Annotated in this window: 283 protein-coding genes, 1 tRNA gene and 1 riboswitch; of the genes, 105 read left to right on the top strand and 179 right to left on the bottom strand. The window is 72.0% G+C overall.

Features of this window, described 5'->3' with window-relative positions; all coding sequences use genetic code 11:
• Window positions 1-442: 442 nt before the first annotated feature.
• Window positions 443-1,093, bottom strand: a complete 651-nt coding sequence (locus ACIGXO_RS30655; RefSeq protein ID WP_399793282.1) for a DNA-3-methyladenine glycosylase — start codon at window positions 1,091-1,093, stop codon at window positions 443-445.
• Between the two features lie 214 nt (window positions 1,094-1,307).
• Between ACIGXO_RS30655 and ACIGXO_RS30650 the strand changes: the two genes are divergently transcribed.
• From ACIGXO_RS30650 to ACIGXO_RS30640, 3 genes are all read left to right on the top strand, one after another.
• Window positions 1,308-2,090 carry a sporulation protein gene (locus ACIGXO_RS30650; RefSeq protein WP_399793280.1) on the top strand — a complete coding sequence of 261 codons (783 nt, stop codon included), beginning with the start codon at window positions 1,308-1,310 and terminating at the stop codon, window positions 2,088-2,090.
• A 124-nt stretch (window positions 2,091-2,214) separates the two neighbouring features.
• Window positions 2,215-2,754 (top strand): YbhB/YbcL family Raf kinase inhibitor-like protein, encoded by a 540-nt coding sequence (locus tag ACIGXO_RS30645; protein ID WP_399793278.1) that lies wholly within the window; start codon window positions 2,215-2,217, stop codon window positions 2,752-2,754.
• Between the two features lie 411 nt (window positions 2,755-3,165).
• Entirely contained in the window at window positions 3,166-3,669 is a 504-nt protein-coding gene (locus tag ACIGXO_RS30640; RefSeq protein ID WP_399793275.1) for an HNH endonuclease, read from the top strand.
• An 81-nt stretch (window positions 3,670-3,750) separates the two neighbouring features.
• Here ACIGXO_RS30640 and ACIGXO_RS30635 read toward each other — a convergent pair whose 3' ends face one another.
• The 4 genes from ACIGXO_RS30635 to ACIGXO_RS30620 form a co-directional block, all read right to left on the bottom strand.
• Window positions 3,751-4,518 (bottom strand): sulfite exporter TauE/SafE family protein, encoded by a 768-nt coding sequence (locus tag ACIGXO_RS30635; protein ID WP_399793273.1) that lies wholly within the window; start codon window positions 4,516-4,518, stop codon window positions 3,751-3,753.
• A gap of 102 nt (window positions 4,519-4,620) precedes the next feature.
• Entirely contained in the window at window positions 4,621-5,556 is a 936-nt protein-coding gene (locus tag ACIGXO_RS30630; protein ID WP_399793271.1) for an SPFH domain-containing protein, read from the bottom strand.
• 130 nt (window positions 5,557-5,686) lie between these two features.
• Complete coding sequence (locus ACIGXO_RS30625) at window positions 5,687-6,100, bottom strand: NfeD family protein (RefSeq protein ID WP_399793326.1); 414 nt, start codon at window positions 6,098-6,100, stop codon at window positions 5,687-5,689.
• Between the two features lie 126 nt (window positions 6,101-6,226).
• Complete coding sequence (locus ACIGXO_RS30620; protein WP_399793269.1) at window positions 6,227-7,036, bottom strand: ABC transporter ATP-binding protein; 810 nt, start codon at window positions 7,034-7,036, stop codon at window positions 6,227-6,229.
• An 87-nt stretch (window positions 7,037-7,123) separates the two neighbouring features.
• On the opposite strand from ACIGXO_RS30620, the gene ACIGXO_RS30615 reads away from it, so the two are divergent.
• Entirely contained in the window at window positions 7,124-7,927 is an 804-nt protein-coding gene (locus ACIGXO_RS30615) for a hypothetical protein (RefSeq protein WP_399793267.1), read from the top strand.
• A gap of 135 nt (window positions 7,928-8,062) precedes the next feature.
• On the opposite strand, the gene ACIGXO_RS30610 is transcribed toward ACIGXO_RS30615, so the two are convergent.
• Both ACIGXO_RS30610 and ACIGXO_RS30605 read right to left on the bottom strand, forming a co-directional pair.
• Window positions 8,063-8,731, bottom strand: a complete 669-nt coding sequence (locus ACIGXO_RS30610; protein WP_399793264.1) for a response regulator — start codon at window positions 8,729-8,731, stop codon at window positions 8,063-8,065.
• Window positions 8,724-9,881 (bottom strand): GAF domain-containing sensor histidine kinase, encoded by a 1,158-nt coding sequence (locus ACIGXO_RS30605; protein WP_399793262.1) that lies wholly within the window; start codon window positions 9,879-9,881, stop codon window positions 8,724-8,726. Before ACIGXO_RS30605 ends, ACIGXO_RS30610 begins: the two co-directional genes overlap by 8 nt.
• A 586-nt stretch (window positions 9,882-10,467) precedes the next feature.
• On the opposite strand from ACIGXO_RS30605, the gene ACIGXO_RS30600 reads away from it, so the two are divergent.
• A complete protein-coding gene (locus tag ACIGXO_RS30600; protein WP_399793259.1) occupies window positions 10,468-11,250 on the top strand; it encodes a transglycosylase SLT domain-containing protein in 783 nt (260 codons plus the stop codon).
• 111 nt (window positions 11,251-11,361) lie between these two features.
• On the opposite strand, the gene ACIGXO_RS30595 is transcribed toward ACIGXO_RS30600, so the two are convergent.
• Window positions 11,362-13,911 carry an FHA domain-containing protein gene (locus tag ACIGXO_RS30595; protein WP_399793257.1) on the bottom strand — a complete coding sequence of 850 codons (2,550 nt, stop codon included), beginning with the start codon at window positions 13,909-13,911 and terminating at the stop codon, window positions 11,362-11,364.
• A gap of 306 nt (window positions 13,912-14,217) precedes the next feature.
• Between ACIGXO_RS30595 and ACIGXO_RS30590 the strand changes: the two genes are divergently transcribed.
• Both ACIGXO_RS30590 and serB read left to right on the top strand, forming a co-directional pair.
• Window positions 14,218-16,002 (top strand): streptophobe family protein, encoded by a 1,785-nt coding sequence (locus ACIGXO_RS30590; RefSeq protein ID WP_399793255.1) that lies wholly within the window; start codon window positions 14,218-14,220, stop codon window positions 16,000-16,002.
• Window positions 16,003-16,147: 145 nt separating this feature from the next.
• Entirely contained in the window at window positions 16,148-17,392 is a 1,245-nt protein-coding gene (gene serB / locus ACIGXO_RS30585) for a phosphoserine phosphatase SerB (protein ID WP_399793253.1), read from the top strand.
• A gap of 74 nt (window positions 17,393-17,466) precedes the next feature.
• On the opposite strand, the gene ACIGXO_RS30580 is transcribed toward serB, so the two are convergent.
• From ACIGXO_RS30580 to ACIGXO_RS30565, 4 genes are all read right to left on the bottom strand, one after another.
• A complete protein-coding gene (locus ACIGXO_RS30580) occupies window positions 17,467-17,985 on the bottom strand; it encodes a SixA phosphatase family protein (RefSeq protein ID WP_399793250.1) in 519 nt (172 codons plus the stop codon).
• Window positions 17,986-18,068: 83 nt separating this feature from the next.
• On the bottom strand, window positions 18,069-18,272 hold the full coding sequence (locus ACIGXO_RS30575) for a hypothetical protein (protein WP_399793247.1): 204 nt from the start codon (window positions 18,270-18,272) through the stop codon (window positions 18,069-18,071).
• Between the two features lie 222 nt (window positions 18,273-18,494).
• Complete coding sequence (locus ACIGXO_RS30570) at window positions 18,495-18,611, bottom strand: SGM_5486 family transporter-associated protein (RefSeq protein WP_281179396.1); 117 nt, start codon at window positions 18,609-18,611, stop codon at window positions 18,495-18,497.
• Between the two features lie 37 nt (window positions 18,612-18,648).
• Window positions 18,649-19,944, bottom strand: coding sequence for a CynX/NimT family MFS transporter (locus tag ACIGXO_RS30565; RefSeq protein WP_399793245.1), 1,296 nt, complete (start codon window positions 19,942-19,944; stop codon window positions 18,649-18,651).
• Window positions 19,945-20,002: 58 nt separating this feature from the next.
• Here ACIGXO_RS30565 and ACIGXO_RS30560 point away from each other — a divergent pair, with 58 nt between their 5' ends.
• The gene (locus ACIGXO_RS30560; protein WP_399793243.1) at window positions 20,003-20,689 is read left to right on the top strand and encodes a FadR/GntR family transcriptional regulator; all 687 of its coding nucleotides are present in this window, start codon (window positions 20,003-20,005) and stop codon (window positions 20,687-20,689) included.
• A gap of 406 nt (window positions 20,690-21,095) precedes the next feature.
• On the opposite strand, the gene fabI is transcribed toward ACIGXO_RS30560, so the two are convergent.
• Together fabI and fabG are read right to left on the bottom strand one after the other, a co-directional pair.
• Window positions 21,096-21,863 carry an enoyl-ACP reductase FabI gene (gene fabI, locus ACIGXO_RS30555; protein WP_399793240.1) on the bottom strand — a complete coding sequence of 256 codons (768 nt, stop codon included), beginning with the start codon at window positions 21,861-21,863 and terminating at the stop codon, window positions 21,096-21,098.
• A gap of 5 nt (window positions 21,864-21,868) precedes the next feature.
• Window positions 21,869-22,573 (bottom strand): 3-oxoacyl-[acyl-carrier-protein] reductase, encoded by a 705-nt coding sequence (gene fabG / locus ACIGXO_RS30550; RefSeq protein WP_030264741.1) that lies wholly within the window; start codon window positions 22,571-22,573, stop codon window positions 21,869-21,871.
• Between the two features lie 231 nt (window positions 22,574-22,804).
• Between fabG and ACIGXO_RS30545 the strand changes: the two genes are divergently transcribed.
• The 3 genes from ACIGXO_RS30545 (at window position 22,805) to tyrS (ending at window position 27,395) form a co-directional block, all read left to right on the top strand.
• Window positions 22,805-24,355, top strand: a complete 1,551-nt coding sequence (locus ACIGXO_RS30545) for a TldD/PmbA family protein (protein WP_399793237.1) — start codon at window positions 22,805-22,807, stop codon at window positions 24,353-24,355.
• Between the two features lie 31 nt (window positions 24,356-24,386).
• Window positions 24,387-25,814 carry a metallopeptidase TldD-related protein gene (locus tag ACIGXO_RS30540; protein WP_399793235.1) on the top strand — a complete coding sequence of 476 codons (1,428 nt, stop codon included), beginning with the start codon at window positions 24,387-24,389 and terminating at the stop codon, window positions 25,812-25,814.
• A 177-nt stretch (window positions 25,815-25,991) separates the two neighbouring features.
• The gene (gene tyrS, locus ACIGXO_RS30535) at window positions 25,992-27,395 is read left to right on the top strand and encodes a tyrosine--tRNA ligase (RefSeq protein ID WP_399793233.1); all 1,404 of its coding nucleotides are present in this window, start codon (window positions 25,992-25,994) and stop codon (window positions 27,393-27,395) included.
• A gap of 155 nt (window positions 27,396-27,550) precedes the next feature.
• Here the strand turns inward: tyrS and ACIGXO_RS30530 are convergent, their stop codons facing one another.
• Window positions 27,551-27,835: a GlsB/YeaQ/YmgE family stress response membrane protein gene (locus tag ACIGXO_RS30530; protein ID WP_399793230.1), complete on the bottom strand. Its 285-nt coding sequence runs from the start codon at window positions 27,833-27,835 to the stop codon at window positions 27,551-27,553.
• A 218-nt stretch (window positions 27,836-28,053) separates the two neighbouring features.
• Here ACIGXO_RS30530 and ACIGXO_RS30525 point away from each other — a divergent pair, with 218 nt between their 5' ends.
• Together ACIGXO_RS30525 and ACIGXO_RS30520 are read left to right on the top strand one after the other, a co-directional pair.
• On the top strand, window positions 28,054-28,440 hold the full coding sequence (locus ACIGXO_RS30525; RefSeq protein WP_399793322.1) for a DUF3099 domain-containing protein: 387 nt from the start codon (window positions 28,054-28,056) through the stop codon (window positions 28,438-28,440).
• Window positions 28,441-28,639: 199 nt separating this feature from the next.
• Entirely contained in the window at window positions 28,640-28,876 is a 237-nt protein-coding gene (locus ACIGXO_RS30520) for a hypothetical protein (protein WP_399793228.1), read from the top strand.
• Between the two features lie 87 nt (window positions 28,877-28,963).
• Here the strand turns inward: ACIGXO_RS30520 and moaA are convergent, their stop codons facing one another.
• The 3 genes from moaA to ACIGXO_RS30505 form a co-directional block, all read right to left on the bottom strand.
• A complete protein-coding gene (gene moaA, locus ACIGXO_RS30515) occupies window positions 28,964-29,953 on the bottom strand; it encodes a GTP 3',8-cyclase MoaA (RefSeq protein WP_399793226.1) in 990 nt (329 codons plus the stop codon).
• A gap of 148 nt (window positions 29,954-30,101) precedes the next feature.
• Window positions 30,102-31,727 carry a cation acetate symporter gene (locus ACIGXO_RS30510; RefSeq protein ID WP_399793224.1) on the bottom strand — a complete coding sequence of 542 codons (1,626 nt, stop codon included), beginning with the start codon at window positions 31,725-31,727 and terminating at the stop codon, window positions 30,102-30,104.
• Window positions 31,724-32,128: a DUF485 domain-containing protein gene (locus ACIGXO_RS30505; protein WP_399793222.1), complete on the bottom strand. Its 405-nt coding sequence runs from the start codon at window positions 32,126-32,128 to the stop codon at window positions 31,724-31,726. The genes ACIGXO_RS30510 and ACIGXO_RS30505 overlap by 4 nt, the downstream gene beginning before the upstream one ends.
• A gap of 601 nt (window positions 32,129-32,729) precedes the next feature.
• On the opposite strand from ACIGXO_RS30505, the gene ACIGXO_RS30500 reads away from it, so the two are divergent.
• Window positions 32,730-34,235 (top strand): S8 family serine peptidase, encoded by a 1,506-nt coding sequence (locus ACIGXO_RS30500; RefSeq protein WP_399793219.1) that lies wholly within the window; start codon window positions 32,730-32,732, stop codon window positions 34,233-34,235.
• On the opposite strand, the gene ACIGXO_RS30495 is transcribed toward ACIGXO_RS30500, so the two are convergent.
• From ACIGXO_RS30495 to ACIGXO_RS30485, 3 genes are all read right to left on the bottom strand, one after another.
• The gene (locus ACIGXO_RS30495; protein WP_399793216.1) at window positions 34,196-34,900 is read right to left on the bottom strand and encodes a lysoplasmalogenase; all 705 of its coding nucleotides are present in this window, start codon (window positions 34,898-34,900) and stop codon (window positions 34,196-34,198) included. The genes ACIGXO_RS30500 and ACIGXO_RS30495 overlap by 40 nt on opposite strands.
• On the bottom strand, window positions 34,897-35,784 hold the full coding sequence (locus tag ACIGXO_RS30490; RefSeq protein ID WP_399793214.1) for a sterol desaturase family protein: 888 nt from the start codon (window positions 35,782-35,784) through the stop codon (window positions 34,897-34,899). Before ACIGXO_RS30490 ends, ACIGXO_RS30495 begins: the two co-directional genes overlap by 4 nt.
• 101 nt (window positions 35,785-35,885) lie before the next feature.
• Entirely contained in the window at window positions 35,886-37,172 is a 1,287-nt protein-coding gene (locus ACIGXO_RS30485) for an amidohydrolase family protein (protein WP_399793211.1), read from the bottom strand.
• 278 nt (window positions 37,173-37,450) lie between these two features.
• Here ACIGXO_RS30485 and ACIGXO_RS30480 point away from each other — a divergent pair, with 278 nt between their 5' ends.
• From ACIGXO_RS30480 to ACIGXO_RS30460, 5 genes are all read left to right on the top strand, one after another.
• Window positions 37,451-38,479, top strand: coding sequence for a DEDDh family exonuclease (locus ACIGXO_RS30480; RefSeq protein ID WP_399793209.1), 1,029 nt, complete (start codon window positions 37,451-37,453; stop codon window positions 38,477-38,479).
• A 161-nt stretch (window positions 38,480-38,640) separates the two neighbouring features.
• On the top strand, window positions 38,641-38,874 hold the full coding sequence (locus ACIGXO_RS30475) for a hypothetical protein (protein WP_223736325.1): 234 nt from the start codon (window positions 38,641-38,643) through the stop codon (window positions 38,872-38,874).
• Between the two features lie 45 nt (window positions 38,875-38,919).
• Window positions 38,920-39,768, top strand: coding sequence for an SURF1 family protein (locus ACIGXO_RS30470; RefSeq protein ID WP_399793206.1), 849 nt, complete (start codon window positions 38,920-38,922; stop codon window positions 39,766-39,768).
• A 40-nt stretch (window positions 39,769-39,808) separates the two neighbouring features.
• Window positions 39,809-41,608 (top strand): glycoside hydrolase family 15 protein, encoded by a 1,800-nt coding sequence (locus ACIGXO_RS30465; protein ID WP_399793203.1) that lies wholly within the window; start codon window positions 39,809-39,811, stop codon window positions 41,606-41,608.
• 4 nt (window positions 41,609-41,612) lie between these two features.
• Window positions 41,613-42,368: an SDR family oxidoreductase gene (locus tag ACIGXO_RS30460; RefSeq protein WP_399793200.1), complete on the top strand. Its 756-nt coding sequence runs from the start codon at window positions 41,613-41,615 to the stop codon at window positions 42,366-42,368.
• Window positions 42,369-42,397: 29 nt separating this feature from the next.
• Here the strand turns inward: ACIGXO_RS30460 and amaP are convergent, their stop codons facing one another.
• From amaP to abc-f, 8 genes are all read right to left on the bottom strand, one after another.
• Window positions 42,398-43,000 carry an alkaline shock response membrane anchor protein AmaP gene (amaP, locus tag ACIGXO_RS30455; protein WP_399793198.1) on the bottom strand — a complete coding sequence of 201 codons (603 nt, stop codon included), beginning with the start codon at window positions 42,998-43,000 and terminating at the stop codon, window positions 42,398-42,400.
• 8 nt (window positions 43,001-43,008) lie between these two features.
• On the bottom strand, window positions 43,009-43,674 hold the full coding sequence (locus ACIGXO_RS30450) for a DUF6286 domain-containing protein (RefSeq protein ID WP_399793195.1): 666 nt from the start codon (window positions 43,672-43,674) through the stop codon (window positions 43,009-43,011).
• A gap of 34 nt (window positions 43,675-43,708) precedes the next feature.
• Window positions 43,709-44,239, bottom strand: a complete 531-nt coding sequence (locus ACIGXO_RS30445; RefSeq protein ID WP_399793192.1) for a hypothetical protein — start codon at window positions 44,237-44,239, stop codon at window positions 43,709-43,711.
• A gap of 3 nt (window positions 44,240-44,242) precedes the next feature.
• Complete coding sequence (locus tag ACIGXO_RS30440) at window positions 44,243-44,443, bottom strand: hypothetical protein (protein ID WP_363256148.1); 201 nt, start codon at window positions 44,441-44,443, stop codon at window positions 44,243-44,245.
• 48 nt (window positions 44,444-44,491) lie between these two features.
• The gene (locus ACIGXO_RS30435) at window positions 44,492-44,962 is read right to left on the bottom strand and encodes an Asp23/Gls24 family envelope stress response protein (protein ID WP_399793189.1); all 471 of its coding nucleotides are present in this window, start codon (window positions 44,960-44,962) and stop codon (window positions 44,492-44,494) included.
• Between the two features lie 231 nt (window positions 44,963-45,193).
• A complete protein-coding gene (locus ACIGXO_RS30430) occupies window positions 45,194-45,982 on the bottom strand; it encodes an enoyl-CoA hydratase/isomerase family protein (RefSeq protein ID WP_399793187.1) in 789 nt (262 codons plus the stop codon).
• Window positions 45,983-46,114: 132 nt separating this feature from the next.
• On the bottom strand, window positions 46,115-46,336 hold the full coding sequence (locus tag ACIGXO_RS30425) for a helix-turn-helix domain-containing protein (RefSeq protein ID WP_006606369.1): 222 nt from the start codon (window positions 46,334-46,336) through the stop codon (window positions 46,115-46,117).
• A 407-nt stretch (window positions 46,337-46,743) separates the two neighbouring features.
• Window positions 46,744-48,342 (bottom strand): ribosomal protection-like ABC-F family protein, encoded by a 1,599-nt coding sequence (abc-f, locus tag ACIGXO_RS30420; RefSeq protein ID WP_363256151.1) that lies wholly within the window; start codon window positions 48,340-48,342, stop codon window positions 46,744-46,746.
• Between the two features lie 295 nt (window positions 48,343-48,637).
• Here abc-f and ACIGXO_RS30415 point away from each other — a divergent pair, with 295 nt between their 5' ends.
• Window positions 48,638-49,054, top strand: a complete 417-nt coding sequence (locus tag ACIGXO_RS30415) for a VOC family protein (RefSeq protein ID WP_399793185.1) — start codon at window positions 48,638-48,640, stop codon at window positions 49,052-49,054.
• A 78-nt stretch (window positions 49,055-49,132) separates the two neighbouring features.
• On the opposite strand, the gene ACIGXO_RS30410 is transcribed toward ACIGXO_RS30415, so the two are convergent.
• The 3 genes from ACIGXO_RS30410 to ACIGXO_RS30400 form a co-directional block, all read right to left on the bottom strand.
• On the bottom strand, window positions 49,133-50,833 hold the full coding sequence (locus tag ACIGXO_RS30410) for a hypothetical protein (RefSeq protein ID WP_399793183.1): 1,701 nt from the start codon (window positions 50,831-50,833) through the stop codon (window positions 49,133-49,135).
• Between the two features lie 214 nt (window positions 50,834-51,047).
• Window positions 51,048-52,175 carry an alpha/beta hydrolase gene (locus tag ACIGXO_RS30405; protein WP_399793181.1) on the bottom strand — a complete coding sequence of 376 codons (1,128 nt, stop codon included), beginning with the start codon at window positions 52,173-52,175 and terminating at the stop codon, window positions 51,048-51,050.
• A gap of 139 nt (window positions 52,176-52,314) precedes the next feature.
• On the bottom strand, window positions 52,315-52,983 hold the full coding sequence (locus tag ACIGXO_RS30400) for a class II aldolase/adducin family protein (RefSeq protein WP_399793179.1): 669 nt from the start codon (window positions 52,981-52,983) through the stop codon (window positions 52,315-52,317).
• 215 nt (window positions 52,984-53,198) lie between these two features.
• Here ACIGXO_RS30400 and ACIGXO_RS30395 point away from each other — a divergent pair, with 215 nt between their 5' ends.
• From ACIGXO_RS30395 to ACIGXO_RS30385, 3 genes are all read left to right on the top strand, one after another.
• Complete coding sequence (locus ACIGXO_RS30395; RefSeq protein ID WP_399793176.1) at window positions 53,199-53,975, top strand: lysozyme; 777 nt, start codon at window positions 53,199-53,201, stop codon at window positions 53,973-53,975.
• A gap of 170 nt (window positions 53,976-54,145) precedes the next feature.
• The gene (locus ACIGXO_RS30390) at window positions 54,146-55,399 is read left to right on the top strand and encodes an anion permease (RefSeq protein ID WP_399793174.1); all 1,254 of its coding nucleotides are present in this window, start codon (window positions 54,146-54,148) and stop codon (window positions 55,397-55,399) included.
• 31 nt (window positions 55,400-55,430) lie between these two features.
• Window positions 55,431-55,679 carry a hypothetical protein gene (locus tag ACIGXO_RS30385; protein WP_399793171.1) on the top strand — a complete coding sequence of 83 codons (249 nt, stop codon included), beginning with the start codon at window positions 55,431-55,433 and terminating at the stop codon, window positions 55,677-55,679.
• 26 nt (window positions 55,680-55,705) lie between these two features.
• Here the strand turns inward: ACIGXO_RS30385 and ACIGXO_RS30380 are convergent, their stop codons facing one another.
• The 3 genes from ACIGXO_RS30380 to ACIGXO_RS30370 are packed head-to-tail and all read right to left on the bottom strand — an operon-like array spanning window position 55,706 to window position 60,198.
• A complete protein-coding gene (locus ACIGXO_RS30380) occupies window positions 55,706-57,052 on the bottom strand; it encodes an extracellular solute-binding protein (RefSeq protein ID WP_399793169.1) in 1,347 nt (448 codons plus the stop codon).
• Window positions 57,049-59,760: a caspase family protein gene (locus tag ACIGXO_RS30375; RefSeq protein WP_399793167.1), complete on the bottom strand. Its 2,712-nt coding sequence runs from the start codon at window positions 59,758-59,760 to the stop codon at window positions 57,049-57,051. The genes ACIGXO_RS30380 and ACIGXO_RS30375 overlap by 4 nt, the downstream gene beginning before the upstream one ends.
• Before the next feature lie 6 nt (window positions 59,761-59,766).
• Entirely contained in the window at window positions 59,767-60,198 is a 432-nt protein-coding gene (locus ACIGXO_RS30370; RefSeq protein WP_399793164.1) for a hypothetical protein, read from the bottom strand.
• Window positions 60,199-60,398: 200 nt separating this feature from the next.
• Window positions 60,399-60,533: riboswitch (cobalamin riboswitch) on the top strand.
• A gap of 156 nt (window positions 60,534-60,689) precedes the next feature.
• Between ACIGXO_RS30370 and ACIGXO_RS30365 the strand changes: the two genes are divergently transcribed.
• The 5 genes from ACIGXO_RS30365 to ACIGXO_RS30345 are packed head-to-tail and all read left to right on the top strand — an operon-like array spanning window position 60,690 to window position 67,335.
• On the top strand, window positions 60,690-61,658 hold the full coding sequence (locus ACIGXO_RS30365) for a cobalamin biosynthesis protein (RefSeq protein WP_399793161.1): 969 nt from the start codon (window positions 60,690-60,692) through the stop codon (window positions 61,656-61,658).
• Window positions 61,655-63,184: a cobyric acid synthase gene (locus ACIGXO_RS30360; RefSeq protein ID WP_399793159.1), complete on the top strand. Its 1,530-nt coding sequence runs from the start codon at window positions 61,655-61,657 to the stop codon at window positions 63,182-63,184. Before ACIGXO_RS30365 ends, ACIGXO_RS30360 begins: the two co-directional genes overlap by 4 nt.
• A 50-nt stretch (window positions 63,185-63,234) precedes the next feature.
• Window positions 63,235-65,343: a putative cobaltochelatase gene (locus tag ACIGXO_RS30355; RefSeq protein WP_399793157.1), complete on the top strand. Its 2,109-nt coding sequence runs from the start codon at window positions 63,235-63,237 to the stop codon at window positions 65,341-65,343.
• Entirely contained in the window at window positions 65,343-65,939 is a 597-nt protein-coding gene (gene cobO / locus ACIGXO_RS30350) for a cob(I)yrinic acid a,c-diamide adenosyltransferase (RefSeq protein ID WP_030264627.1), read from the top strand. Before ACIGXO_RS30355 ends, cobO begins: the two co-directional genes overlap by 1 nt.
• A gap of 31 nt (window positions 65,940-65,970) precedes the next feature.
• Window positions 65,971-67,335 carry a cobyrinate a,c-diamide synthase gene (locus ACIGXO_RS30345; RefSeq protein WP_399793156.1) on the top strand — a complete coding sequence of 455 codons (1,365 nt, stop codon included), beginning with the start codon at window positions 65,971-65,973 and terminating at the stop codon, window positions 67,333-67,335.
• A 5-nt stretch (window positions 67,336-67,340) separates the two neighbouring features.
• On the opposite strand, the gene ACIGXO_RS30340 is transcribed toward ACIGXO_RS30345, so the two are convergent.
• Window positions 67,341-68,033, bottom strand: coding sequence for a ZIP family metal transporter (locus tag ACIGXO_RS30340; RefSeq protein WP_399793320.1), 693 nt, complete (start codon window positions 68,031-68,033; stop codon window positions 67,341-67,343).
• A gap of 152 nt (window positions 68,034-68,185) precedes the next feature.
• Here ACIGXO_RS30340 and ACIGXO_RS30335 point away from each other — a divergent pair, with 152 nt between their 5' ends.
• The 3 genes from ACIGXO_RS30335 to ACIGXO_RS30325 all read left to right on the top strand — a co-directional run bounded on the left by ACIGXO_RS30335 (window position 68,186) and on the right by ACIGXO_RS30325 (window position 70,858).
• Window positions 68,186-68,707: a cobalamin biosynthesis protein gene (locus tag ACIGXO_RS30335; protein WP_399793154.1), complete on the top strand. Its 522-nt coding sequence runs from the start codon at window positions 68,186-68,188 to the stop codon at window positions 68,705-68,707.
• Complete coding sequence (gene cobC, locus ACIGXO_RS30330; RefSeq protein WP_399793152.1) at window positions 68,704-69,741, top strand: Rv2231c family pyridoxal phosphate-dependent protein CobC; 1,038 nt, start codon at window positions 68,704-68,706, stop codon at window positions 69,739-69,741. The genes ACIGXO_RS30335 and cobC overlap by 4 nt, the downstream gene beginning before the upstream one ends.
• Window positions 69,742-69,847: 106 nt before the next feature.
• Entirely contained in the window at window positions 69,848-70,858 is a 1,011-nt protein-coding gene (locus ACIGXO_RS30325; protein ID WP_399793149.1) for a bile acid:sodium symporter family protein, read from the top strand.
• 72 nt (window positions 70,859-70,930) lie between these two features.
• On the opposite strand, the gene ACIGXO_RS30320 is transcribed toward ACIGXO_RS30325, so the two are convergent.
• Window positions 70,931-72,022 (bottom strand): amidohydrolase family protein, encoded by a 1,092-nt coding sequence (locus ACIGXO_RS30320; protein ID WP_399793147.1) that lies wholly within the window; start codon window positions 72,020-72,022, stop codon window positions 70,931-70,933.
• 410 nt (window positions 72,023-72,432) lie between these two features.
• On the opposite strand from ACIGXO_RS30320, the gene ectA reads away from it, so the two are divergent.
• The 4 genes from ectA to thpD all read left to right on the top strand — a co-directional run bounded on the left by ectA (window position 72,433) and on the right by thpD (window position 75,804).
• Entirely contained in the window at window positions 72,433-72,999 is a 567-nt protein-coding gene (gene ectA, locus ACIGXO_RS30315; protein ID WP_399793145.1) for a diaminobutyrate acetyltransferase, read from the top strand.
• Window positions 73,000-73,069: 70 nt separating this feature from the next.
• The gene (gene ectB / locus ACIGXO_RS30310; protein WP_030264602.1) at window positions 73,070-74,338 is read left to right on the top strand and encodes a diaminobutyrate--2-oxoglutarate transaminase; all 1,269 of its coding nucleotides are present in this window, start codon (window positions 73,070-73,072) and stop codon (window positions 74,336-74,338) included.
• A gap of 87 nt (window positions 74,339-74,425) precedes the next feature.
• Window positions 74,426-74,830, top strand: a complete 405-nt coding sequence (locus tag ACIGXO_RS30305) for an ectoine synthase (protein WP_399793142.1) — start codon at window positions 74,426-74,428, stop codon at window positions 74,828-74,830.
• A gap of 74 nt (window positions 74,831-74,904) precedes the next feature.
• A complete protein-coding gene (gene thpD, locus ACIGXO_RS30300) occupies window positions 74,905-75,804 on the top strand; it encodes an ectoine hydroxylase (protein ID WP_399793140.1) in 900 nt (299 codons plus the stop codon).
• Between the two features lie 87 nt (window positions 75,805-75,891).
• On the opposite strand, the gene ACIGXO_RS30295 is transcribed toward thpD, so the two are convergent.
• From ACIGXO_RS30295 to ACIGXO_RS30280, 4 genes are all read right to left on the bottom strand, one after another.
• A complete protein-coding gene (locus tag ACIGXO_RS30295) occupies window positions 75,892-76,947 on the bottom strand; it encodes a maleylpyruvate isomerase family mycothiol-dependent enzyme (protein ID WP_399793138.1) in 1,056 nt (351 codons plus the stop codon).
• Complete coding sequence (locus ACIGXO_RS30290) at window positions 76,947-77,513, bottom strand: sigma factor (protein WP_399793135.1); 567 nt, start codon at window positions 77,511-77,513, stop codon at window positions 76,947-76,949. The genes ACIGXO_RS30295 and ACIGXO_RS30290 overlap by 1 nt, the downstream gene beginning before the upstream one ends.
• A 190-nt stretch (window positions 77,514-77,703) precedes the next feature.
• On the bottom strand, window positions 77,704-78,771 hold the full coding sequence (locus tag ACIGXO_RS30285) for an alkene reductase (RefSeq protein WP_399793133.1): 1,068 nt from the start codon (window positions 78,769-78,771) through the stop codon (window positions 77,704-77,706).
• Window positions 78,772-78,880: 109 nt separating this feature from the next.
• A complete protein-coding gene (locus tag ACIGXO_RS30280; protein ID WP_399793131.1) occupies window positions 78,881-79,966 on the bottom strand; it encodes an aminotransferase class V-fold PLP-dependent enzyme in 1,086 nt (361 codons plus the stop codon).
• Window positions 79,967-80,159: 193 nt separating this feature from the next.
• Between ACIGXO_RS30280 and ACIGXO_RS30275 the strand changes: the two genes are divergently transcribed.
• A complete protein-coding gene (locus ACIGXO_RS30275; RefSeq protein ID WP_399793129.1) occupies window positions 80,160-80,813 on the top strand; it encodes a class I SAM-dependent methyltransferase in 654 nt (217 codons plus the stop codon).
• Here the strand turns inward: ACIGXO_RS30275 and ACIGXO_RS30270 are convergent.
• Together ACIGXO_RS30270 and ACIGXO_RS30265 are read right to left on the bottom strand one after the other, a co-directional pair.
• Window positions 80,788-81,324 carry a GNAT family N-acetyltransferase gene (locus tag ACIGXO_RS30270; protein ID WP_399793127.1) on the bottom strand — a complete coding sequence of 179 codons (537 nt, stop codon included), beginning with the start codon at window positions 81,322-81,324 and terminating at the stop codon, window positions 80,788-80,790. The genes ACIGXO_RS30275 and ACIGXO_RS30270 overlap by 26 nt on opposite strands.
• Window positions 81,321-82,847 (bottom strand): aldehyde dehydrogenase (NADP(+)), encoded by a 1,527-nt coding sequence (locus tag ACIGXO_RS30265; protein ID WP_399793125.1) that lies wholly within the window; start codon window positions 82,845-82,847, stop codon window positions 81,321-81,323. Before ACIGXO_RS30265 ends, ACIGXO_RS30270 begins: the two co-directional genes overlap by 4 nt.
• Before the next feature lie 121 nt (window positions 82,848-82,968).
• On the opposite strand from ACIGXO_RS30265, the gene ACIGXO_RS30260 reads away from it, so the two are divergent.
• On the top strand, window positions 82,969-83,739 hold the full coding sequence (locus ACIGXO_RS30260; RefSeq protein WP_399793122.1) for an IclR family transcriptional regulator: 771 nt from the start codon (window positions 82,969-82,971) through the stop codon (window positions 83,737-83,739).
• A gap of 40 nt (window positions 83,740-83,779) precedes the next feature.
• Here the strand turns inward: ACIGXO_RS30260 and ACIGXO_RS30255 are convergent, their stop codons facing one another.
• Window positions 83,780-84,979: a hypothetical protein gene (locus tag ACIGXO_RS30255; RefSeq protein ID WP_399793120.1), complete on the bottom strand. Its 1,200-nt coding sequence runs from the start codon at window positions 84,977-84,979 to the stop codon at window positions 83,780-83,782.
• 168 nt (window positions 84,980-85,147) lie between these two features.
• On the opposite strand from ACIGXO_RS30255, the gene ACIGXO_RS30250 reads away from it, so the two are divergent.
• The 3 genes from ACIGXO_RS30250 to ACIGXO_RS30240 all read left to right on the top strand — a co-directional run bounded on the left by ACIGXO_RS30250 (window position 85,148) and on the right by ACIGXO_RS30240 (window position 87,733).
• A complete protein-coding gene (locus tag ACIGXO_RS30250) occupies window positions 85,148-85,957 on the top strand; it encodes an NAD-dependent epimerase/dehydratase family protein (RefSeq protein ID WP_399793118.1) in 810 nt (269 codons plus the stop codon).
• A 130-nt stretch (window positions 85,958-86,087) separates the two neighbouring features.
• Entirely contained in the window at window positions 86,088-86,360 is a 273-nt protein-coding gene (locus ACIGXO_RS30245) for a GlsB/YeaQ/YmgE family stress response membrane protein (protein ID WP_399793116.1), read from the top strand.
• A gap of 83 nt (window positions 86,361-86,443) precedes the next feature.
• Complete coding sequence (locus tag ACIGXO_RS30240; RefSeq protein ID WP_399793317.1) at window positions 86,444-87,733, top strand: TerD family protein; 1,290 nt, start codon at window positions 86,444-86,446, stop codon at window positions 87,731-87,733.
• Here ACIGXO_RS30240 and ACIGXO_RS30235 read toward each other — a convergent pair.
• Entirely contained in the window at window positions 87,708-88,754 is a 1,047-nt protein-coding gene (locus tag ACIGXO_RS30235; protein WP_399793114.1) for an MsnO8 family LLM class oxidoreductase, read from the bottom strand. The genes ACIGXO_RS30240 and ACIGXO_RS30235 overlap by 26 nt on opposite strands.
• Before the next feature lie 35 nt (window positions 88,755-88,789).
• On the bottom strand, window positions 88,790-89,002 hold the full coding sequence (locus ACIGXO_RS30230; RefSeq protein WP_399793112.1) for a hypothetical protein: 213 nt from the start codon (window positions 89,000-89,002) through the stop codon (window positions 88,790-88,792).
• 248 nt (window positions 89,003-89,250) lie between these two features.
• Here ACIGXO_RS30230 and ACIGXO_RS30225 point away from each other — a divergent pair, with 248 nt between their 5' ends.
• On the top strand, window positions 89,251-89,493 hold the full coding sequence (locus tag ACIGXO_RS30225; RefSeq protein WP_399793110.1) for a winged helix-turn-helix domain-containing protein: 243 nt from the start codon (window positions 89,251-89,253) through the stop codon (window positions 89,491-89,493).
• 58 nt (window positions 89,494-89,551) lie between these two features.
• Window positions 89,552-90,400 carry a class I SAM-dependent methyltransferase gene (locus tag ACIGXO_RS30220; protein WP_399793108.1) on the top strand — a complete coding sequence of 283 codons (849 nt, stop codon included), beginning with the start codon at window positions 89,552-89,554 and terminating at the stop codon, window positions 90,398-90,400.
• A gap of 72 nt (window positions 90,401-90,472) precedes the next feature.
• On the opposite strand, the gene ACIGXO_RS30215 is transcribed toward ACIGXO_RS30220, so the two are convergent.
• Entirely contained in the window at window positions 90,473-91,903 is a 1,431-nt protein-coding gene (locus ACIGXO_RS30215) for an alkaline phosphatase PhoX (RefSeq protein ID WP_399793315.1), read from the bottom strand.
• A gap of 472 nt (window positions 91,904-92,375) precedes the next feature.
• Between ACIGXO_RS30215 and ACIGXO_RS30210 the strand changes: the two genes are divergently transcribed.
• Both ACIGXO_RS30210 and ACIGXO_RS30205 read left to right on the top strand, forming a co-directional pair.
• A complete protein-coding gene (locus ACIGXO_RS30210; RefSeq protein ID WP_399793106.1) occupies window positions 92,376-93,530 on the top strand; it encodes a hypothetical protein in 1,155 nt (384 codons plus the stop codon).
• 17 nt (window positions 93,531-93,547) lie between these two features.
• Window positions 93,548-93,991, top strand: a complete 444-nt coding sequence (locus tag ACIGXO_RS30205) for a hypothetical protein (protein ID WP_399793104.1) — start codon at window positions 93,548-93,550, stop codon at window positions 93,989-93,991.
• 163 nt (window positions 93,992-94,154) lie between these two features.
• On the opposite strand, the gene ACIGXO_RS30200 is transcribed toward ACIGXO_RS30205, so the two are convergent.
• Complete coding sequence (locus tag ACIGXO_RS30200; RefSeq protein ID WP_399793102.1) at window positions 94,155-95,636, bottom strand: hypothetical protein; 1,482 nt, start codon at window positions 95,634-95,636, stop codon at window positions 94,155-94,157.
• 325 nt (window positions 95,637-95,961) lie between these two features.
• Here ACIGXO_RS30200 and ACIGXO_RS30195 point away from each other — a divergent pair, with 325 nt between their 5' ends.
• Window positions 95,962-97,791 (top strand): endonuclease/exonuclease/phosphatase family protein, encoded by a 1,830-nt coding sequence (locus ACIGXO_RS30195; RefSeq protein ID WP_399793100.1) that lies wholly within the window; start codon window positions 95,962-95,964, stop codon window positions 97,789-97,791.
• A 108-nt stretch (window positions 97,792-97,899) separates the two neighbouring features.
• Here the strand turns inward: ACIGXO_RS30195 and ACIGXO_RS30190 are convergent, their stop codons facing one another.
• The 15 genes from ACIGXO_RS30190 to ACIGXO_RS30120 all read right to left on the bottom strand — a co-directional run bounded on the left by ACIGXO_RS30190 (window position 97,900) and on the right by ACIGXO_RS30120 (window position 111,655).
• Window positions 97,900-98,682, bottom strand: coding sequence for an EI24 domain-containing protein (locus ACIGXO_RS30190; protein WP_399793097.1), 783 nt, complete (start codon window positions 98,680-98,682; stop codon window positions 97,900-97,902).
• Window positions 98,683-98,780: 98 nt separating this feature from the next.
• Window positions 98,781-99,770, bottom strand: coding sequence for a 2,3,4,5-tetrahydropyridine-2,6-dicarboxylate N-succinyltransferase (dapD, locus tag ACIGXO_RS30185; RefSeq protein ID WP_399793095.1), 990 nt, complete (start codon window positions 99,768-99,770; stop codon window positions 98,781-98,783).
• 43 nt (window positions 99,771-99,813) lie between these two features.
• Window positions 99,814-100,458, bottom strand: a complete 645-nt coding sequence (locus ACIGXO_RS30180) for a TetR/AcrR family transcriptional regulator (RefSeq protein ID WP_399793093.1) — start codon at window positions 100,456-100,458, stop codon at window positions 99,814-99,816.
• On the bottom strand, window positions 100,458-100,778 hold the full coding sequence (locus ACIGXO_RS30175; protein ID WP_399793091.1) for a DMT family transporter: 321 nt from the start codon (window positions 100,776-100,778) through the stop codon (window positions 100,458-100,460). The genes ACIGXO_RS30180 and ACIGXO_RS30175 overlap by 1 nt, the downstream gene beginning before the upstream one ends.
• A 64-nt stretch (window positions 100,779-100,842) precedes the next feature.
• Window positions 100,843-101,238 carry a hypothetical protein gene (locus ACIGXO_RS30170; RefSeq protein ID WP_399793089.1) on the bottom strand — a complete coding sequence of 132 codons (396 nt, stop codon included), beginning with the start codon at window positions 101,236-101,238 and terminating at the stop codon, window positions 100,843-100,845.
• A complete protein-coding gene (locus tag ACIGXO_RS30165; RefSeq protein WP_399793087.1) occupies window positions 101,238-101,654 on the bottom strand; it encodes a hypothetical protein in 417 nt (138 codons plus the stop codon). The genes ACIGXO_RS30170 and ACIGXO_RS30165 overlap by 1 nt, the downstream gene beginning before the upstream one ends.
• Before the next feature lie 283 nt (window positions 101,655-101,937).
• Window positions 101,938-104,802: an ATP-binding protein gene (locus ACIGXO_RS30160; RefSeq protein ID WP_399793085.1), complete on the bottom strand. Its 2,865-nt coding sequence runs from the start codon at window positions 104,800-104,802 to the stop codon at window positions 101,938-101,940.
• Between the two features lie 111 nt (window positions 104,803-104,913).
• Window positions 104,914-105,279, bottom strand: a complete 366-nt coding sequence (locus ACIGXO_RS30155; protein ID WP_031065217.1) for a metal-sulfur cluster assembly factor — start codon at window positions 105,277-105,279, stop codon at window positions 104,914-104,916.
• The gene (sufU, locus tag ACIGXO_RS30150) at window positions 105,276-105,734 is read right to left on the bottom strand and encodes a Fe-S cluster assembly sulfur transfer protein SufU (RefSeq protein WP_030264518.1); all 459 of its coding nucleotides are present in this window, start codon (window positions 105,732-105,734) and stop codon (window positions 105,276-105,278) included. Before sufU ends, ACIGXO_RS30155 begins: the two co-directional genes overlap by 4 nt.
• A 20-nt stretch (window positions 105,735-105,754) precedes the next feature.
• Window positions 105,755-107,011, bottom strand: coding sequence for a cysteine desulfurase (locus ACIGXO_RS30145; protein WP_399793081.1), 1,257 nt, complete (start codon window positions 107,009-107,011; stop codon window positions 105,755-105,757).
• The gene (sufC, locus tag ACIGXO_RS30140; protein WP_399793079.1) at window positions 107,008-107,772 is read right to left on the bottom strand and encodes a Fe-S cluster assembly ATPase SufC; all 765 of its coding nucleotides are present in this window, start codon (window positions 107,770-107,772) and stop codon (window positions 107,008-107,010) included. The genes ACIGXO_RS30145 and sufC overlap by 4 nt, the downstream gene beginning before the upstream one ends.
• 7 nt (window positions 107,773-107,779) lie before the next feature.
• Window positions 107,780-108,103, bottom strand: coding sequence for a bifunctional 3-phenylpropionate/cinnamic acid dioxygenase ferredoxin subunit (locus tag ACIGXO_RS30135; RefSeq protein ID WP_399793077.1), 324 nt, complete (start codon window positions 108,101-108,103; stop codon window positions 107,780-107,782).
• Window positions 108,100-109,281, bottom strand: a complete 1,182-nt coding sequence (gene sufD, locus ACIGXO_RS30130) for a Fe-S cluster assembly protein SufD (RefSeq protein ID WP_399793074.1) — start codon at window positions 109,279-109,281, stop codon at window positions 108,100-108,102. Before sufD ends, ACIGXO_RS30135 begins: the two co-directional genes overlap by 4 nt.
• A gap of 89 nt (window positions 109,282-109,370) precedes the next feature.
• A complete protein-coding gene (sufB, locus tag ACIGXO_RS30125; RefSeq protein WP_399793072.1) occupies window positions 109,371-110,792 on the bottom strand; it encodes a Fe-S cluster assembly protein SufB in 1,422 nt (473 codons plus the stop codon).
• Window positions 110,789-111,655 (bottom strand): helix-turn-helix transcriptional regulator, encoded by an 867-nt coding sequence (locus tag ACIGXO_RS30120; RefSeq protein WP_399793069.1) that lies wholly within the window; start codon window positions 111,653-111,655, stop codon window positions 110,789-110,791. The genes sufB and ACIGXO_RS30120 overlap by 4 nt, the downstream gene beginning before the upstream one ends.
• Before the next feature lie 206 nt (window positions 111,656-111,861).
• On the opposite strand from ACIGXO_RS30120, the gene ACIGXO_RS30115 reads away from it, so the two are divergent.
• From ACIGXO_RS30115 to ACIGXO_RS30105, 3 genes are all read left to right on the top strand, one after another.
• The gene (locus ACIGXO_RS30115; RefSeq protein ID WP_399793067.1) at window positions 111,862-112,824 is read left to right on the top strand and encodes an ABC transporter ATP-binding protein; all 963 of its coding nucleotides are present in this window, start codon (window positions 111,862-111,864) and stop codon (window positions 112,822-112,824) included.
• Window positions 112,821-113,612: an ABC transporter permease gene (locus ACIGXO_RS30110; protein ID WP_399793065.1), complete on the top strand. Its 792-nt coding sequence runs from the start codon at window positions 112,821-112,823 to the stop codon at window positions 113,610-113,612. The genes ACIGXO_RS30115 and ACIGXO_RS30110 overlap by 4 nt, the downstream gene beginning before the upstream one ends.
• A 103-nt stretch (window positions 113,613-113,715) precedes the next feature.
• Window positions 113,716-114,705: a heme A synthase gene (locus ACIGXO_RS30105; RefSeq protein ID WP_399793062.1), complete on the top strand. Its 990-nt coding sequence runs from the start codon at window positions 113,716-113,718 to the stop codon at window positions 114,703-114,705.
• Window positions 114,706-114,791: 86 nt separating this feature from the next.
• Here the strand turns inward: ACIGXO_RS30105 and ACIGXO_RS30100 are convergent, their stop codons facing one another.
• On the bottom strand, window positions 114,792-115,139 hold the full coding sequence (locus tag ACIGXO_RS30100; protein ID WP_030264484.1) for a hypothetical protein: 348 nt from the start codon (window positions 115,137-115,139) through the stop codon (window positions 114,792-114,794).
• 114 nt (window positions 115,140-115,253) lie between these two features.
• Entirely contained in the window at window positions 115,254-116,249 is a 996-nt protein-coding gene (locus tag ACIGXO_RS30095) for a heme o synthase (protein WP_399793313.1), read from the bottom strand.
• 438 nt (window positions 116,250-116,687) lie between these two features.
• On the opposite strand from ACIGXO_RS30095, the gene tkt reads away from it, so the two are divergent.
• From tkt to pgl, 5 genes are read left to right on the top strand one after another with little or no spacing between them, the layout of a single operon-like run.
• On the top strand, window positions 116,688-118,778 hold the full coding sequence (gene tkt / locus ACIGXO_RS30090) for a transketolase (protein WP_399793060.1): 2,091 nt from the start codon (window positions 116,688-116,690) through the stop codon (window positions 118,776-118,778).
• 34 nt (window positions 118,779-118,812) lie between these two features.
• A complete protein-coding gene (gene tal, locus ACIGXO_RS30085) occupies window positions 118,813-119,931 on the top strand; it encodes a transaldolase (RefSeq protein WP_399793058.1) in 1,119 nt (372 codons plus the stop codon).
• A gap of 5 nt (window positions 119,932-119,936) precedes the next feature.
• Window positions 119,937-121,460: a glucose-6-phosphate dehydrogenase gene (gene zwf, locus ACIGXO_RS30080; RefSeq protein ID WP_399793056.1), complete on the top strand. Its 1,524-nt coding sequence runs from the start codon at window positions 119,937-119,939 to the stop codon at window positions 121,458-121,460.
• Window positions 121,457-122,527, top strand: a complete 1,071-nt coding sequence (opcA, locus tag ACIGXO_RS30075; protein ID WP_399793054.1) for a glucose-6-phosphate dehydrogenase assembly protein OpcA — start codon at window positions 121,457-121,459, stop codon at window positions 122,525-122,527. The genes zwf and opcA overlap by 4 nt, the downstream gene beginning before the upstream one ends.
• Window positions 122,524-123,306 (top strand): 6-phosphogluconolactonase, encoded by a 783-nt coding sequence (pgl, locus tag ACIGXO_RS30070; RefSeq protein ID WP_399793052.1) that lies wholly within the window; start codon window positions 122,524-122,526, stop codon window positions 123,304-123,306. The genes opcA and pgl overlap by 4 nt, the downstream gene beginning before the upstream one ends.
• 98 nt (window positions 123,307-123,404) lie before the next feature.
• Here pgl and ACIGXO_RS30065 read toward each other — a convergent pair whose 3' ends face one another.
• From ACIGXO_RS30065 to ACIGXO_RS30005, 13 genes are all read right to left on the bottom strand, one after another.
• Window positions 123,405-123,644 (bottom strand): hypothetical protein, encoded by a 240-nt coding sequence (locus tag ACIGXO_RS30065; RefSeq protein WP_399793050.1) that lies wholly within the window; start codon window positions 123,642-123,644, stop codon window positions 123,405-123,407.
• A gap of 23 nt (window positions 123,645-123,667) precedes the next feature.
• Window positions 123,668-125,320, bottom strand: coding sequence for a glucose-6-phosphate isomerase (gene pgi / locus ACIGXO_RS30060; RefSeq protein WP_399793311.1), 1,653 nt, complete (start codon window positions 125,318-125,320; stop codon window positions 123,668-123,670).
• A gap of 244 nt (window positions 125,321-125,564) precedes the next feature.
• Window positions 125,565-125,900: an RNA polymerase-binding protein RbpA gene (locus ACIGXO_RS30055; protein WP_078600932.1), complete on the bottom strand. Its 336-nt coding sequence runs from the start codon at window positions 125,898-125,900 to the stop codon at window positions 125,565-125,567.
• A gap of 422 nt (window positions 125,901-126,322) precedes the next feature.
• Entirely contained in the window at window positions 126,323-126,553 is a 231-nt protein-coding gene (secG, locus tag ACIGXO_RS30050; RefSeq protein WP_037801115.1) for a preprotein translocase subunit SecG, read from the bottom strand.
• Window positions 126,554-126,723: 170 nt separating this feature from the next.
• Window positions 126,724-127,500, bottom strand: a complete 777-nt coding sequence (gene tpiA / locus ACIGXO_RS30045; protein ID WP_399793048.1) for a triose-phosphate isomerase — start codon at window positions 127,498-127,500, stop codon at window positions 126,724-126,726.
• Window positions 127,501-127,506: 6 nt separating this feature from the next.
• The gene (locus ACIGXO_RS30040) at window positions 127,507-128,709 is read right to left on the bottom strand and encodes a phosphoglycerate kinase (RefSeq protein ID WP_399793046.1); all 1,203 of its coding nucleotides are present in this window, start codon (window positions 128,707-128,709) and stop codon (window positions 127,507-127,509) included.
• 113 nt (window positions 128,710-128,822) lie between these two features.
• On the bottom strand, window positions 128,823-129,827 hold the full coding sequence (gene gap, locus ACIGXO_RS30035) for a type I glyceraldehyde-3-phosphate dehydrogenase (protein WP_399793044.1): 1,005 nt from the start codon (window positions 129,825-129,827) through the stop codon (window positions 128,823-128,825).
• A gap of 247 nt (window positions 129,828-130,074) precedes the next feature.
• Complete coding sequence (whiA, locus tag ACIGXO_RS30030; RefSeq protein ID WP_030264446.1) at window positions 130,075-131,064, bottom strand: DNA-binding protein WhiA; 990 nt, start codon at window positions 131,062-131,064, stop codon at window positions 130,075-130,077.
• Entirely contained in the window at window positions 131,055-132,086 is a 1,032-nt protein-coding gene (gene yvcK / locus ACIGXO_RS30025) for a uridine diphosphate-N-acetylglucosamine-binding protein YvcK (protein ID WP_399793042.1), read from the bottom strand. Before yvcK ends, whiA begins: the two co-directional genes overlap by 10 nt.
• Window positions 132,083-133,033 (bottom strand): RNase adapter RapZ, encoded by a 951-nt coding sequence (gene rapZ, locus ACIGXO_RS30020; RefSeq protein ID WP_399793040.1) that lies wholly within the window; start codon window positions 133,031-133,033, stop codon window positions 132,083-132,085. Before rapZ ends, yvcK begins: the two co-directional genes overlap by 4 nt.
• Window positions 133,030-135,099, bottom strand: a complete 2,070-nt coding sequence (gene uvrC / locus ACIGXO_RS30015) for an excinuclease ABC subunit UvrC (RefSeq protein ID WP_399793038.1) — start codon at window positions 135,097-135,099, stop codon at window positions 133,030-133,032. Before uvrC ends, rapZ begins: the two co-directional genes overlap by 4 nt.
• Window positions 135,100-135,178: 79 nt before the next feature.
• On the bottom strand, window positions 135,179-136,018 hold the full coding sequence (locus ACIGXO_RS30010) for a hypothetical protein (RefSeq protein ID WP_399793036.1): 840 nt from the start codon (window positions 136,016-136,018) through the stop codon (window positions 135,179-135,181).
• A gap of 4 nt (window positions 136,019-136,022) precedes the next feature.
• On the bottom strand, window positions 136,023-136,640 hold the full coding sequence (locus tag ACIGXO_RS30005; protein WP_399793034.1) for a papain-like cysteine protease family protein: 618 nt from the start codon (window positions 136,638-136,640) through the stop codon (window positions 136,023-136,025).
• Between the two features lie 238 nt (window positions 136,641-136,878).
• Here ACIGXO_RS30005 and ACIGXO_RS30000 point away from each other — a divergent pair, with 238 nt between their 5' ends.
• Window positions 136,879-137,817 (top strand): hypothetical protein, encoded by a 939-nt coding sequence (locus tag ACIGXO_RS30000; RefSeq protein ID WP_399793032.1) that lies wholly within the window; start codon window positions 136,879-136,881, stop codon window positions 137,815-137,817.
• A gap of 60 nt (window positions 137,818-137,877) precedes the next feature.
• Here ACIGXO_RS30000 and ACIGXO_RS29995 read toward each other — a convergent pair whose 3' ends face one another.
• The 3 genes from ACIGXO_RS29995 to ACIGXO_RS29985 form a co-directional block, all read right to left on the bottom strand.
• Complete coding sequence (locus ACIGXO_RS29995; RefSeq protein WP_399793030.1) at window positions 137,878-138,297, bottom strand: Rieske (2Fe-2S) protein; 420 nt, start codon at window positions 138,295-138,297, stop codon at window positions 137,878-137,880.
• A gap of 62 nt (window positions 138,298-138,359) precedes the next feature.
• Window positions 138,360-139,805 (bottom strand): sugar porter family MFS transporter, encoded by a 1,446-nt coding sequence (locus tag ACIGXO_RS29990; RefSeq protein WP_399793028.1) that lies wholly within the window; start codon window positions 139,803-139,805, stop codon window positions 138,360-138,362.
• 5 nt (window positions 139,806-139,810) lie between these two features.
• Window positions 139,811-140,824, bottom strand: a complete 1,014-nt coding sequence (locus ACIGXO_RS29985; RefSeq protein ID WP_399793026.1) for a zinc-dependent alcohol dehydrogenase family protein — start codon at window positions 140,822-140,824, stop codon at window positions 139,811-139,813.
• Between the two features lie 240 nt (window positions 140,825-141,064).
• On the opposite strand from ACIGXO_RS29985, the gene ACIGXO_RS29980 reads away from it, so the two are divergent.
• Both ACIGXO_RS29980 and ACIGXO_RS29975 read left to right on the top strand, forming a co-directional pair.
• Entirely contained in the window at window positions 141,065-142,081 is a 1,017-nt protein-coding gene (locus tag ACIGXO_RS29980; RefSeq protein WP_399793024.1) for a LacI family DNA-binding transcriptional regulator, read from the top strand.
• Window positions 142,082-142,196: 115 nt separating this feature from the next.
• On the top strand, window positions 142,197-143,192 hold the full coding sequence (locus ACIGXO_RS29975) for a carbohydrate kinase (protein ID WP_399793022.1): 996 nt from the start codon (window positions 142,197-142,199) through the stop codon (window positions 143,190-143,192).
• A 210-nt stretch (window positions 143,193-143,402) separates the two neighbouring features.
• Here the strand turns inward: ACIGXO_RS29975 and ACIGXO_RS29970 are convergent, their stop codons facing one another.
• Window positions 143,403-143,684: a metal-sensitive transcriptional regulator gene (locus ACIGXO_RS29970; protein WP_399793020.1), complete on the bottom strand. Its 282-nt coding sequence runs from the start codon at window positions 143,682-143,684 to the stop codon at window positions 143,403-143,405.
• An 87-nt stretch (window positions 143,685-143,771) separates the two neighbouring features.
• Here ACIGXO_RS29970 and ACIGXO_RS29965 point away from each other — a divergent pair, with 87 nt between their 5' ends.
• Window positions 143,772-144,347 (top strand): rhodanese-like domain-containing protein, encoded by a 576-nt coding sequence (locus ACIGXO_RS29965; protein WP_399793018.1) that lies wholly within the window; start codon window positions 143,772-143,774, stop codon window positions 144,345-144,347.
• A 59-nt stretch (window positions 144,348-144,406) separates the two neighbouring features.
• Here ACIGXO_RS29965 and uvrA read toward each other — a convergent pair whose 3' ends face one another.
• On the bottom strand, window positions 144,407-147,472 hold the full coding sequence (gene uvrA, locus ACIGXO_RS29960) for an excinuclease ABC subunit UvrA (RefSeq protein ID WP_399793016.1): 3,066 nt from the start codon (window positions 147,470-147,472) through the stop codon (window positions 144,407-144,409).
• 567 nt (window positions 147,473-148,039) lie between these two features.
• Between uvrA and ACIGXO_RS29955 the strand changes: the two genes are divergently transcribed.
• Together ACIGXO_RS29955 and ACIGXO_RS29950 are read left to right on the top strand one after the other, a co-directional pair.
• Entirely contained in the window at window positions 148,040-148,768 is a 729-nt protein-coding gene (locus tag ACIGXO_RS29955; protein WP_399793014.1) for a maleylpyruvate isomerase family mycothiol-dependent enzyme, read from the top strand.
• 74 nt (window positions 148,769-148,842) lie between these two features.
• Entirely contained in the window at window positions 148,843-149,499 is a 657-nt protein-coding gene (locus tag ACIGXO_RS29950) for an MBL fold metallo-hydrolase (protein WP_399793012.1), read from the top strand.
• A 114-nt stretch (window positions 149,500-149,613) separates the two neighbouring features.
• On the opposite strand, the gene ACIGXO_RS29945 is transcribed toward ACIGXO_RS29950, so the two are convergent.
• Both ACIGXO_RS29945 and uvrB read right to left on the bottom strand, forming a co-directional pair.
• Entirely contained in the window at window positions 149,614-150,618 is a 1,005-nt protein-coding gene (locus ACIGXO_RS29945) for a TerC family protein (RefSeq protein WP_399793010.1), read from the bottom strand.
• 318 nt (window positions 150,619-150,936) lie between these two features.
• Complete coding sequence (gene uvrB / locus ACIGXO_RS29940) at window positions 150,937-153,087, bottom strand: excinuclease ABC subunit UvrB (RefSeq protein ID WP_399793008.1); 2,151 nt, start codon at window positions 153,085-153,087, stop codon at window positions 150,937-150,939.
• Between the two features lie 489 nt (window positions 153,088-153,576).
• On the opposite strand from uvrB, the gene ACIGXO_RS29935 reads away from it, so the two are divergent.
• From ACIGXO_RS29935 to ACIGXO_RS29925, 3 genes are all read left to right on the top strand, one after another.
• Window positions 153,577-154,473 carry a glycerophosphodiester phosphodiesterase gene (locus ACIGXO_RS29935; protein ID WP_399793006.1) on the top strand — a complete coding sequence of 299 codons (897 nt, stop codon included), beginning with the start codon at window positions 153,577-153,579 and terminating at the stop codon, window positions 154,471-154,473.
• Window positions 154,474-154,622: 149 nt separating this feature from the next.
• On the top strand, window positions 154,623-155,129 hold the full coding sequence (locus tag ACIGXO_RS29930) for a methylated-DNA--[protein]-cysteine S-methyltransferase (protein ID WP_399793308.1): 507 nt from the start codon (window positions 154,623-154,625) through the stop codon (window positions 155,127-155,129).
• 64 nt (window positions 155,130-155,193) lie between these two features.
• Complete coding sequence (locus tag ACIGXO_RS29925; RefSeq protein WP_399793004.1) at window positions 155,194-155,745, top strand: DUF1697 domain-containing protein; 552 nt, start codon at window positions 155,194-155,196, stop codon at window positions 155,743-155,745.
• A 25-nt stretch (window positions 155,746-155,770) separates the two neighbouring features.
• On the opposite strand, the gene ACIGXO_RS29920 is transcribed toward ACIGXO_RS29925, so the two are convergent.
• The 5 genes from ACIGXO_RS29920 to ACIGXO_RS29900 all read right to left on the bottom strand — a co-directional run bounded on the left by ACIGXO_RS29920 (window position 155,771) and on the right by ACIGXO_RS29900 (window position 164,478).
• Window positions 155,771-156,226 carry a type II toxin-antitoxin system PemK/MazF family toxin gene (locus ACIGXO_RS29920; protein WP_399793002.1) on the bottom strand — a complete coding sequence of 152 codons (456 nt, stop codon included), beginning with the start codon at window positions 156,224-156,226 and terminating at the stop codon, window positions 155,771-155,773.
• Between the two features lie 95 nt (window positions 156,227-156,321).
• Window positions 156,322-156,969, bottom strand: coding sequence for a uridine kinase (locus ACIGXO_RS29915; protein ID WP_399792999.1), 648 nt, complete (start codon window positions 156,967-156,969; stop codon window positions 156,322-156,324).
• Window positions 156,970-157,216: 247 nt separating this feature from the next.
• Window positions 157,217-159,088 carry a helicase-associated domain-containing protein gene (locus tag ACIGXO_RS29910; protein WP_399792997.1) on the bottom strand — a complete coding sequence of 624 codons (1,872 nt, stop codon included), beginning with the start codon at window positions 159,086-159,088 and terminating at the stop codon, window positions 157,217-157,219.
• Window positions 159,089-159,247: 159 nt separating this feature from the next.
• Entirely contained in the window at window positions 159,248-161,524 is a 2,277-nt protein-coding gene (locus ACIGXO_RS29905) for an SWIM zinc finger family protein (protein WP_399792995.1), read from the bottom strand.
• Window positions 161,521-164,478 (bottom strand): DEAD/DEAH box helicase, encoded by a 2,958-nt coding sequence (locus ACIGXO_RS29900; RefSeq protein WP_399792993.1) that lies wholly within the window; start codon window positions 164,476-164,478, stop codon window positions 161,521-161,523. The genes ACIGXO_RS29905 and ACIGXO_RS29900 overlap by 4 nt, the downstream gene beginning before the upstream one ends.
• Before the next feature lie 297 nt (window positions 164,479-164,775).
• On the opposite strand from ACIGXO_RS29900, the gene ACIGXO_RS29895 reads away from it, so the two are divergent.
• Both ACIGXO_RS29895 and ACIGXO_RS29890 read left to right on the top strand, forming a co-directional pair.
• Window positions 164,776-166,494, top strand: a complete 1,719-nt coding sequence (locus tag ACIGXO_RS29895; RefSeq protein WP_399792991.1) for a UvrD-helicase domain-containing protein — start codon at window positions 164,776-164,778, stop codon at window positions 166,492-166,494.
• A gap of 268 nt (window positions 166,495-166,762) precedes the next feature.
• Window positions 166,763-167,119, top strand: a complete 357-nt coding sequence (locus tag ACIGXO_RS29890; RefSeq protein WP_399793306.1) for a DUF6343 family protein — start codon at window positions 166,763-166,765, stop codon at window positions 167,117-167,119.
• A gap of 239 nt (window positions 167,120-167,358) precedes the next feature.
• On the opposite strand, the gene ACIGXO_RS29885 is transcribed toward ACIGXO_RS29890, so the two are convergent.
• The 5 genes from ACIGXO_RS29885 to rpsA form a co-directional block, all read right to left on the bottom strand.
• Entirely contained in the window at window positions 167,359-167,745 is a 387-nt protein-coding gene (locus ACIGXO_RS29885) for a tetratricopeptide repeat protein (RefSeq protein WP_399792989.1), read from the bottom strand.
• A 423-nt stretch (window positions 167,746-168,168) separates the two neighbouring features.
• Entirely contained in the window at window positions 168,169-168,540 is a 372-nt protein-coding gene (locus ACIGXO_RS29880; RefSeq protein WP_399792987.1) for a cupin domain-containing protein, read from the bottom strand.
• A 22-nt stretch (window positions 168,541-168,562) separates the two neighbouring features.
• Window positions 168,563-169,153, bottom strand: coding sequence for a dephospho-CoA kinase (gene coaE / locus ACIGXO_RS29875; RefSeq protein WP_399792985.1), 591 nt, complete (start codon window positions 169,151-169,153; stop codon window positions 168,563-168,565).
• A gap of 87 nt (window positions 169,154-169,240) precedes the next feature.
• Entirely contained in the window at window positions 169,241-170,194 is a 954-nt protein-coding gene (locus ACIGXO_RS29870) for a PAC2 family protein (RefSeq protein ID WP_399792983.1), read from the bottom strand.
• Window positions 170,195-170,468: 274 nt separating this feature from the next.
• Window positions 170,469-171,980 carry a 30S ribosomal protein S1 gene (gene rpsA / locus ACIGXO_RS29865; RefSeq protein ID WP_399792981.1) on the bottom strand — a complete coding sequence of 504 codons (1,512 nt, stop codon included), beginning with the start codon at window positions 171,978-171,980 and terminating at the stop codon, window positions 170,469-170,471.
• Between the two features lie 420 nt (window positions 171,981-172,400).
• On the opposite strand from rpsA, the gene ACIGXO_RS29860 reads away from it, so the two are divergent.
• A complete protein-coding gene (locus ACIGXO_RS29860) occupies window positions 172,401-173,291 on the top strand; it encodes a class I SAM-dependent methyltransferase (RefSeq protein WP_399792979.1) in 891 nt (296 codons plus the stop codon).
• A gap of 144 nt (window positions 173,292-173,435) precedes the next feature.
• Window positions 173,436-176,030 (top strand): ATP-dependent helicase HrpB, encoded by a 2,595-nt coding sequence (hrpB, locus tag ACIGXO_RS29855; protein ID WP_399792977.1) that lies wholly within the window; start codon window positions 173,436-173,438, stop codon window positions 176,028-176,030.
• A gap of 37 nt (window positions 176,031-176,067) precedes the next feature.
• On the opposite strand, the gene ACIGXO_RS29850 is transcribed toward hrpB, so the two are convergent.
• From ACIGXO_RS29850 to ACIGXO_RS29840, 3 genes are all read right to left on the bottom strand, one after another.
• Window positions 176,068-177,042 (bottom strand): DUF3068 domain-containing protein, encoded by a 975-nt coding sequence (locus ACIGXO_RS29850; protein ID WP_399792975.1) that lies wholly within the window; start codon window positions 177,040-177,042, stop codon window positions 176,068-176,070.
• Window positions 177,043-177,055: 13 nt separating this feature from the next.
• Window positions 177,056-177,190, bottom strand: coding sequence for an SPW_0924 family protein (locus tag ACIGXO_RS29845; RefSeq protein WP_399792973.1), 135 nt, complete (start codon window positions 177,188-177,190; stop codon window positions 177,056-177,058).
• 214 nt (window positions 177,191-177,404) lie between these two features.
• Entirely contained in the window at window positions 177,405-179,219 is a 1,815-nt protein-coding gene (locus tag ACIGXO_RS29840; RefSeq protein ID WP_399792971.1) for a lytic murein transglycosylase, read from the bottom strand.
• Between the two features lie 206 nt (window positions 179,220-179,425).
• Between ACIGXO_RS29840 and ACIGXO_RS29835 the strand changes: the two genes are divergently transcribed.
• Window positions 179,426-180,283 carry a DUF4184 family protein gene (locus tag ACIGXO_RS29835; protein WP_399792969.1) on the top strand — a complete coding sequence of 286 codons (858 nt, stop codon included), beginning with the start codon at window positions 179,426-179,428 and terminating at the stop codon, window positions 180,281-180,283.
• Window positions 180,284-180,327: 44 nt separating this feature from the next.
• On the opposite strand, the gene polA is transcribed toward ACIGXO_RS29835, so the two are convergent.
• On the bottom strand, window positions 180,328-182,991 hold the full coding sequence (polA, locus tag ACIGXO_RS29830; protein WP_399793304.1) for a DNA polymerase I: 2,664 nt from the start codon (window positions 182,989-182,991) through the stop codon (window positions 180,328-180,330).
• A gap of 348 nt (window positions 182,992-183,339) precedes the next feature.
• Between polA and ACIGXO_RS29825 the strand changes: the two genes are divergently transcribed.
• From ACIGXO_RS29825 to ACIGXO_RS29795, 7 genes are all read left to right on the top strand, one after another.
• Window positions 183,340-185,622, top strand: coding sequence for an FdhF/YdeP family oxidoreductase (locus ACIGXO_RS29825; protein ID WP_399792967.1), 2,283 nt, complete (start codon window positions 183,340-183,342; stop codon window positions 185,620-185,622).
• A 255-nt stretch (window positions 185,623-185,877) separates the two neighbouring features.
• Window positions 185,878-186,351 carry a PaaI family thioesterase gene (locus ACIGXO_RS29820; protein ID WP_399792965.1) on the top strand — a complete coding sequence of 158 codons (474 nt, stop codon included), beginning with the start codon at window positions 185,878-185,880 and terminating at the stop codon, window positions 186,349-186,351.
• 607 nt (window positions 186,352-186,958) lie between these two features.
• A complete protein-coding gene (locus ACIGXO_RS29815) occupies window positions 186,959-188,179 on the top strand; it encodes a branched-chain amino acid ABC transporter substrate-binding protein (RefSeq protein WP_399793302.1) in 1,221 nt (406 codons plus the stop codon).
• 126 nt (window positions 188,180-188,305) lie between these two features.
• Entirely contained in the window at window positions 188,306-189,235 is a 930-nt protein-coding gene (locus ACIGXO_RS29810; protein WP_399792963.1) for a branched-chain amino acid ABC transporter permease, read from the top strand.
• 5 nt (window positions 189,236-189,240) lie between these two features.
• Window positions 189,241-191,055, top strand: coding sequence for a branched-chain amino acid ABC transporter permease (locus tag ACIGXO_RS29805; RefSeq protein ID WP_399792961.1), 1,815 nt, complete (start codon window positions 189,241-189,243; stop codon window positions 191,053-191,055).
• A gap of 10 nt (window positions 191,056-191,065) precedes the next feature.
• On the top strand, window positions 191,066-192,103 hold the full coding sequence (locus ACIGXO_RS29800) for an ABC transporter ATP-binding protein (protein WP_399792959.1): 1,038 nt from the start codon (window positions 191,066-191,068) through the stop codon (window positions 192,101-192,103).
• A complete protein-coding gene (locus ACIGXO_RS29795) occupies window positions 192,100-192,816 on the top strand; it encodes an ABC transporter ATP-binding protein (RefSeq protein ID WP_399792957.1) in 717 nt (238 codons plus the stop codon). The genes ACIGXO_RS29800 and ACIGXO_RS29795 overlap by 4 nt, the downstream gene beginning before the upstream one ends.
• Before the next feature lie 179 nt (window positions 192,817-192,995).
• Here the strand turns inward: ACIGXO_RS29795 and ACIGXO_RS29790 are convergent, their stop codons facing one another.
• Window positions 192,996-193,667 (bottom strand): ANTAR domain-containing response regulator, encoded by a 672-nt coding sequence (locus ACIGXO_RS29790; protein WP_399792955.1) that lies wholly within the window; start codon window positions 193,665-193,667, stop codon window positions 192,996-192,998.
• A gap of 95 nt (window positions 193,668-193,762) precedes the next feature.
• Here ACIGXO_RS29790 and ACIGXO_RS29785 point away from each other — a divergent pair.
• Window positions 193,763-193,837, top strand: a tRNA-Leu gene (locus ACIGXO_RS29785).
• A gap of 110 nt (window positions 193,838-193,947) precedes the next feature.
• Entirely contained in the window at window positions 193,948-194,697 is a 750-nt protein-coding gene (locus tag ACIGXO_RS29780) for a hypothetical protein (protein ID WP_399792953.1), read from the top strand.
• Window positions 194,698-194,715: 18 nt separating this feature from the next.
• Here the strand turns inward: ACIGXO_RS29780 and pyk are convergent, their stop codons facing one another.
• Window positions 194,716-196,152: a pyruvate kinase gene (gene pyk / locus ACIGXO_RS29775; RefSeq protein WP_399792951.1), complete on the bottom strand. Its 1,437-nt coding sequence runs from the start codon at window positions 196,150-196,152 to the stop codon at window positions 194,716-194,718.
• A gap of 255 nt (window positions 196,153-196,407) precedes the next feature.
• Window positions 196,408-197,145 (bottom strand): SIMPL domain-containing protein, encoded by a 738-nt coding sequence (locus ACIGXO_RS29770; RefSeq protein ID WP_399792948.1) that lies wholly within the window; start codon window positions 197,143-197,145, stop codon window positions 196,408-196,410.
• A gap of 346 nt (window positions 197,146-197,491) precedes the next feature.
• On the opposite strand from ACIGXO_RS29770, the gene ACIGXO_RS29765 reads away from it, so the two are divergent.
• Complete coding sequence (locus ACIGXO_RS29765) at window positions 197,492-199,318, top strand: bifunctional metallophosphatase/5'-nucleotidase (RefSeq protein ID WP_399792946.1); 1,827 nt, start codon at window positions 197,492-197,494, stop codon at window positions 199,316-199,318.
• Here ACIGXO_RS29765 and ACIGXO_RS29760 read toward each other — a convergent pair.
• The 3 genes from ACIGXO_RS29760 to pepN all read right to left on the bottom strand — a co-directional run bounded on the left by ACIGXO_RS29760 (window position 199,274) and on the right by pepN (window position 205,605).
• Window positions 199,274-200,737 carry a lysine N(6)-hydroxylase/L-ornithine N(5)-oxygenase family protein gene (locus ACIGXO_RS29760; protein ID WP_399792944.1) on the bottom strand — a complete coding sequence of 488 codons (1,464 nt, stop codon included), beginning with the start codon at window positions 200,735-200,737 and terminating at the stop codon, window positions 199,274-199,276. The two genes, ACIGXO_RS29765 and ACIGXO_RS29760, sit on opposite strands and share 45 nt — an antisense overlap.
• Window positions 200,734-202,452, bottom strand: coding sequence for a pyridoxal phosphate-dependent decarboxylase family protein (locus ACIGXO_RS29755; RefSeq protein WP_399792942.1), 1,719 nt, complete (start codon window positions 202,450-202,452; stop codon window positions 200,734-200,736). Before ACIGXO_RS29755 ends, ACIGXO_RS29760 begins: the two co-directional genes overlap by 4 nt.
• Window positions 202,453-203,088: 636 nt before the next feature.
• Window positions 203,089-205,605 carry an aminopeptidase N gene (gene pepN, locus ACIGXO_RS29750; protein ID WP_399792941.1) on the bottom strand — a complete coding sequence of 839 codons (2,517 nt, stop codon included), beginning with the start codon at window positions 205,603-205,605 and terminating at the stop codon, window positions 203,089-203,091.
• A gap of 273 nt (window positions 205,606-205,878) precedes the next feature.
• Between pepN and ACIGXO_RS29745 the strand changes: the two genes are divergently transcribed.
• A complete protein-coding gene (locus ACIGXO_RS29745) occupies window positions 205,879-206,421 on the top strand; it encodes a MarR family winged helix-turn-helix transcriptional regulator (protein WP_399792938.1) in 543 nt (180 codons plus the stop codon).
• Here ACIGXO_RS29745 and ACIGXO_RS29740 read toward each other — a convergent pair.
• The 12 genes from ACIGXO_RS29740 to ACIGXO_RS29685 form a co-directional block, all read right to left on the bottom strand.
• On the bottom strand, window positions 206,375-207,706 hold the full coding sequence (locus ACIGXO_RS29740; protein WP_399792936.1) for an MFS transporter: 1,332 nt from the start codon (window positions 207,704-207,706) through the stop codon (window positions 206,375-206,377). The genes ACIGXO_RS29745 and ACIGXO_RS29740 overlap by 47 nt on opposite strands.
• A 4-nt stretch (window positions 207,707-207,710) precedes the next feature.
• A complete protein-coding gene (locus tag ACIGXO_RS29735; RefSeq protein ID WP_399792934.1) occupies window positions 207,711-208,778 on the bottom strand; it encodes a Rieske 2Fe-2S domain-containing protein in 1,068 nt (355 codons plus the stop codon).
• Between the two features lies 1 nt (window position 208,779).
• Window positions 208,780-209,001, bottom strand: coding sequence for a recombinase-like helix-turn-helix domain-containing protein (locus ACIGXO_RS29730; RefSeq protein WP_399792932.1), 222 nt, complete (start codon window positions 208,999-209,001; stop codon window positions 208,780-208,782).
• A 36-nt stretch (window positions 209,002-209,037) separates the two neighbouring features.
• The gene (locus tag ACIGXO_RS29725; protein WP_399792930.1) at window positions 209,038-210,030 is read right to left on the bottom strand and encodes a PDR/VanB family oxidoreductase; all 993 of its coding nucleotides are present in this window, start codon (window positions 210,028-210,030) and stop codon (window positions 209,038-209,040) included.
• Window positions 210,031-210,043: 13 nt separating this feature from the next.
• Window positions 210,044-211,711: a thiamine pyrophosphate-binding protein gene (locus ACIGXO_RS29720; protein WP_399792928.1), complete on the bottom strand. Its 1,668-nt coding sequence runs from the start codon at window positions 211,709-211,711 to the stop codon at window positions 210,044-210,046.
• A gap of 9 nt (window positions 211,712-211,720) precedes the next feature.
• A complete protein-coding gene (locus tag ACIGXO_RS29715; protein ID WP_399792926.1) occupies window positions 211,721-212,509 on the bottom strand; it encodes an SDR family oxidoreductase in 789 nt (262 codons plus the stop codon).
• A 91-nt stretch (window positions 212,510-212,600) separates the two neighbouring features.
• On the bottom strand, window positions 212,601-213,338 hold the full coding sequence (locus ACIGXO_RS29710) for an SDR family oxidoreductase (protein ID WP_399792924.1): 738 nt from the start codon (window positions 213,336-213,338) through the stop codon (window positions 212,601-212,603).
• Window positions 213,338-213,859: a cupin domain-containing protein gene (locus ACIGXO_RS29705; RefSeq protein ID WP_399792922.1), complete on the bottom strand. Its 522-nt coding sequence runs from the start codon at window positions 213,857-213,859 to the stop codon at window positions 213,338-213,340. The genes ACIGXO_RS29710 and ACIGXO_RS29705 overlap by 1 nt, the downstream gene beginning before the upstream one ends.
• A 48-nt stretch (window positions 213,860-213,907) precedes the next feature.
• Window positions 213,908-214,714, bottom strand: coding sequence for an alpha/beta fold hydrolase (locus ACIGXO_RS29700; RefSeq protein ID WP_399792920.1), 807 nt, complete (start codon window positions 214,712-214,714; stop codon window positions 213,908-213,910).
• A gap of 110 nt (window positions 214,715-214,824) precedes the next feature.
• Entirely contained in the window at window positions 214,825-215,754 is a 930-nt protein-coding gene (locus ACIGXO_RS29695; protein WP_399792918.1) for an aspartate dehydrogenase domain-containing protein, read from the bottom strand.
• Entirely contained in the window at window positions 215,751-216,710 is a 960-nt protein-coding gene (locus ACIGXO_RS29690; protein ID WP_399792916.1) for a VOC family protein, read from the bottom strand. The genes ACIGXO_RS29695 and ACIGXO_RS29690 overlap by 4 nt, the downstream gene beginning before the upstream one ends.
• 235 nt (window positions 216,711-216,945) lie before the next feature.
• Window positions 216,946-218,433 carry an aldehyde dehydrogenase gene (locus ACIGXO_RS29685; RefSeq protein WP_399793300.1) on the bottom strand — a complete coding sequence of 496 codons (1,488 nt, stop codon included), beginning with the start codon at window positions 218,431-218,433 and terminating at the stop codon, window positions 216,946-216,948.
• Window positions 218,434-219,283: 850 nt separating this feature from the next.
• Between ACIGXO_RS29685 and ACIGXO_RS29680 the strand changes: the two genes are divergently transcribed.
• Entirely contained in the window at window positions 219,284-220,774 is a 1,491-nt protein-coding gene (locus ACIGXO_RS29680) for an MFS transporter (protein WP_399792914.1), read from the top strand.
• 31 nt (window positions 220,775-220,805) lie between these two features.
• Here ACIGXO_RS29680 and ACIGXO_RS29675 read toward each other — a convergent pair whose 3' ends face one another.
• Together ACIGXO_RS29675 and ACIGXO_RS29670 are read right to left on the bottom strand one after the other, a co-directional pair.
• Entirely contained in the window at window positions 220,806-221,774 is a 969-nt protein-coding gene (locus tag ACIGXO_RS29675; protein WP_399792912.1) for a phosphotransferase, read from the bottom strand.
• A gap of 141 nt (window positions 221,775-221,915) precedes the next feature.
• Window positions 221,916-222,806 (bottom strand): helix-turn-helix domain-containing protein, encoded by an 891-nt coding sequence (locus ACIGXO_RS29670; protein ID WP_399792910.1) that lies wholly within the window; start codon window positions 222,804-222,806, stop codon window positions 221,916-221,918.
• A gap of 227 nt (window positions 222,807-223,033) precedes the next feature.
• Between ACIGXO_RS29670 and ACIGXO_RS29665 the strand changes: the two genes are divergently transcribed.
• Complete coding sequence (locus ACIGXO_RS29665; protein WP_399792908.1) at window positions 223,034-224,791, top strand: beta-galactosidase family protein; 1,758 nt, start codon at window positions 223,034-223,036, stop codon at window positions 224,789-224,791.
• 25 nt (window positions 224,792-224,816) lie between these two features.
• Here ACIGXO_RS29665 and ACIGXO_RS29660 read toward each other — a convergent pair whose 3' ends face one another.
• Together ACIGXO_RS29660 and ACIGXO_RS29655 are read right to left on the bottom strand one after the other, a co-directional pair.
• Window positions 224,817-227,909 carry an endo-alpha-N-acetylgalactosaminidase family protein gene (locus ACIGXO_RS29660; protein ID WP_399792907.1) on the bottom strand — a complete coding sequence of 1,031 codons (3,093 nt, stop codon included), beginning with the start codon at window positions 227,907-227,909 and terminating at the stop codon, window positions 224,817-224,819.
• Window positions 227,910-228,073: 164 nt separating this feature from the next.
• On the bottom strand, window positions 228,074-228,880 hold the full coding sequence (locus ACIGXO_RS29655) for a S1 family peptidase (RefSeq protein WP_399792905.1): 807 nt from the start codon (window positions 228,878-228,880) through the stop codon (window positions 228,074-228,076).
• A 280-nt stretch (window positions 228,881-229,160) separates the two neighbouring features.
• Here ACIGXO_RS29655 and ACIGXO_RS29650 point away from each other — a divergent pair, with 280 nt between their 5' ends.
• Window positions 229,161-230,069, top strand: a complete 909-nt coding sequence (locus ACIGXO_RS29650) for a hypothetical protein (protein ID WP_399792903.1) — start codon at window positions 229,161-229,163, stop codon at window positions 230,067-230,069.
• Between the two features lie 16 nt (window positions 230,070-230,085).
• Here the strand turns inward: ACIGXO_RS29650 and ACIGXO_RS29645 are convergent, their stop codons facing one another.
• Window positions 230,086-230,829: an MBL fold metallo-hydrolase gene (locus tag ACIGXO_RS29645; protein WP_399792901.1), complete on the bottom strand. Its 744-nt coding sequence runs from the start codon at window positions 230,827-230,829 to the stop codon at window positions 230,086-230,088.
• A 129-nt stretch (window positions 230,830-230,958) separates the two neighbouring features.
• Between ACIGXO_RS29645 and ACIGXO_RS29640 the strand changes: the two genes are divergently transcribed.
• Window positions 230,959-231,432, top strand: coding sequence for a PPOX class F420-dependent oxidoreductase (locus tag ACIGXO_RS29640; protein ID WP_399792899.1), 474 nt, complete (start codon window positions 230,959-230,961; stop codon window positions 231,430-231,432).
• 128 nt (window positions 231,433-231,560) lie between these two features.
• Here the strand turns inward: ACIGXO_RS29640 and ACIGXO_RS29635 are convergent, their stop codons facing one another.
• The 3 genes from ACIGXO_RS29635 to ACIGXO_RS29625 all read right to left on the bottom strand — a co-directional run bounded on the left by ACIGXO_RS29635 (window position 231,561) and on the right by ACIGXO_RS29625 (window position 238,668).
• The gene (locus ACIGXO_RS29635; protein ID WP_399792897.1) at window positions 231,561-233,021 is read right to left on the bottom strand and encodes a glutamate synthase subunit beta; all 1,461 of its coding nucleotides are present in this window, start codon (window positions 233,019-233,021) and stop codon (window positions 231,561-231,563) included.
• Complete coding sequence (gene gltB / locus ACIGXO_RS29630; protein WP_399792895.1) at window positions 233,014-237,627, bottom strand: glutamate synthase large subunit; 4,614 nt, start codon at window positions 237,625-237,627, stop codon at window positions 233,014-233,016. The genes ACIGXO_RS29635 and gltB overlap by 8 nt, the downstream gene beginning before the upstream one ends.
• A 300-nt stretch (window positions 237,628-237,927) precedes the next feature.
• Entirely contained in the window at window positions 237,928-238,668 is a 741-nt protein-coding gene (locus ACIGXO_RS29625; protein WP_399792893.1) for a VIT1/CCC1 transporter family protein, read from the bottom strand.
• Window positions 238,669-238,972: 304 nt separating this feature from the next.
• Between ACIGXO_RS29625 and ACIGXO_RS29620 the strand changes: the two genes are divergently transcribed.
• The 4 genes from ACIGXO_RS29620 to ACIGXO_RS29605 are packed head-to-tail and all read left to right on the top strand — an operon-like array spanning window position 238,973 to window position 244,180.
• The gene (locus tag ACIGXO_RS29620; protein ID WP_399792891.1) at window positions 238,973-240,022 is read left to right on the top strand and encodes an ADP-ribosylglycohydrolase family protein; all 1,050 of its coding nucleotides are present in this window, start codon (window positions 238,973-238,975) and stop codon (window positions 240,020-240,022) included.
• Window positions 240,019-241,554: an ADP-ribosylglycohydrolase family protein gene (locus ACIGXO_RS29615; protein ID WP_399792889.1), complete on the top strand. Its 1,536-nt coding sequence runs from the start codon at window positions 240,019-240,021 to the stop codon at window positions 241,552-241,554. Before ACIGXO_RS29620 ends, ACIGXO_RS29615 begins: the two co-directional genes overlap by 4 nt.
• Entirely contained in the window at window positions 241,551-242,732 is a 1,182-nt protein-coding gene (locus tag ACIGXO_RS29610; protein WP_399792887.1) for an ADP-ribosylglycohydrolase family protein, read from the top strand. The genes ACIGXO_RS29615 and ACIGXO_RS29610 overlap by 4 nt, the downstream gene beginning before the upstream one ends.
• Window positions 242,729-244,180, top strand: coding sequence for an ADP-ribosylglycohydrolase family protein (locus ACIGXO_RS29605; protein ID WP_399792885.1), 1,452 nt, complete (start codon window positions 242,729-242,731; stop codon window positions 244,178-244,180). The genes ACIGXO_RS29610 and ACIGXO_RS29605 overlap by 4 nt, the downstream gene beginning before the upstream one ends.
• 15 nt (window positions 244,181-244,195) lie before the next feature.
• Here the strand turns inward: ACIGXO_RS29605 and lgt are convergent, their stop codons facing one another.
• The 11 genes from lgt to hisI all read right to left on the bottom strand — a co-directional run bounded on the left by lgt (window position 244,196) and on the right by hisI (window position 253,338).
• Window positions 244,196-245,185: a prolipoprotein diacylglyceryl transferase gene (gene lgt / locus ACIGXO_RS29600; RefSeq protein WP_399792883.1), complete on the bottom strand. Its 990-nt coding sequence runs from the start codon at window positions 245,183-245,185 to the stop codon at window positions 244,196-244,198.
• Between the two features lie 117 nt (window positions 245,186-245,302).
• On the bottom strand, window positions 245,303-246,073 hold the full coding sequence (locus tag ACIGXO_RS29595) for a DsbA family protein (RefSeq protein WP_399792881.1): 771 nt from the start codon (window positions 246,071-246,073) through the stop codon (window positions 245,303-245,305).
• Between the two features lie 107 nt (window positions 246,074-246,180).
• The gene (gene trpA, locus ACIGXO_RS29590) at window positions 246,181-247,008 is read right to left on the bottom strand and encodes a tryptophan synthase subunit alpha (RefSeq protein WP_399792879.1); all 828 of its coding nucleotides are present in this window, start codon (window positions 247,006-247,008) and stop codon (window positions 246,181-246,183) included.
• A complete protein-coding gene (gene trpB, locus ACIGXO_RS29585) occupies window positions 247,008-248,312 on the bottom strand; it encodes a tryptophan synthase subunit beta (RefSeq protein ID WP_399792877.1) in 1,305 nt (434 codons plus the stop codon). Before trpB ends, trpA begins: the two co-directional genes overlap by 1 nt.
• A 136-nt stretch (window positions 248,313-248,448) precedes the next feature.
• The gene (gene trpM, locus ACIGXO_RS29580) at window positions 248,449-248,682 is read right to left on the bottom strand and encodes a tryptophan biosynthesis modulator TrpM (RefSeq protein ID WP_399792875.1); all 234 of its coding nucleotides are present in this window, start codon (window positions 248,680-248,682) and stop codon (window positions 248,449-248,451) included.
• Between the two features lie 6 nt (window positions 248,683-248,688).
• Window positions 248,689-249,498, bottom strand: a complete 810-nt coding sequence (gene trpC / locus ACIGXO_RS29575) for an indole-3-glycerol phosphate synthase TrpC (protein WP_399792873.1) — start codon at window positions 249,496-249,498, stop codon at window positions 248,689-248,691.
• A gap of 187 nt (window positions 249,499-249,685) precedes the next feature.
• Window positions 249,686-250,144 carry a DUF2752 domain-containing protein gene (locus ACIGXO_RS29570; protein WP_399792871.1) on the bottom strand — a complete coding sequence of 153 codons (459 nt, stop codon included), beginning with the start codon at window positions 250,142-250,144 and terminating at the stop codon, window positions 249,686-249,688.
• 140 nt (window positions 250,145-250,284) lie between these two features.
• On the bottom strand, window positions 250,285-250,521 hold the full coding sequence (locus ACIGXO_RS29565) for an HGxxPAAW family protein (RefSeq protein WP_399792869.1): 237 nt from the start codon (window positions 250,519-250,521) through the stop codon (window positions 250,285-250,287).
• 130 nt (window positions 250,522-250,651) lie between these two features.
• Complete coding sequence (locus ACIGXO_RS29560; RefSeq protein ID WP_399792867.1) at window positions 250,652-251,305, bottom strand: TIGR02234 family membrane protein; 654 nt, start codon at window positions 251,303-251,305, stop codon at window positions 250,652-250,654.
• Between the two features lie 55 nt (window positions 251,306-251,360).
• Window positions 251,361-252,884 carry an anthranilate synthase component I gene (locus ACIGXO_RS29555; RefSeq protein ID WP_399792865.1) on the bottom strand — a complete coding sequence of 508 codons (1,524 nt, stop codon included), beginning with the start codon at window positions 252,882-252,884 and terminating at the stop codon, window positions 251,361-251,363.
• A gap of 64 nt (window positions 252,885-252,948) precedes the next feature.
• On the bottom strand, window positions 252,949-253,338 hold the full coding sequence (hisI, locus tag ACIGXO_RS29550) for a phosphoribosyl-AMP cyclohydrolase (RefSeq protein ID WP_399793297.1): 390 nt from the start codon (window positions 253,336-253,338) through the stop codon (window positions 252,949-252,951).
• A 211-nt stretch (window positions 253,339-253,549) separates the two neighbouring features.
• Between hisI and ACIGXO_RS29545 the strand changes: the two genes are divergently transcribed.
• Window positions 253,550-254,182 (top strand): TIGR03085 family metal-binding protein, encoded by a 633-nt coding sequence (locus tag ACIGXO_RS29545; protein ID WP_399792863.1) that lies wholly within the window; start codon window positions 253,550-253,552, stop codon window positions 254,180-254,182.
• Between the two features lie 26 nt (window positions 254,183-254,208).
• On the opposite strand, the gene ACIGXO_RS29540 is transcribed toward ACIGXO_RS29545, so the two are convergent.
• The 6 genes from ACIGXO_RS29540 to ACIGXO_RS29515 all read right to left on the bottom strand — a co-directional run bounded on the left by ACIGXO_RS29540 (window position 254,209) and on the right by ACIGXO_RS29515 (window position 260,106).
• Window positions 254,209-255,504 carry an ATP-grasp domain-containing protein gene (locus ACIGXO_RS29540; protein WP_399792861.1) on the bottom strand — a complete coding sequence of 432 codons (1,296 nt, stop codon included), beginning with the start codon at window positions 255,502-255,504 and terminating at the stop codon, window positions 254,209-254,211.
• A complete protein-coding gene (locus ACIGXO_RS29535; RefSeq protein WP_399792859.1) occupies window positions 255,485-256,423 on the bottom strand; it encodes an EamA family transporter in 939 nt (312 codons plus the stop codon). The genes ACIGXO_RS29540 and ACIGXO_RS29535 overlap by 20 nt, the downstream gene beginning before the upstream one ends.
• An 8-nt stretch (window positions 256,424-256,431) precedes the next feature.
• Window positions 256,432-257,286, bottom strand: a complete 855-nt coding sequence (locus ACIGXO_RS29530) for a YggS family pyridoxal phosphate-dependent enzyme (protein ID WP_399792857.1) — start codon at window positions 257,284-257,286, stop codon at window positions 256,432-256,434.
• A 5-nt stretch (window positions 257,287-257,291) separates the two neighbouring features.
• The gene (locus ACIGXO_RS29525) at window positions 257,292-258,281 is read right to left on the bottom strand and encodes a cysteine synthase family protein (protein ID WP_399792855.1); all 990 of its coding nucleotides are present in this window, start codon (window positions 258,279-258,281) and stop codon (window positions 257,292-257,294) included.
• A 92-nt stretch (window positions 258,282-258,373) separates the two neighbouring features.
• Window positions 258,374-258,940: a phosphoribosyltransferase family protein gene (locus ACIGXO_RS29520; protein WP_399792853.1), complete on the bottom strand. Its 567-nt coding sequence runs from the start codon at window positions 258,938-258,940 to the stop codon at window positions 258,374-258,376.
• A 266-nt stretch (window positions 258,941-259,206) separates the two neighbouring features.
• Window positions 259,207-260,106: a LysR family transcriptional regulator gene (locus ACIGXO_RS29515; RefSeq protein ID WP_399792851.1), complete on the bottom strand. Its 900-nt coding sequence runs from the start codon at window positions 260,104-260,106 to the stop codon at window positions 259,207-259,209.
• 94 nt (window positions 260,107-260,200) lie between these two features.
• Here ACIGXO_RS29515 and ACIGXO_RS29510 point away from each other — a divergent pair, with 94 nt between their 5' ends.
• From ACIGXO_RS29510 to ACIGXO_RS29500, 3 genes are read left to right on the top strand one after another with little or no spacing between them, the layout of a single operon-like run.
• Window positions 260,201-260,908 carry a succinate dehydrogenase gene (locus ACIGXO_RS29510; RefSeq protein WP_399792849.1) on the top strand — a complete coding sequence of 236 codons (708 nt, stop codon included), beginning with the start codon at window positions 260,201-260,203 and terminating at the stop codon, window positions 260,906-260,908.
• 1 nt (window position 260,909) lies between these two features.
• Window positions 260,910-262,856 carry a fumarate reductase/succinate dehydrogenase flavoprotein subunit gene (locus ACIGXO_RS29505; RefSeq protein ID WP_399792847.1) on the top strand — a complete coding sequence of 649 codons (1,947 nt, stop codon included), beginning with the start codon at window positions 260,910-260,912 and terminating at the stop codon, window positions 262,854-262,856.
• A complete protein-coding gene (locus tag ACIGXO_RS29500) occupies window positions 262,853-263,593 on the top strand; it encodes a succinate dehydrogenase/fumarate reductase iron-sulfur subunit (RefSeq protein WP_399792845.1) in 741 nt (246 codons plus the stop codon). The genes ACIGXO_RS29505 and ACIGXO_RS29500 overlap by 4 nt, the downstream gene beginning before the upstream one ends.
• An 80-nt stretch (window positions 263,594-263,673) precedes the next feature.
• Here ACIGXO_RS29500 and ACIGXO_RS29495 read toward each other — a convergent pair whose 3' ends face one another.
• From ACIGXO_RS29495 to hisD, 11 genes are read right to left on the bottom strand one after another with little or no spacing between them, the layout of a single operon-like run.
• Window positions 263,674-264,264, bottom strand: a complete 591-nt coding sequence (locus ACIGXO_RS29495) for a nitrile hydratase subunit alpha (protein WP_399792842.1) — start codon at window positions 264,262-264,264, stop codon at window positions 263,674-263,676.
• Window positions 264,261-264,545, bottom strand: coding sequence for an SH3-like domain-containing protein (locus ACIGXO_RS29490; protein WP_399792840.1), 285 nt, complete (start codon window positions 264,543-264,545; stop codon window positions 264,261-264,263). The genes ACIGXO_RS29495 and ACIGXO_RS29490 overlap by 4 nt, the downstream gene beginning before the upstream one ends.
• Complete coding sequence (locus ACIGXO_RS29485; protein ID WP_399792838.1) at window positions 264,538-264,807, bottom strand: hypothetical protein; 270 nt, start codon at window positions 264,805-264,807, stop codon at window positions 264,538-264,540. The genes ACIGXO_RS29490 and ACIGXO_RS29485 overlap by 8 nt, the downstream gene beginning before the upstream one ends.
• 53 nt (window positions 264,808-264,860) lie before the next feature.
• Window positions 264,861-265,631 carry an imidazole glycerol phosphate synthase subunit HisF gene (gene hisF / locus ACIGXO_RS29480; RefSeq protein WP_399792836.1) on the bottom strand — a complete coding sequence of 257 codons (771 nt, stop codon included), beginning with the start codon at window positions 265,629-265,631 and terminating at the stop codon, window positions 264,861-264,863.
• Window positions 265,632-265,637: 6 nt separating this feature from the next.
• Complete coding sequence (locus ACIGXO_RS29475) at window positions 265,638-266,027, bottom strand: Rid family hydrolase (RefSeq protein WP_399792833.1); 390 nt, start codon at window positions 266,025-266,027, stop codon at window positions 265,638-265,640.
• A 15-nt stretch (window positions 266,028-266,042) separates the two neighbouring features.
• Complete coding sequence (gene priA / locus ACIGXO_RS29470; protein WP_399792831.1) at window positions 266,043-266,765, bottom strand: bifunctional 1-(5-phosphoribosyl)-5-((5-phosphoribosylamino)methylideneamino)imidazole-4-carboxamide isomerase/phosphoribosylanthranilate isomerase PriA; 723 nt, start codon at window positions 266,763-266,765, stop codon at window positions 266,043-266,045.
• A gap of 14 nt (window positions 266,766-266,779) precedes the next feature.
• Window positions 266,780-267,430, bottom strand: coding sequence for an imidazole glycerol phosphate synthase subunit HisH (gene hisH / locus ACIGXO_RS29465; protein WP_399793293.1), 651 nt, complete (start codon window positions 267,428-267,430; stop codon window positions 266,780-266,782).
• Window positions 267,421-267,585 (bottom strand): hypothetical protein, encoded by a 165-nt coding sequence (locus tag ACIGXO_RS29460; protein WP_399792829.1) that lies wholly within the window; start codon window positions 267,583-267,585, stop codon window positions 267,421-267,423. Before ACIGXO_RS29460 ends, hisH begins: the two co-directional genes overlap by 10 nt.
• Complete coding sequence (hisB, locus tag ACIGXO_RS29455; RefSeq protein WP_031057003.1) at window positions 267,582-268,184, bottom strand: imidazoleglycerol-phosphate dehydratase HisB; 603 nt, start codon at window positions 268,182-268,184, stop codon at window positions 267,582-267,584. Before hisB ends, ACIGXO_RS29460 begins: the two co-directional genes overlap by 4 nt.
• A complete protein-coding gene (locus ACIGXO_RS29450; RefSeq protein ID WP_399792827.1) occupies window positions 268,181-269,299 on the bottom strand; it encodes a histidinol-phosphate transaminase in 1,119 nt (372 codons plus the stop codon). The genes hisB and ACIGXO_RS29450 overlap by 4 nt, the downstream gene beginning before the upstream one ends.
• Window positions 269,296-270,621 (bottom strand): histidinol dehydrogenase, encoded by a 1,326-nt coding sequence (gene hisD, locus ACIGXO_RS29445; RefSeq protein ID WP_399792825.1) that lies wholly within the window; start codon window positions 270,619-270,621, stop codon window positions 269,296-269,298. Before hisD ends, ACIGXO_RS29450 begins: the two co-directional genes overlap by 4 nt.
• Before the next feature lie 215 nt (window positions 270,622-270,836).
• Between hisD and ACIGXO_RS29440 the strand changes: the two genes are divergently transcribed.
• The 3 genes from ACIGXO_RS29440 (at window position 270,837) to ybaK (ending at window position 273,801) form a co-directional block, all read left to right on the top strand.
• On the top strand, window positions 270,837-272,435 hold the full coding sequence (locus ACIGXO_RS29440) for an oxidoreductase (protein WP_399792823.1): 1,599 nt from the start codon (window positions 270,837-270,839) through the stop codon (window positions 272,433-272,435).
• A 76-nt stretch (window positions 272,436-272,511) separates the two neighbouring features.
• Window positions 272,512-273,285, top strand: a complete 774-nt coding sequence (locus tag ACIGXO_RS29435) for an LON peptidase substrate-binding domain-containing protein (protein WP_399792821.1) — start codon at window positions 272,512-272,514, stop codon at window positions 273,283-273,285.
• A gap of 15 nt (window positions 273,286-273,300) precedes the next feature.
• Window positions 273,301-273,801 (top strand): Cys-tRNA(Pro) deacylase, encoded by a 501-nt coding sequence (ybaK, locus tag ACIGXO_RS29430; RefSeq protein ID WP_399792819.1) that lies wholly within the window; start codon window positions 273,301-273,303, stop codon window positions 273,799-273,801.
• A gap of 186 nt (window positions 273,802-273,987) precedes the next feature.
• On the opposite strand, the gene ACIGXO_RS29425 is transcribed toward ybaK, so the two are convergent.
• The 4 genes from ACIGXO_RS29425 to ACIGXO_RS29410 form a co-directional block, all read right to left on the bottom strand.
• A complete protein-coding gene (locus ACIGXO_RS29425) occupies window positions 273,988-274,683 on the bottom strand; it encodes a hypothetical protein (protein WP_399792817.1) in 696 nt (231 codons plus the stop codon).
• Window positions 274,684-274,760: 77 nt separating this feature from the next.
• A complete protein-coding gene (locus ACIGXO_RS29420) occupies window positions 274,761-275,585 on the bottom strand; it encodes an ABC transporter permease (RefSeq protein WP_399792815.1) in 825 nt (274 codons plus the stop codon).
• A gap of 37 nt (window positions 275,586-275,622) precedes the next feature.
• Window positions 275,623-276,648, bottom strand: coding sequence for an ABC transporter ATP-binding protein (locus ACIGXO_RS29415; RefSeq protein ID WP_399792813.1), 1,026 nt, complete (start codon window positions 276,646-276,648; stop codon window positions 275,623-275,625).
• A gap of 63 nt (window positions 276,649-276,711) precedes the next feature.
• Window positions 276,712-278,040, bottom strand: a complete 1,329-nt coding sequence (locus ACIGXO_RS29410; protein ID WP_399792811.1) for an NYN domain-containing protein — start codon at window positions 278,038-278,040, stop codon at window positions 276,712-276,714.
• Window positions 278,041-278,345: 305 nt separating this feature from the next.
• On the opposite strand from ACIGXO_RS29410, the gene ACIGXO_RS29405 reads away from it, so the two are divergent.
• Window positions 278,346-278,519, top strand: coding sequence for a hypothetical protein (locus tag ACIGXO_RS29405; RefSeq protein WP_399792808.1), 174 nt, complete (start codon window positions 278,346-278,348; stop codon window positions 278,517-278,519).
• Window positions 278,520-278,616: 97 nt separating this feature from the next.
• On the opposite strand, the gene dnaE is transcribed toward ACIGXO_RS29405, so the two are convergent.
• Complete coding sequence (gene dnaE, locus ACIGXO_RS29400; protein WP_399792806.1) at window positions 278,617-282,159, bottom strand: DNA polymerase III subunit alpha; 3,543 nt, start codon at window positions 282,157-282,159, stop codon at window positions 278,617-278,619.
• 180 nt (window positions 282,160-282,339) lie between these two features.
• Here dnaE and ACIGXO_RS29395 point away from each other — a divergent pair, with 180 nt between their 5' ends.
• From ACIGXO_RS29395 to ACIGXO_RS29375, 5 genes are all read left to right on the top strand, one after another.
• Entirely contained in the window at window positions 282,340-283,674 is a 1,335-nt protein-coding gene (locus ACIGXO_RS29395) for a DUF2252 domain-containing protein (RefSeq protein ID WP_399792804.1), read from the top strand.
• 92 nt (window positions 283,675-283,766) lie between these two features.
• A complete protein-coding gene (locus ACIGXO_RS29390; protein ID WP_399793291.1) occupies window positions 283,767-284,429 on the top strand; it encodes a hypothetical protein in 663 nt (220 codons plus the stop codon).
• Between the two features lie 94 nt (window positions 284,430-284,523).
• Window positions 284,524-285,354, top strand: coding sequence for a thioredoxin domain-containing protein (locus tag ACIGXO_RS29385; RefSeq protein WP_399792802.1), 831 nt, complete (start codon window positions 284,524-284,526; stop codon window positions 285,352-285,354).
• A 128-nt stretch (window positions 285,355-285,482) separates the two neighbouring features.
• Entirely contained in the window at window positions 285,483-286,328 is an 846-nt protein-coding gene (locus ACIGXO_RS29380) for a thioredoxin domain-containing protein (RefSeq protein WP_399792800.1), read from the top strand.
• A 114-nt stretch (window positions 286,329-286,442) separates the two neighbouring features.
• Window positions 286,443-288,083, top strand: coding sequence for an alkaline phosphatase D family protein (locus ACIGXO_RS29375; RefSeq protein ID WP_399792798.1), 1,641 nt, complete (start codon window positions 286,443-286,445; stop codon window positions 288,081-288,083).
• A gap of 54 nt (window positions 288,084-288,137) precedes the next feature.
• Here the strand turns inward: ACIGXO_RS29375 and ACIGXO_RS29370 are convergent, their stop codons facing one another.
• The gene (locus tag ACIGXO_RS29370) at window positions 288,138-288,728 is read right to left on the bottom strand and encodes a dienelactone hydrolase family protein (RefSeq protein WP_399792796.1); all 591 of its coding nucleotides are present in this window, start codon (window positions 288,726-288,728) and stop codon (window positions 288,138-288,140) included.
• A gap of 94 nt (window positions 288,729-288,822) precedes the next feature.
• On the opposite strand from ACIGXO_RS29370, the gene ACIGXO_RS29365 reads away from it, so the two are divergent.
• Window positions 288,823-289,899 carry a mechanosensitive ion channel family protein gene (locus ACIGXO_RS29365; protein ID WP_399793289.1) on the top strand — a complete coding sequence of 359 codons (1,077 nt, stop codon included), beginning with the start codon at window positions 288,823-288,825 and terminating at the stop codon, window positions 289,897-289,899.
• A gap of 33 nt (window positions 289,900-289,932) precedes the next feature.
• On the opposite strand, the gene ACIGXO_RS29360 is transcribed toward ACIGXO_RS29365, so the two are convergent.
• From ACIGXO_RS29360 to ACIGXO_RS29345, 4 genes are all read right to left on the bottom strand, one after another.
• Window positions 289,933-291,510: a Na+/H+ antiporter gene (locus ACIGXO_RS29360; protein ID WP_399793286.1), complete on the bottom strand. Its 1,578-nt coding sequence runs from the start codon at window positions 291,508-291,510 to the stop codon at window positions 289,933-289,935.
• A 157-nt stretch (window positions 291,511-291,667) separates the two neighbouring features.
• Window positions 291,668-292,609, bottom strand: a complete 942-nt coding sequence (locus tag ACIGXO_RS29355) for an RluA family pseudouridine synthase (RefSeq protein ID WP_399792794.1) — start codon at window positions 292,607-292,609, stop codon at window positions 291,668-291,670.
• A gap of 101 nt (window positions 292,610-292,710) precedes the next feature.
• Window positions 292,711-293,316, bottom strand: a complete 606-nt coding sequence (lspA, locus tag ACIGXO_RS29350) for a signal peptidase II (RefSeq protein ID WP_399792792.1) — start codon at window positions 293,314-293,316, stop codon at window positions 292,711-292,713.
• A 145-nt stretch (window positions 293,317-293,461) separates the two neighbouring features.
• Window positions 293,462-294,472, bottom strand: coding sequence for a TraR/DksA C4-type zinc finger protein (locus tag ACIGXO_RS29345; RefSeq protein WP_399792790.1), 1,011 nt, complete (start codon window positions 294,470-294,472; stop codon window positions 293,462-293,464).
• A 631-nt stretch (window positions 294,473-295,103) separates the two neighbouring features.
• Here ACIGXO_RS29345 and ileS point away from each other — a divergent pair.
• Window positions 295,104-298,247: an isoleucine--tRNA ligase gene (gene ileS, locus ACIGXO_RS29340; RefSeq protein ID WP_399792788.1), complete on the top strand. Its 3,144-nt coding sequence runs from the start codon at window positions 295,104-295,106 to the stop codon at window positions 298,245-298,247.
• Between the two features lie 321 nt (window positions 298,248-298,568).
• Here ileS and ACIGXO_RS29335 read toward each other — a convergent pair whose 3' ends face one another.
• The 16 genes from ACIGXO_RS29335 to rsmH all read right to left on the bottom strand — a co-directional run bounded on the left by ACIGXO_RS29335 (window position 298,569) and on the right by rsmH (window position 316,661).
• Window positions 298,569-299,684, bottom strand: a complete 1,116-nt coding sequence (locus ACIGXO_RS29335; protein ID WP_399792786.1) for a DivIVA domain-containing protein — start codon at window positions 299,682-299,684, stop codon at window positions 298,569-298,571.
• A 49-nt stretch (window positions 299,685-299,733) separates the two neighbouring features.
• A complete protein-coding gene (locus tag ACIGXO_RS29330; RefSeq protein WP_052865840.1) occupies window positions 299,734-300,030 on the bottom strand; it encodes a YggT family protein in 297 nt (98 codons plus the stop codon).
• Window positions 300,031-300,094: 64 nt separating this feature from the next.
• A complete protein-coding gene (locus ACIGXO_RS29325; protein ID WP_399792783.1) occupies window positions 300,095-300,715 on the bottom strand; it encodes a cell division protein SepF in 621 nt (206 codons plus the stop codon).
• A gap of 124 nt (window positions 300,716-300,839) precedes the next feature.
• A complete protein-coding gene (locus ACIGXO_RS29320) occupies window positions 300,840-301,559 on the bottom strand; it encodes a YggS family pyridoxal phosphate-dependent enzyme (protein WP_399792781.1) in 720 nt (239 codons plus the stop codon).
• Between the two features lie 3 nt (window positions 301,560-301,562).
• A complete protein-coding gene (pgeF, locus tag ACIGXO_RS29315; RefSeq protein WP_399792779.1) occupies window positions 301,563-302,312 on the bottom strand; it encodes a peptidoglycan editing factor PgeF in 750 nt (249 codons plus the stop codon).
• Between the two features lie 14 nt (window positions 302,313-302,326).
• Window positions 302,327-303,553 carry a cell division protein FtsZ gene (gene ftsZ, locus ACIGXO_RS29310; protein WP_399792777.1) on the bottom strand — a complete coding sequence of 409 codons (1,227 nt, stop codon included), beginning with the start codon at window positions 303,551-303,553 and terminating at the stop codon, window positions 302,327-302,329.
• A 275-nt stretch (window positions 303,554-303,828) separates the two neighbouring features.
• Window positions 303,829-304,674, bottom strand: coding sequence for a cell division protein FtsQ/DivIB (locus ACIGXO_RS29305; protein ID WP_399792775.1), 846 nt, complete (start codon window positions 304,672-304,674; stop codon window positions 303,829-303,831).
• Between the two features lie 26 nt (window positions 304,675-304,700).
• Entirely contained in the window at window positions 304,701-305,792 is a 1,092-nt protein-coding gene (murG, locus tag ACIGXO_RS29300) for an undecaprenyldiphospho-muramoylpentapeptide beta-N-acetylglucosaminyltransferase (RefSeq protein WP_031056921.1), read from the bottom strand.
• A 6-nt stretch (window positions 305,793-305,798) separates the two neighbouring features.
• Entirely contained in the window at window positions 305,799-307,157 is a 1,359-nt protein-coding gene (gene ftsW, locus ACIGXO_RS29295; RefSeq protein WP_399792772.1) for a putative lipid II flippase FtsW, read from the bottom strand.
• A 65-nt stretch (window positions 307,158-307,222) separates the two neighbouring features.
• Entirely contained in the window at window positions 307,223-308,644 is a 1,422-nt protein-coding gene (gene murD / locus ACIGXO_RS29290) for a UDP-N-acetylmuramoyl-L-alanine--D-glutamate ligase (RefSeq protein WP_399792770.1), read from the bottom strand.
• Window positions 308,641-309,705: a phospho-N-acetylmuramoyl-pentapeptide-transferase gene (mraY, locus tag ACIGXO_RS29285; protein ID WP_031056914.1), complete on the bottom strand. Its 1,065-nt coding sequence runs from the start codon at window positions 309,703-309,705 to the stop codon at window positions 308,641-308,643. Before mraY ends, murD begins: the two co-directional genes overlap by 4 nt.
• Before the next feature lie 5 nt (window positions 309,706-309,710).
• Window positions 309,711-311,138: a UDP-N-acetylmuramoyl-tripeptide--D-alanyl-D-alanine ligase gene (murF, locus tag ACIGXO_RS29280; protein WP_399792768.1), complete on the bottom strand. Its 1,428-nt coding sequence runs from the start codon at window positions 311,136-311,138 to the stop codon at window positions 309,711-309,713.
• Window positions 311,139-311,200: 62 nt separating this feature from the next.
• Window positions 311,201-312,904, bottom strand: a complete 1,704-nt coding sequence (locus ACIGXO_RS29275; protein ID WP_399792766.1) for a UDP-N-acetylmuramoyl-L-alanyl-D-glutamate--2,6-diaminopimelate ligase — start codon at window positions 312,902-312,904, stop codon at window positions 311,201-311,203.
• Between the two features lie 8 nt (window positions 312,905-312,912).
• Complete coding sequence (locus tag ACIGXO_RS29270; RefSeq protein WP_399792764.1) at window positions 312,913-315,129, bottom strand: penicillin-binding transpeptidase domain-containing protein; 2,217 nt, start codon at window positions 315,127-315,129, stop codon at window positions 312,913-312,915.
• Between the two features lie 69 nt (window positions 315,130-315,198).
• Complete coding sequence (locus ACIGXO_RS29265; RefSeq protein ID WP_399792762.1) at window positions 315,199-315,702, bottom strand: hypothetical protein; 504 nt, start codon at window positions 315,700-315,702, stop codon at window positions 315,199-315,201.
• Window positions 315,699-316,661, bottom strand: a complete 963-nt coding sequence (gene rsmH / locus ACIGXO_RS29260) for a 16S rRNA (cytosine(1402)-N(4))-methyltransferase RsmH (protein WP_399792760.1) — start codon at window positions 316,659-316,661, stop codon at window positions 315,699-315,701. The genes ACIGXO_RS29265 and rsmH overlap by 4 nt, the downstream gene beginning before the upstream one ends.
• Before the next feature lie 469 nt (window positions 316,662-317,130).
• Between rsmH and ACIGXO_RS29255 the strand changes: the two genes are divergently transcribed.
• The 4 genes from ACIGXO_RS29255 (at window position 317,131) to ACIGXO_RS29240 (ending at window position 322,866) form a co-directional block, all read left to right on the top strand.
• Entirely contained in the window at window positions 317,131-317,691 is a 561-nt protein-coding gene (locus tag ACIGXO_RS29255; protein ID WP_399792758.1) for a beta-class carbonic anhydrase, read from the top strand.
• 308 nt (window positions 317,692-317,999) lie between these two features.
• The gene (locus ACIGXO_RS29250) at window positions 318,000-318,998 is read left to right on the top strand and encodes an AAA family ATPase (RefSeq protein ID WP_399792756.1); all 999 of its coding nucleotides are present in this window, start codon (window positions 318,000-318,002) and stop codon (window positions 318,996-318,998) included.
• A complete protein-coding gene (locus ACIGXO_RS29245) occupies window positions 318,998-320,470 on the top strand; it encodes a DUF58 domain-containing protein (RefSeq protein ID WP_399792754.1) in 1,473 nt (490 codons plus the stop codon). The genes ACIGXO_RS29250 and ACIGXO_RS29245 overlap by 1 nt, the downstream gene beginning before the upstream one ends.
• Window positions 320,467-322,866: a DUF3488 and DUF4129 domain-containing transglutaminase family protein gene (locus ACIGXO_RS29240; RefSeq protein WP_399792753.1), complete on the top strand. Its 2,400-nt coding sequence runs from the start codon at window positions 320,467-320,469 to the stop codon at window positions 322,864-322,866. The genes ACIGXO_RS29245 and ACIGXO_RS29240 overlap by 4 nt, the downstream gene beginning before the upstream one ends.
• Window positions 322,867-323,078: the final 212 nt, after the last annotated feature.

Below are 323,078 nucleotides of genomic sequence, written 5' to 3'. Positions count from 1 at the left end.
TTCTCAAGGAACGGACGCTTCCTTTGTACTCACCCGAGAGACTCTCTCAGGCTTTCCTCCGGGCGCTTCCCTTCGGTCTTGCGTTTCCGACTCTACCAGATCCTTTTCGGTGATCCGGCCCCCGGTCGGAGCGGGGCAGCTTTCCAGTTTCACCCTTTCGGGCTTCCCTTTCCGGCGGTTCCGACTCTATCAGATCCGTTTCCGTTCCTGATTCCCGGTCGGCGGGATTTCCTGCGTTTTCGCGCTTTTCGGCGTGGCCCTCACTTTAGCGGATTCCCCCGGTCACTCATAATCGAGTCGCACGAATCGAATTTCGGCAACGCGAAAGAGAACCCGGTTAAGGGAGTCGTTCGAAGTGATGGTTGTGCCGTTTGCGGCGTGCGCCCATAGCGCTGCCCGTCTCAAGCGGCTCGGGCTACGTTACGGCTCTGCCCGGGCAGAGTCAAGCAGCCCTGGTCCGGCGCTTCCGGGGGACGTGTGCCCGGTACGGGCTGACCGTCGGGTCGCCGTCGATCCAGAAGCGCCACGGGTGGGTCGCGCCCTCGCCGCCAACACCGGTGCGCGGTCCGCTGCGTACCAGGTCGGGGGCTGCCGGCGTGCCCTCGAGGACGGAGAGCGGCGCACCGGGGCCCGCGCACACGTCCGTGCCGTTCAGCTGCCGGTCGATGGCGAGGCCGGTGGCCAGCCGGGCCGGGCCCTGGGCGAGTTCACTCGGGCGGCGGGACTTCGGGCGGCGCGCGGCCACCTGCTCCGTACCGCTGAGCACCTCGCCTGCGCGCAGCAGGACACCGCTGGCGTAGCCGTCGGGGCCGCAGACGAGGTTGAGGCTGAACCACATGCCGTAGATGAAATAGACGTACGCGTGTCCGGGCGGGCCGAACATCGAGGCGTTGCGCTCCGTGCGGCCCCGGTAGGCGTGCGAGCCGGGGTCGTTCTCGCCGTCGTACGCCTCGACCTCCGTAAGGCGCAGTTCGATGGGGCCCTCCGGTGTGCTGCGCACGAGGGTGCGGCCGAGCAGGTCGGGGGCGACTTCGAGGACGGGGCGGTCGAAGAATGTCCGCGGGAGCGGCATACGGGTGGGTTCGGAGATCATGCGTTCCCAGGGTAGTGGACCTCGGCTGCTCTCTTCGGGGGCCGCGGAGTGGCCTGGAAGTACCGCGTCTTGGCAGGCTGTGGGCGCGCGGCGGCCGGCCGCCGGGGGAACCGCCGTACGCCGTTTCGCGTTCGTAGGGAGCGGACCCGGACCGGGCAGCGTGCCGCGGCCGGACATCACCGAAGAACAGGCACGTGCCTGGGGAGGACGATCAATGGGGTTCAAGAAGCTGCTGGCGAGTCTGGGGGCCGGGGGCGCGTCGGTGGAGACGGTGCTCTTCGAGGAGAACGTCGTGCCCGGCGGTGTCGTGCATGGTGAGGTGCGGATCCAGGGCGGTTCCGTGGACCAGGAGATACAGGGGCTGTCGGTCGGGCTCCAGGCCGTCGTGGAGGTCGAGACCAGCGACGGGGAGCACAAGCAGAACATCGAGTTCGCCAGGCAGAAGCTGGGCGGGGAGTTCGCGCTGCAGGCCGGCGCGGCGCACACCGTGCCGTTCGGCCTGGAGATCCCGTGGGAGACCCCGATCACGTACTTCCTCAACACGCGCCTGAGGGGCATGCAGGTCGGCGTGACGACCGAGCTGGCGATCGCCCGCGCGGTGGACTCCGGTGACCTCGATCCGGTGAACGTGCACCCGCTGCCGGCACAGCAGGCGATCCTGGACGCGTTCGGGCACCTGGGCTTCCGTTTCAAGAACGCGGACCTGGAGCGCGGGCACATCCGGGGTACGCGCCAGACGCTGCCCTTCTACCAGGAGATCGAGCTGTACGCGCCGCAGCAGTACCGCGGTCTGAACCAGGTCGAGGTGTCGTTCGTGGCGGACGGCAGCGCGATGGACGTCGTGCTGGAGATGGACAAGAAGCCCGGGCTGTTCACGGAGGGCAGCGACACGTACCGCGCGTTCCAGGTGGGGCTGCACGACTTCCAGAACACGGACTGGGTGGCGTACCTGAACCACTGGCTGGCCGAGGTCGGCGGCAAGCGCAACTGGTTCTGAGCCCCGGGCGCGGTGCCTTCTGACGCGCGGTGACATGAGTTCCGGCCGGGCCGGGCACCGGTTCTGCCACGAGCAGGTTCTAACCTGGCCGGACGGTCTCCGAATGCGATCAGGAGGTGTCGAAGTGTCCGAGCAGAAGCGCCGGCCGCTCCCGCACGATTTTCATCCGCAGGTGCCCTCGTTCACGGTGGTGAGCGACGATCTGCAGGAGGGCGGGACGCTGGCGGACGCCCAGGTGTTCAGCGCGGGGAACACCTCGCCCCACCTGCGGTGGGAGGGTGCTCCGGAGGGCACCAGGAGCTACGCCGTCACCTGTTTCGACCCGGACGCGCCGACCGGCAGCGGTTTCTGGCACTGGTCCGTGTTCGACATTCCGGCGTCGGTGACGGAGCTGCCGGCCGGTGCGGGCTCCGGTGACATGAAGGACCTGCCCGAGGGCGCGGTGCACGTACGGAACGACTACGGGACGCGTGACTTCGGTGGCGCGGCGCCGCCCCCCGGGGACGGCCCGCACCGGTACGTCTTCACCGTGTACGCGGTGGACCAGGAGAAGCTCGGCCCGGACGCGGACGCCTCGCCTGCCGTGGTGGGCTTCAATCTGCGGTTCCACACGCTGGGCCGTGCCCAGCTGATCGGCGAGTACGAGATCCCCGCCGAGGGGTGACGCGGGCTCGCCCGTAATTCCGTTGCGCCCCGGCGCCCCGGATCGCACAGTGGTGCTTGGCCGACGGTTGCCACATGGCCGTCGGGCAGTCGGCACCGCAGTGGCGGGGGCGGCGGGGCGCAGGTGTGTCCCCTGCCGTCTGCCGGAGTCCGCCTCGTGTCGGACGTCCGCGCCGGCTGCCGTGACGCTCCGGGTCCCTTGTTCACGGGGGCGGGGCCCGGAGCGTTCCCCCGCTTTCTTTCCTCCGCTCTTTCCCTTCCCCTCCCCCTTTCCGGTTCGTCATTCGTTCGCTCGTTGCTCACCTGCCATCTCCCTTGCGGCAGACGGAAATTGCGTTGTCCGGGGGATCACTGGAACTGCACAGTGGAGCCACTTCGCCGAGCGGCGGACGGAATGCGGGAGGTGGTCGGGATGCGCGAGACGCTGGTCCTCAACGCGAGCTTCGAGCCGCTGTCGACGGTGTCGCTGCGACGGGCGGTCGTGCTGGTCATGCAGGACAAGGCCGTGGTCGAGCAGGCGCACCCCGGGCTGCGCATCCGCGGCGCCGCGGTGGATCTCCCGGTACCGCTGGTGATCAGGCTCTGCAGGTACGTACGGGTGCCGTTCCGAAGACAGGCGCCGTGGTCGCGGCGGGGCGTACTGGTGCGGGACCAGCACCGGTGCGCGTACTGCGGGCGGCGGGCGACGACCGTGGACCACGTGGTGCCGCGGGCGCACGGGGGCGGTGACACATGGCTGAATACGGTCGCCTCGTGTGCCGAGGACAATCACCGCAAGGCGGACCGGACGCCGGAGCAGGCGGGGATGGAGCTGCTGCGGCGGCCGTTCGTGCCGACGCCCGCCGACACGATGCTGGCGGCGTTGGGGGTGTCGGTACGGGAGGAGCTGCCGGACTGGCTGGTGCAGTCGGCGTAAGACTGGCGCACGGGTGTGCGTGAAGGGGCGCGGGGAGATACCCGCGCCCCTTCGTCGTGCGACGCCCCGTGCGTGTACCGCTCAGCGCAGCAGCAGCTGAGCGATGGCGACGACGCCGACCGCGACGATGACGCCGCGCAGGACGGCGGGCGGCAGCCGGCGGCCGATCTTCGCGCCGAGCTGGCCGCCGAGCGCGGAGCCGACGGCGATCAGCACGACGGCCGTCCAGTCGAAGTCGGCGACGAAGAGGAAGAAGACCGCGGCGATGCCGTTGACGACGAGCGCGAGCACGTTCTTGAGGGCGTTGACGCGCTGCAGCTCCTCGTCGAGCAGCAGGCCCATCAGGGAGATGTACAGAACGCCCTGGGCGGCGCCGAAGTAGCCGCCGTACGCGCTGGAGAACAGCAGGCCGGTCAGGAGCGCGATGCCGCCGTCGCGGTGCGGGACGGTGCCGTTGCGGGCGCGGCGGGCCTTCACGGCGGCGGACAGCCGGGGCTGCAGGACGACGAGGACGAGAGCGATGGCGACGAGCGCGGGGACGATCGCGTCGAAGGCGTCGGAGGGCAGCGCGAGCAGCAGGACGGCGCCCGCCAGTCCGCCGGCGAGGGCTGTGGCGCCGAAGCGGAGCATGCGGCGGCGCTGGCCGCGCAGTTCGCGGCGGTAGCCGATGGCGCCGCTGATGGCGCCCGGTACGAGGCCGAGGTTGTTGGAGACGTTGGCGGTGACGGGCGGCAGGCCGATGCCGAGCAGGACGGGGAAGGTGATGAGCGTCCCGGAGCCGACGACGACATTGATGGCGCCGGCGCCCAGACCTGCGGCGAAGACGGCGAGCGCTTCCCAGAAGGTCATACGGAGCCCCTGGCGCGTGATCGGTGCGTCATGAACCGATCATGCACCAGGGGTCCGGTGGGTGCGCCGCGGGACCACGGTCCGAGACGCCGTGGCGCGCCGTCAGTCGATGGACGGCTTCTCGAGGTGGGTGGTCGTGGGAGGTGCGGACGGGGCGCCGCCGGTGGGCGAGAAGTTCCCGAGGGCGCCGCCGAGGCCCTTGAGCGCGTCGCCGATCTCGCTGGGCACGATCCAGAGCTTGTTGGCGTCGCCCTCGGCGATCTTCGGGAGCATCTGGAGGTACTGGTACGAGAGCAGCTTCTGGTCCGGGTCACCGGCGTGGATGGACTCGAAGACCGTACGGATCGCCTGCGCCTCACCCTCGGCGCGCAGGGCCGCGGCCTTGGCCTCACCTTCGGCGCGGAGGATCGCGGACTGCTTCTCGCCCTCGGCGCGCAGGATCTCGGACTGCCGGACACCCTCGGCCTGGAGGATCGCGGCGCGCTTGTCACGGTCGGCGCGCATCTGCTTCTCCATCGAGTCCTGGATGGAGGTCGGCGGCTCGATGGCCTTGAGCTCGACGCGGTTGACGCGGATGCCCCACTTGCCCGTGGCCTCGTCCAGGACGCCGCGCAGCGCGGCGTTGATCTCCTCGCGGGAGGTGAGGGTGCGCTCCAGGTCCATGCCGCCGATGATGTTCCGGAGCGTCGTGACCGTGAGCTGCTCGATCGCCTGGATGTAGCTGGCGACCTCGTACGTCGCGGCGCGGGCGTCCGTCACCTGGTAATAGATGACGGTGTCGATGTTGACGACGAGGTTGTCCTGCGTGATGACCGGCTGGGGCGGGAAGGGCACGACCTGTTCGCGCAGGTCGATGCGGTTGCGGATGGAGTCGATGAACGGCACGACGATGTTCAGGCCCGCGTTCAGCGTGCGGGTGTAGCGGCCGAAGCGCTCGACGATGGCGGCGCTGGCCTGCGGAATGACCTGGATCGTCTTGATGAGTGCGATGAACACCAGCACCACCAGGATGATCAGGACGATGATGATCGGTTCCACAGTGGCTCCTCGTGTCCTTCCATAGCTGTCGGCCGGTCCCGCCCGGCGAGTCGGTGATCGAGTCTTTCAGAGACTCGCCCCCTCGTGCAGGCCGTTCTCCGGTCCCGCGGGGGCCAGTTGATCAAGTTCGTCACATGACGACGGCGGTTGCTCCCTCGATGTCCACGACGTCCACTTTCTGCCCCGGCTCGTACACCTGGCCCTCGTCCAGCGCACGCGCGGACCAGACCTCGCCGTTGAGCTTGATGCGGCCGCCGCCGGAGTCGTCGATCCGTTCCAGCACCGTGGCCTGCTTGCCTTTCAGGGCGTCAACACCGGAGGCCATGCCCGGCCTTCCGGTACGGGCGCGCTTGGCGATCGGGCGCACGACGGCGACGAGTGCGACCGATACGGCGGCGAAGACGATGACCTGCGTGACGATGCCACCGCCCAGCGCGGCCACCACGGCACCGGCGACAGCGCCGACCGCGAACATCCCGAACTCGGGCATCGCGGTGACGACGAGAGGAATTCCCAGTCCTACGGCAGCGATGAGCCACCACACCCATGCATCCACGGTGTCATGGTAGATCGGCGAGCGGCGTCGCGGACAGGGTGCGATCGATCGCGGCCGGATCGGGCCGGGGCTTTTCGGCCCCGGCCCCGGTCAGCGATCGTTCCACGCCAACTGTCAGGTGAGCGGCAGACCTTGGGCGGTCCAGCGGTCGCCGTTGCGCTCGACGATGAGCGGCAGACCGAAGCAGCGGGAGAGGTTGCTGGAGGTCAGCTCCAGGTCGATGGGGCCGGCCGCGAGCACCTTGCCCTGACGGATCATCAGGACGTGGGTGAAGCCGGGCGCGATCTCCTCGACGTGGTGGGTGACCATGATCATCGACGGTGCAAACGGGTCGCGGGCGAGTCTGCCGAGGCGGCGTACGAGGTCCTCGCGGCCGCCGAGGTCCAGCCCCGCGGCCGGCTCGTCCAGGAGGAGCAGCTCCGGGTCGGTCATCATCGCGCGGGCGATGAGGGTGCGCTTGCGCTCGCCCTCGGAGAGCGTGCCGAACTTCCGGTCGAGGTACTTGGTCATGCCCAGCCGGTCGAGGAAGGCGCGGGCGCGCTGCTCGTCGACGGGGTCGTAGTGCTCCTGCCAGGTGGCGGTCATGCCGTACGCGGCGGTGAGCACGGTCTGCAGGACGGTCTGGCGGCGCGGCAGCTTGTCAGCGAGCGCGATGCCGGCCATACCGATGCGCGGGCGGAGGTCGAAGACGTCGACCTTGCCGAGCGTCTCGCCGAGGATCGTGCTGGTGCCCGTGGTCGGGAAGACATAGCTGGAGGCGACATTGAGGAGGGTGGTCTTGCCGGCGCCGTTCGGGCCCAGGATCACCCAGCGCTCTCCCTCCTTCACCGACCAGGAGACCTGGTCCACCAGAGCCCGGCCCTCGCGGACCACGGATACGTCCACCAGCTCCAGAACATCGCTCATGAGCGCGTTGTCTCCCATTGCATCTCGGTCGTCGGTGCGCCTGTGGGCGCAGCCCTCTGCAAACCTACGCCACCCATTGTCAGTGCCTGTCCTTAGGCTGGGTCCATGCTCGATGAACCTCGATCAGGACGGCTGGCCGCGTGGGGAAACGCCCTGTTGGCCGGGCTTGTCCCACCTGATGACGCTGCGGAGCGGATCGCGGAGGGTGACGCGGTGCACCGTGTCACCGGGCTGCCCGGCGAGCCGGGGCCGGTGGGGCTGACGCTCGCGCTCGGCCGGCTGCGGGCGCTGGGCGCGACCGGACTGCGGGTGGCGCTGCCGGTGCCGGGGCACCCGCTGGGGCTGAGCGGCCCGCCGGAGTTCAACGCGCGCGCGATAGAGGCCGAGGAGGCGGTCACCGCCTGCGGGGTGGCGCTGGGGCTGGTGCCGGAGGTGCACGAGGCCGGACCCGAGGGCGATGTGCACGTCGAGGTCGTATGGCACTGCATGGCGGTACGGGACGCACCGCCGGCGGACGTGCCCTCGCTCGGCGAGGCGGAGCGGGAGCTGGCGCAGGCGCTGCGGGAGGCGACGGAGCTGCTGGCGAAGCTGGACGTGGCCGGCTCGGGCCCGGTCGCCGACGCGGCGCTGGCGGCGTACCGCGCGCGGGCCGAGGCCGGGCGGCAGCTGCTGGCGCCGGGATATCCGCCGCGCTCGGTGCGGGTGCTGGAGCTGGCGCAGAAGGTGGGGGCGCTGATCGCCATCGCGGAGGGGCCCGGCGGGGACGGCCGGGAGCACGGGGCGGCCGTGAGCTCGTCCCAGATCGCCGCGCGGCGGGACGCGTTGCGCCCGGTGGAGCGGACTGCTCGGCGGGCGCAGGTGGCGGCGTACAACGCGGCTGTGGAGGAGCGGGAGCGCAAGGCCCCGTAGGGGTTCTGTGCGTCGGCGGGCGCGGCGCCGTTGTGGCCGGTCGCGCAGTTCCCCGCGCCTCTCAGCGCCGTGGGCGTTTCCGTACGCGGACGAGTGCTCCACCGTCGTGGTTGCCCGCGCAGTTCCCCGCGCCCCTTACGGGGCGCTCACTCCGTGGCGGACCGCCCACAGGGCCGCCTGGGTGCGGTCCGAGAGGTCCAGTTTCATGAGGATGTTCGAGACGTGGGTCTTGACCGTCTTCTCGGAGAGGACAAGGGCGCGGGCGATCTCGCGGTTGGAGCGGCCGTCCGCTATCAGGGCCAGCACCTCGCGCTCCCGGTCGGTGAGGGAGCCGCCGCGGCCCTGGCCGCCGCCCGTGTCCTCCTGGCTGAGCAGCGCGTCGGCCACCTCGGGCTGGAGCAGGACGTGCCCGGCGTGCACGGACCGGATGGCGCCGGCCAGCGCGTCGGGGTCGATGTCCTTGTAGACGTAGCCCGCGGCGCCCGCACGCAGCGCCGGGATGACGGTCCGCTGCTCGGTGAAGCTCGTCACGATCAGCACCCGGGCGGGGTTGTGCTGCCCCCGCAGCAGCCGCAGCGCCTCGACGCCGTCCATGCCGGGCATCTTGATGTCCATCAGCACGACGTCGGGGTGCAGCCGCTCCGCCGCGGCGACGCCCGCCTCGCCGTCGGCGGCCTCCCCCACGACCTCGATGTCGTCCTGTACCTCCAGGAACGTGCGCAGTCCGCGCCGTACGACCTGGTGGTCGTCGACCAGCAGCACCTTGATGGGGCCGCCGAGCGGGCCCCTGCCTCCGTCAGCCACCGGGGACCTCCATCTCGACAGCGGTGCCCTTGCCGGGCGCCGATTCCACCGTGAGCGTGCCGCCGACGCCGTTGGTCCGGTCGCGCATCGACACCAGGCCGAGGTGGCGCCCGGCCCGGCGGACGGCGCCGGGGTCGAAGCCGCGGCCGTCGTCGGCGATCCGGAGCACCGCGCCCTGCCCGCGGCGCACGAGAGTCACGTCGACACGCTGCGCGTCGGCGTGCCGCAGCGCGTTGTGCAGGGCTTCCTGCGCCACCCGCAGCACCGCCTCCTCCTGCGCGGCGGGCAGCGCCCGCAGCCCGTGGGCGGCGAAGGTGACCTTGGCGCTGTGGGCGCGGTCGAGCACCTGGATCTGGGTACGCAGCGTGGCTATCAGGCCGTCCTCGTCCAGGGCGGCGGGGCGCAGCTCCACCACGGCGGCCCGCAGCTCGTCGGCGGCCTCCGCGGCGAGCCGGGTGACCTGCTGGAGCTCGTCCTTGGCGCGGGCCGGGTCGCGGTCGACCAGCGCGGTGGCGGCCTGCGCGGTGAGCCGCAGCGAGAAGAGCTTCTGGGAGACCGCGTCGTGCAGCTCGTGCGCCAGCCGGGCGCGCTCCCCCGCGATGGTCAGCTCGCGGCTGCGCTCGTACAGCCGGGCGTTGGTCAGGGCGATGGCGGCGTGCTGGGCGAGCATGCCGAGCAGCGCCTCGTCCTCCTCGGTGAAGCCGCAGCCGCCGGCCGGCTTCGGGCATCTCTTGTTGGCGAGGAAGAGCGCGCCGAGGATCTCGTCGCCGTCGGCGACGGGCATGCCCAGGAAGTCGGACATATCGGGGTGGGCGCCGGGCCAGCCCTCGAAGCGGGGGTCCTGGCGGACGTCGCCGAGGCGCTGCGGGGTGGCCTCCTGGAGCATCGCGGCGAGGATGCCGTGCTGGCGGGGCAGCGGGCCGATGGCCTTCCACTGCTCCTCGCTGACCCCGTCCACGACGAACTGCGCGAAGCCGCCGTGGTCGTCCGGCACGCCGAGCGCGGCGTACTCCGCGTCCAGCAGCTCGCGGGCGGACGCGACGATCGTCTTGAGCACGTCGCGCACCTCCAGGTGGCGGCTCATGGCGAGGATGGCGCCGCTCACCGCGGAGAGCCCGGCCCCCCGCTCCGCCCCTGGTCCCTTGGTCATGCACTCACCGTACCGGCGGCCCGCACGGCACGTATCCGCCTGCGGCGGGGCGCCGCCTACGTCCCCGGGCGTAGGCCGGAAGACCGGGCGGGCCCTTGCCGCTGCCGGTTCTCGGTGCGCGGGACCATCGGCCCCTTCGGGCCGGGGACTTTCTGCCCCCTATATATAGGGGAAAGGAAAGGCGGCCTTTCGCGGCCCACCGGCCCGGAGCCACGCTCGCGCGCAGGCCACTTCCGGCGCTCACTTTCCGTACCGAGTCAATGACATAACGGCAGCCGGCGCCTCTAAACATGTGAGCCCGGGCATAGGGCGTACATCACTTACGACCGGGCTTAGTGGGGTTTACCGGTGTGTGAATACGGGCAGCCGCAGGAGTTGATCCGAGCCACCCCTTGGACTGAGCCCTGCCGGACGCAATTCGGCGGCCTCAGGTTCCACTATCCAGCTTCGTACGTCACATGATTGCAGGGTCAAATTCCGGCCGCTAACAATGGCTGACGTCGCCCGGCGCCGTGGAAAAGGATCTCGGCGTTCTCGCGCCAATCCGGCCCACGCGACGTCCCCCATTGGAAGAGGTTCTTTCCGCATGCCCCTGCACGCCATTCCTGGCTACAGCCGCCTGAACCGGAATCACAAGCTCTCCGCCGCTGCCGTGGCCGCGGGCGGTGCCGCCGCCGTGGTCTTCGCCGTCGTCCCGGGTTCCGCCAACGCCGAACCGACCCACTCCACGACGGCCCAGAACGTGAAGCCCGTCGCCTACCACGTGGTCGACGACTCCTCCGCGTACAGCCTGGTCGACAACGCCGCCGCCAAGGCCCAGAACGCGGAGCTGACCCAGAACAGCACCCGCGCCGCCGAGCAGGCCAGCGCCTCCGCCTTCGCCGCGAAGAAGCAGGCCGAGGGCGACGCCAAGGCCGCTGCGCAGGCCAAGGCCAAGGCTGCCGCCGACGCGGCCGCCCGGGCCAAGGAGGCCGCCAAGAACAAGGCCGACCAGCAGCGCACGACGCAGGCCGCGAGCCGGTCCGCCGAGCGCCGGCCGGTCACCTACCCCAACAACCTCGACGGCTGGATCCGCGAATCCCTCTCGATCATGAAGAAGCACGGGATTCCCGGCTCCTACGAGGGCATCAAGCGCAACATCATCCGTGAGTCCGGCGGTAACCCGCGGGCGATCAACAACTGGGACGTGAATGCCCAGATGGGTATCCCGTCCAAGGGCCTGCTGCAGGTCATTCAGCCCACCTTCGACCAGTACCACGTCGAGGGCACGGCGAACGACCTGTACGACCCGGTCGCCAACATCGTCGCCGCCTGTAACTACGCGGCCGACAAGTACGGCTCGATGGACAACGTCGACTCGGCGTACTGAGCCACTGCGGCGCGCCGGAGAAACGGCGCCGGACGATGAATACCGCGAGGGGCGGCACCCGGAAATCGGGTGCCGCCCCTCGCGGCTTTTTCGTCATACGGCAGGCGCGGATTACTTGCGCATGACCTCGGGCTCGTGGCGGCGCAGCAGGCGCGCCACCGCGAAGGCGAGGAGCACGCCGAGCGCCAGCAGGAAGACCATGTCCATCACGTAGACGCCGGTCTGGTGCTGCCACAGCGGGTCGGGGTCGGTCTTGTCCCACGGCAGGAGCGTGTTCAGGTCGGCGGTGGCGCCCAGCGCCGCGACCGCCCAGCGCGAGGGCATCAGCCAGGAGATCTGCGCGACGCCCGGGGTGTTGTACAGCTGGAAGAGCACGCCGGTGAAGACGACCTGCACGATGGCGAACATGACCAGCAGCGGCATGGTCTTCTCGGCGGTCTTGACCAGCGAGGAGATCAGCAGGCCGAACATCATCGAGGTGAAGCCGAGCGCGATGATCGCGAGCGTCATCTCGATGGCCGGCAGGTCCTTCACGATCAGGCCCTCGGCGGGCATGTTCCGCGTCGAGAAGCCGATCACCGCGATGATGACGCCCTGTACGGCGGTGACCACGCCGAGCACGAACACCTTCGACATCAGGTACGCCGAGCGGGACAGGCCGGTGGCCCGTTCGCGCTCGTAGATGACGCGTTCCTTGATCAGTTCTCGTACGGAGTTGGCCGCGCCGGAGAAGCACATGCCGACGACGAGAATCAGCATGATCGTCGTGGCGTCGCGGTTGGTGCGGGCCCGGTTCAGCGGGCCGTATCCCAGGCCGAAATCGCTGGGAATCAGCATGGAGACCACGCCGAGCACGGCGGGCAGGACCAGCATCAGGCCCAGGAAACCGCGGTCGGAGGCGATCACGGAGACGTACCGCCGCATCAGGGTCCACAGCTGGGAGCCCCAGCTCTGGGACTTCTGCATCCGGGCCGGCGGCGCCTGGACGCTGACCGACTGCGGCGCGACGGCGTCGATGTCGGCCGCGTACATCTGGTAGTGCGGGGAGCCGCGCCAGCGGCCCATCCAGTCGTAGTCCCGGTAGTTCTCGAACGCCGAGAAGACGTCCGCCCAGGTCTCGTACTGGAAGAAGTTCAGCGCCTCCTCGGGCGGGCCGAAGTAGGCGACGCCGCCGCCCGGCGCCATGACCAGAAGCTTGTCGCAGAGCGCGAGCTCGGCGACGGAGTGCGTGACCACCAGGACCGTGCGGCCGTCGTCGGCGAGGTCGCGCAGCAGCTTCATGACGTCGCGGTCCATGCCCGGGTCGAGGCCGGAGGTCGGCTCGTCCAGGAAGATCAGCGACGGCTTGGTCAGCAGCTCCAGGGCGACCGAGACGCGCTTGCGCTGGCCGCCGGAGAGCGAGGTGACCTTCTTCTCCCTGTGCACGTGCAGCTTCAGCTCGTGCAGCACCTCGTCGATGCGGGCCTCGCGCTCGGCCTCGGCGGTGTCACCGGGGAAGCGGAGCTTGGCCGCGTACCGCAGCGCCTTCTGGACGGTCAGCTCCTTGTGCAGGATGTCGTCCTGCGGGACCAGACCGATGCGCTGCCGCAGCTCGGCGAACTGCTTGTAGAGGTTCCGGTTGTCGTAGAGGACGTCGCCCTGGTTGGCGGGGCGGTAACCGGTCAGCGCCTTGAGCAGCGTGGACTTGCCGGAGCCGGACGGGCCGATGACCGCGACCAGCGACTTCTCGGGCACGCCGAAGGAGACGTCCTTCAGGATCTGCTTGCCGCCCTCGACCGTGACGGTCAGGTGGCGCGCGGAGAAGGAGACCTCACCGGTGTCGACGAACTCTTCCAGCCGGTCGCCGACCAGCCGGAACGTCGAGTGACCGACGCCGACGGTGTCCTGCGGCCCGATGAGCGCCGAGCCGCCCTTGGGGACCGGCTGGCCGTTGACGTACGTACCGTTGTGGCTGCCCAGGTCGTGGATCTCGAAGCGGCCGTCGGGCGTGGCCCGGAACTCCGCATGGTGCCGCGAGACCTGCAGGTCGGAGACGACCAGCTCGTTCTCCAGGGCACGGCCGATGCGCATGACGCGGCCGGTGTCCAGCTGGTGGAAGGTGGTCGGGCTGCGGTCGCCCGACGCCTGCGGTGCCGCGCCGCCCTGTGCCGGGGGCTGCTGCGGCCCGCCCTGCGGCGGGAGGCCGGCGCCGTACGAGGACGGGCCCTGCGGCGGGACGCCCGCGCCGTGCGACGGCGGTCCCTGCGGCGGCGCGCTCTGCTGCGGCGCACTCTGCTGTGGCGCCGCCCAGCCGGGGGCACCCTGCTGGGCGGGGGCCGGGGCGGCCGGCTGCGCGGCGTACGCGTCATGAGCCGGCGCCGCGGGCTGCGCGGCGTACGCGTCCGCCGCGGGGGCCGCCGCCGTACCGCTGAGGGTCAGCCGGGGACCGTCGGTGGCGTTACCGAGATGCACGGCCGAGCCGGGGCCGATCTCCATCTGGTGGATCCGCTGCCCCTGCACATACGTGCCGTTGGTACTGCCCTGGTCCTCGATGACCCAACTGCGCCCTCCCCAGCGCACCGTCGCGTGCCGCCAGGACACCCGCGCGTCGTCCAGCACCACATCGCCCTGGGGATCGCGCCCCAGGCTGTACACCCGGGACGGATCGAGCGCCCAGGTCATTCCATTGATTTCGAGTACGAGTTCAGGCACTCCATGCCCCACTAGTTGTCCCCCGAGTGACCCCCTGCACGGGAAGTCTAGGGATGGTGAACATCGTGAGGAACTATTCCAGGCAGCGGGCCATGACCGGAAGCCGGGCCGTGGTCGGGCCGTGGCAAGGGCGCGAAGCGGACAGTGCGGCCGTCCGTTGACGCCGGCGAAAGGCCCCCGGAGAGTGGGAGACACCCACGGATCCGTACGGATGCCACGCGATGCGGGCAGCACGGAAAACTCCGCATCGATCGGCTTCACGATCGGGGGCCCGCGATGAGCGCGACCGCAACTCCGCACACAGGGCCGGGTGCTGTGCTGCTCTCCGCCGTCGTCGCGGTCTGCTGCGCTTTCCTGGCGATGGCCGGCGTCGCGGCGCTCGGGCTGCATCTGCTGGGGGCCGATGCGTACGGTTCGCTGGGCCCGATGACGGCGGCCGTCATGGTGCTGGCGGTAGGCGGATCGGTGACCCCGCGGGGTGATGTCTCGGCCTTCGGGGTGTCCGGCGTGACGGCCGAAACCGCCATTGACATCGTGCCGTTGGGCGTGGGACTGACCGGCGCACTGGTGCTGGGGATGTTGTTCTTGCGGTCGCTGCGCGCGGTGCCGGACGGGGGCACGCCGGGCGGGCTCGCGGCGCGCGCCGCGACGGTGGCCGGGCTGTTCACCGCGCTGGTCGGCGGCCTCGCCTGGGCCGGACACGACTCCGTAACGATCCCGGGGCGCGCGCTGATACCCGGCTCGGCCGGCGGGGGCGGCGGGCCGCTCGACCGGCTGCCGGACCTGCCGGGCCTCGGTGACCTGCCCGGTCTCGGCGACTTACCCGGCCTCGGTGACTTACCGGACCTGGGGCGGGAGCTGCCCGGCCTGCGGCTGCCGGACGGGCTCGCGGACCTCGCGGACGCCCGGCTCCGCATCGACTTCGAGGTGGCCGCCTGGCCCTCCCTCGTGGCCGGCGCGGTGTGGGTACTGGCCGTCCTGCTGATCGCGCTGGCGGCCTCACGGCGCACCCCGCTCCCCCGCACGCTGGCCGGGGCGGGCCGCGCCGTCCGCCCCGCCGCCTCCGCGCTCACCCAGGTGCTGGGCCTCGCGGTACTGCTGGGCCTGGCGGCCGGGGTGTACGGGGTGACCAGCGGCGATCAGCCGCGGCGGGCGCTGGGGGCCGCGCTGCTGGGCGCGCCCAACGGGGTGTGGCTCGCGATCCCGCTGGGCCTGTTCGTGCCCTGGCACGGCTCGGCGAGCGGAGCGCTGCTGCCGGTCCTGCCGGCGCCGCTGCGGGAGCTGCTGGGCGGCGGGGGCGTGCGCCCCCTCACCCTGCAGCGGCTGGCCGAGCAGACCGGGTGGGCGTGGCTCGCGGCGCTGGTGGCGGTGGCGCTGATGCTGCTGGCGGGGGTCCTGACGGCCGCCCGTACGGCGCGCGCGGGATCCGGTGTCCCGGCGTACGCGGGCGGCTGTGCGCTGCGGCTGGGGGCGCTGACCGCACTGGCCGTACCGCTGCTGGTGTGGCTGACGGAGGTCACGGCGGACGTCCGGCTGCTCTTCATGGACATCGGCGTCCACGGGGCGGGCCTCGACCTGCGCGGGAACCCCGGAGCCGGGCTGCTGCTGGGGGCGCTGTGGGGCGCGGCGGCCGGGCTCGTGGGGGCGCTGCTGGCGGTCGGGGCGGGGATCGCGGGCCGGAGCGCCGCCGATCCGCCGGCACCGGTGCACGGGCCGGTGACGCATGGGCCGGCGGCGTACGGGCCTGGTCACGGGGTCCCGGAGCGCCCGGGACCGTACACGCCGTCGCCCCCGTACCGGCGGCCGAACCCGGACACCAATCCGTACCTGCGTCCCCTGCCGCCCCGACAGGCCCCGCCCCACGGAGAGCCGCCGGAGCCGCCGGAGCCGCCGGAGCCGCCCCGGAAGCCGCCGCCCCACGGCAGCGACACCGCCTCGGCGCCCACCGTGAGCGGCACACCGCTCTCCCGTCCCGCCCGGCCGCGCCCCCGCCCGCGGCGGGGCTGGGACGAGCCGCCGCCCGAGCCGCCGCCACCCGGACGGCCGGGCGCGGGCCGCTGAGGACGGGCCCCACGCGCCGCGGGCCGGACCCCGCTCTGTACGGACATGTACGGACTCGCGTTCCACTCGGCCGCGTGGTGGCAGACGTCCACTCGGCGGGACACCTGTACGGCTGCGTCGCGGGGCCGGATACCGTAAGAGCACCATGAGCGCATCGCAGACACCGCCTGCCACCGCCGTACCGGGCGACGACGTACCGACCCTTCTCGTCAAGATCTTCGGAAAGGACCGGCCCGGCATCACGGCCGGTCTCTTCGACACCCTCGCTGCCTACTCCGTCGACGTCGTCGACATCGAGCAGGTCGTGACCCGGGGCCGCATCGTGCTGTGCGCCCTGGTGACCACGCCCACGGGGAGCGCGTCGAACGGTGCCACCGAAGGCGACCTGCGCGCGACCGTGCACAGCTGGGCCGAGTCGCTGCACCTCCAGGCCGAGATCATCTCCGGTACCGGTGACAACCGTCCGCGCGGCACCGGCCGTTCGCACGTCACCGTCCTCGGGCACCCGCTCACCGCCGAGTCCACCTCCGCCATCGCCGCCGCCATAACGGCCACCGGCGGCAACATCGACCGTATCTTCCGGCTCGCCAAGTACCCCGTGACGGCGGTCGAGTTCAATGTCTCCGGCACGCCCACCGACACGCTGCGCACCGCGCTCGCGACCGAGGCGTCGGTCCTGGGCGTGGACATCGCGGTGGTGGACTCCGGACTGGCCCGCCGCGCCCAGCGGCTGGTCGTGATGGACGTGGACTCGACCCTGATCCAGGACGAGGTCATCGAGCTGTTCGCGGCGCACGCGGGCTGTGAGGCCGAGGTCGCCGAGGTGACCGCCGCCGCGATGCGCGGCGAGCTGGACTTCGAGCAGTCGCTGCACGCCCGCGTGGCGCTGCTGAAGGGCCTGGACGCCTCGGTCGTGGAGCAGGTGCGCAAGGAGGTGCGGCTGACGCCCGGCGCGCGGACGCTGGTCCGCACCCTGAAGCGGCTGGGTTACCAGGTCGGCGTGGTCTCCGGCGGCTTCACGCAGGTCACCGACGCGCTCAAGGAGGACCTGGGGCTGGACTTCGCCTCGGCGAACACCCTGGAGATCGTGGACGGCAGGTTCACCGGCAAGGTCACCGGCGACATCGTGGACCGGGCGGGCAAGGCCCGGCTGCTGCGCTCCTTCGCCCAGCAGGCCGGGGTGCCGCTGGCGCAGACGGTCGCGATCGGCGACGGCGCCAACGACCTGGACATGCTGAACACCGCGGGCCTGGGCGTCGCCTTCAACGCCAAGCCGGTCGTACGGGAGGCCGCGCACACCGCCGTGAACGTGCCGTTCCTGGACACCGTGCTGTACCTGCTCGGCGTCACCCGCGAAGAGGTCGAGGCCGCCGACACGCTCGCGGACTGAGCCGCGCCGGCACACGCGAGGGCCCCGGCACGTGCGTGCCGGGGCCCTCGCGTACGCGGTCGAGCGGCGGTCGGTCAGCTCCGGGGCGTCCAGTAGGCGTCGAGGCGGCCGACGCCGTGCTCGACGGACTTCCAGGAGCCGTTGAAGGTCACCACCGCGATGGAGGCGGTCGGGAAACCGCTGCGGTTCATCCGCGTCAGCAGTTCGCCTTCCGCCTCGCCGGAGAGCGCGTCGGCGAGCGCGTGCATGCCGGGGTTGTGGCCGACCAGCAGCAGGTCGTTCACCTCGTCCGGGACCTCGTTGACCACCGCGATCAGCTCGCCGAGCGAGGCTTCGTACAGCCGGTCCTCGTAGACGGTCTTGGGGCGCTGGGGCAGTTCGTGGACGGAGAGCTTCCACGTCTCGCGGGTGCGGAGGGCCGTGGAGCAGAGGGTCAGATCAGGAGTGATGCCCGCGCCCGCGAGCCATCGTCCGGCGGCGGGGGCGTCCCGGCGGCCGCGCTCGGCGAGCGGCCGCTCGTGATCGCTCTCCTGGGACCACTCGGCCTTGGCATGTCGGAGAAGAACAATCCGGCGAGGAGAATCGACGCTCATGTGTCCCAGCTTCGCATGAAACGCGGCGCGGGGCGCGGGGTGTTGACAGCCTCATCCCACAAAGCGGGACCCGGAACCGGCGGCTACACTCCGGCGCCGAGCAGCCGCGCGAGGAAGTGGATCACGGACGCCATGGCGGGCGGCACACCCGCCGCTTCGGCCTCCGCGGCGGGGCTGATCACGAAGAGCAGCGCCACGAACGAGACCACCGCCAGGGCCACGGCCCACCACGGCAGCCGCACGGGCCGGGCGCCGTTCTCGGCGGGCCGGGTGTGAGCGGCGGACATGGGATCGCCTCCGTGCGGTCGAGGGACGGCGCGGCCCTGGTGCGGCCGCGCCCACCGCGGCGGCGCGGTGTCCTTCGATCCGCGGTGTCCTTCGAACCTACGGCCCCGGGACCGCGCGTCCCATCAGGTGCGCCACCCACTTACCCCTGACCCTGGCCCCCTAGGGGACGCTGGGGACAGCCCCACCGAGGCAGTCCCCCGAGGCGGCCCGCGGGCGCCGGGTCAGGGTGAGGCGATGCTGGCGATGATCCCCACCACGACGGTCACGGCGAGCATCGCGCCCAGGACGAGGAGCAGCTTCTTCTGTCCGCCCTGCGGATTCGGTTCGAGCACTGGCATGTCCCCAGTGTCGCACCCGCCCGTGAGCGGGCTTCCGTCAGCCCTCGTCCTCGATCCGGCGATCGCGGCCGGCCAGCACGCCCACCGCGATCTGCGGCACCATCAGCCCCGCCATCAGCGCGATGGGCAGGCCCCAGCCGCCGCTGTGCTGGTACAGCGTGCCCACCAGGAGCGGCCCGGGGATGGAGATCAGGTAACCGATGCACTGGGCGAAGGCGGAGAGCTTGACGACGCCGGCGGCGCTGCGGGCACGCATGCCGATCATGGTGAGGGCGAGCGGGAAGGCGCAGTTGGAGATGCCCATCAGCAGCGCCCAGCCCCAGGCCCCGGCGGCGGGCGCCAGCCACAGGCCCGCGTAGCCGGCGAGGCCGCAGGCGCCCAGCCCGACGGCCAGGACGCCCTGGTGGCGCATCCGGGCGGCCAGCCGCGGCAGCACGAAGGACAGCGGTATGCCCATCGCCATCGTGACGGCGAGCAGCACGCCCGCGGTCCCGGCGGGCACCCCGGCGTCGCGGAAGATCTGCGGCAGCCAGCCCATCGTGATGTACGCGGCGGTGGCCTGGAGGCCGAAGAAGACCGCCAGCGCCCAGGCGGTGGGCGAGCGGCTGATCCGTACGGCGGGGGCGTCCTCGCGGGCGGCCCCGGCCCCGGGCGCGGGCGCCTCCTGGGGCGGGCGGCGGCGCAGCACGGCGAGCCAGGGCACCACGGCGAGCGCGGCGAGCACCGCCCACACCGCGAGCCCGGCCTGCCAGCCGCCGCCGAGCGCGCCGGTGACCGGCACGGTGAGGGCGGCGGCGAGCGAGGTGCCCATCGCGAGCGCCATCGAGTACAGCCCGGTCATCGAGCCGACCCGGTCGGGGAAGAAGGTCTTGATCACCACGGGCAGCAGGATGTTGCTGACCGCGATGCCGGCGAGCGCGAGGGCGCTGGCGGCGAGGAAGCCGGCCGTGCCGCCCGCGAAGGGGCGCACCAGGACGCCGAGCGCGATCGCGGCCATGCCGGCGCACACGATGGTGCCGGCGCCGAACCGGCGGGCCAGTCGCGGCGCCGCGATGCCGAAGACGGCGAAGCAGAGGGCCGGTACGGAGGTGAGCAGGCCCGCGACGGTGCCGCTCATGCCGAGTCCGTCCCGCACCTCCTCCATGAGGGCGCCCAGGCTGGTGATAGCCGGGCGGAGGTTGAGCGCGGCGAGAACGAGACCGGCGGTCAGGACCGCGCCGACCCAGCGTGGTACGGGCGCGGGGGCGGGGTCCAGGGGGCCGGTTCCCGGGTGCGCGGTGGTCTGGGGTGCCTCGGTGCCGGTGCCGAGGGTCGCGAGGTCGTCGTCTGCCATAGGACTCATCATAGAATCATGGGATGAATGGCTGTCCAATCGTCCCGGGAGCTCGTCCATGCCACTGACCCCCTCGCCCCGGCGGTCCGCCCTCGCCGACCAGGTGATCGCTCAGCTGCGCGCCCAGATCACCTCGGGCGAGTGGCCGGTCGGCGAGCGCATCCCGACCGAGCCCGAGCTGGTCGAACAGCTCGGGGTGGCCCGTAACACCGTCCGCGAGGCGGTCCGCGCGCTGGCCCACAACGGCCTGCTGGACATCCGCCAGGGCTCCGGCACGTACGTCGTCGCCACCAGCGAGCTGGCCGGGGTGATGAACCGCCGCTTCGCCGACGCCGACCCCCGGCACGTCGCCGAGCTGCGCAGCGCCCTGGAGGCGGAGGCCGCCCGGCGGGCCGCGGAGCGCCGTACGGAGGCGGACCTCAAGCAGCTGGACGCAGCGCTCGTGCGGCGCGAGCAGGCGTGGGAGTCGGGCGCCGCGGCCGCGTTCGTGGAGGCCGACGCCACGCTGCACATGGTGATCGTGGCGGCCTCGCACAACGAGGTACTGGCGGAGCTGTACGCGGACCTCGGCGGCGTACTGCGCGAGTTCCTCCGCGCCGACGTGGGCGAGGAGCTGCGCCCCGAGTGGCACATGGACCACTCGCGGCTGGTGGACGCGATCCGCGAGGGCGACGGCGACCGCGCGGCGGCGGAGGCGAGCTCCCACCCGTACGGCTGCCGCCCGGGGCGGCTGCGACGGGGCTGAGGGCGCGGGCCGAGGGCGCGGGCCGAGGGCGCGGGCTGAGGGCGCGGGCCGAGGGCGCGGGCCGAGGGCGCGGGCCGAGGGCGCGGGCCGAGGGCGCCGGACGCGCTTCCGCCCCGCCCTCCTTGGGTAATCCCCCGGTGGGGGCACGATCTCGTTCGATTCGCCACGAAGGCGCGCGTCCCGACTGGGCTGACCACGCCGGACGCGGTTCCGCTCCGCCCCCCTTGGGTAATCCCCCGGTGGGGGACGATCTCGTTCGATTCGCCACGAAGGCGCGCGAGCCCCGGACGCACGAGGGCCGCGGCCCGTACGTCTCCGTACGGCCCGCGGCCCTCATCGCGTCAAGCGGCCCTCAGCGCGTCACAGAGGACGGGTCAGGCGCCCTCAGCGCGTCAAGACGGACGGGTCAGGCGCCCATCATGTGCACGCCGCCGTCGACGTGGACGATCTCGCCCGTCGTCTTCGGGAAGAAGTCCGACAGCAGGGCGACGACGCCGCGGCCCGCGGGCTCCGGGTCGGCCATGTCCCACTTCAGCGGGGAGCGGGTGTTCCAGACGTCCGCCAGCTCGCTGAAGCCCGGGATGGACTTGGCGGCCATCGAGCCGATCGGTCCGGCCGAGATCAGGTTGCAGCGGATGCCCTCGGGGCCCAGGTCACGCGCGAGGTAGCGCGAGGTGGCCTCCAGGGCGGCCTTGGCCGGGCCCATCCAGTCGTACTGCGGCCACGCGTACTGCGCGTCGAAGGTGAGACCGACGACGGCGCTGCCCTCGCTGAGCAGCGGGCGGCAGGCCATGGTGAGCGACTTCAGCGAGAACGCCGAGACGTGCATCGCGGTCGAGACGGACTCGAAGGGGGTGTTGAGGAAGTTGCCGCCCAGCGCGTCCTGCGGCGCGAACCCGATGGAGTGCACGACGCCGTCGAGGCCGCCGAGCTCCTCACGGACGACGCCCTCCAGGCGGGCCAGGTGCTCGTCGTTGGTCACGTCCAGCTCGATGACCTTGGCGGGCTTGGGCAGCTTCTTGGCGATGCGCTCGGTGAGGGTCGGCCGCGGGAACGCGGTGAGGATGACCTCGGCGCCGTGCTCCTGCGCGACCTTGGCCGCGTGGAAGGCGATGGAGGACTCCATCAGCACACCCGTGATCAGAATGCGCTTGCCGGCGAGGATTCCGCTCATATCGATCAGTGACCCATGCCCAATCCGCCGTCGACGGGAATGACGGCTCCAGTGATGTACGCGGCCTCGTCGGAGGCCAGGAAGCGGACCGAGGCGGCGATCTCCTCGGGCTGCGCGTAACGCGCGAGCGGCACCTGCTTCACGATGTTCTCGCGCTGCTCATCGGTGAGCGCGCGGGTCATGTCCGTGTCGACGAAGCCGGGGGCCACGACGTTCACGGTGATGTTGCGGGAGCCCAGCTCGCGGGCGAGCGAGCGGGCGAAGCCGACCAGGCCCGCCTTGGAGGCCGCGTAGTTCGCCTGCCCCGCGGAGCCCAGCAGCCCCACGACGGACGAGATCAGCACGACCCGGCCCTTGCGCGCCCGCAGCATGGCCCGGTTGGCCCGCTTGACCACGCGGAACGTACCGGTGAGGTTGGTCTCCAGGACCGAGGCGAAGTCGTCCTCCGACATCCGCATCAGCAGCTGGTCACGGGTGACGCCGGCGTTGGCCACCAGCACCTCGACCGCGCCCTGCTTCTCCTCGATCTCCTTGTACGCCTGCTCGACCTGCTCCGTGTCGGTGATGTCGCACTTCACGGCCAAGAACCCCTCCGGGGGCTCGCCGGAGCGGTAGGTGATGGCGACCTTGTCGCCTGCCTCGGCGAAGGCCCGGGCGATGGCGAGGCCGATGCCGCGGTTGCCTCCGGTGACCAGAACCGAGCGGCTCAAGAGATCACCCTTTCCGTGTCCTGTCCGACGTGTGTTCCCTACGAAACTAGCGGTCACGACCCCCATACGGAGAATCCAGCTCGCACAGGGGCACCTGCCGGTCACTGTGGGGTCCCTACAGAAGCGACCGCTCCGCGACCCGGCGAATCGCCGCGACGAACCCGCCGGGCCTGGTGCGCACCGGGGGTCCGGCACGGCATGATGCGTGGCGCCGAACCCGGGAGGGATGCCGTGCCCGCTACACCTCGTTCCGTTGACGAGAGTCGTTCCGTTGACGAGAGCTTCCTCGCGCTGCCCCTGCACGCGCTGGCCGATGCCGCGCTCGCGCGGGCGCGGGCGCTGGGGGCCGACCATGCCGACTTCCGGCTGGAACGCATCCGGTACGCGTCCTGGCGGCTGCGGGACGCGAAGACCGCCGGGTCCTCGGACAGTACCGACCTGGGGTACGCGGTGCGCGTCGTGCACGGCGGGGCCTGGGGGTTCGCGTCCGGTGTGGACCTGACCATGGACGCGGCGGCGCGGGTGGCGGCGCAGGCGGTGGCGATGGCCAAGCTGTCGGCGAAGGTGATCGACGCGGCCGGGTCGCAGGAGAAGGTGGAACTGGCCGACGAGCCGGCGTATCCGGACCGGACGTGGATCTCCTCGTACGAGATCGATCCGTTCGACGTGCCGGACGCGGAGAAGACCGGGCTGCTGGCGGAGTGGAGCGGGCGGCTGCTGGCCGCGCCGGGCGTCACGCACGCGGACGCCTCGCTCCTCACGATCCGGGAGAACAAGTTCTACGCCGACACGGCGGGGACGAGCACCACCCAGCAGCGAGTCCGGCTGCACCCGGAGCTGACGGCCGTCGCGGTGGACGACCGCAGCGGGGAGTTCGACTCGATGCGGACCATCGCGCCGCCGGTCGGCCGCGGCTGGGAGTACCTGACCGACGGGCGGTACGACTGGGACGCCGAGCTGGCGGAGATGCCGGCGCTGCTCGCGGAGAAGATGCGCGCGCCGAGCGTCCGGGCCGGGCGGTACGACCTGGTGGTGGACCCCTCCAACCTGTGGCTGACGATCCACGAGTCGATCGGGCACGCGACCGAGCTGGACCGGGCGCTGGGGTACGAGGCGGCGTACGCGGGCACCTCGTTCGCCACCTTCGACCAGCTGGGCACCTTGAAGTACGGCTCGGAACTGATGCACGTGACGGGCGACCGGACGGCCGAGCACGGGCTGGCGACGATCGGGTACGACGACGAAGGCGTGGCGGCGCAGTCCTGGGACCTGGTCAAGGACGGCGTCCTGGCCGGCTACCAGCTGGACCGCAGGATCGCGCGGCTGACCGGCTTCGAGCGGTCCAACGGGTGCGCGTACGCGGACTCGCCGTCCCACGTCCCCGTGCAGCGGATGGCGAACGTGTCGCTGCAGCCGGCGCCCGGGGGGCCGTCCACCGAGGAGCTGATCGCGGGCGTGGAGCACGGGATCTACGTGGTCGGCGACCGGTCCTGGTCCATCGACATGCAGCGGTACAACTTCCAGTTCACCGGGCAGCGGTTCTTCCGGATCGAGAACGGGCGGCTGGCGGGCCAGCTGCGGGACGTGGCGTACCAGGCGACCACCACCGACTTCTGGGGCTCGATGGCCGCGGTCGGCGGCCCGCAGACGTACGTACTGGGCGGCGCCTTCAACTGCGGCAAGGCGCAGCCGGGCCAGGTCGCCTCCGTCTCGCACGGCTGCCCCTCCGCCCTCTTCACGGGCGTCAACATCCTGAACACGACCCAGGAGGCCGGTCGGTGAACAGTCTGGACACGACGCAGGAGGCCGGTCGATGAGCACACGCCGTACGACGTCTCGTACCTCTCGTACTTCTCGTACGAGCGCGCCGCACGAGGTGGTCGAGCGGGCGCTGGCGCTGTCGCGCGCCGACGGCTGCGTGGTCATCGCCGACGAGTCCGCCACCGCCAACCTGCGCTGGGCGGGCAACGCGCTGACCACCAACGGGGTCACCCGCGGCCGCACCCTCACCGTCATCGCCACCGTGGACGGCAAGGAGGGCACCGCGTCCGGTGTCGTCTCGCGCGCCGCGGTCACCGCGGACGACCTGGAGGGGCTGGTGCGGGCCGCGGAGGCGGCCGCCCGGGGCGCGGGCCCCGCCGAGGACGCGCAGCCGCTCGTCCCGGGCGGCGTGCCCTCCCCCGGCTTCACCGAGCCACCCGCCGAGACCTCCTCCGAGGTGTTCGCCGACTTCGCGCCGGCGCTGGGCGAAGCCTTCCGGCGGGCCCGGGACGGCGGCCGCGAGCTGTACGGATTCGCCCACCACGAGGTCGTGTCCTCGTACGTGGGCTCCTCCACGGGGCTGCGGCTCCGGCACGATCAGCCGACCGGCACCCTGGAGCTGAACGCCAAGTCGCCCGACCGCACCCGCTCGGCCTGGGCGGGCCGGGCCACCCGGGACTTCCGGGACGTCGACCCGCTGGCCATGGACGCCGACCTGGCGCGGCGGCTGGCCTGGGCCGAGCGGCGGACCGAGCTGCCCGCCGGGCGGTACGAGACGCTGCTGCCGCCCACCGCCGTCGCCGACCTGCTCGTGTACCAGATGTGGTCTTCCGGAGGCCGGGACGCGGCCGAGGGCCGCACGGTCTTCGCGTCGCCCGGGGGCGGCACCCGGGTCGGCGAGAAGCTCTCCGGGCTGCCGCTGACGCTGCGCAGCGACCCGGGGGCCGCGGGCCTGGAGTGCGCGCCCTTCGTGCTGGCGCACAGCTCCGGGGACGACGCCTCGGTCTTCGACAACGGGCTGCCGCTGGAGCCCACCGAGTGGCTGCGGGACGGCGCGCTGAACCGGCTGGTCACCACGCGGCACAGCGCGGACCTGACCGGCCTGCCGGTGGCCCCCGCGGTCGACAACCTGCTGCTGGACGCGGGTGGCACGAAGTCCCTGGACGAGATGGTGGCCGGCACCGAGCGCGGGCTGCTGCTGACCTGCCTGTGGTACATCCGCGAGGTCGACCCGGCGACGCTGCTGCTCACGGGGCTGACCAGGGACGGCGTGTACCTCGTGGAGGGCGGCGAGGTGGTCGGTGAGGTGAACAACTTCCGGTTCAACGAGTCGCCGGTGGATCTGCTGGGGCGGGCGAGCGAGGCGGGCCGTACGGAGCGCACGCTGCCGCGCGAGTGGAGCGACTACTTCACGCGGGCCGCGATGCCCGCGCTGCGCATCCCGGACTTCAACATGAGCTCGGTGAGCCGGGGGGTGTGAGGCCGCCCAGCCGCTGCGCGCCGCGCCGGACCCTTGGCCGGAGCGCGCGTCCCTGAAGGCGCGCGCACTAGTCGTACCGCGTGGCCGGCCTGTGGATACTCGGTCGGCCACGCTTCGCACGGCTAATAGAATCGGTTCCGTCCTCCCGTTTGGGATCAACGACCGATCAGGAACGCCATGACACGCCTCGGCGAATCCGTCGCCCGCGCCAGCACGCTGCTCTCCGCAGACCTCTCCGTCGACGCCACCGTCGAGGAGCTGCTGAAGGAGACGGGCGCGCGGCGCTATCTCGACCTGACGGACCTGCCGGCCAAGGAGCAGGCCGCGCTGATCGCCGCGCGGACGGTCGAGGTGCTGCCGGGCGTGGACCAGCTCGCCGAGCGCATCGAGGAGCGCAAGGCCGCCGGCAAGGGCCTGCACATCAAGCTGGGCATCGACCCGACGGCGACCGATGTGCACCTGGGGCACGCGGTCCCGCTGATCATCCTCAGCCGGTTCCAGCGCCTCGGCCATGACGTCACGCTGATCATCGGTGACTTCACGGCCAAGATCGGCGACCCGTCGGGCCGCAGCACCGAGCGCCCGCCGCTGACCGACGAGGACATCGCGCACAACCTCGCCAGCTACCGCGACCAGGTCCGGCCGTTCTTCGACTTCGAGAAGGTCAGCTTCCGGCAGAACAGCGAGTGGCTGGCGCCGTACACCTTCCCCGAGTTGCTGAGCCTGCTGGCCAAGGTGCCCGCCTCCCAGCTGCTGCAGCGCGAGGACTTCCGTACGCGCCTCGCGGACGGCTCCGGGCTGACCATGACGGAGATGCTGTACCCGATCGCGCAGGGCCTGGACTCGGTGGCGCTGGAGTGCGACGTCGAGCTGGGCGGCGCCGACCAGCTGCTCAACCTCCAGATGGGCCGCAAGCTCATGGAGCTCAAGGGCCAGCAGCCGCAGCTGGTCGTCACGATGCCGCTGATCGAGGGTACGGACGGCACGGGCGCGAAGATGTCCAAGTCCAAGGGCAACTACGTCGGTCTGAACGCCCCGGCCGAGGACGTCTTCGGCAAGATCATGTCGGTCCCGGACCGGCTGATGGAGCCGTACCTCAAGGCGTGGACGGAGTGGACGGACGAGGAGATCGCCCAGGTCCTGGCCCGTATCGAGGCGAAGTCGCTGCACCCGATGGATCTGAAGAAGATCCTCGCGGGTGAGGTCGTGACCGCGCTGTACGGCATCGAGGCGGCGATGGCGGCCCGCGCCGGGTTCGTCGCGCAGTTCTCCAAGAAGTCGTTCGCCGACGTCTCCACGCTGCCCTCGGTGGACCTCGCCGAGCACGGCACGGAGACGGTGGCCACGGTGCTGACCAAGGTGCTGGAGTTCACCGCCAGCGCCTCGGCGGCCCGCCGGCTGGCGAAGCAGAACGCGCTGCGGCTGGTCATCGAGGCCGAGTCGGGCCAGGAGACGGTGGTACTGGCCGAGGCGGACGCGATCCGTCCGCTGGCCGAGGTGCTGGCGGAGAAGCTGGCCGCGACGCCGGGCACCCCGTACCTCAAGGCGGGCCGCAAGCTGGCCCAGATCCAGGGCGCGTAAGCCGGGCGCCGGGCCGGTCTCAAGCCGGCTCGGGGCGAGGTGGCTCGGGGCGAGGTCGCGCGGTCCTGTGCGGGGCCGTCGCGGCGGCCCCGCACAGGACCGCTCCCGCGGGCGCTGGTGCGCAGGGCCCGCGGGAGCGGTGTGCGGCGGCGTGGTCACGCCTGCTGGTGCCGGTGTTTCCTCCCGCGCATCGTGGCCCAGAGCCGGCTGCCCACGCCGACGACGATCACCGCGCCGATCAGCTGCAGCAGATGCCGGGTCCAGTCGATGCCCTTGGTGTCCGCGACGCCGATGCCGGTCGCCGCCCAGTTGCCCAGCACGCTGCCGAGCATGCCGAAGATCACCGTCAGCCAGAGCGGGATCGCCTGCTTCCCCGGGATGAGCGCCCTAGCGATCACACCCAGAACCAGACCCACAATGATGGCCCACAACCAATCCATTTCGCCTCCTAGTGGGGCGCGGTGTACAAGGCCGTGCATCGTTCAGTTTCGTACCGCCACCCGTACGGCGCACGTCGGAGCCGCCTGTACGTATGACGCCGGTATGTACCCCGCCGCGCGTATCGCGCCCCGGTCTCGAAGGCTGCGCAGGCCCGGCGTAACGTGGAACAGGTCCGGCATTGGCGTGTGCCCGGTATGACAACAGGTGGTGGAACGTGATGCGGAAGCAGAGCAGTGCCCAGTCCTTCCGGATCACGGGAGCCCGCCAGGGGCTGACCGAGGACGTCCGTGGGCGGCAGCGACGCTATGTGATCTCGATGTCCGTGCGGACAGTGGCGGTGGTCCTCACCGCCGTGCTCTGGAACGTCGAGCGCCACGTCGCCATTATCACCCTGATCGCGGGTCTGGTGCTGCCGTACATTGCGGTCGTCATCGCCAACGCGGGCCGGGAGAACGTCACTTCGCTCCCGTCGACCTTCATAGCGGCCCCGACCCGGCCGATGCTGACCGCGTCGGCGGACGAGTCACCGCGGGAATCCGGCGCGGAAGACGGGCCGGAAGCGGCACGTACGGACTCCGCCGAGCAGCGCGGCGAACGCGGCTGATCTCCCGACGATCCGCAAAGCTCAAGAAAAGCTCAGATCAATCATGTGGTTCCGGTGCACCCGGCACGGTCCCCCGTGACATACTTCGTACGCGCTCCGCATCCCCCGTCGGAGCGACGGACCGACGCCGGGCGGCTCCCCCCGTGGCTGCCCGGCGTCGCCATGTCCGCACCCAGGGGCGCGACGTAGGGTTGAGGGCGTGAACTCCCCGAACGTCTCCGAGAACGCCACCATCTGTTCCGCCAAGGGCTGCCGAGCCGACGCGGTATGGGTCCTGGCGTGGAACAACCCGAAGCTGCACACGCCGGACCGCCGCAAGACCTGGCTCGCGTGCGAGGAGCACCGCGAGCATCTCTCCCAATTCCTGGGCGTACGCGGCTTCTTGAAGGACGTGGTGAAGCTGGCGGAGTGGGAGGCGACGCACCCGGAGGGCTGAGCCGGGGCCCCGGGCCCACTCGCGGCCCCCGGCCCAGCGAAAGCTCCGGGCCCACGAAGGCCCCGAACCCACGCAGGGTCCGGACCGTCAGCCGCCGATCGCCGACATCGGCCGCTCCGGCTGCAGGAAGCTCGGGTCGTCCAGGCCCGAGCCCGCCTTCTTCCCCCACATCGCGAGCTTCCATATGCGGGCGACCTCCGCGTCCCCCGCGTCCGAGCGCAGCGCGGCCCGCAGATCCGTCTCCTCCGTGGCGAACAGGCACGTCCGCACCTGGCCGTCGGCGGTCAGCCGGGTCCGGTCGCAGGCGCGGCAGAAGGGGCGGGTGACCGAGGCGATCACGCCGACGCGATGCGGCCCGCCGTCCACTATCCAGCGCTCGGCGGGCGCGGAGCCGCGCTCCTCCTGGCCCTCGGGGGTCAGCTCGAAGCGCGTACGCAGCGCGGCGAGGATGTCGCCGGCGGTGATCATGCCCTCGCGCTTCCAGCCGTGCTGCGCGTCCAGCGGCATCTGCTCGATGAAGCGGAGCTCGTAGTCGTTCTCCACGGCCCAGGCGAGGAGGTCCGGGGCCTCGTCGTCGTTCAGCCCGGGCATCAGGACGCTGTTGACCTTGACGGGGGTGAGGCCCGCGGCGCGGGCGGCTTCCAGGCCCCGCAGCACGTCGGCGTGGCGCTTGCGGCGGGTCAGGGTCTGGAAGACGTCCGGGCGCAGCGTGTCCAGCGAGACGTTGACCCGGTCCAGGCCGGCGTCGCGCAGCGCGGCGGCGGTGCGCTCCAGGCCGATGCCGTTGGTGGTCAGCGACATCTTGGGGCGCTTCTCCAGCGCCGCGACGCGCTCGACGATGCCGACGAGGCCGGGGCGGAGCAGCGGCTCGCCGCCGGTGAAGCGGACCTCTTCGATGCCGAGGTCGGTGACGGCGATGCGGATGAGGCGGACGATTTCGTCGTCCGTGAGCAGGTCGGGCTTGGCGAGCCACTGCAGGCCCTCTTCGGGCATGCAGTACGTGCACCGCAGGTTGCACCGGTCGGTCAGCGAAACCCGCAGGTCGGTGGCTACTCGCCCGTATGTGTCGATGAGCACGAGGCCCCCTCCCCCGGTGGCGGATCAGTTGTTGTCGAGCCTACGCGATGGGTCCGACAACGAGCACGGATCCGATGTCACGATGCGGGACGGGCCGCGTCGTAGGGATCTACGGCGCGGCCCGTGCACGCCTGCGGGAACCGGGCGGTCAGTGCGCTCCGGTGCCGGTCAGGGACCGGACCTCCAGCTCGGCGTACTTGTCGGCGTCCGGCTTCTCCTTGGAGAGCAGGGACCCGAGGAAGCCGAGCAGGAAGCCCAGCGGGATGGAAATCAGGCCGGGGTTCTCCAGCGGGAAGAAGTGGAAGTCCACGCCGGGGAACATCGAGGTCTCCTTGCCGGAGACGACCGGCGAGAAGAGCACCAGGAGCACCGAGGAGGCCAGGCCGCCGTAGATCGACCACAGCGCCCCGGAGGTGGTGAAGCGCTTCCAGAAGAGGCTGTAGAGGATCGTGGGCAGGTTGGCGGAGGCGGCGACCGCGAAGGCCAGGGCGACCAGGCCCGCGACGTTCAGGCCGCGCGCGAAGACGCCGAGGACGATCGCGACGGCGCCGATGCCGACGGTGGCCCAGCGCGCGGCGCGCACCTCGTCCTTCTCCGACGCCTTGCCCTTCTTGATCACGTTGACGTACAGGTCGTGCGCGAAGGACGACGACGAGGCGAGGGTGAGCCCCGCGACCACGGCGAGGATGGTGGCGAAGGCGACCGCCGAGATCACGGCGAGCAGGATGGCGCCGCCGGTGGAGTCGGCGCCGCCGCCGATCTCCTGGGCGAGCAGCGGGGCCGCGGTGTTGCCCGCCGGGTTGGACGCGATGATCGTCTCGGGCTTGATGAGGGCCGCGGCGCCGAAGCCCAGCGCGATGGTCATCAGGTAGAAGACGCCGATGATGCCGATGGCCCAGTTCACGGACTTACGGGCGGCCTTGGCCGTGGGCACGGTGTAGAAGCGGATGAGGATGTGCGGCAGGCCCGCGGTGCCCAGGACCAGGGCGATGCCCAGCGAGATGAAGTCGATCTTCGAGGTGGCGGTGGCGCCGTACTTCAGGCCGGGCTCCAGGAAGGCCGCGCCCTTGCCGCTCTCCTTGGCGGCCTCGCCGAGCAGCGTGGAGATGTTGAAGTCGAACTTGAGCATCACCAGGAACGTGATCAGCAGGGTGCCCGCGATCAGCAGGATGGCCTTGACCATCTGCACCCAGGTGGTGCCCTTCATGCCGCCGATGGAGACGTACAGGATCATCACGACGCCGACGAGGACGACCACGAGGATCTTGCCGGTCTCGCTGGTGATCCCGAGGAGCAGCGTGACGAGCGCGCCCGCGCCCGCCATCTGGGCCAGCAGGTAGAAGATCGAGACGACGATGGTGGAGACGCCCGCCGCGGTGCGCACCGGGCGCTGCCGCATGCGGTACACGAGGACGTCGCCCATCGTGAAGCGGCCGGAGTTCCGCAGCGGCTCGGCGACCAGCAGCAGCGCGACCAGCCAGGCGACGAGGAAGCCGATGGAGTACAGGAAGCCGTCGTACCCGAAGAGGGCGATGGCGCCGGCGATGCCGAGGAAGGACGCGGCGGACATGTAGTCGCCGGAGATCGCCAGGCCGTTCTGGAAGCCGGAGAACTGGCGGCCGCCGGCGTAGAAGTCCTCGGCGCCCTTGGTCTGCCGCCCCGCCCATACGGTGATGCCGAGGGTGGCGGCGACGAAGACCGCGAAGAGCGTGATGATCAGCGGCCGGTGCTGGGACGCGCCCTCGGCGGCGAGCTGGAACGTCAGGTGGCTCATGCGTCGCCCTCCACACGCGGGTTGCCGCCCTCGAGGCGGTTCTTGATCGCCTCGGCCTTGGGGTCGAGCTTCGCGGCGGCGTGCCGCGAGTACCACCAGGCGATGAGGAAGGTCGTCACGAACTGGGCGAGGCCGAGGACGAACGCGACGTTGATGTTGCCGAGGACCTTGGTGCCCATGAAGCCGCCCGCGTAGTTGCTGAGCAGCACGTACAGCAGGTACCAGAGGACGAAGGCGACGGTCAGCGGGAAGGCGAACGAGCGGTAGGAGCGGCGCAGTTCGGTGAACTCCGCGCCGGACTGCACCTCGGTGAAGGGCGGTGCCTCATGGGGCGCGCCGTGCTGCGCCTGATGCTCCTCGTGCGGCCCGGGGTCTTCGGGCGGCTGGGCGGCGGTGCTCACGCGGTCTCCTGATTTCTCACGGTGCTGGCAATTCCTGGTGGGTTCTGTCGCGCGCTCGGCAATTTCTGTCGCGCGCTCAGCAGGGGCGTTCCGTCGAGCGATATAAAGTTCAGATCAGTGATCCGGATCACGCATGCTAGAGGGGCGCGACCGCCTTACGACAGGGGCAGGGCCCGAAATCCCCAGGAAATCGGGGGGTACGGCCGCCACCGCCGGCGCGCCGGATCGTTGTCCGGGTGTGACGCCTTTGCCGCCCCGGCAGCCACCAGGACCGGGCCGACTCCCGTACGGCGCCGTGCGGTTGTCCTCCCCCGTCGCCCTCGCCCCTCCCGCGCCACCCCGCCCGACCTGCGCCGTTGCCCGCCGCTGGGACGGCCGGCGGGTCACGCTGCCGCTGCTGAGCTTCGGGACGCTGCGCCGCCCCCGGTGTGGTTGACGGACCCCGCTCCTGCGGCAGTTGACGGGTTTTCCCCCGCCGACGGGCGGGTTTTCTTTGCCGACCATTGAACTGTCCGAGTGATCACGGTTAGCTTCACTCGTCACGGAACCGGCTCGCGCGCGACCTGCCCGCGAGCGGTCAGAGATGATGTGGAGTACCCCCATGGCACATCTGAGATCCAGACGGGTGCGCGCGCTCGGCGTACCGGTCGGACTGGCCCTCGTCGCCTCCCTCGGCTTCCTCCCGCAGGCGGCCACCGCCGCCCCCCAGGAGGCCCCGGCCGCGGTCACCACCGACGGCCCGCTGCTCTCGTACGTCGTCAACGCCACGCCGGGCAAGGCGTCGGTGACCGAGGTCGGCAAGGCGATCCGCGCGGCCGGCGGCAAGGTGATCGTCGCCCACGAGAAGATAGGCGTGATCGTCGTCCACTCCGCGAACCCGAAGTTCGCCGAGACGATACGCGCGGTGCGCGGCGTCCAGTCGGCCGGCGCCACCCGCACCGCCCCCCTGAAGCCCTCCGGCACCACCGACATCGGGAAGCCGCAGAAGGCCGATCTGAGCAAGGCCGCGCAGCTGGCCGGCGCCAAGGCCAAGGCGGCCGGCGAGGAGCCCCTGGAGTCCCTCCAGTGGGACCTGCCCGCCATCAAGGCCGACCAGGCCGCGAAGGTGAACCCGGGCAGCCGGAAGGTCACCGTCGCCGTCATCGACACCGGCGTGGACGACACCCACCCGGACCTGAAGCCCAACTTCGCAGCCAAGCAGTCCGCCAACTGCGTGGGCGGCGTGGCCGACACCACCGCCGGTTCCTGGCGCCCGTGGAACCCCGCGGAGGACTACCACGGTACGCACGTCGCGGGCACGATCGCGGCCGCGCGCAACGGGGTCGGCGTGGCCGGTGTCGCGCCGAACGTGAAGATCTCCGCCATCAAGGTCAGCGAGCCCGAGACGAGCCTCTTCTACGCCGAGAGCGTGGTCTGTGCCTTCGTCTTCGCGGCCGACCACGGCGTCGAGGTCACCAACAACAGCTACTACGTCGACCCGTGGATGTTCAACTGCAAGGATGACGCCGACCAGGGCGCCATCGTTGACGCGGTGGGCCGGGCGGCCAAGTACGCCGAGCGCAAGGGCGCGATCAACGTCGCCGCGGCCGGCAACTCCAACCTCGACCTGGCGGCGAAGGAACTCACCGACAAGTCGAGCCCGAACGACACGACCCCGGTGGAGCGGAAGATCGACCCGGCCAAGTGCTGGGACGTGCCCACCCAGCTCCCGGGCACCGTCACGGTCGCCGCGACCGGCGTGAAGAAGCTCAAGTCGTACTACTCCAACTACGGCAACGGCGTGATCGACGTGGCCGCGCCGGGCGGCGACAGCCGGCAGGTCCCCGAACTCCCCGCCAAGAACGGCAACATCCTCTCCACCATGCCGGGCGGCGACTGGGCCTACCTGGCGGGCACCTCGATGGCCTCGCCCCACGTGGCGGGCGTCGCGGCGCTGGTGAAGAGCGCGCACCCGGAGAGCAGCCCGCAGGAGATCCAGTGGCTGCTGAAGAAGGACGCCGACAACCCGGGCTGCCCGCAGGGTGACGCGACGTGCACCGGTACTCCGCACGTCAACGGCCACTACGGCTACGGGATCGTGGACGCGCTGGACGCGGTCAAGGAGTGAGGTGAGCTGCGCCGGGCCGCGGTGGCGGTCCGGCGCAGCGCCCCGTCGGCGAGCAGCCACTGGGCCGCGAGGTAGGTCAGCATGATGCAGAACTGCGGCGCGGGCGGCTGCGGCCAGTGCGCGATGCCGGTCGCGATGAGCGTGTCGGAGGCCAGGAAGAGCAGGCCGCCGGCCGCGGCCCCGGTCCCGGCCCGCAGCGCCCCGTACGCCATCGCGGTGAGCAGGAGGCTGTACCCGGCGACCGGGACGCGCAGATCGGCCACGAGGTCCGGCCACAGCAGCGCCACGGTGCCGAGCCAGGCGACGGCGTACGCGGCGGCCACCGTGGCGAGGGCCCACCGGCGGCCCCACTCCGGGGCGGCGCCCCGCCGTACGAACAGCACCAGGTAGCAGACGTGCCCGGCCGCGAAGGACGCCATCCCCGCCAGGAAGGCGGTGTCGCCGCCCACCTGGAGCAGCGTGTCGCCGCCGCACCCGAAGAGCAGCGCCGCGGCGAGCAGTACGGGGCCGCCGCGGGCGAGCACGTAGGCGGCGAGGACCGGCATCAGCGCCGGCTTGGTCACCACCTCCACCGTCCCGGCCCCGGCGAGCAGCGCCCCGAGGTGGACGGCGGTCAGCAGGCCGAAGGCGGCGAGGAGGGCGCGGGCGGTCCGCTCGCGCGTCACGCGGCCGACGCCTCAGTGCCGGCGCCCGTGCCCGGCTCCCGGCGGCCACCGGGCGTCGCGGGCTGCCAGCCCGGCCCCCGGAAGATGCGCCCCGCGCGCTCGCTCCAGCTGCCCGCGGCCCGTACGTCGCGCGCGATGGCCGCGTACTCGTGCGTGGCGACCCGCAGCGGGTTGAAGGTGTCGATGTTCTTCGTCAGCCCGAAGACGGGCCGCTCCGTCTCGGGGACGAAGGAGCCGAACAGCCGGTCCCAGATGATCAGGATGCCTCCGAAGTTCCGGTCCAGGTAGCCGCCTTGGGAGGCGTGGTGGACGCGGTGGTGCGAGGGCGTGTTCAGCACGTACTCGAACGGGCGGGGCAGCTTGCCGACCCGCTCGGTGTGCACCCAGAACTGGTACACGAGGTTCACCGAGGAGCAGAAGGCGACCGCGGCCGGGTGCACGCCGAGCGCGATCATCGGTACGTAGAACGGCCAGACCGTCCAGGTGGTCCAGGGCTGGCGGAGCGCGGTGGTGAGGTTGAACTTCCGGCTGGAGTGGTGCACCACGTGGCAGGCCCACAGGATGCGGATCACGTGGTGGCCGCGGTGCGACCAGTAGTAGAAGAAGTCCTGCGCGAGCAGCATCAGGAGGAGCGTCCACCACAGCACAGGGATGCGCAGCGGCGTCAGCTCGTAGACCGCCGCGTAGATCGCGACGATCGGGATCTTCCACAGCGCGTCGAAGACCAGGCTGCCGAGCCCCATGCCGATGCTGGTGGCGGCGTCCTTCGTCTCGTATCCGGCGGCGTCCTCGTCCGGGTGCAGCCGGTAGCTCACCATCTCCAGGACGGTGAGCAGGACGAAGGCCGGTATCGACCACAACACGACATCGGGCAGGTGCGGCATGCGGGCACCATAGAACGGCGTACAGGGGCTCGGCCAGAGGTTGTTACCAACGAGTACCGATAAATGTTACCCGCGGTACGCTCACGGGGTCCTGGCCCGCGTCACTCCCCCACCCCCACGAACGGGAAGTCGAAGCCGGTCAGCCAGTGCCGGCCGGTCTCCCGGGCCCGCCGCCAGGACGCCTCGACGGGCGCCTGATTGCGCGGCTGCCCCAGGTCCTCCGGCGTCGGCCCGATGCGGCGCGCGAGCGGCGCGAGCCGCCGCTTGTCGAAGCCGAAGACCTCGGCGGCCGACTCGCCCAGCATCCGGCGGGTCTCCCCCACCGGGATGTCGTGGAACGCCCGGCGCAGCCACTCCCCCGTATGCGGCCAAGTGCCCTCCGGACGCGGGAAGTCGGAGCCCCACAGGATGTTGTCCACGCCGATCTCGTACCGCTGCGCCAGCTCGCGGCGCTGCGGCGCGGCGGCGCACACGAAGACCTGGCGGTCGAGGTACTCGTGCGGGGACCGCTTCAGCGCGGCGAACGGGGAGCGCTTCTTGCCGCCGTGCGCGCCGAGGTAGAGCCGGTCCATGTGCCACAGCAGGTTCGGCAGCCACCAGCAGCCGGCCCCGGCGACCCCGAAGCGCAGCCCCGGGTGGCGCTCGAAGACCCCGGACCACAGCAGGAACCACAGCGGGCGGGCCGGCCACCAGGCGGCCTCGGACAGCTCGATGCCGAGGTGGCCGCCGTACTCGTGGCGGGGCGCGGCGTCCGCGTGCGTGAGGACGGGCATCGCGGTCTCGGCGGCGGCCGCCCAGACGGGGTCGTACCGGCGGTCGTGGAACGGCGCCCCGTCGCCCCACGTCGCCGGGATCAGCAGCGCGCCGAGCCCGGACTCCCTGGCCCGGTGGGCCTCCGCGACCACCTCGTCCACTTCCCCGGCAAGCGGCAGTACGGCGACACCGCAGTGCCGCTCCGGATCGGTGGCGCAGAACTCCGCGAGCCAGCGGTTGTACGCCCGCGCGCCCGCCAGGCCCAGTTCGGGGTCCTGCCCCTCGGGGGCGTCCAGGCCGGCCCCGAAGGGCGCCGCGACGCCGCCGTCCACGGGGTCCGCACCGGGCAGCACGACCTCGGCGGCCACTCCGTCACCGTCGAGCTCCTTGGTGCGCTGCGCGGCGTCCCAGCCGCCGCGCAGGCCCTCCTCGTTGTCCTCGTGCCACTTCATGGCGGAGGTCTCGTTCCGTATGCCGCGCCGGGCCGTACGGGCGCGCCGGGCGTCCCGCCGCCCGAGGAAGTCGTCGAAGGCCCGGTGGTGCCCGGCCTCCAGATAGGGCCGGTACCGCTCGGCCGGCAGCCCGGCGTGGCAGGCGGCGGAGATGATCAGGTACGGGTCGGTCGGGTCCGTCATCGCGGCTCCTCGGTCGGTCCGGAAGGAAGCGTTCGAGGTGGTGCGCGTACGTGTCGTGCCCGTGCTGGAACTGCTGGAACTGCTGGAACAGGGTTACAGCGCGACCCCGCAAGAGGTAAAGACACGTGCACCGGCCAGGACACGCAGACGCACGGAACTGATGGCTCGTCACCAGGTCATGGGCATGGGGGCGCACGATGTCCGAATCATCCCCAAGCGCGCATCCATCCGCCCCCACAGGGCACCGCTGTCAGTGCCGGCCCGTATCCTCATGGACCATGCTCGAAGACCGCACGGCAGCCGACCGCACGCTCACCCCGATCGTGCGGCAGCCGGCCCCGCAGGAGGACCCGCAGGCTCCCTGGCCCACCGCCTATCCCGAGGGATACGCGGTGGTCGACGTGGAGACCACGGGCCTGGCCCGCGACGACCGGATCATCTCCGCCGCCGTGTATCAACTGGACGCGCGCGGCGACGTCCAGGACCGCTGGTACACCCTCGTCAACCCCGAGCGCGACCCCGGCCCGGTCTGGATCCACGGCCTCACGACCGAGGTGCTGGCGGGCGCCCCGCTCTTCCCGGAGATCGTCCCCGAGCTGTCCCGGCGCCTGGAGGGCCGCGTCCTCGTCGCGCACAACGCGATGTTCGACTGGTCGATGATCGCCCGCGAGTACGCCCGCGCCGAGGCCAAGGCCCCCGTCCGCCAGCGCCTGTGCACGATCGCCCTCTCCAAGGAGCTCAGGCTCCCCCTCCCCAACCACAAGCTGGAGACCCTCGCCGCGCACTACGGCGTCGTGCAGGAGCGGGCGCACCACGCGCTGGACGACGCCCGCGTCCTCGCCGAGGCGTTCCGGCCGAGCCTCCGGCTGGCCGCCAGGGAGAACCTCCGGCTGCCGCTGCTGGCCTGCCAGCCGCTGACCGAGTGGACCGACGCCCCGCGCCCGCCCGCGCAGCGCTCCGGATACGGCGCGGGGTACCGCGCAACGACCTGGCGCCCCTCCCGCAAGCGCCCGGCCTGCCCGTATCCGAACCCCGGCCGGTACGAAGCGGGCGGCCGGCTCATGCAGGGCATGCGGGTCGCCTTCTCCGGCGACACCTCCGTCGACCGCGAGCTGCTGGAGGACCGCGCCGTCGAGGCCGGCCTGCACGTCGCGACCAGCGTCTCCCGCCTGACCAGCCTCCTGGTCACCAACGACCCCGACTCCCCCACCTCCAAAACCACCAAGGCCCGCACCTTCGGCACCCCCGTCATCGACGAGCCCGCCTTCATGCAACTCCTCCAGGACGTCCTCCCGGCGAAGCCCTAGGGGCGCGGGGAACTGCGCGAGCAGCCACCGCGGCGCGTCCGCCGGGAGACGGCAGCAGCCCCGCGGCGGGCAGCCGCCCCCGCCCCGCCATCCGGGTGAAGCCGACCAACACACCCCCGCCCGGGCCGGGCCCGTCGGAAATCCGCGCCCATCCTGGGCGCATGGCACGTTGCGAGGTCTGCGGAAACGACTACGGCATGACGTTCGAGGTGCACGCGCAGGGCGCGGTGCACGTCTTCGACTGCTTCTCCTGCGCCATCCACCGCATGGCGCCCATCTGCGAGCACTGCCGGTGCCAGGTCATCGGCCACGGCGTCGAGGCCGACGGCCACTGGTACTGCTGCGCCCACTGCGCCCGCGCGGAGGGGAACGTGGGCATCGTCGACCGGGTCTGAGACCCGGGCGCAGGCGCCCAAAGCCTGACAGGTACCGTCAATACCGTGTACCGCTTCCTGTTGTCCCGGCAGTGGGTGATCCTCACCCTCGTGGGCCTCGTCCTGATCCCCGTCATGGTCAGGCTGGGCTTCTGGCAGCTGCACCGCCACGAGCACAAGGTCGCGCAGAACGCCCAGATCGCCGCGGCGCTGCACGCGAAGCCGGTACCGGTCACCGACCTGGCGAAGCCGGGGCGCGACCTGCCGGAGGCGGACCGCTGGCATCCGGTGAAGGCCACGGGCCGGTACGACACCAAGGGCGAGGTCGTGGTGCGCAACCGCACCGCCGCCGACGAGCAGACCATCGGCTACTACGTCCTCACCCCGCTGCGACTGACCGACGGCTCCACCGTCCTCGTCAACCGCGGCTGGATCGCGCCCAGCGGCGGCGCGCTCACCACCTTCCCCGACGTGCCGCCGGCACCGAAGGGCACGGTCACCGTCACGGGCCGGGCGATCCCCGACGAGACCACCGCCGAGAGCGGGATCAAGGACACCAAGGGCCTGCCCGACCGCCAGGTCATGCTGATCAACAGCAAGCAGGCGGCCGAGCGGCTGCACCGCCCGGTGCTCGGCGGCTACATCGAGCAGACCGCGCCGGAGCCCGCGCACGGCAAGCCCGAGCTGGTGCCGGACCCGGACCACGACAGCATCGGCCCGCACATGGCGTACGCCATCCAGTGGTGGCTGTTCGCCGCCGCCGTGCCGGTCGGCTGGGTGGTCCTCGTACGCCGCGAGCGCCGGGACCGCGCCGCTGCCGCCGCCACGGCCGACGACTCCGCCGCCCCGGGCGAACCGGAGCGGCCGCAGGAGACGGCCGGCTCCGCGACCAAGGCGGCCGCGGCCCGGGACTGACCCGGCATAGCTCCCGCCCCCACCGGGCAGTCGTGACAGCGTGCACCCACCTATCGAGGACTACGCGCTCATCGGGGACCTGCAGACCGCCGGGCTCGTCGGCCGCGACGGCTCCATCGACTGGCTGTGCCTGCCCCGCTTCGACTCCGCCGCCTGCTTCGCCGCCCTGCTGGGCAACCGCGACAACGGTCACTGGCGGCTCGCGCCCGCCGACCACCGCGCCCGCAGCGAGCGGTCCTACCGGGGCGACTCGCTCGTCCTGGACACCGTCTGGACGACCGACACCGGCCGCGTCCGCGTCACGGACTTCATGCCGCAGCGCGACCGCGCCCCCGACGTCGTCCGCCTCGTCGAGGGCCTGGAGGGCAGCGTCGAGATGCGCGGCGTCCTGCGGCTGCGCTTCGACTACGGACGCGTCGTGCCCTGGGTACGGCACGTCGGGGACTGCCGGGTCGCCGTCGCCGGGCCCGACTCGGTCTGGCTGCACTCCACGCCCGAGGTGACGACGTACGGCCAGGGCTTCAGCACCCGCTCCGACTTCACCGTCGAGGCCGGCGAGCAGGTCGCGTTCGTCCTCACCTGGCACCCCTCCCACGAGCCGCGCCCCGCCCGCATCGACCCGTACGAGGCGCTGCAGTGCACGCTGGAGGACTGGGAGGAGTGGGCCGCACGCTGTACGTACGAGGGTCCGCACCGCGACGCCGTCGTGCGCTCCCTGATCACGCTGAAGGCGCTGACGTACGCGCCCACCGGCGGCATCGTCGCGGCCCCCACCACCTCGCTGCCCGAGGAGATCGGCGGCGTACGCAACTGGGACTACCGCTACTGCTGGCTGCGCGACGCCACCCTCACCCTGAACGCGCTGCTCTCCGCCGGGTACACCGAGGAGGCCGTGGCCTGGCGCGACTGGCTGCTGCGCGCGGTGGCCGGCTCCCCCGCCGACCTGCAGATCATGTACGGGCTGTCGGGCGAGCGGCGGCTCCCCGAGGCCGAGCTGCCCTGGCTGGAGGGATACTCCGGCTCCCTGCCCGTCCGGATCGGCAACGCCGCCGTCGAACAGCTCCAGCTCGACGTCTACGGCGAGGTCCTGGACTCCCTGCACCTCGCCAGGGCCGCCGGCATGCCGAACAAGCCGCACGCCTGGAACATCCAGCGCGCGCTGCTCGCCTTCCTCCGGAAGAACTGGCAGGAGCCGGACGAGGGCCTGTGGGAGGTGCGCGGCCCGCGCCGGCACTTCGTGCACTCCAAGGTCATGGCCTGGGTCGCCGCCGACCGCGCCATCCGCACCGCCGAGGCGCACCCGGAACTGAAGGCGGACCTCGACGCCTGGCGGGCGATGCGGGACGAGGTGCACCGCGAGGTGTGCGAGAAGGGGTACGACCCCGAGCGCGGGACCTTCACCCAGTACTACGGCTCGGAGGAGCTGGACGCGGCGACGCTCCTCATCCCGCGCGTCGGCTTCCTGCCGGGCGACGACCCGCGCGTCATCGGCACGGTCGACGCGGTACGCAGGGAACTGACCCACAACGGCCTCGTGCGCCGCTACAGCACGAGCCGGGCCGACGGGGACGAGCACGCGACCGACGGGCTGCCGGGCGAGGAGGGCACCTTCCTGGTGTGCTCCTTCTGGCTCGCCGACGCGCTGCACCTCACCGGACGGCAGAAGGAGGCCCGCGAGCTCTTCGACCGCCTCCTCGAACTCCGCACCGACCTCGGGCTGCTGGCCGAGGAGTACGACCCGGCGACCGGCTGCCAGCTCGGCAACTACCCGCAGGCGTTCAGCCACGTCGGCCTGATCGGCACCGCCTTCACCCTGGCCGGGATGCTCAAGGCAGACTGATCCCATGGACCTTGGACTCACCGACCGGACGTACATCGTCACCGGCGCGACCCGCGGACTGGGCCACGCCACCGCCAGTGCGCTCGTCGCCGACGGCGCGAACGTCGTACTCACCGGGCGTACGCAGGAAGCGGCCGATGACGCCGCGAAGCAGCTCGGCCCGCGCGCCCACGGCGTCGGCGCGGACAACGCCGACCCGGCCGCGGCCCAGCGCCTGGTGGACGCCGCCCGCGACCGCTTCGGCGGCCTGGACGGCATCCTGATCAGCGTCGGCGGCCCGCCCCCGGGCAGCGCGGCCTCCAACACCGACGAGCAGTGGCAGGCCGCGTTCGACTCCGTCTTCCTCGGCGCGGTCCGGCTGGCCCGCACGGCCGCCGAGGCGCTCGGCGAGGGCGGCGTGATCGGCTTCGTCCTCTCCGGCTCCGTCCACGAGCCGATCCCCGGCCTGACCATCTCCAACGGGCTCCGCCCGGGCCTCGCCGGCTTCGCCAAGTCACTCTCCGTCGAGCTGGGCCCGCAGGGCATCCGCGTCCTCGGCCTGCTCCCCGGCCGCATCGCCACCGACCGGATGCGGCAGCTGGACGAGCTGTCGGGCGACGCGGAGGGCTCCCGCGCCCGCAACGCCGCGACGATCCCGCTGCGCCGCTACGGCACCCCGGAGGAGTTCGGCCGCACCGCCGCCTTCCTGCTCTCCCCCGCGGCGTCGTACGTCAACGGCGTCATGCTGCCCGTCGACGGCGGGTCCCGGCACGGCTTCTGAGCGCCGGTACGTGAGCTCCCGCGCGGGCGTCAGGTGACGCGTTCGGCCCGGTGCCGTACGGCCCGCAGCCTGACCTCCGCCGGGAGCTCCGGCAGGCCCGCCGACTCGCGGGCGTGTGCCACCGCCCGCGTGCCGAGGAGATCCACCGCGCCGGCCGGGTCCGCGTGCGGCTCCAGCAGGAGCCGGACCCGTACGCGGGGCTCGCGGCGCCGTCCCGTCAGGTGCGCGACGGCCCTGTGCACCCCGTCCGCACTGGCCGCCTCGGCCGCGAGGACGTCTTCCAGGGCGCGCCCGCGCAGCAGTGCGCCCTCGCCGTCCCCGGTGTCGACCAGGACCTCGCGCAGCCGGCGGCCGCGGAACTGGGTCAGCAGCCACCAGAGGGCGAGCAGCGCCAGTACGGCCAGTACGGCGATCACCACCGGCCACCACCAGCCCGTGCCCGTCCAGCGCGTACGGTCCGCGGCGGGCAGCAGGACGTCACCGGGCGCGTCCCACGGCCACCCGTCCGGCAGCCCGTCGCGCCACGTCTGCGGACCGAGGCCGGCGAACAGCACCAGCCCGCCGGCGCCCAGCAGCACCAGTCCCGTCAGCCCGAGCAGCACACGGTTGACCGCCCGCCGTACCTGACGCATCGGGCCGCTCACCTCTTCCCCGGACGGCGTACGTGGACGGTCAGGGCGAGCGGCCGGACCAGGCCGAGCCGCTCCAGGCCCTCGGCGAGCGCGGCGTCCACGTCGCCGCGCACCTCGTCCAGCTCACGGAAGTGCGCGATCGCGCGCGCCCGCACCCGGCGGCGCGAGACCGTGATCCGTACGGACTGCACGCCCGCCACCTCCATGACACGGTCGCGCAGCACCAGCGCGGCGGCCGGGCGGTCCAGCCCGGCCCGTATCCCGGGCGTCGCGGGCCGCATCGGCAGGATGCCGCGCAGCCCGGGCGTCACCGCGAGCACGATCAGCCAGAGGCCCAGGGCCGCGGCGAGCGCCGCGGCTGCCAACACCCAGGTGTTTTCCAGGGGGCGGGAGGCCAGCTCGTCGGCGAGCGACCGGCGCCAGGCCATGGCCCGCTGCCCGGCCCGCACCGCCGCCACGTCGTACAGGAAGAGCCCGGCCACCGCGAGCAGTACCAGCGCCACCAGCGCGGCCGGCACCCGCCGGGCCGACCAGAAGCGTCCGGCCCGGCCGCCGCCGGTGCCGGAGGTGTACGCGGCGGCGGAGGCGGACTGCTCGGGGCCTTCCGGGCCGCCGGGTCCGCGCGGGGTCTTCTCCAGCGTCGGGAGCCGACGCGTCGTCTCCGGCTCGCTCATGTCCCGCGTCCCGTCGCACAGGTCGCCGTACGCCTCATCGCACTCTCCCCTGCCCGGTCCGCTCGAGCTGCGGCGAGTGCAGGCGCGTGACCCGCACCGCCACTTCGGGCACCGTCATGCCCGCCAACGCCCATACCCGTTCGGTCACCTGCCGACGCACCGCGCCGCACTCCGCGCCGATGTCGCAGGGGTAACCGAGCTCGACGAAGACCTGGACGCGTGCCTCGCCGAGGGTGTCCAGGCTGTTGTGCCGCCGCACGGAGACGGTGGCGCGGGCGTCGTCGGGCCGGACGTCGCGGGGGCGGGCCCCGCTCTGCGGGGCGTCGTTCTGCGGTGTGCCCTGGTCCGGGGCGGCATCACGGGCGGTGTCGTCGGCGTACGGGGTGCCGGCGACGTGCGCGCCGCTGCCGTCCCGCGGCACCGCGTCCGGGCCGCGCCGCAGCGCCTCCCGTGCCGCCTGGGCCGCGATCTTCGCGACCACCCGGTCGGCGACCCGTGTCGCGCCGCGCTGTCCCGGCGGGACGGCGGGCTCCGGGGGGACGGGCTGCGGGGTCTGTCCGGCCACGCCTCACCGCCGCCGGGCGTCGCGTTCGCGGCCGCCCGCGCGGCGGAAGAAGTCGCCGGGCTCCAGGTCTCCGTCCAGGAACCGCCCGGCCACGAAGCCGACCGCGCCCAGCGCCGCCACCAGCAAGAAGGCACCGAATCCGCCGAAGTACCCGGCGAAGCCCAGCGCCATGCCGGCCAACAGACCGGCCACGGCCATGCTCATCGTGCACTCCCTCGCTGCCACCCCGCCGGGATGGCGGTCGGACCGGACCTACTGGAGCCGGGGCTCCTCTTCTTCCTCGTCCACTTCGTCCGGCAGCTTGACGTCGCTGACCGCGATGTTGACCTCGACGACCTCCAGGCCCGCCATCCGCTCGACCGCCGCGATGACGTTCTCCCGTACCGCCCTGGCCACTTCGGCGATCGCCACGCCGTACTCGACGACGATCTCCAGGTCCAGCGCCGTCTGCACCTCGCCGACCTCGGCCTTCACGCCACGCGTGACGGACCGGCCGCCGGGCACCCGGTCCCGTACCGCGCCGAAGGTGCGGGCGAAGCCGCTGCCCATCGCGTGGACGCCCATGACGTCGCGGGCGGCCATGCCCGCGATCTTCTCGACCACGCCGTCCGCGATGGTCGTGCGGCCCCGGGTCGCCGGATCGCCGCCGCCGCGCTTGGTGCCGAGGGTCTTCCGGGCGGCGCCCTCGCCGTGCGGCTGGCCGCCCTGTGCGGTGTCGCTCATCGCTTCGTCCCTTTCCGCGGAAGGAGCGGACGGAGCGGCAGAGTCGATGCCCGCTCCGTGGCCCACATTAGGCGGGACCGGGCCACCGCGCTGCTGGGATGCGCCGAGTGGGCGAGGAACGACGCGGACTCGCCCCTCGTACGCCCCGGCATACGGCGGCAGGGCTGCTCCCCTGTCACGCGCCCCGGCGCGCGGCGCAGGCGTTACTGGCCCGGCGCACCACGGCAGGCGTTACTCGCCCGCGCCCGCGAGGTCGCGGAGCCGGCGGCCCTGCGCCGCCCGTTCCGCCGCGCGCTGCTCGTCGAGCGAGCGCGTCGCGGCGCCGGCCAGCAGGGCCTTGGTCTCGATGACGGCGTCCCTGGGCGCGGCGAGCAGCGCCGCCGCGAGGTCCGTGACGGCGCCGTCGAGCTGGTCAGCGGGCACCACGAGATTGGCGAGGCCCGTGCGCTCGGCCTCCTCCGCGTGGACGTACCGCCCGGTGGCGCAGATCTCCAGCGCCCGGGCGTAGCCCACGAGATGGACGAGCGGCTTGGTGCCGGTGAGGTCCGGCACCAGGCCAAGGCTCGTCTCACGCATGGCGAACTGCACGTCCTCCGCGCACACCCGCAGGTCGCAGGCGAGCGCGAGCTGGAACCCGGCGCCGATGGCGTGCCCCTGGACGGCGGCGACCGACACGATGTCGTTCCGCCGCCACCACGTGAACGCCTCCTGGTACTCGGCGATCAGCGCGTCCATCTCGTGCTCCGGGCCGCGCCCCATCTCCAGGAAGGACGGCTCGCCCGCAAAGCCCTCGGGAGTGAATGCCTGCCGGTCCAGGCCGGCGGAGAAGGACTTGCCCTCGCCGCGCAGCACCACGACCCGCACGCTCCCGGGCAGCTGCTGTCCCGCCTCGACCAGGGCCCGCCACAGGGCGGGCGACTGTGCGTTGCGCTTCGCGGGGTTGGTGAGGGTCACCGTGGCGACGGCGTCGTCAACGGTGAGCCGGACACCGTCCTTGTCGAGCAGGGTCAGGGAACTCATCGCGCGCCTCCGAGTCGGCCGTCGGCCACTGGACAGTAACCAGTGAGTCTACTGAACAGTAACCACCCGGTCGATCACTTCTTCGACCGGGTGGCACCGTCGGCTCTTCGGAGTCGCGGGCCGCCTCTCAAGTCACGCCGAGGCGGCCTTCTTGCCCCTCGTGGCCCCACCGCGACCGCGCAGGACCACACCGGATTCGCTGAGCATCCGGTGCACGAATCCGTAGGAGCGGCCGGTTTCCTCGGCCAGCGCCCGGATGCTCGCTCCGGAGTCGTACTTCTTCTTCAGGTCTGCCGCGAGCTTCTCGCGCGCGGCGCCGGTCACCCGGCTGCCCTTCTTCAGAGTCTCGGCCACCCGTGCCTCCTCATGGGAAGTGCGCTCTGGACTCTCATGATCACCCCTCCCGCCCGTCCTGGCCACCCATTCGGCAAGGTCCGTAGGACATCGTTTGGCGCGCGCGGCGGCGCGCGGCCGCTCGGAATCAAGGATTCCAAGGGGCTTACGTGGCCGCCTGCGCCGAGGCACGCGAAGAAGGGCCAGGTCAGGGCGTACGGGGCGAAGCGCCGCGGAATCCGTAGCCGTCCGGCCCGGCCCGTGAAGCACGGCGCGCCGGGTACGAGCCGTTCTCACTCAGATGATGGATCACCCGTCGGCCGAATGATCCATACCGCGTTGATCAAGATGCCCTACGGCCCGTGCCGCGCGGTGCCGGGCGCCGCGAGCGGCCGGGCGAGCGCGGCGCCGGGCGGTATGGCGGGCGGTCAGGCGAGCGCCACCAGATCCGCGTAATCCGGGCCCCAGAGGTCCTCCACGCCGTCCGGCAGCATGATGATCCGCTCCGGCTCCAGGGCGTCCACGGCGCCCTCGTCGTGGGTCACCAGGACCACCGCGCCCTCGTACGTGCGCAGCGCCCCGAGGATCTCCTCGCGGCTGGCCGGGTCGAGGTTGTTGGTGGGCTCGTCCAGAAGGAGGACGTTGGCGGAGGAGACGACCAGGGTGGCGAGCGCCAGCCGGGTCTTCTCGCCGCCGGAGAGCACGCCGGCGGGCTTGTCCACGTCGTCGCCGGAGAACAGGAAGGAGCCGAGGGTCTTGCGGACCTCCACGAGGTCCAGGTCCGGCGCCGCCGAGCGCATGTTCTCCAGGACCGTGCGGTCCGGGTCGAGCGTCTCGTGCTCCTGCGCGTAATAGCCGAGCTTGAGGCCGTGACCGGGGGTGACCTGGCCGGTGTCGGGCTTCTCGGCCCCGGCGAGCAGCCGCAGCAGGGTCGTCTTGCCGGCGCCGTTCAGGCCGAGGATGACCACCCGGGAGCCCTTGTCGATGGCCAGGTCGACGTCGGTGAAGATCTCCAGCGAGCCGTACGACTTGGACAGGCCCTCCGCGGTGAGCGGGGTCTTGCCGCACGGGGCGGGCTTCGGGAAGCGCAGCTTGGCGACCTTGTCGGACTGCCGCACCTCCTCCAGGCCGGAGAGCAGCTTCTCGGCGCGGCGGGCCATGTTCTGCGCGGCGACGGTCTTCGTCGCCTTCGCGCGCATCTTGTCCGCCTGGGAGTTCAGCGCGGCGGCCTTCTTCTCGGCGTTGGCGCGCTCGCGCTTGCGGCGCTTCTCGTCGGCCTCGCGCTGCTGCTGGTACAGCTTCCAGCCCATGTTGTAGACGTCGATCTGGGACCGGTTGGCGTCCAGGTAGAACACCTTGTTGACGACGGTCTCGACGAGGTCCACGTCGTGGGAGATGACGATGAAGCCGCCGCGGTAGGTCTTGAGGTAGTCCCGCAGCCAGACGATCGAGTCGGCGTCGAGGTGGTTGGTCGGCTCGTCCAGGAGGAGCGTGTCGGAGTCCGAGAAGAGGATCCGGGCCAGCTCGACGCGGCGGCGCTGACCACCGGAGAGGGTGTGCAGCGGCTGGGCGAGGACGCGGTCGGGCAGGCCGAGGCTGGCGCAGATGGTCGCGGCCTCCGCCTCGGCGGCGTACCCGCCCTTGGTGAGGAACTCCGTCTCCAGGCGCTCGTACTTCTTCATCGCGCGCTCACGGGTGGCGCCCTTGCCGCCCGCCATCCGGTCCTCGTTCTCGCGCATCTTGCGCAGGACCTCGTCCAGGCCGCGCGCGGAGAGCACGCGGTCGCGGGCCAGTACGTCCAGGTCGCCGGTGCGCGGGTCCTGCGGGAGGTAGCCGACCTCGCCGGAGCGGGTGACCGTGCCGGCGGCGGGGATGCCCTCGCCCGCCAGGACCTTGGTCAGGGTGGTCTTGCCCGCGCCGTTGCGGCCGACCAGGCCGATGCGGTCGCCCTTGGCGACACGGAAAGAGGCGGACTCGATGAGGACTCGGGCGCCGGCGCGCAGCTCGAGACCGGAGGCGGTGATCACGGGAAAGACTCCAGGGCAGGGTGGACGGCGGGACGGACGGGCGCGGAGAAGCCGCAACGCGGCGCGCTCGAAGAGGAGCGCGGACGGGCCGGCGCCGTCTAATGCACAAGGAGAATTGCCATAGGGCCAGTCTAACGGTGGTGTGCAAGCAGATTTCCCGGCCACCGCCGCCCCGCGCGATCCCCGCGACGAGACCCGCCGGAAGGGCCGAACTCCCAGGTCACATGGCGTTGTCAGACCCCACTGGCAGACTTGTGTGAGTCAGGCCACACCGGCTCGCGAAGGGACCGAGACCATGCCCGCCACCCCGCCTCCCTCCATCTGCCCGACCCTGCTCTACGGCGACCCCAAGGCCGCGATCGAGCTCCTGACGACCGCCTTCGGCTTCACCAGGGGCGCGCTGTACGAGGACGAGTCCGGCACCGTGCTGCACGCCGAGCTGTCGTACGGCAACGGCACGGTCATGATCGGCGCGAAGGGCCGCGGCGGCGTCTTCGCCGAGGCGATGGCCGACGCCGGGCCGACCGGCGTCTATGTCGCCGTCGCCGATGTCGACGCGCATCACGAGCAGGCCGCGGCGGCCGGCGCGGAGATCCTCATGCCGCCCACCGACCAGGACTACGGCTCCCGTGACTACATGGCCCGCGACAAGGAGGGAAACGTCTGGAGCTTCGGCACGTACGCCCCGTCGACCAAGGACGCGGACGCCTGAGCCGCGCCCCCGGCCGGGCGGCCGCGCCCTGACCGACCACCGGGCCCGGGGCCGGGCGCGGGGCCGGGGCCGGGTGCGTCAGGCGCCGCCCGTGTGGACCTGGAAGGCCGCGCGGCGGACGGCCTTGGCGAGCGCGGGGTCGGGGTGCGCGGCGGCCAGCGCCACGAGGACCTGGACGGTGCGCGGGTGCCCGACGGCGCGTACTTCCTCCAGCAGGCGCGGCACGGAGCCCTGCACGGCGGAGTCCAGGTGCCGTACGAGCAGCCGGCTCTCGCCGTGGTCGGCGACGGCCGCCGCGGTGTCCACCCAGAGCCAGGTGGACTCCTCGCGGGTGAGCACGTCCGGCGCGGTCTCGGGGTCGCCGCCCTCGTGCTCGACCAGCCACAACAGGGCGTAGGGCCGCAGGGCCGGCTCGTCGGCCGCGGCGCGGACGGCGGGTTCGGCCGGTGCGCCGACCGCGCGCAGCGCCTCGAAGGCGAGGCCGCGCAGCAACGCGTCGTCGCCGCGGGCGACCGCCAGCAGCTCCTCGACCGCGCTGCCGGCCGAGCGCGCGGCCAGCCACGCCCGGTACTCGGCGCGGGCGGGTCCCGGGGTGAGCCGCGCGCAGCCGCGCAGCATCGCCTCGGCGGACTGCTCGATGTTGCCGGCGGGGCTCTGCGCGGCCACGCAGATCTGCTCCAGCTTGACCCACACGGCCCAGCTGCCGAGCGGGGTGAGCCGGGCCTGCCGCTCGCCGGACGGTTCGCCGCCCCGCAGCAGGGTGGCGGCGTCGCCGGTCCCGCGCGCCCGGGAAGCGCCGTTCCCGCCGCGTACGACGAGCGCGCCGACCGCGGCGAGCGCGTCCAGCGCCCAGTCCAGCAGCTCGGCGGACGACACCTCGGTTTCGGCGTCACCGGCGGCCGGGTCCGCGTCCGCGTCCGCCGGACCGGGCGCGTCCGCCGAGGCGGCGGGCTGCCCGTCGGGGGCGTGTTCAGTGGCCTGGCCATTGGGATCCGGGACGGTGCCGGTGGCTTCCCTTCCGCCGGGCTCCGCATCCGGTTCGCCGGGTCCCGCGTCCGGTTCGCCGGGTCCCGCGTCCGGTTCGCCGGGTCCCGCGTCCGGTTCGCCGGGCTCCGTGTCCCGGGCGGGGGTGTCCGGCGCCGGGCCCTCGTACGGCACCTCGCAGCGTTCCGTGCGGAGTTCGGCGATGCGCTGGTCGAGGAGCTCCAGGAGGTCGGCCACCTGGACCGGGCCCGAGGAGAGGTACAGCAGCGACAGCACCTGCGGCAGCGCCTCGATCACCTCGGCGACCGCTCCGGGGCGCGCGGCCTTCGGGGCGGGGCGCGCCAGTGACCAGGCGTCGAAGAGCGCCACCCAGCCGCGCAGCGCCGCCGAGTCGTCGCGGTCCCAGGCGCGCAGCCGCCAGCCCGGCCGGGCCTCCCCGCCGTGCAGCTCGATGAGTCCGGCCAGCCGGGCGCGGTCCCAGTCGGCCCGCACCTGCTGCGGCGTCAGGTCCAGTACGGCGGCGGCCTCCTCGGCCGCGGCGTCCGGGAGCGAGCCGTCGGGGCCCGCGCACGCGCCCACGCCCTCGCCCCGCGCGCGGTCGGCCCAGCGGGCCACGCGGACGGCGCCCGCCAGTCCATTGCGCGCCATCCGGGCCAGCTCGGCGGGCGGCGGAGTGCCCTCGGGCGGCCGCGTCGCGGGCCTGGCGGTCCGGGTGGTCACCGCGCGGCGGGCGGCGGCGATCGGTTGTCTGGGGACGAGGCGGAGCCGGGAGTCGCGCGGAGTACGGGACGTCACAGGAGCAGTCTTGCTCTTGTGGGCCCGAAAACCCAATCGGAATGCGGATTGCGTTCTTCGGAAGGTCCGCTCGTGCCCGTTCCGCCCATGATCGCCCCCCTCACCGCGGCACCCCGTGCCAGGCCCGCGGCCCCTCCGTGCCAGGTCGGCGCACCGGCGCGGCCCGCCTCGTCAGCGATCACCTCAGCGACCGCCCCAGCGACTGCGGCAGCGGTTACATCAACGGCGTCAGGAACCGCCGCAGCGACTCCTCGTACGCGTCCGGCTCGGCGTTCCACATGGCGCCGTGCGGGGCGTCGCTGACGGTGTGCAGGCTGACCAGGTCGGGCCGGGCCGACTTCAGGCGGCGGGAGGCCGTCCAGGGGGCGATGGTGTCGCCGGGGCCGTGGAAGATCAGCGTCGGTACGGAGAGCAGCGCCGGGTCGCGCGCCTCGGCCAGCCGGTCGGAGTGCAGGCCGGTGCTTCCCTCGGCGGCCCGCACGGCCAGCGGCAGTACGGGGCGCGGCACCCGGTGCGCCGCCGCCAGCGCCCGTACCGTCGCGCGCCAGTCCAGTACCGGCGAGTCCAGCACCAGCCCGGCGATCCGGTCGCGCAGCGCGGAGTGCGCCGCGGCGTGCAGCGCCATCGTCGCGCCCGTGGACCAGCCGTGCAGCACGACCCGCTGCGCGCCGTACCGCAGCGCGTACCGGATCACCGCGTCCACGTCGCGCCACTCGGTGTCCCCGAGGTGCCCGATGCCGTCCACGGTGCGCGGCGCGCCGAGGTCGTTGCGGTACGCCGGGGCCAGCACCGGGAAGTGATGGCGTCGCAGGAACGGCATCACGACCATCGGGTGCTCCCGCGTCGTGCCGAGGCCGTGCACGGCGATGACCCAGGTGTCCCGCTCGCCCGGCACGAACCACGTGGGCAGCGCGCCCAGTTCGCCGGGCACGTCCACGTCCGCGCACTCCATGCCGAGCGCGTCGGCGGGGCTGCCGAGGTACACCTGCGGGGTCAGCCGCAGGCGCGTGCCGCGTGCGAGGGTCCCGTGGGTGATCCGCTCCAGGCGCCGGACGACGGTGTCGGCCGCGTGCGGCTCGCCGTCGCACACCGGGCCGATGACCGCGTGGCAGCCGCGGCCCGTCAGGCCGTACCGGCCGGGCCGCAGCGCGGACAGGCTGCGGGTGAGCGTGACGCGGTCCGCTGTAGTGGCGTGCACCGTCAGCCGCCCGTCGCCGGGAAACGGCCGGTCGGGCGCGGGTTTCAGCGCGACGTCGCTGGCATACCGGCCGGCCGCCAACGCGGCCGCTCCGGTACCGATCACGGTGGTGGCGGCCACGGCCGCCGCGGTACCCAGGCGCACCCTCCCCAGTCTGGGGAGCCGGGCGGCGCCTGGCCAGTGGGCCGCTCCGGCCGGGTGACGGACCCGGCCACCCGCGGCCCGCCCCACTGCCCGTATCACCGCGGCCCGCATCACGCCGCCCGCGTCACCGCCGTCCGCGTCACCGCTGCCCGTACCCCCGCAGCCGCTCGCTCACCTCGGCGAGCTGGTCCTCGGAGAGCAGCGACGGGGTGTGGCCGGGGACGGACGCGGCGGTCAGCCACAGCCGGCACATCCACTCCAGCTGCGCCGTGCGGTCGTACGCCTGGTCGAGGGTGTCGCCGTAGGTGAGGGTGCCGTGGTTCTGCAGCAGCACGCCCGTGCGGCCGCGCAGCGCGTGCAGCATGTTGTCGGCCAACTCCTGGCTGCCGTACGTCGCATATGAGGCAACCTGGACGGTACCTCCGAGGGCCGCGGTCATGTAGTGCACCGGCGGGAGTTCGGGGACCAGTGTGGAGACTGCGGTGGCGTGCACCGCGTGGGTGTGGACGATGGCGGCGGCACTGGTGTGGCGGTACACCGCGAGGTGCATCGGCAGCTCGCTCGTCGGCTTCAGCTCACCGGCCACCTGCCGCCCGTCCGCCGGGTCCACCGCCACCAGGTCGCCGGGGCCGAGCCGGTCGTAGGGGACGCCGCTGGGCGTGACGAGCACCAGCCCGCCGGCGCGCACCGAGACGTTCCCCGACGTGCCGACCACCAGCCCGTCGGCCACCGTGCGCCGTGCCGCGGCCACCAGCGCGTCCCACGCCTCCGCCACCTCTCGTACCGGTCCGGACTCCCGCTCCGTCATCCCGCCCCACTCCCTCCTGACGCACCTGGGCTCCGCACCGTACCGGCCGTCCCCCGCGCAGCCGCGGCACTGTAAGGCGGACCATTCCCCTCCGGTATCCCACAAACCGGTACATCTCAGTGATTACCGGTGATTGGCCGGAGGTCGCCGTCATCTCGGGATCATCCAATAACCTCTGGGTGATTTGTCATGCACGTCGCCATCCGGGGGGAACCATGGCTCGTGACCATAAAGGTGACCACTTACCGGCCTTACTGCCCCGCCTGACCTCCGCCGCCACCGGAGCCGCCCTGGCCCTGGCCGTACTGGCCGGCGCCGCGCTCACCGATCTCGCCGCCGCGAGCCCCTCGGCGGCGGCCGGTGCGCCGCACGGCCACGACGTCTCCTCGCACCAGAAGAACGTCGACTGGCCCGAAGCACGGGCGAACGGCGCGCGGTTCGTCTACGTCAAGGCCACCGAATCGACCTCCTACACCAACCCCTACTTCGGCCGGCAGTTCCGCGGCGCCCGCCAGGCCGGCCTGCTCCACGGCACGTACCACTTCGCGGTGCCGAACGAGTCCTCCGGCGCCGCGCAGGCCCGGTACTTCCTCCGCCACGGCGGCCAGTGGAAGGCGGACGGCTGGACGCTGCCGCCGGCCCTGGACATCGAGCACAACCCGTACAGCAAGAAGCACAAGTGCTACGGCGTGAGCAAGAAGAAGATGGTCTCCTGGATCTGGTCCTTCAGCGACGAGATCAAACGGCAGACCGGCCGCCGGCCGGTCATCTACACGACCACCCGCTGGTGGAACACCTGCACCGGCGGCAGCGGCGCCTTCGCGCAGAGCCACCCGCTGTGGCTGGCATCGTGGCACGGGAAGCCCGGCAAGCTGCCGAAGGGCTGGGATTTCCTCAGCATCTGGCAGTACGCCAACAAGGGCAGGTTCCCGGGCGACCAGAACGCCTGGAACGGTTCGTTCGGCCAGCTCCGCAGGTTCGCGGCGGGCTAGCCGGAAGCACGTCCGGGACACCTCCGGGTGAACCTCAAGTGACCGGTGAGGCGCCTCCGCACGAAATCGGCGGGGGCGTCACCACCAGGCCCGTTGTCGTTCATCTTCCGTTCACCCATCCTCCCTACGGTCGTTCGCGTCACTGACCATCGAACTGATTGCCTGGGTGAATGGAACACATCACGCTTCTCATCGGGATCGTGATCGTCACGGCCTTGGTGTTCGACTTCACGAACGGCTTCCACGACACGGCCAACGCCATGGCCACCACCATTTCCACGGGGGCACTCAAGCCCAAGACCGCGGTGGCGATGTCGGCGGCGCTGAACCTCGTCGGCGCCTTCCTCTCCGTCGAGGTGGCCAAGACCATCTCCGGGGGCATCATCGACGAAGGCGCCGGTATCCGACCTGAAGTGATCTTCGCCGGTCTGGTCGGCGCGATCGTCTGGAACCTGCTGACCTGGCTCGCCGGCCTCCCCTCCAGCTCCTCCCACGCCCTCTTCGGCGGCCTGATCGGCGCGACCCTGGTGTCCGTCGGCGTCGGCGGCGTCAACGCCGACGCGGTCGTCATGAAGGTCCTCATCCCGGCCGTGGCCGCGCCGATCGTCGCGGGCCTCGCCGCGACGGCCGCCACCCGGCTCACGTACCGGCTGGCCCGCGACCGCGCCGACGAGGACACCGCCAAGGGCTACCGCGCCGGGCAGATCGCCTCGGCAGCGCTGGTCTCCCTCGCGCACGGCACCAACGACGCGCAGAAGACGATGGGCGTCATCACCCTCGCGCTGATCACCGGCGGCGTGCTCGCGCCGCAGGCCGACCCGCCCCTGTGGGTCATCGCCTCGGCCGGCATCGCCATCGCCCTCGGCACGTACCTGGGCGGCTGGCGGATCATCCGCACGATGGGCAAGGGCATCACCGACATCCAGCCGCCGCAGGGCTTCGCCGCCCAGACCGGCGCCGCGGTGACCATCCTCGCCTCCTCGCACCTCGGCTTCGCGCTCTCCACCACCCAGGTCTGCTCCGGCGCGGTCATGGGCTCCGGCCTCGGCCGCAAGGGCGGCGTGGTCCGCTGGTCCACGGCGGGCCGGATGGTCATCGCCTGGGGCCTGACGCTGCCGGCCGCCGCGCTGGTGGCCGCCGGTGCGGCCTTCCTGGCCGGCCAGGGCACCTGGGGCGTCACGGCCGTCGCCGTGCTCGGTGTCGGGGTCTGCGGCGCCATCTGGGCCGCTTCCCGCCGCAAGCCGGTGGACCACAGCAACGTCAACGACGTCGAGCCCGTCGAGCCTGCCGGTGTCGTCACCGCCGCGCTGCAGACCGTCGCCCCGCCGCCCGCGGGTTCGACCACGGCCGGTGCCGGGACCATAGAGGGCATCCCGGCGCAGTCCACCACCCGCTCCCCCGCCGCCACGTCGGCCGTCCGCTGACGCCGGGCGCTCGCCTTAAGGAACTCACGCCATGAACATCGACTGGGCCGCACTCGGCCAGGTCTTCGGCACCACCCTCGTGGTGACCGTCGCGATGGTGGGCCTGTTCACCCTGGGCATCGTGGGCACGTCCCGCAAGCCCCGCCAGGAGGGCGAGGCGGGCGCCGCGGCGGCCGCCGGCGGCGGCACCTCCGCCGTGGCCCGCACCGGCGGCTACGCCTGCTTCGCGCTCTGCCTCGCGGCCGTCGGCTACGGCATCTTCCTGATCGTCGCCGGCTGACCCGCTCCGCACCGCACTGAAGGCGCTCAGCGTCCGCGTTCCCCGCGGCCGCTGAGCGCCTTCGTCGCTTCCTCGGCGAGCTCGTCGGCGATGGACGCGTCGTCCTTGCCGGTGAGGTAGTCGGAGACGTACAGCTGGACGACCTTGCTGTACGTGGCGTAGTGGGCGCTGCGCGGCCGGGGCGCCGCGTCCTTGAGCGCGCGGTGCAGCAGGTCGGTGTACGGCGGCACCCTGCCCGGCGGCGCGGTGCTGTGCCGGGCGCCGTCGCCCTCCTCCCGCCGGGCGTCGTCGGGCGGCAGGTCGCACGCGGGCGCCGTGCCGTCGTACGCCGAGGCACGGGTGGCCGCGAAGCCGCGCTGCAGCAGGCAGTGCTCGCTGCGCGCCGAGGTGAGGGCGGTGATCAGGGAGCGGGCCTCGTCCGGGTGCGCGGCGTCGGCCGCGATGGCGAGGTTCTGGCCGCCCAGGACCGTACGGTGCCGGCCTTCCGACGAGCCCGCGGGCAGCTGGGCCACGTCGAACTCCCGCCCGGGTTCGAGCTTCTCGGCGACCGAGCCGTACTCCACCGGCCAGTTCCGCATGAACAGCGCCCGCCCCTCGGCGAACCACTGCCGGCTGGCGGTCTCGTCCATCGCCGTCGCTTCCTGCGGCATGATCGTGCGCAGCCGCTCCTTGAGCGCGTACACGCCCTGCTGCAGCGCCCCGGCGAGGTGCGCTGTCCGCTCCGGGTCACCGCCGGACGCCCAGACCGACTCCAGGGTGTTGACCGTGAGGCCCTCGTAGGGCCGCAGCTGGGCGACCATGCCGTAGAGCTTCTCGTCCGCCGGGCGGTGGGCGTTCTCCTTGGCCATGATCTCCTGCGACCAGGTCCGCAGCTGCTCCCAGGTGTCCGGCGGCACGTCGTACCCGTACTTCTTCAGCAGGTCGCTGCGGTAGTACAGGAGCCCGGCGTCCGTGTTGAAGGGGACGGCCCAGACGGTGCCGTCGGAGCCGGTGGTGACCGTCTTCTTGACGCTGGCGAGGAAGTCGCCGCCCAGCTCCCTGCCCCAGGGCCGGATGATGCCGGCCGCGGCGAACTCGGCGGTCCAGGCCACGTCGATGTTGAGCACGTCGTTCCCGCTGTTGCCGGACTGGCCTGCCGCCAGCAGCTGGCTGCGCTGCACGTCGGCGGTGTCCGGCAGCTTGACGATGCGGACCGTCCTGCCGGTCCGCCGCTCCCACTGGCGGATCAGCTCCCGGCGCACCCCGGTGCTGCTGAGGTCGCTGCCGGTGGCCAGGACGATGTCACCGTCGGCGGCGGGCGCGGGGCCCGGGTCCGTACAGCCCGCCGCGAGCAGGCAGAGGACGGCGGCGACCGCCGCGGCCACGCGCTTCACCGGCCCGCCTCCTGTCCGCCCGTGCCGAAGGAGGCCACCAGTCCGGCCAGGGTGTCCGCGGCGCCCGGGCCGCCTGCCACGCAGTTCCCTCCCGAGCCCTCGACGACGTGCCGGACCGGGGCCGCGTCGCAGCCGCCCCTGCCGGTGGCCAGTACCACCACGGGGATCCTGGGACGCGCGGCGAGCGCGTCGGTGAGCGCCTCGCGCGCCGCCGCCGACCGCTTCCCCGCGCCGTCGTCCTCGTCGAGGACGAGCACCACGGCCTTGGTCCGCTCGGCCGGGCTGTCGCGCAGCCGGTCCAGCGCGGCGGTGAGCGCCTCCTGCATCCACGCCCCCTGGTCGACGAGGCCGCCGTCGTCCCGCCGGAGGCGCTCCAGCAGCTTGCGCCCCGCGGCCGGGCCGGCGCTGCCGGCCCTGATGCGCTCGACGGGGCGCCCGCGGTCCCGGGCGGCGGTGCCGGGCCGGGGATACGTCCACAGTCCGTACGTGTCCTTCGGCCCGAGGACCTCCAGGGCGCGGCCGACCGCGTCCGCCGCCTCCGCGATCCGGCCCCCGTCCGCCATGGAGGTGGAGGTGTCGAGGAGGAAGAGGAGCTGCCCGGGGCGGTGCGCCGTGTCGTACGCGGCCAGCACCTGGGCGACCCGCTGCTGCCCCGCGGTGTACTGCTCCACGCCGACGTCCGGCAGGACGCCCGCGCGGCTGTCGCGGAGCGGGGAGCCGGTGGGCGGCGGGGCGGCGCGGCCGTCCGCGTTCACCCCGCGGTACCCGGCCGCCGTGATCACCTTCTGGCCGCCGTCCGGCCGCCGCAGCCAGTCGGCGAACCGCTCCGAGGCGGCCCGCCGGCGGTCGGCGTCGGCGGCCCCCTGCCAGGCCACCCTGATCAGCGGGTGGTCCAGGCCCGGCACGCCGGCCGGGTAGTACGCCTCGTAGCGGTCGTCCTTCTCGGGGACGGTGGCGAGGGCCGGGCAGTTGCCGACCGCGTGGCCGAGGTTGGCGTCGGCGAGGGACTTCTCCGTGACCAGCGGCGCCGCGGTGGCGCGTGCCCCCACGCCGTCCGGCTCCGCACCGGACGACGCCGCGTCGGCCGCCGAAGCGCCCGGCCGCAGCGAGCACAGCAGCTCGGCGCTGCCGGCGTACTGGCTGCCCGGCGCCCGCAGCCGGCTCTCGGCGCGCTCGGCCACCTCCGTCCGGGGCGCGCCGCTGTCCGGGCCGACGGGCGCGCCGTCGTCGGCCAGGTAGAGGCCGATGGTGTGCATCAGGCCGATGCCGGACAGCGCGGGGCTGGGGCGGAGCAGCCGCAGCTTCCGGTCCGCCGCGTCGTCCAGGATCGCGTGCCAGCTGCTGCCGGCCTGCTCCACCTCGGACAGGCCGCGCGCCGCGGGGACGCCCACGACGAGCGGGGTGAAGGCGACCGGGCCGGTGCGGTGCAGGGTGGCGGGCGCGTGCGCGGCCATGCCCTGGCGGACCTGGAGGTAGTCGACGGTCGATTCGGGCACCCACAGGTCGGGCTGGGGGCCCGGCCGGTAGAGCGGCTCGGTGGCCTCGCCGCCGCTGCCTCCGGGCGGGGCCTCGTCGGCGCCCTCGGCCTCGCCCTGCCAGCGGTCCGCCGCGGCGAAGCCCTGCGCGACCTGGTCCTTGGCGGCGGAGTAGACGGTGATCTGGGTGCGCCGGCAGCCGTCGGGGACGTCGTCCTCGCCGGGCACGGGCTCGGTGTTGAGGTCGGACATCTCGTACGCGAGGGCGGCGGCGCGCAGCGTCGGCTCGGTCTCGGGGGCGGTGAGCAGCCGCAGCTCCTGGGCGGGCGGGCAGCTCCCGGGCGGCCGCAGCCGGTCGACGAGGACCAGGGCGGTGGCGCCGAGGGCCAGTGCGACGGCGGCGGCGGTCAGCACGCGTAACCGGCGCCGCGGGCGGGAGCGCCACCAGCGCCGGGCCCGGACGGCGAACGGCGTGGCGGGCCGCAGCTCCCGGGTGGCGAAGGAGACCACCACGTCGTCGACGGTGTTCTGCTTGGAGGCGCGCGGCACCCAGGCGCCTCCCTGCGGGGTGGTGTGCCCGGCGAGCCGCCGGCGCAGCTCACCGGCGAGGTCCTCGAAGGTGACGCACTCCTTGCCCTCGATGCCGTGTTCGAGAATGTCGAGCACGGCGCGGGTGAAGACGGTGCCGCCGCCGGGCTCGGTGCCGCTGAAGATGCGGCGGTTCGGCTGGGCGGCCATCAGCAGCGAGACCGGCTTCTCGTGGGTGCGGAAGCTGTCGTCGGCGTTGCCCGCGAAGCAGCATTCGAGCACGACGACCACGCGGTCGGCCCGGGACCGCTCCAGGCGCGGCAGCACGTCCTTGGCCCACGAGACCGCTTCGTGCGAGGCCACCCGGCGCTCGTCCTGCGCCACCCGCGAGGAGCCGACCAGCAGATGCAGGTCGCTGCCGTCGCGCCGGACCCGGCCGTGCCCGGAGAAGTAGACGAGCAGCAGCCCGCGCGCCTCGTGGGCCGCGGTGCGCAGCGCGGCGGTCAGCTCCTCGGGGGTGTCCGGGCGCAGCGGTGTCACTTCCTGGGGCAGGAAGAGGTCGGTGGCCGGGGCGCACAGCACCCGGCCCAGTTCGTCGGGGTTGGCGAAGACGGCGTCGAGGTCGTGCAGCCGGGGGTCCTGGTACCGGCTGACGCCGATGATCAGCGCGCGGTTCCGCTTGCCCCGCGCGTCGTAGAGAGGCATCGCCGGTTACTCCGTGCCGACGCGGCCGCCCTGGTCGTCGCGTTCGGTGCGCGGATCGGGGTCGTCGAGGCGGCGGTGTCCGGAGGCGTCGGTGATGTCCACTCCCGGGGTCTCGCCCCTGGCGGCGGTCTCCCGGCGGTGGGCGAGCCACTCCCGCAGGGCGATGAGGAGCTGCTCGGTCATCGGCGCCGCGACCGCGCCGATGAGGACCAGGACGAGGTCGTCGACACCGACGGCCATCTCGGGGCCCTGGCCCGCCGCGTCCGCGTCCGTGCGCGGGGCGGTCTCCGCCCCCGGCGCCCGGCGCCAGTCGTGGTTGCCGGGCGTCAGCCAGGACTCTCGCTGGAGCCAGCGCTGGAGGTCCTCCAGATCCTGGCCCCCGTCGTGGGTCCCGGTGACTCTGATGCGTACCTCGTGGTGCTCCCGGCTCTCCGTCATCCCGTCCCCCTCCTGCGGCACCTTTGCCATAGGTGCCCCGATGGTGTCGTGCCGGAGGTACGGCAGGCAACAGGTCGTCAACTGTCGTCCGCGCTGTGTCCTTGGCCACAGGGCCTGCCATACGTCGGCGTCGCAGGTCAAGGGTGAGTTGACGGGCATTCGCGGCACGTGGTGGACTGCCCGGTGCCATTCGGCGACAGATGAGGAAGTCCGGTGAGAATCCGGCGCGGTCCCGCCACTGTCACCGGGGAGCGCTCCTCCAGAAGAGGCCACGGCCCGCCGCAGACACGGGCTGGAAGGCCGGGGACAGCGCCGATCCGGGAGCCAGGAGACTCTCGTCGCCCGTCACGTCGAGCCAGGGCGCGGACCCTGAGTGAGGACACACGCCATGCCGGGCCCCGAGCCGAGACCCCTGCCTTCCGCCGCTGTTCGCCCGGTACGCGACCGCGTGCGGCCGTCGCTCCGAGGCACGACGGCGGGCTGATCCGACGATGCGTGCCGAACACGCCACCTATGCGTGCGGCGCGGCTCTGGGCTTTCTCGGCGACCTGGCCGTGGGCGATCCCCGCCGCGGCCACCCGGTGGCCGCCTTCGGGCGGGCCGCGGGAGCCGTGGAGCGCGGGCTGTGGCGCGATCACCGTGGATACGGAGCGGCGCACACCGCGCTGTGCGCCGGCGGGGCCGCGGTGGGCGCGGCCCTGCTCTCCCGTGCCGTACGCCGCTGCGCCCCCGCACACGTAGCGCTGACCGCCGCCGCCACCTGGGCCGTGCTGGGCGGGACGACGCTGGGCCGGGAGGCGCGCGCCATCGGCGGCGCGCTGGAGGCCGGCGACCTGGACGTGGCGCGCGAGCGGCTGCCGCACCTGTGCGGCCGCGACCCGCAGGCGCTGGACGGGCAGCAGATGGCCCGCGCGGTCGTGGAGTCCGTCGCCGAGAACACCTCCGACGCGGTCGTGGGCGCGCTGGTCTGGGGCGCCGTGGGCGGCGTACCGGGGCTGGTCGCCTTCCGCGCGGTCAACACGCTGGACGCGATGGTGGGTCACAAGTCGGACCGCTACCGCCGGTACGGCTGGGCCTCGGCCCGGCTGGACGACGTGGCGGGCTGGCCCGGCGCGCGGCTGACCGCCCTGCTGGCCACCGTCGCCGGGCCCGACCCGCGCGGCGCGTGGCGCGCCTGGCGGGCCGACGGCAAGCAGCACCCGAGCCCCAACGCGGGCCCGGTGGAGGCGTCGTTCGCGGGCGCGCTCGGCGTACGGCTGGGCGGCACGCTCGCGTACGCGGGGCGGGTCGAGCACCGTCCGGTGCTCAACGACGGCGCACGCGCCGTCGAGGGCGCGGACATCGCCCGCGCGGTGCGGCTCTCGCGCCGGGTGAGCGCGCTGGCGCTGGCGACGACGGTCGGGGCGCGGATCGCCGTGGGCGCGGTCCGTACGGCCCGGAAGGCGAGGAGATCCCGGTGAGCGGTACGGACAGGACTCTCGGTGGCGGCCTGCTGGTCGCCGGGACGACGTCGGACGCGGGCAAGAGCGTGGTCACGGCGGGCATCTGCCGCTGGCTGGCGCGCAAGGGCGTCAAGGTCGCGCCCTTCAAGGCGCAGAACATGTCACTCAATTCGTATGTGACGCGCGAGGGCGCGGAGATCGGGCGGGCGCAGGCCATGCAGGCCGCGGCGGCCCGCGTCGAGCCGACCGCGCTGATGAACCCGGTCCTGCTCAAGCCCGGCAGCGACCGCAGCAGCCAGGTCGTGCTGCTGGGCAAGCCGGTGGGCGAGCTGAGCGCCCGCGGGTACCACGCGGGCCGTCAGGAGCAGCTGCTCGGCACGGTCACCGACTGCCTCCAGGAGCTGCGCCGTACGCACGACGCGGTGATCTGCGAGGGCGCCGGCAGCCCGGCCGAGATCAACCTCCGCCGCACGGACATCGTGAACATGGGCATCGCGCGCGCCGCGAACCTGCCCGTGGTCGTCGTCGGCGACATCGACCGCGGCGGCGTCTTCGCGTCCTTCTTCGGCACCACCGCGCTGCTGTCCGAGGCCGACCAGGCGCACATCGCGGGTTACCTGGTGAACAAGTTCCGCGGCGACGTGACGCTGCTGGAGCCGGGCCTGGACATGCTCAAGGAGCTGAGCGGGCGGCCGACGCTGGGCGTCCTGCCGTTCCGGCACGGGCTCGGCATCGACGAGGAGGACGGCCTGCACGTCTCGCTGCGCGGCGCGGTGCGCGAGAGCACGGTCGCGCCGCCGCACGGCAAGGACATCCTCCGGGTCGCGGTCGCCGCCGTCCCCCTGATGTCGAACTTCACGGACGTGGACGCGCTCGCCGCCGAACCGGGCGTCGTGGTGCGCTTCGTGGACCGCCCCGAGGAGCTGGCCGACGCCGACCTGGTCGTGCTGCCCGGCACCCGCGGCACCGTACGGGCCCTGCAGTGGCTGCGCGAGCGCGGCCTCGCCGACGCGATCGCCCGCCGGGCCGCCGAGGGCCGCCCGGTGCTCGGCATCTGCGGCGGCTTCCAGATGCTCGCCGAGCACATCGAGGACGAGGTGGAGTCGCGGGCCGGCGCGGTCGACGGGCTCGGACTGCTGCCCGTACGGGTGCGGTTCGCGCCGGAGAAGACCCTCGCCCGGCCGACGGGCGAGGCGCTGTCCGAGCCGGTGGCGGGGTACGAGATCCACCACGGCGTGGCCGACGTCCGGGAGGGCGACGAGCCGTTCCTGGACGGCTGCCGCGTCGGCTCCGTATGGGGCACCCACTGGCACGGCTCCCTGGAGAGCGACGGCTTCCGGCGTGCCTTCCTGCGCCGGGTGGCCGCCGCCGCGGGGCGCGCGTTCGTGTCCGCGCCGGACACCTGCTTCGACGCGCTGCGCGAGGAACAGCTCGACGCGCTGGGCGACCTGATCGAGGAACACGCCGACACCGCGGCCCTGCTGCGGCTGATCGAGGACGGAGTACCGAAGGGTCTGCCGTTCGTACCGCCGGGGGCGCCGTGAGCACGCCCGGCGAGAAGCCAACGAAAGCCACTCGGAGGAGTGATCCGTACGTGAGCACCCGGTATCCGTTCACCGCCGTCGTCGGCATGGACGACCTGCGGCTGGCGCTGCTGCTGAACGCCGTCAGCCCTGCGGTGGGCGGCGTCCTGGTCCGCGGCGAGAAGGGCACGGCCAAGTCGACCGCGGTCCGTGCGCTGGCCGACCTGCTGCCCGACGTTCCGGTGGTCGCCGGCTGCCGCTTCAGCTGCGACCCCGCCGCTCCCGACCCGGAGTGCCCGGACGGGCCGCACGAGGTGGGCCCCGGCGAATCGCGTGCGGCGCGCATGGTCGAGCTCCCCGTGGGCGCCTCCGAGGACCGCCTGGCGGGCGCGCTCGACATCGAGCGCGCCCTGTCCGAGGGGGTCAAGGCGTTCGAGCCGGGCCTGCTCGCGCACGCCCACCGCGGCATCCTGTACGTCGACGAGGTCAACCTGCTGCACGATCACCTGATCGACCTCCTCCTGGACGCCGCCGCCATGGGCGCCTCCTACGTCGAGCGTGAGGGCGTCTCCGTACGGCACGCGGCGCGGTTCCTCCTCGTGGGCACGATGAACCCCGAAGAGGGCGAGCTGCGGCCGCAGTTGCTGGACCGCTTCGGGCTGACCGTGGAGGTCGCCGCCTCCCGCGAGCCGGACCAGCGCGTGGAGGTCGTCAAGCGGCGCCTCGCGTACGACGCCGACCCGGCAGGCTTCGCGGCGCGCTGGGCCGCGGAGGAGGAGGCGCTGCGGCAGCGGATCGCCACCGCCCGCGCGCTGCTCCCCGACGTGACGCTCGGCGACGCGGCGCTCCGCCAGATCGCCGCCACGTGCGCGGCCTTCGAGGTGGACGGCATGCGCGCGGACATCGTGATGGCGCGCACCGCCACCGCGCTGGCCGCGTGGGCGGGCCGCGACAAGGTGCTGGAAGAGGACGTACGGCAGGCCGCGCTGCTCGCGCTGCCGCACCGGCGCCGCCGCAATCCCTTCGACGCCCCCGGCCTCGACGAGGACAAGCTCGACCAGGCCCTGGACGAGTTCGGGCCCCAGGAGGACTCGCAGGACGACGAGCCCGACCCCGAGCCGCAGGGCCCGGACGACGGTCCGGACGGGCCGGACGGCGGGGGTCCGGACGGAGGCGGCGGGCTGCCGCCTCAGGACGGCCCGGACGACGCGCCGCAGCCGTCCGGCGCGGACCAGGGCCCCGAGCAGCCCTCCGTACCGGACCAGCGCTCGGAGGGCGCTCCGGAGCAGCAGCCCGCCCAGCCCAGGAACGAGGCCGCCGAGAGCGGCGCTGCTCCCGAGAAGGCCGCGGTCGGCGCCACCGAGCCGTTCAAGACCCGGCGGCTGGACGTGCCGGGGCTCGGCGAGGGCGCCGACGGCCGCCGCTCGCGGGCCCGTACCGCGCACGGCCGCACCACCGGTTCCCGCCGCCCCCAGGGCGCGCTGAGCAAGCTGCACCTGGCCGCCACCGTGCAGGCCGCCGCGCCGCACCAGAAGGCGCGCGGGCGCAGCGGCCGCGGGCTGCTGATCCGCCGCGACGATCTGCGTGAGGCCGTACGCGAGGGCCGCGAGGGCAATCTGGTCCTCTTCGTCGTGGACGCGTCCGGCTCGATGGCGGCGCGCAAACGGATGACCGCGGTCAAGGGCGCGGTCCTCTCGCTGCTGCTGGACGCGTACCAGCGGCGCGACAAGGTCGGCATGATCACCTTCCGGGGCGCGGACGCCGAGCTCGCGCTGCCGCCGACCTCCTCCGTGGAGGCGGGCGCGGCCCGGCTGGAGCAGCTGCCGACCGGCGGCCGCACCCCGCTGGCCGCGGGCCTGCTGAAGGCCCATGAGGTGCTGCGCGTGGAGCGGATGCGGGACGCCTCGCGCCGCCCGCTGGTCGTGGTCGTCACGGACGGCCGGGCCACCGGCGGCGTCGAGCCGCGCCCGCGCGCTTCGAAGGCCGCCCAGCTGCTGGCCTCCGAGGGCGTCGCCTCGGTCGTCGTGGACTGCGAGGCCGGTCCCGTCCGCCTCGGCCTGGCCGGCGAGCTGGCCCGCGATCTGCAGGGCACCGCCGTCACCCTCGACGAACTCCGCGCGGACAGCGTCTCCGCGCTCGTCCGCACCGTCACCGACACCACTCACCGGAGGGCCGCCTGATGCCGCAGGGACAGCCGACCGTCGTACCGAACGACGGCCTCACCACCCGTCAGCGCCGCAACCGCCCGCTCGTCTTCGTCCACACCGGCACCGGCAAGGGCAAGTCCACCGCCGCCTTCGGGCTGGCGCTGCGCGCCTGGAACCAGGGCTGGCCGGTGGGGGTTTTCCAGTTCGTGAAGTCCGCGAAGTGGAAGGTCGGCGAGGAGCGGGCGCTGAAGGTCCTCGGCGAGACCGGCGAGGGCGGCACGGTCGCGTGGCACAAGATGGGCGAGGGCTGGTCCTGGGTCCAGCGCGACATCGAGTCCAGCGAGGAGGCCGCGCGCGAGGGCTGGGAGCAGGTCAAGCGGGACCTGGCGGCGGAGTCGTACAAGCTGTACGTGCTGGACGAGTTCGCGTACCCGATGCACTGGGGCTGGATCGACACCGACGAGGTCATCGAGGTGCTGCGGAACCGCCCCGGCACCCAGCACGTCGTGATCACGGGCCGTAACGCGCCCGAGAAGCTCGTGGACTTCGCCGACCTGGTCACCGACATGACCAAGGTCAAGCACCCCATGGACGCGGGCCAGAAGGGCCAGCGGGGCATCGAGTGGTGACGACCGCAGCGATGACCGAAGTGATGATCCAGTGGTGAACGTTCCGCGCCTGGTGATCGCCGCGCCCTCCTCGGGCAGCGGCAAGACCACCGTCGCCACGGGCCTGATGGCGGCCTTCCGCGAGGCGGGCCTCGCGGTGTCCCCGCACAAGGTCGGCCCCGACTACATCGACCCGGGCTACCACGCGCTCGCGACCGGGCGTCCGGGCCGCAACCTCGACGCGTACCTGTGCGGTCCGGAGCGGATCGAGCCGCTGTTCCTGCACGGCGCGACGGGCGCCGACCTGGCGCTCGTCGAGGGCGTCATGGGCATGTTCGACGGCGCGTCCGGGATGGGCGAGCTGGGCTCGACGGCGCAGGTCGCGAAGTTGCTGCGGGCGCCGGTCGTCCTGGTCGTGGACGCGTCCTCGCAGTCCCGCTCGGTGGCCGCGCTGGTGCACGGCTTCGCGTCCTGGGACCCGGAGGTGCGGCTCGCCGGGGTGATCCTGAACAAGGTCGGCTCCGACCGGCACGAGGCGCTGCTGCGCGAGGCGCTGGGCGGCGCGGGCGTGCCGGTACTGGGCTGTCTGCGGCGCGCGCCGAAGGTCAACACGCCCGCCCGGCACCTGGGCCTGGTCCCGGTGGCCGAGCGGGCCCCGGAGGCGGTGGACTCGGTGGCGGCGCTCGCCGAGCAGATCCGTACCGGCTGCGACCTGGAGGGGCTGCTGGCGCTGGCGCGCAGCGCGCCGGAGCTGACCGGGCCGGCGTGGGCGCCCGCGGCCCCGGAGACGCCCGCTGCGGGCCGCCCGGTGATCGCGGTCGCGGGCGGCGCCGCCTTCACGTTCTCGTACGCGGAGCACGCCGAGCTGCTGACGGCGGCCGGCGCCGAGGTCGTCACCTTCGACCCGCTGCGGGACGAGAAGCTGCCGCCGGGGACGGCCGGTCTGGTGATCGGCGGCGGCTTCCCGGAGGTGTACGCGCCGGAGCTGTCGGCGAACGAGCCGCTGCGCGCGGAGGTCGCCCGGCTGGCGGCCGCGGGGGCGCCCGTCGCCGCGGAGTGCGCGGGCCTGCTGTACCTGTCCCGTTCGCTGGACGGCAGGCCCATGTGCGGCGTGCTGCCCGCCGACGGGCGGATGTCGGAGCGGCTGACGCTGGGCTACCGGGAGGCGGTGGCCATCGGCGACAGCGCGCTGGCGGCGGCCGGGACGCGGGTGCGCGGCCACGAGTTCCACCGCACGGTCCTGGAGCCCGGCACGGGCGACGGTCCGGCGTGGGGCTTCGTACGCCCCGAGCGCCGTACCGAGGGCTTCGTCCAGGACGGCGTGCACGCCTCGTACCTGCACGTGCACTGGGCCGCCGAGCCGTCGCTCGCGCACCGGCTGGCGGCGCGCGCCGCGGCGTGGGCCGGGAGCGCCTGATGGCCTCAGCCCGACAGGCCCACCACCAGCCACATGAAGCCCACGCCCGCTGCCGTACAGCCCAGCGTCGACAGCGCGGGGTGCTCGTGGTGGGCCTCCGGCAGGATGTCGGAGGTCGCGAGGTAGAGCAGGACGCCGCCGAAGAAGCCCAGGTAAAACCCGAGCGGCTGCTCCGGCAGGGTGAGCAGGAGCGTGGCCGCCGCGCCCACGAGGGGCGCCACCGCGTCCGCGCCGAGCAGCAGCAGCGCCTTGCGCCGGGCGTTCCCGTAGAGGCTGGCGACGGTGTACGTGTTGAAGCCGTCGGCGAAGTCGTGGGCGATCACGGCGAGCGCCACGGCCACCGCCATCTCGCTGCCGACCTGGTAGGCCGCGCCGATCGCGAAGCCGTCCATCAGGCTGTGCACGACCATCGCGGCCGCGGCCGTCAGCCCCACCTGCGGGACGCGTTCCTCCGGGTCCATGCCGTGCGCGGCCTTGCGTACGGCCAGCAGCCGTTCCGCGGCGTGCGCGGCCAGGAAGCCCAGCACGAAGCAGAGCAGCGCCGCGGGGACGCCGAGGAGCCGTACACCGGCCGCCTCCAGGGCCTCCGGCAGCAGGTCGAGGCCGACGACGCCCAGCATCAGGCCGCCGGCGAGGCCGAGCACGAGGTGACGGCGGTCGGTGACCCGATGGGCGACCCAGCCGCCGACGAGGGTCATCAGGAACGCCCCGACCGCGATGACCACAGGCACTGTCTCGCCCCTTCCGCCGCCGTGCCCACACGTGTACCGATGCCGGTACCCGTGTCACCTGCTTACTGATCCCCCGCCGGTCCCGCATGTCCGGCTCCGCCCCTCCGAAAGGACCCGCCGTGCCCGCCGTGCCTTCCGAGCATGCCGCGCGTGGACCGGAGCGGGACCTGGTGGTGGGGATCGGCGCACGGCCCGGAGTACCGGCCGAGGAGCTGACGGGGCTGGTCAGGGCCGTGCTCGCGGAGGCCGGGCTGCCGCTCGCCGCGGTGCGCGCGCTGGCCACCGTGGACGCCAGGGCCCGGGAGCCGGGGCTGCGGGCGGCCGCCGCGCTCCTCGGGGTGGAGCTGCTGGCGTACCCGCCCGCCGTGCTGGCCACCGTGCCGGTGCCGCACCCCTCGGGCGCGGTGCTGGCCGCCACCGGGACGCCGTCCGTCGCCGAGGCCGCCGCGCTGGCGGCAGCGGGCCCCGGCGGGACGCTGGCCGTGCCCAAGCGGAAGTCCGCGGACGGTGGCCCGGCCCGGGCCACCTGCGCGGTCGCCCGCCGCGCCGCACCCCACGACAGCAGCACGCAGCCGACCGTACGAACACAGCGGACCGTACGCACGCACCCGACCGTACGCACGCACGAGGAGACGCCGTGACCACCCTGCCCGACCTTCGCCACCACGGGGACGCCGAGGTACGCGGCGCCGCGGCCGGCCTGACCGACCTGGCCGTCAACGTCCGGACGGGCACCCCGCCGGCCTGGCTCAAGGCCCGGATCGCCGCGTCGCTGGACGGGCTGGCAGCGTACCCGGACGGCACGGCGGCGCGCGCGGCGGTCGCGGCGCGGCACGGGCTGCCGCCCTCCCGGGTGCTGCTGACGGCCGGTGCCGCCGAGGCGTTCGTGCTGCTCGCGCGGGCCGTGCGCGCCACGCGCCCGGTCGTGGTGCACCCGCAGTTCACCGAGCCGGAGGCGGCCCTGCGGGACGCCGGGCACGAGGTGCACCGGGTGCTGCTGTCCGAGGAGGACGGCTTCCGGCTGGCTCCGGAGGCGGTACCGGAGGACGCGGACCTGGTGGTGATCGGCAACCCGACCAACCCCACCTCCGCGCTGCACCCCGCGGAGACCGTGGCGGCGCTGGCGCGGCCGGGCCGCACGCTGGTCGTCGACGAGGCGTTCATGGACGCGGTGCCGGGCGAGGCGGAGTCGCTGGCCTCCCGTACGGACCTGCCGGGCCTGGTGGTGCTGCGCAGCCTCACCAAGACCTGGGGGCTGGCCGGGCTGCGCATCGGGTACGTACTGGCGGGCCCGGAGCTCATCGAGGCGCTGGAGCGGGTCCAGCCGCTGTGGCCGGTCTCCTCCCCCGCGCTCACCGCGGCCGAGGCGTGCTGCGAGCCGGCGGCGCTCGCGGAGGCCGAGGCAGCAGCTGCGCGGACAGCCGCCGACCGGGCGCACCTGATCGCGCGGCTGGGCGAGTTCCCGCAGGTCACGGTGGTACAGCCGGCCGAGGGCCCGTTCGTACTGATCCGGCTGCCGGACGCGGCGGGCGTACGGGAGCGGCTGCGGCAGCTGGGCTTCGCGGCCCGGCGCGGCGACACGTTCCCGGGCCTGGGCGCCGACTGGCTGCGCCTGGCGGTCCGGGACCGGGACACCACCGACCGCTTCGTGACGGCCCTGGCAAAGGCGTTCTGAGGGCCCCCTGAGGGCTGTCTGAGGGCCGTTCCGAGGCGGCCTGAGGGCCGTCCACCATGCGGAACCCCGTTGCCCTGGGCACCCAAGATCGCCGTAGGGTGCCGCCGTGACGAACGAGCAGACGAATCAGAAGCCCGCGGCAGCCCCTCCCGAGGGGACCGGCGACCTCCCCGCGTCCGACCGCGCCGCGCGGCGCGCCGTCACGCTCTTCCCGCTGCTCGTGGTCGTGGCCGGGCTGATCGGCCTGTTCTGGCCGTCGCACTTCACCGGCTGGGCCCCGGCCGTGCCCTGGCTGCTCGGCGTCGTGATGTTCTCGATGGGCCTCACGCTCACCGTCCCGGACTTCGCCGCGGTCGCCAAGCGGCCGTGGGCGGTCGGGCTGGGCCTGGTCGCGCACTACGTGATCATGCCGGGCCTCGGCTGGCTGGTGGCCACCGTGCTGGACCTGCCGCCCGCGCTGGCGGCGGGCGTGATCCTGGTCGGCTGTGCCCCGAGCGGTACGGCCTCCAACGTCGTGACCTACCTGGCGCGCGGCGATGTGGCCCTGTCCGTCTCGGTCGCGACGGTCTCCACCGTGGTCGCTCCCTTCGTGACCCCGGCGCTGACCTACCTGCTGGCCGGCCAGTTCATGCATGTGGACGCCGGGGTGATGGTGACCGACATCCTCAAGACCGTCCTGCTGCCGGTCTTCGCCGGGCTGCTGGTCCGGCTGGCCGCCGGGCGCTTCGTCGACCGGCTCCTGAAGGCCCTCCCCTGGGTGTCCGCGCTGACCATCGCGGTGATCGTGCTGGTCGTGGTGGCGGGCAGCGCGGCACAGATCAAGGACGCGGCGGCCCTGGTACTGCTCGCGGTGGTCCTCCACAACGGCCTCGGCCTGGCCCTCGGCTACGGCGCGGGCAAGCTGGCCCGCCTGGGCCGCCCCGCCTCGAAGGCCATGGCCTTCGAGGTCGGGATGCAGAACTCCGGCCTGGCGGCCTCCCTGGCCACGGCCCACTTCAGCCCAGCGGCCGCCCTCCCGGCCGCGGTCTTCTCGGTCTGGCACAACATCTCGGGCGCGGTGGTCGCGGCGTGGATGGCCCGCAGCAGCCGCACACCCTCCAGCCCGTCCGGCGTTTGAGGACGGCCCGGTACCGGCCACCGGCCCGCAGCCGCCCACCGGCCGTGGGCCGGAACCCCGGCGTCGCAAGCGTCAGCTCACCACCCGCCCCCGCAGCACCACCCGCCGCGGCGTACCGAGCACCCGTACGTCTTCCCGCGGATCCGCCTCATACACGACGAGGTCGGCCGGAGCGCCTTCCTCCAGGCCCGGGCGTCCGAGCCACGCCCGCGCGCCCCAGGCCGTCGCCGACAGCGCCTCCAGGGCCGGTATCCCGGCCTTGACCAGCTCCCCCACCTCCTGGGCGACCAGCCCATGCGCGAGCGAGCCCCCCGCGTCGGTACCGACGTACACCGGCACCCCGGCGTCGTACGCCGCCCGTACCGTGTCGTAGCGCCGCTCGTGCAGCCGCCGCATGTGGTCGGCCCATCGCGGGTACTTCGCGTCGCCCCCGGCCGCCAGCTGCGGGAAGGTCGCGATGTTCACCAGCGTGGGGACGATCGCGACGCCGCGCTCGGCGAAGAGCGGAATCGTCTCCTCGGTCAGCCCCGTGGCGTGCTCGACGCAGTCGATACCGGCGGAGACCAGCGGCTCCAGGGACTCCTCGGCGAAGCAGTGGGCGGTGACGCGGGCGCCGAGCCGGTGCGCCTCCGCGATCGCCGCCTCCACCGCCCCGCGAGGCCAGCAGACTCCCAGGTCACCCGTCTCCCGGTCGATCCAGTCGCCGACCAGCTTGACCCAGCCGTCCCCCCGCTTCGCCTCCTGCGCGACGTACGCCACCAGGTCCTCGGGCTCGATCTCGTGCGCGAAGTTACGGATGTAGCGGCGGGTGCGCGCGATGTGCCGGCCGGCGCGGATGATCCGCGGCAGGTCCTCCCGGTCGTCGATCCAGCGGGTGTCGGCGGGCGAGCCGGCGTCGCGGATCAGCAGCGTGCCCGCCTCGCGGTCGGTGAGCGCCTGCTTCTCGCTGGTCGCCTCGTCGACCGCGCCGTGTGCGTCCAGGCCCACGTGACAGTGGGCGTCGACCAGGCCGGGCAGCGCCCAGCCCTCGATGGTGGTGACGTCCCGCGCCCCGGCAGGCCGCTCGTAGCTGACGCGTCCGCCGACGACCCACAGGCCGTCCCGTACGTCGTCCGGCCCGGCCAGGACCCTCCCCTTGATGTGCAGCACCGCGCTATCGCTCATGCACGCACTGTACGAGCCGCGCGGCAAGCGCTGGACGGGGCGGTCGCCGGGGAGGAATCCCGGAAACCCCATGGCGCTCCGGGCTTTCCTTGCTGTACACCTGTTACCAGCGAATTGCCAATTCTTCAGGTGCGCAGCTTCCCGTATTCTTCTGCCCGCTTTTCCGCAGCTCAAACGCGTCGATTCGGGTGACCCGCAAGTCCCGTAATTCGGACGGATCTCGCGGTCGTTACGCACATGTGACCGACCACACAGCCAGACTGATTTGCCCCCTATTTTCCGGGCAAACCAAGACATCCCAAGGGTCTTCCGTGCGCCCGTGCGTCCCCGCGCGATAACACAGAACCCCCCGTCTCCGTAACCCCAGCCCGCGATGCAATTTCGAATTTCCCTCGGTAAATTTAATTCCCATGACCGCCGCACAAGCAGACCTTGCACGTGCCCGAAGCGAATTCAGAGAAATGCCGGAGGGCTTCAAGCTCGATGCCCCGCGAGTGGAGGACGGGGCCGCCATCTGGCGCATAGCCCGGGACTCCCGCACGCTGGACCTGAACTCCTCCTACAGCTACCTGCTGTGGTGTCGTGACTTCGCCGCCACCTCCGTCGTCGCCCGCGACGCGAAGGGCGAGACGGCAGCCTTCATCACCGGCTACATCCGGCCCGCCCGCCCCGAGACCCTCGTCGTCTGGCAGGTCGCCGTCGACGACGCGCACCGTGGCCGCGGGCTGGCCGCAGCTCTCCTGGACGGCCTCGCCGGCCGCGTCGCGCAGGAGCAGGGCATCACTCGCCTCGAGACCACGATCTCGCCCGACAACACCGCGTCGAACCGGCTCTTCGCCTCCTTCGCCGAGCGCCACGGCGCCTCGGTGGAGCGCGAGGTCCTCTTCGACGCCGGGCTGTTCCCCGAGGAGGGCCACGAGCCGGAGGTGCTGCACGACATCGGCCCCTTCGCCGCCCCTGCACAGCCGTCGCGCTGAGCCCCGTGCGCCAAAGCGCACCCCAAGACTTCCCCCCTCTGTCACACCCCACATCTCCCAGGAGCTTGCTGTGACCATCACCCAGCCGGATCTGAGCGTCTTCGAAACCGTCGAATCCGAGGTGCGGAGCTACTGCCGCGGCTGGCCCACCGTCTTCGACCGGGCGCAGGGCAGCCGCATGTACGACGAGGACGGCCATGCCTACCTCGACTTCTTCGCCGGCGCCGGGTCGCTGAACTACGGCCACAACAACCCGGTGCTCAAACGCGCGCTGATCGACTACATCGAGCGCGACGGCGTCACCCACGGCCTGGACATGTCCACCACGGCCAAGCGGGCGTTCCTGGAGTCCTTCCAGAACGTCATCCTGCGCCCGCGTGACCTGCCGTACAAGGTCATGTTCCCGGGCCCGACGGGCACCAACGCGGTCGAGGCCGCGCTGAAACTGGCCCGTAAGGTCAAGGGCCGCGAGTCGATCGTGTCCTTCACCAACGCCTTCCACGGCATGTCGCTGGGCTCGCTCGCGGTGACCGGCAACGCGTTCAAGCGGGCCGGCGCGGGCATCCCGCTGGTCCACGGCACCCCGATGCCGTTCGACCACTACCTCGACGGCCGCTACCCGGACTTCCTCTGGTTCGAGCGGCTGCTGGAGGACCAGGGCTCCGGCCTGAACCAGCCCGCCGCCGTGATCGTCGAGACGGTCCAGGGCGAGGGCGGCATCAACGTGGCCCGTCCCGAGTGGCTGCGCGCCCTCGCGGATCTGTGCCACCGCCGTGACATGCTGCTCATCGTGGACGACATCCAGATGGGCTGTGGCCGCACCGGTGCCTTCTTCTCCTTCGAGGAGGCGGGCATCGTGCCGGACATCGTCACGGTCTCCAAGTCCATCAGCGGATACGGCCTGCCGCTCGCGCTCACGCTCTTCAAGCCGGAGCTGGACGTCTGGGAGCCGGGCGAGCACAACGGCACCTTCCGCGGCAACAACCCCGCCTTCGTCACCGCCGCCGCGACCCTGGACACGTACTGGGCCGACGGCCAGATGGAGAAGCAGACCATCGCCCGCGGTGAGATCATCGAATCGCACCTGCGTGCCATCGCCGAGGAGCACCCGCGGGCCGGTGTGGACTACCGCGGCCGCGGCATGGTCTGGGGGATGGAGTTCGCCGACAAGAGCCTGGCGAACAAGATCTCCAAGCGGGCCTTCGAGCTGGGCCTGCTGATCGAGACTTCGGGGCCGGAGAGTGAGGTCGTCAAGCTGCTGCCGGCGCTCACCACCACCCCCGAGGAGCTGGACGAGGGGCTGCGCACCCTCGCCCGCGCGGTCCGCGACTGCGTCTGACACCGACGCGCACGGGGCCGGCCGGCGGCAACGCCGGCCGGCCCCGGCGGATCTCACCACCCGCAGAACAGAAAGGTTTTGAACCACGTGATCGTTCGCTCGTTGAAGGACATCGAGGGCACCGACCGCCACGTCAAGTCCGCTTCCGGGACGTGGGAGAGCAAGCGCATCGTGCTCGCCAAGGAGGGTGTCGGTTTCTCGCTGCACGAGACCACCCTTTACGCGGGCACGGAGACCGACATGTGGTACGCGAACCACATCGAGGCCGTACTGTGCGTAGAGGGCGAGGCAGAGCTCGAGAACCGGGAGACCGGTGAGAAGCACTGGATCGAGCCCGGCACGATGTACCTGCTCAACGGCCACGAGAAGCACACCCTGCGGCCGAAGACGGACTTCCGTTGCGTGTGCGTCTTCAACCCGCCGGTCACCGGTCGCGAGGACCACGACGAGAACGGCGTGTACCCGCTGCTCACCGAGCCCGAGGCGAGCTGACGCCGCTGGATCAGGCCCGCTGCCCCGTCCGGCAGTTGAGGAAGGCACGTACGAGAGGAGAGGAAGGCAACACCATGACCACCGCACCCGAGCGCACCGCCGACCTGTACCCGACCCGTGGGGCCACCGAGGTGATCACCCCGCGGCAGGACCCGGTGGTGTGGTCGCAGCCCGGCACGGCAGGCCCGTTCCAGCCGTCCGAGCTGAGCGACTTCGAACGCGACGGCTTCTTCGCCATCGAGGAACTGATCACGGCGGACGAGGTCGCGGTGTACCGCGCCGAACTGGACCGGCTCACCCATGACCCGGAGATCAAGGCCGACCCGCGCTCGATCGTCGAGCCGAAGTCGGACAAGGTCCGGTCCGTGTTCGAGGTGCACAAGATCAGCGAGGTCTTCGCCAAGCTGGTCGCCGACCCGCGCGTGGTAGGGCGCGCCCGTCAGATTCTCGGCTCGGACGTCTACGTCCACCAGTCGCGGATCAACGTCAAGCCGGGCTTCGGTGCGTCCGGGTTCTACTGGCACTCGGACTTCGAGACCTGGCACGCCGAGGACGGCCTGCCGAACATGCGCACGGTGTCCGTCTCGATCGCGCTGACCGAGAACTACGACACCAACGGCGGCCTGATGATCATGCCCGGCTCGCACAAGTACTTCCTGGGCTGTGCGGGTGAGACGCCGAAGGACAACTACAAGCGGTCCCTGCAGATGCAGGACGCGGGTATTCCGACGGACGAGGCGCTGACCAAGCTGGCCGACCGGCACGGCATCCGCCTGTTCACCGGCAAGGCCGGTTCGGCGACGTGGTTCGACTGCAACGCCATGCACGGCTCCGGCGACAACATCACGCCGTACCCGCGGAGCAACGTCTTCATCGTGTTCAACAGCGTGGAGAACGCCGCGGTGGAGCCCTTCGCTGCCCCGGTGCGGCGCCCGGAGTACATCGGTGCCCGGGACTTCACCCCGGTCAAGTGAGCCATCCCGTGGTGTCTTCTTCCTCGTGACGAGGACGGAGTCCGGTTTGGGGCCGGGGGGCCTTGGGTCCGCCCAGGGGTCTCCGGCTCACAACCAGGCGAGTGACGCGGCCGTCGCCAGCACATGCTGAGCGGCGGCCGCGTCGCCTGCCTGGCCCCGGCTCACTTCCTGCGGGGTGAGCCGGCCGCCCACCAGCAGGCAGAGGTCGGCCGCGTCCAGGACCAGCTCGGCGGCGACCGGCTCGGCGGCCGGGCCCAGTACCCAGTCGCCGCCCGCCTCGCCCTCCACCGCCAGCAGGACGGGCCGGGCCCCGTCCCCCAGTGCCAGGTCCAGGATCCGGACCGCGAGCGCCACCAGCCGCCGCAGGTGCGCAGGCGGCGGCGCGGGCACGCCCAGGCCGAGCGCCCGGCCGATGTCCCGGGTGTGGATCCAGGTCTCGAACGCCCTGATCCCGTAGTGGTCCGCGACCGGCAGCCGGCGGCCCATCAGCGCGGTGGACAGCGCGGCCGGCTCCGCCTCCCGCGCCTCGGGCAGGTCCAGCAGCCCGTGCGCCTGGGTCCGCCACGCCTCGGCCGTCTCGGCGGGCGGGCGGGTGTGCTCGTACGCCACCACTTCCTCCGTACGCGCCGCCCAGCGCACCTCCCACGGCGCCGCGTCCCCCGCGCCGCCCTGCTCGGCGCGCGTCACCGGCAGCAGCCCCAGCCGCTCGGCCAGCGGCTCGTCCGCCGCGATCAGATGCGCGACCGTGCCCTGTACGTCCCAGTCGTGCACCACCGGCGTCCCCCAGCGCGCCGGCGTACCGTCCAGCTCGCGCAGCAGCGCCTCCAGGCTCGCGACCGCGGCGGCGTACGGAGCGGCGTGCGGGGCGGGCGCGTCGTGCCCGGTGCGCGCCGCGCGGGCCGCCGCCATCAGCCGGCCCCGGGCGACCTTGTCCGTGCCCCGGCGGCCGCCCTTGGCCGGCTCGGCGGGCGGCCCGTCCAGCCGGTGCACGGCCTCCCGCAGCCGCGCCAGTTCCTCCGCGCACTCGACGCAGTCCTCGACGTGCGCGCGGATGCGTTCCTCGTCCCCCGCCATCACCGCGTCCAGCGCCCAGGCGGCGAGCAGCGCGTCGATCTCGGGGTGCTCCTCCGGGTCCCAGCCCATCAGATGCCTCTCTCGACGGCCGGATCCGGCGGGTCGGCCAGCCGGTCGGCCAGGCTGCGCAGCGCCGCGCGCAGCCGGGTCTTGGCGGTGTCCTCGGGAATGCCCAGCTCCACCGCGACCTGCCGGTAGGTGCGCCCCGCGAAGTACGCCAGGTGGAGCACCTGGCGCTGGGCCAGGGGGAGCTCGGTGAGCGCGGCGTGCAGCAGCGCGGCGTCGGCGAGCGCGGGCCCGGGCTCGCGCGCCTCGTCGCGCACCCGGTCGACGGCCCGCCGGTGGGCGAGCATGCTGAGCCAGGCGCGCAGCGAGCCGCGGGCCGGGTCGAAGGCGTAGGGGCGGGCCCACAGGTGGGTGAGCACCGCCTGGACGACGTCCTCGGCGGCGTTGGTGCTGCGGGTGACGCTGCGGGCGACGGCGTGCACCAGCCCGCCGAAGGCGTCGTACACCTCGCCGAGGGCGGACTCGTCGCCGTACACCAGTCGCCGGTGCAGGTCCTCGTCGCGCGGCGGAGTCGACGAATGAGCAGTTCTCCGGTCCACCGGCACCACCTCGTGAGGTCGTGCTGCCATTCCTAGCCGTCCGCGCCGCCGCGCGGTAGCCGTCCGCCCGGCCGAATTGCCCGGCGCCCGGGCGAGGCTAGTGCGTTCTGGCACCGTCCCGGCAGGGAACAAGCGGACACACCTCGGCGGCTCGAACGCCGGCGGGCCCGGGCGGATGACCGTAGGGCGCGGCCATCCGCCCGGGGTCCGGGGGCGGGATTCAGCCGGTGAGGGCCGGGTAGTCCACGTAGCCGCTGTCGTCGCCGCCGTAGAAGCTCTCCCGTACCGGCTCGTTGAACGGGCCGCCGGCCGCGAGGCGCGCGGGCAGGTCCGGGTTGGCGAGGAACAGCCGGCCGTACGCCAGCAGGTCGGCCTCGCCCTCCTCGACCAGGGACAGCTCCTCGGGCCCGGCGGGGCGGCCGTCGACGGCCGGGTTCAGCACGAAGGTGCCGCCGAAGCGCTTCCGCAGCCGCGCCAGCAGCCCGCTGTCCCGCACGTCGCAGGCGTGCAGGTAGGCCAGGCCCAGCGGGGCGATCGCCTCGACCAGGGCGGTGTAGGTCGCCTCGGGCTCGGGCGCCGACATGCCGTTGAAGGGGTTGCCGGGCGAGATCCGCAGGGCGGTGCGGTACGCGCCGATCTCCGCGGCGACGGCCTTGGTGACCTCGACGGCGAAGCGGGCGCGGGCCTCGTCGGAGCCGCCCCACTCGTCGGTGCGCAGGTTGCTCGCGGGCGAGAGGAACTGGTGGATCAGGTAGCCGTTGGCGCCGTGGATCTCCACGCCGTCGAAGCCGGCCTCGATCGCGTTGCGCGCCGCGACCGCGAAGTCCGCGATGGTCTCGCGTACCTCGTCGCCGGACAGCTCGCGCGGCACGACGCAGTCCTTCATGCCGTCCTGGGTGAAGACCTGCTGGTCGGCGGCGACCGCGGACGGCCCGACCGGTATCAGGCCGTCCGGCAGCAGGACGGGGTGGCCGATGCGGCCGCCGTGCCACAGCTGCGCGAAGATCCTGCCGCCCGCCGCGTGCACGGAGTCGGTGACCGTACGCCAGCCCGCGATCTGCTCGGCGGTGTGCAGCCCGGGGGTGAGCGGGTAGCCGCGGCCCACCACGTTCGGCTGGGTGGCTTCGGTGATGATGAGACCGGCCGAGGCCCGCTGGGTGTAGTAGCGGACCATGGACGGGGTGGGCACGCCGTCGGCGGTGGCGCGGTTGCGCGTCATCGGGGCCATGACGAGGCGGTTGGCGAGCGTCAGCCCGGCCAGCTCGACGGGGTCGAAGGCAGTGGTCAAGGCGTTCCTTTCACGAAGCCGGTGCGGTCACCGGTCCCCAACACGGCCTGCCGCCGGCACATTCCCGGCAATGTCAACTCCCCTGCACCGCCTGCCACTTGACACCCGTTTACTTGAGCAGCTCCAGCAGCCGGTCCACGTCGTCCGGCGTGTTGTACAGGTGGAAGCCCACCCGCAGCTTCCCCGCCCGTACGGCCGCCACGACGCCCGCCTCGGCCAGCCGCGCGTGCGCGTCCGCGAGGCCGGGGACGGTGACGATCGCGGAGCCGGGCGCGGGCAGCGGCTCGTGCCCCAGCTCGGCGAGGCCGGCGCGGTACCGCTCCGCCAGCGCGGTGTTGTGCTTGTGCACCGCCGCCACGCCGATCTCTTCGAGGAGCGCGAGGGAGTGCTGGGCTCCGGTGTACGGGAGGAGGCCGTGCGGCTCGTCGTAGCGGCGGGCGTCCTCGGCGAGCCGCTCGATCGGGCCGTAGTTGGACTGCATCGGGTCGGCGCCGGCCACCCAGCCCGCGTGCAGCGCGGCCGGCTGCGCCGCGTCCGCGCCGACCACCAGGAACGACGCGCCCCGCGGGGACAGCAGCCACTTGTAGGCGCCGCACACGACGTAGTCGTACTCGCGGGCGTCCAGCGGCAGCCAGCCCGCGGCCTGCGTCGCGTCCAGCAGCGTCCGGGCGCCGTGCGCGCGGGCCGCCTCCCGGACGGCCGCGAGATCGGCGATCCGGCCGTCCAGCGCCTGCACCGCGGCGAAGGCGACCAGCGCGGTGCCCGGCCACACCGCGTCGGCCAGCCCCTCCAGCGGCGCGGTGCGCACCCGCAGCCCCGGCCGCATCGAGAAGGGATTGACCACCGAGCTGAACTCACCCTCGGGAAGCAGCACTTCGGCGCCCTCGGGCAGCGAGCCGGCGATCAGCGCGCTGGAGACGGCGACCGAGCCGCCGATGGCCACTCGGTCCGGGGTGGTGTGCAGCAGCCGCGCGAAGGAAGCCCGCGCGGCGTCCGCCGGGCCGAAGTAGTCGTGGCCCATAGTGCCGTACGAGGTGGCGACGTCGAGCTCGTCGCGCAGCGCCGCGCGGGTCCTGGCGGGCAGCAGGCCGCTGGCAGCGGTGTTCAGATACGTCGTCTCGGGCGCGAACTCGGCGCCGCCCAGTCGCTGTTGCGTCATTGCACCACTGTGATCGTTCCGTGCCCCGGCGTCCATCCCGAATCTTCTTGGGCACGCCCAAAGGAGAGCTTGGAGAAGGACCGCGAAGGGCCCCGGAGGGCGTCTCCGCGGGGGTGGAGGGACCAGTTTTACGCATCCATGGGCGGTTTTGCGCTGTCCTGCGGCGCTCGGTGATGCACTTGCCGTGCATCGGGCCTTCGGCGCCGCCCCGCGCAGGTACGGTCCCGGCATGACTACGCCTCAAGAACGTCTCGGCTCCTGGGAGAGCGCCGGGACCGACCCCGCCGTCGGCCACCCCTTCGACCCCGCCGCGCTCCGGTCGCAGCTGACGCCCGGCGCGCGGGTGCTGGATCTCGGCTGCGGCAGCGGCCGGCGGACGGCCGTCCTCGCGGCACTGGGGTATGCGGCCGAGGGCGTGGACGGGTCGCGGGCGCTGGTCGAGCGCGGGCGGCGGGAGCACCCCGGACTGCCGCTCACGTACTGCCCCGGGCTGCCGCTGCCCTACCAGGACGGGCGCCACGACGCGGCGCTGCTCTTCGGTGTGCTCACCCGCGTGGCGCACGATGCCGGGCAGCGCGCCGTCCTCGGGGAGCTGGCGCGCGTGGTGCGCTCCGGCGGGCTGCTGCACCTCAGCGACGTACCGCTGCAGACCGACCCGCGCTCGCGTGCCCGGTACGCCGCGTACGAGGACGAGTTCGGCGCGTACGGGGTCTTCCGCACCGAGGACGGGGCGGTGGTCCGGCACCACGAGCCGGAGTACCTGCGGCGACTGCTGCGGATGCACGGCTTCGCCGTGACGGAGGAGCGCACCGACGCCGTCGGCACGCTGCACGGTCACTCCGTGAGCCGGCTCCAGCTCATCGCGCGCCGGGCGCCAGCGTGAGCGTCAGGCTGAGGTGGGTGTCGTCGGGGGCCGGGCGGCGGCCCTCGTCCGGCCGCCAGCCGTGCCGGGCGTAGAAGTCGCGGGCCCGGCGGTTGTGCCAGTACACCTGGAGCCGGGCGCGGGGGTGGCCCGCCGCGTGCCAGGCGGCGACGCAGGCGTCGTGCAGGGCAGTGCCGACGCCGGTGCGCCAGTGGGCGGGGTCGACGTGCAGCTGGTGCAGCACGACGGCGTCCGCGGGGGCGCCGTCCTCGCGGCGGAAGGACGCGACACCCACGGTCGTACCGGCGCGTTCCGCGCACAGCACGGTGGTGTCCGGCCGCTCGACGGCCCCGGCCCAGCCCGTGCGCCGGCGGGCCGTGCCGGCCGGGTCGGCCAGGAGCGCGTCGGGCAGCCGTCCGCGGTAGTAGGTCGCGCGGGCCCGGGCGTGCAGCGCGACGATCGCGTCCAGGTCGCCCGGTACGGCGGCCCGGACCGTGATGTCCGGGCCGCTCGCGGGGCGGGGCACCGTCACGCCTCGCGGACCCCGTCGACCCGGCGGGGCAGTCCCAGCGGGTTCTCGTCGCGCAGCTCGGGCGGGAGCAGCGCGGGCGGGGTGTCCTGGTAGGCGACCGGGCGCAGCCAGCGCTCGATGGCCGTGCCGCCGACGGAGGTGGAGGTCGAGGTGGTCGCCGGGTAGGGGCCGCCGTGGTGCTGCGCGGGGGACACGGCGACGCCGGTGGGCCAGCCGTTGACCACGACGCGGCCGGCGAGCGCGGTGACCTCGGCGAGCAGCGCGCCGCCCCGGCCCTCGCCCGCGCACTCGGCGGTGGAGAGCTGGAGGGTCGCGGAGAGGTTGCCGGGCAGCCGGCTCAGGACGGCGGTCGCCTCGGCGTCGTCGGCGTACCGCGCGACCACCGTCACCGGGCCGAAGCACTCCTCCAGGAGCAGGTCGTGCGGGCCCTCGGCGGCCAGCCGGGCGGCGGGCAGCGTGAGGAAGCCGGCGGACACGGTGTGCTCGCCGCCCGCGCCGGGCGTCACCGGGGCCTCCACATCGGGGAGTTCGGCGCGGGCCTGGACGCCCGCGATGAAGGCGTCCCGCATCCGGTGGTCGAGCAGGACGCCCGCCTCGGTGTCGCTGACCTTGGCGGTGAGCTCCTTGACGAGCCCGTCACCGGCCGCGCCCTCGGGCACCAGCACCAGGCCCGGCTTGACGCAGAACTGGCCGACGCCGAGCGTCATCGCGCCGGCCAGGCCCGCGCCGATCTGCTCGGCGCGCTCCTCGACGGCGTCCTGGGTGACCACGACGGGGTTGAGGCTGCCCAGCTCGCCGTGGAAGGGGATCGGCTGCGGGCGGGCCGCCGCCGCGTCGTACAGGGCGCGGCCGCCGCGTACCGAACCGGTGAAGCCGGCGGCGGTGATCAGCGGGTGGCGGACCAGCTCCACGCCCGCGTCGAAGCCGTGCACCAGGCCGACGACGGCCTCGGGGAGGCCGGACTCGGCGGCGGCGCGGCGCAGCAGGGCCGCGCACAGCTCGGAGGTGGCGGGGTGGTCCGGGTGCGCCTTGACGACGACCGGGCAGCCGGCGGCCAGGGCGCTGGCGGTGTCGCCGCCGGGCACCGAGAAGGCCAGCGGGAAGTTGGAGGCGGAGTAGACCGCGACCACGCCGAGCGGGATCTTGTAGCGCCGCAGGTCGGGGCGGGGCGGGGTGAGCTGCGGGTTCGCGTGGTCGATGTGCACGTCGAGGAAGGCGCCCTCGTCGACGATGTCCGCGAACGCGCGCAACTGGTACGTCGTCCGGGCCAGTTCACCGGTGAGCCGGCCGGGGCCGAGCGCGGTCTCGGCGTCGGCGGCCTCGATCACCGCATCGCCCGCCTGGTCGAGCAGATCGGCGGCGCGGCGCAGGAAGGCGGCGCGCACGGTCCGGTCGGCGAGGGAGCCGCGGGCTTCGTGCGCGGCCCGTACGGTCGCGTCGACCTCCTCGGCTGTGGCCTCGGCCGCAACCTCTTCGCGCTGCTTCCCGCTGCGGGGGTCGACGCTCCAGACTGGTGCTGCCACCGTGCATTCCTCCCGGGCCGAGTACTTCTGCAGTCCGGACGCGTTCGATATACTGAACCGCGTCCCGGAGTGTGAATACTCCTGGGACTCTATGACTGTCCGAACTGAGGGGTCAAGGGCGATGCCGGCTGCCGAGACCGGGGGATCACAGGTCAAGTCCGCGGTGCGGACGGTCGAACTGCTGGAGTACTTCGCGGGCCGCCCCGGGATGCACAGCCTCGCCTCCGTCCAGGAGGCCGTCGGCTACCCGAAGTCCAGTCTCTACATGCTGCTGCGCACGCTCGTCGATCTGGGCTGGGTGGAGACGGACGCCACCGGCACGCGGTACGGCATCGGGGTGCGCGCCCTGCTCGTCGGCACGTCCTACATCGACGGCGACGAGGTCGTGGCCGCGGCGCGGCCCACCCTGGACCGGCTCTCCGACGACACCACCGAGACCATCCACCTCGCCCGCCTGGACGGCACGAACGTCGTCTATCTGGCGACCCGTCAGTCGCAGCACTACCTGCGCCCCTTCACCCGAGTCGGCCGCCGGCTGCCCGCGCACTCCACGTCCCTGGGCAAGGCCCTGCTCGCGACGCACACGGACGAGCAGGTGCGCAAGATGCTCCCGGAGACGCTGCCCTCGCTCACCGAGCACACCACGACCGACCGCGAGAAGCTCATCGAGGAGCTGCACGCGGTACGGGAGCAGGGGTACGCCGTCGACCGCGAGGAGAACACCCTCGGGCTGCGCTGCTTCGGGGTGGCGATCCCGTACCGCACGCCGGCCCGCGACGCCATCAGCTGCTCGGTCCCGGTCGCCCGGCTCACCCCGACCCACGAGCAGATGATCAAGGACGCGCTCTTCGACGCCCGGGACCGGCTGACGCTGGCGACGCGGCGCCTCTAGGGCACAGCGCCCGCCTTTCAGGCGCCCTTTCAGACGCCCTTCAGGCGCCCGAACCGCTCAGCTCCGTGAGGGCCGTACGGACCTCCTCCAGGTCCACGTCGGACGCCAGGCCCGCGTGGTACAGCCGCAGCTCGTCGGCGCCGGACGCGGCCGCGTGGGCCGCGTCCGCCGCGAGCGTGTGCGGGCTGCCGCCCATGCCCCGGACGACCGTGAAGTTCGCGGCGCGGACGCCGCGTCCCGTGAACGCCGCCAGCGCCGCGGCCCGGTCCTCCGCACTCCCCGTGCACGGCACGACCACGCCGTCCGCGTGGTCCATGACCTGCCGCGGGTCGACGCCGGCGTTGGCGCCGCAGCGGTGCGGGGCGGGGTCGGCGTGCAGCAGGACGCGGAAGTCCGTCCCGGCGGCGGCCCGTACGGCGGCCACGGCGGCGCGCCGCAGCTCCTCCGCGGCCCGGTTGCGCCAGCCGGCGACGACCCGCGCGTACGGCTCTCCGAGGGCCTCGACGACCTCGGCCCACTCCCCCGCCCGGTCGCCCGCTCCCTCCGTACCGCCGCCCGCCCACACCGGGGCCAGCGCGCGCAGCACTGAGCGGCGCAGCTCCTCGGGGTCGGCGCCCAGCGCCGCGTACCCCTGGCGGCACTCCGTACAGAAGCACAGCGACATCAGGTACTGCGCCGCGCCGCTCAAGGGGACGCCGCCCGTCTTGTCGTGCGCGTGCAGGTGCGCGAGGCCGTACCAGCCGCACGACTCCAGTTCGGTGCCGCGCGTGTACGGCCGTACGGCGGCCTCGGCGGCCAGCGTCACGAGGTACTCGTGCACTTCGGGGCGGGCGATGCAGGGCGCCCAGGGGTAGGCGTCCCCGTAGGCGTTGCGGACGACGGACCCCGGGTGCTCGGCGCCCAGCCGGGAGTTGTGCGCGAGCACCACCCAGGAGTGCACCTCCAGGCCCGCGTCGGTGAGCGTGCGGGCGGCCTCCTCGTACGGGTCGGGCCCCGGGAGCCAGTCCTGCGCATACGGGCGCAGCGCGCGGCCGGCCCACCGCTCCGGGGACGGCGGGTAGAGGACGGCGGAGTGCCGGGCGGTGACGACGCGGTGCTCCGGGTGGCGCGGGGTGAGGGCGCGGGTGGAGTGGTAGGCGGCGGCGAGGGTGACCTGAGCGACGCCGAGCCCGGCGATCCGCCGCGCGGCATCGGGGTCCCCGACGACGTCCCACGGGTAGAGAAAAGCGGCGGCACGCATCGGGATCCCTTCGGAGAACCACATACGCCGAGTCGCACTCAGACGTATTCGTGTCCAGCATCCATCCACATGAACGCGATGACGCTAAAACAGCGCACACACCGGGTCAAGAGCCCTTCGTCGTCCACCATCTTGACCGGAGCACGCCCCTTCTTTACGTTGACGCCCATGACCGCACCCCGCACCGTCCTGCTCACGGGGGCCGCCGGCGGCCTCGGCACCCTGATGCGCGAACTGCTGCCCTCGTACGGCTACCGGCTGCGGCTCTTCGACCGCCTGCCCATCGAGGGCGAGCCGGACGCGATCGTCGCCGACCTCGGCGACAAGGAGGCGCTGCGCAAGGCGGTGCACGGGGTCGACGCGGTCGTCCACCTGGCGGGCATCTCCCTGGAGTCGACGTTCGAGAAGATCCTCCAGGCCAACATCGAGGGGACGTACAACCTCTACGAAGCGGCGCGCGAGGAAGGCGTGCGGCGGATCGTCTTCGCCTCCTCCAACCACGCCGTCGGCTTCACGCCCCGCCCCCGGGACGGTTCCGGCGCGATACCCGTGAACACCCCGCGCCGCCCCGACACCTTCTACGGGCTCTCCAAGGGCTTCGGCGAGGATCTCGCCTCGCTCTACTGGGACCTGCACGGCATCGAGACCGTCTCCGTCCGCATCGGGTCCTGCTTCCCCAAGCCCACGTCCGTCCGCATGCTGTCGATCTGGATGAGCCCCGCCGACTGCGCCCGGCTGCTGCACGCGGCGCTCACCGCCGAGGACGTCGGCCACACCGTCGTCTACGGCTCCTCCGCCAACACCCGGCTGTGGTGGGACCTGAGCACCGCCCGCGCCCTCGGGTACGAGCCGCAGGACGACTCCGAGGAGTACGCCGCCGAACTCATCGCCGCGCAGGGCGAGCTGGACCCGGAGAACCCCGAACACGCGCATCTGGGCGGTGCCTTCTGCACGGACCCGCCGATCTGGCCGCACTGAGATCACCTGGCCGCGCGGGGCGGGCGGTTGCCCGTCGGCGGCCGATCGTGGCATAGCGCACGGAACTCCGGGCGGTGTCCTCGCGTCCTTGAAGGCGTAACAACCCCTTGCAGGAACGAGGAACACCATCATGGGCATCGTCAGCTGGCTCGTACTGGGGCTGGTCGCCGGCGTCATCGCCAAGGTCCTGCTGCCCGGACGGGACCCGGGCGGCCTGGTCGGCACCACCCTGACCGGCATCGTGGGCTCGTTCGTGGGCGGCTGGCTCTCCACGAAGTTCCTCGACCGTCCGATACCGAAGGACTTCTTCGACCCGGCCATGTGGGTCGCCTCCATCGCCGGCGCCCTGGTCCTGCTGATCGCGTACCGGCTGCTCTTCGGTAACTCCCGCGCCCGGGACTGACGCCCGCGGCGGGCGGTGCGAGGCGATCGAGCGGGTAATGGAACCGTAAAGCGGTGCCGGTCGTTACTGGGGACATGACCGCTATGACTCCTGGCTCGAATCTCCCGCTCTCCGCGGCGCGGGTCGCGGTGGACGTCACCGCTCCCGTGCGGCTGGACGTGTCGGGCCTGCTGCTGACCGCCGACGGCAAGGTCCGCTCCGACGACGACTTCGTTTTCTACAACCAACCGAGCGGTCCGGGCGTGACCCACACCGCGGGCACGAGCGGCGGCGGCGACACGATCACGGTCGACACCGCCGCCGTGCCGCCCGGCATCGACAAGATCGTCGTCACGGCGAGCCTGGACGCGCCGGGCGCCACCTTCGCCGGCACGGAGCCGACGGCGACGGTCCGCAGCGCCGACGACGGCAGCGTGATCGCCACGTTCACCCCGCCCCAGCTGGGCTCCGAGACCGCCCTCGTGGTGGTCGAGGTCTACCGCCGCGGCGACGCGTGGAAGGTCCGCGCGGTCGGCCAGGGCTATGCGAACGGCCTGGCGGGCATCGCCACGGACTTCGGCGTCAGCGTCGAGGAGCCCGCGGCGCCGGTCGCGGCGCCCGTCGCGCCACAGCAGCCCGCCACGCCGCCCGCGCCGCCGCACCCGGGTGCGCCGAGCGCCGGCCAGTGGGGCCCGCCCACCGGCGCCGCCGCCCCGCTCGCCCCGCCGACCGCCGTGCCCGGCGCACCGGGCTCCATGGGCACCCCCGCGCCGCCGCCCGCGGCACCGCCGGCCCCGGCCCCCGCCCCCGGCGCCGGGAAGATCAATCTCGACAAGGGCCGGGTCAGCCTCCAGAAGAACCAGACCGTTTCCCTGGTCAAGGGCGGCCGCCCGCTGCTGACCTCGGTCCGGATGGGCCTCGGCTGGGAGCCCGCGTTCCGCAGCAAGGACATCGACCTCGACGCGTCCGTGATCGCGTACGGCCCGGACCGCAAGAAGATCGACAACTGCTTCTTCGGCAAGCTCGCGATCCTCAACGGCGCCATCCAGCACTCCGGGGACAACCTCACGGGTGAGGGCGCGGGCGACGACGAGGCGATCACGGTCCACCTCGGCGGCCTCCCCCCGGAGGTCACGGGCCTGGTCTTCACGGTGAACAGCTTCTCCGGCCAGAAGTTCACCGACGTCGCCAAGGCGTACTGCCGCCTGCTGGACGCGCAGTCCGGCGAGGAGCTGGTCCGCTTCGACCTGACCGGCTCGGAGAAGCGGACGGGCGTGCTGATGGCCAAGCTGATCCGGCAGTACAGCGGCGAGTGGGAGATGACGGCCCTCGGCGAGTTCGTCGACTCCCGCACGGTCCGCGGCATGGTCAAGCCGGCCGCGCAGGCGCTGTGACCGGCGCGCCGCCCAGCTCCGCCACCGCCGCGAGCCGGCGGTAGGAGTCGAGCTGGGCGGCGCGGTCGTAGGTGCTCGTGGTGACCAGCAGTTCGTCGGCGCCGGTCGCGCCGAGCAGGTCCGCCATGCCCGCGCGGACCTCGTCCGCCGTGCCGTGGATGTGGCCGCGCTGCGCCGCCTCGTAGAACTCCCGCTCCTTCGCGGTCATCGACGCCTCCCGCGCGAGCACGTCCGCCACGGGCTCCAGCGGAGGAAAGACCCCGCGCGTACGGGAGTACGCCATCGCCCAGGCTTCCGGGAGCAGCAGCCGGCGGGCGTCCTCGGTCGTGGCGGCCACGGCGACGGTCGCGGACACGACGACGTACGGCCGCTCCCACATCACCGACGGCCGGAAACCGGCCCGGTAGCGCTCGACGGCCCGCAGCAGCGCCTCCCGCCCCCGCACGTCGCCGATCACCAGCGCGAGCCCCGCCTCGGCGGCGATCTCCGCCCCGGCCCCGGTGGCCAGCACGAACGCCGGCACGCTCAGCCCCTCGGCGGGCCGGGCATGCACCTGCGGATGAACGGTCTGCGTCCCCGCGAAGTAACCGATCAACTCAGCAAGCTGCGCGCCAAAGCCGTCCGCCGCGCCCTTGTCCGTCCCCAACGCCCGCCGAATCCCGTCCGTGAACCCGACCGACCGCCCCAGCCCCATATCGATCCGCCCGGGAAAGAGCGATTCCAGCACGCCGAACTGCTCGGCGACGACCAGCGGCCGGTGATTGGGCAGCATGACCCCGCCGGTACCGACCCGGATACGACGGGTGGCCGCGGCAACAGCAGCCGCGAGCACGGTGGGCGCGGACCCCGCCACCCCCGGCACACTGTGGTGCTCCGACACCCAGAACCGGTGGTACCCGAGCCCCTCCACCTCCCGCGCAAAGCGCACCGTCTCCTGCAACGCTTCCGCCTGCGGCCGTCCCGCTCGCGTGCGGGACCGGTCCAGAACCGAGAATCGCGGGGCCACTGTCGTCGAATCCACGATCAGTACAACGTCCTGGGGCGCGCGGGATTCCGCTACGCCTCCACGCCGGCCGCGCCAGGCAGCCGCTCCCCCCGAAGGTCAGCCACCAAGGCGGCGTCCTCGACCGCCTGAGCCAGGTACCGGACGGCCCGCCGCAGCTCCGCCCCGGACGCCTCCGGGTCCCCGGCCATGGCGCGCCCCCGCGCGACGTCGGCCCTCGCCATGACGAGCATCTCGCCCTCCATGACATCGGCCAGATGATTCACCAGCCCGTCCCCCAACGGAACGTAAGCGGTCCGCCCACCATCGCTCCACGGCAACCGTCGTAGGCTCTCCATGTCGGCACTCCTCCACAGTGTCGGCCAACGCCCCGGGGCCGGGCCCAATCCGGCCGCCGGGGTCTCTTCATGTCTGACGGTACCCCAACTGCGTCCCCCTGATACCCACCGCGTCCCACCGCGTCGGGACGCGGTCCGGAGCTGCGGGGTGCTCTGCGGCGCGGCAGGCTCAAGACATGACCGAGATGCCGCGCTACCGCTACGAAGAGCTGGCCGACCAGATCCAGGAAGAGGTCCGGTCAGGAAAGCTGGCGAAGGGCGCCGCCCTGCCCGCCGAACGCCGCATGACGGAGGTCTACGGGGTCAGCATCGGCACCGTGCGCCGCGCCGTCGCGCTGCTCCGGCTCCGGGGCGTGGTGGCCACACTCCCCGCGAAGGGCACCTTCATCCTGGGCGCCGGAGCGGACGACGGGGCGTAGACCCGGTACTGTCCCCGGTGTCCGCAGAGCCGCGCACAGCGAGCCGCGAGGAGGCCGGATGTCCGCCGATCAGCCGCAGCCGCCCACCGTTCCCTCCCTGGAGGAGATTTACGGGGAGTTCGACCTCAGCCACGTGCCCGCGTTCGCCGGGGGGTTCATCAACTTCGGGTACTGGGCGGATGTGCCGGACGACCGGCCGGTGAGCGAGGCCGATCGGATCGGTACGGAGAAGGAGCTGTACCGGCTGGTCCTGCGCGGCTTTGAGCGTACGGAGGGGCGGGACGCCGTCGAGGTCGGGTGCGGGCTGGGGCTCGGCTCGGCCCTCGCGCTGTGCGAGTACGGGTTCGGGTCCGTCGTCGGGCTGGACATCCACCCCGACCAGGTCCGGCGGGCCGAGGCGCGGAACGCCGCCGTGCGCGAGGCGCACCCGGGGCGGCTGGAGTACCGGCGCGGCGCGGCCGAGCGGCTGCCGCTGCCGGACGCCTCCGTGGACTGCCTGTTCTCCGTCGAGGCGGCCCAGCACTTCCCCGACATCCCGGGCTTCGCCCGAGAGGCGGCGCGGGTGCTGCGCGCGGGCGGCCGGCTGGTGCTGACGACGTTCTTCGCCACCGGCCAGGAGGCCGCCCGCGCGCTGCCCGGACTGCTGCCCACCTACGCCGACGGCCTGGACCTCCCCCATGTCGCGGACGGGGTCGCCGCCGCGCTGGAGGAGGCCGGGCTGTCGGACGTGCGGATCCGGGCGATCGGGGAATCGGTGTGGGCCGCGTACGACCGGTACCTCGGTCAGCTCCCCGAGCTGCGCGACCTGTGGCCGCGCCGGTTCCTGACCGCGTACGAGAAGGGGCTGCTGGACTACTACGTGATCACCGCGGACCGACCGCAGACCGGCCGACCGCAGACCGGCTGACCGGCCGCCCGGACACCCACCGCCCCGGCCGCCCGGATTCCCCCCGGATCCGGTCGGCCCCGGCGCCCGGCGTCAGCCCTGCCGCCGCCAGGGCCCCGTGATCGCGAGCATGATGCCCGGCTCCTGGATGTTGGCGAAGAGCGTCGAGCCGTCGGGCGAGAAGACCGGGCCGGTGAACTCGCTGTACTCCGGCTCCTCCGCGGTGCCGATGTTGATCTCGTTGCGCGCGACCGGGTACGTACGGCCGTCCTCGGTGGCGCCGAAGAGGTGCTGCACGCCCTCGCCGTCCTCGGCGATGATCAGCCCGCCGTAGGGCGAGACGCTGATGTTGTCGGGGCCGTCGAAGGCGCCGTCCTTGGCCGGGTCGGGGTTGACGCCGAAGCGGACCTTCAGGGTCAGCGTGCGGCGCGCGGGGTTGTAGAACCAGACCTGGCCGTCGTGCTGGACCGGGCTCTCCTCGCGGGCGTAGGAGGAGACGACGTACGCGCCGCCGTCCGCCCACCACATGCCCTCCAGCTTGCGGGCGCGGGTGACCTCGCCGTCCTTGAACTGCTTGCGGACGGAGGTCGTACGGGCGTCGCGGTCGGGGACCTCGACCCAGTCCACGCCGTACACCGTGCCGGGCTCGGTGGCCCGGGACAGGTCGTCGACGAAGCGGCCGCCGGAGTCGAAGCACTTGAACGCGGCGAGCGTGCCCGCGTCGTCGGCCAGTCCGGCCAGCTTGCCGCGGCCGTGCTGGAAGCCCGCCGGCGGGGTCCAGCGGTAGAGCAGGCCGTTCGGCCCCGAGGCGTCCTCGGTGAGGAAGACGTGGCCGCGCTTGGGGTCGACGACGACCGCCTCGTGCGGGTACCGGCCGAACGCCTTGATGGGCTTCGGGTCCCGGTTGGCCTTCTGGTCGTACGGGTCGACCTCGAAGACGTAACCGTGGTCCTTGGTCATGCCGTGGTCGCCGGCCTTGTCCTCGGTCTCCTCGCCGGACAGCCAGGTGCCCCAAGGGGTGCGGCCGCCCGCGCAGTTGGTGGAGGTACCGGCGATGCCCACCCACTCGCTCACGTGCGAGCCGTCGTGCGCGACCTCGATGACCGTGCAGCCGCCGGACGCGGCCGGGTCGTAGACGTGGCCCTCGGCGAGCGGCACCGGGTGCGGCCAGTCGGCGCGCGGGCCCTTGAGCTCGTGGTTGTTGACGAGCAGGGTCGCGCCGCGCTGGCCCTCGAAGGTGGCGGTGCCGTCGTGGTGGGAGGGCGTGTACTCGCCGCTCTCCAGCTTGGTGACGCCGGTACGGGTGATGATCTTGTAGCTGAAGCCGGCGGGCAGCGCGAGGATGCCCTTCGGATCGTCGATCAGCGGTCCGTAACCGAGCTGCGTCCCGTCGCCGGCGGCCTTCCCGGCCTCCTCGCCGATGGCCCCGGGGGCCGTGGCCAGCACGCCGACGCTGCCGGCGAGCGCCACTCCGGCGCCGGTGTACGCGGAGCGCTTGGCGAAGTCCCTGCGGGTGAGGGCCATGGTGATCTCCAAGATGGCTGGTTCCGATTCCCCCTGCGTTTGCGCGGCACACGTTCCCGTGCGTCGCCGAACTCCAGTTGAACGGGGCACAACGTCCAGGAACCGTTTCTCCGCACGACGGTGGACCATGCCAAACATGGTCATCCGCGGCATCCCGCCGCCAACTGCAAGATTTCTGGCTTTCCGCCTTGACCGCCGTCCGGCCCGGCAATAGACAGTGCCTACCTGCATCACCCGTTACGAGGAGCGCGGGGCCCTGCGGCGGGACGGACGGACGGTCCGTACGCGGCCGTACGGACGGTGTACACGCGCCGGGCCGTACTCGGGCCCCGCGTCCTCCCGCGAGAGCCGCCCGCCGCGGCGGACCGGCCTCGACACGCACAAGTGGTCCCGCCCCGGCGTCGTCGCCCGCCTGCCCGGCGCGCGCACGGCCGGACGCGCGGGACGCCCACCGGGGAAGAGGTGGTCTGGTGTGAATCAGCCCGAGATGATGCGCGGTCCCACCGGCGGCCAGGTCAGTGACGCCTCCCGCCAGCAGGCGCTGTCGGACTTCATGAACCCGCAGCACCCGCTCGCCAACGTCGTCGGCTTCGGCCACGGCGTGAAGTGGACGGGCGGCGAGCCGACGGGCGAGGAAGCGGTCCTGGTCTTCGTGACCCAGAAGGTCCCCGAGTCGGTCCTGTCCGAACAGGACGTGGTGCCGCGCGAGATGGACGACGGCACGCCGACGGACGTGGTGGCCGTCGGCCATGTCGCGGCCCAGCGCACCACCGCACCGGGCGGCGGCACGGAGGAGCAGTCCGCCTTCGGTCCCGACGGCAGTACGGTCATGCGCTCCCGGCCGCTGCTGGAGGAGCTGACCCAGGAGCTCGGCCGGCTCCGCACGACAGCCGAGCCGCAGCGGCTCACCCGCAGGATGCGCCCGTGCCCGGCCGGCTTCTCGGTCGGCAGCGTGCGGATCACCGCGGGCACGCTCGGCAGCGTGGTCTACGACCTGCTGCCCGGCGCGCAGATCAACCCGCCGGAGCCCGGCATCGGCGTCCCGGCCACGTACTACATCCTGAGCAACAACCACGTGCTCGCCGACTCCAACCGGGCGCCGCTGGGCACCCCCGTGGTGCAGCCCGGCCCCGCGGACGGCGGCCTCGACCCGGCCGACCGGATCGGCACGCTGTCCCGCTTCGTCGCGATCCAGTTCGCGCCGCAGGTCGCGCTCGGGCAGCACAACAACATCGTGGACGCGGCGCTGGCGAAGGTGGAGTTCCACGACGCCACCCGCCAGCAGTACTTCAACGGGCCGCCGCGGGCCTGGCGGCGCAAGGCGCAGGTGGCGGTGGGCGACCGGGTGAAGAAGGTCGGCCGGACCACCAACCTGACCATCGGCCGGATCATGTCCACCGACGCGACCATCGACGTCTCGTACGGCACGGCCGGCACCGCGCGCTTCAAGGACCAGATCATCACCACGAACATGTCGGCGGGCGGTGACTCCGGTTCCCTGATCACCTCGCTCGACAACGTCGCCGTCGGCCTGCTCTTCGCGGGGTCGCAGCAGGTCACGATCGCGAACCACATCGAGAACGTCCGCGCGCTGCTGCGCGTCGAGATCGCCGAGCAACTGGCCTGACCCGGGGAGCGAAAGCCATGACGAGCGCAGCCAGCAAGAAGGGCCAGGGGCAGGAGCACCGGTTCATCAACGCCCAGGGCTCCGAGGTCAAGACGCGCGACGAGGCGTTCGCCGCGCAGCGTGACGTATCAGCCGAGGCGCTGCGGGTCACCGCGAAGATGCGGCTCAACAACGGCGCGCTCACCTTCGACATGGAGGTGAGCTACAACCCCAACACGTATCCGCACGTCATCACCGGCGGCCGGATCACCTCCGGCATCTGCGGCGCCCCGTGGGACATCACCGGCGGCGAGATCGGTCCCCGGCTGGTGCTGCGGGCCACCCGCCCCGGCGGGTCGGGCAACTGCGCCCGGACCATGACGGTCGTCGGCCAGTTCCAGGTACCGCTGTCCTACCGCGGTACGTACGGCTTCAACGGCCAGTCCGCGTCCTTCCCGCACACGACGCAGTACATGTGCTGACGCGGTGCCTGTGCCGACGCAGTGCTCGTACTGACGCAGTGCTTGGGCTGACGCGGTGCTCGTACTGACGCAGTGGTCGTGCTGACTCGGTTCTTGTGCTGAGGAGCCCGGCGGGCTGATGGCCCGCCGGGCTTCCGCCGTACCCGTGAGGGCCGGCGGGTCGTCAGCTCTCCTTCTTGGAGCGGGCCTTGAAGGCCGCCTTGCGGGCCTCCTTGGCCGCCTTCTTGTCCGGGTGGAGCCGGCCCATCGCCTCCAGGACATCGGCGGTGGCCGGGTGGTCCACCCGCCAGACCGCGTCGAAGAAGCCGGTGTGCTGACCGACCAGCCCCTCGACCAGATCCCGCAGCTCTGCCGCGTCCTCGTCGGCGGTGCCCAGCTGCGCCGCGAGGGTGTCCACGGTCAGCCAGAAGATCATGTCCTGGGAGGGCTCGGGGATGCCGGTGGCGCCGTGCTCGGCCAGCCAGACCCGGGCCAGCCCGCCCAGCTGCCGGTCGTCGAGGACCTCGCGGAGCGCGGGCTCGGCCTCCGGGCCGACCAGCGACAGGGTCTGCTGGCAGGCGAGGCGGCGCTGCGGGGCCCGGTCGTCGTCGCCGCGCGCGGCGGAGAGCAGGTCACGGGCCGCGGTGAGGGCGTCGCGGGCCGCGAGCCACTGCTCGGACTCGGCCTGCGCCAGGGTCTCGGGGTAGTCGGGCAGCGCGCCGAGCAGGACGTCGGCACCCTTGTCGGCGAGGTCGCCGACGGCCGGGGCCTCGACGCCCGCGTCCAGCATCCGCGCGCGGACCGCGTACATGCCGAGCGGGGTGAGCCGGACCATGCCGTACCGGCTGACGTCCTCCTCCTCGAGCGGCTCGGAGGCCCGGACCGTCTCGCCGTCCTCGTCCAGCTCCTCGATGAGCGCCTCGTCCACCGGCTGGTACGCCACCAGGCCGATCGGCTCCAGCACCCGGAACTGGTCGTCCAGGCGCATCATCGCCTCGGAGACCTCTTCGAGGATGTCGTCGGTGGGCTCGTCCATGTCGGCCGGGACGATCATGGAGGCGGCGAGCGCGGGCAGCGGGACGCTCTGCTCCGGGTCCTCGGCCAGCGCGCAGAGCATGTAGAGGTTGCCGAGGATGCCGTCCAGCAGCTCGGCCTCGTCCTCCGGATTCCAGTCGATGGAGTCCAGGTCCAGCTCGCCGCCCTCGGCGATCTGCTCCACGAGGTCGCCGAGGTCGGGCGCCGCGGCGTCGGCCAGTACGGTCTCCATGCCGCCGAGCCAGATGGCCAGCACGTCCTGGGGGCTGCCGGCGGTCAGCAGGCGCAGCTCCTCGCCGGGCGTGGCCGTACCGGACGGGGCGCCGTCGGGCAGGTCCTCGTCCTCGCCGGCCTGCTCCTCGATCTCGACCAGGCCGGTGTCCACGGCCAGCTGCCACGCCTCGGCGGCGTAGCCGGTGCCGTCCTCGTCGACGGCGAGGCCCAGGTGGGCCGCGGCCTCGGCGAGCTGCTCTTCGAGGAGGTCGCCGCCGACGCCGACCGGTACCTCCCGCTCGGCCCAGCGGGCGAGCTTCGCCGCCCGGGCGAAGAGGGGGGCGCTCAGTGCGTCCCTGGCCAGCTCCGCTTCGGGGTGCAGCCGCACCGGGGGAAGGGTGGGGCGCTCGTCGGACATCTAAGGTTCAGCTCCTCGGGCGGACTACTGCTGGTGCGTCGCCCAAGCGTAGACGGAATCGTGATGATCCCGGGCGGTTCACCGGCCCGTCCGGGATGCCCGGCGGACGGTTCACCGGCCTGCCCAGGGTGCCCGGCCGTCGGTTCACCAGCCTGTCCGGGGTGCCCCGCGGCCAGTGGTTCACCGGCCCGTCCCCCGCCGTGCACCGGACGAGTATTGACAACTGACGGCGCCACACAAGAGATTGACGCGCGTAGCGGACCGTCCTCCGATACGCGGCCCGTCCGTTCTCCTCCCTTGTTTCCCCACGCTTCCGGAGGCCACCATGCCGTCCCGCCGTACGTTCAGCAGACCGCTCGCGCTCGCCTCGGCGGCCGCCGCGGCCCTCGCCGCGGGGTTACTCGCCGTCCCGCAGTCCGCCGCGGCGGCCGACGCCAGGATCCATGACATCCAGGGCGGTACCCGAATATCCCCGCTGGCCGGGAAGCAGGTCACCGGCGTGCCGGGCGTCGTCACCGCGGTACGGGCCTTCGGGTCCGCGCGCGGCTTCTGGTTCCAGGACCCGAACCCGGACCGCGACCCGGCCACCAGCGAGGCCGTCTTCGTCTTCACCGGGAAGCAGACCCCCGAGGTCGCCGTGGGGGACGCGGTGGAGGTGACCGGCACGGTCAGTGAGTACTACCCCGGCGGCAAGGACGCCGGGCTGCAGTCCGTCACCGAGATCACTGGCGCGAAATGGACGGTGAACTCGGCGAAGAATCGTCTCCCCGCGGCCTTCACGCTGGCCCCCGGGTCCGTGCCGAATCGATACGCCCCGGACAACGGCGGCCAGGACATCGAGCCGCTGAAGCTGCGCCCGCGCAGCTACGCGCTGGACCGTTACGAGTCGCTGGAGGGGATGCGGGTCGCGGTCTCCGACGCGCCGGTCGTCGGCCCGACCAACACCCACAACGAGCTGTGGGTGACGGCCGAGCCCGGCCACCACCGCACCGCCCGCGGCGGCACGCTCTACAGCTCGTACGCCGACCCGAACGCGGGCCGCGTCAAGGTCACCTCGCTGATCCCCTTCGCCGAGCGGCCCTTCCCGGTCGCCGACGTGGGCGACGCGCTGACCGGCACCACCGCCGGGCCGCTGGACTACGACAACTTCGGCGGCTACACGATCGAGGCGACGGACCTGGGCGAGCTCGACGACCGCGGGCCGGCCCGCGAGAGCACCCGCAAGCAGTCCGAGGATGAGCTGTCGGTGGCCACGTACAACGTGGAGAACCTCTCGCCGAAGACCGCGCAGGCCAAGTTCGACCGGCTGGCCGAGGCGCTGGTGAAGAACCTCGCCTCGCCCGACATCGTCGCCCTGGAGGAGGTGCAGGACGACAACGGGGCCACCAACGACTCGGTGGTGACCGCGGGCGCCACACTCAAGAAGCTCACCGACGCCGTCAAGAAGGCGGGCGGCCCCGCCTACGAGTGGCGCCAGATCGACCCGGCCGACGACCAGGACGGCGGCCAGCCCGGCGGCAACATCCGCGTCGCCTTCCTCTACAACCCCGAGCGGGTCTCCTTCACCGACGCGCCCGGCGGCGACGCGACGACGCCCGTGCGGGTCCTGGAGAAGGGCGGCCGCGCGGCGCTCTCCGCCTCCCCCGGCCGCATCGACCCGGCCAACGCGGCCTGGAAGGACAGCCGCAAGCCGCTCGCGGGGCAGTTCTCCTTCCGCGGCAAGCCGGTCTTCGTGGTCGCCAACCACTTCAACTCCAAGGGCGGCGACCAGGGCCTGGACAGCCGTTTCCAGCCGCCGGCCCGCACCTCGGAGACCCAGCGCACCGCGCAGGCCGAGGCCGTGCACGGCTTCGTCGAGGACGTACTCGCCGTCGACCCGAAGGCCGCCGTGATCGTCGCGGGCGACCTGAACGACTACCAGTTCTCCCCCGCGCTGAAGAAGCTCACCGCGGGCGGCGTACTCACCGACCAGGTGAACCGGCTCCCGCAGGCCGAGCGCTACGGCTATGTCTACAACGGCAACTCCCAGGCGCTGGACCACATGCTCACCAGCCGCGCCCTGACCCGCACCGACTACGACATCGTCCACCTCAACGCCGAGTTCGCCGATCAGGCGAGCGATCACGACCCGCAGGTACTGCGCGTAGCGCCGTAGGCGCCTGACATCCGGCGGGGTCGCGTCCCGGGCGGTTCGGAAGTCCGCCCCGGCGCGGCACCGTCGTGGTTGCTCGCGCAGTTCCCCGCGCCCCTGACGGGGCGCGGTCTACGCCGGCTCGGCAGCGGCCTCACCCGGGGCGGGTGCCTGCTCCGGCTCCGCCACCAGGTCCCGTACCAGCAGCGTCGCGCCCGCGACCGCCCCCGGCATCAGGACCACCGCGATGAACGGGACCAGGAAGAGCAGCACGAGCGGGGTGCCGAAGCCGACGGCGAGCGCCTTGCGGCCGCGCAGCAGACGCATCCGCTCGCGCACCGGTATCCCGCGGCGCTGCATGGCCACGGAGGTCAGCTCGACGGCGAGGAAGAAGCCGGAGACACAGAAGCCGATCGCGGGGATCACGGTCTGGCCGATGACCGGCACGAATCCCAGCAGGAAGAAGAGCAGGCCGAAGCCGGCGGCGCGCAGCAGGACGTACACGCTGTCCTTGAGCGCGATCCATATCTCCGCCCAGAGCGAGCGGTCCGGCCCCTCCGGGCAGTCGCCCTCCGACTGCTCGACCTGCTCCGACAGCGATTCGTAGAAGGGGTCGCCGATCAGCAGCGTCACGGCGGTGAAGGTGAGCACGGCCAGCAGCAGCCCGCCGCCGAAGAGCAGGGCGACGAAGATCCCGCGCAGCAGCCCCTGCCAGGGCGAGCCCCAGTCATCGGCGAAGGGTGTCGCCCAGGCCGCGATGTCGTCCGTCCAGAAGGCGAAGACCGTCAGCACCGCGGCGTACAGCACCAGCGCGATGAGCGCGGGAATCAACCCGAACCCCCACCATCTGCCGTGCTGTGCGACCCAGCGCTGCCCCTTCCCCAAGTACCGCATCCCCGCTACCAGATCACGCATGGGGCAACCCTAGCCGGTGCCACTGACAGTGACGGGCGGCCCGTACGGACCGCCCGTCATCTGCCGTCACACGGCTCAGTTGTCTGCCGTCACACCGCTCAGTTGTGGTGCAGCACGTCGTTCAGGCCGCCCCACTCCGCGTTGTTCGGGCGGGCCTCCACCACACCGGTGGTGGAGTTGCGGCGGAAGAGGATGTTGTCGGCGCCGGACAGCTCGGCGGCCTTGACGATCTGGCCGTCGGGCAGCGTCACGCGGGTACCGGCGGTGATGTACAGCCCCGCCTCGACGACGCACTCGTTGCCGAGCGCGATGCCGACGCCGGCCTCGGCGCCGACCAGGCTGCGCTCGCCGATGCGGATGCGCTCCTTGCCGCCGCCGGAGAGGGTGCCCATGGTGGAGGCGCCGCCGCCGATGTCGGAGCCGTTGCCGACCACGACGCCCTGGCTGATCCGGCCCTCGACCATGGAGGTGCCGAGCGTGCCGGCGTTGAAGTTGACGAAGCCCTCGTGCATGACGGTGGTGCCGGCCGCGAGGTGCGCGCCCAGGCGGACCCGGTCGGCGTCGGCGATGCGGACGCCCGCCGGGGCGACGTAGTCCGTCATCCGCGGGAACTTGTCGACGCCGTACACGGCGAGGTGCAGGCCCTCGGCGCGGGCGTTCAGCCGTACGGTCTCCAGCTGGTCCACGGCGACCGGGCCGAGCGAGGTCCAGGCGACGTTCGCCAGCAGCCCGAAGAGGCCGTCGAGGTTCTGGCCGTTCGGCTGCACCAGGCGGTGGCTGAGCAGGTGCAGACGCAGGTAGCCGTCGTGCGCGTCCAGCGGCTTGTCGTCCAGGGAGGAGATGACCGTGCGCACGGCCACGATCTCCACGCCGCGGCGGGCGTCGGGGCCGAGCGCCTTGGGCGCGGCCTCGCCGAGGAGCTCGGCGGCGCGCTCGGCGGTCAGCCGCTCGGTGCCGGCCGGGCCGGGCTCGGCGACGAGCTCGGGCGTCGGGAACCAGGTGTCAAGAACAGTACCGTCGGCGGTGACGGTGGCGAGCCCGGCGGCGACGGCGCCGGTCGTACGGGAGGAGGCTGCAGCTTCGGTCATGCGGAAAACCTAACCGGCACGCCCCCGGCCTGGCGAACCGGTCTCAGCGGTCAGACGCACGACCGCCCGCCACGGGCTCCTCGCCGACCACCCGACCGCCCGGTACAGGCTCCTCGCCGGCCACCCGACCGCCCGCCACGGTCTCCCCGCCGACGACGCGCGCCACCTCGGCCCGCACTTCGTCCCGGTCGAACGGCCGGCCGGTGAGCAACGACTGCAGCAGCATTCCGTCGATCAGCGCGGAGAGCGTGCGGGCGGTGCCGGGCGAGTCGGTGTACCGGCCGAGCACGTCCAGCGTGCTGTCCAGCCACTCGGCGGCCACCGGGCTCAGCGCGGGCCGCCGCAGCGCCGCGAGGTACAGCTCGTACTCCATCCGCACGCGGCCGCTGCGGCTCTCGTCCATGTACGCGGCCAGCAGGTCGGCGATCCGGTCGGCGAGCGGCGCGTCCCGCTCCAGGTACTCCGTCCAGCCCTCCACCGTGGTGCCCGCCTCGCCGCACACCTGCCGCAACGCGGCCACCAGCAGATCGTCCAGCGACGCGAAGTGGTACGTGGTGGACCCCAGCGGCACATCCGCCTCGGCCGCCACCACCCGGTGGCTGAGCGCCCCGATGCCCCGCTCCTCCGCGACCCGGATCGCCGCGTCGATGATCCGCTGCCGCCGCTCGGGATCGTACCGCCGCGCCATCAGTGCGCACCTCCCAGGTTCAGGACCACCACGCCGACGATGATCAGCGCGATCCCGATGAGCCGCGCCGCGTTCGCCGCCTCCCCGAGGAACAGCATCCCAATGGCCGCGATCACGGCGGTCCCGGCGCCCGACCAGATGGCGTACGTGGTCCCCACGCTCATCGTCTTCAGCGTCTGCGCGAGCAGCACGAAGGCCACCAGATACCCCACCGCGGTCCCGACCGAGGGCCACAGCTTCGTGAACCCGTCGCTGTACTTCATCGCGGTGGTGGCCAGCACCTCCACCAGTATCGCCGCCCCAAGCGTCACATAGGCCATACGTACGAGCGTACACAACGTTGCGTACGGGCGTACACAACGTGCCGCCACGGCCGCCGGCAGCTCAGTCCCAGATCTGGACCAGGACCACCACCGCCTCCGGGACCTCGACCAGCGGCCGCACCAGCGCGGTCCGCCCGCGGCGCGTCGTCACGGCGAGCCAGCGCTCCAAGGGGTGCACGGGCACCAGGCGCGGCGCGCCCAGGAAACCCGCGGACAGTGCCTTCCTGGCCACGGCCGCCTCCGGAGCCGCCGCTCCGGCCCCCAGGTCCACACAGCGGCCCGAGGCCACCCGGATCCAGCACCGGTGCACGCGTAGATCGTCGTCGACCGCGCTCACCGTCGGCACGGGATCCAGGGCGTACCCGTGCCAGCCGCCGCCCTCGGCCGTCGGCAGCCATATCTCGCCCCGCCAGCGCACCCGCGGACCACCACGGGTGACCGCCGTCCTCAGCAGCATCACTTCCTCCCCTCCGCCGTCGCCCCGTTCGGTCGGCCGGCCACACCGGCCGGCTCGCCCGGTGGCAGGGCCCGGCGTCGCGGCCCCGGCAACGACCGGACGTCGATGCCGCAGTTCTCCGCCAGATCGGCGGCGACGGTACGGGCGTAGTCACGGAACTCCATGAGGAGGGCGGACAGTTCACGGTCGCCGTCCCGCTCGGCCCGGCACCGCGCGCCCTCCAGCGCCTCGGCGCTCGCGGCGTAGCCGGACCGCGCCGTGAGCAGCAGTCCCTCGGCCGCGTCCAGCCCCGCGAGCACGTACATCGCCCGCGCCACGGTGGCGGAACAGGACGCGGGCGAGGTGCGGGCCTCGCGCAGCAGCCGTTCCAGATGCCTGCGGGCCGCGGTCGCGTCGTTGCGCCGCACGGCCTCCACAGCCCGTCGGTACGTCTCTTCCTCCCACCCCGTCCGCTCGTCGCCCGCCGCTGACCGCCGCCATAAGTACCGCATGCCGACAACCTCTTCCCCCGGCCGTCCCACCGGGTACGCTCCGCCGATGCCGGTCCGGACCCGCGCGGCAAGCCGGAGGCCGCGCGTCGCCCCTGGTCACCGCGGGGTGACCAGGGATGCCCGACCGGTCTCTGCAGCATGCGGAATATCCGGCCCCGCGTCGATTACCGACCCCCCTCTACCCTTAAGCGGACGCCGGCCGACGCCCCTATGCCAGGCCCGGGTCCGGCCAGGGCAGGTCGGCCAGAGCGGCGCGGGTGACGCCGAGCCGTTTGTAGATCTTCGTGAGGTGCTTGCTGACGACGGCCGAGGAGACGACCAGCCGGTCGGCGATCTGCTGGTTGGTCAGGCCCGCCGCGGCCAGCGCGCCCACCTCGCACTGCCGCTCGGTCAGCCCCTCCAGGCCGGGGACGATCGGTGTGCGGTCCCGGCCTCCGGCCAGCCTCCGCGCCGTCTGCGCGCGCTCGGCGAGCTTCTCCGCACCGGCCCGGCATGCCGCTACCCATGCCTCCCGCAGCACCTCGCGGGCCTCGGCCTTCCGCCCGGCCCGGCGCAGCGCGTCCCCGTACTCGGTCAGCGCCCGTGCGTGACGGTAGATGTCGCCCGTGCCGTCCAGCAGTTCCACCGCCTCCGCCAGGAGCGGCAGCCCGGCCTCACCTCCGTACGCGATCCCGGCCCGGGTCAGTGCCTCCCCGGTCGCCGCGGGCACGCCGAAAGCACGGGCCCGCCGCACCCCCTCGTCGGCGTGCTCCCGTGCCGCCTCCCGGTCGCGGCCCGCCAGGACCTGGGCGAGCAGCGGCTGCCACGCGCACACCGCGGGGTTGTTCGCCAGCCGGGCGCGCTGGTGCGCTCCCGCGGCGGTCAGCAGCTTCACGGCCTCCGCTGTCCGGCCCTGTGCGAAGCGCACCTCCGCCAGCACGCACCGCGGCGAGGGCAGGACGACGACGGCGGGGAAGGGCTCGGCGAAGTGCTCGCGCTCGCTCAGCTCCGCCGCCTCTTCCGCCTTCCCTCGGGCGAGCAGCACGCAGAGCTCGGTGCTCAGCGCGTACCACCGGGCGTGGCTCATGGGCCGCAGTCCGGTGGCGATCCGCAGGGCGCGTTCGCTCTCGCCCTGCGCGGCGGCGAGCCGTCCGGTGTGCAGCAGGACCAGGGCACGCAGCGCTAGCGCAAGAGCCAGGTGGCCGCCGCACCAGCGCCGGGCGCGGAGCTCGGCGATGCCGGCGTCCAGGATCTGCTCGGCGCGCCGGGCACGGCCGCAGTAGAAGTACACCAGCGCCGCCAGGACGCCGCAGTCGAAGTCCCCTTCGTCGCCGGTCCACACCAGCCCCTCGCAGGTGCCCAGCCCCACCGCCCGGAGCGCGGTGGCCACCGGGCAGCCCCGGATGGTGGCGTACCAGGCGCGCAGGACCAGCAGCCGGCGGTTTTCCACGGTGTTCCCGGTGAACCGGTCGGTGATCCGCTCCAGCAGCTTGTGCTCTTTGGCGGCGTTCGGCTCGTCCTCCCAGTAGGCGCTCCACAGGAACCGCTCGGCGAGCAGCCGCAGTTGGCTGTCCTTACGGGTGGCCCGGTGGCACTCCTGGTGCAGGATGCCGGCCGCCTCGGGCAGCCGGTTCTCGTGGGCGAGGGCCTTGGCCAGCAGCCGTACCGCGGCCTCGCGGGGCCGGCCGCCGGCAAGCGCGGCCTGCAGGTGCCCGGCCGACCGCTGCGGGTCGACGGGGAAGGTCGCCACACCGCGTTCATAGTGCAGGTCGGCGCGGAGCGCGGGCGGTGGCGGCTCGGCCTGGGCGCGGGCCAGCAGCCGGTCGGCGTCCTCGGGGGCGCCCGCGGCCAGACTCAGCGCGGCCGCGGCCCGCAGCTGCTCGACGGCCCACTCCGATCCCTCCGGCGGGGCGGCCAGCAGGTGGACGGCTGTCACTTCGGGGCCGTGCCCGGCATCGGCGAGCAATCGGGCGGCCTTGGCGTGCAACAGGCCGCGCTCGCCGTGCGGGATGGCGTCGTACACGGCGTCCGCGAACGGCGGGTGGACGAACGCCGGCTGCCCGGGCACCAGCAGCAGAGCTTCGCGCAGCCGGTCCAGGGCGGCGGCGGCCCGGTCCGGGGTGAGTCCGGCCAGCCGTCCGGCCAGGGCGGTGGTGGCGTGCGGGCCGAGGACCGCGAGAGCGCGGGCGGCGCAGACCTGCGCGGCACCGAGCCGGTCGAGCAGCGGCAGCAGCCCCTGCCCGATCGCGGGCAGCGCATACCCGTCGATCTGGTCGGCGTCCCGCGCGAGCGGCCGTACCCCGTCCGCCGCGGCCCGGCGGAGGGTGTCGACGACGTGGAACGGCACTCCGCCGGTGGCCCGGTACAGCATGCTGCTGAATGTGGCGTCGGGCGACTCCCGCAGCAGCGCACCGGCCAGCGAGCGGACCTCGGGGAGTCGCAGCGGGCCCAGGGTCATGCGCACGGCGCCGGAGAGTCCGGCCAGCTCGGTAAGCGGGCGGTGGGTACGCGAGGGCTCCCCCGTGCGGCGCGCGAGGACGGCGAGCAGCGGCCGCGCCGGCTGCTGCCGGATGAGCCGGTGCAGCCAGTCCAGGGTGTACGGATCGGCCCAGTGCGCGTCGTCCAGCAGCAGGACCAGGGCGCCCCGCAGGTGTACGACGCGGGCGGCGATGGCGTCCCAGGCATCCAGGACGACGGACCGTTCCAGCGGGGCGAAGACGCTGTTCACCGCGCGGTCGACGAGCCTCCCTTGCGGTTCCAGGCCGAGGAGCCTGCGCTCCAGCGGCCCCAGCGGCAGGGTCTGCGCGTCGTGGAGGAACCACTGCCGGGCCATGAGATAGGCCCGGTCGCTGTGCGGGAAGCCCACGGCATCGAGCGTGGTGAGGCCGAGCTGCCGGGCCTGCCGCCGCACCACGTCCAGCAGGGTCGTCTTGCCCATCCCGGACATGCCTTCCAGCAGCAGCGGGCCGTGCCGTGCACTGGGGTCGGCCATGAATGCCCCGAGCGTGTTCCCGATCAGTCGTTGTTCGGCCTGGCGGTCCAGCAGCGGGATCCGGGCGCCGGAGTCACGCAGGCCGGCGTCGTCAGCCGTCATCGGCCCGCCGTCCTCGTCCCCGGAAAAAGCCAGTGGGACACTACTGAGCGTAGTATCCCACTGGCTACTCGTATGCGACCAGGCCGCCGGAAAACGGCCCGCCGGGAAACGTCAGACGTTGAACCCCAGCGCCCGCAGCTGTTCGCGGCCGTCGTCGGTGATCTTGTCGGGGCCCCACGGGGGCATCCAGACCCAGTTGATCCGGAGCTCGTTGACGATGCCGTCCGTGGCGGACTTCGCCTGGTCCTCGATGACGTCGGTCAGCGGGCAGGCCGCCGAGGTGAGCGTCATGTCGATGGTGGCGATGTTGGCGTCGTCGATGTGGATGCCGTAGATCAGGCCGAGGTTGACGACGTCGATGCCCAGCTCGGGGTCGACGACGTCGTACAGGGCCTCGCGGACCTCTTCCTCGGTGGCCGGCTTGAGGGCCGCGGCGGGCGCCTCAGCGGTCTCCGCGGCGCTTGCGTTCTCGGTCATGCGGTCTTCGCCTCCTCGGAGAGGGCTTTGGCGGTCGCGTCCTTCCACGCCATCCAGCTCAGGAGGGCGCACTTGACGCGGGCGGGGTACTTGGAGACGCCGGCGAACGCGACGGCGTCCTCCAGCACCTCCTCCATGGCGTCGTCGGGCTCGATCTGGCCCTTGGACTGCATCAGCTCCAGGAAGGTCTCCTGGATCTGCTGCGCCTCGCCGAGCTCCTTGCCGACCAGGAGTTCATTGAGGACGGACGCGCTGGCCTGGCTGATGGAGCAGCCCTGGCCCTCGTACGACACGTCTTCAATGGTCGCGCCGTCCAGGCGGACGCGCAGGGTGATCTCGTCGCCACAGGTCGGGTTGACGTGATGCACCTCGGCGTCGCCGTCCCGCAAGCCCCGGCCGTGCGGGTGCTTGTAGTGGTCCAGGATGACGTCCTGGTACATGGAATCCAGCTTCACGGGTCAGTCAGTCCTCGTCCTCATCCGAAGAAATTACGGACGTGCTCCAGGCCCTCGACCAGAGCGTCGACCTCGGCCGGCGTGGAGTACAGATAGAACGACGCTCGTGTCGTCGCAGGAATTCCGTACCGCAGGCAGACCGGTCGGGCGCAGTGGTGGCCGACCCGGACCGCGATGCCCTGCTCGTCGAGCACCTGTCCCACGTCGTGCGGGTGGATGTCACCGAGCGTGAAGGAGATCGCGGCGCCGCGGTCCTCGGCCGTGGTGGGGCCGATGATCCGCAGGTCGGGGACCTCCAGCAGCCGCTTGACCGCGTACTCGGTGAGCGCGTGCTCGTGCGCGGCGATGTTCTCCATGCCGATGGAGTTGAGGTAGTCCACCGCCGCGCCGAGGCCGACGGCCTGGGCGATCGGGGGCGTACCGGCCTCGAACTTGTGCGGCGCCGGGGCGTAGGTGGAGGAGCTCATCGAGACGGTCTCGATCATCTCGCCGCCACCGAGGAACGGCGGCAGGTCCTCCAGCAGCTCCTGGCGGCCCCACAGGACGCCGATGCCGGTCGGGCCGCACATCTTGTGGCCGGTGAAGGCCACGAAGTCGGCCTGGAGCGCCTGGACGTCCAGCGGCATGTGCGGCGCGGCCTGCGAGGCGTCGAACACGACGAGCGCGCCGACGTCCTGCGCCTTGCGGACGATCGCCTCGACCGGGTTGACCGTGCCCATGAGGTTGGAGACCAGGGTCAGGGAGACGACCTTGGTCTTCTCCGTGATGATCTCGTCGATGTTGGAGAGGTCGAGCCGGCCGTCCTCGGTCAGCCCGAACCACTTCAGCTTCGCGCCCGTGCGCTGCGAGAGCAGCTGCCACGGCACGATGTTGGAGTGGTGCTCCATCTCCGTGATGACGATCTCGGTCTCGTGGTCCACGCGGTAGGGCTCGTCGGCCCAGCCCAGCATGTTCGCGACGAGGTTGAGCGACTCCGAGGCGTTCTTGGTGAAGATCACCTCGTCGCGGCTCGGTGCGTTGATGAACTCGGCGACCTTGTCGCGAGCACCTTCGTACAGCGCCGTGGCCTCCTCGGCGAGCACGTGCACGCCGCGGTGGACATTGGCGTTGTAACGCTCGTAGTACTCGCTCAGCACGTCGATGACCTGGCTGGGCGTCTGCGAGGTCGCGGCGCTGTCCAGGTAGACGAGCTTCTTCCCTTCGTGGACCTCGCGGCCCAGGATCGGGAAGTCCTTACGGATCGCCTCTGTGTCGAGGAGGCCCGGCAGCTGTGTCACGCGGTTGCGCCACCCTTCACGTATGCCTCGTAGCCCTCGGCCTCCAGCTTGTCCGCCAGCTCCGGGCCGCCGGACTCGGCGATCCGGCCGTTGGCGAAGACGTGGACGTGGTCGGGCTTGATGTAGCGGAGGATCCGCGTGTAGTGCGTGATCAGCAGGGTGCCGACCTCGCCGGACTCGCGGACCCGGTTGACGCCCTCGGAGACGATGCGCAGCGCGTCGACGTCCAGGCCGGAGTCGGTCTCGTCGAGGATCGCGATCTTCGGCTTGAGCAGCTCCAGCTGGAGGATCTCGTGGCGCTTCTTCTCACCGCCGGAGAAGCCCTCGTTGACGTTGCGCTCGGCGAACGCCGGGTCCATGTTGAGGCGCTCCATGGCCTCCTTGACCTCCTTGACCCACAGCCGCAGCTTGGGGGCCTCGCCGCGGATCGCGGTGGCGGAGGTGCGCAGGAAGTTGGAGACGGAGACGCCGGGGACCTCGACCGGGTACTGCATGGCGAGGAAGACGCCGGCGCGGGCGCGCTCGTCGACGGACATCTCCAGGACGTCCTCGCCGTCGAGGGTGACGGTGCCGCCGGTGATCGTGTACTTGGGGTGACCCGCGAGGGAGTACGCGAGGGTGGACTTGCCGGAGCCGTTGGGGCCCATGATGGCGTGCGTCTCGCCCTGCTTCACGGTCAGGTCGACGCCCTTCAGGATCTCGCGCGGGCCGTTCTCGGCCTCGACGGAGACGTGCAGGTCGTGGATCTCAAGCGTTGCCATGGGGAACTCAGGACTCCTGGGATACGGAGACGAGCACGTCGTCCCCTTCGATCTTTACGGGGTATACGGGGACGGGCTGCGTCGCGGGAAGGCCGGACGGCTTGCCGGTACGGAGGTCGAAGCTGGAGCCGTGCAGCCAGCACTCGATGGAGCAGTCCTCCACCTCGCCCTCCGAGAGGGAGACGTTCGCGTGCGAGCAGATGTCGTTGATCGCGTACACCTCGCCCTCGGTACGGACGACCGAGACCGGGGTGCCGTCGAGCTCGACCCGCTTGGGGGTGTCTTCCTCGAGCTCGCTCAGCCCACAGGCTCGTACGAAGGTGGCGGTCATGCTACGGACGCCTCCAGCTCGGCATCGATCTTGGTGAGGAGGCGCTCCTCGACGTCCGGCAGGCCGATCTGCTGGACCAGCTCGGCGAAGAAGCCGCGGACCACCAGGCGACGGGCCTCGTCGGCGGGGATGCCGCGGGCCATCAGGTAGAACAGCTGCTCGTCGTCGAAGCGGCCGGTCGCCGAGGCGTGGCCGGCGCCGACGATCTCGCCGGTCTCGATCTCCAGGTTCGGCACCGAGTCGACCCGCGCGCCGTCCGTGAGGACGAGGTTGCGGTTGAGCTCGTAGGTGTCCGTACCGGTGGCCGCCGCCCGGATGAGGACGTCGCCGATCCAGACCGCGTGCGCGTCCTGGCCCTGGAGGGCGCCCTTGTAGACGACGTTGGAGCGGCAGTTGGTCGCCTCGTGGTCGACGAAGAGACGGTGCTCCTGGTGCTGGCCGTTGTCGGTGAAGTACAGGCCGTAGAACTCGGCCTCGCCACCGGGGCCGGCGTAGGTCACGCGCGGGTTCAGCCGGACCAGGTCGCCGCCGAAGGTGACGATCACGGACTTGAAGGACGCGTCCCGGCCGACCAGGGCGTTGTGCTGGCCGGCGTGGACCGCGCTGTCGTCCCAGTCCTGGACCGAGACGACGGTCAGCTTGGCGCCGTCGCCGAGGAGGTAGTCGACGTTGGCGGCGAGCGTGGCGTCACCGGTGTGGTCGATGACGACGACGGCCTCGGCGAAGGCTCCCAGCTCGATGACCTGGTGGCCGTAGGCGACCCCGCCCTCGCCGTGCACGGCGATGCGGATCGGCTCGTCGAGCACGGTCTCCTTGGGCACGGAGACCACGGACGCCTTCTCGAAGGAGCTGTACGCCTGCGCCGCGACCCGGTCGATGGGCGTGCCGGCCTTGCCGACGCGCGCGTCGTCGCGGCCCGCGGTCTCGACCGTCACGCCCTCGGGCGCGGTGATCTCGACCGAGACGCCGCCGGTGGCGGTGGCGGTGCCGTCGTGGAGGCCCTTCAGGCGCTCCAGCGGCGTGAAGCGCCACTCCTCCTCGCGGCCGTGGGGCACGGGGAAGTCCGCCACGTCGTAGGACGGCGGGGCGCTCATCCGGGTGGCGACGGTGGACTCCGCGGCCACCGCGATCGAGCCGGCGGTGGTGGAGCCCGCCGGGATGTTCTGAGCCTCAGCCATGGCTGTCGTAGTGCTCGCTTTCTCAGTCAAGAAGGGTGCTGCGGACGGGGGCGGGCCGGTCCGGCGGACCGGCCCGGGGACGGCTCGGGTCAGCCGACCGCGCCCTCCATCTGCAGCTCGATCAGCCGGTTGAGCTCCAGCGCGTACTCCATGGGCAGCTCACGGGCGATGGGCTCGACGAAGCCGCGGACGATCATCGCCATGGCCTCGTCCTCGGAGAGACCGCGCGCCATCAGGTAGAAGAGCTGGTCCTCGCTGACCTTGGAGACGGTCGCCTCGTGGCCCATGGACACGTCGTCCTCGCGGACGTCCACGTAGGGGTAGGTGTCCGAGCGGGAGATCGTGTCCACCAGCAGGGCGTCACAGAGCACGTTGGACTTGGCGCCCTCGGCACCCTCGCCGATCTCGATCAGGCCGCGGTACGAGGTCCGGCCGCCGCCTCGCGCCACCGACTTGGAGACGATGTTCGAGGAGGTGTTCGGAGCCATGTGGACCATCTTGGCGCCGGCGTCCTGGTGCTGGCCCTCGCCCGCGAAGGCAATGGACAGGGTCTCGCCCTTGGCGTGCTCGCCCATCAGGTAGACGGCCGGGTACTTCATCGTGACCTTGGAGCCGAGGTTGCCGTCGACCCACTCCATGGTCGCGCCCTCGTAGGCCACGGCACGCTTGGTGACCAGGTTGTAGACGTTGTTCGACCAGTTCTGGATCGTCGTGTAGCGGCAGCGGCCGCCCTTCTTCACGATGATCTCCACGACGGCCGAGTGCAGCGAGTCCGACTTGTAGATCGGCGCCGTGCAGCCCTCGACGTAGTGGACGTAGGCGTCCTCGTCGACGATGATCAGCGTCCGCTCGAACTGGCCCATGTTCTCGGTGTTGATCCGGAAGTAAGCCTGCAGCGGGATGTCGACGTGCACGCCCGGGGGCACGTAGATGAACGAGCCGCCGGACCACACCGCGGTGTTCAGCGAGGCGAACTTGTTGTCACCCGCCGGGATCACCGTGCCGAAGTACTCCTTGAAGAGCTCCGGGTGCTCCTTGAGCGCGGTGTCGGTGTCCAGGAACAGGACGCCCTGCTCCTCCAGGTCCTCGCGGATCTGGTGGTAGACGACCTCGGACTCGTACTGGGCGGCGACGCCGGCGACGAGGCGCTGCTTCTCCGCCTCCGGGATGCCGAGCTTGTCGTAGGTGTTCTTGATGTCCTCCGGCAGCTCTTCCCAGCTGGCAGCCTGCTGCTCGGTGGAGCGGACGAAGTACTTGATGTTGTCGAAGTCGATGCCGGAGAGGTCCGAGCCCCAGTTCGGCATGGGCTTCTTGCCGAAGAGCTTCAGGCCCTTCAGGCGGAGCTTGAGCATCCACTCCGGCTCGTTCTTCTTCGCCGAGATGTCGCGGACGACCTCCTCGGAGAGGCCGCGCTTCGCGGAAGCGCCGGCGACGTCGGAGTCGGCCCAGCCGTATTCGTACTTGCCCAGACCCTCGAGCTCGGGGTGAGCAGTCTCCGTGGGGAGCGTCATGCGGGGTTCCTCCCGGCCGTGCTTGCAGATGCTGTGGTGGTCTTTGTGGTGCGGTGGTCGGCCTTGCCGGTGGCCTTCGCGGCCCGGGGAGGGCCCTGGGCCTTGGGGGTGCCCTGGGCTGTCGCCTTGGGTACGAAGGTCGTGCAGACACCGTCGCCGTGGGCGATGGTGGCAAGACGCTGCACATGGGTCCCGAGCAGGCGCGAGAAGACCTCGGTCTCCGCCTCGCACAGCTGAGGGAACTGCTCGGCCACATGGGCGACCGGGCAGTGGTGCTGGCAGAGCTGTTCACCTTGCTGCAGATGGGGGGCGCTGCGCGCCGTAGCAGCGTACCCGTCCGCGGTCAATGCCTTCGCAAGGGCCGCCGTGCGCTCCTCGGGGGACGCGGCCTCGACCGCCGAACGGTACTCCGCCGCCTGGGCCTCCAGCCGGGCGCGGGCGAACTCCGCGACCGCGGCCTCGCCGCGCTCGCCGCCGCCCGCAGCCTGCGCAATCCAGCGCAGCGCGTCGGAGGCCAGGCTGTCGTATGCCTGGTCGAAGGCGTCCCGGCCGCAGTCGGTCAGCGCGAACGCCTTCGCGGGACGGCCCCTGGAGCGTGTGCCGTACACCCGCTTCTCGCGGGGCTCCACGACACCCTCGGCCACGAGGGCGTCGAGATGACGGCGGACGGCAGCCTGGGTCAGCTCCAGCCGGACCGCCAGCTCGGCGGCGGTGGAGGGGCCGTGGTCCAGAATGGAGCGCGCCACGCGGTTCCGCGTGCCGTGCGCCTCGTCCTGGGCGGTGACCTGCGCAGAGGCGGAGGTCACCGGCCCGGCGGCCGGAACGGCCGCGGGAACCTGTCGATCCTCGCTCGCGTATTTCACAACGACATTGTTGCGTAATTCTTCAGACCAGGACAAGCCTCGCCGGGACGCGGCCGTGGTGGCCTCTATCACTTAGGGGAACCTAAGTGCAAGGCCGCGGCGCGTCGAGTACGGGGCGGCCGGGCGCCGAGTGCGGGGCCGCCGCGCGCCGGGTGCGCGGGAGCCCCCGTGGGAGCCGGGGGGCGCGCCTTCGTAGACTGCGGGGCATGCGCAGCACCTCCCCGGGGGACGTTCCCCGGACCCCCGGGCGCGAGCCCGCCGTCGAGGTCACGGGCCTGGTCAAGCGGTACGGCAGCAAGACCGCCGTGGACGGCCTGGACCTCACCGTCACCCGCGGCACCGTCACCGCCGTCCTCGGCCCGAACGGCGCCGGCAAGACCACCACCGTCGAGACCTGCGAGGGCTACCGCCGCGCCGACGCCGGTACCGTCCGCGTCCTCGGCCTGGACCCCGTCGCCGACGCCGCCGCGCTGCGCCCCCGTATCGGCGTGATGCTCCAATCGGGTGGCGTGTACGCGGGCGCCCGCGCCGAGGAGATGCTGCGGCACACCGCGTCCCTGCACGCCCACCCCGTCGACGTCGACGTCCTGATCGAGCGGCTGGGCCTGGGCTCCTGCGGCCGGACGACCTACCGGCGGCTCTCCGGCGGCCAGCAGCAGCGCCTGGCGCTCGCCATGGCCGTCGTCGGCCGCCCCGAGCTGGTCTTCCTGGACGAGCCGACCGCGGGCCTGGACCCGCAGGCCCGCCGCGCCACCTGGGACCTCGTGCGCGAGCTGCGCACGGACGGCGTCAGCGTGGTGCTGACCACGCACTTCATGGACGAAGCCGAGCAGCTCGCCGACGATGTCGCGATCATCGACGGCGGCCGGGTCATCGCCCAGGGGAGCCCCGAGTCGCTGTGCAAGGGGGGCGCGGAGAACACCCTGCGCTTCACCGGGCGGCCCGGTCTGGACCTCGCCTCGCTCCTGAAGGCGCTGCCGGCCGACTGCGCGGCGGCCGAGCTGACGCCCGGCGCGTACCGGGTCAACGGCACGATCGACCCGCAGCTGCTGGCCACCGTCACCTCCTGGTGCGCGCAGAACGGCGTGCTGCCGGACCGCATAGCGGTCGAGCGGCACACCCTGGAGGATGTTTTTCTGGAGCTCACGGGCAAGGAGCTGCGCGCATGAGTGCGACCACGGGTGTGTTCACCCCGAAGCCGGGCGCGGCGCCGCTCTCCCGGATGATCCGCGCGCAGGCCCTCCTCGAGACGAAGATGCTGCTGCGCAACGGGGAGCAGCTGCTGCTGACGGTCGTCATCCCGACACTGCTGCTCGTGCTGTTCTCCGCCGTCGACATCGTCGCTGTGCCTACTGGAACAGCGGGCGGGAAGGGGAAGTCGGTGGACTTCCTGGCCCCCGGCATCCTCGCGCTCGCCGTGATGTCCACCGCCTTCACCGGGCAGGCCATCGCCACCGGGTTCGAACGGCGGTACGGCGTGCTCAAGCGGCTCGGCGCCTCGCCGCTCCCCCGCTGGGCGCTGATGACCGCCAAGACCTGCTCCGTGCTGGTCACGGAGGTCCTGCAGATCGTCCTGCTGACCGTGGTCGCCTTCGCGCTCGGCTGGTCGCCGCACGGCAACCCCGTATGGGTCGTGCTGCTGCTGATCCTCGGTACCGCGGCCTTCTCCGGGCTCGGCCTCCTGATGGCCGGCACGCTCAAGGCCGAGGCCACGCTCGCCGCGGCCAACCTGGTCTTCCTGCTCCTGCTGGTCGGCGGCGGCGTCATCGTGCCGCTGGAGAAGTTCCCCGGCGCCCTGCAGTCCGTACTGCAGCTGCTGCCGATCTCGGCGCTCTCGGACGGGCTGCGGGACGTCCTCCAGCACGGCGCCGGGCTCCCCCTGGCGGACCTCGGCATCCTCGCGGTCTGGACGGTGCTGGGGCTGGGCGCGGCGGCGCGGTTCTTCCGCTGGGAGTGAGCGCGGGGCCGCCCCGGACACGTGGCGTGCCACAGGGGTCACGGTACGCACCGTTTCGCACCCCTCGTGAAAAGACGCACAAGCCGCGTCCTACGATGACCCCGTGCCGAATTCGCTGAATCCCCTGGAGCAGATCGCCCGTCGCTGGCAGCCCTCGGCTGCCTTCGTGCGACGTGCCGCGCTCGCCACGGTCGTCATGGCCGTCGTCATCGTCGTGACCGGCGGCGCGGTCCGGCTCACCCAGTCGGGGCTGGGCTGCTCCACGTGGCCGCAGTGCACCCCCGGCAGCCTCACGCCGACCCACGAGATGGGCATCAACGGGCTCATCGAGTTCGGCAACCGCATGCTCACCTACGTGCTGTGCGCGGTCGTCGGCCTCTTCATCATCGCCGCCCGCGCCCGGCACCCCCGGCGCCGCTCGCTCACCCGGCTCGGCTGGGCGCAGTTCTGGGTGGTCATGGGCAACGCCGTGGTCGGCGGCATCACCGTGCTGACCGGCCTGAACCCGTACATCGTCAGCGCGCACTTCCTGGTGTCGACGGCGCTGCTCACGGTGGCGGTGGTCTCCTGGCGGCGCGCCTCCGAGGGCGACGCGGAGCCGCGGGACCTGGTCGCCCGGCCGGTCCGCCAGCTCTCCTGGCTGCTCGTACTGGCCACCGCCGCGCTCACCCTGATCGGCACGGTCGTCACCGGCGCCGGCCCGCACGCGGGTGACGCGCGCAAGGTCCACCGCATCCCGCTGGACTGGCAGGAGATCACCCAGCTGCACGTGGACTTCGTGTACATCGTGGTCGGCCTGAGCGTCGCCCTGTGGTTCACACTGCGTGCGGTCAAGGCACCGGCAGCGCCGCGCCGGACGCTCCTGGAGCTCTTCGGCTGCCTCGCCTTCCAGGGCGTCATCGGCTACGTCCAGTACTTCACCCACCTGCCCGAGCTGGTCGTGGGCATCCACATGTTCGGCTCGACGCTGGTGTGGATCTGCGTGCTGCGGGTCTTCCTCTCGCTGCGCGAGCGTGGCCCGCTGGCGGCCGTTCCGGCCCCCGCCGGGGCCCAGGAGCCCACCGGCGCTCCCAAGACCGTCACGACGGCCTGAGGCCCCGCGAAAGCCCGTAAAAGCCCGCCGGCCACGGTCCGAGGACCGTGGCCGGCGGGCTTTCGCGTACGCGGAACGCGCGGAGGTCAGTCGTTGGACGGTCCGCCCAGCTGAAGGCCCGCCATCCGCGACCACTCGTAGCGGCCGGTGCGCACCTTGGCGGCCAGCTCGCCGTCGAAGTCGTCGTGCAGGGTGATGCCGGCCTTCTCGGCGCCCTTCTTGGCGGCTTCGTACGAGCGGGCGACGAGGTTGCCCCACTCACCGTTGGCGCCGACCAGGGCGACCCGGGTGCGGCCCCGCCCTATGTGGGCCAGCTGGCCCTCGGCGCTGCCGCCGTGGCTCCTGGCGAAAGCCTGCATCTCCCGGGCGAGCTTGGCGGCCTGCTTCTCGGAGCGCTTGTCCAGCCGCTCGTCCGCCTGCGTGGTCTCTGACATGGCCGCATGCTACCGAGCGGTAAACCTCGCATGGAAGAAGGCCGCCGTGACCTCCCGTATGGGATCGGTCACGACGGCCTTCAGAAGTGCGGCGGCCTGCGCCCGTATGCGGGCTCAGCGCAGGAAGGGGTCCACGGCGACGGCCACGAAGAGCAGCGACACGTAGGTGATCGACCAGTGGAAGAGCCGCATCTCCTTGAGCTTGGCGCCCGTGACCTCGGCCTTGGCGCGGGCCTGCAGGCCGTGCGCCTCCTTCAGCCAGAAGGCACCGCACAGGACCGCGACCACCGTGTAGAACCAGCCGGTGTAGCCCAGCGGCTGCAGCAGCAGCGACACGCCGACCATCACCCAGCTGTAGAGCACGATCTGCCGCGCGACCACCTTGTTCGAGGCGAGGACGGGGAGCATCGGCACGCCGACGCGCGCGTAGTCCTCCTTCACCTTCATGGACAGCGGCCAGTAGTGCGGCGGCGTCCAGAAGAACATCACCAGGAAGAGGATGACCGGCGCCCACGACATCGAGTTGGTGACGGAGGACCAGCCGATGAGGACCGGCAGACAGCCCGCGATGCCGCCCCAGACGATGTTCTGGGAGGTGCGGCGCTTCAGGATCATCGTGTAGACGACCACGTAGAACAGCAGCGCGCCCAGCGAGAGCCATGCGGACAGCCAGTTGACGGTCAGTCCGAAGAGCAGCGTGGAGATCACCGCGAGCGAGACGCCGAAGACCAGGCATTCGCGCGGGCTGACCATGCCGGTGACGAGCGGCCGCTGCGACGTACGGTCCATCAGCGCGTCGATGTCGCGGTCGATGTACATGTTGAGCGCGTTGGCACCGCCGGCCGAGAGGTAGCCGCCGACGCAGGTGAGCAGCACCAGCATCAGGTCGGGCACGCCCTGTTCGGCGAGGAACATCACCGGAACGGTGGTGATGAGGAGCAGCTCAATGATCCGCGGCTTGGTCAGCGCCACGAATGCCATGACCCGGGCTCCGAACGGCCGGTCGCCAGGACCGGAGCTCCCCGCGCTTACAGGAAGCTCCCCCAAGGCTTTAAGAGCTTGGGAGGTGCCCCCACCCGCAGGACGGGATTCGACGGCCGTCACGCACACCCCTGGAAGTAACTTCTGCGGCTGGCGCCGCGGAGATAAGGCCAGCAAGCACATTCGGGCAGTGAAGGCCCGGTGAAGACTTGCGCGTACCACGCCACTCTAGACGTTGGGCATAGCGCGATCTTCGCGGGGGTGGGTTCGTGTTGGCGCAGCGGGGGCCGGAAGGAATCACACCCGAGTGCCCGGACACGCGGACGTTCAGCGGGCGAAAGGGGGCACCGGACGGCAGTCTGAACCCAGCGCCGACACCCGGTGTCTCCTGGGCGTTCACCTGCTCATTCGGGCGCTCGTTCGGGGCCCTGAAAACTCATGTGTTGCAGGTGACGGCGAGCGGGGTTCCGGCGGAAAAATGCGGCTCCCGCGAAGGTAGGCTCGACAGCGTCCGAGGGCATTTCCGACCCCCGGCATTCGACATGTGGAGAGGAGCCCTGACCCAGGGTGAGCACCAAGCCGACCACCACAGGTCTTGAGTGGACCGATCTGGACCAGCGGGCCGTCGATACCGTCCGCGTTCTGGCCATGGATTCCGTGCAGAAGGTCGGTAACGGCCACCCGGGCACGGCCATGAGCCTCGCTCCTGCCGCCTACACCCTTTTCCAGAAGGTCATGCGGCACGACCCCGCCGACCCGGACTGGACCGGCCGTGACCGGTTCGTGCTGTCCGCCGGCCACTCGTCCCTGACCCTCTACATCCAGCTCTACCTCGCCGGTTTCGGCCTGGAGCTGGAGGACTTGATGGCCTTCCGCACCTGGGGTTCCAAGACCCCGGGCCACCCGGAGTACGGCCACACCGTGGGTGTCGAGACCACCACCGGCCCGCTGGGCCAGGGCGTGGCCAACGCAGTGGGCATGGCGATGGCTGCCCGGTACGAGCGCGGCCTGTTCGACCCGGACGCCGCTCCCGGCACCTCGCCGTTCGACCACCACATCTACGCCATCGCCGGTGACGGCTGCCTCCAGGAGGGCATCTCCGCCGAGGCGTCGTCCATGGCCGGGCACCAGAAGCTCGGCAACCTGATCATGCTGTGGGACGACAACCACATCTCGATCGAGGGCGACACCGAGACGGCCATCTCCGAGGACACCGTCAAGCGGTACGAGGCGTACGGCTGGCACGTCCAGCGCGTGGAGCCGAAGGAGAACGGCGACCTCGACCCCGAGGCGCTGTACGCGGCGATCGAGGCGGCCAAGGCCGAGACCGAGCGCCCCTCCTTCATCGCGATGCGCTCGATCATCGCCTGGCCGGCCCCCAACGCCCAGAACACCGAGGCCGCGCACGGCTCGGCGCTCGGCGGCGAGGAAGTCGCGGCCACCAAGCGCGTCCTCGGCTTCGACCCCGAGAAGGACTTCGAGGTCTCCGACGAGGTCCTGGCGCACACCCGTGCGCTGGGTGACCGCGCCGGTGACGCCAAGGCCGAGTGGGAGAAGTCCTTCGGCGAGTGGCGGACCGCCAACCCCGAGCGTGCGGCCGAGTTCGACCGCATCCGCGCCGGCGAGCTGCCGGCCGGCTGGGAGGAGCAGCTGCCCTGCTTCGAGACCGGCAAGGCGGTCGCCACCCGCGCGGCCTCCGGCAAGGTCCTGCAGGCGCTGGGCGGCGTGATCCCCGAGCTGTGGGGCGGCTCCGCCGACCTCGCCGGCTCGAACAACACCACCATCGACAAGAACTCCTCGTTCCTGCCGGTGGGCAACCCGCTGCCGGAGGCGGACCCGTACGGCCGTACGATCCACTACGGCATCCGCGAGCACTCCATGGCCGCGGAGATGAACGGCATCGCGCTGCACGGCAACACCCGCATCTACGGCGGCACCTTCCTGGTGTTCTCCGACTACATGCGCAACGCCGTACGCCTGTCGGCCCTGATGCACCTGCCGGTCACGTACGTGTGGACGCACGACTCGATCGGCCTCGGCGAGGACGGCCCGACCCACCAGCCGGTGGAGCACCTGGCCTCGCTGCGCGCCATCCCCGGCCTCAACGTCGTCCGCCCGGCGGACGCCAACGAGACCGCGCTGGCCTGGGGCGAGATCCAGAAGCGCTGGACCAAGGAGTTCGGCAAGGGCGCCCCGCACGGCCTGGCGCTGACCCGGCAGGGCGTGCCGACGTACGAGCCCAACGCCGAGGGTGTCGCCAAGGGCGGTTACGTCCTGTTCGACGCCGAGGGCGGCGAGCCGCAGGTCGTGCTGATCGCCACCGGCTCCGAGGTGCACCTCGCGGTCGAGGCTCGTGAGCAGCTGCAGGCCGCGGGCGTCCCGACGCGCGTCGTCTCGATGCCGTGCGTGGAGTGGTTCGAGGAGCAGGACCAGGCGTACAAGGACAGCGTCCTGCCGCCGGCCGTCAAGGCACGCGTCGCCGTCGAGGCGGGCATCGGCCTGACCTGGCACAAGTACGTGGGCGACGCGGGCCGCATCGTCTCGCTGGAGCACTTCGGTGCCTCCGCGGACGGCAAGGTCCTCTTCCGCGAGTTCGGCTTCACGCCCGAGAACGTGGCCGCCGCCGCGCGGGAATCGATCGACGCCGCCGCGCGCTGACGACCGTAGACGACAAGTAGGAGATGCAATTCCCATGACAGACGCACTCAAGCGCCTTTCCGACGAAGGCGTTGCGATCTGGCTGGACGACCTGTCGCGCAAGCGCATCACGTCCGGCAACCTCGCCGAGCTGATCGACCAGAGCCACGTGGTGGGTGTCACCACCAACCCGTCGATCTTCCAGAAGGCGATCTCCTCGGGTGACGGCTACGAGCAGCAGGTCTCCGACCTCGCGGCCCGCAAGGTCACCGTCGAGGAGGCCATCCGCATGATCACCACTGCGGACGTGCGCGACGCGGCCGACATCCTGCGGCCGGTCTTCGACGCCACCGACGGCCAGGACGGCCGGGTCTCCATCGAGGTCGACCCGCGCCTGGCGCACAACACCAAGGCGACCGTCGCCGAGGCCAAGCAGCTGGCCTGGCTGGTGGACCGCCCGAACACGCTCATCAAGATCCCGGCGACCAAGGCGGGCCTGCCCGCGATCACCGAGGTCATCGGCAAGGGCATCAGCGTCAACGTCACGCTGATCTTCTCGCTGGAGCGCTACCGCGAGGTCATGGACGCCTACCTGGCCGGCCTGGAGAAGGCCAAGTCGCTGGGTCTGGAGCTGGACAAGATCCACTCCGTCGCGTCCTTCTTCGTGTCCCGCGTGGACACCGAGATCGACAAGCGCCTGGACGGCATCGGCACCGACGAGGCCAAGGCCCTCAAGGGCAAGTCGGCCCTCGCCAACGCCCGCCTGGCCTACCAGGCGTACGAGGAGGTCTTCTCCTCGGACCGCTGGGCCGCCCTGGAGAAGGCCGGCGCCAACAAGCAGCGTCCGCTGTGGGCCTCCACCGGCGTGAAGGACCCGGAGCTCAAGGACACGCTGTACGTCGAGCAGCTGGTCGCGCCGAACACGGTCAACACCATGCCGGAGGCCACCCTGGAGGCCACCGCGGACCACGGCGAGATCACGGGTGACACCGTGAGCGGCGGGTACCAGGAGGCTCAGGCCGACATCGACGCGCTCGCGAAGCTGGGCGTCTCGTACGACGAGGTCGTCCAGCTCCTGGAGGACGAGGGTGTCGACAAGTTCGAGACGGCCTGGAACGACCTGCTCAAGTCGACCGAGGCGGAGCTGAAGCGCCTCGCTCCTTCGGAGGGCTGAGACTCTTGTCAAGCAGCAATCCGCTGCGTGACGCCGCGGACCGACGGCTCCCGCGTATCGCGGGGCCGTCGGGCCTCGTCATCTTCGGCGTCACGGGCGATTTGTCACGTAAAAAGCTGATGCCCGCCGTTTACGACCTCGCCAACCGCGGTCTCCTCCCGCCGGGCTTCTCGCTCATCGGCTTCGCCCGCCGCGACTGGGAGAACGAGGACTTCGCCCAGGTCGTGCACGACGCGGTCAAGGAACACTCGCGCACCCCCTTCCGCGAGGAGGTCTGGCAGCAGCTCAGCCAGGGCATGCGCTTCGTCCAGGGCAACTTCGACGACGATGCGGCCTTCGAGCAGCTCAAGTCCACGATCCAGGACCTGGACAAGGCGCAGGGCACCGGCGGCAACTTCGCCTTCTACCTGTCCGTGCCGCCCAAGTTCTTCCCCACGGTCGTCCAGCAGCTCAAGAACCACGGGCTGGCCGACCAGAAGGACGGCTCCTGGCGCCGCGCGGTCATCGAGAAGCCCTTCGGCCACGACCTGGAGAGCGCGAAGGAGCTCAACGAGGTCGTCCACGAGGTCTTCCCGCCCGAGTCGGTCTTCCGGATCGACCACTACCTCGGCAAGGAGACGGTCCAGAACATCCTGGCGCTGCGCTTCGCCAACACGATGTTCGAGCCCCTGTGGAACCGCTCCTACGTGGACCACGTGCAGATCACGATGGCCGAGGACATCGGCATCGGCGGCCGGGCCGGGTACTACGACGGCATCGGCGCCGCGCGTGACGTGATCCAGAACCACCTCCTCCAGCTGCTCGCGCTGACCGCCATGGAGGAGCCCGCCTCGTTCGACGCGGACGCGCTGGTCGCGGAGAAGGCCAAGGTCCTCGGCGCCGTCCGGCTGCCCAAGGACCTGGGCAAGGAGACGGTGCGCGCGCAGTACGCGGAAGGCTGGCAGGGCGGCGAGAAGGCCGTCGGCTACCTCCAGGAAGAGGGCATCGACCCCCAGTCGAAGACCGACACCTACGCCGCGATCAAGCTGGGCATCGACAACCGCCGCTGGGCGGGCGTCCCCTTCTACCTGCGCACCGGCAAGCGCCTGGGCCGCCGCGTCACCGAGATCGCGGTCGTCTTCCAGCGCGCCCCGCACTCCCCCTTCGACCACACGGCCACCGAGGAGCTGGGGCAGAACGCCCTGGTCATCCGGGTGCAGCCGGACGAGGGCGTGACGGTGCGGTTCGGCTCGAAGGTCCCGGGTACCTCGATGGAGGTGCGGGACGTGTCGATGGACTTCGCGTACGGCGAGTCCTTCACGGAGTCCAGCCCCGAGGCGTACGAGCGCCTGATCCTGGACGTCCTCCTCGGCGACGCCAACCTCTTCCCGCGCACGGAGGAGGTCGAGCTGTCCTGGAAGATCCTCGACCCGATCGAGCAGTACTGGGACAAGCACGGCAAGCCCGCACAGTACCCGGCGGGTACCTGGGGCCCCGTCGAGGCGGACGAAATGCTCGCACGAGACGGACGGAGCTGGCGTCGGCCATGAAGATCGATCTCACCGAAACCACGGCCAGCAAGATCAACAAGGCGCTGGTCCAGGGCCGCCGTGCCATCGGCACGCCGGCCGTCGGCATGGTGCTCACCCTCGTCATCGTCACCGACGAGGAGAACGCCTACGACGCGGTCAGGGCCGCCAACAACGCCTCGCGCGAGCACCCCTCGCGCACCCTGGTCGTCATCAAGCGCGTCAGCCGCTCCCCGCGGGACCGCGCCAAGCCGCGCCTCGACGCCGAGGTCCGGGTCGGCGCGGACGCCGGTACGGGCGAGACGGTCGTACTGCGGCTGCACGGCGAGGCCATCAACCACGCCCAGTCCGTCGTACTGCCGCTGCTGCTGCCGGACGCCCCCGTGGTGGTCTGGTGGCCGGTCGGCGGCCCGACCGACCCGGCCAACGACCCGCTCGGGTCGCTCGCCCAGCGGCGCGTCACCGACACCTACGCCACCGAGCAGCCGGTGCAGGAGCTGGCCCGGCGCGCCGCGGCGTACACCCCCGGCGACACCGACCTGGCCTGGACCCGCATCACGCCCTGGCGTTCGATGCTGGCCGCCGCGCTCGACCAGCAGCCGAGCGAGGTCACCTCGGTCACGGTCGAGGGCGAGGAATACAACCCGAGCTGCGAGCTGCTGGCCATGTGGCTCGCGGACCGGCTGCACGTTCCCGTCGAGCGGACGCTCTCCGCGGGCCCCGGCCTCACGGCCGTCCGTATGGAAACCAAGAACGGCCCGATCGTGCTGGACCGTCCGGACGGCGCGATGGCCACGCTGTGCATGACCGGCCAGCCGGACCGCGCGGTGGCGCTGCAGCGGCGGGAGACCGCGGAGCTGCTCGCCGAGGAGCTGCGCCGGCTGGACCCGGACGACACCTACGCGTCCGCGCTGAAGTACGGCGTGGAGCGGCTGGGTGCGTACAAGGACGGTCAGCCCGGCGTCTCGGCGAAGAGCGTCGAGGCCGCCGAGCAGGAGGCCGAGGCCGAGCCGCAGTCCGCCGAGGACGCCCCCAAGGGGAAGGCCGCGGCCAAGAAGGCGCCCGCGAAGAAGGCGGCCGCCAAGTGAGCGCGCCGCAGGTCGTCGTCCACCGCGACAAGGAACTGATGGCCAAGGCCGCCGCGGCCCGGCTGATCACGAAGATCGTGGACGCCCAGACGGCGCGCGGCTCCGCCTCCGTCGTCCTGACCGGCGGCCGCAACGGCAACGGGCTGCTCGCGGCCCTCGCCGAGGCGCCGGCGCGGGACGCGGTGGACTGGTCCCGGCTGGACCTGTGGTGGGGCGACGAGCGGTTCCTGCCCGAGGGCGACCCGGAGCGCAACCACACCCAGGCCCGCGAGGCGCTGCTGGACAGCGTCCCGGTGGACCCGGCGCGGGTGCACGTGATGGCGCCGTCCGACGGCGCGTACGGCAACGACGCGGACGCCGCGGCGGAGGCGTACGCCGCCGCCCTGGCCGCCGCCGCGGGCCCGGAGGACCACGGCCCCGTGCCGTCCTTCGACGTCCTCCTGCTGGGCGTCGGCCCGGACACCCACGTCGCCTCGCTCTTCCCCGAGCACCCGGCCGCGCGGGAGACCGAGCGGACGGTGGTCGGCGTGCACGGCGCGCCCAAGCCGCCGCCCACCCGGATCTCGCTGACCCTGCCCGCCATCCGCGCGGCGCGGGAGGTCTGGCTGCTCGCGGCGGGCGAGGACAAGGCGAACGCGGCCGCGATGGCCCTCTCCGGCGCGGGCGAGATACAGGCGCCCGCGGCGGGCGCGTACGGCCGCAGCCGTACGCTCTGGCTGCTGGACGAGGCGGCCGCCTCCCAGCTGCCGCGCGGGCTCTACCCGCCGGCCTCGGCCTGACGGGTCCGCCGCACGACGAACGGCCCGGCTCCCACGGTGTCATCACCATGGGAGCCGGGCCGTCGTCGTGTCCGGGCCGGACGCGGGCGCTCAGCCGCTCACGCCTGCCGCTCCCGCTCCTGGCGCACCATGGCGTTGGCCATCCGCGCCGGGTCCTGGAGGTCGCCCACCGCGACGCCGTCGACGTCCTCGTCGAGGGTGTTGTACGGGCCGAGGGCGGCCTCCTTGTCGCCCTGCTCCGCTTCGAGGTGCCGGGCGGCCACCTCCTGCTGCTTGGCCGCGGGCTGGTCCACCAGCCACTGGCGGTTCTCCGGGGTCAGCAGGTTCAGAAAGCTCAAGAGCGCGTCTTCGTGCACCGGGATCAACGCCCCCGCATCGTGCGGTAGGTGGCGACCAGCGACTTCGTCGAGGCGTCCAGGCCCTCGACCTCGGCGCCCTCGGTCAGCGCGGGCTCCACGCGCTTGGCGAGGACCTTGCCGAGCTCCACGCCCCACTGGTCGAAGGAGTCGATGTTCCAGATGGCGCCCTGGACGAACACCTTGTGCTCGTAGAGGGCGATCAGCTGGCCCAGCACGGACGGGCTGAGCTCCTTGGCCAGGATGGTCGTGGAGGGGCGGTTGCCCTTGAAGGTCTTGTGCGTCACCAGCTCCTCGGGCACGCCCTCGGCGCGCACCTCCTCCGGCGTCTTGCCGAAGGCCAGCGCCTGGCCCTGGGCGAAGAGGTTGGCCATCAGCAGGTCGTGCTGGGCGACCAGACCGGGCTGGAGGTCCTCGACCGGCTGCGCGAAGCCGATGAAGTCGGCCGGGATCATCTTCGTGCCCTGGTGCAGCAGCTGGTAGTACGCGTGCTGGCCGTTCGTGCCGGGCGTGCCCCAGACCACCGGACCGGTCTGCCAGGAGACCTCCTGGCCGTCCCGGCCCACGTACTTGCCGTTGGACTCCATGTCCAGCTGCTGGAGGTACGCGGTGAACTTGGAGAGGTAGTGGCTGTACGGCAGGACCGCGTGCGACTGCGCGTCCCAGAAGTTGCCGTACCAGACGCCGAGCAGGCCGAGCAGCAGCGGCGCGTTCTCCTCGGGCGGCGCGCAGCGGAAGTGCTCGTCGACGAGGTGGAAGCCGGCCAGCATCTCGCGGAAGTGCTCCGGGCCGATCGCGATCATCAGCGACAGGCCGATGGCCGAGTCGTAGGAGTAACGGCCGCCGACCCAGTCCCAGAACTCGAACATGTTCGTGGTGTCGATGCCGAACTCCGACACCTTCTCGGCGTTGGTCGACAGCGCCACGAAGTGCTTGGCGATCGCCTCGTCCCCGGCCCGCAGGCCGGTCAGCAGCCAGTCGCGGGCCGACTTCGCGTTGGTGATCGTCTCGATGGTGGTGAACGTCTTCGAGGCGATGATGAAGAGCGTCTCGGCCGGGTCCAGGTCCCGCACGGCCTCGTGCAGGTCGGCGCCGTCGACGTTGGAGACGAACCGGAACTGCATGTCGCGGTCGGAGTAGGCGCGCAGCGCCTCGTACGCCATCGCCGGGCCCAGGTCCGAGCCGCCGATGCCGACGTTGACGACGGTCTTGATGCGCTTGCCGGTGTGGCCCTTCCAGTCGCCGGAGCGGACCCGGTCGGCGAACGTGGACATCTTGGTAAGGACGTGCTGCACGGCCGGGACGACGTTCTCGCCGTCGACCTCGATGTCGGACGAGCCGGGCGCGCGCAGCGCGGTGTGCAGCACCGCGCGGTTCTCGGTGATATTGATCTTCTCGCCGCGGAACATGGCGTCCCGCAGCTCGGTGACCTTCGTCGCGGCGGCGAGCTCGCGCAGCAGCTGCAGCGTCTCGTCGGTCACCAGGTGCTTGGAGTAGTCCAGGTGCAGGTCACCGACCTGGAGCGTGTAGCGCTCCGCACGGCCGGGGTCCTGCTCGAACAGCTCTCGCAGATGCGTGCTCGCGAGCTGTTCGCGGTGCTTCCCCAGGGCCGCCCACTCGGACGTCTGGTCGAGCCTGCTGCGGCCATCTGCGTTCATCTCGGACATCAGCCTTCTTTGGTCTCGTATCGGCCCCGCCATCCCCCAACCTAATTGATCAGGCGACGAGATGAGATGTCCGCCCGCCGACGAACGGCTGACGCGCGGATGTCCGTACCGCATTCACCTGCGAGGCCACTCGAACAGCGGAACGCGAGCGGCCCGGCAGGAAGGCCGAAACCCTCCGGCCGGGCCGGTGCACACTCTTCTCCTCCGCCGGAAGCGGGCGTTCGGCGCCGCCTCCTCAGATCTCGCCGCGGAGCTTGGCGAGCGCCTCCGCGAGAATCGCCTCGCCGTCCGCGTCCGTCCGGCGCTCCCGTACGTACGCCAGGTGCGTCTTGTACGGCTCGGTGCGCGGCGGGTCCGGCGGGTTGTCCCGGTCCTTGCCTGCGGGGAAGCCACAGCGCGGGCAGTCCCAGGTGTCAGGAATCTGCGCGTCGCCGGCGAAGCTGGGCTGTGTCTCGTGCCCGTTGGAGCACCAGAAGGAGATGCGGATGCGCGGCGCGGACTCGCCCCGCTCGGCCTCCCCCATCGGCCCCGCCCCGACCCGACTTCCTCGGATCGCGTTGCCACTTGCCACGGTCGTAACTCCCTGCGTCATGGTGCTGCGAAGCCTCGATGGGAGCCTCCGCTGCGGGCGCCCAGTCTACGTAAGGCCCAACGCGCGTCCAGTGACAGGAGTTACCCGGCCACGGAAGGACGCCGCACTCATGATAAGCCGCGTCCCCGACAGAGTGTCAGCTCTTGGGTGACAGACCCGATGTCGTCAGAGCCTGTGTCATAACCCTGGTCGGATCAGCGAACGTCGTCTGGTGCGTGCTATCGCAAGGCGCCGGAAGGTCCTCGATGGGGGTACCCCCTGGCCTTTATGGCCTTGGGGGAGGAGCTACTAGGGCCTTTTGGCAACGCCGCGAGAGTTGGGGCCTCCCCTGCTCGAGCGAAGCCGAGAGCTTGGGGAAGTGCCAGGCGGCGGGCGCCCGGCCGGGGTTATGACACAGGCTCTCAGCTGTCCAGCTTCATCAGGATTCCCAGGACGACGATGCAGGCGAACCAGAGCAGGCCGACGACGATGGTGATGCGGTCGAGGTTCCGCTCGGCGACGGAGGAACCGCCGACCGAGGACTGCATACCGCCACCGAACATGTCGGACAGGCCGCCGCCCTTCCCCTTGTGCATGAGAACCAGCATCATCAGCAGCGCGCTGAAGACGATGAGGGCGATCGAGAATCCCATGACCACTGGTGGACCAACTCTCTAGGACTGCGGACGGAAGGACGGGCGGATCTGACGCTGTGGGGCCGGGACGGCGTCGTGTGACACCGGGCCCGGCCCCGACAGCCTACGACGGGCCGGGCCCGTCGTCATAGCTGCTGCTCACGGTGGTACGGAGCGCAGCGTGACCGCTACTGGTCGCGGAATCGAACGATCTTGACGAACTCGTCGGCGTCCAGCGCGGCGCCGCCGATCAGCGCGCCGTCGACGTCCGGCTGCGCCATGATCGCCGCGACGTTCCCGGACTTCACCGAGCCGCCGTACTGGATGCGCACCTTGTCGGCGAGCTCCTGGCTGTACAGCTCCGCGAGGCGGCGGCGGATCGCTCCGCAGACCTCCTGCGCGTCCTCGGGGGTGGCGACCTCGCCGGTGCCGATGGCCCACACCGGCTCGTACGCGATCACGATGGTCTCGGCCTGCTCGGCCGGGACGTCCTTCAGCGCGCCGTCGACCTGGGCGAGGGTGTGCGCGACCTGGTTGCCCGCCTTGCGGACGTCCAGGCCCTCACCGACGCACAGGATCGGCGTGATGCCGTGCTTGAAGGCGGCCTTGACCTTGGCGTTGCAGACCTCCTCGTCCTCGCCGTGGTACTGGCGGCGCTCGCTGTGGCCGATGGCCACGTACGCGCACTTCAGCTTGGCGAGCATCGGGCCGGAGACCTCACCGGTGAAGGCACCGGAGTCGTGCGCCGAGATGTCCTGGGCGCCGTACTTGATCTTCAGCTTGTCGCCGTCGACCAGGGTCTGCACCGAGCGGATGTCGGTGAAGGGCGGCAGGACCGCGACCTCGACGGCCTCGTAGTCCTTGTCGGTGAGCGCGAAGGCGAGCTTCTGGACGTGGGCGATGGCCTCGAGGTGGTTGAGGTTCATCTTCCAGTTGCCCGCCATCAGCGGGGTACGGCTACTCACGTTTGTTCAGTCCTCCAGAGCGGCGAGGCCGGGGAGCGTCTTGCCTTCGAGGTATTCGAGGCTGGCGCCGCCACCGGTCGAGATGTGGCCGAAAGCATTCTCGTCGAAACCGAGCAGACGTACGGCAGCGGCCGAGTCGCCGCCGCCGACGACGGTGAAGGCTTCCGAGTCGAGCAGGCCCTGCGCGACGGCCTTGGTGCCGTTCGCGTAGTCCGGGTGCTCGAAGACACCCATCGGGCCGTTCCAGAAGATGGTGGCCGCGTCCTTGAGCTTGGCGGCGTACAGCTCCCGGGTCTTCGGACCGATGTCCAGGCCCTCCTGGTCGGCCGGGATGGCGTCCGCGGCGACCGTACCCGGGTTCGCCGGGGCCTTGGTCTTCAGGTCCGGGAAGTCGGTCGAAACCATGACGTCGACGGGCAGGACGAACTCCACGCCCTTCTTCTCGGCGCGCGCCAGGTACTCCAGGACCGCCGGGACCTGGTCCTCCTGCAGCAGCGACTTGCCGACCTCGTGGCCCTTGGCCTTGAGGAAGGTGTACGCCATGCCGCCGCCGATCAGGATGCGGTCGGCCTTCTCCAGGAGGTGGTCGATGACGCCGAGCTTGTCGGAGACCTTGGCACCGCCGAGCACGACCGCGTACGGGCGCTTGACGTCCTCGGTGAGCTTCTTCAGGACCGTGACCTCGGCGGCGATCAGGTCGCCGGCGGCGTGCGGGAGGCGGGCCGGCAGGTCGTACACCGAGGCGTGCTTGCGGTGCACGGCGCCGAAGCCGTCGCCGACGTACAGGTCGGCCAGCTGCGCCAGCTGGTCGGCGAACGCGCCGCGCTCGGTGTCGTCCTTGCTGGTCTCGCCCGCGTTGAAGCGGAGGTTCTCCAGGACCGCCACCTGGCCGTCGGCGAGGCCCGCCACGGTCGCCTGAGCGGACTCGCCGACCGTGTCGGTGGCGAAGGCGACGTCCTGGCCGAGCAGCTCACCCAGTCGGCGCGCCGCGGGGCCGAGCGAGAAGGCCGGGTCCGGGGCGCCCTTGGGGCGGCCCAGGTGCGAGGCGACGACCACGCGGGCGCCCGCGGCGGCGAGCTTGGCGATGGTCGGCTGCACGGCGCGGATGCGGCCGTCGTCGGTGATGGTGGTGCCGTCCAGCGGCACATTCAGGTCGGCGCGGACGAAAACCCGCTTCCCCGCTACCTGAAGGTCGTCGATCGTCTTCATGGTGACTCCGTTCGAACGTCAGTCATGGGACGGGGCCCGTACGACGCGTCGTCGCGTCCTACGAGCCCCGTCCTCACATCTCGGTGCCTAGTGCTGCGTCAGGCAGAGATTATTCAGAGCTGGCCGCCGACGAAGACAGTCAGGTCGACCAGGCGGTTCGAGTAGCCCCACTCGTTGTCGTACCAGCCGACGACCTTGACCTGCTTGCCCTGGGCCATGGTGAGGCCCGAGTCGAAGGTGCAGGAGGCGGGGGTGTTCACGATGTCCGAGGAGACGATCGGGTCCTCGGTGAACTCCAGGTAGCCCTTGAGCTGACCCTCGGCGGCCTTCTGGAAGGCGGCGTTGATCTCGTCGGCGGTGACCTCGCGGTCCAGCTCCAGGACGAGGTCGGTGACCGAGCCGGTGGGGACGGGCACGCGCATGGCGATGCCGTCCAGCTTGCCCTTGAGCTGCGGGAGGACCAGCGCGGTGGCCTTGGCGGCACCGGTGGAGGTCGGGATGATGTTCTCCGCGGCGGCGCGGGCGCGGCGCAGGTCCTTGTGCGGGAAGTCCAGGATGCGCTGGTCGTTGGTGTACGCGTGGACCGTGGTCATCATGCCCTTGACGATGCCGAAGTTCTCGTCGAGAACCTTGGCCATCGGCGCCACGCAGTTGGTGGTGCAGGAGGCGTTCGAGATGACGTGGTGCTTGTCGGCCTCGTACTTGTCCTGGTTGACACCCATCACGATGGTGATGTCCTCGTCCTTGGCCGGAGCCGAGATGAGGACCTTCTTCGCGCCACCGGCGAGGTGCTTGGCGGCGTCCTCGCGCTTGGTGAAGATGCCGGTCGACTCGATCACGATGTCGACGCCCAGCTCGCCCCACGGGATGTCGGCGGGGTTGCGCTCGGAGAGCACCTTGATCGTGCGCTCGCCGACGGTGATGGTGTCGGCGGTGTGCGACACGTCCTGCTTCAGACGGCCCAGGATGGTGTCGTACTTGAGCAGGTGGGCGGTGGTCGCGGTGTCACCCAGGTCGTTGACAGCCACGATCTCGATGTCCGCACCCTGCTCCAGCAGCGCGCGGAAGTAGTTACGACCGATGCGGCCAAAGCCGTTGATGCCTACGCGGATCGTCACGAAACCGATCTCCTCGTTGGTACGGCGGTTTGTGCACCGCCGAGCTGTATGGGATGTCCCCGACCGCCTCCGACCCTACCCCCTGTACGAGACGTACGTGACATTGACATGGGGCTCTCCTTCTGCTCAGGTGAGCGCCCTTGAGCCCCTCTGACGCCCTTGCGCACCGAGCCCCCCGTCAGTACGCACGCGCCCCCGGCACCCAGTGCGGGTGCCGGGGGCGCGTACTGACAAGTAGCGATCCGGTTCAGCCGACCATGCCCTCCGCGAGGTCGTCGGCGAGGTTGGATTCCGTACCCGGAATACCGAGGTCCTGTGCGCGCTTGTCGGCCATCGCGAGGAGGCGGCGGATGCGCCCCGCGACCGCGTCCTTGGTGAGCGGCGGGTCGGCGAGCGCGCCCAGCTCCTCCAGGGACGCCTGCTTGTGCTCCATGCGCAGCCGGCCCGCGGCCGCGAGGTGCTCCGGCACCTCCTCGCCGAGGATCTCCAGCGCGCGCTGCACACGGGCGCCGGCCGCGACCGCGGCCCGCGCCGAGCGGCGGAGGTTGGCGTCGTCGAAGTTCGCGAGGCGGTTGGCCGTGGCCCGCACCTCGCGGCGCATTCTGCGCTCCTCCCAGGCGAGCACCGACTCATGGGCGCCCAGCCGCGTCAACAGCGCGCCGATCGCGTCACCGTCCCGGACCACCACCCGGTCCACGCCGCGCACCTCGCGGGCCTTGGCCGCGATGCCGAGCCGGCGGGCCGCGCCGACCAGCGCGAGCGCCGCCTCGGGGCCCGGGCAGGTCACCTCCAGGGAGGAGGAGCGGCCGGGCTCGGTGAGCGAGCCGTGCGCCAGGAAAGCGCCGCGCCAGGCCGCCTCCGCGTCACAGGTGGCCCCCGAGACCACCTGCGGGGGCAGCCCCCGGATGGGGCGGCCGCGGCCGTCGACGAGGCCGGTCTGGCGCGCGAGCTGGTCGCCGCCGGCCACGACACGGACGACGTACCGGCTGCCGCGCCGCAGTCCGCCGGGCGCCATCACCACCAGGTCCGAGGAGTGCCCGAAGATCTCCAGAATGTCCTTGCGGAGCCGCCGGGCCGCGATGCCCGTGTCCAGCTCCGCCTCGATCACGATGCGCCCGCTGACCAGGTGCAGCCCGCCGGCGAACCGCAGGATCGACGAGACCTCCGACTTCCGGCAGCAGGTCCGGGTGACGGGGAGCCGGGAGATTTCATCCTTCACCGCTGCCGTCATCGCCATGGGCCGATCCTTCCATGCATCCGAAAAATACGGTCGTACGCGGCGGCCAACAGCTCCGGGTCGTGCCGCGGAAGACCGTCGGGCGCGGCCACCGCCGCCAGCTCGACCTCGCCTCCGAACAGCCGCTTGGCTGTCCCGGTCAGGCTTTCCCGGTCGGGCACGGCGGCCTCGTCGGCCAGCACCACGTCGAAGGCGAGTTTAGGGGCGTGTCGGGCCAAAACCTCCAAATGACGCTGCGGGGAAAACCCGTCCGTCTCCCCCGGCTGGGGTGCGAGGTTCAACGAGAGAACCTTACGGGCCTTGGTCTCCTCCAGCGCCTCGCGCAGCTGCGGCACCAGAAGATGCGGGATCACGGAGGAGAACCAGGACCCGGGGCCGAGCACCACCCAGTCGGCGTCCCGGACCGCCTCGACGGCCTCCGGGACGGCGGGCGGGTCCTCCGGGACGACGTGCACGGACTGCACCTCGCCGCGGGTGAGCGCGACCGTGGCCTGGCCGCGGACGGTGGAGATCTCGTCCGGGCGGTCCTCCTCATGGCCCCTGACCAGGGCCTGGAGCTCCAGCGGCACGGCGGACATCGGGAGCACCCGGCCCTGCGCGCCCAGCAGCTTGCCGACCAGGTCCAGCGCCTGGACGTGGTCGCCCAGCTGTTCCCACAGGGCGACGATCAGGAGATTTCCCACGGCGTGGTCGTGCAGCTCGCCGCCGCTGATGAAGCGGTGCTGGATGACCCGGGCCCAGGTCTGTCCCCAGTCGTCGTCGCCGCACAGTGCCGCCAGGGCCTTGCGCAGATCGCCCGGCGGCAGCACGCCCAGCTCGTCGCGGAGCCGGCCGCTGGAACCGCCGTCGTCGGCGACGGTGACCACGGCGGTCAGATCGCGCGTGATGCGGCGCAGCGCGGCGAGCGAGGCGGACAGGCCCATGCCGCCGCCGAGGGCGACGACCTTCGGGGTGGCGCCCCGCTGCGTGCTGCCCCGTACGAGCCGGCGGACCCGGCGCATGCGGGGCGTACGGCTGGTCATTCGCGCCCCATGTCCCGGTGGACGACGACCGTCTCGACCCCTTCGGAGACCAGCCGGCGGGCGAGCTTCTCCGACATGGCGACGCTGCGGTGCTTGCCACCCGTACAGCCCACCGCGATCGTGACGTACCGCTTGCCCTCGCGGCGGTACCCCTCGGCGACGATGCGCAGCAGCTCGGCGTAGCCGTCCAGGAACTCCTTGGCGCCGGGCTGGCTGAAGACGTAGTTCGACACCTCTTCGTTCAGGCCCGTGTACGGCCGCAGCTCCGGGACCCAGTGCGGGTTCGGGATGAAGCGGCAGTCCACGACGAGGTCGGCGTCGACCGGCAGGCCGTACTTGAAGCCGAAGGACATCACCGTCGCGCGCAACTCGGGGACCTCCTCGCCGGCGAACTGGGCGTCCATCTTGGCGCGCAGCTCGTGGACGTTCAGGCTGGAGGTGTCGATCACCAGGTCGGCGTCGCCGCGCAGCTCGCGCAGCAGGTCGCGCTCGGCGGCGATGCCGTCGACGATGCGGCCGTCGCCCTGCAGCGGATGCGGGCGGCGGACCGACTCGAAGCGGCGGACCAGCGCCTCGTCGGAGGACTCCAGGAAGACGATGCGGCGCTTGACCTGCGCGGCGTCCAGCGCGGCCAGGGACTCCTTGAGGTTGTCGAAGAAGCGCCGGCCGCGGACGTCGACGACCACCGCGATGCGGGCGACGTTGCCCTGGGAACGGGCACCGAGGTCGACCATCGGGGGGATGAGCTCGGGCGGGATGTTGTCGACCACGAACCAGCCCAGGTCCTCCAGGCACTTCGCGGCCGTGCTCCGCCCCGCGCCCGACATCCCGGAGATGATCACCAGCTCGGGGATCGCGGGGCTGCGGTCCTGGTCGTCGCGGCTCGGCGCCGCACTCGCCTGTTCGCCGTCTCTGCCGGTCTGCTGCTCGGGGCTGCTGTCGCTCATCGTTCCTGTCCCTGTTCTGAAGGCAACGCGGCCTGCGGTGCCTCCTCATCTTCAATGATCTCTCCGGTGGCGGTGTTCACCGCCGGGGCGGCCGGAGCGGCCTGGGCCAGGGTCGCCGCGACGGTTTCGGCGGTCTTGCGGCCGACGCCGGGCACCTCGCAGATCTCCTCGATCGTGGCCCCCTTGAGTTTCTTCAGGGAACCGAAGTGCTTCAGGAGGGCCTGGCGGCGACTCTCGCCGAGGCCCGGCACGCTGTCCAGAGGGCTCGCTGTGAGCCGCTTGCCGCGCTTGTTGCGCTGGTAGGCGATGGCGAAGCGGTGTGCCTCGTCACGGACGCGCTGGAGGATGTACAGGCCCTCGCTCGTCCGGGGCAGCACGACCGGGTCCTCCTCGCCGGGCACCCAGACCTCCTCCAGGCGCTTGGCCAGCCCGCAGACCGCGACGTCGTCGATGCCCAGCTCGTCCAGGGCCCGCTGGGCGGCGGCGACCTGCGGCCGGCCGCCGTCGACGACGACCAGCTGCGGCGGGTACGCGAAGCGCTTGGGGCGGCCCTCCTCGTCCTTCGGGCCCGGCGCGGCCCCGGAGAGGTCCGCGGGCCCCGGCACGGCCCCGGAGACCAGGTCGGCGGCGTCCGGCCCGCTCTCCTCCTCCCACTCGCCGGTCTTCTGCTTCTCCTGCAGATACCGCTTGAAGCGGCGGGAGATCACCTCGTGCATGGACCGGACGTCGTCCTGGCCTTCGAAGGACCTGATCTGGAAGCGCCGGTACTCGCTCTTTCTCGCCAGCCCGTCCTCGAAGACGACCATCGACGCCACCACGTCCTCGCCCTGGAGGTGGGAGATGTCGAAGCACTCGATGCGCAGCGGCACCGAGTCCAGCTCCAGCGCCTCCGCGATCTCCTCCAGCGCCCGGGAGCGGGTGGTCAGGTCCGAGGCGCGCTTGGTCTTGTGCAGGGCGAGGGCCTGCTGGGCGTTGCGCTGGACCGTGGCCATCAGGTCCTTCTTGTCGCCGCGCTGCGGGATGCGCAGCGAGACGTTCGACCCACGGCGCTCGGTCAGCCACTGCTGGACCGGCTCGACGGGGTCCGGCAGCGCCGGTACCAGCACTTCCTTGGGCACGGCGTCGCCGCGCTCCTCGCCGTACAGCTGCTGAAGGGCATGCTCGACCAGAGCCGCGGTGTCGACGTTCTCGACCTTGTCGGTGACCCAGCCGCGCTGGCCGCGGATCCGGCCGCCGCGGACGTGGAAGATCTGGACGGCGGCCTCCAGCTCGTCCTCGGCGAGCGCGATGAGGTCGGCGTCGGTGGCGTCGGCGAGCACCACGGCGCTCTTCTCCATGGCCCGCTTCAGCGCCTCTATGTCGTCCCGCAGCCGGGCCGCGCGCTCGTACTCCATCTCCTCGGCGGCCTCCGCCATCAGCCGCTCCAGGCGGCGGATGTACGCGCCCGTGCGGCCGGCCATGAAGTCACAGAACTCCTCGGCCAGTTCGCGGTGCTCCTCGGCGGAGACGCGGCCGACGCAGGGGGCCGAGCACTTGCCGATGTACCCGAGCAGACACGGGCGGCCGATCTGGGCGGAGCGCTTGAAGACGCCCGCGGAGCAGGTCCGCACGGGGAAGACCCGCAGCATCAGGTCGACGGTCTCGCGGATCGCCCACGCGTGGCCGTACGGACCGAAGTACCGCACGCCCTTCTTCTTGGCGCCGCGCATGACCTGGACCCGCGGGAACTCCTCGTTGAGCGTGACGGCCAGGTACGGATAGCTCTTGTCGTCGCGGTACTTGACGTTGAACCGGGGGTCGAACTCCTTGATCCAGGTGTACTCCAGCTGGAGCGCCTCGACCTCGGTGGAGACGACGGTCCACTCCACGGACGCGGCGGTGGTGACCATCGTGCGCGTGCGCGGGTGGAGATTGGCCAGGTCCTGGAAGTAGTTCGACAGGCGCTGGCGCAGGCTCTTGGCCTTGCCGACGTAGATCACCCGTCGGTGCTCGTCCCGGAATTTGTAGACCCCCGGCGAGTCGGGGATCTGTCCCGGCTTGGGTCGATAGCTGCTGGGGTCCGCCATGTCCGCCACCCTACTGGTGACCACTGACAGGACGGGCACGGATCGGGGGCCGCGCCCCTGTCCGTGCCCGTGCTCTCCCTCAGCGCCGCCGCAGCCCGCGGGCCATGACCGTGCCGCCGAGCGCCAGGGCGGCGAGGGTGCCGAGCGCGGTCAGCACGGCGACGAGCGGGCCGCTGCCGCCGGCGGACGCGGCGGCCGGAGCCGGCACCGGCGCGTCCTTCCGTACGGCGGGCCCCGCCGCCGCGCGCTCCCCGTAACCGCCCGCCTCGCCCCGCCGGTCGTACGCGGAGCCCGGCAGCTTGTCGCCATAGGCCGCGTGCACCCGCTTCTGGTACGCGGCGACCGTGGTCCCGGCCGCGCCGACCGCCCGCTTCGCGTCGGCGTCCAGCGGCAGCACGCGGTCGCCGCGCTGGACGTACCAGGCGTCGATCTGCGGCTCGCGGAAGAGCGTGCCGCCCGCCGCCCCGGCCCGGGCCGCGTACCGGGTCTCGTCGGCGCCCGTCGCGATGTTCACCACCCGCCAGGAATCCGCGCCCTCGGCCCGTACGGTCCACACGGACGCCTCCTGGCCGTCGGCCGAGACCGCCTTGCTGGCGAGGAAGCCGAGCTTCGCGACCGGGGCGCCGGAGCGGCCGCGCACGAAGTCCGGCGCGAGCACGTACACGGGCACGGTGGCGCCCTCGATGCGCGGCGCCGCGCCCCGGACGCTCACCTTGCCGTCGCGGGCGAAGAAGCGGGCGAGGGTCTTCAGGGTCGACGGGGCGGTCGCCGCTTCGTGGGCGGCGGCCACGCTCGCCGCGGCCGGCGCCTTGGGCGGCGCCGGGGTGTCGGCGGCCTGCGCGGCCTGCGGGGCGAGCCCGGCGAGGGCGGTGGCCAGCGCCGCGGTGACGGCGGCGCGCCTGTGGTTCCGGTTCGTCATCGCCTCAGGCTCCGATCCGGTAGAGGGAGTGCGTCCAGGAGAACTCGCTGCCGTTGACGTAGTAGCGGTAATCGCCCCAGTTGTAGCGGTTGTTGCTCGGCCAGGGATCGCCCCAGTACACCCAGTTGTTCGCGGTGTCGAAGCCGTACAGGACGTGCATGTGGCCGCCGCCGGAGGACCACTGGATGCGGGTCTCCACGGGCCTGTTGGCGTTGATCTCGTTCTGCACGGTGCTGTAGTAGAGGTAGCCGCTGACGTAGCTGCCGGGGCTGATGCCCGCCCAGTCCAGGCCGTTCTGCACATCGCCGAGCGTGGCCTGGCTGTTGGGGCAGGTGGTGCCCTGCTGGCGCCCGAAGGCGGCGTTGCAGAACTGGTTCTGGCTGTAATTGCGGCCGAACCAGGTGGCGATGGTGTTGCCGGAGGCCGCCCAGCACCAATTGCTGTTCTGCTGGGCCTGCATGGTGATGTTCAGCCTGTTACTGGCGAGCGCGGTGTCGGGGGCGGCCGTCGCCGTCGCGGCGGGGAAGCCGGTGAGGACGGCGGCGACGGCCGCGATCAGGGGCCATCTGCGGCGCGTGGAGCGGGGACGGGATATGCGTGTGCGGCGGGACGGGCGGTGCATGGCGGTCCTCCCGAGGGGGGTGGGAAGAGGGAGAGGAGCGCATCCGGATGATGCTGAGGAGCATCGGGTGTTGTCCGAGGCAGGTCAACACGCTTCAATGCGGGGTGACGCAGGGGTGTGGACGGACGGACCCTGATGTGAACGTCCCCTGCCCGGCGATCTGCGAGGAACGGACAGCGCCGGCGGGACGTGTGAACTCCGGTTGTGAACGTTCACCCCGCGCACCGGAGGGTTGGCAATGGCACAGGACACCGCCGCATCGGCCGGACTGGCGCAGGTGCTGCGCACCGGCCCGTTCCACCTGGCGCTGCGCGCCGCGCTGGCCGAACGCGGCCTCGCCCTGCACCGCGTGCAGTACAAGCTCGCGCAGCGCGGCATCAAGGTCGGCGTCACCAGCCTCAGTTACTGGCAGCAGGGCGCCCGCCGCCCGCAGCGCCCCGAGTCGCTGCGCGCGGTGACGGCGCTGGAAGAGGTACTGGAGCTGCCGGCCGGCGCGCTCACCAGGCTGCTGGAGTCGCAGACCCCGGTGTACCCGGACGTCGAGCGCCCCACGGGCCGGTCGTACCGCACCCTGACCGAGGACTCCGACGTCGTACGGAAGCTCCTCGCCGACCTCGGCGCCCCCACGGACGGCGGGCTGCACACCGTGGGGCAGTCCGAGCGCGTCCGCATAGGGGCGCGGCGCGAGCTGCTGGACCGTGAGTCGCAGCAGGTGGTGCGCGCGCACCGGGACGGCGTCGACCGGTACCTCGCCATCCACTGCGGCGACGAGGGCGCCGATCCGGCGCGGATGACGGTCCGGGCGACGGAGAACTGCCGGCTGGGCCGGGTGCGGCACGTCCCCGAAGCGCCGCTCGTGGTCGCCGAACTGCTCTTCGACACCCGGCTGCGGGCCGGCGACACGTACGTCTTCTCCTACGGGTTCCGCGACGGCACCGCGGGCGAGAGCACCGAGTACTTCCGCGGCTTCCCGTTTCCCGGCGGGCAGTACGTCCTGCAGGTGCGGTTCGACGAGGCGGCGCTCCCGGTGCGCTGCGGCCGCTTCGCCCAGGCGACGACGGCCTCACCGCGCACCGCCCGCCAGGAGCTGACGCTGAGCGGCCAGCACCGCGCCGTCCACCTGGTGGACCAGTCGGTACGGCCCGGGCTGCTCGGGATCGAGTGGGACTGGGGATGAGCCTTCGGGGCGCGCGGAAGGACGGCCCCGTCAGCCGCCCGCGAGCGGAAGGGCGCCCCGTCAGCCGCCCGCGATCAGCTTGCCGCCCTTGACCTTGACCGGGATCTCCTCCAGCGGCGAGGTCGCCGGGCCGTGCACGGGCTTGCCGGTCGCCACATCGAACCGGCTGCCGTGCAGCGGGCAGGTCGCCACTTCCTTGTCGAGCTTGTTCAGGACCGCGCCCGCGTGCGTGCACACCGAGCTGAAGCACTTGAACTCGCCCTTGGCGGGCTGCGAGACGACCAGCTTCTCCTCGGGGTAGAGCTTGGCGCCGCCCACCGGTATCGCGTCGGCCGCGCCCAGCTCCGTCTCCTGGGTGGGCGCCTTCGGGACCGAGCCCGACCCCGAGCCGCCCGTGGAGCACGCGGCGGCGCCGGCGCAGGCGATCCCCGCGAGCGCGGCCCCTCGCAGCACGGTACGGCGGTGGAGGGGCTCGCTCATGGTCATGACTCCTGCGGGTCCGGGGAGGGCGGGACGCCTGCCCCGGATGCGGTCACGGGGACTCAGGGGGCGGCGCTGCTTCCCGACGATACCGGGGCGGAATCCGCGGCCACGGCCGGGTCCGCGCTGCTCCGGAGCAGGTCCTGTTCGATCTCCTCCAGGCTGCGCCCCTTGGTCTCCGGGAGCAGCTTCCGCACGAACACGAAGGCGAGGAAGGTCATCACCGCGAAGAAGAGGAAGTTGGCGCCCGCCCCGAAGGTGTCCAGGAGCGAGGGGAACACCAGCGCGACCGCCATGTTGAACAGCCAGTTGAAGATCACGCACAGGCCGACCGCCGCGGCCCGCAGCCGCATCGGGAACAGCTCCGGCAGCATCACCCACTGCACCGGCCCCCAGGAGACGGCGAACGACGCGATGTACAGCCCGATCCCGAGGAGCGTCAGCGTGGACAGCAGCGCGCCGTAGCCCAGCCCGGAGAGGTTGGTGACCGCCAGCACCACCATCGCCACGCACATGCCCAGCGCGCCCCACAGGAGCAGCGGCTTGCGCCCCTTGCGGTCGATCAGCCGCATCGCGGGCAGCGTCATCAGCATGTTCAGCGCGCCGACCCCCATGGTGGCGATGATCGCGCCGCTGTCCCCGAAGCCGACGTTGGTCAGCAGCCGGGGCGCGTAGTAGATGATCGTGTTGATGCCGACGAAGTTCTGGAAGAACACCAGCAGCATCCCGACCACGAAGACCGGCCGCAGCTTCGGCGACAGCAGGTGCCGGAAGGTCAGGCTCTCGGTCTGCGCGCGCTCGGCCCGTACGGTCTCCTCGATCTCCGCCAGTTCGGCGCCGGCCGCCGCACCGTCCCCGCGCAGCTGCAGGAGCACCCGCCGCGCCTCGTCGCCGCGCCCCTTGCCGACCAGCCAGCGCGGGCTCTCGGGCTGCGTGATGATGCCGATCGCGAGGACGGCGGCCGGGACCACGCCGAGCCCGATCATCCAGCGCCAGGCGCCGGAGTCGTGGAAGAGGTAGTCGGTGACGTACGCGAGGAAGATGCCGACCGTGACCAGCAGCTGCATCAGCGAGGCCAGCCCGCCGCGCACGTGCTTGGGCGCCAGCTCCGTCAGGTACAGCGGGACGACGACGGACGCGATGCCGACGCCGATGCCGAGGACGAAGCGGAAGACGATCAGCGCCCAGACGTGCGTGGCGAGCGCGGCGCCGAGCGTGCCGAGGATGAAGACCCCGGAGGCGGCGAGGATCAGCCGGCGGCGGCCCCAGGAGTCCGACAGCCGCCCGGACAGGCCGGCGCCGAGCATCGCGCCGACCAGCAGCCCGGAGACGACCATGCCCTCCAGCAGCGGGCTCATCGGGAGGTCCCGCTTGATGTAGAGCAGCGCGCCGGAGATGACGCCGGTGTCGTAGCCCCACAGGATGCCGCCGAGGGCGCCGAAGACCCAGATCAGCGCGTTCTTGAGGCGCGAGGCGCCGGTGGGCGCGGTCGCGGTGCTCGCGGACATGCCCGTCACCCCTTGCTCGCCTGGTTCGGCGCGATGTGGATCTTGCGGCCGGTGCCGGCCTTGAAGCGGGCCACGGCCTCGTCGAAGTCCTCCAGCCCGAAGACGTCGCTGACCAGCGGGTCCAGGTCGAGCCCCGAAGCGAGCACGTCGATGGCGGGCTGGAAGCTGTTGTGCACGGCCATCGACCCGATGATGTCGATCTCGCTGTTGTATACGAGGTACGGCGAGAAGGCGGCCTTGCGGGACGGGTCCGTGACGCCGAACTGCAGGAACGTACCGCCCTTGCGGACGCGCCCCAGCCCGTCCTCGATGGCGGGCACGGCGCCGGTCGCGTCCACGACCACCTCGAAGCCCGGGCCCTTGCCCCGCGCGAGCTTGTCCGCGCTGGTCACGGCCGCGTCCAGGCCGAACGACTCGGCGAACTTCAGCCGCTCCTCGTTCAGGTCCACCACCGATACGGAGGCGGCGCCCGCGGTCCGCACGAGCGCGGCCATCATCAGGCCCATCGTGCCCGCGCCGTAGATCAGGTAGTGCTCGCCGGGGCGGCGCGGCAGCCGGTTCAGCCCGTGCACCGCGCAGGACAGCGGCTCGATCAGGCCGGCCGACGCCTCGGAGAAGGACGCCGGGATCACGTAACAGCAGCGCGCCGGAACGGCCACCCGCTCGGCGAAGCCGCCCGCCTGCGTGACGCCGATCGCGCGGTAGTCCTCGCAGAGGTTGCCGCGGCCGATCCGGCAGTAATGACAGGCGCCGCACGGCATGTTGGGGTCCACGGCGACCCGGTCGCCGACGGCCGGCGCGGCGACGCCCTCGCCCACCGCGATCACCTCGCCCGTCAGCTCGTGCCCGGGGATCACCGGGTACGTCACGGGCGGCAGCTCGCCGCCGAGGATGTGCATGTCCGTCCCGCACAGCCCGCACGAGGAGACGCGGACGACGACCTCGCCGGGTTCAGGCCGGGGGTCCGGCACGTCGGCCGGGGCGGCTCGGCCCGGCTCGGTGACCACGACAGCGCGCATATCGCGCCTCCACTTCGTTGTGCTGGTGCTGCGACTCGGTACCGCATCGCCGGTCCGGGACCCCGCGGCGGATCGACTGCGGGTCGGCTGCGAGTCCTGCGGCGGATGGGTTCCGGGGAGGCTAGCCCCGACGTAAACGCTTACGCAAGCGTTTACGCGAGGCTTCTCATGGGTTACGGTTTCCTCCGGAATCACGCACGCCGTCGGACACGTCGGCCACGTCGGGGAGGACGGCACCGGATGGCGACGATGGTGGATGTCGCGCGTCGCGCGGGGGTTTCCGTGGCGACGGTCTCGCACGTCCTGAACGAGACCCGCCCCGTGCGCCCCGACACCCGCAAGTCCGTCCTGGACGCGATCGACGAGCTGGGGTACACCCACAACACGCTCGCGCGCTCCCTGGTCACCTCGCGCACCCGCTCCATCGGCCTCGCGGTCTCCGCGATCAGCAACCCGTACTTCACCGAGATCCTGCAGGGCGTCGAGGCGGGCGCGCTGGAGGCGGGATACAGCCTGCTGATCGCCGACCCGCACGACGACCCGGTCCACGAGCGCAAGGTCGTCCAGCTGCTGCACGAGCGCCGGGTGGACGGCATGATCGTCGCGCCCTCCGCCGAACCCGCCGCGCTCGTCGAGTACGTCACCAAGCGCGCGGTCCCCACCGTCTACCTCGACCGCCTCGTCGGCGACGCGCACGACCAGGTCTGCGCCGAGAGCACCGCGCCGATACGGCAGCTCGTCGAGCATCTCGCCGACCTCGGGCACACCCGGATCGGCCTGATCGCGGGCCTGCCGGGGCTGAGCACGACCACCGAGCGGGTCGCCGGCTACCGCGAAGGGCTGCGGTCCCGCGGGCTGCCGTTCGCGCCGGAGCTGCTGGCGGGCGGCAACTCCGAGGCGGAGGGCGCCGGGGACGCCACCCGCCATCTGCTCGCCGCACCCGAACCGCCCACCGCCGTGATCACCGCCAACAACGCCATGACCATCGGCGCCCTGAAGGCCCTGGGCGAGATGGGCCTGCGCGTGCCGCGCGACATCGCGCTCGCCTGCTTCGACGACTTCTCCTGGGCGGACCTCTTCTCGCCCCGCCTCACCGCGATCTCCCAGCCCAGCCGGGAGATCGGCGCGGCCGCGGTCCGGCTTCTCCTGGACCGCCTGGACGACCCGGCCCGGCCACCGCGCACCATTCGCCTGCCGTGCACGTTCGTACACCGGACGTCGTGCGGATGCCGGGAGGGGGATACGGATGGGGCGTGAGCGTGCGGTGGCCGCGCCCCCTGTCACCTGATCCGCCGTCCGCCCCGCCCGTCGCGCGGTGGCGCCGCATGACACACCCGTACTCCCCCGGACCGGCCCCGGAAAGGACCCCCTCGTGATCGTCGTCGCCGGCGAAGCCCTCATCGACCTCGTCCCCGCGAGCACACCCGCCCCCGCGAGCGCGGCGGACGGCGGGCGCGCGCCCGCGGACGGCGCCGCGCTGCCCGCGCTGTCGCCGCAGCGGGGCGGCGGTCCGTACAACACCGCGATCGCGCTGGGCCGGCTCGGCTCCCCCGCCGCCTTCTGCTCGCGGGTCTCGACGGACGCCTTCGGCGTCTCGCTGCTGGCCGGCCTGCGGGCGGCCGGCGTGGACACCTCGCTGGTCCAGCGGGGCGCCGAGCCCACCACGCTCGCGCTCGCCGACATCAGCCCGGACGGCTCGGCCGGCTACGGCTTCTACGTCGAGGGCACCGCCGACCGCCTCTTCACCCTGCCGCCCGCCCTCCCCGACGGCGTGCGCGCCCTCTCCCTGGGCACCTGCTCGCTGGTGCTGGAACCGGGCGCGAGCGCGTACGAAGCGCTGCTGCGGCGCGAGGCGGCCCGCGGCGTGTTCACCGCGCTGGACCCGAACATCCGCGCCGGCCTGATCCCCGACGCGGACGCCTACCGCGCCCGCTTCCGCTCCTGGCTCCCGCACACCGCCCTGCTGAAGCTCTCCGAGGAGGACGCGCGGTGGCTGGCCGGCGCGGAGGACCTGCCGGCGTCGGCGGCCGCCGACGCGGTGGCCGGGGCGGTCAAGGAGTGGCTGGCCGCGGGCCCGGCGGCCGTGGTGCTCACCCGGGGCGGCGACGGCCTGACCGCCGCGACCCCGGCCGGCGAGGTGACCGTACCGGGCGTACGCGTCGACGTCGTGGACACGATCGGCGCAGGCGACACGGTCAACGCGGCGCTGCTGCACCGCCTGGACGCGCACGACGCGCTCTCCCCCGCCGCGCTGTCCCGCCTGGACGCGGACGCCTGGCGGGACATCCTCGGCTTCGCCGCCCGCGCCGCCGCCCTCACCTGCTCCCGCCCGGGCGCGGAACCGCCTTACGCGTCGGACCTGAGCTGATGGCTGATGACGGCTTACGTGTTGGGGCTGGGCTGACATCGTCCGTCTCGGGCCTGGCTGATGACGGCGTACGCGTTGGGCTTGGCCCGACGGTGTACGCGGCGGGCCTGGTCCGTCCCGGGCGGGGCCGGGGCGGCGGTGCCGGGGCGGCGGGGCGGCGGGGCGGGGACGCGCCGCCCGCCCCCGTTCATCGCCGCCGACGGCGGCTGATCACGCCAGCGACAGGAAGAGCTTCTCCAGCTTGGCGCGCATCTCATCGCGCTCCATCTGCGGAGTCCCACCCTCGGCCTCGTCCGTCAGGCAGTGCTCCAGGCCCGTGGCGATGATCGCGAAACCGGCCCGGTCCAGCGCCCGGGAGGCCGCGGCCAGCTGCGTGACGACCTCTTCGCAGGACCGGCCCTGCTCGATCATCCCTATGACCCCGGAGATCTGCCCCTGGGCCCGGCGCAGCCGGTTGACGGCGCCTTTCAGTTCCTCTGCTGGCAGCTCCACGGCCTTTCCTTTCCACGAATACCCCGGTGGGTATGGTAGCGCTGGACCTTGCACCCGCATTCCCGGTACGTCCGCGAGAGGACCCGCATGGCCACCCCCGCCGCACCCCTGTCGGTCGAAGATCTCCGCCCCCGTCTGCACGAGCTGACGCTCATCGACGTCCGTACTCCCGGGGAGTACGCCTCCGGCCACATCCCCGGCGCCCTCAACGTGCCCCTCGACCAGCTCGACCGCGCCGTGGCGACCCTGCGCTCGGTCACCGCGCGCGGACCGCTCGCCGTGGTCTGCGCGGGCGGCAACCGTTCCGCCATCGCCTGCGACCTGCTCGCCGACGCCGGGGTCACCGCCGCTTCGGTGACCGGCGGCACCAGCGCCTGGGCCGCCGGCGGTCACCCGCTGGACCACCCCGCCGACGGCCGCGCCGTCTGGCCCATGGAGCGCCAGGTCCGGCTGGCCGCCGGGTCGCTCGTGCTGGCCGGGGTACTGGCCGACCGCGTCCTGCCGGGCGCGAAGTACCTGTCCGCCGCCCTCGGCGCCGGTCTGGTCTTCTCCGCCGTGACCGACACCTGCGGCATGGCCAAGGTCCTCGGCAGACTCCCGCACAACCGCCGCCCCGCCGCGCTCCCGTCCCTCACGGCCACCCTCCGCACCCTGGAGAGCTGACAAGCTCAGGGGCTGGGCCCTGTCCGGCCCCTGAGCCTCGGTTCAGCCTCTTTCGCCCCTCATCGCTCCCCCTTCTTCACCGCCTTCGTCACCTTCTTCGTCACCGTCTTCTTCTTCGCCGGCGTCTCCGCGGCCACGGTCTTCTTGGCCGCGGTCCGCTTCGTCGCCGTCTTCTTGGCCGCCGTCTTCGCCGCAGCCGAGGTGGTCTTCTTCGCTGCCGCCGTGGTCTTCTTCGCCGCCGGGCGCTTCGCCGGCGCGCCCTTCGAGGAGGCCGCGTCGCTGACCCGGTCGCCGAGGATGTCCCGCAGGAACTTGCCGGTGTGGCTGGCCGGGACCCCGGCGACCTGCTCGGGCGTGCCCTCGGCGACGACGAGACCGCCGCCGCTGCCGCCCTCCGGGCCCATGTCCACGACCCAGTCCGCCGTCTTGATCACATCGAGGTTGTGCTCGATGACGATCACGGAGTTGCCCTTGTCGACCAGGCCGGACAGCACGCGGATCAGCTTGTTGATGTCCTCGAAGTGCAGACCGGTCGTCGGCTCGTCCAGAACGTAGACCGTGCGGCCCGTGGACCGCTTCTGCAGCTCCGACGCCAGCTTCACGCGCTGCGCCTCACCGCCGGAGAGCGTCGGCGCGGACTGCCCGAGCCGGACGTAGCCGAGGCCGACCTCGTTGAGCGTCTTCAGGTGCCGGGAGATCGTCGGCACCGCCTCGAAGAACTCCAGCGCCTCCTCGATCGGCATGTCCAGCACCTCGGCGATGGACTTGCCCTTGTAATGCACCTCCAGCGTCTCGCGGTTGTACCGCGCCCCGTGGCACACCTCGCACGGCACGTACACGTCCGGCAGGAAGTTCATCTCGATCTTGATCGTGCCGTCGCCCGAGCAGTTCTCGCAGCGGCCGCCCTTGACGTTGAAGGAGAAGCGGCCCGGCAGATAGCCGCGGACCTTCGCCTCCATCGTCTCCGCGAACAGCTTGCGCACGTGGTCGAAGACGCCGGTGTACGTCGCCGGGTTCGACCGCGGCGTGCGGCCGATGGGCGACTGGTCGACGTGCACGACCTTGTCGACCAGGTCGTCGCCCTCGACCCGGGTGTGCCGCCCCGGCACCGACTTGGCGCCGTTCAACTCCCGCGCCAGGTGGGTGTAGAGGATGTCGTTGACCAGCGTCGACTTGCCCGATCCGGAGACGCCCGTGACGGCGGTCAGCACGCCCAGCGGGAAGGACACGTCGATGTCGCGGAGGTTGTTCTCCTTCGCGCCGTGCACGGTGAGGCGGCGGTCGAAGTCCACGGGGCGGCGCACGCCCGGCGTCGGGATGGCCTTCTTTCCCGACAGGTACTGCCCGGTCACGGACTCCTCGTTGGCCAGCAGCTCCTTCAACGGGCCGCTGTGCACGACCTTGCCGCCGTGCTCACCGGCGCCGGGGCCGATGTCCACCACCCAGTCCGAGGTCTTGATGGTGTCCTCGTCGTGCTCCACGACGATCAGGGTGTTGCCGAGGTCGCGGAGCCGGACCAGGGTCTCGATCAGCCGGTGGTTGTCGCGCTGGTGCAGGCCGATGGAGGGCTCGTCGAGCACGTACAGCACGCCGACCAGCCCGGAGCCGATCTGGGTGGCGAGCCGGATGCGCTGGGCCTCGCCGCCGGAGAGGGTGCCGGCCGCGCGGTTCAGCGAGAGGTAGTCCAGGCCGACGTCGACCAGGAACCGCAGCCGCTCGTTGACCTCCTTCAGCACCCGCTCGGCGATCTTCTTCTGCCGGGCGTCCAGCGTCATGTCCCGCAGGAAGTCGGCACACTCGCTGATCGACATGGCGGCGACGTCGGCGATGGACTTGTCCTGCACCGTGACAGCCAGCACGATCGGCTTCAGGCGCGTGCCCTCACAGGCCGGGCAGGGCACCTCGCGCATATAGCCCTCGAAGCGCTCGCGGCTGGAGTCGCTCTCCGCCTCGGAGTGCCGCCGCCGGACGAAGGGCAGGGCGCCCTCGAACGGAGTGGTGTACCGCCGCTCCCGGCCGTAGCGGTTCCGGTAGCGCACCTCGATCTGTGTGCGGTGGCCGTTGAGCAGGGCCTTCTTGGCACGCTGCGGCAGGCCGGCCCAGGGGATGTCGGTACGGAAGCCGAGCGCGTCGGCGAGCGCGCCGATCAGCCGGCCGAAGTACTCCCGGTTGTGGCCGTGCGACCAGGGGTGGATGGCGCCCTCGTCGAGCGACTTCTCCTCGTCCGGGACGATCAGCTCGGGGTCGACCTCCATGCGCGTACCGATGCCCGTGCACTCCGGGCAGGCGCCGAACGGCGAGTTGAAGGAGAAGGAGCGCGGCTCCAGCTCCTCGAACGACAGGTCGTCGTACGGGCAGTAGAGGTGCTCCGAGTACATCCGCTCGCGCTGCGGATCGTCGGCGTCCAGGTCGACGAAGTCGAGGATGACCATGCCGCCGGAGAGGCCGAGCGCGGTCTCGACGGAGTCGGTCAGCCGGCGCTTGGCGGTCTCCTTCACCGTGAGACGGTCCACGACCACCTCGATCGTGTGCTTCTCCTGCTTCTTCAGCTTCGGCGGCTCGGAGAGCTGGATCGTCTCGCCGTCGACCCGGGCCCGGCTGTATCCCTTGGTCTGCAGGTCGGAGAAGAGGTCGACGAACTCGCCCTTGCGCTCGCGGACCAGCGGCGAGAGCACCTGGAACCGGCTGCCCTCGGGCAGCTCCAGCACCTTGTCCACGATGGCCTGCGGCGACTGGCGGGCGATCGGCCGGCGGCACTCGGGGCAGTGCGGCTTGCCGATGCGGGCGAAGAGCAGGCGGAGGTAGTCGTAGACCTCGGTGATCGTGCCGACCGTGGAGCGCGGGTTGCGCGAGGTCGACTTCTGGTCGATGGAGACCGCCGGGGACAGGCCCTCGATGAAGTCCACATCGGGCTTGTCCATCTGCCCGAGGAACTGCCGGGCGTACGAGGACAGCGACTCGACGTAGCGCCGCTGGCCCTCGGCGAAGATCGTGTCGAACGCGAGCGAGGACTTGCCCGACCCGGAGAGGCCCGTGAACACGATGAGCGAGTCGCGGGGGAGGTCGAGCGAGACGTTGCGGAGATTGTGCTCGCGAGCGCCACGGACGATGAGACGGTCTGTCACGCCGGTCGGCACCTTTCGTGAGAGGAGCGGGGTGCCGCGCACCCCCGCCCCAGGGTATGGGGGCCGCCGCGGCAATGTCTGTCGATGTCGTTTCGATGCCACACACGAGCCTATAGCACGTGCATTCGATTTACGGTCTCCGCCGAACGGCTTCACCCGAAGGTGTGGCCGAACGGCGTCCCGCTGACGCGAAGGCGCCGGTGCCCCGGCGCACGACCGCGGAGCGGGCCTGCTGCACGGCGGAACCGGACGCCTGGTCCCGCCGCGCCGAACGCCTTGCGCACGACGGCGCCGGACGCCGGATCCCACCGCGTCCTTCACGGTAACGCCGGGGTCTGACAACGCCGGTTCCCGAACCGATCACAGCCCCACTGAGCTGCGCATATACGCCCGAGGACCGACGAGCGCGCAGCCGCGGACACCTCGTCGGCCCGGCCTGCCGCACCCCTCCCGCAACACCGGAAGCGGCCCGGCCCTTCCCCTGCCGCGTGCCCGGACCCCCGCGCGCTCCCGGCTGGCGACGTGCGCCGACTCCCGCCGTGACGGTGCTGGCGCTAGCTTCGGACCATGACCGACACCGCACAGGAATTCGCGTACGACGCGGCAGCCGTCCACGCCGCCACCGACCGCCTGCTGGTCTCCGTGGCCAAGCTCGACGACGAAGCCGTCGGGGAGCCGTCCCTGCTGCCCGGCTGGTCCCGCGGCCATGTGCTCGCCCACCTCGCCCGTAACGCCGACGCGCTCGCCAACCTCTTCGCGTGGGCGCGTACGGGCGTCCGCACGCCCATGTACGCCACCCCCGAAGCCCGCGACGCCGACATCGAGCGGGACGCCGACCGGCCGCTGGCAGCCCACCTGGAAGACCTGCGGGCCAGCGCCGAGCGCTGGGAGACGGCCTGCTCGGCCCTGGGGCCCGAGCGCCTGTCGTACGAGGTGGAGATGCGCAACGGCGTCGTCGAGCGTGCCGGGCGGCTGCCCTTCCGCCGGCTCGCCGAGGTCGAGCTGCACCACGTGGACCTCGGCGTCGGTTACACGGTCGAGCACCTGGCGACGGAGTACGTGGACGCCGAGCTGGCCTTCCTCGCGGAGCAGCGGCTGAAGGGGAACCCGGACGTCGCCGCACTGGAGCTGCGTACCGACGACGGACGGAGCTGGCGGACGGGCCGCGCCGACGGCACCCCGCTCACCGTCAGCGGCTCCCCGGCGGCGCTCGTCGGCTGGCTCACCGGCCGCTCCAGGGGCACCGGTCTCACCACCGCCGGCGGCGCCGCCCTGCCCGAGCTGCCGGACCGCTGACCGGGCGTCGGCCGGTACCGCGGTAGGCCCCCCGGAGGCGATGCTTCCAGGGCCCCGGCCAGTAGGCTGCGGGCATGGCGTACACCGGAGCAGTCAAGGTCGGCGGACCGGCCGACGTACACGAGCTGACCGATCTGATGATCTCCAAGGTCGCGGTCGGTCCGATGAACAACAACGCCTACCTGCTGCGCTGCCGCGCGACCGACACGCAGGTGCTGATCGACGCCGCCGCGGAGCCGGACACGCTCCTCGGGCTGATCGGCCGGAGCGGTATCACCTCGGTCATCACGACGCACCAGCACGGCGACCACTGGCAAGCACTCGGCGAGGTCGTCGAGCGGACCGGCGCCCGCACCTTCGCCGGCCGCTACGACGCCGAGGGCATTCCCGTACCGACGGACGTCCTGGTCGACGACGGCGACACCATCAGCGTCGGACGGGTCACGCTCACCGCCCGCCACCTGGTCGGCCACACCCCCGGCAGCATCGCCCTGGTCTACGACGACCCGCACGGCCACCCGCACCTCTTCACGGGCGACTGCCTCTTCCCCGGCGGGGTCGGCAACACCCGCGGCAACGCGAAGGACTTCGCCAGCCTGATCGACGACGTCGAGAACAAGCTCTTTGCGCAGCTGCCGGACGAGACCTGGGTGTACCCGGGCCACGGCGCGGACACCACGCTCGGCGCCGAGCGCCCGCACCTCGCGGAGTGGCGCGAGCGGGGCTGGTAACAGCCGGCAGCGGCCGGCAACGGCCACCGGAAAACGACGAGCGCGCGGTGTACGGGCGAGGGCCCGCACACCGCGCGCTGTCTGTCCGCCGACCTGCGCGCCGGCGTCTCGGGCTCAGGCGCCTATCGAGTCCTTGTCCTTGTCCGTCGGCCCGCCGGCGGCCGCCTCGGCCCGCGCCTGCTTCTTCGACGCGCGCAGGCTGGTGATCGTCGTGATGATCAGCACGGCGCAGATGACGCCCAGCGAGACCGGGATGCTGATCTCCGGGACGTGCACCCCGGACTCGTGCAGCGCGTGCAGCACCAGCTTCACGCCGATGAAGCCGAGGATCACCGACAGACCGTACGAGAGGTGGACCAGCTTCTTCAGCAGTCCGCCGATGAGGAAGTACAGCTGCCGCAGACCCATCAGGGCGAAGGCGTTGGCCGTGAAGACGATGTACGGGTCCTGGGTGAGGCCGAAGATCGCGGGGATCGAGTCCAGCGCGAAGAGGACGTCGGTGGTGCCGATCGCCAGCATGACGATCAGCATCGGCGTCATCAGGCGCTTGCCGTTCTCCACGATGAACAGCTTCGTGCCGTGGTACTTGTCGGTCGACGGGAAGCGCCGCTCGACCATCTTCAGGAAGCGGTTCTCCTCGAACTCCTCGTCCTCCTCCTCGGCGCGCGCCTCCTGGATGAGCTTCCAGGCCGTCCAGATGAGGAAGGCGCCGAAGATGTAGAAGACCCAGGAGAAGTTGGCGATGATCGCCGCGCCGGCGCCGATGAACACGGCCCGCAGCACGAGCGCTATCAGCACGCCGACCATCAGCACCCGCTGCTGGTATATCGACGGCACCGCGAACTTCGCCATGATCAGGACGAAGACGAAGAGGTTGTCGACGCTCAGCGACTTCTCGGTGATGAAGCCGGCGAAGAACTCACCGGCCGGCTGTCCGCCGCCGAACAGCAAGAGCCCGAGCCCGAAGAGGGCGGCGAGCGCGATCCAGACGCCGGTCCAGATACCGGCTTCCTTGATGCTCACGTCGTGCGGCTTGCGGCCGCCGATGAAGAAATCGGCGGCGATGAGGGCGCACAGACCAAGAATGGTCAGCACCCACAGGGTCAGGGAAACGTCCACTGCTCCTCCGGCAGGTCGTAACAACACAAACAGCGTCGTCGCTGCCGGAGGTCTCTTCCGCCCCGAAGGGCCGGCGCCCCGGGATCTCCAACCGATCCGTGATGACGGGTACGCCGCAGGCGGGAATACTCCCCTCCGCACAAAAGAGCGTAAAGGAACGCCATGGAAAAGTAAAGAGTTAGGCAAAACGCCAGGTCAAGGGCTATGTGCCGGGGGACGTCGGCGGAGTGGTGCGGCCTCTCCGCAGACGCGCCGGTGGGCGTACGCGCTCAGCCCGTACGCCCACCGGATCCCCGCTGCCCCGCTCCCCCGTTCTCGTTACTTCAGCCCGGCCTCCCGCATCTGGCGCAGCTCCTTCTTCAGCTCGCTCACCTCGTCGCGCAGCCGGGCGGCGACCTCGAACTGGAGCTCCGCGGCGGCCGCCCGCATGCGGTCCGTCATCTCCTCGATCATCTCGGCCAGCTCGGCGGCGGGCCGGTCCGTCGGCACGTCGTCCGCGGCCTTGCCCTTCGCGCCCTTCTTGGCGCCCTTGCCGGCCTTCTCCGCGGCGCCGCCCAGCGCCGGCACCGGGGCCTTGGCGCCCTTGCCGTCGGCCGCCTTGCGGTACCCCGTGCCCAGCAGCTCCTGCGTGTCGACGTCCTCGCGCGCGATCGTCGCGACGATGTCGTTGATCTTCTTGCGGAGCGGCTGCGGGTCGATGCCGTTCGCCTTGTTGTACGCGAGCTGCTTCTCGCGGCGCCGGTTGGTCTCGTCGATGGCCTTCGCCATCGCCGGGGTGACCTTGTCCGCGTACATATGGACCTGGCCCGAGACGTTGCGCGCCGCACGGCCGATCGTCTGGATCAGGGACGTGCCGGACCGGAGGAAGCCCTCCTTGTCGGCGTCGAGGATCGCCACCAGGGAGACCTCGGGCAGGTCCAGGCCCTCCCGGAGGAGGTTGATGCCGACCAGGACGTCGTACTCGCCGGCCCGCAGCTCACGGAGCAGCTCCACCCGGCGCAGCGTGTCCACGTCGCTGTGCAGATAGCGCACCTGGATGCCGAGCTCCAGGAAGTAGTCCGTGAGGTCCTCGGCCATCTTCTTGGTGAGGGTCGTGACCAGGACGCGCTCGTCCTTCTCGGTGCGCGTGCGGATCTCGTGGACCAGGTCGTCGATCTGCCCGTCGGTGGGCTTGACGACCACCTCCGGGTCGACGAGGCCGGTCGGGCGGATGATCTGCTCCACGTGGCCGTCGCCGCGCGAGAGCTCGTACGGCCCGGGGGTCGCGGAGAGGTAGACGGCCTGCCCGATGCGCTCCTGGAACTCCTCCCACTTCAGCGGGCGGTTGTCCAGCGCGGACGGCAGCCGGAAGCCGTGGTCGACCAGGGTCCGCTTCCGGGAGGCGTCGCCCTCGTACATCGCGCCGATCTGCGGCACCGTGACGTGCGACTCGTCGATGACCAGGAGGAAGTCCTCCGGGAAGTAGTCGAGGAGGGTGTTCGGCGCGGAGCCCCGCTCGCGGCCGTCGATGTGCAGCGAGTAGTTCTCGATGCCGGAGCACGTGCCGATCTGGCGCATCATCTCGATGTCGTACGTGGTCCGCATCCGCAGCCGCTGCGCCTCCAGCAGCTTGCCCTGCTTCTCCATCAGGGCGAGCTGCTCGGCGAGCTCGGCCTCGATGCCGGCGATCGCCTTCTCCATGCGCTCGGGGCCCGCCACATAGTGGCTCGCGGGGAAGACGTACAGCTGCTGGTCGTCGCTGATGACCTCGCCGGTCAGCGGGTGCAGGGTCGACAGCGCCTCGATCTCGTCGCCGAACATCTCGATGCGGACGGCCAGCTCTTCGTAGACCGGGAAGATCTCGATGGTGTCGCCGCGCACCCGGAAGGTGCCGCGGGTGAACGCCACGTCGTTGCGCGTGTACTGGATGTCGACGAAGCGGCGCAGCAGCTGGTCGCGGTCGATCTCCTCGCCGACCTTCAGGGGCACCATCCGGTCGACGTACTCCTGGGGCGTGCCCAGGCCGTAGATGCAGGACACGGAGGAGACCACGATCACGTCCCGCCGGGTGAGCAGCGAATTGGTCGCGGAGTGGCGCAGCCGCTCGACCTCTTCGTTGATCGAGGAGTCCTTCTCGATGTACGTGTCGGACTGCGGGACGTACGCCTCGGGCTGGTAGTAGTCGTAGTACGAGACGAAGTACTCGACGGCGTTGTTCGGCAGCAGCTCGCGGAATTCGTTGGCGAGCTGGGCCGCGAGGGTCTTGTTCGGCGCCATGACGAGGGTCGGGCGCTGCAGCTTCTCGATCATCCACGCGGTCGTCGCCGACTTGCCGGTGCCGGTCGCGCCCAGCAGGACGACGTCCTTCTCACCACCGCGGATGCGCTGCTCGAGCTCGGCGATGGCCGCCGGCTGGTCACCGCTGGGCTGGTACGGGCTGACGACCTCGAAAGGCGCCACCGTGCGTTCGATCTGGGAAACGGGCCGCATGGAACCCACCGTACGACCCACCACTGACAACCGGCGTCCATAACGCCGGCGCCGACGCCGCGGAAGCGTCCGCACACCCGCCGTCACGAGGCACTTCTCGCTTCACCACACTGTTTCTGCCCGCGGCGGCCCTGCCGGTCACCGGCTCCCCGGGGCTCCCTCCGGCCTCCCTGGCCGCCCCTCCGGCGCTCACTCGGGGTGGCGCGACCGCACGCAAGAGGTGAACCGGCCAAAGCCGCCCGTTACCCAAAAGGCGACGATCTGCCACCAGGCGCCCCGGAACAGCGGTCAAGCGCTGGTTTCCCCGGCCTTGGCCAGAAACTCCGTTGCGTGATCATGCCGTCCAAATCGTCCCCGTACGGTCCCAAACCCGGGACACACGACACTTCTCGTTCAATTTATGTCCATCCCTGACCTATCTTCCAGTACACCGCCGCTGGGAACCTGCCGCCGACCGCCCCCCACAGACGTCGAATCCGAGGAGTCCGTATGCACATTCGGCCTGCCGCCGCCGCTGCCGGCGCGCTCGTGGGGCTGACGTCGCTCTGCCTCCCCGCTGCCACCGCCCAGGCCGCGGACCACCCGCACAGACCGGTCACCGTCGCGCACAGAGGAGCCTCGGCCTACGCCCCCGAGAACACCGTCGCCGCCATCGACGCCGCGCACCGTATGGGCGTCGCCTGGGTGGAGAACGACGTCCAGCGCACCAAGGACGGCAAGTTGATCGTCATGCACGACACGACGCTCAACCGCACGACCAACGTCGAGGAGCTGTACCCCGACCGGGCTCCGTGGAAGATCTCCGACTTCACCCTCGGCGAGATCGAGAAGCTGGACGCGGGCAGCTGGTTCGACGCGAAGTTCAAGGGCGAGCGGGTCCCCACGCTCGAGCGCTACATGGACGCGGTCAGCCACAACGACCAGAAGCTGCTGATGGAGCTGAAGTCGCCCGAGCTCTACCCGGGCATCGAGGCGCAGGTCCTGCGGCAGCTGCGGGAGGAGGGCTGGCTGGACCGCCAGCACGTGAAGCACCGGCTGATCATCCAGAGCTTCAACGCCGACTCGGTCAAGAAGGTGCACGAACTCCGCCCGGCCCTCAAGACGGGCTTCCTCGGTACGCCGGCCATCGCCGACCTGCCCAAGTACGCCGAGTTCACCGACCAGATCAACCCCAGCTACAAGACGATCAACATGGCCTACGTGTCGGCCGTGCACGCGTTCCAGGGCGCGCACGGGCGCCCGCTGGAGGTCTACACCTGGACCGTCAACGACGCGGACACGGCCAAGAAGGTCGCGAGCTGGGGCGTCGACGGCATCATCACCAACACCCCGGACGTCGTGCGGAACGCTCTGAAGAACTCCGGGTTCCTGGTCCCGGCCGCGTAAGCCGCCGCACCCCGGAGGTGCTCACGGCTTCACCGGCTTCTCCACGGCGATTGTCAGTGGGGGGGTTCTAGGCTGAAGCCGTGACCATTTCCGAGGATCAGACGATTTCCGGGGAGCGCGAGAGGCCGCCGCGCGACTGGGCCTGGCGCATGCTGGAGACTCCCATCGGCCCGCTCCTGCTCGCGGGCACCGACGCCGGCCTGGCCCTGGTCGTCTTCCACGCCGACGACAGGGCCAGGACCAGGTCGCTCGCCCGGCTGCGCGGCGCGTTCGGCGCCGAGCCGGTCGCCGCGATACCGGCGGTGGAGACGGCCGCCGCGGAGCTCGTCGCGTACTTCGCCGGTGAGCTGCGGGACTTCACGGTGCCGCTGGACTGGTCGCTCTCCTCGGGATTCAACGAGCGGGTGCTGCGCGAGCTGGCCGCCCGCGTGCCGTACGGCACGGTCGTCGGCTACCAGGACCTGGCCGACCGGGTCGGCGAGCCGGGCGCCGCCCGCGCGGTCGGCGCGGCCATGGGCTCCAATCCGCTGCCGGTCGTCGTGCCGTGCCACCGCGTCGTGGAGAGCGGCGGCGGGCTCGGCGGCTTCGGCGGCGGCCTGGAGACCAAGCGGCAGCTCCTGGCCCTGGAAGGAGTGCTGCCGCAGCCGCTCTTCTGAACGGAGGGGCCGCTCTGAACCGGAGGGGCCGCTCTTGCCTGCCTCCCTGTGAAAGGTCCCGCTCATGTCCCGTCAGGTCGCCCTGCTCCGCGGCATCAACGTCGGAGGGCACCACAAGTTCCCCGTGGCGCAGCAGCGCGCACTGATGGCGGAGCTGGGCTACGACGACGTCACCGTCCTCCTCCAGACCGGCAACATCGTCTTCGCCGACCCCGGCGTCCCTCCGGAGGAGACCGCGCGTGCCCTGGAGGCCGGTTTCGCGGCCGCGCTGGGCTTCTCCGTACCGGTCATGGTCCGCACCCGCGACGACATCGCCGCCGCCGTCGCGGCCAACCCGTTCCCGGAGGCGGTGGCGGAGCCCAAGACGCTGCACGTCACCTTCCTGTCGGAGCCGCCCGCCGACACGGCCCCGCTGGACGCCCTGGACCCGGCCGGGTACGCGCCCGACACCTTCCGGCTGCTCGGCCGCGAGCTGTACCTCTGGTGCCCGGAGGGCATCGGGCGTTCGAGGCTGGCCGCGGCCGTCACCGCGGCGAGCCTCAAGCTGGGCGTCACGGCCACCGCCCGCAACTGGAACACCGTCAACAAGATCCTGGCCGTGGCCGACGGCGGGTGACGCCCCGGCACGCGCACGGTTCAGCTCAGCGCCAGCCGTAACGCTCCCGCAGCCGGTTCACGACCAGGTTGAAGCGGCCCCGGTCCAGCGCGCAGGCTTCCCGCCGCATCCCCTCCGGATGCACCCTCAGCACCCGGTCGAGGGCGATCCACGAGGGGCGCCCGGCGCGGTCCCAGGGCCCGGAGCCGATCGCCACCCACTCCCGGTCGTCGTGCCGCTTGCTGGACAGCTGCACGGCGAGCAGGGTGCCCGCCCGCTCGCGGGCGACGACCAGCACGGGCCGGTCCTTGCCGCGCCCGTCGTTCTCCTCGTACGGGACCCAGGTCCACACGATCTCGCCGGGGTCCGGGTCGCCGTCGGGGTCCGGCGCGTACACCGTCCGGACCGCACCGACCGTCCGCGGCCGCGCCTCCACGGTCGCCGTCGCTCCGGTGCTGCCCGGCAGCGCCGCCACCCGTTCGCCCACTTCATCGATTGTCATGGCCTCACGGTAACGGGCTGTGGATCAAGGCCGGTGAGGCCCCGTCAGCGCCCCGACCGGTTCAGTTGCCGCCCTACCGCCTCGCCCTGCCCGTCCTACCGTCGCGGGCCGATACCGCTCCACGCCGGGCGGCGCGGATCATCGGCCCGTACGACGACGTCGGCGGCCTCCCTGGGGTCCACCTCCGCCTCGTACCGCGCGAACGCCGGCAACGTCCACCGCTCGCCCGCCTCCGTGCGCCGCTCCAGCGCGCCCGGCGACAGCCCGAGGTGCACGGTCAGGTCGAACGGGAACCACTGCCCGAGCAGCAGCGGCCCGTGCAGGATCAGCACGCCGCCGGGCGGCAGCCCTACGTACGCGCTGCGCGTCGCCCGGTCCCGCTCCGGGTCCCACAGGTCCGGGAGCACCCGGCCGCTGCCCCCGGCCTCCAGCGGGTTGAACACCTCCCGCCACAGCGCCTGCCGGTCGAACCACTCGTCGTAGTACGCGTCCGGATCATGCCGCCCGTACTCCAGACGCAGCGACGCCGGCCGCAGGAACCCGTACGCACCGCTCTTCTGTACGAAACGGCCGCGCAGCCGCAGCGCTTCGGCGAGCCGTCCGGCCAGCTCCCCGGGGCGCGCCGCGGGGGCCGCGTCGATACCCACCCGCAGCCAGGGACTGCCATCCCGTGCTGTCAGGCCCGCCACCTCCTCGGCGAGCGCGTCGGTCAGCCGTTCCCAGGTGATCGCTTCGAGCCGCACGCCGTCATTCTGCCGCCGCTCCGCCTCGTACGTCACTGATCTGCGCGTCACTGACCTGCACGTCGTTGACCTGCACGTCGTTGACCTCCGGCGCCGTGTCGTTGATCATGAAGCGGGAGGCTCTCCGGCCGCACGGACAGCCGGCCGGCGGGCTTCCTCCCTTCAGAGCGCTCCACGAGACATCTTCAGCCGTCCAAGAGGCGCCGCCAGCCCTCCAGGAGACGCCGTCAGCCGTCCAGGAGGCCCGTCAGCCGTCCAAGAGACGCCGGGCCAGGGCAAGGTGATCGGTGGGCTTCCGGAGCGGCGCCTGGCTGCGGTGCGCAGCCGTGCGTTCGACGACGGTCGTACCGGTCTCGGCTTCGAGGGCCGGGGCGTAACCGGCCGCACGCAGGGCCTCCAGGGTGGGGCCCGGCTCCTGCGCGCTGACGAGCACGGTCGGCGCGATCGCCCGCAGCCCGAGGTCACGCAGCGCCCGGTGGGCGGCCAGCTCCTGGACGAGCGCGGCGTCGTCGGAACGGATGCAGCAGCCGGCGCGTACGACCCGTATGCGCCCGTGCGTGCGCGCCGTGTCCTTGATCAGGTACGTCAGCGGGTGCGGCAGCGGTCCCGTGGCGGACGCCGCGGTGAGGTCGTCGATCAGCGCGTCGGCGGTGCGGCCCGCGTCCAGTGCCCGGCGGATGGAGGCGCCGCTGAACCGCCAGGCAGTGGCGCTGTCGTCGGACTCGCGGTCGGCGGCGAGCGCGAGCAGCGCGGACAGCTCGGCGGAGGGCGGCCCCGGCACGATGGCCGTCAGATCGCCCTGGAACAGGGCCTGTTCGAGCGGCGGAGGAAGCAGCGTACACAGCGCCGCGCGCAACGGGGCGGGGTCGGCTGCCGTCTCCGCACGGAGGAGCGCCCGGCCGACGGGCGTGAGCGTCCCGTAGGCGACGAGGCCCAGGAAGGCGGCCTCGTCGAGCGTGTGGGCGGCGCGCTCGAGGATCATCGGCTCGTCGGCGACGGCCAGCGGGCGGTGCCAGCCGGCGACCGCCACCAGAGGCCGCAGCGCCTCCAGTGACGAGGCGTCCGGGGCCGGGATCGGGACGCCGGGGCCGGACGCGGCCCGGCCACCGGTGGCCCTGTCCGTGCTGGTGGCGAGGGCGGCGAGCAAACCGTGGCGCAGGGCGGGCGCGCGGCGGTCGTCCCCGCGCTCCAGAGCGGTCGGGGTCTCCCCGAACGGCGTCCACGTGGCGATCGCCCAGTGCCGGGCCCAAGCCGTGAGGACCGGCAGCAGCCGCTCACCCGGCGGCAGCGCGAGCCAGTCGTCGTACCCGCTGGTGGGCAGCGCGACGGTACCGGTGGGCGTACGGCTCAGCGCGATCAGGTCGGCCGCCAGCGTGAGGTCGAGCAGGAGCCGGGTACGGGGCTCGGAGGTGCCGGCCGCCTTCGCCAGCCGCCGGATCTCGCGTACGGCGGGTCCGCCGGACCTGCGCAGCGCCGCGGGCTGCACCGCCAGCGCGGCGAGCAGCCGCTCCAGGGCCCCGGCCAGCGCGGTGGCCGCGGCCTGCGACTCGGCCGCCAGGGCCCGCTCCTCGACCGGTGCCGACGTGGCCGCCGGGGAAGCCGGCGAGGGCTCGGGCTCGAACACACCGAAGTCATGACCGCCGATCAGCTGCGCCGTGCGCGGCGGTACGACGACCCGGCCGTCCTCCGTCGGCGCGGCGAGCCCCGCCTCGTACAGCGTCTCCAACGCCGCCCCGACGGCCTCCCGGTCCTCACCGAACGCCGCGTACACGTCCGCCACCGGCACCGGCTCCGTCGCCAGATCCGGAAAGGCCAGGCTGTGGGCCATGAGGGACTGATAGCCGGCGCCCGGATCGGGGGCGGCCGGCCCGTGCGCGGCCTCCCGGGCGCGCCCCTGGCTGATCCGGGCGGTCGCGGCCAGCACCTGGAGGCTCGGCCGGTCGAGCCCCAGCACTACTTGGTGCAGCGTTTCGTACGACCACAAGGAGGCGGCGAGCTCGCGGAGCCGGGTCGGCGCGGGGCGGCGCGAGAGGGGCTCGGCGTGCCGGGCGAGGAGCGCGGCGAGCTGTTCGGGCGTGCGCCGCGCCAGAGCGTGGGTGAGTGTGTCGAGACCTTCCACGGGGTGACTCTCTTCGGTCGTCTCTTCGTCGTCTCTTCGTCGTCGCTTCGTCGGGTCTTCGTTGGGTCTTTGTCGGGTCTTCAGTCGCGTCTTCAGTCGCGTCAGTCGTCTGCTCGGCCGGCTGCTCGGCCGTCCAGTCTGTTCAGTCCTCTTGGTCCTCTACTCCGTGGCGAGGAGCGGGGTGAGAGCGCCCACGGGGTCGGCGTCGGGGCGTCCGGTGGGCCACCAGTCCTCGGCCCCGGGGTCGGATTCGTACGGATACCAGCGGCCATCGTGGCCGAAGCGCAGCTGTATGCCGCGGCCTGCGTCCGTGAGGTGGTTGTGCCGGGGCCGCAGCGAGGGGAGGTCGGCGACCGACAGGGCACTGCGGGCACGGTCGAAGTCACCGGCGGGCGGGTCCCACGTCGTCTCCAGGAGGCGGAGACCTTCCGGCCCGCCCTGCCGCCAGGCGGCCACGGCCCGCGCGACGTCGCTCACCGGGCGGTCGGTGGCCTCGGCGACGCCGCGGTAGATCTCCCTCGTGCTGGCGGTCAGCCCCGAGGTCGGGTGCGCCGCGGCGACCAGCCGGATCGCGTCCTCCCAGAGGGTACGGGCGGGGAACGGCGAGGCCGTGGCCCCGGCGGACGCATCACCGGGCGGGATGGGCGTTCCCTGGGCGGCGGTCAGGCAGGCCCGGGCCCTGGCGGCGGCATCGGCGGCCAACAGTTCGATGGCGGCCGGGCCGATGGCCGGGTCCTCGGCCGTCGGCAGGACCAGGGGCCGTCCCGGGTGGGCCGGGAGGGGCAGCGGTGGTGGCAGCGGCGGAAGGTCCCGCACTTGCAGGGCCGCACGGGCCGGTACTCCAGGGAGCGCCGCACGCGCCGCCCGTTCGGTGTGCGCGCTGTGCGTGGCGTTGCGCCGCGAGAGGTCGTCGAGCAGCTCCCGCTCGCCGCGTCCGCGCAGGAGGAGCAGTACGAAGGGGTCGGCGTCCAGAAGGCGCGCGGCCTGGAAGCAGAGCGCCGCGGCATGCTTGCACGGATGCCCGCGGTCGGGACACGAACAGTGCGGTACGAGATCCCCGGGGCCCGGCAGCAGCCGCACGCCCACCTCGTCCTGCCGCTCGGCCAGGGCCCGCGGCACCGTCCTGCCCAGCAGGGCCGCCAGGTGGGCGGGCCGGGCGGCGACGCCGTCGAGGAAGGCTTCCCACGCCGCGTCCGTGAAGGGCCGCAACCGGAGCTCGGCCCGGTACGGATACGGCCGGCTGCCCGTCACCGGAGCGGAGATACGGCCCGGCGCCACGGTGATCCGGCCGACGTGCCCGCCGCTCGCATAGTCCCGGCCGCGCGCGAGCCGCGCCGTGTCGAGCGCCGTGCTCTCCAGCGCGTCGAGCCATGCCCGGCCCCACCAGGTCTCGGCGAACTCCGCAGCGTCCCCGCCGCCGGCGGCCACCGCGGGGAACACCCGGGCCCGCCCTGCCGTACGAGTCGCCGCCTCGGGTCCGCCGCCCTGTGCGCTCCCGGTACTCCCGGTACTCCCCTCGCCGGGGCGATGCGCGCCCTTCAGCGCGTCCCCCAGGCTCCGAAGCCCCTGCCCCGACCGCTCCGTCGAGGTGAGCCGCTCGTCGGCTTCCGCCCGGCCGCTGGCGCGCGCCTCACCAACGCACTTCGTACCGACGGGCTTCCTGCCGGCGGACTTCCTGCCGACAGGCTTCCCGCCAGTGGGCTTCTCGGCTTCCCGCACCTCACCGGGGCGCGCCTTCTCCTGCCCCGCGCGTGCCACCGCTTGGCGAGCCCGCTCCGCAGCCGCGCTCCGGCGCACGGCCCCCTGCTCCGCGCCCTCGCTGGCCGCCCCCACGCCCTCCTCCGTCACCGGGGAGCCCTGCGTCGGCGACACCTGCGCCGCAGACGCCTCCCCGCGGGGCGCCCGCTTCTGGATCGACTGCTTCTGCTTCTGGACCGGCTGCTTCTGGGATGCCCGCACCCGGGCGCGCCTCGCTTCCCCGGCCGCCCGCTTCAGCGCCTGCCGGGCCAGCTCCGCCCCCTGGCTCCGGCTGTCCTCCCCGTCACCGGCCGCGCCCGCCGACGGGCCGTTGTCCGGCGCCGCGTCAGCCGGCTGCGGGGCCGGCTGTCCCGGCTCTTCCGCATCGCGAACGGCGCGCCCGGGCCCCTGCCCCGTACGCCGTACCGCCTGCCGCGCACGTTCGGCCGCCTCGCTCCGCCGCCCGGCCCCGGAGGCGGACCCGCCCCCCGGCCCGGGTTCCGCAGCCTCGTCAGCCCGCTGCGCACCGTCCCGTGTGTCCGCATCCCCCGACGCGTCCTCGGCGTCCCCGTCCCGGCTCGCCTCCGCGGCGGCCTCACGCGCCCGCGCGATGGCCCGGCCGCGCTCCAGCTCCCGGCGGACCCGCTCCAGCCCCTCACCCGCGGCCGCCGCCCCCTCGTGCTGCTCACCGCTGCTCATGCCGACCTCCTCAGCGTGACGAGGTCGGACAGTTCCGCGTCCGTGAGTTCGGTGAGGGCGGCCTCGCCCCCGGTGAGTACGGCCTCGGCCAAGGAACGCTTGGCGGCGAGCAGTTCGGCGATCCGGTCCTCCACCGTCCCCTCCGTGACGAGTCGGTGCACCTGGACGGGCTGTGTCTGCCCGATCCGGTAGGCCCGGTCGGTCGCCTGCTCCTCCACGGCCGGATTCCACCAGCGGTCGTAATGGATCACATGACCGGCGCGGGTGAGGTTCAGCCCCGTCCCCGCCGCCTTCAACGACAGCAGGAATACCGGGACTTCACCCGCCTGGAAACGGTCGACCATCGCCTCCCGCTGCGCGATCGGCGTCCCGCCGTGCAGCAGCTGAGTGGGCACGCCGCGGGCCCTGAGATGCTCCTCGAGAAGGCGCGCCATCTCCACGTACTGCGTGAAGACCAGCGCCGCGCCGTCCTCCGCGAGGATCGTGTCCAGCAGTTCGTCGAGCAGTTCGAGCTTCCCGGAGCGCGCTGTGAGGCCGGGCGCGGCCTCCTTGAGGTACTGCGCCGGGTGGTTGCAGATCTGTTTGAGCACCGTGAGCAGCTTCATCACCAAGCCGCGCCGCGCCATGCCGTCAGCGGCCTCGATACGGGCGAGCGTCTCGCGGACGGCCGCTTCGTACAGCGCCACCTGCTCGCGGCCGAGCGGCACCGGGTGGTCGGTCTCCGTCTTCGGGGGCAGCTCGGGGGCGATACCGGGGTCGGACTTCTTCCGCCGCAGGATGAAGGGCCGTACGAGCCGCGCGAGACGTTCCGCGGCGCCCGGCACCTCACCGCCTTCGATGTCGCGGGCGTGCAGCGCCCGGAAGGTCTTGAGCGGCCCGAGCAGCCCGGGTGTCGTCCAGTCGAGCAGGGCCCACAGCTCGGAGAGGTTGTTCTCCACGGGTGTGCCGGTGAGGGCGACCCGCGCGGGTGCCTTGATCGTGCGCAGCGCCTTGGCCGTGGTGGACTGCGGATTCTTCACATGCTGCGCCTCATCGGCGACGACCAGCCCCCAGGAACACTCGGCCAGCCTCTTGGCGCTGCTGCGCATCGTGCCGTACGTGGTGAGGACGAAGCCGCCCTTCAGATCGTCCAGGCTGCGGCCGGTGCCGTGGAAGCGCCGCACGGGGACGCCGGGGGCGAACCGCTCGATCTCCCGCTGCCAGTTCCCGAGCAGCGAGGCCGGACAGACCACGAGGGTGGGGTCGGGGTGGTCGCGGTGGAGGTGCAGCGCGATGGTGGTGACGGTCTTGCCCAGGCCCATATCGTCGGCGAGACAGCCGCCGAGCCCGAGTGCGGTCATTCGGTCCAGCCAGGCCAGACCACGGAGCTGGTAGTCCCGGAGGGTGGCGTGGAGACCGGGAGGCTTCTCCAGAGGCGCGGCGTCGGCAGTGAGGCGCGTACGGAGGTGGGCGAGCGCACCGAGCGGTACGACTTCGACGCGCTCCCCTTCGACCTCGGTCTCACCGGCCAACGTCACGGCGAGCGCCTCTGTGGGATCGAGGTATCCCAGCTCTCTCTTGCGTGCCTTGCGTACGAGGGCGGGGTCCACGAGCACCCACTGGTCGCGCAGCCGCACGAGGGGACGGTGCGCCTCTGCCAGTACGCTCATCTCCGCGTCGCTCAACGGGGAACCGCCGAGCGCCAGCTGCCATTCGAAGCGCAGCAGTCGCTCGGCATCGAAGAAGCCGAACCCGTCCGCCGCGGAACCGGGCGCCGGCCGCACGACAGCGGTGCTGGTCAGGCCCCGGGCCAGCTCCTTGGGCCAGTGGACCGCGACGCCCGCTGCCTTCAGGCGCGGCGCGGCATCACCCAGCAGCTCGTACAGCTCCTCCTCGTCGAGCGGCAGGACATCGGGGACGGGGCGGTCCAGCAGCCGGCCGAGCGGCGGCCAGACACGGGCCGCCCTGCGCAACGCGAGCAGCGCGTCCACCTGCGCGCGCGGCCCGAAGCCGTCGGGCGCCTCCCCCTCCCACAGCTGCCGCGCGTCCGCGACCAGCGTCGGGTCGGTGAGATGGCTGACCTGCAGAACCGCCGCCGCGGCCCCTGCCCTGCCCTCTTGTGTCTCCCTCCCCGTCTCCTCCGCTGCCTCTGGCTCCGTCTTCGTATCCCCCTCCGCCGAGATGTCGAACAGCTCCTGTGCCGACAGGTCCAGCCGCAGCGAGATCCGTACACCGCTGTCCACGCCCGCCGCGACCTCTGCCGCCCACTCCCGCGCGCCGGGCAACCGCTGTGGAACGGCCGCGGCGAACGGTGCGCCTGCCACATGCACCGCGGCCGGCGTACGTGGCAGGACATCGACGACCGCGTCGATGAAGGCACGCACCAGGGCGTTCGGTGCGTGCAGTTGGAGGGGCTTGCTGCCGGGCACGGGGACGGCATGGGCCTCGGCGGGCATGGCGGCGGCGATCGCCCGCAGCTGCGCGGCGTCCTCGGCGTCCAGCGGCCCGGCGCGCCAGGCGTCCACGTCATCAGCGGTGAGGCCCGGGAGCATGCGGCCGCGCGCCACCAGATGGAGCGCCTGCAAGGCGGCCGCTCCCCAGCATGCGGTCGCCGGATGCGCCGTCGGATCATGACGGGCGCGGACAAGCAGCGGGACGGCCTCACCGACGGTCAGTTCGAGCGCGGGAACCGTACGGCTGCGGACGGAGTTCCCGTGCCGCCGCACGACCTTCAGCTCCGTGGCTTCCGCCGCTCCCGAGGGCTCGGCCAGCGGCTCGCCGTCCGGACTCCAGAAGGCGATCTTCCCGGCTCGCGGCAGCTCGGCCGGCAGAAACACCGCCGCGTGCCGGATCACATCGTGCGACGCCGCGGCCGGGCTCGCGCCACGGTCGGGGAACGGCCCGGACGGCGCGGCGCCGGTCGGCCGGGCCTGCCCGGTCGCCTCCCGCGCGCTCATCTCCCGCCGTCCCGCCATGCCGTTCCGTTCGTGTCGTACTCCGACTCGTGAGTCTACGGTCGCCTCCATCACTCCCCCTCCCGCCTGCGGCGCGGCCGCTGCCGCGGAGCCGCGACCCTGCGTGAAAACCATGGAAGCAGACGGCACTGACAATCCCGCCAGAACGATCACCAAGCCAGTTATCCACAGGCAAAGCAGCTGGTCAAAAACTTCTTGCCCGCCGAGCCCAGCGATCCGCTACGGTTCAACCACCAGTCACTCACCGTAACTTCCGGTGTGTGCTCAGCGAGCAAGGCAGTCCCCCAGGAGACCCCCATGACCGACCACCTCCCCTCAGTCACCACCACGCCGGCAACATCCACGGCCCCCACCGCGCACAGGCGCACCCCCTGCACACCCCACGCCCGAAGCCGCCCACCGGACACGCACCACCGCGACGGCCCGGACGGCCCCACGCCTCGTACTCGACACTCCCCCACCTCCGAGCAACTGGCCGCCGCCGACGCCTTCCATGCGGGCGACCACCTCGTGCTCCAGGCCGGCGCGGGCACGGGCAAGACGACGACCTTGGCAATACTGGCCCGCAGCACGCGCCGCCCCGGCCGCTACCTCGCGTTCAACAAGGCCATCGCGCAGGACGCCGCCCGGCGCTTCCCCGCACACGTGACGTGCAGTACGGCCCATTCCCTGGCGTACGCGGCCGTGGGCCACCGGTTCCAGCGGCGGATGAACGCACCGCGGCAGGCAGGCTGGCGGACCGGCTCCGCCCTGGGCATCGACACCGACTTCCGGCTCCGTATCGGTACGCGAACGGTGAGCAGCAAGGCTCTCTCGTACACAGTCCTGCGCACCGTCACCGAGTTCTGCCGCTCGGCCGACCCGGTACTGAACCCTGCCCATGTCCCTCGCCTGCGCGGCGCCGAGTCCGACGCGTTGCACAGGCAGCTTGCGCACGCCGTCCTCCCGTACGCCCACAAGGCATGGGCCGACCTTCAGGACCCGGACCGGGGTGCCGTCCGCTTCGAGCACGATCACTACCTCAAGATGTGGGCACTGAGCGCACCGGTCATCGAGACCGATTTCCTGCTCCTCGACGAAGCCCAGGACACCAATCCCGTGGTCGAACAGGTCTTCAGCGCCCAACGTGCGCACGCTCAACTGGTACTCGTCGGCGACTCGGCGCAGGCGATCTACGGCTGGCGGGGCGCACGCGACGTGATGACCGGCTTCCGCGGCAGACAGCTCACGCTCTCCCAGTCGTTCCGGTTCGGGCCTGCGCTCGCGGCGGCGGCGAACCGATGGCTGGCGATCGTCGACGCCCCTGTCCGGCTCATCGGCTCGCCACTGATCGACAGCGAGCTGGGGCCCGTTCCCCGCCCCGACGCCGTGCTCTGCCGGTCGAATACGGGCGCGATGACAGAAGTCATAAGGCTGCTGTCGGACGGGCGCCGGGTGGCCCTGGCGGGTGGCGGCGACTCCCTGACAGCCCTGGCCCGGGCCGCGTACGAGCTCCAGCGCGGCAGCAGGACCGCTCACCCCGAGCTGGCTCTCTTCGAATCCTGGGAGGAGCTGAGGGAGTACGCCACCGCCGACCCGTCCGGCCGCGACCTCCTGCCGCTCGTCGAACTCCTCCACGAACACAGCGCGGAGAGCGTCCTCCGCGCACTGGGTTGCCTTTCGAGCGAGGACAGAGCCGAAATCACGGTGTCGACCGCCCATCGGGCGAAGGGCCGTGAGTGGCCGAGCGTACGCATCGCAGCCGACTTCACGGAGCCGGACGAGCTGGAGGAAACCGGCGAGGACGGAGAACCGCTGCCGGGCCCGGTCGACCTCGACGAGGCGCGGCTGGCGTATGTGGCGATCACCAGGGCGAGGAAGCGACTCGATCTGGGCGGACTGTCGTGGATCAACAGCCACCCGGCCGGGGATGCGCTCACACATGCTCATGCACCACGGACGGTAACGACACAGCCGTCGGGTACCGCGTCCCCGCGAGCCATCCAAAGTTATCCACAGGCTGGCCGGGAGGCGTGACGGACGGCCCGAACCGGAGGATCCTTAAGGCAGAGAAAGCCGCTCAGGTCGACGAAAAACCCAGGTCAGCCCGCAATGCCGTAACGCACCTGGCGGCCTCGTCGCCAGGTGCGCCCGGCCCAGCACCCCATCAACATCGAAGCGACCGGAGGCCAACAGGAGACAGACACGAAACGACCAAAGATGAGAGACAGAGAGTGACTGACCCGCCGGCGACGGCGAGCCCAGACGTCCGACGAACCAAGGCGGGGATGCGTGGTGAGTGGTGATGCGTACGGGCAATGAGCCCTTGGAGGCACGGAGCCTGCTGAAAACACGGCGCGCTCTGGCCCTGTGGGGGCTGATATGGGCGGCGTTCGGCGTGGCCGTCTTCGTGGTGGTCGGTCGTCCCGGCTGGGCCGCCGGCTGTGCGGTCGTGGCGGCCCTGGCTGCGACGGACCTTGCGATCGTGTGCCGCCACATACGCCAGGGGCCGCACTACCAGCCCGGCAAGGACGTGCCACCGTACGAGCCGGACCGCGGTCGCAACGAGTTCACCGGCAGGCGACGCGGTGGAACGAAGCCTGGGATGGGGTCTGATGTGTGGCCTGACCGGGGGCGAGAGGGGCGCAAAGGGCCTTGGTGAGTAGCCCCTCGTGGGCAAGCGGCCTCAGCGAGCAGGTCCCTGTGTGAGCAAGCGACCTTGGTGAGCCGAGACCCCTCGGTGAGCCAGAGACCTCAGAGAACTCGGTGAGGGACAAGTGAAGACAAGGAATCGGGGGAGGAGGGGGTGGGGGGCGGGGGGGCGGCCCCCCGGAGGCGGAGGGGAAAAAACGGCCCCCGCCCCGTCCCCGCCCCCACTCCCCCGCCCCCACTCCCCCGCCCTCATTCCTCCCCCGCACCCTCCCCCTGCACCGGAAACCGTGCCGCCTCGATGAAGTCCGGACGCGGATCGAGCGCGGCGGCGAGTCGGAAGTGGCGCAGCGCCTCGTCCGGGCGGTTGGCGCGTTCAAGGGTGCGACCCAGGGCGAAGTGGGCGAACGCGTTGTCGGGCTCCCGTTCCAGGACGACCTGGAACTCCAGCTCGGCAGGGCGCAGTTGAGCGGCCAGGAAGAAGGCGCGGGCGCGTAGCAGTCGGGCGGCGGTGTTCTCCGGATGGGCGGCGATGACCGGGTCCAGGAGTTGTACCGCGCCCCGTGGATCGCGCGCGGACAGCAGTTGTTCGGCTGCCCGGAAGTCGATGACATGCGTCTCGGGGGTGCGCTCGGTCACGGCCGTCTCCTCTCCGACACGTACGGACTCACCGCGTACCGTTGGGGTACCGGTGGCTTGTGCACCGGCGACTCGCCACGAGCAGGTGGTTCATCGCCGACGGGCAGCCCGTATCGACGACCGCCCGGTCGCTACGTGGGGCACAACAAGCCCTGCCGTCACCGCATTCCCGACGCCCGCCACAGCAGGGCTGCGCGCGCCGCGCACCGCGCGCCCTACCAGCGCAACGCTCGCTCGTCACACAGCGAACTGAACTTCCCCACCACACCCACAAAAAGCCGAAGCCCAGACAGCCCCTCAAAGGCCGAGAGACCACGACCAGCCAGCCTCAACCCCAACTCCAGCCCAGCCAGCCCCAGCCCCAGCCCCAACTCCACCCCAGCCAGCCCCAGTCCCAAGCCGCCAGCCCCAAGCCCCAAGCCCCTACAAACTCACCTGATAAGCCTTCCGCAGCGTCTCGTGCACCGTCCACCGAGTCCGGTCGCCCTCGCGCAGGAAGCACGCGTCGCCGGGGCCCACCTCGAGTACCGGGCCGCCCTCGACCTCGATGGTGGCGCGGCCGGAGACCACCACGAACAGTTCGTTGGCCTCGATGTCGGTCACGACGCCCGGCGTGATCTGCCAGACACCGCGGACCTGCTTTCCGTCCGGCGACTCCCAGAGCACCTTCCCGGTGACGACCGGATCGCCGGAGATGATCTGGTCCGGATCCAGCGCTTCCGGATCCAGTTCGGCATCCGCGATGCCGGGGATGTTGACGACGAACGATGCGGGGACGAGCTCGGAAGCAGTCATGGCGTGAGGCTACCGCTGAGTCTCAACGGGCCCGCAGCCGCTCCCAGATCTCACGTACCTGGGGCTCCAGGGCCTCCAGCGGGCCGTCGTTGTCGATGACGAAGTCGGCGATCGCGAGGCGCTGTTCCCGGGTGGCCTGGGCGCTCATGCGGGCCTTCGCCTCGTCCTCGGTCATACCGCGCAGCGCGACCAGCCGCCGCAGCTGGGTTTCGGGGGCGGCGTCGACCACGACGACCGTGTCGTACAGGGGCGCGAGGCCGTTCTCGGTCAGCAGGGGCACGTCGTGGACGACCACCGCGTCCTGGCCGGCCGCGGCCTCCAGTTCGGCGGAGCGGGCGCCGACGAGGGGGTGCACGATGGCGTTCAGCGCCTTGAGCCTGTCGGGGTCGGCGAAGACGAGGGCGCCCAGCTTGGGCCGGTCCAAGGTGCCGTCCGGCGTCAGTACGTCCGTACCGAACGCCTCGACGACGGCGGCGAGACCGGGCGTACCCGGTTCCACGACCTCCCGCGCGATCTTGTCCGCGTCCACGATCACCGCACCGTACGACGCGAGCAGCCGCGATACCTCGCTCTTGCCTGCGCCGATGCCGCCTGTAAGCCCCACCTTCACCATGGGCCCCACGCTATACGGCGCCCCGGCCCCCGCCCAGAGCCGGACCCGCCCCGCCCCCGGAGTCAGGCTGCGCCGGGCAACTCCCCCTCACATGCCCCCGTCCCCCATGTCCCGCTCCCGGTCGGCCAGGAACGCTTCCAGTTCGCGGCCGATTTCCTCGGCGGACGGGAGTTCGGCGGGCTCGGCCACGAGGTTGCCGCGGGTTTCGGCGCCGGCCGCCGCGTCGTACTGGTGCTCAAGGCCGCTGACCAGCGCAACCAGCTCCTCGTCACCCTCCGAGAGCTGCCGCTCGATCTCCTCCTGGGTGCGCAGCGCTTCGGTACGCAGGGTGTGCGCGGCGCTCGGCAGGACCAGGCCCGTCGCCGCGGTGACCGCCTCCAGCGCGGTGAGCGCGGCGTCCGGGTAGGCGGAGCGCGCGACGTAGTGCGGTACGTGGGCGGCGACGCCCAGTACGTCGTGTCCGGCCTCCGCGAGGCGGTACTCGATCAGCGCTTCGACGCTGCCGGGGACCTGCGCCTGTTCGAAGAGGTCGCGGTGGCCCGGAGTCAGGTCGGTGCGGTTGCCGTGCGGGGTGATTCCGACGGGGCGGGTGTGCGGGACGCCCATCGGGATGCCATGGAAGCTGACCGAGAGGCGTACGTTCAGCCGCTCGACGGTCTCTCGTACAGCCGCCGTGAAGCGTTCCCATTCCACGTCCGGCTCAGGGCCGGAGAGCAGCAGGAAGGGCGCGCCCGTGGCGTCATGGACGAGACGCAGCTCGATGCTGGGCGTCTCGTACGAGGACCACTGGCCGCGGTCGAAGGTGAGCATCGGGCGGCGGGCCCGGTAGTCCACCAGCCGGTCGTGGTCGAAGCGGGCGACGACCTGGTGCGGCAGCCCCTCCAGGAGGGTTTCGACAATCTGGTCACCGGCTTCACCGGCGTCGATGTAGCCGTCGAAGTGGTACAGGAGCACCAGCCCGGCGGAGTCGCGGGAGGCTATCGCGTCGACCGCCGCGAGCCCGCTCGGCTCCCATTCGTACAAATCCTGGGGATCCAACACAGTGACCGCTCCTCCTCGATGTCCGCCCCGCACAACGCGGTACGGGGCTCGGGCATTCCCGGTACTTACGTCATCACCCGCTCGTGCGGCGCCGTCACCACTTTTCGCGCCGAGGAGAACGCGCCGTGCCGTGGCGGCCGGTGAGGGAGTACCAGCCGAACCGCCGGCCGGCAGCCGGACGGCAACCGCGCAGCATGCAGACAGCACGAAGGCCCGCCCCCAAAGGGAGCGGGCCTTCGTGTCGCTATCGGCTAGCGCCTAGCGGTGAGCGTGCTCAGCTCTGGCCGCCGGCCAGCTTCTCGCGGAGCGCGGCAAGGGCCTCGTCCGACGCCAGGGCGCCGGAGTTGTCCGTCGACTCCGAGGAGTACGAGCCGCCGGAGACGTTGCCGCCGCCGCCCTGGCCACCGGTCGCCGGCACCGCAGCACCCTCGGCCGCGGCCTGCTCGTCGGCCTCGCGCGACTTGATGACCTGGGCCTGGTGCTGCTCGAAGCGCTGCTGCGCCTCGGCGTACTGGTTCTCCCACGCCTCGCGCTGCGCCTCGTAGCCCTCGAGCCAGTCGTTGGTCTCGGGGTCGAAGCCCTCGGGGTAGATGTAGTTGCCCTGGTCGTCGTAGGACGCGGCCATGCCGTACAGGGTCGGGTCGAACTCGACCGCCGACGGGTCGGCACCGAAGGACTCGTTGGCCTGCTTCAGCGAGAGGCTGATGCGGCGGCGCTCGAGGTCGATGTCGATGACCTTGACGAAGATCTCGTCGTTGACCTGGACGACCTGCTCCGGGATCTCCACGTGGCGCTCGGCCAGCTCGGAGATGTGGACCAGGCCCTCGATGCCCTCGTCGACGCGGACGAACGCACCGAACGGAACGAGCTTGGTGACCTTACCCGGGACGACCTGACCGATCTGGTGGGTCCGGGCGAACTGCTGCCACGGGTCTTCCTGGGTCGCCTTGAGCGACAGGGACACGCGCTCGCGGTCCATGTCGACGTCCAGGACCTCGACCGTGACCTCCTGGCCGACCTCGACGACCTCGGAGGGGTGGTCGATGTGCTTCCAGGACAGCTCGGAGACGTGGACCAGACCGTCGACGCCACCCAGGTCCACGAAGGCACCGAAGTTGACGATCGAGGAGACGACGCCGGAGCGCACCTGACCCTTCTGGAGGGTGGTGAGGAAGGTCTGGCGGACCTCGCTCTGGGTCTGCTCGAGCCAGGCACGGCGGGACAGGACCACGTTGTTGCGGTTCTTGTCCAGCTCGATGATCTTGGCCTCGAGCTCCTTGCCCACGTAGGGCTGAAGGTCGCGGACGCGGCGCATCTCGACCAGGGAGGCGGGGAGGAAGCCGCGGAGGCCGATGTCGAGGATGAGACCACCCTTGACGACCTCGATGACGGTACCGGTGACGATCCCGTCCTCTTCCTTGATCTTCTCGATGGTGCCCCAGGCGCGCTCGTACTGGGCACGCTTCTTCGAGAGGATCAGGCGGCCTTCCTTGTCCTCCTTCTGGAGAACCAGGGCCTCGATCTCGTCACCGACGGCGACGACCTCGTTCGGGTCGACGTCGTGCTTGATGGAGAGCTCGCGGCTGGGGATGACGCCTTCGGTCTTGTAACCGATGTCGAGCAGGACCTCGTCCCGGTCGACCTTCACGATGACGCCGTCGACGATGTCGCCGTCGTTGAAGTACTTGATCGTCTCGTCGATCGCGGCGAGGAAGGCTTCCTCGTTACCGATGTCGTTGACCGCAACCTGCGGGGTGGTGGCGGTGGTCTCGGTGCTGCTCGTCATGTGGGAAAGGGCTCCGGTACGGACATTGAAGTCGTAGGTACTGCTACGCCGAGAGCCTTTATCGCTTCTGCAGAAGTCGACAGCAATGAGGCGCGCTCCCGGAATTCCGTAAAATCCGGTCAGCGCCTCGAAACCGAGGGGACATGCAACAGATGCGAGCGCGACCTGCTCCGTCTGAGGCGCGCAGGCCCGCAGCGCAACTTGTAGCATACGGGGGCAGCCGGACACGGTCAATGCGCGAAGGCCCACACCGCGGGCGGATCGCCTCATAACCGGCACGCACCGAACGTGAGAAGAGTTGCTCGGCCCTGCCGTCGCAGGCCACAGGGGCCTGACGAAGATCCTCACGGGGCTGCGAACAGCCGGCCCCGTGCACCTCAGAAACTACAAGCTTCAACGAAGAATACGACGACGGGCGCGATGAACCAACACGACGACTCCACGGCCCCCGGCGACGCGGAAGCCGGGACCGGCCCCGCGGCCTGGGACGACGCCGAGGCCGTACGGCGCACCACCGGGGAGGCGGAGAGCAGCCGGGCCAGCCGCGGCTGGTGGGACCGCAACGCCGACGAGTACCAGAGCGAGCACGGCGCGTTCCTGGGGGACGACCGCTTCGTATGGGGGCCGGAGGGGCTGGACGAGGCCGAGGCATCTCTCCTGGGCCCGGCCGCCGGCCTCAAGGGCCTGCGTGTCCTGGAGATCGGTGCGGGCGCGGCGCAGTGTTCGCGCTGGCTGGCGGCGCAGGGGGCGCATCCGGTGGCGCTGGATCTCTCGCACCGGCAGCTGCAGCACGCCCTCCGGATCGGCGGGGACCTCCCGGCGGACGGTACGGAGGGGCCGGGTGTGGCTCTCGTGCAGGCCGACGCGGGGGTGCTTCCCTTCGCGGACGGCAGTTTCGATCTCGCGTGCTCGGCGTACGGGGCTGTGCCGTTCGTGGCCGATCCGGTACGGGTCTTCCGGGAGGTGCACCGGGTGCTGCGGCCGGGCGGCCGGTGGGTCTTCTCGGTGACGCACCCGATCCGCTGGGCCTTCCCCGATGAGCCCGGCCCCGAGGGGCTGTCCGTCGCGGCGTCCTACTTCGACCGCGTGCCTTACGTGGAGCAGGACGCGCAGGGCAACGCGGTGTACGTGGAGCACCACCGCACCCTGGGCGACCGGGTGCGTGACGTGGTGGCCGCGGGCTTCCGCCTGGAGGACCTGGTCGAGCCGGAGTGGCCGGCGTGGAACACCCAGGAGTGGGGTGGCTGGTCGCCTCTTCGGGGCGGGCTGATCCCGGGTACGGCCATCTTCGTGTGCCGTCGGGACCCGTAAGGCGGGCGGCCGTCGGGACCCGTGGGCGGGCGGCTGTCCTTGCAGGCCGTCGCGCAGCTCTCCCCGGTACGCAGCGTCCCAGCGCCTCCAGGAGAGCGCCGCGGCCCCTCCAGTAGGGCGTCGGCCCCGCGAGACACTGGGCGGGTGATCCGCCGCGATGAACTCGATGCTCTGCCCGTACGGTCCGCGCTGCCCGCCCTTCAGGAGGCGCTGGAGGGTGCCGGGACCGCCGTCCTGTGCGCGCCTCCGGGGACCGGCAAGACCACTCTGGTGCCGCTGGCGCTGGCGGGTCTGACGGAGGACGGCGCACCCGTTCGCAAGGTGATCGTCGCGGAGCCGCGGCGGATCGCGGCGCGTGCCGCGGCGCGGCGGATGGCGTGGCTGCTCGGGGAGCGCGTGGGTGAGCGCGTGGGCTTCACTGTGCGCGGGGAGCGTGCGGTGGGGGCGCGCACTGTCGTGGAGGTGGTGACGACGGGCGTCCTGCTCCAGCGGCTCCAGCGTGATCAGGAACTCCCGGGCGTGGACGTCGTTGTACTGGACGAGTGCCACGAGCGACATCTCGACGCGGACACGGCGGCGGCGTTCCTGCTGGACGTGCGGGAGGCGTTGCGGCCGGAGCTGCGGCTGGTGGCGGCCTCGGCGACCACGGACGCCGAGGGCTGGTCGCGGCTGATGGGGGACGCGCCGGTGGTGGCGGCGCAGGGGGTGTCGCATCCGGTGGAGACGGTGTGGGCGCCGCCGGAGCGGCCGGTGCGTCCGGCGCACGGCATGCGGGTGGACCCGGCGCTGCTGACGCATGTGGCGTCGGTGGTGCGGCGGGCGGTGCGCGAGCGGGCGGGGGATGTGCTGTGTTTCCTGCCGGGCGTGGGCGAGATCGCGCGGGTGGCGGGGCAGCTGGCGGATCTGGGCGCTGCCGGGGTGGAGGTGCTGCAGGTGCACGGCCGGGCGCCGGCGGCCGTGCAGGACGCGGTGCTGGCCGGTTCGGGTGACCGGCGGCGGGTGGTGCTGGCCACGTCGGTGGCGGAGTCGAGCCTGACGGTGCCCGGGGTGCGCGTGGTGGTCGACTGCGGTCTGACGCGCGAGCCGCGGATGGATCACGCGCGGGGGCTGAGCGCGCTGACGACGGTACGGGCGTCCCAGGCGGCGGCGCGGCAGCGGGCCGGCCGTGCGGGGCGCGAGGCGCCCGGTGCGGTGTACCGCTGCTGGTCGGAGGGTGAGGACGGGCGGCTGCCGCGCTTCCCGTCCCCGGAGATCAAGGTCGCGGACCTGACGGCGTTCGCGCTGCAGGCCGCGTGCTGGGGCGATCCGGGCGCCGCGGACCTTGCGCTGCTGGACGCGCCGCCGGCGGGGGCGATGGCGGCGGCGCGGGAGGTCCTGACCGCGGTGGGCGCGGTGGACGCGGCGGGGCGGGCGACGGAGCGTGGCGTACGGATGGCCCGGCTCGGCCTGCATCCGCGGCTGGCGCGGGCGCTGCTGGACGGCGCGGCGCAGGTCGGCGTGCGGCGGGCCGCCGAGGTCGTCGCGCTGCTGAGCGAGGAGCCGCCGCGCGAGTACGGCGATGATCTCGCCGACGCCTGGCGTACGGCCCGCCGCGGGCGGGACGCGTACGCCGGCCGGTGGCGGCAGGAGTCCAAGCGGCTGGCCTCGGCGCTGGCCGGCGCGTCGGGTTCCGGGAGCGCCCCGGACGGCGGCGCGCACGCCCCCGACGGCCGTGCGCAGGCGCCCGGTACGGCCGCCGCGGTGGCCCGCGGCGAGAGCGATGACGCCGTGGCCGGGATCGTGGCGGCGCTGGCCTTCCCCGAGCGGGTGGCCCGTAGGCGCGGCGAGGGGTCGTACGTGATGGCTTCGGGTACGGGGGCCGAGGTCGGGGAAGGGTCGCGGCTGCGGAGCGCCGAGTGGCTGGCGGTGGCGGTCGCGGACCGGCCCGTGACGGCGGCGTCCGCGCGGGTGCGGCTCGCTGCCGTGATCGACGAGGAGACCGCGCGGGCGGCCGCGGGGGCGTTGTACGCCTCGGCCGAGGAGGTCGGCTGGGCGGACGGCGACGTGGTCGCGCGGAGCGTGGCGCGGCTCGGCGCGATCGAGCTGGTGTCGCGGCCGCTGCGGGACGCGGACCCGGCGCTCGTACGGGAAGCGCTGGTGGACGGATTGCGCAGCGAAGGACTCGGGCTGCTGCGCTGGTCGGAGGGGGCGCGCTCGCTCCGCGAGCGCATGGCGTTCCTGCACCGGGAGCTGGGCGCTCCGTGGCCGGATGTCGCGGACGAGGCGCTGCTGGCGCGCCGGGACGAGTGGCTGGAGCCGGAGCTGAGGCGGGCGCGGCGGCGCGCCGATCTGGCGCGGATCGACGCGGGCCAGGCGCTGTCTCGGCTGCTGCCGTGGGCGAGTGGCGATTCGGCGCGCTTCGACGAGCTGGCGCCGGAGCGCATCGAGGTGCCCAGCGGTTCGCGGGTCCGGGTGGAGTACGGCGGCGATCAGCCGGTGCTGGCGGTGAAGCTGCAGGAGATGTTCGGGCTGCGGGAGTCGCCGCGGGTGGCGGGCGGCCGGGTGCCGGTACTGGTGCATCTGCTGTCGCCCGCGGGGCGCCCGGCGGCCGTCACCGCCGACCTCGCCTCCTTCTGGCACGACGGGTACCGCTCCGTGCGGGCGGAGCTGCGCGGCCGCTATCCGAAGCATCCGTGGCCCGAGGATCCGGCGACGGCCGAGCCGACGCGGCACACGAAGGCCCGGATGCAACGGCGCTGACGGCGCGCGCCAGGGCTGACAGCAGCGCTGCGGGCGCTCAGGCGGCCATGGCGTGCCCTCCCGGGCGCCGATCGCGCCGTCCGCGCGCCTCCAGGTACAGGCTCATGGCCAGCAGCGCGGCGCCCGTGGCGAGCAGGCCCCAGGGCAGGTAGCCGGTGAGGAGCAGGACGAGGGTGCGCTGGGAGGAGACCAGGTCGACCGTGGCCTTCAGGTAGTCGGGGCGCATCTTCACGTGTCCGGCGAACGCGGTGACCTTGCCGCCGCCGGGCAGCAGGTCGCCGCCGCGCAGTTCCTCCTTGTGGATCTCCTCGCCGTTGACGGGCGCGCCGGTGACCGGCTCCACCCAGAACATCCGCTTGGTGGTGTACCAGCGCGTGGTGCCCATCTTCTCGACGGCTTCCGGGGTGACGCCCTTGACCGGCATCTTCTTGGGGAGCGGGACCTTGGTCCAGGGGATGGTCTGTTCGAAGTAGTAGACGTCGAGGCCCTGGAAGCGGCGGGTGCCCTTGTAGTGGATGGGCGCCGAGGTGCGGGTCTGGGCGTCGAAGTAGCTGTAGTCGCGCTTCTCGGTGAGGAAGGGCCACTTGTACTCGATGCCATCGCGGCGCACCGGCTCGCCGTCGACCGACTCGCCCTTCGCGTGCACCGGTTCCTGGGTGTGCGCGTCGAAGATGTAGCGCTCGGGGATCTCGGAGACCATCTTGCCGTCGGGGCCGGCCACGTAGGACAGCGCGTCCCAGACGACGACGTCGCGGCCGGCCGTGCGTTCGACCTTTTCGGAGGCTTCGACGTTGCCCTTCAGCGTCTGCACGATGCTGATCTTCGGGACCTTCTCGGCCTTCATGGTGCCGTAGTCGATGAGGGTGGCGGGCTTGGCCTCCAGGACCATCTCCTGGTACTGGCTCGGCGGGATCTTGGCGAGCCGGGGGAAGGCGTACCAGCGCATCAGCGGGGCCAGGGCGGTACAGAAGACGGCGAGGGCGAGCAGTACGAGGCTGGCCTTGCGGCGCATGACGGCGGCCCCCTCAGGGGTGCTCGGGGACGGTGGTCCGCAGCGGTTCGGGGGACGTCCGACCTTCGGGGGCGCCGACGGCCGTCATGGTGAAGACCAGGGCGAGGGCGGCGGCCAGCCCGATCGCGGCTGCTGTGAGGGCACGCATACGGAGCCTCCCGTTCGACTGCGGAGCTCCCCACCGGACCTGACGCAGCGTCAGGTGGTCAGGGCTGGGGCACCGTAGCAACGGGCGGCGGAGATGAGAACACCCGGACAGGAAAGACGGGAACGGCGACGCGACGCGGAGGGGGCGCGACGCCTGAGCGCCGCGCCCCTCACTTCGTACCGTGCGAACTGCGCACCGTGCGGACGTGCGGGCGTCAGCCGACCTTGAGGTCCACCAGGAGCACCGCTCCGCCGGCCGTGGTGAGCCGGAGCTTGTACGTGCCGGAGTGGCTGTCGGTGAAGATCTCCGGCAGCTTCAGCAGGCCGTCGGCGTCGGTCTTCAGGCCGGTGAGCGTGCGTATCGGCGCGCCCTCGGCGTCCTTGAAGTACGGGCCTTCGGTGTTCTGTTCCGCCTTCGCGGGGTCGGCGGCGTCCCCGGCGATCATCGTGGCGGTGACAGCCACGCCGGCGGCGGCCTTGCCCTGGTAGGTCGCCTTCACCTCGAGGGGATCGGCGTAGGAGGCGCCCTCCGCGGCCTGCATCTCCTGGTCGGAGGTGCGGGTCAGGGCGTCGGCCTGCGGCCTGGCCTTGACGGTCGCGGTGAAGTCGGTGGCCGGCACGGCTCGGCCCACCGCCGTCGCGCGGACGGTGTAGGTCCCGGCCTTCTCGCCCGCGACCAGGGCCGGAGCGGTGGCGATGCCGTCCTTGTCCGTGGTCACGGTGATCTTTGCGGCGCCGCCCTTGAAGCGGGTGTCGCCGTCGCCGCGTATCTCGTACTGGACCTGCACGCCGGAGACCGTGCGGTCCTCGGTGTTCTTCGCGCGCACCTGGAGCCGGTCGGCGAAGGTGTCGCCGGCGGTGGCGCTCACCTCCTTGTCCCCCATGCGCTCGAGGGAGGCGAGGGGCGCGGGCCGGCTGGGCGGGGGCGTCGGGGTGGGCGACTCGTTGCTGCCGCCCGGGGTCGTACCGGGCGACGAGCCGTCCCCGGAGTCCGAGCCGTCCCCGGAATTCGTCCCGTCGCCGGGCGCGGGGCTCGGCTCGGGCTTCGTCCCGCCGTCGGTGCCGCTGCCGGACTCCGTGCCGTCGCCGCCCTTCCCCGAGGTGCCGCCGGTGTCCTTGCCGCCCTCGGTGTCCTTCCGGGAGTCCTGGTCCTTGCCGCCCTTCGACGCGCCGCCGGAGCCGGCCTTGTGCGAGCCGTTGCCTCCGGTGCCGGAGCCGCCGGTGCGCGGTCCGGTCGGCAGGACGCCCGTGCCGTCGGGCACTTCGTGCGTGCCCTTGCGGTAGTACTCGTACCAGGACAGCACCGTGCGCAGGTATTCCTCGGAGTGGTTGTAGCCGAGGATCGCGCGGTTCATGTCCGCCTGGACCGACAGGTCGCGGCCGGCCGCGCACAGGTAGCGGCCGGCAGACAGGGCGGCGTCGTAGATGTTGTTGGGGTCGCTCGCGCCGTCGCCGTTGGCGTCCGTGCCCCACCTCGCCCAGGTGGCGGGGATGAACTGCATGGGGCCGACGGCGCGGTCGTGGGTGGTGTCGTTGTCGAGACGGCCGCGGTCGGTGTCGGTGATCCGGGCGAAGCCGTTGCCGTTGAGCTGGGGGCCGAGGATGGGCCGCAGCGTCGTGCCGTTCTCGTCCACCGCGCCGCCGCGGGCCTGTCCGGACTCGACCTTGCCGATCGCGGCGAGCAGCTCCCAGGGGAGGTTGCAGCCGGGGTGGGACCGGGCGAGGGACGCCTCGGCCTCCTTGTACGCGGCGAGCACGGTCGCCGGTATGCCGGCCGCCGCGGGGCCGGTGGCTATGGGCCCGTCTTCGCCCTGCTCCTTGCCGGGCTGCGGGCTGACGAGCGGGGGCAGGTCGGTGAAGTACGAGGAGTCGCCGTCGATGGGGGTGTCGCCCCGGGGCGCTTCGCGGGAACTCCCGGCGGCGTCGGCCGAGTCGGGCGCCTGGGAGGCGGTCAGCGCGGCGAGGGCCAGCGCCACCACCACACTGGAGGCCGCTCCTTTGCGGAGCCGTCGGCCGAACTTGGCTGCCATCTGTCCTACTCCCCCTCCGCGTTGACCCACCGCGCTGGATGCACGGTGTCGCGCTCTCGGCGCTCCAACGCACGCGACACTACGACAACTCCCCGCGCCCAGCTACCGTTCCCGACTCGCCATCACTGTCTGCTCACATCCGGCATACTGCCTCGAATCGATCACTCGATCATGTGCAACGGTCGGGTCCGGTCAGGAGGGGGATCATGCCGTTCACACTCAGTCATGCCGCGGCGGTGCTGCCTGTCGTACGCCGCAACGGTACGGCGCGCGGGCCGCTGCTGGTGTCTGCGCTCGTCGCCGGGTCCTTCGCGCCGGATCTGACGTACTTCGCGGACACGGCCGTGCCGGGTGCGATGGCCTTCGGAGAATTCACGCACGCGCCGGCGGGTGTTCTCACCGTGGACACGCTGTGCGCGGCGCTGCTGGTCGGGGGCTGGCTGCTGCTGCGCGATCCGCTGCTCGCGCTGCTGCCGGCAGCGTGGCGGGGCAGGGTGGGCGCGCTGGTCACCGGCCAAGGGCAGCGGCGGCTGTCCCGTGGACGGTTCGCGCTGCGCTTCTGGTACTCCGCGGTGCTCGGCGCGCTCACGCACATCGTGTGGGACGCGTTCACCCACCCCGGGCGCTGGGGTGTCCGGCTGCTGCCCGTACTGCAGGAGCCGGTCGCCGGGTGGCCGGTGTACGCGTACGTGCAGTACGGCACCTCGGCGGTCGCGCTCGCGGCCCTCGGATGGTTCGTGTGCTCCGCGCTCCATCGGGCACCGAACGGCGCCGCCCCCGAAGGGCTGCCCGTGCTCGGCAATCGGGCGCGGCTGCTGTGCTGCGCGCTGCTGACGCTGTGCCTACTGCTGGGGGCCTGGCACCGGGTGCTGCGCGCGCAAGCGGTGTACGGCGGGGCGGCGACATGGTTCGACTATCTGCCGACGGCGCTCTTCGGTGCGGGCGCCGGGCTGGGCGTGGCGCTCCCGGTGTGGGCGGCTGCGGTCCGCCTGCACGACCGCCGGCGGCGCCGTGGGCGGGGCACTGCCGCCCCGGCGCAAGAGACAGCGGCCGGGGGCCGGTGAGGGCAGCTGCGCCCCTCACCGGCCCCCGGCCGCCTCTTAGCGCGTCAGTGCGCGGCGGACTCCCAGTCCCCGCCCGAGCCGACGGAGACGTCCAGCGGGGCGCGCAGCTCGACGGCGCCGGCCATCTCGCGCCGCACCAGCTCCTCGACCTGCTTCTGCTCGCCGGGCGCCACCTCGACCACGATTTCGTCGTGGACCTGGAGCAGCATCCGGGAGGTGAGCCCGGCGGCGGTCAGCGCCTCGCCGACCCGCAGCATCGCGATCTTGACGATGTCCGCCGCGGTGCCCTGGATCGGGGCGTTCAGCGCCATCCGCTCGGCCATCTCGCGGCGCTGGCGGTTGTCGCTGTTGAGGTCGGGCAGATAGCGGCGGCGGCCGAGCATGGTCTCGGTGTAGCCCGTGGCGCGGGCCCGGTCGACGACGTCCTGGAGGTAGTCGCGCACGCCGCCGAAGCGCTCGAAGAAGTTGTCCATGAGCTTGCGGGCCTCGTCCGGGGAGATGCCCAGCTGCTGGGACAGGCCGAACGCCGAGAGGCCGTACGCCAGCCCGTACGACATCGCCTTGATCTTGCGGCGCATCTCGGGGTCGACCTCGGTTTTGGGCACCGAGAAGACGTGCGAGGCCACCGTGGTGTGCAGGTCCTCACCGGAGGTGAACGCCTCGATGAGGCCCTCGTCCTCGGAGAGGTGCGCCATCACGCGCAGCTCGATCTGGCTGTAGTCCGCGGTCAGCAGCGTCTGATAGCCCTCGCCGACCACGAAGCCGCGGCGGATGGCGCGGCCCTCGTCCGTCCGTACGGGGATGTTCTGCAGGTTGGGGTCGGTGGAGGAGAGCCGGCCGGTCGCGGCCACCGTCTGGTTGAAGGTGGTGTGGATGCGGCCGTCCGCGGCGATGGTCTTGATCAGGCCCTCGACCGTCGTGCGCAGCTTGGCCTGCTCACGGTGGCGCAGCATGATCACGGGCAGTTCGTTGTCGGTCTGTGCCGCGAGCCAGGCGAGGGCGTCCGCGTCGGTGGTGAAGCCGGTCTTGGTCTTCTTGGTCTTGGGCAGGCCCAGTTCGTTGAAGAGGACTTCCTGGAGCTGCTTGGGCGAGCCGAGGTTGAACTCGTGTCCGGCGGCGGCGTGCGCCTCGGTGACGGCCTGCTGGACGGCGGCCGCGAACTGCTGCTCGATGCGCTCCAGCCAGCCGCGGTCGGCGGCGATGCCGGCGCGCTCCATGCGGGCCAGCAGCGCGCTGGTGGGCAGCTCGATGTCGCGCAGCAGGTCGGCGGCGCCGACCTCCTCCAGGCGCGTCTCGAAGGCGGCCCCGAGGTCCAGGACCGTACGGGCCTTGGCCATCAGGGCCTCGGCAGCCTCGGCCTGGTCGTCGGCACCGAAGGCCAGCTGGCCGTCGCCGGCCGCCGCGGGGGCCAGGTCGCGGCCGAGGTACTCCACGGAGAGCGCGTCCAGCGCGAAGGAGCGCCGGCCGGGCTTGACCAGGTACGCGGCGAGCGCGGTGTCCATGGTGACGCCGTCGATCTCCCAGCCGTGCTCGGGGAAGATCCGCATCAGGCCCTTGGCGTTGTGCATCACCTTCGGGCGCTCGGGGTCCGCGATCCAGGCGGCGAACGCCCGGTCGTCGGCCTCGTCCAGCTGCGTCGGGTCGAACCAGACGGCGGGTCCGGCGGCGGTGGCCAGGGCGACCTCGGCGACCGAGCCGCTGCCCAGCTTCCAGGAGTCGACCGTGGCGACGCCGAGCTGCTCGCCGCCGTGCTCGGCGAGCCAGGGGGCGAGCTCGCCTGCGCCCGCGACAAGCCCGTCGATCTCCACTCCGGGCACGGGCTCGGTGGTGTCCTCGGCTTCCTCGGCTCCGGGGTCGACGGCCAGCAGGCGGTCGCGCAGGCCCTGGTTACGGATCTCCAGCGCCTCCAGGAACACCGTGAGGGCCTGCCGGTCGTACCCCGCGCGGACCAGTTCGGCGGGGCCGCAGGGCAGCTCCACGTCGCGGACCATCTCGGTCAGCCGGCGGTTGAGCTTCACGGCCTCCAGGTGGTCGCGGAAGTTCTGTCCGGCCTTGCCCTTGACCTCTTCGGCCCGCTCGCACAGCTCCTGGAACGAACCGAACTGGTTGATCCACTTCGCGGCGGTCTTCTCGCCGACGCCGGGGATGCCCGGCAGGTTGTCCGACGGGTCGCCGCGCAGGGCGGCGTAGTCCGGGTACTGGGCGGGGGTCAGGCCGTACTTCTCGAACACCTTCTCCGGGGTGAAGCGGGTCAGCTCCGAGACGCCCTTGGTGGGGTAGAGCACCGTGACGTCGTCGCTGACCAGCTGGAAGGCGTCACGGTCGCCCGTGACGATGGACACCTCGAAGCCCTGCTCGGTGGCCTGCGTGGCGAGCGTGGCGATGATGTCGTCCGCCTCGAAGCCGTCCGTGGCGAACCGCTTCACGTGCATGGCGTCCAGCATCTCGCCGATCAGCTCCACCTGCCCCTTGAACTCGTCCGGGGTCTTGGAGCGATTGGCCTTGTAGTCGGGGAACTCCTCCGAGCGCCAGGTCTTGCGCGAGACGTCGAAGGCCACCGCGAAGTGGGTGGGCGCCTCGTCGCGCAGGGTGTTCGCCAGCATCGAGGCGAAGCCGTACACGGCATTCGTCGGTTGCCCCGTGGCGGTGGTGAAATTCTCCGCGGGCAGGGCGAAGAACGCCCGGTACGCCATGGAGTGCCCGTCCATCAGGAGCAGCCGGGGACGCCCTCCCTCCGCCGTCTCGCTGCCGGTCGTTTCGCTCTTCTTCGCTGCCTTTGCTGCCACGCCCCCGATCCTGCCACGCCCCACTGACAATCCCTGCCGCGACGGCCGCCCCGGCCGCTCCCGGCGGGTACCTGTGGACAACGTCGTCACCCTCGTCATCACGTCCTGTGGACAACCGGCCGACGGTCGGTGGCGCGTGGCAGGATCGATCACAGGCGGAAGGACGTACGGAGACTTGTTCCATACATGATCCAGATGCCTGAATGGTGATATACAGAACGGCTGCTCGCCCACGGCAGCCCAGCATCATCGGCACCCAGGGAGAACGCCATGGCAGGCAAAGCACCCGAGTCGGACCCGGTACAGGACGCACCCGAGGTCAGCGGCCCGAAGCACTCGGCCGTCGGCCTGCCCGCCATCACCCACGCGCTGCGCGTCTCCCGGCAGCAGATGGGCGTGAAGCGCACGGCCCTGACGCTGCTGCGCGTGAACCAGAAGGAAGGCTTCGACTGCCCCGGCTGCGCCTGGCCCGACCCCGACCACCGGCACGCGGCGGAGTTCTGCGAGAACGGCGCCAAGGCCGTCGCCGAGGAAGCCACCCTGCGCCGCGTCACGCCCGACTTCTTCGCCACCCACTCCGTCGCCGACCTCGCGGGCCGCAGCGGCTACTGGCTCGGCCAGCAGGGCCGCCTCACCCAGCCCATGTACCTCGCCGAGGGCGCGACGCATTACGCCCCCGTGCCCTGGGAGCGCGCGTTCGACATCATCGCCGAGGAGCTGACCGGCCTCTCCTCCCCCGACGAGGCCGTCTTCTACACCTCCGGGCGCACGAGCAATGAGGCCGCGTTCCTGTACCAGCTCTTCGCCCGCGAGTACGGCACGAACAACCTCCCCGACTGCTCGAACATGTGCCACGAATCCTCCGGCTCGGCCCTCACCGAGACCATCGGCATCGGCAAGGGCAGCGTCTCCCTGGAGGACCTCTACAAGGCCGACCTGATCATCGTCGCCGGTCAGAACCCGGGCACGAACCACCCCCGCCAGCTCAGCGCCCTGGAGAAGGCCAAGGCCAACGGCGCGAAGATCATCTCCGTCAATCCGCTGCCCGAGGCCGGCCTGGAACGCTTCAAGAACCCGCAGACCCCGCGCGGCCTGGCCGGCGGCGGCACGTCCCTCACCGACCTCTTCCTGCAGATCCGGCTCGGCGGCGACCAGGCCCTCTTCCGGGCGCTCAACCATCTCCTCCTGCAGACCGACGGCGCGCTCGACGAGGACTTCATCCGGGAGCACACCCACGGCTTCGAGGAGTTCGCCGCCGCCGCGGGCGACGGTCTGGACTGGGACGAGACCCTGCGGGCCACGGGCCTGACCCGCGCCGAGATCGACGAAGCGCTGCGCATGGTCCTCGCCTCCCAGCGCACGATCGTGTGCTGGGCCATGGGCCTCACCCAGCACAAGCACTCCGTCCCCACCATCCGGGAAGTCGTCAACTTCCTGCTGCTGCGCGGCAACATCGGCCGCCCCGGCGCCGGCGTCTGCCCCGTACGCGGCCACAGCAACGTCCAGGGCGACCGCACGATGGGCATCTTCGAACGCCCCGCGCCCGCCTTCCTGGACGCCCTGGAGAAGGAGTTCGGCTTCGCTCCGCCCCGCGAGCACGGTTACGACGTCGTACGCGCCATCCGGGCGCTGCGCGACGGACAGGCCAAGGTCTTCTTCGCCATGGGCGGCAACTTCGTCTCCGCCACCCCCGACACCGAGGTCACCGAAGCCGCCGTGCGCCGGGCGAACCTCACCGTCCACGTCTCCACGAAGCTCAACCGCTCGCACGCCGTCACCGGCGCCCGCGCGCTGATCCTGCCCACCCTCGGCCGCACGGAGAAGGACCTCCAGGGCAGCGGCGAGCAGTTCGTCACCGTCGAGGACTCCATGGGCATGGTGCACGCCTCCCGCGGCCGCCTGGAGCCCGCGAGCCCGCACCTGCTGTCCGAGCCGGCCATCGTCTGCCGCCTCGCCCGCCGGGTCCTCGGCGAGGAGAGCCGCATACCGTGGGAGGAGTTCGAGAAGGACTACGCCACGATCCGCGACCGCATCGCACGCGTCGTCCCCGGCTTCGAGGACTTCAACGCCCGCGTCGCGAGCCCGGACGGCTTCGCCCTGCCGCACGCCCCGCGCGATGACCGCAGGTTCCCCACCGCCACCGGCAAGGCCAACTTCACCGCGGCCCCGGTGGAGTTCCCCGCCGCCCCCGAAGGCCGGCTGCTCCTGCAGACGCTGCGCTCGCACGACCAGTACAACACCACGATCTACGGCCTGGACGACCGCTACCGCGGCATCAAGAACGGCCGCCGCGTGGTCCTGGTCCACCCCGAGGACGCCCGTGCCCTCGGCCTCGCCGACGGCGCCTACACCGACCTCGTCAGCGAGTGGACCGACGGCAGCGAGCGCCGAGCCCCCGGCTTCCGGGTCGTCCACTACCCGACGGCGCGCGGCTGCGCCGCCGCGTACTACCCGGAGACCAATGTGCTGATCCCCCTGGACCACACCGCGGACACCAGTAACACCCCCGCCTCGAAGTCCGTGGTCGTCAGGCTGGAGCCGACGGGGCTCTGACACCCGCGACACCCGCCGCACACCCGGGAGGGGCCGGGCCGCCGCCGGCCCCTCCCGCGGCGGGCCGTGCCAGTGACGAGCCGCACAGTCCTCGCACCCCCGAACTGAGCGCGCGCTCAGTAGCCTGAGGGCGGCACGACGCCCCACCCGGCCGGCTCACGGGCCGGGCCGGCCCCGTACGCGTACGGCCACACCATCCGGACACCGACGAACAGCGACCACGACGAGCAGCGCAAGCGAACGGAGCCGTACGCCATGGGCGAGCAGACCACGACCGCGTTCCCCCAGGAAGTCCTCGACCAGTGGGCCGGGCAGGGCCTGGACCTGCCCGCCCTGTTCTCCGCCGGCCACCTCGGCACGCGGATGAGCGTCCAGGTCGTGGAAGCAGCGCCGGAGCGGGTCGTCGGCACCATGCCCGTCGAAGGCAACACCCAGCCCTACGGCCTGCTGCACGGCGGCGCCTCCGCCGTCCTCGCCGAGACCCTCGGCTCGGTCGGCGCCATGCTCCACGGCGGCCCCGGCAAGCTCGCCGTCGGCGTCGACCTGAACTGCACCCACCACCGCGGCGTACGCACCGGCCTGGTCACCGGCGTCGCCACCCCCGTGCACCGCGGCCGCTCCACCGCGACGTACGAGATCGCCATCACCGACGAGCAGGGCAAGCGCGTCTGCAGCGCCCGCCTGACCTGCCTGCTGCGCGACGCGGAGTCCCCTTCCCAGCCCTCCTGACCTGGCGATTCCGCCCCTGACGGCCTCGCGGCGGCCCCGCTCCGGAAAGCACCCGGAGCGGGGCCGCAGCGCTTTCCCCGCTGCCCGGGCACACCGCCGTCCGGGCACGCCGCCGCCCCGGCCGCCGTCCGGCCGACGCCCGCACCGGAGGCCACCGCCGCCCCGGCTCACGCCCGCAAGGGCGACCACCGCCTCCCACCGCCCTAACGCTGCGTAACCCACGCAATGTGCCCCCGCCGCACGGCTCCCGCTCCGCAGCGGCGGCGCTCCCGTACCGGGCCCCGCACCGCATTCCGGACGCCCCGGCGGCGTCGCACGGCAAATCCCCTCGTAGAAGTGCAAGTTCACGCTCCGCCTGGCGCACACGCCCCATCGGTAAGGACCATCAGTACGAAACGCTCATCGCAGGTCATAACAAGAGCGTCACATCCTCGTCGGCGCCGATGCCCCGGCCAACGGGACCGCCTTACCATCACCGCCAGTCACCGCGCCGCCGGGCGCGCTGTACCAAGCACGGCCTGTACCACCCCTTACAGCCCGGCGCGCGAACGGTCGCGCCACAGCGTGACCACGCCAGGGGAAAGGACTGATCGTGCGTCACCGTTCCTTGCTGATTCTCACCACCGCGGTAGCCGCCGGCGCCCTCACGCTCTCCGCGTGCGGCTCCCGCGGCGAAGACAAGAGCGGCGACGGCTCCAAGGCCACCGTCGTCATCGGCCTCGACGCCCCGCTCACCGGCGAACTCTCCGCCCTGGGCCAGGGCATCAAGAACTCCGCCGACCTCGCCGTCAAGAACGCCAACAAACAGAACGAGGTCGACGGCGTCACCTTCGAACTGCGCCCCCTCGACGACAAGGCACTGCCCAACGCCGGCCAGCAGAACGCCACCAAACTCGCCGGCGACAAGGAAGTACTCGGCATCGTCGGCCCGCTGAACTCCGGCGTCGCCCAGTCCATGCAGCAGGTCGCGCAGTCCAACGGCGTCACCCTCATCTCCCCGGCCAACACCACGCCCGACCTCACCCAGGGCAAGAACTGGAAGAAGAACGACCGCAAACGACAGTTCAGCACCTACTTCCGGACCGCCACCACCGATGAGGTCCAGGGCGCGTTCGACGGCCAGTACGCCTACGAGAAGATGAAGGCCAAGACCGCCTACGTCATCGACGACCAGAAGACCTACGGCGTCGGCCTGGCCTCCTCCTTCAAGGACCAGTTCACCAAGCTCGGCGGCAAGATCGTCGGCACCGAGCACGTCAGCCCCGACGACCGCGACTTCAAGGCCGTCGTCGCCAAGGCCAAGGGCGCCAATCCCGACCTGGTCTTCTACGGCGGCGAATACCCCGCCTCCGGCCCGCTCAGCCAGCAGCTCAAGGACGGCGGCCTCGACGCCCCCCTCATGGGCGGCGACGGCATGTACAGCGCCGACTACATCGAACTGAACAAGAAGGCACAGGGCGACTACGCCTCCTCCGTCGGCAAGCCCGTCGAGCAGCTGCCCTCCGCCAAGAAGTTCATCGCCGACTACAAGGCCGCCGGCTACAAGGACCGCTACGAGGCATACGGCGGCTCCACCTACGACGCCACCTGGGCCATCATCCAGGCCGTCAAGCAGGTCGTCGCCGACAACAACGGCAAGCTCCCCGACGACGCCCGCAAGAAGGTCGTCGACGCCATGAACAAGGTCTCCTTCGACGGCGTCACCGGCAAGGTCGCCTTCGACAAGTACGGCGACACCACCAACACCATGATCACGGCCTACCAGGTCGACGACAAGCAGTGGAAGGCGCGCTTCAGCGCCGAGTTCAAGAAGTTCGACAAGAGCTGACCGGCACCGCCCCTGCCCCCCTCACCGGGCCGCGCCAGCAGGACACCCCAGCCCCTGGCGCGGCCCGCGGCACACCCCCCGCATGCACGGCCCACCGGCACCTTCCCACCCCACGGAGGCCCTGCGGTGAACGAACTGCCGCAACAGCTGGCCAACGGACTCATCCTCGGCGCGATGTACGGACTCATCGCGATCGGCTACACGATGGTCTACGGCATCGTCCAGCTCATCAACTTCGCCCACGGCGAGATCTTCATGGTCGGCGGCTTCGGCGCGCTCACCGTCTACCTCGCCCTCCCGCCCGGCATGTCCCTCATGGCGGCCCTCCCCCTCATGCTCATCGGCGGCATCGCCGTCTCCGTACTCGTCGGTGTGGCCGCCGAACGCTTCGCCTACCGCCCCCTGCGCGGCGCACCCCGCCTCGCCCCCCTCATCACCGCCATCGGCCTGTCCATCGCACTCCAGCAGGCCGTCTGGAAGTGGTACCCCGACGCCAAGAAGGCCCGGGTCTTCCCCCAGTTCAAGGGCGACGCCTTCGACGTCCTCGGCGCCACCGTCCAGCGCGGCGACCTCTTCGTCCTCATCGCCGCCCCGCTCTGCATGATCGCCCTCGGCTTCTTCGTCTCCAAGACCCGCAGCGGCCGCGCCATGCAGGCCACCGCCCAGGACCGCGACACCGCCGCCCTCATGGGCATCGACACCAACCGCATCATCGTCCTCGCCTTCGCCATCGGCGCCGCCTTCGCCGGCGTCGCCGCCGTCGCCTACGGGCTGCGCACCGGCGAGGTCCAATTCCGCATGGGCTTCATCATGGGCCTCAAAGCCTTCACCGCGGCCGTACTCGGCGGCATCGGCAACATCTACGGCGCCATGCTCGGCGGCGTCGTCCTCGGCATCGCCGAAGCCCTCGCCACCGCCTACGTCGAAGACATCCCCGGCATGACCCAGTTCGGCGGCGGAGCCTGGAAAGACGTCTGGGCCTTCGTCCTCCTCATCCTCGTACTCCTCCTGCGACCACAGGGCCTCCTGGGCGAACGCGTCGCGGATCGGGCGTGATAGCGATGACCACCGCACCCACCACGAACCCGGCCGCCGCGGACACCCCCGCACCCACCCCCGGCCTCCTTCCCCTCCCCGCACGCGCCGCCCGCCTCGTCACCGCCGCCGGCGCCCTGGCCACCACCGCCTCCACCAGCATGTCCTGGACCTGGAGCAGCGAATTCCCCGGCGACCTCACCTACTACGGCTCCCCCGCCGGACTCCAGCTCATCACCCTCACCGGAGCCCTCCTCACCCTCGCCTTCGCCCTGGCCGGCCTCGGCGTCCGCGGCCTGGCCCTCCTCACGCCCGGCGGCCGCAACGCGCCCGCCCTCCTCGCCGCCCTCGGCACCTTCGCCGCCACCTGGTTCACCCTCGCCGCCATCGCCGTACAACTCGGCGGCCTGGTCAACCTCGAACCCGGCGGCTTCCTCGCCGGCATCACCGCACTGATCACCCTCGCCGGCGCCCTCGGCCTCCCCGCCGACCACACCCCCGGCACACCCCCGCACGGCCCGTGGCAGCGCTTCACCAACAGCTGCGCGGCCGTCCCCACACCCCGGCCCGCCAAACAGCTCCCCGCCTGGGCCGAGATCCTCCTCATCGCCGTCGCCTTCGGCATCGCCCTCTTCACCTTCACCTACGGCATCGACGCCGAGGACGGGCCCCCCTTCGTCGGCTACCTCCTCTTCGTCGCACTCGCCATCCCCGCCGTCCACCGCGCCGGCCTGATCAACCGCCTCACCGCACTCACCCACCGGCACCGCGGCATCTCACTCGTCGCCGCCTTCCTCGCCGCGGCCGCCTTCCCCTTCACCCAGGACACCGACGAGTACACGATCATCGGCGCCAACATCCTGATCTTCGCCACCGTCGCCCTGGGCCTCAACGTCGTCGTCGGCCTCGCCGGCCTCCTCGACCTCGGATACGTCGCCTTCCTCGGCGTCGGCGCCTACGCCGCCGCACTCGTCTCCGGCTCGCCCGACTCCGCCCTCGGCGTCCAATTCCCCTTCTGGGCCGCCCTGCTCACCGGAGCCGCCGCCGCCCTCGTCTTCGGCGTCCTCATCGGCGCCCCCACCCTGCGACTGCGCGGCGACTACCTCGCCATCGTCACCCTCGGCTTCGGTGAGATCTTCCGCATCGCCATGCTCAACCTCAACGGCACCACCGGACCCGACGTCACCAACGGCGCCATGGGCATCCCCAACATCCCCAACCTGGAGATCGCAGGCTTCAACTTCGGCGAACCCCACGACATCCTCGGGGTCACCATCGCCACCTACGGCAACTACTACCTCCTCATGATCCTCGTGACGGCCTTCGTCGTCCTCGTCTTCCGCCGCGCCGCCGCCTCCCGCATCGGCCGCGCCTGGATCGCCATCCGCGAGGACGAAACCGCCGCCGTCGCCATGGGCATCAACTCCTTCCGCCTGCGCCTCCTCGCCTTCGCCCTCGGCGCCGCCCTCGCGGGACTCGCCGGAACCGTCCATGCACACGTAGTAACGACCGTCACACCCGAGCAGTTCCAGTTCGCCGGACCCCAGCCGCCCAACTCCGCCTTCCTCCTCGCCGCCGTCATCCTCGGCGGTATGGGCACCCTCAGCGGACCCCTCGTCGGCGCGGCACTCCTCTTCCTCATCCCCGCCAAGCTGGACTTCCTCCAGGACTACCAGCTCTTCCTCTTCGGCCTCGCCCTCGTCCTCCTCATGCGCTTCCGCCCCGAAGGACTCATCCCCGACCGCCGCAAGCAGCTCGAATTCCACGAGACCGGCCAGCTCGACGTGCCCGAACAGCGGCTGAGCGACGACACGACCGGCGTCACCAAGGCAGGGGCGTGAGGAGGACACCATGACCACACCCACCACCGTCACGAAGAACGACGGCGCCGTCCTCGAAGCCGCCGGCGTCACCATGCGCTTCGGCGGACTCACCGCCGTACGCGCCGTCGACCTCACCGTCGCCCCCGGCGAGATCGTCGGCCCCAACGGTGCCGGCAAAACCACCTTCTTCAACTGCCTCACCGGCCTCTACACCCCCACCGAAGGCACCGTCAGCTACAAAGGCACGCGCCTCTCCCCCAAACCCCACCTCGTCACCCAGGCCGGAGTCGCCCGCACCTTCCAGAACATCCGCCTCTTCGCCAACATGACCGTCCTGGAAAACGTCCTCGTCGGCCGCCACACCCGCACCAAAGAGGGCCTCTGGTCCGCCCTCCTCCGCGGCCCCGGCTTCAAAAAAGCCGAACGCGGCAGCGAAGCCCGCGCCATGGAACTCCTGGAATTCACCGGCCTGGCCGCCAAACGCGACCACCTCGCCCGCAACCTCCCCTACGGCGAACAACGCAAGCTCGAAATCGCCCGCGCCCTCGCCAGCGAACCCGGCCTCCTCCTCCTGGACGAACCCACCGCCGGCATGAACCCCCAGGAAACCCGCGCCACCCAGAACCTCGTCCTCGCCATCCGCGACCAGGGCACCGCCGTCCTCGTCATCGAGCACGACATGCGCTTCATCTTCAACCTCTGCGACCGCGTCGCCGTCCTCGTCCAAGGCGAAAAACTCATCGAAGGCACCGCGGACGTCGTCCAGGCCGACGAACGCGTGATCGCCGCGTACCTCGGTACGCCCTTCGAAGGCGCACCCGGCGACGAGGAAGCCGCCGAAGTGGACGCGGCGGAAACGCACGCGGCGGAGACCCAGGCCGCCGAACCCAGGGCGGCACAACCGGACGACGACGGTACGGACCCCGGTACGAGCGCTGCGTCCGATGGGAGCGCTGCACCCGGTACGAGCGCCGGGCCCGGTAGCGCCGCTGCGCCCGGTACGAGCGGCGCACCCGGTACAAACACCGCGCCCGACGAGAACCCCCCGAACGGAGACGCGCGATGACCGCCCTGCTCGAAGTCGAGGACCTCCGCGTCGCCTACGGCAAGATCGAAGCCGTCAAAGGCATCTCCTTCACCGTCAAAGCCGGCCAGGTCGTCACCCTCATCGGCACCAACGGCGCCGGCAAGACCACCACCCTGCGCACCCTCTCCGGCCTCCTCAAACCACTCGCCGGAAAGATCACCTTCGACGGCGACGTACTCAACGGCGTCGCCCCCCACAAGATCGTCGAACGCGGCCTCGCCCACTCCCCCGAAGGCCGCCGCCTCTTCCCCCGCCTCACCATCGCCGAAAACCTCCAGCTCGGCGCCTTCCTCCGCAAAGACAGCAACGGCATAGAACGCGACATCCAGCGAATCTACGAGCTCTTCCCCATCCTCGGAGAACGCCGCAAACAAGCCTCCGGCACACTCTCCGGCGGCGAACAGCAAATGCTCGCCATGGGCCGCGCCCTGATGTCCCGCCCCAAGCTGCTCATGCTCGACGAACCCTCCATGGGCCTCTCCCCGATCATGATGCAGAAGATCATGGAGACCATCCGCGAACTGCGCTCCCAGGGCACGACGATCCTCCTCGTCGAACAGAACGCCCAGGCCGCCCTCTCCCTCGCCGACCACGGCCACGTCATGGAAATCGGCCGCATCGTCCTCTCCGGCACCGGCCAGGACCTCCTCCACGACGAGTCGGTCCGCAAGGCGTACCTGGGAGAGGACTGACGCGGTACGCACACGGCCACCGCACGCACACGGCCACCGCCACCCCGCCGCGCGTCCGGACAACACCGAGGGCCGCACCGTGATCACGGTGCGGCCCTCGGCACAGAACGGGAGCGCTGCCCTACTCGGAGGGCTGCCCCTCCACTCAGAGGACTGCCCTCTACTCGGAGGGCTGCCCTCTACTCGGAGGACTGCTCCTTCTGCTCCTTCTCCTTCTGCTTCTTCTCCTCGGCGTCCTCGATGACCGCCTCGGCGACCTGCTGCATCGAGAGCCGGCGGTCCATCGACGTCTTCTGGATCCAGCGGAAGGCGGCGGGCTCGGTCAGCCCGTACTGCGTCTGCAGAATGCTCTTCGCGCGGTCGACCAGCTTCCGCGTCTCCAGGCGCTGCGTGAGGTCCGCGACCTCCTTCTCCAGCGTCCGCAGCTCCGTGAACCGGCTCACGGCCATCTCGATCGCCGGCACGACGTCGCTCTTGGAGAACGGCTTGACGAGGTACGCCATCGCGCCGGCGTCCCGCGCCCGCTCGACCAGCTCACGCTGGGAGAACGCGGTCAGCATCAGCACGGGCGCGATGCTCTCCTCGGCGATCTGCTCCGCAGCGGAGATGCCGTCCAGGACGGGCATCTTCACATCGAGGATCACCAGGTCGGGGCGGTGCTCGCGGGCCAGCTCCACGGCCTTCGCGCCGTCACCGGCCTCGCCGACGACCGTGTAGCCCTCCTCCTCCAGCATCTCTTTGAGATCCAGGCGGATGAGCGCCTCGTCCTCGGCGATGACGACGCGGGTGGTCTGCGGCGGGACGTGCGACTGCTCGTCGGCGACGGGCTGCTCGGGCTCGGCGGCGCTCACGTGACTCCTCGTTCCAGGCAGGTGGTGCCCCACGAGCCTACCTATCTCCTGTATGTTTGATGCACGGAGGGCCTCGGCCCACCTTCCTTTGCAAGGCCCCGGTAGCCCAATTGGCAGCAGGCAATGGATTCAAAACCCATACAGTGTCGGTTCGAGTCCGACCCGGGGCACTTTACCTTCGAATCGAAGATGCGACACCGGTCAGCGATCTTCACTCGGTTTGGTGAACACTCCTTCGAATCGACCCGCTGAGGGTAAAAGTCCCGCCAAACTCGGCCCCGTGTACGACCTTGAAACGCGTAAGCGTGCGCTCGCGCTCGTCTCCCACGGCCGCAGTCTCAACTCCGTCAGCAAGCAGACCGGCATATCCCGCGCCGCGATCCGCCAGTGGCAGGTACGGATCGAGCCGATCTCCCGCCCCGGTGAGTGTTCTCGGCCCGACGATCTCCCCGCCTACTCGTACCTGCTGGGTCTCTACCTCGGCGACGGCTGCCTCAGCAGACAGCCACGGGGTGGCTACGCCTTACGCATCGCCTGCGCCGACGCATGGCCCGGACTCATCTCCGCATGCCGCGATGCCATCTTGCGCGTGCGCCCCGCGAACAGCGTCTGTCTCGTCCGCAAGCAGGGCTGCGTCATGGTGACCAGCTACAGCCGCCACTGGCCGTGCCTCTTCCCGCAGCACGGCCCCGGCAGGAAGCACGAGCGCCGCATCGCCCTCGAACCCTGGCAGCAAGAAATCGTCGACGCGTATCCCTGGGAGCTCATACGCGGGCTGATCCACTCCGACGGGTGCCGGATCACCAACTGGACGACCCGGATGGTCGGCGGCGAGCGGAAGCGCTACGAGTATCCGCGGTACTTCTTCACGAATACCTCCGACGACATCGTGCGGCTCTACACCGACACCCTGGACTCGCTCGGCGTGGAGTGGAAGCCCGCCCGGCAGGCGCGCCAAGCCGAGAACATCTCCGTCGCCCGACGGGCGTCCGTCGCGCTCATGGACGCCCACGTCGGGCCGAAGTACTAGGCGCGCGGCCCGCCGCCGCTACCTCGGGGAGTCGTCCTCGCCGATGTGGTGGACGCGGACCAGGTTGGTCGAGCCGGGGACGCTCGGAGGGGAGCCGGCCGTGATGATCACGACGTCGCCACGCTGGCAGCGGCCGATGCGCAGGAGTTGCTCGTCGACCTGGGCGACCATCTCGTCCGTGGAGTCGACGGTCGGGCCGAGGAACGTTTCGACGCCCCAGGTGAGGTTCAGCTGGGAGCGCGTGGCCGGCTCCGGCGTGAAGGCGAGGAGGGGGATCGGCGAGCGGTAGCGGGAGAGGCGGCGGACCGTGTCGCCGGACTGCGTGAAGGCGACGAGGAACTTCGCGCCGAGGAAGTCGCCCATCTCGGCGGCGGCGCGCGCCACCGCCCCGCCCTGCGTGCGCGGCTTGCTGGTCTCGGTGAGCGGCGGCAGCCCCTTGGCGAGGATGTCTTCCTCGGCGGCCTCGACGATGCGGCTCATCGTGCGGACGGTCTCGGTGGGGTACTTGCCGACGGACGTCTCGCCGGAGAGCATCACCGCGTCCGTGCCGTCGATGACGGCGTTGGCGACGTCGGAGGCTTCGGCGCGCGTCGGCCGGGAGTTGTCGATCATCGAGTCGAGCATCTGCGTGGCGACGATGACCGGCTTGGCGTTGCGCTTGGCGAGCTTGACCGCGCGCTTCTGAACGATCGGGACCGTTTCGAGCGGCATTTCGACGCCGAGGTCACCGCGGGCGACCATGATGCCGTCGAACGCGGCGACGATGTCGTCGATGTTGTCGACCGCCTGCGGCTTCTCGACCTTGGCGATGACGGGGAGGAAGCGCCCTTCCTCGCGCATGATGCGGTGGACGTCTTCGATGTCGCGGCCGCTGCGTACGAAGGAGAGCGCGATGACGTCGGCGCCGGTGCGCAGTGCCCAGCGGAGGTCGTCCTGGTCCTTCTCGGAGAGGGCGGGGACGGAGACGGCGACGCCGGGCAGGTTGAGGCCCTTGTGGTCGGAGACCATGCCGCCTTCGATGACGCGGGTGCGGACCTTGGGGCCGTCGACGCCGATGACTTCGAGGGTGACCTTGCCGTCGTCGACGAGGATGCGTTCGCCGGTGGTGACGTCGGCGGCGAGTCCCTCGTACGTGGTGCCGCAGACGTGGCGGTCGCCTTGGGTTTCCGGTTCGACGGTAATGGTGAATTCGTCGTCGCGTTCGAGAAGGACGGGGCCTTCCCGGAATCGGCCGAGGCGGATCTTCGGACCTTGAAGGTCGGCGAGTACGCCAACGCTGCGGCCGGTCTCGTCGGATGCCTTGCGGACCCGCTCGTAACGCGCCTCGTGGTCGGCGTAGGTGCCGTGGCTGAGGTTGAAGCGGGCCACGTCCATTCCGGCTTCGACGAGTGCCTTGATCTGCTCGTACGAATCTGTGGCGGGTCCCAGGGTGCAGACGATCTTTGCTCGGCGCATGCCGTCGACCCTATGACTTACCGGTGGGTAGAGAACTGTGGAGAGGTGACTGCCCAACGGCGGTGAGGTGAAAGGCTCTTGACAAGTATTGGAATGTGCGAGTGGCCGCTCCTATGAGCAGCTTTCGAGGCTTGCACGTGCGCTCGTACGCGCTTCCGCACGCCCCCTGCGTGTTCGCACGCCGGGGATAGCTCTTGCTACGCGCGCTCCGGACGGCTCCGTACGCGCCCCCGGCGGGCGGAGCGCGTCACGTCGTCACAGCACCGGGCGGGTCATCGTGAAGCGCGCGTTGACGTGTGCGTACACGGTCTGCTGCTGGGGTTCGAGGTCGAGTGCGGGGGCGGTCTCCTCGTGGGCGGCGCCTCCGTAGGCGGCGCGGGAGCGGAGCATCGGGCTGCCGGGGGGTGCGGCGTTCTCGGCGCCGATGTCGGCGAGTTCGACGAGCGCGTCGAGTCGCGCGCCGAGCGCTTCGGCGTACTCGCGGGCGCGCTGTACGGCTTCGCGCACCGCCTGCTGGCGGGCTTCGCGGTGGGCGGGTGAGTCGGGGCGCAGGTCCCACCAGGGGCCGGCGACGCGGGTGAGTTCCAGGTCGGCGAGGCGGGTGGCGAGTTCGCCGAGTGCGGTGAAGTCGGTGAGGGTGGCGGTGAGGTGGACGTTGCCGTGGTAGGCGCGTACGCGTTCGCCGCGCCCCTTGTGGGTGAGTTGGGGTGTGACGGTGAAGGCGCCGGTGGCGAGCTTTTCCACCGCCTCGCCGTAGCTCTTGAGCAGGTCGAGCACTTCGGCGTTGCGGCGGGTGAGGTCTTGGAGCGCGGTGGCGCGGTCGGTGCCGCGGGCCTGGACGGTGATGCCGATGCGAGCGATCTCGGGGGCGACGTCGAGGCGGGCTTCGCCGCGTACGGCGACGCGCGGGACGTCCGGGGTGCCGTAGGGGACGGCGTCGCCGGGGGTTCCGGCGGGGGCGGTGTCAGTGCTGGTGGTGGGCGCGTCGGTCATGGGGGTGGGGCTCCTTCTCGCGGCGCGGCACGGCCTCGCTCCGGACGGCGTCCTGTTGCGCAGAGCCTCGCACGGCGGCGGGGGTTTGTCAGGCGAGTGCGGGAGCGGCCGGCGGCGTGGCGGTCATCCGATCGCAACCTGTGAGGGGTGTTGCGGGAGGGGCGTCTGCGCCAGAATCTACGCGCGTTGTTCATCCGAACGTGGCGTCTTTCTACGCGCGTTGCTCCGTTGCGCGCCAGTCATACGCGATGTTGCACGCCCCGCTGTACGCACAGCCGTACGCCCAGTTGTACATCCAGTTGTTCGCTCAACGGTTCGCAGGGATGCGGACGGTCAAGGAGAGGTCATGCCGCTCGATCGCAGAACGTTTGTGGGAAGTTCCGTCGCCGCCGGTGCCGGGGTGGCGCTGACGTGCGCCGGTGCGCCGGCCGCCCTGGCGAGCGAGCCGGCCGGCACGCCGGTCCCCGCGGGCCACGGCCACGGGCGCGGCGGCAAGCGTTACGCGTTCACCGTGATGGGCACCACCGACCTGCACGGCAATGTCTTCAACTGGGATTACGCGACGGACGCGGAATTCGACGACCCGGCCCACAACGACGTCGGCCTGGCGAAGATCTCGACCCTGGTGAATGAGGTACGCGCCGAAAAGGGCCGCGGCAACACCCTCCTCATCGACGCGGGCGACACCATCCAGGGCACGCAACTGGCGTACTACTACGCCAAGGTGGATCCGATCACCGGCGCGAACGGCCCGGTGCACCCGATGGCCCGGGCCATGAACGCCATCGGGTACGACGCCGCGGCGCTCGGCAATCACGAGTTCAATTACGGCATTCCGGTGCTGCGCAAGTTCGAGGAGAACTGCGATTTCCCCTTGCTGGGCGCGAACGCGGTGGACGCGAAGTCGCTGCGTCCGGCGTTCCCTCCGTACGTCATCAAGCGGCTCCGCACCCCGCACGGGCGGGACGTGCGGGTCGGAATTCTGGGGCTGACAAATCCGGGTATCGCGATCTGGGACAAGGCGAACGTCCAGGGGAAGATGGCTTTTCCGGGGCTGGAGGAGCAGGCCGCGAAGTGGGTGCCCAAGTTGCGGGCGCTGGGCGCGGACGTGGTGATCATAGCGGCGCATTCCGGGTCGAGCGGCACGTCCTCGTACGGGGATCAATTGCCGTACGTGGAGAACGCGGCGGCGTTGGTCGCGAAGCAGGTGCCGGGTGTCGACGCGATTCTGGTGGGGCACGCGCATACGGAGATTCCGGAATACCGGGTGAAGAATGAGCGGACGGGCCATGAGGTGGTGCTGTCGGAGCCGCTGAAGTGGGGGCAGCGGCTGACGTTGTTCGACTTCGAGCTGGCGTGGGACCGGGGCCGCTGGTCGGTGGACTCGGTGGCGGCGCGGGTGCTGAACTCGAATACGGCGGTGGAGGACGAGCGTATTTCCGGACTGCTGCGTGACGCGCACGCGAAGGTGGTGCGTTATGTGAACCAGGTGATCGGGCGGTCGACCGCACGTCTGTCGGCGGCGGAGGCTCCGTACAAGGACACTCCGGTGCTGGATTTCATCGCGTTCGTGCAGGCGGAGGTGGTGCGGAAGGCGTTGGCCGGGGGCGCGTTCGCGGATCTGCCGGTGGTGTCGCAGGCGTCGTGTTTCTCGCGTACGGCTGAGGTGCCGGCGGGAGATGTGACGATCCGGTCGATGGCGGCGTTGTATCCGTTCGACAATACGCTGGAGGCGCGGGTGCTGACCGGCGCGCAGCTGAAGGATTACCTGGAGTTCTCGGCGCGGTATTACGTGCGGACGCCGGCGGGTGGTGAGGTGGATCCGTCGAAGCTGACGAATGCGGACGGCATTCCGGATTACAACTATGACGCGGTGAGCGGGGTGTCGTACGAGATCGATATCGCGAAGCCGGCGGGGCAGCGGATCGGGAAGCTGCTGCGGGACGGGAAGCCGGTGGGTGCGACAGAACGTTTCGTGCTGGCGGTGAACAATTACCGGGCGAGCGGCGGGGGGAATTTCCCGCATGTGGCCAAGGCGGAGCAGGCGTGGGTGACGTCGGACGAGATCCGGAATCTGATCATTGAGTGGGTGAAGCAGTCGGGGTCGATCGACGTGTCGCGTTTTGCGTCAGTGGACTGGAAGTTGACGCGGGACGGGGTTCCGGTCTTCTGACGGGTGTGTGGTGGCGGGCGGTTGGTACTGGAGCCGCCGCCCGCCGGGGGCCTGCTGTTGCCCGCCCGGTTGCGGTGTCAGGCCGAAGGTGGTGAAGGCGGTGCGGTCGGGGAGGGGGTAAGGCGTGGTGCTGGTGAGGTGGTTGAGGATGACGGCGCTGCGCCAGGCGGCGAGGCCGAGATCGGGGGTGCCGACGCCGTGGGTGTGGCGTTCGGCGTTCTGTACGTAGACGGAGCCGGTGACGCGGGTGTCGAGGTTCAGCCGGTAGTGGGTGTCGATGCGGGGGCGGCCGGCGTTGTCGCGGCGGAGGTAGGGGTCGAGGGCGCTGGTGAGAGCGTCGAGGCTGCGTTCGCGGTAGCCGGTGGCGAGGACGACGGCGTCGGTGCTGAGGCGGCTGCGGGTGTGCTGGTGGGCGTGTTCCAGGTGGAGTTCGATGGTGCGGGTGCCGATGCGGCCCGCAGTGCGGACGGTGACGCCGGGGGTGAGGACGGCGTCGGGCCAGCCGCCGTCGATGGTGCGTTCGTAGAGCTCTTGGTGGATGGCGGCGAGGGTGTCGTGGTCGATGCCTTTGTAGAGCTGCCACTGCTGGGGGATGAGGGCGTCGCGGGTGGCTTCGGGGAGGCCGTGGAAGTACCGCGTGTGGTCGGGGGTGAATTGCTCCAGGCCGAGCTTGCTGTACTCCATGGGCGCGAAGGCGGGCGTGCGCGCCAGCCAGTGCAACCGTTCGTGGCCTGTGGGGCGGTTGCGGAGCAGGTCGAGGAAGATTTCGGCACCGGACTGGCCGGAGCCGATGACGGTGATGTGGTCGGCGGCGAGCAGGCGTTCGCGGTGGTCGAGGTAGTCGGCGGAGTGGATGACGGGGACGGCAGGGGCGTCGGCGAGGGGCTGGAGCGGTTCGGGGATGTGGGGTGCGGTGCCGATGCCGAGGACGACGTTGCGGGCGTAGGTCCTGCCGAGTGCTTCGGTTTCGCCTTCTGCGTCGAGTCGGGTGTGGTCGATCTCGAAGACGGCGTGTTCGGCGTTCCAGCGGAGGGTGTCGATCTGGTGGCGGAAGTGCAGGCCGGGGAGGTTTTCGCTGACCCAGCGGCAGTAGGCGTCGTATTCGGCGCGGGGGGCGTGGAAGCGTTCGGCGAAGTAGAAGGGGAAGAGCCGGTCGCGGTGTTTGAGGTAGTTGAGGAAGCTCCAGGGACTGGTGGGGTCGGCGAGGGTGACGAGGTCGGCGAGGAAGGGGACTTGGAGCGTGGCGCCTTCGATCATGAGGCCGGGGTGCCAGTGGAAGGCGGGCTGTTGGTCGTAGAAGGCGCAGGTCAGTTCGGTGAGGGGGGCGGCGAGGGCGGCGAGTGAGAGGTTGAAGGGGCCGATGCCGACGCCGACGAGGTCGAGGGGGGTGTGGGGGTCGGGGGCGGTGGCGGTGGTCATCGGGGGGTGTGGCCTTCCACTAGGTCGATGAGGGCGCGCAGGTCGTCGGGGTGCGCGTGGGGGTTGAGGAGGGTGGCTTTCAGCCAGAGGCCGGTGGGGGTGGTGGCGCGGCCCAGTACGGCGTGGCCGTCGTGCAGGAGGCGGCGGCGGATGGTGGCGACGGTGGTGTCGTCGGCGCCGGTGGGGCGGAAGAGGACGGTGGTGAGGGTGGGCGGTGAGTGGAGTTCGAGGGTGGGGCGTGCCGCGATGAGGTCGGCGAGGGTGCGGGCGGCGGTGACGGTGCGGTCGACGAGGTCGGCGATGCCGCGGCGGCCGAGTGCCTTGAGGGTGACGGCGATCTTGAGGATGTCGGGGCGGCGGGTGGTGCGTAGCGAACGGCCGAGCAGGTCGGGGAGGCCGGCTTCGGTGTCGTCGTCGGCGTTGAGGTAGTCCGCGCGGTGGTCGAGGGGGGTGAGGTCGCGCGCGTCGGGGACGGCAAGGAAGCCGGCGGCGACCGGCTGCCAGCCGAGTTTGTGCAGGTCGAGAGTGACGGTGTGGGCGCGGTGCAGGCCGGTGAGCAGGTGCCGGTGAGTGTCACTGAAGAGGACCGGCCCGCCGTATGCGGCGTCGACGTGGAACCGGGCGTGGTGTGCGGCGGCGATGTCGGCGAGGGCGGGCAGTGGGTCGATGGCGCCGGAGTCGGTGGTGCCGGCGGTGGCGACGACGAGGAGGGGTCCGCTGAGGCGGTCGAGTGCTGCCGCCAGGTCGGCGGGGTGGAGTGTGCCGTCGGGTGTGGGGACGGTGACGGGCGCGGGCAGTCCGAGCAGCCATGCCGCCCGGTGGATGCTGTGGTGTGCGTTGGCTCCGCAGACGACTTGCAGGGGCGGCCCGGGGGGTGCGGCGGGGCCGGGCTGTGTCGGGTGGGGCGTGTGGGGGTGAGCGGTGGTGTGGGGGTGGGTGCAGTTGTGCGGTCGGGCGGAGTGCTCGGGGCCGTGGGCGGCCCGGTCCCCGACACGATGCCCGTCCGTGTGCGCGCTGCCCTGGCACGAGCCGTGCGCGGGGCCGTGGCAGGGGCCGTACGGGTGCGTGTACGGAGCCGTGTGCGGCGGCGGGTGAGCGGTCGCCCCGTGTGAGGCGGGGGTGCGGTGTTCGCGGGCGGCGCGCTCCGGGTCGGCCTCGTGCCCCCGTAGCGGGTGCTCTCCGGCCGCGTGCTCGGCGGTGTGCTCCCGGGTGGCGTACTCCTGGGCCGCTCGTTCCCTGGCCAGCAGTACGGCGAGCTGGTTCGACTCGGTACCGCCCGTGGTCACCAGGGCTTCGGGGTCGGGCCCCTGGGGGTGCACGAGCTCGGCGAGTGCGCGGGTGGTCAGGGCTTCCAGCTCGGACGCGGCGGGGGCCTGGTCCCAGGAGTCCATGGAGGGGTTGAGGGCAGAGGCGGCGAGGTCGGCTGCGGTGGCCAGGGCGAGCGGTGGGCAGTGCAGGTGGGCGGCGCAGTGCGGGTCGGCGGGGTCGGCGGCTCCCGCGGCGAGCGTGCGGACGACCGCGTGCAGGGCGGCGTGCGGTCCGGCGCCGGTGTCCTGGAGGAGCGGCGCACATGCCTCGCGTACGGCGTCCGCGACGCTCTCGGGGCCGCCCGCCGGCAGTGGCCCGCCGCGTTCGGCGGCCCCGGCGGCCAGGGCGTCGAGCACGGTGTCCAGCAGCGGCCGCAGCGCCTTGGCCCCTTGCGGACCGCCCGCCAACTCCGGTGTTGCGGGGGCGGGTTCGGCGGGTGCGGCGGCGGTGGGCGTGCCGGGGAGCGTGGGCGGAGGGCTGGGAGCGGGGGCCGGTACGTGAGTCGGTACTTGAGCCGGCACTTGAGCCGGTGCGGGGTCCGCCACCGTGTGCGGGGCGGGCTCTCGGGCGGGACTTGGGTGGCTTGGTGGACTCGCGGGGCTCGATGGACTCGTGGGGCTTGCGGGGGTGTTGTCGCCTGGGGCCGGGGCGCCTGGGGCGGGCACAGGCATGGGTGTGCCCTTCTTGTTGGGGAATCGATTGGTTTAGGGCGACCTAAGTTACTTCCGGTGTCGAGTACTTCGCCGAGATGCGGGTGGAGTCCACTCGCACGAGGGACACGCGTGGGGGTTGCGGCGAACGGATCTGGTATGGGCCCGCCCCACACCGGTTCGGCCCCGGTCCGCACCGTTCGGCCCCGGCCCGCACCTTCGACCCCGGTCTGCACCGTTCAGCTCCGGTCCGCACCGTTCGGCCCCGGTCCGCACCCCGGCAAAGCACTCGAGGTGCGGACCGGTCCGACTCCCCCGGTTCTCAGGCCAGGGACCTCAGGCCAGGGACCTCAACCCTGGGACCTCAACCCTGGGATCTCAGTTCCTGGGATCTCAGCCCTGGGCGCCCCGTACGGCCAGCGCGCGGCGGAGGTCGTCGAGCTGGTCGGCGAGCTTGCGCCGGAGGGCGGGGGTGGGCTCGGCGTCGCTCAGGCACGCCTCGCCGAGCCGGAGGGTCGCCGCCTCGACGAGCGGTGCGGGGAACGCGTACCGGCCGGCGGCCTCGGCCAGGGCCGGGCCCCGGCGTTCGGCGAGGGTGACGGCGTCGGTGAAGTACCGCTCGACGTAGGGGCGTACGAGGTCGGCCTGCTCGGGGGCCCAGAAGCCGGTGGCGGTGGCGGTGAAGAGGTAGGTGGACAGGTCGTCGGCGGTGTCGGTGGTGAACATGGCGTCCCAGGCGGTCTTCTTGGCGGCCGGGTCGGGGAGGGCGGCGTGGCAGCGGGCGGCGCCTTCCTTGCCGCTGGCGCTGGGGTCCCGGGTCAGTTCGGCGTCGATGGCGGTGGGTGTGGTGGCGCCGAGGACGGCGAGGCGGCCGAGGATGCGCCAGCGCAGTTCAGGGTCGAGGGCGGGGCCGCCGGGGACGCTGTCGCCGTCGAGCCAGTCCTGGATGCCTTCGGGTGTGGTGGCGCTGTCGATGAAGGTACGGACGGCTGCGAGGCGGAGACCCTGCCCGTCGCCGTTCTCGCTGCCTTCGGTGCGGCGGAGGATGTCGCGGCAGAGGTCGCCGAGGGTGGTGAGGGCGGCGGGGCGGTCGGCCGCGGGGAGGTAGCGGTCGGCGATCTGGGTGCGGGCGAAGGCCAGTACGCCCTGGACGAGGGCGGTGTCGGTCTCGTGCGGGAGGTGGGTGCGGACGGCTTCGAGGTAGGCGGCGGGGGGCAGTTCGCCGTCGCGGACCATGTCGCGCGCCGCGTTCCAGACCACGGCGCGGGTGAGGGGGTCGGGGAGGCCGGAGAGGGCGGTCTGTGCGGTGGTCCAGGAGGTGGGATCGAGGCGGACCTTGGCGTAGGTGAGGTCGCCGTCGTTGAGGAGGATCAGGTCGGGGCGGCGGCCCTGGATGGTGTGTGTGCGGTCTCCGGGCAGGTCGTGGGTGAGGGGTGTGCGGGGGACGAGGCGGCCGGGGGTGGTGGGGTCCTGGTCGTAGAGGCCGATGGTGAGGTGGTGCGGGCGGTCACCCTCGTGGGTGACGGTGAGGGTCCAGGAGCCCTCGGTGGTCTCGTCGATGGCGGGGGTGAGGGTGTCGACTCCGGTGGTGCGCAGCCACTTGTCGGCCCAGGCGTGGACATCGCGGTCGGTGGCGCGGGCGAGGGAGTCGGTGAAGTCGGCGAGGGTGGCGTTGCCGAAGCGGTGCCGGGCGAAGTGGTCGTTGATGCCGGCGAGGAAGTCCTTTTCACCCATCCAGGCGACGAGTTGGCGCAGTGCGGAGGCGCCCTTGGCGTAGGAGATGCCGTCGAAGTTGAGGAAGGCGGAGGCGGTGTCGGGGACGGCGTCGGGGGCGGGGGCGACGGGGTGGGTGGAGGGGCGCTGGTCGGCGTCGTATCCCCAGCTCTTACGGGCGACGCCGAAGTCGGTCCAGGTGTCGGTGAAGTGGGTGGCTTCGCTGAGGACCTGGTATCCCATGTACTCGGCGAAGGACTCGTTGAGCCAGATGTCGTCCCACCACGCGAGGGTGACGAGGTCGCCGAACCACATGTGGGCCATTTCGTGGGCGATGACCATGCCGCGGGTCTGGCGCTCGGTGTCGGTGACGGCGGAGCGGTAGACGAATTCGTCGCGGAAGGTGACGAGTCCGGGGTTCTCCATGGCGCCGGCGTTGAATTCGGGGACGAATGCCTGGTCGTAGGAGTCGAAGGGGTAGGGCTCGTCGAAGAGCTGGTGGTAGCGGTCGTAGCAGCGGCGGGTGATGTCGAGGATTTCGTCGGCGTCGGCGTTGAGGTAGGGCGCGAGGGAGCGGCGGCAGTGGATGCCGAAGGGGAGGCCGGCGTGCTCGGTGCGGACGGAGTGCCAGGGGCCGGCGGCGACGGCGACGAGGTAGGTGCTGATGGGCGGGGTGGGGGCGAGGGTCCAGTGGCCTTCGGGGGTGCGGGTGGCGAGGGAGTTGCCGAGGACGGTCCATCCGTCGGGGGCGGTGACGGTGAGGGCGAAGACGGCTTTGAGGTCGGGCTGGTCGAAGGCGGGGAAGACGCGCTGGACGTCTTCCATGAACAGCTGGGTGTAGAGGTAGGTCTCGCCGTCGGCGGGGTCGGTGAAGCGGTGCATGCCTTCGCCGGTGCGGGAGTAGCGCATGGTGGCTTCGATGCGCAGCTCGTGCTCGCCGGGGGTGAGGCCGGTGAGCGGGAAGTGGTTGTCCGCCAGGTCGGCCGGGTCGAGGGGGCGGCCGTCGAGGGTGATGCTGTGCAGCTGGTCGGGCTTGAGGTCGAGGAAGGTGTCGCCCGGAGTGCGCGCGCTGAAGCTGATGGCCGTGCGGGTGGTGAAGTGCTCCTCGCCGGTGGTGAGGTCGAGGTCGATGTCGTAGCGGTGGACGTCGAGGATGCGGGCTCGGGTGTGCGCTTCGTCGCGCGTCAATGCGGGCATGGCGTCATGCTGCCGCAGGTCGGCGGATTCGCGCACCCATGCCTCCGAGCCTGTGGATAACTCGCCGGGCGGGGGCTGTGGCGGGGCTTTGCGGCGGCTGGTGGCCTGGCCGGAAGCGGTCGGCGGCGGGGTGGTGACGGTGGGGCCTCGCCGTGGCCGGAATCGCGCGCGGCGGCCGGAACCGTTAAGTGGGAGGGCTTCTCAGTACTAAGATTTCCGGAAGATCATGGCCGGGTGCCCGGCCCGATGGGCGAGCCCGGGGAGGGTGCCGAGATGGCGAGGAAGACGGCGGCGCGGGACGCGGTGGCCGGCATCATCGAGGACTGGCGGCGGGAGCGGCCGGAGCTGGACACCTCGCCGCTGGAGGTGCTGGCGCGGCTGCACCGTACGTTCCTGCGGTACAGCGCGAAGCTGACGGCTTCGGTGGAGTCGCACGGCCTGTCGGTGGCCGGTTTCGATGTGCTGACGGCGCTGCGCAGGGCGGGGAAGCCGTACCGGCGCACGGCGGGCCAGCTGGCCGATTCGGGGCTGATCTCGTCGGCGGGCGTGACGCTGCGGATCGACCGGCTGGAGAAGGACGGTCTGATCGTGCGGGAGCGGGATCCGGAGGACCGGCGGGTGGTGCGGTCGCGGCTGACGGAGGAGGGCCTGGCCAAGATCGACGCGTTGTTCGCCGAGCATCTGGAGAACGAGCGGCGGATGCTGGCCGGCCTCTCCCCCGCCGAGTGCCGTCAGCTGGCGCGGCTGCTGTCGAAGCTGGAGCGGTCCATCACGGAGTCGGGTGCGGTGGAGCCGGACGCGTCGCCCGAGGCGTGAGGGGCGGGTCCTCGGCGCCGGGCGGGCCGGGCCGGAGCAGGAGCCAGGCTCCGCAGACCAGCGTGATGGCCTGGGCGCCGATGAGCAGTGCGTATCCGGCGGCGAAGCCGTGGCCGCCGCCGAGGGCGATGGCCGCGCCCATGGCGGTGGGCATGAAGGCGGAGACGAGGTTGCCGACGCCGTTGACCACTCCGTAGGCGCTGCCGACCGTACCTGCCGGTGCGTGCCGCTGTACGAGGGTGGGGATGGCCGGGCCCTGGAGGCCCCAGAAGCCGCCTGCCAGGACGAGTCCGGTGGCGGCGAGCCAGGCGGCGTCCGCGGTGATGACGAGCAGGACGCAGCTCCCGGTGCCGAGCGCGCCGGCGACGAACAGCAGGGGCAGCCTGCGGGCGGGCAGTTTGTCGATGAGGTAACCGCCGAGGAAGCCGGCGGCCAGGCCCATCAGGAAGGGCAGCGCGGAGACGGCGCCCATCTGGGCGAGGGAGAAGTGGCGTTCCTGCAGGAGGTACGCCGGCAGCCAGGAGCTGCTCCCCCACAGGTAGGCCAGGGTGGCGATCTCGATGAGCAGGATGCAGCCGAGGCGTGGGGTGCGCAGGGCTTCGCGCAGGGTGGCCGCCACACCGCGCCGCGGTCCCGTGGGCGCGCTCTCCTGACCGGTACGGCCCTCCCCGGTGCGTCCCCGTCCCCGTATGAAGAGCGCGATCAGCGGCAGCCCGAGCGCGGCGTTGAGGAGCGCGAGGAGCACGAAGGACGTGTGCCAGTCGTAGCGGTGGACGAGGTAGGTGATCAGGGGCAGTCCGAGGGCGGTGCCCAGGGAGACGCCCATGGAGCTGACCGCGTTGGGCCTGCCGACCTCGTGCGGGGCGAAGTGCTCCTTGACGTACATCGTCTTGAGCGAGAACAGCGGCCCTTCGGACACGCCCAGCAGGAAGCGGAGGGCGACGAACATCAGGGCGCCGAGCGCGTACGGGGAGAGCAGGGTGAGCGCCGCCCAGAGGCCGACGCTCACCAGGAGGCCGCGCCGCGCTCCCAGGGCGGATTCGTACAGCGGGGTGAGGAAGAAGGCGGCGAGTCCGTACCCGATGAGGAAGACGGTCATCAGGGCGCCTTGGAGGACGCGGTCGCCGGTCATGCCGAAGTGGTCGGTGAAGGCCCGGTCGGTGATCAGTACGGAGACGTTGACGCGGTCGATGTAGGAGATCAGGACGACGGCGAGCAGGCTGAGGACGCCCGCCCACCGCCGCGGGGAGGCCGTGGCGGTGGGCGGTGCTGCGGTCGGCGCCACGGTGTCAGCCGCCGGCGGGGGCGGGCGCCGCGGCGGGCTCCGGGGAGGCCAGCGCGGCGGCCTGCTGTTCGGCGGCGGTCCGGTAGAGGCGGCGCAGCCGTACGACACCGAGGTCGTGCTGGTAGAGGTTCTCGGCCTGATCGGCGTCGTGCGGCATGGCCTCCAGCATGACGCGGTCCTGTTCGAGAACTTCCCAGTGGCGCTTCTCGATGAGGGTGCGGTACAGGAAGCGCCAGGTGTCGCGCTGCCAGCCCGTGACCTTGCGGTAGCGCCAGAAGAAGACGCCGCTGCGGTGCTCGTCCACGGGGCAGATCATGCCGACGATCCCGAAGGGGCCGCCGGGGCCCGCGGACGGCGGGTACGGGATGGACAGGTCGACCCAGTCGACCCCGGTGCGGCACAGTTCGACCCAGTCGAAGTTGACGCCGCGCTGGTCGGTCTTCTCGAAGAAGTAACCGCGGTCGGTCTCCCGGATGCGGAACTTGGCGGTGGTGTCACCGTCGAACATCGTGTGCGACTCGTGGTGCAGGAACTGTCCGTGCATCGGGTCGAGGAGGTTCTCCATGCCGAACCGCCACGGCACATTCCACTCGGCGTAACAGAGGATGGCCTCGGTACCGGGGTCGGTGAGCGGTTCGGGGAGGGTCAGTTCGCACGGCTCCGGATGCTGCTCGTCGCCGAAGTAGGCGAGGATCGCGCCGCCGACCTCGCGTACGGGGAGGCTGGTGACGAGCTTCTTGCCCTCCAGGTTGCAGCCGGGCAGGCCCGGTACGGAGGAGACCGTGCCCTCGCCCTCGACCTCGACGCCGTGGTACCAGCAGGCCACGCGGTCGCCGAGGTGCTTGCCGAGGGAGAGCCGCGCGCCCCGGTGGGGGCAGCGGTCGGCGAGCATGTGGAGGGTGCCGTCGGCGCGGCGGAAGAGCAGCCAGTCCTCTCCGAGGGCGGTGACCTTGCGCATGCCTCCGGGGGTGACGAAGTGGGACGGCACTACGGGGTGCCACTGGTTACGCAGCCCGGTGGCGTAGATGTGCTCAGCGGTGGCGGCGGTGCCGGCCTTCGTGGTGAGGGTCATGTCAGGCTCCCAGGCGGTGCATCTCGGCGCGGAAGGTGTCCTCGGTCCAGGGGGCGCCGTCGGGGGCGTGCACCTGCCGGGAGTTGAGGCCGCGGACGACATCGGCGAGCTCGTGGCCTTCGTGGGTGAAGACCTCTTCGAGGGTCGCGGCGAGCTTGTACTCGTACGGGGTGGGCTCGTGCGTACGGGACTGGTGGACGTCCAGGTACGGCCAGGGGGTCATCGGTGCCTCCGGTGTCTACAAGGCGAGCGGGGTGGCTTACAGGTCGAGGACGAGGCGTTCGGAGGCACAGCGCGAGACGCAGATCATCATGGTCGCGTTCGCCGCGTGCTCGGCCTCGCTGAGGAGGAAGTCGCGGTGGTCGGGGACGCCTTCGAGGACGCGGGTCTCGCAGCTTCCGCAGATGCCGTCGCGGCAGGAGCTCTCGGCCTGGAGGCCGGCGGCCTCGGCGGCTTCGAGGACGGAGGTGTCGGCACCGACGGTGAGCGTCACTCCGGAGCGGCGGCACTCGACTTCAAAGGCGCTGTCGTCGCCGCTGCGCTCCACGGTGGGCGCGGCAAAGCGCTCCACCCGGAGCTGTGCGGCGGGGCAGCGGTCCTCGACGGCGGCGAGCAGCGGCTCGGGCCCGCAGCAGTACACGAGGGTGCGGTCGTCGAGGCCGGTCAGAGCCGCGTCGAGGTCGATGTGGCCGTGTTCGTCCTGGGGGTGGAGGACGAGTTCGCCGCCTCCTCGGGTGGCGAGGTCGGCGAGTTCGCTGCCGAAGGCCATCGAGGCGCGGCTGCGCCCTCCGTGGACGAGCCGCCAGGGCACGCCCTTACGGGTGGCCTCGCGGGCCATGGCCAGCAGCGGGGTGATGCCGATGCCGCCGGCGATGAACAGGTACGCGGGCGCGTCGGTGAGTGCGAAGTGGTTGCGGGGGCCGACGGCGGTGACGGTCTGTCCGGGGCGCAGCTGGGTGTGGACGAAGCGGGAACCTCCGCGGGAGGCCGGTTCGTTGAGGACTCCGAGGCGGTAGCGCGTGGTGTCGAGGGGCTCGCCGCACAGGGAGTACTGCCGGGTGTGGCCGCCGACGTGCAGGTCGAGGTGGGCGCCGGGCTGCCAGGCGGGCAGTGGCTTGCTGTCGGGGTGGACGAGGTCGACGGAGAGAACGCCATCGGCTTCCCAGGTCATGCGGTGGACGAGCAGGTCGAGGCGGGGCTCGGCGGCCGTGTCCTGGTCTGGGGTGCCCGGCTGGGGCTCGTTGCTGGTCATGGCGTCGGCCTCCTCACGCGGTGGGGATCTTGACGGGCGGGGTGAACGGGTTCTTCATCGGGCCGAGCGCTTCGAGGTCGACCTCGACGAGGGTGGGGCCGCCGGAGGCGACGGCCTCGGCGAGGACGGGCGCCGCGTCGGCCTCGGCGGCGATCCGGGCGTAGGGCAGGCCGCAGGCGCGGGCCAGGAGGGAGAAGTCGGGGGTGGTGAGGTCGACTCCGGAGCGGCGCTCGCTGTAGCGGTCCTGCATGTTGCGGAGCACGCCGTAACCGCCGTCGTTGAAGACGAGGAGGGTGAGGGCGGGCCGTTCCTGGGCGAGCGTGAGGAGCTCCCCCAGGTGCACGGCGAGGCCGCCGTCGCCGGCCATGACGACGGTCGGTGCGTCCGGCCGTGCCAGTGCGGCGCCGAGGCCCATGCCCAGGCCCTGGCCGATGCCGCCGCCGCGCGGGAAGACGTTGTCGCGCGGGTCGTAGATCTCCAGCAGGCGGTTGCCCCAGCTGCTGGAGGGGATGGTGACGTCGCGGGCGATGACGGCGCGGCGCGGCAGGGCGTCGCGCAGCGCGTCGCAGACGGCGGCCTGCGGCCCGATGGCGTCGTGCAGAGCGGCGCGTACCTCCTCGCGTACGGAGGCGACGCGGGCGGTCCAGCCGGGCTCGGCGCTGCCGGTCGCGGGGCCGTCGCCGGGAGCCTGCAGTCCCTCGGGCAGACGGGCGAGCAGGGCGCCGAGTACGGCGTGCGCGTCGCCGTGCAGCGCGTGCTGCGCCGGGTAGACGCGCCCCAGGGCGGCGGCGTCGACGTCGATCTGGAGGTGCGCCTCGGGCAGGCCGAGCGAGTAGTCGCCGGTCTCGTTGGAGCGGAAGTGAGTGCCGATGCTGAGCAGGACGTCGGCCTCGGCGAGCAGGGCGCGGCCCGCCGGTGTGGTGGCGAAGTTGCCGATGACCTGCGGGTGGTCCTCGGGGACGGCGCCGCGGCCGGAGTTGGAGGTGAACAGTCCGGCGCCGGTGCGTGCCAGCAGCTCGGCGAGCCGCTCCCCGGCCCCGCACGCGCCGCCTCCCGCCCAGATCAGGGGCTTGCGGGCGCCGGCCAGCAGCCGTGCGGCGGCGTCGAGTGCGGCCGCTTCCGGGTGGGCCGTCTCCGGGGGCGTCACGGTGACGTGCTCGTCCTGCTGCGGCGCGTACTGCAGGTCGATCGGCCACTCCACGCTCGCCGGGCCGCCCGGCGCGCGCAGGGCGGCACACGCCGCCTCACGGAGGATGCGCCCCGCGTCCTCCGTGGAGGGCACGGTCGCCGCGTACGTGGAGACCGCGCCCAACATGGCGAGCTGGTCCTTGGTCTCGTGGATGAAGCCGCGGCCGCTGCCGAGGTACTGGCTCTCGATCTGGCCGGTGACGTGCAGGACGGCGGTGCCGGCGCTCAGCGCTTCGATGAGCGAGCCAGCGGCGTTGCCCGCACCGGTACCGGTGGAGGTGAGGGCGCAGCCTATGGAGCCGCGGGCGCGTCCGTAGGCGTCGGCGGCGTTCACCGCGGTGGCTTCGTGGCGTACGGGCACGAAGCGCAGCTCACGGTTGACGGCTTCGACGAGCGGCAGGTTGTGGACGCTGACGATGCCGAACACGGTGTCGATGCCGAGTTCGCGCAGGACGGCGACGAGGAGGTCGCCTCCGGTGGGATGGTGCGTCATGGAGGCTCCTCAGAGGATGCCGCGGCCGACTCCGCCGCAGACGTCGATGCTGGTTCCGGTGATGTACGAGGCGCGCGGCGAGAGGAGGGCCAGTACCGCGTAGGCGACTTCCTCGGCGCTGCCGAGGCGGCCGAGGGCGATGCCGCGGTCGGCGGCCAGTTCGGCCTGCCACTCCTCGTAGGTGAGTCCGCTGTCGGCGGCGGCGTGCCGGCGGGTCCACTGCCCGGTGTCGATCAGGCCGAGGCACACGGAGTTGACGCGGATGCCGTCGGGGGCGAGTTCCCGGGCCAGGTTGGCGGAGAGGTTGAGGATGCCGGCGCGGGCGGCGCTGGTGGTGATGAGGCGGGGTTCGGGCTGCTTGGCCAGGACGGCGTTGATGTTGACGATGCCGGCGGCGTCGGAGGCGCGCAGGTGCGGAAGGGCAGCGTGCAGGGGGTTGAGTACGCCGGCGAACTTCAGCTCCAGTTCGTCGCGCCAGTCCTCCTCAGTGGTCTCCGCGAGGCGCTTCATACGGGACTGCCCGGCATTGTTGACCAGGCCGTCCAGGGTGCCGAAGCGGTCGGCGGTACGGGTCACGAAGTCGCGTACGGCGGTGGCGTCCCGTACGTCGCAGACGCCGGTCAGCAGCCGGTCGGTGCCTGCTCCGAGGCGGGCCGCGGCCTTGTCGAGACGGTCGGCGTCGCGGCCGCAGGTGGCGACGCGTGCGCCTTCGGCCAGGAGGGCGCGGACCGTGGCCAGGCCGACGCCCGAGCTGCCGCCGGTGACCAGTACGGTGCGGTCGGCGAGGCCCAGGTCCATGGGATGTTCCTTCGGTGGTGGTGAGCGGTGCGAAGTGCGCGGGGAGCGCCCGGTGGTGGCCGCGCGCCGGTGCACACCGGGCGCGCGTTGATCAGTGCATCGTGAAGCCGCCGTTGACAGCGATCACCTGTCCCGTGAGGTAGCGGGACTCCTCGCCGAGCAGGAAGGCGACGACGCCGGTGAGGTCGTCCGGCTGCTGGGTCCGGGAGATGGCCCGGTTGAGCCGGTAGAGCTCGTGGCGTTCCGCGGGGACGTTCTCGGTCGCCTCGCACTCGGTGATGCCGGGCGCGACGGCGTTGACGGTGATGCCCCGGTCGCCCAGTTCGCGTGCCATGGCCCGGGTGAGGGCGATGACGGCGCCCTTGGAGGCGATGTAGTGGGCCAGCCGCGGGGAGCCGTACAGCGCGGCGTCCGACGCGAGGTTGACGATGCGGCCGATGCCCGCGGCGAGGAGCTGGGGCAGCAGGGCGCGGGCGACGAGCCACGGCCCGCGGGCGTTGACCGTCATGATCCGGTCCCAGGCGTCGATGCCGATGTCCTGGAATTCCTTGCCGCCCACGCCGTTGGCGAGGCCGGCGTTGTTGACCAGGCCGTGCAGCGGTCCCAGCTCGGCGACCCGCTCCGCCATCGCCGCGACCGAGTCCGGATCGGCGACGTCGCACGGGAGGAAGTGGGCGTCGTGGCCCTCGGCGCGCAGCTCGTCGGCCACCCGCGTGCCCCGCTCGGCGTCGAGTTCGGCGACCACGACGCGGTGTCCGTCCGCGGCGGCCCGGCGGGCCATGGCCTCCCCCAGGCCACGGCCGGCGCCGGTGATGACGACGGTGCGCATCAGTCGCGGGTGACGCCGTGCATCGGCGAGTGCTCGGGGTAGGTGGGGACCTGCGGCTTCTGCGTGCCGATGACGACGCAGAAGAGGGCGTCGGTGTCGCCCTCGTTCTTGAGGGACCGGGCCACACCGGCCGGCACGACGATCATGTCGCGGTACCCGAGCGTGCGGTACTCGACCTCGTCCTTGCCGCGGTGGATACCGACCCTGACCTTCCCCTCCAGGACGAAGAACGCCTCTTCGACGTCGTGGTGGGTGTGCTCGGGGCCCTCGGCACCGGGCGGCAGCAGCATGTTGGAGAAGGTGAAGCCGCCGGACGGCAGCACGCGGTTGTCGCCTTCGTGGTTACCGGTGGCACCGGAGCCGACGTACCGGATCTGGGCGCGTCGGTACTGGTCACCGGCCTTGGCCTGGAAGGCCAGGGTGTTCCAGTCGGGCTCGCGGGAGTCCTTGGTGGCGATCAGGGAGTCGGTGTAGCGGGCGAGGTCGCCGCCGTTGTCGTACTCGGTGGTGGTGATGGGCATGACATGCACTCCTTTAGTCATATGAATGGGCGGGGCTGTGGACAGTCCTCAGCCGGCTTCGGCGATTCCTGCTGAAATTCGGAGGTGGGCGAGAACCCACGCGTCGAAGGCATCGGGCTGTTCCTGGTTCGCGAGGTGACCGGCGTCCTTGACGATCACGTACACGGAGGAATGGAGGTCTGCTGTGAGCAGCTGGCTCGCTTCGATCCCGGTGACCCGGTCCTGGTCACCGCAGAGCACCAAGGTGGGCGCCCTGACGGCGGCGAGGTCGGCGATACGCAGGTCGGTGGCGGCCATCGACTCGGTCGCGTAGCGGTAGCCGGGCAGCCGCAGGGAGCGCGCCATGGTGTCGGTGACGCGCTGGACGAGCGCGCCGGGAGCGGCGTCGGAGACCAGGCGGGGGCCGCGCCGTTCGGCGAAGGCGCGAGGACCGGCCTCGGCCAGCTCGTCGGCCCGGGCCCGCATCGCTTCGGCCTTGGCCGGGTCGGTGCCCGAACCAACGCTGGAATCGGCGACGATCAGAGAGGAGACGAGTTCGGGGTGGCGGGCGGCGAGCCGCATGGCGATGACGCCGCCCCAGGAGACCCCGAGCACATGAGCGCGGCCGCCACGCTGCCGGATGAGGGCGGCGGCGGTATCGGCGAAGTCATCGAGCGTGAACGGGCCAGTCGGGTCGGCCGACTTGGCGTAGCCCGGTGCGTCCCAGGCCACTACGCGCACGTACCGGCTCAGCGTGGCGAGCTGCGGCGCGAACGCGGCGGAGGAGGACCCGATCCCGTGCAGACACAGCAGTACAGGACCGCTGTCGCCGGCTTCCTCGACGTGCAGCCGGGCGAGATCGTAAGGAGAGGGCATGGAGGACGTAGACGTAGCGGATGCGGAGGATCGGGAGGTGGATGACATGGACTCGAGCGGCGCGGAGCACGCGGACGAGGAAGGGGAAACGGGAGGAGCGGTGCGGCCGGTCATAGGATCTGCCCCCTCCGCCCGGCGAGGGCGCCGAGGCTGCGCAGCACCGCGTACGGCACGACCTGGCTGGTCGCGGGGTTGTTGGGGTCGGGGAGGTGCTGCACTTCGAAGCGGTAGACACCGTGGCTGCCGGATGCCTCGATGACGTGCCGGGTGTGCTGGGCCGCCGGGTCGGCGACGACATGGACGCGTACGGCATCCAGGTCGCCGACGGCCAGTGCGACGGAGGCGGCGACGTTGGTGGACTTGGGGAACTTCACCGGCACATCGCGGGCGGTGCCGCGCATGACCTCGACCGGTCCGGTGGCCGTGCGCATCCGGTGCAGCAAGTCCTCGCCCATCCAGGGCTGTTCGAGGGTGCTGGGCAGCTTGGTGGTGGTGAGGGTGACGTCGGTGAGATGACCGAGGGAGCGTACGGCCTGCAGCAGGTCCAGGCCGCCGACGGCACCGCCGGTGAAGTACACACGGCCCGGGCCGGCGGCTAGGAGGGCGGAGGAGACGTCCTCATCGGTGAGCGCGCCGGTGGAGGCGATGAGGAGGTCGGTACCGGAGCGCAGGACGCGTTCGCCCCACTCGCGGACGACGCTCTGGCCCGCCGCTTCGACGATGAGGTCGCAGCGGTCGAGGGCCTCCTCGAAGGAGAGCTGGGGTACGGGGGCGTCGCCGAGAGCACGGTTGTCGACGATGCAGATCAGCTCGGCGCCGGGGACGTTCCCCTCGGCGAGCGCGGTGCCCACGATGCGGCCGATGGCGCCCCAGCCGACGAGGCCGACCTTGCGGGAGGTGGGGGGCGTGGTGGGCGCCGGTGAGGTGGTGGCCGCTGTGGCTGTCGAAGGCAGTGTCGAGGAGGTCGTGACAGTGGTTGTCGAGGAGAGGGGGGACGTGCTGGTCGACGTCGGGTTCTGTGTGGTGGTCGGGTGTGTCATGCGGGGATCTCCTGCGGGGCCGGCTGGGTAAGGGGGCCTGGGTCGGGGTGACCGGCCATGTGGGAGCGGATCTCCGGTGACGGGGGGCCTGCGGTGCCCCACAGGTCGGACAGCTCCGGCACCCGGCGCCAGACGCGGGCGATCCAGGCGTCCTCGACGATCTGGGCGACCTCGGAGGTGTATTCGCAGACGAGACCGGAAGGGTCGGTGAAGTAGGAGAAGGTGTTGTTACCGGGTCCGTGCCGCCCCGGGCCCCACTGAGGGGTGATGCCGTGGTGGCGCAGCCGGCCCAGCCCGCGCATGAAGTGGTCGACCGAGCTCATCTCGTACGCGACGTGGTTGAGGGAGGTCCACTCGGCCTGGTTGAAGGCGATGCAGTGGTGGTCCGCGTTGCAGCGCAGGAACGCCATCTGGTGTTCCGACCAGTCCGATACCCGCAGGCCCAGGACGTCGCAGTAGAAGGTGACGGCGGCGTCGATGTCGGTGGTGTTGAGGACGGCGTGGGTGACGCCGACCGGGACGGCGCCGTCGCGGCCCCGCGGGGCGACGGCTTCGACCTGGGCGCTGATCTCGATGAGCCGCTGTTCGGGGTCGGTGAAGCGGAGTCCGTAGCCACCGCCGACCTGGTCCAGCGGGCCGGGACCGGTGACGGGCGTGATGCCGCGGGCGAGCAGTCGGCGGGCGGCTTCGTCGACCTCGGCGGGGGTGGCGACGGCGAAGGCGATCCGGCCGAGTCCGGTGCGGTCGGCGCGGGTCAGCTGGAGGACGTGGTGTTCGTCGCCCGTGCCACGCAGCCAGCGTGCGCCCCGGTCGCCCTCGACGGCCTCCAGGCCCCAGACCTCCTGGTAGAAGTCGGCGGCTTCGGTGAAGGCGGGGGTGAACAGTTCGACGCACCGCAGGGAGCGCAGGCGCGCGATGGGCTGCTGGGGCGGCGGCTGATGCGGGGTACGGGACATCGCTGTCTCCAGTCGTACGGGGGGCGATGGGGCGTGGTGGGTTGGTGGCGGGTGGGCGGAGGAGGAGGTGGAGGTGGGTGGGGCGGGGGGCGGGGCCCCCGGAGGGTGCGGGGCGGGCCCCGGAGGAGTGCGGGGTGTCCCTCCGAAGGGGCGGGCTAGACGGAGCAGGTGGGTCAGACGAATCAGGTGGGCCAGACAGGCCAGGTGGCCGGACGGAACAGGTAGGCCAGGCAGGTCAGGTGGCCCAAGGGAGGGGGTTGGACGAGGTGTTCCAGTAGAGGGATTTCTGGCGTTGGTGGGCGCGGATGCCGTCGCGGCCCTTTTCGCGGCCGAGGCCGCTGTCCTTCATGCCGCCGAAGGGGGTGGAGATGCTGAACTGCTTGTAGGTGTTGATCCAGACGGTGCCGGCGTCGATGCGGTGAGCGAGGCGCCAGGCGCGGGCGGCGTCCTTGGTCCACAGACCGCAGGCCAGTCCGTAGACGGAGTCGTTGGCCTGCGCGACCAGGTCGTCCTCGTCGTCGAAGGGGAGGGCGACCAGGACGGGGCCGAAGATCTCTTCCTGGCAGGTGCGGGCGGAGTTCGGCAGGCCGTCGAGGACCGTGGGGAGGTAGTACGCGCCGTCGCGGTACTGCTCGCCTTCGGGCGCCGCGCCACCGCACAGGACGCGGGCGCCTTCCTCGCGGGCCAGGTCCACGTACGCGGCGACGGCGTCCCGGTGCGCGTGGTGGACCAGGGGGGCGACCTGGGTGCTGGGGTCGGTACCGGGGCCGACGCGGAGTTTCCGCGTACGGGCGACGAGTTCGGTGAGGAAGTGGTCGTACAACGGGCGGGCGATGAAGAGGCGGGAGCCGGCGATACAGCTCTGGCCACTGGAGGAGAAGATGCCGAACATCACGCCGGCCAGGGCCTGTTCGACGTCGGCGTCCTCGAGGACGACGGTGGGTGACTTGCCGCCGAGTTCGAGGGAGACGGGCATCAGCTTGTCGGCGGCGGCGTGCGCGAGGGTGCGGCCGGTGCGGGTACCGCCGGTGAAGGTGACCTTGCCGACCACCGGGTGGCGGACGATCGCGTCGCCGATGACGCGGCCGGGTCCGGGGAGTACGGAGAGCAGGCCCGTGGGCAGGCCGTACTCGCTCAGCGCGCGGTAAACGATGCGGCCGAGCGCGAGGGAGACCAGCGGGGTCCATTCGGCGGGCTTGAGGAGTACCGCGTTGCCCGCGGCGAGGGCCGGGGCGAGTTTCTGGGCGTCGCTGGCGATGGGCGAGTTCCAGGGGGTGATGGCGCCGATGACGCCGATCGGTTCGTGGACGCTCATCGTGACGTACGGGCCGCGGGCGGGGGTGAGGGCGTCCTCTGCGGTCTCCAGGGCGGCGGCGGTGTAGCGGAAGGTGCCGGCGGCGCTGTGGACCAGGGCGCGCGTCTCGGTGCGGGCCTTGCCGGTGTCGGCGGTCTGCAGGGCGGAGAGGTCTTCGGCCGCCTCCTCGATGAGGGCGGCGATGCGGTGCAGCACCCGGGCGCGTTCGTGGGCCGGCAGGTCGCGCCAGGCCGGGTCGGCGGCGGCCCGCGCGGCGCGTTCGGCGGCTTCCTCGACGTCGGCGAGCGAAGCGCCGCGGAGGACGGTGAGGACCTGGCCGGTCGCCGGGTCGGTGGTGGCGATCGGCGTACCGCGGCCCGGCCGCCACTCCCCTGCCACGAGGATCTCGTCCGCCGGGATGACGTCCACGGGGGACGCGGTCACGGGGGCGGCGTTTACGGGGATCGATGACGGCGCGGGAGCCCGGGACGGCGTCGGCGCACCGGACGACGCGGAGGCACCGGCCGATGCGGATGACTCAGGCGGCGCGGCGGGCGCGGCATCCCTGGCGGGCGTCGGCGGGGTCGGGGCGTTTGAGGTCGAAGACATCGGTGGGTTCCCAGACATCGGTCGGTTCGCGGACATCGGCGGGTGAGCGGCACGGGGAGCGCGGAGCGCGGAGAACGACGGAGAGCGGAGTGCGGCGGGGAGCAGAGTGCGGCGGAGTGCGGCGGAGAGCGGCGGAGAGCAGAGTGCGGATGTGGAAGGCGTACGGACGTGGAAGGCGTGCGGACGGTACGGGGCCGGACAAGCGCGGACGGCTCGGAGCCTCGGCGGACAGCGGAGTCCCAGAGACTCGGAGCTCCTGCAGACCCCGGAGACCCGGATCCTCAGGCCCCCGGAGCCCCAGCGGACCCCAAAGCCCCAACACAGACCCCGGAGCCCCTGGAGGACCGGAGCCCCCGCCCCAACAACATCCGCGTGGCTTCACACGCTTCGGTTCCGGTCAGTGCCCTCGGGCGGCGGAGGGGTTGGCTTCTCTCAGTGCCAGAAATCTAAGGGCTTAAGTAATTGCCCGCAAGGGTCCCGGGAGAAAAATTTGCCGGGGCCAGACCCTTGACTTCCACACCCCTTGAGTCGGTAGAACTTAAGCCCTAAGACACTTGGCGCTTACGTACGGGACTCCCCCAGCTCCCGGCGCCCTCTGCGCCCGCCCACTCCCCCCTTTTCCCTCCCCATCCCTCGCCCGTGCCTCGCGCCGGGTCTGGAGGAATCCCGGATGAGAATCGACGCATCTCCGGACCGTGACGCCGACGCCTTCCGCGCCGGCATCGCCGCCCGGTTCGAACGTCTCCCCCTGTCCCGCTGGCACGTCACCGTCCGCATCGTCATCGGCGTGGTGACCTTCTTCGAAGCCTTCGACCAGCTGCTCATCGCCTACGCCATGCCTGAGCTGCGCCAGGAGTGGCACCTCACGGACGGTGACGCCACCGCCGTCCTCACCATCGGTTCCCTCGGCATGCTCATCGGCGCGCTCTTCTCGGGGCGGATGGCGGACCGCATCGGGCGCGTGAAGATCATCGCGATCTGCATCGGCGTGTCCGGGCTGGCCTCGCTCGCGCTGGCCCTGAGCCCGTCGCCGACGCCCTTCATGCTGCTGCGCTTCGTACAGGGCCTGGCGATCGGCGGTGAAGTGCCCGTCGCCGCGACGTTCATCAGCGAGATCACCCGCAGCTTCAAGCGCGGCCGCTTCGTGCTGCTGTACGAACTGGTCTTCCCCGCCGGCCTCACGATCGGGGCGGTGGCGGCGGCGTGGATCGTGCCGGCGCTGGGCTGGCGCTGGATGTACGCCGTGGCGGCCGTGCCGGGGCTGCTGTGCATCCTCGTGCAGCGCACCGTCCCCGAGTCGCCGCGCTGGCTCGCCGACCGCGGCCGGCTGCGGGAGGCCGAGGCGACGATGGACCTGATCGAGGCGAAGGTCGCCGCGGCGACGGGAGCCCCGCTCCCGCCGGTCACCATGGACGAAACGCCCAGTACCACCAGTGCCACCAGCACAAGCACAAGTACAAGCACGTCAACCAGTACACGTACTGCCGTCCCCACAATCCCTACGGTCCCCACTGTCCCCGCCACCCCCGCCGAAGCCGCCGCGACCGGCGTGAAGGGGCTGTTCACGGGGCGTTACCGGCGGCGGACGCTGGTCATCGGGGCGCTCTGGTTCACCGGCTACTTCGTCAATTACGGCATCACGTCCTGGCTGCCGACGATCTACGGCAAGCAGTACGGGCTGTCGCTCTCCGACGCGCTGCTGTACTCGACGGTCACCTCGGTCGCCGGTTTCTTCGGCTGTCTGCTGGTCGCGCTCACGGTCGACCTGATCGGGCGGCGCAAGGTCTTCGCGTTCTTCCTCGGCGGAGCGGCCGCGCTGCTGATCGTGCTCGGCGCGCTCGGTGCCGGTACGCCCGTGCAGGTACTGGTGTGGACCTCGCTCGCCGCGGTCTGTTTCTTCGGCTCGAACATCTGCCTGTACCTCTATACGCCCGAGCTGTACCCGACGCGGATGCGCGCGCTGGGGTGCAGCGTCGGCGGCGCGCTCAACCGGCTCGGGGTGATTCTCGGTCCGGTCGTGGTGGGGGCGATCTACGCGAGCGGGGGCCAGGTTTCCGCGGTCTTCGTGACGCTGGGAGGGGTGGCCCTCGTGGGCGCGCTGGCCGCCGCGTTCTTCGCCGAGGAGACCACGAACCGGCCGCTCGAGGAGGTGTCCCCGTAAGGGCTGTACGTGTCCTGGAACGCCTCGGCTGTCAGTGGCAGCCGAGGCGTTCCAGGACGCGTACGGCCTGGCCGGGGAGGGTGTCCGGCGGGTTGCGGGGGCGAGCGGCGCGTGCGTCGCTCCACAGGAGGAAGAGCCAGACGACGGTGCAGAGCCGGCGGGCGTCGCGCAGGCGGGCGGTCTCGGACCGGGTGAGGTCGAAGTGGGCGAGGAGGGCCTCGGCGGGGAGGTGGCTGTCGGACCAGGCGGAGACGTGTTCGGTGATCTCGGCGAGTTCGAAGGCCCGGTCGCTGCGGCCGCTGTCCTCGAAGTCGACGAGCCGCACGCGGGCGGCGCCTCCCCCGCTCCCTTCCCCAACCCCTCCTCCGCTCCCTCCTCCGCTCCCTTCCGCGCTCGCTTCCCCGTCCCCTTCCGCGCCCCCTCCCCCGCTCCCTTCCCCGTCCCAGAGGTAGTTGGCGAGGTTGCCGTCCGCGAAGCCCAGTACGGGCGGCGGTTCGGCAGCGGCCAGCCGGTGCGGGTCCGGGCCCGCGAGCCAGCGGGCCCCCTCGCCGAAGGCCCGCTCCACCAGGGGGTCGGGGTGCGGTCCCGGCCTGGCGTCGTACCAGGTGCGCAGGGTGGCCGCCGCTTCTCCCGCGTACCAGGGCCGGGGCGGTACGGCAGTCAGCACCTGCCGGGGCACTGCCTCATGGAGGCGGGTCACGGCGGCGGCGACGGCCGCTGTCTGCGTGGCGTCCAGGTGTGTGCCGCGCAGTGGTGTGCCGGGGAGCCGGGTCATGGTGATGCTCGGTGGTTCGGCGGTGAGCGCGCAGGTCAGCGGCCGCGGGGCGAGGCCGGGGGCGTGTTCGGCGAGCAGGGTGAGGCCGCGCCATTCGCGTTCGTGTTCGCCGCGGTCCCAGCTGCTGAAGCGCTTGGTGACGCGGTCCGCGTGGAAGGTGATGGCGTGCTTCGTGGTGAGGTCGGCCATGACGCTCACCCTCTCCCACTCACCCGCGTCGGTCATGGGACTCCCCCTCTCCCACCCACCGGCATCAGTCACGAGACTCCCCCTCTCCCACCCACCCGCGTCAGTCACGAGACTCCCCCTCTCCCACCCACCCGCGTCAGTCACGAGACTCCCCCTCTCCCACTCCCCCACCGGTCATCACCCCGTCCCGCTCACCACCGGTGGGTCGTCCGGGTCCGGGATGCGGGTGGACCAGCCGCCCGGGACCGCGCGGCCCTGTTGGGTGCGGAAGCGGACCGGTGCGGTGCCGACTCTTCGGGTGAAGAGGCGGCTGAAGTAGGCGGGGTCGTCGTAGCCGACCCGGCGGGCCACGGCGGCGACGGGGAGTTCGGTGGCGGCGAGGAGTTCCTTGGCGCGGCCGAGGCGGATGCCGAGGAGGTAGTCCTTGGGGCTGCAGCCGGCGCCGCGGCGTACTGCGATGCGGAGTTCGGCGGGGCTCATTCCGTGGCGGGCTGCGTGTTCGGCGACGGAGAGCGGGAGGAAGGCGTCGCGGGCGAGGGCCTGGAGGACGGGGTCGCCGTCGGCGTCGGTGTCGGCGCGTGCGCGGCGCAGGGCGACGAGGAGTTCGTGGACGGCGGCGGAGGTCTCGACTTCGAGGAGGGGGTTGCCGCGGCGGGCCGCGCGGGCGATGCGGCCGATGGCGGCGCGGGCGGCGGCGGTGTCGGCGAGCGGGACGAGCGGCCGGTCGGGGCGGGGTTCTATGTAGCCGAGTTCGGTGTACGTGGTGGCGGCGGGGCCGGTGAAGTCGACGAAGCTCTCGTCCCAGCCGGTGTCCGGGTCGGCGCCGTAGTGGTGCGGGACGCCGGGGGTGAGCCAGAGGAGGGCGGGTGCGGTGACGGGGTGCCGGGTGCCGTCGGGGTCCGCGTACCAGCCGCTGCCCGCGTGGAGGATCACGGCCACGTGGTGGTCGAGGGTGCGCGGGCCGACGGCGGGCAGCGTGCCGTGCTGGAGGCCGACGCCGAGGCAGACCAGGCCGAGCCGGTGGTGGACCGGGCTCGGTGTGAAGTAGCGCATCCAGGTGCGGTACACGCGGGCTCCTTCCGTCGGCCGGCCGCCTTCCCCCGCCGCCCGGGACGTTCCGTCCAAACAACGCCGATCTTTGTCCATGGACCGCCCGCCCCGCCAGGGGGTGAGCTGGACGCGACGCGAGCCGGGGCGGGAGCGACGGGACGGACGACGTGGTGGATGACGCGGCGAATGGCGTGACGACAGGCGGACATCGGCGGCGGGAATTCGCTGTCGGGGAACGGGAGTTCATGCTGGACGGGCGGCCCGTGCGGCTGCTGTCCGGCGCGCTGCACTACTTCCGGGTGCACGAGGGCCACTGGGACCACCGGCTGGCGATGCTGCGGGCGATGGGCCTGAACTGTGTGGAGACGTATGTGCCCTGGAATCTGCACGAGCCGCGCCCGGGCGAGTTCCGGGAGTCGGCGGCGCTCGGCCGGTTCCTGGACGCGGCGCGGCGGGCGGGGCTGCTGGCGATCGTCCGGCCCGGCCCGTACATCTGCGCCGAGTGGGAGAACGGCGGGCTGCCGCACTGGCTGACCGGGCCGCTGGGGCGGCGGGTGCGGACGCGCGATCCGGAGTATCTGCGGGCGGTGGACGGGTGGCTGGCGGCGGTGCTGCCGCAGGTGGTGGACCGGCAGTGCGACCGCGGCGGCCCGGTGATCATGGTGCAGGTCGAGAACGAGTACGGCTCGTACGGCTCGGACGCCGCCTACCTCGCGCATCTCACCGACCGGCTGCGCGCGCTCGGGATCACCGTGCCGCTGTTCACCTCCGACGGGCCGGAGGACCACATGCTGACGGGCGGGAGCGTGCCGGGCGTGCTCGCGACGGTCAACTTCGGGTCCGGCGCGCGGGAGGCGTTCGCGACGCTGCGCCGCCACCGGCCGGACGGGCCGCTGATGTGCATGGAGTTCTGGTGCGGATGGTTCTCCCACTGGAGCGCCGGGCCGGACGGAGGAGAGGCCGCGGCCGCGCGGGACGCGGAGGACGCCGCGGCCGCGCTGCGCGAGGTCCTGGAGTGCGGTGCGTCGGTGAACGTCTACATGGCGCACGGCGGGACGAGTTTCGGCGGCTGGGCGGGGGCGAACCGGGACGGGGCGCTGCAGGACGGCGCGCTGCTGCCGACCGTGACGTCGTACGACTACGACGCGCCCGTCGACGAGCGCGGCCGGCCGACGGCGAAGTTCTGGCGGTTCCGGGAGGTGCTGGAGCCGTACGCCGACGGGCCGCTGCCGGAGCCGCCCGCGCCGCAGCCGGTGCTGGCCGGGCCCGCGGCCGTGCGCCTGACGGGGTGGGTGCCGCTGGACGCGGTGCTCGACGGGCTGGGCGGCCCTGAGGTCGAATCCGGCGTCCCGCCGACGTTCGAGGAGCTGGACGTGGACCGCGGGGTGGTGCGGTACCGGCTCTCGGTCCCGGGGCCGCGGGAGCCGTACGAGCTGAGGGTGCGCGGTCTGCGCGACCGCGCGGTGACGTTCGTGGACGGCGCGCCGGGGCCCGTACTGGCGGACGAGGACGAGGACGCGGTGCTCGGTCCGGTGGCCGGGCCCGCGGAGGTCGAGCTGTGGGTCGAGTCGCTGGGGCGGGTCAACTACGGGCCGCGGCTGGGTGAGCCGAAGGGGATCACGGGCGGGGTGCTGCACGAGCGGCAGTACGTGCACGGGGTACGGGCGCGGGGGCTGCGGCTGGACGCGCTGGAGGACGCGGGGGCGGTGCGGAAGCTGCCCTTCGGGGCGGGCGCCGGGGCCGGGGCGCGCGGGCTGCATCGCGGGACCGTCACCGTGCCGGCCGGCGGTGTCGGTGACGCGCTGCTCGAACTGCCCGGCTGGACGCGGGGCTTCGTGTGGGTGGGCGGCTTCCCGCTGGGGCGGTACTGGTCGACCGGGCCGCAGCACGCGTTGTACGTACCGGGCCCGTGTCTGCGTGAGGGACCGAACGAGGTCCTGATACTGGAGCTGGAGGGCGCCGGACAGGGACAGGGCGCGGGGGCGCCTCGGCTGGTGCCGTGAAGCCCGGCTCCGGCGCCCCGGAGCCTCACACCTCCCTGACCTCGAACGCATCCAGCACGAACTCCGCCGTCCCGTCGTCACCGGTCTTCCGCAGTCCCACCCACGCCTCGCCCTTCTCCGGCGCGGTGAACTCGTAGGAGTGGACGGTGGGTCCGGTGGCGACGGGCAGCGGCTCGCGGCTCAGCTCGCGCGCCCCCGGGTCGTCCACCGCCGTCACCCAGGCGTACTGGTCCGCCTTCTCGTTCTCGTACCGGAAGGTGACCCGGTAGCGGCGCCCCGGCGCGAAGCGCACGGTGTGCGGCACGGTCCGGTAGACCAGTCCGCCGTTCTCGCCGCGCGACTTCAGCGACTGGCCGCCGTCGATCACGTCGTCGATGGCCTTGCCGTTCCAGCCGCGCTGGGTGTACGGCGCGTGCCGCTGGGCGATGTGGGTGCGCGGGTCGTTCGCGCCGCCCGCGTCGCCCTTCACGAAGACGCCCCAGCCCTGCGGCACGTGCTCGAAGTCCTCGTAGGCGAGGGTCCCGTCCTTCGCCGTGCGGGAGGCGGCCACCACCCGTACGTTGTCGAACCGCACCCGCGCCTTCCCCGCCGCGGCCTTGAGGGCCAGCGTCACCGGGCCGCCGCCCTCGGGCACGGTGAAGCAAGTGAACATCCGCTGGAAGCGGGTGCCGTGCTTGCGGTCGGCGCCGACGTAGTTGCCGGCCGTGGAGGTCTCGGTCCAGTTGGCGGCGGTGACCCCGTCGGCGGTGCGTACCGTCAGCTCGGCGCGGCGCCGCTCCCCCGCCTTCTCGCCGACCTCGACCTGCACGGATGCCGCGTACGTGCCGGGCGCGAGCCGGTCCAGGCGGCGTGCGACGGCCGCCGCGCCACCGGCGCCGATCACCAGCTCGTAGTCGCCCAGCGCGCTCGCGCGGACCGTGGCCGGGCCGCTGACCTGCCAGCCGTCGAGCGTGCCGGAGTGGAAGCCGGGGTCGGCGAGGCCGGTGCCCTCGCCCCAGCGGGGTGGCTCCTGGGCCTCGGCCCGCTCCTTGCGCACGACGTACGGGACGCCGGCCGCGGCCTCGATGGTGACCTTGCCGCCCTTGACCGGCAGCCGCTTCTCGTCGGCGCGGCCCTGGTCGGTGAGGCGGTACAGGTACACCGCTTCGGTCGTCCAGCCGCGCGGCAGCGTCCAGGTCGTCGTGCCGCCCTTGGGGTGGTAGTGGTAGAGCTTCTGCGGGTCGGTGGCGCGGCGCGGTTCCCACGGGAGCAGGTAGGTGCCGTCGTCGTAGACCAGGCGGCCGTCGGTGGTGATGCGGCGCTTGCCGCCGTCGGCGTCGGAGACGGCCGTGCGGGCCGGGCCCTCGAAGGTGATCTCGTGGTCGGTCCAGGTCCTGATCGGGTACGCCTGGAGGTACTTGGCGGGCAGCGCGTCCCGCCAGATGATCGTGCAGAAGGCGTGCCAGTCGGTCTTGCCGACCCAGCCCTCGAAGGCGCCCATGCGGGGCGCGCCGAGCAGCGTCGGCCACTTGTCGGCGAAGACGTCCTTGTGGTGGTTGCGCAGGAAGCGGATCAGCTTGCTGTTGATGCCGCGGGAGGTGTCGCCGCCGTAGTCGGTCTCGTTGGCCCAGTGCGACCACAGCGAGGAGCGCTCCAGGCCGTGGCCCCACTCGGTGGTGATCAGCCAGCCCTGGTCGCGGAGGTGGCGCTGGAGCCGGTCGGAGTTCCAGCCGGACTCGCGGAAGACGTCGATGTAGAGCATGTTCAGGGCCGGGTCGGTCTCGTCGCGCAGCTGCTGAAAGCGGGCGGCGATGTCGCCGGAGACCAGGTCGCGGCGGGCGTTGATGCGGTAGGACTGGTCGAGCCAGTCCCACTGCTCGTTGTTCTTGTCGACGAGCGTCTCGGAGAAGGCGTGCGCGACGGGGTAGGACTCGGTGGCGTTGACGTGGACGGCGAAGTCACTGTTCCACTTCTTTCCGGCGCGGACCAGGGCGTTGAGGTCCGCGAGGCCGCCCGCGCGGGTGTTGTAGTTGCCGCCGTAGTCGGGGTGCGCGGAGTCGTGGCCCTCGGACTGGTAGCCCTTGAGGAGGGTGAACTGCCGGAGTCCGTCCGTCGCGAGGGAGATCCGCTTGACGTTGTCGAGGGTGGCGAGGAACGGGTTGGTGGCCTGGCTGGCGAAGTTGAAGGGGATGTGCGGGACGACGCGCAGGTGCTGTTCGTCCGCGCCGAGCGGCATGACCATGATGTCGCGCAGCGCGATGGCGGCGTCCTGCCAGTCGACGCGGCCGTCGCCGTTGCGGTCGCGGGTGAGGATCACGGTGGCGTACGGCAGCGGTTCGGTGGCGTCCAGGGGCGCGGTGGCCGCGCGGTGGGTCCACTGGCCGCACGCGAGCCGCGCCTCGACGTAGCCGTCGCGCTGTACGGTCTGCCGCCAGAGCCGGCCGTTCTCCCAGGTGGTGGCCCCGGACGGCTTGTCGTAGACGGTGTTGGTCTCCAGCGCGGCGGCCAGCCGGTCGGTGGCGAGGACGGCGTACGCGCAGCCGAGCGGCGCCGCGTCGGCGGGCGTACCGTCCGTAACCTGTACGAGGGTGTCGCCGCTCTTGGCCTTGTCCAGCTCGATGCGGGCCGCGAGGAGCGTCGCGCCGGGCTGGTCGCTGCGCACGCTGAGCAGCGCGAGCGCGGGGATCTGCAGGGTGCCGACGCGCAGCGCGGCGGTGTCGGCGATCTTGGTGACCCGCCAGTGGACCTGCCATCCCTCGACGGCGATCTCCACGCCGATCTCGGTGCCGCCGTCGAAGGCGAGGGTGTAGGCGATGCGGTCACCGGACGGGCGGGCGGTGACCTTTGGGGTGCGGGCCGTGCCGTCGATGACGACCTCGGTGACCGGCTCGGCCTGGCCGTGCAGCACGGCGCCGGTAGCGGTGTCGGTGTACGCGAGGACGCGCGGGAAGGCGGTGTCCACGCGGACCTGGAGCCGTTCGGAGCGGAGCACGGCCTCGCCCGCCCGGGGTGCCGCGTGTGCGGAGGCCGCGCCGAGGGGCAGCGCGGTGCCGAGCGCGGCGAGGGCGGTGCCCGCGACGACGGTCCTGCGGCTGGGCCTGCGGCTGGGCCTGCGCTCGTCACCTGTCGGTTCGTTCACGCGCACTGTCCTCCTTCGCACCGGCACTGCTGTCGCCGGACAGCGTGCTGCCCGTGCGGCGGATGCGCCCATGGACAAAGGAGGGACAGGTGTTGGACTAACGGGACGGCCCCGGCACCACGGCATGCGCCGGGCACCGGGGCCTCCCCGGGACTGCGCGGCGGTCAGCCGCCCAGCTGTTCAGCGCCCTTCTTGATGTCCGCGGCGAACGCGCTCACCTCGGTGTACACACCGGGCTTGCCCGGCCGCGCGCAGCCCTCGCCCCAGCTGACGATGCCGACCTGGAGCCACTCGCCGGCGTCGTCCTTGCGGAACATCGGGCCGCCGGAGTCACCCTGGCAGGTGTCCACGCCGCCGGTGTCCAGCAGGCCGGCGCAGATCTCGTCGCCGGGCGTCAGGTCGGCGCCGTACGCCTTCTCGCAGGTGGCGTCGTCGACGAACGGCACCTGGGCCTTGAGCAGGTAGCGCTGCTGTTTGCCGCCCTCCTTGTCGGCGCCCCACCCGGCTATGGTGAAGTCGCCGTTGTTGAGCTTGTCGTCCTGCGCGATCTTCAGGGTGGGGAGCTTCTCGACCGGCTTGGCCAGCTTGATCAGCGCCCAGTCCTTGCCCTTGCCGTCGTAGCCCGGAGCCTGCAGGACCTCGGTGGACTTCACCTTCACGGCGGCGGAGTCCTTGAGGTCGACGACGCCGGCGGTGGCCGTGATCGAGGTGTTCGGGCCGCTGCCGTCCACGCAGTGGGCGGCGGTCAGGACGACGTCCTTGGCGTACAGGGCGCCGCCGCAGCCCATCGACAGCCGCACCATGAACGGGAATTCGCCCTGCTGGGCGCGGGTGCCGCCGACGACCGTCGGGGAGTCGCCGCCGTCGCGGGCGGGGGTCGCGGCGCCGGCCGTGCCGGGCTGGAGGCTGACGGCCGCGAGGGCCACGGCCGCGACGGCGGTCGCTCTCTTGATGTGCTTCAGGTAGCTCAACGGGCTTCCTTTCGTGGGGGGTTGCACGTCTATGACGGGCCCATGCCAACACCGGAGCCGGTGAACACCACCGCACGGAACAAGAACCGGCAAAAACATCCGGCAAAAACGGCAGCACACGAAAGGCGTCCGGACCCAGTGGGGGTGAGCCCGTAAAGCGCCCTGCGATTATGTGGAACGCGCGACAAGTGTGACAAGAGTGCCCAGCTGTCCAATTCCCTTACCACCGCGGGCAGTACGACCCGTACCGTCCCGATACGCGCGCCCGTACAGTGGTCGGGTGGCAGTGGGAGGCACCCGTCCCGGCAGCGAGGTCGTGCACGGCTATCCGCATCTGGAGACGGTCCGGGCGGCCGTGACCGCGCTGTACAAACGGATGTCGTACGACACCGTGCGCACCTTCGAGACCGCCGTGCCGCCCGTCGACGCGGCCTTCGGCGACGAGGAGGACCTGCACCTGGGCGTGCAGCGGGTGGCCCGGGCGATGGTGGCGCATCTGCGGCTGCCGGACGCCCGCATGATCGTCTCCTTCCGCGGGATGCGGCACGCCGCGAACGTCGAACTGACCGCGGGACCCGAGTACTTCATCGAGCTCAACGACCGCTTCCGCCGGCACCGCAGGGACATCGCCGCCGCCCTGGCGCACGAGGTGATGCACATCTACCTGCACCGCCTCGGCCTGTCCTTCCCCGGCACGCACGCCAACGAGGTCCTCACCGACACCGCGACCGCCTACCTCGGCGCGGGCTGGCTGCTGCTGGACGCCTACCGCGAGCACGGCACGTCCTCGCAGAAGCTGGGCTACCTCACCCCCGAGGAGTTCGGCTACGTCCTCGCCAAGCGGGCGCTGTTCTTCGGCGAGGACCCGGCGCCGTGGTTCACCAGCCCGCAGGCGTACGACGCCTACCGCGCGGGGCGGCTGCGGGCGCTGCAGGACACCCGGCAGCCGCCGCTGGCCGCCGCGGGCCGGGCCGACCGGTGGCGGTACGCGAAGGACCGGCGCGCCGCCCGCACACCGCGCCGCGCCGCCGGCCCGCCGCCGGACGCCGGCTACGTCTTCGACGGGCCGGGCCCGCTCCGCGTCTCCTTCCCCTGCCCGACCTGCCACCAGCGCATCCGGCTCCCGGTGCGCGGCGCGCTCCGCGCACGGTGCGCGCTGTGCCGTACGGAGCTGGAGTGCGACACGTAGCACCGCTGTCCCGCGGCTACAGCCAGTCGGTCTCGGGTGTGGCCGCCGCCAGCGTGGCCGCCGCGTTCTCGGTGACCGGTTCGCCGTGCGGTACGCACACCACCTCGACCCGCTCCAGCGCGGCCAGCCGCCGGAACGAGGCGATGGCCTGCTCCCGGTCGACGTTGAACGGGCCGAGCACCGCGCGGCCCTCCCCGGTACCGATGATGTCCCCGGGGAAGAGGACACCGGACTCCGGCAGGTGCAGGGCGATCCCGCCGGGCGTGTGGCCGCGGGTGGCGAGCACGTGCACGGGCTCGCCCCACCCCTCCAGCACATCGCCGTCGTGCAGTTCGGTGTCCACTGCGACGGGGCGCGGCGGTTCGATGCCGGACTCCGCGAGGCCCGCCATGACCTTCTCGTGCAGGAGGCGTTCGGCGGCGGTGAGGACCGGCTCCGGCTCCGGCACCTCCCCGCGGATGACCGGGGCGTCGGGCGCGCCCGCCAGCACGGTGGCGCCGGTGGCCGCCGCGAGGTCGGCGGCCGAACCGGTGTGGTCGAGGTGGGAGTGGGTCAGCACGATCTGCCGGACGTCCTCGGGGCGCCCGCCGAGCCCGGCCAGCGCCGCCAGGACCGCCGGCGCCGAACCGGACACCCCGGTGTCCACCAGGGCGAACCCGGGCCGCCCGGCAGCCCCGCCGGCCGGCAGCCGTACGGCGTACACATGGCCCACGGGGAAGGGCAGTTGCCATATCGAAGGGGTGAGCTGCTGAGGTCTCATACGGTGAAGCTAGGGCGACCGGCCGCCGCGGGCCGGTCCTTCCGCTGTGGGCTGAGCCCCGGGCGCGGCCCCCGTCATGCCGTGCGCCGATGGGCGTTCGAGCACGCTCCAGCGCCTAGGCTCGGCCGTATGAGCCCTTCCATCGCGACGAACAAGAGGGTCGAACTCCCCGAGCTGCTGGAGTTCGTCCGCCCCCGGCACCGCGCCATCCTGCTGACCCGCCGGTCCGACGGCACCCCCCAGGGCTCGCCGCTGACCTGCGGCGTGGACGACTCGGGCCGGATCGTGATCTCGACGTACCCGGAGCGCGCCAAGGTGCGCAACGCCCGCCGCGCGCCGTCCGTCAGCGTGATCGTCCTCTCCGACGAGTGGAACGGCCCCTGGGTGCAGGTCGACGGCGAGGCCGAGGTCATCGACGCGCCGGACTCGGTCGAGCCGCTGGTGGAGTACTTCCGCAACATCTCCGGCGAGCACCCGGACTGGGACGAGTACCGCGAGGCCATGCGCAAGCAGGGCAAGTCCATCATCCGCATCACGCCCCGCCGCTGGGGCCCGATCGCCACGGGCGGCTTCCCGGCCCGGCTGGTGGAAGACGAGGACTGAGCGCCTGACACCGGCGCCGGACGCACTTGCGGCGCCTGCCCTCACCGGTCGGGGAAGGGGCAGGCGCCGCGTTGTTCCGCACTCCGTTGTGCGGGACATTCAGGGGTGACGGTGTGTCACACAGTGCGTCACACGGTCAGTGCGCGGTCCGTCGGCTTGATCGGAGCGGGCAGCGAGGACGCGCCGGTCAGGAAGCGGTCCACGCCCTTGGCCGCGGAGCGGCCCTCGGCGATGGCCCACACGATCAGCGACTGGCCGCGGCCCGCGTCACCGGCGACGAACACACCGGGGACGTTGGTCTCGAACTCGGCGTTGCGCGCGATGTTGCCGCGCTCGTCCAGCTCCAGGCCGAACTGCTCGACGAGGCCGTTCTCCTTGTCGGTACCGGTGAAGCCCATCGCGAGGGTGACCAGCTGAGCGGGGATCTTCCGCTCGGTGCCGGGCTTCTGCTCGAGCTTGCCGTCCTTGAACTCCACCTCGACCAGGTGCAGCCACTGGACGTTGCCGTCCTCGTCGCCCTCGAAGTGGGTGGTGTTGACGGAGTAGATCCGCTCGCCGCCCTCCTCGTGCGCGGAGGTGACCTTGTAGAGCATCGGGAAGGTCGGCCAGGGCTGGTTCTCGTTCCGCTCCTCGCCCGGCTTGGGCATGATCTCCAGCTGGGTCACGGAGGCCGCGCCCTGGCGGTGCGCCGTACCGACGCAGTCCGCGCCGGTGTCACCGCCGCCGATGACCACGACGTGCTTGCCCTCGGCGGAGATCGGGGACGTGGTGAGGTCGCCCTCCTGGACCTTGTTCGCGAGCGGGAGGTACTCCATCGCGAAGTGGATGCCCTTGAGGTCGCGGCCGGGCACCGGCAGGTCGCGGGAGGTGGTCGAGCCCGCGGCGATCACGACGGCGTCGTAGCGACGGCGCAGCTTCGCCGCGTCGATGTCGCGGCCGATCTCCGTCTCGGTGCGGAACTTGGTGCCCTCCGCGCGCATCTGCTCGATGCGGCGGTTGATGTGCCGCTTCTCCATCTTGAACTCGGGGATGCCGTAGCGGAGGAGACCACCGATACGGTCCGCGCGCTCGTAGACGGCGACGGTGTGACCCGCGCGGGTCAGCTGCTGGGCCGCGGCGAGACCCGCCGGGCCCGAGCCGATGACGGCGACGGTCTTGCCGGACAGGCGCTCGGGCGGCTGCGGGGTGACGTCCCCGTTGTCCCACGCCTTGTCGATGATGGAGACCTCGACGTTCTTGATGGTCACCGGCGGCTGGTTGATGCCCAGCACGCAGGCGGCCTCGCACGGCGCGGGGCAGAGGCGACCGGTGAACTCCGGGAAGTTGTTGGTCGCGTGCAGCCGCTCGCTCGCGGCCTCCCAGTCGTTGCGGTACGCGTAGTCGTTCCACTCGGGGATGAGGTTCCCCAGCGGACAGCCGTTGTGGCAGAACGGGATGCCGCAGTCCATGCAGCGCGACGCCTGCTTGCTGATGATCGGCAGCAGGGAGCCGGGCCGGTAGACCTCGTTCCAGTCCTTGACCCGCTCCTCGACAGGACGGGTCTCGGCGACCTCGCGGTCGTGGTTCAGGAAGCCCTTGGGGTCAGCCATTGGTCGCCGCCTCCATCATCTTCTCGTGGGTCTCGGACTCGGAGAGTCCGGCCTGCTCAGCGGCGTCCTTGGCGGCGAGCACTGCCTTGTACGTGGGCGGGATGACCTTGCTGAAGCGCGCGGCAGCGGCATCCCAGTCGGCGAGGAGCTTCTCGGCGACGGTGGAGCCGGTCTCCTCCTGGTGGCGGCGCACCACGTCGTGCAGCCACTGCTTGTCGGTCTCGTCCAGCGTGTCGTGGACCGCGGAGACGAGCTCCTTGTTGACGTTGGCCTTGTCCAGGTCGATGACGTAGGCGAAACCGCCGGACATGCCGGCCGCGAAGTTGCGGCCCGTCTCGCCGAGCACGACCGCGTTGCCGCCGGTCATGTACTCGCAGCCGTGGTCGCCCACGCCCTCGGAGACCACCGTGGCGCCGGAGTTGCGGACGCAGAAGCGCTCGCCGACCTTGCCGCGGAGGAACAGCTCGCCGCCGGTGGCGCCGTAGGCGAGGGTGTTGCCCGCGATCGTGGAGTACTCGGCCAGGTGGTCGGCGCCGCGGTCCGGGCGGACGATGACGCGGCCGCCGGACAGGCCCTTGCCGACGTAGTCGTTGGCGTCGCCCTCCAGGCGGAGGGTGACACCCTTCGGCAGGAACGCGCCGAAGGACTGGCCGGCCGAGCCGGTGAAGGTGATGTCGATGGTGTCGTCGGGCAGGCCCGCGCCACCGAACTTCTTCGTCACCTCGTGGCCCAGCATGGTGCCGACCGTGCGGTTGATGTTGCGGATGGCGACCTGCGCCCGTACGGGCTGGGCCTGCTCCGCGGTGTCCGCGGCGAGCGCGTCGGCGGAGAGCTTGATCAGCTCGTTGTCGAGCGCCTTCTCCAGGCCGTGGTCCTGCACCGTGATCTGGTGGCGGACGGCGCCCTCGGGCAGCTCGGGCACGTGCAGCAGCGGGGCCAGGTCCAGGCCCTGCGCCTTCCAGTGGTTCACGGCCTTGGTGGTGTCCAGCAGCTCGGCGTGGCCGACGGCCTCCTCCAGCGTGCGGAAGCCCAGCTCGGCGAGGAGCTCGCGGACCTCCTCGGCGATGAACTGGAAGAAGTTCACGACGTACTCGGCCTTGCCGCTGAACCGGTCGCGCAGCGTCGGGTTCTGCGTGGCGATGCCGACCGGGCAGGTGTCCAGGTGGCAGACGCGCATCATGACGCAGCCGGAGACCACCAGCGGGGCGGTCGCGAAGCCGTACTCCTCGGCGCCCAGCAGGGCGGCGATGACCACGTCGCGGCCGGTCTTCAGCTGGCCGTCGGTCTGCACGACGATGCGGTCGCGCAGGCCGTTGAGCAGCAGCGTCTGCTGGGTCTCGGCGAGGCCGAGCTCCCAGGGGCCGCCCGCGTGCTTCAGCGAGGTGAGCGGGGAGGCACCCGTACCGCCGTCGTGGCCGGAGATCAGGACCACGTCCGCGTGCGCCTTGGAGACACCCGCGGCGACCGTGCCGACGCCGACCTCGGAGACCAGCTTCACGTGGATGCGGGCCTGCGGGTTGGCGTTCTTGAGGTCGTGGATCAGCTGAGCCAGGTCCTCGATGGAGTAGATGTCGTGGTGCGGCGGCGGGGAGATCAGGCCCACGCCCGGCGTCGAGTGACGCGTCTTGGCGACCCACGGGTAGACCTTGTGGCCGGGCAGCTGACCGCCCTCACCGGGCTTGGCGCCCTGGGCCATCTTGATCTGGATGTCGTCGGAGTTGACCAGGTACTCGGACGTCACGCCGAAGCGGCCGGAGGCGACCTGCTTGATGGACGAGCGGCGCGCCGGGTCGTACAGGCGCTCCGGGTCCTCGCCGCCCTCACCGGTGTTGGACTTGCCGCCCAGCTGGTTCATGGCGATGGCGAGGGTCTCGTGCGCCTCCTGCGAGATGGAGCCGTACGACATGGCGCCGGTGGAGAACCGCTTGACGATCTCGCTGACCGGCTCGACCTCCTCGATCGGGATCGAGGGGCGGTCGGATTTGAAGCCGAACAGGCCGCGCAGCGTCATCAGCCGCTCGGACTGCTCGTTGACCCGCTCGGTGTACTTCTTGAAGATGTCGTACCGGCCCGAGCGCGCGGAGTGCTGCAGGCGGAAGACGGTCTCCGGGTCGAACAGGTGCGGCTCGCCCTCACGGCGCCACTGGTACTCGCCGCCGATGTCCAGCGCGCGGTGCGCCGGGGCGATGCCGGAGGCCGGGTACGCCTTGGCGTGCCGCTGGGCGACCTCCTTGGCGATGATGTCCAGGCCCGCGCCGCCGATCTTGGTGGCGGTGCCGTGGAAGTAGGTGTCGACGAACTCCTCGTCCAGGCCGACGGCCTCGAAGACCTGCGCGCCGCGGTAGGAGGCGACGGTGGAGATGCCCATCTTGGACATCACCTTCAGGACGCCCTTGCCGAGCGCCTTGATCAGGTTCTTGATGGCGGTCTCGGCCTCGACGTCGGACAGGAAGGTGCCGGCGCGGACCAGGTCCTCGACGGACTCCATGGCCAGGTACGGGTTGACCGCGGCGGCGCCGTAGCCGATCAGCAGCGCGACGTGGTGCACCTCGCGGACGTCACCGGCCTCGACGAGCAGACCCACCTGGGTGCGCTGCTTCGTACGGATGAGGTGGTGGTGGACGGCCGAGGTGAGCAGCAGCGACGGGATCGGCGCGTGCTCGGCGTCGGAGTGCCGGTCGGACAGCACGATCAGACGCGCGCCGTCCTCGATGGCGGCCTCGGCCTCGGCGCAGATCTCCTCGATCCGGGCCGCGAGAGCCTCGCCGCCGCCGTGCACGCGGTACAGGCCGGAGAGGGTGACGGCCGTCATCCCCGGCATGTCGCCGTCGGCGTTGATGTGGATGAGCTTGGCCAGCTCATCGTTGTCGATCACCGGGAAGGGCAGGGTGACGCTGCGGCAGGAGGCCGCGGTCGGCTCCAGGAGGTTGCCCTGCGGGCCCAGCGAGGAGATCAGCGAGGTGACGAGCTCCTCGCGGATGGCGTCCAGCGGCGGGTTGGTGACCTGCGCGAACAGCTGGGTGAAGTAGTCGAAGAGCAGCCGGGGACGCTCGGAGAGCGCGGCGATCGGCGAGTCCGTGCCCATCGAACCGATGGGCTCGGCACCGGCCTTGGCCATCGGCGCGAGGAGGACGCGCAGCTCCTCCTCGGTGTAGCCGAAGGTCTGCTGGCGGCGGGTGACCGAGGCGTGGGTGTGCACGATGTGCTCGCGCTCGGGGAGGTCCTCGAGCTCGATCTCGCCGGCCTCCAGCCACTCCGCGTACGGGTGCTCGGCGGCGAGGGCGCCCTTGATCTCGTCGTCCTCGATGATGCGGTGCTCGGCGGTGTCCACGAGGAACATCCGGCCGGGCTGCAGACGGCCCTTGCGGACGACCTTGGCGGGGTCGATGTCCAGGACGCCGACCTCGGAGGAGAGCACGACGAGGCCGTCGTCGGTGACCCAGTAACGCCCGGGGCGCAGGCCGTTGCGGTCCAGGACCGCGCCGACCTGGGTGCCGTCGGTGAAGGTGACGCAGGCCGGGCCGTCCCAGGGCTCCATCATCGTGGAGTGGTACTGGTAGAAGGCGCGCCGGGCCGGGTCCATGGAGGGGCTGTTCTCCCACGCCTCCGGGACCATCATCAGCACGGAGTGCGGCAGCGAGCGGCCGCCGAGGTGGAGCAGCTCCAGGACCTCGTCGAAGGACGCGGAGTCCGAGGCGTCCGGCGTGCAGACGGGGAACAGGCGATCCAGCGTCTCGGTGGCCTCGCCGAAGAGCTTGCTGGAGAGCTGGGACTCGCGGGCGCGCATCCAGTTGCGGTTGCCCTTGACCGTGTTGATCTCGCCGTTGTGCGCGACGAAGCGGTACGGGTGGGCCAGCGGCCAGCTCGGGAAGGTGTTGGTGGAGAACCGCGAGTGGACCAGCGCAATGGCGGTGGCGAACCGGCGGTCGGAGAGGTCCGGGAAGAACGGCTCCAGCTGCCCGGTGGTCAGCATGCCCTTGTACACGATCGTGCGCGCGGACAGCGACGGGAAGTACACGCCGGCCTCGCGCTCGGCACGCTTGCGCAGCGCGAACGCCTTGCGGTCCAGCGCGATGCCCGTGTTCTCGCCGTCGGCGACGAACAGCTGGGAGAAGGCGGGCATGGTGGCGCGGGCGCCGTTGCCGAGCAGCTGCGGGGCGACGGGCACGACACGCCAGCCGAGGACGTTCAGCCCCTCCTCGGACGCGATCGTCTCGATCTTCGAGACGGCGGCCTGGGCCTCCTCGGCGTCCGAGGGGAGGAAGGCGATGCCCGCGGCGTAGGCGCCGGCCTCGGGCAGCTCGAACGTGACGTTCTCGCGCAGGAAGGCGTCGGGGATCTGGAGCAGGATGCCCGCGCCGTCGCCGGAGTCGGGCTCGGAGCCGGTGGCGCCGCGGTGTTCGAGGTTCCGCAGGACGGTCAGCGCCTGTTCGACCAGTGCGTGGCTCGCCTCGCCGGTGAGGGTCGCGACAAAGCCGACGCCACAGGCGTCGTGCTCGTTACGCGGGTCGTACATCCCCTGCTGGGCGGGGCGCCCGTCCATGGGCGACCAGGCGGCGCTGGTAGCGCTGCCGGTGGTCGCGGAGTGCGTGGACGCGGAACGCATCGGCTCTCCCAACGTCGTCGTGGCATGTGCAGTGCCGAGGGACGACGTTGGCCCTCCGCGAAATTTTGCGTGCAGGTTACAGGATGACCCCGATCTCGTGAATCGGATAGGGGCTTCCAGCATGCGGACACCGCGCAGGGCGGTGGATCAAGAACGCGGTGGACAGACCTCATCATCGTCCGACAGCGCGGGTTTGCCGGCGAGGCGACATTGCCTCCGGCGCCAGAGCCTTATGCCCGCTGTACCAAAACTGAAACCGCGAGGTAACAGGTTAATTATGCGTCTGCACGCATAGGGGCGTCACCCTACGGCGGTTCCGAACAGCGCGCCCAGGACGTACGTCACACCCGCGGCGGCACCGCCGAGGGCCAGTTGGCGCAGTCCGCTGTACCACCAGGACCGGGCCGTCACCCGTGCAACGACCGCACCGCACCCGAAAAGTCCCAGCAGCGCGAGGACCACGGCGGGCCACAGCGCGGAGGCGCCCAGCAGGTACGGGAGGACCGGCAGCAGCGCGCCCAGCGCGAAGGAGCCGAAGGAGGACGCGGCGGCGACCAGCGGCGAGGGCAGGTCGGACGGGTCGATGCCCAGCTCCTCGCGGGCATGGATCTCCAGCGCCTGCTCCGGATCCTTGGAGAGCTGCGCGGCAACCTCGCGGGCGAGCTTCGGCTCCACCCCGCGCGACTCGTACAGCGCGGCCAGCTCGTCCTGCTCGTCCTTGGGGTGCTTGCGCAGCTCACGGCGCTCGATGGCCAGCTCGGCCTCGACCAGCTCGCGCTGCGAGGCGACCGAGGTGTACTCCCCGGCGGCCATCGAGAAGGCGCCGGCGGCCAGCCCGGCCAGCCCCGTAATGATGATCGTCTGCTGCGACACCGAGCCGCCGGCCACACCCGTCATCAGGGCGAGGTTCGACACCAGCCCGTCCATGGCGCCGAAGACCGCCGGCCGCAGCCAGCCGCCGTTCACGTCACGGTGCGTGTGGTTGTCACGGTGGGCGACATGCGTCGGAGCCGACGCGTCCATGACATCAATGACGGACATAGGGACCTCTCCCTCCCTCGCGAGGTGTGGGCCGATGAGCGGCACTTCCCCCTGCAACACCTCGAAGTTAGGCGCCTCACACCCCTTCGCGCTAGCAAGGAAGGCCGTACTTACCGCGCTGACCTGCGGCTTTACCAAAGCCCTCGCCGTGAGATCCGGATCACACCCACTTTCCGCGACCCACTGGATACGGCCATCACGACATCGCTCCGATCCGGCGCGATGTCCCCCTATTCGCGGCAAACCGGCCCTACCATCCCTCAGACGCGTACGCATCCGGACCGGCCGGCGGAAGGGCACGCACATGAGCACACCGCACGCCCCCACGTCCGTCCCGGTCACCCCGGGTGACCGGCCCGCCGATCTGCGGGACCGGGGCCGCGGCGCGCTGCTGGGCCTCGCCGTGGGCGACGCGCTCGGCGCGCCCGCGGAGAACATGAAGCCCTCGCAGATCCGCCGCCGCTGGGGCCGCATCGAAGGCTTCGTCGCGGAGGACCCGGCGGGCACCGACGACACCGAATACGCCATCTTCTCCGGCCTGCTGCTGGCCGAACACGGCTCGGCGCTCACCGTGGCGCACGTCGAGGCCGCCTGGCACCAGTGGATCGCCGATCTGGACGAGGGTCCCTTCCGCGGCGCCGGGTTCAGCGAGCGCGGCACTCTGGAGAACCTCCGCCGGGGCCTGGCCGCACCGATTTCCGCCCAGCATCGGCATGCGTGGAGCGACGGACTGGCGATGCGGGCCGCGCCGTTCGGCGTACACGCGGCGGGCCGGCCCGCCGAGGCCGCCCGGCTGGTCGCGGTGGACGGCACGGTCAGCCACGACGGCGAGGGCATCTACGGCGGACAGGCCGTCGCCGCCGGGGTCGCGGCCGCGATGGTCGCCCGGACCACCGACGCGGTGATCGCCGCCGCGCTCTCCGTCGTCCCCGAGGATTCCTGGACGGCGCGCTCGCTGCGCCGCGCGGTCGCCGCGGCCCAGCGCTCCCGGCTGGACCCCGGCATCACCCGGCTCGGCACCGAACGCGCCGTACGGTCCGCCGTCGTCATCGGCGGCTACCCCTGGACCGACCTGGCGCCCGAGGCGGTCGGGCTGGCCTTCGGCGCGTTCGCCGCCGCGGCCGGCGACTTCCCCGCCTCGGTCCTCACCGCCGTCAACATGGGCCGCGACGCCGACACCACGGCGGCGGTCGCGGGCGCCCTGTCCGGCGCGCTGGGCGGCTTCGCCGCCGTCCCCACGGAATGGGCCGAGGTCATCGGCCCGGTACGAGGCAGCTGCCTCCCATCAATGGCGGGCTACCACGTCCTGGACATCGCGGACCTGCTGACGCCCGCGGACCGGGAGACGCCATGACCACCTCCGGCCCGGACGGCGGCGCTGCCGGGGGTGCCCCCGACCCGCCGCGGGCGACTGCCGCACCGTCGGGGCCGTTCGCGCAGTTCCCCGCGCCCCTGATCGCCGCCACCGCCTCCCCCACCCCAGCTGCGGGCAATCGTGCCGCCACCGCTTCCCCCACCCCAGCTGCGGGCAGTCGTGCCGCCACCGCTTCCCCTCCCACCCCCGCTGCGGGCAGTCGTGCCGCTGGGGCGGCACGGGTGGGCGCAGCGGCACCCCCACCGGCGGGCAGCCGGACACAGCCCGCACCCCGCACCGCCGCCGCGGCCCTCTGCCGGGACAACGGCCGCGCCGGCGCCCGCCGCATCGAAGGACTCCTCCTCGGCCTCGCCGCCGGGGACGCCGCGGGCTGGCCGGCGGCACGGCACCGCGCCGCCCGTATGCCCGAGTGGACCCGCCGCCTCACCCGCGAGCTCGACACCTTCGCCGAGCAGAACGCCACCACCACCCTCCCCGTGCCGATCGCCCTCAACCAGCCACCCGAACCGCTCCGCCTCGGCCCCTCCGACGACGCCGAGTGGGCCGCCTTCACCGCCGGCTCCGTGCTCACCGCGGCCGGCGCGTTCCTCTCCGACCTCGGCCGGGACCGCCGGATGCGGGCCGCCCTCGACCTCGCCTGGAACGCGCTGGCCTGCGAGATCGCGGCCGCCGCCGACCGGGCACCGGAGGTGGAGTCGGCCGTACTGCCGCTGCGCGCCCGGATCTCCGTACGCGCCGGGCTCGGCAACCTCGCGGCCGGGCTGCGGCCGCCCGCCACCGGCCACGACAATCCGCACTTCTTCGACGACGCGGCCTGCGTGCGCGCCGCCGTACTGGCCGTCGTCCATCCCGGCGACCCGGAAGCCGCCGCCGGGCTCGCCGAGTTCGACGCCCGGTACACCCAGGACGGCGACGGCGTGCACGGTGCCCGCGCGATGGCCGCCGCGGTTGCCGCCGCGCTCGGCGGCGCCCCCGTCGCCGCCTGCGTGGAGGCCGCGCTCGCCCAGCTCCCCGAAGGCACCGAGATCCGCCGCAACGCGCTGCACGCCGTACGGCTGGCCGAGGCCACCGCCGACGGCCGCCCCGGCGCCGCCTTCGCCCTCGTCCCCACCCTGGAGCACGAGATCGTCGACCACGTCTACAGCTACGGCATCGCCGCGGCCGAGACCGTGCCGGTCGCCCTCGCCCTGGCCCTCGCGGGCGGCGGCCGGACCGCGGAGGCGGTGCCCGCGGCCGCCTGCCTCTCCCGCGTCGCCGACTCGGCGCCCGCCCTCGCCGGCGCGCTGACCGGCGCCCTCGGCGGGGCCGCGGCACTGCCCGCCGCCTGGCGCGACGCCTGCCGCACGCTCTCCGGCTGCGCGCTCCCCCGGCTGGCCGGCACCGACCTGGTCGAGCTCGCCGAGCTGCTCGCAGGCACCGAACTCACCACCCCGCAAAAGCCGTTGGCCACTCCGCAGACGCCCTTGATCACCCCGCAGACGCCCCTGGCGAAAGGACCGGCCGAGCCATGACCGACACCGCGGCACCACCCACCACCACGGCGATCCCCACCGGCCCCTCCCTCGCCGACCGCACCGCCGGTGCCCTCGCCGGGGCCGCGGTCGGCGACGCGCTCGGCGGGCCCGTCGAGGGCTGGAGCCCGGAGCAGATCCGGGAGCGGCACGGCGGCCCGGTCCGCGGCATCGTCGGCCCGTGGCACGAGGACTGGCGCACCGCGCGCCCCCTCGCGCCGTACCACAAAGGCGACGGCCACGTCACCGACGACACCCTCATGACCCACGCGCTGATCAGGGTGTACGAGCAGGTCCGCGACCACCTCGACGCGTACGCCGTGGCCGAGCACCTGGTCCCCGACCTGATGACCCACCCCCGCTGGATCCCCGAGCTGGAGGCCGAGGCGCTGCCCCTGCAGCGCGTCTTCCTCGCCGAGAAGTGGCTCGTCACCCGCCTCCATTACGGGCACGCCGACCCCCGCGAGGCAGGCGTCGGCAACATCGTCAACTGCGGCGCCGCGATGTACATGGCGCCGGTCGGCCTGGTCAACGCCGGTGATCCGCGCGGCGCCTACGCCGAGGCGCTGGACGTCGCGGGCGCGCACCAGTCCTCGTACGGGCGGGAGGCGGCCGGCGTCCTCGCCGCGGCGGTGGCCGCGGCCTGCACGCCCGGCGCCACCCCCGCCTCCGTGGTCGAGGCGGCCCTCGCCCTCGCCAAGGACGGCACCCGCACGGCCATCGAGGCGGTCTGCGAAGTGGCGTGCAAATACGAGGAGTACGAGCCCGCGCTGCCTCAACTGCGGGGCGCGGTCTCGCCGTTCGACACGGTCGGCCCCGAATACCGCCGCCCCTCCCTCGGCGCCCGGCGGCCCTCCCGGCTGCACTCCATCGAGGAACTCCCCATCGCGCTCGGCCTGTTGCTGATCGGCGGCGGGGACTACCGGGAGACGGTGCTCGGCGCCGTCAACTACGGCCGCGACTGCGACTCCATCGCCACCATGAGCGGCGCCCTGGTCGGCGCGCTCGGCCACCCCGTCCCCGCCGAGTGGACCGCGGCCGTCTCCGGGGCCAGCCGCCTGGACCTGGCGGCGCCCGCGGCCGCGCTGACCGCCGTCGCCTGCGAGATCCACCACCGCGACCTGGCGCGCCGCCGCGCCCACGAGGCCGCGTTCGCCGCGCTCACGGAGGCCCGGTGACGTATCCGCCGGCGCCGCTGCGGGTGACCTGGGTCCAGCCGGAGGACCTGCTCGGCCACGAGCTGCGGCAGGCCGCCGAGGACGGCCGCGACGCCACCGTGATCCGCCTCCGCTGGCACACCGCGGGCGGCGGCCCCGCGCCGGAACGGGCCGGCGCCTCCCCCACGCCCGCGCCGCCGCGCCTCCGGGCCCTCGCCACCGCCCTCCTGGACGACCTGGCCGCGCTGCCCTCCCCGCTGGCCGCCGACGAGCCCACCGACCTGGCGGCCATCCGGGCCGCGACCGTCCCGCCCCCGCCCGCTCCGGCCGCCACCGGCCTGCTCCCCCGCCTCGAAGCCGCCTGGCTGGGCCGCGCCGCCGGCTGCCTGCTCGGCAAGCCGGTCGAGAAGCTGCCGCTGGCCGGCATCCGCGAGATCGCCCGGTCGACCGCCAACTGGCCGCTGCACACCTGGTTCACCGAGGCCGGGCTGGACCCCGGTACCGCCGCCCGGTACCCGTGGAACCGCCGCAGCCGCGCCACCTCGCTCGCCGAGAACATCGACGGCATGCCCGAGGACGACGACCTGAACCATCCGGTGCTCGGCCTGCTCCTGCTCCAACGCCACGGCCACGCCTTCACCACCGCCGACCTCGCCCGGCTGTGGCTGGAGGAGCTGCCCGCCGGCCGGACGTTCACCGCCGAGCGCGTCGCGTACCGCAATCTCCTCGACGGCATCGAACCGCCGGACACCGCCCGCTTCCGCAACCCCTTCCGCGAGTGGATCGGCGCCCTGATCAGGGCCGACATCCACGGCTGGACGCACCCGGGCGACCCCGCCGGGGCCGCGGCCGCCGCCTGGCGCGACGCGGTGCTGACCCATACCGGCAACGGCGTGTACGGGGCGATGTTCGTCGCGGCCGCGCTGGCCACGGCCGCGAGCGGCACGGCCGATGTGCACCAGTGCCTGGCGGCCGGGCTCGCCGTCGTCCCGCCCCGCGCCCGGCTGGCCCGGGCCGTGCGGTTCGGCATCACGGCGGCCCGGGAGGCGCCCGACCGCACGCCGGCCGGGTTCGAGGCCGTGGTGGACCGGCTGCACGCCGCGTACGGACGGCATCACTGGGTGCACGTCCTGCCCAACGCCGCCCTGCTCGCCGCCGCCCTCACGCACGCCGACGGGGACTTCACCGGGTCGGTCTGCCGCGCCGTCTCCGGCGGCTGGGACACGGACTCCAACGGCGCGACGGCCGGCTCCCTCACCGGCCTGCTGGCCGGCTCCCCGGCGGCGCTGCCCGCCCGCTGGACGGCCCCGCTGGCCAATCGCCTGGCCACCGGCATCGGCGGCCTGGACGGCATCGGCTTCGACGCGCTGGCCCGCGAGACGGCGGCCCTCGCCCGCACCGCTCCGCCCGACGAAAAGCGGGCCGCGGCCCCCGAGGAGGACCACGACCCGCTGTGCCCGGCGGACTAGCCGGGACAGGACGCGCTAGGACTTCTTGTTACCGGTGCGCTCGGCACCGTCCGTGCGCTCCGCGTCTTCCGCCCGGTCGGCGGGCGCGTCGTCCTCGGCCGGGTCGTCGGCCGGGGCCGGCTTCTCCGCCGGGGTGTCGGCCGGTCCGTCGGCCGCGCCCTCCGCCGCGTCGTCCTCCGGCTCGTCCGCTCCCGGCTCGACGACCGCCTCCCGGCCGGGGGACCGCTTCGCCGAGACCACCATGTACACCAGCGCCAGGACCAGCACGATCAGCGCGGTCCACACGTTCAGCCGCAGGCCCAGGATGTGGTGCGCCTCGTCGACCCGCATGTACTCGATCCAGGCCCGGCCCGCGCAGTACGAGGCGACGTACAGCGCGAACGCCCGGCCGTGCCCCAGGTTGAAGCGCCGGTCGGCCCAGATGACCAGGAGCGCCACGCCGATGCACCACAGGGACTCGTAGAGGAACGTCGGGTGGTAGTGACCGCCCACGCGCCCGATCGTCGGGTCCGAGGTGATGGTCAGCGCCCACGGCACGTCCGTCTTCCGGCCGTACAGCTCCTGGTTGAACCAGTTGCCCCAGCGGCCCATCGCCTGCGCCAGCGCGATGCCCGGTGCGACCGCGTCCGCGTACGCCGGCAGCGGGATGCCCCGGCGGCGGCAGCCGATCCAGGCACCCACCGCGCCCAGCGCGATCGCGCCCCAGATCCCGAGGCCGCCCTCCCAGACGTAGAACGCCTTGATCGGGTCGCCGCCCTCGCCGAAGTACGGCTCATACGTCGTGATGACGTGGTAGAGCCGCCCTCCGACCAGGCCGAACGGCACCGCCCACACGGCGATGTCGGCGACCGTCCCGCTCCGGCCACCGCGCTGGATCCAGCGCTTGTTGCCGAGCCAGACGGCGATGAAAACGCCGATGATGATGCAGAATGCGTAGCCGCGCAGCGGGATCGGGCCGAGGTGCCAGACGCCGGTCGACGGGCTGGGAATGAATGCGAGGTTCATGGCAGCCCTGACGCTACCGCGCCGGGCGGGCCGGGCGGCAACCCACCCCGCAACGGCTCAGTAACGACCCCCCGTACGGCACTTCTCCGCCGTGCTTCTCTCTCCTGCCCCTCCCGCTCACTTCTTCTTGTTCGCGTCCAGCACCATCTGCTTCAGCTTCTGCGGGGTCACCTGCGCGCTCTGGTCCGCGAAGAGGTTCTTCCCGTTCAGCAGGACGGTCGGGGTGCCCTGGAAGCCGCCGCTCTGGAACGCCTCCTGCGACTTCTGCACGAAGCCGTTGTACTTCCCGTCCTGCACGCAGGAGCGGAAGTCCTGCGTCACCAGGCCCGGGACCTTCCCCGCCAGCTGGATCAGATACTTCTTGCTCGCGTACCGGTCCTGCTGCTCGGGGGGCTGATTGCTGAACAGCACGTCGTGGTAATCGCGGAACTTGCCGGCGTTCTGCGCGCACAGGGCCGCGTTCCCGGCGTTCAGCGAGCCCTTGCCGCCCATGTTGCCGTCGATGAGCAGGGCGAGGTGGTAGTCGGTCCGCAGCTGGCCGTTGTCCTGGAGCTCATGGAGGACCGAGCGGAAGCCCGTCTCGAACTGCTTGCAGGCGGGGCAGCGGAAGTCCTCCCACACCTGGAGCGTGGACGGGGCGCTCTTCTCGCCGACGGTGACCATCGGCTTGGCCCCGCCCGTCGCCCCCTTCGGCGCGGCGACCGGCGCGCTCTTGTCATCGCCCGTCGACGACGCCCAGAGGGCGATGCCGGCGGCCACCGCCAGGACGACGACCACCGCCCCGGCGACCTTCGCCTGCCTGCCGCGCCGGGCGCGGGCCTTTTCCTTCTCGCGCTGTGCCTGCAGCCGCTCGCGGGCGCTGCCATCGGCTCGGGATTTCTGGCTCACACCCGGGAAAAACGAGGCGGAGGGACGCGACTGCGCCCCTCCGCCCCGGTTTTCGTCCTATCGAGGGACCCGCCCGGCGTGGGCTTTACACACGCCGGGGGCGGGCGTTACGACACCGGCGCGTGCGCCCGTACGCCCTTCGCCAGCTCCCCGGCCAGCTCGCGTACGCCCGCGAGCCCGGCCTCCAGGTCGCCCTCGTGCGCCAGCAGCCGCTTCACGAACGCGGAGCCGACGATGACCCCGTCGGCGAACTGCGCGACCTCCGCCGCCTGATCGGCGTTGGAGACGCCGAGGCCGACGCAGACAGGCAGGTCGGTGGTGGCGCGGGTGCGCGTGACCAGGTCCTGGGCCTCCCGGCCGACGGACTCGCGGGTACCGGTGACGCCCATCAGCGACGCCGCGTACACAAAGCCCGTACCGGCCGCGGTGATCTTCGCGAGCCGCTCGTCCCGGCTGCTCGGCGCGACCACGAAGACCGTGGCCAGGCCGTGCTGCTCGGCGGCCTTCCGCCACACCTCGGACTCCTCGACCGGCAGGTCCGGCAGGATGCAGCCGGCGCCGCCCGCGGCGGCCAGGTCGGCGGCGAACCGCTCCACGCCGTACGCGTCGACCGGGTTCCAGTACGTCATGCACAGCACCGGCGCGCCGGTCGCCGCGTGCGCCTCGCCGACCGTACGAATCACGTCGACGATCTTGACGCCGCCGCGCAGCGCGATGTCGTCGGCGGTCTGGATGACCGGGCCGTCCAGCACCGGGTCGCTGTGCGGCAGGCCGACCTCGACGACGTCGCAGCCGCCCTCGATCATCGCGGTGACGGCACGCACCCCGCCGTCCACGGTCGGGAAGCCGGCCGGGAGGTACCCGACCAGAGCGGCGCGGCCCTCGGCCTTCGCGCCGGCCAGTACAGAGCTCAGCAGTTCGACGTTGCCCGCCATCACTTGGTCCCCTCGTGGTGCGCGCCGAGCGCGGTGTCCGTGGCGTCGGTGTCGTCCGCCTCGACCGCGGCGTCGGCGGGCGCGTCGTACAGTCCGAAGTAGCGCGCGGCCGTGTCCATGTCCTTGTCGCCGCGGCCGGACAGGTTGACCAGGATCAGCCCGTCCTTGCCCAGCTCGCGGCCCACCTCCAGCGCACCGGCGAGCGCGTGCGCGCTCTCGATGGCGGGGATGATGCCCTCGGTCTGCGAGAGCAGCCGCAGCGCCTGCATGGCCGCGTCGTCGGTGACGGCGCGGTACTCGGCGCGCCCGACGTCCTTGAGGTAGGAGTGCTCCGGGCCGATGCCCGGGTAGTCCAGGCCCGCGGAGATCGAGTACGGCTCGGTGATCTGGCCGTCCTCGTCCTGGAGCACGTAGGAGCGGGAGCCGTGCAGGATGCCCGGGGTGCCCTCGGTGAGGGTGGCCGCGTGCTCGCCGGTCTCCACGCCGTGGCCGCCCGGCTCGCAGCCGATCAGGCGCACGCTCTCGTCGGGCAGGAAGGCGTGGAAGAGGCCGATGGCGTTGGAGCCGCCGCCGACGCAGGCCACGGCCGCGTCGGGCAGCCGCCCGGCGCGCTCCAGGAGCTGCCGGCGCGCCTCCACGCCGATGACGCGGTGGAAGTCGCGCACGAGGGCGGGGAAGGGGTGCGGCCCGGCGACCGTGCCGAAGAGGTAGTGCGTGCGGTCGACGTTGGCGACCCAGTCGCGGAACGCCTCGTTGATCGCGTCCTTCAGCGTGCGGCTGCCGGACTTCACGGCGATGACCTCGGCGCCGAGCATCCGCATCCGGGCGACGTTGAGCGCCTGCCGCTCGGTGTCGATCTCGCCCATGTAGATGGTGCATTCGAGGCCGAAGAGGGCGCAGGCGGTCGCGGTGGCGACGCCGTGCTGGCCCGCGCCGGTCTCGGCGATGACGCGGGTCTTGCCCATGCGCTTGGTGAGCAGCGCCTGGCCCAGCACGTTGTTGATCTTGTGCGAGCCGGTGTGGTTCAGGTCCTCGCGCTTGAGGAAGATCCGCGCGCCGCCCGCGTGCTCCGCGAACCGCGGCACCTCGGTGAGGGCGCTCGGCCGGCCGGTGTAGTTGACCATCAGGTCGTTGAGCTCGGCCGCGAAGGCGGGGTCCGCCTTGGCCTTCTCGTACTCCTCGGCGACCTCGTCGACCGCGGCGACCAGCGCCTCGGGGATGAACTTGCCGCCGAAGGCACCGAAGTACCCCTGGGCACTGGGGATCCGGCCCTCGGGGTCGGGAATGAAGAAGTCAGAGGACATCCGACGTACTCCTCGTTCGGGGCGCACGCATACGCCCCGGAAGTCTCGATATCTCGAAATACGGGCATCAAGCTACGTGCCGCGCGCCACGGGCCCGGGTGTCACACTCCGCCGGAGCACCCGCGGGGGTGTCCGGTCAGGCGTGCGAGCCCGCGCACGGCGCGGCCGTACGGCGCCATCGGCGCCCGTTGATCTGCCCCGGCTCCGAGCCGATGTGGTACCGGACGCGGCGTCCGTGGATGCGGCGCGCGGGTGCCCGGCAGCCGCGCGGCCTGCACCCGCGCCCCAGCGCCGCGTGCGGCAGGCGCGCGGCGCTGACCGCTGCCGGGCGCAGGCCCGGGAACGGCGGCTGGGTGCGGGCGGCGGTCATCAGAGGTCAGTCCCGCCCGTGCCGGATGGCGGGGTGCGAGCCGGCCGCGACGAGGTCGGCGACGGCGGCCTTCGGGTCCTTGCCGGTGACCAGCGACTCGCCGACGAGCACGGCGTCCGCGCCCTCGTTGGCGTACGCGATGAGGTCGTGCGGCCCGCGGACGCCGGACTCGGCGATCTTGACGATGTGGTCCGGGATCTCGGGGGCGACGCGGCCGAAGTTGCCGCGGTCGACCTTGAGGGTCTTCAGGTCGCGGGTGTTCACGCCGATGATCTTCGCCCCGGCGGCCACCGCGCGCTCGACCTCTTCCTCGTCGTGCGCCTCGACCAGCGGGGTCAGCCCGATCGACTCGGCCCGCTCGATGAGCGAGACCAGCGCCTCCTGCTCCAGCGCGGCCACGATGAGCAGCGCGAGGTCGGCGCCGTACGCGCGGGCCTCCCAGAGCTGGTACGCGCTGACGATGAAGTCCTTGCGCAGGATCGGGATGTCGACCTTGGCCCGGACGGCCTCCAGGTCGGCCAGCGAGCCCCCGAAGCGGCGCTGCTCGGTGAGGACGGAGATGACGGCCGCGCCGCCCGCTTCGTAGTCGGCGGCGAGCCCGGCCGGGTCGGCGATGGCGGCCAGCGCGCCCTTGGACGGGCTGGAGCGCTTGACCTCGCAGATCACTCGCACGCTGTCGCCCTTGAGGGCCGCCACGCCGTCCTTGGCGGGGGCGGCCTTCTGCGCCCGCTCCTTCAGCTCGTCGAGGCTGACGCGCGCCTGTCGCTCGGCGAGGTCGGCGCGGACTCCGTCGATGATCTCGTCGAGCACACTCACGCGAGCGGCCTCCTTCTTGAGCGGTGGAGGATGTCTGGTGCCTTCGGGGACGCGGTGCGCTCCCAGCAGGCACTCCGATGGTATCCGGCCAGGAGCGGTAGCCCCGCATCCGCCTGCCGGCGGTCCCACCACATGGACAGGTACCGGCCGCGCGAGCGCGCTCCGGAGGGCGTGAAAACGGCGCGGATCACGGGGCGAGGGCCGATCCGGCGGGCAGGTTGCGCACCACCGTGAAGAGCAGCACGACACCGCCGACGAGCCACCAGTGGACGGGTCTCGGCCGCGGCCCGGCGACGGGCAGCCCGCGGCCGGCCCGCACCAGCCAGACCGCCCAGAACACCGCGAACGCGGCGTAGCCGAGCACTGCCAGGGCGTTGGCGCCCAGCGCCGCACCCAGGTCGCCGTGGACCACCGCGTGCGCGCTGCGGAGCCCGCCGCACGCCGGGCAGTACAGGCCGGTGAGCCGCAGCAGCGGGCAGACGGGGTAGTGCCCCGCCTCGTTGGGGTCGACCGCGCCGACGTACGCGAAGGCCGCCAGGACCGCCGCCAGGGCGCCCAGCGGGGCCGCGAGACGGCGCGCGGCGCCGACGCGTCCGGCAGGGGCCGGGGGCGGGTGCTGCGGGCTGCGCGCCACGGGTTCGGTCACGGTCCCGATTGTTCCCCGCTACGCGCGAAGGCGCAGCTTTCCCGCCGCCGCACGGGCCGTTCCGCGCCATGGGCGCGGGGCGTGCGGGCGGCCGGGAAGCCGCGCCTTCGTCGTCGGGCGCCGGGCGTCCGGACGGGCGGTCAGCTCTGCTGCGGAGCGGGGCTGCCCTTGGTGCGCTTGGGCTCGGAGCCCATGCCCGCCATGCGCATCAGGCCGCCGACGACCGCACCGGCGAAGATGAGAACGATGCCGGCCCAGAAGCCGGGCACGTTGGCGAGCACCGTGAAGACGCCCGCGACGCAGAAGCCGATGAACGAAATGATGACGCCGGTCCAGGCAGCCGGGGTGTGTCCGTGGCCGTGGCCATTGCTCGACATGAGTGCTCCTCGTTGCTTTCTCGCGCCTGGGTCGGGGCGCGGCGTTCGCTCGGAATCATTGTCCCTGATGCGGGGCGCGGACCCGCCATCGGGTCGGTGCGGACCGGTGACAGGACGGTGCGGACACGCCCTAGGCGGTGGGGTCCTCGCCCCGGTCCAGCGACTTCCAGATCTCCTCCGGACGGTCCAGGTCCGGCTGCCTGGCGGCGCGGCGCGGGCCGCGGGGGCCGGTGCCCGTGCGCTCGTAGCGCCCGGACATGGCAGGCCAGCGCCGCCCGTACACCAGCGCCAGCAGCCCGGCGACCAGCAGCAGCGCGCCGCCGCCCGCGGCCACCCACGGCCAGGCGGTGTGCGCGACGTCGTGGACGCCGGCGCCGCTCATGCCGGTGGCGGTGGCGGCCTTGGCCTTCAGCGCGGAGGTGTCGGCGTTGCCGAGGAGGGCGCCGACGACGGTACCGGCGCCGCTCAGCGCCAGCAGCGCGGAGACGGCGACGCGGCCCGCGCCGCGCACGGCGAAGACGGCGACCAGCGCGGCGAGCCCGACCACGGCGAGCGCGCCGGGCACGCCGGTGACGTCCTGGCCCGTCGCCTTCTGCGGCAGCTCGCCCTGGGCGACCACGGCGGTGGCGGTGGCCCAGGTACGGCCGGAGGACAACAGGGCGAGGGCGGCGCCGAGCGCTCCGAGGAGGAGGGCGAGGGCGAGGGCCTTCCGCGCGGGCCTGACCGACGGGGGGTCGGCCGACACGGCGGGGGCGTCGGTGCGGGGCGGGGGTACGGCACTCACATGTACCACTATCGCGCACCTCGCCGGCCGGCCTTCCGCGCGGGTCCGGCGGGCATCAGGTGCTCAGATGATTCGCCGTGTTCACGGCCCGCAGGACCGCCGCCGCCTTGTTGCGGCATTCGGCGTCCTCCGCCTCCGGGTCGGAGTCGGCGACGATGCCCGCGCCGGCCTGGACGTACGCCGTGCCGTCGCGGAGCAGGGCCGTGCGGATGGCGATGGCGGTGTCGGAGTCGCCGGCGAAGTCCAGGTAGCCCACGCAGCCCCCGTAGACGCCGCGCCGGGTCGGCTCCAGCTCCTCGATGATCTGCAGGGCGCGCGGCTTCGGGGCGCCGGAGAGCGTGCCGGCGGGGAAGCAGGCGGTCAGCACGTCGAAGGCGGTGCGGCCCTCGGCGACCTTGCCGGTGACCGTGGACACGATGTGCATGACGTGGCTGTAGCGCTCGATGGACATGAAGTCCACGACCTCGACGCTGCCGGGCTCGCAGACCCGGCCCAGGTCGTTGCGGCCCAGGTCGACGAGCATCAGGTGCTCGGCGCGCTCCTTCGGGTCGGCGATCAGCTCGTCGGCGAGGGCCTGGTCCAGCTGCGGGGTGCCGCCGCGCGGCCGGGTGCCGGCGATCGGGTGCACCATGGCCTGCCCGTCCTCGACCTTGACCAGCGCCTCCGGGCTGGAGCCGACGACGTCGACGCCGCCCTCGAAGCGGAAGAGGTACATGTACGGGCTGGGGTTCGTGGCCCGCAGCACCCGGTAGACGTCCAGCGCGGAGGCCGTGCACGGCGTCTCGAAGCGCTGCGAGGGCACGACCTGGAACGCCTCGCCGGCCCGGATGCGCTCCTTGATGTCCTCGACCGCGTCCTTGAAGGCGTCGCCGCCCCACTTCGCGGTGTACTCGGGCAGCTCGGAGGCGGGGAGGGACGCGGCGTTCGAGGGGGCCGGGCGGCTCAGGTCGTACGCCATGGTGTCCAGCCGGGCCACCGCGTCCGCGTACGCCTCGTCGACCCCGGTGTCCAGGTCGTTGTGGTTGATCGCGTTGGCGATCAGCAGGACCGTGCCGTTCCAGTGGTCCAGTACGGCCAGGTCCGAGGTGAGCAGCATGGTCAGCTCGGGCAGCCGGAGCTCGTCCTCGGTGGAGTCGCCGATCTTTTCGAGGCGGCGGACGATGTCGTACCCGAGGTAGCCGACCATGCCGCCGGTGAAGGGCGGCAGGCCCTGGCCCTCGATGAGGTCGCGCGGGGTGTGCAGCGTCTGGATGGTCTCGCGCAGGGCGGCGAGCGGGTCGCCGCCGGTGGGCACGCCGACCGGCGGGGTGCCGAGCCAGTGGGCCTGCCCGTCGCGGGCGGTCAGGGTCGCGGCGCTGCGGACGCCGATGAAGGAGTACCGGGACCAGCTGCGGCCGTTCTCCGCGGACTCCAGGAGGAAGGTGCCGGGGCGCTCGGCCGCCAGCTTGCGGTACAGGCCCACCGGGGTGTCGCCGTCGGCGAGGAGCCGCCGGGTGACCGGGATGACCCGGCGGTCCTTCGCGAGGGTGCGGAAGTTTTCGAGGTCCGGAGTCGCGGTGCCGGTGGTTCCCGTGGTCATGACAGCGGATCCTAGTAGCGATCAGTGGCGGACGCGGGCTCCGTCCGCTTACTGATCCGCCCTGTCAGCCCTCCGCGAGCAGTACGTCCTCGTCGAAGCAGGTCCGCGCGCCGGTGTGGCAGGCCGCGCCGACCTGGTCGACCTTGACCAGCACGGTGTCCGCGTCGCAGTCCAGGGCGACGGACTTCACGTGCTGGAAGTGCCCCGAGGTGTCGCCCTTGACCCAGTACTCCTGGCGGCTGCGGCTCCAGTACGTGCAGCGCCCGGTGGTCAGCGTGCGGTGCAGCGCCTCGTCGTCCATCCACCCGAGCATCAGCACCTCACCGGTGTCGTACTGCTGTGCGATGGCCGGGACCAGGCCGTCGGGCGTGCGCTTGAGCCGGTCGGCGATGGCCGGATCGAGGGAGGTGCCGGACGGCGACGGGGTGGCGGGGCTGCTGCTCATGCCCTCCATTGTGCCGTGCGGCATCATGCGGGCATGAACGACCAGTACCCGCCCCCGGACGACGACAGGGTGGCCAAGGTGGCCACGATCGTGGTGTGCGCGGTCTTCGCGGCGGCCGTTCTGGTGATGACGGTGATCCTCTTGCACCTGTGACGCGGGGCACGGAAGGGACCGTGCGGCGTCATGGCACGGACGGCGGGGCCCGCCGTAGGGTGAGGCCATGTCGACCCATGCCAAGCGTGAACGACTTCTTCTCGCCGATCTGTTGGAGAGCGCCGGTCCCGACGCGCCGACGCTGTGCGAGGGCTGGACCACCCGTGACCTGGCCGCCCACGTGGTGGTGCGCGAGCGGCGCGCGGACGCGGCCGGCGGCCTGGTGATCAAGCCGCTGGCGTCCCGGCTGGAGCGGGTGCAGGCCGAGTTCGCCGCCAAGCCGTACGACGAGCTGATCCGGCTGATCAGGACCGGTCCGCCGCGGCTGTCGCCGTACGCCCTGAAGCAGATCGACGAGGCGGCGAACACGGTGGAGTTCTTCGTGCACGCGGAGGACGTGCGGCGCGCCGCGCCGGACTGGGGGCCCCGCGAGCTGAGCCCCGTCTTCGCCGACGTGCTGTGGTCCCGCATCGAGCGGATGGCCCGGGTGCTGGGGCGGAAGGCCCCGGTGGGCCTGGTGCTGCGGCGCCCGGACGGGCAGACCGCGGTGGCGCACCGCGGCACGCCGGTCGTCACGGTCACCGGCGAGCCGGGCGAGCTGACGCTCTTCCTGTTCGGGCGGCAGCACGCCGCCAAGGTCGAGCTGGACGGCGACAAGGAGGCGGTGGCCCGGCTCCAGGACGCCAAGCTGGGGCTGTAGCTCCCGTCGGAGTCCGGAAGAGGCACTCAGGCCGGGCGCCGCGCGTCCGGCCCGACCGCTTCCGTCTCGCACCGGCCCGTCCCCTCCGTTTCGTACAGCCCTGCCTCCTCCAGCGCGCGCAGCCGCCGGTAGTCCGTCTCGATCTGTCGCGGGTCGCGGTGGACCAGGTAGCAGAAGCCGGGCGAGGTGAGCGAGTCGACGGTGGGGGCGAGGTGGTCGCCCACCTCGACGGAGAGGTGGTGCCCGGCGTACGAGGGCAGCGCGCGCACCTCGTCGAAGCGGGCCAGGGAGACCAGCCGGCCGCCGCGCGGGGAGATCAGGGAGACGTAGCGCAGCGGGACGCGCGGCTGGGCCGGGCGGTCCGTGCGCGCCATGAAGGCGGCCGGGTCGGCGCAGGCCAGCGCGGTCAGCGCTATGTGGTCGGTGCCGAAGCAGCGGCTGACCACGTCGGGCAGGATGCTGCCGGCCGGGCGGGCGCCGGCCTCGATCAGTACCGGTCCCTCGTCGGTGAGCATGATCTCGGAGTGCGCCGGTCCGTTGCGGATGCCGAGGGCGTCCAGGGCGCCGAGGAGGTACGGGCGGAGCGCGGCGGTGGCCGGCTCGCGCGCGGACACCGGCTCCTCGTAGTCGTAGACCGGGGCGCCGCCGCGGCCGGGGCGCTTGTGGTAGCGCCAGATCTCGGCGATGTGGTGGCGGCCCGCGACGCTGACGGTGTTGGCGAAGTACTCGGTGCCGGACAGGTGCTCCTGGACGACGACGGTGCGGTTGCGGGCGCCGGTGAAGTTCACCGAGCGCAGGATGTGGTCGAAGGCGGTGCACAGCTCCACCGGACCGGCGCAGAAGAAGACGTTGTCGGTGCCGGCGCTGTCGGCGGGCTTGACCACCACGGGCCAGCGGCCGTGCGCGCGGGCCCAGGCCAGGGCGGTGTCGAAGCGGTGGGTGCGCAGGGTGTCGGGCGCGCGCAGCCCGTGTGCCCGGACGGCCCTGGCCATCTCGTACTTGTCGCGGCGCACGCGGCGGCCGTCGATGACGTTGCCGGGCAGGCCGAGCCGGGCGGAGAGGGCGTCGGCGAGGTCCACGCCGGTCTCGTTGCCGGCGAGGACGCGGGCGGGCGCGTACGGGAGTACCGCGGTGATCAGGGCGTCCAGGTCGCCCTGGTACGTGAACCGGTCGGCGACCGCCTCGGGCGGGAAGGGCGTGCGCAGCAGGCGGTCGGCGATGCCGGGCGCGCTGTCGATGTGGACCGTGGTGATGCCGTGCGCGGCCAGCGCTCCGGGCAGGAAGCGGCCGCTGGAGTAGGCGTCAACTACCAGGCAGTGCATGGATCTTCTTGCCTTCCTGGGCCGCGGCGGCCGGGGGTGCGCCCCGGCGGGCGAGCAGCCCGAGCCCGATGAGAACGGTGATGACGGTGATGCCGAGGGCGGAGGGCACCGAGAACGTCAGCCGTTTGTCGGCGAGTTGGAGGAGGAGGGTCAGGGCAGGCGCGAGGGCGCAGATCATGGAGGCGGTCACCGGGGTCACCCGGCGCACGCCGATCTGTACGAGGACGGCCGGTATGCCGACGCCGATGACGGCGACCACGGCGCCGGGCAGCAGCGCCGCGCCCAGCCGGGCGGTGTCCCCGGTGCCGGCGAGCAGCCAGCCGGCCGCGGCGACCAGGCCGAAGCGCAGGCCCATGACGGTGGGGACGTCGACGCCCGCGGCGCCCAGGCGGGCGGAGAAGACGACGTTGGCGGCCCCGCCCGCGCCGGAGGCGACCGCGGCGCACACGCCGAGCGCCATGACCGCCGCGCCGCGGTCGCCGACGCCGCTGCGGCCGTCCAGGGAGGCCCAGACCAGGCCGGCGAGGGCGAGGACGATGCCGAGCGCGGCGAGGAGTTCGCCGGGCAGGACGCGGTCCTTGCGCCACCACAGGTACTGGAGCAGCACGGTGCAGGCCGGGCCGATGGCGATGGAGACGACGTTGGCGACGGCCGGTTCCATGAGCTTGAGCGCGTACAGCAGGGACAGCCAGGTCACCGCGGTGGTGACGTTGAGGACGAGCAGGTCGGCGGCGTGCGCCCGGGCCACGGCGAGTACCCGGGCCGGGCGCGTCCGCAGCAGCGTCAGGCCGCAGAAGAAGGCGCCGGTGAGGGTGAAGGCGACCGCGGCGACGCTGCCGGGGTCGAGGTGCTGGAGCCGCTGCGCGGCGAACACGTCCACCAGCGCGGAGAACAGGGCGAAGACGAACAGTGCGGCCACGGTGCTCCCTATCGGGTGCCCGGCGGGCCGTCGGCACGGGTGTCCGGGGGGCCGCCTGCACGGGTGTCCGGCGGACCGCCGGCGCGCCGCGGCCGGGGGCCGAAGAGCGCCCGGCCCACCCGGACCAGCGTCGCGCCCTCCGCCACCGCGGCCTCGAAGTCGGCGCTCATGCCCATGCTGAGCTGGGTCAGGCCGTGCGCGGCGGCGAGCGAGCGGAGCAGCCGGAAGTGCGGGCGCGGGTCGCGGCCGTACGGCGGCATGCACATCAGGCCGACGACGGGCAGCCCGCACACGTCCCGGCACTCCTTGAGGAAGGCGTCGGCGGCCTCCAGCGGTACGCCACTCTTGTGCGGCTCGTCGGCGGTGTTGACCTGGACGAAGCAGTCGGGCCTGCGCCCGGTGCGGGCCATGGCGGCGGCGAGGGCCGCGGCCAGCCGCGGGCGGTCCACGCTGTGCAGGACGTCGAAGCCGGTGACGGCCGCCGCGGCCTTCTTGGTCTGCAGCGGGCCGACGAGATGCAGCCGGAGGTCCGGGTAACGGGCGCGCAGCGGCGGCCACTTGACGCGGGCCTCCTGGACCCGGCTCTCCGCGAAGTCCCGCTGCCCCGCGTCGAGCGCGGCGGCGACGAGCTCGCGCGGGTGGTACTTGCTGACCGCGACGAGCTTCACGGAGCCGGGCTCGCGGCCGGCGCGCCGGCAGGCTTCGTCGAGGCGGCGGGTGAGCGCGTCGAGGCGCGCGGCGGGGTCCGGGGCCGGTCCCGGGTCGGGGCGGTGGCTGTCCGGGAGGCTGCCGTCGGGCGCGATGCCGTCGGGCGCGGTGTTGCCGGGTGTGGTGTTGCCGGGTGTGGTGCGGTCGTCGGTCATGGCGTTCACTCCGCCCCTTCCGCCGCGTAGGGCGCGTCGTCGGTGGCGTACCGCGCGTACCGGCCGTCCCAGACGCTGAAGTACTTCCAGGCGGAGTCGAACAGCACGGTGATCACGACGGCGTCCGGGGGCAGCGTGCGGGCGAGCCGCCGCGCGGCGAAGACGTTGCCGCCCGCGGTGGGCCCGACGCACAGACCCTCCTTCTCGATCAGCTCCTTCATGGCCGTCCAGCCGTCGTCCCCCCTGATCAGCTCGACCTCGTCGACCAGTTCCTCGCGCAGGTTGGCGGGGACCTTGCCGGGGCCGAGGCCCATCAGGTTGTGCGTGTGGTGGGTGAAGGGCAGGCCGTGCCGCTTGGCGTACAGGGCGGCCGAGCGGTCGACCTCGACGGCGGTGGTGCGCAGCCCCGGGTATGCGGCCTTGAGGACGTCCGCGATACCGGTGAACGTGCCGCCGGTGCCGACGGAGCAGACGAACCGGTCCGGGACCAGGCCCAGCGCGTCCAGCGCGGTGACGATCTCGGTGCCGCAGGAGCGCCAGGCGCGCCAGTTCAGCTCGTTGGCCGACTGGTCCAGGTAGTGGCTGCCGGGGTGCGCCGCGACGTACCGGCGGGCGGTCTCCTCGCCTTCGAGGAGGAAGCCCTCGGGGTCGGTCTCGATGACGGTGCCCCCGAAGGAGGCGATCTGCCGGCGGCGTTCCTCGGTCATGCCGGCGGGCATGACGATGACGACGCGGTAGCCGCGGTCCCGGCCCACCCGGGAGAGCGCCGCGCCGCCGTTTCCGGTGGAGCATTCGACCAGGGTCATTCCCGGGGCGATCGTGCCGGCCCGTTCCAGTTCGTCGAGCATGAAGGCGAAGACCCGGTCCTTGTGACTGCCGGTGGGATTACGGAACTCGCACTTGGCGAATATCCGCGCGGCCCCCGGCTCGGCAGTGCTGCGTAGCTCGTACAATTCCGTGTGCCCGATTTCGGCACCGTGCACAAATGCACTCACGTGCGGTTCCCCCGAACCCGTACTGGACAGCGTGCTGAAAAAAGTGAAGAAGAAATGTCCGACCGCGTCAGAACATGACGGTCCCGACCGCGTCAGGGCAGGACGACGGCGCGCCCGGTCCGTTCGTCGACGGTGATCCGGAGAACGGACTTGACCGTGATGCCGAAGCGCTCGGCGACCTTTTCCCGGCCGCCGTTGTCCGGCTTCTCCACCGCCACGACGACCTCGCCGACCCGGGCGCCGGCCGCCTGCACGGCCTCGATCAGCGCGATCAGGGTGCCGCCCGTGCTGATCGTGTCGTCCACGATGGTCAGCCGGTCGCCCGGCTCGATGCCGTTGACGTAGAGCGTGCCCTGGAAGTACTCGCTGTCGATGGGCACCGACACGGACCGCCCGCCGAGGTCGTAGGTGTACCAGCGGGCGACCGCCAGCGGCAGCCCCGCGGCGAGCGAGAGCGCCCCGCCGAGAATGGCGCCCTTGTCCTCCTCGACAAGAATCTTGTCGGCGTCGAAGTCGCCCAGCGCGAGCATGCGGTCCGCGGCTTCCGCGAGGACTTCCGGGCGCAGCGCGGGCGATTGGTCCGTGAATTCGTTCACGGTGGTCAGATGGCGTCCCGACTTTACGGTGGGCGCGCCCGCGTAGACCTCTTCGAGCAGCATGGTGATGTTCTCCCCCGTTGATTCCCCCGATTGCCGGCCGCATGGCGCCGGACGGCAAGTGAGGCATTGGTACCGCGGCGGGCGCGCGGTCGGCAACGGAATGGGCGATTTGTGCGTGAAAACACCGGTCGCACCTCGCGCGGATATTCACCGCGCGCGGCAGCGGCCACCCGTCACCAGGCAGGGCCGCGCTTACCGCCGTACGGCAATATCACGTCGTACTGGCCGGAAACCGCCCTTTTGCCGCCGTGGCCGCCGGGGCGGGCCTAGCCGTCCGCGGCGCCGGGCGTCAGGTGGCGTACGAGAATGCGCTGCAGCTCGCGGGCCGCGCGGGGCGGCGAGACGTCCGCGCGGTGCGCGACGGAGATGTTGCGGTGCAGGCCCGGCGCGGCGAACGGGGTGCTGCGCAGCCCGGCCCGCTCGGCGACCATGCTGGGCACGACGGCGCTGCCGAGCCCCGCCCGTACGAAGCCGAGCACCGCGTCCATCTCGCCGCCCTCGACGGTGAAGACCGGCTCGAAGCCCGCCGCGCGGCACGCGGCCACGGTGAATTCCCGCAGGTCGTAGCCGCGCCGGAACATCACCAGCGGGTGGTCGCGCAGATCCTCCACGCGGAGGTACTTGCGGCGCACCGGCGGCGGCGCGTCCGGCGCCGAGACCACCACCAGCTCCTCGCGCAGCAGCTCGGCGGTGGTCAGCGCGGGCGCCTGCACCGGCAGCGGCGTGATGATGAGGGCGAGGTCCAGCTCGCCCGCGGCCAGTACCCGCACCAGGTCCTGCGAGCCGCTCTCGTGCACCTGGAGGTCGACGCCCGGATAGCGGTCGTGGAAGGCGCGCAGCACGTCGGGCACGACCGAGGCGCACAGGCTGGGCGGGGCGCCGAGCCGCAGCCGGCCGCGGCGCAGCCCGGCGACCTCCTGGACCTCGCGGCGCGCGGTGTCGGCATCGGCCAGGATGCGGCGCGCGAACGGCAGCAGCGTCTCGCCCGCGTCGGTGAGCGTGATGTGGCCGCGCGCCCGGTGGAACAGCTCGGCGCCCAGCTCCCGCTCCAGGGAGCGGATCTGCTGGGAGAGCGAGGGCTGCGCGACGTGTTCCTGCTCGGCCGCGCGCGTGAAGTGCCGGGTGTCGGCGACGGCCGTGAAATAGCGGAGCTGCTGCAGCTGCATGCGGCCACGATAGTGTGTCGATAGCGAACGCCTATGGAGATGAGCTCCACCATGTCTTGGACTGATGGGTGACGGCGTCCCTACCGTCGTGCCCATGGCAGTGGACACCCGGACGGACCGACGGCCGTCCTCCTACGCGGGCATCCTGTGGCACTCGACCGTCGGCAAGAAGACGGCGATGGCCGTCAGCGGCATCGTCATGCTGCTGTACTTGGTCGCCCACATGCTGGGCAACCTCAAGATCTTCTTCGGAGCCGCCGAGTTCGACGGTTACGCCCACTGGCTGCGCACCATCGGCGAGCCCTTCCTGCACCACGAGTGGTTCCTGTGGATCGCCCGGATCGTGCTGCTCGCTGCCGTGATCGTCCACGCCGTGGCCGCGTACCAGCTCAGCCGTCGCGACATCAAGGCCCGGCCGAGCAAGTACGTGCACAAGAAGAAGCGGGCCGGCTACGCCACCCGCACCATGCGCTGGGGCGGCGTCATCCTCGGCCTCTTCATCGTCTGGCACATCCTGGATCTGACGACCCTGACGGTGAACCCGCACGCCGCGGCCGGACACCCGTACGCCAATGTCGTCGCCACCTTCTCCACCTGGTACGGCAACGTCATCTACATCGTCGCGATGCTCGCGCTCGGCCTGCACATCCGGCACGGCTTCTGGAGCGCCGCGCAGACGCTGGGCGCCAACCGCCCGGGGCGCGACCGCGCCCTCAAGGCCATCGCCAACCTCCTGGCCCTGGTCCTCACCCTCGGCTTCATCGCCGTCCCCGTCTCCGTGCTGACCGGAGTAGTGAGCTGACATGAGCACCTACAGCGAGTACCGGACCGGCGAGCCCGTCGCCGACACCAAGGCCCCGGACGGCCCGATCAACGAGCGCTGGGACCGCCGCCGCTTCGAGGCGAAGCTGGTCAACCCCGCCAACCGGCGCAAGCACACCGTCATCGTCGTCGGCACCGGGCTGGCCGGCGGCGCGGCCGGCGCCACCCTGGCCGAACAGGGCTACCACGTCGTCCAGTTCTGCTACCAGGACTCGCCGCGCCGCGCCCACTCCATCGCCGCCCAGGGCGGCATCAACGCGGCGAAGAACTACCGCAACGACGGCGACTCCGTCCACCGCCTCTTCTACGACACGGTCAAGGGCGGCGACTTCCGCGCCCGCGAGTCCAACGTCCACCGCCTCGCCCAGGTCTCGGTGGAGATCATCGACCAGTGCGTGGCCCAGGGCGTGCCCTTCGCCCGCGAGTACGGCGGCCTCCTCGACACCCGCTCCTTCGGCGGCGTCCAGGTCTCCCGGACGTTCTACGCCCGCGGCCAGACGGGCCAGCAGCTGCTGCTCGGCGCGTACCAGGCGCTGTCCCGGCAGATCGCGGCCGGCACGGTCGAGATGCACCCGCGCACCGAGATGCTCGACCTGATCGTGGTCGACGGGCGGGCCCGCGGCATCGTCGCCCGCGACCTGCTCACCGGCCGCATCGACACCTACTTCGCGGACGCGGTGGTGCTGGCGAGCGGCGGCTACGGCAACGTCTTCTACCTCTCCACGAACGCCAAGAACTCCAACGCCACCGCGATCTGGCGGGCGCACCGGCGCGGCGCGTACTTCGCCAACCCCTGCTTCACCCAGATCCACCCCACCTGCATCCCGCGCTCCGGCGACCACCAGTCCAAGCTGACGCTGATGAGCGAGTCGCTGCGCAACGACGGCCGCATCTGGGTGCCCAAGGCGAAGGGCGACACCCGCCCGCCGGCCGAGATCCCCGAGGACGAGCGCGACTACTACCTGGAGCGCATCTACCCCGCCTTCGGCAATCTCGTCCCGCGCGACATCGCGTCCCGTGCCGCGAAGAACGTCTGCGACGATGGCCGCGGCGTCGGCCCCGGCGGCCAGGGCGTCTACCTGGACTTCGCGGACGCCATCGCCCGGATGGGCCGCAAGGCCGTCGAGGAGAAGTACGGCAACCTCTTCGACATGTACGCCCGCATCACGGCGGAGGACCCGTACACGACGCCCATGCGCATCTACCCGGCCATCCACTACACGATGGGCGGCCTCTGGGTCGACTACGACCTGCAGACCACCGTGCCCGGCCTCTTCGCCATCGGCGAGGCCAACTTCTCCGACCACGGCGCGAACCGCCTCGGCGCCTCCGCCCTCATGCAGGGCCTGTCCGACGGCTACTTCGTGCTCCCCGCCACCATCAACGACTACCTCGCCCGCCACCCGCACGACGAGGTACCGCACGACCACCCGGCCGTCACCGAGGCCGTCACCTCGGTCACCGACCGCCTCTACCGCCTCCTCTCCAACAACGGCGACCGCACCCCGGACTCCTTCCACCGCGAGCTCGGCGAGCTCCTCTGGGAGGAATGCGGCATGGCCCGCACCGAGACCGGACTCCGCAAGGCCCTGGACCGCATCCCCGAACTCCGCGAGGAATTCTGGCGCCGCATCAAGGTCCCGGGCAGCGGCCAGGACCTCAACCAGTCCCTGGAAAAGGCCAACCGCATCGCCGACTACTTCGAACTCGCCGAGCTGATGTGCCTGGACGCCCTGCACCGCTCCGAATCCTGCGGCGGCCACTTCCGCGAGGAGAGCCAGACCGAGGGCGGCGAGGCCGCACGCCGCGACGAGGAATTCTCCTACGCGGCGGCCTGGGAGTTCACCGGTACCGGCGAGGCGCCCGTGCTGCACAAGGAGCAGCTCGACTTCGAGTACGTCCACCCCACTCAGCGGAGCTACGCGTGAACCTCACCCTGCGCATCTGGCGCCAGTCCGGCCCCGATTCCGCGGGTCGTATGACCGAGTACGACGTGCGGGACATCTCCCCCGAGATGTCCTTCCTGGAGATGCTCGACACGCTCAACGAAGAGCTGATCCTGCGCGGTGAGGAGCCGGTCGCCTTTGACCACGACTGCCGTGAGGGGATCTGCGGCGCGTGCGGCATGGTCATCAACGGCGAGGCGCACGGGCCCGAGCGGACCACCACCTGCCAGCTGCACATGCGGCACTTCGACGACGGCGACACGATCGACATCGAGCCGTGGCGCGCCTCGGCGTTCCCCGTCGTCAAGGACCTGGTCGTGGACCGGTCCGCGTTCGACCGGATCATCGGCTCCGGCGGCTACATCACCGCCCCGACGGGCAGCGCGCCCGACGCGCACGCCACGCCGGTGCCGAAGCCGGCCGCCGACACCGCCTTCGAGCACGCGGAGTGCATCGGCTGCGGCGCGTGCGTGGCGGCCTGCCCCAACGGCTCGGCGATGCTCTTCACCTCCGCCAAGGTCGTCCACCTCAACTCGCTCCCCCAGGGCGCCCCGGAGCGCGAGTCGCGGGTCCTGGACATGGTCGGGCAGATGGACGACGAGGGCTTCGGCGGCTGCACGAACACCGGCGAGTGCGCGACGGCCTGCCCGAAGGGCATCCCGCTGTTCAGCATCACCAAGATGAACCGCGAGTTCGTCCGGGCGGCCCGCAAGGCGTGACCCCGGTCACCGGCTTCGGGCCGGTGACCTCCACAGACCGGCGCCGCGGCGGCAACCGACGCTCCGCAGCCGCGGCGCCCTCAGACGGCGGCGGTCCCGATGAGACCCTCCCGTGTCACGAGGCGGGCGAGGTCTTCCTCGCCCAGCCCGTCCGTGCCATCGGGCCGCCGCGGCAGCACCATGTAGCGGCTCTCCGCGCTGGAGTCCCAGACGGTGATCCGTACGTCGTCCCCGAGCGTCAGCCCGAACTCCTCGAGCACCGACCGCGGGTCGCGCACCACCCGCGACCGGTACGCCTCGCTCTTGTACCAGGACGGGGACGGCCCCAGCAGCCCGATCGGGTAGCACGAACACAGGGTGCAGACGAGGACGTGGTGCTCCGTCTCCGTGTTCTCGACGACCTTGAGGCGCTGCTCCTGGATGCCGCCCGTCATCGACAGGCCGAGCTCCGGCAGCGCCGTACTGGCGTCCGCCAGCAGCCGCTCCTTGAAGCCCGGGTCCGTCCAGGCGCGGGCCGCCACCCGCGCGCCGTTGACCGGCGACGCGCCGTTCAGCAGCGTGGTCAGGATCGCGTCGAGCTGGTCGTCGCCGACCACCCCGGCCGACACCAGCCGCTCCTCCAGGCGGCGCACCCGCACCGCCACCGTGCTGCTCGCATGTTCCCCGCTCACGCCCGCTCCTCCGCTGCCCGTTCCAGGTACGACTCCCAGAGGTCCACCGTGACCTCGTGCGTCCCCTCGCCCCACAGCTCCCGGGCCGGGAAGGCGACGGTGTAGACGGTCTCGACGCGCGGCTCGGCGGTGCCCGTGGCCCGGTCGTCGGCGAGCGGCCACTGCCCCTGTGCCTCCACGACCCGCCCGACATGCCCGCGGATGTAGCGCGGTACGCGGGTGTGCCCGGCGGGGTCCACGGGCCTGACCCGCACGGTGTCCCCGGCCGTGAAACTACTCATCGCCGAGCACCTTCCGCTCGGCGACCAGCGTCTCGATGGCGTGCAGCCACCGCTCGTAGTACGAAGCCGCCAGATACTCGGCGGGCGCCATCCGCTCCACCGCGTCCCGGAACTCGTCCAGCGTGTAGACCCCGCCGCGCACCAGCGCCATGTTCAGCGCGTACACCCGCGCTTCCCAGTCCGCGTGGAACGGCGGCTCGTCCGCCTCGATCCGCAGCGCGCCGAATCCGGTCTGCCCGCCCACGTCGTTGACTCGACTCATGGGCCGAGCCTACGGCGATGGCACGCCGCTGACCAGGAGGTATACCGGCCGCGTCAGCGGACCGGGTGCCCCGCCTCGCGGAGGGTGTCCTTGACCTCGCCGATGCGCAGGTCGCCGAAGTGGAAGACGGAGGCGGCGAGGACGGCGTCGGCGCCGGCGTCGATGGCCGGCGGGAAGTCGGTGAGCTTGCCGGCGCCGCCGGAGGCGATGACCGGGATGGTGACGTGCTTGCGGACGGCGGCGATCATCTCGGTGTCGTAGCCGTCCTTGGTGCCGTCGGCGTCCATGGAGTTGAGGAGGATCTCGCCGGCGCCGAGCTCCGCGGCGCGGTGCGCCCACTCGACGGCGTCGATGCCGGTGCCGCGGCGGCCGCCGTGGGTGGTGACCTCGAAGCCGGAGGGGGTGCTGGTGCCCTCGGGCGTGCGGCGGGCGTCGACGGAGAGGACGAGGACCTGGCGGCCGAAGCGTTCGGCGATCTCGCGGATGAGGTCGGGGCGGGCGATGGCTGCCGTATTGACGCCGACCTTGTCCGCGCCGGCGCGGAGCAGCTTGTCGACGTCCTCGGGGGTGCGGACGCCGCCGCCGACGGTGAGCGGGATGAAGACCTGCTCGGCGGTGCGGCGGACCACGTCGTAGGTCGTCTCGCGGTTGCCGGAGGAGGCGGTGATGTCGAGGAAGGTCAGCTCGTCGGCGCCCTCCTCGCCGTAGATCTTGGCCATCTCGACGGGGTCGCCGGCGTCGCGGAGGTTCTGGAAGTTCACGCCCTTGACGACCCGGCCGTTGTCGACGTCCAGGCAGGGGATGACTCGGACCGCCAGGGTCATGTCTGTTCAGACCTCTCTGAAAGCTTCTACTTCTACTTGGACGAGGATGCGGGGGTCGACGAAGCCCGAGACCACGACGACGGTCGTGGCGGGGCGGACCGCACCGAAGAGCTCCTGGTGGGCGCGGGCCGACTCGTCGATGTCGCGGGTGTGGGCGAGGTAGACGCGGGTGCGGACCACCGCGTCCGCGCCGAGGCCGAACTCCGTGAGGGCGTCCAGTGCCCGGGTGAAGGCGACCCGGGTCTGCTCGTACGGATCGCCCTCGCCGTACAGGACCGTGCCGTCGAACGGCGTCGTGCCCGCGACATGGACACGGTCGCCGGCCGCGACGGCGCGCGCCGCTCCGAACGCCTCTTCCCAGGGTCCTTCACCGGGCACGCGCCGTACGTCGGTCATCGGTCCTTCTCCCTGCTAGCGGGTGGCCTCCAGGGCCTCTTCGAGGGTGAACGCCTTGGCGTAGAGGGCCTTCCCGACGATCGCGCCCTCCACTCCCTCGGGCACCAGCGACGCGATGGCGCGCAGGTCGTCGAGGGAGGAGACGCCGCCGGAGGCGACGACGGGCCGGTCGGTCGCGGCGCAGACGTTCTTCAGCAGCTCCAGGTTGGGGCCCTGCAGCGTGCCGTCCTTGTTGATGTCGGTGACGACGTACCGGGCGCAGCCCTCGGAGTCCAGCCGGGCCAGCGTCTCGTACAGGTCGCCGCCGTCGCGGGTCCAGCCGCGGCCGCGCAGCGTCGTGCCGCGCACGTCCAGGCCCACCGCGATCTTGTCACCGTGCTCGGCGATGATCTTGGCGACCCACTCGGGGTTCTCCAGGGCCGCGGTGCCGATGTTGACGCGCGTGCAGCCGGTGGCGAGCGCCGCGGCCAGCGAGTCGTCGTCGCGGATGCCGCCGGACAGCTCGACCTTGATGTCCATGGAGCGGGCGACCTCGGCGATCTGCGCGCGGTTGTCGCCGGTGCCGAAGGCGGCGTCCAGGTCGACCAGGTGCAGCCACTCGGCGCCGGACTGCTGCCAGGCCAGGGCGGCCTGGAGCGGGTCGCCGTAGGAGGTCTCGGAGCCGGACTCGCCGTGGACGAGGCGGACGGCCTGGCCGTCGCGGACGTCGACGGCGGGCAGCAGTTCAAGCTTGTTCACAGCGTTCTCCGCGTTCACAGCGTGTCGATCCAATTGCTCAGGAGCTGGGCGCCGGCGTCGCCGGACTTCTCGGGGTGGAACTGGGTGGCCCACAGCGGCCCGTTCTCCACGGCGGCCACGAAGGGCTCGCCGTGCGTGGCCCAGGTGACCTTGGGCGCCTGCATGGCGGGGTTGGTGACCTCCAGCTCCCACTGGTGCACCGCGTAGGAGTGCACGAAGTAGTAGCGCTCGCCGGCGTCCAGGCCCGCGAAGAGCCGCGAGTCCTGCGGCGCCTCGACGGTGTTCCAGCCCATGTGCGGCACGATCTCCGCCTTGAGCGGGCCGACCGTGCCGGGCCACTCGTCCAGGCCCTCGGTCTCCACGTCGTGCTCGATGCCGCGGCCGAAGAGGATCTGCATGCCGACGCAGATGCCCATGACGGGGCGTCCGCCGGCGAGGCGGCGGCCCACGACCCAGTCGCCGCGGGCCTCGCGCAGCCCCTTCATGCAGGACGCGAAGGCGCCGACGCCGGGGACCAGCAGCCCGTCGGCGTTCATGGCGGTGTCGTAGTCGCGGGTCACCTCGACGTCGGCGCCGACGTGGGCCAGCGCCCGCTCGGCGGACCGGATGTTGCCGAAGCCGTAGTCGAAGACGACCACATTCTTACGAGGCGTGCTCAATTCCAGACCTCCAGCCGGAGAATGCCCGCGACGAGACACAGCACCGAGCCGATGGCCAGCACCGCGATCAGGCTCTTGGACATCTGCTGCTTCCAGAAGGAGAAGACTCCGCCGAGCAGGAAGAGGCCCACGAGGATGAAGACCGTCGAGAGACCGTTCACAGCGCGCCCTTCGTGGAGGGCAGGATGCCGGCCGCGCGCGGATCCCGCTCGGAGGCGTACCGCAGCGCCCGGGCCAGCGCCTTGAACTGGCACTCGACGATGTGGTGGGCGTTGCGCCCGTACGGCACGTGGACGTGCAGCGCGATCTGCGCCTGCGCGACGAAGGACTCCAGGATGTGCCGGGTCATCGTCGTGTCGTACGTGCCGATCATCGGCGCGATGTTCTCGGGCTCGGTGTGGATCAGGTACGGGCGGCCCGAGAGGTCGACGGTGACCTGGGCGAGCGACTCGTCCAGCGGGACCGTGCAGTTGCCGAAGCGGTAGATGCCCACCTTGTCGCCGAGCGCCTGCTTGAAGGCGGCGCCCAGCGCGAGGGCGGTGTCCTCGATGGTGTGGTGGGTGTCGATGTGCAGGTCGCCGTCGGTCTTCACGGTGAGGTCGAACAGACCGTGCCGGCCGAGCTGGTCGAGCATGTGGTCGTAGAAGCCCACGCCGGTCGAGACGTCGACCTGTCCGGTGCCGTCGAGGTCGATCTCGACGAGGACGGAGGTCTCCTTGGTCTTGCGCTCAATGCGCCCAATGCGACCCTCGCGAGTCATGCGCTTCTCTCCTTCATGATCGCGCGTACCGCATCGAGGAACGCGTCGTTCTCGGCCGGGGTGCCGGCGGTGACCCGCAGCCAGCCCGGCACTCCGTTGTCACGGACCAGGACGCCCTGGTCGAGGATGGCCTGCCAGGCCGTGTGCTGGTCGTCGAACCTGCCGAACTGGACGAAGTTGGCGTCGGAGTCGACGACCTCGCAGCCGATCGCGCGCAGCTCGTCGACGATGCGGTCCCGCTCGGTCTTCAGCTGCTCGACATACTTCAGCAGCGTGTCGGTGTGCTCCAGGGCCGCCAGCGCGGTGGCCTGGGTGACCGAGGAGAGGTGGTACGGCAGGCGTACGAGCTGTACGGCGTCGACCACGGCCGGGTCGGCGGCGAGGTAACCGAGGCGCAGCCCGGCCGCGCCGAACGCCTTGGACATCGTCCGGGAGACGACCAGGTTCGGCCGGCCCTCGATCAGCGGGAGCAGCGAGGGGCGGTGGCTGAACTCGCCGTACGCCTCGTCGACGACGACGAGCGCCCCGGCAGTGTCCGCCTTGGCGGCCTGCGCCGCTTCGTACAGCGCCAGAACCGTTTCCGCTGCCACGGCGGTGCCGGTCGGGTTGTTCGGCGAGCAGATGAAGACCACGTCCGGCTTGCGCTCAGCAATGGACTTCTTGGCCGCCTCGACGTCGATGGTGAAGTCGTCGTTGCGCGGACCGGAGATCCACTCCGTGCCCGTGCCGCGCGAGATCAGCCCGTGCATCGAGTACGACGGCTCGAAGCCGATGGCGCTGCGGCCGGGGCCGCCGAAGGTCTGCAGCAGCTGCTGGATGACCTCGTTGGAGCCGTTGGCGGCCCAGACCTGGTCCTTGGTGACCTCGTGGCCGCCGGTGCGGGAGAGGTACCGGGCCAGCTCCGTGCGCAGCTCGACCGCGTCCCGGTCCGGGTAGCGGTTGAGGTCGCGGGCCGCCTCGGTGACCCGCTCGGCGATCCGCTGGACCAGCGGCTCGGGCAGCGGGTACGGGTTCTCGTTGGTGTTCAGGCGTACGGGCACGTCCAGCTGGGGGGCACCGTACGGGGACTTGCCGCGCAGCTCGTCCCGGATGGGGAGATCGTCGATCCTGGTCACTTGCCCTGCGGGACCTTCCAGTCGAACCTTGCCTTGATGGCCGCGCCGTGTGCCGGGAGGTCCTCGGCCTCGGCGAGGGTCACCACGTGGTGGGCGACCTCGGCCAGTGCGTCGCGGGTGTAGTCCACGACATGGATGCCGCGCAGGAAGGACTGCACGGAGAGCCCCGAGGAGTGGCACGCGCAGCCGCCGGTGGGCAGCACGTGGTTCGAGCCCGCGCAGTAGTCGCCGAGCGAGACGGGCGCGTACGGGCCGACGAAGATCGCGCCGGCGTTGCGGACCCGCGCGGCCACCGCGGAGGCGTCCGCGGTCTGGATCTCCAGGTGCTCGGCGCCGTAGGCGTCCACCACCTTCAGGCCCTCGTCCAGGCCGTCGACCAGCACGATCGCGGACTGCCGGCCGGCCAGCGCCGGGATGATCCGGTCCTCGATGTGCCGGGTCGCGCGGACCTGCGGGTCCAGCTCCTTCTCGACCCGCTCGGCCAGCTCTTCCGAGGCGGTGACCAGGACGGCCGCGGCCATCGGGTCGTGCTCGGCCTGGCTGATCAGGTCGGCCGCGACGTGCCGGGGGTCCGCCGTGTCGTCCGCGAGGATCGCGATCTCGGTGGGGCCGGCCTCGGAGTCGATGCCGATGCGGCCCTTGAGCAGACGCTTCGCTGCGGCGACGTAAATGTTGCCGGGACCGGTCACCAGATTGACCGGAAGGCAGTCCTCGGTGCCGTACGCGAACATCGCGACGGCCTGCGCGCCACCGGCCGCGTACACCTCGTCCACGCCCAGCAGCGCGCAGGTGGCGAGGATGGTGGGGTGCGGCAGGCCGCCGAAGTCGGCCTGCGGCGGCGAGGCGACGGCCAGCGACTCGACGCCAGCCTCCTGCGCGGGCACCACGTTCATCACCACGGACGAGGGGTAGACCGAGCGGCCACCGGGCACATACAACCCGACCCGCTCGACCGGCACCCACCGCTCGGTGACCGTGCCGCCCGGCACGACCTTCGTCGTCACATCCGTACGCCGCTGCTCACGGTGGACCGTGCGGGCCCGCTTGATGGACTCCTCCAGGGCGGCCCGGACCGCCGGGTCCAGCTCCGCCAGCGCGGTCCGCAGTGCCTCGGCGGGCACCCGCACCCGCTCGATCTCGACCCGGTCGAACCGATGGGCGTACTCGATCAGCGCAGCCGTGCCACGATGGCGCACGTCCTCGCAGATGGGCCGCACCTTCTCCAGGGCGGCTTCCACGTCGAACTCGGCACGGGGCAGCAGGTCGCGCAGGGCGCCGCCCTCGGGGAGGGCGGCACCGCGCAGATCGATTCGGGAGATCACCCCTCCAGTGTCTCAGACGCGCTGCCGGTGTCCGTCGCCCGTATCAATCGGTGATACGACGTGCCCGGGGTGATTCTGACCACTGGCGTTCACGCGGTCACTCAGCGGGAATGGGGTGCCGAGGGGGCCGCGGCGGTACGCGTGGGACGCCCGGTACGCAAGGAGAGACGGCGGCGCCCGGACGGCGCGGCCGGGAACGAGAGGGGGAGGCCGCGGTGAGTGACCCCACCGACGGCGACGCGCCGCCGGAGCTGGACCTGACCTCGGCGGAATGGAGCCTGTGGCAGGCGTTCCGCAACGGCAGCACCTGCGATCTGCGCACCGACGACCCGGCGCGCAACGATCCGCACGCCCGCCACGAGTGGGGCCCCGAGCGCACGGTACGCGCCCGGGTCATCGCGCTCCTCCTCCTGAACGGCCCGCCGGCCCAGCCCGGCCGGGTCTCCGCGCTGAAGCTCACCGGCGCGTACATCACCGACTCCCTCGACGTCGCGGGCGGCACAATCGAGCCATTCGTGGAGCTGCGCGACTGCCGCTTCGAGAGGGAGATCCTGCTCCCCGAGAGCCGCTTCACGACGCTGCGCATGGTGAACTGCGCCATCCCCCGGCTGGAGGCAGCGCGCCTGCACACCGAGGGCGACCTGCACCTGCCGCGCTGCATCGTCCAGCGCGGCATCCGGCTCACCGACGCGCACATCGGCACGGACCTCATGCTCAACCAGGTCGTGGTGCACAAGGACCGGCGTGGCCGGTCCCTCACCGCCGACGGGCTGACCGTGGCCCAGGACCTCCAGGCCGAGATGATGGAGTCGTACGGCGAGCTGACGCTGCGCGGCGCCACCATCGGCGTGTCGCTGAGCCTGCGCGGCAGCCGGCTGAGCAATCCCTACGGCCGCCGGGCCCTGAACGCCCCGCAGCTCACCGTGGAGCGCACGCTCTACCTCACCGCCGCCGGGCTCTCCGGCTCGGTCTCCAGCTCCGCCACGCCCCCGTACGGCATCACCACGACCCCGGCGCGCGGCACCCGTATGCAGCGCTTCGAGTGCGAGGGCGGCATGCGGCTGGACGACGGGCGCTTCGGGGACGCCGTCGACCTGGACCAGGCGCGCTTCATCCTGGAGTCCGACCAGGAACTGTCCATGCGCCGCATCCAGACGCCCGAGCTGCGCTTCCTGGGCGAGCGCCCGCAGCGCGGCCGGGTCATCCTCTCCGGCGCCCGGGTCGTGAACCTCGTCGACAAATCGACCAGCTGGCCCGGCCTGGGCGGCCTGTGGATGGCCGGTTTCGCCTACGAGACGCTGATACCGCGCGGCCACTTCCCGCTCTCCCTGCGCCTGCAGTGGGTGGCGGCCGCCACGCCCGAGTACGCGCCCGAGCCGTACGAGATGCTCGCCGCGGCGCTCCGCCGCAGCGGCGAGGACTCCGACGCGCGCGAGGTCCTCCTCGCCAAGCAGCGCAGACGCCGCGAAACGCTGCCGCTCGCCGCGAAGTCCTGGGGCTTCCTCCAGGACTGGACGGTGGCCTACGGATACCGCCCGGGCCGCGCCGCCGTCTGGATGGCCGTCCTGTGGGCGGTGGGCACGGTCTTCTTCTCGCAGAACCCGCCGCACGCCCTCAAGCCCGGCGAGACCCCGCTGTGGAACCCGTATCTGTACTCCCTGGACCTGCTGCTGCCGGTCATCGACCTGAACCAGGACAGTTACTGGCGCCCCGAAGGCGGCTCCCAGTGGGCCGCCGCGCTCATGATCCTCGCGGGCTGGGTACTGGCCACCACGGTCGCCGCCGGTGCCTCGCGGCTGCTGCGCCGCCAGTAGCCCGCCGGGGCCGGGAAACACTCCTGTGACGCCCGGCCCCTCCGGGGGCACCGCCGACCATTTAGGCTTACGGGCTGTGACCTCCGTGCGCCTACCGCTCTTCCCGCTGAACACGGTGCTGTTCCCGGGCCTCGTGCTTCCGCTGAACATCTTCGAGGCGCGGTACCGAGCTCTGATGCGGGACCTGCTCGACCTCCCGGAGGACGAGCGCCGCTTCGGCGTCGTCGCGATCCGCGACGGCCGCGAGGTCGCCGCCACCGCTCCCGGGATGCCCGACAGCACCGCGCTCCCCGACAAGGGCGCGGCGGCCGGCTTCGGCGACGACCCGATCCGCGCCTTCCACCCCGTCGGCTGCGTCGCGGACGCGGCCACCATCCAGGAGAAGGGCGCGACCGCCGGCCCGGCCCCCGAGGGCAGCGACGAGAACACCTCGTACGAGGTGCTGACCACCGGCACCACCCGCTTCCGGCTGCTCTCCGTCGACGCCTCCGGGCCCTACCTCACCGGCGAGATCGAGCCGCTGGAGGAGGAGGAAGGGGAGGGCGCGGGTGCCCTGGCCGTCGGCGTGGAGCGGGCGTTCCGGACGTACCAGAAGAAGCTGGCCTGGGCGAACGAGCGCACGGTGACCAGCTCCCAGGAGCTCCCCGACGACCCCGCCGTGCTGTCCTACCTCGTGGCCGCCGCGACCGTCCTGGACGTGCCGCGCAAGCAGCAGCTCCTGGAGGCCGCGGACGTCTCGTCCCGTCTCGCCCAGGAGCTGAAAATGCTGCGCCAGGAGACCGCGGTGATCGGTAAGCTCCCGTCGCTGCCGGCCGTGGACCTCACCCGGCAGCCGACCAGCCCGAACTGACACGAGGACGGGACGTTGGCGAAGAAGTCCAAGAACGGCAAGCAGGGCGGCACCCCCGCGACGGTCGCCCTGACGCAGGCAGGCGTTCCTTTCACCACGCATGCCTACGCACACGACCCCGCCACCGCCTCGTACGGCGAGGAGGCGGCCCAGGCCCTCGGCGTCTCCCCCGACCGGGTCTTCAAGACGCTGCTGGCGGACGTGGACGGCGCGCTGACCGTGGCCGTCGTCCCGGTCTCCGGCTCGCTGGACCTGAAGGCCCTCGCGGCCGCGGTCGGCGGCAAGCGCGCCACCATGGCCGACCCCGCGCTCGCCGAACGCACCACGGGCTACGTACGCGGCGGCATCTCGCCCCTGGGCCAGCGCAAGAAGCTCCGCACGGTACTGGACGCCTCGGCCGAGGCCCTGGAAACGGTCTGCGTCTCGGCGGGCCGCCGCGGCCTGGAGGTCGAACTGTCCCCCAAGGACCTGGCACGGCTCACCGACGCGGTGTTCGCGCCGATCGGCCGGGCCTGACCGGCACACCACCTTTACGCCGCCCGCGGGCGCCACTAGTACCCATAGGGACCGACCGAGGAGGTCCCATGTCGAAGAAGACGCGCAAGCGCAAGTGGCGGATCAAGAAGGGCCGCGCCAACCACGGCCGCCGCCCGGCGTAACACCCGTAAGCCGCGACCGCGCGCCGTGGTGGCTCCCGGGACGTCAGTCCCGCGGCGGCTGCGGCGCGTGCCAGTCCGGCTCGAACGGCTCGGGGTCGCGCGGCCCGAACATCCCCGTCAGCAGCAGCTGTCCCAGCGCGGCGCCGATCGGCCAGGCCAGCAGCGCGCCCTTGGCCTGCAGCCGCAGCGGCGCGTCGAAGGCCACGCCCTTGCCCACCGCCTTGGCGTGCGCCACCACGTCCTGCTCCGGCCCCAGCAGCATCCCCAGCCGCCAGGCGAGCACCGAACCCAGCAGCCCGCCGATCACCAGTCCCACCACCAGCGGCACGCCGCCGCGCCGCCGCCACAGGAAGACCACCGCCGCGCTCAGCACGCCCAGTGCCAGCCCGAGGAGCATGAACGTGCCGTCGGCGCCGATCGACTCCTCGCCCTCGGCGTTCTTCAGGTACACGGCCCGGCCGTCGGAGATCAGCGGCACATGCGGCGCCAGCCACGCCCACAGCACGCCCAGCAGCGCCCCGCACACCGTCGTGACCAGCACGATCAGCACGGCGTCCCGCAGTTCGCTGCGGAGACCGGGGCCGTCGTCCCCGTCCAGGGGACGGGCGCCGGGCCCGCCGTACTCCTGCGGGGGCGTCGGCACGGGCTCCTCCTCGGTCGCGGGCCGGGCCCACGGGGCGCGGGTGTCCCCCGGCTGCTGGTTCGACGGACGGTCGGGCGGGGTCAGCGGTGCACTCACCCCGCCATCGTGCCAGGTCCCGGCCGCGCCACCGGCGGCAGGACGCTTCTCCGGCCCGGTCGACCCGCCCTGTCCGGTCACCGCACGGCCGCCCGGCGGTACGCCCATGTCGCCACGGCCAGCGAGAGCACGCCGACGCCGGCGCACACGCCCAGGTCCGCGAAGATCAGCAGCCAGTCGGGATGCGCCTCGAAGCTGTGCGCCAGCGCCTCCACGCCGTACGTGGAGGGCAGCAGGTCGCGCGCGTAGCCGATGACGGCGGGCAGCCGCCCGGCCGGGAGCACGCCCAGCAGCAGCGCCGCCGACATGCCCAGCTGGCCGAGGAGCGTGGCCAGTTCCTGGCGGGGCGCGAGCAGCCCGAGCGCGGCGCCCAGACCCGAGAGCGCCGCACCGGAGAGCGGGATCACCGCGACGAGTACCCACAGGTGGGTCAGCGGCAGCTGGAAGAGGACGCTGCCGGCCACCGCGGTGACCACCGCGCCCGGCACAGTGAAGGAGGCGTACGCGGCCGCCGCGCCCAGCACCACGGCCGCCGGCGGCACCGGCAGGGTGGCGTAGTGGTCCAGGCCGCCGCCGGCCCGCAGCTGGCCGAAGTACTGCGCGAGCAGGTTCAGCGCCACGAACGCCACGACGAGCACGCTGGACCCGGACACCACGGCCCGCGCCTCCTCGGGCCCGTCCGCGACGCCGCGCATCAGGACCATGATGCCGACGGACTGGAAGGTGGCGACGAACAGCAGCGGGATGCGGGCGACCCGGGCCCGGGAGAGCTGCGCGCGGTACACGGCGGCCAGCGCCGGGCGCAGCCGCGCGCGCGGCGCCAGCTCGGCCGCCGCCGGCACGTCACCGGCCCCGGCACCGGCCCGCCCGCCGGTCACCGCCTCCGCAGAAACCACACTCACGCCGCGCCGCTCCTTTTCCGTTCCGGCCGGGCCGCTCTCACGCCTTCACCAAGCCTTCCTCGGTCCGCCCGCCGAGGGCGAGGTAGACATCCTCCAGGCTGGGCGTGGCGAGCGTGAAATCGTCCAGCGCGGCGAAGGCGGGCCCGCCGGTGACCGCGGCCACCGCGGCCCGGGCCTCGTCCGGTGCCAGCCGCAGCGTCCAGCGCCGCCCGCTCGTGCGCGCGTGCTCGCCGAGCCGGGCGACCTCGGGCACGTCCAGCGGGGCGCGGTCGCGCCAGACCAGCTCCACGCGGACTTCCTCGCCGACCATTTCCTTCAGACCGCCGGGCGTGTCGCAGGCGATGACCCGGCCGCGGTCGATCACCGCGACCCGGTCCAGTACGGTCTCCGCCTCGAGCACGTTGTGGGTGACGAGCAGGACGGTGGCGCCGCGCTCGGCGCGCCGCCGGTCCACGGCCGACCACACCGCGCGCCGCGCGACGGGGTCCATGCCGGTCGTCGGCTCGTCCAGGACCAGCAGCGGGCGCTCGCCGACCAGGGCGGTGGCGAAGCAGGCCAGCCGCCGCTGTCCGCCGGACAGCTTCTTCAGCGGGCTGCCGGCGATCTTCCCGAGCCCGAGTTCGTCGAGGACGGCGTCCCGCTCGCCGCGTGCGGCGCGGGTCTCCAGACCACGCAGCCGGCCGGTGGTCTCCACAGCCAGCGCCACGGTCATCTCGTCCAGCGCGGTGGACTCCTGGCCGAGGTAGGCCAGCAGCCGGGAGGCCCGCTCGGGGTGGCGCACGATGTCGTGGCCGAGCACGGTGACGCTGCCGGAGTCCGGCCGCAGCAGCCCGGTGAGCTGCCGTACCAGGGTGGACTTGCCGGCGCCGTTGGGGCCCAGCAGGCCGAAGATCTCGCCGCCCCGGATGTCCAGGGTGACCCCGTCGCTGGCACGCACGGCGGGCACGTCGGCGGCGCCGCGGCGCCCGCGCACCGCGGGATACGTCTTGACCAGCTCCCGCACGGCCACGACGGTCCCGCCGTCCGCGGCCTGCTCCGTGCCCGCTTTTGTGCCCGTCCTCACGAGGAACGAGGGTACGCGCCCGCCGTCGGCCCGCCGCCCGCGGGGCGGCCGGCGGCCGGCGGGTCAGTCGGTCGCCGGCGCGTGCTCGGCGGCCGTGCGCAGGTCGACCTCGCGCCAGAACCCGGCCCGGATGGCGTACCGGTCGTGCTCGTCGATCTGGTCGTCCTTGTGCGCGAGCAGCCCGAACCGGGCGGCGTAGCGCAGCAGCTCGCCGTCGATGCGGTGCGGGATGCGCGGGTACTCCGTGGAGAGCTGCTGGAGGTGTGCGGTGTCGCTGAGGCGTTCGGTCCAGCGGCGGGCGAAGACCTGGCCGACCTCGAAGGGGTCGCCGCCGACCGCGGTGATGTCCTCCTCGCGGTCGGCCCAGCGCTGTTCGGCGCTGGTGAGCTGGGCGAGGGTGGGCAGCGAGGCGGTCTCCGGCGGCTCGCCGACCGGCCCGCCGGCCCGGTCCACCCAGCCCTTGTCGGAGGACCAGCGCAGCGTCGCGGCGGCGGGCACGGGGGTGCCCGCGGGCGGTGTCGCATGGCTCTTGCCGAGGCCCGCGAGGTCCTTGGGGGTGGGCACGCCCTTGGCGCCGGCCGCGGCGGCGCCCGCCTCCTCGCGGTCCTCCGTGCAGGTGCCGTCCGCCGTCGTGGGCCCGGCCGGCGCGGCGCCGTCGGGCGCGTCGGCGCGCGGGACGGGCCGGGCCGTGCCGTTGCGTTCGCGGTGGTGGTTGTGGTCGCCGTCCTGGGCGGCCGCCGAGGCGGCCGCGGCGGCGGCCACCGCCGACTCCGGCAGCGGCGCCGAGAGGATGGCCGCGATTTCCGTACGCGGGACGGAGGAGGGCGCGCAGACACCGCTGATGTCCTTGGCGCGCACCGCGCGGGTGATCCACGCGCGGTCCAGGACCCGGCGCTCGTCGGCCTCGGCGACCAGGTCCTCGGACTGGTTGTAGTCCCCGTCGGCGGCCTGGACGGCCCAGAGGTGCACGGCTACGCCGTGCTCCTTGGCCGACATCAGGCCGGGCAGCAGATCGCCGTCGCCGGTGACCAGAACGATGTCGGAGCAGGCGCGGTTCCTGGCCAGTTCGGTGAGCTCGGCGTGCATCGCCGCGTCCACGCCCTTCTGGGCCCAGCGGCCGTCGCTGCGGGTCAGCGCGCCCAGCCGTACCGTGACCCGGGGCATCACCCGCAGCCTGCGGTGTTCGGGCTGCGGCACCCGGTCGGGGGCGCCGTCGAACCAGTAGATGCGCAGCAGCCTCTGTTCGGTATCGGCCTCGGCGCGCTCGCGCAGGCCCTGGATGAGGGCGGCGTGATCAACCGTGATCCGGGACCGGGCGGGCTCTCCTGCCAGCAGGCTCGCGGCGGCGCCCAGCAAGTACCCGGCGTCCACCAGGACGACGCAGCGGTCCACGTTCCACCCTCTTCCCTAAAGGTCCTGCGGTCCGGTCGCCCCCCGGCTCGGCCTGTCGGCTGAGGTGTCCTCGGCTTTCGTCGAGTCTGCCCTCTCCACGTCTGCTTTCCCCGAGTCTGCCCGACCGGGCGGGGGTTATCTGCCGGAACTCGATCATCGGCGTGGCGCTTTACGCCGCCGCTGTCGCGATCCCGTCGCCGACACTCCGCCTCACCCAAGAGAATTGCCCGGAATGCATCCTTTTACCCGGCGTGTAACTCTGGCTTCGGCCCCGGTCCCAGGATCCCCCTTCAGGAGGCATGATCATGGCCAAGAACAAGAACCGTGACCGCAATCAGAACGAGAAGGCCGCCACGCAGGCGGAGCGCGGACAGCAGCAGGCACAGCAGTCGGCGATGGAAGCGCAGTCGAAGTCGGCCACAGCGACCCCCGTCGACGTCGCACGCAAGCACCGCGAACGCCGCTTCGGCCACAACTGACCGGCACCGTACCGTGCGCGAGGGGCGCGTCCCGGGATCTCCCGGGACGCGCCCCTCGTGCTGTATGCGTACGGCGTCCGCTCGTGCGCCTATGGCGTCAGCCGGTCAGGCAGGAGGCGCCCAGCAGTACCTTCAGGTCGCCGAAGAGCGACGGGTCGGCGGTGACGCGGTGCTTGTCCAGCCGCAGCACGGTCGTCTTCCGGGTGCCCTGCAGCTTGATCCGCACCTCGGTATTGCCACGGTGCTGGTTCAGCACGTCGCCCAGCTTCTCGACCAGCGGCGGGGTGACCTTGAGCGTCGGGATGGTGATCGTCAGGGGCGCGTTCGTGCCCGCGTCCGTGAGGTCGGGGATCATCATCTCCATGGCGACCAGCCGCGGGATGTCCTCGCGCTTGTCGAGCCGCCCCTTGACGAAGACGATCGCGTCCTCGACGAGCTGGGTGGAGACGAGCTGGTACGTCGCCGGGAAGAACATGCAGTCGATGGAGCCCGCCAGGTCCTCGACGGTGGCGATCGCCCAGGCGTTGCCCTGCTTGGTCATCTTCCGCTGCAGGCCGGAGATGATGCCGCCGATGGTGACGATCGAGCCGTCCGAGTAGTCGCCGCCGGTGAGCTGCGCGATCGCGGCGTCCGCCTTGTCGGACAGTACGTGCTCAAGACCGAACAGCGGATGGTCGGAGACATACAGACCCAGCATTTCCCGCTCCTGCGCGAGCAGATAGGTCTTGTCCCACTCGACGTCGGAGAACTCCACGTCCAGGCCGAAGCCGGGGCCGCTCTCTTCGGCGGCGTCGCCCATCCCGCCGAAGAGGTCGAACTGTCCCTCGGCCTCCTTGCGCTTCACCTGGACGACGTTGTCGATCATCGTTTCGTAGTGCGCCATCAGGCCCTTGCGGGTGTGGCCCATCTCGTCGAACGCGCCGGCCTTGATCAGCGACTCGGTGGTGCGCTTGTTGCAGACCACGGCCTCGACCTTGTCGAGGTAGTCCGGGAAGGAGGAGAACTTCCCCTTGGACTTGCGGGCGCGGATGATCGCCTCGACGACGTTCGTACCGACGTTGCGGACCGCGGAGAGGCCGAAGAGGATCACGTCGTCGCCCTGGGCCGCGAAGTTCGGCTCGGACTCGTTGACGTTCGGCGGGAGCACCTTGATGCCCATCTTGCGGCACTCGTTCAGATAGACCGCCGACTTGTCCTTGTCGTCGCGCACCGAGGTGAGCAGCGCGGACATGTACTCGGCCGGGTAGTTCGCCTTGAGGTACGCGGTCCAGTAGGTGACCAGGCCGTACGCGGAGGAGTGCGCCTTGTTGAACGCGTAGCCGGCGAACGGGACCAGCACGTCCCACAGCGCCTGGATGGCCTCGTCCGAGAAGCCGTTCTTCCGGGCGCCCGCCTGGAAGAGGACGAAGTTCTTCTCCAGCTCCTCGGGCTTCTTCTTGCCCATGACGCGGCGGAGGACGTCCGCCTCGCCCAGCGAGTACCCGGCGACGATCTGGGCGGCCTTCTGGACCTGCTCCTGGTAGACGATCAGGCCGTAGGTGAGGCCCAGGACCTCCTTGAGCGGCTCCTCCAGCTCCGGGTGGATCGGCGTGATCTCCTGGCGGCCGTTCTTCCGCTCCGCGTAGTTGGTGTGGGAGTTCATGCCCATCGGGCCCGGGCGGTACAGGGCCGAGACGGCGGAAATGTCCTCGAAGTTGTCGGGCTGCATCTGGCGCAGCAGCGAACGCATCGGGCCGCCGTCGAACTGGAAGACGCCGAGCGTGTCACCCCGGCAGAGCAGCTCATAGGTCTTCGGGTCGTCCAGCGGGATCTCCAGGAGGTCCAGCTTGACGCCCTTGTTCGCCTCCACCATCTTCCGGGCGTCGTCCATGATGGTGAGGTTGCGCAGGCCCAGGAAGTCCATCTTCAGCAGGCCGAGCGACTCGCACTGGGGGTAGTCCCACTGCGTGATCGTCACGCCGTCGGTGTGCCGCGTCCACAGCGGGGCGTGGTCCACGATCGGCTCGCTGGACATGATCACGCCGGCCGCGTGCACACCCATCTGCCGGACCAGGCCCTCCACACCCTTGGCGGTGTCGATGACCTTCTTCACGTCCGGCTCGTTCTCGTACATCGACCGGATCTCGCCGGCCTCGCTGTACCGCGGGTGCTCCGGGTTGGTGATGCCGTCCAGGTCGATGCCCTTGCCGAGGACGTCGGCGGGCATCGCCTTGGTGAGCCGGTCACCCATCGCGTACGGGTAGCCCAGCACACGGGCCGAGTCCTTGATCGCGTTCTTCGCCTTGATCTTGCCGTACGTGCCGATCATGGCGACCTTGTCGGCGCCGTACTTCTCGGTCACGTACCGGATCACTTCGACGCGCCGACGCTCGTCGAAGTCGATGTCGACATCGGGCATGGAGACGCGCTCGGGGTTCAGGAACCGCTCGAAGATCAGCCCGTGCTCGATCGGGTCAAGGTCGGTGATGCCCAGGGCGTACGCGACGATCGAGCCGGCCGCGGAGCCACGGCCCGGGCCCACCGCGATGCCGTTGTTCTTCGCCCACATGATGAAGTCCGCGACGACCAGGAAGTATCCCGGGAACCCCATCTGCAGGATGATGTCCATCTCGTACTCGGCCTGGCGCTGCCGGTCCTCGGGGACGCCGTTCGGGAAGCGGCGCGCCATGCCGCGCCGGACCTCCTCCTTGAACCAGGTGACCTCGGTGTAGCCCTCGGGGATGTCGAACTTCGGCATCAGGTCGCGCTTCTCGAACATCCCGGTGGTGTCGATCATGTCGGCGATCAGCCGGGTGTTGTCGCAGCCCTGCTGCCATGCGTCGGAGGAGTCGATGGCGTACATCTCCTCCGTCGACTTCAGGTAGTAGCCGGTGCCGTCGAAGCGGAAGCGGTCCGGGTCCGAGAGGTTCTTGCCGGTCTGGATGCACAGCAGGGCGTCGTGCGCGCTCGCCTCGTGCGCGTAGGTGTAGTGCGAGTCGTTGGTGACCAGCGGGGGGATCCCCAGCTCCTTGCCGATCTTCAGCAGGTCCTCTCGGACCCGGCGCTCGATCTCGATGCCGTGGTCCATCAGCTCCAGGAAGTACCGGTCCTTGCCGAAGATGTCCTGGTACTCGGCGGCCGCCTTCTTGGCCTCCTCGTACTGCCCCAGGCGCAGCCGGGTCTGGAGCTCACCGGAGGGGCAGCCCGTGGACGCGATCAGGCCCTCGGACCACTGGGAGATGGTCTCCTTGTCCATACGGGGCCACTTCTGCAGCCAGCCCTCGGCGTAGGCGTCGGAGGAGAGCTTGAAGAGGTTGTGCAGGCCGGTCTTGTTGGCCGCCCAGATCGTCTTGTGGGTGTAACCACCGGAACCGGAGACGTCGTCCCGCTTCTGGTGCGGCTGGCCCCACTGGATCTTGCGCTTGGTCCGGCGGGACTCCGGGGCGACGTACGCCTCGATGCCGATGATCGGCGTGATGCCGGCCTTCTGCGCGCTGTGGAAGAAGTCGTACGCGCCGTGGAGGTTGCCGTGGTCGGACATGGCGACGTGCGTCATGCCCATTTCATTGGCGGCATTGAACATGTCCTTGAGCCGCGCGGCACCGTCCAGCAGCGAGTACTGGGTGTGAACGTGCAGGTGCGTGAACGGCGGCTTGGCCACGGCGGAGGACCTCCGGAAAAGAGTCGGCGGAAGAGGGGTGGACGGTCTGGAAGTCTACGACTCCGGACTGACAATCCGAGTCTCCGGCGGGCACGCGCAGGTAGCCTCGCGCGTTGTCAGTCACGGAACATCCGTCCGAAATCAGATGGCCCCCGCACGGGCCCCAGGAGGCACCCAGCGATGTCGACCCAGCACGTCCCCGCCACGGACGCCGCAGCCCGTGGCGAGGAGATACTCGCCGTCTTCGACACCGCCTTCGGGGAGCTGCTGGCCGCCGACCCCGCGGCCTTCCGGGTGAAGTTCCGCAAGATGGCCGCCTCCGCCTTCGCCTTCTACCGCGGCACGGCCTGCCTGTTCTACAAGGACCTGGAGGCGGGCAAGGACACCGGCCCGTATCTGGACGAGCGGACCGGCCGGGTGTGGATCCACGGCGATCTGCACGCGGAGAACTTCGGCACGTACATGGACGCCACCGGCCGGCTGATCTTCAACGTCAACGACTTCGACGAGGCGTACGTCGGCCCCTTCACCTGGGACCTCAAGCGCTTCGCCGCCTCCGTGGCGCTGATCGGCTACGCCAAGGCGCTCAGTGACGAGCAGATCACCGACCTGGTGCGCACTTACGCCGCCGCCTACCGGGAGCGCATCCACGCGCTGGCCACGGGGGCCAGGAACGACGACGTCCAGCCCTTCACGCTGGACACGGCGCAGGGCCCGCTGCTGGACGCGCTGCGCGACGCCCGCTCGCGCACCCGCTTCGCGCTGCTGGACTCGATGACGGAGATCCGCGACTTCGAGCGGCGCTTCTCGCCCGGCGGCGGCGCCATCGAGCTGGACGCGGCGACGCGGTACAAGGTCCTCGCGGCGTTCGACGGCTATCTGGAGACGCTGCCGGAGTCCAGCCTGACCCGCCCGGACTCCTACCGCGTCAAGGACGTGGTCGGCCGGCGCGGCATCGGCATCGGCTCGGCGGGCCTGCCCTCGTACAACATCCTTCTGGAGGGCAACAGCGACGCGCTGGAGAACGACGTCGTCATCTACATGAAGCAGGCGCAGACCCCGGCGGTCTCGCGGCACGTCACGGACCCCGAGGTGCGCGGGTACTTCCAGCACGAGGGACACCGCACGGTGATCTCCCAGCGTGCGCTGCAGGCGCATGCCGATCCGTGGCTGGGCTGGACCGAGCTGGACGGCAGCGGCCAGCTGGTCGCCGAGATCTCGCCGTACGCCGTCGACCTGGACTGGTCCGACATCGACGAGATGGAGGAGATCGCGGCCGTGGTGGCCGGGCTGGGCCGGGCGACGGCCGCGATGCACGCGGCGGCCGACGACGAGAGCGGCCACTCCCTCGTGCCGTTCTCCACGGAGCGCGCGATCGACGCGGCCATCGCCGCCGACGAGGAGGGCTTCGCCGAGCTGCTGGTGGACTTCGCGCACGGCTACGGCTCGCGGGCCCGCCGGGACCACCAGATATTCGTCGACCTCTTCCGCAACGGCCGCATCCCGGGGCTGTGATGCACGGGTCCCGGCCCCGGCAGGTGCCGGGCCCCGATTCACAGAAGCCCCTTAAGCGGCACTTATCCCGGCCCATGGCAGACTCGATTTCGATGGACATCTCGGCGGCACACCTGCGGGCACTGCGCGCGGCGCTCTTCACGGCGCTCTGCGTGACGCTGTCCGCTGCCTCCCATGTGCTGCTGTCCCGGATGCCGCTGCCGCTGACCACGGTGGCCGGGCTCGCCGCCGCCGTGTTCGTGCTCGCGTACGCGCTGGCGGGCCGGGAGCGCCGCTTCGGGCCGATCGCGGCCCTGCTCGTGCCGCTGGAGCTGGCCGCCGACACGGTCTTCAACGCCGGCCAGCACGCCTGTTACGGCGCGGCCGGCGGCCCCGTGGCCGGTCCGCTGCGCTCGCTGGGCGTGGACCTGCTGTGCCGCGGCGGCGACGTCGGCACGCCGCTGGCCCCGGCCGCCGGGCACCAGCCGGCCCCCGCCTGCACGTGGCTGCTGCTGCTCGCCGCGCACGTCGCCGTCGGGCTGCTGGCCGCCGCCTGGCTGCGCCGCGGCGAGGCGGCGCTCGCCCAGCTGCTGGGCGCCCTGGCCGTCTTCGCGCTGCGGCCGCTGCTGGTCGCGGTCGCGGTGCTCACCGCGGGCCGCGCCCCGCGCCGCCCGGCCGTGCGCCCCGCACCGGCCACCGGCCCCTCCCGCGGCACTCCCCTGCTCGTCCACTGCGTCGTACGCCGGGGACCGCCGGCCTGCTCCCTCGCGGCCTGATCCGCGAGTCACCGGTCCCCTTCCGTATCCCCGTGCGGGGCGCGGCACGCCGTATCCGGCGCCGCCCGGCACAGACCCATGGAGCGACACGATCATGAGCAACCGCAACAGCCAGGCGAACAAGCAGGCGGCCCGCGAGCGGCTGCGCGCCGAGCGCGAGCGGCAGGCGAAGAAGGACAAGGTCAAGCGGCAACTGACCGTCGGCGGCGCCATCGTCGTCGTCCTGGCCATCGCGGGCGGCATCGGCCTGGCCGTCGCCAACTCCGGCGGCGGCGACGGCAGCCCGGAGGACACCTGGGCCAAGGCCAAGGACGCGAAGCTGGTCAAGCCCGCCAACACCTCCGGCGCCGACGGCACGACCGTCACGATCGGTGAGAAGGACGCCAAGAACACCCTCGCGCTCTACGAGGACCCGCGCTGCCCCGGCTGCGCCAACTTCGAGCAGAACGTCGGCAAGACGGTCGAGAAGGACATCGCGGACGGCAAGTACAACGCCACCTTCCACCTCGGCACCTTCCTGGACGACAACCTCCAGGGCACCGGCTCCAAGAACGCGGTGAGCGCGCTGGGCGCCGCGCTGAACAAGAGCCCCCAGGCGTTCCTGGAGTACAAGTACGCGCTGTACTCGAAGAAGTACCACCCGGAGGAGACCGGCCCGGACAAGTTCGCCGACGACGCGTACCTGATCAAGGTCGCGGACACCGTGCCGGAGCTGAAGGGCGACAAGGCGTTCCAGAAGGCCCTGAAGGACGGCACGTACGACCGCTGGGCGCTGACGATGTCGGACGCGTTCAACAAGGCCAAGGACGTGCGGAGCACGCCGACCCTGAAGCTGAACGGCAAGCTGCTGTCCGCCGACGGGCAGAGCGCTCCGTCCACGGTCGGCGCGTTCAACTCCCTCGTGGACAAGAGCCTCAAGAAGTAACGAACGCAACCGCCGCGGCCGGCGGGCGTGCGGGCGGCAGCCGTCCCGTGCGCCCGCCGGCCGTTGCCGAATCTTGACCCCGCGCCGGCCGGCCACCGTGGCAGACTCCCCGCCATGGAGGGGACCGAATGAGCAACCGCAACAGCCAGGCCGCCAAGTCCGCGGCGCGAGAGCGCATACGTGCCGAACGGGAGCGGGAGAAGAAGCGCGCGCGGCTCCGCCGTCAGCTCGTGGTGGCCGGTGGCGTGCTCGGCGTCCTGGTGATCGCCGGCGGCATCGGCTACGGCGTCATGAAGGCCAACGAGCCCACCGGCTGGGACGCCGCCAAGGAGGCGAAGCTGGTCGAGCCCGCGCACACGCAGGGCAAGAACGGCACCGAGATCCTGATCGGCGACAAGAACGCCAAGGACACCCTGGAGGTGTTCGAAGACGTCCGCTGCCCGGCGTGCGCGGCCTTCGAGCAGTCCACCGGCGAGGTCCTCCAGAAGGACATCGCGGACGGCCGCTACAAGGTCCGCTTCACGATGTACGCGTTCATCGACGACATGGGCGGCGGCGAGGGCTCCAAGAACGCGCTGAGCGCGCTGGGCGCCGCGCTGGACAAGAGCCCCGAGGCGTTCCTCCACTACAAGGAGGCGCTGTACTCGGTGAAGAACCACCCCGAGGAGAGCGTGGACACCTACGCCAAGGACTCGGCGCTGCTGAAGGTCGCCGAGCAGGTGCCCGAGCTCAAGGGCGACGCCAAGTTCCAGCGGGCAGTGAAGGACGGCACGTACGACCGCTGGGCGATGGAGATGGCCGGGCTGTTCGGCCGCAAGGGCGTCAAGGGCACCCCGACCTTCATGCACGGCGACAAGAAGCTGACGATGGCGCCGATCCCGCAGCAGCAGATGACGCAGGCGCAGTACAACAAGCTCGCGCAGGCCAACTTCAAGAAGATGATCGACGCGGAGTTCGGCCCGGCGAAGAAGTGAGGCCGCGGGGCCGCCGGAAGTGACGCGGCGGGGCCGCCGGCCGGGGTACGGGTTCACGGATTCGATGGAATCCGTACCCCCTGAGTCACTTACCAGCCAGTAGGGTGATCGGCCGTGACCGATCATGACCAGATCTCGCGCCGTACCGCCGTCACGGCCGTAGCCACGACCGCCGCCCTGCTGCCCTTCGGCGCCGCCGCCACCGCGCGTGCCGCCGAGCCCGCCGCCGCGGCCCCCTTCCAGCACGGCGTCGCCTCCGGCGACCCGCTGCCCGACGGCGTCCTGCTGTGGACCCGCGTCACCCCCGCCGCCGACGCACTGCCGGGCTCCGGCAAGGGCCCGGCCACCGAGGTGGGCTGGCAGGTGGCCGCCGACAAGGGCTTCGCCAAGGTGGTCGCGCGGGGAACCGCGACCACCTCGGCGGCCACGGACCACACCGTCAAGGCGGACGTACGGGGCCTCGCGCCCGCCACCACCTACTTCTTCCGCTTCACCGCGCTCGGCGTCCACTCCCCCGTGGGCCGCACCCGCACCGCGCCCGCCGCGGGCACCGCCGCCACGAACGTCCGCTTCGGCGTGGTCTCCTGCGCCAACTGGGAGTCCGGCTACTTCTCGCCGTACCGCCATCTCGCGGCCCGCACCGACCTGGACGCGGTGCTGCACCTCGGCGACTACCTCTACGAGTACAAGACGGGCGAGTACCCGGCGCTGAAGTACGTGGTGCGCCCGCACTCCCCCGGCCACGAGCTGCTCACCCTGGCCGATTACCGGATCCGGCACGGCGTCCACAAGACCGACCCCGACGCGCAGGCGATGCACGCCACGCACCCGGTGATCGCGATGTGGGACGACCACGAGTTCGCCGACAACGCCTGGCCGGGCGGCGCGTACAACCACACGCCGGGCGCGGAGGGCGACTGGGCGGCGCGGATGGCCGCGGCGAAGCAGGCGTACTTCGAGTGGATGCCGGTACGCCCGTCCACTGCCGGCACCACCTACCGCCGCCTGCAGTTCGGCACGCTCGCCGATCTGCACCTGCTGGACCTGCGCAGCTTCCGCGACGAGCAGGTGCCGGTGGGCAGCGGGGAGGCGGACGACCCGGGCCGCACGCTCACCGGGCGCGCCCAGCTGGACTGGCTGAAGGCGGGGCTGGAACGCTCGGCGGCGGCCTGGCGGCTGGTCGGCACCTCCGTGATGATCTCGCAGGTGGCCTTCGGGTCCGTGCCCGCGCATCTGCTCGGGCCGCTCGCCGAGGTGCTGGGCATGCCCAAGGAGGGGCTGGCCATCAACACCGACCAGTGGGACGGCTACACCGACGACCGGCGCGAGCTGCTCACGCACCTCAGCGACCGGTCCATCGGCAACACCGTCTTCCTGACCGGCGACATCCACATGGCGTGGGCCAACGACGTACCGCTGAAGGCCGCGACGTACCCCGGGCAGGCCCCGGTGGCCACCGAGTTCGTCGTCACCTCGGTCACCTCCGACAACCTCGACGACACCCTGCACGTCGCCCCGCACACGATGTCGCTGCCCGCCGCCGCGGCGATCCGGGCCGCCAACCGCCATGTGAAGTGGGTGGACATGGACAGCCACGGCTACGGCGTCCTGGACGTCACCGCCGAGCGGACGCAGATGGACTACTTCGCCGTCTCCGACAAGGCCGACCCGGACGCCACGTCGTCGTGGGCACGCTCGTACCGCACGCTCAGCGGCACCCAGCGCGTGGAGCGGGCCGACGGGCCGGTGGTCTGACCGGGCGACCGCGTACGGCCGCCGGGCCCGCGCCCGGCGGCTGCCGGCCGTCCGTCACAGGTCGGCGAGGAAGCCCAGCCCGACCTTCCAGGCGCTCTCGGCGGCCTCCTTGTCGTAGTCGGGCAGCCCGTCGTCGGTGAAGAGGTGCCCGGCCCCGGCGTAGCGGTAGATCTCCACATCGGCGCCGGCCCGCTGCATACGGAGGTACCAGGCGTTCAGCCAGTCGTGCGGCTCGAAGGGGTCGGGGTCGGCGACGTGCAGCTGGACCGGCAGCTCGTCCACCGAGGCGTCGTCGGCGATGTCGGACGTCCCGTGCAGCAGGAGCAGCCCGCGCGCCTTCTCGTCACCCAGCGCCAGATTCTGCGCGACGGAGCCGCCGAAGGACAGGCCCGCGTAGACCAGCCCGCGGTCCGAGTACGGGGCCGCGGCCACCACCGCGCGCCGCAGCAGCTCGTCCTTGCCGATCTCGTCCTTGATCGCGATGCCGTCCTCGATGGTGTCGGCGGTGCGCCCGTCGAACAGGTCGGGAACGATTACTTCATGGCCGGATGCGCGCAGCCGCTCGGCGCCCGCCTGTACAGCCGGCCGCAGCCCGTATACAGAATGGAACAGAATGACGGTTTGAGTCGCCGCAGAGCCGGTCACTGGATTCACTTCCCTGTCGATGGATCGCACTCCTTCCATCGTGCCAGTTACGGTCGACAGGGAGCGGACCCCGACCAGGAGGAATCACGTGTCCATGGAGGACGTACTGCGTCCGCTGATTGTCCTGGGCGGCTCGGTCGCCCTCACGTTCGCCCTGGGCTGGGCGGCCGATCTCGCGATGCGCCGGGCCGACGCCGCGCGCCCGGACACCCCACTGTGGGGGCTGCTGCGGCGCTGCCGGATACCGCTCCAAGTCGTGCTCCTGGCAGCGCTCTTGCGCGGCACGTTCGACCGCACCAAGCTCGCGGTCATCGACGCGCACAGCAGCGCCGTCGGACAGCTGCTCTCCCTCGTCCTGATCGCCGCCACCGCCTGGCTGGCGATCAGGATCTCGGCGGCGATCGTGGAGTCCTCGTACTCGCGGTACGCGGCGGGCGCCCGCGACGCCGCACGGGTCCGCCGGGTCCGTACGCAGGTCACGCTGATCCAGCGGGTGGTCACCGCGATAGTCATCGTCGTCGCCGTCGCCGCGATGCTGCTGACCTTCCCCGCGATGCGCACGGTCGGCACCTCGATGCTGGCCTCGGCCGGTGTGCTGGGCATCGTCGCCGGTGTCGCGGCGCAGTCCACGCTCGGCAACCTCTTCGCGGGCCTGCAGATCGCCTTCGGCGACATGGTGCGGATCGGCGACACGGTCGTGGTGGACGGCGAGTGGGGCACGGTCGAGGAGATCACGCTGACCTATCTGACCGTACGGACCTGGGACGAGCGCCGGATCACCATGCCGGTCTCGTACTTCACCAGCAATCCGTTCGAGAACTGGTCGCGCGGCGGTGCGCAGATGACCGGCACCGTCTTCTTCCAGCTCGACCACAGCGCGCCCATCGAGGAGATGCGCGAGAAGCTGGCGGAGATCCTGAAGAACTCCGACGCCTGGGACGGCCGGGACCAGACCCTGGTGGTCACCGACACCACGCCCACCACGATCGTGGTGCGGGCGCTGGTGACCGCGCGGGACGCGGACGCGATCTGGACGGTGCGCTGCGAGGTGCGCGAGCAGATGATCACGTGGCTGCGGGACGTACATCCGTACGCGCTCCCGCGCATCGCGACGGCACCGGCCCCCGCCCTGGAGCCCGCGCCGGAGCCCCGGCCCTCCCTCGAGAAGTAGCGTTTCAGCTGAGAAGGAGCGTTTCAGCAGGGCTCACGAGGACGTGCTGCGCATGCTCCGTACGTCCAGGTGACGCAGCACCCGGTCGACCACCTCGGGGTCCGAGCCGGGCTCGCTGCGCGCCGCGAGCACCTCGTGGCGCGCGGCCGACAGCAGCTCGGCCTGGATGCGCTGGACCTTCTTCACGCGCGCGATGCGCTTGTCGTAGCCCTCGCGCCGCTCGTCGTCCACGATGTCCGGCGAGATGCGGGCGCCCATCTCGTACGTGCTCCGGGACAGCCGCTCCACGACCTCGTCGGACAGCTCCTCCTCCGCCAGCACCTCCTTCAGCCGCCGCCGGGACGCCTTGACCACCCGGACCGCCAGCTCGCGCTCCAGCGCGTCCTCGGCGTCCGTGTCGGCCCGCACCCCCAGCTTCTTGACCATGAAGGGCAGCGTCAGGCCCTGTACGACGAGGGTGGCCAGCACCACGGAGAAGGCGATGAAGAGGATCTCGTCGCGGGCCGGGAACGCCTTGCCGCCGTCGATCTCGTACGGGATGGCCAGCGCCAGCGCCACCGAGGCCACTCCGCGCATCCCCGACCACCACATCACGATGGTCTCCCGCCAGCTGGATGGGATCTCCTCCGCGATGCGGTGCCGGTGCAGCCGCCGGGCCAGCCAGGCGGCGGGCAGCAGCCACAGCAGCCGGACGCCCACCACGACGGCGACGACGGCGGCGCAGGCACCCAGCAGCTGCTGCCAGTGCCCGGCGGCGGTGCCGAAGATGTTGTGCAGCTCCAGGCCGATCAGGCCGAAGGCGACGCCGGTGACGAGGGTGTCGACGACCTCCCAGAAGGTGTGCCCGGCGAGCCGGCCCATCACGTCGTCCGCGTCGGCGGCGTAGTGCGCGAGGAAGAGCGCGGCGGTCAGCACGCCCAGCACGCCGGAGCCGTGCAGCTCCTCGGAGAGGACGTACGCCACGAAGGGCACCAGCAGCGTCAGGCCGACCTGGAGGGTCGCGTCGTCGACCACGTCCATCAGCTTGTTGGCGAGCCAGCCGAGCACCACGCCGACCACTATCGCCACGACGGCGGAGAGCACCAGCATGCCGACGGCGGCCGGCGCCGAGAAGGTGCCGGAGACCGCGGCGGCCAGCGCCACGTGGTACAGCACGATCGCGGTGACGTCGTTGAACAGGCCCTCGCCCTCCAGGATCGACACCAGCCGGCGGGGCAGCCCGAGCTTGCCGGCGACCGCGGTCGCGGCGACCGGGTCCGGCGGCGCGACCAGCGCGCCCAGGACGACGGCGGCGGCCACCGGCAGGCCGGGGACGACGCTGTGCGCGACGGCGGCGACGGCCGCGGTGGTCGCGAACACCAGCGCCACCGCGAGCAGGAAGATCGGCCTGATGTTGGCGGTGAACTGGCGCCAGGACGTGCGCTGCACCGCCGCGTACAGCAGCGGTGGCAGCAGCAGCGGAAGGATGAACTCCGGCGGCACGTGGACGTTCGGTACGAACGGCAGCAGGGCCAGCACGGCGCCCGCGAGCGTCATCAGCACCGGTGACGGCAGCCCCAGCCGGTCGCCGAGCGGGACCATGAGCACGGCCCCCAGCAGCAGGACGAACATCAGGGCCAGCTGGTCCACGGCAGGCACGCTCCGGAGCTTCGAAATCAGTCGATCACTGATCAAGCCTGCCATGAAGCGCGGGAAACGCCCGTCGGCGCACCCTCCCGAGGGCGGCTGCGGGTCTCAGGCGCTCTCGTGCCCGCACCCGGCCCGGGCCTCAGGCGCTCTCGGCGCGCACCCGGTCCAGGGCGCGCTGCAGGTCCTCCGGGTACTCGCTCTCGAACTCCACCCAGCGGCCGTCCGCCGGGTGCTCGAAGCCGAGGCGCACAGCGTGCAGCCACTGCCGGGAGATGCCGAGGCGCTTGGCGAGCGTGGGGTCGGCGCCGTACGTGAGGTCGCCGACGCAGGGGTGGCGGTGCGCGGACATGTGCACGCGGATCTGGTGCGTGCGGCCGGTCTCCAGCTTGATGTCCAGCAGGCTGGCCGCGCGGAACGCCTCGACGAGGTCGTAGTGCGTGACGGAGGGCTTGCCGTCGGCGGTCACGGCCCACTTGTAGTCATGCTGGGGGTGGCGGCCGATCGGGGCGTCGATCGTGCCGCTGAGCGGGTCGGGGTGGCCCTGGACGAGGGCGTTGTACCGCTTCTCCGGCACGCGCTCCTTGAACTGCCGCTTCAGGGACGTGTACGCGCGCTCGGACTTGGCGACGACCATCAGGCCCGACGTGCCGACGTCCAGGCGGTGCACGACGCCCTGGCGCTCCGCGGCGCCGGAGGTGGAGATGCGGTACCCGGCCGCCGCCAGGCCGCCGATGACGGTCGTGCCGGTCCAGCCGGGGCTGGGGTGCGCGGCGACGCCGACCGGCTTCATGATCACGACGATGTCGTCGTCGTCATGGACGATCTCCATGCCCTCGACGGGCTCGGCGACGATCTCCACGGGCGCCGGGGCCTGCGGCATCTCGACTTCCAGCCAGGCGCCGCCGTGCACCCGCTCGGACTTCATCACCTCGGATCCGTCGACCCGGACCTTTCCGGCGGCGGCCAGCTCGGCCGCCTTCGTACGGGAAAAGCCGAACATGCGGGCCAGCGCGGCGTCGACGCGCTCGCCCTCCAGGCCGTCCGGTACGGGCAGGGTGCGGATCTCGGGAATCGTGCTCACCCCACGAGTATGGCAGTCCCCGCGGACACTTCCGTCGGCCCCGTCCCTGCCTGTGGAAAACCCTCCGTGGGCCCGGGCCGGCCCTTGTGGAAGACCCGGCGTCAGTCCTTGTGGACGGTGCCGTCCGGGTCCAGGCCGCGGAAGGAGAGCAGCACGATCAGGATGCCGCCGCAGACGATCCCGGAGTCGGCGAGGTTGAAGACCGCGAAGTGCGCGGGGGCAATGAAGTCGACCACCGCACCCTGGAAGACGCCGGGCGAGCGGAAGAGCCGGTCGGTCAGGTTGCCGAAGGCGCCGCCGAGCAGCAGGCCGAGCGCGAGGGCCCAGGGCAGGCTGTAGAGCTTGCGGGCGATCCGGAAGATCACCACGATCACCGCGGCGGCGATCAGCGTCAGGAAGATGGTCAGCGCCTCGCCCATGCTGAAGGCGGCACCACGGTTGCGGATCACCTCGAACTGCAGCAGCGTGCCGATCACCTGGACCGGCTCGTGGTGCTCCAGCTTGGCCACCACCAGCAGCTTGCTGCCCAGGTCCAGGAGGTACACGATCAGCGCGACGAGCAGCAGCGCGCCGATCCGCCGCGGCCCGCGCGGCGCGGCGCTCGCGCCCGTCTCCGCCGCGTCGTCCTGCCCGGTCTCCCCGCCGTCCCCGTGCCCGGGCTCCGGTCCGTTGCCCGGCGTACCGGTGATGCGCTCCGCCTCTGCCACGTGTGAGTCCTCAGCCCGTTCCGTGTCCGCGGCCAGGCCCCCGCCTGGCTGAACTTCGAGAGTACGGCACGGGGCCGGGCTGCATGCGGCGTGCCCCATGAGGGGCGCGGGACCGGGGCGGTGCCGCCCCGGTCCCGCCCTCTTCCTAACGCCGCTCGGTCTTCTGCTTGCACTCCACGCAGAGCGTCGCCCGGGGGAACGCCTGCATACGGGCCTTGCCGATCGGCTTCCCGCAGTTCTCGCAGAGCCCGTACGTGCCCGCGTCCAGCCGCTCCAGCGCCCGTTCGGTCTGCAGCAGCATCTCGCGCGCATTCGAGGCCAGCGCCATCTCGTGCTCGCGGGTGATGTTCTTCGAGCCGGTGTCGGCCTCGTCACCCGTGCTGTCGCTGGAGTCCCGCATCAGGCCCGCGATGGCGTCCTCGGAGGACCGGATCTCCTCGCGCAGCCGGTGCTCCTCCTCCCTCAGCATCGAACGGGCCTCGTCCGCCTCGGCCTCCGACCACGGATCCTCGCCCGGCCGTACGGGCAGCTCGGCGGCGGTCGCCGGGCCGGTACGCGCCTTGGGCAGGGCCGTCGCGGCGGCCGTCTGCTCACTGTCGTCCACCGCAGCGGCCGGTGCCCCGCCCGGAGTCTTCTTCGCCACCACCGTCTTGGCTCCCGTCTTCTTAGCGGGCACCGCCTCTTCCGGCGGTGCAGCCTTGCTGGCCGTGCTCGCTCTCTTGGCCGGCGCCTTCCTGGCCGCGGCCTTCTTGCCCGTGGTCTTTCTGGGCGCGCTCTCCTTGGGGGGCGGATTCCCGGTCGCGGTGCTGTCCGTCCCGGTGTCGTCGGCTTCCGCGGGCGGGTGCCCCGTCGCGGCCTCCTGGGCCGCGGCGTCCTCGGGCGCGTCCTCCCCCACCGGCGCGTTCCCGGTCGCCGTCTTCTTCGCCGCGGACTTCTTCGCCGTCTTCTTCCTGGCGGGCTTCTTCGCGGCGGCCTGCCCCGCGCCGCCGGCGTCCCCGAGGGGTGCGCCGCCGGCCCGGGCCGCCTCGTCGGGCCGGCCCGGCACGGGGTCGGGTACCGGGTCCGTCGCCGGGTCCCCGGCCGCGGCTCCGTCCGGCGGCGTGCCCCGTCCGTGCGCCGCCGTGCTGTCGTGCGCGGCGGTCTCTTTCGCCACCATGGCCGCGATCCCTTCACGTATGTGATCTTGCTCGCGAATCGTGACCGGAACGATAAATCGACTCACAGCACGCGGCAACGGGACGCACCGCCCTCCACCGTCCGGTCTCCCCGCACGGGAGCCCGGTCTGCATCCGTTGTGCCCCGCTCCCCGCCCGGTAATCCGGCCGCGATCCGGCAGCCCATCAGGGGCGCGGCGGCTCCTTCGTACGCCTGCCGCATTCCGTCGCGTTGCGTATCGGCATTCGGGTCAAGCTTCCCGCCGCCGGTACTCCGGTCGGCGCAGCACGGAAAAGCGGTCGGCCGTCCCATCCCGCGCCCCGTACACTGGCCCCAGCGAAAGGCGTGGATGGGACGAGTAGCGCCGCACGCAGCCAAGAGCGACCCGGGGACGGTGGGAGCCCGGGGGTGTGCGCGACGTGAAGATCACCCCGGAGCCGCCGGAAGAACGCCCCAGGAGCCCTGGGCGCCAGTAGACCCGGCATCGCGACCCCAATGAGGGGGCCGAGGAGATCGACGCGATCATGTGGTCGCGGCGCCGCTCCCCGGCCAAGGAGGGTGGTACCGCGGGAGCAGCGCTCTCGTCCCTCCGGTCGGAGAACGCAAGCGGTGTCCGCCGGAGGAAGCCCCCGATGAGTCCCACGCCCCAGTACAACCAGGTGCCCGCGCAGGTGGACCTGCCCGCCCTCGAGCACGCCGTGCTCGACTTCTGGCAGGAGCAGAAGGTCTTCGCGCGCACGCTCGAGCAGTCCGAGGGACGCCCGGAGTGGGTGTTCTACGAGGGCCCGCCCACGGCGAACGGCATGCCGGGCGCGCACCACATCGAGGCCCGCGTCTTCAAGGACGTCTTCCCCCGCTTCCGCACGATGCGGGGCTACCACGTCGGCCGCAAGGCCGGCTGGGACTGCCACGGCCTCCCGGTCGAGCTGGCCGTGGAGAAGGAGCTGGGCTTCAACGGCAAGAAGGACATCGAGGCGTACGGCATCGCCGAGTTCAACGCCAAGTGCCGCGAGTCGGTGACCCGGCACACGGACGCCTTCGCCGAGCTCACCACCCGTATGGGCTACTGGACCGACCTCGATGCCCCGTACCGCACGATGGACTCCGACTACATCGAGTCGGTGTGGTGGTCGCTGAAGGAGATCTTCAAGAAGGGCCTGCTGGTCCAGGACCACCGCGTCGCCCCCTGGTGCCCCCGCTGCGGCACGGGCCTCTCGGACCACGAGCTGGCCCAGGGGTACGAGACGGTCGTCGACCCCTCGGTCTACGTCCGCCTGCCGCTGACCTCCGGCCCGCTGGCCGGCGAGGCGGCGCTGCTGATCTGGACGACCACGCCGTGGACGCTGGTCTCCAACACCGCGGTCGCCGCGCACCCGGACGTCACCTACGTCGTCGCCACCGACGGCAACGAGAAGCTGGTCGTCGCCGAGCAGCTGGTCGAGAAGGCGCTGGGCGAGGGCTGGACCACGACGGGCCGGTCCTTCACGGGCCGCGAGATGGAGCGCTGGGCGTACGAGCGCCCGTTCGGCCTGGTCGAGCTCGAAGGCGCCAACTTCGTCGTCAACGCCGAGTACGTCACCACCGAGGACGGCACGGGCCTGGTCCACCAGGCGCCCGCCTTCGGTGAGGACGACCTCAAGACCTGCAAGGGCTACGGCCTGCCGGTCGTGAACCCGGTCCGCCCCGACGGCACCTTCGAGGAGGACCTCGCCCTGGTCGGCGGGCAGTTCTTCAAGAAGGCCGACGAGGCGCTGGTCGCGGACCTGGACGCGCGCGGCCTGCTCTTCCGCCACGTCGCGTACGAGCACAGCTACCCGCACTGCTGGCGCTGCCACACGGCGCTGCTGTACTACGCCCAGCCGTCCTGGTACATCCGCACCACCGCGGTCAAGGACGCGCTGCTCCGCGAGAACGAGCACACCAACTGGTTCCCGGAGTCGGTCAAGCACGGCCGCTTCGGCGACTGGCTGAACAACAACATCGACTGGGCGCTGTCCCGCAACCGCTACTGGGGCACCCCGCTGCCCATCTGGCGCTGCGAGGAGAACCACCTCACCTGCGTCGGCTCGCTCACCGAGCTGTCGGAGCTGACGGGCACCGACCAGACCGGGCTGGACCCGCACCGCCCGTACATCGACGACATCACCTTCACCTGCTCCCACGAGGGGTGCTCGGCGGAGGCCGTGCGCGTCCCCGAGGTCATCGACGCCTGGTACGACTCGGGTTCGATGCCGTTCGCGCAGTGGGGCTACCCGCACCGCAACAAGGACCTCTTCGAGAAGCGGTATCCGGCGCAGTTCATCTCCGAGGCCATCGACCAGACGCGTGGGTGGTTCTACACGCTGATGGCCGTCGGCACGCTCGTCTTCGACAAGTCGTCGTACGAGAACGTCGTCTGCCTGGGCCACATCCTCGCCGAGGACGGCCGGAAGATGTCCAAGCACCTGGGCAACACCCTCGAGCCGATCCCGCTGATGGACCGGCACGGCGCGGACGCGGTGCGGTGGTTCATGGCGGCCGGCGGCTCCCCGTGGGCGGCGCGCCGCGTCGGTCACGGCACGATCCAGGAGGTCGTCCGCAAGACGCTCCTGACGTACTGGAACACCGTCGCCTTCCAGGCGCTGTACGCGCGGACCGCCGGCTGGGCGCCGAGCGCGGCCGACCCGGCGCCGGCCGACCGCCCGGTGCTGGACCGCTGGCTGCTCAGCGAGCTGAACGCGCTGGTCGAGGAGGTCACCACGGCGCTGGAGTCCTACGACACCCAGCGCGCGGGCAAGGCGCTCTCCGCCTTCGTCGACGACCTCTCGAACTGGTACGTGCGCCGCTCGCGCCGCCGCTTCTGGCAGGGCGACGCGGCCGCGCTGCGCACCCTCCACGAGGTCATCGAGACGGTGACCCGCCTGATGGCGCCGCTCACCCCGTTCATCACCGAGCGGGTCTGGCAGGACCTGGTCGTCCCGGTCACCCCGGACGCGCCGGACTCCGTCCACCTGTCCACCTGGCCGGAGGCGGACACCTCGGCGATCGACCCGACGCTCTCCACGCAGATGGTCCTGGTCCGCCGGCTGGTCGAGCTGGGCCGCGCCACGCGTGCCGAGTCCGGCGTGAAGACCCGCCAGCCGCTGTCCCGCGCGCTGGTCGCCGCGGCCGGCTTCGAGACGCTCGGTGACGAGCTGCGCACCCAGATCACCGAAGAGCTGAACGTCAGTTCCCTGGCCTCGCTCTCCGAGGTCGGCGGTTCCCTGGTGGACACCACCGCCAAGGCGAACTTCCGTGCACTGGGCAAGCGCTTCGGCAAGGGCGTCCAGGCCGTCGCCAAGGCCATCGCCAACGCCGACGCCGCGGCCCTCTCGCTCGCCCTGCGTGAGGGCACGGCCACCGTCGAGGTCGACGGCGAGACGGTCTCCCTGGCCCCCGACGAGGTGATCATCACCGAGACGCCGCGCGAGGGCTGGTCGGTGGCCTCCGACTCGGGCGCGACCGTGGCGCTGGACCTGGAGATCACCCCGGAGCTGCGCCGCGCGGGCCTCGCCCGCGACGCCATCCGCCTCATCCAGGAGGCCCGCAAGAACAGCGGCCTGGACGTCGCGGACCGGATCGCGCTGCGCTGGGAGTCCTCCGACGAGGAGGTCCGCACGGCCCTGGCCGACCACGCGGCCCTGATCTCCGACGAGGTCCTGGCGACGGACTTCGCCGCCGGCGACGCGGACGAGGCATACGGCGACCCCTTCACGGACGAGGCCCTGTCCCTCACCTTCCGCCTGCGCAAGGCGTAACCGTACGGGCCGACCCGGCCCCTACGAACGACAGGCCGAGGCCCCCGGTACGAGTGAGTCCGTACCGGGGGCCTCGGCATGCGCCCCGTAAGGGGCGCGGGGAACTGCGCGAGCAACCACAACGGCGCGGCAGCCCGCCGACCACCTGCCGCCTACGGCGAAAATCGGCCCGCCGAAGGCGATCATCGGCCCACGCCGAAGGCGAAAAGGGCCGGGCCCCCGGGGAAAAGATCCCCAGGGGCCCGGCCCTGATTGCCGACTTATTGCCCGCCACGCCGGAGCGCAACCCACGCGTGGGTCGACCACCCGGCGCGTCAGCGCCTAGTTGTCGTCCTCGTCGATGAGGAAGCCACGCATCGGCGACGGAGCCTGCTGCATCTGCTGCTGGCCCTGCGGCCGGACCGGAGCCATCGGCTGGGTCATGGCCGGCGACATCTGCTGCTGGCTGCCGTACGACGGGCCGCTGCTGCCGTTCGAGCCGCCGTGGCCGCCCATGGACTGGTTGCCGCCCATGGTGTGGCTGGAGCCGCCGCCCATGGAGCCGGCACCGGCCGACGCCATCGACGGGGACGCCGGCAGCGAGGCCGCAGCCGGGGTCCGCGGCGGGGCGAGCGACTCGTCGGAGGAGTTCTCCAGCTGGCGCAGCTGGCTCTCCAGGTACGACTTCAGTCGCGTGCGGTACTCGCGCTCGAAGCCGCGCAGGTCCTCGACCTTGCGCTCCAGCGTGGCGCGGGCGGACTCCAGGGAGCCCATCGCGACGCGGTGCTTCTCCTGCGCGTCCCGCTCCAGCGCGTCGGCCTTGGCGCGGGCGTCCCGCTCCAGGCCCTCGGCGCGGCTGCGGGCCTCGCCGACGATCTTGTTGGCCTCGGAGCGGGCCTCCGCGATCGCCTGGTCGGCGGTCTGCTGCGCCAGCGACAGCACGCGCGCGGCGCTGTCACCGCCCGGGCCGCCCTGGCCGCCCGGCTGCGGCAGCTGCGGGCCGCCGCCCTGCGGACCGCCCATCGGGCCGCCCATGGGACCGCCGGGGCCCATCTGGCCGCCGTGCGGGCCCTGCGGACCGGGACCGTGGCCACCGGGACCTGCGGGCAGCTGCGGTGCACCGCCGGGCAGCTGGGGCGGGCCACCCATCCCCTGCTGCTGGCCGGGCGGGACCGGCTGCGGACCGGATATGGCGGCGGGCACGGGGGCACCGGGCCGCTGCTGCTGCGGTCCGTCCTGCTCCTGCTGCTTGCGCATGCCCTGCTGCTGCTGGCTCTGGGCGGCAGCACGGGTGGCCGCGGCCAGCTTGGCGCGCAGGTCCTCGTTCTCCCGGAGCAGGCGGGTCAGTTCGGCTTCGACCTCATCGAGGAAGGCATCGACCTCGTCCTCGTCATAGCCTTCTCGGAGGCGGACGGTCGTGAACTGCTTGTTCCGCACGTCCTCGGGGGTCAACGGCATCTCTTCTTCACCTCAACGTAGTCGTCGGCAATCGGCAAGACCGTATCGTTCACAACTTGCTCACGACGTTGCTCACGACGGTGATCAGGATGTAGACGATGATCATCAGTACGAAGAAGGACAGGTCGAGCGCCACGCCCCCGAGACGCAGCGGCGGTATGACACGCCGCAGAAGCTTGAGTGGCGGATCAGTCACAGTGTAAGTGGCCTCCAGTACGACCACCATCGCCTTGCCGGGTTGCCATGAACGGGCGAACTGGAAGACGTAGTCCATCACCAGCCGGAAGATCAACACAATGAGGAAGCAGTACAGCGCGATATAGATCACCTGCAGTGCGATGCCCATCTCGCGCTTCCCTCTCCCCTTGCCTGTGCCGGCCCTACGGCCTCGGTGTGCCCGGTGTTGCGTCTCAGCTCTGGTTGAAGAACCCGCCCTCTGCGATACGGGCCTTGTCCTCCGCCGTGACATCGACGTTAGCAGGAGACAGCAGGAACACCTTCTGTGTCACTCGCTCGATACTCCCGTGCAAACCGAACACCAACCCGGCCGCAAAGTCGACAAGTCGCTTCGCGTCCGTGTCGTCCATCTCCGTCAGATTCATGATCACCGGAGTGCCCTCACGGAAGTGTTCCCCGATAGTACGGGCTTCGTTGTAGGTCCGGGGGTGCAGTGTGGTGATGCGGTACGGCTCCCGCTCGGACACAACCTTGGGCATGATCACCGGTGCGTTCTTCTCCAGATTCGGACGTTCGGGTGTGATGGACGCCACGGGGGCGATTCGGGCGGGTCGTCCGCTTTCCGTACCCACTGGCGGAGACTCGCGCTGCGCCGGCGGCGAGACGACTCGTGCCGGTTCGTCCCGTTCGGGGCGTGCTTCGGTGGGCGGCTGGTGCTGCTGCCGCCTCTCCGGCTCGGGCTCCGGGTCGAGTTCGGGCTCGAAGTCGTCGTCGGGGTCGAAGCCCCGGCCGTCGTACCCATCGTCCTCCACGAGGCCGAGGTAGACCGCCATCTTGCGCATCGCGCCGGCCATTCTCTGCGTCCTCCGCTCTGTGGTGGATCGGCTCCGTCACCGGTCGCCTTGGATCCACTCGGCCTGCCCGTCTTTTGACGGTAATGACCATATTTTGTGCTGTGGTCCGACTTGCTTCGCGACGTTACCCGAGCCGTGGTCGGACTCCGAGTACCGCAGTGCCCACGCGTACATGTGTCGCACCGGCGGCCACCGCGTCCTCGAGATCCGAACTCATTCCTGCCGAGACCATTTTCGCAGCAGGATGACCCGAGCGCAGGCCGGATGCGATTTCCGCCAGCCGGTCGAAAGCCGCCCGCGGCCGGCCTGCGTACTGCCCTGCCAGCGGAGCGACCGTCATCAGACCGCCCAGCCGCAGCCCTTCGGCCGCCGCCACCGCGTCGGCCAGCGCCGCCACCCCGTCCGGACCGACACCGCCGCGGTCGCCGCGCTCCCCCGACTCGGCGTCAAGTGCCACCTGGATCAGGCAGTCCAGCTCGCGCCCGGCACGTACGGCCTCCTTGGAGAGCGCGGTGACGAGCTTGACCCGGTCCACGGACTGCACGATATCCGCGTAACTGACCACAGACCGGACTTTATTTGTCTGCAATTGGCCGACGAAATGCCAAGTAAGCGGCAAATCCGAGCAAGCGGCCGCCTTGGGCGCCGCGTCCTGGTCGCGGTTCTCCGCGACGTGCCGGATGCCCAATTCCGAAAGGATACGGACATCGCTCGCCGGGTAGGTCTTTGTGACCACAATCAGGGTCACATCATCACGATTGCGACCGGCTTTGGCACAAGCGGTGGAGATACGGTCCTCCACCCGGGCCAGGTTCTCGGCCAGTTCCGTTCTACGGTCCGTCACAGCTCAGCCGTCCAGCCATACATAACTCGCGAGCCGCCCCGTTGTGCGGTCGCGCCGGTACGAGAAATGGTCCGCCGATTCCAGCGTGCAGATGTGGGAATGTTCACGCACCCGCACGCCGCACCGGGCGAGTTGGGCGGCCACCCCGGCCACCACGTCCACCGCTGGAGTCCCCCAGCTCGTGGTCGCGCGCGCCTCGGGCACCGCGGCGGCGACCTCGGCGCGCATCGCCTCCGGTACCTCGTAACAGCGCCCGCAGACCGCGGGTCCGGTGTACGCGGCGATCCGCCCGGGGTCGGCACCGAGCGCGGTCATCGCCTCGACCGTGGCCGGTACGACCCCGGCCACCAGTCCGGGACGTCCGGCGTGCGCGGCGCCCGCGACCCCGGCGACCGGGTCGGCGAGGAGGACGGGGGTGCAGTCGGCGGTGAGGACGGCGAGGGCCAGGCCCCGACGGCTCGTCACGACCGCGTCCACGCAGGGCACCTCGGTCCCGTCCCGCCACGGCCCGTCCACGACCGCCACGTCGCGTCCGTGCACCTGGTTCATCCAGACCACATCGGCCGGATCCAGTCCGAGGGACTTGGCCGCCAGTTCGCGATTGGTCCGTACCGCCTGTGGGTCGTCGCCCACGGCGCCGCCGAGGTTGAGCTCGGCATACGGAGCGGCGCTCACCCCACCCCACCGGTCGGTGAAGGCGAAGCGCGCGCCGCTCGCATCATCCGTCAGCACAGAGTGCTGCTGTCCTATCACTGCTGGGTCTTCGGCTACTTCAGGAAGTCCGGGACGTCCAGCTCCTCGGCCGTGCTGTCCGTGTACGGACGGGCCGGGGGGACCTGCGGGGCGACCGGCGGCGGCGCCGGGGCCTCGCTGACCGGCGCCGGCTCGACCGGGGCCGGCTCCTCGTCCCGCACCGGGACGGAGCCGAGGCCGCCGAAGGCCGGGCGGGGCTCCGGGGGCGCGGCCGGGCGGCTCGCCGGGGCTGCCGGCTCCTCGCGCTTGCCGGAGGAGGACGAGCTGATGACGTTCTCGCGGCGGGCCGGCGGCTGACCGCCGTCGAAGCCCGCGGCGATGACGGTCACGCGGACCTCGTCGCCCAGCGCGTCGTCGATGACCGCGCCGAAGATGATGTTGGCTTCCGGGTGGGCCGCCTCGCTGACCAGCTGGGCCGCCTCGTTGATCTCGAAGAGACCGAGGTCGGAGCCGCCGGAGATGGACAGCAGCACACCGCGGGCGCCGTCGATGGAGGCTTCCAGCAGCGGCGAGGAGATGGCCATTTCGGCGGCGGCCACCGCGCGGTCGTCGCCGCGGGCCGAGCCGATGCCCATGAGGGCCGAGCCGGCCTCGGACATCACGGACTTCACGTCGGCGAAGTCGAGGTTGATCAGGCCCGGGGTGGTGATCAGGTCGGTGATGCCCTGGACACCGGACAGCAGCACCTGGTCGGCGGACTTGAAGGCGTCAAGAACGCTCACCTGGCGGTCCGAGATGGACAGCAGCCGGTCGTTGGGGATGACGATGAGCGTGTCGACCTCTTCGCGCAGCTGCGCGATGCCGTCCTCGGCCTGGTTGGCGCGGCGGCGGCCCTCGAAGGTGAACGGCCGGGTGACCACACCGATCGTCAGGGCGCCCAGCGAGCGCGCGATGTTGGCGACCACGGGCGCGCCGCCCGTGCCGGTGCCGCCGCCCTCACCCGCGGTCACGAAGACCATGTCGGCCCCCTTGAGGACCTCCTCGATCTCCTCGCGGTGGTCTTCGGCCGCCTTGCGGCCCACGTCCGGGTTTGCGCCGGCGCCGAGGCCACGCGTCATTTCACGGCCGACGTCGAGCTTGACGTCGGCGTCGCTCATCAGCAACGCCTGCGCATCGGTGTTGATCGCGATGAACTCGACGCCCTTGAGCCCGACCTCGATCATCCGGTTGATGGCGTTCACGCCACCGCCGCCGATGCCGACGACCTTGATGACTGCGAGGTAGTTCTGCGGTGCTGCCACGTCGAAGGCCTCTCGCCTCGAGTTACGTGTCGGTGCCTCACATGTGCTGTGGACAACGACTGATGCCGATGGGACGGTCCGTATTGCCGACCCGAACCCTAACGTTGAAGTTTAGGGTTACCAGTGCCTGTGTTCCCTGGGTTCTTTGGAACGAGACACTAAGTCGACAAGCGGCGCACGTTCAACGAACACGCCGAACCTCCCGTTTTTCTTTTCACCCTATGTGATCACCCGTAGTGGTAGCCATCCAGGGTGCTGGCCTGCGCGTACGTACGTCAACTCCCGGACGCGGCGGGCGCACTGGGGACGCTGACGTCGAAGTGGCGCGCATCACGCGCCGCTTTCAGGAGCGCGCGGAGTACCTTGGCCTTTTCCTTGCCGTGTTCCTCGCTGCCCCACTCGACCCGGCGTCCGCCGGTCAGCTCCAGGGTGATGGAGTCGTACGAACGTACGCGGATGACGCGCACGTCCTTGCCGACCGTATCGGGAAGCGCGGTGGCGACCTTCACCGCCGCGCGGTTCAGAGCAGGGATACCGAAACGGCGCAGGCTCGGCGAATCGGCCGCGTCCATTTCCAGCCGGGGTACATCGCGCGGCGCGATACCGACGGTGGCGAAGCGCACGCCCCGGTCGTCCACTTCACGGAACTTTCCGCCCTTTTGGACGACCAGGACGGGCTGCCGCTCCGTCACGTTCAGGGAGATGGTGTCCGGCCACGAGCGCTCCACTTCGACCGACTTGATGCGGCGCAGCCGGTCGGCCAGCCGTGCGGCGATACCGTCGGTGTCCACGGAGGCGAGCGGCGAGCCCAGCGGCACCGCCGCCGCTGCCGTCACCTCACGCACCGTCAGGACATCGGTGCCGCGCACCTGCACCCGCTCCGCGCGGAGCCAGTCCGAGCCGTACAGCACCCAGGTACCAAAGCCGACCAGCAGCGCTATGAGGACGGTGGCGACGATGAGCGTACGGCGGCGGGGACGGCCGGGGAGGCGCGCCCCCGGCCGCGGCAGCTGCAGCCACCACGGCCGGAGCCGCTCTTCCGGTCCCCCGGAGTCGGCGGGCGGGCCGGCCTGCGGTCTGCGCTGCTCACCGCGGCGGGCGGTGGTGCTGGGTCCGGCCACGCTCCCTCTCCTTCCCCCCGGCCGCCTCAGCCCCGGCGGGAGGCGATTGCTTCGTAGACCATGCCGACGAGCAGTTCGTCGGCGTCTCTGCGGCCGAACTCGGCGGCCGCGCGGGACATCTCGTACAGCCGGTGCGGGTCCGAGAGCACCGGCAGGACGTTGCCCTGCACCCACTCGGGGGACAGCTGCGCGTCGTCGACCAGCAGGCCGCCGCCGGCGTTGACCACCGGCTGGGCGTTCAGCCGCTGCTCGCCGTTGCCGATGGGCAGCGGGACGTACGCGGCGGGCAGCCCGACGGCGGACAGCTCGGCGACGGTCATCGCGCCCGCGCGGCAGAGCATCATGTCGGCCGCGGCGTACGCGAGGTCCATCCGGTCCACGTACGGTACCGGGACGTACGGCGGCATCCCGGGCATGTTGTCGACCTGCGGCAGTTCGTTCTTCGGGCCGACCGCGTGCAGCACCTGGATGCCGGCGCGCTGGAAGCTCGGCACGGCGGCCTGGATGACCTCGTTCAGCCGGCGCGCGCCCTGCGAGCCGCCGGAGACCAGCAGCGTCGGCAGGTTCGGGTCCAGGCCGAAGGCGGCGCGCGCCTCGGCGCGGACCGCCGCCCGGTCCAGGGTCGCGATCGTGCGGCGCAGCGGGATGCCGACGTAACGGGCGTCGCGCAGCTTGCTGTCGGGGGTGGAGACGGCGACGAACTTGGCGTACCGCGAGCCGATCTTGTTGGCCAGGCCCGGCCGGGCGTTGGCCTCGTGCACGACGATCGGCACGCCGAGCCGCTTGGCGGCCAGGTAGCCGGGCAGCGCCACGTAACCGCCGAAGCCGACGACGCAGTCCGCCTTCGTGCGCTCCAGGATCTGCTCGGCCGCCTTGATCGTGCCGCGCAGCCGCCCGGGGACGGTGATCAGCTCGGGGGTGGGCTTGCGCGGCAGCGGAACGGCCGGGATCAGCCCCAGTTCGTAACCGCGCTCCGGTACCAGCCGGGTCTCCAGTCCGCGCTCCGTGCCCAGGGCCGTGATGCCCACGGTCGGGTCCTGCCTGCGCAGGGCGTCCGCGAGGGCGAGCGCGGGCTCGATGTGGCCGGCGGTCCCCCCACCGGCGAGTACGACATGCACCGAAATTCACCGCTCTCCGGACGGCAGCTTCTTGACGCGCCGTCTCATCGTCTTCCGTCTCACCCCAGCCGGCATTCTCGCGAATACCGGCTGCCGCATGGCCAGCGCCGCCCGCGCCGCGGGCTCATCACGCGCGAAGGCGATCAGGAGTCCGACAGCGAACATCGTCGGCAGCAGGGCGGAGCCTCCGTAGGAGAACAGCGGGAGCGGGACACCGGCGATCGGCAGCAGGCCGAGCACCGCACCGATGTTGACCACGGCCTGAGCCGTGATCCAGGTGGTCACGCCACCCGCGGCGTACCGTACGAAGGGATCCTCCGTGCGTCCGGCCACGCGGATACCCGCATAGCCTAGAGCCGCGAACAGGGCGAGTACCGACAGCGTCCCCGCCAGTCCCAGTTCCTCCCCGGTGATGGCGAAGATGAAGTCGGTGTGCGGTTCAGGGAGTTCACCCCATTTTTCCATACTCGCGCCGAGACCGGATCCGAAGAATCCGCCGGACGCGAGGGCGTATATCCCGTGCACGGCCTGCCAGCACTGGTCGCCCGGACCGGGGTCGGTCGCGCCGATGCACGCGAGCCGGGACATCCGGTTGGCGCTCGTCTTGATGAGCAGCGCGCCGATGACGCCCGCCGCCGCCAGCACCCCGACGAACAGCCGGGTGGGCGCCCCCGCGAGCCACAGCAGTCCGAAGAGGATGGCCGTGAGAATGATCGCGGTGCCCATGTCGCCGCCGAGCATGATGAGCCCGAGCAGCAGGAAAGCGGCCGGAATCAGCGGTACGAGCAGATGCTTCCACTGGGTCAGCAGCCGCCGCTCCTGCTTGCGTGCGAGCAGGTCGGCGCCCCACAGGACCAGCGCCAGCTTGCCGAACTCGCTGGGCTGCAGCTGGAAGGGCCCGCCGAGCGAGATCCAGTTCTGGTTGCCGTTGACCGCGACGCCTATCCCCGGCACCTGGACCAGGCACATCAGGAAGACGGAGGCGGCGATCAGCGGGTAGGCCAGCGCCCGGTGCGCCCGGACGGGCAGCTTGGTCGCCAGCACCATCAGCCCGCCGCCGAGCGCCGCGGCGAGCAGCTGCTTGCGGAAGAAGTACGTCGGGGACAGCCCGGACTGCAGCGCCTTGATCTGCGAGGCGGAGTAGACCATGACCAGCCCGAGCACCATGATCAGCAGGCTGCCGCCGAGGACGAGATAGTACGCCGTCAGCGGCCGGTCCCAGGCCCGCTTCGCCCGGTGGTACAGGCGCCGCGGGCCCGTGGGGTCGCCGGGGCGCGGCATCCGGGGGGCCGGTGGCGTCCGCCGCACCGGGCGCAGCGGACGCGGTGGGCTCGGCGGTGCCTCCTTCGCCGGTCGGGCCGTCATCCTCGTCCCTCCACAGATGCGCTGCGCCGCACGTCCACGACGCGGGCGGGGACGTACGGGTGGGTCTACTGGTCCTGTGCGGCCAGCTCGCGGACCGCGTCGGCGAAGGCGTCGCCCCGCTTGTTGTAGTTCAGGTACATGTCCATCGAGGCGCAGGCCGGTGCCAACAGGACCGTATCGCCCGGCCGGGCGAGCCGCGCGGCTTCCCGTACCGCCTCGGACATCGCCCCAGTGTCGGTCCGGTCGAGGTCGACGACGGGCACATCCGGGGCGTGTCGCGCGAGCGCTTCGGCGATCAGGGCCCGGTCCTTGCCGATCAGGACGGCACCGCGGAGGTGCCCCGCCGACTTCTGGACGAGCTCGTCGAAGGTCGCGCCCTTGGCGAGCCCGCCGGCGATCCACACGATGTGCTCGTACGCGGCCAACGACGCCTCGGCGGCGTGGGTGTTGGTCGCCTTGGAGTCGTCGATGTACGCGGTTCCGGCGACGTCCGCGACGTGCTGGATGCGGTGCGCGTCCGGGTGGAAGGCGCGCAGGCCGTCGCGTACGGAGGCGGGCTGCACACCGAACGCGCGGGCCAGCGCCGCGGCCGCGAGGGCGTTGGCGATGTTGTGCGGGGCCGGCGGATCGACGTCCGCGACCTCGGCCAGCTCCTGGGCCTGCTTCTGCCGGTTCTCGACGAACGCGCGGTCGACGAGGATGCCCTCGACGACGCCGACCTGGCCGGGTCCCGGCGTGCCGAGGGTGAAGCCGATCGCGCGGCAGCCCTCCTCGACGTCGGCCTCGCGGACCAGGTCCTCGGTGGCCTTGTCGGCCACGTTGTAGACGCAGGCGACGGTGTTGCCCTCGTAGATCCGGCCCTTGTCGGCGGCGTACGCCTCCATGGAGCCGTGCCAGTCGAGGTGGTCGGGGGCGAGGTTCAGTACGGCCGCGGAGTGGGCGCGCAGCGAGGGCGCCCAGTGCAGCTGGTAGCTGGAGAGCTCGACGGCGAGCACGTCGTACGCGTCGTCGCCTTCCTGGATCACGTCGATGATCGGCGTGCCGATGTTGCCGACCGCGGCCGTGCGCAGACCCTCCGCCGCCAGGATCGAGGCGAGCATCTGCGTGGTCGTGGTCTTGCCGTTCGTGCCGGTGATCGCGAGCCAGGGGGCGGCGTCGGGGCCGCGGAGCCGCCAGGCGACCTCCACGTCCCCGATGACGTCCACGCCCGCCTCGGCGGCGGCCGCGAAGAGCGGGCTGGAGGGCTTCCAGCCCGGCGAGGTGACGACGAGCCCGGTGCCCTCGGGCAGCGTCTCGCCGTCCCCGAGGCGGACGGCGATACCGGCCGCCTCCAGCTCGGCGGCCGTCGCCCGCTGCTTCTCGCCGTCGCCGCCGTCCACGACGGTGACGGTCGCGCCGAGCCCGGCCAGGGCGCGCGCGGCACTGATGCCGCTCACGCCCAGGCCGGCGACGGTGATGCGCTGTCCGGCGAAGTCCTGGCCGGTCACTTGGCGGCCTGCCAGCCGCCGTAGAAGATGCCGAGGGCCACGATCACGCACATGCCCTGGATGATCCAGAACCGGACCACGACAAGGACTTCGGACCAGCCCTTCAATTCGAAGTGGTGCTGGAGTGGCGCCATCCGGAAGACCCGCTTGCCGGTGAGCCGGAAGGAGCCGACCTGGATGACCACCGACATGGTGATCAGCACGAAGAGGCCGCCGAGGATGGCGAGCAGCAGCTCCGTACGGGAGCAGATCGCCAGGCCCGCGAGCGCGCCGCCGAGGGCGAGCGAGCCGGTGTCCCCCATGAAGATCTTGGCGGGCGAGGTGTTCCACCACAGGAAGCCGAAGCAGGCACCCATCAGGGCGGAGGCCACGACCGCGAGGTCGAGCGGGTCACGCACTTCGTAGCAGCCGGGGCCCGCGGTGATCTGGTTGGCGCAGGACTCCTGGTACTGCCAGATGCCGATGAAGGTGTACGCGCCGAAGACCATCACCGAGGCGCCGGTGGCCAGGCCGTCCAGGCCGTCGGTGAGGTTCACGCCGTTGGACATCGCCAGGATCATGAACAGCGCCCAGATCACGAAGATCACGGGGCCGATCTGCCAGCCGAAGTCCTGGGTGAAGGAGAGCCGGTCCGAGGCCGGGGTCTGTCCGCGCAGGTCCGCGAACTGCAGGGACAGCACGGCGAAGGCGATGCCGACGATCAGCTGGCCCGCCATCTTGGCCTTGGCCCGCAGGCCCAGCGACCGCTGCTTGACGATCTTGATGTAGTCGTCGAGGAAGCCGACCAGGCCCATGCCGGCCATCAGGAACAGCACCAGCACACCGGAGAAGGTGGGGTCGCTGCTCGTGATCACCTTGGTCAGCGCGTACGCGATGATCGTGGCCAGGATGAAGGCGATGCCGCCCATGGTGGGCGTACCGCGCTTGCTGTGGTGGTCCCGCGGTCCGTCGTCGCGGATGAACTGCCCATAGCCCTTTTTGGCCAGCAGCTTGATCAGCAGCGGGGTGCCGATAAGGGTCAGGAAGAGCCCGATCATTCCGGAGAAGAGGATCTGCTTCATCGTGTTCATCGGGTAGCGGCCCCGCCCTGCGCACCATTGCCTGCCGCATCGTCCAGCAATGCGGCCGCGACCCGCTCCAGCCCCTCCGACCTGGACGCCTTCACCAGCACCACGTCTCCCGGCTGCAGCTCACTGCGCAGCAGGTCGACCGCCGCCCGTGCGTCGGACACGTGCACCGACTCCTCACCCCACGAACCCTCGTTATAAGCGCCCATTTGCAGCCAGGCGGCTTCCCGCCCCCCTACTGCCACGAGCTTGCTGACGTTGAGCCGGACGGCGAGCCGTCCGACCGCGTCGTGCTCGGCGAGTGACTCCTCGCCGAGCTCGGCCATCTGACCGAGCACCGCCCACGTACGCCGCCCCTTGCCCATCGACACGAGTGCGCGCAGCGCAGCCCGCATGGACTCGGGGTTCGCGTTGTAGGCGTCGTTGACGACCGTCACGCCGTCCGCGCGCTCGGTGACCTCCATGCGCCAGCGGGAGAGCGTGCCTGCCTCGGAGAGCGCGGACGCGATCTCGTCTGCGGGCATGCCCGACTCGTGGGCGACGGCGGCCGCGGCGAGCGCGTTCGACACGTGGTGCTCACCGTACAGCCGCAGGATCACGGCGCTGCACCCGGAGGGTGTGTGAAGCGTGAAAGCGGGGCGGCCGTCGTCGGTGAGCCGGACATCCTCGGCACGGATGTCGGCTTCGGGGGACTCGCCGAAGAAGACCGTACGGGCCTTCGTACGCGAGGCCATCGCACGTACGTACGTGTCGTCGGCGTTGAGGATCGCGATGCCGCCCGCGCTCGCGTCGGGCAGCGACTCGACCAGCTCGCCCTTGGCCTCGGCGATCTTCTCGCGGCCGCCGAACTCGCCGATGTGCGCGCTGCCGACGTTCAGGACGAGCCCGATGCGGGGCGGGGTCAGTTCGGTGAGGTAGCGGATGTGGCCGACGCCGCGCGCGCCCATCTCCAGGACGAGGTGGCGGGTGCCGGACTCGGCCCGCAGCGCGGTCAGCGGCAGGCCGATCTCGTTGTTGAGGTTGCCCTCGGGCCACACCGTCGGGCCGCTGCGCTGCAGCAGCTGCGCGATGAGGTCCTTGGTGCTGGTCTTGCCCGCCGAACCGGTCAGCGCGACGACGTCCGCACCGGTGCGCCGGACGACCTCGCGGGCCAGCGCGCCCAGCGCGGCCACCACGTCGTCGACCACGATCGCGGGCACGCCGACGGGACGCGTGGCCAGTACGGCCGCCGCGCCCGACCGCACGGCCTGCTCGGCGTAGTCGTGCCCGTCGACCCGCTCACCGGCGAACGCGGCGAACAGCGCGCCGTCGGTCACCGCCCGCGAGTCGATCACGACAGGGCCGGTGACCAGGACGGAGCCGTCCGGTATGTCGTGCTGCCGCCCGCCGACGATGCCGGCGACCTCGGCGAGGGACAGGGAGATCACAGGTCACCTCCGGCCGGGGGCTGGAGATGCCGAGATGGGGGTTGTGCGCGCATGGCGGTGTGTCATCCCTGGTGATCGTGCTGCTGCTGCAACTTCAGTGAGCTCTCGATGGCCTCGCGCAGCACCTGGCGGTCGTCGAAGGGGCGAACCACTCCGGCGATGTCCTGGCCCTGCTCGTGGCCCTTGCCGGCGACGATGACAGTGTCGCCGGGCTCCGCGCGGGCGACCGCGGCGGCGATGGCGGCGGCCCGGTCCTCCTCGACCAGTACCGTGCCGCGCTCGTGCGACGGCACGTCGGCGGCGCCCGCGAGCATGGTGGCGAGGATCGCGAGCGGATCCTCGGAACGTGGGTTGTCGCTGGTCAGCACCGCGGTGTCGGCGAGCCGCGCGATCGCGGCACCCATCGGCATGCGCTTGGTGCGGTCGCGGTCGCCGCCGCAGCCCAGTACGGCGTGGATCTTGCCCTCGGTGACCTTGCGCAGCGCGCGCAGGACCGATTCGACAGCGTCCGTCTTGTGCGCGTAGTCGACCACCGCGAGGTAGTCCTGGCCCGCGTCCACCCGCTCCAGCCGGCCCGGGACGCCGGGCACGGCGGCCACGCCGTCGGCGGCGGTCTGCGGGTCGACGCCGGCCACCACGAGGGCCGTGATGGCGGCGAGCGCGTTGGCGACGTTGAAGGGGCCGGCGATCGGCGACGCGGCGCGTACGGTCACGCCGTCCGGGCCGTGCACGGTGAACGTCGAGCCCAGCGTGCCGACCTCGACGTCGGCGGCGCGCCAGTCGGCGTCCGGGTGGCCCTCGGCGGAGAAGGAGGTGACCGGGACCTCGGACTCGCCCTCGATGAGCCGGCGGCCGTACTCGTCGTCGAAGTTCACCACGCCCAGCCGCGAGCGCGCCTTGGTGAACAGCTGCGCCTTGGCCTGGAAGTAGTCCTCCATGCCCGTGTGGAACTCCATGTGTTCCGGGCTGAGGTTGTTGAAGACCGCCACGTCGAACACGCAGCCGTCGACCCGGCCCAGTACCAGGGCGTGGCTGGAGACCTCCATGGCCACGGACTTCACGCCGCGCTCGCGCATCACCGCGAAGAGCGCCTGCAGGTCGGTGGCTTCGGGCGTGGTCCGCTCGGACTTCAGCCGCTCGTCGCCGATGCGGGACTCGACCGTGCCGATCAGGCCGGTCAGGCCGCCGCCGGACTTCTCCGCCGCGGCCCGGAGCCCGCCGTCGATGAGGTACGCGGTCGTGGTCTTGCCCGACGTACCGGTGATGCCGATCTGCAGCAGCTCCGCGCCCGGGTCGCCGTAGATCGTCACCGCCAGCGCGCCCATCCGGGCCCGCGGGTTGTCGACCGTGAGGACCGGCAGGCCCGTCGCGGCGGCCCGTTCGGTGCCCCCGGGGTCGGTCAGGATCGCGGCGGCACCCAGCTCGACGGCCTGCGCGGCGAAGTCGGCGCCGTGGAAGCGGGCGCCGGGCAGCGCGGCGTAGATGTCACCGGGGCGTACCGCGCGGGAGTCGTGCGTGATGCCGGTGACCGCGGCCTCCACCGTCGGCACGGCCGTGCCCAGCTGGTGCGCCAGATCCGCCAGCGGGATGGCGCGGACGTGCTCGGGGCGGGGCGGGCCGGGGTGTTTGCCGGGGCCGTCCTGCTGGGCATTGGGGGACTGATCAGCATGTGACACGGCGGTGAGCGTACCGGGCCCATGGGCCTCGGGGCGAAGCGAGGGACGCGGTGGTGGACGGTTCCCCGCGTCGGAAGTGATGGTCATCACGAATCACCTCATTCGCCCGGCTTGAAGCTGACCGGGAGTCGTGGTGCCTCGGCACCGGTGGGCGGCACCTGGAGCGACTTCAGCGCGAACTGCATGACCTGCTTGTAGATCGGCCCGCAGACCTGGCCGCCGAAGTAGCTTCCGCTGGTCGGATTCTGTACGGCGCAGTAGACGGTGATGCGGGGCTTGTCGGCGGGCGCGAAGCCCGCGAAAGAGGCCGTGTAGCCGTGGTAGCGGCCGGTCTTCGGATCCACCCGGTTGGAGGTGCCGGTCTTGCCGCCGACCCGGTAGCCGGGGATCTTCGCGGCGGTGCCGGTGCCCTCCTGGTCGTCGACCACGGATTCGAGCATCCGGGCGAGCGTCTTCGCGGTCTTCGGGCTCACCACGCGGGTCCTGTCAGGCTTCGGCGCGGCGACGTACCGGCCGTCGGGGCCCTTCGTGCCGCGGACGAGCGTGGGCGCGATCCGCTCGCCGCCGTTGGCGATGGTGGAGTACACCGAGGCGGCCTGCACCGCGTTGAGCGAGAGACCCTGCCCGAAGGGGATCGTGTACTGCTGCGAGGTGCTCCAGTCCTGCGGCTTGGCCAGAATGCCCGGGGTCTCGCCCGGGAAGCCCAGCCCGGTCGGCTGCCCGATGCCGAACTTGCGCAGGTACGAGTAGAGCACCTGGTTCGCCTCGCGCTGGGTCTTGCCCAGCTGTTCGACCGACAGGATGGTGCCGATGTTGCTGGACTTGGCGAGTACCCCGTTCAGCGTCAGGTGCCAGGTGGGGTGGTCGATGTCGTCGGCGAAGAGCCGGTCGCCGCGGTGCAGCCGGTTCGGGACGGTGACGTGCGTGGACGGCGTCGCGGCGCCCTCCTCCAGCACGGCCGCCAGCGACATCAGCTTGCTGGTCGAACCTGGCTCGAAAGCGTCGCTCAGCGCGGCGTTCCCGAGCGCGTCGGCGTCCGACCGCGTGATGTCGTTCGGGTCGAAGGCGGGGGCGTTGGCCAGCGCCAGGATCTCGCCGGTCTTCGTGTCCTGGACGACGACGTAGCCGCGGTCCGCCTTGGACTTCTCGACCTGCTTGGTGATGGCCTCCTGGGCCGCCCACTGGATGTCCCGGTCCAGGGTCAGCTCGACGTCCGTACCGGGCACCGCGGGGTGCTCCTGGGTGTCGGCGGTGGGCACCCGGCGGCCCCCGGACTGGGCGTACACGAGCTTGCCGTTCTTGCCCGCGAGCTTCTTGTCCAGGCTCGCCTCGAGGCCGCCCGCGCCCTTGCCCTCGGAGTTCATGAAGCCGAGCACTCCGGAGGCCAGCTCCTTGTTCGGGTACACCCGCTTGCTGTGCTCGTCGGCGAAGATGCCGAGCAGGACGTTGGGCCGCGGGTCGCTCTTGGGCGCGGCCTGCGCCTTGGCGTCCAGCGCGCTCCGCAGGTCCTTGATCTGCTTCCAGACCTGGGGGCTCTGGCGGCGCGAGAGCAGGACGTAGCGGGAGCCGGACTTGGAGAGCTTTTCGGCCAGTTCCTTCTGGTCCTCGCCGAGGATCGGCGCGAGCAGCGCGGCCGCCTTCTGGGGCGCGTCATCGATCTTGATCTTGTCGGGCGCCAGCAGGCTCGGGTCGGCGGTGATGTCGTACGCGTCCACGGTGGTGGCCAGGTCCACGCCGTCCCGGTCGGTGATCGCGCCGCGCTCGGCGGCGAGCGTGACCGGCACGTACCGGTTGACGTTGGCCTTGGCCGCGTACGCGTCGGCGTTCACCGCCTGCACCTGGAAGAGCCGTACCGCGAAGACCAGCATGACCAGCGTCAGCGCGACGGCCACGAGGCGGAGCCGGGGGCGGGGATTGCCGAGGCGGAGGGGGGCGGGGGCCGGGGTACGGGGGCGGGGTGGGCGCTTCTGTGCGGCTGCCGGGCGCTTCGGGGCAGCGGCGCGCTTCGAAGCGGCGGCGGGGCGCTTCGGGGCGGCGGCTGGGCGCTTCGGGGCCGGTGCCGGGCGCTTGGAAGCCGCCGGCGGGCGCTGGCCGGAGGAACGATTCGCGGAGGGGGCGCCCTTCGGGTCGCGGCGGGCGTCCGCGGGCCGCTTGGCGGCGGACGGGCGCTGCGGGCGGCCCTCGCTCCGGGACGAGGCGCCGCCCTGGGAGGGGCGCGGCACGTGGCGCCCGGGGGTGCCGGGGCGGGCGGGGCCGCGCCGGGCCCTCGGGTCGCGCCGGTTCTCGGGGTCCCTGGGGTCCCTCGGTTCGCTCACTGCTCCCCCTCCGTCTCCGTCCGGTCTGCGGGCGATGCGCCCGCGAGCGCGGCGTCGTGCGTCACGAGGTCACCCGCCGGCGGCCGTCGGGGAGGGCTGCGGGGAGGCGGTGGCGCGCGGGCTGCCGGACGGGGCCGCGGACGGCGTGTGCGTCCGCGAGAGGGCCGGCGGGCGGCTCTGCGGCGCCTTCATCACCGCGGGCTGCCCCGTGGCCTCGCTGGGCGCGCCGCGCACCGTGCCGTCCGGGCCCAGGAAGGCCGGGTTGCCGCCGGGCACCATGCCGAGGCCGCGGGCCCGCTTCTCCAGGGAGCCGGGCGCCGAGTAACCGTCGACCTCCTGCTGGAGCGCCTGCTGTTCGTCCGTCAGTTCCGTGGTCTGCTTCTCCAGCCTGCTCAGCTCGAAGGAGCCCTGGTTGAGCGCGGAGTTCAGCAGCAGCAGCGTGATCAGGCCGGATCCGAGCAGCACCACGACGAGCAGCACGAACGGCGTGCGCGCCGCCGTGCTCGTACCGGAGGGGACCAGGGCGGCCAGCCGCCCGCCCCCCGTGCCGCGAAGCCGCCCGGAGCCCGTCACGCGTTGTCCTCCCGGATGCGTTCGGCGCCGCGCAGCCGGGCGGGCGCCGCCCTGCGGTTCTCCGCGATCTCCGCTTCCGTGGGCAGCTCGGCGCCACGGGTGAGCAGCTTCAGCCGCGGCTGGTACTGCTCCGGTACGACCGGCAGCCCGGGCGGTGCCGTATTGGCGGCGCCCGCCGCGAACACCTGCTTGACCAGCCGGTCTTCGAGCGAGTGGTACGAGAGGACGGCGATCCGGCCGCCGACGGCGAGCGCCTGCACGGCGTTCGGAATGGCGCGTTCCAGGACCGACAGCTCGCCGTTGACCTCGATGCGCAGCGCCTGGAACGTGCGCTTCGCGGGGTTGCCGCCCGTGCGCTTGGCGGCCTGCGGCAGCGCGTCCCGGATCAGCTCGACCAGCCGCGCGCTGTTCGTGAACGGCTCCTTCTCGCGCTCCCGGACGATCGCCGAGACGATCCGCTTGGCCTGCTTCTCCTCGCCGTAGGCCCGCAGGATCCGGACGAGCTCGCCCGGCGCGTAGCTGTTGAGGACCTCGGCCGCGCTCATCCCGGTCGTCTGGTCCATCCGCATGTCCAGCGGGGCGTCCTGGGCGTACGCGAAGCCGCGGTCGGCCTCGTCCAGCTGCATCGAGGAGACGCCCAGGTCGAACAGGATCCCCTGGACGCGCGGCACGTTCAGCCGCTCCAGGACGTCGGGCAGCTCGTCGTACACGGCGTGCACGAGGGTCGCGCGGTCCCCGTAGGGCGCCAGCCGCTCCCCCGCGAGCTTCAGGGCGGACGGGTCGCGGTCCAGGCCGATCAGGCGCGCGGCGGGGAATGTCGACAGCAGCGCCTCGCTGTGTCCCCCCAGACCGAGCGTGCAGTCGACGACGACCGCACCGGGCTCGGCGAGCGCCGGGGCGAGCATGTCCAGACAGCGCTGGAGCATGACGGGGACGTGGCGGGTATTACTGCTGCTCATGCGCCTTCCGATGAGGAGGGCGGCGGATACCGCCCCCGCGGGGAAGGTGCCCACCTGCCGTTGGCCGACGGAGGCCGCACGTACTGTTTGGTCCCCGCCCGCTCTGAAGGGGAAGCGGCCGTCCGCCGACGGGGAAGTGACGTCGGATGGCCGGTGGAGCGGGAGGAGACCGAACCGCACGTGCGGTTCCCCGCGCGCGGGATTCGGGATCCAAGGAGAGTCTCACGCCTCCCACTTCGCGTCACTTTAGTCCACTCATCCCTTCGGTCAACCAACTGGTCGGGCGCGTCCTCGCGCGACCTCCGGACGCCTCCGGGCCGCGCCCTCCCGGGCGTTGTCGATCATTGATTTCACTCGTACGGGGCAACGCCGCCCGTTGCTGTGGGTTACCTCACAGGCAGGTTCGTTGACCCGCTATGCCCGTCCTCACATCCGGCGGCGCGGAGCTGCGGCGATTACCTTTAGTGCTATGTCGATATCCGCGTCGCAGGCCCCGTCCCCGTCCGACGACCGCGAGGCCGCCCGTTCGGGCGGCACGGTCACCGACCGCCTCATCGAAGCCAACGCCCGATACGCCGCCGAGTTCACGGACCCCGGCATGGACGCCCGTCCCGTACTGAAGGTCGCCGTTGTGGCCTGCATGGACGCCCGGCTCGACCTCCACGAAGCGCTGGGCCTGGAGCTCGGCGACTGCCACACCATCCGCAACGCCGGCGGTGTGGTCACCGACGACATCATCCGCTCCCTGACGATCAGCCAGCGTGCCCTGGGCACCCGTTCCGTGGTGCTCATCCACCACACGGGCTGCGGTATGCAGACCCTGACCGAGGACTTCCGTCACGAGCTGGCCGAGGAAGTCGGGCAGCGGCCGACCTGGGCGGTCGAGGCGTTCAAGGACCTGGACGCGGACGTACGCCAGTCGATGCAGCGCGTCCGTACGTCGCCGTTCCTGCTCCACACGGACGACGTGCGCGGTTTTGTCTTCGACGTGAAGACGGGGTTGCTGCGCGAGATCGACCCGCGGGACTGACGCGGAAGTCCCGTACGGAGCGCCGCGGAAACCCCGCAACCTCCGCTGTTCGCCGGCACGTCGACGACGTGCCGGCGAACGTTCTTTCCGGCCGCCGCCCCTCCCGGTGACCGGTGCGCGCCGTTCCGAGTTATCCACAGCCCATGACGCGAAGCCGCGCGGGCGGCAAGAATGCGTACGTGACGTTGTTTCCGGCCGGACCGGGGGCGGCGCGCTATCGGGGTGGGCCGGACCGGGAAAGCGGCGTCGGCCCTGAATTGGGGTACCCCCGCTTTTCGTGAGCGCGGGGCAGGGCCGAGGAGGGCCGGGTGACGACCTATGACGAGCGAGCGAGCCTCGGAGATCTGACCACCACAGCCGAGCGCGTCCGCCGGTCGGTGGAGGGCGTGATCGAGGGCAAGCCCGAGGTCGTACGCCTGGCGCTGACCGTGCTGCTCGCCGAGGGCCACCTCCTCATCGAGGACGTGCCGGGCGTCGGCAAGACCATGCTCGCCAAGGCGCTCGCCCGGTCCGTCGACTGCTCGGTGCGGCGCATCCAGTTCACTCCCGACCTGCTGCCCTCGGACATCACCGGCGTGAGCGTCTTCGACCAGCGGCAGCGCGACTTCGAGTTCAAGCCGGGCGCGATCTTCGCCCAGATCGTCATCGGCGACGAGATCAACCGCGCCTCCCCCAAGACCCAGTCGGCGCTCCTGGAGTCCATGGAGGAGCGCCAGGTCACCATGGACGGGCAGACGTATGCGCTGCCGAGCCCCTTCATGGTGGTGGCCACCCAGAATCCCCTGGAGATGGAGGGCACGTATCCCCTCCCCGAGGCCCAGCGCGACCGCTTCATGGCGCGGGTCTCGATCGGCTATCCGAGCCCCGAGGCCGAGCTGCAGATGCTGGACGTGCACGGCGGCAGGTCGCCGCTGGACGACATCCAGCCGGTCGCGCACGCCCACGAGATCGTGAAGCTGGTCGAGGCGGTGCGCACGGTGCACGTCTCCGATCCGGTGCGCAGATACGCCGTCGAGCTGGTCGCCGCCACGCGCAGCCACCCCGACCTGCGGCTCGGCGCCTCCCCTCGCGCGACGCTCCATCTGCTGCGGGCCGCCAAGGCCGCGGCGGCCCTCGCCGGCCGGGAGTACGTCCTCCCGGACGACCTGCAGTCGCTGGCCGGCGCGGTCCTCGCGCACCGCCTGCTGCCCACCGCCCAGGCCCAGCTGAACCGCCGCTCGGCCGAGCAGGTGGTCCTGGAGATCCTGCACCACACCCCGGTCCCCGACCCCTCGGCGCAGTGGCCGCCGGCCTCCCGGAGCTACTGATGCGGGGCGGGGGCGGAGGCATCGAGGCACCGGCGGCGGCCGGCGCGGAGTACGGCGGGCCAGGGGCGCCGGACAGCGGGGGGTTTCCGGCCGCGGGCCTGCCGGAGGCCGGCGGGCTGCGGGCCGCGCTCGGCGGGCTGACGACCCGCGGGCGGTCCTTCCTGGCGGCCGGCGTCGCCGCCGCGGTGTGCTCGTACGTCCTGGGCCAGGCCGACCTGCTCCGGGTCGGGCTGCTGCTGGCCTCGCTCCCCCTCGTGTGCGTCGCCGTGCTGTACCGCACCCGCTATCGGGTCGCGGGCAGCCGCGGCCTCTCCCCCGCGCGGGTGTCCGCCGCGGCCGAGACCCGGGTCCGGCTGCGCGTCGAGAACGTCTCGCGGCTGCCCACGGGCGTGCTGATGCTCCAGGACCGCGTGCCGTACGTCCTCGGGCCGCGGCCGCGCTTCGTCCTGGACCGGATCGAGGCGGGCGGCCACCGCGAGGTGTCCTACCGCGTCCGCTCGGACCTGCGCGGCCGTTATCCCCTCGGGCCGCTGCAGCTGCGGCTGTCCGACCCTTTCGGCATGTGCGAGCTGACCCGCTCCTTCAGTGCGCACGACACCCTGACGGTGGTCCCCCGGGTCGAGCCGCTGCCCCCGGTCCGGCTGGCCGGTGAGGCATCGGGATACGGCGACGGGCGCCACCGGGCCCTCGCGCTGGCCGGCGACGACGACGTGATCCCGCGCGGGTACCGCCACGGCGACGACCTGCGCCGGGTGCACTGGCGCTCCACCGCGCGCTACGGCGAGCTGATGGTACGCCGCGAGGAGCAGCCCCAGCAGGCCCGCTGCACGATCCTGCTGGACACCCGGAGCGCGGCGCACCAGGGCTCGGGGCCCGACTCCCCCTTCGAATGGGCGGTCGCCGGTGCCGCGTCCGTCGCGCTGCATCTCCTGGAGCGCGGCTTCTCGGTACGCCTGCTGACCGACACCGGCAGTTCCGTCCCGGGCCCGGACGGCGCCGGCGGCTTCTCCGGCGGCGGCGCCACGGCGGACGCGGCGGGCCTGCTCCTGGACACGCTGGCCGTCGTCGACCACTCCGAGGAGCCCGGCCTGTCCCGGGCCCACGACGTCCTGCGCGGGGGCAACGAAGGTCTGCTGATCGCGTTCTTCGGCGAGCTGGACGAGGAGCAGACCGCGCTGGCGGCGCGGATGCGGCGGCGCAGCGGCTCCGCCGTCGCCTTCGTCCTGGACGGCGACGCCTGGAGCGGTGCCGCGGCGCCCCCGCAGTCCGGTGCGGCGCCCGGCCCCCTCCCCCTGGCCGACCGCCTGCGGCTGCTCGACGACGCCGGCTGGACGGCCCTCGCAGTGCGGCCGCGGGACAGCCTGCCCGCCCTGTGGCGGCTCGCCGACACCGCGCGGTCCCGGCGGACGGCCGCGCGCGGCGGGATGCCGCCCGGCGGCACCGCCTCCGGACGAGCGGGAGCGGAGCGATGAGCGGCCGGGCGCGGCTCGCGGTGTGCGCGCTGGTGGCGACGCTCAGCGCCGCCTGCGCGCTGCTGCCGCTGGTGGAGCCGGTCGGCTGGATGTTCCAGGCGGCTCTCCTGCTCGGGCTGGTGACCACGGTCGGCGCGCTGGCCCGCCGGGTCCCGCTCGCCCGCCCCCTGACCATCGCCGCGCAGGCCCTGACCGGTCTCGTGCTGCTCACGCTGATGTTCACCCGCGGCCAGGCCGTCGCCGGACTGCTGCCGGGCCCCGACGCCTTCCACGAGTTCGGCCAGCTCCTCCAGGAGGGCGCCGGCGACGTCGGCCGGTACGCGATCCCGGCCCCGGTCACCACGGGCATCCGGCTGCTGCTGGTCGGCGGCGTGCTGGTGATCGGCCTGATCGTGGACGCGCTCGCGGTGACGTACCGCAGCGCGGCCCCCGCCGGGCTGCCGCTGCTCGCGCTGTACTCCGTCGCCGCCGGGCTGTCCAAGGGCGGCGCGGGCTGGCTGTGGTTCCTGGTCGCCGCGGCCGGCTATCTGTTGCTGCTGCTCGCCGAGGGCCGGGACCGGCTGTCCCGGTGGGGCCGGGTGTTCGGCGGCGGCCCGACGACGGCGGGCCGCCCGTACAGCACCGGGAGCACTTCCTTCGCCGCCGCCGGCGGGCCCGCGCCGGCCCCGGTGCGCACGGGCCGCCGGATCGGCGCGCTCGCCCTGGGCATCGCCCTGGTCGTCCCCGCCGTGCTGCCCACGCTCGGCGGCGGGCTGCTGGACATGAGCGCCCGCGGCCGCGCCGGGGCCGACGGCGGCACGATCTCCGCGGTGAACCCCCTGGTGTCCCTGCAGAACAGCCTCAACCAGCCCGAGGACCAGGAGGTGCTGAACTACCGCACGACCACCCCCGACACCCGCGACCTGTATCTGCGGATCGTCGCCCTCGACCAGTTCGACGGGGCGGCCTGGAAGCCGTCGCAGCGCACGGTCGTGGACGTGCCGGACCGGCTGCCCGACCCTCCGGGCCTCGCGCCCGACGTGGACACCACCGCGGTGAACACCTCGGTCTCCACGGCGAAGTGGTACGCACAGAACTGGCTCCCGATGCCCTATCCCGCCTCCCGGGTCGACATCCCGGGCCGCTGGCGCTTCGAGCCCGAGGGCCGCACCCTGGTCGGCGACCGCGGACAGAACACCCGCGGGGTCCGTTACCAGGTCGAGAGCCTGATCGTGCGCCCGACGGCCCGGCAGCTCGCGGAGGCGCCACCGCCGCGCCGCGCCCTGCGGCGCGAGTACACCCGGGTGCCGGACTCGCTGCCCCCGGTGGTCCAGCGGACGGCGCAGCAGGTGACGCGGGGCGCCCGCTCGGCGTACGGGAAGGCGGTCCGGCTCCAGGACTGGTTCGCGCTGAACGGCGGCTTCACGTACAACACCGAGGTCCGGGCGGGCAGCGGCACGCAGGCGATCGCGCGCTTCCTGAAGCAGAAGGAGGGCTTCTGCGTCCACTTCTCCTTCTCGATGGCGGCGATGGCCCGCACGCTCGGCATCCCGGCCCGGGTGGCGGTCGGCTTCACCCCGGGCGGCAAGCGCGCCGACGGCTCGTACTCGGTCGGTCTGAAGGACGCGCACGCCTGGCCCGAGCTGTACTTCGAAGGCATCGGCTGGACGCGCTTCGAGCCGACGCCGAGCCGCGGCAGCGTGCCGGACTACACGATCTCCGCGGACGCGCCGGACGAGGACGATCCCGGCCGGGCCGAGCCGCTGCCCGGCCGCACCGCGGCGCCGCGCTCCGAGCCGTCGGCGGACGGCGGGACCTGCCCGCCGGACCAGCGGCGGGTCGCCGAGTGCGGGGCGCTGCCCTCGCAGTCCGGCGGCGGCCCGGCCGACGGCGGGCCGGCACCGGGGACGGTCGCGGCCGGCGCGCTCGTCGCCCTGCTGGTCCTGCTGCTGCCGGCGGTCCCGCTGCTCTGGCGGATACGGGCCCGCGCCCGCCGCCTCGGCGCCGCCCGGCCCCGGGGACCGGCGGCGGGTGTCCTCGGCCCCTGGCGGGAGCTGGTGGATTCGGGCTGGGACTACGGCATCGTCCCGGACGACGCGCTGACCCCGCGCCAGGCGGCCGCGCGGATCGTACGGGCCGGCGAGCTGACGGGCCCGGCCGCGGAGGCGGCCCGCCGGGTGGCCGGCTCGGTGGAGCAGGCGCTCTACGCCCCGCGTCCGCAGGCCGCGCCCGGCCTGGCCGACGACGTGCGGCGGATACGCGCCGGGCTGCGCGACGCGGCCTCCTGGCGGCAGCGGCTGCGCGCCGTAGTGGCCCCGCGCTCCGCCGTCCGCCTGCTGTGGACCGCCCGGGCCCGCGCCTCGGCCACCCTGGACCGGCTCCGCATGGCGGTACCGGGCCGGTCGGCGGCCCGCTGATCCGGGCGGGCCGGCCGGGGGCAGCCGGGCTGGCGGGCTGGCGGGCTGGCGCCAGAGGGTGCCCGGCAGCCGCCGGATGAGGGTGCCCGGACATGACTGAGTGGTGGGGGGGGGGGGGGGGGGGGGGGGGGGGGGGCCCCCCCCCCCCCCCCCCCCCACCGCGGTGACCAAGGTGCTGGTCGCGCACAAGGAGGACCAGCCGAACGACACCG

Source organism: Streptomyces sp. NPDC053542 (assembly GCF_044544685.1).
Classification (GTDB): domain Bacteria; phylum Actinomycetota; class Actinomycetes; order Streptomycetales; family Streptomycetaceae; genus Streptomyces.
The sequence above is the reverse complement of the archived record's forward strand: the minus strand, read 5'-3'. Positions and strand labels throughout refer to the sequence as shown.

Excerpts from the sequence above, each read along its gene's own strand:
- coaE (WP_399792985.1), bottom strand. The coding sequence starts at position 169,153 with ATGGTGAAGGTGGGGCTTACAGGCGGCATCGGCGCAGGCAAGAGCGAG.
- ACIGXO_RS29695 (WP_399792918.1), bottom strand. The coding sequence starts at position 215,754 with ATGACACACCCGACCACCACACAGAACCCGACGTCGACCAGCACGTCC.
- ACIGXO_RS30100 (WP_030264484.1), bottom strand. The coding sequence starts at position 115,139 with ATGTCAGAGACCACGCAGGCGGACGAGCGGCTGGACAAGCGCTCCGAG.
- rpsA (WP_399792981.1), bottom strand. The coding sequence starts at position 171,980 with ATGACGAGCAGCACCGAGACCACCGCCACCACCCCGCAGGTTGCGGTC.
- ACIGXO_RS29640 (WP_399792899.1), top strand. The coding sequence starts at position 230,959 with ATGAGCCCTTCCATCGCGACGAACAAGAGGGTCGAACTCCCCGAGCTG.
- ACIGXO_RS29520 (WP_399792853.1), bottom strand. The coding sequence starts at position 258,940 with ATGCTGCTCGAAGAGGTCTACGCGGGCGCGCCCACCGTAAAGTCGGGA.
- hisB (WP_031057003.1), bottom strand. The coding sequence starts at position 268,184 with ATGACTCGCGAGGGTCGCATTGGGCGCATTGAGCGCAAGACCAAGGAG.
- ACIGXO_RS30635 (WP_399793273.1), bottom strand. The coding sequence starts at position 4,518 with ATGACCTTCTGGGAAGCGCTCGCCGTCTTCGCCGCAGGTCTGGGCGCC.
- ACIGXO_RS29240 (WP_399792753.1), top strand. The coding sequence starts at position 320,467 with ATGAGCGGCCGGGCGCGGCTCGCGGTGTGCGCGCTGGTGGCGACGCTC.
- ACIGXO_RS30115 (WP_399793067.1), top strand. The coding sequence starts at position 111,862 with ATGCGCAGCACCTCCCCGGGGGACGTTCCCCGGACCCCCGGGCGCGAG.
- yvcK (WP_399793042.1), bottom strand. The coding sequence starts at position 132,086 with ATGACCAGCCGTACGCCCCGCATGCGCCGGGTCCGCCGGCTCGTACGG.
- ACIGXO_RS30500 (WP_399793219.1), top strand. The coding sequence starts at position 32,730 with ATGGCACATCTGAGATCCAGACGGGTGCGCGCGCTCGGCGTACCGGTC.
- ACIGXO_RS29850 (WP_399792975.1), bottom strand. The coding sequence starts at position 177,042 with ATGCGCCGCAAGGCCAGCCTCGTACTGCTCGCCCTCGCCGTCTTCTGT.
- ACIGXO_RS30250 (WP_399793118.1), top strand. The coding sequence starts at position 85,148 with ATGACCGCACCCCGCACCGTCCTGCTCACGGGGGCCGCCGGCGGCCTC.
- ACIGXO_RS29530 (WP_399792857.1), bottom strand. The coding sequence starts at position 257,286 with ATGACCGACGACCGCACCACACCCGGCAACACCACACCCGGCAACACC.
- ACIGXO_RS29795 (WP_399792957.1), top strand. The coding sequence starts at position 192,100 with ATGACCGCCCTGCTCGAAGTCGAGGACCTCCGCGTCGCCTACGGCAAG.
- ACIGXO_RS30110 (WP_399793065.1), top strand. The coding sequence starts at position 112,821 with ATGAGTGCGACCACGGGTGTGTTCACCCCGAAGCCGGGCGCGGCGCCG.
- ACIGXO_RS30190 (WP_399793097.1), bottom strand. The coding sequence starts at position 98,682 with ATGCGTGATCTGGTAGCGGGGATGCGGTACTTGGGGAAGGGGCAGCGC.
- ACIGXO_RS29615 (WP_399792889.1), top strand. The coding sequence starts at position 240,019 with ATGACCACCTCCGGCCCGGACGGCGGCGCTGCCGGGGGTGCCCCCGAC.
- ACIGXO_RS29330 (WP_052865840.1), bottom strand. The coding sequence starts at position 300,030 with ATGGGCATCGCACTGCAGGTGATCTATATCGCGCTGTACTGCTTCCTC.
- ACIGXO_RS29610 (WP_399792887.1), top strand. The coding sequence starts at position 241,551 with ATGACCGACACCGCGGCACCACCCACCACCACGGCGATCCCCACCGGC.
- ACIGXO_RS29770 (WP_399792948.1), bottom strand. The coding sequence starts at position 197,145 with ATGACCGACGCGCCCACCACCAGCACTGACACCGCCCCCGCCGGAACC.
- ACIGXO_RS29345 (WP_399792790.1), bottom strand. The coding sequence starts at position 294,472 with ATGGTGGCGAAAGAGACCGCCGCGCACGACAGCACGGCGGCGCACGGA.
- ACIGXO_RS29720 (WP_399792928.1), bottom strand. The coding sequence starts at position 211,711 with ATGACGCACCATCCCACCGGAGGCGACCTCCTCGTCGCCGTCCTGCGC.
- ACIGXO_RS29360 (WP_399793286.1), bottom strand. The coding sequence starts at position 291,510 with ATGTTCGTCCTGCTGCTGGGGGCCGTGCTCATGGTCCCGCTCGGCGAC.
- ACIGXO_RS29680 (WP_399792914.1), top strand. The coding sequence starts at position 219,284 with ATGAGAATCGACGCATCTCCGGACCGTGACGCCGACGCCTTCCGCGCC.
- ACIGXO_RS29365 (WP_399793289.1), top strand. The coding sequence starts at position 288,823 with ATGGAGGACGTACTGCGTCCGCTGATTGTCCTGGGCGGCTCGGTCGCC.
- ACIGXO_RS30450 (WP_399793195.1), bottom strand. The coding sequence starts at position 43,674 with ATGAGCGAGCCGGAGACGACGCGTCGGCTCCCGACGCTGGAGAAGACC.
- ACIGXO_RS30005 (WP_399793034.1), bottom strand. The coding sequence starts at position 136,640 with ATGCACCGCCCGTCCCGCCGCACACGCATATCCCGTCCCCGCTCCACG.
- lgt (WP_399792883.1), bottom strand. The coding sequence starts at position 245,185 with ATGAACCTCGCATTCATTCCCAGCCCGTCGACCGGCGTCTGGCACCTC.
- uvrC (WP_399793038.1), bottom strand. The coding sequence starts at position 135,099 with ATGGCGGACCCCAGCAGCTATCGACCCAAGCCGGGACAGATCCCCGAC.
- ACIGXO_RS29735 (WP_399792934.1), bottom strand. The coding sequence starts at position 208,778 with ATGACCCTCACCACGAAGGCCGGCACCGCCGCCACCGCTGAGCACATC.
- ACIGXO_RS29325 (WP_399792783.1), bottom strand. The coding sequence starts at position 300,715 with ATGGCCGGCGCGATGCGCAAGATGGCGGTCTACCTCGGCCTCGTGGAG.
- ACIGXO_RS29990 (WP_399793028.1), bottom strand. The coding sequence starts at position 139,805 with ATGTCCGCGAGCACCGCGACCGCGCCCACCGGCGCCTCGCGCCTCAAG.
- ACIGXO_RS30275 (WP_399793129.1), top strand. The coding sequence starts at position 80,160 with ATGACTACGCCTCAAGAACGTCTCGGCTCCTGGGAGAGCGCCGGGACC.
- ACIGXO_RS29485 (WP_399792838.1), bottom strand. The coding sequence starts at position 264,807 with ATGAGTCGAGTCAACGACGTGGGCGGGCAGACCGGATTCGGCGCGCTG.
- ACIGXO_RS30560 (WP_399793243.1), top strand. The coding sequence starts at position 20,003 with ATGCCACTGACCCCCTCGCCCCGGCGGTCCGCCCTCGCCGACCAGGTG.
- ACIGXO_RS30175 (WP_399793091.1), bottom strand. The coding sequence starts at position 100,778 with ATGGCCTATGTGACGCTTGGGGCGGCGATACTGGTGGAGGTGCTGGCC.
- ACIGXO_RS29745 (WP_399792938.1), top strand. The coding sequence starts at position 205,879 with ATGGCGAGGAAGACGGCGGCGCGGGACGCGGTGGCCGGCATCATCGAG.
- ACIGXO_RS30435 (WP_399793189.1), bottom strand. The coding sequence starts at position 44,962 with ATGAGCGACACCGCACAGGGCGGCCAGCCGCACGGCGAGGGCGCCGCC.
- ACIGXO_RS30215 (WP_399793315.1), bottom strand. The coding sequence starts at position 91,903 with ATGGCCCTCACCCGCAGGGACTTCGCCAAGCGCTCCGCGTACACCGGC.
- ACIGXO_RS30385 (WP_399793171.1), top strand. The coding sequence starts at position 55,431 with ATGAACATCGACTGGGCCGCACTCGGCCAGGTCTTCGGCACCACCCTC.
- ACIGXO_RS30565 (WP_399793245.1), bottom strand. The coding sequence starts at position 19,944 with ATGGCAGACGACGACCTCGCGACCCTCGGCACCGGCACCGAGGCACCC.
- ACIGXO_RS30580 (WP_399793250.1), bottom strand. The coding sequence starts at position 17,985 with ATGAGCGTCGATTCTCCTCGCCGGATTGTTCTTCTCCGACATGCCAAG.
- pgi (WP_399793311.1), bottom strand. The coding sequence starts at position 125,320 with ATGAACGCAGATGGCCGCAGCAGGCTCGACCAGACGTCCGAGTGGGCG.
- ACIGXO_RS30525 (WP_399793322.1), top strand. The coding sequence starts at position 28,054 with ATGCGGAAGCAGAGCAGTGCCCAGTCCTTCCGGATCACGGGAGCCCGC.
- ACIGXO_RS30155 (WP_031065217.1), bottom strand. The coding sequence starts at position 105,279 with ATGACCGAGAACGCAAGCGCCGCGGAGACCGCTGAGGCGCCCGCCGCG.
- ACIGXO_RS30365 (WP_399793161.1), top strand. The coding sequence starts at position 60,690 with ATGCGTGCCGAACACGCCACCTATGCGTGCGGCGCGGCTCTGGGCTTT.
- secG (WP_037801115.1), bottom strand. The coding sequence starts at position 126,553 with ATGGGATTCTCGATCGCCCTCATCGTCTTCAGCGCGCTGCTGATGATG.
- ACIGXO_RS30575 (WP_399793247.1), bottom strand. The coding sequence starts at position 18,272 with ATGTCCGCCGCTCACACCCGGCCCGCCGAGAACGGCGCCCGGCCCGTG.
- ACIGXO_RS29955 (WP_399793014.1), top strand. The coding sequence starts at position 148,040 with ATGACCGACACCGCACAGGAATTCGCGTACGACGCGGCAGCCGTCCAC.
- ACIGXO_RS30475 (WP_223736325.1), top strand. The coding sequence starts at position 38,641 with ATGGCACGTTGCGAGGTCTGCGGAAACGACTACGGCATGACGTTCGAG.
- ACIGXO_RS29805 (WP_399792961.1), top strand. The coding sequence starts at position 189,241 with ATGACCACCGCACCCACCACGAACCCGGCCGCCGCGGACACCCCCGCA.
- ACIGXO_RS30480 (WP_399793209.1), top strand. The coding sequence starts at position 37,451 with ATGCTCGAAGACCGCACGGCAGCCGACCGCACGCTCACCCCGATCGTG.
- ACIGXO_RS30655 (WP_399793282.1), bottom strand. The coding sequence starts at position 1,093 with ATGATCTCCGAACCCACCCGTATGCCGCTCCCGCGGACATTCTTCGAC.
- ACIGXO_RS29625 (WP_399792893.1), bottom strand. The coding sequence starts at position 238,668 with ATGTCCGTCATTGATGTCATGGACGCGTCGGCTCCGACGCATGTCGCC.
- gltB (WP_399792895.1), bottom strand. The coding sequence starts at position 237,627 with ATGCGTTCCGCGTCCACGCACTCCGCGACCACCGGCAGCGCTACCAGC.
- ACIGXO_RS29900 (WP_399792993.1), bottom strand. The coding sequence starts at position 164,478 with ATGGCGGGACGGCGGGAGATGAGCGCGCGGGAGGCGACCGGGCAGGCC.
- ACIGXO_RS30510 (WP_399793224.1), bottom strand. The coding sequence starts at position 31,727 with ATGAGCCACCTGACGTTCCAGCTCGCCGCCGAGGGCGCGTCCCAGCAC.
- whiA (WP_030264446.1), bottom strand. The coding sequence starts at position 131,064 with ATGGCGATGACGGCAGCGGTGAAGGATGAAATCTCCCGGCTCCCCGTC.
- ACIGXO_RS30430 (WP_399793187.1), bottom strand. The coding sequence starts at position 45,982 with ATGAGTTCCCTGACCCTGCTCGACAAGGACGGTGTCCGGCTCACCGTT.
- cobO (WP_030264627.1), top strand. The coding sequence starts at position 65,343 with ATGCCGCAGGGACAGCCGACCGTCGTACCGAACGACGGCCTCACCACC.
- tyrS (WP_399793233.1), top strand. The coding sequence starts at position 25,992 with ATGACACGCCTCGGCGAATCCGTCGCCCGCGCCAGCACGCTGCTCTCC.
- ACIGXO_RS30280 (WP_399793131.1), bottom strand. The coding sequence starts at position 79,966 with ATGGACGCCGGGGCACGGAACGATCACAGTGGTGCAATGACGCAACAG.
- ACIGXO_RS29730 (WP_399792932.1), bottom strand. The coding sequence starts at position 209,001 with ATGACCCCCTGGCCGTACCTGGACGTCCACCAGTCCCGTACGCACGAG.
- polA (WP_399793304.1), bottom strand. The coding sequence starts at position 182,991 with ATGGACGGGCACTCCATGGCGTACCGGGCGTTCTTCGCCCTGCCCGCG.
- ACIGXO_RS30485 (WP_399793211.1), bottom strand. The coding sequence starts at position 37,172 with ATGACGGACCCGACCGACCCGTACCTGATCATCTCCGCCGCCTGCCAC.
- ACIGXO_RS29800 (WP_399792959.1), top strand. The coding sequence starts at position 191,066 with ATGACCACACCCACCACCGTCACGAAGAACGACGGCGCCGTCCTCGAA.
- rsmH (WP_399792760.1), bottom strand. The coding sequence starts at position 316,661 with ATGAGCAGCAGTAATACCCGCCACGTCCCCGTCATGCTCCAGCGCTGT.
- serB (WP_399793253.1), top strand. The coding sequence starts at position 16,148 with ATGAGCGCATCGCAGACACCGCCTGCCACCGCCGTACCGGGCGACGAC.
- ACIGXO_RS30440 (WP_363256148.1), bottom strand. The coding sequence starts at position 44,443 with ATGAGCATGGCCGTGGCCGGTCTGTTGGCCGGCATGGCGCTGGGCTTC.
- ACIGXO_RS29675 (WP_399792912.1), bottom strand. The coding sequence starts at position 221,774 with ATGACCGACGCGGGTGAGTGGGAGAGGGTGAGCGTCATGGCCGACCTC.
- opcA (WP_399793054.1), top strand. The coding sequence starts at position 121,457 with ATGAAGATCGATCTCACCGAAACCACGGCCAGCAAGATCAACAAGGCG.
- ACIGXO_RS29380 (WP_399792800.1), top strand. The coding sequence starts at position 285,483 with ATGAGCAACCGCAACAGCCAGGCCGCCAAGTCCGCGGCGCGAGAGCGC.
- ACIGXO_RS29840 (WP_399792971.1), bottom strand. The coding sequence starts at position 179,219 with ATGGCAGCCAAGTTCGGCCGACGGCTCCGCAAAGGAGCGGCCTCCAGT.
- ACIGXO_RS30490 (WP_399793214.1), bottom strand. The coding sequence starts at position 35,784 with ATGCCGCACCTGCCCGATGTCGTGTTGTGGTCGATACCGGCCTTCGTC.
- ACIGXO_RS30180 (WP_399793093.1), bottom strand. The coding sequence starts at position 100,458 with ATGGCGCGGCGGTACGATCCCGAGCGGCGGCAGCGGATCATCGACGCG.
- ACIGXO_RS29390 (WP_399793291.1), top strand. The coding sequence starts at position 283,767 with ATGGACATCTCGGCGGCACACCTGCGGGCACTGCGCGCGGCGCTCTTC.
- ACIGXO_RS30340 (WP_399793320.1), bottom strand. The coding sequence starts at position 68,033 with ATGACCCTCGTCGGCGGCTGGGTCGCCCATCGGGTCACCGACCGCCGT.
- ACIGXO_RS29545 (WP_399792863.1), top strand. The coding sequence starts at position 253,550 with ATGTCGACCCATGCCAAGCGTGAACGACTTCTTCTCGCCGATCTGTTG.
- ACIGXO_RS29505 (WP_399792847.1), top strand. The coding sequence starts at position 260,910 with ATGAGCACCTACAGCGAGTACCGGACCGGCGAGCCCGTCGCCGACACC.
- ACIGXO_RS29635 (WP_399792897.1), bottom strand. The coding sequence starts at position 233,021 with ATGGCTGACCCCAAGGGCTTCCTGAACCACGACCGCGAGGTCGCCGAG.
- ACIGXO_RS29890 (WP_399793306.1), top strand. The coding sequence starts at position 166,763 with ATGCGTACGGGCAATGAGCCCTTGGAGGCACGGAGCCTGCTGAAAACA.
- ACIGXO_RS29475 (WP_399792833.1), bottom strand. The coding sequence starts at position 266,027 with ATGACCGACGTACGGCGCGTGCCCGGTGAAGGACCCTGGGAAGAGGCG.
- ACIGXO_RS29995 (WP_399793030.1), bottom strand. The coding sequence starts at position 138,297 with ATGAGCGAGCCCCTCCACCGCCGTACCGTGCTGCGAGGGGCCGCGCTC.
- ACIGXO_RS30220 (WP_399793108.1), top strand. The coding sequence starts at position 89,552 with ATGTCCGCCGATCAGCCGCAGCCGCCCACCGTTCCCTCCCTGGAGGAG.
- ACIGXO_RS29515 (WP_399792851.1), bottom strand. The coding sequence starts at position 260,106 with ATGCAGCTGCAGCAGCTCCGCTATTTCACGGCCGTCGCCGACACCCGG.
- ACIGXO_RS29930 (WP_399793308.1), top strand. The coding sequence starts at position 154,623 with ATGCTGGAGACTCCCATCGGCCCGCTCCTGCTCGCGGGCACCGACGCC.
- ACIGXO_RS30640 (WP_399793275.1), top strand. The coding sequence starts at position 3,166 with ATGCGCGAGACGCTGGTCCTCAACGCGAGCTTCGAGCCGCTGTCGACG.
- ACIGXO_RS29880 (WP_399792987.1), bottom strand. The coding sequence starts at position 168,540 with ATGACTGCTTCCGAGCTCGTCCCCGCATCGTTCGTCGTCAACATCCCC.
- ACIGXO_RS30590 (WP_399793255.1), top strand. The coding sequence starts at position 14,218 with ATGAGCGCGACCGCAACTCCGCACACAGGGCCGGGTGCTGTGCTGCTC.
- ACIGXO_RS29935 (WP_399793006.1), top strand. The coding sequence starts at position 153,577 with ATGCACATTCGGCCTGCCGCCGCCGCTGCCGGCGCGCTCGTGGGGCTG.
- fabI (WP_399793240.1), bottom strand. The coding sequence starts at position 21,863 with ATGAGCGGAATCCTCGCCGGCAAGCGCATTCTGATCACGGGTGTGCTG.
- ACIGXO_RS30195 (WP_399793100.1), top strand. The coding sequence starts at position 95,962 with ATGCCGTCCCGCCGTACGTTCAGCAGACCGCTCGCGCTCGCCTCGGCG.
- ACIGXO_RS29710 (WP_399792924.1), bottom strand. The coding sequence starts at position 213,338 with ATGCGCACCGTCGTCATCACCGGCGCCGGCCGTGGCCTGGGGGAGGCC.
- ACIGXO_RS30255 (WP_399793120.1), bottom strand. The coding sequence starts at position 84,979 with ATGCGTGCCGCCGCTTTTCTCTACCCGTGGGACGTCGTCGGGGACCCC.
- ACIGXO_RS29985 (WP_399793026.1), bottom strand. The coding sequence starts at position 140,824 with ATGCGCGCTGTCGTGGTCACCGAGCCGGGCCGAGCCGCCCCGGCCGAC.
- ACIGXO_RS30260 (WP_399793122.1), top strand. The coding sequence starts at position 82,969 with ATGCCGGCTGCCGAGACCGGGGGATCACAGGTCAAGTCCGCGGTGCGG.
- sufC (WP_399793079.1), bottom strand. The coding sequence starts at position 107,772 with ATGGCAACGCTTGAGATCCACGACCTGCACGTCTCCGTCGAGGCCGAG.
- hisF (WP_399792836.1), bottom strand. The coding sequence starts at position 265,631 with ATGACCCTGGCGGTCCGAGTCATCCCCTGCCTGGACGTCGACAACGGC.
- hisI (WP_399793297.1), bottom strand. The coding sequence starts at position 253,338 with ATGGAGGGCATGAGCAGCAGCCCCGCCACCCCGTCGCCGTCCGGCACC.
- ACIGXO_RS30200 (WP_399793102.1), bottom strand. The coding sequence starts at position 95,636 with ATGTCCGACGAGCGCCCCACCCTTCCCCCGGTGCGGCTGCACCCCGAA.
- ACIGXO_RS29405 (WP_399792808.1), top strand. The coding sequence starts at position 278,346 with ATGGCCAAGAACAAGAACCGTGACCGCAATCAGAACGAGAAGGCCGCC.
- ACIGXO_RS30650 (WP_399793280.1), top strand. The coding sequence starts at position 1,308 with ATGGGGTTCAAGAAGCTGCTGGCGAGTCTGGGGGCCGGGGGCGCGTCG.
- rapZ (WP_399793040.1), bottom strand. The coding sequence starts at position 133,033 with ATGAGCGACAGCAGCCCCGAGCAGCAGACCGGCAGAGACGGCGAACAG.
- ACIGXO_RS30245 (WP_399793116.1), top strand. The coding sequence starts at position 86,088 with ATGGGCATCGTCAGCTGGCTCGTACTGGGGCTGGTCGCCGGCGTCATC.
- ACIGXO_RS29895 (WP_399792991.1), top strand. The coding sequence starts at position 164,776 with ATGACCGACCACCTCCCCTCAGTCACCACCACGCCGGCAACATCCACG.
- ACIGXO_RS30390 (WP_399793174.1), top strand. The coding sequence starts at position 54,146 with ATGGAACACATCACGCTTCTCATCGGGATCGTGATCGTCACGGCCTTG.
- ACIGXO_RS29645 (WP_399792901.1), bottom strand. The coding sequence starts at position 230,829 with ATGAGACCTCAGCAGCTCACCCCTTCGATATGGCAACTGCCCTTCCCC.
- ACIGXO_RS29690 (WP_399792916.1), bottom strand. The coding sequence starts at position 216,710 with ATGTCCCGTACCCCGCATCAGCCGCCGCCCCAGCAGCCCATCGCGCGC.
- ACIGXO_RS29760 (WP_399792944.1), bottom strand. The coding sequence starts at position 200,737 with ATGACCACCGCCACCGCCCCCGACCCCCACACCCCCCTCGACCTCGTC.
- ACIGXO_RS29255 (WP_399792758.1), top strand. The coding sequence starts at position 317,131 with ATGTCGATATCCGCGTCGCAGGCCCCGTCCCCGTCCGACGACCGCGAG.
- ACIGXO_RS30460 (WP_399793200.1), top strand. The coding sequence starts at position 41,613 with ATGGACCTTGGACTCACCGACCGGACGTACATCGTCACCGGCGCGACC.
- ACIGXO_RS30370 (WP_399793164.1), bottom strand. The coding sequence starts at position 60,198 with ATGACGGAGAGCCGGGAGCACCACGAGGTACGCATCAGAGTCACCGGG.
- pyk (WP_399792951.1), bottom strand. The coding sequence starts at position 196,152 with ATGCGCCGAGCAAAGATCGTCTGCACCCTGGGACCCGCCACAGATTCG.
- ACIGXO_RS29835 (WP_399792969.1), top strand. The coding sequence starts at position 179,426 with ATGCCGTTCACACTCAGTCATGCCGCGGCGGTGCTGCCTGTCGTACGC.
- thpD (WP_399793140.1), top strand. The coding sequence starts at position 74,905 with ATGACCACCGCACCCGAGCGCACCGCCGACCTGTACCCGACCCGTGGG.
- ACIGXO_RS29715 (WP_399792926.1), bottom strand. The coding sequence starts at position 212,509 with ATGGACCTGGGCCTCGCCGACCGCACCGTACTGGTCACCGGCGGCAGC.
- ileS (WP_399792788.1), top strand. The coding sequence starts at position 295,104 with ATGAGTCCCACGCCCCAGTACAACCAGGTGCCCGCGCAGGTGGACCTG.
- sufD (WP_399793074.1), bottom strand. The coding sequence starts at position 109,281 with ATGGCTGAGGCTCAGAACATCCCGGCGGGCTCCACCACCGCCGGCTCG.
- ACIGXO_RS29700 (WP_399792920.1), bottom strand. The coding sequence starts at position 214,714 with ATGCCCTCTCCTTACGATCTCGCCCGGCTGCACGTCGAGGAAGCCGGC.
- ACIGXO_RS30540 (WP_399793235.1), top strand. The coding sequence starts at position 24,387 with ATGAGCACACGCCGTACGACGTCTCGTACCTCTCGTACTTCTCGTACG.
- ACIGXO_RS30615 (WP_399793267.1), top strand. The coding sequence starts at position 7,124 with ATGCTCGATGAACCTCGATCAGGACGGCTGGCCGCGTGGGGAAACGCC.
- ACIGXO_RS30415 (WP_399793185.1), top strand. The coding sequence starts at position 48,638 with ATGCCCGCCACCCCGCCTCCCTCCATCTGCCCGACCCTGCTCTACGGC.
- ACIGXO_RS30010 (WP_399793036.1), bottom strand. The coding sequence starts at position 136,018 with ATGACGAACCGGAACCACAGGCGCGCCGCCGTCACCGCGGCGCTGGCC.
- ACIGXO_RS29950 (WP_399793012.1), top strand. The coding sequence starts at position 148,843 with ATGGCGTACACCGGAGCAGTCAAGGTCGGCGGACCGGCCGACGTACAC.
- trpM (WP_399792875.1), bottom strand. The coding sequence starts at position 248,682 with ATGACCGCCGCCCGCACCCAGCCGCCGTTCCCGGGCCTGCGCCCGGCA.
- trpB (WP_399792877.1), bottom strand. The coding sequence starts at position 248,312 with ATGTCCTCTGACTTCTTCATTCCCGACCCCGAGGGCCGGATCCCCAGT.
- ACIGXO_RS30160 (WP_399793085.1), bottom strand. The coding sequence starts at position 104,802 with ATGACGGCTGACGACGCCGGCCTGCGTGACTCCGGCGCCCGGATCCCG.
- ACIGXO_RS29980 (WP_399793024.1), top strand. The coding sequence starts at position 141,065 with ATGGCGACGATGGTGGATGTCGCGCGTCGCGCGGGGGTTTCCGTGGCG.
- ACIGXO_RS30320 (WP_399793147.1), bottom strand. The coding sequence starts at position 72,022 with ATGAGCGATAGCGCGGTGCTGCACATCAAGGGGAGGGTCCTGGCCGGG.
- ACIGXO_RS30530 (WP_399793230.1), bottom strand. The coding sequence starts at position 27,835 with ATGGATTGGTTGTGGGCCATCATTGTGGGTCTGGTTCTGGGTGTGATC.
- ACIGXO_RS29335 (WP_399792786.1), bottom strand. The coding sequence starts at position 299,684 with ATGCCGTTGACCCCCGAGGACGTGCGGAACAAGCAGTTCACGACCGTC.
- ACIGXO_RS29385 (WP_399792802.1), top strand. The coding sequence starts at position 284,524 with ATGAGCAACCGCAACAGCCAGGCGAACAAGCAGGCGGCCCGCGAGCGG.
- ACIGXO_RS29820 (WP_399792965.1), top strand. The coding sequence starts at position 185,878 with ATGGGCGAGCAGACCACGACCGCGTTCCCCCAGGAAGTCCTCGACCAG.
- mraY (WP_031056914.1), bottom strand. The coding sequence starts at position 309,705 with ATGAAGCAGATCCTCTTCTCCGGAATGATCGGGCTCTTCCTGACCCTT.
- ftsW (WP_399792772.1), bottom strand. The coding sequence starts at position 307,157 with ATGACGGCCCGACCGGCGAAGGAGGCACCGCCGAGCCCACCGCGTCCG.
- ACIGXO_RS30135 (WP_399793077.1), bottom strand. The coding sequence starts at position 108,103 with ATGACCGCCACCTTCGTACGAGCCTGTGGGCTGAGCGAGCTCGAGGAA.
- ACIGXO_RS30620 (WP_399793269.1), bottom strand. The coding sequence starts at position 7,036 with ATGGGAGACAACGCGCTCATGAGCGATGTTCTGGAGCTGGTGGACGTA.
- ACIGXO_RS29510 (WP_399792849.1), top strand. The coding sequence starts at position 260,201 with ATGGCAGTGGACACCCGGACGGACCGACGGCCGTCCTCCTACGCGGGC.
- ACIGXO_RS29905 (WP_399792995.1), bottom strand. The coding sequence starts at position 161,524 with ATGAGCAGCGGTGAGCAGCACGAGGGGGCGGCGGCCGCGGGTGAGGGG.
- ACIGXO_RS29965 (WP_399793018.1), top strand. The coding sequence starts at position 143,772 with ATGGCCACCCCCGCCGCACCCCTGTCGGTCGAAGATCTCCGCCCCCGT.
- ACIGXO_RS29665 (WP_399792908.1), top strand. The coding sequence starts at position 223,034 with ATGCTGGACGGGCGGCCCGTGCGGCTGCTGTCCGGCGCGCTGCACTAC.
- ACIGXO_RS29395 (WP_399792804.1), top strand. The coding sequence starts at position 282,340 with ATGTCGACCCAGCACGTCCCCGCCACGGACGCCGCAGCCCGTGGCGAG.
- amaP (WP_399793198.1), bottom strand. The coding sequence starts at position 43,000 with ATGCGTCAGGTACGGCGGGCGGTCAACCGTGTGCTGCTCGGGCTGACG.
- ectA (WP_399793145.1), top strand. The coding sequence starts at position 72,433 with ATGACCGCCGCACAAGCAGACCTTGCACGTGCCCGAAGCGAATTCAGA.
- ACIGXO_RS29555 (WP_399792865.1), bottom strand. The coding sequence starts at position 252,884 with ATGACCACGGGAACCACCGGCACCGCGACTCCGGACCTCGAAAACTTC.
- ACIGXO_RS29245 (WP_399792754.1), top strand. The coding sequence starts at position 318,998 with ATGCGGGGCGGGGGCGGAGGCATCGAGGCACCGGCGGCGGCCGGCGCG.
- ACIGXO_RS29765 (WP_399792946.1), top strand. The coding sequence starts at position 197,492 with ATGCCGCTCGATCGCAGAACGTTTGTGGGAAGTTCCGTCGCCGCCGGT.
- ACIGXO_RS29490 (WP_399792840.1), bottom strand. The coding sequence starts at position 264,545 with ATGAGTAGTTTCACGGCCGGGGACACCGTGCGGGTCAGGCCCGTGGAC.
- ACIGXO_RS29845 (WP_399792973.1), bottom strand. The coding sequence starts at position 177,190 with ATGCGTGCCCTCACAGCAGCCGCGATCGGGCTGGCCGCCGCCCTCGCC.
- ACIGXO_RS30600 (WP_399793259.1), top strand. The coding sequence starts at position 10,468 with ATGCCCCTGCACGCCATTCCTGGCTACAGCCGCCTGAACCGGAATCAC.
- sufB (WP_399793072.1), bottom strand. The coding sequence starts at position 110,792 with ATGACGCTCCCCACGGAGACTGCTCACCCCGAGCTCGAGGGTCTGGGC.
- ACIGXO_RS30400 (WP_399793179.1), bottom strand. The coding sequence starts at position 52,983 with ATGACGGAGCGGGAGTCCGGACCGGTACGAGAGGTGGCGGAGGCGTGG.
- ACIGXO_RS30040 (WP_399793046.1), bottom strand. The coding sequence starts at position 128,709 with ATGAAGACGATCGACGACCTTCAGGTAGCGGGGAAGCGGGTTTTCGTC.
- trpA (WP_399792879.1), bottom strand. The coding sequence starts at position 247,008 with ATGGCGGGCAACGTCGAACTGCTGAGCTCTGTACTGGCCGGCGCGAAG.
- ACIGXO_RS29825 (WP_399792967.1), top strand. The coding sequence starts at position 183,340 with ATGGCAGGCAAAGCACCCGAGTCGGACCCGGTACAGGACGCACCCGAG.
- ACIGXO_RS30225 (WP_399793110.1), top strand. The coding sequence starts at position 89,251 with ATGACCGAGATGCCGCGCTACCGCTACGAAGAGCTGGCCGACCAGATC.
- ACIGXO_RS29925 (WP_399793004.1), top strand. The coding sequence starts at position 155,194 with ATGTCCCGTCAGGTCGCCCTGCTCCGCGGCATCAACGTCGGAGGGCAC.
- ACIGXO_RS30375 (WP_399793167.1), bottom strand. The coding sequence starts at position 59,760 with ATGCCTCTCTACGACGCGCGGGGCAAGCGGAACCGCGCGCTGATCATC.
- ACIGXO_RS29725 (WP_399792930.1), bottom strand. The coding sequence starts at position 210,030 with ATGACCAGCAACGAGCCCCAGCCGGGCACCCCAGACCAGGACACGGCC.
- ACIGXO_RS30295 (WP_399793138.1), bottom strand. The coding sequence starts at position 76,947 with ATGGGCTGGGACCCGGAGGAGCACCCCGAGATCGACGCGCTGCTCGCC.
- ACIGXO_RS29920 (WP_399793002.1), bottom strand. The coding sequence starts at position 156,226 with ATGACAATCGATGAAGTGGGCGAACGGGTGGCGGCGCTGCCGGGCAGC.
- tal (WP_399793058.1), top strand. The coding sequence starts at position 118,813 with ATGACAGACGCACTCAAGCGCCTTTCCGACGAAGGCGTTGCGATCTGG.
- ACIGXO_RS29860 (WP_399792979.1), top strand. The coding sequence starts at position 172,401 with ATGAACCAACACGACGACTCCACGGCCCCCGGCGACGCGGAAGCCGGG.
- ACIGXO_RS29540 (WP_399792861.1), bottom strand. The coding sequence starts at position 255,504 with ATGCACTGCCTGGTAGTTGACGCCTACTCCAGCGGCCGCTTCCTGCCC.
- ACIGXO_RS30595 (WP_399793257.1), bottom strand. The coding sequence starts at position 13,911 with ATGACCTGGGCGCTCGATCCGTCCCGGGTGTACAGCCTGGGGCGCGAT.
- ACIGXO_RS30290 (WP_399793135.1), bottom strand. The coding sequence starts at position 77,513 with ATGGCAGCACGACCTCACGAGGTGGTGCCGGTGGACCGGAGAACTGCT.
- ACIGXO_RS30605 (WP_399793262.1), bottom strand. The coding sequence starts at position 9,881 with ATGACCAAGGGACCAGGGGCGGAGCGGGGGGCCGGGCTCTCCGCGGTG.
- ACIGXO_RS30395 (WP_399793176.1), top strand. The coding sequence starts at position 53,199 with ATGGCTCGTGACCATAAAGGTGACCACTTACCGGCCTTACTGCCCCGC.
- ACIGXO_RS29565 (WP_399792869.1), bottom strand. The coding sequence starts at position 250,521 with ATGTCGAGCAATGGCCACGGCCACGGACACACCCCGGCTGCCTGGACC.
- ACIGXO_RS30000 (WP_399793032.1), top strand. The coding sequence starts at position 136,879 with ATGGCACAGGACACCGCCGCATCGGCCGGACTGGCGCAGGTGCTGCGC.
- ACIGXO_RS29705 (WP_399792922.1), bottom strand. The coding sequence starts at position 213,859 with ATGCCCATCACCACCACCGAGTACGACAACGGCGGCGACCTCGCCCGC.
- ACIGXO_RS30570 (WP_281179396.1), bottom strand. The coding sequence starts at position 18,611 with ATGCCAGTGCTCGAACCGAATCCGCAGGGCGGACAGAAGAAGCTGCTC.
- ACIGXO_RS30240 (WP_399793317.1), top strand. The coding sequence starts at position 86,444 with ATGACTCCTGGCTCGAATCTCCCGCTCTCCGCGGCGCGGGTCGCGGTG.
- ACIGXO_RS29620 (WP_399792891.1), top strand. The coding sequence starts at position 238,973 with ATGAGCACACCGCACGCCCCCACGTCCGTCCCGGTCACCCCGGGTGAC.
- ACIGXO_RS30170 (WP_399793089.1), bottom strand. The coding sequence starts at position 101,238 with ATGCTGCTGAGGACGGCGGTCACCCGTGGTGGTCCGCGGGTGCGCTGG.
- pepN (WP_399792941.1), bottom strand. The coding sequence starts at position 205,605 with ATGCCCGCATTGACGCGCGACGAAGCGCACACCCGAGCCCGCATCCTC.
- uvrB (WP_399793008.1), bottom strand. The coding sequence starts at position 153,087 with ATGCGGCCCGTTTCCCAGATCGAACGCACGGTGGCGCCTTTCGAGGTC.
- dapD (WP_399793095.1), bottom strand. The coding sequence starts at position 99,770 with ATGACCGAAGCTGCAGCCTCCTCCCGTACGACCGGCGCCGTCGCCGCC.
- ACIGXO_RS30205 (WP_399793104.1), top strand. The coding sequence starts at position 93,548 with ATGACGAGCGCAGCCAGCAAGAAGGGCCAGGGGCAGGAGCACCGGTTC.